The organism is Paraburkholderia sp. BL6669N2 (assembly GCF_003387275.1).
Lineage (GTDB): Bacteria > Pseudomonadota > Gammaproteobacteria > Burkholderiales > Burkholderiaceae > Paraburkholderia.
Window position 1 is genome coordinate 3,280,120 of the sequence record NZ_QUNA01000002.1, and the last position, 458,106, is coordinate 3,738,225.

General features: G+C 62.0%; 413 protein-coding genes and 12 pseudogenes (2 of these 425 cut by a window edge). 194 read left to right on the top strand and 231 right to left on the bottom strand.

Annotated features, from left to right (window positions below; translation table 11 throughout):
- Positions 1–773: the 5' portion of a GntR family transcriptional regulator gene (locus tag B0G80_RS37225; RefSeq protein WP_106282586.1), read on the bottom strand. It extends 28 nt beyond the left edge of the window; the window shows 773 of its 801 coding nt (coding positions 1–773); it begins with the start codon at positions 771–773; its stop codon lies off the left edge, out of view.
- 494 nt (positions 774–1,267) lie between these two features.
- Between B0G80_RS37225 and B0G80_RS37230 the strand changes: the two genes are divergently transcribed.
- From B0G80_RS37230 to acnA, 6 genes are all read left to right on the top strand, one after another.
- On the top strand, positions 1,268–2,251 hold the full coding sequence (locus B0G80_RS37230) for a malate dehydrogenase (RefSeq protein ID WP_106282585.1): 984 nt from the start codon (positions 1,268–1,270) through the stop codon (positions 2,249–2,251).
- Positions 2,252–2,497: 246 nt separating this feature from the next.
- Positions 2,498–3,514 (top strand): CoA ester lyase, encoded by a 1,017-nt coding sequence (locus tag B0G80_RS37235; protein ID WP_116122671.1) that lies wholly within the window; start codon positions 2,498–2,500, stop codon positions 3,512–3,514.
- 160 nt (positions 3,515–3,674) lie between these two features.
- Positions 3,675–4,862, top strand: a complete 1,188-nt coding sequence (gene prpC, locus B0G80_RS37240) for a 2-methylcitrate synthase (RefSeq protein WP_116122672.1) — start codon at positions 3,675–3,677, stop codon at positions 4,860–4,862.
- Positions 4,863–4,965: 103 nt separating this feature from the next.
- Positions 4,966–5,472: a hypothetical protein gene (locus B0G80_RS37245; protein ID WP_116122673.1), complete on the top strand. Its 507-nt coding sequence runs from the start codon at positions 4,966–4,968 to the stop codon at positions 5,470–5,472.
- A gap of 25 nt (positions 5,473–5,497) precedes the next feature.
- Complete coding sequence (locus B0G80_RS37250; protein WP_116122674.1) at positions 5,498–6,949, top strand: bifunctional 2-methylcitrate dehydratase/aconitate hydratase; 1,452 nt, start codon at positions 5,498–5,500, stop codon at positions 6,947–6,949.
- Positions 6,950–6,989: 40 nt separating this feature from the next.
- The gene (gene acnA / locus B0G80_RS37255; protein WP_116122675.1) at positions 6,990–9,707 is read left to right on the top strand and encodes an aconitate hydratase AcnA; all 2,718 of its coding nucleotides are present in this window, start codon (positions 6,990–6,992) and stop codon (positions 9,705–9,707) included.
- 111 nt (positions 9,708–9,818) lie between these two features.
- Here acnA and B0G80_RS37260 read toward each other — a convergent pair whose 3' ends face one another.
- From B0G80_RS37260 to B0G80_RS37295, 8 genes are all read right to left on the bottom strand, one after another.
- A complete protein-coding gene (locus B0G80_RS37260) occupies positions 9,819–10,910 on the bottom strand; it encodes a hypothetical protein (protein WP_116122676.1) in 1,092 nt (363 codons plus the stop codon).
- A complete protein-coding gene (locus B0G80_RS37265) occupies positions 10,907–11,323 on the bottom strand; it encodes a hypothetical protein (RefSeq protein ID WP_116122677.1) in 417 nt (138 codons plus the stop codon). The genes B0G80_RS37260 and B0G80_RS37265 overlap by 4 nt, the downstream gene beginning before the upstream one ends.
- 186 nt (positions 11,324–11,509) lie before the next feature.
- Complete coding sequence (locus B0G80_RS37270; protein WP_116122678.1) at positions 11,510–12,145, bottom strand: response regulator transcription factor; 636 nt, start codon at positions 12,143–12,145, stop codon at positions 11,510–11,512.
- Positions 12,146–12,258: 113 nt separating this feature from the next.
- Positions 12,259–13,350: an OmpA family protein gene (locus B0G80_RS37275; RefSeq protein ID WP_116122679.1), complete on the bottom strand. Its 1,092-nt coding sequence runs from the start codon at positions 13,348–13,350 to the stop codon at positions 12,259–12,261.
- Between the two features lie 155 nt (positions 13,351–13,505).
- Positions 13,506–14,345: an ABC transporter permease gene (locus B0G80_RS37280; RefSeq protein ID WP_116122680.1), complete on the bottom strand. Its 840-nt coding sequence runs from the start codon at positions 14,343–14,345 to the stop codon at positions 13,506–13,508.
- Between the two features lie 15 nt (positions 14,346–14,360).
- The gene (locus B0G80_RS37285) at positions 14,361–15,629 is read right to left on the bottom strand and encodes an ABC transporter permease (RefSeq protein ID WP_181920214.1); all 1,269 of its coding nucleotides are present in this window, start codon (positions 15,627–15,629) and stop codon (positions 14,361–14,363) included.
- A 128-nt stretch (positions 15,630–15,757) separates the two neighbouring features.
- A complete protein-coding gene (locus B0G80_RS37290) occupies positions 15,758–16,807 on the bottom strand; it encodes an ABC transporter substrate-binding protein (RefSeq protein ID WP_116122682.1) in 1,050 nt (349 codons plus the stop codon).
- 108 nt (positions 16,808–16,915) lie between these two features.
- A complete protein-coding gene (locus B0G80_RS37295; protein ID WP_116122683.1) occupies positions 16,916–18,013 on the bottom strand; it encodes an ABC transporter ATP-binding protein in 1,098 nt (365 codons plus the stop codon).
- A 129-nt stretch (positions 18,014–18,142) separates the two neighbouring features.
- Here B0G80_RS37295 and B0G80_RS37300 point away from each other — a divergent pair, with 129 nt between their 5' ends.
- A complete protein-coding gene (locus tag B0G80_RS37300) occupies positions 18,143–19,690 on the top strand; it encodes a PLP-dependent aminotransferase family protein (RefSeq protein ID WP_116122684.1) in 1,548 nt (515 codons plus the stop codon).
- An 8-nt stretch (positions 19,691–19,698) separates the two neighbouring features.
- On the opposite strand, the gene B0G80_RS37305 is transcribed toward B0G80_RS37300, so the two are convergent.
- The gene (locus tag B0G80_RS37305; RefSeq protein WP_116122685.1) at positions 19,699–23,466 is read right to left on the bottom strand and encodes a DUF748 domain-containing protein; all 3,768 of its coding nucleotides are present in this window, start codon (positions 23,464–23,466) and stop codon (positions 19,699–19,701) included.
- A 228-nt stretch (positions 23,467–23,694) separates the two neighbouring features.
- Positions 23,695–25,113, bottom strand: a complete 1,419-nt coding sequence (locus tag B0G80_RS37310) for a DUF1254 domain-containing protein (RefSeq protein ID WP_116122686.1) — start codon at positions 25,111–25,113, stop codon at positions 23,695–23,697.
- A gap of 294 nt (positions 25,114–25,407) precedes the next feature.
- On the opposite strand from B0G80_RS37310, the gene B0G80_RS37315 reads away from it, so the two are divergent.
- The 3 genes from B0G80_RS37315 to B0G80_RS37330 all read left to right on the top strand — a co-directional run bounded on the left by B0G80_RS37315 (position 25,408) and on the right by B0G80_RS37330 (position 31,159).
- Entirely contained in the window at positions 25,408–26,058 is a 651-nt protein-coding gene (locus B0G80_RS37315; protein ID WP_106281704.1) for an FMN-binding negative transcriptional regulator, read from the top strand.
- Positions 26,059–26,185: 127 nt separating this feature from the next.
- Positions 26,186–28,846 (top strand): heavy metal translocating P-type ATPase, encoded by a 2,661-nt coding sequence (locus tag B0G80_RS37320; RefSeq protein WP_116122687.1) that lies wholly within the window; start codon positions 26,186–26,188, stop codon positions 28,844–28,846.
- 339 nt (positions 28,847–29,185) lie between these two features.
- Positions 29,186–31,159 carry a methyl-accepting chemotaxis protein gene (locus B0G80_RS37330; RefSeq protein ID WP_116122689.1) on the top strand — a complete coding sequence of 658 codons (1,974 nt, stop codon included), beginning with the start codon at positions 29,186–29,188 and terminating at the stop codon, positions 31,157–31,159.
- A gap of 79 nt (positions 31,160–31,238) precedes the next feature.
- Here B0G80_RS37330 and B0G80_RS37335 read toward each other — a convergent pair whose 3' ends face one another.
- Positions 31,239–31,892 (bottom strand): glutathione S-transferase family protein, encoded by a 654-nt coding sequence (locus tag B0G80_RS37335; RefSeq protein ID WP_116122690.1) that lies wholly within the window; start codon positions 31,890–31,892, stop codon positions 31,239–31,241.
- A 219-nt stretch (positions 31,893–32,111) separates the two neighbouring features.
- Between B0G80_RS37335 and B0G80_RS37340 the strand changes: the two genes are divergently transcribed.
- On the top strand, positions 32,112–33,575 hold the full coding sequence (locus B0G80_RS37340) for a polyhydroxyalkanoate depolymerase (protein ID WP_116123873.1): 1,464 nt from the start codon (positions 32,112–32,114) through the stop codon (positions 33,573–33,575).
- Between the two features lie 87 nt (positions 33,576–33,662).
- Here the strand turns inward: B0G80_RS37340 and B0G80_RS37345 are convergent, their stop codons facing one another.
- From B0G80_RS37345 to B0G80_RS37365, 6 genes are all read right to left on the bottom strand, one after another.
- Positions 33,663–34,097 (bottom strand): cupin domain-containing protein, encoded by a 435-nt coding sequence (locus tag B0G80_RS37345; protein ID WP_106281694.1) that lies wholly within the window; start codon positions 34,095–34,097, stop codon positions 33,663–33,665.
- A gap of 176 nt (positions 34,098–34,273) precedes the next feature.
- Positions 34,274–34,885: a flavin reductase family protein gene (locus B0G80_RS37350; protein ID WP_106281692.1), complete on the bottom strand. Its 612-nt coding sequence runs from the start codon at positions 34,883–34,885 to the stop codon at positions 34,274–34,276.
- 128 nt (positions 34,886–35,013) lie between these two features.
- Positions 35,014–35,928: a 3-hydroxyacyl-CoA dehydrogenase family protein gene (locus B0G80_RS37355; protein WP_116122691.1), complete on the bottom strand. Its 915-nt coding sequence runs from the start codon at positions 35,926–35,928 to the stop codon at positions 35,014–35,016.
- Positions 35,929–36,081: 153 nt separating this feature from the next.
- The gene (locus B0G80_RS37360) at positions 36,082–36,381 is read right to left on the bottom strand and encodes a hypothetical protein (RefSeq protein WP_106281688.1); all 300 of its coding nucleotides are present in this window, start codon (positions 36,379–36,381) and stop codon (positions 36,082–36,084) included.
- Positions 36,382–36,826: 445 nt separating this feature from the next.
- Positions 36,827–36,985, bottom strand: coding sequence for a hypothetical protein (locus tag B0G80_RS46240; RefSeq protein WP_166678917.1), 159 nt, complete (start codon positions 36,983–36,985; stop codon positions 36,827–36,829).
- Positions 36,986–37,471: 486 nt separating this feature from the next.
- Positions 37,472–38,911, bottom strand: coding sequence for a hypothetical protein (locus B0G80_RS37365; RefSeq protein ID WP_116123874.1), 1,440 nt, complete (start codon positions 38,909–38,911; stop codon positions 37,472–37,474).
- Between the two features lie 531 nt (positions 38,912–39,442).
- Here B0G80_RS37365 and B0G80_RS37375 point away from each other — a divergent pair.
- Together B0G80_RS37375 and B0G80_RS37380 are read left to right on the top strand one after the other, a co-directional pair.
- Positions 39,443–40,552, top strand: a complete 1,110-nt coding sequence (locus tag B0G80_RS37375; RefSeq protein WP_116122693.1) for an AGE family epimerase/isomerase — start codon at positions 39,443–39,445, stop codon at positions 40,550–40,552.
- 63 nt (positions 40,553–40,615) lie between these two features.
- Entirely contained in the window at positions 40,616–40,939 is a 324-nt protein-coding gene (locus B0G80_RS37380; RefSeq protein WP_116122694.1) for an HNH endonuclease, read from the top strand.
- An 86-nt stretch (positions 40,940–41,025) separates the two neighbouring features.
- On the opposite strand, the gene B0G80_RS37385 is transcribed toward B0G80_RS37380, so the two are convergent.
- Complete coding sequence (locus B0G80_RS37385) at positions 41,026–41,256, bottom strand: hypothetical protein (protein WP_258879164.1); 231 nt, start codon at positions 41,254–41,256, stop codon at positions 41,026–41,028.
- Between the two features lie 263 nt (positions 41,257–41,519).
- Here B0G80_RS37385 and B0G80_RS37390 point away from each other — a divergent pair, with 263 nt between their 5' ends.
- Positions 41,520–41,723 (top strand): cold-shock protein, encoded by a 204-nt coding sequence (locus tag B0G80_RS37390; protein ID WP_007178724.1) that lies wholly within the window; start codon positions 41,520–41,522, stop codon positions 41,721–41,723.
- Positions 41,724–41,834: 111 nt separating this feature from the next.
- On the opposite strand, the gene B0G80_RS37395 is transcribed toward B0G80_RS37390, so the two are convergent.
- Positions 41,835–43,457 (bottom strand): methyl-accepting chemotaxis protein, encoded by a 1,623-nt coding sequence (locus tag B0G80_RS37395; RefSeq protein WP_116122695.1) that lies wholly within the window; start codon positions 43,455–43,457, stop codon positions 41,835–41,837.
- A 269-nt stretch (positions 43,458–43,726) separates the two neighbouring features.
- Here B0G80_RS37395 and B0G80_RS37400 point away from each other — a divergent pair, with 269 nt between their 5' ends.
- From B0G80_RS37400 to B0G80_RS37410, 3 genes and pseudogenes are all read left to right on the top strand, one after another.
- Positions 43,727–44,161 (top strand): PaaI family thioesterase, encoded by a 435-nt coding sequence (locus B0G80_RS37400; protein WP_012428699.1) that lies wholly within the window; start codon positions 43,727–43,729, stop codon positions 44,159–44,161.
- A gap of 121 nt (positions 44,162–44,282) precedes the next feature.
- Positions 44,283–44,585: a helix-turn-helix transcriptional regulator gene (locus B0G80_RS37405; protein WP_106281679.1), complete on the top strand. Its 303-nt coding sequence runs from the start codon at positions 44,283–44,285 to the stop codon at positions 44,583–44,585.
- 57 nt (positions 44,586–44,642) lie between these two features.
- Positions 44,643–45,994, top strand: a pseudogene (locus B0G80_RS37410) (pyridoxal phosphate-dependent decarboxylase family protein).
- A 164-nt stretch (positions 45,995–46,158) separates the two neighbouring features.
- Here B0G80_RS37410 and B0G80_RS37415 read toward each other — a convergent pair.
- From B0G80_RS37415 to B0G80_RS37455, 9 genes are all read right to left on the bottom strand, one after another.
- The gene (locus tag B0G80_RS37415; protein WP_116122696.1) at positions 46,159–47,007 is read right to left on the bottom strand and encodes an ureidoglycolate lyase; all 849 of its coding nucleotides are present in this window, start codon (positions 47,005–47,007) and stop codon (positions 46,159–46,161) included.
- Between the two features lie 67 nt (positions 47,008–47,074).
- Positions 47,075–47,818, bottom strand: coding sequence for an SDR family oxidoreductase (locus B0G80_RS37420; RefSeq protein WP_116122697.1), 744 nt, complete (start codon positions 47,816–47,818; stop codon positions 47,075–47,077).
- A 44-nt stretch (positions 47,819–47,862) separates the two neighbouring features.
- Positions 47,863–48,693 carry an amidohydrolase gene (locus B0G80_RS37425; protein ID WP_116122698.1) on the bottom strand — a complete coding sequence of 277 codons (831 nt, stop codon included), beginning with the start codon at positions 48,691–48,693 and terminating at the stop codon, positions 47,863–47,865.
- A gap of 7 nt (positions 48,694–48,700) precedes the next feature.
- Complete coding sequence (locus tag B0G80_RS37430) at positions 48,701–49,741, bottom strand: aldo/keto reductase (protein WP_116122699.1); 1,041 nt, start codon at positions 49,739–49,741, stop codon at positions 48,701–48,703.
- 117 nt (positions 49,742–49,858) lie between these two features.
- A complete protein-coding gene (locus tag B0G80_RS37435; protein WP_116122700.1) occupies positions 49,859–51,178 on the bottom strand; it encodes a UxaA family hydrolase in 1,320 nt (439 codons plus the stop codon).
- 42 nt (positions 51,179–51,220) lie between these two features.
- Positions 51,221–51,553 carry a UxaA family hydrolase gene (locus B0G80_RS37440; protein ID WP_181920158.1) on the bottom strand — a complete coding sequence of 111 codons (333 nt, stop codon included), beginning with the start codon at positions 51,551–51,553 and terminating at the stop codon, positions 51,221–51,223.
- A gap of 25 nt (positions 51,554–51,578) precedes the next feature.
- A complete protein-coding gene (locus B0G80_RS37445; protein WP_258879256.1) occupies positions 51,579–52,574 on the bottom strand; it encodes an ABC transporter permease in 996 nt (331 codons plus the stop codon).
- Between the two features lie 49 nt (positions 52,575–52,623).
- Positions 52,624–54,144: a sugar ABC transporter ATP-binding protein gene (locus B0G80_RS37450; protein ID WP_116122702.1), complete on the bottom strand. Its 1,521-nt coding sequence runs from the start codon at positions 54,142–54,144 to the stop codon at positions 52,624–52,626.
- 8 nt (positions 54,145–54,152) lie between these two features.
- Positions 54,153–55,202 carry a sugar ABC transporter substrate-binding protein gene (locus B0G80_RS37455; protein WP_116122703.1) on the bottom strand — a complete coding sequence of 350 codons (1,050 nt, stop codon included), beginning with the start codon at positions 55,200–55,202 and terminating at the stop codon, positions 54,153–54,155.
- A gap of 272 nt (positions 55,203–55,474) precedes the next feature.
- Between B0G80_RS37455 and B0G80_RS37460 the strand changes: the two genes are divergently transcribed.
- Together B0G80_RS37460 and B0G80_RS37465 are read left to right on the top strand one after the other, a co-directional pair.
- Positions 55,475–56,263, top strand: coding sequence for an IclR family transcriptional regulator (locus tag B0G80_RS37460; protein ID WP_116122704.1), 789 nt, complete (start codon positions 55,475–55,477; stop codon positions 56,261–56,263).
- A gap of 131 nt (positions 56,264–56,394) precedes the next feature.
- Complete coding sequence (locus tag B0G80_RS37465) at positions 56,395–56,940, top strand: hypothetical protein (RefSeq protein ID WP_106281660.1); 546 nt, start codon at positions 56,395–56,397, stop codon at positions 56,938–56,940.
- A 115-nt stretch (positions 56,941–57,055) separates the two neighbouring features.
- Here B0G80_RS37465 and B0G80_RS37470 read toward each other — a convergent pair whose 3' ends face one another.
- Both B0G80_RS37470 and B0G80_RS46245 read right to left on the bottom strand, forming a co-directional pair.
- Positions 57,056–59,422 (bottom strand): GNAT family N-acetyltransferase, encoded by a 2,367-nt coding sequence (locus B0G80_RS37470; RefSeq protein WP_116123876.1) that lies wholly within the window; start codon positions 59,420–59,422, stop codon positions 57,056–57,058.
- 97 nt (positions 59,423–59,519) lie between these two features.
- A complete protein-coding gene (locus B0G80_RS46245; protein WP_181920233.1) occupies positions 59,520–59,873 on the bottom strand; it encodes a hypothetical protein in 354 nt (117 codons plus the stop codon).
- Here B0G80_RS46245 and B0G80_RS37475 point away from each other — a divergent pair.
- Positions 59,815–60,684: a LysR substrate-binding domain-containing protein gene (locus B0G80_RS37475; protein ID WP_106281657.1), complete on the top strand. Its 870-nt coding sequence runs from the start codon at positions 59,815–59,817 to the stop codon at positions 60,682–60,684. The two genes, B0G80_RS46245 and B0G80_RS37475, sit on opposite strands and share 59 nt — an antisense overlap.
- Before the next feature lie 113 nt (positions 60,685–60,797).
- Here the strand turns inward: B0G80_RS37475 and B0G80_RS37480 are convergent, their stop codons facing one another.
- The 14 genes from B0G80_RS37480 to B0G80_RS37550 all read right to left on the bottom strand — a co-directional run bounded on the left by B0G80_RS37480 (position 60,798) and on the right by B0G80_RS37550 (position 78,494).
- A complete protein-coding gene (locus B0G80_RS37480; protein WP_012428715.1) occupies positions 60,798–62,399 on the bottom strand; it encodes a peptide chain release factor 3 in 1,602 nt (533 codons plus the stop codon).
- 402 nt (positions 62,400–62,801) lie between these two features.
- Complete coding sequence (locus B0G80_RS37485; RefSeq protein ID WP_116122705.1) at positions 62,802–63,782, bottom strand: fimbrial protein; 981 nt, start codon at positions 63,780–63,782, stop codon at positions 62,802–62,804.
- A gap of 595 nt (positions 63,783–64,377) precedes the next feature.
- Complete coding sequence (locus B0G80_RS37495) at positions 64,378–67,020, bottom strand: fimbria/pilus outer membrane usher protein (protein WP_116122707.1); 2,643 nt, start codon at positions 67,018–67,020, stop codon at positions 64,378–64,380.
- 132 nt (positions 67,021–67,152) lie between these two features.
- Positions 67,153–67,875 carry a fimbria/pilus periplasmic chaperone gene (locus B0G80_RS37500; protein ID WP_116123877.1) on the bottom strand — a complete coding sequence of 241 codons (723 nt, stop codon included), beginning with the start codon at positions 67,873–67,875 and terminating at the stop codon, positions 67,153–67,155.
- A gap of 97 nt (positions 67,876–67,972) precedes the next feature.
- Positions 67,973–68,533 (bottom strand): fimbrial protein, encoded by a 561-nt coding sequence (locus tag B0G80_RS37505; protein ID WP_116122708.1) that lies wholly within the window; start codon positions 68,531–68,533, stop codon positions 67,973–67,975.
- A gap of 440 nt (positions 68,534–68,973) precedes the next feature.
- Complete coding sequence (locus B0G80_RS37510; protein ID WP_116122709.1) at positions 68,974–70,356, bottom strand: MFS transporter; 1,383 nt, start codon at positions 70,354–70,356, stop codon at positions 68,974–68,976.
- A gap of 120 nt (positions 70,357–70,476) precedes the next feature.
- Positions 70,477–71,916 (bottom strand): NAD-dependent succinate-semialdehyde dehydrogenase, encoded by a 1,440-nt coding sequence (locus B0G80_RS37515; RefSeq protein WP_116122710.1) that lies wholly within the window; start codon positions 71,914–71,916, stop codon positions 70,477–70,479.
- Positions 71,913–72,950, bottom strand: a complete 1,038-nt coding sequence (locus tag B0G80_RS37520; protein WP_116122711.1) for an aldo/keto reductase — start codon at positions 72,948–72,950, stop codon at positions 71,913–71,915. The genes B0G80_RS37515 and B0G80_RS37520 overlap by 4 nt, the downstream gene beginning before the upstream one ends.
- Before the next feature lie 89 nt (positions 72,951–73,039).
- Positions 73,040–73,564: a formaldehyde-activating enzyme gene (gene fae / locus B0G80_RS37525; protein WP_116123878.1), complete on the bottom strand. Its 525-nt coding sequence runs from the start codon at positions 73,562–73,564 to the stop codon at positions 73,040–73,042.
- A 604-nt stretch (positions 73,565–74,168) separates the two neighbouring features.
- On the bottom strand, positions 74,169–74,468 hold the full coding sequence (locus B0G80_RS37530) for an H-NS family nucleoid-associated regulatory protein (protein WP_116122712.1): 300 nt from the start codon (positions 74,466–74,468) through the stop codon (positions 74,169–74,171).
- A 134-nt stretch (positions 74,469–74,602) separates the two neighbouring features.
- The gene (locus B0G80_RS37535) at positions 74,603–75,802 is read right to left on the bottom strand and encodes a serine hydrolase (protein ID WP_116122713.1); all 1,200 of its coding nucleotides are present in this window, start codon (positions 75,800–75,802) and stop codon (positions 74,603–74,605) included.
- A 232-nt stretch (positions 75,803–76,034) separates the two neighbouring features.
- Complete coding sequence (locus tag B0G80_RS37540) at positions 76,035–76,238, bottom strand: hypothetical protein (RefSeq protein ID WP_106281630.1); 204 nt, start codon at positions 76,236–76,238, stop codon at positions 76,035–76,037.
- A gap of 426 nt (positions 76,239–76,664) precedes the next feature.
- Positions 76,665–76,925, bottom strand: coding sequence for a hypothetical protein (locus B0G80_RS37545; protein WP_116122714.1), 261 nt, complete (start codon positions 76,923–76,925; stop codon positions 76,665–76,667).
- Positions 76,926–77,012: 87 nt separating this feature from the next.
- Positions 77,013–78,494, bottom strand: coding sequence for a sigma-54-dependent Fis family transcriptional regulator (locus tag B0G80_RS37550; protein WP_116122715.1), 1,482 nt, complete (start codon positions 78,492–78,494; stop codon positions 77,013–77,015).
- 311 nt (positions 78,495–78,805) lie between these two features.
- Here B0G80_RS37550 and B0G80_RS37555 point away from each other — a divergent pair, with 311 nt between their 5' ends.
- Complete coding sequence (locus B0G80_RS37555; RefSeq protein WP_116122716.1) at positions 78,806–80,206, top strand: GntP family permease; 1,401 nt, start codon at positions 78,806–78,808, stop codon at positions 80,204–80,206.
- 102 nt (positions 80,207–80,308) lie between these two features.
- Positions 80,309–80,710 (top strand): RidA family protein, encoded by a 402-nt coding sequence (locus B0G80_RS37560; RefSeq protein ID WP_116122717.1) that lies wholly within the window; start codon positions 80,309–80,311, stop codon positions 80,708–80,710.
- 22 nt (positions 80,711–80,732) lie between these two features.
- Here B0G80_RS37560 and B0G80_RS37565 read toward each other — a convergent pair whose 3' ends face one another.
- Entirely contained in the window at positions 80,733–84,290 is a 3,558-nt protein-coding gene (locus B0G80_RS37565; protein WP_116122718.1) for an ATP-binding protein, read from the bottom strand.
- A 307-nt stretch (positions 84,291–84,597) separates the two neighbouring features.
- Here B0G80_RS37565 and B0G80_RS37570 point away from each other — a divergent pair, with 307 nt between their 5' ends.
- The 7 genes from B0G80_RS37570 to B0G80_RS37600 all read left to right on the top strand — a co-directional run bounded on the left by B0G80_RS37570 (position 84,598) and on the right by B0G80_RS37600 (position 92,587).
- Complete coding sequence (locus tag B0G80_RS37570; RefSeq protein WP_116122719.1) at positions 84,598–86,292, top strand: PAS domain-containing methyl-accepting chemotaxis protein; 1,695 nt, start codon at positions 84,598–84,600, stop codon at positions 86,290–86,292.
- Positions 86,293–86,549: 257 nt separating this feature from the next.
- Positions 86,550–87,158 carry a DinB family protein gene (locus B0G80_RS37575; protein ID WP_258879165.1) on the top strand — a complete coding sequence of 203 codons (609 nt, stop codon included), beginning with the start codon at positions 86,550–86,552 and terminating at the stop codon, positions 87,156–87,158.
- A gap of 274 nt (positions 87,159–87,432) precedes the next feature.
- Positions 87,433–87,684 carry a hypothetical protein gene (locus B0G80_RS37580; protein ID WP_007178686.1) on the top strand — a complete coding sequence of 84 codons (252 nt, stop codon included), beginning with the start codon at positions 87,433–87,435 and terminating at the stop codon, positions 87,682–87,684.
- Between the two features lie 342 nt (positions 87,685–88,026).
- On the top strand, positions 88,027–89,019 hold the full coding sequence (locus B0G80_RS37585; RefSeq protein ID WP_106281617.1) for a DedA family protein/thiosulfate sulfurtransferase GlpE: 993 nt from the start codon (positions 88,027–88,029) through the stop codon (positions 89,017–89,019).
- A 90-nt stretch (positions 89,020–89,109) separates the two neighbouring features.
- Positions 89,110–90,840: an FAD-dependent oxidoreductase gene (locus tag B0G80_RS37590; RefSeq protein ID WP_116122720.1), complete on the top strand. Its 1,731-nt coding sequence runs from the start codon at positions 89,110–89,112 to the stop codon at positions 90,838–90,840.
- Between the two features lie 139 nt (positions 90,841–90,979).
- Entirely contained in the window at positions 90,980–91,255 is a 276-nt protein-coding gene (locus B0G80_RS37595; RefSeq protein ID WP_116122721.1) for a hypothetical protein, read from the top strand.
- A gap of 96 nt (positions 91,256–91,351) precedes the next feature.
- A complete protein-coding gene (locus B0G80_RS37600) occupies positions 91,352–92,587 on the top strand; it encodes a winged helix-turn-helix domain-containing protein (RefSeq protein WP_116122722.1) in 1,236 nt (411 codons plus the stop codon).
- Between the two features lie 20 nt (positions 92,588–92,607).
- On the opposite strand, the gene B0G80_RS37605 is transcribed toward B0G80_RS37600, so the two are convergent.
- From B0G80_RS37605 to B0G80_RS37625, 5 genes and pseudogenes are all read right to left on the bottom strand, one after another.
- Positions 92,608–93,207, bottom strand: coding sequence for a LysE family translocator (locus B0G80_RS37605; protein ID WP_116122723.1), 600 nt, complete (start codon positions 93,205–93,207; stop codon positions 92,608–92,610).
- Positions 93,208–93,396: 189 nt separating this feature from the next.
- On the bottom strand, positions 93,397–93,654 hold the full coding sequence (locus B0G80_RS37610; protein ID WP_012428738.1) for a hypothetical protein: 258 nt from the start codon (positions 93,652–93,654) through the stop codon (positions 93,397–93,399).
- Positions 93,655–93,764: 110 nt separating this feature from the next.
- The gene (locus B0G80_RS37615) at positions 93,765–95,948 is read right to left on the bottom strand and encodes a hypothetical protein (RefSeq protein ID WP_116122724.1); all 2,184 of its coding nucleotides are present in this window, start codon (positions 95,946–95,948) and stop codon (positions 93,765–93,767) included.
- A gap of 637 nt (positions 95,949–96,585) precedes the next feature.
- The gene (locus B0G80_RS37620; protein ID WP_116122725.1) at positions 96,586–97,179 is read right to left on the bottom strand and encodes a hypothetical protein; all 594 of its coding nucleotides are present in this window, start codon (positions 97,177–97,179) and stop codon (positions 96,586–96,588) included.
- Between the two features lie 556 nt (positions 97,180–97,735).
- Positions 97,736–100,464: pseudogene (locus B0G80_RS37625) on the bottom strand (MGH1-like glycoside hydrolase domain-containing protein).
- Positions 100,465–101,035: 571 nt separating this feature from the next.
- Between B0G80_RS37625 and B0G80_RS37630 the strand changes: the two are divergent.
- Entirely contained in the window at positions 101,036–101,506 is a 471-nt protein-coding gene (locus B0G80_RS37630; RefSeq protein WP_116122726.1) for a GNAT family N-acetyltransferase, read from the top strand.
- Between the two features lie 114 nt (positions 101,507–101,620).
- On the opposite strand, the gene B0G80_RS37635 is transcribed toward B0G80_RS37630, so the two are convergent.
- The 9 genes from B0G80_RS37635 to B0G80_RS37675 all read right to left on the bottom strand — a co-directional run bounded on the left by B0G80_RS37635 (position 101,621) and on the right by B0G80_RS37675 (position 112,878).
- Entirely contained in the window at positions 101,621–102,103 is a 483-nt protein-coding gene (locus B0G80_RS37635) for a cupin domain-containing protein (protein WP_106281605.1), read from the bottom strand.
- A gap of 206 nt (positions 102,104–102,309) precedes the next feature.
- Positions 102,310–103,512, bottom strand: coding sequence for a betaine/proline/choline family ABC transporter ATP-binding protein (locus B0G80_RS37640; RefSeq protein ID WP_116122727.1), 1,203 nt, complete (start codon positions 103,510–103,512; stop codon positions 102,310–102,312).
- Positions 103,509–104,162: an ABC transporter permease gene (locus B0G80_RS37645; RefSeq protein ID WP_116122728.1), complete on the bottom strand. Its 654-nt coding sequence runs from the start codon at positions 104,160–104,162 to the stop codon at positions 103,509–103,511. The genes B0G80_RS37640 and B0G80_RS37645 overlap by 4 nt, the downstream gene beginning before the upstream one ends.
- Positions 104,163–104,177: 15 nt before the next feature.
- Positions 104,178–105,074 carry a glycine betaine ABC transporter substrate-binding protein gene (locus B0G80_RS37650; RefSeq protein WP_116122729.1) on the bottom strand — a complete coding sequence of 299 codons (897 nt, stop codon included), beginning with the start codon at positions 105,072–105,074 and terminating at the stop codon, positions 104,178–104,180.
- The gene (locus tag B0G80_RS37655) at positions 105,071–105,787 is read right to left on the bottom strand and encodes an ABC transporter permease (RefSeq protein WP_116122730.1); all 717 of its coding nucleotides are present in this window, start codon (positions 105,785–105,787) and stop codon (positions 105,071–105,073) included. The genes B0G80_RS37650 and B0G80_RS37655 overlap by 4 nt, the downstream gene beginning before the upstream one ends.
- A gap of 527 nt (positions 105,788–106,314) precedes the next feature.
- Complete coding sequence (locus B0G80_RS37660) at positions 106,315–109,338, bottom strand: FAD-binding and (Fe-S)-binding domain-containing protein (protein WP_116122731.1); 3,024 nt, start codon at positions 109,336–109,338, stop codon at positions 106,315–106,317.
- Positions 109,339–109,371: 33 nt separating this feature from the next.
- A complete protein-coding gene (locus tag B0G80_RS37665; RefSeq protein WP_116122732.1) occupies positions 109,372–110,121 on the bottom strand; it encodes a 2-keto-4-pentenoate hydratase in 750 nt (249 codons plus the stop codon).
- Positions 110,122–110,159: 38 nt separating this feature from the next.
- A complete protein-coding gene (locus B0G80_RS37670; RefSeq protein WP_116122733.1) occupies positions 110,160–111,446 on the bottom strand; it encodes an MFS transporter in 1,287 nt (428 codons plus the stop codon).
- Between the two features lie 211 nt (positions 111,447–111,657).
- Positions 111,658–112,878 carry an alanine--glyoxylate aminotransferase family protein gene (locus tag B0G80_RS37675; protein ID WP_116122734.1) on the bottom strand — a complete coding sequence of 407 codons (1,221 nt, stop codon included), beginning with the start codon at positions 112,876–112,878 and terminating at the stop codon, positions 111,658–111,660.
- Positions 112,879–113,039: 161 nt separating this feature from the next.
- Here B0G80_RS37675 and B0G80_RS37680 point away from each other — a divergent pair, with 161 nt between their 5' ends.
- Positions 113,040–113,765, top strand: a complete 726-nt coding sequence (locus B0G80_RS37680; RefSeq protein WP_116122735.1) for a GntR family transcriptional regulator — start codon at positions 113,040–113,042, stop codon at positions 113,763–113,765.
- A gap of 253 nt (positions 113,766–114,018) precedes the next feature.
- Here the strand turns inward: B0G80_RS37680 and B0G80_RS37685 are convergent, their stop codons facing one another.
- Together B0G80_RS37685 and B0G80_RS37690 are read right to left on the bottom strand one after the other, a co-directional pair.
- Entirely contained in the window at positions 114,019–114,969 is a 951-nt protein-coding gene (locus B0G80_RS37685; RefSeq protein WP_116122736.1) for a LysR family transcriptional regulator, read from the bottom strand.
- Positions 114,970–114,997: 28 nt separating this feature from the next.
- Positions 114,998–115,237: pseudogene (locus B0G80_RS37690) on the bottom strand (hypothetical protein); the annotation flags it as partial.
- Between the two features lie 248 nt (positions 115,238–115,485).
- Between B0G80_RS37690 and B0G80_RS37695 the strand changes: the two are divergent.
- From B0G80_RS37695 to B0G80_RS37720, 6 genes are all read left to right on the top strand, one after another.
- Positions 115,486–116,397 carry a LysR substrate-binding domain-containing protein gene (locus B0G80_RS37695; protein WP_116122737.1) on the top strand — a complete coding sequence of 304 codons (912 nt, stop codon included), beginning with the start codon at positions 115,486–115,488 and terminating at the stop codon, positions 116,395–116,397.
- 508 nt (positions 116,398–116,905) lie between these two features.
- Positions 116,906–118,351 (top strand): bifunctional diguanylate cyclase/phosphodiesterase, encoded by a 1,446-nt coding sequence (locus B0G80_RS37700; protein ID WP_116122738.1) that lies wholly within the window; start codon positions 116,906–116,908, stop codon positions 118,349–118,351.
- A gap of 39 nt (positions 118,352–118,390) precedes the next feature.
- Complete coding sequence (locus B0G80_RS37705; RefSeq protein ID WP_116122739.1) at positions 118,391–118,663, top strand: hypothetical protein; 273 nt, start codon at positions 118,391–118,393, stop codon at positions 118,661–118,663.
- Positions 118,664–118,905: 242 nt separating this feature from the next.
- Complete coding sequence (locus B0G80_RS37710; protein ID WP_243856340.1) at positions 118,906–119,820, top strand: transporter; 915 nt, start codon at positions 118,906–118,908, stop codon at positions 119,818–119,820.
- Between the two features lie 208 nt (positions 119,821–120,028).
- On the top strand, positions 120,029–120,421 hold the full coding sequence (locus tag B0G80_RS37715; protein ID WP_116122741.1) for a hypothetical protein: 393 nt from the start codon (positions 120,029–120,031) through the stop codon (positions 120,419–120,421).
- Between the two features lie 204 nt (positions 120,422–120,625).
- Positions 120,626–121,231, top strand: a complete 606-nt coding sequence (locus B0G80_RS37720; protein ID WP_116122742.1) for a hypothetical protein — start codon at positions 120,626–120,628, stop codon at positions 121,229–121,231.
- Between the two features lie 131 nt (positions 121,232–121,362).
- On the opposite strand, the gene B0G80_RS37725 is transcribed toward B0G80_RS37720, so the two are convergent.
- The 4 genes from B0G80_RS37725 to B0G80_RS37740 all read right to left on the bottom strand — a co-directional run bounded on the left by B0G80_RS37725 (position 121,363) and on the right by B0G80_RS37740 (position 125,945).
- Complete coding sequence (locus B0G80_RS37725; RefSeq protein WP_116122743.1) at positions 121,363–122,694, bottom strand: MFS transporter; 1,332 nt, start codon at positions 122,692–122,694, stop codon at positions 121,363–121,365.
- Between the two features lie 60 nt (positions 122,695–122,754).
- Positions 122,755–123,708, bottom strand: coding sequence for a hydroxymethylglutaryl-CoA lyase (locus tag B0G80_RS37730; RefSeq protein ID WP_116122744.1), 954 nt, complete (start codon positions 123,706–123,708; stop codon positions 122,755–122,757).
- Complete coding sequence (locus tag B0G80_RS37735; protein ID WP_116122745.1) at positions 123,705–124,898, bottom strand: CaiB/BaiF CoA-transferase family protein; 1,194 nt, start codon at positions 124,896–124,898, stop codon at positions 123,705–123,707. Before B0G80_RS37735 ends, B0G80_RS37730 begins: the two co-directional genes overlap by 4 nt.
- A gap of 111 nt (positions 124,899–125,009) precedes the next feature.
- Positions 125,010–125,945: a LysR family transcriptional regulator gene (locus B0G80_RS37740; RefSeq protein ID WP_116122746.1), complete on the bottom strand. Its 936-nt coding sequence runs from the start codon at positions 125,943–125,945 to the stop codon at positions 125,010–125,012.
- Between the two features lie 104 nt (positions 125,946–126,049).
- On the opposite strand from B0G80_RS37740, the gene B0G80_RS37745 reads away from it, so the two are divergent.
- Together B0G80_RS37745 and B0G80_RS37750 are read left to right on the top strand one after the other, a co-directional pair.
- Positions 126,050–127,009: a GlxA family transcriptional regulator gene (locus tag B0G80_RS37745; protein ID WP_116122747.1), complete on the top strand. Its 960-nt coding sequence runs from the start codon at positions 126,050–126,052 to the stop codon at positions 127,007–127,009.
- A 97-nt stretch (positions 127,010–127,106) separates the two neighbouring features.
- The gene (locus B0G80_RS37750; RefSeq protein ID WP_116122748.1) at positions 127,107–127,865 is read left to right on the top strand and encodes an SDR family oxidoreductase; all 759 of its coding nucleotides are present in this window, start codon (positions 127,107–127,109) and stop codon (positions 127,863–127,865) included.
- A gap of 78 nt (positions 127,866–127,943) precedes the next feature.
- On the opposite strand, the gene B0G80_RS37755 is transcribed toward B0G80_RS37750, so the two are convergent.
- The 6 genes from B0G80_RS37755 to B0G80_RS37780 all read right to left on the bottom strand — a co-directional run bounded on the left by B0G80_RS37755 (position 127,944) and on the right by B0G80_RS37780 (position 134,616).
- Complete coding sequence (locus B0G80_RS37755) at positions 127,944–128,690, bottom strand: winged helix-turn-helix domain-containing protein (RefSeq protein WP_116122749.1); 747 nt, start codon at positions 128,688–128,690, stop codon at positions 127,944–127,946.
- Positions 128,691–129,505: 815 nt separating this feature from the next.
- Positions 129,506–129,871: a response regulator gene (locus tag B0G80_RS37760; RefSeq protein ID WP_106281557.1), complete on the bottom strand. Its 366-nt coding sequence runs from the start codon at positions 129,869–129,871 to the stop codon at positions 129,506–129,508.
- A 20-nt stretch (positions 129,872–129,891) separates the two neighbouring features.
- Positions 129,892–130,863 carry a chemotaxis protein CheX gene (locus tag B0G80_RS37765; protein WP_106281555.1) on the bottom strand — a complete coding sequence of 324 codons (972 nt, stop codon included), beginning with the start codon at positions 130,861–130,863 and terminating at the stop codon, positions 129,892–129,894.
- A 37-nt stretch (positions 130,864–130,900) separates the two neighbouring features.
- Entirely contained in the window at positions 130,901–131,443 is a 543-nt protein-coding gene (locus tag B0G80_RS37770) for a hypothetical protein (protein ID WP_116122750.1), read from the bottom strand.
- Entirely contained in the window at positions 131,440–132,174 is a 735-nt protein-coding gene (locus B0G80_RS37775; RefSeq protein WP_116122751.1) for a methyl-accepting chemotaxis protein, read from the bottom strand. The genes B0G80_RS37770 and B0G80_RS37775 overlap by 4 nt, the downstream gene beginning before the upstream one ends.
- A 45-nt stretch (positions 132,175–132,219) precedes the next feature.
- On the bottom strand, positions 132,220–134,616 hold the full coding sequence (locus B0G80_RS37780) for a HAMP domain-containing protein (protein WP_116122752.1): 2,397 nt from the start codon (positions 134,614–134,616) through the stop codon (positions 132,220–132,222).
- A 283-nt stretch (positions 134,617–134,899) separates the two neighbouring features.
- Between B0G80_RS37780 and B0G80_RS37785 the strand changes: the two genes are divergently transcribed.
- Complete coding sequence (locus B0G80_RS37785) at positions 134,900–136,672, top strand: phospholipase D-like domain-containing protein (protein ID WP_116123880.1); 1,773 nt, start codon at positions 134,900–134,902, stop codon at positions 136,670–136,672.
- 37 nt (positions 136,673–136,709) lie between these two features.
- On the opposite strand, the gene B0G80_RS37790 is transcribed toward B0G80_RS37785, so the two are convergent.
- The 5 genes from B0G80_RS37790 to B0G80_RS37810 all read right to left on the bottom strand — a co-directional run bounded on the left by B0G80_RS37790 (position 136,710) and on the right by B0G80_RS37810 (position 143,572).
- On the bottom strand, positions 136,710–137,411 hold the full coding sequence (locus B0G80_RS37790) for a DNA alkylation repair protein (RefSeq protein ID WP_116122753.1): 702 nt from the start codon (positions 137,409–137,411) through the stop codon (positions 136,710–136,712).
- Complete coding sequence (locus B0G80_RS45535; RefSeq protein WP_147309974.1) at positions 137,408–137,587, bottom strand: hypothetical protein; 180 nt, start codon at positions 137,585–137,587, stop codon at positions 137,408–137,410. The genes B0G80_RS37790 and B0G80_RS45535 overlap by 4 nt, the downstream gene beginning before the upstream one ends.
- A gap of 109 nt (positions 137,588–137,696) precedes the next feature.
- A complete protein-coding gene (locus tag B0G80_RS37800) occupies positions 137,697–139,136 on the bottom strand; it encodes an efflux transporter outer membrane subunit (RefSeq protein WP_116122755.1) in 1,440 nt (479 codons plus the stop codon).
- Positions 139,133–142,330 (bottom strand): efflux RND transporter permease subunit, encoded by a 3,198-nt coding sequence (locus tag B0G80_RS37805; RefSeq protein WP_116122756.1) that lies wholly within the window; start codon positions 142,328–142,330, stop codon positions 139,133–139,135. The genes B0G80_RS37800 and B0G80_RS37805 overlap by 4 nt, the downstream gene beginning before the upstream one ends.
- Positions 142,331–142,342: 12 nt before the next feature.
- The gene (locus B0G80_RS37810; RefSeq protein ID WP_116122757.1) at positions 142,343–143,572 is read right to left on the bottom strand and encodes an efflux RND transporter periplasmic adaptor subunit; all 1,230 of its coding nucleotides are present in this window, start codon (positions 143,570–143,572) and stop codon (positions 142,343–142,345) included.
- Between the two features lie 360 nt (positions 143,573–143,932).
- Between B0G80_RS37810 and B0G80_RS37815 the strand changes: the two genes are divergently transcribed.
- Positions 143,933–144,673 (top strand): response regulator, encoded by a 741-nt coding sequence (locus B0G80_RS37815; protein WP_116122758.1) that lies wholly within the window; start codon positions 143,933–143,935, stop codon positions 144,671–144,673.
- The gene (locus B0G80_RS37820) at positions 144,657–145,904 is read left to right on the top strand and encodes an ATP-binding protein (protein ID WP_116122759.1); all 1,248 of its coding nucleotides are present in this window, start codon (positions 144,657–144,659) and stop codon (positions 145,902–145,904) included. The genes B0G80_RS37815 and B0G80_RS37820 overlap by 17 nt, the downstream gene beginning before the upstream one ends.
- Positions 145,905–146,849: 945 nt before the next feature.
- Here B0G80_RS37820 and B0G80_RS37830 read toward each other — a convergent pair.
- On the bottom strand, positions 146,850–147,101 hold the full coding sequence (locus B0G80_RS37830) for a hypothetical protein (RefSeq protein WP_116122761.1): 252 nt from the start codon (positions 147,099–147,101) through the stop codon (positions 146,850–146,852).
- Between the two features lie 310 nt (positions 147,102–147,411).
- Between B0G80_RS37830 and B0G80_RS37835 the strand changes: the two genes are divergently transcribed.
- Positions 147,412–147,687 (top strand): hypothetical protein, encoded by a 276-nt coding sequence (locus tag B0G80_RS37835; protein ID WP_116122762.1) that lies wholly within the window; start codon positions 147,412–147,414, stop codon positions 147,685–147,687.
- Between the two features lie 43 nt (positions 147,688–147,730).
- Entirely contained in the window at positions 147,731–148,087 is a 357-nt protein-coding gene (locus B0G80_RS37840; RefSeq protein WP_116122763.1) for a superinfection immunity protein, read from the top strand.
- Between the two features lie 64 nt (positions 148,088–148,151).
- On the opposite strand, the gene B0G80_RS37845 is transcribed toward B0G80_RS37840, so the two are convergent.
- From B0G80_RS37845 to B0G80_RS37855, 3 genes are all read right to left on the bottom strand, one after another.
- Positions 148,152–148,670, bottom strand: coding sequence for a hypothetical protein (locus tag B0G80_RS37845; RefSeq protein ID WP_116122764.1), 519 nt, complete (start codon positions 148,668–148,670; stop codon positions 148,152–148,154).
- A 213-nt stretch (positions 148,671–148,883) separates the two neighbouring features.
- The gene (locus tag B0G80_RS37850) at positions 148,884–149,363 is read right to left on the bottom strand and encodes a nuclear transport factor 2 family protein (protein WP_106281526.1); all 480 of its coding nucleotides are present in this window, start codon (positions 149,361–149,363) and stop codon (positions 148,884–148,886) included.
- A 13-nt stretch (positions 149,364–149,376) separates the two neighbouring features.
- Positions 149,377–150,042 (bottom strand): TetR/AcrR family transcriptional regulator, encoded by a 666-nt coding sequence (locus B0G80_RS37855; protein ID WP_116122765.1) that lies wholly within the window; start codon positions 150,040–150,042, stop codon positions 149,377–149,379.
- Between the two features lie 108 nt (positions 150,043–150,150).
- Here B0G80_RS37855 and B0G80_RS37860 point away from each other — a divergent pair, with 108 nt between their 5' ends.
- On the top strand, positions 150,151–150,801 hold the full coding sequence (locus B0G80_RS37860) for a YceI family protein (RefSeq protein WP_116122766.1): 651 nt from the start codon (positions 150,151–150,153) through the stop codon (positions 150,799–150,801).
- Positions 150,802–150,891: 90 nt separating this feature from the next.
- Here the strand turns inward: B0G80_RS37860 and tdh are convergent, their stop codons facing one another.
- Both tdh and B0G80_RS37870 read right to left on the bottom strand, forming a co-directional pair.
- Positions 150,892–151,923 carry an L-threonine 3-dehydrogenase gene (tdh, locus tag B0G80_RS37865; RefSeq protein ID WP_116123881.1) on the bottom strand — a complete coding sequence of 344 codons (1,032 nt, stop codon included), beginning with the start codon at positions 151,921–151,923 and terminating at the stop codon, positions 150,892–150,894.
- A gap of 13 nt (positions 151,924–151,936) precedes the next feature.
- Positions 151,937–153,136 carry a glycine C-acetyltransferase gene (locus B0G80_RS37870; protein ID WP_116122767.1) on the bottom strand — a complete coding sequence of 400 codons (1,200 nt, stop codon included), beginning with the start codon at positions 153,134–153,136 and terminating at the stop codon, positions 151,937–151,939.
- A gap of 149 nt (positions 153,137–153,285) precedes the next feature.
- On the opposite strand from B0G80_RS37870, the gene B0G80_RS37875 reads away from it, so the two are divergent.
- From B0G80_RS37875 to B0G80_RS37885, 3 genes are all read left to right on the top strand, one after another.
- A complete protein-coding gene (locus B0G80_RS37875) occupies positions 153,286–153,924 on the top strand; it encodes a helix-turn-helix domain-containing protein (protein ID WP_116122768.1) in 639 nt (212 codons plus the stop codon).
- Positions 153,925–154,028: 104 nt separating this feature from the next.
- Positions 154,029–154,427, top strand: coding sequence for a DUF2471 family protein (locus B0G80_RS37880; RefSeq protein WP_106281515.1), 399 nt, complete (start codon positions 154,029–154,031; stop codon positions 154,425–154,427).
- Between the two features lie 62 nt (positions 154,428–154,489).
- Positions 154,490–155,572 (top strand): tyrosine-type recombinase/integrase, encoded by a 1,083-nt coding sequence (locus B0G80_RS37885; RefSeq protein WP_116122769.1) that lies wholly within the window; start codon positions 154,490–154,492, stop codon positions 155,570–155,572.
- A 64-nt stretch (positions 155,573–155,636) separates the two neighbouring features.
- Here the strand turns inward: B0G80_RS37885 and B0G80_RS37890 are convergent, their stop codons facing one another.
- Positions 155,637–156,848, bottom strand: coding sequence for a DNA-binding protein (locus B0G80_RS37890; protein ID WP_116122770.1), 1,212 nt, complete (start codon positions 156,846–156,848; stop codon positions 155,637–155,639).
- Positions 156,849–158,933: 2,085 nt separating this feature from the next.
- Here B0G80_RS37890 and B0G80_RS37900 point away from each other — a divergent pair.
- On the top strand, positions 158,934–160,283 hold the full coding sequence (locus B0G80_RS37900) for a replication initiation protein (RefSeq protein WP_116122772.1): 1,350 nt from the start codon (positions 158,934–158,936) through the stop codon (positions 160,281–160,283).
- Between the two features lie 55 nt (positions 160,284–160,338).
- Here the strand turns inward: B0G80_RS37900 and B0G80_RS37905 are convergent, their stop codons facing one another.
- Entirely contained in the window at positions 160,339–161,397 is a 1,059-nt protein-coding gene (locus B0G80_RS37905) for a ParB/RepB/Spo0J family partition protein (RefSeq protein WP_116122773.1), read from the bottom strand.
- 25 nt (positions 161,398–161,422) lie between these two features.
- Positions 161,423–162,085 (bottom strand): ParA family partition ATPase, encoded by a 663-nt coding sequence (parA, locus tag B0G80_RS37910; RefSeq protein ID WP_012428795.1) that lies wholly within the window; start codon positions 162,083–162,085, stop codon positions 161,423–161,425.
- 1,121 nt (positions 162,086–163,206) lie between these two features.
- Between parA and arsC (B0G80_RS37915) the strand changes: the two genes are divergently transcribed.
- Entirely contained in the window at positions 163,207–163,566 is a 360-nt protein-coding gene (gene arsC / locus B0G80_RS37915; protein ID WP_116122774.1) for an arsenate reductase (glutaredoxin), read from the top strand.
- Between the two features lie 48 nt (positions 163,567–163,614).
- On the opposite strand, the gene B0G80_RS37920 is transcribed toward arsC (B0G80_RS37915), so the two are convergent.
- On the bottom strand, positions 163,615–164,601 hold the full coding sequence (locus tag B0G80_RS37920) for a sulfonate ABC transporter substrate-binding protein (RefSeq protein WP_116122775.1): 987 nt from the start codon (positions 164,599–164,601) through the stop codon (positions 163,615–163,617).
- Between the two features lie 226 nt (positions 164,602–164,827).
- Here B0G80_RS37920 and B0G80_RS37925 point away from each other — a divergent pair, with 226 nt between their 5' ends.
- Together B0G80_RS37925 and B0G80_RS37930 are read left to right on the top strand one after the other, a co-directional pair.
- Positions 164,828–166,204 (top strand): gluconate:H+ symporter, encoded by a 1,377-nt coding sequence (locus tag B0G80_RS37925; protein ID WP_116122776.1) that lies wholly within the window; start codon positions 164,828–164,830, stop codon positions 166,202–166,204.
- Positions 166,205–166,338: 134 nt separating this feature from the next.
- Positions 166,339–166,629 (top strand): DUF1272 domain-containing protein, encoded by a 291-nt coding sequence (locus tag B0G80_RS37930; protein WP_106281502.1) that lies wholly within the window; start codon positions 166,339–166,341, stop codon positions 166,627–166,629.
- Between the two features lie 73 nt (positions 166,630–166,702).
- Here B0G80_RS37930 and B0G80_RS37935 read toward each other — a convergent pair whose 3' ends face one another.
- Together B0G80_RS37935 and B0G80_RS37940 are read right to left on the bottom strand one after the other, a co-directional pair.
- Complete coding sequence (locus B0G80_RS37935) at positions 166,703–166,906, bottom strand: zf-HC2 domain-containing protein (RefSeq protein ID WP_106281500.1); 204 nt, start codon at positions 166,904–166,906, stop codon at positions 166,703–166,705.
- Positions 166,893–167,501 (bottom strand): RNA polymerase factor sigma-70, encoded by a 609-nt coding sequence (locus B0G80_RS37940; protein WP_116122777.1) that lies wholly within the window; start codon positions 167,499–167,501, stop codon positions 166,893–166,895. Before B0G80_RS37940 ends, B0G80_RS37935 begins: the two co-directional genes overlap by 14 nt.
- Positions 167,502–167,948: 447 nt before the next feature.
- Here B0G80_RS37940 and B0G80_RS47535 point away from each other — a divergent pair, with 447 nt between their 5' ends.
- The 3 genes from B0G80_RS47535 to B0G80_RS37950 all read left to right on the top strand — a co-directional run bounded on the left by B0G80_RS47535 (position 167,949) and on the right by B0G80_RS37950 (position 169,208).
- On the top strand, positions 167,949–168,080 hold the full coding sequence (locus B0G80_RS47535; protein ID WP_013341997.1) for a hypothetical protein: 132 nt from the start codon (positions 167,949–167,951) through the stop codon (positions 168,078–168,080).
- A 562-nt stretch (positions 168,081–168,642) separates the two neighbouring features.
- Entirely contained in the window at positions 168,643–168,927 is a 285-nt protein-coding gene (locus B0G80_RS37945) for a hypothetical protein (protein WP_116122778.1), read from the top strand.
- An 11-nt stretch (positions 168,928–168,938) separates the two neighbouring features.
- The gene (locus B0G80_RS37950; protein ID WP_241974842.1) at positions 168,939–169,208 is read left to right on the top strand and encodes a DUF6723 family protein; all 270 of its coding nucleotides are present in this window, start codon (positions 168,939–168,941) and stop codon (positions 169,206–169,208) included.
- A 168-nt stretch (positions 169,209–169,376) separates the two neighbouring features.
- Here B0G80_RS37950 and B0G80_RS37955 read toward each other — a convergent pair whose 3' ends face one another.
- On the bottom strand, positions 169,377–169,601 hold the full coding sequence (locus B0G80_RS37955; RefSeq protein WP_258879166.1) for a hypothetical protein: 225 nt from the start codon (positions 169,599–169,601) through the stop codon (positions 169,377–169,379).
- Between the two features lie 344 nt (positions 169,602–169,945).
- On the opposite strand from B0G80_RS37955, the gene B0G80_RS37960 reads away from it, so the two are divergent.
- Positions 169,946–170,500 (top strand): NADPH-dependent FMN reductase, encoded by a 555-nt coding sequence (locus B0G80_RS37960; protein ID WP_116122779.1) that lies wholly within the window; start codon positions 169,946–169,948, stop codon positions 170,498–170,500.
- Between the two features lie 105 nt (positions 170,501–170,605).
- Here B0G80_RS37960 and B0G80_RS37965 read toward each other — a convergent pair whose 3' ends face one another.
- The 3 genes from B0G80_RS37965 to B0G80_RS45540 all read right to left on the bottom strand — a co-directional run bounded on the left by B0G80_RS37965 (position 170,606) and on the right by B0G80_RS45540 (position 174,659).
- Positions 170,606–171,640, bottom strand: coding sequence for a hypothetical protein (locus tag B0G80_RS37965; RefSeq protein WP_116122780.1), 1,035 nt, complete (start codon positions 171,638–171,640; stop codon positions 170,606–170,608).
- Positions 171,641–171,863: 223 nt separating this feature from the next.
- Positions 171,864–174,155 (bottom strand): hybrid sensor histidine kinase/response regulator, encoded by a 2,292-nt coding sequence (locus B0G80_RS37970; protein WP_116122781.1) that lies wholly within the window; start codon positions 174,153–174,155, stop codon positions 171,864–171,866.
- Positions 174,156–174,275: 120 nt separating this feature from the next.
- A complete protein-coding gene (locus tag B0G80_RS45540; protein WP_147309975.1) occupies positions 174,276–174,659 on the bottom strand; it encodes a hypothetical protein in 384 nt (127 codons plus the stop codon).
- A gap of 207 nt (positions 174,660–174,866) precedes the next feature.
- On the opposite strand from B0G80_RS45540, the gene B0G80_RS37975 reads away from it, so the two are divergent.
- The 8 genes from B0G80_RS37975 (at position 174,867) to B0G80_RS38010 (ending at position 182,573) form a co-directional block, all read left to right on the top strand.
- A complete protein-coding gene (locus B0G80_RS37975; RefSeq protein ID WP_106281486.1) occupies positions 174,867–175,235 on the top strand; it encodes a response regulator in 369 nt (122 codons plus the stop codon).
- On the top strand, positions 175,228–175,851 hold the full coding sequence (locus B0G80_RS37980) for a chemotaxis protein CheC (protein ID WP_116122782.1): 624 nt from the start codon (positions 175,228–175,230) through the stop codon (positions 175,849–175,851). The genes B0G80_RS37975 and B0G80_RS37980 overlap by 8 nt, the downstream gene beginning before the upstream one ends.
- Complete coding sequence (locus B0G80_RS37985) at positions 175,848–176,786, top strand: diguanylate cyclase (protein WP_116122783.1); 939 nt, start codon at positions 175,848–175,850, stop codon at positions 176,784–176,786. Before B0G80_RS37980 ends, B0G80_RS37985 begins: the two co-directional genes overlap by 4 nt.
- A gap of 277 nt (positions 176,787–177,063) precedes the next feature.
- Positions 177,064–177,912 (top strand): presqualene diphosphate synthase HpnD, encoded by an 849-nt coding sequence (gene hpnD, locus B0G80_RS37990; RefSeq protein WP_116122784.1) that lies wholly within the window; start codon positions 177,064–177,066, stop codon positions 177,910–177,912.
- 4 nt (positions 177,913–177,916) lie between these two features.
- The gene (hpnE, locus tag B0G80_RS37995) at positions 177,917–179,185 is read left to right on the top strand and encodes a hydroxysqualene dehydroxylase HpnE (protein ID WP_116122785.1); all 1,269 of its coding nucleotides are present in this window, start codon (positions 177,917–177,919) and stop codon (positions 179,183–179,185) included.
- On the top strand, positions 179,182–181,212 hold the full coding sequence (gene shc, locus B0G80_RS38000) for a squalene--hopene cyclase (RefSeq protein ID WP_116122786.1): 2,031 nt from the start codon (positions 179,182–179,184) through the stop codon (positions 181,210–181,212). Before hpnE ends, shc begins: the two co-directional genes overlap by 4 nt.
- 3 nt (positions 181,213–181,215) lie before the next feature.
- The gene (locus B0G80_RS38005; protein ID WP_116122787.1) at positions 181,216–181,947 is read left to right on the top strand and encodes a phosphorylase; all 732 of its coding nucleotides are present in this window, start codon (positions 181,216–181,218) and stop codon (positions 181,945–181,947) included.
- A gap of 146 nt (positions 181,948–182,093) precedes the next feature.
- Positions 182,094–182,573, top strand: coding sequence for an acyl-CoA thioesterase (locus B0G80_RS38010; protein ID WP_116122788.1), 480 nt, complete (start codon positions 182,094–182,096; stop codon positions 182,571–182,573).
- 138 nt (positions 182,574–182,711) lie between these two features.
- Here the strand turns inward: B0G80_RS38010 and B0G80_RS38015 are convergent, their stop codons facing one another.
- A complete protein-coding gene (locus B0G80_RS38015; RefSeq protein WP_116122789.1) occupies positions 182,712–183,725 on the bottom strand; it encodes a VacJ family lipoprotein in 1,014 nt (337 codons plus the stop codon).
- A 2-nt stretch (positions 183,726–183,727) separates the two neighbouring features.
- Positions 183,728–186,343, bottom strand: a complete 2,616-nt coding sequence (locus tag B0G80_RS38020) for an MMPL family transporter (RefSeq protein ID WP_116123883.1) — start codon at positions 186,341–186,343, stop codon at positions 183,728–183,730.
- A gap of 213 nt (positions 186,344–186,556) precedes the next feature.
- Between B0G80_RS38020 and B0G80_RS38025 the strand changes: the two genes are divergently transcribed.
- Complete coding sequence (locus B0G80_RS38025; RefSeq protein ID WP_106281473.1) at positions 186,557–187,162, top strand: phospholipid-binding protein MlaC; 606 nt, start codon at positions 186,557–186,559, stop codon at positions 187,160–187,162.
- 134 nt (positions 187,163–187,296) lie between these two features.
- Here the strand turns inward: B0G80_RS38025 and hpnH are convergent, their stop codons facing one another.
- The gene (gene hpnH, locus B0G80_RS38030) at positions 187,297–188,451 is read right to left on the bottom strand and encodes an adenosyl-hopene transferase HpnH (RefSeq protein ID WP_106281471.1); all 1,155 of its coding nucleotides are present in this window, start codon (positions 188,449–188,451) and stop codon (positions 187,297–187,299) included.
- Between the two features lie 10 nt (positions 188,452–188,461).
- Positions 188,462–189,406, bottom strand: coding sequence for a 4-hydroxy-3-methylbut-2-enyl diphosphate reductase (gene ispH, locus B0G80_RS38035; RefSeq protein WP_106281469.1), 945 nt, complete (start codon positions 189,404–189,406; stop codon positions 188,462–188,464).
- 343 nt (positions 189,407–189,749) lie between these two features.
- Here ispH and hpnC point away from each other — a divergent pair, with 343 nt between their 5' ends.
- Both hpnC and B0G80_RS38045 read left to right on the top strand, forming a co-directional pair.
- Positions 189,750–190,616 carry a squalene synthase HpnC gene (gene hpnC / locus B0G80_RS38040; RefSeq protein WP_116122790.1) on the top strand — a complete coding sequence of 289 codons (867 nt, stop codon included), beginning with the start codon at positions 189,750–189,752 and terminating at the stop codon, positions 190,614–190,616.
- Entirely contained in the window at positions 190,616–191,788 is a 1,173-nt protein-coding gene (locus tag B0G80_RS38045; protein WP_116122791.1) for a glycosyltransferase, read from the top strand. Before hpnC ends, B0G80_RS38045 begins: the two co-directional genes overlap by 1 nt.
- A 58-nt stretch (positions 191,789–191,846) precedes the next feature.
- On the opposite strand, the gene B0G80_RS38050 is transcribed toward B0G80_RS38045, so the two are convergent.
- Together B0G80_RS38050 and hpnA are read right to left on the bottom strand one after the other, a co-directional pair.
- Positions 191,847–192,386, bottom strand: coding sequence for a hypothetical protein (locus B0G80_RS38050; RefSeq protein ID WP_116122792.1), 540 nt, complete (start codon positions 192,384–192,386; stop codon positions 191,847–191,849).
- A gap of 137 nt (positions 192,387–192,523) precedes the next feature.
- The gene (gene hpnA / locus B0G80_RS38055; protein WP_106281463.1) at positions 192,524–193,534 is read right to left on the bottom strand and encodes a hopanoid-associated sugar epimerase; all 1,011 of its coding nucleotides are present in this window, start codon (positions 193,532–193,534) and stop codon (positions 192,524–192,526) included.
- A gap of 163 nt (positions 193,535–193,697) precedes the next feature.
- Between hpnA and B0G80_RS38060 the strand changes: the two genes are divergently transcribed.
- A complete protein-coding gene (locus B0G80_RS38060) occupies positions 193,698–193,991 on the top strand; it encodes an acylphosphatase (protein ID WP_012428825.1) in 294 nt (97 codons plus the stop codon).
- A 118-nt stretch (positions 193,992–194,109) separates the two neighbouring features.
- Here B0G80_RS38060 and egtD read toward each other — a convergent pair whose 3' ends face one another.
- Positions 194,110–195,090 carry an L-histidine N(alpha)-methyltransferase gene (gene egtD, locus B0G80_RS38065; protein WP_116122793.1) on the bottom strand — a complete coding sequence of 327 codons (981 nt, stop codon included), beginning with the start codon at positions 195,088–195,090 and terminating at the stop codon, positions 194,110–194,112.
- Between the two features lie 590 nt (positions 195,091–195,680).
- On the opposite strand from egtD, the gene rarD reads away from it, so the two are divergent.
- Positions 195,681–196,577: an EamA family transporter RarD gene (gene rarD / locus B0G80_RS38070; RefSeq protein ID WP_116122794.1), complete on the top strand. Its 897-nt coding sequence runs from the start codon at positions 195,681–195,683 to the stop codon at positions 196,575–196,577.
- A 48-nt stretch (positions 196,578–196,625) separates the two neighbouring features.
- On the opposite strand, the gene B0G80_RS38075 is transcribed toward rarD, so the two are convergent.
- Positions 196,626–197,165 (bottom strand): DUF962 domain-containing protein, encoded by a 540-nt coding sequence (locus B0G80_RS38075; protein ID WP_116122795.1) that lies wholly within the window; start codon positions 197,163–197,165, stop codon positions 196,626–196,628.
- 91 nt (positions 197,166–197,256) lie between these two features.
- On the opposite strand from B0G80_RS38075, the gene B0G80_RS38080 reads away from it, so the two are divergent.
- Positions 197,257–197,970, top strand: coding sequence for a Crp/Fnr family transcriptional regulator (locus tag B0G80_RS38080; RefSeq protein ID WP_116122796.1), 714 nt, complete (start codon positions 197,257–197,259; stop codon positions 197,968–197,970).
- Positions 197,971–198,028: 58 nt separating this feature from the next.
- Here the strand turns inward: B0G80_RS38080 and B0G80_RS38085 are convergent, their stop codons facing one another.
- Both B0G80_RS38085 and B0G80_RS38090 read right to left on the bottom strand, forming a co-directional pair.
- On the bottom strand, positions 198,029–198,370 hold the full coding sequence (locus tag B0G80_RS38085) for a hypothetical protein (RefSeq protein ID WP_116122797.1): 342 nt from the start codon (positions 198,368–198,370) through the stop codon (positions 198,029–198,031).
- A gap of 211 nt (positions 198,371–198,581) precedes the next feature.
- Complete coding sequence (locus B0G80_RS38090; protein ID WP_116122798.1) at positions 198,582–198,953, bottom strand: hypothetical protein; 372 nt, start codon at positions 198,951–198,953, stop codon at positions 198,582–198,584.
- 313 nt (positions 198,954–199,266) lie between these two features.
- On the opposite strand from B0G80_RS38090, the gene B0G80_RS38095 reads away from it, so the two are divergent.
- Complete coding sequence (locus B0G80_RS38095; protein WP_116122799.1) at positions 199,267–201,006, top strand: methyltransferase type 11; 1,740 nt, start codon at positions 199,267–199,269, stop codon at positions 201,004–201,006.
- A 57-nt stretch (positions 201,007–201,063) separates the two neighbouring features.
- Here the strand turns inward: B0G80_RS38095 and B0G80_RS38100 are convergent, their stop codons facing one another.
- From B0G80_RS38100 to B0G80_RS38110, 3 genes are all read right to left on the bottom strand, one after another.
- On the bottom strand, positions 201,064–201,324 hold the full coding sequence (locus tag B0G80_RS38100; RefSeq protein WP_012428833.1) for a hypothetical protein: 261 nt from the start codon (positions 201,322–201,324) through the stop codon (positions 201,064–201,066).
- Complete coding sequence (locus B0G80_RS38105) at positions 201,317–202,066, bottom strand: DNA/RNA non-specific endonuclease (protein ID WP_116122800.1); 750 nt, start codon at positions 202,064–202,066, stop codon at positions 201,317–201,319. The genes B0G80_RS38100 and B0G80_RS38105 overlap by 8 nt, the downstream gene beginning before the upstream one ends.
- Before the next feature lie 382 nt (positions 202,067–202,448).
- The gene (locus B0G80_RS38110) at positions 202,449–202,808 is read right to left on the bottom strand and encodes a DUF3564 domain-containing protein (protein WP_106286447.1); all 360 of its coding nucleotides are present in this window, start codon (positions 202,806–202,808) and stop codon (positions 202,449–202,451) included.
- Between the two features lie 160 nt (positions 202,809–202,968).
- Between B0G80_RS38110 and B0G80_RS38115 the strand changes: the two genes are divergently transcribed.
- Positions 202,969–203,658 carry a DUF4410 domain-containing protein gene (locus tag B0G80_RS38115; RefSeq protein WP_116122801.1) on the top strand — a complete coding sequence of 230 codons (690 nt, stop codon included), beginning with the start codon at positions 202,969–202,971 and terminating at the stop codon, positions 203,656–203,658.
- Between the two features lie 63 nt (positions 203,659–203,721).
- Here B0G80_RS38115 and B0G80_RS38120 read toward each other — a convergent pair whose 3' ends face one another.
- Both B0G80_RS38120 and B0G80_RS38125 read right to left on the bottom strand, forming a co-directional pair.
- Positions 203,722–205,407, bottom strand: a complete 1,686-nt coding sequence (locus tag B0G80_RS38120; protein ID WP_116122802.1) for an acid phosphatase — start codon at positions 205,405–205,407, stop codon at positions 203,722–203,724.
- 99 nt (positions 205,408–205,506) lie between these two features.
- Positions 205,507–205,794, bottom strand: a complete 288-nt coding sequence (locus tag B0G80_RS38125) for a hypothetical protein (RefSeq protein ID WP_116123884.1) — start codon at positions 205,792–205,794, stop codon at positions 205,507–205,509.
- A 184-nt stretch (positions 205,795–205,978) separates the two neighbouring features.
- Here B0G80_RS38125 and B0G80_RS38130 point away from each other — a divergent pair, with 184 nt between their 5' ends.
- Positions 205,979–206,953, top strand: coding sequence for an IclR family transcriptional regulator (locus B0G80_RS38130; protein ID WP_116122803.1), 975 nt, complete (start codon positions 205,979–205,981; stop codon positions 206,951–206,953).
- A gap of 97 nt (positions 206,954–207,050) precedes the next feature.
- On the opposite strand, the gene B0G80_RS38135 is transcribed toward B0G80_RS38130, so the two are convergent.
- On the bottom strand, positions 207,051–208,124 hold the full coding sequence (locus tag B0G80_RS38135; protein WP_116122804.1) for a porin: 1,074 nt from the start codon (positions 208,122–208,124) through the stop codon (positions 207,051–207,053).
- A gap of 440 nt (positions 208,125–208,564) precedes the next feature.
- Between B0G80_RS38135 and B0G80_RS38140 the strand changes: the two genes are divergently transcribed.
- From B0G80_RS38140 to B0G80_RS38205, 14 genes are read left to right on the top strand one after another with little or no spacing between them, the layout of a single operon-like run.
- On the top strand, positions 208,565–208,879 hold the full coding sequence (locus tag B0G80_RS38140; protein ID WP_116122805.1) for a non-heme iron oxygenase ferredoxin subunit: 315 nt from the start codon (positions 208,565–208,567) through the stop codon (positions 208,877–208,879).
- A 1-nt stretch (position 208,880) separates the two neighbouring features.
- Positions 208,881–209,192, top strand: a complete 312-nt coding sequence (locus B0G80_RS38145; RefSeq protein ID WP_116122806.1) for a recombinase-like helix-turn-helix domain-containing protein — start codon at positions 208,881–208,883, stop codon at positions 209,190–209,192.
- 47 nt (positions 209,193–209,239) lie between these two features.
- Positions 209,240–210,331 carry an aromatic ring-hydroxylating dioxygenase subunit alpha gene (locus tag B0G80_RS38150; protein ID WP_116122807.1) on the top strand — a complete coding sequence of 364 codons (1,092 nt, stop codon included), beginning with the start codon at positions 209,240–209,242 and terminating at the stop codon, positions 210,329–210,331.
- On the top strand, positions 210,324–211,091 hold the full coding sequence (locus tag B0G80_RS38155) for an SDR family oxidoreductase (RefSeq protein ID WP_116122808.1): 768 nt from the start codon (positions 210,324–210,326) through the stop codon (positions 211,089–211,091). Before B0G80_RS38150 ends, B0G80_RS38155 begins: the two co-directional genes overlap by 8 nt.
- Before the next feature lie 26 nt (positions 211,092–211,117).
- The gene (locus B0G80_RS38160) at positions 211,118–211,645 is read left to right on the top strand and encodes a cupin domain-containing protein (RefSeq protein WP_116122809.1); all 528 of its coding nucleotides are present in this window, start codon (positions 211,118–211,120) and stop codon (positions 211,643–211,645) included.
- Between the two features lie 45 nt (positions 211,646–211,690).
- Entirely contained in the window at positions 211,691–212,581 is an 891-nt protein-coding gene (locus B0G80_RS38165; protein WP_116122810.1) for an alpha/beta fold hydrolase, read from the top strand.
- Entirely contained in the window at positions 212,582–213,484 is a 903-nt protein-coding gene (locus B0G80_RS38170; protein WP_181920159.1) for an IclR family transcriptional regulator, read from the top strand.
- Positions 213,484–214,281, top strand: coding sequence for an SDR family oxidoreductase (locus tag B0G80_RS38175; protein ID WP_116122811.1), 798 nt, complete (start codon positions 213,484–213,486; stop codon positions 214,279–214,281). The genes B0G80_RS38170 and B0G80_RS38175 overlap by 1 nt, the downstream gene beginning before the upstream one ends.
- Positions 214,274–215,932, top strand: coding sequence for a thiamine pyrophosphate-binding protein (locus B0G80_RS38180; protein WP_116122812.1), 1,659 nt, complete (start codon positions 214,274–214,276; stop codon positions 215,930–215,932). Before B0G80_RS38175 ends, B0G80_RS38180 begins: the two co-directional genes overlap by 8 nt.
- On the top strand, positions 215,925–216,755 hold the full coding sequence (locus B0G80_RS38185) for an aspartate dehydrogenase (protein WP_116122813.1): 831 nt from the start codon (positions 215,925–215,927) through the stop codon (positions 216,753–216,755). The genes B0G80_RS38180 and B0G80_RS38185 overlap by 8 nt, the downstream gene beginning before the upstream one ends.
- 40 nt (positions 216,756–216,795) lie before the next feature.
- Positions 216,796–218,286, top strand: a complete 1,491-nt coding sequence (locus tag B0G80_RS38190) for an aldehyde dehydrogenase (protein WP_116123886.1) — start codon at positions 216,796–216,798, stop codon at positions 218,284–218,286.
- Between the two features lie 17 nt (positions 218,287–218,303).
- Positions 218,304–219,269 carry a VOC family protein gene (locus B0G80_RS38195; protein WP_116122814.1) on the top strand — a complete coding sequence of 322 codons (966 nt, stop codon included), beginning with the start codon at positions 218,304–218,306 and terminating at the stop codon, positions 219,267–219,269.
- On the top strand, positions 219,262–220,527 hold the full coding sequence (locus B0G80_RS38200) for an NAD(P)/FAD-dependent oxidoreductase (RefSeq protein WP_116122815.1): 1,266 nt from the start codon (positions 219,262–219,264) through the stop codon (positions 220,525–220,527). Before B0G80_RS38195 ends, B0G80_RS38200 begins: the two co-directional genes overlap by 8 nt.
- Before the next feature lie 25 nt (positions 220,528–220,552).
- A complete protein-coding gene (locus B0G80_RS38205; protein WP_116122816.1) occupies positions 220,553–221,956 on the top strand; it encodes an MFS transporter in 1,404 nt (467 codons plus the stop codon).
- 109 nt (positions 221,957–222,065) lie between these two features.
- Here B0G80_RS38205 and B0G80_RS38210 read toward each other — a convergent pair whose 3' ends face one another.
- The 7 genes from B0G80_RS38210 to B0G80_RS38240 form a co-directional block, all read right to left on the bottom strand.
- On the bottom strand, positions 222,066–223,790 hold the full coding sequence (locus B0G80_RS38210) for a J domain-containing protein (protein WP_116122817.1): 1,725 nt from the start codon (positions 223,788–223,790) through the stop codon (positions 222,066–222,068).
- Between the two features lie 6 nt (positions 223,791–223,796).
- Positions 223,797–225,506 carry a molecular chaperone HscC gene (locus B0G80_RS38215; protein ID WP_116122818.1) on the bottom strand — a complete coding sequence of 570 codons (1,710 nt, stop codon included), beginning with the start codon at positions 225,504–225,506 and terminating at the stop codon, positions 223,797–223,799.
- A 272-nt stretch (positions 225,507–225,778) separates the two neighbouring features.
- Positions 225,779–226,240: a GNAT family N-acetyltransferase gene (locus B0G80_RS38220; protein WP_116123887.1), complete on the bottom strand. Its 462-nt coding sequence runs from the start codon at positions 226,238–226,240 to the stop codon at positions 225,779–225,781.
- A gap of 177 nt (positions 226,241–226,417) precedes the next feature.
- Positions 226,418–226,837 (bottom strand): hypothetical protein, encoded by a 420-nt coding sequence (locus tag B0G80_RS38225; protein WP_116122819.1) that lies wholly within the window; start codon positions 226,835–226,837, stop codon positions 226,418–226,420.
- Between the two features lie 26 nt (positions 226,838–226,863).
- Complete coding sequence (locus B0G80_RS38230; protein WP_116122820.1) at positions 226,864–227,967, bottom strand: FAD-binding oxidoreductase; 1,104 nt, start codon at positions 227,965–227,967, stop codon at positions 226,864–226,866.
- A 139-nt stretch (positions 227,968–228,106) separates the two neighbouring features.
- The gene (locus B0G80_RS38235) at positions 228,107–228,310 is read right to left on the bottom strand and encodes a DUF3562 domain-containing protein (protein ID WP_012428862.1); all 204 of its coding nucleotides are present in this window, start codon (positions 228,308–228,310) and stop codon (positions 228,107–228,109) included.
- Positions 228,311–228,485: 175 nt separating this feature from the next.
- Positions 228,486–229,547 (bottom strand): DMT family transporter, encoded by a 1,062-nt coding sequence (locus tag B0G80_RS38240; protein WP_116122821.1) that lies wholly within the window; start codon positions 229,545–229,547, stop codon positions 228,486–228,488.
- A gap of 319 nt (positions 229,548–229,866) precedes the next feature.
- Between B0G80_RS38240 and B0G80_RS38245 the strand changes: the two genes are divergently transcribed.
- The 7 genes from B0G80_RS38245 to B0G80_RS47900 all read left to right on the top strand — a co-directional run bounded on the left by B0G80_RS38245 (position 229,867) and on the right by B0G80_RS47900 (position 237,181).
- Complete coding sequence (locus B0G80_RS38245; RefSeq protein WP_116122822.1) at positions 229,867–230,484, top strand: lipocalin family protein; 618 nt, start codon at positions 229,867–229,869, stop codon at positions 230,482–230,484.
- 70 nt (positions 230,485–230,554) lie between these two features.
- Positions 230,555–231,331 (top strand): DUF1295 domain-containing protein, encoded by a 777-nt coding sequence (locus tag B0G80_RS38250; RefSeq protein WP_116122823.1) that lies wholly within the window; start codon positions 230,555–230,557, stop codon positions 231,329–231,331.
- A 64-nt stretch (positions 231,332–231,395) separates the two neighbouring features.
- Positions 231,396–232,496 (top strand): cyclopropane-fatty-acyl-phospholipid synthase family protein, encoded by a 1,101-nt coding sequence (locus B0G80_RS38255; protein ID WP_116122824.1) that lies wholly within the window; start codon positions 231,396–231,398, stop codon positions 232,494–232,496.
- 376 nt (positions 232,497–232,872) lie between these two features.
- Entirely contained in the window at positions 232,873–233,472 is a 600-nt protein-coding gene (locus tag B0G80_RS38260; RefSeq protein WP_116122825.1) for a cytochrome b, read from the top strand.
- A gap of 49 nt (positions 233,473–233,521) precedes the next feature.
- Positions 233,522–234,973, top strand: a complete 1,452-nt coding sequence (locus tag B0G80_RS38265; RefSeq protein WP_116122826.1) for a glycosyltransferase family 2 protein — start codon at positions 233,522–233,524, stop codon at positions 234,971–234,973.
- A 185-nt stretch (positions 234,974–235,158) separates the two neighbouring features.
- Entirely contained in the window at positions 235,159–236,379 is a 1,221-nt protein-coding gene (locus B0G80_RS38270) for an aromatic ring-hydroxylating dioxygenase subunit alpha (protein ID WP_106279075.1), read from the top strand.
- A gap of 385 nt (positions 236,380–236,764) precedes the next feature.
- A complete protein-coding gene (locus B0G80_RS47900) occupies positions 236,765–237,181 on the top strand; it encodes a rubredoxin (RefSeq protein ID WP_106279073.1) in 417 nt (138 codons plus the stop codon).
- Positions 237,182–237,229: 48 nt separating this feature from the next.
- On the opposite strand, the gene B0G80_RS38285 is transcribed toward B0G80_RS47900, so the two are convergent.
- The gene (locus B0G80_RS38285) at positions 237,230–238,084 is read right to left on the bottom strand and encodes an oxidoreductase (RefSeq protein WP_116122827.1); all 855 of its coding nucleotides are present in this window, start codon (positions 238,082–238,084) and stop codon (positions 237,230–237,232) included.
- Between the two features lie 176 nt (positions 238,085–238,260).
- A complete protein-coding gene (locus B0G80_RS38290; protein ID WP_116122828.1) occupies positions 238,261–239,190 on the bottom strand; it encodes a LysR family transcriptional regulator in 930 nt (309 codons plus the stop codon).
- Positions 239,191–239,305: 115 nt separating this feature from the next.
- On the opposite strand from B0G80_RS38290, the gene lysA reads away from it, so the two are divergent.
- Entirely contained in the window at positions 239,306–240,550 is a 1,245-nt protein-coding gene (gene lysA, locus B0G80_RS38295; RefSeq protein ID WP_116122829.1) for a diaminopimelate decarboxylase, read from the top strand.
- A gap of 24 nt (positions 240,551–240,574) precedes the next feature.
- On the opposite strand, the gene B0G80_RS38300 is transcribed toward lysA, so the two are convergent.
- Positions 240,575–241,495, bottom strand: a complete 921-nt coding sequence (locus tag B0G80_RS38300) for a LysR substrate-binding domain-containing protein (protein WP_116122830.1) — start codon at positions 241,493–241,495, stop codon at positions 240,575–240,577.
- Positions 241,496–241,618: 123 nt separating this feature from the next.
- On the opposite strand from B0G80_RS38300, the gene B0G80_RS38305 reads away from it, so the two are divergent.
- Positions 241,619–242,398, top strand: coding sequence for a transporter substrate-binding domain-containing protein (locus B0G80_RS38305; protein WP_116122831.1), 780 nt, complete (start codon positions 241,619–241,621; stop codon positions 242,396–242,398).
- Positions 242,399–242,428: 30 nt separating this feature from the next.
- Positions 242,429–243,544 (top strand): succinylglutamate desuccinylase/aspartoacylase family protein, encoded by a 1,116-nt coding sequence (locus tag B0G80_RS38310; protein WP_116122832.1) that lies wholly within the window; start codon positions 242,429–242,431, stop codon positions 243,542–243,544.
- 133 nt (positions 243,545–243,677) lie between these two features.
- On the opposite strand, the pseudogene B0G80_RS38315 reads toward B0G80_RS38310, so the two are convergent.
- Positions 243,678–245,830 (bottom strand): annotated as a pseudogene (locus tag B0G80_RS38315) (phosphocholine-specific phospholipase C).
- A 57-nt stretch (positions 245,831–245,887) separates the two neighbouring features.
- On the bottom strand, positions 245,888–246,037 hold the full coding sequence (locus tag B0G80_RS47540; RefSeq protein WP_241974838.1) for a hypothetical protein: 150 nt from the start codon (positions 246,035–246,037) through the stop codon (positions 245,888–245,890).
- A 375-nt stretch (positions 246,038–246,412) separates the two neighbouring features.
- On the opposite strand from B0G80_RS47540, the gene B0G80_RS38325 reads away from it, so the two are divergent.
- The 5 genes from B0G80_RS38325 (at position 246,413) to B0G80_RS38345 (ending at position 254,585) form a co-directional block, all read left to right on the top strand.
- Positions 246,413–248,398, top strand: coding sequence for an amylo-alpha-1,6-glucosidase (locus B0G80_RS38325; RefSeq protein WP_116122834.1), 1,986 nt, complete (start codon positions 246,413–246,415; stop codon positions 248,396–248,398).
- 51 nt (positions 248,399–248,449) lie between these two features.
- Positions 248,450–251,257, top strand: coding sequence for an MGH1-like glycoside hydrolase domain-containing protein (locus B0G80_RS38330; RefSeq protein WP_116122835.1), 2,808 nt, complete (start codon positions 248,450–248,452; stop codon positions 251,255–251,257).
- Positions 251,258–251,409: 152 nt separating this feature from the next.
- Positions 251,410–253,017, top strand: coding sequence for a glucose-6-phosphate dehydrogenase (gene zwf / locus B0G80_RS38335; protein ID WP_116122836.1), 1,608 nt, complete (start codon positions 251,410–251,412; stop codon positions 253,015–253,017).
- Between the two features lie 185 nt (positions 253,018–253,202).
- Positions 253,203–253,976, top strand: a complete 774-nt coding sequence (locus B0G80_RS38340; RefSeq protein WP_116123888.1) for an ROK family protein — start codon at positions 253,203–253,205, stop codon at positions 253,974–253,976.
- Positions 253,977–254,015: 39 nt separating this feature from the next.
- A complete protein-coding gene (locus B0G80_RS38345; protein WP_116123889.1) occupies positions 254,016–254,585 on the top strand; it encodes a YbhB/YbcL family Raf kinase inhibitor-like protein in 570 nt (189 codons plus the stop codon).
- Positions 254,586–254,616: 31 nt separating this feature from the next.
- Here B0G80_RS38345 and B0G80_RS38350 read toward each other — a convergent pair whose 3' ends face one another.
- Positions 254,617–255,612, bottom strand: a complete 996-nt coding sequence (locus B0G80_RS38350) for an aldo/keto reductase (protein WP_116122837.1) — start codon at positions 255,610–255,612, stop codon at positions 254,617–254,619.
- 454 nt (positions 255,613–256,066) lie between these two features.
- On the opposite strand from B0G80_RS38350, the gene B0G80_RS38355 reads away from it, so the two are divergent.
- From B0G80_RS38355 to B0G80_RS38380, 7 genes are all read left to right on the top strand, one after another.
- Complete coding sequence (locus tag B0G80_RS38355; protein WP_116122838.1) at positions 256,067–258,280, top strand: TonB-dependent siderophore receptor; 2,214 nt, start codon at positions 256,067–256,069, stop codon at positions 258,278–258,280.
- Positions 258,281–258,349: 69 nt separating this feature from the next.
- Positions 258,350–259,033: a Fe2+-dependent dioxygenase gene (locus B0G80_RS38360; protein WP_106279046.1), complete on the top strand. Its 684-nt coding sequence runs from the start codon at positions 258,350–258,352 to the stop codon at positions 259,031–259,033.
- Positions 259,030–259,752 carry a PepSY-associated TM helix domain-containing protein gene (locus B0G80_RS38365; protein WP_116122839.1) on the top strand — a complete coding sequence of 241 codons (723 nt, stop codon included), beginning with the start codon at positions 259,030–259,032 and terminating at the stop codon, positions 259,750–259,752. Before B0G80_RS38360 ends, B0G80_RS38365 begins: the two co-directional genes overlap by 4 nt.
- 17 nt (positions 259,753–259,769) lie before the next feature.
- Complete coding sequence (locus B0G80_RS46255) at positions 259,770–259,913, top strand: hypothetical protein (protein ID WP_181920160.1); 144 nt, start codon at positions 259,770–259,772, stop codon at positions 259,911–259,913.
- A 215-nt stretch (positions 259,914–260,128) separates the two neighbouring features.
- Positions 260,129–265,018, top strand: coding sequence for a response regulator (locus tag B0G80_RS38370; protein WP_116123890.1), 4,890 nt, complete (start codon positions 260,129–260,131; stop codon positions 265,016–265,018).
- A 107-nt stretch (positions 265,019–265,125) separates the two neighbouring features.
- Positions 265,126–265,815 carry a nitroreductase gene (locus B0G80_RS38375; RefSeq protein ID WP_116122840.1) on the top strand — a complete coding sequence of 230 codons (690 nt, stop codon included), beginning with the start codon at positions 265,126–265,128 and terminating at the stop codon, positions 265,813–265,815.
- A gap of 49 nt (positions 265,816–265,864) precedes the next feature.
- Positions 265,865–266,176 carry a high-potential iron-sulfur protein gene (locus B0G80_RS38380; RefSeq protein WP_116122841.1) on the top strand — a complete coding sequence of 104 codons (312 nt, stop codon included), beginning with the start codon at positions 265,865–265,867 and terminating at the stop codon, positions 266,174–266,176.
- Between the two features lie 52 nt (positions 266,177–266,228).
- Here the strand turns inward: B0G80_RS38380 and B0G80_RS38385 are convergent, their stop codons facing one another.
- Positions 266,229–266,579: a DOPA 4,5-dioxygenase family protein gene (locus tag B0G80_RS38385; protein ID WP_116122842.1), complete on the bottom strand. Its 351-nt coding sequence runs from the start codon at positions 266,577–266,579 to the stop codon at positions 266,229–266,231.
- Positions 266,580–266,614: 35 nt separating this feature from the next.
- Positions 266,615–267,088, bottom strand: coding sequence for an N-acetyltransferase (locus B0G80_RS38390; RefSeq protein WP_116122843.1), 474 nt, complete (start codon positions 267,086–267,088; stop codon positions 266,615–266,617).
- Between the two features lie 376 nt (positions 267,089–267,464).
- Between B0G80_RS38390 and B0G80_RS38395 the strand changes: the two genes are divergently transcribed.
- The 7 genes from B0G80_RS38395 to B0G80_RS38425 all read left to right on the top strand — a co-directional run bounded on the left by B0G80_RS38395 (position 267,465) and on the right by B0G80_RS38425 (position 272,778).
- The gene (locus B0G80_RS38395; RefSeq protein ID WP_147309976.1) at positions 267,465–267,779 is read left to right on the top strand and encodes a hypothetical protein; all 315 of its coding nucleotides are present in this window, start codon (positions 267,465–267,467) and stop codon (positions 267,777–267,779) included.
- Between the two features lie 113 nt (positions 267,780–267,892).
- Complete coding sequence (locus B0G80_RS38400) at positions 267,893–268,165, top strand: DUF1488 domain-containing protein (protein ID WP_106279033.1); 273 nt, start codon at positions 267,893–267,895, stop codon at positions 268,163–268,165.
- Between the two features lie 1,037 nt (positions 268,166–269,202).
- Positions 269,203–269,676, top strand: a complete 474-nt coding sequence (locus tag B0G80_RS38405) for a hypothetical protein (protein ID WP_116122845.1) — start codon at positions 269,203–269,205, stop codon at positions 269,674–269,676.
- A 350-nt stretch (positions 269,677–270,026) separates the two neighbouring features.
- Positions 270,027–270,380: a YciI family protein gene (locus B0G80_RS38410; protein WP_116123891.1), complete on the top strand. Its 354-nt coding sequence runs from the start codon at positions 270,027–270,029 to the stop codon at positions 270,378–270,380.
- A 148-nt stretch (positions 270,381–270,528) separates the two neighbouring features.
- Positions 270,529–270,942 carry a YciI family protein gene (locus B0G80_RS38415; RefSeq protein WP_116122846.1) on the top strand — a complete coding sequence of 138 codons (414 nt, stop codon included), beginning with the start codon at positions 270,529–270,531 and terminating at the stop codon, positions 270,940–270,942.
- A 149-nt stretch (positions 270,943–271,091) separates the two neighbouring features.
- Entirely contained in the window at positions 271,092–271,499 is a 408-nt protein-coding gene (locus tag B0G80_RS38420; RefSeq protein WP_116122847.1) for a VOC family protein, read from the top strand.
- Between the two features lie 4 nt (positions 271,500–271,503).
- Positions 271,504–272,778 (top strand): RNA polymerase sigma factor, encoded by a 1,275-nt coding sequence (locus B0G80_RS38425; protein WP_116122848.1) that lies wholly within the window; start codon positions 271,504–271,506, stop codon positions 272,776–272,778.
- A 36-nt stretch (positions 272,779–272,814) separates the two neighbouring features.
- Here B0G80_RS38425 and B0G80_RS38430 read toward each other — a convergent pair whose 3' ends face one another.
- From B0G80_RS38430 to B0G80_RS38455, 6 genes and pseudogenes are all read right to left on the bottom strand, one after another.
- The gene (locus B0G80_RS38430; RefSeq protein WP_116122849.1) at positions 272,815–273,504 is read right to left on the bottom strand and encodes a class I SAM-dependent methyltransferase; all 690 of its coding nucleotides are present in this window, start codon (positions 273,502–273,504) and stop codon (positions 272,815–272,817) included.
- 115 nt (positions 273,505–273,619) lie between these two features.
- Positions 273,620–273,709, bottom strand: a pseudogene (locus B0G80_RS47905) (LysE family translocator); the annotation flags it as partial.
- Between the two features lie 56 nt (positions 273,710–273,765).
- Positions 273,766–274,344 carry a DUF4337 domain-containing protein gene (locus B0G80_RS38440; protein WP_116122850.1) on the bottom strand — a complete coding sequence of 193 codons (579 nt, stop codon included), beginning with the start codon at positions 274,342–274,344 and terminating at the stop codon, positions 273,766–273,768.
- Between the two features lie 184 nt (positions 274,345–274,528).
- Positions 274,529–274,741, bottom strand: coding sequence for a DUF1427 family protein (locus B0G80_RS38445; protein ID WP_116122851.1), 213 nt, complete (start codon positions 274,739–274,741; stop codon positions 274,529–274,531).
- Positions 274,742–274,760: 19 nt separating this feature from the next.
- On the bottom strand, positions 274,761–275,726 hold the full coding sequence (locus B0G80_RS38450; protein WP_116122852.1) for a zinc-binding alcohol dehydrogenase family protein: 966 nt from the start codon (positions 275,724–275,726) through the stop codon (positions 274,761–274,763).
- A gap of 289 nt (positions 275,727–276,015) precedes the next feature.
- Positions 276,016–276,960 (bottom strand): AEC family transporter, encoded by a 945-nt coding sequence (locus B0G80_RS38455; protein WP_116122853.1) that lies wholly within the window; start codon positions 276,958–276,960, stop codon positions 276,016–276,018.
- Positions 276,961–277,036: 76 nt separating this feature from the next.
- Here B0G80_RS38455 and B0G80_RS38460 point away from each other — a divergent pair.
- Positions 277,037–277,384: pseudogene (locus B0G80_RS38460) on the top strand (LysR family substrate-binding domain-containing protein); the annotation flags it as partial.
- Positions 277,385–277,393: 9 nt separating this feature from the next.
- Here B0G80_RS38460 and B0G80_RS38465 read toward each other — a convergent pair.
- Entirely contained in the window at positions 277,394–278,068 is a 675-nt protein-coding gene (locus B0G80_RS38465) for a VC0807 family protein (RefSeq protein ID WP_116123892.1), read from the bottom strand.
- A 194-nt stretch (positions 278,069–278,262) separates the two neighbouring features.
- Here B0G80_RS38465 and B0G80_RS38470 point away from each other — a divergent pair, with 194 nt between their 5' ends.
- On the top strand, positions 278,263–278,796 hold the full coding sequence (locus tag B0G80_RS38470; protein WP_116122854.1) for a GNAT family N-acetyltransferase: 534 nt from the start codon (positions 278,263–278,265) through the stop codon (positions 278,794–278,796).
- A 66-nt stretch (positions 278,797–278,862) separates the two neighbouring features.
- On the opposite strand, the gene B0G80_RS38475 is transcribed toward B0G80_RS38470, so the two are convergent.
- Entirely contained in the window at positions 278,863–279,603 is a 741-nt protein-coding gene (locus B0G80_RS38475; protein WP_116122855.1) for a GNAT family N-acetyltransferase, read from the bottom strand.
- Positions 279,604–279,734: 131 nt separating this feature from the next.
- Here B0G80_RS38475 and B0G80_RS38480 point away from each other — a divergent pair, with 131 nt between their 5' ends.
- Together B0G80_RS38480 and B0G80_RS38485 are read left to right on the top strand one after the other, a co-directional pair.
- On the top strand, positions 279,735–281,258 hold the full coding sequence (locus B0G80_RS38480) for a PLP-dependent aminotransferase family protein (protein ID WP_116122856.1): 1,524 nt from the start codon (positions 279,735–279,737) through the stop codon (positions 281,256–281,258).
- A 231-nt stretch (positions 281,259–281,489) separates the two neighbouring features.
- Positions 281,490–281,822: a hypothetical protein gene (locus tag B0G80_RS38485; RefSeq protein ID WP_012428912.1), complete on the top strand. Its 333-nt coding sequence runs from the start codon at positions 281,490–281,492 to the stop codon at positions 281,820–281,822.
- A gap of 67 nt (positions 281,823–281,889) precedes the next feature.
- Here B0G80_RS38485 and B0G80_RS38490 read toward each other — a convergent pair whose 3' ends face one another.
- From B0G80_RS38490 to B0G80_RS38505, 3 genes are all read right to left on the bottom strand, one after another.
- A complete protein-coding gene (locus B0G80_RS38490) occupies positions 281,890–282,693 on the bottom strand; it encodes an aminoglycoside phosphotransferase family protein (protein ID WP_116122857.1) in 804 nt (267 codons plus the stop codon).
- 283 nt (positions 282,694–282,976) lie between these two features.
- The gene (locus tag B0G80_RS38500; RefSeq protein ID WP_116122858.1) at positions 282,977–283,306 is read right to left on the bottom strand and encodes a low molecular weight protein tyrosine phosphatase family protein; all 330 of its coding nucleotides are present in this window, start codon (positions 283,304–283,306) and stop codon (positions 282,977–282,979) included.
- Between the two features lie 52 nt (positions 283,307–283,358).
- A complete protein-coding gene (locus B0G80_RS38505) occupies positions 283,359–283,844 on the bottom strand; it encodes a GNAT family N-acetyltransferase (protein ID WP_116122859.1) in 486 nt (161 codons plus the stop codon).
- 366 nt (positions 283,845–284,210) lie between these two features.
- On the opposite strand from B0G80_RS38505, the gene thrS reads away from it, so the two are divergent.
- A complete protein-coding gene (gene thrS, locus B0G80_RS38510; protein WP_116123893.1) occupies positions 284,211–285,425 on the top strand; it encodes a threonine--tRNA ligase in 1,215 nt (404 codons plus the stop codon).
- A 137-nt stretch (positions 285,426–285,562) separates the two neighbouring features.
- Here thrS and B0G80_RS38515 read toward each other — a convergent pair.
- From B0G80_RS38515 to B0G80_RS38550, 8 genes and pseudogenes are all read right to left on the bottom strand, one after another.
- A pseudogene (locus B0G80_RS38515) lies at positions 285,563–285,784 on the bottom strand (Asp/Glu/hydantoin racemase); the annotation flags it as partial.
- Positions 285,785–285,804: 20 nt separating this feature from the next.
- Positions 285,805–287,184 carry an amidohydrolase family protein gene (locus B0G80_RS38520; protein ID WP_408969488.1) on the bottom strand — a complete coding sequence of 460 codons (1,380 nt, stop codon included), beginning with the start codon at positions 287,182–287,184 and terminating at the stop codon, positions 285,805–285,807.
- 80 nt (positions 287,185–287,264) lie between these two features.
- On the bottom strand, positions 287,265–288,605 hold the full coding sequence (locus B0G80_RS38525; protein ID WP_116122861.1) for a nucleobase:cation symporter-2 family protein: 1,341 nt from the start codon (positions 288,603–288,605) through the stop codon (positions 287,265–287,267).
- An 89-nt stretch (positions 288,606–288,694) separates the two neighbouring features.
- Positions 288,695–289,783: a GTP-binding protein gene (locus tag B0G80_RS38530; protein ID WP_116122862.1), complete on the bottom strand. Its 1,089-nt coding sequence runs from the start codon at positions 289,781–289,783 to the stop codon at positions 288,695–288,697.
- Positions 289,784–289,823: 40 nt separating this feature from the next.
- Positions 289,824–290,414: a UbiX family flavin prenyltransferase gene (locus tag B0G80_RS38535; RefSeq protein ID WP_116122863.1), complete on the bottom strand. Its 591-nt coding sequence runs from the start codon at positions 290,412–290,414 to the stop codon at positions 289,824–289,826.
- Positions 290,411–291,805: a UbiD family decarboxylase gene (locus B0G80_RS38540; protein WP_116122864.1), complete on the bottom strand. Its 1,395-nt coding sequence runs from the start codon at positions 291,803–291,805 to the stop codon at positions 290,411–290,413. The genes B0G80_RS38535 and B0G80_RS38540 overlap by 4 nt, the downstream gene beginning before the upstream one ends.
- A 79-nt stretch (positions 291,806–291,884) precedes the next feature.
- Positions 291,885–292,811, bottom strand: coding sequence for an amidohydrolase family protein (locus B0G80_RS38545; RefSeq protein ID WP_116122865.1), 927 nt, complete (start codon positions 292,809–292,811; stop codon positions 291,885–291,887).
- On the bottom strand, positions 292,811–293,767 hold the full coding sequence (locus tag B0G80_RS38550; protein WP_116122866.1) for an amidohydrolase family protein: 957 nt from the start codon (positions 293,765–293,767) through the stop codon (positions 292,811–292,813). The genes B0G80_RS38545 and B0G80_RS38550 overlap by 1 nt, the downstream gene beginning before the upstream one ends.
- Before the next feature lie 241 nt (positions 293,768–294,008).
- On the opposite strand from B0G80_RS38550, the gene B0G80_RS38555 reads away from it, so the two are divergent.
- Positions 294,009–294,896, top strand: coding sequence for a LysR substrate-binding domain-containing protein (locus tag B0G80_RS38555; protein WP_116122867.1), 888 nt, complete (start codon positions 294,009–294,011; stop codon positions 294,894–294,896).
- Here B0G80_RS38555 and B0G80_RS38560 read toward each other — a convergent pair.
- Positions 294,893–295,789, bottom strand: coding sequence for a LysR substrate-binding domain-containing protein (locus tag B0G80_RS38560; protein ID WP_116122868.1), 897 nt, complete (start codon positions 295,787–295,789; stop codon positions 294,893–294,895). The two genes, B0G80_RS38555 and B0G80_RS38560, sit on opposite strands and share 4 nt — an antisense overlap.
- Before the next feature lie 155 nt (positions 295,790–295,944).
- Here B0G80_RS38560 and B0G80_RS38565 point away from each other — a divergent pair, with 155 nt between their 5' ends.
- Together B0G80_RS38565 and B0G80_RS38570 are read left to right on the top strand one after the other, a co-directional pair.
- Positions 295,945–296,472, top strand: a complete 528-nt coding sequence (locus B0G80_RS38565; RefSeq protein WP_116122869.1) for a (2Fe-2S)-binding protein — start codon at positions 295,945–295,947, stop codon at positions 296,470–296,472.
- Entirely contained in the window at positions 296,473–298,731 is a 2,259-nt protein-coding gene (locus B0G80_RS38570; RefSeq protein WP_116122870.1) for a xanthine dehydrogenase family protein molybdopterin-binding subunit, read from the top strand.
- Positions 298,732–298,915: 184 nt separating this feature from the next.
- Here the strand turns inward: B0G80_RS38570 and B0G80_RS38575 are convergent, their stop codons facing one another.
- The gene (locus B0G80_RS38575; RefSeq protein WP_408969073.1) at positions 298,916–300,439 is read right to left on the bottom strand and encodes a diguanylate cyclase; all 1,524 of its coding nucleotides are present in this window, start codon (positions 300,437–300,439) and stop codon (positions 298,916–298,918) included.
- A 379-nt stretch (positions 300,440–300,818) separates the two neighbouring features.
- On the opposite strand from B0G80_RS38575, the gene B0G80_RS38580 reads away from it, so the two are divergent.
- Together B0G80_RS38580 and chrA are read left to right on the top strand one after the other, a co-directional pair.
- Positions 300,819–301,781, top strand: a complete 963-nt coding sequence (locus B0G80_RS38580; RefSeq protein ID WP_116122871.1) for a chromate resistance protein ChrB domain-containing protein — start codon at positions 300,819–300,821, stop codon at positions 301,779–301,781.
- 114 nt (positions 301,782–301,895) lie between these two features.
- Complete coding sequence (chrA, locus tag B0G80_RS38585) at positions 301,896–303,239, top strand: chromate efflux transporter (RefSeq protein WP_116123895.1); 1,344 nt, start codon at positions 301,896–301,898, stop codon at positions 303,237–303,239.
- 38 nt (positions 303,240–303,277) lie between these two features.
- Here the strand turns inward: chrA and map are convergent.
- From map to B0G80_RS38655, 14 genes and pseudogenes are all read right to left on the bottom strand, one after another.
- Positions 303,278–304,043, bottom strand: a pseudogene (map, locus tag B0G80_RS38590) (type I methionyl aminopeptidase).
- Entirely contained in the window at positions 304,040–304,252 is a 213-nt protein-coding gene (locus B0G80_RS38595) for a ParD-like family protein (protein WP_116122872.1), read from the bottom strand. Before B0G80_RS38595 ends, map begins: the two are co-directional and overlap by 4 nt.
- Positions 304,253–304,345: 93 nt before the next feature.
- Entirely contained in the window at positions 304,346–305,179 is an 834-nt protein-coding gene (locus B0G80_RS38600; RefSeq protein WP_116122873.1) for an AraC family transcriptional regulator, read from the bottom strand.
- Positions 305,180–305,264: 85 nt separating this feature from the next.
- The gene (locus B0G80_RS38605) at positions 305,265–306,773 is read right to left on the bottom strand and encodes a DHA2 family efflux MFS transporter permease subunit (protein WP_116122874.1); all 1,509 of its coding nucleotides are present in this window, start codon (positions 306,771–306,773) and stop codon (positions 305,265–305,267) included.
- 186 nt (positions 306,774–306,959) lie between these two features.
- A complete protein-coding gene (locus B0G80_RS38610; protein ID WP_116122875.1) occupies positions 306,960–307,637 on the bottom strand; it encodes a glutathione S-transferase family protein in 678 nt (225 codons plus the stop codon).
- 73 nt (positions 307,638–307,710) lie between these two features.
- Positions 307,711–308,934, bottom strand: a complete 1,224-nt coding sequence (locus tag B0G80_RS38615; RefSeq protein WP_116122876.1) for a dienelactone hydrolase family protein — start codon at positions 308,932–308,934, stop codon at positions 307,711–307,713.
- 29 nt (positions 308,935–308,963) lie between these two features.
- Positions 308,964–310,604, bottom strand: a complete 1,641-nt coding sequence (locus B0G80_RS38620) for an AMP-binding protein (protein ID WP_116122877.1) — start codon at positions 310,602–310,604, stop codon at positions 308,964–308,966.
- Positions 310,605–310,683: 79 nt separating this feature from the next.
- Positions 310,684–311,079: a RidA family protein gene (locus B0G80_RS38625; RefSeq protein WP_116122878.1), complete on the bottom strand. Its 396-nt coding sequence runs from the start codon at positions 311,077–311,079 to the stop codon at positions 310,684–310,686.
- Complete coding sequence (locus B0G80_RS38630) at positions 311,076–311,519, bottom strand: thioesterase family protein (protein WP_116122879.1); 444 nt, start codon at positions 311,517–311,519, stop codon at positions 311,076–311,078. Before B0G80_RS38630 ends, B0G80_RS38625 begins: the two co-directional genes overlap by 4 nt.
- A complete protein-coding gene (locus B0G80_RS38635; protein WP_116122880.1) occupies positions 311,516–312,724 on the bottom strand; it encodes an acyl-CoA dehydrogenase family protein in 1,209 nt (402 codons plus the stop codon). Before B0G80_RS38635 ends, B0G80_RS38630 begins: the two co-directional genes overlap by 4 nt.
- Position 312,725: 1 nt before the next feature.
- Positions 312,726–313,577, bottom strand: a complete 852-nt coding sequence (locus tag B0G80_RS38640) for an enoyl-CoA hydratase family protein (RefSeq protein ID WP_116122881.1) — start codon at positions 313,575–313,577, stop codon at positions 312,726–312,728.
- 27 nt (positions 313,578–313,604) lie between these two features.
- Positions 313,605–314,165, bottom strand: coding sequence for a MarR family winged helix-turn-helix transcriptional regulator (locus tag B0G80_RS38645; RefSeq protein ID WP_116122882.1), 561 nt, complete (start codon positions 314,163–314,165; stop codon positions 313,605–313,607).
- Entirely contained in the window at positions 314,162–314,935 is a 774-nt protein-coding gene (locus B0G80_RS38650; protein ID WP_116122883.1) for an SDR family NAD(P)-dependent oxidoreductase, read from the bottom strand. Before B0G80_RS38650 ends, B0G80_RS38645 begins: the two co-directional genes overlap by 4 nt.
- Entirely contained in the window at positions 314,932–317,304 is a 2,373-nt protein-coding gene (locus B0G80_RS38655; RefSeq protein ID WP_116122884.1) for a bifunctional salicylyl-CoA 5-hydroxylase/oxidoreductase, read from the bottom strand. Before B0G80_RS38655 ends, B0G80_RS38650 begins: the two co-directional genes overlap by 4 nt.
- A gap of 281 nt (positions 317,305–317,585) precedes the next feature.
- Here B0G80_RS38655 and B0G80_RS38660 point away from each other — a divergent pair, with 281 nt between their 5' ends.
- Both B0G80_RS38660 and B0G80_RS38665 read left to right on the top strand, forming a co-directional pair.
- Positions 317,586–318,884 (top strand): MFS transporter, encoded by a 1,299-nt coding sequence (locus B0G80_RS38660; protein ID WP_116122885.1) that lies wholly within the window; start codon positions 317,586–317,588, stop codon positions 318,882–318,884.
- Positions 318,885–318,929: 45 nt separating this feature from the next.
- Positions 318,930–319,709, top strand: a complete 780-nt coding sequence (locus B0G80_RS38665) for a substrate-binding domain-containing protein (RefSeq protein WP_116122886.1) — start codon at positions 318,930–318,932, stop codon at positions 319,707–319,709.
- A gap of 15 nt (positions 319,710–319,724) precedes the next feature.
- Here the strand turns inward: B0G80_RS38665 and dctA are convergent, their stop codons facing one another.
- The 10 genes and pseudogenes from dctA to B0G80_RS38715 form a co-directional block, all read right to left on the bottom strand.
- Positions 319,725–321,026 (bottom strand): C4-dicarboxylate transporter DctA, encoded by a 1,302-nt coding sequence (dctA, locus tag B0G80_RS38670; RefSeq protein WP_116122887.1) that lies wholly within the window; start codon positions 321,024–321,026, stop codon positions 319,725–319,727.
- Positions 321,023–321,952, bottom strand: coding sequence for a LysR family transcriptional regulator (locus B0G80_RS38675; protein WP_116122888.1), 930 nt, complete (start codon positions 321,950–321,952; stop codon positions 321,023–321,025). The genes dctA and B0G80_RS38675 overlap by 4 nt, the downstream gene beginning before the upstream one ends.
- A gap of 407 nt (positions 321,953–322,359) precedes the next feature.
- Entirely contained in the window at positions 322,360–323,457 is a 1,098-nt protein-coding gene (locus B0G80_RS38680) for a beta-propeller fold lactonase family protein (protein ID WP_116122889.1), read from the bottom strand.
- 136 nt (positions 323,458–323,593) lie between these two features.
- Positions 323,594–325,147, bottom strand: coding sequence for a methyl-accepting chemotaxis protein (locus B0G80_RS38685; RefSeq protein WP_116122890.1), 1,554 nt, complete (start codon positions 325,145–325,147; stop codon positions 323,594–323,596).
- A 317-nt stretch (positions 325,148–325,464) separates the two neighbouring features.
- Positions 325,465–326,778: an MFS transporter gene (locus tag B0G80_RS38690; RefSeq protein ID WP_258879167.1), complete on the bottom strand. Its 1,314-nt coding sequence runs from the start codon at positions 326,776–326,778 to the stop codon at positions 325,465–325,467.
- 210 nt (positions 326,779–326,988) lie between these two features.
- The gene (locus B0G80_RS38695) at positions 326,989–327,522 is read right to left on the bottom strand and encodes a GNAT family N-acetyltransferase (protein WP_116122891.1); all 534 of its coding nucleotides are present in this window, start codon (positions 327,520–327,522) and stop codon (positions 326,989–326,991) included.
- Positions 327,474–327,662: pseudogene (locus B0G80_RS47910) on the bottom strand (hypothetical protein); the annotation flags it as partial. The pseudogene B0G80_RS47910 and the gene B0G80_RS38695, both read right to left, overlap by 49 nt.
- Before the next feature lie 21 nt (positions 327,663–327,683).
- Positions 327,684–328,166: a GNAT family N-acetyltransferase gene (locus B0G80_RS38705; RefSeq protein WP_116122892.1), complete on the bottom strand. Its 483-nt coding sequence runs from the start codon at positions 328,164–328,166 to the stop codon at positions 327,684–327,686.
- 470 nt (positions 328,167–328,636) lie between these two features.
- A complete protein-coding gene (locus B0G80_RS38710) occupies positions 328,637–330,319 on the bottom strand; it encodes a bifunctional diguanylate cyclase/phosphodiesterase (protein WP_116122893.1) in 1,683 nt (560 codons plus the stop codon).
- Positions 330,320–330,816: 497 nt separating this feature from the next.
- Positions 330,817–331,641 carry an aldo/keto reductase gene (locus B0G80_RS38715; protein ID WP_116123897.1) on the bottom strand — a complete coding sequence of 275 codons (825 nt, stop codon included), beginning with the start codon at positions 331,639–331,641 and terminating at the stop codon, positions 330,817–330,819.
- A gap of 138 nt (positions 331,642–331,779) precedes the next feature.
- Between B0G80_RS38715 and B0G80_RS38720 the strand changes: the two genes are divergently transcribed.
- A complete protein-coding gene (locus tag B0G80_RS38720; protein WP_116122894.1) occupies positions 331,780–332,691 on the top strand; it encodes a LysR family transcriptional regulator in 912 nt (303 codons plus the stop codon).
- A gap of 173 nt (positions 332,692–332,864) precedes the next feature.
- Here the strand turns inward: B0G80_RS38720 and B0G80_RS45545 are convergent, their stop codons facing one another.
- Positions 332,865–333,149, bottom strand: a complete 285-nt coding sequence (locus tag B0G80_RS45545) for a hypothetical protein (protein WP_147309977.1) — start codon at positions 333,147–333,149, stop codon at positions 332,865–332,867.
- On the opposite strand from B0G80_RS45545, the gene B0G80_RS38725 reads away from it, so the two are divergent.
- Both B0G80_RS38725 and B0G80_RS38730 read left to right on the top strand, forming a co-directional pair.
- Positions 333,129–333,896 (top strand): hypothetical protein, encoded by a 768-nt coding sequence (locus tag B0G80_RS38725; RefSeq protein WP_116122895.1) that lies wholly within the window; start codon positions 333,129–333,131, stop codon positions 333,894–333,896. The two genes, B0G80_RS45545 and B0G80_RS38725, sit on opposite strands and share 21 nt — an antisense overlap.
- A gap of 260 nt (positions 333,897–334,156) precedes the next feature.
- A complete protein-coding gene (locus B0G80_RS38730) occupies positions 334,157–334,612 on the top strand; it encodes a hypothetical protein (protein ID WP_116123898.1) in 456 nt (151 codons plus the stop codon).
- 23 nt (positions 334,613–334,635) lie between these two features.
- Here the strand turns inward: B0G80_RS38730 and arsC (B0G80_RS38735) are convergent, their stop codons facing one another.
- The 3 genes from arsC (B0G80_RS38735) to B0G80_RS38745 are packed head-to-tail and all read right to left on the bottom strand — an operon-like array spanning position 334,636 to position 336,463.
- A complete protein-coding gene (gene arsC, locus B0G80_RS38735; RefSeq protein WP_116122896.1) occupies positions 334,636–335,058 on the bottom strand; it encodes an arsenate reductase (glutaredoxin) in 423 nt (140 codons plus the stop codon).
- Positions 335,055–336,140, bottom strand: a complete 1,086-nt coding sequence (gene arsB / locus B0G80_RS38740; RefSeq protein ID WP_116122897.1) for an ACR3 family arsenite efflux transporter — start codon at positions 336,138–336,140, stop codon at positions 335,055–335,057. The genes arsC (B0G80_RS38735) and arsB overlap by 4 nt, the downstream gene beginning before the upstream one ends.
- Positions 336,137–336,463 (bottom strand): helix-turn-helix transcriptional regulator, encoded by a 327-nt coding sequence (locus B0G80_RS38745; RefSeq protein WP_116122898.1) that lies wholly within the window; start codon positions 336,461–336,463, stop codon positions 336,137–336,139. The genes arsB and B0G80_RS38745 overlap by 4 nt, the downstream gene beginning before the upstream one ends.
- Before the next feature lie 232 nt (positions 336,464–336,695).
- On the opposite strand from B0G80_RS38745, the gene nthA reads away from it, so the two are divergent.
- The 4 genes from nthA (at position 336,696) to B0G80_RS38765 (ending at position 338,961) form a co-directional block, all read left to right on the top strand.
- Positions 336,696–337,358: a nitrile hydratase subunit alpha gene (gene nthA, locus B0G80_RS38750; protein ID WP_116122899.1), complete on the top strand. Its 663-nt coding sequence runs from the start codon at positions 336,696–336,698 to the stop codon at positions 337,356–337,358.
- Positions 337,355–338,026 (top strand): nitrile hydratase subunit beta, encoded by a 672-nt coding sequence (gene nthB, locus B0G80_RS38755; protein WP_116122900.1) that lies wholly within the window; start codon positions 337,355–337,357, stop codon positions 338,024–338,026. The genes nthA and nthB overlap by 4 nt, the downstream gene beginning before the upstream one ends.
- Entirely contained in the window at positions 338,019–338,387 is a 369-nt protein-coding gene (locus B0G80_RS38760) for a nitrile hydratase accessory protein (protein ID WP_116122901.1), read from the top strand. The genes nthB and B0G80_RS38760 overlap by 8 nt, the downstream gene beginning before the upstream one ends.
- 88 nt (positions 338,388–338,475) lie before the next feature.
- Entirely contained in the window at positions 338,476–338,961 is a 486-nt protein-coding gene (locus tag B0G80_RS38765; protein WP_116122902.1) for a RidA family protein, read from the top strand.
- Between the two features lie 53 nt (positions 338,962–339,014).
- Here the strand turns inward: B0G80_RS38765 and B0G80_RS38770 are convergent, their stop codons facing one another.
- On the bottom strand, positions 339,015–339,461 hold the full coding sequence (locus B0G80_RS38770; RefSeq protein WP_116122903.1) for an SRPBCC family protein: 447 nt from the start codon (positions 339,459–339,461) through the stop codon (positions 339,015–339,017).
- Here B0G80_RS38770 and B0G80_RS48325 point away from each other — a divergent pair.
- On the top strand, positions 339,460–339,888 hold the full coding sequence (locus B0G80_RS48325; protein WP_408969088.1) for a substrate-binding domain-containing protein: 429 nt from the start codon (positions 339,460–339,462) through the stop codon (positions 339,886–339,888). The two genes, B0G80_RS38770 and B0G80_RS48325, sit on opposite strands and share 2 nt — an antisense overlap.
- A gap of 12 nt (positions 339,889–339,900) precedes the next feature.
- On the opposite strand, the gene B0G80_RS38780 is transcribed toward B0G80_RS48325, so the two are convergent.
- Positions 339,901–340,152: a hypothetical protein gene (locus B0G80_RS38780; protein WP_106278920.1), complete on the bottom strand. Its 252-nt coding sequence runs from the start codon at positions 340,150–340,152 to the stop codon at positions 339,901–339,903.
- A gap of 344 nt (positions 340,153–340,496) precedes the next feature.
- On the opposite strand from B0G80_RS38780, the gene B0G80_RS38790 reads away from it, so the two are divergent.
- Positions 340,497–340,934, top strand: a complete 438-nt coding sequence (locus tag B0G80_RS38790) for a DUF1801 domain-containing protein (protein WP_116122905.1) — start codon at positions 340,497–340,499, stop codon at positions 340,932–340,934.
- Positions 340,935–341,323: 389 nt separating this feature from the next.
- A complete protein-coding gene (locus B0G80_RS38795) occupies positions 341,324–341,635 on the top strand; it encodes a hypothetical protein (protein ID WP_116122906.1) in 312 nt (103 codons plus the stop codon).
- A 48-nt stretch (positions 341,636–341,683) separates the two neighbouring features.
- Here B0G80_RS38795 and trpS read toward each other — a convergent pair whose 3' ends face one another.
- The 3 genes and pseudogenes from trpS to B0G80_RS38810 all read right to left on the bottom strand — a co-directional run.
- On the bottom strand, positions 341,684–342,712 hold the full coding sequence (gene trpS / locus B0G80_RS38800; protein ID WP_116122907.1) for a tryptophan--tRNA ligase: 1,029 nt from the start codon (positions 342,710–342,712) through the stop codon (positions 341,684–341,686).
- A gap of 296 nt (positions 342,713–343,008) precedes the next feature.
- Positions 343,009–343,347 (bottom strand): hypothetical protein, encoded by a 339-nt coding sequence (locus B0G80_RS38805; RefSeq protein ID WP_106278914.1) that lies wholly within the window; start codon positions 343,345–343,347, stop codon positions 343,009–343,011.
- Between the two features lie 125 nt (positions 343,348–343,472).
- Positions 343,473–343,833: pseudogene (locus tag B0G80_RS38810) on the bottom strand (aldehyde dehydrogenase family protein); the annotation flags it as partial.
- Between the two features lie 245 nt (positions 343,834–344,078).
- On the opposite strand from B0G80_RS38810, the gene B0G80_RS38815 reads away from it, so the two are divergent.
- The 7 genes from B0G80_RS38815 to B0G80_RS38845 all read left to right on the top strand — a co-directional run bounded on the left by B0G80_RS38815 (position 344,079) and on the right by B0G80_RS38845 (position 351,259).
- Positions 344,079–346,013, top strand: coding sequence for a bifunctional diguanylate cyclase/phosphodiesterase (locus tag B0G80_RS38815; RefSeq protein WP_116122908.1), 1,935 nt, complete (start codon positions 344,079–344,081; stop codon positions 346,011–346,013).
- A 30-nt stretch (positions 346,014–346,043) separates the two neighbouring features.
- Positions 346,044–346,463: a hypothetical protein gene (locus B0G80_RS38820; protein WP_116122909.1), complete on the top strand. Its 420-nt coding sequence runs from the start codon at positions 346,044–346,046 to the stop codon at positions 346,461–346,463.
- Positions 346,464–346,599: 136 nt separating this feature from the next.
- Complete coding sequence (locus tag B0G80_RS38825) at positions 346,600–346,824, top strand: hypothetical protein (RefSeq protein ID WP_116122910.1); 225 nt, start codon at positions 346,600–346,602, stop codon at positions 346,822–346,824.
- A 385-nt stretch (positions 346,825–347,209) separates the two neighbouring features.
- The gene (locus tag B0G80_RS38830) at positions 347,210–348,901 is read left to right on the top strand and encodes a metallophosphoesterase family protein (protein WP_116122911.1); all 1,692 of its coding nucleotides are present in this window, start codon (positions 347,210–347,212) and stop codon (positions 348,899–348,901) included.
- A 267-nt stretch (positions 348,902–349,168) separates the two neighbouring features.
- Positions 349,169–349,609, top strand: coding sequence for a hypothetical protein (locus B0G80_RS38835; RefSeq protein ID WP_106278903.1), 441 nt, complete (start codon positions 349,169–349,171; stop codon positions 349,607–349,609).
- A gap of 200 nt (positions 349,610–349,809) precedes the next feature.
- A complete protein-coding gene (locus tag B0G80_RS38840; protein WP_116122912.1) occupies positions 349,810–350,394 on the top strand; it encodes a nucleoside 2-deoxyribosyltransferase in 585 nt (194 codons plus the stop codon).
- A 376-nt stretch (positions 350,395–350,770) separates the two neighbouring features.
- Positions 350,771–351,259 (top strand): hypothetical protein, encoded by a 489-nt coding sequence (locus tag B0G80_RS38845; RefSeq protein WP_116122913.1) that lies wholly within the window; start codon positions 350,771–350,773, stop codon positions 351,257–351,259.
- Between the two features lie 24 nt (positions 351,260–351,283).
- On the opposite strand, the gene B0G80_RS38850 is transcribed toward B0G80_RS38845, so the two are convergent.
- On the bottom strand, positions 351,284–351,730 hold the full coding sequence (locus B0G80_RS38850) for a Fur family transcriptional regulator (RefSeq protein ID WP_116122914.1): 447 nt from the start codon (positions 351,728–351,730) through the stop codon (positions 351,284–351,286).
- Positions 351,731–352,347: 617 nt separating this feature from the next.
- Here B0G80_RS38850 and B0G80_RS38855 point away from each other — a divergent pair.
- Positions 352,348–353,508, top strand: a complete 1,161-nt coding sequence (locus B0G80_RS38855; protein ID WP_106278896.1) for a porin — start codon at positions 352,348–352,350, stop codon at positions 353,506–353,508.
- Between the two features lie 93 nt (positions 353,509–353,601).
- Here the strand turns inward: B0G80_RS38855 and B0G80_RS38860 are convergent, their stop codons facing one another.
- The gene (locus B0G80_RS38860) at positions 353,602–354,267 is read right to left on the bottom strand and encodes a DsbA family oxidoreductase (RefSeq protein WP_116122915.1); all 666 of its coding nucleotides are present in this window, start codon (positions 354,265–354,267) and stop codon (positions 353,602–353,604) included.
- A gap of 229 nt (positions 354,268–354,496) precedes the next feature.
- Between B0G80_RS38860 and B0G80_RS38865 the strand changes: the two genes are divergently transcribed.
- Positions 354,497–354,790 (top strand): DUF1330 domain-containing protein, encoded by a 294-nt coding sequence (locus B0G80_RS38865; RefSeq protein WP_116122916.1) that lies wholly within the window; start codon positions 354,497–354,499, stop codon positions 354,788–354,790.
- Positions 354,791–354,852: 62 nt separating this feature from the next.
- Here B0G80_RS38865 and B0G80_RS38870 read toward each other — a convergent pair whose 3' ends face one another.
- The 3 genes from B0G80_RS38870 to B0G80_RS38880 all read right to left on the bottom strand — a co-directional run bounded on the left by B0G80_RS38870 (position 354,853) and on the right by B0G80_RS38880 (position 357,967).
- A complete protein-coding gene (locus B0G80_RS38870; protein ID WP_106278890.1) occupies positions 354,853–355,704 on the bottom strand; it encodes a carbohydrate ABC transporter permease in 852 nt (283 codons plus the stop codon).
- Positions 355,701–356,591 carry a carbohydrate ABC transporter permease gene (locus B0G80_RS38875; RefSeq protein ID WP_116122917.1) on the bottom strand — a complete coding sequence of 297 codons (891 nt, stop codon included), beginning with the start codon at positions 356,589–356,591 and terminating at the stop codon, positions 355,701–355,703. Before B0G80_RS38875 ends, B0G80_RS38870 begins: the two co-directional genes overlap by 4 nt.
- A 143-nt stretch (positions 356,592–356,734) precedes the next feature.
- Positions 356,735–357,967: a sugar ABC transporter substrate-binding protein gene (locus tag B0G80_RS38880; RefSeq protein WP_116122918.1), complete on the bottom strand. Its 1,233-nt coding sequence runs from the start codon at positions 357,965–357,967 to the stop codon at positions 356,735–356,737.
- 281 nt (positions 357,968–358,248) lie between these two features.
- On the opposite strand from B0G80_RS38880, the gene B0G80_RS38885 reads away from it, so the two are divergent.
- The 3 genes from B0G80_RS38885 (at position 358,249) to B0G80_RS38895 (ending at position 361,208) form a co-directional block, all read left to right on the top strand.
- Positions 358,249–359,022: an SDR family oxidoreductase gene (locus B0G80_RS38885; RefSeq protein WP_116122919.1), complete on the top strand. Its 774-nt coding sequence runs from the start codon at positions 358,249–358,251 to the stop codon at positions 359,020–359,022.
- Between the two features lie 65 nt (positions 359,023–359,087).
- Positions 359,088–360,170, top strand: coding sequence for an ABC transporter ATP-binding protein (locus B0G80_RS38890; protein ID WP_116122920.1), 1,083 nt, complete (start codon positions 359,088–359,090; stop codon positions 360,168–360,170).
- Between the two features lie 174 nt (positions 360,171–360,344).
- Positions 360,345–361,208 carry a MurR/RpiR family transcriptional regulator gene (locus B0G80_RS38895; RefSeq protein ID WP_012428992.1) on the top strand — a complete coding sequence of 288 codons (864 nt, stop codon included), beginning with the start codon at positions 360,345–360,347 and terminating at the stop codon, positions 361,206–361,208.
- Between the two features lie 12 nt (positions 361,209–361,220).
- Here the strand turns inward: B0G80_RS38895 and B0G80_RS38900 are convergent, their stop codons facing one another.
- Both B0G80_RS38900 and B0G80_RS38905 read right to left on the bottom strand, forming a co-directional pair.
- Entirely contained in the window at positions 361,221–362,108 is an 888-nt protein-coding gene (locus tag B0G80_RS38900; RefSeq protein WP_116122921.1) for an IclR family transcriptional regulator, read from the bottom strand.
- Positions 362,105–362,992 carry an IclR family transcriptional regulator gene (locus tag B0G80_RS38905; RefSeq protein WP_116122922.1) on the bottom strand — a complete coding sequence of 296 codons (888 nt, stop codon included), beginning with the start codon at positions 362,990–362,992 and terminating at the stop codon, positions 362,105–362,107. The genes B0G80_RS38900 and B0G80_RS38905 overlap by 4 nt, the downstream gene beginning before the upstream one ends.
- Positions 362,993–363,232: 240 nt before the next feature.
- Here B0G80_RS38905 and B0G80_RS38910 point away from each other — a divergent pair, with 240 nt between their 5' ends.
- The 5 genes from B0G80_RS38910 (at position 363,233) to B0G80_RS38930 (ending at position 367,819) form a co-directional block, all read left to right on the top strand.
- A complete protein-coding gene (locus B0G80_RS38910; protein ID WP_106278872.1) occupies positions 363,233–364,192 on the top strand; it encodes an MBL fold metallo-hydrolase in 960 nt (319 codons plus the stop codon).
- A gap of 54 nt (positions 364,193–364,246) precedes the next feature.
- Positions 364,247–365,956, top strand: coding sequence for an FAD-dependent oxidoreductase (locus B0G80_RS38915; RefSeq protein ID WP_116122923.1), 1,710 nt, complete (start codon positions 364,247–364,249; stop codon positions 365,954–365,956).
- Positions 365,957–366,010: 54 nt separating this feature from the next.
- Positions 366,011–366,247: a DUF2783 domain-containing protein gene (locus tag B0G80_RS38920; protein ID WP_116123899.1), complete on the top strand. Its 237-nt coding sequence runs from the start codon at positions 366,011–366,013 to the stop codon at positions 366,245–366,247.
- A gap of 357 nt (positions 366,248–366,604) precedes the next feature.
- A complete protein-coding gene (locus B0G80_RS38925; RefSeq protein ID WP_147309978.1) occupies positions 366,605–367,033 on the top strand; it encodes a hypothetical protein in 429 nt (142 codons plus the stop codon).
- An 84-nt stretch (positions 367,034–367,117) separates the two neighbouring features.
- The gene (locus tag B0G80_RS38930; protein WP_116122925.1) at positions 367,118–367,819 is read left to right on the top strand and encodes a 4'-phosphopantetheinyl transferase superfamily protein; all 702 of its coding nucleotides are present in this window, start codon (positions 367,118–367,120) and stop codon (positions 367,817–367,819) included.
- Positions 367,820–367,833: 14 nt separating this feature from the next.
- Here the strand turns inward: B0G80_RS38930 and B0G80_RS38935 are convergent, their stop codons facing one another.
- The 3 genes from B0G80_RS38935 to B0G80_RS38945 form a co-directional block, all read right to left on the bottom strand.
- Positions 367,834–368,670: a hypothetical protein gene (locus B0G80_RS38935; protein WP_116122926.1), complete on the bottom strand. Its 837-nt coding sequence runs from the start codon at positions 368,668–368,670 to the stop codon at positions 367,834–367,836.
- Positions 368,671–368,682: 12 nt separating this feature from the next.
- On the bottom strand, positions 368,683–369,162 hold the full coding sequence (locus B0G80_RS38940; RefSeq protein WP_116122927.1) for a hypothetical protein: 480 nt from the start codon (positions 369,160–369,162) through the stop codon (positions 368,683–368,685).
- Between the two features lie 157 nt (positions 369,163–369,319).
- On the bottom strand, positions 369,320–369,994 hold the full coding sequence (locus B0G80_RS38945) for a nitroreductase (protein ID WP_116122928.1): 675 nt from the start codon (positions 369,992–369,994) through the stop codon (positions 369,320–369,322).
- A 271-nt stretch (positions 369,995–370,265) separates the two neighbouring features.
- Here B0G80_RS38945 and B0G80_RS38950 point away from each other — a divergent pair, with 271 nt between their 5' ends.
- Positions 370,266–371,501 carry a YbfB/YjiJ family MFS transporter gene (locus B0G80_RS38950; RefSeq protein ID WP_116122929.1) on the top strand — a complete coding sequence of 412 codons (1,236 nt, stop codon included), beginning with the start codon at positions 370,266–370,268 and terminating at the stop codon, positions 371,499–371,501.
- Between the two features lie 34 nt (positions 371,502–371,535).
- Here B0G80_RS38950 and B0G80_RS38955 read toward each other — a convergent pair whose 3' ends face one another.
- Together B0G80_RS38955 and B0G80_RS38960 are read right to left on the bottom strand one after the other, a co-directional pair.
- Positions 371,536–372,018, bottom strand: coding sequence for an Lrp/AsnC family transcriptional regulator (locus tag B0G80_RS38955; RefSeq protein WP_106278848.1), 483 nt, complete (start codon positions 372,016–372,018; stop codon positions 371,536–371,538).
- Positions 372,019–372,399: 381 nt separating this feature from the next.
- Positions 372,400–372,771: a hypothetical protein gene (locus B0G80_RS38960; RefSeq protein WP_116122930.1), complete on the bottom strand. Its 372-nt coding sequence runs from the start codon at positions 372,769–372,771 to the stop codon at positions 372,400–372,402.
- A 410-nt stretch (positions 372,772–373,181) separates the two neighbouring features.
- On the opposite strand from B0G80_RS38960, the pseudogene B0G80_RS38965 reads away from it, so the two are divergent.
- Positions 373,182–373,352, top strand: a pseudogene (locus B0G80_RS38965) (nucleotide-binding domain containing protein); the annotation flags it as partial.
- Here B0G80_RS38965 and B0G80_RS38970 read toward each other — a convergent pair.
- The 13 genes from B0G80_RS38970 to B0G80_RS39030 form a co-directional block, all read right to left on the bottom strand.
- Positions 373,349–374,149, bottom strand: coding sequence for an SDR family oxidoreductase (locus B0G80_RS38970; RefSeq protein WP_116122931.1), 801 nt, complete (start codon positions 374,147–374,149; stop codon positions 373,349–373,351). The pseudogene B0G80_RS38965 and the gene B0G80_RS38970 sit on opposite strands and share 4 nt — an antisense overlap.
- Before the next feature lie 149 nt (positions 374,150–374,298).
- Positions 374,299–374,454 carry a DUF3309 family protein gene (locus B0G80_RS38975; RefSeq protein ID WP_012429014.1) on the bottom strand — a complete coding sequence of 52 codons (156 nt, stop codon included), beginning with the start codon at positions 374,452–374,454 and terminating at the stop codon, positions 374,299–374,301.
- A 153-nt stretch (positions 374,455–374,607) separates the two neighbouring features.
- Positions 374,608–375,834, bottom strand: coding sequence for a YbfB/YjiJ family MFS transporter (locus B0G80_RS38980; RefSeq protein WP_116122932.1), 1,227 nt, complete (start codon positions 375,832–375,834; stop codon positions 374,608–374,610).
- An 89-nt stretch (positions 375,835–375,923) separates the two neighbouring features.
- Positions 375,924–376,538 carry a TetR/AcrR family transcriptional regulator gene (locus B0G80_RS38985; protein ID WP_116122933.1) on the bottom strand — a complete coding sequence of 205 codons (615 nt, stop codon included), beginning with the start codon at positions 376,536–376,538 and terminating at the stop codon, positions 375,924–375,926.
- Positions 376,539–376,656: 118 nt separating this feature from the next.
- A complete protein-coding gene (locus tag B0G80_RS38990; protein ID WP_116122934.1) occupies positions 376,657–378,294 on the bottom strand; it encodes an MFS transporter in 1,638 nt (545 codons plus the stop codon).
- Between the two features lie 7 nt (positions 378,295–378,301).
- On the bottom strand, positions 378,302–378,589 hold the full coding sequence (locus B0G80_RS38995) for a DUF3303 domain-containing protein (protein WP_116122935.1): 288 nt from the start codon (positions 378,587–378,589) through the stop codon (positions 378,302–378,304).
- A 407-nt stretch (positions 378,590–378,996) separates the two neighbouring features.
- Entirely contained in the window at positions 378,997–379,206 is a 210-nt protein-coding gene (locus B0G80_RS39000; protein WP_116122936.1) for a hypothetical protein, read from the bottom strand.
- A 183-nt stretch (positions 379,207–379,389) separates the two neighbouring features.
- Positions 379,390–379,674 carry a hypothetical protein gene (locus B0G80_RS39005; RefSeq protein ID WP_106278820.1) on the bottom strand — a complete coding sequence of 95 codons (285 nt, stop codon included), beginning with the start codon at positions 379,672–379,674 and terminating at the stop codon, positions 379,390–379,392.
- 88 nt (positions 379,675–379,762) lie between these two features.
- Positions 379,763–380,041, bottom strand: coding sequence for a hypothetical protein (locus tag B0G80_RS39010; RefSeq protein WP_116122937.1), 279 nt, complete (start codon positions 380,039–380,041; stop codon positions 379,763–379,765).
- Positions 380,042–380,416: 375 nt separating this feature from the next.
- The gene (locus tag B0G80_RS39015; RefSeq protein ID WP_116122938.1) at positions 380,417–380,623 is read right to left on the bottom strand and encodes a hypothetical protein; all 207 of its coding nucleotides are present in this window, start codon (positions 380,621–380,623) and stop codon (positions 380,417–380,419) included.
- Positions 380,624–380,940: 317 nt separating this feature from the next.
- The gene (locus B0G80_RS39020) at positions 380,941–381,150 is read right to left on the bottom strand and encodes a hypothetical protein (RefSeq protein ID WP_116122936.1); all 210 of its coding nucleotides are present in this window, start codon (positions 381,148–381,150) and stop codon (positions 380,941–380,943) included.
- Positions 381,151–381,333: 183 nt separating this feature from the next.
- Positions 381,334–381,618, bottom strand: coding sequence for a hypothetical protein (locus tag B0G80_RS39025; RefSeq protein ID WP_116122939.1), 285 nt, complete (start codon positions 381,616–381,618; stop codon positions 381,334–381,336).
- 88 nt (positions 381,619–381,706) lie between these two features.
- A complete protein-coding gene (locus B0G80_RS39030) occupies positions 381,707–381,985 on the bottom strand; it encodes a hypothetical protein (protein WP_116122940.1) in 279 nt (92 codons plus the stop codon).
- Between the two features lie 415 nt (positions 381,986–382,400).
- On the opposite strand from B0G80_RS39030, the gene B0G80_RS39035 reads away from it, so the two are divergent.
- Positions 382,401–384,536, top strand: a complete 2,136-nt coding sequence (locus B0G80_RS39035) for a serine/threonine protein kinase (protein ID WP_116122941.1) — start codon at positions 382,401–382,403, stop codon at positions 384,534–384,536.
- A gap of 81 nt (positions 384,537–384,617) precedes the next feature.
- On the opposite strand, the gene B0G80_RS48330 is transcribed toward B0G80_RS39035, so the two are convergent.
- Positions 384,618–385,298 carry a formylglycine-generating enzyme family protein gene (locus tag B0G80_RS48330; RefSeq protein ID WP_408969490.1) on the bottom strand — a complete coding sequence of 227 codons (681 nt, stop codon included), beginning with the start codon at positions 385,296–385,298 and terminating at the stop codon, positions 384,618–384,620.
- Positions 385,299–385,751: 453 nt separating this feature from the next.
- Positions 385,752–386,708, bottom strand: a pseudogene (locus B0G80_RS48335) (caspase domain-containing protein); the annotation flags it as partial.
- Between the two features lie 239 nt (positions 386,709–386,947).
- Between B0G80_RS48335 and B0G80_RS39045 the strand changes: the two are divergent.
- From B0G80_RS39045 to B0G80_RS39085, 9 genes are all read left to right on the top strand, one after another.
- Entirely contained in the window at positions 386,948–387,451 is a 504-nt protein-coding gene (locus tag B0G80_RS39045) for a DUF4399 domain-containing protein (protein WP_116122943.1), read from the top strand.
- A 47-nt stretch (positions 387,452–387,498) separates the two neighbouring features.
- Complete coding sequence (locus B0G80_RS39050) at positions 387,499–387,933, top strand: DUF4399 domain-containing protein (protein WP_116122944.1); 435 nt, start codon at positions 387,499–387,501, stop codon at positions 387,931–387,933.
- A gap of 302 nt (positions 387,934–388,235) precedes the next feature.
- Positions 388,236–388,517 (top strand): hypothetical protein, encoded by a 282-nt coding sequence (locus B0G80_RS39055; RefSeq protein ID WP_106278805.1) that lies wholly within the window; start codon positions 388,236–388,238, stop codon positions 388,515–388,517.
- 226 nt (positions 388,518–388,743) lie between these two features.
- On the top strand, positions 388,744–390,198 hold the full coding sequence (locus tag B0G80_RS39060) for an efflux transporter outer membrane subunit (RefSeq protein ID WP_116122945.1): 1,455 nt from the start codon (positions 388,744–388,746) through the stop codon (positions 390,196–390,198).
- Between the two features lie 229 nt (positions 390,199–390,427).
- Positions 390,428–393,010 (top strand): FHA domain-containing protein, encoded by a 2,583-nt coding sequence (locus tag B0G80_RS39065; RefSeq protein WP_116122946.1) that lies wholly within the window; start codon positions 390,428–390,430, stop codon positions 393,008–393,010.
- Positions 392,988–394,361 carry an HlyD family efflux transporter periplasmic adaptor subunit gene (locus tag B0G80_RS39070; protein WP_106278797.1) on the top strand — a complete coding sequence of 458 codons (1,374 nt, stop codon included), beginning with the start codon at positions 392,988–392,990 and terminating at the stop codon, positions 394,359–394,361. The genes B0G80_RS39065 and B0G80_RS39070 overlap by 23 nt, the downstream gene beginning before the upstream one ends.
- Before the next feature lie 37 nt (positions 394,362–394,398).
- Entirely contained in the window at positions 394,399–395,151 is a 753-nt protein-coding gene (locus tag B0G80_RS39075; protein WP_106300126.1) for a peptidylprolyl isomerase, read from the top strand.
- A 66-nt stretch (positions 395,152–395,217) separates the two neighbouring features.
- Positions 395,218–398,271 carry a peptidase domain-containing ABC transporter gene (locus B0G80_RS39080; RefSeq protein WP_116122947.1) on the top strand — a complete coding sequence of 1,018 codons (3,054 nt, stop codon included), beginning with the start codon at positions 395,218–395,220 and terminating at the stop codon, positions 398,269–398,271.
- Positions 398,271–399,626: a sigma-54-dependent Fis family transcriptional regulator gene (locus B0G80_RS39085; RefSeq protein ID WP_106278789.1), complete on the top strand. Its 1,356-nt coding sequence runs from the start codon at positions 398,271–398,273 to the stop codon at positions 399,624–399,626. The genes B0G80_RS39080 and B0G80_RS39085 overlap by 1 nt, the downstream gene beginning before the upstream one ends.
- 24 nt (positions 399,627–399,650) lie before the next feature.
- On the opposite strand, the gene B0G80_RS39090 is transcribed toward B0G80_RS39085, so the two are convergent.
- Both B0G80_RS39090 and B0G80_RS39095 read right to left on the bottom strand, forming a co-directional pair.
- Positions 399,651–400,421 (bottom strand): PP2C family serine/threonine-protein phosphatase, encoded by a 771-nt coding sequence (locus B0G80_RS39090; RefSeq protein ID WP_116122948.1) that lies wholly within the window; start codon positions 400,419–400,421, stop codon positions 399,651–399,653.
- A gap of 5 nt (positions 400,422–400,426) precedes the next feature.
- Positions 400,427–400,714 (bottom strand): hypothetical protein, encoded by a 288-nt coding sequence (locus B0G80_RS39095; RefSeq protein ID WP_116122949.1) that lies wholly within the window; start codon positions 400,712–400,714, stop codon positions 400,427–400,429.
- 468 nt (positions 400,715–401,182) lie between these two features.
- Here B0G80_RS39095 and B0G80_RS39100 point away from each other — a divergent pair, with 468 nt between their 5' ends.
- On the top strand, positions 401,183–401,677 hold the full coding sequence (locus tag B0G80_RS39100) for a lecithin retinol acyltransferase family protein (RefSeq protein WP_116123900.1): 495 nt from the start codon (positions 401,183–401,185) through the stop codon (positions 401,675–401,677).
- An 81-nt stretch (positions 401,678–401,758) separates the two neighbouring features.
- Positions 401,759–402,016 (top strand): hypothetical protein, encoded by a 258-nt coding sequence (locus B0G80_RS39105; RefSeq protein WP_012425909.1) that lies wholly within the window; start codon positions 401,759–401,761, stop codon positions 402,014–402,016.
- Here B0G80_RS39105 and B0G80_RS39110 read toward each other — a convergent pair.
- Positions 402,013–402,891 (bottom strand): LysR family transcriptional regulator, encoded by an 879-nt coding sequence (locus B0G80_RS39110; RefSeq protein WP_116122950.1) that lies wholly within the window; start codon positions 402,889–402,891, stop codon positions 402,013–402,015. The two genes, B0G80_RS39105 and B0G80_RS39110, sit on opposite strands and share 4 nt — an antisense overlap.
- A gap of 98 nt (positions 402,892–402,989) precedes the next feature.
- Here B0G80_RS39110 and bla point away from each other — a divergent pair, with 98 nt between their 5' ends.
- Positions 402,990–403,937, top strand: coding sequence for a class A beta-lactamase (gene bla, locus B0G80_RS39115; RefSeq protein WP_116122951.1), 948 nt, complete (start codon positions 402,990–402,992; stop codon positions 403,935–403,937).
- Between the two features lie 234 nt (positions 403,938–404,171).
- Positions 404,172–404,636 (top strand): DUF4126 domain-containing protein, encoded by a 465-nt coding sequence (locus B0G80_RS39120; protein WP_116122952.1) that lies wholly within the window; start codon positions 404,172–404,174, stop codon positions 404,634–404,636.
- Positions 404,637–404,689: 53 nt separating this feature from the next.
- Here B0G80_RS39120 and tehA read toward each other — a convergent pair whose 3' ends face one another.
- Positions 404,690–405,706: a dicarboxylate transporter/tellurite-resistance protein TehA gene (gene tehA, locus B0G80_RS39125; protein ID WP_116122953.1), complete on the bottom strand. Its 1,017-nt coding sequence runs from the start codon at positions 405,704–405,706 to the stop codon at positions 404,690–404,692.
- A gap of 280 nt (positions 405,707–405,986) precedes the next feature.
- Between tehA and B0G80_RS39130 the strand changes: the two genes are divergently transcribed.
- Positions 405,987–406,751, top strand: coding sequence for an IclR family transcriptional regulator (locus B0G80_RS39130; RefSeq protein WP_116122954.1), 765 nt, complete (start codon positions 405,987–405,989; stop codon positions 406,749–406,751).
- A 42-nt stretch (positions 406,752–406,793) separates the two neighbouring features.
- On the opposite strand, the gene B0G80_RS39135 is transcribed toward B0G80_RS39130, so the two are convergent.
- From B0G80_RS39135 to B0G80_RS39175, 9 genes are all read right to left on the bottom strand, one after another.
- Positions 406,794–407,618, bottom strand: a complete 825-nt coding sequence (locus tag B0G80_RS39135; RefSeq protein ID WP_116122955.1) for a citryl-CoA lyase — start codon at positions 407,616–407,618, stop codon at positions 406,794–406,796.
- A 2-nt stretch (positions 407,619–407,620) separates the two neighbouring features.
- On the bottom strand, positions 407,621–408,820 hold the full coding sequence (locus B0G80_RS39140) for a CaiB/BaiF CoA-transferase family protein (protein ID WP_116123901.1): 1,200 nt from the start codon (positions 408,818–408,820) through the stop codon (positions 407,621–407,623).
- 48 nt (positions 408,821–408,868) lie between these two features.
- A complete protein-coding gene (locus B0G80_RS39145; protein WP_116122956.1) occupies positions 408,869–410,305 on the bottom strand; it encodes an MFS transporter in 1,437 nt (478 codons plus the stop codon).
- Positions 410,306–410,501: 196 nt separating this feature from the next.
- Positions 410,502–410,852, bottom strand: coding sequence for a response regulator (locus B0G80_RS39150; RefSeq protein ID WP_116122957.1), 351 nt, complete (start codon positions 410,850–410,852; stop codon positions 410,502–410,504).
- A 6-nt stretch (positions 410,853–410,858) separates the two neighbouring features.
- The gene (locus tag B0G80_RS39155) at positions 410,859–412,334 is read right to left on the bottom strand and encodes an ATPase domain-containing protein (protein ID WP_116122958.1); all 1,476 of its coding nucleotides are present in this window, start codon (positions 412,332–412,334) and stop codon (positions 410,859–410,861) included.
- Positions 412,335–412,683: 349 nt separating this feature from the next.
- Complete coding sequence (locus tag B0G80_RS39160) at positions 412,684–414,417, bottom strand: tannase/feruloyl esterase family alpha/beta hydrolase (protein WP_116122959.1); 1,734 nt, start codon at positions 414,415–414,417, stop codon at positions 412,684–412,686.
- 10 nt (positions 414,418–414,427) lie between these two features.
- The gene (locus tag B0G80_RS39165; protein ID WP_116122960.1) at positions 414,428–415,567 is read right to left on the bottom strand and encodes a porin; all 1,140 of its coding nucleotides are present in this window, start codon (positions 415,565–415,567) and stop codon (positions 414,428–414,430) included.
- A gap of 60 nt (positions 415,568–415,627) precedes the next feature.
- On the bottom strand, positions 415,628–416,857 hold the full coding sequence (gene mhpT, locus B0G80_RS39170; RefSeq protein WP_116122961.1) for a 3-(3-hydroxy-phenyl)propionate transporter MhpT: 1,230 nt from the start codon (positions 416,855–416,857) through the stop codon (positions 415,628–415,630).
- 349 nt (positions 416,858–417,206) lie between these two features.
- Positions 417,207–417,707: a MarR family winged helix-turn-helix transcriptional regulator gene (locus B0G80_RS39175; RefSeq protein WP_116122962.1), complete on the bottom strand. Its 501-nt coding sequence runs from the start codon at positions 417,705–417,707 to the stop codon at positions 417,207–417,209.
- Between the two features lie 137 nt (positions 417,708–417,844).
- On the opposite strand from B0G80_RS39175, the gene B0G80_RS39180 reads away from it, so the two are divergent.
- From B0G80_RS39180 to B0G80_RS39205, 6 genes are all read left to right on the top strand, one after another.
- Positions 417,845–418,672, top strand: coding sequence for a p-hydroxycinnamoyl CoA hydratase/lyase (locus B0G80_RS39180; RefSeq protein ID WP_106278740.1), 828 nt, complete (start codon positions 417,845–417,847; stop codon positions 418,670–418,672).
- An 80-nt stretch (positions 418,673–418,752) separates the two neighbouring features.
- The gene (locus tag B0G80_RS39185) at positions 418,753–420,204 is read left to right on the top strand and encodes an aldehyde dehydrogenase (RefSeq protein ID WP_116122963.1); all 1,452 of its coding nucleotides are present in this window, start codon (positions 418,753–418,755) and stop codon (positions 420,202–420,204) included.
- A gap of 36 nt (positions 420,205–420,240) precedes the next feature.
- Positions 420,241–422,142, top strand: a complete 1,902-nt coding sequence (locus B0G80_RS39190) for a feruloyl-CoA synthase (RefSeq protein WP_116122964.1) — start codon at positions 420,241–420,243, stop codon at positions 422,140–422,142.
- Between the two features lie 49 nt (positions 422,143–422,191).
- Entirely contained in the window at positions 422,192–423,076 is an 885-nt protein-coding gene (locus B0G80_RS39195) for an amidohydrolase family protein (RefSeq protein ID WP_116122965.1), read from the top strand.
- Between the two features lie 134 nt (positions 423,077–423,210).
- The gene (locus tag B0G80_RS39200) at positions 423,211–424,257 is read left to right on the top strand and encodes a phytoene/squalene synthase family protein (protein WP_116122966.1); all 1,047 of its coding nucleotides are present in this window, start codon (positions 423,211–423,213) and stop codon (positions 424,255–424,257) included.
- Positions 424,258–424,375: 118 nt separating this feature from the next.
- The gene (locus tag B0G80_RS39205) at positions 424,376–424,624 is read left to right on the top strand and encodes a hypothetical protein (protein ID WP_012425929.1); all 249 of its coding nucleotides are present in this window, start codon (positions 424,376–424,378) and stop codon (positions 424,622–424,624) included.
- Between the two features lie 347 nt (positions 424,625–424,971).
- Here the strand turns inward: B0G80_RS39205 and B0G80_RS39210 are convergent, their stop codons facing one another.
- From B0G80_RS39210 to B0G80_RS39245, 8 genes are all read right to left on the bottom strand, one after another.
- Positions 424,972–425,289, bottom strand: coding sequence for a DUF4148 domain-containing protein (locus B0G80_RS39210; RefSeq protein WP_116122967.1), 318 nt, complete (start codon positions 425,287–425,289; stop codon positions 424,972–424,974).
- 227 nt (positions 425,290–425,516) lie between these two features.
- Positions 425,517–426,209 (bottom strand): hypothetical protein, encoded by a 693-nt coding sequence (locus B0G80_RS39215; protein WP_116122968.1) that lies wholly within the window; start codon positions 426,207–426,209, stop codon positions 425,517–425,519.
- A complete protein-coding gene (locus B0G80_RS39220; RefSeq protein WP_106278723.1) occupies positions 426,209–426,691 on the bottom strand; it encodes a glycoside hydrolase family 108 protein in 483 nt (160 codons plus the stop codon). The genes B0G80_RS39215 and B0G80_RS39220 overlap by 1 nt, the downstream gene beginning before the upstream one ends.
- An 82-nt stretch (positions 426,692–426,773) precedes the next feature.
- The gene (locus B0G80_RS39225) at positions 426,774–428,207 is read right to left on the bottom strand and encodes a tetratricopeptide repeat protein (protein WP_116122969.1); all 1,434 of its coding nucleotides are present in this window, start codon (positions 428,205–428,207) and stop codon (positions 426,774–426,776) included.
- A gap of 332 nt (positions 428,208–428,539) precedes the next feature.
- Positions 428,540–428,806, bottom strand: a complete 267-nt coding sequence (locus B0G80_RS39230; protein WP_116122970.1) for a hypothetical protein — start codon at positions 428,804–428,806, stop codon at positions 428,540–428,542.
- A 455-nt stretch (positions 428,807–429,261) separates the two neighbouring features.
- Complete coding sequence (locus B0G80_RS39235; RefSeq protein WP_116122971.1) at positions 429,262–430,125, bottom strand: ABC transporter permease; 864 nt, start codon at positions 430,123–430,125, stop codon at positions 429,262–429,264.
- Positions 430,126–430,141: 16 nt separating this feature from the next.
- On the bottom strand, positions 430,142–430,936 hold the full coding sequence (locus B0G80_RS39240) for an ABC transporter ATP-binding protein (RefSeq protein ID WP_012425936.1): 795 nt from the start codon (positions 430,934–430,936) through the stop codon (positions 430,142–430,144).
- A gap of 40 nt (positions 430,937–430,976) precedes the next feature.
- Entirely contained in the window at positions 430,977–431,996 is a 1,020-nt protein-coding gene (locus B0G80_RS39245; protein ID WP_106278713.1) for an ABC transporter substrate-binding protein, read from the bottom strand.
- A gap of 249 nt (positions 431,997–432,245) precedes the next feature.
- Between B0G80_RS39245 and B0G80_RS39250 the strand changes: the two genes are divergently transcribed.
- From B0G80_RS39250 to B0G80_RS39270, 5 genes are all read left to right on the top strand, one after another.
- Positions 432,246–432,923: a response regulator gene (locus B0G80_RS39250; protein WP_011492737.1), complete on the top strand. Its 678-nt coding sequence runs from the start codon at positions 432,246–432,248 to the stop codon at positions 432,921–432,923.
- Positions 432,913–434,307: a sensor histidine kinase gene (locus tag B0G80_RS39255; RefSeq protein WP_116122972.1), complete on the top strand. Its 1,395-nt coding sequence runs from the start codon at positions 432,913–432,915 to the stop codon at positions 434,305–434,307. The genes B0G80_RS39250 and B0G80_RS39255 overlap by 11 nt, the downstream gene beginning before the upstream one ends.
- A 152-nt stretch (positions 434,308–434,459) precedes the next feature.
- The gene (locus B0G80_RS39260) at positions 434,460–435,500 is read left to right on the top strand and encodes an ABC transporter substrate-binding protein (RefSeq protein ID WP_116122973.1); all 1,041 of its coding nucleotides are present in this window, start codon (positions 434,460–434,462) and stop codon (positions 435,498–435,500) included.
- A gap of 67 nt (positions 435,501–435,567) precedes the next feature.
- Entirely contained in the window at positions 435,568–436,950 is a 1,383-nt protein-coding gene (locus tag B0G80_RS39265; protein ID WP_116122974.1) for a sensor histidine kinase, read from the top strand.
- A gap of 25 nt (positions 436,951–436,975) precedes the next feature.
- Entirely contained in the window at positions 436,976–437,674 is a 699-nt protein-coding gene (locus tag B0G80_RS39270) for a response regulator transcription factor (protein ID WP_116122975.1), read from the top strand.
- A 239-nt stretch (positions 437,675–437,913) separates the two neighbouring features.
- Here B0G80_RS39270 and B0G80_RS39275 read toward each other — a convergent pair whose 3' ends face one another.
- A complete protein-coding gene (locus B0G80_RS39275) occupies positions 437,914–438,192 on the bottom strand; it encodes a transposase (protein ID WP_116122976.1) in 279 nt (92 codons plus the stop codon).
- A gap of 456 nt (positions 438,193–438,648) precedes the next feature.
- Between B0G80_RS39275 and B0G80_RS39280 the strand changes: the two genes are divergently transcribed.
- The 11 genes from B0G80_RS39280 to B0G80_RS39330 all read left to right on the top strand — a co-directional run bounded on the left by B0G80_RS39280 (position 438,649) and on the right by B0G80_RS39330 (position 453,250).
- Positions 438,649–439,416, top strand: coding sequence for an EAL domain-containing protein (locus B0G80_RS39280; RefSeq protein WP_258879168.1), 768 nt, complete (start codon positions 438,649–438,651; stop codon positions 439,414–439,416).
- A gap of 602 nt (positions 439,417–440,018) precedes the next feature.
- Complete coding sequence (locus B0G80_RS39285) at positions 440,019–441,398, top strand: undecaprenyl-phosphate glucose phosphotransferase (RefSeq protein WP_116123902.1); 1,380 nt, start codon at positions 440,019–440,021, stop codon at positions 441,396–441,398.
- A 361-nt stretch (positions 441,399–441,759) separates the two neighbouring features.
- Positions 441,760–442,881 carry a glycosyltransferase gene (locus B0G80_RS39290; RefSeq protein WP_116122978.1) on the top strand — a complete coding sequence of 374 codons (1,122 nt, stop codon included), beginning with the start codon at positions 441,760–441,762 and terminating at the stop codon, positions 442,879–442,881.
- Between the two features lie 19 nt (positions 442,882–442,900).
- Entirely contained in the window at positions 442,901–444,151 is a 1,251-nt protein-coding gene (locus tag B0G80_RS39295; protein ID WP_258879169.1) for a lipopolysaccharide biosynthesis protein, read from the top strand.
- 7 nt (positions 444,152–444,158) lie between these two features.
- Complete coding sequence (locus tag B0G80_RS39300; RefSeq protein ID WP_258879170.1) at positions 444,159–445,355, top strand: capsular biosynthesis protein; 1,197 nt, start codon at positions 444,159–444,161, stop codon at positions 445,353–445,355.
- A gap of 80 nt (positions 445,356–445,435) precedes the next feature.
- Positions 445,436–446,380 carry a glycosyltransferase gene (locus tag B0G80_RS39305; protein ID WP_116122980.1) on the top strand — a complete coding sequence of 315 codons (945 nt, stop codon included), beginning with the start codon at positions 445,436–445,438 and terminating at the stop codon, positions 446,378–446,380.
- A 262-nt stretch (positions 446,381–446,642) separates the two neighbouring features.
- Entirely contained in the window at positions 446,643–447,812 is a 1,170-nt protein-coding gene (locus B0G80_RS39310; protein ID WP_116122981.1) for a polysaccharide biosynthesis/export family protein, read from the top strand.
- Positions 447,809–448,294, top strand: coding sequence for a low molecular weight protein-tyrosine-phosphatase (locus B0G80_RS39315; RefSeq protein WP_116122982.1), 486 nt, complete (start codon positions 447,809–447,811; stop codon positions 448,292–448,294). The genes B0G80_RS39310 and B0G80_RS39315 overlap by 4 nt, the downstream gene beginning before the upstream one ends.
- Complete coding sequence (locus tag B0G80_RS39320; RefSeq protein ID WP_116122983.1) at positions 448,291–450,525, top strand: polysaccharide biosynthesis tyrosine autokinase; 2,235 nt, start codon at positions 448,291–448,293, stop codon at positions 450,523–450,525. Before B0G80_RS39315 ends, B0G80_RS39320 begins: the two co-directional genes overlap by 4 nt.
- Positions 450,526–450,760: 235 nt before the next feature.
- The gene (locus B0G80_RS39325) at positions 450,761–452,035 is read left to right on the top strand and encodes an EpsG family protein (RefSeq protein ID WP_181920161.1); all 1,275 of its coding nucleotides are present in this window, start codon (positions 450,761–450,763) and stop codon (positions 452,033–452,035) included.
- A 21-nt stretch (positions 452,036–452,056) separates the two neighbouring features.
- On the top strand, positions 452,057–453,250 hold the full coding sequence (locus tag B0G80_RS39330) for a sialidase family protein (protein ID WP_258879171.1): 1,194 nt from the start codon (positions 452,057–452,059) through the stop codon (positions 453,248–453,250).
- Positions 453,251–453,392: 142 nt separating this feature from the next.
- On the opposite strand, the gene B0G80_RS39335 is transcribed toward B0G80_RS39330, so the two are convergent.
- The 4 genes from B0G80_RS39335 to B0G80_RS39350 all read right to left on the bottom strand — a co-directional run.
- The gene (locus tag B0G80_RS39335) at positions 453,393–453,644 is read right to left on the bottom strand and encodes a hypothetical protein (RefSeq protein ID WP_258879172.1); all 252 of its coding nucleotides are present in this window, start codon (positions 453,642–453,644) and stop codon (positions 453,393–453,395) included.
- Positions 453,645–454,162: 518 nt separating this feature from the next.
- A complete protein-coding gene (locus tag B0G80_RS39340; protein WP_116122986.1) occupies positions 454,163–455,431 on the bottom strand; it encodes an isoprenylcysteine carboxylmethyltransferase family protein in 1,269 nt (422 codons plus the stop codon).
- Between the two features lie 78 nt (positions 455,432–455,509).
- Positions 455,510–457,273, bottom strand: coding sequence for a collagen-like triple helix repeat-containing protein (locus B0G80_RS39345; protein WP_116122987.1), 1,764 nt, complete (start codon positions 457,271–457,273; stop codon positions 455,510–455,512).
- A 281-nt stretch (positions 457,274–457,554) separates the two neighbouring features.
- Positions 457,555–458,106 carry the final stretch of an iron-containing alcohol dehydrogenase gene (locus tag B0G80_RS39350; protein WP_116123905.1) on the bottom strand. 609 nt of this gene lie beyond the right edge of the window, so only the last 552 of its 1,161 coding nucleotides appear in the window; the start codon falls outside the window, past its right edge; its stop codon occupies positions 457,555–457,557.

The window sequence follows — 458,106 nt, forward strand, 5'->3', positions numbered from 1 at the left end:
CCGGTTGTGACATACCAACCGCGGCGCACTTCTACCGGCCGGTCCCCGTATGTGTAGGACACGCGCTCGACCGATAGCAGCGGAAAACCCGCGGGCACATGCAGCAGATCGGCCACGGAAGGCTCGGCCGCGACCGCGCGGATCTTCTCCGTGGCGCGGATCATGCGGGTGCCGAACTCCGTCTCGAACATCGCGTAGAGGGGACCTTTATACTCCGACAGCCGCTCGAGCGTCAGGCCGCGGAACACGGCGCCGGGCAGCCAGATTTCGTCGAGTACCGTGACTTCGCCGTCGAACTGCAGCAAGCGCTTGATCAAGACGACGGGATCGGCCGGCTTCAGATCGAGTTGCCGGGCAATGTCCGCCGAAGCGCGCAAGCGCCGGCATTCGAGCAGACGGCTAACGTGCGGATGTTCCGCGCCGTCATCGGCCAGTAATCTGAGGAAGCGAAACTGGGCGCGGTCTTCGTTGTGCGTTGCAACAAACGTGCCCTTGCCCTGGCGGCGCACCAGCAGGTTGTCGGCGGCAAGTTCGTCGATCGCTTTACGCACCGTGCCCTGACTGACCTTGTATCTGGCCGCCAATTCGACTTCACTAGGAATGATCTCGCCCGGCTTCCACTCGCCGCTTTCCAGGCTCTGCGTGATCAACCCTTTGATCTGCTGATACAAGGGGCTGAAAGTGGGCGATGCGGCCGTAGACGCAGCGGGTACACCCTCACCCGCCACCCCTTGGCCGCTCGGATTCGTGGTGTTCGCCGGGTTCGAATTCATGCGCGCATTTCATCATAAAGGGCTAGGCCGCGTCTAGGGTTTTCCCCGCAACAGATATGTCTTATATAAGACATAAGATAATGTTGACTTTGCCTCTGACGACTCCTACACTCCTTGTCGGGCAAGGGTTTGCGGGTTTTTCGGCGGCTGTTTGATGCAGCGCCGCGACGCGCCGGCAGCCACTCTGCACCATGCTGTTCCCACGCAGTTCAGGTTTCGATTTCGCCGCCATTCGCTGGTCAGACGCTTGCCGAAACGCGCTGTTTGCAGGAGCCCGCACCGTGCAGCGGCTGCCCGGCGCCTCACAGTCCCGCTCCCGTGCTGTAGTTCAGGTTTCCGGCACGGCGGTCTCGCCGCAACACGCCGCTCGGCCTCGGCAGATTTCGAGGCAGTCCGCGACAGTGAATTCCGCCGTGTTTCATAACGCTTCGCTGAACGCGCATATAGAATGGCGTTTTCCCTAGCGTCTAACGCATCGTCCTGGAGATTTCTCAATGGCTAAGCCCGCAAAGCGCGTTGCCGTCACCGGCGCCGCAGGTCAAATCGCTTACTCCCTGCTGTTCCGCATCGCCAATGGCGATCTGCTCGGCAAGGATCAGCCGGTGGTCCTGCAACTGCTCGACCTGCCGCAAGCGCAAGGCGCCGTCAAAGGCGTCGTGATGGAACTGGATGATTGCGCATTCCCGCTGCTGTCGGGTGTCGTGATCACCGACGACCCCAAGGTTGCATTCAAGGATGCAGACGTCGCCCTGCTGGTCGGCGCGCGTCCGCGTTCGAAAGGCATGGAGCGTAAAGACCTGCTGTCGGCTAACGCCGAAATCTTCACGGTTCAGGGCAAGGCGCTGAACGAAGTCGCGAGCCGCGACGTGAAGGTGCTGGTGGTCGGCAACCCGGCCAACACGAACGCTTACATCGCCATGAAGTCGGCGCCGGATCTGCCGAAGAAGAACTTCACCGCCATGCTGCGCCTGGACCACAACCGCGCGCTGTCGCAACTGGCTGCCAAGTCGGGCAAGCCGGTCGCGTCGATCGAAAAGCTGGCTGTGTGGGGCAACCACTCGCCGACCATGTACCCGGACTTCCGCTTTGCAACGGCAGAAGGTCAAGACCTGACCAAGCTGATCAACGACGACGAGTGGAACCGCAACACGTTCATCCCGACCGTCGGCAAGCGTGGCGCGGCGATCATCGAAGCGCGCGGCCTGTCGTCGGCAGCGTCGGCGGCTAACGCGGCGATCGACCACGTGCGTGACTGGGTGCTCGGCACGAACGGCAAGTGGGTCACCATGGGTATTCCGTCGGACGGTTCGTATGGCATTCCGGAAGACATCATCTACGGCGTGCCCGTCACGTGCGAAAACGGCGAGTACAAGCGCGTCGAAGGCCTGGAAATCGACGCATTCTCGCGCGAAAAGATGGACGGCACGCTGAACGAATTGCTGGAAGAGCGCGAAGGCGTTCAACATCTGCTCGGCTAAGCGGCTGAGCGGACGAACCGGAACTCGTGAGAGAACGCCAGGCTGTCCTCGGGGGCCTGGTGCGAAGCGAGAAGTCTCGCGCGGCGCTTACAGGCGCCGCCGTGGCGGGCTCCGGTTTTTACATGCGAATGCTGCTATTCGCATCTGATCCGAGCGCGTTTTGCGCAGTTACCGCGATGGTCCGGCAGAGCGCACCCGAATCAGATTTCTCCAAACCAAACATTACCCACGCTCCTGACGCCGAGAATGCGCGCCCTCACACCCGCCGAAGTGCTGTTTGACGGCGAAGCGCCGCCCGCCGTGCTGCCTGCCTGCGATCACTACGCCGGCAGTGAAAAGCTGATGCTGAAATCGTTGGCCTTGCAGCAGCAACTGGGCGCCGTATTCGACATCACGCTCGATTGTGAAGACGGCGCGCAGGTCGGCCGCGAAGCGGAGCACGCGGAGCTGGTCGCGTCGTTGCTGGGCAGCGAGCATGACCACTTCGGCCGCGTCGGCGTGCGGATTCACGACTTCGATCACGCGCAATGGCGCGACGACGTCCGTCTCATTCTCCGTGCCGCGAAGCGAGCGCCTGCTTACATCACCCTGCCGAAAATCCGCAACGTCCCCGATGCCGCCGAAATGGTCGCATTCATCGAGGCGACGCGGCGCGAACTCGGCATCACGCAACCGGTGCCGGTGCAATTGCTGGTCGAAACGCACGGCGCGCTGACACGCGTGTTCGATCTGGCCGCGCTGCCCGGTGTGGAAGCGCTAAGCTTCGGCCTGATGGACTTCGTCTCCGCGCACAACGGCGCGATTCCCGATACCGCCATGCGCTCGCCCGACCAGTTCGATCATCCGCTGGTGCGGCGCGCGAAGCTTGAAATCTCGGCTGCCTGCCATGCGTACGGCAAAGTGCCTTCGCATAACGTCAGCACGGAGGTGCGCGACATGAGCGTGGTCGCCAACGACGCCGCGCGCGCCCGCAACGAGTTCGGCTATACGCGCATGTGGAGCATCCATCCGGCGCAGATCGAAGCAATCGTCGCCGCATTCGCGCCGCGCGACGAAGAGATCGCCACCGCCACCGAAATCCTGCTCGCCGCGCAGTCCGCGCAGTGGGGTCCGACGCGCCATCACGACACGTTGCACGACCGCGCGAGCTATCGGTACTACTGGTCGGTGCTGCGTCGAGCGCAAGCGACGGGACGCGCCGTCCCGCAAGACGCCGCGCCGCTCTTCGCGAAAGTGGGCACTGACGTTCCAGCAGGGTCATAAGCGTGAAAGCCGCTGCGGCAATCGGCGCGGCTGTTGTGAGCGGTCTATCCACACGCCGTGAGGCAGTCGAAACAGCCCTCTGTGTGGCGCTGCGCGAGACGGGCGTTGAACGCACAGGTCAATCAGAAGCATCGAGCAGGCACAAAGGAGATTGCGGGAGATGAGCGAGACGACGCAAACCGCTGGTGCACAAGGCGGCAACCAACCCCAAAGCGGCTTCAAACCGAAGAAATCCGTCGCACTGTCCGGCGTGACAGCGGGCAACACGGCGCTCTGCACGGTCGGCAAGACCGGCAACGACCTGCATTACCGCGGCTACGACATTCTCGATATCGCGAGCGCCTGCGAATTCGAAGAAATCGCCTACCTGCTCGTGCACGAAAAGCTGCCGACCCAGGCCGAGCTGACCGCGTACAAAACGAAGCTGAAGGCGCTGCGCGGTCTGCCCGCCAACGTCAAGGCCGCGCTCGAATGGATCCCGGCCGCCGCGCATCCGATGGACGTAATGCGCACCGGCGTGTCGGTGCTCGGCACCGTGCTGCCGGAGAAAGACGATCACAACCTGCCGGGCGCGCGCGATATCGCCGACAAGCTGATGGCCTCGCTCGGCTCGATGCTGCTTTACTGGTATCACTACTCGCACAACGGCAAGCGCATCGAAGTGGAAACCGACGACGATTCGATCGGCGGCCACTTCCTGCATCTGCTGCACGGCGTGGAGCCGTCGAAGGCATGGGTCGACGCGATGCATGTGTCGCTGAACCTGTACGCCGAGCACGAATTCAACGCATCGACGTTCACGGGCCGCGTGATCGCCGGCACGGGCTCGGACATTTATTCGGCCATCACCGGCGCGATCGGTGCGCTACGCGGACCGAAGCACGGCGGCGCCAATGAAGTCGCGTTCGAGATCCAGTCGCGCTACCAGACGCCGGACGAAGCCGAAGCCGACATCAGGAAGCGCGTCGAGAACAAGGAAGTGGTGATCGGCTTCGGCCATCCGGTGTACACGATCTCCGATCCGCGCAACAAGGTCATCAAGGAAATCGCCAAAAAGCTCTCGAAGGAAGCCGGCAACAGCAAGCTGTTCAATATCGCCGAGCGGCTGGAGTCGGTGATGTGGGAGGCGAAGAAGATGTTCCCGAATCTGGACTGGTTCAGCGCGGTCTCGTATCACATGATGGGCGTGCCCACGGCAATGTTCACGCCGCTCTTCGTGATCGCGCGCACGGCCGGCTGGAGCGCGCACATCATCGAGCAGCGCGTCGACAACAAGATCATCCGTCCGAGCGCGAATTACACCGGACCTGAGAATTTGAAGTACCTGCCGCTAAATAGGAGAAAATAGCGGTCGCTGTGCGCTTTCAAAGCGCGTGCAGTTCAACCACGCGGTCGCCAGGACCGGTAGCCCGCGGAATGTTTAACTGAAACTAGATAGAAAGGTTTTCTCTATGAAAAAGCTGATGATCGCCGCCGTGATTGGCGCCCTGTCCACGACGATGCTGTCCGTCGCGACTGACGCCGCCGCGCAAACGGCGACCACCACGAAGCCGGCTGCCAAGGCTACTGCAAAGCGCCCGCAACCGAAGCGCCTGATCAAGCGCAAAGCGAACCCGGCCAAAGAAGCGAAGGTCGATCCGGTGCCGGATGGCGCGGAAAAGTGGTCGTGCAACGAAGGCCTGGCTTTCGAACTGAAGGGTGACATGAAGCGTGACCAGATCGTCACGGTTCACTGGGCTAACAAAAATTACAATCTGCCGCGCGAAGCGACCACCACGGGCGCGGACCGCTTCCACGACGCCGCAACCGGCATGGACCTGGTCGTGATCCCGACGAAGGCAATGTTGTTCTCGGACAAGGACAGCTCGCGTCTGGCCGACGAATGCAAAACGGCAGCCATGGTGCAAGGCGCGCCGGCTCCGACGCAATCGAACGCGATCGACAAGACCAGTAACTAAATATCGTCATCAGGAAAGCTCCCCGATGTCCGCTCCGATTTCCAACGTGCGACCCGCTCCGGACCCAGTCCTGACCGATATCGTCGACTACGTTCTGGATTATCAGGTCGACAGCACGCTCGCGCTGGAAACCGCGCGTCACTGCCTGATCGATACGCTCGGCTGCGGACTCGAGGCGCTTACCTACCCGGCCTGCACCAAGCTGATGGGACCGATTGTGCCGGGCACGATCGTCCCCAACGGCGCGAAGGTGCCGGGCACGTCGTTCCAGCTGGATCCCGTTCAGGCCGCCTTCAATATCGGCGCCATGATCCGCTGGCTGGACTTCAACGACACCTGGCTTGCCGCCGAATGGGGCCATCCGTCGGACAATCTCGGCGGAATTCTGGCGACGGCCGACTGGCTCTCGCGCAGCGCCATCGCAGCGGGCAAAACGCCGCTGGCGATGAAAGACGTGTTGATCGCCATGATCAAGGCGCACGAAATTCAAGGCTGTATCGCGCTCGAAAACTCCTTCAACAAGGTCGGGCTCGATCATGTATTGCTGGTGAAACTGGCGTCGACCGCGGTGGTCGGCCAGTTGATCGGCCTCACGCGCGACGAACTGATCAACGCGGTGTCGCAGGCGTTTGTCGATGGGCACGCGCTGCGCACGTACCGCCACGCGCCGAATACCGGCTCGCGCAAGTCGTGGGCCGCGGGCGACGCGACCTCACGCGCCGTGCGTCTCGCGCTGATCGCGAAGACCGGCGAGATGGGCTATCCGTCGGTGCTGACCGCGAAGACCTGGGGCTTTTACGACGTGCTCTTCAAGGGCAACGCATTCAGGTTCCAGCGTCCGTACGGTTCGTACGTGATGGAAAACGTGCTCTTCAAGATTTCTTTTCCGGCAGAATTCCATGCGCAAACGGCGGTGGAAGCCGCGATGAAGTTGCATGAGCAACTCGCCGCGGCGGGAAAGCGCGCGGAAGACATCCGCAAGATCACGATCCGCACGCACGAGGCCGCGATTCGCATCATCGATAAAAAAGGTCCGCTGAACAATCCGGCCGACCGCGATCATTGCATTCAGTACATGATCGCCGTGCCGCTGATCCACGGCCGCCTGACGGCCGCGGATTATGAAGATTCGATCGCGCAGGACGCTCGCATCGATGTGCTGCGCGCGAAAATGGAATGCGTCGAAGACGCGCAATTCACGCAGGATTACCACGATCCGGAGAAGCGTTCGATCGCCAATGCACTGACGATCGAATTCAACGACGGCTCGACATTCGACGAGGTCGTAGTCGAATACCCGATCGGTCACAAGCGTCGTCGCGAAGAAGGCATACCGTTGCTGGTCGAGAAGTTCAGGACCAACCTCGCGCGCCGCTTTCCGGTCAAGCAACAACTGGCGATTCTCGACGTGTCGCTCGATCAGGCAAGGCTCGAAGCCATGCCGGTCAATGAATACGTCGATCTTTACGTCATCTAGTTATGTACTGTAGTTCCGCGATCAAACCAAGGAAAACACCATGGCCCACAACCTCCACAAAACGCTCAAGGAATTCGACAGCGGTTCCGGCAAAGGCAAGTTCTACTCCCTGCCGCAACTCGGCAAGGCGCTGAACATCAAGATCGACCGCCTGCCGGTTTCGATCCGAATCGTGCTGGAATCGGTGCTGCGTAACTACGACGGCAAGAAAATCGCCGAAGAACACATCGAGCAACTCGCCAACTGGAAGCCGATCGCAGCGCGCGTCGACGAAATCCCGTTCGTCGTGTCGCGCGTCGTGCTGCAAGACTTTACCGGCGTGCCACTGCTCGCCGACATCGCGGCAATGCGCGGTGTCGCGAAACACATGGGCAAGAATCCGAAGTCGATCGAACCGCTGGTCCCGGTCGATCTGGTCGTCGATCACTCGGTGCAGATCGATCACTTCCGCGAAAAGAACGCGCTCGACCTGAACATGAAACTGGAATTCCAGCGCAACAACGAGCGCTACCAGTTCATGAAGTGGGGCATGCAGGCATTCGACACGTTCAAGGTCGTGCCGCCGGGCGTCGGTATCGTTCACCAGGTGAACCTGGAATACCTCGCACGCGGCGTGCACAAGAAGGCTGAAGGCGCGGACACGGTCTACTACCCGGATTCGCTGGTCGGCACCGACAGCCACACCACCATGATCAACGGTATCGGCGTGGTGGGCTGGGGCGTGGGCGGTATCGAGGCGGAGGCCGGCATGCTCGGCCAGCCGGTGTATTTCCTGACGCCGGACGTGGTCGGCGTCGAACTGAAGGGCAAGCTGCGCGAAGGCCTGACGGCGACCGACCTGGTTCTGACCGTCACCGAACTGCTGCGCAAGGAAAAAGTGGTCGGCAAGTTTGTCGAATTCTTCGGCGAAGGCACGGCATCGCTGTCGCTGCCCGACCGCGCGACGATCGGCAACATGGCGCCGGAGTACGGCGCAACCATGGGCTTCTTCCCGGTCGACGAAAAGACGATCGACTATTTCAAGGGCACGGGCCGCACAGACGCCGAAATCGCCGCCTTCGAAAACTATTTCAAGGCGCAAGGTCTGTTTGGTATTCCGAAGGCAGGCCAGATCGACTACACCAAGGTTGTCACGCTGGATCTCGGCACGGTGACGCCGTCGCTGGCAGGTCCGAAGCGCCCGCAAGACCGTATCGAAATCGGTCACGTTAAGTCGACCTTCAGCGACCTGTTCTCGAAGCCGGTGGCGGAAAATGGCTTCGCGAAGAAGGCTGACGATCTCGAAGCGCAATACACCACGAGCAACGGCGTCGACGTGAAGAACGGCGACATCCTGATCGCCGCTATTACGTCGTGCACGAACACCTCGAACCCGAGCGTGCTGCTGGCCGCCGGCCTGCTGGCGAAGAAGGCTGTCGAAGCCGGTCTGACGGTCGCGCCGCACATCAAGACCTCGCTGGCGCCGGGATCGCGCATCGTCACGGAATACCTGACGAAGACCGACTTGATGAAGTACCTCGACAAGCTCGGCTTCACGCTGGCCGCTTACGGTTGCACGACCTGTATCGGCAACGCGGGCGATCTGACGCCGGAACTGAACGAAGCGATCACGAAGAACGACATCGTCGCGGCAGCGGTGCTGTCGGGCAACCGTAACTTCGAAGCGCGCATTCACCCGAACATCCGCGCCAACTTCCTGGCCTCGCCGCCGCTGGTCGTCGCTTATGCGATCGCCGGCAACATCACGCGCGACCTGATGACCGAACCGGTCGGCAAGGGCAAGGGCGGCAAGGACATCTACCTGGGAGACATCTGGCCGACCAGCGAAGAAGTCAACGAACTGCTCAAGTTCGCGCTGGACGCCGACGCGTTCCGCAAGAACTACTCGGCGCTGACCAAGAAGGGCGATCTGTGGAGCAAGATCGAGGGCGAAGAAGGTCAAGTCTACGACTGGCCGAAGTCGACCTACATCGCTGAGCCGCCGTTCTTCGGCAAGGACTTCTCGATGACGCCGGCCGACAGCATCGCTGCCGTCAAAGATGCACGCGCGCTGGGCATCTTCGGCGACTCGGTCACGACCGACCACATCAGCCCCGCTGGTTCGATCAAGGAAGACTCGCCGGCCGGCAAGTGGCTGAAGGAAAACGGCGTGCAGAAGGCCGACTTCAACAGCTACGGCTCGCGTCGCGGCAACCATGACGTGATGATGCGCGGCACGTTCGCGAACGTCCGCATCAAGAACCTGATGATCCCGACGAAGCCAGACGGCTCGCGCGTGGAAGGCGGCCTGACGATTCACCAGCCGGACGGCGAACAAATGTCGATCTACGACGCAGCGATGAAGTACATCGACGCCGGCACGCCGACCGTCGTGTTCGCGGGCGAAGAGTACGGCACGGGCTCGTCGCGTGATTGGGCTGCGAAGGGTACGCAACTGCTGGGCGTGAAAGCCGTGGTCGCACGCAGCTTCGAGCGGATCCACCGTTCGAACCTGGTCGGCATGGGCGTTCTGCCGTTGCAGTTCATCGGCTCGGACAGCGTGCAATCGCTCGGCATCACCGGCGAAGAAACGTACGACATCGAAGGTCTGGGCGCTGACTTCAAGCCGCAACAGGAAGTGACGCTGGTGATCCGCGACAAGGACGGCAAGGAAAAGCGCGTGCAGGTGCTGCTGCGTATCGATACGCCGATCGAAGTCGACTACTACAAGCACGGCGGGATTCTGCCGTTCGTGCTGCGTTCGCTGCTGGCTGCTTGAGGTCTTTGCTTACCTGAGTAGTCGCTGCGAGCTGTTTTGCAGGAGCTGCGTCCTGTGGAGGACGCAGCTGACTTTGAAGCCCGACCGGTGGTCGGGCTTTTTTTTGGCTGCTTACTTTTGGGCTCGGCCTGTCTGGAAAGCGTCGGGGCTGTCGGTGATGCGGCGCTGGGTCATGCGGGCATTCCAGTCGGTGTCGCCTGGCGTGGGTGTGCTGGCACGCGTTGTGATGTTTGAACGACGCTGTTGTGCCGCCCAGTCGCGTAGCGCTGCGCGCTCGGCTGCGTCGGTTGCGGACGTGGGGCGTTCGGGCTGCTCAGTCCATGCGGTCCGTTCTGTCCGTTCAGACTGTTTCGACGCGGAAGGCTGCGTGGCTGGGTTGGTCGCGCGGCTGAGTGCGAGACGTTTGTCGATTTGCAGTTTGCTGAGGCGTGCGATTGGCGCCTGGTAATGGGCCGTTGCGAGTCCGATCGGCGCCATGTGCCGTATGGACACGCGGCCGGTTGGCCGAGGCTCGAGGTGTTCGACGTGTTGTGGCTTCGGCGTGCCGCGAACTGTCGTGTCACGTATCGCGTCGGGCGACTTGGGAGCGCCGGGAGCAGCCGTTGACTTCGGCCCCGCGCTAGCGGCCGATGGCGCGCTCCGCGTGGTCGTCCCGGCGAATTCGGCCGACGGTTGCGCCAGTTTAGCTTGCTCTCGCGGACGAATAGCTGTCGCACTGCTGTCCGTCGACGCGACCGATTGTGTTTTTGCGCTGGCGGCGGCGGTCGGCCCGTCGGCATCATGCGTCGTACAGGTAACCAGCAACCAGGCCAGCGCGATGCTACAGCTCGCGAAAATTGCCGCGCCGAGGAGGTGATCGGAACGGGTCGAACTCGGACGCGCTCCCCCCATCCCAAGGTAGTACCGGGCTTCGGCCAACTGCTCCTCAAAACGATGCGAATGGTCGGGTTGCCGCGGCAACTTGTAAAGAAAGAGAACCTTGGCGCCGGGTGGAACCGGCCCACGACTCGCTGGCGACGCCGAACGCCGCATCGCATTCTGAATCGCCTGTTGCGCGGCGACGTGTGCAGCGGGTTGCGGTTCACGTCCCGCCGCGGTCCGCGCCTGACGACGCCACGAACCGAAAGGCGGCGGCAGGGCGTCGAAGGGCCGCAGACTCGGAAGCGCCAGATCGCCTTCGATCAAGGCAAGCGGTCGGTTCATTGTGAGCTGCTCCGGAAGGCGCGGGACGTGGCTTCAAGTTGCGCAACGAGGGTTCTGGCGCGCGCAGTTAGCGCGTCGATTGCCCCGGCGCCCTGTTCCGGCGGCGACAAGCTCGCGCGCTGCAACGCGTCCATCAAACTATGCGCGCCGACGAGCGCCACTGCTCCGCTCAGGCGATGCAGCACACTATGGAAATGGTCGAAGTCGCCATCACGAGGTAACGCGTCGAGGCGCGCGAGGTCGTCATTCATTGCTTGACGCCAGTGGTTGATAAACGCGTTGAGGTCGACGCCCTCTTCGGACAACGCGTCCAGGAAACGCGTTTCAAAGGGCTCAAAAGGAACGCTTGATGAGCTGTCCGATGACTGCGCTACGCGGGCAAAAAAAGACACCGGTGTGTTGCCGTTAGCCATTTCTACGGATAACTCCCGTTGTTCGACGGTGAACGGCGCGTTGAAGATCGCGCACGTTCGTCGCGCTGTCTTTGAAGACAAATACGCAGGAATCCGCGGACGCCGAATCCAGTAGATCGCTTATCGTTTGGTTTCCTATGCTCCGGGCGGAACGAGACAGGCACACCGTATTCATAGCCCGCGAACCTACTCGACCAACCGGTGCAAAGTCGCGAACTCAATGAGTCCTGCCAACGACGTCAGGCCGAGTTTCTCCTGGATACGGCTCTTGTATGTGCTGACGGTTTTATCGCTGATAAACAAGGCGTCTCCAATCGCCTTATTCGACATGCCTTTTGAAAGCATCTGCAAAATCACCAGCTCTTTATCCGACAGCAAACCGATTCTCGCCTCCTCGCCTCCCCGGCCATCGACGAGCGCAATACCGCCGCCGTGCTTCGTCACCGGGAACACGGTGTAGCCGGCGAGAACCGCTTCGACGCCGCGCATGATCTCCTTCATCTCCTGCGACTTGCCGACGAAACCGTGGACACCCGAGCGCATCGCGCGCGGCGCGAACGTGGCCGGATCTTGCCCAGACAAAACCATTAGGCGGATCGGCGGATGAACGAGTTTGAGACGTGGAATCACATCGAGTCCACTGATGCGCGGAATGTCGAGATCCAGTATGGCGAGCTCCGGAGTATGGATTCGGGCCATCTCGACAGCGGTCTGGCCGTTATCGGCCTCGAGCACATTTTCAACGCCAAGCAATTGCACGAGCTGCATTTTGACGATCATGCGGAACGCAGGATGGTCGTCAATAATTAGAATAGTTGACATTTTTTCTTAACCCTTCTGAATACACAGGCTTTGCGATGTGGGTCGCTGCCCGTCTCAAACTCGAAGGCGCATCGATGTGCGCGGCACGGTTACTAGCTCTCGATCCAAAATCACTACGAGGCCGCCACGACGAATTCGATCTCGATGCGTCGATTCGGCGCGAGGCATCGCAGCAACACATCTCGCTGCGTTTGCCGGCAGTTCACCAGCGGGTTCGCGCTGCCTCTGCCCTGTGCGGTCGTCGGCAACCTCACCCCTAGCGACTGCAGATATCGTTCGACAGTCCGCGCTCGCTGCGTCGACAAACGCAAGTTGTATGACTTGTCGCCAAGGCGGTCAGCGTAGCCGGTGATCTGCAGTTCACGCAGCGAGCGCATCTTCTTCAATCGAATTGCCACGTCGTTCAACTGTCGTTTGCCGGCGGGCAATATCGCGGCATCGTCACCGCCGTTGAAGCGGAAAAGGGAATCGGCTTTGAGCATGATCTTTCGCGACGAATTCGCGGCCGAGATGGTCACAGGCGTACGGCCCGGCACCGGCGCGGATACCGGCATTTGCATTTTCTGCTTGCATTGCAGCGCGGTTTCCGCCGACTGACGCAACTTGTTCTGCACATCAGGCAAGCGCTGCTCGGCGTCGGAGAAACTGCGTCGCCACGCGTCATGGCCGGCCTGCATCAGTTCCACTTCGGCACAAGCGAGCGGCGGCTGAGCCTGCGGACATTGGGCAACCGTAGGATCCGACTTGATGGTATTGACGATCTTCCACAGATCGGGGCGCACCGTGGACACCGTGCGCAGCGCCGGATTGATGGCGGATAACGGCGCACCGCTCTCCAGGCTCATGGTAATCATGGCCGCCTGGCCGATCGCTTCTTCGACGAAGCCCCAGTGGTCGTCAGATTGCCGCGCCTGTTGAGCGGCATTGATCCAGCATTGTGCCTTGGCGTGAAAGTAGCCATTCTGATCGCCGGGCAAATGGTCGAGCCGCGCCTGCAGGCGCGCCAGCGCCGTGCTGCTGCTTACCGCCGGCGCATAAGTGCTGATCCATTGTGAGTTGGCGGCGCCCGCGGCTTCGTCCTGTGTGACGTTGAAACGGCTATGCAACAAGGTTGCGTCTTCAATGCCGAGCCGGTCTCGGGCGGCGTGGTTGGCGCAAGCCGTCAAAACCAGCGCGCAAACAAGCACCGTGAGGTGGTGTTTCATTAATTCCCCGCGTCGAGCGCATCTTCTTATTGAGGGCATACGAGTATGCAGAGCCGCCGATGCGTAGGGAATGGGAGCAGTCTTAGATTAATGTCAAAAGATGATTGGCTATTATGCGTTTCGGATGAAAAGCGGTCGCCCGCTCGCGTCGATACTCAAACCTTGACTGCTCGCGCTGCATTTCTCCCTCGCAGCCATTCGAGCGCCAGTAACAGGCTAGTGGAAAAAACAATCAGAATTGTTGCCAGCGCGGCGATGGTCGGGCTGATATTTTCACGGATGCCGGTAAACATCTGTCGGGGCAACGTTGTCTGATCCGCGCCCGCCAGGAATAAGGTGACGACGACTTCGTCGAATGAGGTCGCGAACGCGAACAGCGCGCCTGAAATCACCCCCGGCGCGATCACCGGCAAGGTGATGCGGAAGAACGTCTTCACCGGATTCGCGCCTAGCGACAGACTTGCCCGCACGAGGTTGTAGTTGAACCCCTGCAACGTCGCGGCCACCGTCGTCACGACAAAGGGCACGCCGAGCGACGCATGCGCGAGAATCAGGCCGATGTAGGTGTTGGCCAACCCGAGCGGCGCGAAGAACAGATACATGCCGACACCCACTACCACCACCGGCACGATCATCGGCGAAATCAGGATCGCCATGAGCAGACCCTTGCCGCGGAAGTTCGCCTTGGTCAGTCCGATTGCCGCCAACGTGCCGAGCACGGTTGCAACCACCGTCGCCGACGGCGCAACGATAAAGCTGTTCTTAGCGGCCATGCGCCATTCATCGGATGCGATCAGATTCTGATACCAGCGCAACGACCAGCCCGGAATCGGATACACCAGAAACGTGCTCGACGAAAACGACAGCGGCACGATCGCCAGCACCGGCAAGATGAGATAGAGCAACGTGAGCACGGCCAGCGCACGCAACGCGAAATACCACACGCGTTCGACCAAAGACGTATGCGGCGCGAACAAAGGCTTGGCAAGTTTCATCGCAATAGACTCCGTTCAGCCGAGGCTCAGTGACGAGCGCGTGAAGCGTCCGTAAATGACGTACAGCACGAGCGTCGCGGCGAGCAGCAGGCCGCCGAGCGCGCACGCCATGCCCCAATTGATCGTCACGTTGGTGAAATACGCGACGTAGTAGCTGACCATCTGATCGTTCGGTCCGCCGAGCAAGGCCGGCGTGATGTAGTAGCCGATCGCCAGAATGAACACCAGCAAGGCGCCCGCGCCGATGCCCGGATAAGTCTGCGGCACATAGACGCGCCAGAACGCCGCGAACGGATGACTGCCGAGAGAGATCGCGGCGCGCTGATAGGTGGGCGGGATCGACTTCATCACGCTATAGAGCGGCAGGATCATGAACGGCAGCAGAATGTGCGTCATCGAAATGTAGACGCCGGTGCGGTTGAACAGTAACGCCAGTGGGTCATGCAGCAGCCCGCTGCCGATCAGCGCCTTGTTCACCAGCCCTTCGCTTTGCAGAATCACGATCCATGCGGCGACGCGCACGAGGATCGAGGTCCAGAACGGAATCAGCACGAGAATCATCACGAGATTTGCGCGGCGCTCGGACAGCGTCGAAATCCAGTAAGCGAGCGGATAACCGAGCAACAACGCGAAGAGCGTCACCGCCGCGCCGATCACAAAGGTGCGGCTGAACACGGCGAGATAGATCTGCTGATCAGGATCGGTCGGAATGATGTGGCCGAACGCATCCTGCTTGTGGTCCAGCGAAGCCAGCAGATAGAACGGCGAATATGCGCCGGAATTTTTTGCAATGGCTTGCCAGTACGCGACGTCGTTCCAGCGCTCGTCCAGTTCGACGAATTTTGCGTGCATCTGGGCGGGCGTCAGCTGCAAGGCCTTGTTGTTGTCGTCGACGAACGGCATGGCGTGTGCGGACTTGGCGACCAGCGAACGGTAACCGGGAATCTCCACGTTCAGGCGCCGCGCGAGCGCTCCCATGCCGTCGCTGTCGGCGATCGCGGCAAGATCGACCGCCAGCGCGGCATAGGCGGTGTCGGGCGGCGGCGTCTTGCGATCCCATGCGCTCAATGAGGCCAGTGTATGCGGCAGCGCGTTGACGACCTCCGGATTTTGCGCAGCACGCGTGAGCAGCGCGCCGATCGGCACGACAAAAATGAGCAGTAAAAAAATCGCGAGCGGCGCGATCAACAACAGCGCCATCGCACGCTTCCTGGCCTCCGCCGCTTTGAGTTCGCGTTTGAGTCGGCCACTCGATTCAGGCGTGGAATCAGCAGCGATCGTCATCGTAGTCACACCTGTCTCTCCAGCTCTACATTGGAACCGCACGCACATCCATAAAAAATGCGCGCGCGTCATTGCACATCTCGAAGGCGCGACCACTCTCCCAGCCACGCCCTCTCACGCAAGACTAATTACTTCGACGCCCACGACGAAAACCGTTGTTCCAGTTCATCGCCATGATCCGTCCAGAACGCAAGGTTCTGCAGCACTGCGTTCTTCCCGTTAGCCGGCGAGTTCGGCAGATTCGCGAGCGTCTTCGGATCGAGCGCCTTAATCGCCGCGACATTCACCGGACCGTACGCGATATGGTGCGCATAGTCCTGCTGCGGCTTCGACGCAAGCGAATAAGCGATGTACTTCTCGGCCAGCGCCTTGTTCGGCGTCCCCTTCGGAATCGCCCAATAGTCGAGGTCGTAGATGCTGCCGTTCCAGACCACCTTCAGGTTCTTGCCTTCCTTCTGCGCGGCGTCGATCCGGCCGTTGTAGGCGGTGGACATCACCACATCACCTGCGACCAGGAATTGCGGCGGCTGCGCGCCCGCTTCCCACCACTGGATGTTCGGCTTCAGTTCGTCGAGCTTCTTGAACGCGCGGTCCTGACCTTCCTTGGTGGCGAGCACCTTGTAGACGTCCTTCGGCGGCACGCCGTCGGCCATCAAGGCGAATTCGAGGTTGTAGCGCGCGCCCTTGCGCATCGCGCGCTTGCCGGGGAATTTCTTGACGTCCCAGAAATCGGCCCAGCCGGCCGGCGCCGTTTTCAGCTTGTCCGCGTTGTACGCCAGCGCCGTCGACCACACGAAGAAGCCGACGCCGCACGTTTGCGGTGCTTCGGGAATCAGATCAGTCTTCTTGCCGATCTTCGACCAGTCGAGTTTCTCGTACAGCCCTTCATCACAGCCACGGCCGATATCGCCCGATTCGACTTCCACCACATCCCAGTTCACATGCTTGGCTTCGACCATCGCCTTCACTTTGGCCTGCTCGCCGTTGTATTCGACGGCGGTGACTTTATTGCCGGTCTCTTTTTCGAACGGTTGGTTGAATGCAAGCTTTTGCGCGTCGCCATTCGCGCCACCGAAATTGACGACCGTCAATTCCGCTGCATTGACTTGCGCGGCGCCCAGCGCGAGCGCCACAGCACCGACAGCGATGGCGCAGCGCGATTTCCCGATCTTGCTCATGGTGTGTTGCTCTCCTTTGGTGGTGTGCTTCAGTACGTTCAATGCGACTTTGTTATGTGCTGCTTGACCTGCTCTGCCTGCGTCGAACGCATTGCGTAGTCGACGCGTTCACGCCCCTGCGAATACTCGCAGATGCTCGGGTGCGAATTCGAGTGCGACCGGTGCGCCGGGCGCGAAGGTGTCGAGCACGCCGGTGCCGAGCGGCACCTTCACAAAGCACTCGTCCTGTTGCGGCAGACCACAACGCATGCGTACGTGGTCGCCGAAATAGATCAGTCCGCGCGCTTCACCGGCGAGCGCGTTGGCGCCCGGACGTGACGACCCGCTGGCGAGCTTCATGCGCTCGGGCCGGATGCACGCGACCGCCGGCGTGCCCGCGCGCGCACCGCCGATATTGCGACCGGTAAGGCGCGTACCGTCGATCAGATGGAATTCGCAATACTCGCCGTCGACATTCGCGATCGTGCCACGCAGCTTGTTGCTGTCGCCGATGAAGTTCGCCACGAACTCATTGCACGGCGATTCATACAGACGATCCACCGTATCGAGTTGCTGCACGATGCCTTTGTCGAATACGGCGACGCGATCGGACATGGTCAACGCCTCGCCCTGATCGTGCGTGACGTACACGAACGTGACGCCGAGTTTCTCGTGCAGTGATTTAAGTTCGTACTGCATGTGTTCGCGCAACTGTTTATCCAGCGCGCCGAGCGGCTCGTCCATCAGCACGAGCTTCGGCTCGAACACCAGCGCGCGGGCAAGCGCGATACGCTGCTGCTGGCCGCCGGAAAGTTGCGCCGGATAGCGCTTCGCGAAGCTCTCCATGCGCACCATCTTCAGCGCGTTGTTGGTGCGATGCGCGCGCTCCTCCGCCGAAATCTTGCGCACAGTCAGCGGATACGCGACGTTCTGCTCCACCGTCAGATGTGGAAACAGCGCGTAGTTCTGAAACACCATGCCGATGTTGCGCTTGTGCGGCGGCACCGTATTGAGTAGCGTGCCGTCCAGCCAGATTTCGCCGCCGGTGGGAAATTCGAAACCCGCCAGCATCATCAGACAGGTGGTCTTGCCCGAACCGGAGGGCCCGAGCAGCGTCAGAAATTCGCCCTGATAGATGTCCAGATCGAGCTGTTTGACGACCAGCGTTTCGCCGTCGTAGGTCTTGCGCACACCTCGAAAGCTGACGATCACGTCTTCGGTTTTCATCGTCCAAGTCTCCTCTGCGGTCCGGCTGGCTCCCGTGCAAAGCAGCGGGATTGCATCAATTGCGTGGCTCACTATAGACCGTTACGGTTCTACAATATGGAACCATTTCATTATTCCGGATAGAACCACTTGGACACCGTGATCTTGTCGGATTGGCTCGCCGCGCGGCTCGACCGCACGGCCGCCGAACCGGTCTACCGGCAGACCTTGCGGCTCATGCAGCAGGCGATCCTGACCGGCCAATTGCCGCCTGGCACCAAGCTGCCCAGTTCGCGCACGCTCGCCGAAGACCTCGGCATTGCGCGCAACACGGTGCTGCACGTCTACGACCAGTTGACCGCCGAAGGCTATGTGATCTCGACCACCGGCAGCGGCACTTATGTTGCCGACACGCGCCCGGACACGGCCGCCGTGAACATGCGCAGCAAGCCGGCAGTGGCGAGCGTCGACAAGGAAGACAGCACACCCAGGGAAACTCCCAAGCCGCCGAAACGCGACCTCAGCGATCTGTCGACTCGCGGACGGCGTCTGATCGACAAAGCCGGCGTGTCCGCCAAACAGTGGGGCGCGTTCATGCCGGGGGTGCCCGACGTCGCGGAATTTCCGGCGCGCACATGGAGCCGCCTGCAGGCGCGCTTGTGGAAGGAAGCCAATCCCGATCTGCTTACTTACGCGCCCGGCGGCGGCTACCGGCCGTTGCGGCGAGCGTTGTCGGATTACCTGCGGGTGGCGCGCTCGGTGAATTGCACGCCGGATCAGATCATCATCACCACGGGCATTCATCAATCGATCGATCTGGCGGTGCGCCTGTTGACCGATGTCGGCGACCGCGCGTGGGTGGAGGAACCGTGCTATTGGGGCGCACGCAGCGTGCTGCAGTCATCGGGGATTACCCTCGTGCCGGTGCCGGTGGATGACGAAGGCCTCAATCCGCGCGAACAGGACTTGCAACAGCCGCCGCGGCTCGCGCTCGTCACGCCGTCGCACCAGTATCCGCTCGGCATGGTGATGAGCCTCGCGCGCCGCCGCACGTTGCTCGAATACGCGCGCCAGCACAACGTATGGATCATCGAGGATGACTACGACAGCGAGTTCCGCTACGGCAGCCGTCCGCTCGCGTCGCTGCAAGGACTCGACGAAGCCGGCCAGGTGATTTACGTCGGCAGTCTGGGCAAGATGCTGTTTCCGGGCCTGCGGATCGGCTACATGATCGCGCCGGAGCATCTGGTGGACACGTTCCGCACGGGCGTGGCCGAGTTGTATCGCGAAGGTCAGCTGATGCAGCAGGCGGTGATGACCGACTTCATTATGGACGGGCATCTCACGTCGCACGTTCGGCGCATGCGCGCGCTATACGGTGAACGGCGACAGATTCTGATCGACGCGATCACCGCGCGCTTCGGCAGCGAACTGCCGGTGATGGGCGACGAGGCCGGCCTGCATCTGGTGCTCGGCTTGCCGGATCACGCGAACGACCGCGCGGTGACCGCCGCCGCTTACGACGCCGGCGTGATCGTGCGTCCGCTCGCGAGCTACTACAGCAGCGATACGCCCGCGCGGCGCGGGCTGCTGCTCGGCTATGCGTGCGTGCCGAACGACAAGATCGGTCCCGCGTTCGACACGCTCGCGCGCGTGATCGAGCAAACCGCGCTGAAGGCGCCGACGCGCGCCGCCTGAGCGCGCGCTCACTTCAAGCCGAAGTCGACCCGCGTCGTCGCACCCTTGTCGTTGATGCCCTCGGCGTTCAGTTTCGGCGCGACGATAAACACGCGGCTGCTGTCGATCTTGCCGTCCAGATACTGCTGCACGCTCTGCGCTCTTTGCTGCGCGAGTCGGCGCAGGCTGGCGTCGTCGATCGGCGCGTTGGCGGCAAGCGCGCTCTTCATCTCGTCGTCCGGCAAGCTCTTGGTCAGGCCGACAAAATTGCGCGGCTTCTTGAAGTCCGCCGACTTGTAGGCCTTGCTCAGATACTTGTCGTAGTCCTTCGGGTCGACGGTGACGGTCGACAGATCGACGCTCTCGCCGTTGCCCACCACGTCTTTGATCTTCTGCTGCTTGACGAGGCGATCGACATAGCCGGTGCGCAACGCGGGTTCGTCGACAGCCGGGTCGACGCGGCCGATCAGGTCCATACGGATCGACGGTTTGTCGGACAGTGCCTTCACGATCGTGTCGAGTTTCTGGGTGTCGGCGTCCGTGAGTTTCGCCGAGCCGGGTTCGAACTCGACGTAGCCCAACTCCTCGCCCTTGCCGCCGAACGCGTTGGCGATCAACGAGAACGGCGCGGTCACCGCCTTCTGTAGCAGGTTGAGCACGGCGTGCCAGATCAGGCCGCCAATACTGAACTCGGGATTCGACAGCGAGCCCGACACCGGCAGGTTCACGTCGATTTCGCCGCGCGAATTCTTCAGCAGCGAGATCGCGAGACGCACCGGCAATTTGGTTGCCGTATCGTTATCGACGTGATCGCCGAACGTGAGCTGGTCGATGAAGATGTGGTTATTCGCGTCCAGCTGATCGTTCTCCAGCTTGTAATGCAGATCGACGTTCAGCTTGCCCTTGGTGATGGGATAACCGGCATATTTCGCCGAATACGGCGTGAGATTGGTCAGTTCGATATCGTGCGCGACCGCCGTCAGATCGAGCGCCGGCTTCGCAATCAGCGGATTGACGGTGCCGCGAATCGACAGCGGGCCATTGGCCGCCAGTTTCGCGGCGATGTCGACCGGCGCGGCCGTGGTGGATTGCGTGCCGAACGCGCCGACCGTGCCCTGAATGTTGACCAGGTTCGCCGTGAAATTCGGCTTGATGAAGTTGTCGGTGTACGTCACGCGGCCCTGTTGCAGGACCAGTTGACCGAAGTGCAGTTTGACCGGGCTTGACGGCGGCGTGGCCGCCGTCACTGTGGCAGGTGCCGCCGATGAAGCCGGCGCGGGCGCAGCCGCGACCGCCGATGCTGGTTGCGGCGTCAACGGAACAGGGTCCGTACCGCTCTTGTCGCGCGTCAGCGATTGCGGCGCGCCGCTTTCATGCGCAACGACGTCCTTCAGGTTGAGCTTGCCCTGCGGATCGAGCAGCACGCGTCCATAGAACTTGGTGAACGTGACGCGGCCCGCGTCGACCACGGTGCCATGCTCGTCGTAATCGGCTTTCAGGTTGGACAATGCCAGCGAGCCCCATCCCGCGAACGGGTCGGAGGTCGCCTTGTCGAGCATGCGGACTTCGACGAGCGCCAGGTCGCCGTGATAATTGGCTTTCAGCGACTTTGCCTGATTTAATGTCAGGTCGCCGTTCGCATTGAGCAGCGCGCTCGCGATCACCGCATTCAGCTTGCTGCCGAAGTACGGCTCGAAGGCCGCTGCGTCGAGCCGGTTGGCGTTCACCTTGACGGCCACCTTGAGCGGCGTCGCCGTGACGTCGCCCTTTACGCCAAGCGTGCCCTTCTTGTTCAGCGTGGCCTGCAGATCGATCGGCAACGGACGGCTCAGATCGTCGCTGACGTTTTGCACCTTCAGTTGCAGCGGCGTGATGTTCAGTTTCACCGGCTGCGGTGTGGTGTTGTCGGTGAAATTGGCAGTGGCGTCCTTCAAGGTCAGTTCGCCGATCTTGTAGTGCCACGCGGGGCCTTCCGCCTGCGCCTTCTTGACCGCGTGAATCGCGGTGCGTTGCGGCGCGGCTCCGTGCTGGCCGGCAAGCGCGGCGAGGTTGATGCTGCCGTCTTTCAGACGCTGCGCATCGACCGCGAGGCCGGTCGTGTCGACGCTGGCGATCTCGGCGTTGCGCGCCGCCACATCCACCTGCCTGATCTTCACGCTACCTTGCGCGAGCGAGATCAGCGGGTCCTTGCTTTCGCGCGCCGCGACTTTCAGCGATTGCAGATTCAGTTGCGAATCGGTGACCATCACGGCTACCGGCGACTTCGACCAGTTCGCGCCGACATTGGCGGTGGCGGACAGCGCGCCGTCCGTGATCTGCGCGACGGTTGCGGTGTCGATATACGGTTGCAGCAACGGCAGCTTCAACGACTTCACGTCGATCTTCGCGCTCGCGGTCTTCGCGACGAGGCCGAACGCGCCTGCCACGCCGAGTGAGCCGCCGGCGTCCTTGAAATCCGTGTTTAACGTGTAGTGCGCGGGCGCGGTGGCGAGCGTCGAAAAATCGGTTAGCGTCACGGCCAGTTTTTGCAGGCCGACATCGACGGGCCGCGAAGCCGCGTTGTCGTGGACATTCACGGTGCCGTCATTGAGCACGAAGCGTTTGATCGACAGATCCAGCGGCGGCACTGTCTTTTTTTCCGCGGCACTGGAGCCGGATGCGGCAAGCGGCGCGCTCGCCGCCGGTCGCGCCGCCGCGGCTTCAGACGCGGGCGCAGACGCAGACGCCGGCGCGGGCGCGAACATCTTCTCGACGCTCACCATGCCTTCTTTATCGCGCGCAAGGTTGGCGGTCGGCGCGTCGATACGGATCTCGTCGAAGTGATAGAGGCTCTTCAACGGTTCGAGCGTGGCGGCCGCCACATGCAGCGCGCGCGCCGCGAAGAACGGCGCCTTGCTCTGATCCTGCACATCCACGTCGTTCATATCGACGGTGCCCGCCACGCGCAGCGAAGGCGCGTCGTTGGAGACCACGAAGTTGAGCTTGAGATCGGTGGACAGTTTGCCGGACTGCACGATCACCGGCAGTTTGGTCGGCACGTACGACATGAGACGCGGCACATCGAGCCCGTCGAAGCGCAACGACACTTCCGACTCGCGCGACGCGGCAAACGGCTTGGTCCTGCCGTCGATGGCAAGCGGACTGCCGTCAATCCGCGCACGCAATAACGGCTCGACGAAGATATCGGTTTTCGACGGCAGCGTGGCGATGAACGGAATCCCGAGCTTCCATTGATCGATTACATGCGTCGCGCCGAGCAGTTTGTCGTCGAACGTGATCTGACCGTTTTCGAGCCTGATGTTCGACACGGAGAACAACGTGGGTTTGCTATCCGGCTTGGCCGGCTGCTTCGAGAATTTCTCGATCAGGTCGGTGAAATTGAAGCGCTGCGCATCGTAACGAACAATATGAAAGCGCGGCGAATCGAGCTGCACTTCGTCGATGATCGGCGCCGCGCGAAACAGCGAACTCCATGACGGCTGCACGATGAGCCGTGAGATATCGACGAAGTCGCCCGCGCCGCCGCGCTCGCCGATATGCACACGATCGGCTTCGAGCTTGAGCGTGTACGGATTGAGCGCAATGCGCCCGATGGTAGAGGGACGGTCGAGTTGTTTGCTGATCTGTTGCTCGGCAATGTGGCGGATCAGCGGCGGCGCCGCGAAGAAGCCCAGCAGACCGAACAGTACAACGAAGATCAGCAGACCGGTGATGACACGCCGGGTGCGGCGTGACTGCGCGACATCGCGCATGGTCTGCATGGACGAGGCTAATGATGCTTTATTGAGGCTTGCCATGCTCGGTCTTGGGTAGTGCGGCGGCAAGCCCGCCGCGAAAACGAAAATCCCGCAAGCGGCAGTATAAGTCGTGAATCTTTCGTGGGATATAAATGTAAGGCGTGGCTTACACAATACTCCGCGCAATAGCGTCGCAGGTCCGCCGAGCCGATGCGGCGGACCTGCGACGTTCGATGCGTCAAGCGCTCGTTACTGAAGCGCGGCTGTCACGTCGTGGACACGGAAGCATCATTGGCGCACGACGGCCGGCGGTTGCCAACTGCCGTCGGTGGCTTGCGGCTTGGGCGCGTACAGACGCAGCACCAGTTGCAGATCGGCACGCGGCGCCGGCAGCCAGTTGCCGCTCCGGCTCCGCGTGGACGACACCGTCACGTCGAGCGAGCCGTCGCGGTTGCGGCGTGCGCCATTGCGATCGCCGACCGCGAGACGCGCCGGCGCGCTTTCGCCGAGCGCGCCGTCCTTCGTGTAGGCCGTGATCGACCAGAAGCCGCGCACCGGCGGCAACTGATTCGGCGCGAAGTGGATCACGTAGCGGTTTGCGCCGTTGAGCGCGCGACCGTCGCTGTCCTGCGTAACGACCGCGCGAACTTCGTCGTCTTTCGTGCCGATGCCCGGTTGCGCATAAGCGGCATAGGCGCGCATTGCGTAGTCGGGGCCGTAGTTGCCCACGGCGTCGCCGAACCAGTTCCAGCCGTTGCCGCTCAGCAAATTGGACGGTGGCGTGACGACGCGTTCATGGCCGTCGGCGAGACCGGCCGCGATGGCTTCCGGCGCCTTCGGGAGTTTGACCGGCTCGCCGGGCGTCACACCGAGGTCCGAGAGGAACTTGAGCGCGTGCGGATCCGCTGGAGTCGGCGGATTGTCGGGCAAGGCCTGCGCGAGTCGCGTGAAAAAGCCGTTCGCGTCGAGCGCCGCGACCTGCGCGGCCGGCGTGCCGGCAGCGCCCGCGGCGGCGTCGGCCGCGTTGCTGCGCGGCGGCGTGATCGACGCGGACCGGCTGTCACCCGCGTAGACACTCAGCGGCGCGACACGAATGGCGCGCTGCAGCTTACGGACCGCCGTCAGGTCGCGCGTGCCGTTCGACTGGATACGCACACTCACCCACGCGTTGCGAGTCGGCACGTCGACGCGCTTCACACCTTTGGGCAAATCCCCTTGCCAACCCGGACCGACAAAGGCGATCGCCTGCGCCTTGATGCCGGCCGCGCGCGTGTCGAACTGCGAACTGGTCGACCACACCACGTTGGTCCACATGTCGAGCACGCGGGCGTCGACATAGCGGCCGTGCGAATCGGGCAGCGAAACGATCACCGGTTCGCTGCCGACGTCCAGCCAGCCGGTCGAATCGAATGTATCGAGACTCGGCTGCATTGGATTGGACGCGCCGATCGGCGGCAATGCCTGGGCGTGGCGCAGCGTATTGAGGGGCGCCTGGCCTGGATTGGTGCCGACCGCTGCATCGCGCGTGACGCCCATCAGCACCAGCGGATAGCCGAATACGTACGAGTCGGCCACTTCGTCCTTGATCCAGCCCGTGGATTTTTGTGTCGCGGTGGGGGTCGACGCGCAACCGGCCAGAAATGCGAGGCCCGCGAACGATGCGCAGGTCCAGTGAATCGAAAACAGTGCTCGGCGATTTTTTATCATTCGTTCAGGTGGCGGAACGTGTGGTCCTAAGGGAGACGCCGGCGTGCAGCGAACCCTGTGTGCGCGGCCTCCCAAAGCCCAACGCAGACAGTCCGCGGTTCGCGATGCCGACAACATCGGGTTGTATCGTATCCTTGCCCGGCAGGCAAGCGCAAAGGCTGGATTAGCGCCGGTTCGCGCGCAAGCCGCCTTTTTGCGGTACGGTTGACGTTTTTTGTCACGTCGCCCCGGCGTCCCGCGTCTCGGGCGGCTTTTCATCATTGCCCTTTCGCCCCCTCGTATCCGGAGCGCTTCATGTACATGCCCGCCCATTTCGAAGAGAACCGCCCGGAGGTTCTCCATCGGCTGATCGCCGAGCAGCCATTCGGCGCGCTGATCACCAACGGGCCGAACGGGCTCGATGCGAACCATGTGCCGTTCGAGTTCGAAGTCCCGTCCACGGCCGGTGAAACGCACGGCATCCTGCGCGCTCACGTCGCCCGCGCGAACCCGGTGTGGCAGGAAGCCGCCGCGAATCCGGAGGCGCTCGTGATCTTCCAGGGTCCGGCCGCTTATATCTCGCCTAACTGGTATCCGAGCAAGCACGAAGCGCATCGGCAGGTGCCTACTTACAACTATATGGTGGTGCATGCCCACGGCCGCATCGCCGTGCGCGACGACGAGTCGTTCGTGCGCGGCCTGGTTGCGCGTCTGACGCGCAAGATGGAAGCGGGCGAACCGGTGCCGTGGAAAATGGGTGACGCGCCCGCTGACTTCATCTCGCAGATGCTCGGCGCGATCGTCGGTATCGAGATCGAGGTGACACGGCTGGTCGGCAAGTGGAAGCTCGGCCAGAACAAGGCGGCGGACGACCGCCGCGGCGCGGCCGAAACCCTGCTGGCGCGCGTGAGCGACGAACAGAAGGCCGTCGGTCAAGCCATGCTGGACGCGCCGCCGGCCTTCTGAGCGAGCGTTCCGGCGATGTGCGCGCGCCTTGAAACGCGTCCCGCAATTCGTCCTTGACCTTCCCATCATGGGAAGGTCAATACTGGGTTCATGATGCGGCCCGATGCCGCCACGAGCCTTGCCTACCATGACCGAACTTGCCAACTCGCAGCGCCCCGCGGACGCTGCCGCCTCTCCCGCCCGGATCGCCGAACTGGACATTGGCGGAATGACTTGCGCCTCGTGCGCACTGCGCGTCGAGAAAGCGCTCAACAAAGTGCCGGGCGTCGCGCGGGCGTCGGTGAATCTCGCCACGGAGCGAGCGCGCATCGAGAGCGACGCCGCCGTCGATCCCGAGACGCTCGCCAACGCCGTGCGCAAGGCGGGCTACGACGCCACGCTGTCCGCCGCCGCGGACGCGCCTCCGCTCGTTGCCGAGGCGCAGCAATCCACGCAACTGGCGATCGGCGGGATGACCTGCGCGTCGTGCGCGATGCGCGTCGAAAAAGCGCTGGCGAAAGTGCCGGGCGTGCTGGGCGCTTCGGTGAATCTGGCCACCGAAACCGCAACCGTCAGTCTGGATGGCGCGGCCGCCGCGCCGGACGCGCTGATCGCCGCCGTCAAGAAAGCGGGCTACGAAGCGAGCCTGATCGTGCCGCCGGATACATCGGCCGCGACCGACCGCGCCGACCACGTTGCGCCCGCCGACCGCAAGCGCGACCAGACCCGCCGCGAACTGGCCGCGGTGCTCGCCTCCGCGGTGCTGACGCTGCCACTCGTCGCGCCGATGCTCGGCGAATGGTTCGGCCTGCACGCGATGCTCTCGCCATGGCTGCAACTCGCGCTCGCCTCGATTGTGCAGTTCGTGTTCGGCGCGCGCTTCTATCGCGCGGCCTATCGCGCCGTGCGGGCCGGCACGGGCAACATGGATTTGCTGGTGGCGCTCGGCACGTCGGCGGCGTATGGCATCAGTGTCTATGAACTGGCGACCCATCCGGGCGACATGAATCATCTGTATTTCGAGGCGTCGGCGGTCGTGATCACGCTGGTGCGTTTCGGCAAGTGGCTCGAAGCTCGCGCCAAGCGCCAGACTACTGACGCTATCCGCGCCCTCAACGCGCTGCGTCCCGACCGTGCGCGCATTCGCGTCGGCGCAGACGAACGCGACGTGCCGCTCGCGCAAGTGCGGGTCGGCACGGTGGTGCTCGTGCGCCCCGGGGAACGCGTGCCAGTCGACGGCGCGGTGCTCGAAGGCCGCACGCATATCGACGAATCGCTGATCACCGGCGAAAGCCTGCCGGTGCCGAAGCAGGTGGCCGACGCGGTCACCGCCGGCTCGATCAACGGCGAAGGCGCGATTGCCGTGACGACCACCGCGATCGGCGCGGAAACCACGCTCGCGCGGATCATCCGCCTCGTGGAAAGCGCGCAGGCCGAGAAAGCGCCGATCCAGCGCCTCGTTGACCGCGTCAGCGAGATCTTCGTGCCGGCGATTCTGGCGATTGCCGCGCTTACGCTGGTGGGCTGGTTGATCGCGGGCGCCGGCGGCGAAACCGCGATTCTGGACGCGGTCGCCGTGCTGGTGATCGCGTGCCCATGCGCGCTCGGCCTGGCCACGCCGGCGGCGATCATGGCCGGCACCGGCGTCGCGGCGCGGCACGGCGTGTTGATCAAGGACGCCGAAGCGCTGGAAACCGCGCATCGCGTGACGATCGTCGCGTTCGATAAAACCGGCACGTTGACGCTCGGCCAGCCGTCGGTGACGGCGTTCGAGCCGATCGGCGGCATCGGCCGCGATGAAGCGCTGGCGCTTGCGGCGGCGGTGCAGCGCCATAGCGATCACCCGTTGGCGCGCGCGGTGTTGAAGGCGCATGAAGTCGCGACGGCGAACAGCGTCGATGCGACGGCGGCTGACGCCGACGGTGTGGCGGCAGCGAGAACTCGCGGTGCGGCGGCAGCGAGCGCCGGCGGTGCGCTGGCAACGGACACCGGCGTCGCGGCGGCGTCTGGACAAATCCCGCCGCAGCATGCGAGCGCCGCGCGCGCGGTTGCAGGCCGTGGCGTCGAAGCGGACGTCGACGGCCGCACACTGGCGCTCGGCAGCACGCGCTGGCTCAATGAACTCGGCATCGACCTGCCGCCGGAACTCGCCGCTCGCGCTCACGAACTCGAAGCCGCGGGCAACACGGTTTCCTGGCTCATGCAGCGCGATCCGCAAGCGCCCGCGGCACTCGCCTTGATCGCTTTCGGCGACACCGTCAAACCGACCGCACGCGCCGCCGTCGAACGGCTCGCGCAGATGAGCATCAAGAGCGTGCTGCTCACCGGCGACAATCGCGGCAGCGCGGCGAGCGTGGCAAGGGCGCTCGGCATCGACGAATTTCACGCGGAGGTTCTGCCCGACGACAAGGCCCGCGTGATCCGCGACCTGAAAATTCGCAGCGCCGGCATCGTCGCGATGGCGGGCGACGGCATCAACGACGCCCCCGCGCTCGCCGCCGCCGACATCGGCATCGCAATGGCGACGGGCACCGACGTCGCCATGCACGCGGCCGGCATTACGCTGATGCGCGGCGATCCGGCGCTCGTGGCCGACGCCATCGACATCTCGCGCAAGACGTGGCGCAAGATCCAGCAGAACCTGTTCTGGGCGTTCGTTTATAACCTGATCGGAATTCCGCTGGCCGCTTTCGGTTTGTTGAACCCAATGCTCGCCGGCGCGGCGATGGCGTTTTCGAGCGTGAGCGTCGTGACCAACGCTCTGCTGCTGCGCACCTGGCGCGGCGCGCAGAATCGCTCGGCAAGCTGAGCGAACACGCCGAGCGATGCCATGCGGGCCGCGCCGATTTCGGGCGTCGTCACGGCGCTCTGTGGCTGTGCGCCTGACGCGGCGCGCAAGTCGTTCGACGCACTGAGCGGACGCAGACAGAAATACCCGGCACACGGCGGGGCCAATTTGCAGCGCCGCCACCAAGGCGCTATTGCTGTGAGCCGCGCATCGAACCGCTCCGCCGACAGCATGATCCATTACTAAGTGCTTTCAAATCCCTAAAGAAAGCGGACGCCGCGGCCGTAAACAAGCCATCGATGCCGGGCATGCCTATGCATGGCTCGCGCGCGCCTGTTCTCCTTTACTCGAAAGACGTCCATGGAATTTCTCTCTTTGCGCCGCGCCAGCGTCGGCGCGCGGCTCGCCATTCTTTCGTGCACGCTGGTGGCGTTGATTTTCGCCGCGTTCACGTGGGCGCTCACCCGCACCGCCGGCCAGCAGATCAGCGATCAGGTGCTCGAACGCATCGCCGATAAGGACCGCTCGATCGCCGCAATGATCAAGCTGTTCGACAGAGCCTTGTCGAACGAGGTCGATCGCTCGATGTCGCTGTTCGCGAGTTTCCTGCCCGCCGGCTACACGCTCGACGAAACCCAGAAGGTCGACATCGGCGGCGTCGCCACGCCGACCATCAAGGCGGGCGACAAAGTCCTGAACATGGATTTTTCGATCCCCGATCTGTTTCTCGAGCGCAGCGGCGCGGTGGCCACGATCTTCGCGCGCAGCGGCGATGATTTCGTGCGCGTCACCACGTCGCTGAAGAAACAGGACGGCTCGCGCGCGATCGGCACGCTGCTCGACCGCAAGGCGCCGGCCTACGCGCTGCTGCTCGCCAACAAGCCTTATACGGGACTTGCCGCGCTCTTTGGCAAACGTTTGATCACGCAATACCGGCCGATCACGGACGCAAGCGGCCGCGTGATCGGCGCGCTGTTCGTCGGCGTGAACGTGGACAAGGAAATCCAGTCGGTGCAGGACGGCATTCGCAACTTGAAGATCGGCGACAGCGGTTATTACTTCGTCGTGAATGCGTCGAACGGCGCGGATCGCGGCAAGCTCATCGTGCATCCGGCCGCCGCCGGCCAGAGCGCCGACAACGCGAACGCGCCGTATCAGCAGATGCTCGACATGAAAGAAGGCCAGCTCGAATACAGCTCCGCCGATGCGACACTCGGCGAACGCGGCTCGCACGACAAGTTCGTGTCGTTCGTGACCGTGCCGGAATGGCAATGGCTCGTGGGCGGCGTCGCGCCGCGCGACGAAGTGATGGCCAACGTCATCACCACGCGCAACGAATTCCTGCTGCTCGGCTTCGTGCTGGTCGGCGTGTTCGCGGCCGTGTTCCTGTTTGCCGTGCGACGCCTCGTGAGCCGCCCGCTCGACGAAGCCGTCAAGGCGTCCGAACGTTTCGCCTCGGGCGATTTGAGCGTGCGCGTCGCGAAGGGCGCGAACGCGCGCGCCGATGAAATCGGCCGCCTGATGCAGTCGATCGACGGCATCGGCGAAGGTCTCGCGCGGATCGTTTCGCAAGTGCGCAATGCATCGACGGATATGTCGCAGGGTACCGAAAAGATCGCCACCGGCAGCGGCAATATCGCTGCGCGGATCGCCACGCAGGCGAGCAGCCTCGAAGAAACGGCGGCCAGCATGGAAGAGATCACCTCGACCGTGCAGCAGAACGCCGACCACGCCGCGCAAGCCAACACGCTCGTCACGCGCGCCGCCGATGCCGCGCTCGAAGGCGGCCGCGCGGTCGAACGCGTGGTGTCGACGATGGGCGAGATCAGCCGCTCGTCGCAGAAGATCGCCGAGATCACCACTGTGATCGAAGGCATCGCGTTCCAGACCAATATCCTCGCGCTGAACGCAGCGGTGGAAGCCGCGCGTGCCGGCGAGCATGGCAAGGGTTTCGCGGTGGTGGCTTCGGAAGTGCGCGCGCTGGCGCAGCGCAGCGCGGCTGCGGTGAAGGAGATCGAGAGCCTGATCGCGACGTCCACGGCAACCGTGCAAAGCGGTTTCCAGATCGCCGAAGAAGCCAGCTCGACAATGCAGGGCATCGTTCAACAGGTCGGCCAGGTGCGGGCGATCATGGGCGAAATCAGCGTCGCCTCACGCGAGCAATCGGGCGGCATCGAGCAGGTGAATCTCGCCGTCACGCAAATCGGCGAAGCCACGCAGCAGAACGCGACGATAGTCGGCGAGGCAGAACTCGCGGCAGCCGAGTTGCGCGATCAGGCCGCGCGTCTCGCGCAGGTGGTCAGCGTGTTCAAACTGGGAAGCGGGCGCGATTGAGGCAGGGTTGTCACGGCGCCGTGCTGCCTGATGCAGCGCGCGCCGCCTGCCGTTGCAACAGTGGAAATGCCTCGCTTCGTCAGAACTCCACGTCCAGCTCGTCGATCTCCTCCACTTCCTGTTGCGCGTCGGCGATCCACTCCTGCATCTCGGGCAGTGCCATGATCCGCTGCCCGTATTCGACGATCTCCGGATCGAGTTTGACGTCGTAGGTCACGAAACGCGTCACTACGGGCGCGTACATCGCGTCCGCCGCCGTGCGCTCGCCGAACAGAAACGGGCCGCCGTACTGGTTCAGACAATCGCCCCAGATCGTCACGATGCGGTCGATATCCGACTGAGCCCGCGCCCATACCTTGAAGCCCGGAAAGTGCGCTTTGAGGTTCATCGGCAGAGCCGAACGCAGCGAGCCGAACCCTGAGTGCATTTCGCCGCAAATCGAGCGGCAATGCGCGCGGGCGCGAATATCTTCGGGCAGCAGTTTCGCGCCCGGTTTCAGTTCGTTCAGATATTCCGCGATCGCCAGCGTGTCCCAGACCTTGATGCCGTCATGAACGAGGCACGGCACCAGGATCGACGGCGAAAGCAGCAGGAGTTCAGCGCGTGCCGCAGGGTCGTCGATCGGCATCACGATCTCTTCAAAAGGCAAACCGCTGAACTTGGTCAGCAGCCAGCCGCGCAACGACCACGACGAATAATTCTTGCTGCTGATGGTGAGCGTGGTATTCGCCATACGATTCTCCTCCAGATGAGGCGCTCGATCGGCGCCCGACGCCATGCGTGCACGTTGCCGTGCGCGCGCGCACCAAAGCGCGGCAAATTCGGCCCGTTCTCCCGACCGGCGCAAATGCTATGCCAACGCGACGGCACGGCTGCGCGAGTGCGTACGCATGCATGGCACATGACTTGCCTTTATTTGGGCTCCTTCCTCTTCAGCATTCGTGCGAAGGTTATGAACCTGTTCGCATATCCCACATACCAGGCTTTCGCCGACATGACGCTGCCAATGCGGCACGGCGCGGCGCTGGTGAATCATTCGCTCGACGCATGGCCTGCGTTCGGCGAGACGTCGCATGGACGTTCGATCCGCGCGGCCTGCGAGTTGTTGACGCTCGCCGGGCTCACGCCCGTGCGGCCGCCGTTCGAGATCGACAACGTGATATCGGAAGGCAAATCCGTGGCGGTCGTCGAGGAAATCGCGGCGCACACGCCATTCTGTTCGCTGCTGCATTTCCGCAAGGAAACGCCGCCGTCGGCGCCACAACCGCGCGTGCTGGTGATCGCGCCGATGTCCGGCCACTTCGCGACGCTGCTGCGCGGCACCGTGCGCACGATGCTGGCCGAACACGACGTCTACATCACCGACTGGCACAACCCGCGCGACGTGCCGCTAAGCCAGGGCCGCTTCGGTTTCGACGAATTCGTGCAGCACGTGATCGACTTCACCGAAACGATCGGGCCCGGCGCGCATCTGCTCGCCGTTTGCCAGCCGACGGTCGCCGCGCTGGCCGCGGTCGCGCTCATGGCCGCCGACGATCATCCCGCGCAACCGGCGAGCATGACGCTGATGGCCGGTCCGCTCGATACGCGTATCAACCCGACGCGCGTCAACGAACTCGCCAAAAGCAAACCGTTGGAGTGGTTCGAGCAGAAGCTGATCAGCGCGGTGCCGTTCGGCTTTGCGGGCGCGCACCGGCGCGTGTATCCGGGCTTCATGCAGTTGACCGCGTTTATGGCGATGAACCTCAACCGGCATCTCGACTCGTTCGAGACGATGTATTACGAGCGCGCCAAAGGCGATCCGGCAAAGGCCGACACGATCCGCACGTTCTATGAAGAATACTTCGCGACGATGGATCTCACGGCCGACTTTTATCTGGAAACCGTCGATACGGTTTTTCAGCGGCATGCACTGCCGTTGCATGCGCTCGAAGTGAAAGGGCGTCTCGTCGAACCGTCGAAGATTCGCCGCACCGCGTTGCTCACCGTGGAAGGCGAGAGGGACGATATCTGCGCCGTCGGTCAAACGCTCGCCGCGCAGGACATGTGCGACAAGTTGCGGCCGTATTTGAAGACGCATCACGTGCAGACCGGCGTCGGGCACTACGGCGTGTTCAATGGACACCGCTGGGAGCGGCACATTTATCCGCGCGTGCGCGCCGTGATCTACGACAACGAACCGCGCGCCGTGCTGGTGAGTTCGCGCGCGCGCACGATCCAGCCGGTGCCAGCCGCAACGGCGGCAGAAGTCACGCCAGCAGCGCCGGCGGCAACGGCGGTGGTCGATGTGGAAGTGGATGCGACGACGGCGAACGCTGCGAACGGAACTAGCACCACATCAAGTGCGAGTCCGGCGGCGGCCATCAAGCCGCAAGCGTCACGCACTCCACGCAGACGGCCGCCGGCGGCGCAATGAGCTGCTGTTCGGACGCGCGCGGCGGCTGTCCGCTTGCTTGCTTGCGTAGTACCCGCTATTCAAGCGTGCAGCCGCCTTCTACCTTCGCTAAGCCGCAACGCTCTTCCACGGCGTCACGGTCGGCACGTCGCACGGCCCTTCGACTTCGATCGATTTGAAATCGGCCGGCGAAACGATTTCGATGTACTCCATATCTTCCGAGTAGTCGAACAGATAGTGGACGATACCCGGCGCCTGATGCACGCAATCGCCGGCGGCGACGAGCGTCTCCTTGTCGCCGTACATGAAGCGCGCCCAGCCCTTCAGCATGATCACAATGTGGAAATCGGCTTCATGACGGTGCCAGCCGGTGCCTTGCTCTGGTGCGTGGTTCGCCTTGACGAGTTGCGCGAGCACCTTGCCGCCGGTCGCCTGCGCGATGCCTAAATCACGGTAGAGAAAAAAGTCGCGTAAGCCCTGATCCTCATAGGACGTGTCTTGCGGACGGACATGACTGAATTGCGTGGCGAATTCGGTGGACATGATCGCGCTCCTCGCGAGTGAGCCGGCAGTTGAAAACGACGCGTTGGAGCGTCGGTTGCAAGCATCAAGCGCGCCAGTGTGCGGGCGCTGCATTTGCTTTTGCGCGTTTTCGGAGGCGATGCCGTGAATGTCGCGCCATCTGGCGTGGCGCGACGTGGTTTTGAGCGCTGCGCTGTCTACGCCGTCGGGCGGAACATCTGGAACATGTCGCCGATTTCCGCGTAGTCGGCGCGGTAGCCGGCACGCATGATCGGCTGCGCGGCGTGGGTGTCGAACAAGCCGTCTTTCAGATACGCCTCGTTGATATGCACGCCGACCACTTGCCCGAGCGACAGATAGTTGTCCATCGGCTTACCGTCGAGCGTATGCAGCCGCACCACCTGCAGCAACTTGCATTCGAGCGCAGCCGGCGATTCCGCGACGTGCGGCACGGCCACGTTGCGGCCCGGCGCGGGCGTGAGGCCCGCGAGTTCGAATTCGTCGACGTGCGGCGCAACGGGCGCCGACGAGCGGTTCATCTGCTCGGCGAGCGGTTTGGTGGCCAGATTCCAGACGAATTCGCCGGTGGCTTCGATGTTGGCGACGCTGTCTTTATGGCCTTCGCTGGAAAAACCGATGATCGCCGGAAAGCTGGCGAACGCGCCGAAGAAACTATAGGGCGCGAGGTTCAAGGTGCCCGCGGTGTCGCGTGAAGAAATCCAGCCGATCAGACGCGGCGCGACGATGGCTTTGAACGGATCGTGCGGGAGGCCATGGCCGGTGGCGGGGTCGTAGAAGTAGTGGGGCATGGAGATTGGGGCCTTGCGGATGGGGCGAGACGGCAGTTATACCGCAGAGCGGCGCAGGCTGCTGGGCGGGCCTGAAGTGCGAGGCTTCTCTTAACGCCGCGCTCTTCAGACTCGCCCTTTCGTGTCAATCAACCCCGACTAATCACACGCTTGCGCCCTTGCTTCACCTGCTCCAGATGCGCATCGTCCCAGTCATGGAAACCCGCTCCGCTGCGCACGCCGACACGCCCTGCTTCGACGTGCTCACGCAACAGGTCGAGCACGTCTTCGTCCTTGGCCAGTTCCGGCATCAGATGGGAAGCGATATCGAGGAAGGTGTCGAGGCCGCCCATGTCCGCGCCTTCGAGCGGTCCGACGATTCCCCAGCGGCGACCCAGCGACGCCTTCATCACGCGGTCGATCACGTCCGGCGTCGCCGCGCCCGAGCGCACGATATTCAACGCCTCGCGCAGCACCGCGAACTGCAACCGGTTGCCGACGAAACCCGGAATCGCCTTCGCCAGCACGACGGGCTCCATGCCGATCGCACTCATCAACGCAGCTGTCTGCTGCGTCACTTCGGGCGCGGTTGCCGTTCCCGGCACGACTTCGACGAGCGGAATCATGTGCGGCGGATTCCAGAAGTGCGCGATCACAAAGCGGTCTTTCGCCTGCAACGGAGCGGCGAGTTGATCGGGATGAAAACCGCTGGTGTTGCTCGCGAGAATCGCGTCGCCGGCCAGCAACCGGGTCAGCGCCGCATACAGGCGATGCTTCAGTTCGAGCACCTCGGGAATCGCTTCGATCACGAATTGCGCCGATGCCATGACGTCGAGTTCGGCATGCGTTTCGATGCGCGCCAGCGCCGCCCGTTTGGCCGTCGGGTCGATGCGGCCGGCGTCAATCAGTTCGTCGAGCACCGCCTCCGCCTTCGGCGCGACGCTCGCGAGCCGCGCCGGATCGACGTCGTGAACGATCGTCCTGTGTCCATGCAACGCGCTTTGCGTCGCAATGCCGACGCCCATCAACCCCGTACCCACTACGCCAATCACTGCGTTGTCCAAGCCGCTCTCCTGCTGCCGTCGATAAAGCGTTCAAGCATAGCGCAGCAAGCCGATTCGTAAGTCCGAACGTGACAAAGCCGGTCTTCCGCGAGGAAAGACCGGCTTTGTGCACTTCAGGCCGACGCCGCATCGTGCGGCGCCGTCACGCGCGAATTAGTAGCGCGGGGGCGGACGATGGTCGTCGCGGTGATGCGGATCGTACTCGTGCGGGTGGTGGCGCATCCAGTCGTCGTGCGCCCAATAGCGATGGCCGTCGTAGTAACGGTCGCCGTGCCAGCCGATATTGATCGACACGCCCACCGGCATCATGTGCGGCTGACCGTAGACCGCCGGACCCGGGCCGTTTTCGACTACCACGCGTTCCTGAGCGAATGCGCTGCCGGCCGCGAGCAACGCGCCGCCTGCCAGCAAGGTTGCGATGATTGAACGCGATGTCTTGTTCAAGGTTTTCATAGTGACCTCCCATCAAAGTTTTGTATCAAGCCGGCGTCCGTGCTCGAGATCGACCTGAATCTGCATTTTCGGGTTCGCACCAGACGCCGTACGCTTGAGACCAACTTTAGCGGCGCAAACCGCATGAAGACGTGAGCACTTGTAAGCGCTCATTTCATAGAAAGGGACCGATGACCAAAGCGCATTTTGCCCGTCCGGCCCTGTGTACAAAGCCATGCGCTATGACTGGGCCACGCTGACCCGGCGGCCATCTTTTCAGGCGCCGTTACATTCATTTCGGCCGGGAAATATTCGGAGACAAGCCCTGAAGGACGAAAGCGAGTCTTAAAAACAAAAAGCCACGGTACGCGTTTCGCGAACTGTGGCTTCAACAGTGATGCAATGCGCACCCGAAGTGCGCGCCCGTACGCGGTTGCTCCGCGCTAGGGCCGGTACGGCTTTGCTCTTAGTCGCTCAGCTTGACGCCGAACAACGTACCTTGTGCTTTACGGACGCGTTGTGCTTCGCGGCTACGCGCTTCGTACGAGTAGTCCGAATCCAGCGGCAGATGGGGCGACGCAAAGAGGTCGCTGACTTTTTGGAACAATGCAAAAATGAAGCTCATGGCGACTCCCGGTTAGTTGCTGCATTTGCTAGGGTTTTCCCTTAAGAAGAAGTATAGGGTTTTCCCTAGGCAAAAGCTAGTGCAATGCAGCATTTTTTCGGTGTGGTGCGTTGTCGCAGCGTATTTTTCACATGTTGCGTTGCATCATGACAACGTCCCCTTTTTTTATTTCCAGGGTCGAAAGGGGCTGGGTGCTGCGGCGGGCTCGACGTCGGCTTTTTGACTGCGCACCAACTTTGACTCGCCACGGGCTTGCGTGGGGTCATCACGGCCGCGTCAACGGCGCTTGGCGCTGGCTGTCCGGACGTGTCAGCGTCTGCGCTTTCTACGGACACGATCAGCCCCGCAGCGTCCGGGCCAGATTGTCTTGCGGCTTCACGCGGCGGCCGTTGCTGAAAAATCGGGCTGCGGGCGCCGGACAGCGCCCAGGGATAGGAAAGTGGACCACCGCAACCGGCTTGTCGCCGGCGCGGCGCTCACTGAGTGTCAGTGCGGGCTAACCGCTTTCTGCTTATGTCCATGCTGCGCCCGCGTTGCGCGCCTCGCATGCGTCGGCGTGGCGGCGGCTTGCTGGGGCGCCGTGAGCGCTGCCGCAGCCACGTCGGAAGCGGCATTAGTGGCGGCAGCGGTCGCCATCGTCACGTGCGTGTCGAGCAAACTGGCCATGGCTGCCTGCTGGTTCTGCATCATCTGCTCGATGCGCTGCTGCTGGGCGCTCGTTTCACGCGTGAGGCGCATCAGTAGCACGGTTTGCGTGATGCCGATCGCGACCGTCACCAGCAACGCACCGACCACGATCGACAGCATCCATTTCATGCGCCGCGAATGATCGGTTGCGGCGTGGCGCTGATCGGCGATCACACCATAAAGCGCGTCGACGGTATCGGCAAATGCGGTTGCCCGCGCGCGATCGAGTTCCGGCGCGGCGCGCAGCGCAGCCGCGGCCGCTTCGGCACGCCGGGCTTCCCGCCAAGGCATGGCGAATGCCGCGTTAGCCTGTGCGGACGCTGAGGAATTCATTGACGTCTCCGACGCCGTGCTTTTCGACGCGGCGATTGCAGCTTCCGTCGGCGCCCTATGCTGGTTCGGCACCGCGCCCGGCTTGGACCCTTCAGCAGCAGCGTCCGGTTGTGCCGACTCGGGTTCGTCCGTTGCGCCCGTCACTTTACCCGCGACCGCGGCCTGTTCTTGTGAAACCGATGCCGATGCCGATGCCGATGCCGAAGCTACACCAGAAGCCGAAGCCGCCTTGCCAAAAGTCGCCGCGAGCCGCTGCGTCGCCCTGACACCGCCAGCGGTCGACGCCGCCATCACATCGGCCTTTGCATCCGGCTCGGCCGCCTGGCGCAGCGCGGTCACGCTGCGCGCCACGGTCGCTGCCGCCATCGCCGGGGTAAGCGGCGCCGATGCATCGCGCGCCGGTGTCGTCGAGTTGTCCTCTGCAGACGCGGCCATGTCCGCTGCCGGCTTCGCATCGCCCAAAGCCAGTTCGCCGGCGGGCGAAGCCGCCACCACCAAAGGCTCGATTTCTAGCCCGCTCAACAGCGCGTTGACCGGCACCGGTTGGTCGTCGGGCTTAGCAGCGCGTGGCGCGCGGCGCGCGGCCCGCGCGTCCACCAACGTGTTGTCGCCGCCATCGATCGCGCCGACCGCTGCCAACACCACATCAGGTAATTCGAAACCATGCAGCGTGCCTTGCCGGATATCGATATTCATCGCTTCCAGCGTGGCGCGGGTGGGATCATCGGGGAACAGGTCGAGCGTGCTGTCGTCGCGGGAGGCGTCGCTCAATTGCGCGAGACGTTGTGCCGAGCGCGCCGCGCGCGCCAGCTTGTTTTCAGTTTCGGTCGGGACGGTGGCCTGGCGGCGCTTCTTCGAAGCGACGCGCTGAGGCCGGGACTGCGTGGATGCTACGGAATCTGCCATAGAGAAAAAAGCGGTCGTCGCCGGAAAGCGGGCGCCGAGCACCGCTCGTCAATGCCGTTGGAATTTTTCGAGAGCGCATTGTCGCATGGCCGCCCGCGCCCGCCGAAGCCATTCGGCGAGGATTTTCAGATTTCAGGAGGCCGCGTCGTCCTGCCGGAACTGTTTGACGCCATGCAGTCGTCGCAAGCGCGCGGCGGCCACCATCAGGCGTGCGATGAGTTCGAGATTCCCCAGCATTGTTCTTGCTCCTCAGCGGAAATTATCTGAAGTAGTCTCCGCATCGGTGACGCAGTGCCAGTGCGAGCCGTTTGCTTTATGCTAAGCCGCACGTCGCCAGGCAGGTCGCGCGGGCCGGTCGCACGAGCTGGTCGCCATCCTGATTTTGCGGCTGCCGGTTTGCAAAACAGGTAGCATCCAGGCTCGTCGGCAGGTTCGCCGGCAACCGCGCCGCGCTGAAACTCAGGCCACGGAAGCAACAAATATGGCCGCCGTCGCTTCGCTTCGAAATACCCTGTTCGCCCCATTTTGACTATGCAGAGCATGAACCCACCCGCCGCTTCCACCCTCGCACTCGCCGCCAATCTGCGCGATCACTTCACAGGCGTGGTGCTGCCGATCTGGCGCGGCCCGGGTTTCAATACCGCACTGAAGCTGCCCTACGAAGCCGTCAGCGCCGAAGGTCATCAGCCGCTGCCCACCGAGCGCTATCGGGCCATGGCCTGCGCGCGGCAGTTGTTCGTGTTCTCGCAAGCAGGCGACCCAGCCCATGCGCAGGTGCTGTTCGACGCCTTGACGCATACCTTTCAGGACACGCGCGACGGTGGATGGTTCTACAGCGTGGATGCGCAAGGCGCACCGCTCGACACCACCAAGGACCTGTACACGCACGCGTTCGTGGTGTTTGCCTGCGCAGAGTATGCGCGGCGCTCCGGCAATCGCGATGCGCTGGAAATCGTGCATCGCACGTCCGCGCTGATCCAGTCGAACTTCGCCGCCGGGGACGATCTGTTCAACGCCGCGCTGAACGCGGATTTCTCCAGCGTGACGGGCACGCCGATCCAGAACCCCTTGATGCACCTGACCGAAGCCTGGCTAGCCGCTCGCGAAGCTACGCATGACAACGCTTTCGACGCCGCGCTGCGGCGCCTCGCCGGCGCGGTCGCGCAGCGCTTCGTGCATGCGCCGACGGGCTGCATCGCCGAATTGCCGATCGGCGCGGACGATAACCGTCTGGAACCCGGGCACCAGTTCGAATGGTTCTGGCTGGTGAAACAGGCGGGCGCTGTGTTCGAAGGCTCGGGTCTCGCCGAAGCCATGCCGCGCGCGTTCAGCTTCGCGCAGCAATATGGCGTGGATCGGGAAACCGGCGGCGTGTACGCTTCGCTCGACGAAACCGGCCGGATCAAAGACGCGACCCAGCGGATCTGGGCCCAAACCGAATATTTACGCGCGCTGGCGAGCCATGGCGAACCGGCGGCGCGCGCCGCGCTGCCCCGGCAAATCGAACTGTTCCAGCAACGGTTCCTGCGTCCGCAGGGCTGGTTCGAATGCAAAACGCCGGCAGGTGAAGTGGCGCGCGCCGATATGCCGTCGACCACGCCCTACCACCTCGCTACCGCCTATGAGGCGCTGCCGGCGTGAACGCCGCGGGCAAGGCCACACAGCGGTCGAGCGCCAGAGAATCTCCTAGCCATTCGTCAGGCCATGGCAAAGAAACCTGCTGAACCCTGGTATCGACCACCGCCTGCGGACGACATCTGCCCGCTCTGCGGCCGGCCGATCCCGGCGAGCCAGCGCGACTTGCATCACTGGGTGCCGAAAACAAAAGGCGGCAAGGAAGTCGCCGCCCTACACCGCATTTGCCACCGCCAGCTCCACGCGCTGTTCACGGAAGCCGAACTGGCGCAGCGCTATTCGACGGTCGAGGCGCTCCTCAGTGACAAGGCGGTACGCACCTTCGTGCGCTGGGTTCGCAGCAAGCCGAATGATTTCTACGAGCGCACGCGCTGCAGTGGGCGCAAAAACTAAGCATCGAACGGACCGAGCGAAGCCGGCTGAGCGCCGGCCGCGATCTCACGACGGGACGCGGGCATAAAAGCCGACCGCCCGGTCGATCAATACTCTTCGCGCTGCCAGGGGCTCCAGTCGCTGTCGGCTGATTTAAAACGCATATAAGTTGCGCTGTGCCCGGTGGGGGTGTCCGACGTGTCGCCGTGCGGCTTCTGATCGGTGACGTGGAGGGCGAAAGCCTGGCGGTCTTCGGTATCGACCGTGATACGGCCGACCGGGTCCAAGGTGCCTTCCTGAGGTGATTTAGACTCCAATATCGCCAGATAGGGGGTCAAACGACTCCAGAACGAGGTAAGTTCTTCTTGTAAATAATGTGTCAATGTTTTTCCTGGAAGAGTAATACGAGCAGTTTACCCTACCTGCGGGAACAGCCTTCCAACCGCTTTCCAAGCCTCAAAAAGACCGGGGCGGGGGAATACCCGAATACTGGTTGGTTGGCGTCCGTCATTAAGACGTGATACAACTCCTACTTCGCGCTCGATCTCGTGTTGAGAAATAGCGGTCGCGAATGCAACACACAACATTTACTGGATTAAAAATGGCAACAGGTACTGTGAAGTGGTTTAACGATGCAAAGGGCTTTGGCTTCATCACGCCGGACGACGGCGGCGAAGACCTGTTCGCGCACTTTTCGGAAGTTCAAGGCAGCGGCTTCAAGTCCCTGCAGGAAAACCAAAAGGTGACGTTTGAAGTTAAGCAAGGCCCGAAGGGCAAGCAAGCTGCGAACATCCAGCCGGCCTAAGTACCGTCAGGTACGTTGAGGCACCCTTAGGCGCTTGCGTCTAATGCAAAATGGCCCGCTTCGGCGGGCCATTTTCTTTGTCTGACGATTTCTTTTTGAGCCTTTCGCGATCTAGATTGCGCGTATACCGGCTAACGAAAAATCAGCCGATTGCCCTTGCACTTCGTCGATTTGTTGCATCCGCAACACAGTTTCAGAAATTTCGAAGACGGAAACAGCCTGTTTCAATTGCTGAGTCTGCTGATGCAGCGAAGCCGCCGCCGCTGCAGCCTCTTCGACGAGCGCCGCGTTCTGCTGCGTCATCTCATCCATCTGCACGACCGCCTGATTCACCTGCTCGATGCCGGTGCTCTGCTCGAGCGACGACGCGCTGATCTCCGCCATCATCTGCGTGACGCGCGAAATCGAGGCGGACACGTTGCTCATCGCCGCGCCGGCGTGCTCGACCAGCGTCGAACCGCCCTGAATCTCGGCGACCGATTCGCTGATCAACGTTTTGATTTCCTTCGCCGATTGCGCGCTGCGCTGCGCGAGGCCGCGCACTTCGCCCGCCACCACGGCGAAGCCGCGCCCCTGCTCGCCCGCGCGCGCCGCTTCGACGGCCGCATTCAGCGCGAGGATGTTGGTTTGGAAGGCAATGCCGTCGATCACCGAAATGATCTCGGCGATCTTGTCCGAGCTCTGCGCAATGCCGCGCATCTTGTCGACCACCTCGTTGACCACTTCGCTGCCGCGCGAGGTCGCCTCCAGCGCGGTCTCGGCGAGCGCGTTGGCCTCACGCGCGTGCTCGGCGTTCTGGCGCACGGTAGCCGTCAGTTCCTCCATGCTCGACGCGGTTTCTTCAAGCGACGCCGCCTGGTTTTCGGTGCGCGCCGACAGATCGGCGTTGCCCGTGGCGATTTCGTCGGCGCCGAGGTGGATCGAGTCGGCGGATTCGCGCACGGCCTGCACCGTGCGCGCCACGCTCGCCTGCATTTTCGCGAGGCCCGAGAACAGCCGGCCGATTTCATTGGTGCCGCGTGCTGCGATCGGTTGGTCGAGACGGCCGTGTGCGATCCGGTCGAAGTGACGGCCCGCTTCTTCCAGCGGCGCCACCACGCCGCGCCGCAGCGCCGCGTACACGGCGAACGTGCCGGCTACCAGCGCCAGCAGGATCACGATGCTGACGGCACGGAAGGTCGCCATGCGCGTGTCGATCGAATCGAGCGATGCGCGGCTTGCCGTGTTGCCGAACTGCACGAAGTTATGCAACTCGCCGAGGTACGCGTCCTGGAACGATTGCGTCGGCTGATCCAGGAAGGCCTGGATATTGTTCGAGTCGAGAAACTGCACCAGCTCCGCGAGCGCGTCATGCAGCTTTTTGTACCGCTCGGCGAGCGCGGCGGCGCGGGCGCCGTTTTCGTCGCCGGTCTTCGGCGCGCTCATGAAGGCCGCGAACGACTGGTCGGCGGCCGTCAACTGTTCACGGGCGTGCTGCACGATATCGGCCGGCTCGGAGCCGCCGCGTACCATGCGCGTCCCGGCGCGCGAGAGGTTGATGCGCGCGTCCATCAAATGCTGGGTCGTTTCATTGACCGCGTCCACCTGCTTCAAGGCGATGTTCGACAGATCGCCCACGTCGTCATGCGTACGCGTGAGCGACCAGAATCCCAAACCTATCGTGACAAGCTGGAAAACGCAAAACGCGGCCAGAACACACAACAGGCCGGATGCGACCTTGATCTTGCTGAACATCGTGAATACCTGAAGGCAAAGAATGACGGGAGCTACGTCAGGGTTAACGGCATAAGCGCGCCGCGCTTGAGGCCAATTCCATCAAAGATCGCCTTACGCCCCCTTTTCATCGGTCAACGTCATCATTGCAATCAATTCGCGCAACAATGCGCCGCACGAATTACCGATTCACCTTGACGCGGTGCATGCGCGCTTCCTAGAGTGGGTAGGGACTGCACGACGCAGGCCAGTGCAGATTGCCACCGCGGGCCACGCCCGAAGGAATCACAATGACCGACCTCCTCGACCGGGCGCGCGGCGCACTGCATGCCCAGCCGTTCAGCATGCTGTTAGGCGCCGAGTTGATGCAGACAAGCACCAGCGAACTCACGCTGAGCCTGCCGATCCGCGACGAACTGCGGCAGCAGCACGGCTTCGTGCATGGCGGCGTCATCAGCTATCTCGCCGACAACGCGCTGACCTTCGCGGGCGCGCTGCTGCTCGGGCCGAAGGTCGTGACCGGGGAATACAAGATCAATTACCTGCGGCCGGCCATCAACGGCACGCTGATCGCGCGCGCCAAGGTTGTCTACGCGGGCCAGCATCAGGCGACCTGCCAATGCAACGTGTATGTGATGGAAGGCAACCGCGAAAAGCTGATTGCCGTGGCACAAGGCACGGTCAATCGGATCAGCGAGAACGGCGAACACGAACACGCGGGCTGACGTCACGGCACCTGGATGAACCATCTTTGGCGCCGCCTTCGGGGCGCTTGTCCACGTCTCCTCATTTAGCTAATATGCTAAACGTTATCGACTGATGGTTCCGTTCCACACGCACCGCTTCATGACAGACGAACTCACCCGCATCAACGCGCTCGCCAACGCAAGCCGCCTCGCCGTCATGCGCTGGCTGAAAGAGCCGACGCGGCATTTCCCGTATCAGGACCACGCCGATATCGAAACGGTCGGCGTGTGCTGCACGTTCATCACGGACAAGCTCGGTATTGCGCCTGCCACCACCACGCGTCACATGCGCATCCTCGCCGATGCGGGACTCGTGCGTGCGCAGCGCATCGGCAAGTTCACGTACTACAAGCGCATCGACGCCGAGTTGCAGAAGCTCGGTCGCGACCTCGCCAATCTCTAGGCGCGTGGCCTTCTTGAGGCTGCCGCGCCATCACGTTATCGATACTTGAAGGACGCTATGAACGAACTTGCTCTGATTGCCGACGCCGACCGGCGCGCGCACGCTTACCTCGCCGATATCGGCAAGCGCCGGGTGTTTCCCGACGCAGCCGCGCTTGCGCAACTCGCCGCCTTCGACGAAGCCTTCCCGCAGCACGGCCACGCGCCCGCCGACGTGCTGCGTCTGCTCGACGAAAGCGGTTCGCCCGGCACGGTCGCGTCGAACGATCCGCGCTATTACGGCTTCGTGATCGGCGCGGTGCTGCCGGCCGCGGCGGCGGCCGAGCGTCTGATGGGCGCGTGGGATCAATGCGCGTCGACTTCGACAACTCGCCCGTCGCAGCCACGTTGGAGAAAATCGCGGCGCGCTGGGTGCTCGACGCGCTGGATCTGCCGCGCGAAGCGGCGGTCGGCTTCGGCACCAGCGCCACGGCGTGCACGCTCGTTTGCATCGCGGCCGCGCGGCGCGCGCTGCTTGCGCGCAAGGGCTGGGATTTCGACAACGATGGCCTGGACGGCGCGCCGCCGGTGCGCGTCGTGATCTCCGAGATGGCGCACATCACCGTCAAGAAGGCGTTGCGCGTGCTCGGCTTCGGCATGAAGCGCGTGATCAGCGCGCCCGTGGATGAACACGGCCGCATCGATCCCGCGCAGCTACCGCCGCTCGACGACATGACGATCTTCTGCGTGCAAGCGGGCGAAGTGAACACCGGAGAGTTCGATCCGTTCGCGGCACTGATTCCGCGCGCCAAAGCCGCCGGCGCCTGGATTCATGTGGATGGCGCGTTCGGTCTGTGGGCGCGGGCATCCTCGAAACGGGCGCTGACCGATGGCATCGACGGCGCCGACAGTTGGACCACCGACGGCCACAAGTGGCTCAACACGCCCTACGACGGCGCCATGGCGATCTGCCGGGACGCGCAGGCACTTTCATCGGCGATGAACAGCGACGCGGTCTACCTGACCGGCGCGCACGACGCGCAGAAGAACGTGAACCTGGAGTTCTCGCGCCGTGCGCGCGGCATTCCGATCTGGGCGGCGCTGCGTTCGCTCGGGCGCAGCGGCGTGCAGGAGATGGTGGACCGGCATTGCGCGCAGGCTGCGCGGATCGCCGAAGGTCTGCGTGGTGCCGGATTCGAGGTGCTGAACCGCGTGGTGCTGAACCAGGTGCTGGTACGTGCGAAGACCGACGCGCAGACGGTCGCGATTCGCGAAGCGGCACAGGCGTCGGGCGAAACGTGGTTCGGTCAGACTATCTGGCAAGGCCGGCCGGCGTTTCGCATCAGCGTGTCGTCGTGGCGCACTGAGGATACGCACGTCGATCAGTTGGTGGCGCTGCTCGCAAGACTGCTCGCCGAACACGCCGATTGAGCAGCGTGCCGAAAACGAGTGCGGCGGTGGTTTGGCCGCGCCACACGCGCGACTGCGAATAGAGAGACGCGCGTAAGCGGCAGCGGCGCACACAAAAAAGCGGCTCCTGCTTATTGGTGCAGGAACCGCTGTTCTTCATGCCCCGCGAAGCCCGCAGGCGCGAATCACTCCGCCGCGTACGTCTTCTGCGTTTGCTCGCCCAGCCCTTCGATACCCAGGCGAATCGTCTGACCCGGCTTGAGAAACACCGGATTCGGCTTCACGCCCATGCCGACGCCCGGCGGCGTGCCGGTCGAAATCACGTCGCCCGGTTGCAGGCTCATGCACTGCGACACGTACGACACCAGTTTCGCGACGCCGAACACCATCGTCTTCGTGCTGCCGTTCTGATAGCGGTGGCCATCCACTTCGAGCCACAAGCTCAGGTTCTGCGGATCGGCAATTTCGTCACGCGTGACGACCCACGGACCGATCGGGCCGAACGTGTCGAAGCCCTTGCCCTTGTCCCACGTGCCGCCCTTTTCGATCTGCCATTCGCGTTCCGACACGTCGTTGATCACACAGTATCCGGCAACGTAATCCAGCGCGTTGGCTTCGTCGATATATTTCGCCGGTTTGCCGATCACCACGCCCAGTTCGACTTCCCAATCGGTTTTCTTCGAGCCGCGCGGAATTTCAACGTCGTCGTTCGGGCCGCTGATCGCGCTGGTCCACTTGTTGAAGATGACCGGTTCGGCGGGCACCGGCAGATTCGATTCGGCCGCGTGATCCGCGTAATTCAAGCCGATGCAGATGAACTTGCCGATCTTGCCGACGCACGGACCCATGCGCGGATTGCCTTCGACCAGCAGCAGCGAAGCCGGATCCAGCGCGCGCAGTTTGGCGAGACCTTCGTCGGTCAGCGCGGCGCCGTCGATATCGGCGACCACTTTCGACAGATCACGAATCTTGCCTTGCGCGTCGAGCAAGCCCGGCTTTTCCTGACCTTTCGGCCCATAACGAAGCAGTTTCATCCTGGCACTTCCTTTCAGTGGTGTTCGGTTCGTGGTTCAGCGTACGTGAGCGCCTAAGCCGGCGTGGTCAGTTCGACCACCCGCCGTCGATCACATGCGCGTGGCCCGTAGTAAACGACGACTCGTCGGACCCGAGATACAGCGCCAACGCCGCGATCTCTTCCGGCTTACCGATGCGGCCCATCGGCTGACGCGCGACAAAGGCCGCCTGCACGGCGTCCAGCGTCGCGCCTTGCGCCTGGGCCTGCGCGACGATCCGCTGTTCGAGCGACGGCGAAGCTACCGTGCCCGGGCAGATCGCGTTACAGCGTACACCACGCGTGATGAAGTCCGCAGCAACGGACTTGGTCAGCCCGATCACCGCGGCCTTGGAGGCGCTATACGCGAAGCGGTTAGGCACGCCCTTCACGCTAGACGCCGCCGACGACATATTGATGATCGAGCCGCCGCCGTGCTCCAGCATGGCCGGCAGGAACGCGCGGATCATGCGGTACATCGCCTTCACGTTCAGGTCGAAGGCGAAGTCCCAATCCTCTTCGCTGCATTCGAGAATATTGCCCGCGTGCACGAAGCCCGCGCAGTTGAACAGCACGTCGATCGCGCCGACTTCCGTGGCTAGCGCCTTGATCGCCGCGTCGTCGCGCACGTCGAGCTTGCGCGCCTCGACCGGCTTGCCGGCGAGTCCGTCGATGCGGATATCCGTGGCGATCACGCGCGCGCCTTCGCGCGCGAAAAGTTCGGCGGTAGCGAGTCCGATGCCTTGTCCTGCCGCCGTGATCAGGGCCGTCTTGCCGGCCAGTCTTTGTGTCATCTACGACTCCAGTTGAATGGGCTGTTGCTTGTCTCTTCCAGAAATCACAATCGATAAAACGCGGCAGCATTGCCGCCGAAAACCGCTTCGCGCTCGCCGTCGCTCAAGGACGCGAGCAAGGTGTTCGCCACCGAATGCCAGAGCAGATAGTCGCCGTTCAGATCGAGCACCGGCCAGTCGCTGCCCCACATCAAACGCGCCGGACCGAATGACTTCAGCAGATGCTCGACGTACGGGTGCAGCGTTTCTTCGGTCCAGCCCGGCGATGCTTCGGTGACCAGGCCCGACAGCTTGCAATGCATCTGCGGCAGTTGCGCGAGCCGCGTGATTGCGTCGGCCCAGCTTTGGTAGCCCGCGCGTCCGTACCGGATCGGCGGCTTCGCACCATGATCGACGACGATGCGCAGCGCCGGAAAACGCTTGGCGAAGGTTTCGAACGGCTCGACGTGGCGCGCGTAAATGAGCGCGTCGAACGCGAGGTCGTGCGCGATCAGCGCTTCGATCGCCGGCGCGAGATCGGGGTTCGCGATCCACGTGTCGTCGGGCAGATCCTGCAGCATCGGCCGCACGCCCTTGAATTTCGGCTCATGCGCCAGCGCTTCGATCACCTGCGGCGCGGTGGGCAGCAACAACGGCACCCAGCCGACCACGCCGGCAATCGACGGCTCATGGCGCGCCAGGTCCAGCAAATAACGCGTTTCGTCGATGGTCGGCGCCGCCTGCACCACCACCGTTCGTTCGATGCCCGCGCGTTCGCGCAACGGCTTGAGATCCTCCGGACCAAACGTCCGGTACAGGATTTTCAGTTCCGGCGTGAGCCACTCGTAATCGCCACGAGCGGGATCCCAGTAATGCTGGTGGGCATCGATATGCATCGTCAACTCAATCCTCCGGCGCGGGCGCGCGGCTGTCGAGCAAGCCTTCATCACGCAACGCGGACCATAAGGCCGCGGGGATCGGCTTCTCGAACGACGCGGCGTTCTCGCGCAATTCATCGGCACTGCGCGCGCCGGTCAACACCGTGGCGACCGCCGGATGCGCATACGGAAACTGCAAGGCGGCGGCTGCCAGCGGCACGCCGTGCGCACGGCACACCGCCTCCAGCCGCGCGACGCGCTCGATCACTTCGGGCGGCGCCTCGCCGTAATTGAACTTCAGATCACCTTCGACACCGCGCGCCAGAATGCCCGAATTGAACGCGCCGCCTAACAGGATGCTGACGCCGCGTTTTTCACAAGCGGGCAACAGATCGTCGAGCGTGGTCTGTTCGAGGAGCGTATAACGGCCCGCGAGCAACGCGCAATCGATATCGAACTCGGCCATCGCATCGAGTATCACCGCGCCTTCGTTGACGCCGAGTCCGACGGCCTTGATCGCGCCAGAAGAGCGCAACGTGTCCAACGCGCGAAAACCGCCGCCTTCTGTCAGTTGCCGCCAGTAACGGGGATGGTTGTCGCCGTGCGTGACACGGCCGATATCGTGCACCAGCAGAATGTCGATATCGACAATGCCGAGGCGCTGCTGGCTATCTTCGAACGAACGCAGAATGCCGTCGTGGGTGTAGTCGTAGATTGCTTCGAATGGGAGCGGGTTTTGCCAGCCTTCCTTGTCGTCGAAAGGCGTGGTGCGCGGCACGAAACGGCGGCCGACTTTGGTGGACAGCAGATATTCGCCGCGCGGATAGCGCCGCAACACGTCGCCCAGACGATGCTCGGCCTTCGTGTTGCCGTAATGCGGCGCGGTGTCGAAATAGCGCACGCCGGCGTTCCACGCCGCAGCGATGGTGGCGTGAGCTTCTTCATCGGACAGATCGCGGTACAAGCCGCCGAGCGGCGCCGTGCCGAGTCCCAAACCGGTCACCTGCAACGGCCCGCGGCCGATACGGCGCCGTTGCCCGATCTTCGATCCGATCGTTGCGGTCATTGAACGCGTCTCCAATTTGTCGTGTTTTACCATGCATGGGCGAGGTTTGCCCACGGCGCGTGCGGCCTGCCGCAAGCCATGACCGCGAATGAGCCGCTCTGCGCGGCTCGGCGACGCTCAGTGCGGCTCGATCGCGACCACGCGATGCTGCGCTGCGGCGCTCGACGGCAAGCAAGCCGGTCCTACCGGCTCGAACGTCTTGTACGTCAGAATGAATTCCTGATGACCAAGCGTCTCCGACTTCGAAGCCGCACCGCGCGAGACCGCCACTGTCTGCTCGAACACTTCGCGGCCTACTTCGTCGAGCGTGCCGCGGCCTTCGAGAATGCGGCCTGCATCGACATCCATGTCTCCGGAGAGATTGCGATACGTCGCGGGATTCGCGCAGACCTTGATCACCGGCGAGATCGCCGAACCGACCACCGAACCGCGCCCCGTGGTGAACAGAATCACATGCGCACCGCAGGCGATCAGCTCGCCGATCTCCGCGTTATCGCTGATGTTGGGGAAACCGAAGCGCGGCTCGCCGTCCGGCACCACGTCGAGCAGATACAGTCCGCCCGTTGGCGGAATATCGCCCGGCTTGATGATGCCGACAATCGGCGACGCCCCGCTTTTCGCATACGCGCCCAGCGATTTCTCTTCCTGCGTGGTGAGGCCGCCGTCCGCGTTGCCGACCGCGAAACTGCCGTGGCCAAGAATCGAGTAATAGCGCGCCGCCTTCGCGACGCAAGCGACGATTTCGTCGCCGAGCGCCGGGCGCGCCGCGCGCGTCTTCATATGGAATTCGCAGCCCACCAGCTCGCCGGTTTCCTCGAAGATGCAGGTCGCGCCCGCGTCGATCAGATGATCGAACGCGCGGCCCACCGCCGGATTCGCCGTGATGCCGCTGGTGCCGTCCGAGCCGCCGCAGATCGTGCCGATCACCAGTTCGCTCAGTGCCATTGGCACTTTCTGCTGCGCGGCGAGTTGCTGGCGCGCGCCGCGAATCCAGTCGACGCCGTATTGAATCGTGCTGCGCGTGCCGCCCTTTTCCTGGATCGTCAGCACTTCGACGGGACGGCCGCTCGCGCGCACCACGTCCACCAGATAGTGCTTGTTCATGCTCTCGCAACCCAGCGACACGAATAGCACCGCGCCCACGTTGGGATGCGTGGCGAGCCGCTCGAGCATCTTTTCCGCATAGCCGTTCGGATAGCAGCCCGGAAAGCCTATCAGGTGCACAGGCGGTTCGCGTTCAGCGGAAGGATCGTCGAAGGCGTCGAGAGGTTCGCGAAACTGCGTAACGATCTCGCGCGCGACGTGATGCGCGCACTCGACCAGATACGCCACCGCGACCACATTGCGGATGCCCTTGCGGCCATCGCGGCGCAGATAACCCTCAAGCGCGGGCTGCTGCGCGGCGATAGGCAGAGATGCTACGGAAGTGTCAGTCATGATCGTTCCAGCGCGGCGCAAGGCCACTTCGTTGTGCGCACATCAGTGATGGACAAATTCGTGGCCCGCGTCGTGCGTGTACGTCGGCAGGTAATCGCTTTCGAGGTTGTGCGTATGCAGATGCGCACCGCGTGCCACGGCTTCTGTCACGTGACCGATCACCGCGCCGTAGCGCAGCACCTTGTCGTCCTTCGCGAGTTCATGGCGCGCCACCTTGTGACCAAGTTCGATGGTTTTGGTGAGCGTCACGCGCTCGCCCTCGATCTCGACCTGCGTGCCGCCGTCGAGGCGCGCCGCCGCGATCAGGCAGTTGTCGGCGGGGCTGAGCAGGATCAGGCGCGGGTCGGTTTGCAATGGCAACGGGCGGCTGGTCAAATGAGTTCTCCAAGGTGCATGTGCATCAGTTCTGCCCTTCGCCGCTCGCAACGCGCGCCACCATCAGCGAGCCCAGAATGATCGCACCATAGATCGCCTGAATCCAGAAAGACGGCACCTGGGCTAACGTCAGCAGGTTCTGCACGACGCCGAGCAGCAGCACGCCGGTGAGCGCGCCGAACATGGTGCCCTTGCCGCCGTCGAGCGAAATGCCACCGATCACCGCCGCCGCGAACACCGTGAAGATCATGCCGTTGCCCTGGTTTGCATTGATCGCCCCGACATAGCCGGTCACGATCAGACCGCCCACCGAGGCAAGTATGCTCCCGAGCACGAATACGCCCCACGTGATGCGCTCCACGCGAATCCCAGCAGCGCGGGCCGCTTCCGGATTACCGCCGATCGCGTACAACGCGCGGCCCAGCCGGTGGTAGCGCAGCATGAAGGCCGCGGTCGCGAACGCCACTGCGGCGAGCCATACGGACAAAGGCAAGCCGAGCACGATAGTGGTGGCGAGCGCGAAGAACGACGGCGGCATATCGAACAGCGTGCCGCCCTTGGTCGCGCCGACCAGCATGCCACGCAACACGATCAGCATGGCCAGCGTGACGATGAACGCATTGAGCCGCAAACGCACCACGAGAAAGCCGTTGATGAAGCCGATCACCGCGCCCACCGCCACGATGGCGAGCAAGCCGGCCGCCGCCGGCCATTGCATGCCGAAGCCCGCGGACGCCGCCGGCATTACCAGCATCGCGCCCACGGCGGGCGCGATGCCGACCGTCGATTCGAGCGACAAGTCGAACTTGCCGGTCAGCACGATCAGCGATTCGGCGAGCACGACGAGCGCCAACGCCGCCGACGCGCCCAGCACACTGATGAGATTCGCCTTCGTCAGAAAGCTCGGGCTAACAAACGCGCCGATCACGATCAACAAAGCAAGCGCGGGCAACAACGCCAGTTCACGCAGCCGGGCGAGTTCGGAACGCGCGCGTTTGCCTCGCGACGCCGGCGCGGCCATCTGAGGCTGAGCCTGACCTTGCACGGCGCCGAAAGCGGGACTGGGCACACTATTCTTCATGAAGACTGACTCCTTCAACGGATGCGATCAGGTCGTGGTCCTGCCAACCCGCGGGAAATTCGGCCGCGACACGGCCACGGAACATGACCAGCACGCGGTCACAGGTGCGCAGATCGTCGAGTTCGCCGGACACGACCAGCACGGCCTTGCCCTCTTCGCGCACGCGATCCACGACGGAGAGCAACGCTTCTTTCGATTTCACGTCGACGCCCGCGGTGGGATCGATCAGCACGAGCACATTGGGGTTAGTGGCGAGCGCGCGCGCCATCACCACCTTCTGCTGATTGCCGCCGGACAGGCCCGACACGACATGCTCCGGACCTTGCGCGACGATGCCGAGCGCCTCGATCATCTTCTGGCCGAAGGCGTTCTTCTTCGCGGGCGGCGCGATGCCGAATTTGCCGAGCAGACGCGCGATCGTCATCGATGCGTTTTCCGCCACCGATTGCGTGAGCACCAGCCCTTCGTGATGCCGATCCTTCGGCACACAGCCTATGCCATGCGCGAGCGCCGCGGGCACATCGCCGGGTGGCAAGATTGCGCCGTCGACGCTGATCGTGCCGCGCTTGGGCGCGCGCAGGCCCGCAATCGCTTCGGCCACGCTCGTGCGGCCGCTGCTCGTCGCGCCGGTCAAGCCGACGACTTCGCCGCGCTTCACCGTGAACGACACGCCTTCGTAATCGGCGCCGGCCAGTTCCTTGAGTTCCAGCGCGACCGCCGTATCGGCGGGCAACGCGGCGCGCGCTGCAGCGTCGGCGACGGCGAGACCGCCGCGTTCGCCGGTCATCGCTTCGATCAGCTGCTCGCGCGGCAACGCGGACACCGGCGCGCTGACGATATGCCGCGCGTCGCGCAGCACCGTCACGGCCTGGCAGATTTCATAGACTTCCTGAAGATGATGCGAGATGAAGAGAAACGTCACGCCTTCGCGCTGCAACTCGCTGATACGCCGGAACAGGCGCTTGATCTCGTCGCCGTCGAGTTGCGCGGTCGGTTCGTCGAGAATGATGAAGCGCGCGCCGTACGACAGCGCGCGCGCAATCTCCACCAGTTGCCGCGCTTCCACCGACAGATCGCCGGCGCGGGCATCTTCGCGCACGTCGATCTTCCAGTGATCGAGCAACGCGCGCGCGTCGCGCCGCATGGCTTGCCAATCGATCACGCCGCCGCGCAATGGCTGCCGGTTGATGAACAGATTCTCCGCCACGCTCAGATCGCGGATGATCGTTGAATGTTGATAGACGCATGCCACGCGCTCGCGCCAGGCGTCGCGATCCGCGATCGATGGCGCGGCCGCGCCGCTGAAACGCACCTCGCCGGTGTCGGGCTTGCGCAGGCCGGTAAGAATCGACACCAGCGTCGATTTACCCGCGCCGTTGCGCCCGACGAGCGCATGCGACTCGCCGGGCATGACGCGAATGCTCACGTCGTTCAGCGCGGCCGTCGAGCCGAAGCGTTTGGTGACCTCGAGCGCTTCAACGACAGGCACGGAGGACGTGAGTTCGCTCATTGGACCGCTCATTTGACCGTGTTGCCCCACAAGGCTTTGTCGTCGACGTTGGATTTCGTCACGAGCGGTGCGGGCAATTGGTCTTCCAGAATGCCCGGCGCCAGCTGGATGATGTTGCTGCCGTGATCGGTCGGACCCGGCTTGAAGGTCTGACCTGCCAACGCCGCCTTGATATAGAACAGGCCGTATTTCGCGTACGAGTCGGCGGGCTGCGACACGGTCGCGTCGATATCGCCGCGGCGGATCGCGTCGAACTCTTGAGGAATGCCGTCGTTGCTGACGATCACGACGTGTTTTGCGTCACCAGCGGGAAACAGCATCTGCTTGCGCCGCAAGGTTTGCAGCGTCGGCGACAGATAGACGCCGCCTGCCTGCATGTAGATGGCTTTGACGTCGGGATTCGCGGTCAGCAGACTGTCGAGTGCTGTGGCCGCGACGTCACCCTTCCAGGCCGCGGGAATTTCCAATACCGACATGCCGGGATAACCCTTCATGCAAGAGCGGAATGCTTCAGACCGATCGCGTCCGTTGACCGATGCCAGGTCGCCCATGATCTGCACGACCTTGCCCGACTTCACGCGATCGCCAATGTATTTGCACGCCTTCTCGCCATACGCGTGATTGTCGGCGCGCACGACCATCGCGACCTTGCCCTGCGTCGGCGCGACGTCTACGGCGACCACCGGCACGTTCTTCGCCGCAGCGGCGTCGAGCGCGCGGCTGATCGCCGCCGAATCCAGCGGGCCGACCACGATGCCCTTCGCGCCGAGGTTCAGCAGGTTGTTCATGTCCGTGATCTGCTGGACCGGATCGCCGTTCGAATTGACCGGCGCGAGGATGTCGAGACCGCTCTCCTTCGCGTACTTGGGCAGATAGTTGTTGTACGACTGCCAGAACGGCGAGGTCAGCAGCGGCAGACCGAGGCCGATCTTGCCGGCGTCGGCGGCTTGCGCGGCGCCCGTCGCGGCAAGGCCGGCGAGGCACGCAGCGGCTGCCGCGACGGAGAACGAAGTGCGGAACAAACGGCGGGCCGTGAGCGGCCCTTTCGCGAACGACATGGTTGTCTCCAGATATGCGTTGTGGGAACTGCGTGAACCGGGTCTGAGGCCGGCACTTCGTCCTGCGCTTTTTTATTCGAGTCTTGTCGAGTCTTGGCGACGTTCATTCACCAATGAACGTATTATTCATATATGGACTTTTCGAAGTCAAGGAATATAGACTGCGAGGACCGTCCGTATTTTCCCTGGACGTGCGCCATCTCCGCCAGATTCGTCCCGCACGTACACTCACGCGCCACATAATGAGAACAGCCCAAGGAACCTCCTTCACGATGGACGCAGACGACAAAGACGACGCCGACCGCTACCGCGCCCCGGCGCTCGACAAAGGCCTCGACATCCTCGAACTGCTCGCCGAGCAGAAGGAAGGACTCACGCGCGCCGAAATCACCAAGCTGCTCGGACGCAACGCGAGCGAAATGTATCGCATGCTCGAACGGCTGGTCGCGCGACAGTACGTGGTGCGCTCGGCGGGGGGAGACCGCTATTCGCTCAGCCTCAAGCTGTATGCGCTCGCGCACCGTCATCCGCCGATGAACCGTCTGATCTCCGAAGCGCTGCCGCTCATGCAGCGCTTTGCCGATGCTGCCGAACAATCGTGTCACCTCGTGGTGTACGACCGCGGCAATCTGCTGGTGATCGCGCAAGTGGATGGTCCGGGTACGTGGGGCATGTCGGTGCGGCTCGGTTCGCGCGTCGGCCTGATCGACACCGGTTCGGGGCGCGTGATGCTCGCGTTTCAAAGCATCGAGCAGCGCGAACAGATGCTGGCCGAACACACCAAGGTGAAGGGCGAGGTCACGATCGATCGTGACGCGCTCGAACGGGCGTGCGAGCGGATTCGCGCAGTGGGTTTTTCGCAGAAGGACAGCCAGCAGACGTTCGGTGTGACCGACCTCACGTTTCCGATCCAGGGTCCATCCGGCCAGGCGATCGCGGTGCTTACCTGTCCGTACTTGCGGCGCATCGACGAGTATGTCGCCCCGACGCTCGAAGCCGCCACCGTGCTGTTGCGCGAGACGGTACAGGCACTGTCGATGTTTCACGAGAACGCCGCCTAGCGCGTGATGCGGCGGGTCGAACCCGCGCGGCGTCCCGTCGAAAATCGGCCGCTCGCGCACATGGTTTAGAATGGCGACCCTCTCAAAAATCCCGCCGCATGGGTTCGCCCATGCGCGCTCATCGATAAGCAATGGCGAAACTTCTGACCGATTCCGAATTCCAGCGTTTTTCCGAACTCCAGCAGAAGCAGTCGAGCTTCACGATCACGCCTGAAGAAGCCGACGAACTGCGCGACATCGTCGCTCACGCACAAAAGCGCCGCGACGACCGCGCGGCGGCGATGCAGAGCATCGAGACGTTCATTCAGCAATTCGACATCAGCCCGGACGAGCTGTTTTCGCCCGAGCAGATCGGCGAAGCCGCGCGCACGTACGGCCTGATTCCGGCCGCGAAGAAAGAGCGCGTGCTGCCGCCGCAATTCACGTTCAACGGCAAGCCGTATCAGTGGACGACGCGCGCGCTGCCGGACGACATCCGCGTACCGTTGTTCGATGCGTTCAAGGCAGGTGAGTCGGTGAAGTCGTTTATCGCGACGCCGAAGGATGCGAGTCGCTGCGCGGCGACGATTGCGCGTTTGGAACGCGAGACCGGGGCGGTTTATGGCGATGCGTGGTTGGAGGAGTTGGCGGTGACGCGGTCGCAGGTTGATGAGGCGGCGGCGAAGCTGGCGGCCTGAGGTTTCTCCGGTTCTTCTCGCGGCGCGAGGCCTTCAGCGGCTCTCGTCGCTTTGATCACCGCCTCGAACGCATTGGATGTGGTGATCGTTCAACTCAGCACTTTGGGCACGCCGCCTAAGCGCTTGCCTCTGCCGCCTCATCCAGCGCCATCCTGAACCCCACCACACCCGGATCCTCCGTCCGCGTAATCGTGAAACCGCTGGCCTTGGCAAGCCCGATCATCGGTGTATTCTCGCGCAGCGCCTCGCCGACCAACCAATGAATGCCGCGCTGCCGCGCATATTTGATGATCCGGTCCATCAGCAATTGCCCAAGGCGCCGGCCTTTCTGATCCGAGCGCACCGCCACCGCGAATTCGGCGGTTTCGTTGTCGGGATCGGCGACTGCACGCACCACGCCCAACGTCCGCGTGAAACCTTCGTCGCTCTGCACGGTGGCGATCAGCGCCATTTCGCGGTCGTAGTCGATCTGCGTCATGCGCGCGAGTTGCGAGTGGTCGAAGCTGCCCACCGCGCCGAAAAATCGCAAGCGCAAATCCTCGGGCGTCATTGCTTCGACGAAGTCATGATGCGCGGCCTCGTCTTCCGGACGGATGGGCCGGACCGTCACTCGCACTCCTTGCCAATCCAGCGTTTCTTCGAAACGGCGCGGATACGGCACGATCGCGAGGCGGCTGCGTGTCGGCGCCAGGTTCAGCGTGGGCTCGACGATCATCACGTGATCGCGGTACACCCTGAGCGTCAGCGTGAGACCGACAAGCTCCTTGACGTCGCACACGGCTTGCGAGAGCGACGTCAGCGCGGCCAGCGCCGGTTCCGGCGCAACCAGCCGCGCGTACGGCGAACGCGTGACGATGTCGCGCGCGAGCATTGGGTTGAGCGGCGGCAACCCGTAGACGCACAACGGTTCGGACACGCCGTCGGCCGATGGCGTCGTGAAGCGCAAGACAGGGCCGAAGTTGCCGTCGTCGTAGAGTTCGACAGCGATGTCGACGACGGGTTTGGTGGACGAGTCCGTTTCCACCTGCAACCCGAACCGCCCCAGAAACCGCGCCGCCGCTTCGCCGGTTAGTTGGTGCTCACCTGCTGCAAGTGCCTCGCGCGCCTGGGCCTGAGCGGCGTCAATGCATTCGGGAATTTGCGCCGGCAGACCCTCCGGCGTTTGCATCAGCAGTTCGCGCCCCGTCCGGTAATCGACCAGCCGCGCGAAGGCGCGCGCGAGGCGTTGCGGCGTCGTATGAACCGGGATGCCCTGCGCGTGCAGCGCGTCGCGCGTGGCGGCATCCACGCCGCCGAAGAAACACGCGAGCAAGCCGCGATACGCGAAGCGATGATTCGCGATCAGGGCCTGCGCCACTTCGCCGACCGGCGCGCCGTGCGTCGACGCGTGGACCACGAAGGCCGTGCCGGTGCTGCGATGATCCGCGAGCAGCTTGAGCGCGGTGCCGAAGTGCTCAGGACGCGCGTCGTCGCCGAGTTGCAGCGGGTTGCCGCCGACCGCGTACGGCAAGGTCTGCGTCAAGGCCACCGATGCCTCATCGGGCCACGGCGCAAGGGTATCGCCGGCTGCGGCGAAGGCGTCGCGCGCCAACGTGGCCAGGCCGCGGTCGCTCGTAATCAGCGTGGCCATCGCGCCCGCCGCCACGCGGCCCACGCCGAGGGTCTCGATCTCGTCGAGCAGGTCGTCGAGCGCGTCGACACGCACCATGCCGGCGCGGCGGAACGCGGCGGTGTAAAGCGCGTCGGCGGGATCGGCGCGGCCGGAGCGCAGCGCCAGCACCGGCTTGTTGCGCGCCGCCGCGCGGGCTGCGGACATGAATTTGCGCGCCGCCCGCACGCTATCCAGTTCGAGCAGGATGGCGCGCGTGCCGGGATCGCTGGCCAGATAGTCGAGCACGTCGCCCGCGTCCACGTCCGCCTCGCCGCCCAGCGCCACCGCGTGCGAGAAGCCGAGGCCGCGCGCGTGCGCCCAGCCGAGCACGGCGTTGGTCAGCGCGTTCGACTGCGACACCCACGCGACGCCGCCCGCCTTCACCGTGCACGACGGCGCGCCCAGATGCGCGCGCAGCGCTGGCGACACCACGCCCAGACTGCCCGGCCCGACAATCCGCAGCAGATTCGGCCGCGCCGCCGAAAGCGCGTGCCGCAGCGCGAGCCGGTCCTCATCGCACCGCACCTCGCCGACGACAATCGCCGCGCGCGTGCCCAAGCCGCCGAGCTTATGGATGATGCCGGGCCACGTCGCCGGTGGCGTGCAGATCAGCGCGACCGTGGGCGCTTCCGGCAGATCGCCCGGATCGTGGATCACGGCATGGCCGCCGAGCCGTTCGTACTTCGGATTGACCGGCCAGAGCGGGCCGTCGAAGCCCCCGTCCAGCACGCGCGTCCACACCATCGCGCCGGTGCTGCCGGGCCGCTCCGAGGCGCCGATCACGGCGACGGATTTGGGTCGAAACAAGGCGTCGAGATTGCGAACGGTCACAGGCGCTCCGAGGGCAGGGTAAGCGAGCCGGCTCCGTGGCCAGGCACGCGTCTTCGTCAGCATAGGCGAAGTTGAGCGTTCGCGCGGCGCTTCTCCTTCAGCGCCGGGCCGGCAGCCGATCGCGGCCGGCAGTCCAAGGCGCGCCGGGGATATTTGTTATCGAGATCAAACAAACAACGAGCACCAATGCGACAATCTTCCAGCCGCCAGAATGGCGGTTTGCCTTGAAAAATTGCTGGCCGATGGCGGTTCGAATCGCGTGCGCCGGAGACGCGCCAAAAGTGATTCGTTTGGGGACAACGCACGGCTGGTGGTGCAGCACAACTACAGTTCGCAGCCCGACCCTCTCGCCGGCCGGATCGCGCACGATTAAAAGTAATAGAAGGTGATTTATGCGGCGCTTGCCATCGCTGATCGCGTTGCGCTTCTTCGAAGAGACGGCCCGGCACATGAGCTTTAACCGCGCCGCCATTGCGCTGTGCGTGACCCAAGGCGCCGTGAGCCGGCAAATCAAGCTGCTCGAAGAATCGCTCGGCGCGAAACTGTTCGAGCGGGACCACAAGGGCATTCGTCTGACGCAAGCGGGCCTGCAATTGCTGCCCTGCCTGTCCGAAGCCTTCGATACGATCGAGCGCGGCTTTCGTCAAATCACGGCAGCCAAAGGGCGACGGCGCCTCGTGCTCGCTCTGCCGCCCACTTTCGCCACGCAATGGTTTTCGCCGCGGCTGGGTTCGCTCGCGGTGGAATTGCCCGATGTCGAACTGTCGGTTCGTACCGAGGCGAACGGAGACCTTCACTGTCAGATTCGCTTCGGCCGCCAGGCGCTACCGGACGCGCACTCCGAATTGCTGATGATGGAGCGCCACGTACTCGTGGGTGCGCCGCGTTTGCTCGGCCAGCCGCTCGATGCGCTGCTCGAACGCATGCCGGCGCTTCATGTGCTGCACAACGACGCCCGGCTCGAATTGTGGCCGAACTGGCTGGCCAAGGCGGGCATGCCCGCGCGTTACGCGGACAATGGCATCGAGTTCTCGACCTTGGAACAGGCGATCCGCGCGGCGAGTAAAGGCGCGGGGCTGGCGATCGTCGATCGGAACATGATTGTCGAGGAACTGGCGGACGGTAGTCTCGCGCAGTTTTCCGACGTCGAGGTGAGCGGGCCGTTTGGTTACTGGCTCGATATTCCCCAGCGGCATGTCGGGCTGGAACATGTGCAGGCGCTGGCCGGGTGGATGCGGGAAGAGGTGTTGAAGCTGGGGTGAGCGTTGATGCTCCTGACGGCAAAGGTACGGGCGTTAAAGCAGAAGGCCCCGTTTTTGACGGGGCCTTCTGATTTGCGTTGCTTTGTTTTTCGGTCGAAACCAGTGAGGCGAACTTACATCGCCTTTTTGAACGGCGCGCCCGAATGCTCGCGCAACTCATTGAACACGATCTTCGGCCACGCCTTCTGCGCGACTTCGATCTCCGACACGTGCGAAGCCAGATACGTCGGTGCGTCGGAAGCGTCGAGCGCGATGCGCGCCGCGTACGAATCGGTGAAGCGGCGCAATTCGGCTGCGTCGTCGCACGTTACCCAGCGTGACATGCGGTAGCGCGCCGGGGCCATGCGCACGTCGACCTTGTATTCCGTCGACAAACGGTGCGACACCACTTCGAACTGCAGTTGACCGACCGCGCCGAGAATCATCAGGCCGCCCACTTCAGGACGGAACACCTGGATCGCGCCTTCTTCGCCGAGTTGCTTCAGCGCCTCGCCGAGCTGCTTGGCGCGCATCGGATCGACCACTTCGACGGTCTGGAAAATTTCCGGCGCGAAAAACGGCAGGCCGACGAATTGCAGTTGCTCGCCTTCGGTCAGCGTATCGCCGAGACTCAGCGTGCCATGATTCGGAATACCGATGATGTCGCCCGGATACGCCTCGCTCACCGTCTCACGACGTTGCGACAGGAACGTCACCACGTTATTGGCACGGAAAGTCTTGTTCGTGCGCGTGACCTTCACGGCCATGCCGCGTTCGAAATGCCCCGAACACACGCGGATAAACGCCACGCGGTCGCGGTGCGCCAGATCCATGTTCGCCTGCACCTTGAACACGACGCCGGTGAATTTCGGCTCGTCCGGCATGACCGGACGCTGCACGGTCATGCGCATGGACGGCGGCGGCGCCAGGTCGACCAGCGCGTCGAGAATTTCCTTCACGCCGAAGTTGTTGATCGCCGAGCCGAACAGAACCGGCGATTGCTGACCGGCAAGGAACTGCTCGCGATCGAAATCCGGCGACGCGCCTGTGATCAGATCGATCTCTTCCTTCGCCTTGATCCAGGCGTGGCCGAAGCGGCGCTCGCCTTCTTCGTCGCTTGGCGCTTGCAGCGTTTCCACTTCGCCGCCGGCCTTGTCCTGTCCCGCGCGGAAAATGCGCACCTGATCGCGCTGAATATCGTAGACGCCCTGGAAGTCCTTGCCCATGCCGATCGGCCATGTGAACGGCACGGCGGCGACGCCCAGATGCTGCTCGATTTCGTCGAGCAGTTCGAGCGGCTCGCGCACTTCGCGGTCGAGCTTGTTGATGAAGGTGACGATCGGCGTCTTGCGGCTGCGGCAGACTTCGAGCAGCTTGAGCGTTTGCGCTTCGACGCCGTTCGCGCCGTCGATCACCATGACGGCGGCGTCGACCGCGGTCAGCACGCGGTATGTGTCTTCGGAGAAGTCCTCGTGGCCCGGCGTGTCGAGCAGGTTGATGACGGCGTCGCCGTACTCGAACTGCATCACCGAGCTCGCCACCGAAATGCCCCGCTGCTTTTCGATTTCCATCCAGTCGGACGTCGCGTAGCGGTTGCTCTTGCGGCCCTTCACGGTGCCGGCGATCTGAATCGCGCCCGAGAACAGCAGGAGCTTTTCCGTGAGCGTGGTCTTACCCGCGTCCGGGTGGGAAATGACCGCGAACGTGCGGCGGCGTTTGAGTTCGGAGACTGACATCGGGTCTGGCGGTCACGGATAGGGGTTCGGGCGGTCCCGGCGGCTTGCGGCTGCCGGTGTGCCACGCCTTGCGCGGCGGCGTCGAGCTGCGGGAGTTGGGCCGGAACCCGCATCACAATGGCAACTCGGCCGCGTCGGAAACAGGTCGCGAACGAGCGTTCGACCATACGGGAATCGCCAGCGCAGAACAGCGCAGGGAACGAATGATACACGTCATGGGCGCGAGAGGGTTTAAAGGCGCGTCAATGACGATGCAATGCGCGGCCAACCAATCCCTGCATCGCGGTGATGGGACAGATGGCCTTCTCTTCTGAAAATGTGCCTTGCGGCAATAGCAGCGGGCTGCAACCGTTATGCAGAACGCGTCGTCCGCAAGATTCGGGAAGGACGCGAGATTTGCGCCTACTGATAACTCATCGTAAAGATGGCGGTCGCCCGAACGGTTCCCGCGACCACGGGCGCGGCTCCCAGCCGATAATACTGTGAGAAAAACTGAAACGACATATTGCCAGTCGTGCTCGACGTAAGCGGAAGAACAGCATCCAGCGTAATCGGCGACTGCGACGCGTCCAGCAGTTGCACACCGATACCCGTCGCCGAACCTGCGTTTGCCAAAACTGACGCGACGCCTGAATTGCCGGACGTCGAACTAAATGTCACGGCTACCTTAACGCCGGACTGGCAGTTGAGACCCAAAGAAAACGGTGTTTTGGCGTCGACTGAGCCGCCAGTCGGAAACGTCGCCGGGCTGGTCGTCGCGAGCGGAATTGTCTGGTTAGCGCTTGCCGACGTCACCGAGCATGTCACGCTTCGCACGGGCGTGTTGTTCGCGACGGACAGCGCGCAAGCTCCGTCATTAAGCGAATAGCCTGTGTTTAGAACACCAACGTTATAGAAAGCGCCCGTAATTGCCCCGCCAGTGACAGGACCCGTTTTGACAAGCTCAAACGTTCCCGAAACATTGAAGCTACCATCGGCGCCAGTGGTTCCGATCTGGGAATCGGTGGAGCAGGGGCCCGTTCCTACCATCGGCTTGCCGTTTGCATCGCGCATCCGCATACCGACTCCCGCGACGTTCGTCGGATAAACCCCCGTCATACCGGACACTGCTGTGCCGCTCACTGGGCACGCGACTATCGGTTGGTTGAAAAGCAAACTCGTCGAGCACTTTCCAATGATGATGAATCTCTGAACCGTCCCTGGAATCACGTCGCCCACGGCGGTCGAGTCGGAAACGGCTATCGAGCCATACGTGAATGTCGCAGGCAAGCCCGACGAGGTCGGGCACTCGGCATACGCATGCACCGACCACCCAGCCGCCAATGCCAATACGACAAGGAAGCGCATCAACCAGTGCGGTGCAAAAATCTGTTTACGCATCATGTCCACCTTTACAGTTCTTGATCGGAGCCAGTCATTTAATTATCCGAAGCGCTCGGCTCAAATCCCACGGGCGCAGTGCCTTTCACCGTTGTATAAGCCGCATCCTCCTTAGCGCTCTTTCCCGGCAACGCATACTGGATCTGGCATACATCGCTGCCTTTGTTCCCGAACAACGACAAACGTCCCTCTGTCCTCATGCCATGAGGCGTCAGATACGGCGCGACCGCATCACCGCGACGATCAACTCTCCCCCTCGTCGCGCCCGCCGCACTCGGCACTTCGACGATGCCAAACGTATCGAATCGGTCGTTGACGTCACGCCTCGCTTCTATGTCCACATTAACCACCCATATCTTCCAATGCTCGTTGCAAAAGTCGAGCGCATCTGAATCTGCGCCGACAGCCCCATTTGTCGGCGCGCAATGCCCCGCTCGGCTGAATCCGGGCCGAAGGCGATGGGCAACATGCACCGACATCCGCCCTACCGACGACGGCCGTCGCATTGACTAACGCCACTCGTCACCTGCTCGCCAGAGATCTCTCCATCACGGGTCTCATACCTGGTCGATCTCACCCCGAACATCTGCTCACCTTCTTAATTCGATTGATAGGGTTGGTCCAGGCGTGCGTCATCTTGCGTCGAATGAATGCCGCCCACGCAATGCCCTTCCACCGACAGATACGCCGCGCCCGCCTTACCGCCCGACTTCGGCAACACATAATCAATCGTGCACTCCTCCGCCCCAGCGGCCCCCCACTTGACGAAAAGCGCGCCATTATCATCGAGGCCGCGCGCGAATATCCGGCTGTCCTGGGCAACCACACCCACCGTGCGCCCGTTGGCATCGACCACGTCCGCGCCGAACGGCAGCGCATTGCCGCCAAGTTGCGGCGCGCGAATCAACGCGGCGCGGCCGCTCACCGTCTTGTACTTGATCAGCACCACTGAACCCAGTCGCGGCACCGCCTGTTCCGAAGTCGACTCGAACTCGACGTCGGTGGATGTACCCTTCGGATCGATTTCCACCGTGTTCATGCCGTATGGCGTCAGATACGGCACCACAGCGAAGCCTCGACCATTGAGCTTGACGCCGGGCGAGTTGGTCACGCTGGCGCCCGCCGCACCCGGCGCTTCGACGACGCCGAAGGTGTCGCCCACCGTCTGCGAGAAAGTCACGCCGCCTGGATGCGCGACGATCGAGCCGCTGACGCCGGCGGAGATCTGGCTCGAACTCGTTCCCGCGCTAGCCGATCCCGTCAACTGGGCATACGGTCCACGATAGGCGCCGCTGGCGCCGGTGCTCAGCGTGCTGTTGCCTTGAGCCGCGCCATACGTCCCATACGCGTTGTACGAGTACTGGTTGCGCTCGCCGAGCGAGCCGCTCACGTTGGCCTGGAGATTGGTGTTTCCGCCCGAACTGCTGAAGTTCGTCGACATCAGCGGCGAATAGCGGCCGCGGCCGAGCGGCAACGTGGTGCTCAACATGATCTGGTCGGACATCGAACCGTCCGAACTGCGCGTGCGTCCCGCACTGATGCTGTACGTGCCGTACCTGAAACTATTGGTGTAACCTGCCTGGTAGAACAGATCGTTGCCGCTTCGATTCCAATACTGCTGCGCGGAAGCGTTCAAAAAGACCGTACCGTATCGCTTGAAATTCTGATTGAGGGTGATCTGAAAACGGCTGCGCTGCCGATAAACCGAGTTCAGATCGTCGCCGCGCATTGCGCGGTCACGCAGCGTGGCGGCGTCAGTGAGGCTCATGTAGCCGGCCGTCGAATACCGATATGCCGCGATGGCAATATTCGTGTTGGTCGGGTCGATGAACTTGCTGTAACCGATACGCCAACTGGTGCCGCGCGACGTGCCTTGACCGGGAATCTGGGTCTGTGCAGCCGTCACGTCGGCTGAGAGCGCACCGAACTTCGTGTTGAGCGCCGCGCCCACATCCGCAGCGAAATAGTCGTTGGCGGCCACGCCGCCGCCATAGGCGGTGATCAGATTGGTGAGTCCTCGCTGCAAGGTGAACTGCGCGAAATACGGGCTGTTCTCGAGCGCGGAGGTACGAAGCTCACCGGCGGTAACTGAAAACCGTGTGGTGCCAGGCCGCAACGACTGGGCAACCGAGGCGTAAGGCACGGTAAAACTCTTCGCGCGGCCGTTGGCTTCGGTCACCGTGACATCCAGATTGCCGCCGTAGCCGGTCGCGTAAAGGTCCTTGATTTCGAACGGGCCCGGCGAGACGGTGGTTTCATAGATCACCTGGCCGTTCTGACGAACCGTCACGCGTGCGTTCGATTCCGCCGTGCCGCGCACGATCGGCGCATAGCCTCGCAGCGATTCGGGCAGCATGCGATCGTCGGTGGCGATCTGCGCGCCGCGGAATTGCACGCTGTCGAATACGTCGCCGGTCGTGTAGCCGTCGCCGACCGTCAACTGCGATTTCAGCGCGGTAATGTCACGCTGAAGGTACGTGGCAATGTTGTCGAACTGGGTGGGTGCGCCGGTTTGCTGGGTCGCCGACGACTGATGACGAAAGTGCCATGCGCCGATGTTCACGCCGGCATTCAGACCAAGGTAACTTTGGGTCGACTCGAAGCCCGATCCGCCGCTGTGATACGCGTTGGCGTTGTAGCTCAGGAAGGCTGCGTTGACGCCGTTTTGCCACATCTCGGGCGGGACGTAACCGCGCGCTACATTGCGCATATACTTTTGCGGCACGCTTAACGTGATCTTCTGGTCCGCAAAGTCGAAGTCAATCGTGGAGTCGGGCACGCTTGCCGCGAGGTCGACGCATTCATTCGGCGCTCCGGCATCCGCCGTCTTGGCCTCATTGCTCGCGGCGACCCTGGCGAAATCGACGCCAAGCTTCTCCAGCATGGCCCGGTTGAAGCAAGGACGCGCGTCGACCGTGCCGCGCGCGGCCACAAAACGCACATCCTGGCGTGCAACGCGAATGCCATTGACGAACAAATCGACGGAATACACACCCTCGGATACCGGATTGCCGCGCGCGAAGCGCGACACGTCCACGGTTGCATTCGCGTCGGTCCGCAGAAAGGTCGTGTCGAACTCCATCGCCGCCGGTCCGCCTTGCTCGGACGCCTGCGCGTCTATCGGCTGAGCCCCTGACATCGCGAACGCCAATGCTGCAAGCGCCGCGATGGGGTGCAGCCTGAACGCACCGGAGAGTTCGCCTACGCGAACAGACGACGCGCGACGGAATGAAGCTTTCATGTTCTGAGCGGTGTTCAATATCCTGCAACAGGCGTGCGTCGTCCCTGTGCGTTGTCAGCGCAACGCACGCCTTGTACGAGAATGGGTTAGCCAGGGGGCGGCAGCTTGCCGCCCGATTGAAGACGTGGTGGCCTAGTCGCCGAGTGCGGCGTCACCGCGAATCGGACCGCCGTAGTCGCTGATCGCGACGTAGTGCACCTTCGCGCCCGCCGCGACGGCGTTCATCTTCGCGATCGGCAAGACCACCGAAGCATGCGGCGGCACCATGCCGCCCCGTTGGCTGCTGAAGGTATGGCCACCGCTTTCCACGTGAATCTCGCTGAACGACACGTAGTACGGTGTCGGGTTCGAAACGCTGACGGCCTGATCCTTGCCGTCCGTCGACGCGGCGATCTTCCAGCTAAGTTGCGCGGGTGCGTCTTCCGGCTCGCCAGGCAGCTTGCCGGGTCGTACAAAAACCTTGATACGGGTGCGATAGGCCAGAGTCAGAGTATTGACGTCCGCGGCAGCCTTTGCCTTCGGTGGAATGTCCAGAACGTTGAGCCAATAGACCGATTCGCGATCCTGCGGCAGCGGCTCGCCGGTGTACATCACGCGCAACGTCTGCGCCTTTTTCGGATCCATGCGAAAAATCGGCGGTGTAATCACGAATGGCACCTTGACCTCACCGGGCTTGGCATCCGCCTTACCGTCGTCCATCCAGACCTGCACGAGCGAGGGCGAGCGGCTGTCGTTTTCCAGCTTCACCGTGACTTCGCGCTGCTCAAGCGAATACACCACGCGCGTGCCGCCAATCGTCACGCTCGCCCCTACATCACCAGCCAGTAGCACACAGGCAAGGCCGATTCCCATCATCGAATTTCTAAACAGCGTTATCACGATCGGCCCGTCAAATTTCTCAAAATAAGCGTGCAAAAAAGGCGCTCGCATGGCGAGCGCCTGAGACCCACACTTACTGATATTCCATCGTGTACTGAACCGATGAGATGACCGTGCCGGGCTCGGCAGCGGCCGTGGCGTAATACCGCGCGTAATACTGCAGAGTCGTCGCCCCGTCGGCGTTGATGGTCACGCCGTTCGAGGCGATATCGTTGTTCGCGCCCGTCGTGACGTTGATGACCTGCATCTGTGCGTTGAGGAGTTGGACCTCCACATTCTTCGCGGTGCCGCTGCTCGACAGATAACCCGTCGCCTGGTCGACTGTCGGGCCGTTCTCGAAGCCGGCAATCGCCTTGGTAGCCGTGCCGCTGCAGCCCGTCAGGACAAATTGCAGATCGGCCGAATTCGTTGTACCGGCCGTGTTGCCTACCTGTGCGAGCGTGCCGGTCGGAACATCAACCAGCGTGATCGTCTTGTCTGCCGGTGTACCACTTGCATTCCCGTTGATCGAGCAGGTCGTGTCCGTCACATTGCCAGTGAAGGTGATCGTGCCGTCTGCCGCATGAGCGTAGAGCGGTACCAGACAGAACAGACCGCTGACGGCGATCGCGGTTGCGGAGATCATTGATTTCATTGCTTCTATTCCTAACAATTACAAATAAAACGGGATTCAACGGAGATCTTGGAGTTACCCAAGGATTCCTATTTTTCTACTCAAGCAAATAAGACTCATATAGTTCTCACTTTGCTTCGTTAAGACGAATAGGATATTAAGGCTTCCTAGATAAGAAGTATCTAGGACAAATCGCCTCTTTTCGGATTCGGCCGAGAGACATGGCGCGTCGAGAACGGGCGAGAGTGCCGGCATTGCGAGCTTTTGAGGCGCGCAATGCCGGTCAACCGGTGGTGACGCGTTGACAGAGCGCGGCAATCGGCCACGCAGAAGACACGATAACCACGGAAGGCATCGCCGAATGCCGCGCCGCGCCGACTAGTGCCATGGTTTCGAGCCCAAAAATAAAAACCCGCCGCATCGTTGCCGATGCGGCGGGTTCTCTTCAACGTTCCAGCGAACTAGGCGCCGCTAGCTTCGTTCAAAGTCAAATGCTTCGTTTCCGGCGCCCACGCGATCGACACCACCATGCCGATCAGCAACACCGCGGCGAGCACCATCATCGTGATATGGAAGCCAAAATGCACGATGCCGAGCGGCAGCAGAAACGTGCCGACGGCCGACCCAAGCCGGCTGCACGCAATCGCGAGTCCGACGCCGCACGCGCGCACTTCGGTCGGAAAGCATTCCGGCGGAAACACGCCGACGAGATTCGAAAACGCCGACATGGTGAGCGTGAAAATCCCGAACGCGACAATCATGCCGAGCGTCGCCGACTCCGGCAGCACACTCAACGCAATCAGCGACACGCACGTGACAGCGAACGAGCCGATCAGGAACGTGCGCCGCGGAAGTCTGATTGTGAGCCAGATGCCGATCAGCGCGCCAAGCACCAGGAAGCCGTTCAGCAGAAAGTCCGCGCTCGAATCGTTGTTCAAATGAATCGCTTTCAGAATGGTCGGCAGAAACGTATAAACAGCGAAGTACGGAATGACGAGACAGACGAAGAACGCGCAGTTGAAAATAGTGCGGCGAATCAGATCGGCCTTGAACAGACGCATGAAACCACCCGCCGTTTGCGCGTGCTCGTCGTGTCCGCCGTCCAGAGTGACGTTCGCACCGAAGTGCTTCAGCACGATCGATTTCGCCTCCGCCGTGCGTCCTTTGCCATGCAGCCAGCGCGGCGACTCCGGCGTGCCCATGCGCAGCACGAGAACGATCAACGCCGGCACACCCGCCGACGCCAGCAGCCAGCGCCATGCATCCGGCGAGGCATCGGCGTAATGCATGCCGAGCACATTCGCCACCACATACCCGATGGTCCACACCACGCTGAACGAGCCAAGCAACGTGCCGCGATGTTTGCGCGGCGAGAACTCCGCGAGGATCGCATGCCCTACGGCAAAGTCGCCGCCCATGCCGAAGCCGATCAACACCCGCAGCAAACACAACTCGAGCGGTGAACGCACATAGAACTGCGCGAACGCGGCCGCTGTGATGATGATGAAGCTCAGCAGGAAAATCTTCTGGCGTCCCATGCGATCCGACAGCCAACCGAAAACCAGACTGCCGATAAAAATGCCCATCAACGCGGAACTACCGATCATGCCCATCCAGAAGGCGTCGAGCGGCATCTGCCGATTCAGCGACGCAAGCGCATAGCCGATCGTGCCGAGCGCGAAACCTTCTGTGAAGTGCGCGCCGAACGTCAGCCCGGCGATCTTGACGTGGAAGGCGTTCAGCGGAACGTCGTCGAGAGGAATGGGGCCGTGCGCGGATGCCGCTGCCGCCGGCAAAGTGGGGGCGAGGCCGAGAGTGGCCGCCTGCATATCCTGATTGCTCACGCTGTCTCCTTCGTTAGTATGGATCGCCGGGCGCGGTCGGCATGCCGCCGCGCACCGATTGCGTCGTCCGCCTGTGCGTCATGCATGGGCATGACGTACGGCGGACGCGCGGTGTGAAGATCAGCGTCCGAGGCCGCCCATCATCATGTACTTCAGTTCGGTGTATTCATCGAGCCCGTACTTCGAGCCTTCGCGGCCGAGTCCCGACTGCTTGACGCCGCCGAACGGCGCGACTTCCGTGGACACAATCCCTTCGTTGATGCCGACCATGCCGCTTTCCAGCGCTTCGCCGACGCGCCACGCACGCGCCAGATCGCGCGTGTAGAAATACGCCGACAAGCCGAACGGTGTGTCGTTGGCCGCTTCGATCGCTTCCGCTTCGCTCTTGAAGCGGAAACACGCGGCAACCGGTCCGAAGGTTTCTTCCCCGGCGATCAGCATCGAGCTGTTGGCGTCGACGAGAACAGTCGGCTCGTAAAAAGTGCCGCCGAGCGCGTGGGGCTTGCCGCCGGTTAGGACCTTCGCGCCTTTTTGCAAGGCGTCGGCCACGTGCGTTTCGACCTTCTTCAACGCAGCCTGGTTGATCAACGGACCTTGTTCGACCTCGCCTTGCAACGCATTGCCGACGCGCATCTTGCGCACTGCTTGCGTCAACGCTGACGTGAACGCATCGTAGATGCCGTCCTGAACGTAGAAGCGGTTGACGCACACGCACGTCTGCCCGGTGTTGCGGAATTTCGAAGCCATCGCGCCTTGCACGGCGGCATCGAGGTCCGCGTCGTCGAAGACGATGAAAGGCGCGTTGCCGCCGAGTTCGAGCGACAACTTCTTCAGCGTGTCCGCGGACTGCTTCGCCAGCAGCTTGCCGACGCGCGTCGAACCGGTGAACGACAGTTTGCGCACCACGTCGGATTCCGTGAGCGCGCCGCCGATCGCCACGGCGTCGCCGGAGACGATATTGAACACGCCAGGTGGAATGCCCGCTTTCCCGGCCAGCACTGCCAAAGCGAACGCGGACAACGGCGTTTCTTCCGATGGCTTGAGCACCATCGTGCAACCGGCCGCGAGAGCAGGACCGGCCTTGCGCGTGATCATGGCGAGCGGGAAATTCCACGGTGTGATTGCCGCGACCACGCCGACCGGTTCCTTCGTCACGATAATCTTCGCGTTCGGATTTGGACTCGGAATCACGTCGCCGTAGGCCCGCTTCGCTTCTTCCGCGAACCATTCGAAGAAGCTCGCCGCGTAACCGACTTCGCCGCGCGCTTCGGCAAGCGGTTTGCCTTGCTCAAGCGTCAGCAGTTCGGCGAGCGCGTCGCGGTTCTCCAGCATCAACTCGCCCCAGCGTTTGACGCGCGCGCTGCGCTCTTTCGCGGTCAGCGCACGCCATGCGGGAAACGCGCGCTCGGCCGCCGCGATGGCCTGCGCCGCTTCCGCCGCGCCGCCTTTGGCCACTCGCACGACGACCTCGCCGGTCGCGGGATTCAAAACAGCATACGTGTCGGCGCCTTCGTACCATTCGCCGCCAATGTAATGTCCGGTGCGGAGAAATTCGTTCATGCGGCCTTCTCCAGCGTTTCGACGAACATGCCCTGCGCAAGGCGCGGTTCGCGCGCGATGCGTTTGCCGGCGGTGTAGTCGTTGATCAGATCGCACGGCGTGTAGTTGCGTTCGAGCTCAAACAGTTCATCCGCCGAAAGCGTCGTGCCGAGCGCGGCGAGCGCGCTGTCGAACTGCGCCGGCGTATCCGCACCGACCAGCATGCTCGCGACCCCGCCGTGATTCAGCACCCACGCTTGCGCGATCTGCGCGGCGGAAACGCCACGCCGCGCGGCCACGCGCGCCACCGACGCGGCAATTTCACGCGACGCCACATCGCCATACATTTGTGCGGTGAAGAAGTCGGTCTGATTGCGCGTCGAATTTGGATCGCACGTCAGCAGCCCGCGCGCCAGCGGACTGAACACGGACACGCCGACGCCTTGATCCTGGCAATACGGAATCATTTCGCGTTCTTCTTCACGGTATGCCAGGTTCAACTGCAATTGCATATTGATCGGCTTGTGCCACCCGTTGCGCTCGCAGACCTGCATGATCTTTGCGAACTGCCACGTGTACATGGTCGACACGCCGATATAGCGCGCCTTGCCGGCGCGCACGATATCGTTGAGCGCGCCCATGGTCTCTTCGACTGGCGTATTCACGTCGAAGAAATGCAGCATGTAGATATCGACGTAATCCATGCCGAGACGCGTCAGCGAGCCGTCGATGCCGTCCATGATGTGCTTGCGCGAATGACCGCCGGCGTTCTGATACGCGCCCATGTCGTAGCCGACCTTGGTGGCCACGACCATTTCCTCGCGACGCGTGAGACGCTTCAGTATGCGGCCCACCACTTCTTCACCGACGCCAGTCGAATAGAAATCGGCGAGGTCGATAAAGTTGACGCCGGCTTCGAGCGCATGACGAACGATCGGCTCGCTTTGCGTTTCGTCGAAAATCCACGGCTTCCATTGCGGCGTGCCCATGTTCATCGTGCCGAGGCACAGACGCGAAACCTTCAGACCGGATTGGCCGAGGCGAATGTATTCCATAGTGCGTGTCTCCTTCCTTCCTGAAAGCCGGCGGCGCGGACGGTTAGTTGCGCATTGCAGGGCGCGCGACCGAACCGCGCTGCCTGCCATTAACGTTGCTTCGGTGTGTAGAACGGGTTCGATACGTCGCGCGCGGCGGCGAAGACTTCATCGCGATGCGGCAGCCCCTTCATCGCCGCGAGGATCGCGTTCTTGCACGCGCGGTAGTTGTTCTCGAAGACGGCGTCGAGATCGTCGGTCGACGGGTTGACCCAGTTCGCCGACACCACCACCCAGTCGTTCTCCGCTTCAGGCGGCAGCGTGCCGTTCTCCAGCGACTCGGCCACCGCCTTCGCGATACCGGCTTGCGAAGCGCCCCACGTCGCGTTGCCGTGGAAGTCGCTGCTGATCTGCGCCTTGTTCACATAGAGCGTGAGCGGCTTGGTCGGCACGCCCGGACGCGCGATCACGACGAACGGCGCGTGACCCGCTGAGGGCGTGGCCAACGCGGTGGCGAATGCCTGCCCCGCCGGGCCGTTGCGCGGGCCGACCAATACGTTGATATGCGCGAGATTGACGCCGGGGCCTTCGAATCCTTCGCCGATAAAGAGTTGTTTGTCCGTCGATGCGCTCATGGTCTTTCCGTCGAGGTTGAGTGGATGGCCGATTGTGAGGTTCGGCATCCGCGACCATGTATCGATGAGTTTTGATGCGGGGTATGAGAGGAACTCAACTCCGGGTTAGCCCCGAGCGCAGTGGCCCGCGGGTATCGAGACGCGCAAAGGTGAGGGTTTTCGGGACTATCACGGTAGCGCTGCGGGATCGCTGCGAAAGGTGAGCGTGTCGACGAACGGGCGCGCACCTGTGCCGCGACACTCCGCAAAGCGACGTGCGCATCAGGCGTGACTAAAAGAGGCTCAAGCTATGGCTTCAGCGATTCTTCGTACAGCCTGGGAACCCCTACCAGCAAGGGCTGACGCGGGTTTCGGAGGAAATGGATCAGTCACCGCGGACTGCGGTGGCAAGCTTGTCGCAAGGTGCGTGATTCGAGAAAACCAGGCTAACCGAAACAACCGGTCCGTCGCGAGCCGCGCATCCGCGCCTATGGTTCACGCGCCAGGTCCACGCGAAAGGTGAGTGTTTTCGGGACTTGCCTCGTCGCGCGCGAAAGGTGCGAGAAACTCCGCACGCGACATCACTTTAAATAATCCGGCACATGACGGGTGGAGACGTCATGCGTCAACGCACTTCAACCTCGATGAGAAAGCGCTCGCGATTCTTGCCCACGAGCCACGCTGGCGAGCGGCCGCGGCCGCTCCAGGTCTCGCCGGTTTTCGGGTTGCGATACTTGGCGACCGAAGGCGTCTTGCGGGCCGTGGTGCCTTTGCTGGTGAAACCCAGTTCTTCAGCCGTCAGGTCGTATTCGGCTACTTTCTGCTTGATCTCGGCGATCGCCTGCGCGATTTCCTTCTCGCGCGCCGCCGCGACTTCCTTGTGGAGTTTTTCGAGCTGGGCGGTCAACTGCTTGTACGAGGCCATGACGGGTGCTCCGATCATTAGACGAGAACTGAAGTGCGGACACTATCAGACGAATAAATTGCCGGATAGAGAAGCCCGACGCCGCGAGCGGGTAACACGCTTAAAAGACTCCGTCCCGGACGCGCCCGCTTCGCTCAATCGTCGATTGCATCGTACACGCGGCGTTCGAAATCCACTGTCATTGAGAACGGTTCGACGGAGCGCCTTTGAATCAGCATCAGACCGATCAGATCTTCCACCGGATCGGCGAACCAGCTTGTGCCATACGCACCCGGCCAGCCGAACGAGCCCATCGAACGATAGCCAAGCGGCAACTGCTGCGCCGGATCGTCGACGACGGACAAGCCGAGGCCGAACCCCTGGCCTGCCCACAGCGCATGACCGAAAGCCGACACACGGCGCTGGTCGCGCGTCAGAAAATTGGAGCGCATCAGATCGACTGAGCGGTGCGAGAGCAAACGCGTCGTGCCGACTCGTCCGCGGCCGAGCAGCAGTTGCGCGAATTGAAGATAGTCGTGCGCTGTGGAAACCAGGCCGCCGCCGCCGCTCTGGAAGCGGTCCGGATCCGCCCATCGGCTCGACGACGGATGGTCCTCGACGATTCGCTGCCCTGAGCCCTGTTCGACGCCATAAGCCGTGGCCAGCCGACCGAGTTGCGCGTCGGGCACCCAGAAAGCGGTATCGCGCATGCCGAGCGGCTCGAAGATCCGCGTCCGGAAAAACTCGCCGAGCGGCATGCCGCTCACGCGTTCGATCAGCACGCCGAGCACGTCGGTGGCAACGCCGTAGTGCCAGCGTGACCCGGGCTGGAACATGAGCGGCAAACTTGCGATGCGTGCGAGCCACGCATTGCCGTTCATGCGCGCTTCGAATCCGTTGAAAGCGGCGGCATACGCCTCGGCAAGGGGCCCGGTCGCGGTGAAGTGGTAGGCGAAGCCGGCGCGGTGCGTCAGCAGGTCCAGCACGGTGAGCGACGCTCTGGCGGGGTCGGTTTCGTCGAGCGGGCCGGCGGGATCGCGCAGCACACGCGGCGCGGACAATTCCGGCAACCAGAGTGAGATCGGCGTGTCGAGGGCGAGCCGGTCTTCTTCGATCAGCATCAGGATCGCGGCGCTGGTGACCGGCTTGGTCATGGACGCAATGCGGAACAGCGTATCGCGCTCCATCGGCAACCGCGCCGCGTCGTCGCGCCAGCCGAGCGGCTCGAAATAGCCAATCTCGCCGCGCCGCCAGACCATCGACACCACGCCCGCCACTTCACCGCGTTCCACATAGCCTTGCATGGCGTTGGTCAGTGCCGTCAGCCGAGACGCGGAAAGTCCTGCTCGTTGCATGTTTGTCCTGATCGTGGAGAGATTGGCGGCCCGTTCACCTGACGCGCGCCATCAGTCCGCGCGGCCTCGTGAGCGTAAAGCGGCGCCGGCGCGTGCGCAACAAATGACGTGGCTTGCCATCCTGTGGAGACGTCGCGCTGCGCCGTGCCGCTTACGTGGCCGTTACGTTTCCCCATTTTTGCAAAAAACGTTACCAGAAGGGTACGTTACAGCCATCCACTGCACTGGGCGTTCAGGCTTTCAGGCGTTGCTCGAGAGCCGAGAGGGCGGCGTTGAGCCGTTTGACGCGGTTCGCCTGAGCCGGCACCAGCGCCGCGCCGGATACGGAATCGATGCGGTTTCGCCAATAGGAGAGCGGGATGTGGTCTGCCGCGGAGATATGCGAGATTACGTGTTCAAGATGTTCAATATCTTTTTCGAGTTGGTGATGATTCATTGCTTTCCCCGGATTACTCGTTGAACTATTTTCAATGCGTAACGCGAAGCACAAAGCGTGCCGCACTATTTTCGGTTTTCGGTCTAAACGGAAAATCCTTCCTGGCACTTTCCGCATAAACGGCGAAACCGGCAAAAGCTGCCTGCTGCTTGAATCTTGAGCCACTGAAAAGACAATACTGCCGCTCAACTTCGCGTTCCGTTAGGTGCCGCACCGACCCGGCTATTCGACGCGAATTCGCATGTTTTTAATTGCGTCCGGCGACAAGGAAAATATATGAAGCGCGGTATTAATATCCATTGCGCATCATAGCCGCGGATAGAACCCGCATTAGATGCAGGCCTGTGCGACGGCCATACGCTTTTAGCGCGACTGAAAGAAGAAAGCTCGAGGCGCTGGTCGAGCCGGCCTTGCGCCGGCGAACCGCTATTTCCCCCGGCAGGCGTAGATCAGGTTGAGCGTGCCGTTCTCAGTGGATTGACGCACGACATCGAACGCGCCGCCGCAACTTGCGCTGGCCTGCTGCGAGCAGGAGTCGGAACCGGCAGGGCACTGCACCAGCGTCGTCGCGCGGCCGTCCGGCAAAAACAGCGGCGCGCTGCTGCTGCAACCGCTCAGCGCGACCATGGCACCGGCCGCCACCGTCGCGCAGGCCCGGCGCGCGTAGAAGGAGAGATTGCATTTCATTTGAAACCCCGATCACGTCTTGTTTTTCGATCACGGGATTGTGCCACGCGTCAATTACGCTGCGTCAATCGCTGTCGCGGAACGTTGTCACACGTCGATGCCGTACGCCGCGATCTTCTTATAGAGCGTCGCGCGACCCATGCCGATCTGGTTTGCCGTCTCGATCACGCGGCCGCCGTTCGCGCGCAAAGCGTCGCTCAGGAAGCGCTTCTCGAAGGCCGCCATCGCCTCGCTCCATGAGGCGGGTTGCGGCGCATTAGCCTGCGTGTTCGCCGCATGCGCCGTCGAAGGCACCTCCGGCAAGGGCGCATTCGGACGGCACGCGCCGCCGCCGTGCGCCGAGCCGATAAACGACGCCAGCGCCCGCGCATCGATCCGCTCATTGTCGGACAGCATCACCGCACGCTCCAGCGTGTTGCGCAACTCGCGCACATTGCCCGGCCAGCCGTACGAGCACAGCAACCTCAGCGCGTCGTCCTGCAATTCGAAGTGACTGGCGCCGCGCGCCTGGGTCGACAGATCTTCAAGCATGGCATAAGCGAGCGCCTCGATATCCGAGGTCCGTTCGCGCAACGGCGGCGCATGGATCGTCAGCACGTTCAGCCGATAGAACAGGTCAGCGCGGAATCGCCCGGCCGCGACCAGCGCCGGCAAATCGGCCGAGGTCGCCGCGATGATCCGGACGTCGGCGCGCACGATCCGGTTCGAGCCGAGCGGTTCGAACTCCTTGTCCTGCAACACGCGCAGCAGCTTGCCCTGCAAGGGCAGCGGCATATCGCCGATTTCGTCGAGGAACAGCGTGCCGCCGTTCGCCAGCTCGAACTTGCCGACGCGCCCCTTTCGATCCGCTCCGGTGTAGGCGCCCGGCGCCGCACCGAAGAATTCGACTTCGAGCAGGGTATCGGGAATCGCCGCGACGTTGACCGTCACGAGCGGCTGATTCGCGCGCGCCGAGCCGCCGTGGATGGCATGCGCCAGCAACTCCTTGCCGGTGCCGGTTTCGCCGAGCAGCAGCACCGGTGATTCGAGCTGCGCGGCGCGGCGCGCCTGACGCTTCACTTCGAGACTGGCCGCGCTCGTGCCGACGAAACTGCCGAACGTATATTTGGCCCGCCGCGCCTGCGCGAGCGACCGGCGCGTCGCGATCAATTCTTCCTGCACACGCGAGTAGTGGGAAAAGAGCGGCGTCAACGCCTTCAGTTCGTCGAAGAGCGCAAAGCCAACGGCGCCGACCGTGGCGCCCGCATCGTCCTTCAACGGCAAACGCGTGACGACGAGCGGTTCGCGGTCCGTTTCCAGAATATCGAGCAGAATCGGTTTGCCGGTATTGACGACCTCGCGCATCAGGCTGTTCGGAATCACCGCTTCGCAATCGCGGCCGATGGCCTGGTCCGGGTCCGAAAAACCGAAGCGCGCCGCATAGCGTTTGTTGATCCAGACCACGCGCGCGTCGGCATCGACGATAAATGTCCCTTCGCTAAAATTTTCGAATGTGCGGAAGAGCGAATCCATCGCCCGGCGCAGTACGTCGCCGTAAGTGGCAGGCAAGCCTGCCCAGTCGTTCATCATGCTGTCGCTGTCTCCGGCTATCGTTTTATTGTGCCTGTCTCATTTCGTAGACAAGCTTATCTCATCCGCGAGATCGCCAGCAAGCCTGCGGTATAAGGGTTTAACCTCGGTTTGGCCTAATTTCGGCCATTTTGCGTCCCGTTTTAGAGACGTTTGGGTACAATCGCCGCGATCACGTTTTGAACTTCGGTCTGCGAAATCAGGCGGCTGGCCGTTGCCGCTGATATGGCACGGAACCTGCGTTTGCGGGCGCCGTGCCGCCGCACCTTCGAGACGGCGACCATGTAGAACAACCAAGCTTTGGAGACTCAATGTCCTTTGTCATCGTCCTCGCCGCGCTGGCGTTTCTGATGTTTGCCGCCTATCGCGGCTACAGCGTCATTCTATTTGCGCCGATCGCCGCGCTCGGCGCCGTTCTGCTGACCGATCCGGCGGCCGTCGCGCCGGTTTTCACCGGCATCTTCATGGAGAAGATGGTCGGCTTCGTAAAACTCTACTTCCCGGTGTTTCTGCTGGGCGCCGTGTTCGGTAAGGTTATCGAACTGTCGGGTTTCTCGGAGTCGATCGTGGCTGCCGCGATCCGCTATATCGGCCGCTCGCGCGCCAATGCGGTGATCGTTGCGGTGTGCGCGCTGCTCACCTACGGTGGCGTCTCGCTGTTCGTGGTGGTGTTCGCGGTCTATCCGTTCGCCGCCGAGCTGTACCGCCAGAGCAATATTCCGAAGCGCCTGATGCCCGGCGCGATCGCACTCGGCGCATTCTCCTTCACCATGGATTCGCTGCCGGGTACGCCGCAGATCCAGAACATCATCCCGACCACTTTCTTCAAGACGACGTCGTGGGCTGCGCCCGCACTCGGCGTGATCGGTTCGCTGTTCATCATCGTGGTCGGCCTGACGTATCTGGAATGGCGCCGCCGCGCGGCGATGGCGACCGGCGAAGGCTACGGCACGGAACTCGTCAACGAGCCGGATCGCGTGGAATCGAAGCAACTGCCGCATCCGTTGCTGGCGGTTGCTCCGCTGGTTCTGGTGGGCGTCGCGAACTTCCTGCTGACCCGCTGGATTCCGAATTGGTACGGCGCGTCGTACACGGTTTCGCCGGACATTCTGCCGGGCGTTCACGCACCGGTCACGACGACGATCAAGGCCGTGGTCGCGATCTGGGCCGTGGAAGGCGCACTGCTCGTCGGCATCATCATGGTTGTCGTGACGGCGTTCAACCGCGTGCGCGAACGCTTCGCGATCGGCACCAAGGCTGCGGTGGCGGGCGCGCTGCTGGCTTCGTTGAACACGGCGTCGGAATACGGTTTCGGCGGTGTGATCGCCGCGTTGCCGGGCTTTCTGGTGGTCAGCAACGCGTTGAAGAGCATTCCCAATCCGCTCGTCAACGCAGCCGTGTCGGTGAGCTCGCTGGCGGGTATCACGGGTTCGGCGTCGGGCGGCATGAGCATCGCGCTCGCGGCCATGTCGGACACCTTCATCAAGGGCGCGGAAGCGGCGCATATTCCGATGGAAGTGCTGCACCGGGTCGTCGCCATGGCGAGCGGCGGCATGGACACGCTGCCGCACAACGGCGCGGTGATCACGCTGCTGGCGGTGACGGGCCTGACGCATCGACAGTCGTATCGCGACATCTTCGCGGTCACGGTCATCAAGACGATGGCGGTGTTCTTTGTGATCGCGGTCTATTACGCGACTGGTTTGGTCTGAGCGGGCGTGTGTTGGGCACGATGCCGGCAACGCGCCGGCATCCTGACTTTTGATCGGTTACCTTGTCATCCCGACAACCGTTCTTACCCAGCACACCCTGTCATGAGCTCAGCGCCCTCTTTCTGGATGATTCCCACAGCACCCACGCCGGTCGGCCCGTTCTCGCATGCAGCCGAGGCCGACGGCTGGGTCTTCCTGACCGGCCAGATGCCGACCTGCCCGACCGACGACGCCGCGCCGCTTCCCGAAGGCGTGGTCGCCCAGACCAAGCGTGTGATGGACAATCTCGTGCTGGTGCTGCAGGGGCTGGGCCTCGGACTGCAAGACGTGGTGGCGGCACGCATCTTCCTGACCGAATTCAAACGCGATTACGCGCCGATGAACGAGATCTACCGCGCCTACTTTCCTGCCGGTGCGCTGCCGGCGCGAACCTGTATTGGCGTCACCGGACTTGCGCGCGATGCGCTGGTCGAGATCGATTTCATCGCCAAACGGCCGGGTTGAACGCGCCAAGCCGAATGGCGTGTCAATGCGTCGACTCCTCGTCGAGTCCGTAGTGATCGGATAAGGCGTCGTGCAGCGAGATTGCGAGTTCGTCCATCTCGGTGGTCCAGCGTCCGCTGTCGTTGCATAGTCGCTGCAGCCGCCGGCATTGGTCGACGAACCGCGGTTCCTGCACGACGACAAACGCCCCGCTCGCGCTATGCGCCCAGCCGGCCAACGCCTGCACGTCTTCCGCTTCGACGATCGCAAGCAGCCTTGGCAGATCTTTTTGCAAGTGCTCCTTGAGCATCGCCCTGTAGCGCGCCCTGTCGTCCGTGCTGAGCGTGCTCGCGGCGCTGGAAGCGCGAACCGTGGGTTCGGCTGGCGCTGCGTTCTCGGGTACAGCCAGTGCCGATGCCTGTGCCCTTCCCTGTGCCCCCGCCGGCGCCACCGCCAGCAACGCGACTTGCAATTCGCTGAGCGACGCCGGCTTGGGCACATATCCGCTAAAGCCGTGCTCGCGCCAATTGCGCGCCTCTTCATGTTCGGCCACGGCGCTGAAGGCCAGCACCGGAACGGTCGCATTCAACTTGCGCAAGGCGGCCAGCAGCTCGTAACCGTCCATCTCCGGCATGTGGATGTCGGTCAGCACCACTTCGAAACTTCCCTGTTGGAACATTCTCAGTGCTTCTTTACCGTCGTGCGCGATCGTCGGCGCGCATCCCAGCTCGACCAGTTGTTCGTCGATCAGATTCTGGATCAACGGGTTGTCTTCCGCGACGAGAACGGGCAAACCTCGCAGCGCCGGATAGATTCCCGCCGAATCGCCCGTTGCGGACGCCGGAGTTGGAGCGACAACGGCAATCGTGTCCCCGCGCGCCAGATCGACCGCCGACCGGATCGCCGAGCGGCTGAATTCAGTCACCTCGAACACGCCGTCGCCGCGCGCCTCGGGATGGTGCGGACCGCCACGCGTGATCCACACGACGCCGACCGGCTGTAGCGCGCGCAGAGCGGCAATCACATCGAGATCGTATTCGCCGGTGACGACTAACACGTCCGGCCGGTTCGCGCGCAACCACGCCTGCGCGGCGGCCGATGAGAACACGAGGTGTCTTGCCCAACCCTCGCGCTGGAACCAGCAGTTGAGGTTTTCACCGACTTCCTGCTCCACGGACAGGATGAGCATCGTTCCGTGCTCCTCACGAACCGTTGCCGGCGCTCGCGAATCGATGGGAGGCTTGGCGAGCGGAATCGATATGCGAAATGCGCTGCCCACGCCGCACACACTTTCCGCGGTAATCTGCCCGCCCATCAGCGCGCACAGGCGCGCACAGATCACCAGGCCAAGACCCGTGCCGTCGGCTCCCCGCGAAGCACTCTGTTCCCCTTGCGCAAACGGTTTGAAGAGCCGCGCCAGCGTTTGCTCGTCCATCCCGGCGCCCGAATCCGAGATCCGGCAAACCAATACCGCGCGGTCCGGCGAATCGTCCGTTACTTCTGCGCGCAGCGTGATCTTGCCCGCTGAGGTGAACTTGAACGCATTGCTCAGCAAGTTGTTGACGATCTGCGCGATGCGCATGCGATCGCCGATCAAGGTCTGCTCAAGAGTCGGAGAGAAGATCGCGTAGAAACGGATCGAGCGATTCCCATGCATCGGCGCGTAGGAGAGCGCAATGCTTTCGAAATCGTCGATCAGACAAAACGGCTCCGTGACCAGCAACATCGCGCCGGCATCGATCTTCGAAAAGTCGAGAATGTCGTTGACGACGCGGCGCAGCGCACCCCCGGCAAGGCCCAACGTTGCGAGCCGTTGCGAATGCGCCTCGAGGCCGGGCGTGCGAGCCAACAGCTCAAGATTGCCGAGCAGCGCGTTCAACGGCGTACGGATTTCGTGGCTCATGGCGGCGAAGAAATTCGTCCGCGCACGCATCAGTGCCTCGGACGTTTGCTGTGCTTGCCGCAATTGCTGTTCGAGCATGGTCTGCGCGGTCACGTCGAGAATCGCGCAAAACAGCACGTTCTCGCCAGCGTAACGTGCCGGCGCATAAATGAATTGCAGAAACCGTGAGGGCGCGCTGCCGTCCTGGTCTGGCGGCGGCGAGGTTTGCGGCTCGTTTCGCTGCGTCGTTGTCGATGGATGCGAAGACTGAGGCGGCATCTGCGCCGGCCGCGCGGGCACGACGAAAGCAGCGACTCGCGCAAACGACATGGCCGACGGCTGATCCGGCGCCTGAACCAGAAATTCGCCGACGATGTGCCGCGGGAGCCGGCTGCCGTTGGCCTCGATCCCGAGCAACTCGATCGCCAGCGCGTTGGTGGTCAAGACTGAATAGTCGCTCTGCCGGACAATGCACAAGCCGACCGGCGTCGCGCTAACCAGAATGTGGTTGAGCATCTCGCTTTGCAGTGCGCGCGAAGTCTCCGCGAACGAATTGCGCAGCAACCGCAGCCCGAAATAGCGAGCCGTCAGCACGATTGCTATCAGGATGAGCGCTGTCAGGCAGCCTAGCACCGCCAGTTGCCAGCCGAGCGCGGCGGCCAGCGCGCCCCACGGCACGTAGCCGACCAGAAGGCCGAAGCCCAGCCCCAGTGGCTCGTGAAAAATCACGCCCTCGCGGCCGTAGTGAAAGATCCGGGTGGGGGTATCGGCGGCTGCCTGTTGCACCAGCTTGATGATCGATGCGTCTAGCGGCATCGACGACACGACGACGCGGTGATCGGCCGTCATCAGCAGATTCACGCCCTCGTGGTCAGGCGGCGCCATACGCAACGCGAGCGCATCCAGCGGAAGGCTCGTGCTGATTAGCACGGTCGGCGTGTCGCCGTCATAGTAGGCGCTCACCACGGAAACCACCTGGCGATTCTGCAGCGGATCACGGTACGGTCCGAGCCAGATACGCTCGCCTTTTGCCGGCACGCGCCTGCCGGTTTGCGCCTCGATCTGGCGCTCGAGCGTCTCGCGCAGCAAGCTCACGATCGGCGGTTGCGGCGCCGGCATTGCGGCCTGATCGTGCCCGCTGGCCGGGTCCGCGAGCGCATGGGTCAGCGAAGGCAGAATGGCTGCGTAGTCTTCATTCAGCCCGATCAGCGTTGCCCGCTGCCGGATTTCAAAAGCCTGCTGGGTCACGAGCGTCGATTGCGCCGCTTCGTAGAGGCGCCCGAGTTTTTCGCTCAATTGCGAGCCCCAGGCGTTGCGCGTGGTTTCGCCGACCACGATGTCGAAATTCGAGTCGACACCGTCTGTCTTGCCGAGCGCTACGCCGGTCTTCAGGATCGCCTGCTGTATGGCGTCCGGGGCGCTCCGCCCGCCGGATGGGCCATAGTAATAGTCGAGCGTCAAGGCGTCGCGCCGCAGGAACGACTCCTCCTGGTGGATGAGCAGAGAGATGTCGGTGGCGTTCTGCGACGCGAGGACCCGGCGATACTCGAGTTGCTTGAGCCCGGCGACGACAGTCAGCACCAGCGCGAAGATCAGCACGAGCAGCATCAGCGAACCGATCGTCGCCAGGTAGAGCCGCTGTTGGCGCTTCGCGCTCTGCGCGAGCGTGGCGAAAGCCTGCGCTAATGACTCTTGAGTACGGTCGAGGATTTTCTGCATCAGCTCGCGAGTGTGGCGCGTGGGTGGCAAATTCGCGCAGGCAGACCGCTGCGAAACCGGGACCAGATGCGTCCGCAGTCCTTATACCGGCGCAGTGTAGTCCTTTTGAAGGTATAGCGCGACGCATCCGGCACTGTTTCACGCCGCCATCCACGACGCGTCAGACAACCCTGTATTAACGGCGTCGGCCTGCCTAAACCTGAGTGGTTTACTAGGAAACCCTAAAGGGCAAGGGGTCAATTGCCGTTATTCCTTGCAAACATGTAAGCACCGCGCCCACGCGCGGGCTAGCACAGCAAGGAAAGCCATGCGCAACAACCAGCCTGTCAGCGGGCACGAGTACGAATTTCCGTCGTCACACATGCTTGTTTCGGCGACCGACCTGACCGGTCGCATCCAGTACTGCAATCCGGCCTTCATCGCGGTCTCGGGTTTTACGCGCGACGAACTGATCGGCCAGCCGCACAACCTGATCCGCCATCCGGACATGCCGCGCGAAGCCTTTGCCGACATGTGGGCGACGATACGCGACGGCCGTCCCTGGACTGCGCTCGTGAAAAACCGCCGCAAGAACGGCGATCACTACTGGGTGCACGCCAATGTGACGCCGGTGGTCGAGAAAGGCGCGGTCGTCGGCTATTTGAGCGTGCGCGTGAAACCGGTGCGCGCCGCGGTGCGCGCCACTGAGGCGCTCTACGCACGCATGCGCAGCGGCGAGTCCCGCGGCGTGCAGCTGCGCCGCGGCGTGATCGTGCGCACCGGCGTGCTGGGGCGTCTGCAGGCGCTGATGCGTCTGCCGGTCGCGACGCGCGCGGCGTCCGGCTACGCGATCACGCCGCTGGCGCTGCTGCTCACCGGCCTCGCCGCATGGCGAGGCGCGCCGCCCGCGCCGTTCTGGATCGGATTCGGCGTTGCCACGGCGCTCAGCATCGCCTCGTGGCGAATGCTGACGCGGCAACTCGCCGCACCGATCAACGACATGTCGGGATTCGCCACGCGTCTCGCCGCCGGCGATCTGACGGCCGATCTGCATATCGCGCGCCACGACGACCTCGGCGACGTGCTGCAAGCGCTGAATCAGTTGAAGGCGAATCTCGCGGCGATCGTCTACGACGTGCGCGCCCAGATCACCGGCATACTGGACAACGCGCGCGAGATATCCAGCGGCAATGTCGATCTCGCGAGACGCACGGAATTGCAGGCGGCGTCGCTCGAAGAAACCGCCGCTACCATGGAAGAACTGACCACGACCGTCCAGGCCAACGCCGATGCCACCGTGCGCGCGCTCGATCTGGCGAGAGAGGCCCAGGCGGCGGCGGCGGCCGGCGGCAAGATTGCCGGCCAGGTGGAGCAGACCATGGCGGGCATCACCGCGGCATCGCGGCGTATCGCCGACATCACCGGCGTGATCGACGGCATCGCGTTCCAGACCAATATCCTCGCATTGAATGCCGCCGTCGAAGCGGCGCGAGCGGGCGAAGCAGGCCGTTCGTTTGCCGTCGTCGCGGGCGAAGTGCGCATGCTGGCGCAGCGCTGCGCGGCGTCGTCGAAGGAAATCAAGTCCGTGGTCGAAGCAAGCGCATCCGAAGTCGCGGCCGGCACCGAACTGGTTGCACGGACAACCTCGCAAATGCGCGTAATCGACGAGGCAGTGGGCCGCGTGTCGTCGATCATCGTCGACGTGGCGAACGCGAGCAACGAACAGGCCGACGGGATTCGCCAGGTCAATCAGGCGGTTTCGCATCTGGACGGCGCCACGCAGCAGAACGCCGCGCTCGTCGAGCAGGCGGCGGCCACGGCGCAGCGCCTGGCGGAACAGGCGGACGTGCTGGATGAAGCCGTGCGGCTGTTCACCGTCGCCGACGCAGCGCCGGCTCGACGCGCCGCCACCACAAAGCGTCGGGCGTTCACCGTCGAAGCAGCGCCGACGCCTGAGATCAAACGACCCCGCGCGCCAGTCATCGCAGAAGATGCCGAGCAGGAAGAAGCCACATTGATCTGATAGATCGGCGTTACTCCCACCTCGACAGTCCAGTATTGACGCAGCACGATGGCACCGTCAGCGCCCAGTTGTTTGCAAGGGCAGGCTGACCCGAGTAACAACGGCGTTTAGCGGCCCGCCCCCTCTGTGGACGGGCCTATTTTTTTTGGGCTGGCGCTAGCGCGCTGGTATATACGTAGTTGAGTCACGCGTTACGTGCCGCCACGAAGACGCGCAAGCGCGTCCTCCCATGCCGATTCCCACCACCGGAGGCCGACGTGATTCCTTCCGACCCGCCACGCATCAATCCGCTGTCTTCGCACCTCACCGCCATGGCGCGCAACAACGCATGGTCGAACCTGCGTCTCTACCGCGCCTGCCTCACATTGACCGACGAAGCGTTCGCCGCACGCAGGGTGAGCTTCTTCCCGTCATTGCAGCTCACGTTGAATCACATCCTGCTAGTGGACCGTTACTACTTCGACGCGCTGATCGGCGGCGGCGCAGGTCTCACCATTTTCGATAACGAACTGCCCTATCCGCGCGCAGCCGACCTGTGGGATGCACAAGCGCGGAGCGATCAGCAACTGCTGGCCTTCTGCGAATCGTTGACTGACGACGATCTGCTACGCGAGGTCCAGATCGACCGGGGACCGTCGGTTGGGATACAACGCGAGCAGATCGGCAGCGTACTGCCGCATGTTTTCGTCCATCAGATTCATCATCGCGGGCAAGCTCACGCGATGATGACCGGCACAGAGGCCGCCCCGCCGCAGCTCGACGAGTTTTTTCTCGCCGCCGACGCACCGCTGCGCGTCTCCGAGCTCAGCGATCTGGACACGATGCGCGAGTCGCAAACCATGCCGCGCCGCGCCGAATTCCCCTAACTGGAACGCGCGTCAACTGCGTGACAGGCATGGAGAAGATTCGCACCGGCACGGGGCACGAAAAATGCATCCGTCGTTACGGAGAGTCGCGTTAAACTGGTTGTCACGGCAGCACGTCACGGCGGGCGCTGCCGGGCGCGCCGCGCCAGTCAACGTGCTTGGCGGCGTACGCCATGCAGGCAGGCGAACGGGCAAACGTGACGGCGGCGCGACAGACGCCGCCCTATCCTGCCCGTACAATAGTTCGATCATCAACGGAACGAGGACAACTTCGATGCGCACTACCGGGTCTTCCGGGTCAATGGCCCTGCTCACCGAATACGACGACGCAACGGCGCGCGAACTTCGCTCGCTGCGCCTCGAATCGACAGAAGACGGCAAAGGCATTCTTTTGATCGAAGTCGATGAGCGCAAGCCAGGCATACACCGCGAAGTGCGCTACGAAATCACGCCGGCCGAACTGATAGCTGCCATTCGCGCACACGGCGCGGAATTGCCGGGCGAACAGCACAATCATCGTCAATGAAATTCGTCGCGCGGCATTGCATCTCTGGTGCGAAAATGCCGCGTGACGCTTTAGCATCATCGTTCTCCAATTGCTTGCTGGACTGGCGTCTGCGGACGTCAATCGGGCATTATTTCCGCTAACGCATGCCGCGCGACATTCGCATCTATTTCGGTTTGTTCAGGTCGCGGTGCTAATGCGTCTTTCAGGTGGCTCAGTGCACTTGAGATAGCGCTTTCCATACCCAAGTAAAGGGCTACTTTTCAGGGCGTTTGCACGTCTTGAAAATGCGTCCATAATCCTTGCATTCTCCTTTGCATTTCCTACCTGCGCCGCGCCCGAAAGGGCCGCGGATGTAAGCCGATGCTACATGATCTCGTCGAGCAATATGGGCCGGCGCTCGTGTTCGTAAACGTGCTCGCCGCCTCCATCGGGCTGCCGGTTCCGGCCATGCCGTCGCTCGTGCTGTTCGGGGCGATGGCCGCCATGCATCCCGGTTCTGTGGGCACGCAGTTGGCGCCGGTGCTCATCCTGTCGATATTCGCCACGCTGATCGGCGACAGCGCGTGGTATTTGGCCGGCCGCATGTATGGCGGCAATACGCTCAAAACGATTTGCCGGCTATCCCTCTCGCGTGACACCTGCGTGAAAAAGACCGAGCGCTTTTTCGGCCGCTGGGGCGTGCGCGTGCTGGCGGTGGCCAAGTTCGTGCCGGGACTGTCGATCGTGTCGATTCCGATGGCGGGCGCCATGGGCACGCGCTACCGCACCTTCCTCACGTATGACAGCATCGGCGCTGCATTGTGGTCGGGCACCGGCCTGATCATCGGCGCGTTGTTCGCCAAGCAGATCGACATGCTGTTCGCGCTCGCCGGACGCCTTGGGCGCACAGCCGCGCTGGTCGCCGTCGGCCTCCTGCTGGCGTATGCCGCGTATCGCTGGATCCGCCGGCGTCAGCTGATTTCGAAGCTCGCGACCGCGCGCATCGAAGTCGACGAACTCGCGTCGCTCGTGACGGCCGGCAAAACGCCGGTGCTGTTCGATATCCGTTCGCACGAGAAGCGCGCGCTCGATCCGTTCATCATTCCGGGCTCGCAATTCGCCGACGAGCGGCAACTCGACGAGATCGTCGCGACCTATCCGCACGATCAGAAGCTGGTGATCTACTGTTCCTGCCCGAATGAGATTTCCGCGGCATGGATGGCCAAGCAATTGAACGAAGCCGGCTTCTCCGACGTGCTGCCGCTGCGCGGTGGCATGGAAGCCTGGCGCGACTCGGGCAAGCCGGTGGAATCGCTGCCCGACATGCCGCCGCCCGAAGTGGCGGTCGAAGGCGTCGCGCCGAAGGCCGTGTAGCGCAAGCAGCGCATCGTGATTCGCGCCTTCGGGCGCCGCGGCGCTTCGCCTCTCGTTCGATCCATCAATGAACACCGAAGGAGCGGTTCAATGCTTTCGACTCAAGAACCTGAAGTGCAGCAACCGGACGTGCCACAACCAGACGTCGTCGCCGACGCGCCGTTTTCGTCGCTCTCGACGCGCATGCATCAGATGTTCCCCGCGCTCACGTGTGCCGAAATCGGCCGTCTGCGCAAGTTCGGTGAGATCGGCCACTGGAAGTCCGGTGAACTGTTGTTCGAGACCGGCCTCACCGGTCCCGGCATGTTCGTGGTGCTCGAAGGACGCGTGAAGGTGTATCAGCGCGACGGAATTGGGCGCGAAGTGCTGATCAACGAACATGGCGCCGGGCATTTCCTTGCCGAAGTCGGTCAACTGTCGGGTCGGCCCGCGCTGGTCAACGGCATGGCGATCGGTCCGGTGGAAGCGTTGCTGATTCCGCCGGAGCGGCTGCGCGCGCTGATCGTTGCCGAAGCGGAACTCGGCGAGCGCATCATGCGCGCACTGATCCTGCGGCGCGTGTCGCTGATCGAAAAGGGCGCGGGCGGGCCGATCCTGATCGGCAACAGCAACGACGCGCGGCTCGTCATGCTGCAAGGCTTCCTGTCGCGTAACGGCCATCCGCATTCCGTGATCGACGAACGCGACGAAGACGCGCTGCGTCTGATCGAGCAATTCGCCGCGCAAAAAGAAGACATGCCGCTGGTGATCTGTCCGGACGGCTCGGTGCTGCGGCACCCGAGCATGCCGGAACTCGCCACGTGCCTGGGCTTGCTGCCCGATCTCGACGATGCGCATGTGTACGACGTCGCGATCGTCGGCGCCGGACCGGCCGGGCTTGCCACCGCGGTGTACGCGGCATCCGAAGGTCTGTCGGTGATCGTGCTCGACAGCCGCGCGCCGGGCGGCCAGGCCGGCGCGAGCTCGCGGATCGAAAACTACCTCGGCTTTCCGACCGGCATCTCCGGCCAGGCGCTGGCGGGCCGCGCGTTCGTGCAGGCGCAGAAATTCGGCGCGCACGTCGCGATTCCGGTCAACGTGAAGGCGCTGCATTGCGCGGACCGGCCGCATCGGCTGGAACTGAAGTGCGGCGGACACATCACGGCGCGCGCGATTGTGATCGCGAGCGGCGCGGTCTACCGGCGTCCGGCCCTCGAAGGGCTCGACCGTTTCGAAGGGCGCGGCGTCTATTACTGGGCTTCGCCGGTCGAAGCCAAGCTGTGCAAGCGCCAGGAAGTCGTGCTGGTGGGCGGCGGCAATTCGGCGGGCCAGGCGATCGTCTATCTGGCGACGCACGCGGCCAAGGTCCACGTACTGATCCGGCGCAGCGGTTTTGAAGCCACCATGTCGCGCTATCTGATCGACCGGATCCGCTCACTGCCGAACGTGTTCGTGCATCCGAATTCGGAGATCGGCCGGCTTGATTCGGACGACAGCGGTTTGTCGTCGGTCGCGCTGAAAAAACCGTTGCCCGACGGCACCGATCATTTCGACACGCGCCATCTGTTCCTTTTCACCGGTGCCGACCCGAATACCGACTGGCTGCGCACCTGCGGCGTGGAACTCGACGAGAAAGGCTTCGTGCTGACCGGGACGAGCGCCGACGGCGCATCGGTCTGCGATCTCGCGACGACAGTCGAAGGCGTGTACGCGATCGGCGACGCGCGCGCCGGCTCGACCAAACGCGTGGCCGCGGCCGTCGGCGAAGGCGCCGCCGTGGTCGCGCAGATCCATCAACTGCTGGCAGTGTCGGCGGGCGAAGCGGTCGCGCTGGGCGCCTGATGACCTGGACGGTCTGAAATGCCCGCCGGCCTTGCAACCGCCGGCGGGTAACCTGCTGTTACACACACCTTCAACTGGTTGCACCTGCTTGCCTTTCTGTCTCGTAATATCTCTGTCAGCCATTCGACAGGAGACAAGCATGTTCCAACGCGCGATTGTTTTCGCCGCCTTCGGCCTTGCCGCCGCCTGCGCATCGACTGCCGCCTCGGCGCGGGTGGACGTCGGCGTGTTCGTCAATACTCCCGGTCCGGTGTATGCCGCGCCGCCGGTCTATGCGCCGCCGCCGGTCGTCTACGTGCCCCAACCGGTCTACGGTTACGGCTACCGGGACGACGACTATCGCGGCCGCCGCCACTGGCATCACGATCATGGCCGTCATCGCGGCTGGGATCGGCATCACGGGCGCGGCTGGTAAAGGCAAGTTCGGGCGCTTCACGCTACAGTAGCGGCTGCTGATCCAGGCCGGGCCTCGTGCCCTTCCCTTCGCAGTCACTCACTGATCGACGCCCGCGTGAAGACTCTTTCGCTTTCCGCCGCCCGCACTCTGCATCTGGCCGCGCAAGGTTTGCTGACGCCGCCTCGCCGCAAAGCCGTCAAGGCCGACGTGCTCGACTCGATCCGCCGCATGGCGCAATTGCAGATCGACACGATCCACGTGGTCGCGCGCAGTCCCTATCTTGTGTTGTTCAGCCGGCTCGGCGCTTATCCGCCGCAATGGCTCGACGAACATCTCGCCGAAGGCAAGCTATTCGAATACTGGTCGCATGAAGCCTGTTTCGTGCCGATCGAAGACTACGGCCTGCTGCGCCATCGCATGCTCGATCCAAGCGGGATGGGTTGGAAATACGCGGCCGAGTGGCACAAAAAGCATCGCAAGGAGATTGACAAGCTGCTTGCGCACATTCGCGCGACGGGGCCGGTGCGCTCGGCGGATTTTGCCCGCGAGGCGGGCAAGGGCAACGGCTGGTGGGACTGGAAGCCGGAGAAACGTCACCTGGAAGTGCTGTTCGCAATCGGGCAATTGATGGTGGCCGAGCGGCGCAATTTTCACCGCGTCTACGATCTGACCGAGCGCGTGCTGCCGGGTTGGGATGACGCGCGCGATCTGCCGCCCGCGCACACGCTGACGGACGCCGTGTTACGCCGCACGTGCCGCGCACTCGGCGTCGCGCGCGCCGATTGGGTCGCCGATTACTACCGTATGCCGCGTCGCCCGTATCGAGACGAACTGCGCGCGCTCGCCGACCAGGGCGAGTTGATCCCGGTAAGCGTGGAAGGGTGGAAGCAGGACACGTACGTGCATCAAGACTTCGCCGCGATACTCGACGATGCCGCGAGCGGCAAACTCACCTCGACGGTCACCACGGTGTTGTCGCCGTTCGATCCGGTGGTGTGGGATCGCAAGCGCGCGGCGGCGCTGTTCGACTTCGACTACGCGATCGAATGCTACACGCCCGCGCCAAAGCGCAAATATGGTTACTTCGTTTTGCCGCTGCTGAGTCGCGGCCGTCTGGTCGGCCGCGTGGATGCGAAAGCGCACCGCACTCGAGGCGTGTTCGAACTGAAGTCGCTGCACATCGAACCGGGCGTGCGTCTGAGCGCGCGTCTCGCCGGCGATCTGCGGCGCGCGTTGCAACGCTGCGCGGACTGGCACGGCACCCCGCAGCTGGAAATCACATCCGCGCCGCCGGAATGGCTCGACGCGTTAGACGTCGGCGACACTTTGGGCGACAGTGTGGCGGCCTGACCGCCGCATCAACGTCGCGCTCAATGCAGCGCCGCCCACGCGAGCGACAAGGAAAGCACGCCGAGCACGATCGACGCGCCGCGCTGCATCTTCACCGGATTGAGCCAGGCGAGCTTGCCGCTGCCGAGCGCCGCGCCGAACGCGATCCACGCGAGCGCGATCGGCACCAGCAGACACGCGAACATCAGCATCGAGAAGGCGTAGGCCGGCAAGTGCGCAAAAGCGATAGCCGGAAAGATCGTGCCGGCGAACAGCAAGCCCTTCGGATTGAGCAGCGTCGCCACGAACAACGTGCGCATGCCGCTCGCCCGCTGCGCCGAGTCGGGCAAGGCGACTGCCGCGCGCCACATGTCGACGGCGAGATAGGCGATGTACAAGCCCGCCGCCATGCGCAGCAGCGAGGGCAGCCAGGGCAGCGCATGCGCCGCCTGGACGAGAAAATGCCCCCACACCGAAATCGAGACCAGATAGCCGCCCAGTTCGGCGGCGATCAACGGCAGCGAGCGCCGCACGCCCTGGCGCAAGCCGGCCGCCGCAAGCAGCGTATTGGTGGGGCCGGGCGTAATCAGCACGACGATAATGCCGATGGCGAGCAGCGCGATCGCGGACACGGAGAGCATAAAAAAGGCGCAATGTTGGGGACAGTGCGCCGTTTTATCATAGACAGCGGCCGCGCCGAAATGCAGCAGCCCATAACGATGACGAATGGCGGCGCGTGATGCCGTCACACCCAACCGGAGCAACGGCAGTCGGCACCGGCAGGCATGCCGATGTGACTCGCGCCGCCCACCGGCGACGCGCAGCCGCCTTTAGTGATCCAGTTTCGCGCGCAGTTCGCGAGCGGCTTCCAGCAGACCTTCGTAACCTGAACGCGCATGCTCCGGCAGATCAGGATCGCCGACGAATGTGCCGAGCGTTTCGATCAGGCTATACAGAATGCCCTTCGCGGCGCCGGAGGCGATGCTGCCCGACGAAACCTGCTGATCGACGTGACTGAGCGCTGCGTCGAGGTTTTCCAGATCGGGCCGGTCGCCCGTGGGTGGCTTAGGCGTTACGTCTTGCGTCATGATGAAACTTCGCTCCTGTTGATGCAGCGGTGAACAAGCCATCCTTGCATGTTGTTATATACCGATCGTGCGTTGCCGTCTATTCGTGATCTGCACGCATGCGACCGGCGTCAAGGCGTCCATCGATACATCAGAATTTTTGCGCGGGCGTCGTCCTCGAGTAGCACGACATACTCGCCATTGTCGCGTTGCACCGCGCTGATACCAAGATAAACGTCCACCCAGCCGCTCGTGTTGCCGACGCTCGCGCCCGGCGTCATGTAGCCGACCACCTGGCCGGTACGCGCGTCGTAGACATCCACTCTCTGCGTGTACAACTCCGCTACGAAGATGTAATCGCCCGCCACCGCGACGCCCACGGTCGTCGTTTGCGGATTGCTTTGCGTGTTCCAGGGCAGCGAGATCGTGTACTGCTGCGTCGGCGTACCGGAGCTCCAGTTGTCATAACGCGCGAGCACCGGGCCCGCCTCTTTCCAATGCGTCGCATCCCATGGAATCGCGCCTGTGAAGCCGGAGATATACATGGTGTCGGTCGCCGCGATGTAGACGATCCGCGCAATCCGCGTAAACGGTTGCGGCATCGCGAACATCTTCGAGCTGGCGTATGTGTAGATCGGATTGCCGGCGGGATCGAGACCTTGCAACGGCATTTCGCGGATGCCGCTCAACGGCGTGGCGAGCCAGACATTGCCCGGCGCGTCGACCCACCAGAAGCCGTTGCCGACCGTGCTGCCGGTCGACGGATTGCTGCTGATCTCGCTGGCGTCGACGCTGCCGTTGCCATTGCTGTCGCGCCACAGCCATTCGCCATACGCGGGCTGCGCGGCGGGCCATGTGCCCGGCAGCGGATTTTGCGCGAGCAGGCCGGATGGAATTGCCATTTCACCGTGTGCCGCGTCGAAGCGATAAACGTTCAGATAATGCGCGCCGGGATCCAGCGTGTAGAGAAACCGCTGGCCGTTGATTCGGCGCACCATCGGCTCGCCGCGCACGCCTCGCGGCTGATGAAACGCGGGATCGTCCGGATAGTCGAAACGATCCAGCGTGAAACCCGCATACGACCATTCGCGGCCGACGGGTTGGTTGTAGTCGAGCTTGAAGCGCTTGGAGCCGGTGTAGACGGAACTGGGCGTGGCGGGATCGAACGCGGCGCTATCGACGAACGTCAGACCGTACAGGCGCCAATTGAAGGCGTGCGAACTGTACACGTAGCTCTCGAGCACCGCGCCTTGTCCGACCGATGCCGATCCGACCGGCCGCGGCCCTTCGCCATTCTGCGCGACGTACAGATTGCCCGCGGGATCGACACCGATGCCCGTCACGCCGTTGAAGCGCCAATTGCCTGGCACACCCTTGAGCGGGTGAAAGATGCCGTTGCGCGTGCCGATGGGCGCGGCCGCTTGCGGTTGACCGTTGCCGTCTTTGTTGAAGACGAGAATCCGCTGCGACGGGCCATTGTCCGCAACGAGGATTTGCCCGGCCGGCGTAACCGCGATGTCGGCCGGCACGGCGCCCACGGGCAGTGTCAATGTGCCGGCGAGCGCGGTGCCATTCGCGGCGTAGTGCTGGATAGTTAGGTTTCCGGATGAAATACCGCTCATCACCCACAGTGTCGAATCGGTGTCCACCGCAATGCGTCCTGGCGACGTCACGTTCCACGAGCGCAAACGCTGCATCGAATTCGCGTCGAACACGACGATCCGGTTCGCGTAGGTATCGGCCACGTACAGTTCGCTGTCGGTCGCGGCCATGCCACGAATGCTCGCGTCGTTGCCGGTCGCTACCGTCTCGACCGGCAGAAAGCTGTTTTTCGTCGCATTGGCGCTATTGCCGATACCACCACTGAAAGGCGCGCCGGTCGCCAGATTGGCGAGCGTGCGGCGCGTGATGCCGTACCAGGTCAGACTCGCTGCGGGATAGTCCGCCCCGACCAGGGCGTTACTTTCGTTGCCGATCGACATCGCCGCATACAGGTACGTGTGGTTAACCGCGACCGCGTCTCCTCCGGCCGCGCCCCAGCCATGCGTCGAGCCGGCTACGGCGATCCTGTCGCCTGCGCGATAAGCGGCGATTTCACTGCCGCTCTCGTCCCAAGGCGCGTTGGTGTACACGGTGCCGTCTGCGCCGACGCTGATGGCCTGAATATCCTGCTGCATCCACTTGCCGTCGCCGAAACCAAAACTATTGCCGATCCATGAAGTGGTGTAATTGAGTTGCGATTGCGCTGACGAATTCAGTGGAATAAGGCTGTTGAAGATAACAGCGGCCACGCTCAGGCGAGAGAACAATGTCACGACGGTATTTCCTTGCGAGGTGCGAAGCGCTTACCGGCGGCATGTCCGGTGCGTATTCGCGCGCATGCGGATTGATGGGCAGTCGCGCATGTGTAAAAGATTGGCGCTTTATCCTCGCATAGAAAAATGGTAAATATATTGATAAAAAATCATTCTTAAATGCTGTGTCACTCAGACAATTCGAAGCGCATAAGCGTATGCACGAATACGGTGCTGTCTGGATTTCACCCGGATGCGATAAGCACACCGGCGCGCGCCGGCCAGCACATGTTCCTCGCGCTCGATCAAACGTCGTCGCCCGCGTCGAGGTATTCGAAAGCGCGCCTGGGGTGGTGAGTACGGCGGCGGCGCATAGGACCGAGTCAACGCCGTGGCTCGCAACTGGTTCAGCTACGGATGTTCGAAGAAGCGGCGCGACCGGCGATCGACCAGCGACGGCGGGACTTCTGCAGCCGGCCGAGCAGAGACGCTCAATCAGACCTTCACACCGACGTTCGAACGTCCGCTCCGCCCCGAACAATGTGATTACGCTCTCGAAAAGACGCAGGCATTAAAGGGCGAAAACCTGCGCGCAAGGTCGGGCTCGGCGCCACTCATGGCAAGCGCCTTAGTGAGCGTGAGCCCATCTGGGACCCGACTAACGGAAGCCGTACACCAGGATCTTTTTCCCTTCAAAACTTTCTTGCACACCTTGCTCGCAATCCGATGGACACTTTACGTCGCCGTCCCCGCTCACGCCTGACACGGTGACGGCCCTGTAGACAACGGATTCGACGAGCGTCCCGTCGGCAGCGACGACGATGTTGAGATCAGTTTCGACGCCGGCCGGCACGGCTCCGCCCGGCAGATAGACGATTTTCATGGTGCCCGTGCAATCGGAGTTCACCGTGTAGGTGCCCATCTGGTTCGGATTGAATGTCGTCAGCCCCCCTTTCGGCAACCCGCCAATCATGCCAAAGTCGGTGCGTTGAAAAGTGCCCCTGCCGTCGAACGTCACCAAGGCGACGTCATCGAGGATCGACGGGGCGGCATACGGATGCAACGTGCCATCGGCAGCTTTCAATCCAAGTATTTCTCCGTGACCGATAAAACTAAACGGTCCCTTTAGCGTTGCGTTCGAGCAAAGGCCGCCGTGGCCGTCGTGGCCGTCGTGGTCGCCGGCCTGTGCCGCGCCGCTGAGCGAAAGTGCAATGGCTGTCGCCGACCAAATGCTTAAATACTTGATCTTCATGGTCCTCTCCTTGTCACCGAATCAGGCGCTTAACATTGCGGCGCGCAGGGCCTACCGCCGGGGTGGATCAGGCGCCCGACTCAAATAGATGAAACAAAAGATTGGCTGCAGCAATCCCTGCAGCTGCCGTTTGCGGAGCAAGCGATGAGAGAATGTGGGGCCGTCGGCACGGCCGGGTCTTGAGATGTGTGGCTGAGCCAAAATGATGAGTGGCGACGCCCTTCACCAAGCAGTGATTTTTCCGCTCGGTGTCGGCAGACACGTGCAGAAGCGGGTTGCACGAAAGTCTGCGCATTTGTGACTTTGTGAGTCAGCCAAGCTTGAAAGTCGCATAGCAAGAATACTGTAATCCACGATGTTCGCGGCTACCCAATGAATTTCGGACAAAAGGCAGCCGTATCCAGAATCGCGCAGTGCGAATAATGCGCTCTCGCTGAGTAGCGAATGCTCGCGCAGGCCTCAGAGGTCGGTCAGCATGCATGCGCGGATGGCCATTGCACCCAGGAAGCTGCCGTTGACGTGACCTCCCCATCATCGTCCGAAACGGGTCCTTTCGTCACTTCTCGCCTGGTTCTTCGCCACCCACTTGTTCCCTGACAATCCGTGCCATCACGCGCCCACGGTCGGTTTCCAGGGCGGCGTTCGCGTCCACACGTCCGAACAGGTCGAGAAGCGGGGCGACGAGGCCCGTCCAGCCAGTCTGGTGACTGGCCCCGAGGCCCGCGCCATTGTCACCGTGGAAGTACTCGTAAAAGAGGATCAGGTCGCGCCAGTGCGGATCGTTCTGGAACTTGTCCGTTCCGCCATAGACGGGCCGCTTGCCGCCCGCATCGCGCAGGAATGTACCGGTCAGGCGCCGGACGAGTTCCTGCGCCACTTCGAAGAGCGTCATCCGTTGCCCGGACCCGGTCGGGCATTCCACCTTGAAATCGTTGCCGAAAAAGCTATACAGATTCACCAGCGCGCGGACAATCAGCAAGTTGATCGGCATCCAGACCGGACCGCGCCAGTTGGAATTGCCGCCGAACATGCCGGTATTCGATTCAGCCGGCAGGTACTGCACCTTGTACTCCTGTGGGCCGACGTGAATCACATACGGATGGTCCAGGTGATAGCGGGAGAGCGAACGGATGCCGTGCGGCCCCAGGAACTCGTTCTCGTCGAGCATGTAGCCGAGCACCCGTTCGAGCTTGCGCTTGTTCAGGATCGACAGAAGCCTCCGCTCCTTGTAGCCGATGAAGCCCGCGTCGGTCGGGGCAACGTGCGCGATCAATTCGGGGTAGCGCTTTCGAAACTGCGCGATCAGTTCCACGAGCTTCGGATAGCGCGTGAGCGACTGCGCTTCGAACACTGTCGACGCACACAGCGGCAGCAGTCCCACCAGCGACCTGATCTTCAGGCGCGTCGTCCGGCCGTCGGGGAATCGCAGCAGGTCATAGAAAAAGCCGTCCTGCTCGTCCCACATTTCGTCCTCATGTTCGCCGCGCCGGTCCATCGCATAGGCGATCCACATGAAATGCTGTACAAACTTGAAAGCGACTTCCTCGTACATCGGATCGTATTCGGTCAGATTGATCGCCATCTCAAGCATGGTCTGGCAGTAGAACGCCATCCACGCCGTCCCGTCCGCCTGCTCGAGCGATCCGCCGGTCGGAAGCCGCGCGCTGCGATCGAACACGCCGATGTTGTCGAGGCCCAGAAAAAGACGTTGCGACCCGAAGGATCCTTGCGATTTACCCACCAGTTGAAATTGAGCATCAAGCCCTGAAACGAGCGTTCCAGGAAGCGCGGGTCGGCCCGTCCCAGTTCTTTTTCGTACTTGTACAGCCAGAGCGTGGCGGCGGCATGCACCGGCGGATTGACGTCGCTGAAGTTCCACTCGTAGGCTGGAATCTGGCCGCTCGGATGGACGTACAGGCTGCGCAACATAAGCAGCAGTTGCTCCTTGGCGAAATCGAAATCGACGAGCGCCAGCGTAATTGTGTGGAAGGCCAGGTCCCAGGCCGCGTACCACGGATACTCCCACTTGTCCGGCATGGAGATCACGTCAGCGTTCAGCATGTGGAACCACTCTGCATTGCGCACATCGCCCCGCGCGGCGTCGAGCAACGGATGACTTCCGTGCTCGCGCAGCCAGTGTTCGAGGTCGAAGTAGTAGTACTGCTTGCCCCACAGCATTCCGGCCAACGCCTGGCGGTGCACCCGGCGCTGATCCTCGGTCAGCGAATTCGGCGCAATGCGCGCGTAGAACTCGTTCGCATCGGCGAGGCGGCTATTGAACGTCTCCTCGAAGCCGCCGAAGGCGTCGTCCAGGCTGGATGTCGTTAGGCGCAAGCGGACGGTCGCGCTGCCGCCGGCGGGTACGTCGCACACGTAATGGGCCGCGGCCTTGGTCCCGGTCCTGGCGGGATTCACGGCGTCGCGCTGCCCCGAAATGACGTAGGCGTGGAACGCATCCTTGACATAGGGCGACGCGTTCGGCTGATTCCATAGACGCTGCATATTGCTTTCGTTTTCGGTGAAAAGTGTCTCCGGCGCGCCTTCGCAATGGAGCCAGTACTCGCCGAGATCGTGATGCGTGGCGCGAATGGCGCCGGGACCTTCTTCGTGCAGCGAGGGCTTGCGATCGTCCTCGCCCCACGACCATGTGTTGCGGAACCATAGCGTCGGCAAGACCCTCAGTCGCGCTGCTTCCGGTCCGCGGTTGTGAATGGAAATGCGCACGAGGATGTCTTCAGGAGCCGCCTTCGCGTATTCCACGAACACATCGAAATAGCGGTCATCGCTGAAGACGCCCGTGTCCAGAAGTTCATACTCCATTTCCTCCCGCGATCGTTGCCGGTTGGTCTCGACCAGATCGCGGTACGGATACTCGCGCTGCGGATACTTGTAGAGGTACTTCATGTACGAGTGCGTCGGCGTGCTGTCGAGGTAGAAGTAATACTCCTTCACGTCCTCGCCATGATTGCCCTCGCTGTTGGTGAGGCCGAAGAGGCGCTCCTTCAATATCGCGTCGCGTTCGTTCCAGAGTGCCAGCGCGAAGCACAGCCGCTGTTGGTCGTCGCACACTCCGCCGAGCCCGTCCTCACCCCACTTGTAGGCGCGTGAGCGCGAATGGTCATGAGTGAAGTAGTTCCAGGCGTCGCCGTTATCGCTGTAGTCTTCTCGTACCGTTCCCCATTGGCGCTCGCTGAGGTAGGGCCCCCACTTCTTCCACGGCACTTGCGCCTCACGAGAGTCGTTCAGGCGCTTTTGCTCCGCTACGTCGACGATTACAGGGCGCATGCTTCTCCTCCGTTACGGCTGAATGAACTCGACTTGACCAGGCGCGCGAGGACGCAACTCGAGCGTCGGCGGTACATCGGCATGCGTGACGTTCTGCGCGTTGGTCTCTTCAAGACTTCGAAGCATTTGGGCGGCATTTCTGGATCGTCTTCGAAGTACGCGATGGCGCCGTCAGGCCTCTTTTGTATTTGTTATAGACAATCCCGTGCTTCGCCGCGTACGGCGAATCGCGGAATATTCCGCAAATCCTTTCCCAATGTAGGCGTCAGCACGAAGCAAGGCAATGCGGCATTGAGGGTTCAGAGGGACAACGACTGAGCCTGCTGCTGAGTCGGCAAGCTCAATCGAGGAGAGAATCGACGAAGGCAGAAGCAGGCGTGTTACAGGCTCCTGTCCAGACTGGAGGGCGGATTCCGGCGGCTCGTCGAGAGCCCAAGCTCGCCCAGCAGCGGATCGGCAACTGAGCTGTCCGGTGAATGGCATTCTGCATCCGCCGGCGTCAATCGATTGATGCCGATCCCCTTTATCCAGTACTCTGGCGAAGACCTGCTTATCGCGATCGGCGGTTGTGATGAATCTGGATTTTCGGCTGGCCGCACCCGGAGACTCGGAATGGCTATTCGACACGTACCAGCGAACGATGAAAGGTTTCGTTACCTCAGCGTATGGCTGGGACGACGACCTGCAGCAAGCGGGGTTTGCAAAAAGCCTTCGCCAAGGCTCTTGTCAAATTGTTACGTGGGAAGGCAGTCGATGCGGGTTTGTGCACTGGGACGTCGAACCGGATCTCGTATGGCTGAGGATGCTTTGTATCGTGCCGGAGATGCAAAGCAGGTCGATCGGCAGTGCGGCGATTGCCAGGGTCATGTCGTTGTCCAGTTACTTACAAAAACCGCTGTACCTGAATGTCTTCGTATGCAACCGGGCTGCCTATGACTGGTACCTCAGAATCGGTTTTGTCGAAATCGAAAACGACGGCAAGGTTAGCACTTTGGTACTTGCTCCTTCGTTGTCACCGGCTCTTATGGAACGGCATGCGTAGCCTCCCCAGCACCGTGTCCCCAGCGGGAACAGCCCGGGTCTGGCCCATTTACGGACATTCAGGTACGTACTCCATGCGACGAGCTGTCGGCCATTGAGACTATCCGCGTCAACTTCAGTCCGGCATCCCGTCATGACCCCCGAGCGGTCTGGCGGGCCAGTCCACCCAGCGGTCCGCGCGAGTAATTTCGTGCGCTTCGTTTAGCGGATAGCGAATACGATTGTCGTCGCGCGGACGTTCGCCGATCACCATCAGCCTGACTTCGTCCTTCGTATTGTTGATGAAGGTATGGCAAATTCCAGTACCCGCGGGAAACGCCACAGAGTCGCCTTCAGCAATGGAATGAAGCGCACCGTCGATCCAGACATCGGGCTTGCCCTCGAGCACGTACACAAACTCCTGCTCGGTACTTTCGGCGTGCGGATATGACGTCCGCCGGCCGGGCAAAAGCCTCACGTGATGAATGCCAATACGCGTAATGCCGAGTGCGGCGGAAAGCGGCGCGTCTAGCCCCATGAGCTCGGGATTGTCGCGATAGGAATGTGCCTCCGGTTCCTCGAGTTCAGTCCAGTGCTTGATGAAATCTGGTCGGCTCATTGGCTAATCTCCTTTTTTGGCGAACATCGATGATAGCGGTTCTCAAACCGACGCTAGCCGTGGCGCGCGGCCACTTTTGCCGACCGGGAAGGGGCTCGAATGGCCGTTCCAGTCTACAAGCTTCCATAACGTTTGCGCCTTATCGGCGGGCAGTTCGGGGGCGACTCCCGCCGCCGCGCTCGCGCAGCATAAGGAAGTCGTGCGATTCACGCATGATGAACCGTTGCAGCCTGCACGGCCGCCGCTTCCGCAGCGGCAACAGCAGGCGACACGATCGCCGGCTGCCCGGTCTGCCGGCGCGAGCGCCCCGAGCTCAGATAGTCCGCAATCGAATCCTGCGTGACTTCGCCGACGTAGCGGCCGTCGCCATCCAGCACCGGCATCCATGACGAATTGAACTGGTACATCTTCGACAGCACGATGCGCAGATGCTCCTCCGCGCCGACCGTCGCCTTGAACGCGGACAAATGATCGCCGCAGACGCCCTGGCCCGTGCGCGCCGCGCGGCGCGTCACATAACCGAGCGCCTGCTGCCTGTCATCGACGATGGTCAGGTAGCGGCTGTCGCTGTCGTCCATCATCTGGAAGGCGCGCGCGACCGGCATGTCGGCATGCGCGGTTTCCGGCTGCGTGGCCGCGTCGCCGGCCTTCACCAGCAAGAGGCGCTTCAACGTGCTGTCCTGACCGACAAACGCGCCGACGAACTCGTCGCGCGGATGTGCCAGCAATGTATCCGGATGATCGTATTGCACCAGTTGACCACGCCGGAACACGGCCACACGGTCGCCGAGTTTGATCGCCTCGTCGATGTCGTGGCTCACCATGATCACCGTCTTGTTCAGTTGACGCTGCATCTGGAAGAACTCGTTCTGGATCGACTCGCGATTGATCGGGTCGACCGCGCCGAACGGCTCGTCCATCAGCAGCACGGGCGGATCGGCAGCCAAGGCGCGAATCACGCCAATGCGCTGCTGCTGGCCACCCGACAGTTCACGCGGATAGCGCTTCAGATACTGCTTCGGATCGAGCGCGACCATCGCCATCAACTCGGTGGCGCGTTCGCGGCAACGTTTCTTGTCCCAGCCGAGCAGGCGCGGCACGACTGTGATGTTCTCCTCGATCGTCATGTTGGGGAACAGCCCGATCTGCTGGATCACGTAGCCGATGTGACGGCGCAATTCGACTTCGTTCAGACCCGAAGTGTCCTCGCCGTTGATCAGCACGCGGCCCGAAGTCGGCGCGATCAGCCGGTTGATCATTTTCAGCGTGGTGGTCTTGCCGCAGCCCGACGGGCCGAGAAACACGCAGATTTCGCCTTCGCCGACAGTCAGGCTCACGGAGTCGACGGCCTTAACCTGCTGGCCGTCCTTCTGCGTAAACGTCTTGGTCAGTTTGTCGAGTTCGATCATGTCTTTTGTACTCCCTTCGGGGTCAGCAGGCGTTGCAGCGCTTGCAGCAGCAGGTCGGCGACGATCGCGAGCACGCTCACGAGCACGGCGCCCACCAACAGTTTCATCATGTTGCTCTGGCCGATCGCGCGGATGATCAGCGTGCCGAGACCGCCCGCGCCGATTACCGCGGCGATCGTCATCACGCCAATGTTCATCACCACCGCCGTGCGCACGCCGCCGAGAATCACCGGCACGGCAAGCGGTAAATCGACGAGGCGCAGCCGTTGCCACACCGTCATGCCGATGCCGATGCCCGCTTCCTTGATGCCGGCGTCGACGTTGCGCAGCGCGAGGTGGGTGTTGCGCATGATCGGCAGCAGCGAATAGAGGAACACCGCGGTAATCGCCGGCACCGCGCCGATGCCCTGGCCGAAGCGCGAGAACACGGGAATCATCAAGCCGAATAGCGCGATGGAAGGCAACGTCAGCCCGACCGTCGCCACGCTCAGCAGCGGCGCGGCCAGCCACTCGTGCCGATTGATCAGGATGCCCAGGGGTACGCCGACGACGATCGCGCAGCCCACCGCGATCCCCACGAGCCACACGTGTTGCGCGGTGAGTTGCAGCAATTCAGGCCAGTTGGCCGATAGATAGTCGAATACAGTCATAAAGAAGATCTCCGCTCAGGGCAGCTTGTGCGTGCGCAGGAATTCCGCCGCCACTTCGCGCACCGGCTTGCCGTCGATATCGACTTGCTTGTTCATCTCCAGCATCGTGTCGTTGTTGAGCGCGTCGGAGAGCGCGTTCAATTGCGGCGCGAGTTGCGGGTTCTGGTCGAGCGTCGTCTTGCGCACCACCGGCGTGGCGTTGTACGCGGGGAAGTAGTGGCGGTCGTCTTCGAGCGGCGTGATGTTGAAGCCCTTCACGCGGCCGTCCGTCGTGTAGATCAGTCCGATCGGCACCTGGTTGTTATGCAACGCGGTGTAGACGAGACCCGGATCCATCTGACGCGTTTCCTCGCGGCTGAACTGCATACCGTAGGCGGCTTCGAGCGGCTTCAGGCCGTCCGGTCGATTGGCGAACTCCGCATCCATTGCGAACACGTGCTTCTTGTTCGGCTCCGCGGCCATCTTCGCCGCGAGTTGCGAAATCGTGCGGATGCCTGTTTGCCGCGCGACTTGCTCCGGTAAACCGAGCGCGTACGTATTGTTCAGCGGCGAGCAGTCGAGCCAGATCAGACCACGTTTTGCATCGAGCGCTTTTACGCGTTCGTACATCGTCTTCGGATCGAGCTTCTCGGTGATCTTGTTGTAGACGATCGCGGCGGTGCCAGTGTATTCCCACGTGATGTCGACCTGACCGTTCTCCTGCGCGCTGCGCAACAGCGTGCTGCCGAGGCCGGTGCGGGCGTCGATCGTGTAGCCCTTCGCGCGCAGGTACTGCGACGTGATCTCGGTAAGAACGTACTGCTCGGTGAAATTTTTTCCACCGAGTACGAGCGTCGCCGCGTTAGCGTGAATACTCGCAAAGAGCAATGCGCCAGCGGCGATCCAGCGGCTGCGCTTGAACAGATTCGTCATGCCGTCACCCCACGTCGCGCGAGCAGGTAGCGGCTGCCGGTCGAGACGATGCCGTCCAGAACCAGTGCGAGAATCGCGGTGGCTGCCGCGCCGAGCAATAGCTGCTGCTGGTTGTTCAGATAGATGCCGGGAAAGATCAGCGTGCCGAGACTGTCCGCGCCGATCAGATAGGCGAGCGGCGCGCTGCCCACATTGATTGCGAGCGCCGTGCGCACGCCGCCGATGATGATCGGCATGGCGTTGGGCAGCTCCACACGCAACAGCGATTGCCAGCCCGTCATGCCGAGGCCGCGCGCGGCCTCGCGCAATGCGGGCGAGACGTTCTTCATGCCTTCATAGGCATTGCGTGTGATGGGCAGCAACGACGCGAGAAACAGCGCCACGAGCGCCGGAATATCGCCGATGCCGAAGATGCCGAGCGCGATCGCCAGCACGGCCAGCGAGGGAATCGTGTTGCCGATGTTGAATATCTGCATGAGACGTTCGGCGTGACGCGCGAACGAGGGACGGCTCAGCAATACGCCGGCGGGAATGCCGACCAGCAACGCGAGCGCCATGGAATAACCGACGAGCAACAGGTGCCGCTTCGTGTAGTAGACAAGATCGGGCGCGTACTGATGGAGTGCGCCGGGGTCGATCGCGCGGCACAGCAATGCGACGACGATACCGATGGCTACAAGACTGCCGATCAGTCTGGCAGGACGTTGAATCATGAAGATGCGCCTCCTTGTTCGAGCGACGCACGGAAATAGCCGCGCCGCACAGGCGCCGTGACGGCGCTGCGAATGGGAAGTTCGGGACGCGGCACATGCCGCGAGGTGAACCGAGTGGTGCCGGAGGTTTGTTTTTCTCCCGGCGCGAAGGCGGGGTGATTTCGCCTTCGGCGGCGGACCAGTCAGCAAAACTGGTGCCAGATCCATCGATGATGTTGGATAGCAGCGCTAGGCTCCTATCCGGCGGGGTTTGGGTGCCCCTTTTGAATACCGGTTGTTTTACCGGCAACGGGGGCGGACGCAAACTGCTGCCAGGTTGCATCTAACCCCTTCTAACTTAGCTTATCTAGCTGCAATTTCGCGGTCGGGATACTGCGATTATACGGGCGATGCGTGGCTTCGTCTACCCATGTGGTTACTGCGGAGGAGTGGGACGGAACGCCGGCTTTGACTTTTGCTTGAGTTCCACTCTCCCGCAAAAGCTCACCGGCGGGTTTTTCAACGGCTTTTTCGGCTCCCGGAAACGCTCACCGCAACGCCATCGCCAGCACACGCGCCACGTGGATCGCGTCGACCCCCGCGCCGTCGTGAATCTGATGCCGGCAACTCGTGCCGTCCGCGACCATGAACGTGTCGCCGTCCATCTTGCGCACCGCCGGCAGCAGCGACAGTTCCGCCATCGCCTGTGACGTCGCGTAATGCTCGGCCTCGTAGCCGAAACTGCCCGCCATTCCGCAGCACGACGATTCCACCGTCGATACCTTCAATTCAGGAATCCACTTCAACACGGTTTGCACGGGCGTGAAGGCGTCGAAGGCCTTTTGATGGCAATGGCCATGCACCAGCGCCTGCTGCTTCGCCAAAGGCTTCAACGCAAGCTGCAGACGTCCGGCCTTTTCCTCACGCACCAGAAACTCTTCGAATAGAAACGCCTGTTTCGACAACCGCTGCGCTTCGTCGCCAAAGCCATAGTGCAGGAACTCGTCGCGCAAGGACAGCAAGCAAGACGGCTCCAACCCGACGATCGGCACGCCGCGCTCCACGAACGGCTTGAACAGATCGAGCATGCGCCGCGCTTCCTGCTTCGCTTCATCGACGAGACCCGCCGCGAGGAACGTGCGGCCGCAGCAAACGGGCCGCTCGCCCTGGCGCGTGTTGAAGTGCACCGTGTAGCCCGCAGCCTCCAACACCTGCTGCGCAGCGCGCGCGTTCTCCGGCTCCATGTTGTTGTTGAACGTGTCGACGAATAGCAGGACTTCCTTGACCGCGGCACCTTGCTCTGCTTTGCGCGATGAAACCGCATCCGCCAAAAACGACTTCTTGAAGCGCGGCAAGCTTCGCTCGGGCGCAAAGCCCACGGACCGCTTGAACCACGCCGACAGAACCGGCACGTTGTCGGCCAGCGCCATCAAGCCCGGCATGCGGCCCGCCGTCGACGCGTAACGCGGCATAAAAGCCACCAGCTTGTCACGCAGACGCAGCCCATGACGCTTGACGCGCGCCGCCCGCGCTTCGATCTTGAACTTCGCCATATCGACGCCCGTCGGGCAATCGCGCTTGCAGCCCTTGCAGGACACGCACAGATCGAGCGTTTCCTTCACGTCGTCGCTCGCGAGTCCCGCTTCGCCGAGTTGACCGGAAATCGCGAGGCGCAATGTGTTCGCGCGTCCGCGAGTGACGTGCTGCTCGTCCTTCGTCACGCGATAGCTCGGGCACATGGTGCCCGCGTCGAACTTGCGGCAGTGGCCATTGTTATTGCACATCTCGACGGCCTTCGCGAGACCGCCGGCCAGATCCTTGCCGCTGCCCGGCAAGGTCTCCTGTCCGGTCAGCGGATCGCGTTCGACATTCCAAGCCGACCAGTCGAGCGCGGTGTCAATGCGATGTTCCTTGTAGCCCGGCGCAAAGCGAAAATTGCGCGCGTCATCCATCTTCGGCGGACGCACGATCTTGTCGGGATTGAAACGGTTGTCCGGATCGAATAGCGCCTTGATTTCGCTGAACGCCTGATTCAGACGCGGCCCGTATTGCCAAGCGACCCATTCGCCGCGGCACAATCCGTCGCCGTGTTCGCCCGAATACGCGCCCTTGTATTCGCGCACGAGTGCCGCCGCTTCATCGGCGATGGCGCGCATCTTCTGCGCGCCGTCGCGGCGCATGTCGAGAATCGGCCGCACATGCAGCGTGCCGACGCTTGCATGCGCATACCATGTGCCTTCTGTGCCGTTTCGGTGGAACACTTCGGTGAGGCGACTCGTGTATTCGGCCAGATGTTCAAGCGGTACGGCGCAATCTTCGATGAAGGACACCGGCTTGCCATCGCCCTTCATGCTCATCATGATATTGAGCCCCGCCTTGCGCACTTCCCACAGCGCTTTCTGTTCGTTCGCGTCGGGAATCTCGACGACCGAATCGGGCAAGCCGAGATCGGCCATCAGTTCCGTGAGCTGCTTGAGCGAAGCAAGTTGCGCCTCGCGGTCCTCGCCCGCGAACTCCACCAGCAGAATGGCTTGCGGCTCGCCGACTAGCGCCTTGCCGATCACCGGACGAAACGCCGGATTGCTCATCGCCAGATCGATCATCGTGCGATCGACCAGTTCCACCGCCACCGGCTTCAGCTTGACGATGTGCTGCGTGAGATCCATCGACTGCCAGAAAGTCGGGAAGTTGACCACGCCGAGCGTTTTATGCGCGGGCAGCGGCGCGAGCCTGAGCGTCAATTGCCGGCTGAACGCGAGCGTGCCCTCCGAGCCGACCAGCAGATGCGCGAGGTTCGCAATGCCGTCGTCGGTATAGGCGCGCGGGTTCTGGCAGTCGAAGACGTCGATGTTGTAGCCCGCCACGCGGCGCAAAACCTTCGGCACACGCGCGACGATTTCATCGCGCTCGCGTTCGGCGATCTGCTTCACGCCCGCAAGTATCTGCAGCAAGCGCGCGCCTTGCGGTGCTTCACGCAACGAGCCGAAATGTGCTTCGCTACCGTCGGCGAGAATCGCATCGATCGATTCGACGTTGTGCACCATGTTGCCGTATTCGATCGAGCGCGAGCCGCACGAATTGTTGCCGGCCATGCCGCCGATCGTGCATTGCGCGGCGGTCGAAACATCCACCGGAAACCATAGTCCATGCGGCTTGAGCCATGCGTTCAAATGATCCAGTACGACGCCCGGCTCGACCGTCACCGTGCGCGCTTCGGCATCGAAGGCGACGATATTGTTCAACCACTTGCTCGTATCGATCACCAGCGCTTCGCCGACCGTCTGCCCGCATTGGCTCGTGCCCGCGCCGCGTGCGAGCAGCGGCACTTTCTCGCTGCGCGCGATTTCCAGTGCGATGCGCAGATCGTCCTGGTCGCGCGGCACCACCACGCCGATCGGCGTGATCTGATAGATCGACGCGTCGGTCGCGTAACGACCGCGGCTCGCCGCGTCGAACAGCACGTCGCCGCGCAGCGATTTGCGCAGATGCTGCGCGAGCGGACTCGTCAGCCGCGCGGCGGACGGAACGAGGTGGATCGGCTTGACGAGTAAAGCGGAAGTGGGGTTCGTCATATCGTCGGCCTATGGCAAATACAGGGGAAGCGGCTAGTACAGCGTGAGGCTGACCGGTGCGAGTCCTTCAATGCGCCCGCTCGCCGTACCCGCCGTCTTCGGAAAGAACATGCCGGTGTATGAACCGGCCGTGATGACCATCTCAGGCGTCACGGCAATGCCGCGCGACGTGGCGTGATTGACGAGCCACGTCAGCAAGCGCCGCGGATCGCCGGCCGGATTGGCGGGCGTGGCTTTAACCACATCCTGTCCGTCGAAATCGAATTGCAGCGAAGGCGCCACGAACGGAAAGTCCTCGCGATACGGCGTGAACTCGCCCACGATCAGCGCGCCGTGATTCTGCAAGTCCGCGAGTTGAGCGAGCTTGTCGATAGCGGGCCACCCGGCGTAGCGGCTCGCCACGATTTCGATGGTCGCGCCGATCGAGCCGATACTCGCCAGCACTTCGGCCTCGCTATACGGCTTGGCGGAAACATCGAAGCGCCGCCCGAAACGAAACGCGATTTCCAGTTCGAGCCCCAAGGGCGTGAAGTCTTCGTGCGGCAAACGGGCGCCACCGGCATGCAGGTCGAGGTCGGGTAAGGGCGCGCCCTGGATTGGACCGCTCTCGGACTTCGCGCCGATTTTCCAACCGGCGATCCGCGCGCCGCATGCGCCCAGGATCTCGTGCTGGATTGCGTAGGCCGCGGCGGCATCGGCTGGGATTTGCTCGGGCAGCAACGTGTCGAGCGTGGCGTGATTGCGGCGTGCGTCGGCGAGAAGCCGGCTGAGTGCTGTCGTCATAGTGTCATGAAGCTGAGAGGGGAAACGGCGCGGCGTGCTCAAGCGCCCATTCCCGTGGCGACATGCGCTTTGTCAGCCGCGTTGAGCGCGAATTTGCTTTCCGGCTGCATGCGGAACGCGAGCACCACGCCGATCGCCATCAACAGCATGCTGCCGACGAACGGCAATTCCCAGCTGCCGAAGTAGTCGATCAGAAAACCGCCGACCACTGGCGAGATGATCGCGGCCAATGCCGAGCCGGTGTTCATCATGCCGCTCGCCGTGCCCGAGTATTCCGGCGCGATGTCCATCGGAATAGCCCACATCGGACCGATCGTCATTTCGGCAAAGAAGAAGCCGGACGCGAGACACGCCATGGACAGATACAGGCTGTGCGTGAACATCAGCGGAATCAGCGAAAGCAGGCAGAAGAACATGCAGACCGACACCATCCAGCTACGTGCGCGCTTCAGGCTGCCGGTGCGCGTGAAGATCCAGTCGGTCACGATACCGCCGAGCGTGTCGCCGATCACACCGGCGAAGAACACCACCGAGGCGAAGATCGCCGACTTCTGTAATTGAAGGTGATAGCTGTGCAGAAAGTATTGTGGAATCCAGCTCAGGAACAGCCACAGTGTCCAGCCGTAGCAGAAGTACACGATCGTGACCGGCCACATGCGCCGAAACAGTTTGCGCCACGGCACGCCGGCGGCTTTCGGCTTGGGCGCGGGCAGCACGGCGAGTTCGTCGCTCGTGATACGCGGATGGTCTTTCGGATGTTCGGTAAACGTGAAGGCCCACACGGCGACCCACAACAAGCTGAACACGCCGCAGATATAAAACGATTCGCGCCAGCCCCAGGTCGCCATCACGAGCACGATCAGACCGGGCGCCACCGCATTGCCGATCCGCGACGCCGCGTGTGTGATGCCCTGCGCGAAGCCGCGTTTTTCCTTGGCGACCCAACGCGCCATCGCGGATGTGGCGGCGGGAAACGTCGCGCCTTCGCCGAAGCCGAGCAGCACGCGCGCGGCCAGCAGCGAAACCAGGCCGCCGGCGAAACCCGTCAGCAAAGTGGCGACGCCCCAGATCGCGCCGCAAAAGATCAGCGTGCGTTTCGCGCCGAAACGATCGCTGACCCACCCGCCGATAATCTGAAAGATCAGATACGGATAGGCGAAGGCCGAGAACACCAGGCCGACCTCCGTATGCGAGAGATGGAATTCCTTGCCGAAACCCGCAGCCGCAGTGCTAACGTTGACGCGGTCGAGGTAGGTGATGAAGTACATGATGCAGAGCATCACTAGAACGATACTGGTCGCACTGGTCACACGAAACCGCTTCATCGTCTATCTCCATTGCATGTGTCGACGGCGGGCCTGAGATGGCGCGCTGCGTCGTTGCCCGGCGGCGGCTTGCGCCGCGGGACCATTGCATTCGTTCGTGCCGCGTTCTGTGCGCGGCTTCGTGAGGGAAGTGCTCCCCGCCTTCCCGGTTCCGCAAGTCGCTGCTGGCTGTGCTTCGCTCGATGCCCCAAAGAAACAGTTCGGGGCGTACTCAGGCGGCGGCTTTCAGGCCGGATGCCTTCGTCGGCTGGCTCAACCACTCCATAGCGGCAGGTAAGCCACTTTCCTTGAGCGGCACGCCTGCGAGCCGCAGACCCATTTCGCAGCCGGCCAGCGTGGCCAGCAGCATCAGGTCGTTACAGTCACCGAGATGGCCGATGCGGAACATGCGCCCTTTCATCTTGCCGAGGCCCGTGCCGAGCGACATGTCGAAGCGTTCGTAGATGAGCTTGCGCACCGCATCGGCGTCGATGCCGTCGGGCATCATCACGCCCGTGAGCACCGGGCTGAACACCGACGGATCCGCGCACTGAATTTCCAGGCCCCACGCACGCACGGCGCGACGCGTCGCTTCGGCGAGACGTTCGTGACGGGCAAACACGTTGTCGAGCCCTTCGCCGAGAATCATTTCGAGCGCTTCGTTAAGGCCGTAGAGCAGGTTCGTGTTCGGCGTGTACGGCCAGTAACCGCTCTTGTTCATCTCGACAATGTCGGTCCAGTCCCAGAAACTGCGCGGCAGTTTGGCCTGCTTGCTGGCGGCCATGGCTTTCGGCGAGATCGCGTTGAAGCTGATGCCCGGCGGCAGCATCAAACCTTTTTGCGAGCCCGAGACGGTGACGTCGACGCCCCATTCGTCATGACGGTAGTCCGCACACGCTAGGCCCGAAATCGTGTCGACCAGCAGCAAGGCCGGATGACCCGCGGCGTCGATCGCACGGCGCACGGCGGCGATGTCGGAGGTCACGCCCGTGGAGGTTTCGTTGTGCACCACGCACACGGCCTTGATTGCGTGTTGCGTGTCGGCACGCAGACGCTCCTCGATCATTTGCGGCTGCACGCCGCGACGCCAACCTTCAATGCCCGGCAGCCCGAGGAACTCCGGCTTCAGCCCGAGGCTTTCCGCCATCTTTTTCCACAGCGTGGCGAAGTGGCCGGTCTCGAACATCAGCACGTGATCGCCGGGGCTCAGCGTGTTCGACAGCGCCGCTTCCCATGCGCCCGTACCCGAGGCCGGGTAAATCACCACAGGTTGCTGCGTCTTGAAGATTTTCTTGATGCCGTCGAGCACCTTAAGACCGAGTTCGCCGAACTCTGGACCGCGGTGGTCGATAGTCGGGTAGCTCATCGCCCGGAGGATACGGTCGGGCACCGGGCTCGGACCCGGGATCTGCAAAAAGTGACGGCCAGCGGGGTGAAAGTCTAGCTTGAGCATTGGGCTCCTCCGATTGAATTTTGCATTCAAAAAACTATATCAGACGATCCGTGACGATCCCAAGGCGAAAATTGCGTGTCGTCACCGGTGTTTACCCGCGCTGTTAACTAATCTTTCAGCTTCCGATAAAATCCGAGTTAATGGATGTTGAGGACTTTTGTATGCAAAATTCGGATTTCGAGGCGAGCATCGCCGCTTCCCCGCTGATGCCGAAGGTCGAGCGGCAGCGCTTGCACGACACGGTGGTGGAGCACATTCGGCGCTTCATCGTTGAAGGCGTGCTCGAGCCGGGCAAGAAACTGAACGAGCGCGAGCTGTGCGAAACGCTCGGCATTTCACGCACACCGTTGCGCGAGGCGCTGAAGGTGCTGGCCGCCGAAGGGCTGATCGAGATTTCGCCGAATCGTGGCGCGTCGGTGTCGAAGATGTCGGAGGCCGAATTGCGCGAGACCTTCGAACTGATGAGCGGCCTCGAAGCCTTTTCCGGCGAACTGGCGGCCGAGCGGATGACGGCGGCTGAACTCGCCGAGATCAAGGCGCTGCATTACGCCATGCTCGCGTGCCGCGCGCAGAACGATCTGGCGGGGTACTACAGCCGCAATCAGGCGATTCACGACAAGATCAACGAGGCGGCCAGGAATTCAGCACTGCGGCAGACTTATGTCTCGGTGAATCGTCGCTTGCAGGCGCTCAGGTTCCGGTCGAACTTCCAGATTCCGAAGTGGGACAGTGCAATTCATGATCACGATGAAATGCTGAAGGCGCTCGAAGCGCGAGATGGCAAGAAGCTGAGTGCGATTCTTCGGCAGCATCTGCTCGATAAGCGCGATGCGGTTTTACAGGTGCAATCGCGGGAAGCGGTGGCTGCCTCGCCGCTGAAGACTTGAGGTGAGTTGAGTGAATGCATTGGAGCGCCGGTTGCGTTTGGCGTTAGTGTGAGTTTGCACGTCTGCGCGGATGGCAAAACCTGGCCGCCTAAAATGTTGGCAAGGCTGTGGGCAAGGTTCTTACATCTTGGGCAAGTGGTTGATGCAAAGGGTGTATCGGCCGGTGGGTCACGCATGAGCATGAGCCGCGCCACGGCAAGCTGGTCTGTCGCCTCGGTGCCGCGCAGATTCAGCGCGACCACGATGCCTAACCTCAAACAAGTATTTCCACGGAGTGCAACGCCCGGAGAATCTCCGGCGTTCGTACCCATGATTCGTCGCGGATCGTATCGATCAGGCAGTCTATAAAACAATTCGACACGGCATCGGGGGGCTTTCCGGCACGCGTGATGATGCCGACCGTCGACTCCTCGAGTTGTTCTCGCACGGGGATCGCGCAGAGCCCTTCGTGCGCCGCGCATAGCTCGATGAGCGGCCATGGGAAGATGCTGACCATATCCGTGCGCTTGAGCAGCGAAACGGCGACGGCCAATGAGTGAAGAAAGTGAATGCTGCGCGGCACGGTCAACCCGTACTGCGCGAACATCTTGTACGGCGTCCGCCCTTCCGTTTCAGGATCCAGCGCCACGAGCCAGTCGAGATCGAGCAGGTCGACCAACGACCGGCTGTCCGCACGCGAATGACCTTGCCGCGCGACAATCGCCCGGCCCGAAGAAAACAGCGGCCGGTAAGCGAACTCCGAGCCTGTCGCGCCCGGCGTTTGCCTGCCCACATAGATGTCCAGGCTGCCGTCGCGCAAACGCGGATTGGCAATCGCAGGTAGACCTTCGAAGATCTCCAGTTGGATGCCCGGCATCCTTGCGCGAAAGCGCGTAACAGCCTCCGGGAGAAACGTCATTGTGACCCACGCCGACACGGCCACGGAGAGGCGCCCGTGCGGATCGCCGCGCATCGCATCCACGGCCCGTTGCGCATGTGTTATTTGCGCGACGACGAGGCGCGCATGGACCAGCAGCGTTTGCCCGCATTCCGTGAGTGTCACGCCTGACGATGTGCGCGCCACGAGCTGCATTTGAACGGTCTCCTCCAGATACTGAAGGTTTTGAGTGACCGCCGCGGGCGAGGAATTGAGCAGTCGCGCCGCGCCGCGGACGCTGCCCGCGTCGGCAATGGCGACAAGCGCACGTAACTGATGAATTTTCATTGCACTTTCAGATTAACGGTGCCACCGGCAAACGCTCGTTGGTCTGCGTATCCGGATACGTGTCGGACAACAGCCAGCGCGGATCGACGGGCGAATACGTCATGTGACCGTTCTCTGTCAGCACACCCTCGCCGACGACATCGACCTGACCTGAATCACTGTCCTCGTAATGATGGTAGTGAATGCTGCCCGCATGCGGCCCCCAGACGATGATGTGCCGCTCGTCCCGCCACAGTGGGTGAGAAATCTGGTACTCGGACTTCTCGTAGAAGTGATGCTTACCCCTCGACTCCAAGCGGTGTACGGCGCATGGATGTTCGATGACGCGAGACGAAGTCATAAGCTAGTGCATTTAATAATCGGTGAGACCGCGATGGGGAGCATTGCAGCCAGAATGCGACAGCTGGGATCATATATTTGGGTGACCTATGCAGCGTAATTCTTTTTTTTCGATAGGCTATTCACTCCTGGTATAGTCGAGGCCTGACGCCGTCATCCATCCTCTTCCGTGAAACTATGGCCAGGCCTTTGAATTTTCAGCAGATCCAGGCCTTCCGCGCCGTGATGCAGATGGGCACCACGACTGGCGCCGCCTCGATGTTAAACACGACGCAGCCGTCAATCAGCCGGCGCCTTGCCGAGATGCAGAGTTGCACCGGGCTTGAGCTCTTCGAGATGCACCAAGGGCGTCTTCGGCCGACCAGCGAGGGCAAGCTGCTCTACAAGACCGTCCTGAAGCACTTCGACGGACTGGAAAAGATCGAATCTGCGGTCGCGATCATGCGCAAGTCGGGCACGGGCGCGCTCCGCATAGGCTGCACGCCTACGCTGGGGGCCGGGCTGCTGCCGCAAGTGGTGCGCGCGTTTCTGTCGGAATTTCCGGGCACCTATCTCAACATGCAGACGATGAACACGCCACAGCTAGCTGACCTGCTGCGGCAAGATCTGTTCGACGTCGTGCTGACCACAGGCAAGCTCGATCCGCGAGACTTCGAGCCGGTGATCATCAATACCGTGCCGGCGGTTTGCGTGTTGCCGCCCGGTCACCGGCTGCATGTCGAGCCGCAGATCCATGTGTCCATGCTGCTCGACGAAACGATGCTGTCGCTGGGCGAAGCCGACGACCTCACGATCGAAATCAAGAAGCTGATGCAAGCTCACGGCTTGTCCGACAATTTTCTGATCGAAACCACGTCATCAATCGCAATCTGCGCACTCGTTGCAGCCGGCAACGGTATTGGAATCGTCAACCCCTACGTGGCCAGTACGTTTGCAGGGCAGTTGCTGATCAAACCGCTTGTCCCCACTATCGACGTCGCCGTACAGATGGCCATGCCGAGACACACGGCGCCGTCACTATTGACGCGTCATTTCGTTGACATCCTGCTGACGCACGTCAATGCGATCCGCACGGACCCCGGGTGCTGAAAGTAAGGTTCTGCTGAATTGGGCATAGCTCGGGAATTTAGCGAGCCTGGAACCTCCGTCGCCGCCAGCCTTGCCGCGCTTCTCAGACGAGAGCCGCAAGGCCGACGCTCGCCTATTCAAAACGTGGACCGCTTGAACGCGGCATATCATCGCACGGTACTCTGGGAACGCTTCCACAGATGAAACGGTTAGGTCGTCGCTATCCGCGCTGACAAAGCTATCAAATAAGAATAACTACTATTATCCGCAGCGTTCGTGTATTCGCGCTAATTCGACACCTCAGATTTTTATCCGCTCGATTGCTTCTCCGGCAATGCGTTCATCTTTGCTTTACGCGTTCACCCAAACGGCTCGTTTTCGCACCACAAATTCTCGGATATCGTGGCAGCACGTTCATGACTTCCTGCGCTGAGGCATGCACATCATGCTGCTCATCCCGGCATGCATGCTTCTGACCTACATGACAACTCGTCATGCGCCGGACGAAATTCTAAGAAGGAGTGCAAAGATGACCCGTCGAGCGACCATTGCGCGCGTCAAGGCAAGTCTGCCCGATCTGGCCACTAGCATCCCGCTCGGCGACGCGGCGTTTCATATGCACTGGGGTATGGCCAGTGAGCAGTCGAGCCCCATTCGACACTTGGGTTATACGTCGTTTCTCGATTCGCTCACCGGTTTGCATAACCGCACTTACGTGGCCGAACGCGTTCAGCATTTGCTGAAATTGACGCCTGCGGCGCGCGTCACCGTGCTTTTCATCAATCTCGATTGCTTTGGCAAAGTCAACAACATCGCCGGTTACGAGCTTGGCGACCGCGTTTTGCGCGGCGTCGCGCACCGGCTTGCCGGTCTGGTGAATCATGATGACCTGCTCGGGCGCATCTGCGGCGACGAGTTCATTGTCGTCGTCGATAAGCGCGGCGACGCGTCGGCCATCGGCGAGTTCGCGCTGCGAATCCTGGACCTGTTGAGCGCGCCGCTCGAAATTGCGGGCCGTGAGTATCACCTGGGCGCGTCGATCGGCATTGCCTGCTCCTCCGGTGACGCTCGCGATGCGGACACGCTGATACGCAACGCCGGCTCGGCGATGCGTCGCGCGAAGGAAAGCGGCCGCGGCCGGGTGCAATTTTTCACGCAGGGCTTGCAAGACGAATCGCAACGTCGCTTCAGGGTGGAGGAGTTGTTGCACCACGCGCTTGCTGCCGGTGAGCTGAAGCTGGCTTATCAGCCCATCATCAACAGCGCGTCGCACAAGACGGTGGGCGCCGAAGCGCTGCTGCGCTGGACCAGCAGCGAGCTGGGCGAAGTTGCGCCAGCCGAGTTCGTACCCGTTGCGGAGGATGCCGGTCTGATGGAGAGCATCGGCGACTGGGTGCTGGAACAGGCCTGCGCCCAAGCCGCTCAGTGGCGCAGAAGGATTGCGCCGCGCCTGCCTGTCTCAGTCAACATTTCGCCGCTCCAGTTCAATGAGCGCCTCGTGCGGCACGTTGCCGCGTGCCTCGAACGCAACGGGCTCGATGCACCGGCGCTGCAACTGGAGATTACGGAGCGCGTATTGATGCCGGATGACCCGGCGGTTGCGGCGACGACGGCAGCACTGGCGGGTCTCGGCGTCACGCTTGCTCTCGACGATTTCGGCACGGGCTACGCGTCGCTGTCGTACCTCAAGCGCTTTGCTTTGCACAACCTGAAGATCGATCGATCGTTCGTCGCGGGTTTGCCACACGATAGCGATTCGATCGCGATCACGCGTGCGCTTGTGGCGATGGCTCACGCGTGCAGCATGACCGTCACGGCCGAAGGCGTGGAAACCCATGAACAGGCAACGGCTCTGCGCGAGATGGGCTGCGACATGCTGCAGGGTTATCTGTTCGGCCGTCCGGCGAGCGCGGATAAATTTGCCGGCTCGCTGCTGGGCGCCAGTCGCGCGAATATAGGGCGCGCTACGCAGTAAAGCATTCGGCAACGCAACAATTAAACCAGGAGAGAGACCATGTTCGATGCGGAAATCGCCGCCACGCTGCTAAACCGCTGGGCAAGTCACGCGCCCACGGAAGAATGTCACGCTTACTTGGGCTTGCTGCGCGAAGGCAACCTGCACTTCACCCACAAAGTCGGCTGCATGGGTACACACGGCATTCGCGACACGGGCGTGTGCTGCACTGAATCGCTGTTTTTCGGCGACGGTTCGCGAGCGTTGCGAGTCGGCGCGCCGGACAGCGAGACAGGTTGGACCCGATGGGCGGCGCTGCAACCGCTTCAATGACACGCGCCGCGGCGACGATGGCGGCCCGGTTGCGAACAAGCCTCCACCCAGGCGATTAGTAACCACGAACCGACGTCAGATATGGGGTCTTCGGACGTTATGGACAACAGTGCACGGATAACAGGAACAACACAATGAGGGCTGACGCGCGCGCACTCAATTGCACGGGCACCCGATGCCTGCCGGGGAAGTCTTCAGCCACCGCCACACGTCGCGTCGCTATGGTCACGAGCATATTTATCATGGCATCGTGGACGATTGGCGATGCCTTCGCGACCGAAGGCGGCCTAGGTCGTCCTGTTGCCGGCATGAGTGTCTTTTCCGGAGTCGGCATCGTCGCACCAGAGCCCATCACTGCGGTGAGCATCGAACAGATTTACATTAACGGCTCGATTGGCGGCAGCCGTGAGGTACCGATCGCCGGAAAGACGTCGTTGGGCATCGATGCCCCCGTTGCCTTCACGCTGGCGTCACTGCTGCGTGTATGGGGCGGCGCCGGTGGGTGGGATTTCGCATCCGGCATCACCGTGCCCTATGTCTGGACCGAAGTAACCGCGTCGCTCGCGGTTGGAGGCGCTGGCGCCTCGACGAGCGACCGCGCATCGAATCTATTCGACCTCTATTTCACGCCAATCATCGCCGGTTATCACTTTTCAAACACCTCGCATATTGCCGTCAGCTTCAACTTCTGGGCGCCTACCGGCCACTACGACCCGAATGCATTGGCAAGCCCGAGTCTGAACAACTGGACGTTCGTGCCGCAGGTCGCCTATACGCAACTCGTACCCAAATACGACCTTGAGTTCAACGTTGTCGCGGGCCTGCAGTTCTACACGACCAACACTGCGACCGATTACCACAATGCACCTCTTTTCACGCTCGATATCATGGCATTGAAGAGGCTTGTGAACGGTCTCGGTGTAGGCATCGTGGCCGGAACCGTGCAACAGTTCGGCAACGACTCAGGCCCCGCCGCCGAGCGTCTGCACGGCTTTCGCGGACACGACATCGCACTGGGGCCCGTCATTACCTACGACACGAAGATCAACGGCAAGCATCCATTGTCGGCGAGCCTGCGATGGGTTCCGACAGTGACCAGTACCAACCGCATCAAGAGCACGGCGAGCGTCATGGCGACAGCGATGCTCGCGTTCTGATGTGAAGCGAAGTGAAAATCGGCAGGGGTGGCATCGTCGTCGATTACGACCGATGGCGTTTGAATTCGGTGGGCATTTTTTGCTACCCAAGTGCGCGCAAACCCGACGTCTCGATGGGAATCGACGTGGCGCATGGACTCCGGCAGAACGCCTTTTACGCTCAGATTGGCGGCGCCTGGCGCCAACGACGTACCAACAGGAAGAATGCATGGAACTCAATATCGTCGAACAAGTTGCATTGACGCTGCGACGCGCGGCCGAACACAGACGGCTGGTTCCCTACCAGCAGTTTCACGCCCTCTTCGACCCGATGCATCCGCTGTCCAGCCGGTACGCCGCGCTCGAGAAAGCTGTTGTTCTGCTGGCTGGGGACAGCGGCGTCGACTACGGTGCGCTACTCAGTTTGGCTAATGGACTTGCGGGGAAAGAATTTTATTTGCGCTTCAGGCGCAATAGATTCGACGACTATCTGGCTGTCATCGGCAGTCAGATGCATGAACATTCGTTAAAGAAAAAGAGGTGTCTCGTTGAAGCAGAGCGTGCCCGCGTTTTCGACGATGCAAAGCAGCGGCAACGCTCTGTAGAGAGGGAGACGGCGTGACGAACCACTGGATTGTTTTGCGCATGCCAGCTGTGCCATTGGGTGCGCTTGCCGAAAGCCGTGCGCAGGCAACAGTAACATCGTATTTTCTGAACGCCGCAGGGACGCACGCTGCACCTGTAGGCAACAAGGGCGCAGCCGAAAGCGCTCTATAAATCCCAATCCGCCAAGTAGTCACTTTTCTAACCTGACACAGGATCATCTATGAAGAACCGTCAATGTCGTCGTTCGCATATGCTCCGCTCGGTCCTTCTCGCTTCAGCCCTTGCTAGTCCCGTGTTCTGCGCTCAGGCGCAGGACAGCCCGTCTGCAAGCGCCCCACAAGCAGTCGGCGCTGCTGCGCTCGTCGAAGCGACCGCGCGCGTTGTTCGTATCGATACGCAAAACGATGCCGTCACGCTTCGGGGGCCGCGAGGAAATGCCAACGTTGTCAAAGTCGACCCGGCGGTCGGCGACGTGAGCAAACTCAAAGTCGGCGATGAGGTTCACATCGCCTATGAGGGCGCGTTGCTGTTGTCGGCGGACAAGGTGGATACCAAGGGCATTCGTACGCGCGTCGAAGACCAGGCGACGAACCCTGCGTCGGGCGGTATATCGGTGCAAATGCGACGCGCCGAAATCATCGCCACGGTCCAGAAAATTGACCGAAAGAAGCGGCAGGTGACGCTTCGTGGACCTTCCCGCACGGTGACGCTACAGGCGTCGCCAGAGGTGCAATTGGAAAAATTGAAAGTCGGTGACAGCATCCGGGCCCACTATGCGTCCGCGAAGGCCGTGCAGATCACGCGGAACGGTCAGGCCGTTCAATAGCCGTCAGGGCGGTTCAATCCAGCTTAAGTTGCGTAACGACCCCTGCACGGCTCACTCCCGTCGATCACGCCGATAATATCGGCGATCTTGCCCGAAGCATGTTCGATCTGACCCATCGTCGTGATGACCCTCTAACGTGCGGCTTCCCTGTGTCGCAACGAGTCAGGCAAGCCGTACAGCACGATTAGCGCGCACACCAGGCTCATCGTACCGATCACATACAAGGCCGGCGTCGTACTGCCGGTCAGGTCTCTCACACGCCCCACCATGATCGGGCTCACAATCCCGCCGAGCTGGCCGAGCGTGTTAATCAACGCGATCCCACCCGCCGCGCCCGCGCCCGTGACGAGCTTCGGCGGCAGCGCCCAGAACGCCGGAATCGATGCGACCACGCCCGCCCCCATCACAGCCAGCGCGACGACCAGCAACGCCGTCTGCTTGTCGAAGAACCCCGCGGCAAAGAAGCCGATCGCCGACATCACCAGCAAGCCGAACACAAACTTGCGCCGTTCGCCGCTCGCATCGGACAGGCGCCCGACCACTACCATGCAGATTGCGCCGGCAATATAAGGCACCGCCGTCAGCAAGCCGATCACCGTCGGGTTGTTCGTACCCGCCACGTGAATCAGATGCGGCGCCCAGAAATTCAATCCATACGATGCCACCTGAATCAGGAAGTACACCAGCCCCAGCGTGAGAAAGCCCGGCGTCCTGATGGCGCCCATCAACGAATGCCCGGTATCCGGATGACGGCTCTGTTGCGCAATCTGCCCCGAAAGAAAAGACTTTTCCGCGGGCGACAGCCAACCTGCATCCTCGATACGGTCCTTCAACAGTTTCAGCACCAGATAGCCCAGCACGATGCACGGCAACCCGCCGAGCAGAAACAGCCAGTGCCAGCCCGGCATGCCGAGCACGCCGTTCATGTGTCCAATCACGAGTCCGGCAAGCGGCGCGCCGACCAGGCCGGAAAACGCGGACGCGAGAAACAGCATCGACGTGATACGCCCGCGATAGCTCGGCGGAAACCACAGCGTCAGGTAGTACAGCACGCCCGGCGCGAAGCCCGCTTCCATGGCGCCGATCACGAAACGCAGCCCGTAGAACTGCCACTCGTTGCTGACGAACACCATCGCGGCCGTCGCAAGTCCCCACGAGATCATGATCCGCGCGATCCAGCGCCGTGCGCCGACCTTGTACAGAAACAGATTGCTTGGTACTTCGAACAGCACGTAGCCGATCACGAACAGGCTGGCACCGAGGCCATAAGCGGTGTCGGACAAGCCGAGGTCGCTCTGCAACTGGAACTTCGCGAAGCTGATGTTGATGCGGTCGAAGAACGCAAACAGATAGCAGATCATGATCAACGGCATCAACCGCCACGCCACTTTGCGGATGATGGCCGCGGCATCGTTCGAGCTATGCTCGCGGTTGCCGGTTGCGACTGCGCCCAGGTCACTCATGTTCGTCTCCAATGCCGGATTCGGCGAAGCCGTCCGGTCGTCTAATCGATCAGGGAAATATCAAATTTGTAGAACGTATTCGGGTACGGGATGCAGGTCGCGGTTACGGCCTGCCTTCGCCAGTTGCCCCGGCACGTCGCGGCCGAGCAACGCGGGCAAGCCGCGCGACAACGCGATCAGCTTTTCCAGATCGATCCCGGTGGGAATGCCCATTTCGTCGCACATGTTCACGAGGTCTTCCGTGCAGATATTGCCGGACGCGCCCGGTGCGAACGGACATCCGCCGAGGCCACCCAGTGCGGCATCGAAGCGGCGCGCGCCGGCTTCGTATGCCGCCAGAACATTCGCAAGACCCAGCCCGCGTGTGTTGTGAAAGTGCAGCGTGAGCGCGGCGGCCGGCAGACGTTCGAGCACGCGTGTGACGAGGCGTGTCACCTGGCGCGGGTTCGCCATGCCGGTCGTGTCGGCAAGTGTGATGCCCTCGATGCCCATCTCACGATATGTATCGACAATGCTGATCACGCGGTCTTCGTCGATCTTGCCTTCGAACGGACAGCCGAATGCAGTCGCCACCGACGCGTTCAGCAGCGCGCCCGAGCCCTTCACGTGCCGCACGATATCGCCGAACGCCACCAGCGACGACTCGCAGCTCATCCGCATATTGGCGCGGTTGTGCGTCTGACTCGCGGACATCACGAGGTTCAGTTCATCGGCACGCGCAGCCAGCGCGCGTTCGGCGCCCTTCAGATTCGGGATCAACGCGACGTAGATCACACCCTGTTGCCGCTCGATTTGCTGGAACACCGCTTCGCCGTCACGCAACGCGGGAATCGCTTTCGGCGAAACGAAGGAGCCGGCCTCCATGCGGGTGAAACCCGCGGTGGATAGCGCGTTGATCAGCGCGATCTTGTCGGGCGTATCGACCCACGTGGGTTCGATCTGCAAGCCGTCGCGCGGCGCGACTTCCTGCACGATCAGTTTGTCGAATTGCGGGGTGTTCAAAGCGCGAGTCATTGCACGGCTCCTTCGCGGCGCAGCCGCTCGATTTCGTCGTTGGCGAATCCCAGTTCGCTGAGCACGCTGCCGGTATGCTCGCCTAACGTCGGCCCTTGCCAGCGCACTTCGCCAGGCGTGTCCGAGAGCTTCGGCACGATCCCCGGCATCTTCACCGACGCGCCGCCCGGCAGTTGCGCCTCCAGCAACATGTCGCGCGCCTGGTAGTGCGGATCGGCGACGATATCGGCCACTGAATAGATGCGCCCCGAGGGCACTTCAGCGCGTTCGAGCGCCGCCAGCACGTCGTCGGTGGAATGGTGAGAAGTCCATTCGGTGATGGCCTGATCGAGCATCGCGCAGTGCCGAACGCGGCCGTCGTTACGCGCCAACGCGGGATCGTCGGCGAGATCGGGACGGCCAATCACCTGCATCAGCCGTTTGAAAATCGGATCGCTATTACCGGCGATCACGACGAAGCCTTCGTCTTCCGTGCGATACGTATTGGACGGCGCGATGCCAGGCAACGCACCGCCGCTACGCTCGCGCACATGGCCGAGCAGATCATATTCAGGCACGAGGCTTTCCATCAGATTGAACACGCTTTCGACCAGCGATACATCCACCACCTGGCCTTCGCCCTGCCCCGTCTTCACACGCAACAGCGACATCAGCGCGCCGATCACGCCATGCAGCGACGCGAGTGAATCGCCGAGACTCACGCCGACGCGCGCCGGTGCGCCATCCACTTCGCCGGTCGTGTAGCGGATGCCGCCCATCGCTTCGCCGATCGCGCCGAAGCCAGGACGATCGCGATACGGACCGCTCTGACCGTAGCCGGAAATGCGGACCATCGTGAGTTTCGGATTGATGGCGTGCAGCACGTCCCAGCCGAGGCCGAGCTTTTCGAGCGCGCCGGGGCGGAGGTTTTCGATCACGACGTCGGCGTCGGCCGCGAGCCGCTTGACGATCTCGACACCGTCCGCCGACTTCAGATTCACGCAGATGGACTTCTTGTTGCGCGACTGCAGATACCACCAGAGCGAGGTGCCCTCGTGCAGCTTGCGCCATTTGCGAAGGGGATCGCCGCTCTCGGGCGCTTCGATCTTGATGACGTCGGCGCCGAACTCGGCCATGAGGCGCGCGGCAAACGGCGCGGCGATGAGGGTTCCGATCTCGATGACGCGGATACCCTGGAGGGGTCCACCCATAATGCTGTCTCCGATGCTGGTTTCGTGTTGAGAGACAGCTTATGAGCGGCAAGACCGCAGCGTCCAACCGCAATTCGCCAACGACCGTTCGCGAACGGCGAACGCTCTCCTTCAAGCGTTGATGGGCAGGGCTTCCGACGCTTCGACGGTACGCAGATGGTCGAACAACAGGCGGCTCACCGGCGACAAAGCATCGACATCCCGCACCACCAGCACGAGGCTGCGCGCCGACCAGTCGTCTTCGAGAGGCGCACCGACGAGACCGAGCGGCCGGCCCATCAATTGATACACCTTCAGCGGCAACACGCCGACGCCCATGCCGGCCTGCACCATGCGGCAGACCGCATCGAAGCCGGGCACGTGGATGCGCAACCGCAACGGCTTGCCCGCCTGACGTGCGGCGAGATGCGTGCGGGCGTTGATGGAACTCGCGGCGTGCAGACCGACGTGATCGCCATCCAGCGTTTCGACGAAGGCGACGCTTTCGCGCGCCGCCAACGGATGATCGTCGCGCATTACGAGCACCAGCGAATCGTGCCGGTAGTGTTCGACGTGCAGATCGCGCGTGTCGGCGTCGCCGGAACAGATGCCGACGTCGACGAGGCTGTCGTCGACGGCTTCGACCACGCCGCCGCTCGGCCGCTCTTCCAGATCGAGCTTGACGCGCTCGTGCTGCAACTGGAACGCGCGCAAATCTTCCGGCAGGAATTCGACGATCGCCGAGAGGTTGGCCATCATGCGCACATAGCCGCGCACGCCGCTCGCATGACCGGCCAGTTCAATGCCGATGTTCTCGATGTCGCGCATCACGCGGCGCGCGTGATGCAGCAGCGTTTCGCCCGCCGGCGTGAGCGTCATGCCACGCGCGTTGCGCTGGAACAGCGTGGCGCCGACCGCCTGTTCGAGTTCGAGCAGACGCTTGCTCGCGGCGGAGACGGCAATCGCCTCGCGCTCGGCGGCACGCGTGAGCGTGCCTTCCTCGTAGACCGCGAGAAAGAGTTGCAGCGTGGTGAGGTCGAGCCTTCGGAGAAGGTTTTTGATTACCATGACGGGGCGCCGCGTTGTTGTGCGATCCGCCTATTCTGACGCCAGACGCAAAAAATAGGTGCCGTGCCCCGCGGATCCCGTCCCTCGTCCAAGGAAGTCTTCCGATGCCCACCGTCGCGATCGCGATCTTTCCCGGCGTGCAGGCGCTCGACGTCGCCGGTCCGGTCGACGTGTTTTCCGAAGCCAACCGCTTCATCGCGCCCGCGGATGCCTACGAGGTCAGGTTGCTCAGCGCCGAAGCCGCGCCGCTGCGCGCGTCCAACGGCATGATGCTGGTCGCCGACGCCACCTTCGACACGGCACGCGGTCCGTTCGATCTTGCGCTGGTCGCGGGCGGCCCGGCGCTACCGGACGTGGTGCCTGATACGCCACTGCTCGAGTGGTTAGCGAACGTCGCCACCAAGTGCAGCCGCTACGGCTCGATCTGCACCGGTGCGTTCGCGCTCGGTCACGCAGGCCTGCTCGACGAGCGCAACGTGACGACGCATTGGCAGCACGCCGCGCAACTGGCGGCGCAATTTCCAAAGGCGCGCGTCGACTTCGACCGTATCTATCTGCGTGACGGGCAACTCGTTACGTCGGCCGGCGTGACCGCGGGCATTGACCTGTCGCTCGCTTTAGTTGCGGAGGATCACGGTCCGTACACGGCCCTCGCCGTCGCGAAACGTCTGGTGGTGTTCGCACAGCGGCAAGGCGGCCAGTCGCAATTCAGCCCCTACCTGACGGCGCCCGCCGACGACACCTCGCCAGTCGCCAAAGTCCAGGCGCACGTCATGGAACGGATTCGCGAGAGTTTTTCGGTGAAGCAACTCGCGGATGTTGCAGGCATGAGCGCCCGCAACTTCGCGCGCGTGTTCGTGCAGGAGACCGGCGTCACGCCGCATGAGTTCGTCGAACGCGCCCGTGTGGATGCGGCGCGCAAGCTGCTCGAAAGCAGCGGCGCGGCGCTCAAGGCGATTGCGTACGACTGCGGCTTCGGCACGGCGGATCGCATGCGTATCGTCTTCACTAAACGGATCGGTGCGACGCCGATGCAGTATCGCGAGCGCTTTCGCCCGGCTTGACGTGAAGCGCATGCACCGGCGGTGAGAGCCGCCGCACGCGGAAAAATGTCGCGTGAGAAAATAGCCGCCTTTTCAGGCCAACAATCCCAAGGACGACATGACCACTTCTTCTCCGATCCGCGCGATCGTCACCGGCCACACACGCGGTCTGGGCGCGGCGCTCGCCGAACAACTTCTGGCTCGCGATATCGCCGTGCTGGGATTGTCCCGCTCGCGTCACGACGCGCTCAAAGCGCGCTTCCCGGCGCTGCTCGAAGAAATTGAACTGGAACTGGCGGACACCTCGCGCGTCGCGCACTGGATCGCGAGCGATGCGCTGCGTGGATTCGTCAGCGGCGCGCAGACGGTTCTGCTGATCAACAACGCGGGCATGGTGCAGCCCGTCGGCCCAATTGAAGGACAAGACGCGGCATCCATCGCGACCGCCGTGAGCCTGAATGTCGCCACGCCCTTGATGCTGGCCAGCGCACTCGCCGCAGCCGCCGTCGATGCGAGCGACCGGCGCATCGTGCATATCTCCAGCGGCGCCGCACGCAACGCGTATCCCGGCTGGAGCATCTACTGCGCGACGAAGGCCGCGCTCGATCATCACGCACGCGCCGTCGCGCTCGATGCGAATCGTGCGTTGCGCATCTGCAGCCTGGCGCCGGGTGTGATCGATACGAATATGCAGGCGGAGATTCGCGGCAGCGGCGTCGAACAGTTCCCCATGCGCGAGCGATTCGAAGAACTCAAGCGCAATGGCAAACTGTCGACGCCCGAACAATGTGCGACCCAGTTGCTCGATTACGCATTGAGCGATGCGTTCGGCCAAACGCCGGTCGCCGACATTCGCGAGGTCGCAAAGCCCGTGTGATGCGTTGATAACGGAGCAAAAAGGGAGCGTATGACGCGCTCCCGAAAACCCTCACCTTTCGCCTGATTCTCCGCAAATCTACACGCCGGGCGCGACCATCACACCGCGCTCGGCCGCACCGAGTTCGCCGTGCGGCACGAACACATAGCCGCGTCCCCATACCGTTTGCACATAGCGCGGCTCGGACGGATCGATTTCGATCAACCGACGCAGCCGCCAGATCGACACGTCCAAACTACGCCCTTGATGCAATACGCTATTGCCGCGCAGTTTCTCGTTGAGCTGCACGCGCGTGAGCACGGTCATCGCGTGATTGACGAAGATCTTCAGCAACGCGAACTCGGAACTGCGCAACGCGAAGTGCTCATTGTCGCGGCGCAATTCGCGCGCGGAGAAGTTCAGCTCGCAGCGGCCGAAGCGATAAGGCGGCCGCGTCTCCGGGGCACCCGGCGCGAGCGAGCCGCGCCGTCGCAGCAAGACGCGAATTCGCGCGAGCAGTTCGGCCGGGTCGGCGGGCTTGCTCATGAAGTCGTCGGCGCCGAGTTCGAGACCGATCACGCGATCAATCGCTTTGCTGCTTGCCGATAGCAGAATCACGGGCACGTCGTTGCCGCTCATGCGCAAGTCGCGCAACACGGCGAGCCCGTCGCCGTGCGGCGCCGAGATGTCGAGCACCAGCAACGAAGGCCGCTCCATCTCGATCACATGCTTGAGCCCGGCGGCAGGCGGACGTGCCGACACACCGCAGCCCTGCCCGCGCAATGATTCGCCCACCACGGCAGTCAAGCCGGCGTCGGCACCCACGAAAAGAATATGCTGACTCATCCAACTGATTCCAGGAGACGATCGTTTTTCAGAGACAGGCATCTGGCAGGCGGATATAGCCGATCCGCGCACCCTGTCGTCCGCGTCGCCATCTTCCCTGCTTGCGCGTGTTCTCAAAACGCGGAACAGCCGCTTAGGTTGCCAATTTCTTCCCAACTCTTTCAATGTGAAACGTGATAAGAGTCGGCGCGTGTGACGCACCGTACGATTCACCGGCTCCTCTCCCGAAAAACCTCACCTTTGAGACGGAGCGCTTGGGGTTCGAGGCGAGGTGCGCGTCAGATTGCTCCCGAAAACCCTCACCTTTCGAGCTTGGGGGCAGGCCGCAAAGGCATGCTGGGCGCGGTTCGACTACTCCAAAACAGGCCACTCCCGCAAACCCTCACCTTTAAAGCCGGTGGAGTAATTTGCATACCCAGGTAAGCAGCGGCGCGCGTGCGGGCCTTCGCAGGTGATGAAGATGGGAGATTTACGCGGGAGTTGCGCACTGTGATCGTGAGCGCGGATCAATTTCGCCGCTCACCGTTTTGATCCTGATGCGCGAAGCGCGGAGAAAGCGGCATGGTCCGCGCATGCCGCGATAAACGAGGCGTTGCGGCGAGCGTCGCAAGAATAGGCGGAAGGTCCCGAATATCCTCACCTTAGAGCAAGCAGAGGTGTCCGGAAGCATCGCCTCGATCGCTGCGCCAGTCGGTTTATCGGCATTTATCCCGTGTTTCGACAGTCACTGTGACTGCGAAACAGACTTAAACACCGGGCCGCGCGAGGCTCCCGAAAACTCTCACCTTTGCGTTCACTTCCAGCGAAAGCTGCGCTCAGCTCGCCAGTTTGCGGAACGTTTCCAGCACCGCTTCGCCCTTGAACGGTTTGACGATCCAGCCTTTTACGCCGGCCGCCTTGCCGCGCTCCTTCATCGCCGGGCTGCTCTCGGTCGTCAGCATGATGACGTTGACCGTCTTGTTCGCGAGCTCGCCGCGAATCTTCTCGACCATCGTCAGACCGTCCATATTCGGCATGTTGACGTCGCTGATCACCAGCTTGATGCCGGGGCTCGCCTTCAGCTTGGCGAGGCCGTCCTTGCCGTCCACGGCCGTGTCGACGTCCAGACCGTTCTTCTTCAGAAAGCCGGCCACTTCGTCGCGCACCGTGCTCGAATCATCCACCACCAGAATTTTTGACATGTTTCTTCCTATGACAACACTCAGAACAGATCCAGTTCGCCTGCCTCGACCATTGCGCCGACGTCGTCCGCGACTTCCTTGAAGTCCTCCGGCGACCAGCTCAGGCTGAACACAAAACGTTGATGCAACTTGACCGCGCGGTTCGACTGCGGGTCCTTCAACCAATACGTGAAGCACAGTTGCGGATTGCCGCTGCCGAACGAGATGTACTTGTGCTTGTGATTCACCAGCAGCGGCACTTGCACCTGGCTGCGCGTCCAGGCGTCCGCGTCGCCGGCGTAGCGGTTCTTGAAGGAACCCCAGATCAGATTCGTCACTTCGCCGAGCACGCTGTTCAGGTCGCGGAAATCCGCTTCGCCGTGCCGCGCGTTATCGATCATCTGATAGCGATCGAGCAGTTCGAGGATCGGCGTCTCTTCGGCCTGCATCATCATGTAGCCGCGGCACCATGCGCTTTCCAGCGGAATCAGGCTGAACACCTCACCGAAGATGATGCGGTCGCGCACGATATACGGCGTGTCGCACGTGATGGCCAGGTCCTTGAACACATCGCCGAGGATCGCCTGCGTCATGTCGGCGATGCCGCGCACCAGCGCGTTCGGATAATCCAGGCTGAAGATGTAGTCGTCGATCACCTGGCGCAGCGGCGCCATATCGTGCGCGACGTACGCGGCGCAGACCACGCGTCGCAAGCTCTCCGGCAAGCTCTCCATGCCGGGATCGCTGTCCCGGCGCATGATGATAGGCAACTCGGGGCGCACCGCGTTGATCCTGATCGCGATCTCGGCGCTCGCTTCCGGCGAGCCGCCATAACTTTCGGCAAACAGCACTGCGCCCAGATCGATGTTCGAGCGCAGCACCGATTGCAGACGGTTCTTGCCGACTTTCACGCCGACCAGATTGTTCTCGTCGCAAAAGCGCTTCAGCGCTTCTTTGTGCGCCGGGCAGTCGTCCAGCACCAGCACTTTGCTGACCGGCTTGTTCATGTTCATGTCGCGTCCCCGCTCACAACGGCTAATCAACTCACGGTCAGAACAACTCCAGCTCGCCGCTGGTTTCTTCGACAGCACTGGTATCGGCGACGAAGTCGAGCGGCGCATCCGCGCACACGCACACCGTCGCGGCAAGCCGCACGCTGGCGTCGAGCGTGATCGAATACGACGACAGCAAAGCCGGTTTCAATTCATGCAGATGCGGCAGGCAACGCGCGTTCAGCACATAAGGCGTCGACATGCCGAGGTCGGGGAAATAGCGCAGCAACTCCTGATTCATCGCTCCGCAGCACAGATTGCAGATTTCCAGAAAGGCTTCCTGGAAATCGCGTTCTTCTATGGAGTCTTTCAGGTAGTAGCCGCGCGTGCTTTCGTCTTCGTCGAAATGGAGGATCAGCAGCAATCTGAACACAATCGACGAAATGGTCAGCACAACCACTTGCGTGTCTTTGGATACGCCAACATTAGCGTCGGCTATCGGCGCGATCTCGCACAGATCGCCCGAATCCAGAGGCAAGCGCGCCTGCGCCGCCTTGCGAAAAATGCGGTCGAAGCTGTCCCTGGCGTGGGCCGAGATCACGCCGCCACCTCGTGCAGCTTCGAATGAAACTGGTTGGCCAGCGATTCGACGCTGGCCAGCGACGCCGCGATCATCTTGCCGCCCGCCTGAATGTCCTGAAACGTGGACGTCGTAGTCAGGTCGTTGCGATGCAGGCTGTCGCGATAGCTCTTCGACAATTCTTCGGAGCGCGCGGCAAGCGCGCGCACTTCACTGGCCACCACGGCGAACCCGCGACCGGCCGGCCCCGCGCGCGCGGCCTCGATCGACGCGTTCAGCGACACGATCACCACATGTCGCACAATCGAAGACAGCTCCTGATTCTTCGCGTGCATGTCGTGGTTTTGCGTCATCAGCGAGATCATCTGTTCGTGCCAGCGCTCGAATGTCGCGCCGAGACTCTTCAAACGCTCGGCTTCGCCGGCAATCTGCCGCGCGTGATGCGCCAACTGATCTTTGTCTTCGCTAGCCGACTTCAGTGCGGCTCGCAGTTCGTCAGCGTTGCTTTGTTGCTGCGCGAGTTCCTCGCGCAGCTGTGTGGTCAACGCGTGCAGTTCCTGCTCGGCCTGTTCTCGCTTGCGAATGGCTGCGCCGTGATCGGCCCGCTCAGCCTCGAGCCTGGAGATGCTGGCTTGCGCTTCGGCACGCAGCCGTGCCGTCAGCTTCACGCTGTGCAGCCTGTGTGCGGCAAATGCCAGCAGCGCGGTCACCGCGCTGCCTGCTGCCACCGCCAATACATACTGTTGAATCACAACCGTTCCCTTCGAATTGCGTCGCGACGCACGCCGACCAGGCGCTCAGTCCGCCATCGCGTCGAGTTGCAGTGCGCCGGCTTCGCGACGTGCTTCCATGCCGAGCGTATCGACGGCAACGCTATCCGGCAGGCAGACGATCGTCTGAAACTGACGGAAGGCCGCGCCTTTGCGGTCGTCGGTGAAGCGCAGTTCGATGCTGCCGTTCGCGCGCTTGAGGAAGTCACGCACGGCGTCCATGCCGACACCACGGCCCGACAACTCCGTGACCGTTTCCGCCGTCGAGAAGCCCGGCCGGAAAATGAAATCGGCGATCGCTTCGTCACTCGGCGTGTCGTCTCGGCCGATCCAGCCGCGCTCCATGGCGATGCCGCGAATGCGTTCGAGCGCGAGGCCGCGGCCGTCGTCGCTGAGTGTGATCTGCAATGCGCCACTGTCCACGCCGACTTCGATATCGATCACGCCGGCCGGCGCCTTGCCGTGGGCGCTGCGCGCCTCGGCGGTTTCAATGCCGTGATCCATCGAATTGCGCAGCAGATGCATGAACACGTTGTTCAGCGTGCCGCCCGCCTGGCCACGCAGACGGTAACCGTTGTCGTCGATACGCACGGTCGGCGCGGGCTTGCCCAACTCGCTCGCGAGCGAGGGCAGCGAGTCGAGCACGCCGGAGAGCGCGTCGCGCACGCTTTCGCTGCCCAGTGCGCGCAGCGTGCGGCGCAGTGCATCGCGCATTGACTGGAGTTCGTGCAGTTCGCCGGCGTTGGTTTGCTCCAGCATGGTCAGCGTGTGCTGGATATGGTCTTTTGCGACCATGACGTAGTGGCCTGAATTGGCGGCGTCGTTCGTCTGACCGTTGCCCTTGCTCTTGCGGCCAAGGCTCTGCTCGTTGATCTTCGCGTAGCTGTCGATAGCGTCGCGCACGCGCGTCAGTTCGCGCATCAGATGCTCCTGGTCCCACGAGCGATCCGCGTCCGGTTGGCGCAGTTCGTGGTAGCTCTGCTCGGTTTCGTGCACGACGTTGGTCAGATGCTGCAGGTTGTAGGTCCGCGCATTGCCCTTGATGGTGTGCATGTTGCGGAACAGTTCGGCAATCGCGGCGTGATCCGCTTCCGAATGCTTGCGAATGATCCGCTCGTTCTCACTGATAAAGCCCGCTGAGCTCTCGATGAAGTGGTGGAACTTCTCCTCACTGACCGCGAGAATCTCGCCGATCATGTCGAGGCGCCGACGTTGTTCGCTGGCTTCGGCCGCGAGCTTGCGTAATTCGGTGACGTCGCGCACGCACAGCATCAGGCGCTGGATCACGTCGTTTTCATCGGTGATCGCCGACCAGCTCAGGTCGAGAATCTTCACGCGGCCGTCCGGCATGCGTTTGGAAATTTCGCCGACCAGCAGATGTTGATTGAACGCGAAGTTGATGCAATCTTCGCCGAGACACGCATGCGCTGCGGCATCGACTTGAGAGAGCGCGTCCGAACCGAGATCGGTATCCGCGAACACCAGATCCATCAGGCCGCGCCCGGCGATATCCTTCGTTTCGAAGATGTCTTCCAGATATGCCGAGTACTCGGAGTGGATCACGGCGCCGTCGATCACGGTCAGAATGCCTTGCTGCATGTTCTGCAACATCGCCTGAATGTCGGCGGTTTTCTGCTTGAGTTGCGCCGAGCTTTCCTGGATCTTTTCGATCATGCCGTTGAAGGCGACGATCGAATGGCCGATCTCGTCGAGCCGTCCCACCGGCACGCGCCGCGTGAAGTCCTGGCTCGAAGCGATCTCGCTCATCATCGCCTGCATGCGGCTGAGCGGGCGCGTGATCTGCCGGTAGAGCAGCGAGCCGATGGATGTCAGCAGAATGATCGCGATGCCCGTGACCACGGCGATGGCCGTGGTCGTAGTCGAAAGCGTGGTGTTCAGCGTGCTGATTGCCTCGTCTTTCTCGCGGTTCTTCTCGACGCGCAAGGTCTCGACGATCCCTTCGAGTTCGTCACGATACTGCGCGACGTTGGCGAACAGATACGCCTGCGCGAGTTCGTTCTTACCGTCGGCTTTCATTTTGGCCGTCTCGGCGATCGCGGAAAAATAGTTCTCGAGACTGTCGTTGGCCTGCGAAACGAGGCCCTTCTGAGCGTGGCTCGCGGCATCTTTCGCTTGCAACGCGAGCGCCTGTTGCAGCGCGGCGCGCTTCTTCTTCAGTTCGTCCTGCGCCTGCGCGACCATGTTGGCGTCGGGCGCGTACACCAGCGTCATCGTGGCGAGCTGCACGTCCTTGACTTGCGACACGAGGTCGGCTGAAGCGAGCGCGCTGGGCACGACGCCTTCCGTTACCTTGCGCACCTCGGCGGCGCTGCCGCGTGTCTGGTAGACGGCGTAACCGCCGATCGCCGATAACGCGACGAACATCAAAACGACCAATAACGTGATGCGATGACGAATAGTCATGTGAACCCCCCGGGGTCTGGCCTTCGCGCCAGCCCTCGTTGGGAGCAGCGCGTTTTATGCGAAATTTTGGTCTGACTTGCAGCGCTGCGGAGTATTGCGCAGACATGTTACTAAGCGATGACTGAAGACTTTTTTAAGGCGTGTTCAACGCTCTAAATTAGAGGCTAAAGTTTCCGCATAAAACGCCGTTAACTAGCGCCATTTTTTGATTTTTGTTCTTGTCACCATTTCAACAAACTGCGCATCCAGACTAAAGCTCCATTCGACATCATGGAGCCAAATGATGAATGTAAGCGTGCGCAGCTATCTGTCCCCGACCCTCGTCCTGCTCGCTTTCGATTGGCCCGAAGGCGGCACGCGCGAAGACTTCCTGGGTTTCGCCATCAAACGGACGCCGGGCTTTCTCTCCGCCGACGGACACGAACGCGAAGCCAGCAGCTGGCTGCCCAACCGGCTGACCTTCAAAGGCGTGGTGCCTGACACGCAGAAAGACGCGCCCACGAATGAAGCGCCCATTCAGAAATTCATGTGGTGGGATGCGCGAATCGACGAAGCGGATCGGGAGAAGTCGTTCACGTATCTCGTCTATCCAGTAGTCGGCACGCCGGAGGCGCCGCAATTGCTCGACGCGCAGAAGGGCGAATGCAAGCTAACCCTGCCCGCGCATACGGAAGCGAACATCGGCTCGTGGTTCAACCGCGCCGTGGTCAGTTCGCAGGCGTTCGCGCGCAAAGTCGCGGCGCTGCATCTGGTGCCGAACGCGGCGCCGTCACCGGAGCAAGCGTTGCGCCTGCGCACATGGCTCGCGAACGATCTGCAGGAAGTCTTCGCGCTCACGCTTGGCCATGCGCATCGCGCGGCGTCCGCGGTGTATCACCTGACCGATCCGCTCTGGGCGATTCCCGCCTTCGAGGCCTTCGGCAAGAAGCAGGGCAAAGCATCGCTTGCCATCGTTTACGACTCGCACAAAGTCTCGCAGAAGGGCAAGCCGCCGGCGCCGTCGCCGAATCAACCCGCAGTCGATCAACTCGCCGCTGTCGCCACCTTCGCGCCGCGCGACAAGACGCACATCATGCATGACAAGTTCATCGTGGTGGACAACGGCAACGGCGAGGCGTCGCCGGCTCGGGTACTAACGGGCTCGGCCAACTTCACCACCGAAGGCATCACGGAGCAGGCCAACGTGCTCCATCTGTTCGATTCGCCGGAATTGGCCGCGCTGTATAGCGAACGCGCCAAGGCGCTCGCCGGCAATCCGAGCATTGCCGCGACGGCCAAGCTCACGCCGGGCTGGTCCGACTCGATTGCGATCGGCAGCGCGAAAGTGCGGGTCTGTTTTTCGCCGGAGGCAAACGACTCGCGTTTGCAGATCGACACGATCGTCGACGCCATCAACAACGCGAAGCACTCGGTGGTGTTCTGCCTCTTCATGCCGACCGACGCGCCGCTGCGCGATGCCTGTTTCGCGGCCGGCGACAAAGGCCGGATGATGTTCGGTCTGGTCAACCACATCAGCCCGACGTCGGCGCAGGCAGCGGAGGAAGCGGAAAAGAACGGACAGATCGTCTCGACGACCGCGCTCGCCAACATGGAGCTATATCACCGCGGCCGCGACAAGCACGACGTGATCGACGCGGAGTATTTTTCACCGGCGACCGTGCCGGCAGGCTTCGAACCCGAGTTGCGCCTTTTTCCAGGTGAACACGCGCCGAGCTACGCGCCGGTCATCATTCACCACAAGTTTCTCGTCATTGATGCGGAGGGTCCGAATCCCATCGTCTACACGGGCTCAGCAAATATGAGCAACAACTCGGAACATTTCAACGACGAGAACCTGCTGGAGATTCGCGACCGCCGCATCGCCGGCACGTATCTCGCGGAATTTCTACGGCTCTACGAACACTATCGGGCGCGCGCGTTGGCGATACGGCAAAAGAACGACGGCACGCATGAGCGATTGATGCTGGCGCCGGACGGGTCGTGGGCGAAGAAGTATTTCGTTGCGGACAGTCCCGAAGACAAAGCGCGTGTGGCGCTCGCGCACGGCGGCGATTAAACCGCTTGCGGGCGAATGCAAGGTGGTCGAAGCACCGTCAGCGAATCGGCGGAAGATGCTTCGACGCCTCGCGCAAGGTGAGCGGCGAGACGAGCTCTCGCGACGCCGATAAAAAATCGCTCACCGCCTTGGGCGCATGCCATGCGTAATCCCGCAGTGCCCAACCGATCGCCTTGCGGATAAAGAAGTCTTGTTCCGCGGCCAGCGAACGCGCGTAGCCGAACAGGCGATCTTCGTCGGTATGCCCGCGCCAGCCGAGTTGATGAATCATCGCGATGCGGCGCACCCACATGGATTCGTGCAGAAGCGCCGCATCCATTGCAGCCTGAACTTGCGCTTGCGGCGTCTGGATTCGCGCCGCTTTCAGCACGTGACCGACCACGGCCGCGAGGGGGTCGATCGAATCCCACCATGAAGCGTTCTGAGCGATGGTCAGCAAATGCGCGATGTCAGTGACGGCAAGTGTTTTCCAGTTGCGCGCCAGCAGATCGGTCGCGACGTACTGGTATTCGCGCGCCGGCATCGTCCATAAGCGATTGGCACACGCCAGCAAGTGATCGGCGTTCTCCACCGGCAGCCGCTTGAAAACCGGCGTTACCGCTTGCCGCCGCAGCGGCGTCGGCACACCGATAAAGTTGAACTGGTGACGCATATAGGCGCGCATGGCGAGCGCGCGCTCTGCGTCGGCGTGCGAGGCGAGCGCCGCCTTGATTTCCTTGACGAAGGCGTTGGGCGTCATTGAGGAAAGTGCTCGACGTGACCTTCGCCGCGCCGGCTGACGTCGTGCTCGTGCTTCACGCGCATGGTGATCTCCAGCAGGGTTGGACTTCCATTGAATGGAAGCGTCGAATAGACGTGGATCGAATCGTAGTTTGCTGGGAAATGAGCGTCAAGGTCACGGAAAACACCGTTCAATGGTCCCGGACTTCTGCTCCCGAATTCCCTCACCTTTAGATTTAAAGTGCGCGCACAGGTAGCGATATTCTCACCTCGCCAGTTCCCGAATCTTCTCACCTGTAAGCTTTCAGCCCTGCTCCCAACCTCCGCCCAACACCTTGTATAAAGTCACGAGATTCGCTTGCCGCGACAGCGTGTCCGTCGCGAGTTGCTGTTGCGCGGTGTAGAGCGTGCGCTGCGCATCGAGGAACGTGAGAAAGCTATCGGTGCCCGCCTTGTAACGCGCTTCGGCCAACGTGTAGTACCGCTGCGAGGACGCCACGTATTCGCGATCCGCCTGCACCTGATCGACATAAGTGGCGCGCGCCGTCAGCGCATTCGAAACCTCCTTGAACGCCGTCTGGATCGTGCTTTCATAGTCGGCGACCTCGATCTGCTTCTCGATCTTCGCGACATCGAGCGATGCCTTGTTGCTGCCGTAATCGAAGATCGGCATCGACACGCTCGGCGCAAATGCCCACGCTCCGGTGCCGGCCTTGAACAGGCTCGAGAGCGTCGAACTCGACGTGCCGGCCGTCGCGGTCAGCTCGATCTTCGGAAAAAACGCGGCGCGCGCGGCGCCGATGTTCGCATTCGCCGCTTTTAACGCGTGCTCCGCCTGCACGATGTCAGGACGACGGGTGAGCAGCAGCGACGGCACGCCCGCACCGATGTCGGCGAACATCGACTCGTCGTCGAATGAGCGGGCGGGCGGCAGGTCATCGGGAATCGGCGCGCCGAGCACAGCGACCAGGTTGTTGCGATCCTGCGCGACAGCGCGACGGTAAGACGCAAGACTCGCCTTCGCGCTCGCCAACGAGTTCTCGGCCTGTTGCACGTCGAGCAGAGACGAATTGCCCAACTCCTGGACGCGCTTCGTCACGTCGTAGGTCGACTGATCCGCCTTGACCGTGTCTTCGGTCAACTGCAACAGGCGTTCATCGGACAGCAAGGTCAGATAGTCGGTCGCCACCGTCGCGATCAGACTGATCCGCGTGCTTTGCCGCGATGCATCCGTTGCGAGATAGTTTTCCAGCGCCTGACGCTTCAGGCTTCGCAGGCGTCCAAAGAAATCGATTTCCCACGACGTCGTGCCGACGTTGAGGTCGCTGGCGCTGCTCGTCACGCCTTGGGTCCGCTCACGAGTCAGGCTGCCGCTCGCGCTGATCGACGGCGCGAGCGCGGCGCGCGTGATGCGGTATTGCGCCTCGTATTCGGCGACGTTCAACGCCGCCACGCGCAAGTCGCGGTTGTTCGCGAGCGCGATTTCGATCAATCGTTGCAGGCGTTCGTCGCGAAAGAAACTACGCCATGCAGTATCGACGGCAAGCGGTGATGTGGCGGCCGTAGCGCTCGCGCTGTTTGCAGCCGCCGCCGTGCTCGTGCTTGTGCTTTCGTAAGCATCGCCTTGCGGATACGCCACCGCCACCGGCGCTGCCGGCCGTTCATAGTGCGGATCGAGCGTGCAGCCCGCGAGCACGGCGAGCGCAAACGCCACTGCACCGGCACCGAGTTTGAGTCTCATCATTCAACACCTTCCTGTTGCTTGGGGTCGCCGTGTTCGCCGAACAGGCGTCGCACGACGACGAAGAACACCGGCACGAAGAAAATCGCGAGGAGCGTCGCGGCAATCATGCCGCCCATCACACCGGTGCCGATCGCATGACGGCTCGCCGAACCGGCGCCGCTGCTGATCACGAGCGGCAAGACGCCGAATATGAACGCGAGCGACGTCATCAGAATCGGCCGCAGCCGCAGCCTGGCGGCTTCGACGATGGCCTCGACCAGTCCACGGCCCTGCGCTTGCAGATCCTTGGCGAATTCGACAATCAGGATCGCGTTCTTGGTGGACAGACCAATGGTCGCGAGCAGGCCGACCTTGAAATAAATGTCGTCGGAGAGCCCGCGGATATGCGCGCCCAGCACCGCGCCCAGCACGCCGAGCGGCACCACCAGAATCACCGCGATCGGAATGGACCAGCTTTCGTACAGTCCGGCGAGACAGAGGAACACGACGACCAACGAGATCGCGTACAGATAGATCGCCTGAGAGCCGGCGATGCGCTCCTGGTATGATTGTCCAGTCCAGTCGATGCCGTAGCCCGCGGGCAGTTTCCTGACCAGCGCGTCGACGGCGTCCATTGCCTGGCCCGTGCTGGTATTCGCACCGGTTTGCGCGGTGATTTCCATCGCCAGCGTGCGGTTGAAGCGCTCGATCTGCGGCGGCCCAAAGGTCCATTTGCCGGTGGCGAAGGCGGAGAATGGCACCATCTCGCCGTCGTACCCGCTGGTGGTCGTGGTGCTCGTACTGCTCGTTGTGGTGGCCGCACTTGTACTTGTGCTCGTCGAAGCGGTGCTCGACCGCACATACCATCGGCCGATGTCCGACGGCATCATCCGGTACGGCGCGTCGGCCTGCACGTAGACCTTTTGAATCCGCCCCGTATCGACATAGTTGTTCACATACGACGAGCCGAACGCGGTCTGCAACGTGTCGTTCACATCGGCAATGGAAAGTCCGAGCGCGCTCGCCTTCTCACGGTCGATGTCGACGTGGAACTGCGGCGTGTCGTCGAGACCGCCGGGGCGCATGCCGGACAGCGCGCTGTCTTTGGCTGCGAGCGCGAGCAGTTGCTGGCGCGCGGCCATCAGCTTGTCGTGACCTTGGCCCGCGCGATCTTCCAGTTCGAAGTCGAGGCCGCTCTGCGTGCCGAGTTCCTGAATGGCTGGCGGATTGAGCGCGAAAATCTGCGCGTCGCGCGTGGCCGCGAAGTGCATGTTGGCGTGCTGGATCAGCGACGCCGCCGAGCCGTCTTCGCCGCGCCGGGTGCTCCAGTCCTTGAGCTTGACGAAGGTCAACGCGTTGTTCTGTCCGGAGCCGTTGAAACTGAAACCCGTCAGCGCGATGATCTTGTCGACCTGTGGAAGCCCGAGATAATAAGCTTCGACTTTTTTCACGGTCTCCAGCGTCTGCGCGGCCGGCGTGCCGACGGGCGTGGAAATCGACGTGATGATGATCCCCTGATCCTCGTCCGGCAGGTACGACGACGGCAGTTTCATGAAGAGCAACGCCACGACGCCCGCGATCAATACGTAGATCACCATGTAGCGGATCGGATTGCCGATCACACGCGAGACCGCCGAGTCGTAGCGATCGGTGCCGCGCGCAAGCACGCGGTTGAACCAGCCGAACACGCCACGCTTCGCGTGATGCTCGACGTCCGCGCGCCGCAACAAGGTCGCGCACAGCGCCGGCGTGAGTGTGAGCGCGAGGAACACCGAGAGAAGCATCGCTGCGACGATCGTCACGGAGAACTGCCGGTAGATCGCACCGGTCGAGCCGGAGAAGAAAGCCATCGGAATGAACACGGCGATCAAGACCGTCGTGATGCCGACCAGCGCGCCGGTGATCTGCTTCATCGCCTTGCGCGTGGCTTCGACGGGCGACAGTCCTTCTTCGGCGATCAACCGCTCGACGTTTTCGACGACCACGATGGCGTCGTCCACCAGCAGGCCGATCGCCAGCACGAGCCCGAACATCGACAGCACGTTGATCGAAAAGCCGACCGCCGACATCACCGCGAACGTGCCGAGCAAAGCGACCGGCACGACAATGGTCGGAATCAGCGTCGCGCGCAGGTTCTGCAAAAACACGTACATCACGACGAACACCAGCATGACCGCTTCGACCAGTGTCTTCACCACTTCTTCGATCGAGATCTTCACGAACGGCGTGGTGTCGTATGGATAATCGACCACCACGTTGCGCGGCAACTGCCCGCTCAGTTCGTCGAGCTTCGCACGCACGGCCTTCGCCACGCTCATGGCATTCGCGCCGCTCGCGAGCTTGACCGCGAGCGATGCGGCCGGCTTGCCGTTCAGGCGCGAGTCCGTACTGTAGTCGTCGCCGCCCACCTCGACGCGCGCGACGTCCTTGAGCATGACCTTCGAGCCGTCGCTATTCACACGCAACAGAATCGCGCCGAACTGCGCGGGCGTGGTGAGCAGGCTCGACGCGGAAACCGTCGCGTTGATGGCCTGCGTTTTCGTGGAAGGCAAGCCGCCAATCTGGCCCACCGAGAGTTGCACGTTCTGATTCGTGATCACGGTGGTCACGTCGGCCGTGGTCAGTCCGACTGCCTGCAACTTCACCGGGTCGAGCCAGATGCGCATGGCGTGTTGCGCGCCGAACAGCGTGACGTCGCCCACGCCGTCGATCTGCGTGAGCGGGTCCTCGATTTGCGTCGCGATGATATTGCCGAGATCGATGGAATTCATGCTGCCGTCCGTCGACGACAAGGACACGATCATCAGGAAAGCGTTGGCCGCTTTCGCGACCTGCACGCCTTGCTCCTGAACCGTCTCCGGCAGCGACGAACTGGCCTGCTCGACCTTGTTCTGCACCTGCACCTGAGCAATGTCCGCGTTGGTGCCCTGCTGAAACGTCAGTGTGATACGCGCTTGTCCCGACGAACTGCTGGTGGACGACATGTAGAGCAGATGGTCGATGCCGCTCAGCTTCTGCTCGATCACCTGCGTGACGGTAGTCGCGATTGTTTCCGCCGAAGCGCCGGGATACGTCGCGGTGATCTGCACGGAGACCGGCGCCACGCTCGGATACTGTTCGACCGGAAGCGTGCCGATGGAAGCGCCGCCAATCATCATGATGACGATGGCGATGACCCACGCGAGAATCGGTCGGTTGATAAAAAATCCTGCCATGAGAATCTCGCTTTAACTATGTGCTGCCGACGTGTTGTCCGCGGTGGCGGGCGTACCCGATTTGCCCGATGTGCCGGGACTTTCGACAGGCTTGACGACCGCGCCCGCGCGCGCGTTCTGCGAGCCCGCGACGATCACGCGATCGCCCGCCTTGAGGCCGCTCGTGACGAGCCAGTCGCTGCCTGATGCGGTGTCGGCGGTCACGGTGGTTTGCGCGACCTTGTTGTCGGCGCCGACGGTGAGCACGCTGGCCGAGCCGTCCGACGCACGCGAGACCGCGAGTTGCGGCACTGTGATCGCCTGCTGATTCACGCCTTCTTCGAGTCGCGCGCGCACGAACATGCCAGGCAGCAACACGCCGTCCGGATTGGGAAACACGCAGCGCAAGGTGACCGAACCGGTGGTGGCATCGACGGTGATATCGGAGAACAGCAGCTTGCCAGGTTGCGCATACGTGCTGCCGTCTTCCATCACCAGATGAACGACGGCGCCGTCCGTACCCGACTGCTGCAATCGCCCGCTCGCGAATTCCTTCTGCAAGCGCAGCCAGTCCGCGGAAGAGCGCGTGACGTCGAGATACATTTCCGTGGTTGCTTGCACGGTTGCGAGCGCGGTGGTCTGTTCGGCAGTCACGAGCGCGCCTTCGGTCACGCTCGATTTGCCGATGCGGCCCGCAATCGGCGCCACCACCTTCGTGTAGCCGAGGTTGATCGCCGCGGTCTTTAACGCAGCGCGATCGGCGACCACGTCGGCCTTTGCTTCGTCCAATGCGGCGACGGCGTCGTCGTAGTCCTGGCGACTCACGCCCTGGATCTTCGAGAGCTCGGCATAGCGCGCGGCCTTGGTCTGCGCGGCGCTGGCCGTCGCCACTGCTTTGGCCAGCGTGCCGACTGCCTGGTCATAAGTGGCTTGGTAACTGGACGCGTCGATCTGATACAGCACGGCGCCGGCCGCGACTTGCGAGCCCTCGGTGAACAGGCGCTTTCTGACGATACCTTCTACCTGCGGCCTGACTTCGGCGACGCGAATCGCCGAGAGCCGCCCGGACAATTCCGTGCTCGACACGACGGTATGCGGTGTGATCGTTTCCACGCTGACTTCGGGAACCGACTGCATCGGCCCGTGAGACGCCTGTTCGCCGCAACCCGATAACATGAAAGTAGCGGCGGCAACGGCCGCGGCAAGAAGCGTGAACGCCGGCGCGCGCCGCGACGGTTCGACCGCGATGGAGAGAGTGGGCATGCTGTGAGCATCCTTCGACTGGATTCAACCGAGGGCCGCCCGGCATGCGCCGTTCGCTCGCGAAGAGCCCACGCAGCGCCGCGCCGGCGGCAAGATGGGGCCCAGCATAGAGAGCAGCGTCTTACGGTGGCTTAGAAAGGGTTTACGACGTGTAACGCGGTGAGGAGTCATCGCGTGGAGGGGCGTGAAGGGACGCGCCAGTTCGCGCAACCCACTCGAACTGGCGCCGCTGCCGTAATAAACTGTAAGCACGGTTAAGAACCCGAAACCGCCGGCGCCGCGCGATTCGATATATTTCGACGAGCGACAGGCGCGCGCAAACGCCGTCAGTCAAATGTCCTCATCGATCAGGGCCCAGCCATGTCAGACACGCCCATCCAGGTTCTACTGGTCGACGACGACGCCGACCTCCGCGACCTGCTCCGAACCTTCTTCCAGCAACGCGGCATCGAGATGTCCGTGCTGCACGACGCCAATCATCTGGCTCGCCGGCTCGAACGCGAGCGGCCGTCCATCATCGTGCTCGATCTGATGATGCCGGGCATCGACGGACTCAGCGCTCTCAAGCAATTACGCGCCGACGGCGACACGATTCCCGTGATCATGCTGACCGCGCGCGCCGACGACGTGGATCGCGTGGTCGGTCTCGAACTCGGCGCCGACGACTATCTCGGCAAACCGTTCATGCCGCAGGAATTGCTCGCACGCATTCATGCCGTGCTGCGCCGGCATGCGCAACCGGCGCCTGCTGTGGCAACGCCGGTCGAGAAGCGCGAGGCGCTGCGCTTCGGCCGCTTCCGGCTCGATTTCGCGAGCCGTACGCTGTTTCGCGACGACGAGCCGCTCAAGCTGACCGGCAGTGAATATGCGTTGCTTGAAGTGCTCGCCCTGCATCCCATGGAAACACTGTCGCGCTCGAAGCTCGTCGATCTGCTGCACGGCCCGTATTCGGAAGTGACCGAACGCGGTATCGACGTGCCGGTGTGGCGCCTGCGCCGTCTGCTCGAAGAGGATCCGGCCAATCCGCGCCTGATTCAGACCATACGCGGCACCGGCTACATGTTCGTGCCTGGCGGCAGTGACGATGACCAATCCCTTTAACACACTGTTCGGGCGGCTCTCGTTGATGACGGTGAGCCTGATCGTGCTGGTGCACATCACCGCCCTGCTGCTCGTGGACCGTGAGCGCGGGCAGATCGATACGAGTCATGCGCGGCAGGCGCTGCTTCTGGCTGTCCAGGCCGAACACGACGGCGCACTGGCCGCGTCGCACGTTTCGGCGATACTCGGCGTGTCGTATGTCAAGGCGAGCGACGCAATCGCGGCAGGCTGTCCCGCGCCATGCGAGAACACGTCGGGTCCATTCGAACGGGACCTGCGAGCGAAGTTGCCGCCGGGCAGCCAGGTGGTGGCCGACGCCGATGACGGCACGGTGTGGGTGCACTACGCGGGCTACTCAGACTGGCTCAAACTGCAGAATTCGATGCTGCCGCCACGGCGCTTTCTCGGCGCATCGGCAACCATGCTGGTGCTTGCCGTGATCATCGCGTTGGTTGGCGCCTGGCATTTGCAGCGGCCATTGCATCGGCTTGCGCTTGCGGCGCGCGAATTCCGCATCGGCCATCGCGCGCCGGTCGTCGAGGCGAGCGGTCCGCGCGAGTTGAAGGAATTGATCGGTGACTTCAATCAGATGGTGCATGAGCTTGCGCAGGCCGACCAGGAACGCGCGGTGATGCTCGCCGGCGTGGCGCACGATCTGCGCGCGCCGATCACGCGCATGCAGGTGCGCGCGGATCTTCTGCCCGACGAGGCGAACCGTCGCGGCTTTTTGCGCGACGCGGAGTCGTTGTCGCGCATCGTCACGCAGTTTCTGGATTTCGCGCGCGAGACCGCGGATACGTCGCCGCGCACTAATGTCGACGCGCATTGCCGACGGCATTACGGCGACAGTCTCGCCGACGATGCCCTCGTGCGTCTGAATCTGCACGCCGGCGACGGCTTCGAGTTGCCGCTCGTCGACCTGGACCGGATTCTGACGAACCTGATCGAGAACGCACTCACCTATGGTGAACCGCCGGTGGAAATCTCGACGTCACGGCATAACGGCCGCTTCACGCTAGAGGTGCGCGATCACGGCGGCGGCATTCCCGGCGGTCAGCTCGACCGCGCGCTGCAACCCTTCGTGCGACTCGACGAAGCACGCAGCGGCGATGCGCATTGTGGCTTGGGCCTCGCGATCGTTCGGCGTCTGGTGCGCTATAACAGCGGCGCTTTTCATGCGGATAATGCGGCCGACGGCGGGTTCGTGGTGTCGATGACGTTTCCGGCGTAGTTGCTCTCGTGATTGCGTAGATAAGCTGTTCGCACGATTGCCGCGCGTGAACTCACGCGCGGCGTGTATCGGTCAGGCTGGAGCGACGTTGCCGGGAACGACGATCGCACCGTGAGGTCCATCGCCTCCACCGGGGCCGCCGCCCCCGGGACCACTGTGACCCGGGCCGCCGCCGCCCCAACCCGGAGGCGGTCCCCACCAGCATCCGCTCAAGGTTGCGCTCAAGGCGACCAGCGTCGCAATTGCCAATAACTTCTTCATGCTTTCTCCCTTCGATAAGTCTATGGTCACGTCACGTCGTCGTACGTGTTTGGACTGGCGACGTTTCGAGTCATGCGCAACTTATCAACCGGCGAAAGATCATGTTTTACGAAGCCGTTACAAGCTCGGTGGTGAAAGGCGCTTGCTGCGAAACTCGTGAGCGCGTGTGTGGCCCGATGGCGCGGGCGACGTGACTTTTTGCAGCGTTGCGCGGGCGAGCTGATGCGTTCACGCTTTGTTTGTATATGGAAGAGGATGTAAGCAGATGGGCGGCGTCGGCACTGCGTCGATGCCCTTCGAGGTGAGGTGCTTGGGCGCTTGATGCTTCACCGTCGGCGCTATGAATTGAACTCCCTGGAAATCCTCACCTTATCTTCGGTGCGAATTCAACGCGGCGATGACTCACCTCCTGGAATCGCTCACCTTTGCCGGGTTGTGTCATGGAACGGCTCACCTAGACGTCTTTTGTTTCTGACTAAGGTGCGGCTCCCGCTCCTGGGACTGCTCACCTCTCAGCAAATTTGAACTGTCTGTCTCCTGGAAAGCTTCACCGTTGAACGTAATGAAGTGACCTCCTGGAATTCCTCACCTTTGATCGTGGTGGTGCCGTCTCCTGGAATTCCTCACCATTCACCGGTGTGGCGCTATCTCCTGGAAATCCTCACCATCCTGGAACGGCTCACCTCAACGAGCGACCCTATCGGCAAGCCAGACGACTGTTTTTTTTGCGGCGTCGAGTGCTTCTTCCTTCGAAGCAAACACGGCACCCGAATAGTATTGGACCGGCGTCCAGGCTCCGCCGTCTTCAACATCGCGGCGAAACTCTTCAAATCCGTAGGTGCTGTCTGAACGCAGGAACAGATCCACGCACCGGTTGTGCTCATCGTTTTCGATGCTGTCGAGCACCAGCGAAGACTTGTCGATACGTGATGACATTTCGAATCTCCACTCGCAGACCGGATTCACACTTTGTCGTTGTCACGACTTACCCGTCGGGATGCTATCACCGCGGGCGACTCCCTGTTTTCGGCCACCCGTAGACCATTCGTAATCGGCTTTTTTAAGTGCGGGGATGCCCGGAATCCCGCCATGGGCAGCGCCTCGTCCCATTGTTCGGTTTGCAGCAACTGTGATTTCAACCTATCGGCATAGAAAAAAGATAGGCGCCGACTAAACTGCATCTTGTCAGCAACGCGCGTCTCACCCGATTCGCGGTGCTTCTAAAAAATCGCATTGGAGGTTCATCATGAAAAGCAAACTTCTTGCAGCCTTGCTCGTCGCAGCGACTACTGCTTTCGCTGCTCCCGCATTTGCTAGCGGCTACGGCCCGGCACCTTCGTATCGTCCGTCGGTCGGCGCCCCCGCTTCGCAGCGCGGCCAAAGCGCGCAAACCGTCGCAGCAGAACGCAACAACGCTGTCGGTTCAGTCAATAGTTCGTACGGTGGCGTCGTAACGTCGTCCTCGGAATCCGGCAGCCGTCAACCGGACCAGTCGTTCGGTCGCGTGTACGCAGGTCACTAATCTGAAAGTCGTGTGCGTACCAAGGCTGTAGCGAGGTGTCGAAATGTTGAAGGTTATTGAAGGTGCAGCGGTTCTGGGTGCGCTGATGCTGTATCTGGTGCCCGCAATGATTGCGGACGCAAGAGAACGGAAAGACGCCTTCGCGGTGACCATGGTGAACATCCTGCTCGGATGGACGGTGATCGGTTGGTTCGCGGCGCTGATCTGGGCGCGGCATCCAGTGAGCGATCGCCGTCTGAAGCACTTCGCGATGCGGGCGCAACGCGCGGTCGCGCGAATCACTATCGATACAATCGTCGCTCGCGCTGAATGCCGTGGTAGTTCGATCCCGGCGTTCAATCCGCGTGTTGTGCCGATCGTTGCGCGCATTGCGGCGCGTAGTAGTCGGCGGAAGATTTAGCTCGGGCTGCTGGTTGCGTGGCGTCTTCGGATGACTGCAAGCTATCGCGGTATCGATAGTTCGGTTAGAACTTCACCTTCAACTGAAAGCCGATCGTGAACGGAAGATCATCTGACGGAATCGGCGGAATCACAATGAAGTTCGCGCCCACGCGCTTGTACTCGACCATGACGATAGGCGCGACCACCGGCCCGATCGTATGGTCGCGGCCCAGGCCCCAGTTGCCATAGTTATAGCCCGAGATAATCCCGCCGATGGCCGCGATCCGCACAATGCCCCAGTGCGCGAATTCCGGCGCCCATACCCCGCCACCGTAATACGAAGGCCGGCGCAACGAGTTGCGAAAGCCGCCGGCAGTCAACGCCCATTGGTTATTGAGCCAGCATTCGACGCCGAGGCCCGGGTTGAACTGCTCGAAGTGTGTGTTCGGGTCGGGGTTGATGTGATACGAACCCAGCATGGCGTCGACCCATATGCCGCCCTCGCACCAGTCGCCGGCATGCGCGGCGGTGGCAGCGGCGAAGCTGGCAACGAGCGCTACTGCGGTACGTCGAATGTTCTTGTTGATCTGCCGAAAATGCATGTCCTCTCCGCCACCGGTCGCGCGCCGGCGTCATCTATGTTCTGGGTATGCCTGCTTGCCGTCCGTCGCGCACTGTACCTCAAGCCGCACACACGATGTTGAGGACACGCTCGGGCGCGCGGGCACAAGACGTGCCCGGTAGCGCAGACACAACAGTAACGGAGAACCGATGGCAGAGCGGTGAACGCGCCTCACGCGTTCACCCGCGGAAGGTCAAAGACCGAGATCGGACAGGCTCGGATGGTCGTCAGGGCGGCGGCCGAGCGGCCAGTGATAAAGACGGTCGGCTTCGCGAATCGGCATATCGTTGATGCTCGCGTGACGGCGCGCCATCAGTCCATGCTCGTCGAATTCCCAGTTCTCGTTGCCGTACGAGCGGAACCAGTTGTTCGAATCGTCGTGCCATTCATAGGCAAAACGCACGGCGATGCGGTTATCGGTGAATGCCCACAGTTCCTTGATCAAACGGTAATCGAGTTCTCTCGCCCACTTGCGGCGCAACAAGCCGACAATCTCCGCGCGACCATTCGTGAATTCGGCGCGGTTGCGCCATACGCTATCCACCGTGTAGGCGAGCGACACGCGCTCGGGGTCGCGGGTATTCCAGCCGTCTTCGGCGGCACGCACTTTCTGGATCGCGGTTTCGCGTGTGAAGGGCGGCAGAGGCGGGCGGGTTTCAATCGAGTCGGCCATGATGGTTCCTCAGTCAGGTTGCGGTTCGCCGGGACGGCGGTCGTTTGCTTGGCGGTATGCCTGGCTCGTCCGCGCACTCCGCGTCGAGCAGGACTTGGGCTGCGGTCTGCGCGTCGAGGGCGGCATCGGGCTCGCCGCTCACCAAAGCCACGGCAATGGCGCCGTCGAGCAGGATCAGCCATTGACGCGACAGGCGCGCCGCGCGGCGGGTGTCGATATCCGACTCCGCCGCGAATGCATCGCATTCGGTTCGCACGAACGCCAGCAGGCGTTCCTTGTGATGGCGCGCGACGACCCGGATCGGGTCGTCCGCGGAGGCAATCTCACCGGACGCGTTCAGAAACGCGCAACCGTGAAAATCCTCCGATGCAAACCATTCGCGCAGCACTTCGAACATGCCGAGCAGGCGTTTCTTCGCCGTCTTGCCATGCCGCTGCGTGCCCGCGATAAACCAGTTCATCCAGCGTTCGTCGCGCCGGTCGAGTGCGGCCGCAACGAGCGCATCTTTCGATTCGAAATGCGTGTAAAAGCTTTTGCGCGCCGTGCCGGACTGTTTGACGATGGCGTCCACGCCCGTTGCGTGAATGCCGCCGGCGTAGATCAGCGCCTCAGCCGCGTCCAGCAGCCGCTCGCGCGCGCTGCCGGGAGTGACTGAATCAGTGTGAGTTTCGGAAGCCATGGACGAAGGGTAGAACGATCATTCTCCTTCGTCAAGCCTTTTGCGTTTTTGCAGGCAGGACGCGCGAACTGCTATCTTGTGCACGATCGGTCAACGGGAACCAACTTCATGAGCACACTGACTCTCCGCGCCACGTTAGCGCGCGCCTTGCTCAGCGCAACGCTACTGACGATGGTGGCCTGCACGCCTGTGCAAGTGCTTACGCACACGGTCAGCCAGAACGAAACGCGCGTGCCGCCCGGCCGCTACGAAATCGATCCGGATCACTGCAGCATTACCTTCGACATCGATCACTTCAAGTATTCACGCTTCACGGCGCGCTTCGATCGCAAGAAGGGAGAACTCGACTGGAACGAAGGCGGTCTCGACAAGAGCACGGCATCGGTGACAATCGACGCCGCCAGCATCGATACGAATGTGCCGTTGCTGGACAAGATGGTGAAGAGCGCAAACATGCTCGACGTGGAGCGCTATCCGGAGATTCGCTTCGTCAGCACGCGTTTTGAGCGCACGGGCGAATCGCGCGGCACGTTGACTGGCGATCTGACGATTCGCGGCGTCACGCAACCGGTCACGCTCGACGTCACCTTCAACGGTTTTGCCCCCGATCCGCTCACGAAAAAAGACACGCTCGGCTTTTCCGCCGAGGGTCATTTCAGCCGTGCGAAGTTCGGTTTGGCAACGTGGTATCCGGCCGTCGGCGATGATATTCACGTGCGCGTTCAGGCCGAATTCGTCAAAACGCCCGCAGGCGGGTGAGCGCGGTGCGGGCGTTTTGAACCAGGCGTTTTGCGCTGTGCGCGCGCTGCTACGATAGCGCGCGTCAAAGCAGATTCACCACGTGTTAACTCACGCGGCCGTCCAGTCGAGAATGACCTTGCCACTCTCGCCTGAGAGCATCGTGGCGAACGCTTCCTGATAGTCGTCGACCTTGAAATGGTGCGTGAGGATCGGCGAGAGATCCAGGCCGCTTTGCAGCATCGCGACCATCTTGTACCAGGTCTCGAACATCTCGCGCCCATAAATGCCCTTGATTTCGAGGCCTTTGAAGATCACCTGGGTCCAGTCGATCGCGGTCTGCGCGGGCGGAATACCGAGCAGCGCAATCTTGCCGCCGTGGTTCATTGCTTCGAGCATGCCGGTGAACGCGCTCGGCACACCTGACATTTCCAGCCCGACGTCGAAACCTTCTGTCATGTGCAGATCCGCCATCACGTCGCGCAACGATTCGCGCGAGACATTGACCGCGCGCGTCGCACCCATCTTGCGCGCGAGTTCGAGGCGATAGTCGTTGACGTCGGTGATCACGACGTTGCGCGCGCCCACATGTTTCGCGATCGCCACCGCGATGATGCCGATGGGTCCGGCGCCGGTAATCAGCACGTCTTCGCCGACCAGGTTGAACGACAGCGCCGTGTGCGTGGCGTTGCCGAACGGATCGAAAATCGCGGCGAGGTCGTCGGAAATCTCCGGCGGAATCTTGAAGGCGTTGAAGGCCGGAATCACCAGATACTCGGCAAACGCGCCTTCGCGATTCACGCCGACGCCCACCGTATTGCGGCACAAATGCCGGCGCCCCGCGCGACAATTGCGGCAGAAACCGCAGGTGATATGTCCTTCGCCCGACACGCGATCGCCAATCGCAAAGCCACGCACTTCCTGGCCCATTTCGACGATTTCACCTACGTATTCGTGGCCGACATGCATCGGCACGGGAATCGTTTTTTGCGCCCAGTCGTCCCACTTCCAGATGTGAATATCGGTGCCGCAAATCGCCGTGCGCGTGATGCGGATCATCACGTCGTTGTGACCGACTTCGGGTTTCTTGACGTCCGTGAGCGTGAGGCCGGGAGCGCGTTCGAGTTTTGCCAATGCTTTCATGTGCGCCTCCGTTTTAAATGACGCCGAGTTCGCGGCCGACGCGCGCGAATGCATCCACCGCGCGGTCGATCTGTTCGGGCGTATGGGCGGCGCTCATCTGCGTGCGAATGCGCGCGCGGCCCTTCGGCACGACAGGGAACGAGAAGCCGATCACGTACACGCCTTCTTTCAACAGTGCGTCGGCCATTTTTGAAGCGAGTTGCGCGTCGCCGAGCATGACCGGAATGATCGGATGCTCGCCGGGCACGAGCGTAAAACCGAGCGCGCTCATTTTGCTGCGGAAGTGCGCGCCGTTTTCGCGTACACGTGCGCGCAGTTGCGCGCCTTCTTCGCTCGCCAGCAGTTCGAGCACTTTCAGCGAAGCAGCGGCGATGCTCGGTGTCAGCGTGTTCGAGAACAGATAGGGACGCGAGCGCTGCCGCAGCAACTCCACGATCTCCTTGCGCGCGGCCACGTAGCCGCCCGATGCGCCGCCGAGCGCTTTACCCAGCGTGCCGGTAATGATGTCGACGCGCGACAGCACGCCGCAATGTTCCGGCGTGCCGCGCCCATGTTCGCCGACAAAACCCACCGCGTGCGAATCGTCGACCATGACGAGCGCGCCGTAACGGTCGGCCAGATCGCAGATGCCGGCGAGATTGGCGATGATGCCGTCCATGGAGAACACGCCGTCGGTCGCGATCAGTGTGAAGCGTGCGCCCGCGGCCTTCGCTTCGATCAGTTTCGCTTCGAGATCGGCGAGATCGTTGTTCTTGTAGCGAAAGCGCTTCGCCTTCGAAAGCCGCACGCCGTCGATGATGCTCGCGTGGTTCAGCTCGTCGCTGATGATGGCGTCGTTTTCGTCGAGCAAGGTTTCGAACAGACCGCCGTTTGCGTCGAAGCAGCTGGAGTAGAGGATGCAATCGTCAGTCTGCAGAAACTCGGCAAGCGCGTGTTCCAGATCTTTATGCACGGTTTGCGTGCCGCAGATAAAGCGCACGGACGCCATGCCGAAGCCGTCGTTGTCGAGGCCTTGCTTGGCGGCGTCGATCAGCCGCGCGTCGCCGGCGAGGCCGAGGTAATTGTTCGCGCAGAAGTTCAGCACGTCGGTGCCGTTAGCCAGACGAATGTCAGCCGATTGCCGGCTGGCGATCACGCGCTCGTTCTTGTAAAAGCCGTCGGCGCGAATCTGTTCGAGGGTGCCGCGCAGATGGGCGAGGTAAAGGTCACGCATGAACCAGACTCCTGAAATGGGTGATGGCGCCTGTGTCAGCGTGTTCGGCATGTGCGACCACGAGGCGGCCTGTTATAGTCGGCTGTCAGTTTTATCGGATATTTTCGTTTTTCCGAACTAAAATCCGGTATGTCGAACAACTCTAAACGATGGGTCAGGAAATGGCAAGTTCGGGTATCCGCCGCGCGGCAGCCAACGCGGCGCCCACTTCAGGCGTAATGTCGGTGCCGGCAGTCGCGGCGCCGCCGCGCGTCGGCGAACAGATTCAGCGTTTGCGCGCCGAACGGCGCATGACGCTCGACGATCTGTCGCGCGCGGCCGGCGTGTCGAAATCGATGCTCTCGGAAATCGAGCGCGACAAGGCCAATCCGACCATTGCGGTAGCGTGGCGTCTGACCAATGCGCTCGGCGTCAGCCTGGATTCGCTGTTCGCGCCGCAAAAGACGCCGGAAGCGATCGCCGTCTCCGGTCCGCACGAGATTCCCACGTTGAGTGGGCACGACGCCAAGTATCAGTTGCGCGTGTGGGGGCCGATCGAGCTGGCCGGCAAGTTCGAATGGTACGAGTTGACGCTGCAGCCGGGCGGGGCGCTGGTGTCGAACGCGCACGAACCCGGCACGCGCGAGCATCTGACCGTGCTGCAAGGATCGATCGAAATTGAGGCGGCAGGCACGACGAAGCGGCTGAAATCAGCGGACACCGCGCGCTATGTCGCCGACGAGCCGCACGCGATCCGCAACGCCGGAAAGGGCGAGGCTAAGGCGCTGCTGGTGGTGATTCACGGCTGATTTTCGGCGCACCGTGGCTAGCAGTTGGCGGAATCGACACTTCGGCTGAGGTTGCATCCAACACTGTATATTTGTACAGTACAGGGTATCGACTGGAGCCGATCATGAACAACCTGACAACCGACTCGACCGACCATGCTCTGGCCGCGCTGCGCTATCAAACCGCGGCGCGCGATCTCGAACGCATCGTGCGCAATATCGCTGCGCGCTACATCGTTCAGGAGGTGCCGCTCAGCTGGCGTCTGCTGCATGCCATCGAAGCCGAAGCGCTGGCTGACCTCGGCTTTGCCAGCCGGCACGACGCAGTCATGCTTGGCCTTTTTCAACGGCCGTCCGATCTGCCGTATCCGGAAACGGACGAGGCGGTGGATTTCGGTACATCCACGGCACTGCCTGCCGTGTTCGCCTTCGCGGTCAGTGCTTATGAGGAGGCGGCACGTCGCGCTGCGCAGCCGTCGTCGGAGAACGCGCCTCTCAAACATGCACGCGCCTGGGGCGACTGACCGACGGCTGCATTTCCATCGGTTGCCACCTACAATGTGTGCAACTAACAGAAAGAAAGCTCATGTCACCTCCTCACTTGACCGACTCGGTCCCACGCCCGGCGCCGTCCACGGATCTCTTCGATCAGCAACGTGAAGACTGGCGTCGCGATCCGCAAATCGCTTTCGACGCATGGCTTGCCAAGCAGCATTTCCGCCGGTCCTCCGCTGAGGTCTACCAGGCGCAATGGGGGCTTTTTCTCGAATGGCTGAGCGTGCGCCAGAAAAGTCTCGTCACGGTCGATGCTCATGCGATTGCCGAGTTCGTCGCCGGTCTCGACGTTAAAAAAACTCAGCGTGTGCGGTATTTGCGGCTGATCGAACGGGTGCTCGATCATGTGCGCGAAATCGAATCCGCTTCGACTAATCCGGCGCGCTTCATTGCTCAGGATGGCGAAGCAGCGTGGCGCAACGCGCGCGATAACGAGCCGACCGGCTTTCTCAGTCACGCGGAAAGAACGGCGCTGATCGCGCATCTGTTTTCGCCGTTGCCGGTTTTGTCTGCGGCGCAACGTTGGAGGGAGCGGCGCGACCGCGCTCTGATCGCTGTGTTTTTAGGTGGCGGGTTGAAGACGGGCGAGGCCGCCGCGCTTACGGTTAGTTGCGTGAATGCCGGAACGCCCTGGGTGACGATCGAGTCAGCCAACCCGATGCTCACGCGGCGCACCCGGCTCGCGCCGTTCGCGGCGGCGATTCTCGACGCGTGGCTGGCGGAACGGCGGCTCTCGGAACTGGCCGGCAATCTGGTGTTTCCCGCGTCGCCTTCCGGAAGGCCCATGCATAAAGCCACCATGCTGCGCGCCGTCGATGCTTTGGTCGACGGAGCCGGGATCGCGGAGTCGCGGGCGTCGCGAGCCAGTCCGCAAACATTGCGGAATACGTTCGCAGCGGATCTGTTCGAAAGTGGAGTCGAGGCGGAACTGGTCGGCCAATGGCTGGGCTTTGTTCAAGCGGTGTCGGCTAACCGTCTGTACCGAGCTTGGCAAAACTGGATGGATCAGCAGGATTCTCCCGCCGCCGACGTTCCGGATCCAGCGGTCACGCCCTTACCCGCACCTAGACGCGACGGGCGTTTGACGAGGAATAGGGGAGCCGGCGAATCCTGAAATTCCTCACCTTTCGGGTCCCGAATTTCCTCACCTTTGCCGATTTATCCGCTATTGCACCGCGTCAAACCCCTGACGACTCGGCAATCGGATCGCTCGACAGAAACCGGCTAACCGCCTCCAGCCTTGATTCGCCGAGGCCCGATGAGTGATCGCACTCCGGACATTGCAGTTCGAAGCGGTGATTCACTTGCGACAGTTCCGGCTCACCTTCCTCACATTTTGGGCACCGCAGGGGAAGGGCGACGTGACCGTCCGCGGCCGTGCCGATCGTCCTCAATTCGTCGCCCGTCAAGCGTCCAGCTTCAACTAGCGAGCAGAGCAGATTCGCAATCGCCGGATCGATCCCTTGCTGACCGCGCAAAACGGCGACTTCTTTCGTGAGCCTATCAACTTCATCCGATTGCTCGCGCAGTTGAGCGTCGAGCCGGTCGCCGCGCGCCTTGGCCGCGGCGATCTGCTGAATAAATTCAAATTCCTTGCGACTCGCGTCGCGCACCCCCGACTGGTAAGTGGCCGCCATGCTGCGCAACGAGTCGAGCTCGACGAGCATCGGCTTGACGCGTCGCTCGGCTTCGGCGACAGCGTCCTTGATCTGCTGCGCATAATGTTCGGTGCTTTGGCGCAATTCGACGTGCAATGCGTCGATCCGGTCTCTCAGCGTCGCGTTGTTCGCGAATTCGTTGTCGAGCCGTTGACGAAGCGCTTCGTTTTCGTGATCGAGCCGACGCACCGTTGCCTGTAAACCTTCCTGATGAGCATTTCCGTGCGTGGCCGCGTTCGACAACTCGGTCTCGAGCGCGCGAACACGTTCCCAAGCCGCCTCGGCTCGCAACTCGCTGCGCTTGATCGCGTCTTCCGACGCTTGCTGGCGAATTTCCGCGTCTCGAGCGCGCTGGTCAGCGGCGGCAACTTGCGCACGAATTTCCTCGCGCTCGTCGTTGAGCGTAGTGCGCGCATGTGAGACGGCTTCTTCAAAAAGTGCACCCAGCAATTCGCCGGCACGATCCTCAAGTGCTTTCGGGATAGCACCTGCGCCGACTTTCACACGCGACACATTCCGGATGCGCTCCCAGAAGTGGTCGATGTCCTTTGGAATGTCGCTCGCGCTACCGGTCTGGGTCAGATCACGAACTGCGGCCATGGACGGGCGAATGCCCAGATCAAAAAACAGCCGTTTGCATGCGTGCAGTGAAAGTTCTTGCCGCCGCGCTCCGTTGGCTCGCAGCACTTCAAGCTCGTCCCGAATGGATTGCCGTTCCTGATCCAGATTCATGTATGCCTCGATGTCGCTCGAAATTGGATGAATCATAACAATTTACGTACTGTTTGCTACGTATCTGTTGGTCGAGGGTACGGAATAGAGAAAAGGGCTGTCTTGCTACCAAACGTGAGGCGGCGGATTTGTGCTAACGGATTTTTTCCGTGAAACAAAACGAAGAATAGCCAATAACTTGTTGTAAAGAAAGGGCTTTTAAAGCTTTTACGACGATCGCGCACTGTTTCACGAACGCGTCATCTTGGCTGCATGGGTTGAAAGACTTTGTCCGAAGGACACGCGGGGGAAATTCTAGAGAGTAATAAAAGTAAACACCTTTGAACCCATGTTAAAAACGTTAACGCCACGGCAAAGCCTTACCTGGCAAGCACTTCAGCCCGGTAAGGTGAAGCTTTGCGGGAGAGGTGGTGAGGTCTTGCGGGAATGTCGAGTGATGAGGTTCGGGGGCCTTGGTGAGCGGGTCCGGGACAGAACGTGAGCGGGTTCAGGAACCACCCTAAAAGTGCGGCTCAACCAAAGGTGAGTTTTTGCGGGGGCTGAATGCCGTGGATCGCCCGGCAGTGCTCGACAGTCGGTTTGAGGCTTGGCCTGGGCGAGGGTGAGCGCTTTCGGGATGTGGTCGCCTCCCTGTTTTGGGCTGTATTTTGAGCTGGTTAACCCCATTGGTGAGCCAAGTCGGGAGAAAACGCGAACCGAAGGTGAGCCTTTACGGGGTAAGGCGGCGTTTTTGCCTTATTTCTGTGCATTTCGATGCCCAAGGTGAGAGTTTTCGGGAGCGGGCCGGGTTTTTGTCATGAACGTCGGGGTCAGCGCCGATGAGTGGCTCGATGGCCGTGGTCCAAGGTGAGGAAATTCGGGAGGCGGGTTTTGCGCGGTCTGCCGTTCGTGAAATGCACCTGATTTGGGTCAAAGGTGAGGTTTTTCAGGAGGTGTTTGGGAGCTTGACGATCGTTCAGGTGAGGAAATACGGGACCAAAATGGCTTTTATCGGCCGGAAAGGCCCTGCTGACGCTGTCAGAGTCACTTGCATTTAACGGTCGCGGGAATCGAATGGTGAGATTTTTCAGGACTGCGGCGGTCGCGAGCGGAAATGGCTGATTCCTCTGAAATGGGTCTTGAGGTGAGGTTTTTCGGGATCGGTCGCGGTCGATCGTGCCGGGGCGGAAATCCTAAGTCATTGAAAATATGAAGTATTATTGTCGTGATTCACAAAGGTGAGGTTTTTCGGGGGCATGTAACTGAGGTGATGAGGGGCCCTCTGATGCCACTATGGTGAGGTTTTTCGGGACGGTTTTTCGGTCCTTTTGGAGCACAAGACGTCTGAAAGCCGCGTCGTTCCGAGCGCTTCGCCAGTCTTAAGGTGAGGTTTTTCGGGAGCTATGAGTGGGGTAAACCGACCCATTATTGGCTCAAGACGCCTTGCTCGAACATCGTCTGAGGCCGTTGCACGAGTGGTTGTGCATCAAGGCACGAAACCTAGGGGCGATCCAGACTGGGCACGTGGTTGGACGGCTCGCGCCGCCTGCGGAGGGATCGCTGGCAGGCGGCGTCGCCGGTTACGCCGGAGCCGTGTGCGGAGCGGTCCCACGAGCGCGGGCAAGGCTTGTAGCTGTGTTCAGCAAGCTCTTGGCGTGGAGTCGCGCGCACACGGCGAGGCGTTACTCGTTAACGCTGCATCGATTCGACCGTTCGCGCATAGGCGTCTCGCAATCGCGCCGGCCGGCCGCTGTCCTGCAGTCAAATGATGCCCAAAACTTGTTCCTCAGTTTGATCGGCCGTACGAGGACCCAGTCCGCAGCGGCACACCCGTCAAAATTCACCAGATTTTTTTGAGGTGAGAAGATTCGGGACTGAATGGCCCTCGTTCGCACTTGCAGCAGAAATGCTCTGAAATTGCCAGGCCCGCGACCTGCAAGGACGGCCCGAACCTGGCGCCAAACGGCTGAGGTGAGGGTTTTCGGGAGTTGCTCGAGGTGAGTTGCGCCTCGTAAACTCGCTTCACCCGCAACGGTGAGATCCACGCTATAGACGCGTATCACCGCAGCCGGTATGCTCTCGCCAAATCCCTCCTCGACCCGACGCATGGCCACGAAGCGCGCGAAGAAGACCGACGTAGTCAGCCCGAGCTCGGCCGAGTTGCGCAAAGCCGTCGAGGCGATCGCAATTCAGCCCAAGAGCGGGAAAATCACGCTCCTTACCCGTAAGCTGTTCAACGTGCTCCTCGCCGTCGCTCAGCAAGCGGACGAATCCGGCGACACGTATCGGGCCTTGCTATCCGACATCGTCGCGAACTCCGCGTTTGATTCCAACGACACCGCGCTCGTCAAGGAGCACTTGCGGCGCATGGTATCGGTGCAGGTTGAATGGAGCACGGGCACGTCCAGTCAGAAGCCGGGCCGGAAATGGGGTATTTCCACGCTGATTGCCGACGCGGAAATTCTCGAAGACCCGACCACCCGCCGTGTCTGGGTGGAGTTCTCGTTTGCACCGAAGATCAAGAAAAAGCTACTCGATCCGGTTCAGTACGCCCGCCTGAGTCTCCAGTTCCAAAGCCAGCTGCGCAGCAGCGCGGGCCTCGCGCTGTACGAGATTTGCGTGCGCTATCTGACGAATCCGAGCCATTTGACAATGCGCGAGACGTGGGAATGGTGGCGCCCTATCCTCTCCGGCACGCCGGACACGGAAGCGGGCGATGAAGCGAAGCGCGAATACAAGTACTTCAAGCGTGATTACTTGCGCCCGGCCATCGCCGAGGTCAACGCGGTCACCAACATCTTTGTCGAACTGATCGAACATCGCGAAGGGCGGCGGGTCGCCGAGATCCAGTTCCGCGTGACCGAACGCAAGCAGCCGATGCTCGCGCTCGACGAACATCCGAACGTGTTCGACAGTACGCTGGTCGACCGGATGGTGAAGATCGGCATCCCGCTGAAGGAAGCGCAAACGCTCTACGCGGACAGCGAAGAAAATCGCATTCGCGCCGCACTCCAGATGACCGAGCAACGCATGCGCAGCACGTCGCTGCCGCCGGTGCGCAGCGCGCCGGCGCTGTTCAAGGACGCGTTGAAGAAAGGTTACGCGCCGCCGGTCGAAGCGCTGCCGTCGGGTACTGGCGGCAAGGCTGCGGTTACCGCGCCGGCCGACGACCTCAAGGCGCGCCTGCTAGGTGAGTATTCGGCGTATCGTCGCAAGGAAGCGCGCGAGTTGTACGACGAACAAGGTGAGTCCGAGCGGGATATCGCGCGGCAGTCGTTTGAAGAAGATGAATTGCCGGGACTCGGCACGCACATGCGCGACGACTGGCGTCGTCGTGGGCTGGATTCGAAGATCGTCGAAACGGCTTTCTTCGATTGGCTGGCTCGCAAGACCTGGGGCGAGCCTACCGACGGTGATCTGCTTGCCTTCACGCTGAGCCAATCGCGCGCGGCGTAATTACTGAGTGGGGCGCGGCTATCGGCTGCCGGCCCCATCGCTCTACCGGTCTTTCCTACTTCAGCATCTTTTCAATCTGGCGAAGGATGTCGTCGCGCTTTTCACGCGTGAGCCCCTTCAAGCGCAGTTCGATTCGATCATCCCCATACGATTTGAGATCGCCGACAGACACGCCGTCGAGCTTGATTTCCAGGCGCTGAGCGTAGCGTTGACGGCCCGCAGGTTTGGTGCTTTCCTGCGTGGTCGCTCTTCCCTTGACGATGTCCGCAACTTGCCGCGTACTCAGATCGTCCGAGAGGATTTTGTTGATCAGGCGTAGCGTCGCGTCGGCGCCGCGGGCAGTGTGATAGCGACCCACCTGATACGCCATGTTCGAGCCAAAGCGGTCCGGTCGCGCGACCATCTCGTGCATGACGACCTCAGGCAGTTTGGCGATCGACAAGGCGACCGCAACCGTCGACTCATCTAGCCCGAGGTGTTCGGCAAGCTCCTTCTGACTCTGGAAATGCCGATCGTCGAGAAAGCGTTTCCATACAACCGCGTTGTCGAACACCGTCTGCGAATCGCGCTGGACGTTGAGATCGTAGCCAAGCTTGTAGCTCTGGATACCGATCGGCAGATCGATGACGATCGCCTTCACCGTTTCCTTGTTCGCTTCTTTCAGCGCCCGTACCCGCCGCCCGCCATCGCTGACGTAGTAGGTGCCGGGATTGTCGTAATCCGGGATGACATGAATCGCCTGCTGCTGGCCCTGCTTCGCCAGATTGACAGCGAGTTCGGCAATCGAAGACTTCAGATAGAAGTGCCGCGGATTGAACGGGCTCGGCTTGATCGCCTTAAGCGGCAGATCGATCACCTGGCCCGGTCGGTAGCCGTGCTCGTTGCGCCACGTGCGATAGGCCGCCGATTCATTGGCGGCGTCAGCGGCGTCGACTTCGGCAACGCTCTGCGACGGCATGACTGGCGCGATGGTGCGTCTCACCGCGTCGCTACTCTTCGGATCATTCTTGACCAGGCCGTCGATAGCGTTCAGTCGATCGAGGGCGGTTCGCTTTTCGCTGCTGGTTGAATCAGGACGTGCTTGAAAGCCTTTGGCGAATTGGGAGGGTTTCATTCAGGGTCCTTTATGCGCATAAATTTCACGGGAGCAAGGCGGCGATCTCATTCGCGCACGCCCGTACTTCGATGGCAGCCAGTTTGGCGCCGCGATCATTCATCTGAAGCACTGTTTGCCCTAACGCCATGGCCTGCTTGTAGGCCTCACGTGTGGGGATCTGTGTCTTGAGCAACGGGAATCCGAGCTCCTCCAACGCGCGCTTCAGTTCGCGCGTCAGCATCCGTTTTTCTTCGGTCTTGTTGAGGAGGAAGACCGCACGCAGGTCTTCGTTCATGACCTGAGCCTGCTGGACGAGTTTCACCAACCCGATACTTGACCAGTAGTCGGCGGGGGACGACGAGGTCGGAATCACCGCGACGCTTGCGGCGAGTAGGACGACGCCGGAGACTTTCTCGGTGATAGAAGGCGGGCAGTCGACGACGATGATGTCGTAGTCAGACACGAACTTCTTGATCTCCCGATGAATCTGGCTGCCTGCTTCGGACAGGTTGACGACGGGAAACGGGATACCGGTGTCGCCGTCGGATGATGCACTGGCCCAGTGGATCAGCGTGTTTTGACCGTCTGCGTCTACGACGAGGACGCGTTTGCCTTTCTCATGAAACGCAGCGCCGAGGTGCATCGCGATTGTGCTCTTCCCGACCCCGCCCTTTTGCTGTGTTACCGCGATGATTTCCGCTGCCAATCTTCACCTCCTCTTTTTAGACGCAGATGGATTTTACCTGGATGAATTTGTATATCAATCGTTTTTGTGTAAACGCGAGAAGGATTAGCCATTCGGGATAGGTTTATGCGCATAAAGAAGGGAGTCGCGGCGCTCTGCCGCTGCTGAGGGTGGTCAACGGCCGCTAAGGGCGATGTTGAGGCCGTCCGGTCCGCGCTTGTTGCGCGCTTCAGTGATCACGATTGGCTGCGGATTGACAGCCGCTCAAACGTTCAGCGGGCTCAAGCGGTTTGGTAGACGCGGCGCCAAACCGCTTGCCCATGGACAGTGTCCGGATCGCAGTGTCTGAAGTCGGAGGTGGCTGGTTATGTGACATGCGTCAGCGGTCAACGCATGACAGGCCAGCGGAATTGGCCTCAAGATTTATGCGCATAAAGTCGTCGCAGCAGGCCCTGCTTTGGCGATCTGTTCGCCCAAGCGCGTGCCGGCGTGGTAACTCAGAGCACTGAAACGGTCACCAAGCGTCGAGCCGAGCCAAGCTGAAGTGCCGGAGATCTGGCGCCAGACACGTCCATGAGCTCTGGCGAAGTTCGTAGGCGGGCGTGCCCCGACGGGAGAGCGCGACGCTTGAGACACAGGCAATCGCAGAATGCCGGTCGCACGGTTTATGCGCATAAACTGCGAAACGGAAGGGTGAGAGCCAGCCAGCGGTTCCGCACGCAACCGCCGCATGCCAACGTATTGATCGATCAATCACCCCCGCAGGCTATTCACGGATCTGTGCCTTCGCGCCACACGTTGTCGGAACCTGCCCAGGTTGCGTTCACTTTCCGGTGATTGAGAAAGACCCAGCGTGGCCCGCCGTGCCCAGCACCATTCGCAGCCGAACAATAAATTCAATAACGAAGCAAATAGAAAAAGCGCCTCATCCACGCGAAGACTCAGCCCAGCGTGGACACCAAACCCGTCATGCGATTAGGCAATCGTCCCGCGCCCGAATCCGCGTCGTCCGCGCAACGTGCACCGTACAACCGGCAAATACAAAACCCCACCGCAACGCATCAACCAGCCAACTCCGCACCCGCTAAAATCCCACCCAACTGCCGCCGCGCACACGCGCCTCCAAACCACCCCGCAAACCCATGATCACGATCTACCACAACCCCCGTTGCTCGAAATCGCGCGCCACCTGCGAGCTAATCGCCACCACCTACAACAGCGCAAACGAAGCCACAGAAATCGTCGAATACCTGAAGCATCCACTCACGACGAAACAACTCAAGCAACTCAACGTTCAACTAGGCTGCACCGTCCGTGAAATGCTTCGCGATAGCGAACCCGAATACAAGGAACTTCAGCTCTCCGACACAGCATTGACCGACACTCAGTTATACGAAGCTTTGGCAAAACATCCGATCCTTCTGCAACGGCCGATCGTCGTGCGAAAGGGGCGAGCCGTAATCTGCCGCCCGCCGGAAAACGTTGCCACGTTATTCGACTGAATGGCGTAACAAAGCGCTCACATCGAAGCAGAGTGCCAAGCCAGCAAACTACACTTTGCTACCCGGCAACGCCGCATCCCTGGTCACGATCTTCGTGGGAATGATGCGCAACTCGCTGAAGGTATCGGCGATACGTTGCTGTTCCGCAAGCACGTTCGCATCGACGGGTTTGTACACGTGCGCGTAATGCCGCAAACCCGCTTCGATCACGCCCGCGTCCAGACCTTGAATCGGCGCGAGCTGCGCGGCGGCCTCGCTGTAATGCCCGCGCACCCAGGCGCCTTCTTTGCCCACTTCGTCCATCGTGATCGCGAGCACATTGGCGTTCTGTTCCGCGGACGACCGCGCGCTCAGGAAGAACTGGTGATGGCTCACAATGCCGTCGGCGTCCGTCAGAAGGCGCGCGTTCGACTGACGCTTCGCTGCTTCGAGAAACGGATCCCAGATCGCCCATGCATCGATCGCCCCGCGTTCGAAGGCGGCGCGCGCATCCGCCGGCGCCAGATAGACCGGTTGAATCTCGCTGTACTTCACGCCGGCTTTCTGCAGCGCGGCGACCAGAAACCAGTAAACATCCGAACCTTTGTTGAAAGCGATTTTCTTGCCCTTCAGATCGGCCAGCGTTTTGATCGACGCATCCTGATGCACGAGGATGCCTTCGGCATGCGGCGTCGGGACCTCATAGGCGACGTAGACGAAATTCGCGCCGGCGGCCTGCGCGAACACGGGCGGCGCCTCGCCGACATAGCCGAAGTCGATGGCGCCGACGTTCAGTCCTTCAAGCAACTGCGGTCCGGCAGGAAACTCAGTCCATTTGACGGTAATGCCGAGCGGCGCAAGCCGTCTTTCGAGCGTGCCGTGCGCCTTAAGTAACACGAGCGTATTGGCGGCTTTCTGATAACCGATGCGAAATTCCTGTGCGTGCGCTTCGGCGGCAAAAACGGACGTGGAGATGACGGGCAGCGTGGCGGCGGCGAACGTTGCGCCCACGCCGGCAATGAACGAGCGGCGCGTGAACAGCGGATGACGTGACATGAGAGGGCTTATGAAAAAGACGGACGCAAAACGGACCGATTGGCTCCGACGATAGTTCGTATGCAAGCCTGGACGAACCGATAAATTCGCATAAGCAAATCACGCGAATAGAACGAAGCTGGGCGGACCATGTTTTGTCTGCCTAACTGCGTCGAATCTGAAGCGGCCGCTACAATTCGTCGTCCGCGCCCGGCCGCGGCTGCGTCATTCGACAAAAAGGAACACCGTGCATCTGACGACAACACTCGCCCCGTGGTCATCCCACGACACCCAGCTCATTCTGTCGTGCGTGCTCGGACTCGCACTGATCATCGTTTTCATCAGTGTGTTGAAACTCGCGCCATTCCTGTCGATTCTGGTCGGCACGTTCGCCGCGGGTTTTGCAGCCGGCCTGCCGCTGGAGGCCGTCGCCAGTGCATTCAGTAAAGGTGCCGGTGCGTTGCTCGGTGACGTCGGCATCATCATTGCGCTCGGCGCCATGCTCGGTGCGCTCATGGCCGAATCCGGCGCGGCCGACCGGCTCGTCTCGACCATTCTCAAACACTCCACGCCACGCACGCTGCCTTGGATGATGGCCGTCGTCGCGTTGATCATCGGCTTGCCGCTCTTCTTCGAAGTCGGCCTCGTGATGATGGTGCCGATCATCTTCGTGATGGCGCGCCGCTCGCAGCAGCCGATCCTGCGCATCGCGATTCCGGCGCTGGCGGGCATGACCACGCTGCATGCGCTCCTGCCGCCGCATCCTGGTCCGCTGATCGCGGTAAGCGCGCTGCACGCCGATCTCGGCCTGACGCTCGGGCTTGGTCTGATCGTTGCGATTCCCGCCGTGATTCTCGCGGGCCCGCTGTATGGCATCTGGTTGTCCAAACGGATGCACGTCGTCGAGCCGGAGGAAATGGGCAAACTCTTCAGCGCCAAACAAGATACCGGCGAGCCGCCGAGTTTCGCGATCTCGCTCATCACGATCCTGTTGCCCGTCGTGTTAATGCTAGGGCGCACGGTTGCCAAGCTGCTGCTCCAGCCCGAAACGTTCCTTTTCAACACGCTGAATTTTCTCGGTGAGCCGCTGATTGCGCTCGGCCTCACCGTGCTGTTTGCCGTGGTGGCGCTGGGATGGTCGCGGGGCATGGCGCGCGAGCGCGTCGGCGGGATTCTGCGCAAGAGCTTGCCGCCGATCGCCGCGCTGCTGCTGACCATCGGCGCCGGCGGCGGTCTTAAGCAGGCGCTCGTGGTGGCCGGCATCAGTTCGACCATCGGCAAGATCGCGGTCGGCGCGCACATGCCGCTGATTCTGCTGGCGTGGCTGATCGCCGTCGCGCTGCGCCAGGCGACGGGCTCGGCAACCGTCGCCACGACGACAACCGCCGGCATCGTCGCGCCCGTCGTCGCCGGTCTGAGCACGACGCACAATTCGCTGATGGCACTCGCCATCGGCGCGGGGTCGGTGTTCTTCTGCCACGTGAACGACGCGGGCTTCTGGATGGTCCGCGAGTATTTCGGCCTGCAATTGAAACAGACCGTGCTGGTGTGGTCGGTGTTGCAGACGATCGTGTCGGTCGTCGGCCTCGCACTCACGCTCGTGTTGTGGACGGTGCTGACTTGACGCCGCTCGAGGCTCTCGCGGCGTTGGCAGGAATTGATGTGCGGCTGTCCATTCCGGGCGGCCGGCGCCGCTTACACTGCCCGGCAAGCGAACTGCGGTCCCGCAGCGCGCCTCCCTGAAAACGCGGAGCCACCATGCTAGAACTGAGACCGTCCTGCGAAGGATGCGGCAAGTCACTGCCGCCGAACGCGTCCGATGCGATGATCTGCACGTACGAGTGCACCTTCTGCGAAATGTGTGCGCTCACTACGCTGCGCAACGTATGTCCGAATTGCGGCGGTAATTTCCAGCATCGGCCGGTTCGCACGCGCGCGCAGCTTGAGAAACATCCGGCCGGCACCACGCCGCATCCCGTTTCGATCGATGAAGCGTCGCACGCGCGTTTCTTCGAGCGCTATCGGGACACGCCGCCCGGCGAACGCTAGGTCAGATGGCGCGCTCACATGCGCCGTGACACCAAAGCACGACGCACCGCGCGTGCCGTGCTCGCCGTGCGCTTCAATCGTCGTTATTCACCGCACCCGGCGCCGCGATTCCGCTGACCGTATGCGCCGCCACGCGCAGCAGACGGATCTGCTTTCGATAGTTGCGGCAGCCGCTGCAGGTCGGCAGATGCAGACGGATCGCGACCCACTCGCCGGTCGTCAAGGAGCGGTCGAGCGCGTCGGACAACAAGCGCGTGATGTGCTTACATTTCCCCATTTGCGTCCTCGCTGGATAGGCCCTTTTCGCTCAGGCAAGTGCGCAAGCGCAGCCGCGCGCGGTAGATCAGCACGCTGCAATGATTGGCGGTCATCTGCAATTCAGCGCAAATCGCCTCGGTCTCGAGATCGAGGAATTCGCGCATCATGAACACGCGTCCGATGTGCTCAGGCAGGCGTTCCAGGCACATCTCGAACAAGGTCCAGAACTGTTGCTGACGCAGCACGGTTTCAGGCGTCGGCCACGGGCGCGGCTTGCTTTCGCGCGACCAATGCCCGTTGTCTTTGAACAGATCGCGATCGAGCACGCCTTCACCGTCGAGCTCGGACTCGAGCGCCGACAGGTTGATCGTGCGTCGCCGGGCGCGCAGGGTGTCGACGAGTTTGTGCCGCAGGATGCCGAACACCCAGGTCTTGTGTTCCGATTGCGCGGCGAATCGATCGGCTTGCGTCCATGCCGCGGCGAGCGCTTCCTGGACGGCGTCTTCCGCGGCGGCGGCATCGCGCAGTTGCAAACGGGCGAAGCGCACCAGATCGCGTCGCAGTTGCGTCAGATAAACGGGATCGTCGAGCGCCGGCGCGCCTACCTGCGCCATGGACGACCCCGTCGACGCAACGCTTTCTCGCGCGTGTTTTTTGTTTGATGGTAGCGATACATAAGCGGGTGGTTGTCCTCGCACTGTGGCTGAGCGTGTGCGCCATTCTCCCGCGAGTGCCTGCGCAATCGAATCGGTATTGAACATAAGCCCGACCTTAAGCGATGACCAGACCAAGTTAGTCGCACCACGCATTCCGTTATGACAGCAACAATAGATTATTGCGAAAATTGAAACCGCACCAATAGCAGTGCCAGCGGTGCACGGCTGCACAAGGAATGCCGGCCGTCGATAGAGGCTCGAACCTGCACAAGCCAACCGGCCCAATTATTTCATGAATTGAAATAAAGTCTTATTGTCTTCGCTGTTTTTCAGCCGACGATCAGTCGATATTCTTCAGTCCATCGATCGCCCCAGATCGCGAACCAAACGCTGAGGAGCAGCACCATGAAACGCATTCTTTCCGCCCTGATCGCATCCGTCGCCCTGTTTGCCGCCGCTTCCGGCGCTGCTCACGCTGCCGCTCCGTCGCAATGCAACGGCCCGGCCTCGTACTGCAACGTGTTCTTCGGCAACTGATCGGCTGGCGGGCACGGACCCGTCGACGAGGAAGCTTCCGAAGTCAAGAAGAAGGGCGCCAATGGCGCCCTTTCGCTTTTGAGCCAGAAAAACTAGGCCACGACTCGATGCTAGCCTAAGTATTCCGCCCAGTGTGGCAAGCACCCAATCAACCCGGCAACTGCCATCAGCCGAAGAAATCCAGAAAGGCGGGGTCCGAGGGACGCGGCACATCTCACGAGCGGAAAACAATACCCGGCACTCCGAAGCAACACTCGCGCCCGGCACGCAAATGCATTCAATGGCCAGCCTACTAACGTGTTACAGTGGGTCAACAGCTTGCAGTTCTCCTGCGCCTACGCGCAGTCTCTGACGCAAACGCCTCGCATCACAGCGCCCTGAACCGAACAGGGTCCCTTCCTCCAAAGCAGCTTCGCGGTGTCGTCAACCTGGCCTATTGAATCGGCCGTTCTTTACGCGCATCGTCGATCAACACCAGGTTTCGCTGGTACGCCGCGTTTGTCGGGCATGCGCCCGGCAACCAAGCCACGTTCCACGAAAGCGTTCACCGGAGACGAGCATCATGGGCAATACAATCAGAAGTTATCGAGGTCTCGAGATCTATCCGTTGGTGTATCCGCACCAGCCAAGCGGTCTCGACGGCATCCGCCACTACGATTCGGGCTTCGATGCCGCCGTGCGAATCTGCCGGCGCGGCACCGACGACACAATGACCGGCAGCCGCGTGTTTCGCGTGCCGAGTCGTTCGCCGTTCGGCGCGGCCGGCGACGCGCGCATTGCTTCAACCAGCTACGCAGAGCAGGTCATCGACGGCATGGTTGCCGGCCAGTCGATCGCCGGACTCTGATGCGCGCGCCAATGGCAAGCCAAGCTACCAGGCGCTCGCAGAGCGCGAATCTTCCCGCCCTCACGGGGCGCGCGAACTATCAGGTGATGGCGTCCTCGCGCCGCACTTCGAGCGGCACCTTGCCGACGCTGAAGGTGATTCGCTTGAGCGACGAACGGGTCATCTACCCGTTCCGGGGGCACGCCGACATGCCCTTTTTCGAAGACGCCGCAGCGGCGCAGTCGTTCGCCGAAGCCTATGGCTGGCAGTTGGTAGATGGCGACATTGCCGTGCCGGAATGACCTACTGTAAGCGGGACGAGGCAATCTCGTGACGCAACCGCGGTAGGACGGCAAGACGCAACGCCTCAACCTGAGCGGCCGGGCAAGTCGCCACTTCATCGCCGCAAGCCACCAAACGCAAGGGCAGCCTAACGGCGAAATGCGCCTGGCCCGCCGCGCTGCCGGCGACTAAATCTTCCCGCCGCCATCCATGCCGCTGCCGCGGCGCCACACTTCCTTGCCACGTTCGGACAACTCGCCGCTGCTATGCGTGGCGTCCGCCGCTGTACCGTCGACGGCCATCTCGCCCCCCGCCTGTTCCTGCGCCCGCTGCTTTTCCTTCTTACGAGCGGCGACTGCTTCATCGTGGGACTTACCTGCGTAATTCGAAGTCGTGACTTTATCCTCCAGCAATTTAACGCGCTGACGCGGCGCACGCGACCGGTCATTTATGCCTGACGCATCGATTTCTGTCGAAACGGGGCGGTAGCAGACACCCTTTTGCCTCAAAACGTCTTAGGCCGAAAGCATGCTTGATTGACAAGGCAAAAGTACCAGTTATCCACAAAGTTATTCAGAGAATCTGTGGATAACTTTGTGCGATAGAAAGTTATCCACAACGTACCTCCCGTCGTACGTGCCCCAAAAGTCTTGCCGCTGCTATTTTGGTACCGCGGTCCCCGCCCGCCTACGTTTTGCCTATGATGGACAGTTCGTACCCTTTTGCGCGTCGAGCGCCTTACACAAGGAAGCGAATCATGGCCTATCACATTGCAGTCGTCGTCGGCAGCTTGCGGCGGGAGTCGTTCAACCGGCAGTTGGCGCAAGCCGTGATTTCACTGGCGCCGCCCGACTTCGCCTTCGAATTCATCGATATAGGTTCATTGCCGCTCTACAGCCAGGACTACGATGCCGACTACCCGGAAGCGGGCAAGCATCTGAAGCAGCGCATTGAAGCGGCCGACGGCCTTCTGTTCGTCACCCCCGAATACAACCGCTCCATGCCCGGCGTGCTGAAAAATGCGCTGGATTGGGGTTCCCGTCCGTGGGGCACCAATTCCTGGGGCGGCAAACCCGGCGCGGTGATCGGCACATCGGTCGGCGCGACCGGCACGGCGTTGGCGCAACAACATCTGCGCAACGTGCTGGCATATCTGGATGTCGCGGTGCTCGGGCAACCCGAGGTGTTCATCAAGCACGATCCCGCGGTTATCAACGAAAAAGGCGAGATCCTGAACGACGGTACGCGCAAGTTTCTGCAGACTTTCATGGATCGCTACGTTGCGTGGGTCAAACATCGGGGCGCCGCTTAAAAGCGCCCGGGCGGCAACGTTGCGAGAGAGAAGCGAGCTGATCGCAAGACTGAAGGCGGCGGCGTGCCGTAACCGCATGGCCTGCCGCCGCGATCGCTTTCATGCTCAGACGTGATGATGCCCCGTCACCCGCTCCCAGCCGTGACGCACCGCTAGCTTGAAGCGCTCCCAGGTACTATCCGGCGACGTGCTTTCCCAATGGCGCCGTGCTTCCGGCTCGACGTCGTCCCACGGCTGGTCGCGATAGCGCATGTCCTTGCCGATCTCCGCGCCATAGCGGTACGCCGGTACATAGTCTTCGTAACGCGCGTTTTCGGCGGCGTACTGTTCGTCGTAGTGCGCGCGGAAATCTTCCTCGTACTCGAGATACTCGTTCGGCATCTGCGCGCCTAAGCCGGCGTGCGGCTGTCCCGCTTCGGAAACGACTTCGGACGGCTGCATGACCGCGCCCGAACCTGGCATCGACCCGGCGGCGATCGCGCTACGGCCCACGTCGCCGACCAGCGGATCCGTCACCGGTTCGTTGATCGGATCGATCACAGGCCGTTCGCTGAGCGGCGGCGGCACGAACGGCTCGGCGTCCGTGCTTCCGGGCGGCACTGCGTATCGCGGGTCGGCCATCGTGGCGGGCCGTCCTGTCGCCGCCGCGTCCGCGGCGGCTGCGGTCGCGGCCTGCTTCGGGACGCTCGATGTACGCGGCATGCCCGGCGTCGCCGCGCCGATGCCGAGTTCATCAAGGACAGAATGCTCGCGTCCGATTTCGTCGACCGGCGCGTCCCAATCGGGAGCGCGTTCGCCGATGTCGGTCGCACCGAGTCTCGTCAAAGTATCGCGAGCGAGGTCCGCGTGAGCTTCGCTCACCGCGTTGACGCACACCAGCACGGCGCCGCGGCGGACGGCTTCGGTGTAGCGTGCCGTTTCCGTTGAGCGTGGACCGCTTGCAAACAGGCTCGACAGGAAGCGCTCGATATTCGCCAGCACGCCCGAACCGGCAACTTCGTCAGTGGCGGAGCCGACCGACGGTTCCGGATTCGCCTGCAATTCGATCGTTTCGCGGCCGAAACCGGTCTGGACGAGCGAATCGCGCGCTGCTTCCGCTTGCGCGTAGGTGTCGAATAAACCAATCACGGTGTGTCGCATGGCCGTCTCCCGACGTATTTAGACACAACGAACGACGCATTCAGGCGCCGCCCTCCTTGCCTGTTTCGCCGCAACGATCATGCCGGGCCCGTGCGGCGGGCCTGCGCGGCCGCTGGCGCCTACTCGTGCGCGGCGTCGGCAAACAAAGCGCGGCGTAAGCGCGCCGCGCTTTTACAACCACCGGTAAATGTAAGACTTCGTCCCGCGCTCGCCAGCGCCGGCCTTACTCCGCCGGATGCGCCGCCGGGTCGGCGCCCGTTTGCGCCAGATCGCGCTGGATCGTTTGCAGGAGTTCTTCCAGCAAACCGATATCGAAAGGCTTGGAAAGCACCCGCAAATCGACGTGGCGCGCCCGGTCGAGTTCTTCGGCGTAGCCGGTCACCAGAATGACCGGCAGTTTGGTGTCGAATGCGAGCACCGCCTCGGCCAGATCGATGCCGTTCAGGGTGCCGGGCATATGGATGTCGGACAGCACCAGATCGAACGGCAGCGGTTCGCCGGTGCGCGCTCGCCGCGCGTGGGCGTCGTCGAACAGGCGCAGCGCGGTGTCGGCGTTGAAAACGCACGTGACCTGATGGCCCATCATCTGCAGCAGGGCTTCGGTGCCGGCGGCCACTTCCTCGTTGTCCTCGACCAGCAGAATGCGCAAGCCCGGCGGCGCGCCGTTCTCCTCGGCGCCGGAGTCCGGCGGTCCGTCGATCTCCGGCTCGGCTGTGGCGCGCGGCAGATAGAGACGCACGGACGTGCCCGCGCCGACTGCGCTGTCGATTGCGGCGAGGCCGCCGGAGCGCTCGCAGAACGCGAAAACCTGCGGCAAGCCGAGGCCCGTGCCCATGCCTTTCGGCTTGGTCGTGAACAGCGGTTCGAAGGCGCGGGCGAGCACTTCGGGCGCCATGCCCGCGCCGGTATCTTCGAGCGACAGTTGCACGAAGTCGCCCGTCAGCGGAAAGCCGTCTTCGTGCCGGAAATGGATATTGGTCGCGCGCACGGTGAAGCGTCCGCCGTTAGGCATGGCGTCGCGCGCGTTCACCGCAACGTTGATGAGCGCAAGCTCCAGTTCGGCGACGTCGACGCGCATCGGCCAGATCTCGACGCCGATATCGATCACCAGCGACACCTTCGCGCCGAGCGAGGCGCGCAGCAGATCGCGGCACGCCGGCAGCCAGCGTTCGAGCGACAGCGTCTCGTTGCGTAAAGGCTGCTTGCGCGCCACGCCGAGCAATTGCCGCGTAAGCGACTGACCGCTCTTGAGCGCCCGCTCCATTGCCGACAATTCGCGGTCCAGACCCGTTACGCCGCGCCGCCGCGCGATCTGCACATTGGCCGAGAGGATCATCAGCAGATTGTTGAAGTCGTGCGCGACGCTGCCGACCAGCGTGCCCAGCGCTTCCATCTTGCGCGACTGACGATACGCGGATTCGATCGACCGGCGCATGGACGCTTCGGCCTGCCAGCGTTCCCACGCTTCCTGTTCGGCGCCGAGGCGGCGCAGCGACAGCCAGATCACGCACCACAACGCGATGGACGGCGAGAACATCGACAGGATCAGCACGCCGAGGTGCCGATACCACGCAGCCCAGATCGCCGAGGCGCGATAGCCGCACACCACGTACACGGGATACGAACCGACGTGGCGGAAGGCAAGGATCAGATCTTCGCCGTCGACATTCGAATGCATGCGCACTACGCCGGCTCGTCGCCCCTGCGCGAGGGCTTCGGCGAAGGGCGTGTGCGGCGCCATGGCGGTCGGCTCGCGCGGCGTGCGCGGATAGTGCGCGAGGATCGAACCGTCCGCGCGCACGAGGCTCATGGTCATCGGCGTGCCGTTGCTGCTGCCGGTGCCGCCGAGCAGTTCGCGGTAGAACGCGTCGAAATAGCTCGGCCGCAGCGCGACCGAGACCACGCCGTCGAACGAGCCGTCGGCGCCGGGCCGTTCGACGCCCATGTTGAACACCTGTTCGCCGGCCACGTGCCCCGTCATGACCTTCGACACGTGCTCGAGGTCCTTGCCGTCGCGAATGCCGACGAAATCCTCACGCTCGCCAACCGAGATGGCCGGCGACGGCAGGTAGCGGCTGCTAGCGAGCAAGGCGCCGTCGCGCCCGAAGATCGACACGGCCGCCACTTGCGGATAGCCGCCGCCCATGACGCGCAGCTTCTCGTGAATGGCGGCTTCGCGGGCTCGAATGCCGTCATCGTCGAGCCCCTCGGTCAGATCGACGATACGCGCATCGAGCGTCTCGTTCATGTCGAACACTTTCAGCGCGTGTTCTTCGGCGATCCGCACGGTGCGCAGCGTCATGTCGGTGGCGTCGGCATCGCGCGTGCGCAAATCGCTAGTAGCCATGGCCGCGACATACACGCACGGCAGGACGATCGCCACGATCAACAGCGCGATCAGCGTAATGCGCCGCACATGGAAGTTCTGTTCCGGCACGGCGGGGAACAACGCCTCGTCCTGCCGGCTGGCGGCAAGGCGGCTCGCGGGCGGCGGTTCGAACCGGTCTGGTGTCATTGTCGTTAAAGCGAAGGTCGTTCGGGACGCAGAGGCCGGGAGTCAGCATCATACGAGAAGGATAGACACGGAGCGGCAGTAGAAGCTACCCGCGGCAAACGGACTGCCGCGCGGCTTCTTTCAGCCGCCGGCGACCCGCTGCTTATTTGTCTGCTTTAAAACAGCGACGAATCGAGAAGCGCAAACGTACACAAAGGCATGGAAACTGGAAATTCCTTCTGAATCTACCAAAATATTTTCATAAATAGAATTTAATGAGAAAATCTCTTTAATGAAAGTGGAATTGGCGAGTTGCCTTTCCGCCGTTTTGCTTCGAGAATCAGCGCCATGATAAAAATGCGTCCGCCATGTTCGGACGCATCTGCCGCGAGGGCACCCAGCCAAACCATGCGTACCACGCGTGGCGGAAGGCGTTCGCGGAATCACATGCGCGGCAAGGGACCAGCCCGATCCACGAAGCCGCGCGGATTCATCTACGGGGTAGGCTTCGAACATGCCGGTCATCGCCGTCGTCCACCGTGCGCGTACGCTTTCAGGCGTGCCAGCCGGTTCCGTGCACCGCGCCGCGCCGCGGGCGCTCCCCGCTCGCCTGCAATCCGCATTTCAGCAAGCTTCAGCCCGCTTCGCCGCCGGCCGACAGACATCGCGCTAAAGAACCCGCCTCGATCCGCCGTTAACGCGAATGAGCTAATTCCGCTTTTCGACCCGCCCATGCCTTTGCCTATTGTGATCGCCGATGATTCATTGCTTGCCCGCAAAGTGCTCACCAAGGCATTGCCGCCGGGCTGGGACGTCGATGTGTCTTACGCGTCGAACGGGCGCGAGGCGCTCGCTCTGTATCGCGAGGGCAAGGCGTCGGTGATGTTCCTCGACCTGACCATGCCGGACATGACCGGCTATCAGGTGCTGGAAGCGCTGCAACACGAGGATCTGAACACCTTCGTCATCGTCGTTTCCGCCGATGTTCAGCCGATGGCCCAGTCGCGCGTGCGCGCGCTCGGCGCCGCGGCGTTCATCGCTAAGCCCGTGACGCCAGAGGCGCTACTACCCATCCTCAAGGAGTACGGGTTGCATGGCTGAGCCAGTCCTCAACGAAGATCAGCGCGACGCGCTGCAGGAGGTCGCCAATCTGGCGATGGGCCAGGCCGCGACGCGTCTGGCGCGACTCCTCGATGCGTTCATCGAATTGTCGGTGCCGCGCGTGAAAGTGGTGGCGGTCAGCGAGGCGGCGCAGACACTGCGGGAGATGACCGGGATCAAGGACACGGTGAGCGCGGTGCGCCAGGGTTTCCGCTCCGATATCAAGGGCGAGGCGCTGGTGATCTGCCGCAGCGACAGCGTCGAGCAACTGTGCGCACTCGTCAGCGATCCGTATTCGCGCTCGGCTTACGAGGCGGTGAGCCAGACCGAACTGGTGTTCGACGTGGCCAACGTGCTGACCGGCGCCTGCGTGTCGTGCATTCTGGACCAGCTCGGCCGCACGCCGGTCTTCTCCGCGCCGGGTCTGCTCGGCGAAGCCATGACGCTCGACGAAGTCTTCCAGCCGGGCGTGCTGCAGTGGGAAGTGGCCTTGCTGGTCGAAGTGAATTTCGCGCTCGAAGACCAGAGTTTCCGCGCGCACCTCGTCATGCTGATGGCCGAGGAGTCGATTCGCCACATGAACAGCGCGCTCGACGCGCTGCTGTCGAGCCTATGAATGTGCCTATGGAATCGTTGAGCGATCTGGTGGTCGAACGTGTCGGCTTCGGCATCTTCGTGTTGGACCGCGACATGAACGTGCTCATGTGGAATCGCTTCATGCAGGATCACAGCGGACTGACGCCGGACCAGGTAGTCGGCAAGTCGCTCTTCACGCATTTTCCGGAACTGCCGCGCGTGTGGCTGTCGCGCAAGATCGAAAGCGTGTTTCAACTCGGTAGCTTTGCATTCAGTTCGTGGGAACAGCGCCCGTATCTTTTCAAGTTCGATCACGACCGGCCGATTACCGGCGGCGTCGATTTCATGCAGCAGGACTGCACCTTCATGCCGCTCATGCGTGAGCGCGAAGTGGTGGCCGTGTGCGTGACCATTTCCGACGTCACGCACGTGAGCATCGTGCAGCGCGAACGCGAGGAAGCGGTCGCGAAGCTTCAGGAGTATGCCGATCGCGACGGCCTCACGGGCATCGCCAACCGCCGTTTCTTCGAAGCGCGCCTGCACGACGAATACACGCGCTGGCAGCGCTACGGCGGCGATATGTCGGTGCTGCTGTTCGATCTCGACCATTTCAAGAAAATCAACGACCAGTTCGGCCACGGTGTCGGCGACACGGTGTTGCGCGTGATGGCGCAGCGCGTCGCCGAAGTGGTGCGGGCGCAGGATACCTTCGGGCGCTTCGGCGGCGAGGAATTCGCGTTGCTGCTGCCGTGCACGCCGCTCGACGACGCGATGCGCGTCGCTGAAAAGATCCGCTGCACGATCGCCGACACACCGGTCGAAGTGCAGGGCACCAGCGTGCCGGTGACGGCGAGCGTCGGCGGTGCGTCGGCGCGGGTCGGCGTGTCGTCGTACGAAGTGCTCATCAACGAAGCCGATGCCGCGCTCTACAGCGCGAAGCGGCAAGGTCGCAACCGCTCGGTCGCGTTCGTGTGACGACCTCGTACGGCAGCGGCGTTGCACCTCGCATGAGGCGCGTTTCGAGCCTTGCAGCAAGCCGCCTGAGGCACCGGCCCAGCGCCTCCAGGCTTCCTTCGGGCCCCATATCCGCCGACGAAACTGCGGCATCTCACAAACGTTGATATACTTTTCGCCGTTTCCGGCCTCCCAGCCGGGCGTTTCGCGCGTGTCCGCGCGCGCGTGCCGCCAGCCCTGCGGGTGGCCATCAAACTTCTTGAACGCCTTTCAGCGGGCGCCTCCAGCGGAGATCGTCTTGGCTGTTTCCAATCTTGTCGTGGACGATACAGAAATCGACGCCGCTGCCGCCACATCCGGCAGCTCGTTCTATCTCGCCATGCGCATCCTGCCGGCCGCGCAGCGCGATGCGATGTATCAGGTCTACGCTTTCTGCCGCGCCGTCGACGATATCGCCGACAGCGACCTGCCGCGCGCCGAACGCGCCGCCGCGCTCGAGCGTTGGCGGGCCGATATCGACGCGTGCTACGCCGGCGCGCCGCGCGCTTCGCTGCGCGCGCTCACGCGGCACATTCACACGTTTCACCTGCAACGCGAAGATTTCCACGCGATGATCGACGGCATGGCGATGGACGCCGCCGAAGACATCTGCGCCCCCGATGAAGCGACGCTCGACCTCTATTGCGACCGCGTCGCCAGCGCGGCAGGCCGTCTATCGGTGAGGATATTCGGGATGCAGGAAGAGCCCGGCCGTTTGCTCGCGCATCATCTGGGCCGCGCGCTGCAGCTCACCAACATCCTGCGCGATATCGACGAAGACGCCGGCATCAACCGCTGCTATCTGCCGCACGAATTGCTGGCGCGCGAAGGCATCGCGGTGACGAATCCCGCCCAGATCGCCGACGACCCGTCGCTGCCGCGCGTGTGCGCCACGCTCGCCGAGCGGGCCAAGGAACACTTCGCCGCCTCCGACGCGATCATGGACCGCGAGCCGCGCAACCATGTGCGCGCGCCGCGCATCATGTCGGGCGTGTATCGCCTGCTGCTCGAACGGACGCTGGAACGCGGCTTCGACATTCCGCGCACGAAGGTCAGCAAGCCGAAGCTCCGCATGCTGTGGATCGTCGCGCGTTACGCGCTCTTCTGAACTGATGCAAAAGCTCGTACATGTGGTCGGCGCAGGCCTTGCCGGCCTGGCCGCCGCAGTGCAGCTGCAGCGGCGCGGCGCGCACGTCGTGCTGCATGAAGCGGCTGCTCAGGCGGGCGGCCGTTGCCGTTCGTACTACGATGCCAAGCTGGGCTCGACGCTCGACACCGGGAACCACATGGTGGTGTCGGGCAATGCCGCGACGCTTAACTACGCGCGGGCGATCGGCGCCGCCGACGAACTGGTCGGCCCGTCCCAGCCCGAGTATCCGTTCGTGGATCTGGCCACGCGGGCGCGCTGGACCGTGCGCCTGTCGCCGGGACATCTGCCATGGTGGGTCTTCGACCCGAACGCGCGCGTGCCGAACACCGGGCCGGCCGATTATCTGGCGCTCGCGCCGCTTCTGCTGGCGAGACCAGGACGCAGCGTCGCCCAGACCATGCGTTGCAACGGTCCGTTGTGGGACCGTCTGCTGCGGCCGCTGTTTCACGCGATGCTGAACGTCGAGCCGCGCGATGCGTCGGCGGAACTGACGGGCGCCATGGTGCGCGAAGCCCTGCTTGCCGGCGGCCTCGCGTGCCGGCCGCTGGTGGCGCGCAACGGGCTGGGCAGCGCGTTCGTCGATCCGGCGTTGCGTCTGCTGCAACATGGCGGCGCGGCGATCAGGCTGGGTTCACGCCTTGACGGAATCGTCTTTGCCGCCGACAACCGCCGCGTGCAAACGCTGCATTTCGCCGACGAAAGCGTCACGCTCGACGCGAACCATGCCGTGATTCTGGCGGTGCCGCCGGACATCGCGCAGACCCTCGTGCAGGGATTGCGCGCACCGACGCGCTTCGCGGCGACCGTCAACGTGCATTTCGCGGTCGAGCCGCCGTTTGGTTTGCCGCAGGTCACCGGGTTGCTCAACGGCACGGCAGAGTGGCTGTTCGCCTTTGAAGGCCGCTTGTCGGTGACCGTGAACGGCGCTGAGCGCCTGCTCGACACGCCGCACGACGCCCTCGCCGCCACCGTCTGGGCCGAAGTGTCGCAGGCGGCCAGTTTGCCGGTCGCGCCGATGCCGGCCTGGCAAGTCGTCGTGGAAAAACGTGCGACCTTCGCCGCGCTGCCGGATCAGGAAACGCGGCGGCCCGGCACGCGCACTCGCTGGAATAACCTGATGCTCGCGGGCGACTGGACGGCTACCGGCCTGCCCGCGACGATTGAAGGCGCGATCCGCTCCGGCCAGAAGGCCGCGGATACGTTGCTGAATGAACCGATGGAACGCCGATGAACGATTTATCTCAAGCCCAGCCGCTGGACACCGTCTTGCCCGATTTCGCCCACGCAGCGCCGAGCGCGCCCGCGCCGATTAGTGCGGGCGAAGCGCCGGCAGCGTCGCTCGACGCCGCGATCACACGCGCGACCGATGCGATTCTCGCCGCGCAGAAGCCGGACGGCCACTGGGTCTACGAACTCGAAGCCGACGCGACGATTCCCGCCGAATACGTGCTGCTGGTCCACTATCTCGGCGAAACGCCGAACGTGGAACTGGAACAGAAGATCGCCCGCTATTTGCGCCGCATCCAGTTGCCCGACGGCGGCTGGCCGCTGTTCACCGACGGCGCGCTCGACATCAGCGCCAGCGTGAAGGCGTACTTCGCACTGAAGATGATCGGCGATCCGGCCGACGCCGAGCACATGGTGCGCGCGCGCGAGGCGATTCTCGCCCACGGCGGCGCCGAAACCGTGAACGTCTTTACGCGCATTCTGCTCGCGCTGTTCGGCGTGGTGTCTTGGCGCGCGGTGCCGATGATGCCAGTCGAGATCATGCTGTTACCCATGTGGTTCCCGTTCCATCTGTCGAAGGTGTCGTATTGGGCGCGTACGGTGATCGTGCCGCTGCTCGTGTTGAATGCGAAGCGGCCGGTGGCGCGCAACCCGCGCCGTGTGCGCATCGACGAACTCTTCCGCGGTGCGCCGGTCAACACCGGCCCGCGCGATCGGGCGCCGCATCAGCACGTCGGCTGGTTCCGGTTCTTCAGTGGCGTGGACGTACTGCTGCGCGCCGTCGACGGCTTGTTCCCGAAGGCGACGCGCGAGCGCGCGGTGCGCGAAGCGGTGGTTTTCGTCGATGAACGGTTGAACGGTGAAGACGGTCTCGGCGCGATTTTCCCGGCCATGGCGAATTCGGTGATGATGTACGACGTGCTCGGTTACCCGGCCGATCATCCGAATCGCGCGATTGCCCGCCAGTCGATCGAAAAGCTGCTCGTTATCAAGGATGACGAAGCATATTGCCAGCCGTGTCTGTCGCCGGTGTGGGATACGTCGCTCGCGGCGCATGCGTTGCTCGAAACCGGCGAGGCGCACGCTGAACGGGCCGCCGAACGCGGACTTGCCTGGCTGCGTCCGCTGCAGATTCTCGATGTGCGCGGCGACTGGATTTCGCGCCGTCCGAATGTGCGGCCGGGCGGCTGGGCGTTCCAGTACAACAACGCGCATTACCCGGACGTCGACGATACGGCGGTGGTCGCCATGGCAATGCAGCGCTCGGCAACGGTAACGCAATCGGACGTCGATCGCGAAGCGATTGCGCGCGCCCGCGAATGGGTGGTCGGCATGCAGAGCAGCGATGGCGGCTGGGGCGCGTTCGAACCGGAAAACACACAGTACTACCTGAACAACATTCCGTTTTCCGATCACGGCGCCCTGCTCGATCCGCCGACTGCGGACGTCTCGGGCCGCTGCCTGTCGATGCTCGCGCAACTCGGCGAACTGCCGCAGAACAGCGAGCCGGCGCAGCGCGCGTTCGACTACATGCTGAAGGAGCAGGAATCGGACGGTAGCTGGTATGGCCGCTGGGGCTTGAACTACATCTATGGCACGTGGACTGCGCTGTGTTCGCTGAACGCTGCCGGCCTGCCACACGACGACCCGCGCATGAAGCGCGCGGCGCAGTGGCTCCTGTCGATCCAGAACGAAGACGGCGGTTGGGGCGAGGGCGGCGAGAGCTACAAGCTCGACTACCACGGCTACGAGCGCGCGCCGAGCACGGCGTCGCAAACCGCGTGGGCTGTGATGGGTCTGATGGCGGCCGGCGAGGTGAATCACGAAGCGGTGGCGCGCGGCGTCGCCTACCTGGAGCGCGAACAGCGCGAGCACGGCCTGTGGGACGAAACCCGTTTCACCGCGACCGGTTTCCCGCGTGTGTTTTATCTGCGCTATCACGGCTATCGCAAGTTCTTCCCGTTGTGGGCGCTGGCGCGCTTCCGTCATCTGAAGCGCAACGGCCTCACGCGCGTCGCGGTCGGGATGTGACGGATGCCGCTTTCCCCCAGCCTGTCCGCCGATAACGGCCGCAGTCGCTTGCCGGTGATCGTAGTGACCGGCATGGCGTTCGAAGCCCGCATCGCGCGCGGCGAAGGCGTCGAGGTCGTCTACGCGGCGCGCGCCGATCTGCTGGAGCGCGCGTTGAGCGCGGCGGTCGACCGCGGTTGTTCGGGTATCGTCAGTTTCGGCACGGCGGGCGGTTTGGCGCCGGATCTGGAGCCGGGCTCGCTGATCGTCGCTGATGCGGTCGAGGGACCGTTTGGGCGCCTCCCGACCGATCGGCTATGGTCGGACAGGCTCGTGGCCGCACTGGCCGTTGGGCCACTCTCTACGCGTTTGCGGCGCGGTCTCATGGCGGCCGTCACCGCGCCTCTCGTGAGCGCGGGCGATAAGGACGCGCTGCATCGCTCGAACGGCGCTCTGGGGGTGGATATGGAATCGCACATCGCCGGGGCGAAGGCTGCCGCGCACGGCGTGCCGTTTGCCGTGTGCCGCGCGATTGTCGATCCGGCGTGGCGCACGCTGCCTTCTGCGGCAACCGCCGGCCTGCGCGATGACGGCAGCACAGCGCTGGGGCCGATTCTGCGGGAATTGATGCGACAACCTTCACAACTCGGCGCGCTGATCCAGCTTGCCGTCGATGCCCGGGCGGCGCGCCTCTCGCTGGTCCACGCACGGCGTGCGATCGAGGAAGCGGGCGCTTTTCGCATGGCTACCTCCTGAAAACGCGTGCGGCTGCGGACCTTTCCCTTTTATTCAGCAGGTATTGAAATACTAGGGAAAACCCTTATCTTTGGTATAGTGTCAGTGTTAACCCTAGGTCGTGCGCAAGGCGTGCACGCCTGGGCGCCTCGAACACGGAGTACCAAATGAATTTTCACACCAGAAAGTGGGTCAAGCCCGAAGATCTGAACCCGAACGGCACGTTGTTCGGCGGCAGCCTCCTGCGCTGGATCGACGAAGAAGCCGCGATCTACGCCATCTGCCAGATGGACAATCAGCGGGTCGTGACCAAGTTCATGTCCGAGATCAATTTCGTCAGCTCGGCGCGGCAGGGCGACATCATCGAACTCGGAATGACAGCCACGCATTTCGGCCGCACGTCGATCACGCTGCGCTGCGAAGTGCGCAACAAGATCACGCGCAAAAGCATCCTGACCGTCGAGAAGATGGTGTTCGTCAATCTGGACGAAAACGGTGAGCCGGCGCCTCACGGACGTACGCAGATCCGTTATGCGGACGAGGCGTTTGCCCGCTATCGCGAGAATTCGCGGCCGGTGCCGCAAGGCGCGATTGCCGTTGAAGAGGAGCAGGTTGTGTCGCGCGGCGAGGTGGATAGCCTGCATTGAACCGGTTGAATGGCTCTAACGCAGGTGCGGCGCATTGCGGGCCGAAGCGGTAAGCGGTGATTCGTCCGCTGCTGTGCCAGCGTCGAGTCCGGCTTTACCGGGCGTCCGTTCCGGGCGCCCAGTCCAAAATCCCAATACTTATTGCGTCACCGGTGCTGAAGCCGGCTGCGTGCTGTCGGCCGGCGCGGCGGGCGGCGTCGGTGCGGGCGTGCCCGAAGCGCCGTTGGGCGCGGCAGCCGGCGCGGTCGGCGTCGAACCTGCCGCGCCGCTCGCGGGCGTTTCGCCTGGATCGCTGTAGTTGGGCACGCCTGCCGGTGCGCCCGTGGCGGCGCCAGAGGCGGCCTTCGGTGCTTCCGCGGCGTCGCCCGGATCCGCGTAGTTCGGCAAAGCACCTGCGGCGGGCGCGCCGGCTGCGGGTGCCTCCGAGGCGCCGGAATCGCCCTGATCGTCATAGTTGGGCAGCGGCGCTGCGTTGTCGCTCGTGCCGCGCAGACGGGCACGGCGTTGCTGCGTATAGGCATCGCGCACGAATGAGTACTTGTCCAGCGCAGCTTGTTGCAACAGGTCCGACGCACCCAGCAGGTCTGAACGCACGCTCACGAACTGCAGCACGTAGAGCGGATTGCGCACCGCCGGCTCCATGTAGTTCAGCGGGTTGAACTTCACGTCGACGATCAGCCCCATGCTGTCACGCACCGTGCTCGGCCCGAACAGCGGCAGCACCAGGTACGGACCCGACGGAATGCCCCAGTGACCCAGCGTCAGGCCGAAATCCTGATGGTGCTTGGGCAGCCCGGCAGGCGTCGCCCAATCGAGCAGGCCACCCAGTCCGAAAGTCGAATTGAACGCGAAACGGACGAAGTCCTCGGTCGCGTCGGTGAACTTCAGCTGCAGCAGCGCGTTCGCGGCGTTGGTCAGATCGCCAAGATTCGAGAAGAAGTTGCTCACGGCGGTGCGCAATGGTTGCGGCGTCACCTTCTGGTAACCCTTCGCCACTGGAACAGCGACGTAGCGATCCACGCCGTCGTTGAAACTGAACACGGCCCGGTTCATCGGTTCGAACGGGTCGCCGGGTTTGCGGTCGGGGCCGGTGGCGCAGCCGGAGATCAAACCGGTGGCGACGAGCGCCAGCGCGGCGTTACGCAGCTTCATGCTTATATTCCTTTTTGCTTCGCGCGACGTGAGCGCGGCTTGCCCATCAACACGGGTTGAAACACCACTGCGCCGACCAGTGTGCAAAACAGCGAGAGCGCCAGCAAGCGCCCCATGCTGGACGTTCCCGGATGGTGCGACAGCCAGAGGCTGCCGAACGCGGTCGCCGTGGTCGCCGCGCTGAACAGCACAGCGTGCGTCAGGCTCGACTGCAGAAGGCCGGTTTGACCGTGGCGCCACGCCATCACGAAGTAGATCTTGAACGCTACGCCGACGCCGAGCATCAGCGGCAAAGCGATGATATTCGCAAAGTTCAGCGGCATGCCGAATACCACGCACAACTCGAGCGTCACGAGTGCGGATACCAGCAGCGGAACCAGCGTGCGCAACATGTCGCTGACGCGCCGCAGCGCGATCCACAGCAGGATCGCAATCGATACGAGCGCGTAGCCCGCGGCCTGCAGGAACGCCTTGATGATGGTGTCGGCGGAATGCAGGATCGAAATCGGCCCGCCGATCGCGCCCGGCTCCGCTTTCTTCACCGCGTGCGCGAAATGCGCGAGCATGACATCGTCGTTCGGATCGGTGCCGGGTTTCACCTTCGGCGCGATGTCCACGAGAGCGCGGCCGTCCTTCGAGACCCAGCCCTTGGAGATTTCCTTGGGCAGATTCTCGCGGGTGATCGCGGTGGGTTGCAGCAGGTTGGCCAACTGCTTCAGCGCGATGCGCAACGTGTCCGACATTGCGGTTTCGGCGCGGTCGCGCGTGGCGGCATCGGTGGCGGCCAACTTCTGCAACGTGGCGGACAGATGCTTGGCTTCCGCGGCGCCCGGCCCCGGGTGATCGTCGGCGGCGAGCGAGAGCTGGTTCGACGCGCGCTTGAGCGCGGCGACGCGCACGGCGTCCGTTGCCTGTTGCGCGGGCTGTTGCTGCAAGGCGGGCAATAGCTGCTGCGCGGCGCTTGCGATCAGCATCAGCTTTTGTTGCTGATCGGCGGGCACGAAGGTGTCGAGCGTGGTGACGCGGCCTACTTCCGGCAACGCACGCAAATGGTCGGCTATGCGGTCGGCGTCGGCGAGCGAGGGCGCCAGCACATGCACATTGTTGACCGCGGCCTCCGGGGAATCCTTGAGCGACAACAACGTCGCCATCGACTCCGTATGCGGGTCCTTCAAATGCAGCGGGTTGAAGTCGAAGCGCAGATGCGTGAGCAACGGCGTGGCGCCGATCACGACAATCAGCGTGCCGATCAGCACCGGCTTGCGATGATGAGCGAGGAAATCGTCGACCGGGGCGAGCTGCTTGAAGCCTGGCGAACCGGCTTCGCCGGGCGGCCGGAAGATTTTCAGCAGAGCCGGCAGCAGCGTCATGTTGGTGAAGTACGCGACGAACATACCGACGCCCGCGATCTCACCCAGCTCGGACACGCCGCGGTAAGCCGTCGGCAGGAACGAGAAGAAGCTCAGCGCGACCGCGACCGCGGCGAGCGTGAGCGGCACGCCGATACTGTGCGACGTGTGCATCAGCGCAGCGGAAAGCCGGTTGTCGCGATTGCGCTCCTCGCGATACTTAACGCCGAACTGCACGCCGAAATCGACCCCGAGCCCGACGAACAGCACCATGAAGGCGACCGAAATCATGTTGAGCGCGCCCACCAGCATCAGGCCGAGCGCCGCGGTGATCGCGAGCCCGACGAACAGCGTGATGAACACGGCGACGATCATGCGGCCCGAGCGCAACGCCAGCCACAAAATGATCAGCACGACGATGAAGGTGCCGATGCCGTTGAGCACCGCGCCGTCCTTGACCGAAGCGAACTCTTCGTCGGCGAGCGGCTGTTCGCCGGTCAGACGGACGGTGGCGCCGTAGCGCGAGTCGAGGTGCAGCGCGGCGGCGGTGTCGCGGATCGCCTTCGACGCCGACGCGCCCGGCTCGAGCGCATCGTAGTTCACGACCGGCTGCACGATGACGAAGGCGCGCGCCGGCTCGGCGGCCGCGCTCTTGTCGACCAGCGCGCGCCACGAGAAGGCGGCCGGCTGGCCGGCCAGCACGCGGTCCAACGTGGTCGCGCTTTGCGACAGCAGATGGCTCATGTCGCCGAGCTTCACCTGGCCGAGTTGAAGCGGCAGCAACAGGCTCGTGGTCAGCGTGCCGGCAAGGCCGGTCAGGCTCGGATCGTGGGCAAGGGCATTGACGAGCGGGCGGGACTGGACCAACTGCGAGGTGGTCGACATGACCTCGTCGAGGGACGGGAACAGCAGGCCGTTGTGTTCGAAGAACGGGCCGCCGGCCGGCTGCGAAACCGCTACGAATTCCTTGGGATCGGCCTTGAGGGCGGTGGTCAGGGCTTGGGCGGCGGCGTCGGCGAATTCCGGCGCGCGCGCTTCGACGACCACCAGCACGGTTTGGCCGCGATCCGGGAAGGCCACGTCCACGGCATGTTCGAGCGCCGACCATTGCTTGTCGTTCTCGATGAGACGGCTGATGTCCGTGTTGATCTTGAAGTTATAGGCAACGTAGAAACCGCTCAGAACGGCGAGCACGAGCGATAGCGCGACGATCCGCATTGGATGACGCACTGAATAGGCGACGAGACGGACAATAGATGACTTCAGCATGTAGGCGAAATTGGCCTTATCACGGTTGTTGTTTTTGACGAAAGTGCACAAGTATACAGAGACGGAGCGGCGAGCCCCCGGTTCGGTAGCAAGTGCGGCTCCCGCACACGCTCATCGGGGCGGGAACGCAATCTCGGTATACTGGTCTATCCTGCTTTCGCCGCGTGCTTGCAAGCCCGGCGGCGCTTACTTCTTTCAGGTTCTGTCGAACGTATGAAACGTTATCTGTCTGCTTTTCTGGCTGCGGCCGTGGTGTCCACTGCGGCATATGCGCAAAGCGCGCCCGACGCGGTGGTAAAAAGTGCTGTCGAGGGCACGGTGGCGGCGATGAAGGCCGACCCGCAGGCGCGCGGCGGCGACATGGCGAAGATCACGCAACTGGTCGAGTCGCGCTTCCTGCCGGCCACGGACTTTCAGCGCACCACGCGCATCGCGGTCGGCAAGGCCTGGTCCACCGCGACGCCCGACCAGCAAAAGCAACTGTACGAGCAGTTTACGCTGCTGCTCACGCGCACTTATGCGGCCTCGCTGTCGCAACTGCGTGACCAGGACGTAAAGTTTAAGTTTGCCCCGGTCAACGTGCCGGCCGGCGCCAAAGACGTGGTCGTGCAATCCCACGTGCTGAGCAATGGCGGCGATGACGCAATCGACTATCGCATGACCAAAGATGCCGCAGGCTGGAAGGTCTACGACATCAACATGATGGGCGCGTGGCTGATCCAGGTGTATCAGACGCAATTCGCCGATCAGATTGCCAAAGGCGGGATCGACGGGCTGATCAAGTTTTTGACCGCTCACAATGCGCGTAGCGCTGGGTAGCCGTGGGTAGCGGTTGATGGCCTACACGTCGCAACGTGTGAGGCACGAGGCATAAAAAAGCGCGGTGGCTGAATGGCCACCGCGCTTTTTTTGCATACACGACAAAGGACGGCGTGAGGCCGCCCCTTCGACGCTTAGGTTGCAGCCGTCGCCGTCTGCACCTTCTTGCCCTTGCCCGACACCTTGATCTCTTCCAGCTTGATCTCGACGTGGCGGGAGAAGACGTACTCGGCGGGACGTTGCTTGTCCAAAGGAATGTCCTTCGTGAACGCGCCCGAGGTTTTCGGACCGCGCACGGCAACCTTCAGCGCCTTCAGCGGATGCGTGACCGTATCCATCACGGCGGTCGCTTCGAAACCGCAGTGCACCATGCAGTCCGCGCACTTCTCGTAGTTACCCGTGCCGTACTTGTCCCAGTCCGTGGTTTCCATCAGTTCCTTGAAGGTCTTCACGTAACCTTCGCCGACCAGATAGCACGGCTTTTGCCAGCCGAACACGGTACGCGCGGGGTTGCCCCACGGCGTGCATTCGTATGTCTGATTACCGGCCAGGAAGTCGAGGAACATGCTCGACTGGCTGAACGACCAGTTCTTGCCGTTGTTGCCGCGCTTGAAAATTTCGCGGAACAGGTGCTTGGTCTTGTCGCGGTTCAGGAAGTGCTGCTGATCCGGCGCGCGTTCGTACGCGTAACCCGGCGAGACGGTGATGCCGTCCACGCCCATCGGGCCCAGCGTGTCGAAGAACGCAGCGACGCGTTCCGGCACGGCGTCGTTGAACAGCGTGCAGTTGATGTTCACGCGGAAACCGCGGCGCTTCGCTTCCTTGATGGCGGCGACAGCCTTGTCGTACACGCCGTCTTGCGACACCGAGTGGTCGTGCGCCTGCTTGTCGCCGTCGAGGTGAACCGACCAGACGAAGTACGGATTCGGCTCGTAGTCGTCCATCTTCTTTTCCATCAGCAGCGCGTTCGTGCACAGGTACACGAACTTCTTGCGCGCCATGATGCCCTTCACGATCTGCGGCATTTCCTTGTGCAGCAGCGGTTCGCCGCCTGCGATCGAGACCACCGGCGCATTGCATTCGTCGACGGCTTCAAGGCATTCTTGCAGCGACAAACGCTGATTCAGGATGGGATCCGGATAGTCGATCTTGCCGCAGCCATTGCAGGCGAGGTTGCAGCGGAACAGCGGCTCCAGCATCAGGGCGAGCGGATAGCGTTTGTTCCCGGACATATGCTGACGCATGATGTATGCGCCGACCCGGACTTTCTGTAGCAGCGGAATAGACAAGACGTCCTCCTTAAACTTCGCGTGCAGCGAGTGGTTGCATCAGCTTCGATGGCAACTTGAATTCGACTTTTTCTTCACGGCCCGCCATCGTCGTGACATCGACAGGCCCCAATGCGCTCAGCGCATCGATTACGTTCTTGACCATCTCTTCCGGCGCCGAAGCACCGGCCGTGATGCCGACGGTCTGCACATTCGCAAACCATTCCGGCTTCACTTCCGAACCGTCGGCGACGAGATAGCTCGCCACGCCGCTTTCGCTGCCGATCTCGCGCAGCCGGTTCGAGTTCGAACTATTGGTTGCGCCCACCACCAGCAGCACGTCGACCTCCTTGCTCAACTCGCGCACCGCGGCCTGGCGGTTTTGCGTGGCGTAGCAGATGTCGCGCGTATCCGGACCAACGATATCCGTGAAGCGGCGCAGCAGCGCGTCGATGATGCCGCGCGTGTCGTCCACCGAGAGTGTGGTTTGCGTGACATAAGCGAGCGGTGTGTCGAGCGGCAGATCCAGATGCGCGACCTCGGCCTCGCTCTGCACCAGCAGCACTTTGCCCGGAATCTGGCCGATCGTGCCTTCCACTTCCGGATGCCCGGCGTGGCCGATCAGTATCAGCGTGCGGCCGGCGCCGACATACTGGCGCCCCTGCACGTGCACTTTGGTGACCAGCGGGCAGGTCGCGTCAAGCACGTCGAGACCGCGCGCTTCGGCATCGCGCTCAACTGTCTGAGCGACACCGTGGGCACTGAAAATCGCCACGGCGCCTTGCGGCACTTCATCGAGTTCCTCGACGAAGCGCGCGCCTTTCTGGCGCAGATTGTCGACCACGTGCCGATTGTGAACAATCTCGTGGCGAACATACACGGGTGCGCCGTGTTGCTGCAACGCGCGGTCGACGATCTCGATTGCGCGAACAACACCCGCACAAAAGCCGCGGGGTTGGGCAAGGATGACTCGCATAAGTTGGCGAACTCCGACTGACGCGGGTTTCGAAGAAGTCGGTAACTATGACTTTATCGCCGCGATCATCTAATTAGTTGACGTCTTGAGCCCCGGCGACGTGCCGGTACAGCAAAACCAAACGCGCATTCTAACGCTATCAGCCGGGCTTTGCTTTGGCGGCGCCCGGCGGCTGTCGGTCGGGCGTCGCAACAGCGGAACGGCGCCCGGCGCGGCAAGCATCGGGTACGGCAATGCGGAAGCGGTAATGTTTGCAAGCTGCAGCGGTTTGACGGAACCCTTAAACTACGTAGTCGCGCGGCGCCTGGTGCCCGCATTACAAAAGGGTTTCGAGGCTCGCTGGATGGACGTCGATCAATACGAAAACTTTCCGGTCGCGAGCGTGTTGCTGCCCAGGGCGCTGCGCGCGCCCATCGGCATTATCTATCAGGTTGTGCGCACGGCGGGCGACATCGCCGACGAAGGCGATTGGAGCGCAACCGAGCGGCACGCCCGTCTCGCCGACTTCCGCGCCGGCCTCGGCGCGGTAGCGGAACAACGCGCGGCGCCAGTCCATCCGCTGTTGTTCGACAAGCTCGCCGGCGTGGTCGCGCAGTATAAACTGCCGCTCGCGCCGTTCTACGATCTGCTCCAGGGGTGCGCCCAGGATATCGACGCCGGCCGTTTCGCCGACCGCGCCGCGCTGCTCGACTATTGCCGTCACTCGGCCAACCCGCTCGGGCATCTGATGCTGCATCTGATCAACGCGGCCACGCCGGAGAATCTCGCCGAGGCCGACGCGATCTGCACGGCGTCGCAGTTGATCAGCTTCTGGCTGGACGTCGCCGCCGACTGGAAAAAGGACCGCGTGTACCTGCCGCTTGCCGATATGCGGCGCTTCAACGTGACCGAGGCGCACATTGCCGGCGGAGTTGCCGATGAAGACTGGCGGGCGCTCATGGCGCACGAAGTGTCGTTCGTGCGCGAGATGCTGGTGCGTGGCGCGCCGCTCGCCTTGCGGATTCCGGGCAGGCTGGGCATCGAGTTATGCGGTGCCGTTCACGGCGGCCTACGCTTTCTCGAACGCATCGAGAGCGCGGGCTACGACGTGTTTCACGAGCGGCCGGTGCTCAATACGTTTGACTGGTGCGTGGTCGCGGCCCGCACCGTGGTGATGTGGCTGTCGCGTCGCGTCGGCGTGCAAGCGCGTTCAATCGAGGGTAATGCTTAATGGCGGTGGTTCTGTTTCTTCTGTCGTGTCTCTCCTTGCTGATCTGGTGTGTGCTGTTGTTCGCGCGCGGCGGTTTCTGGCGCGCGCGTCCTGCTGCGCCGCTGACCATCGCGCCGCGCGCAGCGTGGCCGGCCGTGGCCGCCGTGGTGCCGGCCCGCAATGAAGTCGATGTGATCGCAGAGGCGGTGACCACGCTGCTTCAGCAGGACTATGCGGGCGACTTCCACGTGATCGTCGTCGACGACCACAGCACCGACGGCACCGCCGACGCCGCTCGCGCAGCGGCCTTGCAGTTGCAATGCCCGGACCGTCTGACCGTGTTGAGCGCGAAGCCGCTGCCGCCCGGTTGGTCGGGCAAGGTGTGGGCGCAGTCGCAAGGTATCGAGGCCGTGCGCACGCTCGGCTTGTCCGCGGACTACCTTCTGCTGACCGACGCCGACATCGGCCATCCCGCCGACGCGGTCGCGCAACTCGTCGCGCGCGCCGACGCGGAACGGCGCGATCTCGTCTCGCTGATGGTGCGGCTGCGCTGCGATTCGTTCTGGGAAAAGGCGCTGATTCCCGCCTTCGTATTCTTCTTCGCCAAGCTGTACCCGTTCTCGTGGGTCAACAACCCGCGCAATCGGACGGCGGCGGCCGCGGGCGGCTGCATGCTGGTGCGCCGTAGCGCGCTGGAAGAAGCAGGCGGCATCGAGTCGATCCGCGCGGAGCTGATCGACGATTGCAGCCTCGCCGCACGCATCAAGCATCGCGGCACGGGGCGTCATCCGATCCGGCTGGATGTGGCGGCGCGCAGCGTGTCGCTGCGTCCGTACGATAGCTGGCGTGAGATCTGGAATATGATCGCGCGCACGGCTTTCACGCAGCTGCGCTACTCGCCGCTGCTGCTGGCGGGCACGTTGGCCGGCATGACGATCATCTATCTGATGCCGCCGGTCGCCGCGCTGGTGCTCGGTCCGACAGGCTGGCCCGCGTGGCTCGCGTGGGCCGCCATGTGCTGCGCGTATGCGCCGATGCTGAGCTATTACCGCCGCTCGCCGTTGTGGGCGCCGTTTCTGCCGCTGATCGCGTTGTTCTATGTCGGCGCGACGTTTGCGTCGGCGGTGCGTTATTGGCGCGGCAAGGGCGGACAGTGGAAGGCGCGGGTTCAGGCGCCGGTGCAGGAACGCTGAAGCGAACGGAGTTGGAAATCGCGGAGGAATGCAAAAGCGGCGCTCGGGCGCCGCTTTTTTACTTGGTGAGCATCATGTAAAGCTGGATCACCATGTCGGGCGAAAATGTGAACGGCACCCAGCCGTGGCCGGTGTGGCGCATGACCAGCAGACGGTCGCCGTTCGACTGTTTCTGCACCGCCATGACCGGATTCTTGGTGGACACGAAGCGCCAGCCCGGCGGAATGCCCGGCGGCGGTTCCGGCGTCATCGACGCGCGCGCGTTCGACAGCTCCTCGATCAGTTGGCCGATCTGCTCCGCGCGCAATGCGACGGTCTGGCCGCCGATCGTCATGGTGATCTCGTTCTGCGCGGGGCGATTGATTTCGAGCGTGGGCTGAAGCTGCGGGGCCGGCGCCTCGCCTTCGACGACGGCCGCCTCGGTCTCAGCCGCTTTCGCAGTGGATTCGGACGCGACCTGATCCGCGGATGCAGACGCTGGCGGCGCGGCGTTCTCTGCGGGTGTCTCGGGAATGTTTTCGGCCAGCGGGGCCACGACAGCCTGAATGAGCTGATCGACGCCCATTTCCAGTGCGCCGAGCTGTTCGTGAAGATTCATGCGAGCTTTTCTCTGGTAAGACCCACGATTTTAACTGCTGCGCGTAGGCTTTTACCTGTCGCTAACACAGTGACGTTGTAACAAAATGCTTGCGGCCGAGCCGGCTTGCGGGACACAGCCGCTTGTTCATGCAGAGACTACTGCTTCAGATAGCCCGCTTGCCTGAACCAGTCGAGCGCGTCGCTCAAGCCCTCGCGATAGGGCCGTGCGCGGTAGCCGAGTTCGCGTTCCGCTTTCGCCGACGTGAAGTACATCTTGTTCTTCGACATTTTCAAGCCGTCGATGGTGACGAACGGTTCGCGTTTCGTGATCTTGGCGACTGCTTCGGCACCCATGGCCAGCGGATAGAGTGGCCAGCGCGGCAGACTCAGCGTCGGCGCCTTGCGGCCTGTCAGCGCTGCAATATCCGCGAGCATCTGCTGAAGCGGCAGATTTTCGCCGCCGAGAATATAGCGCTCGCCGATCTTGCCGTGTTCGAGCGCGAGGAAATGGCCGGCCGCGACGTCATCCACGTGCACGAGATTCAGGCCCGTGTCGACGAACGCAGGGATCTTGCCGAGCGCCGCTTCGACGATGATGCGTCCCGTCGGCGTCGGCTTGACGTCCCGCGGTCCGATCGGCGTGGAGGGATTGACGATCACCGCCGGCAAGCCGTCTTCGGCAATCATCCGCTCCACCGCGCGCTCGGCCAGCACCTTGCTGCGCTTGTACACGCCGATCGCCTGATCGGCTTTGAGCGGCGAGGTTTCGTCGGCGGACTGGCCGGAACTGGTCACTTTCAGCGTGGCCACGCTGCTCGTGTAGACAATGCGCTCGACGCCTTCCTTCAGCGCCGCCCGCATGGTCGCTTCGGTGCCTTCGAGGTTCGAGCGCTCGATCTCGCTCGGGTCAGGCGCCCACAGCCGATAGTCGGCGGCCACGTGCAGCAGATAGCGCACGCCGCGCAGCGCGTGGCGCATCGACGCTTCGTCGCGCATATCGCCGATCACGATTTCCGCGTCCAGCGACTCGACGTTCTGACGCGGACTCGTGGCGCGCACCAGCACACGCACCTTGAAACCCTTTTGTTGCGCGATGCGCGCCACCGACGAGCCGACGAAACCGGAGGCGCCGGTCACGAGCACGAGATCGCGATTCTGTTCGGTCATTCTGTTTCCATTTCCCGCGTGACAGTCGACGGATTGTACGTGGCGCGCGCGCCGTGTGTCGCGCCGGCGGTCCCCTGCGAACAACCAGATGCGCGCTTTGCCGTGCACGCTCGCCGGGACGCGACTAGAATGCCGGCTTGAAAGTATGCGAAGAGAGGACGGCATGGCCCCGGATCTGGATCAGCGGATCGAAACGTATTACGTGCGCGTGCGCGGCACCGTGCAGGGCGTCGGTTTTCGCCACGCGACCGTGCGGCAGGCGCATGCGCTCGGTATCAAGGGATGGGTGGCGAATCTCGACGACGGCTCTGTCGAAGCGATGTTGCAGGGCTCGGCCAACCAGGTCGACCGGATGCTGTCGTGGTTGCGTCACGGGCCGCCGGCGGCGCGCGTGACCGAGGTGGCCGGCGAAGAGCGCGCGACCGAAAAGCGTTACGAACGTTTCGAGCAGCACTGAGCGGCAGCGCGTAGAACGCGCGAATCACGCAAAACAAAAGGCGGCGCGCCATCATGCGCGATGGCGCGCCGCCTTGCCGTGTTTGCGTGACTGCGCTTCGGTCAGCGGCCCAGCGCGCTCAGCGCGCCAGCAGCAGACTCTCCGCAAAGCCCCATTCGTCTTCGATCCATTGATGGCTGCACAGGAAGCCGGCGTCGTCGGCAATCGCGGGCATTTCTTCCGCGCGATATTTGTGGCTGCTCTCGGTCCAGATCGTTTCGCCCGCCTTGAGCGACACCGTCAATTGCGCCGCGCCCACGTGGGCGGTGATGTCGCGCTTGGCTCGCAGATGCATTTCGATGCTGCGCGCGTCCGGGTTGAAGCGCGCGACGTGTTCGAACGCCTCGAGCGGAAAGTCGCCGTCGAGTTCGCGATTGATGCGCGCCAGCAGGTTCAGATTGAACGACGCGGTGACGCCGATCGAGTCGTCATAGGCGGCCACCAGGACGGGCGTCGGCTTGATCAGGTCCGTGCCGAGCAGCAACGCGTCGCCGGGAGCGAGCATGTTGCGGATATCGCGCAGGAAACGTGTTGCCGCGAGTCTGCCGAAATTACCGATCGTACTGCCAAGAAACAGCACAAGTAACCGCTCGTCCGACGCGCGCTGCTTGCTCACTTCAGCAAGGCCGGCCAGGTAATCGCGTTCATAACCGACAATCGAAATGCGCTCGATGTCGCCGAGTTCGCGCCTGCACAACTGCAATGCACTGCGCGAAATTTCAATCGGACAGTAAGAAGTAGGGCGCTTTTTACACAGCGCTTCCAGAATGCGCCGTGTTTTGCGGCCGCTGCCGCTGCCGAGTTCGGCGACCGTCACGTCATGTGGCAAGTGCGCGACGATGTCCGCGGCGTGTCTGGTAAGCAGGCGCTCCTCGGCGCGCGTCACGCCGTATTCCGGCAGCACGGTAATCACTTCGAACAGCGCGGAGCCCACTTCGTCATACAGATACTTGGACGGCAACTCTTTCTGCGGCGTATGGGTGAGGCCGGCGCGAACGTCGGCGGCAAAGGCGGAACGTAGGTCGGGCGATGCGTCGTGCGATAGGGCTGGCTGGGTCATGCTGTCTCCAGTAGTCACATTCGATGAACGGGATGCTGCCGGGCGGCGGCACGCGAGATGAACGCAGTTGAGGCGTGCCGTGGAGAAGAAGGTCGGGCTCGGTCCGTAGGACTGTCATCGCCGGCCTGGCTCAGGGATGCTGCACATGCTGTCCCCGAGGGGACGTCCTTCGGGGGCGTTGCGAACGGTAATGCAAGCAGCGTCGCAAGACTAGGTAGCAAGATTCGCGCTTCAGCCGCTTGGCGCGAAATGATGTGAGGCGTTGCCGGTGAAAAGACCGGCGTGGTTGGCCGCACATGAAGTTATGTTCTAGTCCATCGACGCGTGATGCGCACGGAATAATTTCGGCTGATTGTTGACAGTGCGCGGCACCTACGCGAAGCCGCGAACGGATAACCCGTCTAGAATGCCGCCTTCATATCGTTTATCGAAAGCAAAAAATACAGTGCTGGACACGCGCTGCCCGCCTATGAGATTCCATTTCCAATGACAACAACGAATGCCGGGCGGCTGCATGCTGCACTGCAAACAACCTCGCTCGCGCACGCGCTGGTGTCGCGTCTCGAAGCGACTGCCCAACGGGGCGCTCGATGAATCAGTATGCCCTGAAGCGCGGGATCGCGTTGTCGGTGTGCGCGACCACGACCTTTGCATTACTGTCCGCTTACGCAACCCTGCTCGCGCCGCTAAGCGGCCTCGACATTTTCGCCTGGCGTGTCGTCCTGACCGTGCCGGGCGCGCTGTTGCTGGTGGCATTGAGAAAGCGCCTGCCCATTCTGCGGCAACTTCTTTACCGCATGGTGACCGCCCCGAAACTCGGCTTGGCGATGATCGTGAGCGCGGCGTTGCTTGGCGCGCAACTGTGGGTATTTCTGTGGGCGCCTCTACATGGCCGGATGCTCGAAGTCTCGCTCGGTTATTTTCTCCTTCCGCTGGCGATGGTGCTTGTCGGGCGCTTTTATTATCACGAGCGTCTGGACCGTTTGCAGTGGCTCGCTGTTGCGTGCGCGGCGGTCGGTGTCGGTCATGAACTGTGGGTGACGGGCGCATTTTCGTGGCCGACCTTGCTGGTTTCGCTCGGCTATCCGCCGTATTTCGTTTTGCGTCGCAAGATCAATCACGACTCGCTCGCGATGTTCACCGTGGAGATGGCGCTACTGTTGCCGCCGGCAATCGTGCTGGTTTTCAACGGCGGCTCGCTGGCGATGATCGCCGGCCATCCGGATCGGTGGTGGCTACTGTTGCCTGGCCTCGGCGCGCTGAGCACCATTGCGCTGGCGTCGTATCTCAAGGCGAGCCGGTTGTTGCCGGTCGCATTGTTCGGCATTCTCGGCTATGTCGAACCGGTGTTGCTGGTGCTGATCTCGATCACGTTGCTAGGTGAAACGCTGAGCGTCGCGCAGTTGGCGACCTACGTTCCCATCTGGATCGCGGTCGCGCTAACGGCACTGCATAGCGTGCGCCTCATTCGTCTCGCCCCGAACTGAGCGGGCTGCGCCGCGGCGAATGAGCAGTCGACGAAGCGGCGGCGCGCTCTAGTGATGCGCGGCCGTACGATCGGCGTTGAGACGCGTCGGACCGGCTTGCGCTTCGATCGCTGCGCGCAGTGCGGGCCGCCAGCCGAAGCCGAACAACGCTTCGGCCAGCACGAACAGCGGTCCGATCAGCAGGCCGATCACATCATCCACAAAGGCAGGCTTGCGATGTTCGTAGGCAACGTGCCCGATGAACTGAAACACCCAGCCAACCAGAAAAAGCCCGACGCCGATCACGAGCCACATGAACGTGGATTGTGTGGCGGTCCACTGGCCGAACGCGACGCAGAGCGCGGACACGAAGGCCATCATCACGCCGAGCGGCACGTCGAGCACGAGGTAATACAGCGTGGCCGCGACGAATAAAACCCACGCCGGCGATAGCGTTAGCGGCCAGGCGTCGACAACGAAAGCCGGCCGGCTCAACAATACCGCCAGGGCCAGCACGATCATCGGAATGCCGATGAAATGCGTGGCGATATTGCGCCGGTCACGGTGGTAGGCCGCGTATTGCGTAAGCTGTTGCGTCAGCGTTCTCATGGATGCCGCTCCTCTGTCAAAGTCAGCATAATCGCGGGCAGCGGAATTTGAAACCATCGGGTAGCCGACAATCGGGCACGAGCGCCGTTCTATGAATGCGAGTTTCCCATCGAATGAGCTTGCCGCGCTGCTGGGACGCAGCGCGTGGTTTCGCACGGCGCCGGCTGCCATGCAGGCGCAGTTGATCGAAGTGGGACGTGTCGAACGGCTCGCCGCCGGGCAGCGGCTGTTCACGCGCGGCGATTCCGACGACGGCATCTATTGCGTGCTCGACGGCCTGATGAGAATCGGCGCGGCCAGTTCGGCGGGCAAGGAGGCTTTGCTTGCCGTGATCGAGCCGGTGAACTGGTTCGGCGAGATCGCGCTGTTCGACAACCGGCCGCGAACCCACGACGCGTATGCCGAACGCGATTCCGAGCTGTTTCATGTGCCGCGCGCCGCACTCGTCGCGCTACTGGAACGCACGCCTGCTTATTGGCATCTGTTCGGTTTGCTGTTGACGCAAAAGCTGCGTCTTGCTTTCGACGCGATCGAAGAGGCCGCATTGCTGCCTGCGGCGCAGCGCGTGGCGCGCCGCTTGTTATTGATGGCGGGTGGTTACGGCGAGCCCGGTGCATTGCGGCGCGTGCTCAAAGTCCCACAGGAAGATCTCGCGATGATGCTGGCGTTGTCCCGGCAAACGATCAACCAGGTGCTGAAGCAGTTCGAAACGCAAGGCGCGCTGAAGCTCGGTTATGCGGAAATCGAAATTGCCGATGTGCAGAAGCTGGCGGCATTGGCTGAGTTGAATCCCGTGGGGGATTGATCGCGACGAGTAGTCCGCGAGACGCTGCAACGCGCCGATCAAATCCCTGAGAACATGGTTAGCGCGCCATCACGGCCGCGCTGCGGCGCCTCAACGGTCCGATCATCGCGGCGGGAAGTGTCGCGATCAGTGTGTGCAGTGTGAAGTCGAGGTCGTCGGGAGCGATGTCGAGTTGCACGCGAATTTCCTGGCGAACCGCCTGCGTGGCGACGACATAAACACCGAGAGGAGAATGGAGCAGGGCGCGAAGCTGGGTGCCGGGGAGCTCCTGCGGTCGGTGAGGCAGAGTTATCTGCAAGCGCACGCGTGCCGCGAGGAAGGGAATGACGTTGTTGCGCTGAACGTGCGGCTCGTTGAGCGGGTGAATAGAGAAACTGTCGATTGATTGTGTGAGAGCCATGTGATGCGGCGTTCATCGACGCCATGGTTGATCGAGACAGTTCGAGATTAGACGTCTGCGGGTAAACGCGGTGCAAAAATTGGGGTGTGCGTTAGAAAAAAACCGCGAAAAAAAAAAAGGCGAGTCGTATGACTCGCCCTCCCTGAACGGCACAGTTCGGCTTCGATTACCTATACATACCTGGCCGCTGCGTGCCGAAACCGATCACGTGTTATTGCGTTTTTGTCGTGTCGGTCTTTGCGCCGTCGGCTTTTACCGGGGCATTGCTGGCCTCTTTCGCGCCCTCCGTTTTAGTCTTGGCGGCGCTCGTTTCAGCCGCGGCCTTCTTCGTGGTCTTGTGGGCTTTTGCCGTGTGATGGGCGGACGTCTTCTTCACGTGCGCTGTGGTCGCGGCTTTGGCCGGCGCCTTCGTTGCTGCGGCGCCGTCGTCCGTGGCGCCCGTTTGAACGGCGGTGCTCGCCTTCAGGTTCGCCTGGCCGGCGGGTTGCGTTTGCGCGGGCTGCGCGGCGGACGGTGCGGCCGTTTGAGCGAAAGCGGTCGACACGAGCAGAGCGGAAGCGAGAGCGGCGAAAAGCGTCTTCATGGTTTAACTCCTGGTTTTAACCGGTTGATTCTTGTGTCGCGGCTGAAATGTTTCAGCGCTGCCGGTTTAACGTTGACGGGAAGACAGGAGTTGACGTCGCTCTGGTGACAAAACGTAACCGCTGAAACATATTGGGGATGCCGAAGCAGTTTCGGCCCTCCGGGTTGCGCCGCGGCTCCAAGTTGGAAACTCGCTTGTTCGCACCCAAGGCGCTATCTATATTGTGATATAGGAGTTTTTACCGGCGGAATATCATCTGCCTCCCCGTCAACCGGGCGGCCTGACTTCTCATCTAACTTGGGCGATACACCAGATGAACCCGTCACTCAAACTCGCGCAGCGGCGCTCGCAGGATCCGGCATTTCTGCAAGGCTACTTCTCTGGCGTCGGCCTGGACATGGGTGCCGGGCGCGATTCCGATTTCGGCTACGCGGATCTTTTTCCTCGCATCGAACAACTGATCGCATGGAACGTGGATGAACGTGACGTTATCTATATGGACGACGCGCCAGCCGATGTATTTGATTTCGTTCATTCAGATTGCCTCGGGCGTTTCGCCAATCCTCAGCAAGTGCTCGCCAGGTGGCTCGAACTTATCAAGCCCGGCGGTTATTTGATTTTGACGTTGCCGACCGATTCTCGCGGCGAGGAAATAATCTCGCCCACCCTGACGGACGTCGATCATGAACGCACCTTCAGCCTGCATCGGCCTGACCTGGCAATTGCGGGTTCCGCGAATGCGCTCGACCTGGTGAACGATGCTTCGGCTGTTTCATCGTGCGAACGCTTTTGCGTTCTCTGCGAGTTCGCCGAGAACCGGCAAGAGGGTTTCGCTGGCAGACAACATCAGGCGGCCGCGTACGCGATAGAAATAGTGCTGCGCAAGCGCGATGTGCCTCGACTCTTCGACCTGGTCACTGCCATGCCGAGTGCGGAAACCGATTCGGCGATGCTGGACCTTTGCCAAGAGACGTTAAGACTGTATCCGTATCGACTCCAGACCTACTTCCACATCAACCTCGAACTGGTGCGCCGGGGTCTTTGCGATCAACTCGAGGAGTTATGGGACGAGAGCGTCCGACGACTCCCGAACGAGCGCTTGCCTCGACTCTTCAATGCACTGATGCTGATTGCTGTCGGCAAACTCACCGAGGGTTTTCGTCGACGTGAGGCGTTGTTCGACGGCTCGGATTGGCGAGGCCGGACTACCGTGGCGCCGCCGGCTTACGCAAACTGGCATGGCGAGTCGCTCGAAGGCAAATCGATCGTTATCTGGAGCGAATTCGGTCTGGGCGACGAGATTTTCTTTTTTCGGTTTGCGCGGATTTTTCGCGAACGCTACGGGGCGGTGCGGGTGACGGTGGTATGTCAGGCGCCGCTCGTCGACCTGTTCAGGGCCTCGGGCGAGGCCGCGGCGATCTGCTCCGTCGAAGACGCGCCGCTACTGCCGTTTCATGACTATTGGGTCTATCCGCATGCGATCCCGGTGTGGGCATCTCTCGACATCGATCATTTGCCGGACGTGGTGCCGTATCTGCGGGCGGGCGTCGCGCACACACCGATGGCCTTGCCGGGCAATCTGCAGGCATTGAAAATCGGCGTGATCTTCAAAGGTGCGCCCACGCACGAGAACGACGCTGCCAGATCGCTGCCGTCGCTCAGCTGTCTCGATCCGCTCTTCGCGCTCGAAGACGTGGAGTTCTACATCATGCAGAAGGGCCAAGGCGAAGACGAAGCCGCCGACTACGCCATGCGCTTGCGCAACGTGCATGATCTCGGACCTGGTCTTCGTTCGTTTGGCGATACGGCAAAACTGATGGACGCGCTGGACCTGGTCATTAGCGTGGACACCTCGGCGGCCAATCTGGCGGGCGCGATGGGTAGGCCGCTGTGGCTGATGTTGCCCATGCTGGGCGACTGGAGATGGCACCTTGAACGGGAAGACAGTCCGTGGTTTCCCTCTGGCCGCCTGTTTCGGGAACAAGGCAGAGGGTGGCCCGAGGTCGTGGAGCGGATTCGTTTGGCTTTGATCGAACTGCGGAACACAAGATGAAGGCCGGCCGCTCGCACGAATAGAATGCATCGCGCCGGTGGCCGGCGCTTTGCGTGACTAATTGAACGGGTTCTGCACGACGCCCGGCTTCGCATCCGGTTCATCCTTGACCTTCGCGGGCAAATTGCTCTGCGCCTGCAAGCTGGCCACGATCGCATCTACAGCTTCTTTCAGTGCCAATGCCGCCTTCAATCCGCGCTGATCCTGCGTCAACTCCAGCGTGCCGTTCAGCACAATGCGCGTCGTGCCGTTACTCACCGTCAACGCATCGCCTTGAATGTTGAGCACGTCGTCGTCATTCGAATAGGGTTTAAACACCTTTCAGTCCTCGCGGTCGCTGATCTTTGAGGTTCTCCGGAATGCCCGGAAAACGGATGCCCGATGCTGCTTCAAGTTCGTGAATCGTCTTGATGTCGTAACGATTCGTCGAGACGTTGTCCACTACCACGGCGAACGCCATCTTTCGCGAAGGCACGTAGACCGCCTTGAACAACTGCGTCGGCACGAATACGCCCGTCGGTCCGATAGTCTGCAACTGCTGGCCGTTGAAGATCGGCCCGGTGACCACATAGGTATCGTCGTACGACACTGCGATTTTGCGCACCGACGTTTCAATGCGCGCCCACAGGCGCTGATTGTTCTCGCGGTTTTGGGGCACGACGTTGGCCAGCGAGAACGATTGTGCCATCGCTTCCTGATTCCAGCGATTGCCCGCCGGACTCATGTGACCGCGGTCGAATCCGCTGCGTTTGTAGTCCGCGAGCGTGGCGCCCTCACCGTCCGGCAGGCGCGCGTCTTCGAAGAACTTGTTGGTGCGCACCATGTCTTTGGCGGCCTCGATATGATCGCGCGTCAGATGCTCGGCGGACCACAGCGGACCGTGCGTGATGCCCGAATGCAGAACCGCGAAATCGCTATAACAAAGCATGCGCGTTTTCGACGCCATCTTCTGATTGCTCAGAACCGGCCATTGCGCATTCGATGTGAATTGAGTGCAGGAAGGCGCTGCGCTGGCGTGAGCGGCAACGACAAACAACAGATAGGCAAACCACTTCTTCATGTGTCGGTCAGTCGAGGGATCGGGGGCGCAAGTATAGCCTTGCGAGCCCGTCCCGCGCGACGTGAAATGCAGGGAAACACCGGAGGGGAAAACGGATTCGCGCGTTGAGCGCTGTCATGAAAACGATGCCGCCGCATGGCGCGCACGGCAACGTCCCACATCTTGCCGCACCAAAAAAAACGGGCCGCCTTGCAGCGACCCTAATGCGTGGACTTCCGACTCTACTCACGCAAACTTAAGGCGACCTTAAATGCGCGAGCGACGAAATCGCAATCAGGGAATCAAAAACGCGGCGTACGAACGCACGGACAAAATGACCCATGCGCTAGCGGAGCGCCGCCCGCGCACGGAAATTTAGACCGATAAAAACGAGTGCTAAAACCTAATTGTCGAACACGCTGTGTTCGGCGCGGACCTGTTGGCGGTCCACTGCTTGCAAGCGCCAGAAACCGCTGGCCTGCGCGCGCGTCGGCAGGGCGGTCCATGCCGCGGCGCCTTGCGCGGCGCTCACGCGCTGCTTGCGGTCCACGTGCAATCCGCGCAGCGTGCACAGCGGCGCATCCGTGCTGGGCGCACAGAGAGTCGTCACGCCGTTATCGTCGCGCAGTTCGCCCCACGGGGGCAGATCGATCCCTTGGTGTGCTTCTCTCGACCACCGGTGCTCGTCGATGTCGAGCCATAGCACAGCGTAATCATGGCTGACGGTGGGATCGGAACCGTTGATGAGGATGGTCAGTCGCATGGCGGGTTCCGTACAAATTGCGAAGTTGTGCTTTAACAGTCTATGCCGCAACGGGCGTTATGCAAGACAAACCGCATGACGATCAGGTACGAAAAAAAGGACGCACGCTGCGCACGGTTGTACGATAGCCGCGTCCTGTTAACGTTCGCGGAGGCACGCCATGCTTCATCGATTTTTGCAATGCACAGTGATGGCGGCATGCCTGAGCGCGGCGGCGATCGTCAACGCCGCCGCGGCGGACAGTGCACCGTTCGCGGCGCCGGCGCCGGTTGTGTATGTCGCCGACTTCGATCTGGACGTCGCGAACGTGACACCGGACAGCGGACCAGGCCAACGCGTGCGCCGCCTGCGCGGTTTGCTGCCGAGCGGACCCGGACCGATGGGCGAGGACAAGAATCCGCAGGATCATGCGAAACATATCGTGGACGAAATGGCGGAAGCGCTAACGGACGATCTGAAAAAGGCGGGCGTCGACGCGCGCCGCAGTGCGCCGGGTCAACCGTTGCCGACTGTCGGTTGGCAAGTGCGCGGCGTGTTCTTGAGTGTCGACGACGGCAATCGCCTCAGGCGTGCCATGGTCGGATTCGGCGCCGGCCAGAACGACATTCAGGTGGCGGTGTCGTGCGACAACCTGGGTACGCCTGATTTGCCGCCGCTGTATCAGGCCGTCGACGAAGCCGACAGCAAAGGCATGCCGGGCGCGGCCATCAAACTGAATCCGTACGTGATCGCCGCCAAGTTCGTGATGGCGAGCGGCGACGAGAAGAAGACGATCAAGAAGACGGCTCAACAGATCGCCGATGCGGTCGTTGCGAAACTGCATGGCGCTGCGCAGTCGAAGCCGCAATAGTTCGAGTTGAAATGCCTGAGGCCGCGCGCGCCGCAGGCGTTCAACTTTCGAACGTTCAAGCGTTCAAGCCAGATCCAGCGTGCCTGTCAAATCTCCCAGCGGCGCGAGTCCGCTGCTTGCGAATGCCCGATCGCGTGCCACCACGCCATCGAGCGGCGTGAGCCCATGCACGCGGCTGATCAGTCGAAGGATCGAGTTGGTGTCGTATACCGTGTGATCGACGTAGCCCTTCTTCGCCAGCGGCGAAATCACCAGCGCGGGAATCCGCGAGCCCGGGCCCCAGCGATCGCCCTTCGGCGGCGACACGTGATCCCACCAGCCGCCGTTCTCGTCGACGGTGACCACCACGACCGTGTTTGCCCATTGCGGCCCGCGTTGAATATGCTCGATCACCGTCGCGATGTGACGGTCGCCCGATGCGACATCCGCGTAACCCGCGTGCATGTTCAGATCGCCTTGCGGCTTGTAGAACGCGACCGTCGGTAAGCGTCCTGCATCGATATCCGCGATCAGATGGTTGGTCGACGCGTCGTTGCCGAGGCCGCCGTCGCGCAGATACTTGCGCCGCGCCACCGTGCCCGGCGCGTAATTCGCGAAGTAGTTGAACGGCTGATGGTGATACTGGAAGTCGGGCACCGCGCCGGTATCCTGATGCTCCAACGCGTACTGCCACGCGCCGCTGTACCAGGCCCAGTCGACACCCTTGTCGGTCAGCCGGTCGCCGATCGTCGCGTAATTCTGCGGCGGCAGCACGCGCGGATTCGACAGGTCCGCGAAGGCCGGATTGCCGCCTTCGGCCGGCCGCACGTTGCTCGGCTGATAGGGCGGCGCCATCGTGTTGACGGCGTAGCCGTCGGCGGTGAACGCGCCGTCGTTGACGAATTTCGGCGGACCGTCGAGCGCGGAGGCGGGCGAGTCTTCCGCCTGCTTCAGCCGCGTGCCGGTGGGATCGTCGCCGTCGACCACGGACACCATCTTCTTCGCCGGGCTGTTCTGGATGTCCGGATAGAACGGCGCCTGCGCCGAGATCAGGAAGATGTGGTTCAGCCACGAGCCGCCGAAAGCCGCCATGAAAAAGTTGTCGCACAGCGTGTACTGCTGCGCGAGATTCCACAGACGCAGCGTGTCGGCGGAATTGCGGTAGTGTCCCATCACCAGACCGCCGGAATCGCCCCACGCGGCGAACTGGTTGTTGCGGCCGGCGTTGATCTGCATCTGGTTCTGATAGAAGCGATGCACGAGGTCGCGCGTGATCACGCCGGTCGGCAGCGGCGCGCCCTGCGCGTCGGCGATATGGAACGGGCGGTTGTGCAGATTGACGATATCCTTCTGGCCGATCATGTAGCGCTTGCCATCCACTTCCTGGGCTTGCGGCACGAGGCCGCCCCAGATGGCCGGCAAGCGCGGCAGCGGCGTCTTGCCGTCGCGGTCGAGTTGCAGATAACGTTCTGCGCTCACGGCGTCGAGCGGATGCTGAACGCCGGGGAAGTTGCCGTACAGGTTTGCGAAGCTGCGGTTCTCCGCGTAGATCACGACGATGTGCTTGACCTGATCGTGAAGCGCGGCGTCCAGACGCAGGTCGGCGGCGCTGCGCTGCGCGCCGGTGCTCGACATGCTTTGGTCGGTTTTGCAGCCCGTCAGCGCCAGTCCGATACCGACTGCTGCCAGGCCGGTAAGGACTCGGCGGCGGTCGGGGTCGTCGGGGTTGTCATCGGCGTTCGGCGGCAGGCTGGAGTCGTTGTCGGTCATCGGGAAGCTCCGAAAGGGCTGTGACGGACGCAGGCGCGCTGCTCGGGGCGGCGTGCGCGCGGCACCGGTTGCGGATTCGAGGTGGCCGGACGGTTCCGGCTAGGGGAGTCTACGCTTCACGCGCCAACTATTGTGTGTCGCGTCGACGGCAAGCAGAAGCCAATGCCGCGTGTCGACGGGGTGACGCTTTTGCGTGGCATAGCGGTCGACCATCAGTTCGAGTTCGTCGAGCGCGCGGCGGTGGCAGGTGGCATTGGCACCGGAACCATCCGCGAATTCGACGACGGCGGCCGCCGCCCTGGCCGGTTCGGGCAAGTGCGCGGTGCGCACCGCACAGCCCGGATAAAGGTGCGAGTCGGCAACCTGAATCTGAATGGAATCGGACATGAGCGTGGCCTCCCGACGCTTGAGCGGTCCATTGCGCGGCAGCGAGGCCTCGCGCAATGGACCGCTTCAAAAGCATAGCACCGCGTGAAATGGTGGCAGTGCAGCAATTGGCATGGTTAACCGCGGCGCGCCACGCGCTATCATGCTGATCTGACCTTGATGAACAGTAGAAACGGCAGCCAAGATGGCAAAAGAAGAGCAAACAGGAGCGGGACGCAAGCAAGCGAAGCCACGCGGTGCGGCAGCGTCGATTTCGCACGACGACGCGTTGCCGCGGGCCCGGGCAAGCGACGCCGACACCCAGGAGTCCACCGACGAAGAGAGCGCCGGCGGATCGACTTATCTCGTGCCGGGCCTCGAGCGTGGCCTGCGCATTCTGGCGGAATTCAGCGCGCGCGAGCCGGTGCTCGGCGCGCCCGAATTGTCCAAGCGCATCGGCATTCCGCGCACCACGACGTTCCGTTTATTGCAGACGCTTGAAGCGCTCGGCTTTCTCGAGCGCGTGAACGGCGACCGCTATTTCCGCCTGAGCGTCGCGGTGCTGAGGCTCGGTTTCGAATATCTGAGTTCGCTCGAATTGACCGATGTCGGCACGCCGATTCTCGAACGCCTGCGCGACGCCACGGGTCTGAGCACGCATCTGCTGATCCGCGATCAGCGCGACGTGGTGTTCGTCGCCAAGGCGCAAACCCATGCGCCCATGTTCAGCTCGGTGAAGGTCCATGTCGGCACGCGCTTGCCGGCGCATGCGACGGTGCATGGTCAGGTGTTGATGGGCGACTTGAGCTTCGAGGAATTGCGGCAGTTGTATCCCGAACCGCAACTCGAACGTTTCACCGAACGCACGCCCGCCACGGTTGAAGAACTATACGAACGAGTGCGCGAAAGCGCGGCGCTCGGTTATGCGCTGAGCGAAGCGTCGTTCGAGCGCGGTATTTCTGTGGTGAGCGCGCCCGTGCGCGACCAGAGCGGCAAGATCGCGGCGGCGTTGACCGTCACGATTCCGCGTTCGGATATCGGCGAAACCGAAGAGCGCGAGCCGCTTATCGTCGCGGTTTGCCAGGCGGCGCTCGAACTGTCCGAGCGACTCAGCTACCGGCCGCGTCCGGACGATCCGACGGCGATTCAGGCGCGCCGCAAGCAGGTAGCGGCGGGCTGATTCCGCTCTACTGCAGCTTTCACTCAGCGCTAGTCTGGCTGCGTTCGCAGCCGGACTAGCCGCATCAGATCACAACCCTATCAGTCCCAGCAGAACGTCAGAACGAGTGATGGATGCCAGTCAGAATGATCGTCTGGTTCCGTCCACTCGACACACCCGCCGTAAAGAAGGCCGCATCCGTATTCGAACCGGCACGCTCGTACAGAGCGTTCACATACAACTGCGTCGACTTTGACAACGCGTAAATGTCGCCGATTTCGAACTGCGTCCAGCGATGCCCCGCCAGCGTCGTCGTCGCGGCGCCGCCGGCCACGGTGTTAAACGGCGTGAACTGGTAATTTGCGCCGACGTCGTAGCTCTGATACGTGTCCGAGTGGCCGCCCGACTCCAGTTTCACGCGCGTGTACAGACCGTGCACGAGCAGCTTGCCGAACTGGTATGACGCGCCCGCCCCCATGTTCTCGACCTTGTCCGCGGTGTAATTGGCTGCAGCCACGCCTTGGAAGTTGGTGATGCCCGTCGTGACGATCGACGGCGTGCGATTGTGCTCGTTCGCATACGTCGCGCCGGCCTTGAACGGACCGTTGGCATAGCTAAGCGCAAAGCTCAGCGTCTTGCCGGTCGAAAAATTAGTCGTGTTGCCGAGACCCATCATCGCGCCGACCTGGAAGCCGCTGAAACTCGCCGAGCGGAATTTCACCGAATTGTCGAACGGCACCACGCCGGTGTCGGCGAGTTCGTCGATATTGCCCGGGTGGAACGCGTACCAACTTGCAGCCAGATAAGCCGTGCTCAGCGGACCCAGCACATCGAAGCTGAACGGCGTCTGATGACCGAGGGTCAACGTGCCGATCGTGTCCGAGCTCAGACCGACGAACGCCTGGCGATTGAACAGCACGCCCGCTTTAGCGAACGCGCCGGTGTTCGTATAAAAGCCGTTCTCCAACTGGAAAATCGTCTTCAGGCCGCCGCCCAGATCTTCCACGCCCTTCAGGCCCCAGCGGTCAGGCTGCATGTTGCCCTGTTCTTCCATCCACTTCGAATGCCCGCCGACATTGCTGATATACGCGACACCGGCATCCAGACTGCCGTATAGCGTCACACTGCTCTGCGCCCATGCGCCTGTCGTTGCGCAGATTGCCGTCAAGCCGGCTGCAATGATGTGCTTCACCGTTGGTTCTCCTGATCACACGACGGGTAGCTCTCGCCGGATTCGTCGTCCCTGATCCTTGCTTTGGGTTGGATGCAGTTCTGCGCGTTTACGCCGAAACTGCTACGCTTTATGTTCCATATATGGGCGTTTGTATCGCCTATGGAAAATTATAGTGAGTCTGTGGGTGGTCAAAATAAATTTTCGGACCCCGTACAAACCCGCATAAGGGCTGGCAGGATACGACTGAAAATTTGGCTCGAACCTTGCGCGACAAGGCTCACAGAGCATCGCAGCGGTTCACGCTCGATCCGGCGACGTTGTCTTTCGAGCGCCACGCTCGGTGTTTTCCCCTACCGGCCGAGATTTTTATTTTCCCCGGCCAAACCCGCTCCTATAATTATCCATACACGAACTGATGTTCCTTGTATGGAACATAGAGCTTCAGGAGAAGGCGAGAAATGACTGAACAATGGCGCTGCGCCGGCCATGCCGGCGACCTGTCCGATGACACGCCGCTCGAGTTCAAACTCGACGGCGCCGAGATCGGCATCTACAAGGTGGGCGAAGCGCTGTACGCGCTGGAAAACGTCTGCCCCCATGCGTACGCATTGCTGACGCAGGGCTTTGTCGACGGCGACACCGTCGAGTGCCCGTTGCACGAAGCCGTGTTCCATATCCCGACCGGCAAATGCTTGAAAGAGCCCGGTGGCCGCGACCTGAAGGTGTACTCGGTGCGCCTCGCCGGTGAAGAAATCCAGATCAAGGTGGAATGACATGCGAGAGCACATCGTGAACTTCAACCCTTTCCTGAAGCCGTGGCTCGCGCCGCAGCCGAACAACGTCGCGGGCAAGGGCGTGATCGAAAAGCCGGGCGAGACCGAGAACTTCATCTGGCAGACGCGCAAGGCCGAGCCGACGCAGTACGAGAACGACTTCGGCGATGCGCTCGAAAAAGTCTTCGAAGCGGGCGCGATCGAGTTGCAGGAAGTGGTCGACGGTCTGAACCGCGTCGGCTTCCGCACCCCGGAAGGCGGCACGTGGAACGCCGACCGCCTCGCCGCCGAATTCCGCCGGCTCGCCGAATAGGCGCGCTTCCCGAACACGTTTATCGCATTCGTACCCGGAGTCTCTTCATGACGTCCCCCAATACAACGCAAGGCGCCGATCCGATCCAGTCCTATCTGGACAAGGGCCTGCGCAACTACTGGTATCCCGTTGCACCGAGCTGGCAAGTCGGCGACGCGCCGGTCGGCATCACGCGTCTCGGTGACCAGATCGTGCTGTGGCGTGACAAGGAAGGCAAAGTCCGCGCGCTCGAAGACCGCTGCCCCCACCGCGGCGCGCGTCTGTCGCTCGGCTGGAATCTTGGCGGCAGCGTCGCGTGCTGGTATCACGGCATTGAAATCGACGGCAGCGGCGAAGTCGTCAAAGTGCCCGCCGTGTCGAACTGTCCGCTGGAAGGTCAGAAGTGCGTGAAGTCGTATCCGGTCGAAGAACATGCCGGCGCGATCTTCCTGTGGTTCGGCGACGAAGCGCATAAGGAACCCACGCCGCTCGTGCTGCCGGAAGAGTTGGTCGGCGAGGAATACGCGAGCTTCCTGTGTATGTCGCACTGGAAATGCAATTACCAGTATGCGATCGACAACGTGATGGACCCCATGCACGGCGCCTATCTGCATGCGACGTCGCACTCGATGGCCGAAGGCGACAAGCAGGCCGACATGCGTGTACGCAAGACCGAAACCGGCCTGATGTTCGAAAAGGTCGGCCAGCGCGACGTGAATTTCGACTGGGTGGAACTCGGCGAGACCGGCACGCTGTGGATGCGCCTGGCCATTCCCTACAAGAAGAAGTTCGGCCCGGGCGGCAACTTCGGAATCATCGGCTTCGCAACGCCGGTGGACGGCGACAACTGCCAGGTTTACTTTTGGCGCACTCGCAAAGTGTCGGGCTGGCAGCGCGACGCATGGCGCTTCCTGTATCGCAATCGCCTGGAAGGTCTGCATTGGGCCGTGCTGGAGCAAGACCGCTACGTGCTGGAGAGCATGGCGCCGAACGCGCGCGCTCATGAATTCCTGTATCAGCACGACGTCGGCATGACGCGTGTGCGCCGCATGTTGCGTCAGCGCGCGCAGCAGGACTTTGCCGCGCTGGAAGCGCATCGCGCTGAAGCGGCAAAAGCAGGCATCGCGCAACCGGCGGAAGCAGGCCACAGCCATGCATAACGACGCGTCCGCAGCGCTCAACGGCCGGCGCGTCCTCGTGACGGGCGGAGCGCGTGGTCTCGGCGCGGCGTTCGTCCGCTCGCTCGTGCAAGCCGGTGCGCACGTCGTGTTCGGCGACGTATTGCACGACGAAGGCCGCGCGCTTGCGGCATCGCTCGTCGAGCAAGGACATGCAGTCACCTACGTGCCGCTCGATCTCGCCGACCCCGCCAGCATCAAGCAATTCGCGGAGCAAGCTGCGGCGCAACTCGGCGGTCTCGACGCATTGATCAACAACGCGGCCATCACCAACTCCGGCGGCAAGTTCGCCGACGAGTTGTCTGTCGACACGTGGGACGCCGTGATGAACGTCAACGTGCGCGGCACCTGGCTGATGAGCACCGCCGCGCTGCCGTATCTGCGCGACTCGGGCCGCGGCAGCATCGTCAACATTGCCTCGGATACGGCGATGTGGGGCGCGCCGAAGCTGCTCGCCTATGTCGCCAGCAAAGGCGCGGTGATCTCGATGACCCGCTCGCTGGCGCGTGAATTCGGCGCTCACAACGTAACCGTCAATGCAATCGCGCCGGGGCTGACCGAAGTCGAAGCAACCGCATACGTGCCCGCCGACCGTCACGAGTATTACCTCCAAGGCCGCGCGCTGACGCGCGCACAAGTGCCCGACGACGTCACCGGGCCGGTGCTGTTCCTGTTATCCGATGCCGCTCGCTTCGTGACCGGCCAACTGCTGCCGGTCAACGGCGGCTTCGTGATGAATTGATTTTGTCGAATCGAAAGGAGAAAGAGATGGCGGACGCCGATATCGAACGCAAATCGTGGGACCAACCCGCGGACGCGAGCTTTGCCCAATGGCTGGACAGCCGCGTCGCGCGCCTGGAAACGCGTCGCTACGATTGGGACGCGCTGAAGTTTCAGGCCGACTACGACCCGAAGTACCGCCGCGCGCAAATGCGCTACGTCGGCACCGGCGGCACAGGTGTCGCGAAAGACATGAACACGGTGCCCGCGGGCGGCTTCACGTTTTCGACGATGGTGATTCCGGCCGGCAACATCGGCCCGAGCCATATTCATATGGATGTCGAAGAAATTTTTTTCGTGCTGCGCGGCAAGATGAAAGTGGTCTGCGAGAAAGACGGCGAGACGTGGGAAGCCGTGTTGGGCGAACGCGATCTGATCTCGGTGCCGCCGGGTGTGTATCGCACGGAAATCAACGTCGGGGAAGAAGACGCTTTGATGTGCGTGATGCTCGGTTCGCCGAAGCCCATTACGCCGACGTATCCGCCGGATTCGCCATTGGCCAAGCTCAAGCGCTAAGCCTTCAGACGCTTCCGCAGTTTTAAAACACCCGCGAAGGAAATCATGTCCGCAGTCCCGTCCGTCACAGCTGATCAGCACGCCACGCTCGAAGCCCGCCTTGCGCGCTTTCCGGCGCAGCAGATCTGGCTGGCCTCGCAACGCGCGGTGAGCTATCGCGAAGTGGATAGCGCCGACAGCAGCGCGTTGCCGCTGGTGCTGCTGCACGGTATCGGTTCGGGCGCGGCGTCGTGGGTGCAGCAGTTCGAAGGACTCGGCGCGACGCGCCGCGTGCTGGCGTGGGATGCGCCGGGTTATGGCGCATCCACGCCGGTCGCGGCCGTATCGCCCGCCGCGCACGACTACGCGAGTGTGTTGAAAGAGTGGCTCGACGCGCTCGGCATCGAACGTTGCGTGCTGCTCGGCCATTCGCTCGGCGCGATTATCGCCGGCGCGTTTGCCTTTGAGTATTCGCAGCGCGTGGCCGGTTTGTTGCTGTTGTCGCCGGCTGGCGGGTATGGCGCGGCATCGGCAGAAATGCGCAATGCGAAGCGCGATCAGCGTCTCGCGATGCTAAACGAACTCGGCCCCCAAGGCCTCGCCGAACAACGCAGTACCAACATGCTGTCCGCTCACGCGAGCGACGAAGCGCGCGCATGGGTGCGCTGGAACATGTCGCGCGTGATTCCGCACGGCTATGCACAGGCCACACATCTGCTCGCCAACGCCGATCTCGCCGGCGACCTCGCGCGCTTTGACGGCCGCGTCAACGTGGCCGTCGGCGCCGACGACACCATTACGACGCCCGAAGCCTGCGGGCGACTCGCGCTCGCCGCGGGCACCAAACTGCAGGTCGTGCCTCGCGCGGGCCACGCTGGCTATATCGAAGCCCCCGCCGCGTACACCGCGATCATCGACACGTTCTGTCGCGCGAGCGACGGACAACGGAGCCAATGAATGACGCCCGACACGCCCGACACGCCCGACACCGCTCACGCCGAGCGCGACGCGGACGAAGACCGCACCGACACCAACGGCGACACCGCCTACCGGGTGCCCGGTCTCGAACGCGGTCTGAAGATTCTCACGGAATTCTCACCCCGCGAGCCGATTCTCGGCGCCCCGGAATTATCCAAGCGCCTGAAGATTCCTCGCACGACGGTGTTCCGTCTGTTGCAAACGCTCGAATCGCTCGGCTTTCTGGAGCGTGCCGACAAGGACCGCAACTATCGCCTCGGCGTCGCGGTGCTGCGGCTCGGTTTCGAATATCTGAGCTCGCTCGAATTGACCGACCTCGGCTTGCCGGTCATCGAGGCGCTGCGTAACGAAACGGGCCTTACCAGCCACATCGTGATTCGCGATGGACGCGATGTCGTGTTCGTCGCCAAAGCGCAAAGCCACACGCCGATTTTCAGTTCCGTGAAGGTCAATGTGGGCACGCGTCTGCCGGCTCATGCCACGACGCACGGCCAGGTGCTGATGGGCGACCTGACGCTCGACGCGCTGAAGAGGCTCTATCCCGAGCCGGAACTCGAACGCTTCACGAAGCAGACGCCGATCACCGTCGACGACCTGTACGAGCGGATTCGCGACGACGCGCGGCGTGGTTTCGCGATCAGCGAGTCGTCGTTCGAACGCGGTATTTCGGTGGTGAGCGCGCCGGTGCGCAACGACACGGGGCGCATTGTCGCTGTCATCACGACGACGATTCCGCGCCACGAAATCGATGCGTCGCTGCTCGATAGCGGCCTGATCGACAAGGTCCGCCGCGCGGCCGACGACCTCTCGCAGCGGCTCAACTATCGGCCGAAGGGTGGCGCGAAGTCGGGCAGCAACTACATGAAGGCATTGGGGCTCTGATGATCCAAATCGACTTGAGCGGACAGGTAGCGGTGGTGACGGGCGGTTCGTCCGGTATCGGCCTCGCGACCGCCGAACTGTTTCTGCGGGCGGGCGCCTCGGTCGCGATCTGCGGCCGCGATACCGAACGTCTCGCGCAAGCGGAAGCCGCGCTGAAGGCGCAGTTCCCGCAGGCGCAATTGCTCGCGCATCGTTGCAACGTGCTCGACGCTGACGACGTGAAAGCGTTCGCGGACGCGGTGCAAACACGTTTCGGCCGCGCGGACATGCTGGTGAATAACGCGGGCCAAGGCCGCGTATCGACTTTCGCCGACACCACCGACGATGCCTGGCGCGAAGAACTCGACCTGAAGTACTTCAGCGTGATCCGCCCGACTCGCGCATTTCTGCCGATGCTGCGCGACGCTTCCAATCCCGCGATTGTCTGCGTCAACTCGCTGCTCGCTCTGCAACCCGAGCCGCACATGGTGGCGACTTCGTCAGCGCGCGCCGGCGTGCAGAACCTGCTCAAGTCGCTCGCGGCGGAGCTCGCGCCGCAGCGCGTCCGCGTCAATTCGATTCTGATCGGCATCGTCGAGTCGGGTCAATGGCGCCGCCGTTACGCGAAAGAAGCGCAGCCGGGCCAGAGCTGGGAAGACTGGACCGCCGAACTGGCGCGCAAGAAAAACATTCCGCTAGGCCGCTTTGGTCGCCCCGAAGAAGCCGCTCAAGCGCTCTTTTATCTGGCTACGACGCTGTCGTCCTATACGACGGGCAGTCATATCGATGTTTCTGGAGGCGTTGCACGACATGTCTAACAAAACCACCGTTGGCGAACTGATCGCCGCCTTTCTCGAGCAATGCGGCGTTCAAACCGCATTCGGCGTGATCTCGATTCACAACATGCCGATCCTCGACGCGATCCACAATCGCGGCAAGATTCGCTACGTCGGCGCGCGCGGCGAAGCCGGCGCGGTGAACATGGCCGATGGCCTCGCGCGTGTCTCCGGCGGCCTCGGCGTTGCATTCACCAGCACGGGCACCGCGGCGGGCAACGCAGCGGGCGCGATGGTCGAAGCCTTGACCGCGGGCACCGCGCTGCTGCACGTCACGGGTCAGATCGAAACCGAATACCTCGATCAGGACCTCGCGTATATCCACGAAGCACCGGATCAACTGTCGATGCTGTCGTCGATTTCGAAGGCCGCGTTTCGCGTGCGTTCCGTCGAAACCGCGTTGCCGACGATCCGCGAAGCCGTGCGTGTCGCGCAGACCGCGCCGAGCGGCCCGGTGAGCGTCGAGATTCCGATCGATATTCAGGCCGCCGAAGTGGAATGGCCCGCCGATCTCGCCGCGCCGCACATCACGACGCTCACACATTGCAAGCAGCGCGTCGCGCAACTCGCCGATTCGCTGGCGACGGCCAGGCGCCCGCTGCTGTGGCTAGGTGGCGGCACGCGTCACGCGACGAAGGCAGTCGAGCGTCTGGTCAAGCTGGGGTTCGGCGTCGTGACCAGCGTGCAAGGCCGTGGCGTGCTGCCGGAAGATCATCCGGCTTCGCTCGGTGCGTTCAACGTGCACACAGCGGTCGAGAGCTTCTACAAGACGTGCGACGCGCTGGTGGTGGTCGGTTCGCGTCTGCGTGGCAATGAAACGCTGAAGTACAAGCTCGCATTGCCGCAACCGCTGTATCGCGTCGACGCCGACGCGCTCGCTGATAACCGTGGCTATCACAACGAGATGTTTATCCACGGCGATGCATCTTCGGTGCTCGAAGAACTCGCGACGCTGCTCGAAGGCCGCATCAAGGTCGATCCGGTATTTGCGCAGGATCTCGCGGCCGCACGCGAAAGCGCCGTCGCCGATGTGGGCAAGGGCCTCGGCCCGTACAAGCGTCTCGTCGACGCATTGCAAGCCGCGGTGGGCCGCGACTACAACTGGGTGCGCGACGTCACGATCTCGAACAGCACGTGGGGCAACCGCATGCTGAAGATTTTCTCGCCGCGTGCGGGCGTTCATGCGCTCGGCGGCGGCATCGGCCAGGGCATGCAGATGGGCATCGGCGCGGCGCTTGCGGGTAGCGCGGCGAAGACTGTGTGCCTCGTCGGCGATGGCGGCTTGATGGTCAACGTCGGCGAACTCGCGACGGCCGTCCAGGAAAACGCCAACGTGATGATCGTGCTGATGAACGACCAGTGCTACGGCGTGATTCGCAACATTCAGGATGCGCAATACGGCGGGCGCCGCTGCTACGTCGATCTGCATCAGCCGGATTTCGCGCAGTTCTGCGCGAGCCTCAAGCTCACGCACTACCGCATCAAATCGCTCGATCAGGCCGACGCGATCATTCGCGAAGGCATGGCGAAGACCGGTCCGGTGCTAGTCGAAGTGGACATGCTGTCGGTCGGCTCGTTCGCGACCGCTTTCGCCGGTCCGCCGGTCAAGGAACAGGAGCCTGAACATGCGTGACGCGGGCTACGCGGGGCATCACGCACCCGTCGACGTCGCGATGATCGGCTTCGGCGCGATCGGCCAGGCCGTGTATCGCTCGGTCGCAGCCGATCCGACCGTGCGCGTGTCGCACGTGATCGTGCCGGCGCGTCATATGGCTGCGGTGCGCGAAGTAGTGGGCGACTCGGTGGATGTCGTGGCCTCCGTGTCCGCCTTGAGCAGCCAGCCGCATTTCGCGCTGGAATGCGCGGGACATAGCGCGCTGGTCGATCATGTCGTGCCGTTGCTGAAGGCCGGCACGGACTGCGCGGTTGCGTCGATCGGTGCGCTGTCCGACATGCTGCTGCTGGACGCACTCTCCGCCGCCGCCGATGAAGGCGACGCCACGTTGACGCTGCTCTCCGGCGCGATCGGCGGCGTGGATGCGCTGGCCGCCGCCAAGCTCGGCGGTCTCGACGAAGTGCTGTACACCGGGCGCAAGCCGCCTACGGGTTGGCTCGGCACGCCGGCGGAACAGCTCTGCGATCTGCACACGCTGAATGAAGAGAAAGTGATCTTCGAAGGCAGCGCGCGCGAAGCGGCGCGGCTGTATCCGAAGAACGCCAACGTGGCCGCGACGATCGCGCTGGCCGGCCTCGGTCTGGACCACACCACGGTTCGACTGATCGCCGATCCGAACGTGACGCGCAACGTGCACCGCATCGTGGCGCGCGGCGCATTCGGCGAGATGTCGCTTGAAATGTGCGGCAAGCCGCTGCCGGATAACCCCAAGACATCCGCACTGACCGCGTATAGCGCGATGCGTGCGCTACGCAATCGCGCGGCACGTTGCGTGATTTAAGCCATCAGTTGATTAGCTGAAGCAAACTGGGATGACCGACATGACTCACTTCGATACCAGCCTCGTGCCCACCGGCGATATTTTCATCGGCGGCGAATGGCGGCAAGGGCGTGGCAACCCGTACACAAGCCTGTATCCGGCGGATCAGTCGGTCAACATGGAAATCTCGACGGCCAATGCCGACGACGCTTGCGACGCCGTGGCAGCCGCGGACATCGCATGGCGCCGCGCGGACTGGTCGGGTTTGAAGCCGCATCAACGCGCGCTGATTCTGTACCGCATCGCCGATCTAATCACGGCGCGCCATGAAGCGCTTGCGCAATTGCAGCGCCGCGATAACGGCAAGCCGATCGGCGAAACGCGCGTACTGGTGGCGAGCGCCGCGAACACGTTCCGCTATTTCGCTGCGTGCCTCGAAACACTCGACGAAGAAGTCACGCCCTCACGCGGTGACTATCTGACGATGAGCATCTACGAGCCGATTGGCGTGATCGCGGCGATTACGCCGTGGAACTCGCCAATTGCTTCCGACGCACAGAAACTCGCTCCGGCACTTGCGGGAGGCAACGCGGTCGTGTTGAAGCCTGCCGAAGTGACGCCGTTGGTCTCGCTGGCATTGGCGCGCATCTGCGAAGAAGCTGGTGTGCCAAAGGGCGTTCTAAGCGTTGTGCCTGGCAAAGGCTCGGTGATCGGCGACGTGCTGGTGCGTCATCCGCTGGTGAAGAAGGTGTCGTTCACGGGCGGCACCGAAGTGGGCCGCGGGATCGCACGCATCGCGGCGGACAAGTTGATGCCGGTGTCGCTTGAACTCGGCGGCAAGTCACCGACCATCGTATTCGACGACGCCGATCTCGATCACGCGGTCAACGGCGTGCTGTACGGCATTTTCAGTTCGTCGGGCGAAGCGTGTATCGCGGGCTCGCGTCTGTTCGTGCAGCGCTCGATCTACGACGCGTTCATGAAGCGTCTCGCGGAAGGCGCGCGCAAGCTGCGCGTAGGCGATCCGACGCGTTCCGAAACGCAAATGGGTCCGCTCATTACGGCGGCGCATCGCGAAACCGTCGAGCGTTATGTCGCGCTAGGCCTGGAAGAAGGCGGCCGTCTGCTGTGCGGCGGCGAGCGTCCGGTTGGCGACGGCCGCGAAGCCGGCACGTACTTTCAGCCGACGATACTCGAAGGTCTCACCAATAACGCCCGCATCTGCCAGGAAGAAATCTTCGGTCCGGTGCTGGTGGCCATGCCGTTCGACGACGAATCCTCGCTGCTCAAAGAAGCGAACGACAGCGTGTTCGGCCTCGCCGCCGGCATCTGGACGCGCGACTACAAGCGCGCGTACCGGATTGCCCGCGCGCTCGAAGCCGGCACCATCTGGATCAATACCTACAAGCTGTTCTCCATCTCGACGCCATTTAGCGGCTGGAAAGAGAGCGGCATGGGACGCGAGAAAGGCCGGCTCGGCATTCGCGAATATATGCAACAGAAGAGCCTCTACTGGGGCTTGAACGACGCGCCGCTGGCGTGGGCGAATTAATACGCAAGAGGCACGTTATGACGATTCTCGGCATTGAACAGGTTATTTACGGCGTGACGGATCTGGCCACCTGTCGCCGCTTTTTCGCGGACTGGGGCTTGAAGGACGTCGCGCACGACGAAACCCAGACGCGCTTCGAAACGCTGAACGGCTGCACGATTCTTTTAAAGAACGCAGTCGATCCCTCGTTGCCGCCCGCCTTCGAAGAAGGCCCGACGCTGCGCGAAGTGACGTGGGGCGTGGCGACGAAAGCCGAACTCGACGAACTGCGCGGCCGCTTCGCCGGTCAGCCGGGTCATTTCGAAACCGACGACGCCGTCGGCTGCGTCGACCCGAACGGCATGGCGATTCGCGTCGAAGTGACCCGCAAGCGCGCGCTCGACATTCACGGCTCGCCGTCGAATGTGTGGGGCCAGACGCTGCGCGTCGACCGGCCTTCGCCGATTTATGAACGTGCCGAACCGGTCGAAGTGGGCCACGTGGTGTTCTTTACGAACAAACTCGCCGAACAGGAAAAGTTCTACCAGGAACTGCTCGGCTTCGAAATGTCGGACCGTTATCCGGGCCGTGGCGCTTTCATGCGCTGCGCGCCGCACGGCGGCCATCACGACATTTTTCTGCTGGCCTTGCCCAACGGTAAGCGCGGGCTGAATCACGTCGCCTTCACCGTGCGCGATATTCATGAAGTGTTCGGCGGAGGCATGCATATCAGCCGCTGCGGCTGGGACACGCAACTCGGGCCGGGGCGTCACCCGGTGTCGTCGGCTTACTTCTGGTACTTCCAGAATCCGGCGGGCGGTTTGATCGAGTATTACGCCGACGAAGACCAGCTCACGCCCGAATGGCAGCCGCGCGATTTCGAGCCAGGTCCGACCGTGTTCGCCGAATGGGCGATCGACGGCGGTATCGACGGCAATACGCGACGCCAGAAAAACGCGCAGGCGCCGAAGGGCAAGTTCATGACGGAGCGCAAAAATGACTGACGCTGCTGCTGCAAAGGCGCAAGCCGCCCATGCCGGCCTGGAAGCACCGCGCACGATTGTCGTGATCGGCGGCGGCCAGGCGGCCGGCTGGGTCGTGAAGACCTTGCGCAAGGAAGGCTTCGACGGCCGCCTCGTGATGATCGCCGACGAAGTGCATCTGCCGTACGAACGCCCGCCGCTGTCGAAAGCGGTGCTCGCGCGCGAGGCGGATATCGATACCGTGCGACTCGTGAAGCCCGACGACTTCGAGGCGCTGAATATTGAAGCTTGGCAACCGGATTGCGCGACGTCGATTAATCGCGAGCAGCGCATCGTGCGCACGCAGTCGGGCCGCGAAGTGCAATACGACCGACTGGTGATCGCCACCGGCGGCGCGGCGCGCAGGTTGCCGGACTCGCTGGTGAAGACCTCGCACGTGGCTTACTTGCGTACGCTCGACGAAGCCGTCGCGTTGGGTGAACGGCTGCGTGCCAGCAAGCGCGTGCTGGTGGTGGGCGGCGGCTGGATCGGCCTTGAAGTCGCCGCCACGGCGCGCAAGCTCGGCGTGGATGCGACGGTGGTAGAAGGCGCGCCGCGTCTGTGCGTCCGTTCATTGCCGCCGATGGTGTCCAGCTTCCTGCTCGATCTGCATCGCGCGAACGGCGTCGACGTGCGTTTGAATGCTTCGCTCGTATCGCTCACGGATCATCCGAACGACGCCAATCGCATTCGCGCCACCTTCGCAAACGGCTCGACGCTCGACGCTGATTTCGCGGTGGCCGGCATCGGCCTTACGCCGCACACGGCGTTGGCGGAAGCGGCGGGCGTGAAGGTGGAAGACGGCATTGTGGTCGATCATTTCGGCGCCACCGACGACCCGCGCATTTTCGCGTGCGGCGACGTCGCCAATCATCCGAGCGCGTGGCTCAAGCGCCGCGTGCGGCTCGAATCTTGGGCCAATGCGCAGAACCAGGCGATTGCCGCCGCGAAAGCTTTGCTCGGCACCTTCGAACCGTATGCGGACATTCCGTGGTTCTGGTCCGATCAGTACGACGTCAATCTGCAGATTCTCGGCGACATTCCAGGCGATGCGCAACTGGCTGTACGCGGCGATTTGCCCGGCAAGCGCGCCACGCTGTTTCATCTGGAAGACAGCGCGATTCGCGGCGTGATCGCCATCAATACGCCGCGCGAACTGAAACTGTCGCGCAAATGGATGAACCAAGGCCGGACCATCGACCTTGCCACCCTGACCGACGCCTCAACGGCACTTGCCTAACCACATCTACGGACGGCACAACGGCATGAGAACCATCGACAACACCATGGGGGACCGCAGCAGCGCCGGTGTCTCAGGCCCTGTGACCCGGGGCTCGATCATCGCGCGTCTGGAGCGCTTGCCCAAGAATGCGATGCAGGTGCGCGCGCGCATACTGATCGGTCTCGCGACGTTCTTCGACGGCTTCGACGTGATCGCCATTGCGGCCACGTTGCCGATCCTGATCGCGAAGTGGCATCTGACGCCGTGGGAAATCGGCTTTCTGATCGGCTCCGGTTCGGTCGGGCAACTGATCGGCGCGTTCGTTTTCCCGTGGTATGCGGAGCGCAAGGGGCGCGTGAAAGCGATCGCGCTGAGTTCGGGGATCATCGGCATCACCAGCATTGCGTGCGGTTTTGCGCCGACGTTCGCGGCGTTTGTCGTGTTGCGCGTGATTCAAGGGCTCGGGCTCGGCGGCGAGTTGCCGGTGGCCGCGACTTACATCAACGAGATCAGCCGTGCGCATGGCCGTGGCCGTTTCGTGCTGTTGTATGAAATCGTTTTCCCGGTCGGCCTGCTTGCGTCGAATGCGTTGGGTGCGTGGATCGTGCCGCGTTTCGGCTGGCAAGCCATGTACTTTATCGGCGGCATGCCGTTGATTCTGTTCTTCGTGCTGCGCAAACTCGTGCCGGAATCGCCGCGCTGGCTTGCCGAACGTGAACGCATGGCTGACGCGGATTCGGCGGTGCATGTGTTCGAACGTTCGGTCAAAGGTCCGCTTCCGCCGGTCACTCACACGACTGAATTTGAAGCGATGGCCAATCGCCATCCGAAGCGCCGCATGGGCGACCTGTTTGGTCCAGCGTATCTGAGGCGCACGCTGGCCGTGGCCATGTTGTGGATTACCTGCGGCTTCATTCAATACGGTCTCTCGACGTGGCTGCCGACGATCTACCGCACGATTTATCAGGCGCCGCTGCAACTCGCGTTGAATCTTGCGGTGGCCGCATCGGTGCTCGGCGTGGTGGGTTCGCTGACTTGCGCGTTGCTGGTCGACAAGGTGGGACGCAAGCCGATCATCAACCTCTCGTTTGTTGCGTGTGCGATTTCGCTGCTGCTCGCGGGTGTGTTCCACGATTCGTCGGTGTATGTCGTGGCGACGTGCTGCGCATTTTCGCTGGGCTTCCTCGCTTGCGGGTTCATCACGGCTTATGTCTATACGCCGGAGCTGTATCCGACGAGTATCCGCGCGATGGGCTGCGGCGTCGGCGGCGCATGGCTGAAGGTCGCGGCGATCTTCGCGCCGGCTATCGTGTCGAAGACGATGATCGGCGGCAATTTGCAGGTGGCGTTTTATATTCTCGCGGCCGTGCCGTTTCTTGCGGCGGTGGCGGTGCATTTTCTTGGGATTGAAACCAAGGGGAAGGTGCTGGAGCAGCTTGAGGCTTGAGGTTTTTACTTATTTGAGTTTGGTGGGCGGTTGATGTTGTAGTACCGCAATTAGCTGGGGGACGAGGGGCGCACTGGGTGGTGTGCCCCTTTGTTTTTTGAAGCGTGGCTTACCGCGTTGCCTGTCGCGCTTCCCGCCGCTGCCTGATCCCCTCAATAACCCAGATACTCATCAACCCCGCGCTCACACAAGCGATGATATCCGGCTTATAAATCGCCAGCGCCATCCACACAAGGTTCGCATATCCACGAAAAAACGCCGGTATCGCATTGCGCAAATCGTTCCAACGCGTCGTCGCCAGCACGCCGCCCGCGGCCGACATCACCGCGAACAACGCCCACGCGAACTGCGTCGCACGCACGTCCTGTTGCAACAGCAGCACGATCAACGCTACGAATCCAGCGAACCACAAAGGCACGCAAGCCGAAAACAACCGCCGCTGCCGCGCGATCCATCCGCGCCATTCCGCTTGCGAAAACGAAATGAAGAACGCGAATAGCACACCGTGCGCATAAGGCATCGGCCACGCACGCGGATCCATCGCGATCCAATGGCCCGCAAAACCCAACGCCGTCGCGCTGAATGCGGCCAGTATCGCGAGTTCCTTGACGGGCGGCCAGCCGTGAATCAACGCGGCCCAGATCGTACAGACGCCCAACGTGGCCATCGCCATTGATGTCGAACGGCCGCTGCCGTCCTCGCACAATGCAAAGGCGGTCGCGCCAAGCCACACCGGAATCCAGCCATACCGCAGCCAGCCGATCGAGCGCAACGCCCGCAGCCGCTGTTGCTGCGGCTCGGACAGCAGCACGGTCGTGGCGGCGACCGTGAGCAAGGCGAGCATCAGCGTCGACAGAACAATGCCCAACTGAGCGGACGACCACTGATCGAACCACCTGTTGCCGTTGGGGTTCAGCGACGCGTCAGCGAACAGCAAGCCGCACCACGCGTTCAATGCGAGCGCCGGACCAAACAGACGGCCCGCGCCGATGCGGAATTTGAGGCAACGTCCCCAGAAATCGACTTTCTCGGCATCGAGCCGCAGCCGTACGACATCCGGATGGTAGCGGCCGAGAGCAGTCAACAACTGCTCCATCTCGGCACGCGCGCCGGCCCGAAGCAATGCACGCGTGCCGGCCGTCATTTGCGGCAGCGGACCTTCGAGCAATGCCATTGCGTTCGTGAAGCGCAGGCGCAGCGCGTCGTAGTCTTCATCGGCGAACACGCGATTCAAGGCGAGCGTGGCGATGGCCGCGTTGCGACGCCGCAAATGCGTCGAGTTGTCCCGCCAACCGAGCACTGCGCTCAGGTTCACGCGCAGCGCGGCGGGCGTGTCCTCGTTCAGACAATGACACAGCGCCTGCCATTCGAGTTCGTCGCGCGTCGCAATATTGACGACGGCGGCGAACAAGTCCTGCAGCGAACGGCGCGACTCGAGATCGTCCGCTTGCGCGATGAAGTTGTGCCAGAGTTGGACGGCGGTTCCAAAGGCGTCGGGTTCGGGGGGAGCGGCTTCGACTTCCGAAGCGTCGACCGTCACGTGGGACGTCGCCGGCCCAGTTGCAGGCTCCCCCGTGTTCGCAATCAAAACCGCGGGTTCGGCGCCGGAGATGTTCGCTGTCGGCTCCGCGGCTGCTGCCTTCGCCACCGCGCCGCTCGCCATCTGCAACGCCGACTCATACGCGTACCGCAGGCGCTGAAATGCTTCAGCATCTTGATCCGGACGTTGTTGTTTCAACAGCCGTGCATAAGCGCGACGCACCGCGCGCTCATCGGCACTCGGCTCGACGCCGAGCACGTCCCAGGGCCATTGATTGTTCGAGATCGTATTCATGGCCGCTCAGTAAGTCACATGTACATCGAAGCGATCCAGCAGCGCGCTCAGTTCACCGCGCGCCTGCGCGATTTCATCGGTATTCTGGCGCTCGATCAGCGCCTGGAAGCGAGCGATATGCGCCGCCAGATATTGCCGATGGTCGCCGAGCGTTTCTTCATAGACACGGTCGGCGCGCGTCAACAGCGTCCGGTTCTCGAGTTGATCGCGAGGGTGAATCTTCAGCGCGCTCAACGCCGCGAGACGCTGGCGGATTTCTTCCGGCGTCATCACGCCGGGGTTTTCTTCGATCACCATCGCGCGCTTTACGCCACCCGGAAACGCCGTGGCTTCGACTTCCAGCACGCCGTTGATGTCGTAGGTGAAACGCACATCCGCGCCAGCTTCGCCCGCTGCTTTGAGCGGCACTTCGAGCGTGAATTCGCCCAGCGCGACGTTATCCGCGGTCAAGCGCGCTTCGCCCTGAAACACCTTGATGCTGAGCATCTGCTGACGGTCGCGCACCGTGAAAATGCGCTGCATACGGCTCACCGGCACGATCGTATTGCGTTCGATGATCGGCAGAAAGTGACCCGGCACGAACTGAGCCGGACCGACCTGCATGGCCGTGTCGATGCCGAGGCTGTAGGGCGCGACATCGGTCAACACCATTTCGTCGAGTCCGGCGTCGCGTCCGACGAGCCCGGCCTGTACCGCCGCGCCGAGCGCGACCACTTCGTCCGGATTCAGATGTCCGGCGGGCAGGCGGCCGAACATCTTCGAGACGAGCTTGCGGACCATCGGCATGCGCGACGCACCGCCGACCAGGATGATTTCATCGAGCGCGGCGACGGCGATTTTCGAATCGCGCAATGCGCGTTCCACCGGTTTGCGCAGTCGCTGCAGCAAATGCTCGCAAGTGCGCTCCGCGGCGGCCGCGTCGAGTTCGAGCGCGTGATCACGGTCGCCGATCGAAAGTTCAAGCGTGACACTGTCGACGCCGTTCTGCGTAAGCTGACGTTTCGCACGTTCGGCCTGCTGATGCAGCCGTTGCGCGGCAATCGGCGCGAGCGACTGGAGCTTGAGGCCGTTGCGCTGGCAGAACAACTCGACCAATGCATCGGTGAAGTCTTCGCCGCCCAGAAAATTGTCGCCGGTGCTGGCGCGCACTTCCATCACGCCTTCGAAGAAGTCGAGCACGGAGACGTCGAAGGTGCCGCCGCCCAGATCGAAGATCAGAAACTTGCGCTCGCTATCGCGTTGATGCACGCCATACGCAAGCGAGGCGGCGGTCGGTTCGTTGACGAGGCGCAGTACATTCAGGCCTGCGAGTTCGCCGGCGATGCGCGTGGCTTTGCGTTGCGCGTCGCTGAAATAAGCGGGTACGGCGATCACGGCGTCGCTGATCGGTGCGCCGAGAAAGGCTTCGGCATCGGCCTTCAACGACTTGAGCACCAGCGAGGACAACTCTTCGGGACGCAGCGTTTGCGGGCCGAGCGGCACGGTGCGGCTTGTGCCCATATAGCGCTTGAAGTTGGCGGCGGTGCGCTCGGGATGCGTATGCAAGCGGTCATGAGCGGGTCTGCCGACGAGAATCGAGCCATCGTCGTCGATGGAGACGCACGAGGGCGTGAACGTCTCGCCTAACGCGTTCGGGATGAGCACGGCGCGGTCGTCGCGCCAGATTGCCACGAGACTGTGGGTGGTTCCAAGGTCGATGCCGATGATCGAAGGCATGTACAGTGTCCGATTCGTTTGCGCCCCTCCATGAGGAGATCGCCCAAGTTTTCGCCGATGAACCGCATGGAGCCGGGTGTAGCTCCGTCCAATGGCGATAACGGCAGACCGCGCGCAAAACTTGAGCGGCGCGGGTCTGGAAGGCGGCGAGAATCGAACTGGACAATGCGTGGCGCATGGTGGCCGCGTGAAGGTCGGAGATAAGTGGGCGACGCGCCGCGCGGCGCGGCAAAACGAGCGGCAAGCGTGCTACGCGAGCCCGCGGCGCGGCATCACAACGCTTTGCGATACACCACGAAGCCTGAGCGGTCCGCAACCTTGTCGTAGAGCTTCATCGCCGTCTGATTCGTTTCGTGGGTCTGCCAGTAAACGCGTTGCGAGCCATCGGCTTTGGCGCGCTCATACACCGCTTCAATCAACGCGCGGCCGACGCCCTTGCCGCGCTCGCTGTCGAGCGTGTACAGGTCTTGCAGGTAGCAGATCGGTCCTTTCATCGTCGTGTGACGGTGATACAGGAAATGCACGAGGCCGAGCAACTGGCCGTCGCGTTCGGCGACCATCGCATGCATCGGCTCGTAGCCATCGAAGAAACGTTCCCACGTAATTTGCGTGATCTCGCGCGGCAACGCGGTTTCGCCCGAGCGGCCGTAGAACGCGTTGTAAGCGTCCCAGAGCGGCAGCCATGCGTCGAAGTCACCGGGGACGACGGGGCGGATCTGAATCGGATCGGACATGTGCGGTTCCTTGTTGAGTGAAGACTGCCAATCCGTCAGCATAAGAAATTCGACGCACCATTGTTAGCTCCACGGTACGGCCTGAATATGGAGCCACGCGTGGACGATGGGCTGCTGATGTCGAATGTGGAGCGCGGTGCCGCAGCAGCCCCTATGCAAATGGATAGCAAGCCGCACTCAGTACGACCGCTGCTTGATACCCCAGCGCCCGTCCTGCCACGTCACGATCCAGACATTGCGATGCAGCGTGATGACCGAACCGTCTGCGCGATTGCGCGAATACACCACGCGCAGGTGCACTTTGCGCGGGCTCACCAGCACCGCGTGCTTTTCCTGATACGCGGTGTGATGCCAGCCGGTGTCGCGCGTCAGATCGTCGAAGAAGCTGGCGGGCAATTGGCCCGGCCGTTCCCAGATCACCAGTTGTTCGCCCGAAAGAATGACGTGCGGAAAGTGCAAATGCGCGTCCATGCCGTCGAGATCGCGTGCGTTGAAGCAGGCGGTAAAGCCGTCGATGCAGGCGAGCGCGGCAAGCGTCATCGCGGTTTCGTCGATGCTGTCCTGCTGCGGGATAAACAATGCGTTGGCGTCAACCATCGTTACGTACGAGTAAAAGCGATCGTTCAGACCGTCTCGGCTCTGAGCCAGCGCGTGAGCGTGGCGTCGTCGTCGGTCTCCAGCGTCTCCGCGATTCGCCGTCCCACAGCTGCGCCGAATTTGTAGCCGTGTCCGGAGCAAGCCGACACGATCAACGTGTTGCCGATGCGCTTCGAAAAGAACCGCTTATCCGCCGTGAACGTGTACGCGCACGTTTTTACTTCGGATACCGTATATTCGTCGATCCGGCTGAACGGCGGCGAAAACAGCCGCCGCAAACGGTCGCCCTCACCGGGCGCCGCGACGCGATTCGCCTCGGGATCCGGCGTGAGCGATTTATTGATGCCGGCGCCAAACTTCAGACCAATGCCGTCGAGCGGCGGCAGTACATAGCCGTCGCTCGCGCCGCCGATGTCGACGATCGCGGGCGCCTTCGACCATGCGTCTTCCAGATCTACAGGAGGCTCCAGATAAGCGACGGTGTTGCGATACGTCATGAGGTTTTCGGTAAGCGCGGGAAACAGTTGCGGCGTCCACGCGCCCGCGGTGACTACGAGCCGGTCGGCGCGCACGATCTCGTCATTATCGAGTCGCACGGAAGCGGTCTTCGGATCGACCGCGTGCACCTTGGTGTGCACGCGAATGTGGGCACCGCGCATCTTGAGCCACGCCTTCATGTCGCGCGCAATGCGTTCGCTGAATAGTGCGCCGCCGTCGTGATCGAGGTAAGCGTAACGAAACGTGACCGGGTCGAGAAACGGATAGCGCGCCGCAGCCTCGAGCGGTTCGAGCCGTTCGTACTCGAATCCCATCCGGTCGAGGCCGGTGCGGAACTGTTCGGCGCCATCGCCTGCGAATTGCGAAATGCCGAGCACTCCGCAATTTGCGTAATGGGACACGCCGAGATCGTTCCATAGCAGGTCCCAGCTATCGAACGCCTCTTCGATGTTTCGCGCGTAACCGTCTGCATCGCCGTATGCGCGACGAATCATGCGATGCCGGTCGCCCGACGCGGCGAGTGGATTTGGAATCGAGCCCTGCTCGATTAGTGTGATGTCATGTCCCTGTTTCGAGAGCGACCATGCCGTGCTCAAACCGGCGATGCCCGCACCTACGATTGTTACCCGCATGCCAACTCCCCCGAGTCGATGGTTCTGGGCCAGAGTCTATCAGCGGGAAAAAATTCAGTGCGCGTTATGTGAATTTTCGCGCGGGTCGGTCGAGGCGAATAAGCGATTCAGCAGGCGTTGGTCTCCGCGCGCCGCCGTATCAGTGTTTGCGATTCGAATTGTCGCGAAGCTGGTTGCGTACTTTTTTCGCGGCAAAGAGCGGCACGTAGTCGAATACACGCGCGTCGTGCCGATAGCTGGCCAAGGTATCCGCGTACATCTTCGAAACGGTTTCCGCCGGCGTGTCCGTTTCCTCGGCGATGCTTTTCACTAATTCGTCTACATTGGGCTCGGGCTGCGACATAGATCTCTCCAAAGGTGCAGGCGGGTTAAACGGTGACACGTGTACGACAGGAGTTTCATTACAGGATGCGATGCGCGGCGATGCCAATTGAATCGGCCTATCGGCTGATTTTTTTTCAGAAAGATTTTTGTCTTGCGATGCAGCGAATGCCCGCGCAGCGTGGCCGAGCCAAAAATCAATGCGTGTGCCGGTGATGGATGTCCGGGAAATGCGCATGCGCGTGCGTCATGGGTGCATGGCGGTGCGGATGGGTATGCGGCTCGTCGCCGTCCCACGCGAAATCATGCTCGTGCTGGTGATGCGCGTCGTGCCGGTGACGATGCGAATGCTCGAGCGGATCGTGCGTGTGCGGATGTTCATGACGTTCGCGAATGTGCAGCCACACGCCGAGCGTCATCAACGCGGCGGCGACCCAGAAGAGCGGCTGCGGCAGTTCCGGCCATAGCAGCCATGACAGGGTCACGCCGAATAGCGGCGCAACCGAGAAATAAGCGCCGGTCCGCGCGGTGCCGAGATTGCGCAGCGCGACCACGAACAGCACCAGGCTCACGCCGTAGCCGGCAAAGCCGGTGAGCATGGCGAGCGCGACCGTCGAGAGCTTCGGCCATGCGGCGCCGAGGGTGAGCGCGAGCGCCACATTGACCGCACCGGCCACCAGTCCTTTTATGCAGGCAATGAACATCGCGTCGTGCGCCGACACCTTGCGCGTGAGATTGTTGTCCACGGCCCAGCACGCGCAGGCGCCGGCCAGCAGCAGGGTGCCCGGCGGCAATCCCGCCGCGCCTGGATGCCAGGACAGCGCCACGCCGCCCGCGACAATCGCGGCCATGCCGAGGAATACCTGCACGTCGACGTTCTCGCGAAACACGATCCACGCGATCAGCGCGGTGAATACGCCTTCCAGATTCAGCAGCAGCGAACCGGTGGCGGCCGGTGTCGTTTGCAAACCGAGCATCAATAAAGCGGGTCCTGCGACGCCGCCGGCCGCGATCGCGCCGGTCAGCCAAGGGATTTCGCGGACCGGGAAAGGGCTGTGGCCGGCCGGCTGCCCGCCGCCGCCTTTTAGCCGGCGCGCGAGCATCACCGCGGCAAGGCCGCAGCCGCTGCCGAGGTAGAACAGTCCGGCAAGCAGGAACGGCGAGAGCGAGCCGAGCAACGCTTTGGCGACCGGCGTCGTCGCGCCGAAGAGGGCGGCGGCAAGCAAGGCGGTGAACGGGGCGTTGATGCGGATCGACATGACGGAATTGACGTGGGAGCAGACGTTGCGGACACGATAACGCTAACCGGCTCGCGCCGCTTGTAAGCCTGGCGTAAAGCGGTGCTGAGCGGCAGGTCGGTCAATAGCGTTATTAAAGCGTGCAGTTCAGGTGTGACCGCCTGGACGGCCAGAGCACCGCAACGGTCGCGCGTGCGCGAACTTGTCGGCGAGCACCGTTTGCGGGTGGCTGTGTGCCCTGGCGCGAATCAGCCGTGTCGACTCATGGGCGCTGCGCGCATCCAGACAGCCCTGTCGAACGTAGTACGTTTATTGCCGCCACACGTTCGAGGCCGCCGCCATGCGCCGAGTCGTCTATGCCGTTGCCACTGCCGCCGCCACTGCTATGGCGTCGGTGCTGCTGTTATCGCTCGCGGCCTGTTCCAACAATCCGCCCAATCCCAACCCGCGTGCGAGCGAACCGCTTTCCACCGTGCCCGTCGACTTGCCGCGCTATATGGGTCGCTGGTACATCATCGCGAACATTCCGTATTTCGCCGAGCGCGACATGGTGGCGAGCCGCGCCGAATGGACGCTACGCGCGGACGGCAAGATCGACGACTCGTACTACGCCCGCAAGAAGCGCTTCGACGCCGAGGAAAAACACTACCAGTTTCTCGATACGCCCGTGCCCGGTAAAGACGGCGGCGAGTGGAGCGTGCAGTTGTTCTGGCCCATCCACGTGACGCAACTGACGCTTTATGTCGACCCCGACTTTCGCTACACGATCCTCGGCTACCCTGGCAAAAACCTCGGCTGGATTTTTTCGCGTGCGCCGGACATGAGCGACGACACGTATCGGGCCTTGCTTGCCCGGCTCGATGCGATGGGCTACGACACGTCGCGTTTCAGGCGTGTGCCGCAGCGGCCGGATCAGTTGGGCAAGCCGGGCTTCGCCTCGCCGGGCGACAAGGACTAGCGGGCGCGCCGTGCGCATCCGATACCACCGCCGCGGCGTATAACCCGTATCGCCATTGAACGAAGAAATCATGCCGCCACTTGCCACTGCCGTGATTGCCTTGGTCGGACTCGTCGCGATTTTCAGCGCGGTCTGGGCGTGGCAGTTGAAGAGCGAAAACGCCGGCATGGTCGATCCCGTCTGGGCTTATTCGCTCGGCGTCGTGGCGGTGCTCTACGCGGTGCTCGGCACCGGCGACCCCGACGCGCGCGCGTTGACCGCGCTCGGCGGTTTGATCTGGGGCGTGCGGCTGGGCACGCATCTGTGGAAACGCAACGCCGGCAAGCCCGAAGACGCGCGCTATCACCGCTTTCGAGAAGAATGGGGCGACAAGGCGGCGAGCAGGATGTTCTGGTTCTTCCAGTTGCAAGTCGTTATTTCGATGTTGCTGTCGATCGCGTTTCTCGTGCCGTCCTACCGCGGCACGGCGCCGGCTGTTGGTTGGGTCGTGCTGGCCGTCGTGGTGTGGATCGTCTCCGTGGCTGGCGAAGCCATGGCCGACCGCCAGTTGCAAAGCTTCAGGGCCGATGCGGCCAATCGCGACGCGGTGTGCCGCGCCGGCTTGTGGCGTTACTCGCGGCATCCGAACTACTTCTTCGAATGCGTGCATTGGCTGGCTTATATCGCGTTGTCGATCGGCACGCCGTGGGCCTGGTTCACGCTGCTGCCGCCGGTGCTGATGGCGTTTCTGTTGCTGAAGCTCTCCGGCATTCCGCTGCTCGAAGAAAGCATGGCAAAACGGCGTCCCGGTTACGCCGAATACATGCGCACCACCAGCGCGCTGATTCCGTGGCCGCCGCGGAGTTGAACACGCGACCACGGCGCACGCGCGCATTCAAAAAGTCCAGAATAACGACAGGGAGTCAGCCCTCATGAGCCTATCCACCACCGACCACACCCTGCCGCCATCGCCTGCCGAGCCCAGTGACGGCTGGCTCATTCGAAGCTGCGAACGCGGCTGGCTGCCGGACAGCGTGATCCGCTTCGGCATGCGTCAGTTAATGCGTCGGCGTTTGCGCGACGAAGCGGCCGACAACGGCGAGTTGCGCGCGCAACGGCTCAACCGTCTGCTCGATGATCTGCGTGCGAACCCGATCGCCATTGAAACGCAAGCCGCCAACTCGCAGCATTACGAGGTGCCGGCGTCGTTCTTTCACGCGCATCTCGGGCCGCATCTGAAGTACTCGTGTTGCCTGTATCCGACCGGTGACGAGACGCTCGCGCAAGCCGAAGCGGCCATGCTCGAACGCTATGCCGAGCGCGCGGAACTTGCCGACGGTCAGCGGATTCTCGACCTCGGTTGCGGCTGGGGTTCGCTGTGTTTATGGCTGGCGGCGCGTTATCCGAATGCGCGGGTCGTCGCGCTATCGAACTCGCATGGGCAGCGTGCGTTCATCGAAGCGCGCGCGGCGCAGGCAGGTTTGCACAACCTCTCGGTGGTGACGGGCAACATCGTCAATTTCGAATTCGACGAAGCACAGCTTGGCCGCGGTTTCGACCGCGTGGTGTCGATCGAGATGTTCGAGCATATGAAGAACTATGGCCTGCTGCTCGCGAAAATCGCGCGCTGGATGCGCGACGACGCGAAGCTGTTCGTGCATATCTTCGCGCATCGCACGCTTGCATATCACTTCCAGGTGGAGGACAGCAGCGACTGGATGTCGAAGTACTTCTTCACCGGCGGCACGATGCCGTCGGAAGCGCTGCTGCTCAATTTCCAGGACGATCTACGCGTGGAGCGGCAGTGGTGGGTGGGCGGCACGCATTACGAGCGCACGGCGAATCATTGGCTTGCCGCGCTCGACGCGGCGCGTGACCGGGTGATGCCGATGCTCGCCGATACCTACGGCGCGCGCGACGCGGCAGTGTGGCTGCAACGGTGGCGCATGTTCTATATGGCCGTGGCCGAGCTGTTCGGCTACGCGCATGGCAGCGAATGGGGCGTCGGGCACTATCGGTTCGTCAAGCGCTAGACGGCGGCCCGCTGGTTCCCGGACGCATCCCGCAGCAACGACATTGGCATTCCGCTGGTCGTTCACCCGTTACCGCAACCGCCCCCTTGGCATCGCCTCTGACTGGATGCGAATGCAACCAATGGCTCGCTCAGCGAATGCACCGAGCCGGCAGCGCCGCTGTCGCGGCGCGGCATGAGTCGCCGCACGTTTAGTGTGCAACGTTCCTGCTCAACCCCCGCGCGCAGGAAATAATCTGAAACATAGTTTTAAGCACCTGGTGGAATAAAGCGTCACACTGGGGCGTTTGTCTATACTGCGGCGCATCTGGATGTGCTATTGCATTGCCGGATTTTCAAACAGCTTTCGCAGCCATGCCGCTGCGGACGGAATAAACATGAACACGCACGCAGACTCTTTGACCGATTCGACCGGCACGCCCGTGCCATCGCGCTATACCCGCACGGCCATGGTGCTGCACTGGCTCATCGCGCTGCTGATGATCGGCAACGTCGTGCTCGGCCTGAGCGCGGATTCGTTGCCGGACGACTGGGTGCGCCCGGTGGTCGACACCCATAAGTCGATCGGCATCACGGTGCTCGGTCTCGCGCTCATGCGCATTTTGTGGCGCGTGTCGCACAAGCCGCCGCCGTTGCCGCGCGAGTTTCCGTCGTGGGAAAAGATTGCCGCGCACGTCGCGCATTTTCTGCTCTACCTGCTGATGATTGCACTGCCGCTGTCCGGCTGGCTGCACGATTCCGCGTGGAAAGACGCGGCGACGCACCCCATGCACCTGTTCAATCTGTTTCCATGGCCGCGTATCGGCTACGTGATGAACCTCGATCCGGCGCTCAAGGAGACCTTGCACGACCGTTTCGGCGCCTTGCATACCTGGCTTGGCTACGCGCTCTATGCGCTGCTGGCCATGCATATCGGCGGCGCGTTGAAGCATCAGTGGATCGATCGTAAGTCGGTTCTCAAGCGCATGGTGCCGTGAGCGCAGCCTTCACCTATCAACCGCAACATCGACAAACCCGGCAGTCATTTTGAAGAAAACCCTGGAACAGGCCCTCGCTCTCGCTTCGCCGCGCATCGTGCCGCGTCGCACGACGCCGCTGAGCACGCTGATTCATCTGAGTGTCGTTGTCGTGTGGCTGCTGTTGTTCGCGCGCGCCTTCTTTCTGCAGGGCGCGCTGGCATGGTCGACGGGTATCGCCTACGTGGTGTACGACACCTTGCTGCTGGCGTTCGTCACGTGGAAAACACTGCCGTTGATGCGGCGTGCGCCGCCGCTCGAACCGGACTTCGAACGGCGCAGCTTGCCGAGCATGGGCGTGATCGTCGCGTCGCATAACGAAGCGACGGTGCTGCCGGTAACGCTCGCCGCGCTGCTGCGGCAAACGCATGGGCCGGCGCAAATCGTCATTGCCGACGACGGTTCCACCGACGCGACCCGCGAACTGCTCACCGAGCGCTTCGGCCTCACCGCCGCCGCCGACGGCGTGCTGAGCGCGCCGAGCGCGCTGTATCCGAATCTGTTCTGGCTGCGCGTGCCGCACGGCGGCAAGGCTCGCGCGCTGAATGCCGCGATCACCGTGATGACCACGGAAACCGTCATGACGGTCGACGCCGACACCTTGCTCGACGACGACGCCACCTACGCCATGCGCGCCGCTTTCGCGAGCGAGCCGAAGCTGGTCGCCGCGGCGGGCATTCTGGTGCCGGTGTGCGGCAAGTCGATGTCGGGGCGCGTATTCGAGTGGTTCCAGACTTACGAGTACATGCGCAACTTCATCGCCCGTTTCGCGTGGATGCGTGCGGACAGTCTGCTGCTGATCTCGGGCGCCTTCGCGTCGTTCAAGCGCGATGCGCTGGTGGACGTGGGCGGCTTCGATCCGCAGTGTCTCGTCGAAGACTACGAACTGATTCACCGGCTGCGCCGCTATTCGGTCGACCATGACCTCGGCTGGGACGTGCGCGTGGTCGGCGACGCGCGTGCCCGCACCGACGCGCCGGACAACCTCGCCAGCTTTCTGCGTCAACGCCGCCGCTGGTTCGCGGGCTTCCTGCAGACGCAGTACTGGAACCGCGACATGACCGGCAATCCGCGCTACGGCACGCTCGGCATGCTGATGCTGCCGGTCAAGGCGATCGACACCATGCAGCCGATCTACGGCCTCACCGCGTTCGCGCTGCTGCTCGCCTTTGTGTTCGGCGGACATGGTGCGATCGTCGTGTCGATCTTCAGCGTAATCGGTCTGAAAACGGCGATCGACCTCGCGTTCTATCTGTGGAGCATCCATCTGTACCGGCGCTGGACCGGCGAGCGCACCGGCTCCAGTTTATGGATGGCGATGCTCGCGGCGGTCGCCGAGCCGTTCACGTTTCAGCTGGTGCGGCACGTGGGCGCGGCGCTCGGCTGGCTGCATTTCCTGCGCGGCGGCCGGTCGTGGGGCGTGCAGCGCCGCTCGGGACTGGTGGCGCACGACGAGAGCTGACGCGGCGCGTCATCTCTTCGGGAAGGTGGGGAGCCGGGCGGCGCGCTTGCGTGGGCAGGCGCCGCCGCGGGCCGCTGCGCGGTCCTCGAACCCATACGGCGTCGGGTTCTAGTAGACTGGCGACGATGCCGCCCGCAATTTGCCGGGCGGCTACCTTCTATCCGCCCGTGCACGGAGAGCCACCTATGCATGCTGTTCCCCCGCTAGAACAAGACACCGTCGATGTAACCGTCGATGCGTCGCCTGCCCAGGCCGCATCGCAGAAACCGGCTCACGCGCCGGGCCAGGCCGCCAACGACGCACCGGTGCGCGATCTGCGCCGCGTCGGTATTCACCCGGACTACTGGTATCCGCTGGCGTGGTCGCACGAGGTGAAGCGGGGCAAGACGCATGGTGTGACGTTCGCGGGCGACCCGATCGTGCTGGCGCGCACGGAATCGGGCAAGGTGTTCGCGCTGGAGGACCGCTGCGCGCATCGTCAGGTGCCGTTGCATCAGGGCGTGGTGGATGGCGAATCGATCCGCTGCGGCTACCACGGCTGGACTTACGACTGCTCGGGCAAGTGCGTCGACGTGCCGTACCTGGGCCGCGAGCGTCTGCCGAACGGCGTGCGCTCTTATCCGTGCCGCGAGATCGAAGGCCTGATTTTCGTTTTTCCCGGCGATGCCGCGCTGGCCGAACAACGACCGTTGCCCGACCTCGCGTCGGTCTCGGACAAGAAGTACAAGACGCGCCGCTTCGGCCGTCCGGTGAATTGCCATTACTCGTTCATGCACGAGAACCTGATGGACATGAACCATCAGTTTCTGCATCGCAAGCAGATGGGGCAGATGCGGGCGCGCTCGCTCGGCCGGCGGCGCGGCGAGGGCTGGGTCGAAGTCGATTACACGTTCGCGCGCATGGCCGGCCAGCAGCCGATCGGCGAAGCGATCGTGTTCGGCCAGAGTCGTAAAACCGGGGGCGACAACGACAAGGACGTGATGACGATCCGCACCGAGTATCCGTATCAGACGCTGCAGATCCGCACGTCCGAGCAGACGCTGGTGATGAATCTGTGGATCATCTACGTGCCGCTCGATCGCGAGCAACGCACCAACCGCACGTTCGGGCTGCTGTCGATTCGCAAACCGGGCATTCCCGGCGTGTTGAATCTCGCATGGCCGCTGCTGGTGTGGTTCACCGAGCGCATTTTCAAGGAAGACCGCGAGATCGTCGAAGCCGAACAGCGCGCCCACGATTCGCAAGGCGCGGATTGGAATCACGAGGTGTTTCCGGTCATCAACGATTTGCGCGCGTTGCTGCGCGAGAACGGCGCGCCGGATCAAGTGGTGGGCGCCGGCACGGGCGACACGGCCGTGATCCGCTTCTGGGATTCGCGCCGCGGCAGCCCATTGGCGAAGAGCTGACCTTTCCTCTCCGGGGGGAATTTATCCATCTCCGGACGGTAGGGAATTCAAGGCGATCGAGCAGCGATAATGGCAGCTAATGCACGGCGGTTTGCGCTATTCGACATGCGCCGGCCGCAGACCCGTGTACCATTTCGCTTTTTCCAATCTTCAAGAATAGCCCGTGACTACGCAACAAATCCCTACCGCACCCCGTAAATCCCTCACGCTGCTGCAATTGCTGGGCCTCATCGGCGCCGCCGGCCTGATCGCCGCGATCGTGCTGAACCAGCTCGTCTAATCTCCGCGAGAAGTCTCTGGCGCAACGCTTGCGCCTATGCCGGCACGTCCGCAGGGAGTTTCCTTGCGAGGCGCGTTGCCGGCTTCATCGATATTCCGATTTGCCATGTACAAGAAGGGCGTTGCCGTAGAAATCCAGTTTTCCTCTGAGCGGCTCAACGACGGCGCGGGCGATCCCTACTGGATTGACCTGACGCAGGCCGAAGCGCAGCGGCTGCTGGAGAGCCTGCAGGCGCGTCTCGCGGAGACCGGCGTTGGCACAGTCGCGCCGTTAGTGGTAAGCCTCGATGAGACGCCTGCGTTGCACGCGGCTGATGCGCCGAGCGCGGCCGTGGATCCCGGCGCGTCGGCGGATGACTTCAAGCAATGGGTCTGCGTGATCTGCGGCTGGGTCTACGACGAAGCCGCAGGTTTGCCGGAAGAAGGCATCGCCGCGGGCACACGCTGGGCGGACGTGCCGGCAGACTGGCGCTGCCCGCTTTGCGACGTGGGCAAGGAAGATTTCGCGCTGGTCGAGTTTTAAGCCCGACCAACGGACAACGGTCAACGGAATGCGTGAAACTCCCGCGGCCTAACCCGCTCCTTCCGGAAAGTCCGCGCCCACCGTGGTGGCTTCCCAGGCATCGAAATCGCCGCGCATGAAGTCCAGTTTCTTGCGCGCGAGTTCAAGCGCCATCTTGCCGAGCAGCAAGCGCAGCGGCGGTGTGTCGGACAGTGCGGCGTCGATAATGGCCTGCGCGGCGCGCACCGGGTCGCCCGCCTGCTTGCCGCTGCGCGCTTCGGTCTGCTTGCGGCGCTCGCCGGCCGTGGCCGCGTAGTCGTCGATTACCGTGGCCGATTGTTTGATCGACGGGCCCGCCCAGTTCGTGCGGAACGGCCCCGGTTCGACGATCAGCACGTCGATGCCGAGCGGTTTCACCTCCGTCGCCAGCGATTCGGATAGACCCTCCACCGCGTATTTGGTGGCGTGGTAATAGCCGGTCGCCGCAAAACTCGCAATGCCGCCGATCGACGACACGTTGACGATCAAACCGCTACGCTGCTCGCGCATGATCGGCAAGACCGCCTTCGTGATATCCACGAGGCCGAACACGTTGGTTTCGAACATGGCGCGGACTTCGTCGTCCTCGCCTTCCTCGATCGCCGCCAGATAGCCATAACCCGCGTTGTTGACGAGTGCGTCGATGCGGCCGAAACGCTGCTTAGCTTGCGTCACCACGTCGTCGATCTGCTTGCGGTTCGTCACATCGAGTGGCAGAACCAGTGCGCGGTCACCGTGCGCTTCGGCGATATCCTTCACTTTCGACGGATCGCGTGCGGTGACTACCGCGCGCCAGCCGCGCTCGAGCACCAGCTTTGCCAATTCGCGGCCAAAGCCGGTGGAACATCCTGTAATCAGCCAGACGGGATTGTCTCGATTCATCATTTGGGAAACTCCTGTTGATGGTCTACGACATGTGAAATCTCGTGCGACACGAAGGCGCTGTGCGCCGCTCGTGTTCGCAATCGGTGTGCTGCTGTGCTTAGCTTGAAGCGTGCCCGGACTTTTTCGGTGGTGGATGCGGCTGTTGTTCGCGCGCGTTGATTGGCGAACCGAAGCCGTTATTGCTGCGTGCGTCCGGTGTGGACTTTCAATTGTAGCCGCAGCGCGGCGGCTTCGCTTTGCAGCGCTCCAACGAACTCGGCAGCCAGCGGGTGACCCGGACGATGCTCCGGCTGAATCACACTCACGCGAAACGGCAACGACACGGCGAGCGGCCGGATATGCAGATGCCGTCCCGCGAAATCGAGGGCTGTCAGCGGATTGACGATCGCGAGGCCAAGCCCTTGCCGAACGAAGCTGCACACTGACACCGCGGTAGGCGTCTCGACAATCTGGCGGCGCGCGATCCCCGCTTGCGCGAAGGTCTCGTCGATCTGAATCCGGTATGGATCATTCGACGACAGGCTGATGAACGGCTGATTGGCGAAATCCTTCAATGCGATCACCCGCTTGCCGAGCAACGGATGCCCATCGGGCAACACGCACACTTCATCGACTTCGAGCAAGGGCGTCAGACGCGTGCCGGCCGGCGGCGCGCCGTGTTCGGTCAGGCCGAGGTCGTAGCGCTGGGCGCTCAGCCATTCCTCGAGAAACGGCGACTCCTGCGTCGCGATCGACAGGCTCGCGCCAGGTTGCGCGTCGTGAAAGCGCTTCGCCGCGCCCGGCAAGATCGAATGCGAAAACGCGGGCAACGCGATGACCGAAAGCTGGCCGCCCTGAAATTCTCGCAAGCTCGCGGCGGTGGACGCCACGCGTTCGAGCCCGACATACGCACGCTTGATCTCGTCGAACAAGGTGAGCGCGGACAGCGTGGGGCGCAGCCGGCCGTTCGTGCGTTCGAACAGGGCAAAGCCGATGCTCTGCTCCATGCGCGCCAGTTCGCGGCTCACCGTGGGCTGCGAGGTGAACAGCATCTCGGCCGCTTTGGTGACGCTGCCCGCGGTCATCAGCGCGCGGAAGACTTCGATATGCCGATGTGTGAGCGCCATGATTGCGTATATCAGAAGTGAATGGGCTTGCGAAGAATTGGTATTTTACTGAATGGCGTGTTTTCAGCATCATCTCGTTCATACCAATGCTTCGACATGAAGAGAGACGCAAACCGTGACGCCATTTAATCCGCAACTACTCGTCGAACTCGCCCGGGAGCACGGCACGCCGCTGTGGGTCTACGACGCTGACGCAATTCGCACGCGTATCGCTGAATTGCGCAGCTTCGACGTGATCCGCTATGCGCAGAAAGCCTGTTCGAATCTGCATATCCTCAAACTGATGCGCGAGGAAGGGGCCACGGTCGACGCGGTTTCGCTGGGCGAAATCAAACGCAGTCTCGCGGCGGGCTTCACGCCGGATGGCGATCCCGAAGGCGTCGTGTTTACCGCCGATCTGATCGATCACGCGACGCTTGCCACCGTGATCGAACACCGCATCACGGTTAACGCGGGCTCGCTCGATATGCTCGAACGGATAGGACGGCATGCGCCCGAAGGTCATCGCGTGTGGCTGCGGATCAATCCGGGTTTCGGTCATGGACATAGCAACAAGACCAACACGGGCGGCGAGCATAGCAAGCACGGCATCTGGCTCGACGATGTGCCGCAAGCGGTCGAGCTGGTCCGGCGTTATCGGCTAAAGCTGGTCGGGTTGCACATGCATATCGGTTCGGGCGTCGACTATGGACATCTGTCGCGCGTCTGCGAGGCGATGGTCGAAGCCGTGAAGGGCCTGGGCCACGATATCGAAGCGATTTCCGCTGGCGGTGGCTTGTCGGTGCCGTATCGCGAAGGCGAGCCTGATATCGATGTCGCGCATTACTTCCGGCTCTGGGACGCGGCGCGTCGGCAGGTCGAAGCGCATGTCGGGCATCGCGTGAGGCTGGAAATCGAGCCGGGGCGCTTTCTGGTTGCGCAATCGGGCGTGCTCGTCGCGGAAGTTCACGCGTTGAATCGACGCCCCGCGCAGCAGTTTGCTTTGGTCGATGCCGGATTCAACGACCTCGTGCGGCCGTCTTTTTACGGCAGTCATCATGAGATGACGGTGTTGAAGCGCGACGGCGCACCGAGCGAAGCGCCAGTCGATTCGTTCGCGGTGGCCGGGCCGCTCTGCGAAGCCGGCGATGTCTTCACACAAGCCGAAGGCGGCGTCATTACGAACCGCTCGATACACACGCCCGAAGTGGGCGACTTCATCGTGTTTCACGATGCAGGCGCGTATGGCGCGTCGATGTCCTCGAACTACAACAGCCGGCCGCTTGCGCCGGAGGTGTTGCTGGAGAATGGCAAGCCGCGACTGATCCGCCGGCGTCAGACTATCGACGAATTGCTCGCGCTCGAAGAAACGGCGACCTGATTCGAGCGCCGTTTCAACGCCGCTTCAACGCGCCCGCACCGTGCGCGTGTACGAAACGATCATTGTCGCGAGTTCCTGCGCGGCGGGCGTGAGCGGAATGGCCGCGCGCTGCAGCAGGCAAACGTTCTGTTCGACCGCGCGCTCGCGCACCGGAATAGCGGTGAGCGTGCTCGCAAACGGCCCGCGCTTCACCACGATCGACGCTTCGAGGGACAAGCAATCCGTCGCGCTCACCAGGTGCAGCGTTTCGTACAGGCCTTCCACCGTCGCGACGGTTTTCGGCGGCGGCAGACCGTGGCTTTCGAACAGATGGTTTAGGCGATTGATTTGCGGATCGTCCGTAAGATTCGGCGAGCGCGTGGCGACCCATGTACAGTCGACCAGGTCGGCCAGCGAGGTCGCCCCAGCCTTCGGATGCCCCTGGCGGCAGACGATCACCGGATCGGACGGATACAGCGGCATGACAGAGAGGTCCGCCGTATCCGTATGCTTCGACACCAAGGCAACCGCGAAATCCAGCGTGCCTTCACGAATCCACGAAATCATCATGCGCGAGGTGCCGGTACGCAGATGCACCGCGACCCGCTCGAAGCGCGTGCGAAATTCCATCAGCACTGGTGCAAAGGCATCGATCAGCGGTTCGGTCGTCATGCCGAACGTGACCTCGCCGACATAGTCGCCGCGCAGTTGCTGCACTTCCTGCTCCGCGCGTTCGCATTCGCCGATGATCGCGCCCGCGCGCTGCAACAACCGTTGGCCCAGGGCCGTCAGCGCAATGCCGCGATTCGTGCGGGTGAACAGGGTCGCGCCGAGCATCGATTCGAGATTCTGCAATTGCTGCGTGATACCGCTTTGCGCGATGCCGAGCGCCCGCGAAGCCGCGCGGATGCTGCCGTGCTCGGCCACGGCGGTGAACGCGCGGAGTTGGGAGATCGTCAACGCCATGAGGAATCGCCAGTCTGGTGTTCGGTAAAAGTGATCATGATAGTCCGAATGGAACTTCTTTGAGGCGCAGACGCGGCATAGGATAGCTCCGTCGTCATCCGCCCACCCACACTCCGTGCTCCCATGAAAATTTCGCTGATGATCCTGAGTGCCGCATTGAGCGCCGCGCTGGCGTTCAGCAGTGGCGCGTTCGCCGTTGAGCCCACTACGCTGCGCCTCGGTATCGACCCGAGCTACCCGCCGATGGACGCCAAGGCGCCCGACGGCAGCTTCAAAGGTTTCGACGTCGATCTCGGCAACGAAATCTGCAAGCGCATCCACGCGCGCTGCCAGTGGGTCGAACTCGAATTCTCGGGGATGATTCCGGCGCTGCAGGCGCGCAAGATCGACGCGATTCTTTCGTCGATGGCGATCACGGAGAAGCGCGAGCAGCAGATCCTGTTTTCGTCGAAACTCTTCCAGTTCAAATCGCGGCTGATCGCGCGGCAAGGTTCAGCGCTCGCGGGCGGCACGAATGCACTGGCCGGCAAGCAGATCGGCGTGCAATCGGGCACGCAGTTCGAGGGCTATGCACTGAAGAACTGGGCGCCGCTCGGCGCGCATGTAGTAGCGTACAAGAGTCAGGACGAGGTGTTCGCCGACTTGCAGAACGGGCGCCTGGACGGCGTATTGCTCGGCTCGGTGGAAGCGGATATCGGTTTCCTGCGCACGCCGGCGGGGAAGGGTTTTGCGTTTGTCGGCGAACCGCTTTCGATGGGCGATCGCGGCGTGGGCATCGCCTTGCGCAAGGATGAGACCGCGGTGCAGGCCTCCATTAACGCGGCCATCGCCTCGATGCTCAAGGACGGCACGTACGCTCAGATCGCGAAGAAGTACTTCGACTTCGATCCGTACGGCAATTGATTTCCGACTTCTCTTTACAGACTCCCGCTCATGAACAGGCAATCGATTCCGCTTCTCTCGCCGGCTATCGGCACGCACCGCGAACTGGTGTCGTTTCACTTTGGCCCGGCGAATAGCGGGCAGAAGATTTATATCCAGTCGTCGCTGCATGCCGATGAAACCCCTGCGATGTTGACGACCGTTCTGCTCAAACGTCGCTTGCTCGAACTGGAAAAGCAGGGCGCGCTGAACGCGGAAATCGTGCTGGTGCCGGTGGCGAATCCGGTCGGGCTCGGGCAATACGTGCTCGGCCAGTTTCTCGGCCGATTCGATCTGGGTAGCGGGAAGAATTTCAATCGCCACTTCCCGCAGTTTTCGAAATTGGTCGCGCGTGCCAAGGAAACGTTGGGTTCAGATGCAACCGAAAACGTGCGGCTGGTGCGGCAATTGATTGCCGACGAACTGGCCGATCAGAAACCATTGACCGAGTTCGAATCGCTGCAATTAGCGTTGCTGAAGCTCTCGTTCGATGCGGATGTGATTATCGATCTGCATTGTTCGCTCGAAGCGGCCATGCATCTCTACACCAGCGAGGCGGCGTGGCCGCAGTTCGAACCGTTGTCGCGCTATCTCGGCGCGCAGGCGTCCTTGCTTGCCACCAATTCAGGCGGCGAATCGTTCGATGAAACGCACAGCCTGTTGTGGTGGACATTGCAGCAGGAACTGCCGGCCGATAAGCCGGTGCCCCACGGTGCGATTGCAGTGACCGTGGAATGCCGCGGACAGCGCGACGTGTCCTACGAAGTCGCTCAGGAAGATGCGGACGCGCTTGTCGATTATCTTGCGTGGCGCAAGGCGATCAAGCTCGATGCCAGGCCTTTGCCGGACCTGCGTTCACCGGCCACGCCGCTCGCCGGTAGCGAGCAGTTCTATGCGCCTGTCAGCGGGATTCTGATTCATCGCGCGAAGATCGGCGACACGATTCGCGTCGGCCAGGCGCTGTTCGATATCGTCGATCCGCTCACCGACGAGACCACGACGATTGCCAGTAACACGGAAGGTGTGTTTTATATGCGGCGCGCGATTCGCTTCGTGACGGCCGGCGCGCCGCTCGGGCGTGTGACGGGCGCGCGCCCTTTCAGAACCGGGGTTTTGCTGGGGGCTTGACGTTTTTTATGCAGGCCGGCGCGCGAACCCTATCCGCCGTTTCGTGCAGGACGTCTCGCGTGACCACATAGCGGTACTGGGCTTCGATCAAGCATGCCTGTGTTGACCGAAGCCCGCTCACCGTCGAGCGCCCTTAATTCACCACCAACACCGGCGCCACCGCCGCCGGATCGCTAATGCTCGGCCGCCCATTCTCGACGTGACCCGCAACACGGCGCGAGAAGCTTGCATCGTCGTTACTCGTCACCGTCAAGTCGTACCAGTGATGGCTCGACGCCAGCACCCACGCTTCTTCGATATGCGCGCCGGCCGGCACCAGCACCGGACGCGGGCGCGCGCCGTACGCGTTGTCCGTCACGAGCAGACGTGCAATCCCGCTGCCCTTGTTGCTGAACTTCAGGAACACGTTGCCGTTCGCGGCGTCGTACTGCACCTTCACTTCCGGCTCGGACGGTTTGTTCTTACCGTGACCGGCGGCGATCTGCGCGTTCTGTGCCGTCGCCTGCTGCGTGTTGCCGGCGAACTTGCGCACGAAACCGTTCGGCCCGAACACTTCGAAGCTATACACGCCGTTGGTCACCGTGAGATCGAAAGTCTCGTTGATCGACTTGCCTGCTTCGACGGTGTAGCGCCACGGACCATCCGTGCGATTCGTCGCGTACATGTAGAAATGCGCGCCTTGGTCGCCGGTGTTGCCGATCGCGATCTCGAACGTATTTTTCTTGTCGTTGGCCTGACCATTCACGTGCAACTCATACGGCAGCGCGCGCGCGAAACGAATGCCGCTTTCCTGCGGGTCGATGGTGCCCGGCGTCGCGGGCACAGTCGGCTTCGGCTGCGTCGCACACTGGTTGTCGGCGATGCTCTTGTAGTTGCTCGTGTCCGGCAGCGGCGGCACTTTCGAGTCCGGCGTGCGGAAGTCGAAGGCCGTGGTCAGGTCGCCGCACACCGCGCGGCGCCATGCCGTGATGTTCGGCTCATACACGCCGAAGCGCGCTTCGATGAAGCGAATCACCGACGTATGGTCGAACACCTGTGAGCAGACGAAACCGCCCTTGCTCCACGGCGACACGATCGTCATCGGCACACGCGGTCCGAGACCGTACGGCAGGCCGTCGGCGGTGTAGCTGCCTCCGCGCAGCGGATTCACCACGTTGTGAATTTCGCCTTCGGTGCTGACCGTCGATTTGCCTTGCGCGCCGGTCGTCGCCGGTTGCGGCGGCACGAGGTGATCGAAGAAGCCGTCGTTCTCGTCGTACATGATGAACAGTACGGTCTTGCTCCACACTTCGGGATTCGACGTCAACGCATCCAGAATCTGCGAGGTGTACTCCGCGCCGTAGGCGGGCGTATAGCTCGGGTGTTCCGAGTACGCGGCCGGCGGGCACAACCACGACACCTGCGGCAGCTTGTTGGCCAGCACGTCGGCTTTCAGGTCGTCGATAGTGCGCACGGTTTGCGCGCGCTCATACAACGGCGAGCCCGGTTGCGCATTGATGAAGTTCGTGAAGTTCTGCAGGATGTGGTGCCGTAGTTGCCGTTCAACGGATCGGCGCCAGTCAGCCCCTGCTGGTACACCTGCCACGAAATGCCCGCGGATTGCAGACGCTCCGGATAGGTGGTCCACGAGAGCAACTGATAATTCGGCGGACCGTCACCGTCGACGAAATCGTTGTTGTCGAGGAGCGGACCACCCAGCGTGCCGCTCGGATCGACCATGCCGGTCATCAGATACGAGCGGTTGGGGTGCGTCGGTCCCGGCAGCGAGCAGAAGTACGCGTCGCAGATGGTGAACGCATCGGCCAGCGCGTAGTGGAACGGAATGTCGCTGCGCAGGTGATAGCCCATCGTCATGTCGGTCTTGTTGGCGGGCCACTGGTCGTAGCGGCCGCCGTCGATCGCGGCATGAGTCTTGTACCAGGAGTGATCCAGATCGCCGACGCATTGCGCACTGGTGGTTGCCGTGTTCAGATGGAACGGCAGCACCGGCTGGGTCGGATCTTCCTTCGACGGTTGATACCACACCGGCTTGCCGTTCGGCAGCGGAATCGGGAAGCGGTCGTTGTAGCCACGCACGCCGCGCATGTGGCCGAAGTAGTGGTCGAACGAGCGGTTCTCCTGCATGAACACGACGATGTGCTCGACATCGCGGATCGTGCCGGTACGCGAGAACGCGGGAACGGCGAGCGCATTGCGAATCGACTCGGGCAGCGCGGTCAGCGCGGCGGCAGCGCCGGCGGATGAAGCCACGGTCTGCAGGAAACGGCGACGGCTATTTGATGTCATCGAATCACCTTCTGCGGGGAGGAAGAATAGCGCGCCACGCGCGCCGTTGGAATCGGGTCAGTTGCTGTTGGCGCTGTCGCCGGGTGCGTAGTGCATGACCGGCGCGACTTGCTGGTTGTCCGCGGCGAGACTGGCTTGCATGTTCTGCGTGATCGGATCGGAGGCCGCTGCGGGGTCTGCTGCGAGCGGCGAAGATGCGTTGAGCATTGGCGTCGCGGGAGAGCCGGCCGTATTTGGTGCGACGTCGTTGTTCGCAACGGCCGGAGTTGAAGAGGCTGCCGGCGGCGCGGAATCATCCGCACCGCAACCGCTCAACGCTAAAGTTGCAAGTGCAACCAAAGCGGCACTCGCGAGGCGTTTGTTTCTTCTCATGTCTGCATCCAGTTTCGTGAAAGCGGGTGCAGTCTCCAACCCTTTCAAGAAATAATTGTGAAACGTTTGCGAGTGGTAAAACTTGCGTCGATAAGTGGGTTTTTCGAAAGGAAGCGGAAAGTGATAAGTAGGAGAATGGTCACCGCAGCGCCTCATGCCTGACACTCAGGCGCACTGAAAGACGAACGGCTTTGCCTAACCGGTAAGTTCATGACACACATCGAACGACCCTTCGACATCACGCGTCTCGAAGACGAATGGCTGGAAGCAGATGGCTTCGGCGGTTTCGCGTCGGGCACCGTGGGCACGCTGCGCACGCGCCGCTATCACGCGCTGCTGCTTGCCGCGACTCGCGCGCCGGGCGGGCGCGTGGTGCTGGTCAACGGCGTGGAGGCCTGGCTCGAAGCGAACGGCACGCGTTTTCCGTTGAGCATGCAGCGATACGTGCCGGACATTGTTTATCCGGACCTGACCACGAGTCTTGTCTCGTTCGACACAAAGCCGTGGCCAACATGGCGCATTCAGATCGGTGCTAGTGCCGTATTGACCGCTGACGTGTTCGTCAGCAAAGCGACTCGCGAAACAGTTCTACTTTGGCGTCTGGAAGCGGCTGCGGGAACCGGTCCTGAAACGAACGCGCTTACGCTGAAAGTCAGGCCGCTGCTATCGGGCCGCGACTACCACGCGCTGCACCATGAGAACGCCGCCTTTAACTTCAACGCGCAGACGAGCGGCGACCAGGCCAGCGTGAGTTGGCAACCCTACGGCGACCTGCCGGTGATCCACGCCGCGACCAACGGCGTCTACACGCACGCGCCCGACTGGTATCGCAACTTCTGCTACGCCCGTGAGCGGGAGCGCGGCCTCGACTTCAGCGAGGACCTCGCGACGCCCGGCGTGTTCAGCTTCAATCTCGCCGATGGTGAAGCGGTGATGATTCTCAGCGCGTCAGGCGCCACGAGCGACACGCAACCGGCGAGCGCCAAAGCGGCGGCCATCCATGCCACAGAGCTTGCGCGCATCGAACAACAACGCCGCGACGCGCTCGGCTCGCGGTTGCAACGCTCCGCCGACGCGTACGTCGTGACCCGCAACGAAGGCCGCACGATCCTCGCGGGTTTTCCGTGGTTCACCGACTGGGGCCGCGACACCTTCATTGCGATGCGCGGCTTGCTGATCGCCTCGGGCCGTCTCGACGACGCCGAAGCAATCCTGCTCGAATGGTCGGGCACGTTGTCGGAAGGCATGTTGCCGAACCGCTTTCCCGATTATGGCGACACGCCGGAATACAACTCCGTCGACGCCTCGTTGTGGTTCATCGTCGCCGTGCACGACTATCTGGCGACGCCACACGCGAGCGCTGCAACGCAGCAGCGCCTGCAACAGGCCTGCGAAGCCATCCTCACGGGTTACACGAATGGCACGCGCTTCAGCATCCAGGCATCCGCCGACGATGGCCTGCTGGACGCCGGCGTACCCGGCGTGCAACTCACGTGGATGGATGCGAAAGTCGGCGACTGGGTGGTCACGCCGCGCATCGGCAAACCGGTCGAAGTGCAGGCGCTCTGGATCAACGCATTGCGCATTGCAGCAACATGGAATCCGCAATGGCAGCCGGCCGCCGACCGGGCGCTCCAGGCGTTACATGAGCGCTTCGTCGATCCGTCAACGCAAGCGCTGTTCGACAACGTGGACGTCGACCATGTGAAAGGCGCGATAGATCGCGCGATCCGGCCCAATCAGATCTTTGCCGTAGGCGGCCTGCCGTTCCCATTGCTCGACGGCGCGGCGGCGCGCGCGGTGCTCGAGCAGGTCGAAACGCAATTGGTCACGCCGCTGGGACTAAGGACGCTCGCGCCGTCCGATCCAGCCTATCGCGGACATTACGGCGGGTCTCCGCTCGAGCGCGATGGCGCCTATCATCAAGGAACCGTGTGGCCGTGGCTGCTCGGCCCGTTCGTCGAAGCATGGCTGCGAGTCCACGGCGGCGAGGCGGACGCCCGCATGCAGGCGAAAACGCGCTTTCTCGACCCGCTCTACGCGCATCTCGATCACGCCGGTCTCGACCATCTCTCCGAAATCGCCGACGGCGATGCGCCGCACGCACCCGCCGGCACGCCGTTTCAGGCGTGGTCGCTCGGTGAGTTACTGCGCATTGAACACCTGCTTGCCGGGTTGGCGACCGCCAGCGCCTAAACCGCGCTACGATGTGTGTCCCACCGCCAAGCCGAATGCAAGGACGTAGTCATGCCACCGCTGCGCGCTGCCAATCTGCTCGCCACCATTGAAGGTTCACGGCTGCATTCGGCCGACTGTGCGCATTGGCAGCGCTGGGGCCCCTATCTCAGCGAGCGGCAATGGGGCACGGTGCGCGAGGATTACAGCCCGGACGGCACCGCCTGGGACTATTTTCCGCACGACCATGCGCGCAGCCGCGCCTATCGCTGGGGTGAGGACGGCATTGCCGGCTTCGGCGACGACACGCTGAGCTGGTGCGTTTCGCTAGCGCTATGGAATCGCAACGACGCGATCCTGAAAGAGCGCCTGTTCGGCGTCACGAATGCGCAGGGCAATCATGGCGAGGACGTGAAGGAGCTGTACTTCTACGTCGACGGCACGCCGACGCATTCGTACATGCGCATGCTCTACAAGTATCCGCACGCCGCCTATCCGTACGACGATCTCGTTCAGGAAAATGCGCGCCGTGGCGGCGACATGCCGGAGTACGAAATTCTCGACACGGGCGTGTTCGACGATTCGCGCTACTTCGACGTGCAGGTGGAATACGCCAAACACGCGCCGGACGACATCCTCATGCGCGTGATCATCGAGAATCGCGCGGATCAGGCGGCCTCGCTCGACGTGCTGCCGCAAATCTGGGCGCGCAATTCGTGGTCGTGGAAAGAGAACAAGGACAAGCCCTCACTCGTCGCCGGCACGGACCACAATGGCGAGGCGCAGGTGGTTGGGCATCAGCATGGGCATGAGCCGATTGTCGTGACGGCCTGGTCGAAAGACGTGCCGCAGATGACGTGGCTTTTCTGCGAGAACGACACGAACGTCAAGCGCCTCTTCAACATGGACGGCGCGGGGCCGTATAAAGACGGCTTCAACGATTACCTCGTGCATGGCAATGAGCAGGCGATCCGCCGCGACGCCGGCACCAAGGCCGGCGCGCATGCCGCGATCGAGCTCGAACCGTATGGCCGCGCCGTGGTGTACATGCGCTGGCGTCCTCAGTCGAGTCCCGACGACGCGCAACTCGATGCCGATGCGGTCTTCGCGCGCCGCATCGCCGAGGCCGACGAATTCTATGGCGCGCTGCAACACGAGATCGCCGATCCCGACGCGCGTCTCGTGCAGCGTCAGGCGCTCGCCGGCATGTTGTGGTCGAAGCAGTACTACCAGTACGACGTACAGCGCTGGCTCGAAGGCGATCCGCTTCAGCCGACGCCGCCCGCCAGCCGCAAGCAGGGCCGCAATAGGGATTGGCGGCACCTGTGCAATGCGGACATCGTGTCGATGCCTGATAAGTGGGAGTACCCGTGGTACGCGTCGTGGGATCTGGCATTTCATGCGGCCGCATTCGCGCTGATCGACCCGGCGTTCGCGAAACGGCAACTGCTGTTGCTGGTGAAGGACCGCTATCAGCATCCGAACGGTCAGATTCCCGCCTATGAATGGGCGCTCGGCGACGCCAATCCGCCCGTGCATGCGTGGGCCGCGTGGCGCGTGTATGAAATCGACCGCGCGCTCACCGGCAAGGCGGATCGCGATTTTCTGGAACTTGTCTTCCATAAGCTACTGCTGAATTTCTCGTGGTGGGTGAACCGCAAGGACGCCGACGGCCACAATATTTTCCAGGGCGGATTTCTCGGGCTGGATAACGTCGGGATTTTCGATCGCTCATCGCCGTTGCCGACCGGCGGGCACATCGACCAGTCCGACGGTACGGCGTGGATGGCCGCGTACGCGCTCGACCTGATGCGTATCGCGCTGGAACTCGCCTACGCCAATCATGTTTTTGTCGACATCGGCGTGAAGTTCTTCGAGCATTTTCTGTATATCGCCGAGGCCGTGAGTTGCGACGACGGCTGCGAAACGGGCCTGTGGGACAGCGAAGACGAGTTCTTCTACGACAAGCTGCGCCTGCCGGACGGCAGCAGCATTCCCATGCGGCTGCGCTCGATCGTGGGCCTGATTCCGCTATTCGCGGTGCACGTGCTCGAAGAGCGTCTGCACGGGGGCTTGCCGGGTTTGCGCGAACGGCTGGTCTGGTTCCTCGAACATCGCCCCGATCTGGCGAGGCTGGTCTCGCGCTGGAACGAGCCGGGCAAGGGCAACGCGCTGCTGCTCTCGCTGTTGCGCGGGCATCGCATGAAAGCGTTGTTGCGCCGCGCGCTGGACGAAAGCGAATTCCTTTCCGATCATGGCGTGCGGGCGCTGTCGCAATACCATCGCGATCATCCGTTCGTGTTCAACCACAACGGCGACAGTTTCACCGTGAAGTATCTGCCGGCCGAATCCGATACGCGCGTGTTCGGCGGCAATTCGAACTGGCGCGGTCCGGTATGGATGCCGGTGAACTATCTGCTGATCGAGTCGCTATACGAATTTCACCGCTATTACGGCGAGGAGTTCAAAGTCGAGTATCCGACCGGTTCGGGCGAGAAGTTCTCGCTGAGCCAGATTGCCGACGAACTGGCGCGCCGCTGCACCACGCTGTTTCTCAAGAACAAGGACGGCGAGCGTCCGGTCATGGGCGCTTATCCGCAATTGCAGGCCGACCCGCGCTCACGTGACCTGATCCTGTTCCACGAGTATTTCCATGGCGATAACGGGCGCGGCGTGGGCGCTTCGCATCAGACCGGCTGGACCGGGCTGGTTGCGCTGCTGTTGCAGCCGCGCGCGATGAGCGCGTCGGGCAACGTGCCGCTGGCGGGCGAAACAGATCAGGCGCCGATCCCGACGTCACCGTCGGCGCAAGCCACCGCGCCGTCACGCCCGGCCGAACCGGCGCCGGCTGCCGAACCGGCGCACGCATCGATGAAATAGCGCGCAGCGGCGGCGCGGGCGAGTGAGGTTACACAAGCCATACAACGTCGCAAGGTGAGCAGGTTGCATGGCCGTTTTTGAACTGTGTGGGTTCAAGCGTGGTCTTTCATGTACCACCACGTCCGTTCCATTGGTTTCCAAAAGTGAATCCCATGTCGACTACACCGAATACTCCAGCAGCCGAGCGTCCCGCCGCCAGTCAACCACCGAGCTGCAAAGTCAGCGCGAGCCCGCAGGAAGCGCCGGCCTCGCCGCCCGGCAAGCGGCCGGCACCGCCGTGCACGCTGGTGATCTTCGGTGCCGGCGGCGACCTGACCAAGCGGCTACTGATGCCGGCGCTGTACAACCTCGCGGTGGATGGCCTGCTCGACGATGGAATGAAAATCATCGGCGTGAATCACGGCGAGCGCGAGACGAGCGTGTGGCGCGAAGATCTGCACAAGTCGCTCGAACAGTTCGCCGCCGACAAGGCCAGCACCTTCCACGCCGGCAAGCTCGACGACAAGGCGTGGGACTGGGTCGCGCAACGCCTCGAATACATGGCCGGCGAATTCGAAACCGACGACACTTTCACGAAGCTCAAGCAACAGCTCGAACAGACGCCGGGCGGCAACGTGATCTTCTATCTCGCGGTCAGCTCGCGCTTCTTCAAACCGATCGTCGAACATCTCGGCAAGGCGGGTCTGCTGAAAGAGGGCGAGGGCGGCGGTTTCCGCCGGATCGTGATCGAGAAACCTTTCGGCACCGATCTCGCTTCTGCAAAAGATCTGAACGCACACATCCTGTCGTATGCAAAAGAAGATCAGGTGTATCGCATCGATCACTTTCTCGGCAAGGACACCGTGCAGAGCATTCTCGCGGTGCGCTTCGCCAACGCGCTGTTCGAACCGGTGTGGCGGCGCGAATATATCGACAGTGTGCAGATCACGGCGGCGGAAACCATCGGCGTGGAAGGGCGCGGCAAGTTCTACGAACAGACCGGCGCGTTCCGCGACATGCTGCCGAACCATCTGTTCCAGTTGCTCGGCATGGTCGCCATGGAACCGCCCAATTCGTTCGATGCCGAAGCCGTGCGCGACAAGAAGGCCGAAATCTTCGACGCGATCAAGCCGCTGACGCCGGACGACGTCGTGTTCGGTCAATACGAAAAGGGGCCGGCGGGGGTCGGCTATCGCGAGGAGCCGGATGTCGCGCCGGGCAGCACGACGGAAACCTACGCCGCGGCGCGCGTGTTCGTCGAGAACTGGCGCTGGGCCGGCGTGCCGTTCTATTTGCGCACCGGCAAACGGTTGGCGGCGCGCCGCACGGAAATCTCGGTGCAGTTGAAACCGGTGCCGTTCCGCCTGTTTCGCGACACGCCCGTCGACGCGCTCACGCCGAACGTGCTGACCTTGCGCATCGATCCGGCGCACGGTACGAGCTTCGACTTCAATGTAAAAACGCCGGGACCGGTCATGCAGATCGGCGCGGTGCAGTCGTCGTTCGACTATGGCGACTTCTTCGCGGAACGCGCCAACGTCGGCTATGAAACCTTGCTCTACGACTGCATGCTCGGCGACGAGACGCTGTTCCAGCGCGCCGACAGCATCGAAACGAGCTGGTGCGCGGTCGACGACGTGCTGCATCCAAAAACCGGCGGCGCGGTGCCGGTGCATGGCTATGCGGCCGGCAGCGAAGGCCCCGCGGAAGCCGACGCGCTATTGGCGCGCGACGGCCACGCATGGCGGCCGTTGAAACGGGATGCTGTGCAGAAGAAGTAATTCAACGACGAGTCGCACCAACACAATCGGGGGACACCGTGGTGACACGCAAGACGACACGCAAGACGGCGACGAAGACGCCGGGCAAGACGGCAAGCAAAGCGCCGACGAAGGCGGCGTTTAAACCGTCCAGTAAGGCGTCAAGTAAACCGTCGAGTAAGCCATCCGGTAAGCCGAAAGCGACCATCAGCACCGAGCGGATACTGGCGATCGACGTCGGCGGCACGGGTTTGAAGGCCGCGATTATCGACGCGGACGGCAACATGAAAACCGAGCGCTTGCGGGTAGCGACGCCGCATCCGTGCACGCCGGATCAACTCGTGGACGCACTGGCGAAGCTGGTTGCTCCGCTCGTCGAACAGGAACCGCCGACGCTGATGTCGATTGGCTTCCCCGGCGTGGTGCGCAACAACCGCATTCTGACGGCGCCGCACTTCGGCGTGGAAGGCTGGCACGACATCCCGCTCGCCGACTCGCTGGCGCAACGTTTGGGCGGCCTGCCGGTGCGTATGATCAACGACGCCGAGATGCAGGGCTTCGCCGCGATCGAAGGCCATGGCCTCGAATTCGTGCTGACGCTCGGCACTGGCGCGGGCACGGCAATGTTCCGCGACGGCGAGTTAATGCCGCATCTGGAACTCGCCCATCATCCGGTTAGCAAGAAGGGCGTGGCGTACGACGAATACATCGGCGACGCGGCGCGTGAAAAAGCCGGGAATAAACGCTGGAATCGGCGCGTTGAGAAGGTGATCGGGATTCTGAGTACGCTCGTGAACTACGACAAGCTGTGGATCGGCGGCGGCAATGCGGCGCGCCTTTCGTTCGATCTGCCGGCGAACGTGGCCACCGTTTCGAACGATGCGGGCATCGAAGGCGGCGCGCGTCTATGGCATCCGAGATCCGTGCGCGAGACGCGGCAACTGCCGGAAGCGAATGAGCGGACGGGCCGCTTCAAGTGATGTTGGACTGTCGCTGAACCCTGGCTGGAGTCGGAAATGATGATTGGCAGCAATCGCTTGCGCGTCGTACGACGCCTGTTACCGGTCGGCGTGTCTGCCGCGTTGGCGCTTGCCGCAGTGCATGTCCGCGCGGCGGAAGTCTTCGTGGTGTCGTCGCCGGGAACGGCTGACGGCGGCACGCTGGATTCGAGCCACGCGGCGAGCGCGAACAACTGCGGCGGCGGTAATGTATCGCCGGCTCTGCAATGGCGGAATGCGCCTGCCGGCACGAAGAGTTATGCCGTGACACTGTTCGACCCGGACGGCGCGAAGGGTTTGGGCGTCGTGCACTGGGTGCTATACGGCGTCGCACCCTCGACGACCTCGCTCGGGGCCGGCGGCAGCCAGCCGCCCGGCAGCGTCTCCGGTGCGAATCAGACCGGAGGCATCGGATATCGCGGTCCATGTCCCCCGGTCGGGGACAATCCGCATCACTACGTCGCGCAAGTCTATGCGCTCGATCTGCCCCCGGATGCGCTGTCGCCCGGTTTGACGAGGGATGCGTTGCTTGCCGCAATCAAGGATCACGTGATTGCGGCGACCAGCACGGTGCTGCGTTACGGGCGATAAACGCAGCGGCCTTCGCCCACCGCGCATGAGCTTACCGCGCCGCGTCACCCCAGCGATATTCCAAACTCGCTTCGTCGAGTTGCGTCTTGATCTGCTCGTCGAGCACGAGTTCGGACGCCGCGAGCGTGTCGCTCAATTGCTCGGCGCGGCTCGCGCCGATAATCGCCGACGTGACGAGCGGATTCGCCAGCACCCAGGCAAGCGAAACCCGCGTCAACGATTCGCCGGTCGGCGCAACGATCGCTTTCAATTGCTCGATCGTCTCGAACTCGCGTTTGTGCCAGTACCGTTGCTGATACATCGCGCCGGCCTTGCCGACAGTTTCGGTGAAGCGGCCGGACGCGGGCGCCGCATTCAGTTGATGCTTGCCGGTCAGCAGGCCGCCCGCGAGCGGGTTGTACGGCATCACCGCCAATTGCTCTTCGGCAGCGAGCGGTAGCAGCTCGCGCTCGATCTGGCGGAACAGCAGGTTATAGCGAGGCTGCACGGAGACGAAGCGCGCCACGCGCAGCACATCGGCGCGGCCCAGCGCGCGCGCCAGCCGATACGCGAGGAAGTTCGATACGCCGATATAGCGCGCCTTGCCTGAGCGAACGATCACGTCGAGCGCCTCCAGCGTTTCGTCGAGTGGCGTATTCGCGTCGTCGGAATGGAGTTGGTAGAGGTCCACGTAATCCGTGCCGAGGCGTTGCAACGAGGCGTCGATTGCATTCAGCAGATGTTTGCGCGACGCGCCTTGATCCCATGCCGATGGCCCCATCTTGCCTACTGCTTTCGTCGCCAGAATGAAGCGCTCGCGTTTGCCTTTCAGCCAGCGCCCCACGATCTCCTCCGTGCGGCCGGCAACATCTTCCGTGCCGCCGAGCGGATACACGTCGGCCGTGTCGATAAAGTTCACGCCGGCATCCGCCGCCGTGTCGAGAATGCGATGCGAGACCTCATCTTCAGTCTGCAGGCCAAAGGTCATCGTGCCGAGGCACAGGCGCGATACGGTCAGGCCGGTGCGGCCGAACTTGCTGTATTGCATGATCAACTCCGGGGATGAACGAAACAGTTCGATAGGCAGTGTTGCAAAAAGGATAAACGGAGTCGGGATTGGGCGTCGGCCCCAATCACGGCTGATTGTTATTCAGTTGAAAGCTTTCTGCCGGCGTCTTTTTTACTTGCGACGCCGAAAGTCTTTTCTTTCAATGGCCTTAATATTACAAACGCGTAATGAGCTGGCATGTGGACAGGGCCGAAAATTACAAAAAGCCTTCACCCGTAAAAAACAGAAACAATTCTGTTACTAGGGGTAAGCGACGGCGCGATTGATGCGATTTTATGCGTGTGGAATGATAGCGATTCTCATTTAACCAATAGCCAGCCATCCTGACGTCGGTGCTCTGCACACGAGAACGGCAGCCAGCCAATTGCGACTTTGCCGTCGATTGCATCTCAGCCATGCGAATCCGGCAAACGCATCTCCGACGGGAATTCCCATGTTCAACCACACGCCGCTCGCGACAGCGTTAGCGTTAGCTTTTGCCGTTCCTTTTGCGACTCCGGCGGTCGCGCAGACTGCTCCGCAAACCACCTCGCAGCCGGCGGCCGCGAATGCTAATGCGACGACAACGACGACAACGACGACCGTCGCAGCCGACACCGGCAGCTTGCCGACCATCGGCGTCGCGGCACAAGCTGAACAGCAGGACTTCCAGGCGGAGCGCGCGACGGTCGGTGCAAAGACGCCCGCGGCGCTGCGCGACATTCCGCAGACCGTCACCGTCATCAACAAGGCCGTGCTGCAATCGCAAGGCGCCACTTCGTTCCAGGACGCGCTGCGCAATGCGCCGGGCGTAACGATCGGCGCGGCTGAAGGCGGCCAGATCGGCAACAACATCAACCTGCGCGGCTTCGCTGCGCAGAACGACATCTACCTGGACGGCTTCCGCGATCGCAACCAGTACTATCGCGACACCTTCGACCTCGAAGAACTCGAAGTGCTGTACGGTCCGTCGTCGATGCTGTTCGGTCGCGGATCGACGGGCGGCGTGATCAACCAGGTCAGCAAGAAAGCGAACCTGCATGACTCGGCGGAAGTCACGGGCATGATCGGCACCGACGCGAAATATCGCAGCACTGTCGACGTGAACCATAAGCTGACGGATACCTCGGCGATTCGCCTGAACGCCTTCGGCCAAAGCCTCGGTTCGACGCGCGATGCGATGAAGAACAAGGACTACGGTATCGCGCCGGAAGTGCGCTTCGGCATCGGCACACCGACCGAAGTGACGATCTCCGCGCTGATCCAGCACAACTACGACATGCCGGACTACGGCGTGCAGGCGTTGAACGGCCGCCCGTCGCCGGTGCCGAAGAACACGTTCTACGGTTTGACCACCGACCGCACGATTCAGGACGTGCAAACGGTCACCGCCGCGGTCAAGCACAAGTTCTCGGACAACCTGATCCTGACAAACCAGACGCAGTTCTCGCACTCGATGACCGATGCGCGCGAAACCGCGCCGCAAGCGGTGTTGACGGGGCCGCTCGCCACCAGCCCCGCGTTGAGCAACGGCAACTTCACGACGCTCTCGCCGTCGCAACTGTTCATCAAGTTGCAGAGCCATGACCGTGTGATCGAGAACCACTCGCTCTACAACGACACGATGCTCCAGTACAAGTTCGTTACCGGCCCGATCAAGCACGACCTGATCGCCGGTGTCGACCTCGGCCATGACAGCTATTCGAACCAGGCGTACACCCGCAACAACTTGCCGGTCGTGACGATGGTGAACCCGGCGTATCTGTCCAATCCCGCCGGCGTGACCACCACGGTCGGCAACCACGCCGATTCGGGCTCGAACGAAATTGGCGCGTACGTGAACGACACCGTGTCGATCGGCCAGCAGTGGAAGGTGATTGGCGGTTTGCGTTGGGATCGCTTCCAGGCGCAGATCCACAATACGATCAGCCTGCCGGGCTATGCGACGCAGACCAACTTCTTCACCAGCGTACGCGCCGGGGTAATTTATCAGCCGACCGACTGGCAGTCGTACTACGTGTCGTACGGCACGTCGTTCAATCCGTCGCTCGAAGCGCTGACAGTGACCAACCTCACGCAGAACCTCGCGCCCGAGTCGACCAAGTCGTACGAAGTCGGCGGCAAATGGGATCTGCTCGGCGGCAATCTCTCGGTGACGTCGTCGTTCTTCCGCGAAGAAAAGACCAACGCGCGCACGCAAGTCTCGCCGACCGAATACGAGCTCGACGGCGACATTCGTGTCGACGGATTCCAGGCCGGCGTGACGGGCCACATTACCGACAACTGGCAGGTGTTCGGCGGCTACACCTACATGGACGCCATCATCCTGAAGGCGCGCGACGGTACGCAAGGGCACGTGCCGGCCAACACGCCGCGCAACACGTTGACCTTCTGGACCACCTACGCGATCACGCCGCACTGGGAAATCGGCGGCGGTCCGACGTATATGTCGCCGCGCTATGCATCGAATACCAACTACGTGCAGGTGCCGGGCTACACGCGCTGGGATGCGACCGCTGCGTACCACGCGAAGAAATACGACGTGCGCCTGAACCTGCTGAACATGACCAACAAGTACTACTACGACGCGCTGATTCAGTCCGACGGCGGCCGTTCCGTGCCGGGTATCGGCCGCACGTTGCTGGCGACGTTCGACTACCGCTTTTGATACGCATTGAACCGATGCGTTAGGCTTGCCGTTCTCGAAGACGGCAAGCCGACGCAAAAAGGAAACACCATGTTGCTGCACATACCGAACGTACTGAACGCCGAGCAGTTGCGGCTCGTGCGCGAGCGGCTCGATCAGGCCGGCGACGCCTGGGTGGACGGCCGCGCGACCGCCGGCTATCAGGGCGCACCGGTCAAGCGTAATCAGCAGATCGCCGAACACACGCCAGTTGCGCGTGAACTCGGCGACGTGATTCTCGCGTCGATCGAACGCAACCCGTTGTTCATCAGCGCGGTGTTGCCGAATCAGGTGTATCCGCCGCTGTTCAATCGTTACGAAGGCGGCATGCAGTTCGGCAGTCACGTCGATGGAGCCGTGCGCGTGCTGCCCAACGGCGTGAAGCTGCGTACCGACGTCTCGGTGACGCTGTTCATTTCCGACCCCGCCGACTACGACGGCGGCGAGCTCGTGATCGAAGACACGTACGGCGTGCAGCAGGTCAAACTGCCGGCCGGCGACATGATCGTCTATCCGGCGACGAGTTTGCATCAGGTCACGCCGGTCACGCGCGGCGCGCGAATCGCGAGTTTCTTCTGGGTGCAAAGCCTCGTGCGCAGCGATACGCAGCGCGCAATGCTGTTCGACATGGACACGGCGATTCAACGGCTGAACGCCAGCAACGCCGACGATACCGCGCGCCGCAGCCTCGTCGGCATCTATCACAATCTGTTGCGGACCTGGAGTGAAACGTGAGCGTACCCGAGGCAATCGACATTCAATCGCCCGCGGGCATCGACCGGACGACGCGCGAGCCGCGGCGGCTGGACAACGACGAATTGAAAGCGCGGCAGCAGCGTTCGCGCCGCGCCACCTTCGTCAAATGGCTGCGCAAGGTGCATGGCTGGATCGGCTTGTGGGGCGCGGCGCTGGGTTTGCTGTTCGGCACCACGGGGTTCCTGCTGAACCATCGCGGCGGGCCGCTCAAAGTATCGACCGGCGAGCCGCAAGTAGCGCTGCTGCAAGTGCCGTTGCCGCAGCCCGCGCCGGAAACGCCGCGCGAGCTGGGCAAGTGGCTCAAGCAAGAACTGAAACTGGCGGGCACGCCTGGGCGCGTGCAGAAAGAGCCGGCTCATCCGGTGGCATGGGGCGAGCGTAGCGTCGTCCAGCCGGAGCATTGGCAACTCAACTTCGCGTCGCCGCATGAGAACACGTCCGCCGAGTACTGGGTGGGTAACGGCTATGTGACGGTCAAACGCAGCGAGAACACATTTCTCGCCATGCTGACGAACCTGCACAAGGGCGTGGGTCTGAGCGTCGGCTGGGTGCTGCTGATCGATACGCTCGCAGGCAGCATCATCTTGCTGTCGCTCACCGGCGTGCTGCTGTGGACAGAGTTGAACAAACGCAAGACCATCGGCGCGGTGTTGGTGCTGGGATCGATCGTCGCCGCGGTGTGTGTGGGCCTGCTGTAAGACACTGCAAGCCCGCAGTGATCGAAGAAACCTGGTCGCACGGCGAAGGCATGGCGATCGGGAAAATTGCCTCTCTGCACCCATTGCGTCAAGGTACGTTTTACCTGCATTTCGGTTTCATTTCGCGGCGTACCGTCGTCGCCGCCCAATCCTCCGCATAACGCTCAGTCCCGCGCCGCGAAAAGCCCGCTGCTTGCGGTTTCGGCGCGTTGTCTCACCTTCCTCCGGCACACCGCTACGTGCGAGAATCGCGCTACATCAATTGCGTGGTGATCGTTAGCCATCCATCGTATCGGGCACCGCTTTTGCAACAGCGGCCCGCACGAATACGACCCGCCGTGTCGAGGAGATCGCGTTGAAACAGCCGGACCGCTTCATGTCGGACGCACCGCCCGCCGGCGTCGCCGCGCCGTCCTTTCTTGCCGGAGGCGGCGAGCTGGGGGCGCTGATCCGCGCCTACGACTGGACGCAGACAGCACTCGGCGCACCCGACACCTGGCCACAAGGCCTGAAGATCGCGATCCGCATCATGCTCACCTCGCGTCAGCCGATCTGGATCGGCTGGGGCGACGAGCTGCTCTATTTTTACAACGACCCGTACAAGTCGATCATCGGCGGGAAGCATCCGGTCGCGCTCGGTCAACCGACCCGCGTCGTGTGGCGGGAAATCTGGTCCGACATCGAGCCGCTTCTCGATACGGCGCTGGCGGGCGCCGAGGGTACTTTCGTCGAACAGAAGCTGCTCATCATGGAGCGCAACGGCTTTCCTGAGGAGACGTATTACACCTTCTCGTACAGCCCGATTCCCGCCGAGGATGGCGAACCGGGCGGCATCATCTGCGCCAATAGCGACGACACGGCGCAGGTGGTCGGCGAACGGCAACTGGCGCTGCTGAAGGAACTGGCGGCGGCCAGTCCGGACGGCCGCGATTGGCGCGAAGCATGCGAACTCAGCGCGCGCGCGTTGCGAGCGAATCCGCAAGACCTGCCCTTCGCCTTGCTCTATGCAGCCGAACCCGGCAGCGACACGGTCACGCTGGTCGGCTCGTGCGGCATCGAGCCGGGCCATCCAGCGGCGCCGCAGACAATGCGCGTCGGCGAATCACTCTGGCCGATCGCCGACGTCCTCCAGATCCAGGCGCCGCAGACCGTGCGCGACTTGACGCAGCGTTTCGGCACCGCGTTGCCGAGTGGTCCGTGGCATCTCGCGCCGGAGCAGGCAGTCATCCTGCCGGTGTCGGCCGGCGAGTCGACGCAAACAGTCTTGCTGATTGCCGGCCTGAATCCTTGCCGTCTTGTCGACGACGCTTACCGCAGCTTTCTGAACCTGGTCGCCGGCCAGATCGGCGCGGCGATCGGCTACGCGCAGGCATATGAAGAAGAGCGGCGGCGCGCGGAAGCGCTGGCCGAAGTCGACCGCGCGAAGACCACGTTCTTCTCCAATATCAGCCACGAATTCCGCACGCCGTTGACGCTGATGCTCGGCCCGCTCGAAGAACTGCTCGCCAGGCCGCAGCCGGCCGCGAGCGGTGATAACGCGCAGACACGCAGCGATATCGACGACCGCGCGCTGATCGAGATCACGCATCGCAACGGTTTGCGCCTGCTGAAGCTCGTCAACGCGTTGCTGGATTTCTCGCGGATCGAGGCGGGGCGCATCGAGATTCACACGCAGCCCACCGACATCGCTTCCTTCACGGCCGAGCTTGCGTCGCTGTTCCAGTCCGCGATCGAGGCGGCCGGCCTGCGCCTCGAAGTCGACGTTCCGGCTACGCCCGTGATCGTGCAGATCGACCGCGAGATGTGGGAAAAGGTCGTGGTGAACCTGCTGTCGAACGCGTACAAGTTCACGTTCTTCGGCACGATCCGGGTCGCGGTTCGCACTGACGAAGGCGGCGGCGTCGAGGTCAGCGTCACGGATAGCGGCATCGGCGTCGCGGAAGAAGAAGTGCCGCGTCTTTTCGAGCGCTTTCATCGCGTGGCGGGCGCACCGGGCCGCTCTGTGGAAGGCAGCGGCATCGGGCTCGCGATGGTGCAGGAACTGGTGAAGCTGCACGGCGGCACGGTGCGGGTGGACAGTGTGCTCGGCGAAGGTGCGTGCTTTACCGTTTCGCTGCCGCGCGGCGCTGTGTTGTCCCAAGCCGAGGGCGAAGCCGTGCATGCGTCCATGAGCAGGCACGCACGCATGTATGTCGATGCCGCGTTGCGCTGGAGTCCGGAGAACGAAATACTCGATGCCCCGTCGGCCGGCGCAGCGCAGGCCAGTGAAACGTCGGAGGCAGCGCCGGCCGCCGCCGCGCGGCTGCTGGTCGTCGACGACAATGCGGATCTGCGTGAGTACATGAGCCGCATCTTGCGGGCGGCGGGCCACGACGTGCGGCTCGCCACCGACGGCCAGGCGGCGCTCGAAGCCGCGCGCGCGGAACCGCCCGATCTGGTGCTCTCCGACGTGATGATGCCGCGCCTCGACGGCTTCGGCCTGCTGCGCGCACTGCGCGCCGATCCGGATTTGCGCGACACGCCCGTGCTGATGCTGTCGGCCCGCGCGGGTGAGGAAGCGCGCGTCGACGGTATCGAACACGGTGCCGACGACTATCTGACCAAGCCCTTTTCCGCGCGCGAACTGCTGGCCCGCGTGTCGGGCAACCTGCAACTCGCGCGCTTGCGTCGCGAGACCGAAATGAAGCTGCGCGAGGAATCGCGCACGCTGGAGATTCTCAATCGTGTCGGCTCGACGGTCGCGGCCGAACTCGACCTGAGCCGCGCGGTGCAGATCGTCACCGACGCGGCCACCGAACTGACCGGCGCCGCGTTCGGCTCGTTCTTCTACAACGTGCTCGACCAGAAGGGCGGCAGTTACATGCTTTACACGCTGTCCGGCGTGCCGAAGGAGGCGTTCGAGCAGTTTCCCATGCCGCGCAACACGGCGGTGTTCGCGCCCACGTTTCAGGGCGAAGGCATCGTCCGCGTCGACGACATCACGCAGGATCCGCGCTATGGCCACAACGCGCCGCATCGCGGCATGCCGGAGGGTCATCTGAAGGTGCGCAGCTATCTGGCGGCGCCGGTGCAGTCGCGCAGCGGCGAAGTGGTCGGCGGCCTGTTCTTCGGCCACCCGGAGCCGGGCGTGTTCACTGAGCGCGCCGAGCGGATCGTGGCCGGCATCGCCGCGCAGGCGGCGATTGCCATCGACAACGCGCGCTTGTATCAGGCGGCGCAAACCGAAATCGCCGAGCGCACCAAGGCGCAAAGCGCGTTGCGCGATCTGAACGAAACGCTGGAGCGCCGCGTGATCGAAACGGTGGCGGACCGCGATCGTTTATGGGAGTTGAGCGAGGATCTGCTGGTGGTGGCCGATATCGAAGGCCGCTTGCAGCGCGTGAGTCCATCGTGGAGCACGGCGCTTGGTCACGACGTGCACTGGCTGATGTCGCGTTCCTATGTCGATCTGGTTCACCCGGACGATGTCGAGACTGTCCGCACGCATCTTGCTGAACTGCGCAGAACGGGCGCGCCGGTGCGTTACGAAAACCGCTTCAAGCGGATCGACGGCACATGGCGCTGGGTCGCGTGGACGCTCGCGCTCGATCCGGACACCGCGCGCATTCACGGCGTGGGCCGCGACGTCACCGCCGATAAGGAAACCACCGAAGCGCTGCGGCACGCCGAAGAAGCGCTGCGCATGGCGCAAAAGATGGAAGCGATCGGCAAGCTCACGGGCGGCGTCGCGCACGACTTCAACAACCTGCTGCAAGTGATCGGCGGCAATCTGCAACTGCTGGCGAAAGACGTCGCCGGTTCGGAGAAGCCCGAGCAGCGTGTGCGCAATGCACTGGCGGGCGTCGCGCGCGGTGCGAACCTCGCCTCGCAACTGCTCGCGTTCGGGCGGCGTCAGCCGCTCGCGCCGAAGGTCGTCAATCTCGGCCGCTTCGTGCGCGGTCTCGACGACATGCTGAGGCGCGCGCTCGGCGACGGCGTCGAAATCGAAACGATCGTGTCGGGCGGCTTGTGGAATACGCTGGTCGATCCGTTCCAGGTCGAGAACGCGCTGCTGAATCTGGCGATCAACGCGCGCGACGCCATGAACGGCCACGGCAAGCTCACGATCGAAGCCGGTAACGCCGCGCTCGACGACGCCTACGCCAAACGCAACGCGGAGGTTACGCCGGGCCAGTACGTGATGCTGGCGGTTACCGACACGGGCCTCGGCATGTCGCCGGAAGTGCGCGAGCGCGTGTTCGAACCGTTCTTCACGACCAAGCCCGAAGGCCAGGGCACGGGTCTCGGCTTGAGCATGGTGTATGGCTTCGTCAAGCAGTCCGGCGGCCATGTGAAGATCTACAGCGAAGAGGGCCACGGCACCACGATCCGCATCTATCTGCCGCGGGTGCGCCAGGAAGAAGACCTCGAAACGAATATCGAAGCCGGTCCCGCCAAGGGCGGCACGGAAACGATTCTCGCGGTCGAGGACGACGAGGAAGTGCGCACGACCGTGGTCGAAATGCTCTCCGATCTCGGCTACCGCGTGCTGAAAGCGAAAGACGCGCAAAGCGCACTGGCGATCGTCGAAAGCGGCGTGCCGATCGACATGCTGTTTACCGATGTGGTGATGCCCGGCCCATTGCGCAGCACCGAACTCGCCCGCAAGGCGCGCGAGCGGTTGCCGTCGATCGCGGTGCTGTTCACGTCGGGCTACACGGATAACGCGATCGTGCATTCAGGGCGGCTCGATGAAGGCATCGAATTGCTCAGCAAGCCTTATACGCACGAAGCGTTGGCGCGCAAAGTGCGCTACGTGCTGCAAGCGCAGAATCCGCGGCCGGCGGAAATCGCCGAGGCCCAGCAGCATCTTCTGGAGATCGATCCGCCCATGATGCCGGATAGCGCCGATAGTTTCGTCACTCAGACGCGACCGCGGATTCTGCTGGTGGAAGACGACGAGCTGATTCGTGTGAGCACGGCAGAATTGCTGCGCACGTTCGAATTCGACATTCTGGAAGCCGAAGGCGAGCCTGACGCCAAGCGGATTCTCAGCGAACACACGATCAGCGTGATGCTGACCGACGTGGGGCTGGCGGGCAAGTCGGGTATCGATCTCGCGCTCGACGTGTGTCGCGAGCGGCCTGACCTGCGCGTGATCTTTCTGACCGGCTACGACCTCGTGCTGACGCCGGCGCAGCGCGCAGCTTTGCCGCACGCGATCCTGCTGCGCAAGCCCTACGATCTGCTCGATCTCATCGATGCGCTGAAAACGCCACTGCGCTAAACCGCGCTGCGCGCGGCCGGCATTGCCGGCGCGCCAGCGCGAAAGTACGTGCTCGCGCTAGAATTCCCAGAGACCGCCACAACTGCTGGTGCCACCGGAATTCGCCGATGACCACTCCCGCCAACGACGTCGACGCCGCACTCGTTACGCGGCGCTCGATTCGCGCCTTTCTGCCCACGCCGGTGCTGCGCGCCGATATCGAAGCCATTCTCGAAGCCGCCAGCCGCGCGCCGTCGGGCACCAATACGCAGCCGTGGAAGGTCTGCGTCGTGACGGGCGAGTCGCTGGCGCGTCTCTCGCAGGCCTTGCTCGACGCTTACGACCACCCGCAACGCGACGCGCTGTACCAGGAAGAGTATCCGTACTATCCGAATCGGTGGGTGTCGCCGTACATCGACCGGCGCCGCAAGATCGGCTGGGATCTGTATGGCTTGCTTGGCATCGAAAAGGGCGACAAGGCGCGCATGCACGAGCAGCATGCACGGAACTATCGCTTCTTCGGCGCGCCGGTGGGCTTGTTCTTCACGATCGACCGGGTGATGGAGCGCGGCAGCTGGCTCGACTACGGCATGTTCCTGCAGGCAATCATGACGGCCGCGCGCGGGCGGGGTCTCGATACGTGTCCGCAGGCCGCGTTCACGCCGTTTCATCGGGTGATTGCGGAGCAGCTCGGTTTGTCGCCTGAAGAGCAACTGGTGTGCGGCATGTCGCTCGGTTTCGCCGACGAAAACGCTTTGGTCAACACGTTACGCAGCGAGCGCGAACCCGTTGAACGGTTCACGCGATTTCTCGATTGACGGCGCTTGATCGCGATCGAGGCAAGTCCCCACTTTCCATCGGACCCATATGAAAACATCGCGTCGCCATTTTCTGCTGCTCGGTGTGAGCGCGGGCTCAGCGCTCATGCTCACGCGCGCCGCCTTCGCCGACACCGCGAACAGACTCAGCGAATCCGATCCGAAGGCGCAAGCCGTCGGCTACAAAGAGGACGCGTCCAAGGTCGACAAAGCGAAGTTTCCGGGCTACGCCGCCGGACAAAGCTGTGCCAACTGCTCGCTGTTCCAGGGCAAAGCCAACGACGCATACGGCGGGTGCACGCTGTTCGGCGACAAGCAGGTCGCGGCGCTCGGCTGGTGCAGTTCGTACTCGAATATGTGAACGGCAAGAGGCGGCGCGCGATCCGGTTCGCCGCCCGCCGCATTCACAGCAGTCAATTCAACGCGCTCAGCACCAGTTCGTGCGAATGGCCGATCCATACGGCGGCGTCGCGATGATCGCGTAACGCATCGCCCGTATTGGGGTGCAGGAAGATATCCAGCGCGCCGTGATTCAGAGTGAGCCAGCCGACCACGTCGGCGAACTGAGCCTGCGTGAACGCGAGCTGATACGACCACATGGGATGCGGTCCAACCGGGCGTTCGTGAAAGCGGCCCAGTTGCAGTGCGTCGCCCCAGCGTGCGTCGATCTGCTCGCGGAAAGTCCATGCGGCGTCGCGGCTGCCCGCGTCGAAATACACGTGGGCGTGCCAACTCGTGATGGCGGAGGTGTCGCGAAAGGTCATAACCGGTCCGGTGCGTGTCAGTCTTTATCCGACATTCATTCTGCTTCAATTTCCGCCGACGCGCGCGGCGCGCGCCTCATGTGAAACTGTCTCTCATCTTCGCCGACGATCTCGAAGCCGAGGCGCTCGTACAGGCGCTGTGCGGGATTGCCTTTGAGCACCTTGAGGGTGACCGGCAACGCGTCGGCCTGCGCGGCGCGCAACACCGTGTGCAGCGCGCGTTCGCCGATACCGCGCCGCTGCAGCGCCGGCGCGATCTGCAATTGCACGACGACCCACTCGGTGTCGGTGCGATACGCTTTAAGCAAACCGGCGGGCGCGCCGTCGATGCAAATCACGCGCGCTGTGTCATACCGATGCAGCAGACGCGCGCGATGCTCGGTGTCGTCGGACGGCTCGCCGACGCGCACGAGATGCTCCGTCATGGTCGCCTTGCGCAGCTCGAATAGAAAGGCCTCGTCTGAATTCAGTGCGGGGCGCAGGGTGAAGACAGGTTCCTTAACGGACATGTTGGTAACGTTTCCGGCGAGCCGGCGGCCAGTAAGAATGGTCGTGAATTGTCGCGCCGGCAGCGCTTTTTTACCACGCAGCTATGTTTGCGCCTCTCGAGTTCGCTATTCCCCGGTCACGCGGACGCCGTCGTCGCGGCGTCCGCGCTGCGACGGATTCGTGCGGTGCCGCGTGCGTCGTTTCAGGCGCGGTCGGCGTTTGCGGCTTACTGGCGGCACGTTGCCGGCTGTTCGCGTCGCGCTCGCCACGGTTCGTGCGACGCGTTTGGCGTCCGTTGGCATGCGCTTTGCTTTTGCCTCACTCGCGAATTGCTGGCGCGTGCGGGTTCGAACGTCGAACCGCCGAGGAACGACGCCAACTGGCATGACAACGAAAATGCTGAATACGAAACCACATACGGTCACGCACGGCGTCGACGCCGACGCGATCACGCTCGTCTTTTATCCCGATACCGGCTGTCTGCGCTTTGCCGATGCGCGCGGTATGTGTCACGAGCTTCGGCCGCCGCATTCCTGGTTCGCGCTGTCGTCCGCGTCGCGAGGCGCGTGGCGCGGCACGCAAGCCATGACCGAGGGGTTGAATGCGTTGCTGCACGAGTTCCGCGCGAAACGTCCGCGCTGGCCGGGCGCGCCCGCTTCAGTCCATTCGACGGTGGTCGAACGCACAGTGAACGCCGCCGTGGAGCGATAGCGTTCATTGATCGGTCGAAAGAACTCGACGCGTGTTTCGCATCTGTATTCAGATTTTTTCGGTGTCGTTCGTTCAACACGGCGAGCGGTTTAACGAACTTTGCGAGGTGGGCCATGGAGATTATCGAGTTTGAACCAAGCGTCTCGGCGGACGGACGCGCGGTGATTTTCCAGCTTTCGACGCGAGGCCGGGACCTCGAATGCGCCGTTACGCGTGAGGCCCTGGAACAGCATTTCTGGTTGCAACGCGACGCCGGCGAGGAACGCGTGCTGAAGACGTTCGCTGACGGCCGCAAACGCATCACGGCCGTGGCGGAAAGAAAACTGCTGGCGCGTCCGGGCGAAAAAGTGCTGCTGACGATCAGCGATTTCGCCGCGCGCGGTTGACGGGATCACGCCGCGCGTCTTGCAGGCCCACATGCTCAAAGAAGATCAGCCAGCGACGGTGACGGCGGCAGTGCCGTCGCTCGCGTCATTGCGGTTCCGATCGACGCGTTTTTCGGCTGTGCGGTCAAGTTCGTCGACAAAGAGCCCGCTCAGTCGATAACCGCATATTCCGCTGTCGCAGCGTGTGCTGCGCGGCGCTCACCTCTGACGAAACCGGCCTGTTACAGCGATTCGCCAAACTGGCCTGCCAAATCCCTTCGCTTCGCCCAATTGCATTCGCACTCGCCGGAATACACTGTTTTCCATGGAGCGACAAATCACCGAGCCCCATCGACGCGGTCTTCCCCCCGCGTTGTTTTGAACCGTACCGTTGATGGCAGTTTGCCGCGCTTGTCGAGCGCGGCAGGGCAGTAAAGCAGTAGGTAGTAGAAGCAATGCAAAAAGCGCGCGATCCATGTAGTTTGCGCGTGAATCAGCAGGGGGTTGCAGTCAGGCGATGTTGAAGGCGAAGGACCCGGCTGTAATTGCAGTGAGCAGTTCCGAAACGAATGTTTTTTGCAGCAGCAGTATCGGCAGCACGGTTTTATTTGTCGTGGTAGTTCAAGCAGCACGGTTTTAGCAGATGCAGTTCAAGTAACAACAGCTTTGCGAGTTTGCGGTGGGTATAGGTCGGCGAGCATCCACGCGCGAGTACGACTGTTCCATCCTGTCAGACCCTGTTCCCTCGCGGGAACAGGGTTTTTTTTCGTCGTGACACGCCACGCGACTTGCAATTGGCAAGTTCGAACCGATATTTCAACGTTGCGCTGCGCGCCACGCTTTTGGCGGAATCGAGCAACCGGCCGGTGGCGTAGTGTGAGATGCTGCATACGAATAGACTTGAAGTCGTTTAAGTCTGTCTTAATAGTTGCTTGCCATGATGGCTTCACAGACTCACATCAGGGCCTGTCAAGCCGCCGGCGTATCGGCGGTGTTTGCCACCGGAGCAGAAGAATTCGGTGGCGAAGCCGAGAGTTAGAGAAGGAGGTTGAACCGATATGTCCAATAAATCGCGAGTCCGCAAGCACAACCAGTCGGCGATGTCCCCGTTGTTGCGCGCGCTGACCTATAGCCGCACCGCTCATGAGCCGGTTACGTCGGCGATGCTGTTGCAGTGCTATACCGCCCTCGACGCATTCCGGCACGGCCACGGCTCGCGGAATCTGCATATGACGTTGAGCCGGCATTTGCTGGTGTCGCAAGAACTTGCGCGCCTTGGCCTCGGCGAAGACGTTCTGTCCGACATCGAGAGCGCACATGCCGCGATGGTTCAGCTCGATATGCGCGAACACGACGAAGGCGCGTGGGCACTGCAAGACGGCGAATACGCCCGCTTGTGCACGGCGTTGGCGATTCTCGACGGACAACTGTCCGTGGCATCGCTGAGCGAGATCGCGAGCGCGGAAGCGCGAATGATCGAAGGGTTGATGAGGTCCGCGCAGGTGCAGGCGATTGCTGAAGCTACGGTGTAAGCCGCCGCACGCGTTTCTCCTTTCTCATACGCGCAAATGAAACGCCAACGCCCCACGGGGCGTTTTTTTATTCTGTCGTGTCGAGAGACCAAGGCAAGGCGCTAATCGTTATGCCGTCGAAATGCTTCAATGTAGCGTTATCGCGCTGCCCAATAGAAATTTCCCAATGACGTGCGGAATTTACGAGTCTCCGTAAGACGCCCAATTGCCGCGGCATCGGCGCCGGATCAGGTTTGCCGGAGGCTTTCATGCTTGTTAGACTGCCTCTCGCCAGCCCACCGCACGCGCGTTTTGCGTTCATACGCCTCCGGGGCGTTCACATCCGCGGCGCGATCAAAATCGGAGACGCCATGTCTTATATGCTGCTCATTGTCGAGCCCCCGAATCAACGGATTGAACGCGGTGAAGCCGCGGGCCGCGAAGTCTACGATCAGATGGTCCGCTTCGCCTCCGATCTGAAAGAACGCGGCAAACTGGTCGCCGTCGAATCGCTCACCTCCTTGAACGACGCCGTGCGCGTGCAGGTGCGCGACGGTCAGCCGAAACTGCTCGACGGCCCGTTCGCCGAAGCCAAGGAAATGGTCGGCGGGTTCTTCCTCCTCAATTGCGAAACGCGTGAAGAAGCCTTGGCGATTGCCCAAGCCTGCCCGGCCGCAACGTGGTGCACGGTCGAAGTCCGCAAGCTCGGACCTTGTTTCCTCTAGCCGATTCGCGCATCGACAGCATGTGGTCTTGGGGTTTTCCCTGGCGGATCGGCAAAGGTGTCGATCCGGCCGCGTGTTGCTCGTCGTGTGAGTAAGAAGCCAGCCACGGGCGCGGCTCTTCCTCTCACAACGATAAGGAGTCACGGCGATGCGATTCATGATCCTCGTCAAAGCCACCGTTGCCAGCGAAGCCGGCGAGATGCCGGAAGCGTCCCTGATGGCCGCGATGGGCGCGTACCACGAAGAACTGGCCAAAGCCGGCGTGCTGCTCGACGCCACCGGCCTGCAACCGAGTTCGAAAGGCTGGCGCGTTCGCTACAGCGGCGGCAAGCGCTCGGTGGTCGACGGGCCGTTTCCAGAAACCACGGAACTGATTGCCGGCTACACGCTGATCCAGGTTCGCTCGCGTGAGGAAGCCATGGAATGGGCGCGGCGCTTTCCGGCGCCCTCCGGCGAGCAGGCGGACGGCGAAATCGAAGTGCGTCAATTGTTCGAATTCGACGACTTCGAAGCCGGCCCGGAGTCGGACCGGCTCCGCGAACTGGAAGCCGGCAAGCGCTGAAGCTCAAACGCAAAGCGCGCGCCGCGCCGGCTTTATCGAAGGGATTCATCATGCTCACGGCGCTACGGCTTTCGCATCGAGCGACGCAAGGCACGCATGGAGATCGTCGATGCGGCGCGCCCTGTCCACAACGATCATTGGATTCCGTCATGCATAAGCAGATCTACGTCAATCTCGCGGTCGATAATCTCGAACGGTCGAAAGCCTTCTTCAGCGCGATTGGTTTGAGCTTCGAACCGCAATTCACGAACGAACAGGCGGCCTGTCTGATTCTCGGCGATAACATCTACGCGATGCTGCTGGTCAAGGGCCTGTTCAAGTCGTTCACTCGCAAGTCGCTGTGCGATCCGAAGGAGAGCACGGAAGCGCTGGTGGGGTTGTCGTGCGAAAGCCGGGCGGAGGTGGATGCGCTGGTTGCCAAGGCGCTCGCCGCCGGCGGCACCGTACCGCGCGCGCCGCAGGACTACGGCTTCATGTATGGGCACGGCTTCGAGGATATCGACGGCCACATCTGGGAGCTCATCTACATGGACCCGAATGCCAGGGCGAGGGGCTGAAGCCGTGACCACGGCGGCCACTCACCGTGCCATCGAGGCAGTCTGGCGGATCGAGTCCGCCAAGGTCATCGCCCACGTCGCGCGGATCGTGCGCGACGTCGGGCTCGCCGAGGAATTGGCGCAGGACGCGCTGGTGGCCGCGCTCGAACATTGGCCCGACGCGGGCGTGCCCGACAACCCGGGAGCATGGCTGATGGCGACCGCAAAGAACCGTGCGCTCGACCGCTTGCGGCAGGAAGCGCTGCATGCCCGCAAGCGTCAGGAGCTGGGCCACGATCTCGACGCGCTGGAGGCGCACCTCGTGCCCGATTTCGTCGATGCCCTCGATGCCGCCCGCGCCGACGATATCGGCGACGACCTGCTGCGGCTCGTGTTCACCGCGTGCCACCCGGTGTTGTCGACCGACGCGCGCGTCGCGCTTACCCTGCGTCTGCTCGGCGGCCTCACCACGGACGAAATCGCGCGCGCGTTTCTGGTGCCGGAGCCGACCGTCGCGCAGCGTATCGTGCGGGCCAAGCGCACGCTCTCGGCGGCCAAGGTGCCGTTCGAGGTGCCGCAGGCCGACGCACGGGCGCCGCGGCTCGCCTCGGTGCTGCAGGTCATCTATCTGATTTTCAACGAAGGCTATTCGGCCACGGCCGGCGACGACTGGATGCGTCCGGCGCTCTGCGAGGAAGCGCTGCGGCTCGGCCGCGTGCTGAGCGGTCTGGTGCCCGACGAAAGCGAAGTGCACGGCCTCGTCGCGCTCATGGAGATTCAGGCCTCGCGCACGCATGCGCGCACGGATGCGCAAGGGCGCCCGGTGCTGCTGCTCGATCAGGATCGCAGCCGCTGGGATCCGCTGCTGATCCGTCGCGGGCTGGCCGCGCTCAACAGCGCGCATGCGCTAGGCGGCGCGAGCGGCCCATATGCGCTGCAGGCGGCGCTCGCCGCATGTCACGCCCGTGCGCGTCGGGCGAGCGATACCGACTGGGTGCAGATTGTCGCGTTGTATGACGCGCTTGCGCAGGTGGCGCCGTCGCCGGTGGTCGAGTTGAACCGCGCGGTGGCGGTCGGCATGGCGTTCGGTCCGGCGGCCGGCCTGGAGATCGTCGATGCGCTAGCGAGTGACGCCGCGCTGGCGAACTATCACTGGCTGCCGAGCGTGCGCGGCGATCTGCTGGCGAAGTTGGGACGTGTGGAAGAAGCGCGTGCCGAATTCGAACGCGCCGCCGGGATGACGCGCAATGCGCGCGAGCGCGAGTTGTTGCTCGAACGCGCACACGGTATCGCGCATTGAGCCTTGCCACGTATCGCTCCGACGTACGCCCTCGTGTCAGACGGCGCATGCCCGCAGCAGATAAAACTCGCGCGGGCCATGCTCTTGCGGCGGATCGCTGAGCGGTTCGAGGTAGCGCGTAATGCCGATCCGATCGAATCCCGCAGCCAGGCACGCGGCTTCGAGTGCCGCTGCGTCATGCACGGTGAAACCGTACTCGGCAAATGGCATTTCGATTGCCGCCTCTGGTGTGATGGCCGCGATGACCAGCGTGCCCTCCACACGTAACACGCGGCGAATTTCCTTGAGGCCGGCCGGCAGGTCTGGCCAGAAATACGTGCTGTTGCTCGTCACCGCTTTGTCAAACGAGGCGGCGGAGAACGGCATGGCAACGACGTCGGCGGTTTCGAGCCTGACCCGGCCGTCGCGCACAAAAGCCGCGTTGCGGCTGCGAGCGGCGGCGATCATGGTCGGCGATATATCGATGCCGGTGAAGCGCAGTCTCTCGGCTTGATCGAGCACGAAGGCGATGTGGCCGCCGTTGCCGAGGCCGACTTCGAGCACTCGCTCGTTCGTGTGCAGGTCGAGCAGATCGAATGACGTCATGATGACGGCGTGATTCGATCGCTCCAACATAGCGCCGACCGCTACGCCGATCTTGCCCGCAGGACAGCTGAGCTGCGCCAAAAGAATGCTTTCCTCGAGATCGGCTGTCACGTCGCCTGACGGACCAGTTGTTTCTCTCACAGCGGGACCTCCATGACAGGTCGCGCCGCTTGCAATGTTCGCCGCAGACGCGCGTATGGTACGTCCTCCTCAATTTATGTCATGAAGCCACGCCGTGGGTATCTCTTTAATACCCATGCGCGACCGCAACGAAGTTCGGGCCGGGAATCACCACGCCGGCCACCTATACAGAGAAAACGCCTGGAACCGCGGATCCATCAACCACGCCGTACTCTTCATTCGCGCGGCGCGGCGCACTATCGCCGCACGGCGCTTCACCCATCAAGCCGAGAAAAGCGCCAACGCGCCGGTGATCACGCCCGCGCCCGCCACCACGAACGAGAGATTGCGCAGCCATTTCTTGCGCGTCAGCAAAGTGATCGCGCACAGGGCGATCGCCACCTGAATCAGCGTGGTGGCTTGTGCCCAGCGATGATGGCCATGCAGCAACGCTTCGCTATGCGTGTCGTTATCGACGACTTCCTTTTCGAGCGCTTCCGCCTTCGCGCGGATCGGCTCTTTCTGCTGCTTGTATTTGTCGACGTCGGCGAGGAATTTCGCATGCGCGTCCGTGTTGCCGGCGGACAGCGCCGCGCCGAGGTCGGCGAGATTTTCCTTCTCGCCCTTCGCCTGGTAGTAGTTCCACTGGTTCGACGCTTCGGTCTTTTTGATCGCGGCTTCGTTCTTGTAGTACAGCGCGAGATTTTCGCTGTTGCCACTCTGGTACGCGCACAGCGCGCCGATCGTCGCGAGAATGGCGGTGATCACGGCCATGCGGCTCGCAAACGGATCCGCGTCGTGATGACCGGCATGTTCCACGGCATGGTCGTGCGGACCATGCACTTCATATTCTTCAGGCATCTGATTCTCCGAGGCAAAGCTTTTCCTGTCACCCGCGGGCGACGTACGGGCCCGTCGGGCTCAATCTTAGCGTGTGACGCAGGGTGGCGGAAAAGGCGCCTTTGAGAAGCGGGGCCGCGTCGGCGTTTTATTCGACGACTCCACGCGATTCAGCCCGAGAGAAGCGCGCCGGCAAAGATGCGTGTCAATGCATGCTCGACGCCGGCCTGGTCCGCACCAACGGAATCATATGTTCGCCGCCTGGCATGCCGCGCAGCCCGACCCGCGCGACGGTCGGCGGCGCGGGCGACTTCGCGTCCATCACGCTGTAGAGGCGGCCGAACAGCACGCCGGCAGGCAGCGAGATCAAATGCGCTTTCGTGACTGTTGTATCCAGATGAGAGGCGGGCTGCCACATCCGCCGGCCGCAATGGCGATTACATGGTGATGACGACCCGGCCGCGTGTGCCGGCGGCCACGGCCTCGTAGGCTTCGCGAGCGCGTTCGAGCGGGAACGTCTGCGCGATGGCCGGCCCGGTCAGCTTGCCGGTTTCGAAGCCCTCCACCAGCGCCGTCATCAACGGCGCCGATTCCGCGACGCCGAGCTTCGCGCTGTCCACTCCCAGCAATTGCGTCTCGTTGTGATAGAAGTCGATCAGATCGAATTCGACGCGGCGCTTGCCCGTGCCGCTGATTTCGAGCACGCGGCCACGACGTTTGACGAGGCTCAACGCGGTCTCGAATGCCACACCGCCGACTGTGTCGTACACCACGTTCGCACCCGCGCCGTCGGTGAGCGCTCTCAAGCGGTCCGTGACGTTTTCATCGAACGGCACGTAGTCATCGATCAGGCGGCCCGCCGGCGTGTCCGCGTCGAGCGGATGACGGTCGACGGCGATCACGCGGGCGCCGCGCGCCTTGGCGATCTGTACCACCGCGCCGCCCACGCCGCCACCCGCGCCGATCACGGCGATAGTTTCACCCGCTTGCAGATGCGCGTACTCGACTGTGCCGAGCCAGGCGACCACGAAGTTCACGCCGATCGCGGAGGCTTCCGCGTGGCTCAGCGTTTTGGGTTTGCGTGCGAGTGCCGCGAGCGGCACCTTGATGAACTCGGCGTGAGTGCCATCGCGCGTGAAGCCGATGTCGCCGCCGGTGCCCCACACTTCAGCACCGAGCCAGGCCTGCGGGCCGTCCACCACCACGCCGCTAAAGTCGCGGCCCGGCGTGCGCGGCAGCACCGTGTGTTCGAAATGCCCGGAGACGTTCTTGACGTCGCTCGGATTCACCGATGCCGCCTTGATCTGCACGACGACGTTGTTGGCATCGGCTTGCGGGGTCGGCAGATCGACGTAGTCGAGCACTTCAGGGCCGCCAAAAGATTTGAACTGGATGGCTTTCATCGTATGTCGCTCCAATTGGATTCCGGGCTGCGTTGCGCAGTAGATTAAACGTTGGTCTGGGTGACCGGCACCCAGGCGTTGAGACAAAGACTGTAGAAAATCGGAGCGCATATTGCGGCGCGAGCGAACGAACGGGCGGGCGGACTTCGGGCACGGCGGCTCGGTTCAGGCTTCGCGCATTGCCGGCGAAGGTCGCGGACCGGGGCCATTCGTTCGCGAAGCATAGCGCGAGGCGCGAGTCTGTGCAGCTTGCGTGCCGGTCCGCCGTTCGGGATTCGCCTGGATGCGCTCAGGTGCGATGGCCCATCAACAACAGCAGCAGCGAAAGGGTCACGATCGAGCCCACGGTCGACAGCAAGATCGTCCGCGAGGTGATGTGCGCTTCACGTTCGTAGAACTCGGCGAGCATGAACGGGCCGGTGCCGGTAGGCAACGCGGCGAGGATGACCGCCATTTCGACCAGCGTGGACGAGAGTCCGAACACGCGCGCCGCCAGCCACCAGGTCAGCGCCGGCTGCACGAGCAGCTTGATGCCCGTCAGCAGCCAGGAGATGCCTCGTGCGCCAGCGTCGGATGGGCGCTTTTCGGCGAGAAACAGGCCGAGGCTCACCAGCGCGCACGGACTCGCCGCGCCGCCCAGCAGTTTCAGGAAGGTCTCCGCGCTGGCCGGCAACGCGACATGGAGGCTGGCAAACAGCACCCCCGCAATCGGCGACACGATCAGCGGATTGCGCGCGAGAGAGCGCAGCACTTTCAAACCCAGCTTATGCGGCGTGCGCTCGGTCTGCAGACCCACTTCGATCAGCACGATTGCAACCGCGAACAGCACGCAGGCGACGAGGATCGTGGCGATCGTGGTCGGCGTCAGGCTCGCCGAGCCGAACGCGATCATGCCGAGCGGGAAGCCGATGTAGCCGGTATTCGGATAGGAAGCCGCGATCGCATCGACGCTCGCATCGGCGAGATGCCGGCCGGTCATCAACCGCATCGCCAGAATCAGCCCGAACACGCTGACGCACGCAATCGAAAATGTGGCGACGAACGCCGGTTGATAGAGCTGCTGCCACGTGGCGTGCGCCATGATGTCGAACAGCAGCGCCGGCAACGCCAGCCAGACCACGAAGCGATTCAGCTCCGACGCCGAGTTGGGTCCGAGCACGTTGCGCCGGCGGCAGGCGAAACCCGCGAAAATCAGGCCGAAGACGGGAAGCAGGATTTCGAGGGTGGCTAACATCGACGCGCAAAGGTGGGGGGAGGAATGGCGATTCGCCAGCGTAGTGGTTAGCGGCGATACAATCAAATCCTGTTTTCATCCGCGGGCTCGCGCGCGGCGTCTGACGATCGCGCAACTGGCCGGTGAGCCGTTCGTGCTCGCGTCCGAAGAAGTCGCGCCGACATTGCGCGCGACGATGCTCGAGCATTGCCGCTCGGGCGGCTTCGAACCCGACATACATTTAGAAGTGCAGTTGCAACAGACGGTGCTAAGTCTGGTCGACGAAGGGGTAGGCGTGGCGTTGGTACCGGCTTCCATGTGCCGCGCGCAACTCGCGGGCGTCGTGTTCCGGCCGCTGGTCGATGCGCCGCTGATCGAGCAGGTGTTGGCGTGGTCGCCGGCGAATCGCAATCCGAGTCTGGCGCGCTTTCTCGAACTGGCGTGAGGGCCGGGCTTATGAACTGGCGAGGTGGTTTGTCTTTGCCGGCTCCACGGTGTCGTCCGGATAACGCAGCGCATCTCGCTTGATGAGCCGGCGGCACCAGAAGGTCCAGGCCGTCAGACCGGCATAGACGCCGTACCTCAGCACGTTGGAGGCGATGACCGAGCGCGGATCGTCGGGCCATTGCCAGACGATCAGACTGCGCAAGATATTCTCGCCCGTCATGCCGATGCCCCACACGAGCGTCATCAAGCGGATGTAAGCGACGAGCGAGGGACGTTCGCGCCAATGCCTTTCGAAGCTCTCGACGCTGCGATGATCCTCACGCGACATGGTCGAGCGGGCGAGGTAAAACACCAGCGGCTTGGGCAGCGCGAGCGACAGCAGGAACGACACGCCGATCATGCCGGAGACCATCGGATCTGCGATCTCGCGCATTCGCTTATTGCCGCCAAAGCCGATGCTGAGTGCCAGCAGCGAGAGCACGATGCCGACCAGCACTTGCGCGCTGAGCGCATCGAAATGGCGATAGCGCAAAAGGTCCCAATTCATCCACGCAATCAGCGGCAGCGCCGACGCGGCCAGCGCGCCAAGCTGGCCCCAGTGCGGGAACGCAAGCCGGTAGGCGAGCACGGGCAAGGCGACGTTCACGATCAGCGCGGTGAGGTAGCGCAGGCGGAGTTTCATCGACGGTGCGGTGGTGAGCGTGGCAAGGATGTACGGGCATACCCGGCGAGTGTAGGGCGAAGTCTGTTCGCATGCCATAGCTTTGCGGCCTGCGTGCGTGGCGGGATTTTTTCCACGTCCCTGGCGCGCAAAAAATCTGCGATCATCGAGCCGCTGATTGCCGAGCCACTCCATCCACTATCCGCTCCTACGCAATGTCGCTTGCTCCCCCGCTCCTCACCACCCCCCGCCTCATCCTGCGGCCCCACACGCGCGACGATTTCCTCGAAAGTTACGCGATGTGGTCCGATCCCGAAGTGATCCGCTATATCGGCGGCAAGCCCTTTACGCGCGAAGAAGTCTGGGCGCGTCTGCTGCGCTACGCCGGACATTGGGCGATGCTGAACTATGGCTATTGGGTCGTGCGGGAGAAGGAGAGCGGCCGGTTTCTCGGCGAAGTCGGCTTTGCCGACTACCATCGCGAGATCGAGCCGTCATTGATGGTACCCGAAGTCGGCTGGGCGCTGGACCCGGCCGTGCATGGCCGCGGCTACGCGACCGAAGCCGTGCGCGCCGCGCTGGAGTGGGCCGACCAGCAGTGGCCGGATGGCGAGACAGCCTGCATCATCGCGCCGGAGAATCTGCCGTCGCTGCGCGTTGCTCATAAGTGCGGGTATCGTGAGCAACTTCGCACCACGTACAAAGGCAAGCCGACCATCGTGCTGCGTCGGCCGGCCCACACGGTTTGAGCCGGCGCGCCGCGGTTGCCGACTATCTCAAGCGAGCGTTGTATGCGGGCCGGCTCGACGCTCGGCTCACTGCGCGTCGCGGCTCGCCGTTGCCCGCTGGCGTGCGATCAGATCCACCAGCCGTTCGACCTGCTGCCCTTGCGCGTCGAAATTGCCGGTATCGAGCCATCGCGTATAACTCGGACGCAGCGTGGGCCATTCACTGTCGATGATCGAAAACCACGCAGTGTCGCGATTGCGTTCGCGATACACGATCGCCTGGCGGAAGATTCCCTCGAACGTGAAGCCGTAGCGCAACGCCGCCGCGCGTGACGGCTCGTTCAACGAATCGCACTTCCATTCGAAGCGCCGATAGCCGAGTTTGTCGAACACCTGCGTCATCAGCAGAAACATCGCTTCGGTGGCGACGCGCGTGCGCTTCAGGCGCGGCGAATACGTGACGTGGCCGACTTCGATCACGCCGTTGGCGCGGTCGATCCGCATCAGCGCCAGCGTGCCGACCGCCTTGCCGGTCGCCAGGTCGATCACCGCGTGGTGCAGCGGATCGGCGGACGCGGCGGCGCGCGTCAGATGCTCGCGATAGGCGGCGAGGCTCTCGAACGGACCGACGCTCAGATAGGTCCAGTCGCGGCCGTCTGTGGCCGAGCTGTACGCGTCGTAAAGGTCCGCGGCGTGACGTTCCACGTCCACCGGTTCGATCCGGCAATAGCGGCCTGCCAGCGGCTCGCGGCCAGGAGCCTGGGCGCCGTTCCAACCCGGCACGGGGGCGCCGATCGGCTGGTCGAATGCGTTGCGTCTGGATTCCATATCGTTGATCCCATGCAGGAAGGTTGAAGGTTGCTGTCGGTTACGAATGATCGTCGATGATGAAGTACGATACGGCAAACGTGGTATGTTAAAAAGATCCACGTCAACGTCATTTGATAGGTCCAGCCGCGATGATCGAGATCATTGGCCCGCTTACCCGTCCGGCTGCGTCGGTGGCCGCCGGTGGCCGCGCAAAACCCGAGCCGCTGCAAAAACAATTGCTCGAGCGCCTGCAGCAGGCGATTCTCGCGGGCCGTCTGCCGGCGGGATCGCTGCTGCCGTCATCGCGCCTGCTCGCGGCGGAAATGGGCGTGTCGCGCAACACGGTGGTGATCGCGTACGAGCATCTGGCCGCAGTGGGTTATGTGGTCGCCGACAAGAAGGGCACGCGCGTGAGCCCGCTCTCCAGCCCGTCCGCACGCGGTGAGCCGCCCTCGCAGCCGGCCGCGAGGGATGTGGCCTACGCGGCCCGCGTCGGGCAGTTCGCGGCCACGCGCACCCACGCCGACAACACCTTGCCTCTGACACCCGGCACGCCCGCCCTAGACCGTTTCCCGTTGGCCGCGTGGCGGCGCGCGCTCGAACGCTCCATGGAGCGCGCGTTGCCCCTCGCGCTCGGCTACGGCACGCCTGCTGGCGAGCCGGCGTTGCGCGACGCCATCGCCGCACATTTGCGCATGGCGCGCGGCGTGCGCTGCGAAGGCTCGCAGGTGGTGATCACGGAGGGCGCGCAGGAGGCGCTGAACCTGTGCGTTCGCCTTTTCACCAATCCGGGCGATGTCGCGTGGGTCGAGGACCCCGGCTATCGCGGCGCGAAGGCCGCGTTCAATCTGGGCGACCTGACCACGCTGCCGATGCCCGTCGACGCGGAAGGCATGGCGGTGCCATCCGACGCATGGCGCACGCAGCCGCCGAAGCTGATCTACACGTCGCCTGCGCATCAATATCCGACCGGGTCGGTGCTGTCCGTGGCGCGTCGTCTGGAGCTGATCGCCCAGGCGCGCCGCAGCGGCGCGTGGCTGGTCGAAGACGATTACGACGGCGAGTTCCGCCACACCGGCGAGCCGATCGCCAGTATGCAAGGGCTGGTCGAGGACGCGCCGGTGTTGTACGTCGGCTCGTTCAGCAAAACGATGTTCCCCGCGCTGCGCATCGGCTTCGTGGTGCTGCCGCGCCCGATCGCCGCGCACACCGCCATCGCGGTGCAGGAGATGCTGCGTGGCGGGCATCGGCTCGAACAACTGGCGCTCGCGCATTTCATCGAAAGCGGCGAGTTCGGGCGGCATCTCGGGCGCATGCGGCGTCTGTACCGCGAGCGCCAGCAGGCGTTGCGCGACGCGCTGACCACGCATTTCGCACCGTCGCAGATTCTCGGCGGCAATTGCGGCATGCATCTGACGCTGCGTTTGCCGCCGCGCATCGACGATCGGACGCTCGCCGAACGTGCGCTCGCCCAAGGGCTCAATCCGCGCGCGCTGTCCGGTTTCGCGTTACAGCCGCGCGCCGAAACGAATGGGCTCGTGATCGGTTACGGCAGTACGCCGGCCGAACGACTGGCGCCCGCAATCCGTGTGCTGGCCGGGCTCGCGGCCGAGTTGGACGGCAAGCCGAAGCGTCGTCCGGCGCCCGCGTCCGCCGCGAAGACGCGCGCGTAACTTTTTGGGTTTGTCCGCGTGGCCCATGTCGCGCTATCGTGTCGGTTATGCGCGGCGATTTCGGAATGTGCGACATCGACGAATCGCCCGCAGCTCATGCCGCCCGCGCCGCACCGCAACATCGCGTGACACGCGGTGCTGCCAGCGCGCTTACCGGGCCGTCGCCTGGCGCCGGCATGAAAAAGGCCTTTGTTGTGGTTATCTATGATGATCTATCCGACCGGAGACGACATGAAGGAAATCGAACCGACCCCGTGGTTTGAGCTTGAGGCCCACACGCCCGTTCGTGAAGGCTGGTATGAGGTGCAGTTGACGAGCGGGGACACGGCCTTTGCGAAGTTTGGCGACGGCGTATGGACCGAGAAACCGTTGCTCGTGTTCACCCACTGGCGCGGCTTGTCCGCCGATCCATCGACAGCCGGCGAAGGCGAAGCCGAATCGATCGCCGCCGAGGCCACCGCGGCCCAGGGCGTGCGTGCCGCCTGGAACGCGTTCTTCCCAGGGCTTGGCGAGGAACAGCACAAGCCACTGGACGCCGTGCCCAACGGTAAAGCGCCGCACTGATGCACGCCGGGCGGCGGCTCACGAGTTGCCGCCCTGATTTGCCTGACGTTACTCGCGCTTCAGCGCTTCAACTTTTGAGCGCCTCGGCAGCCAGCCTGCCGATCTCCATATCGATGTCGGGCGCCTCGCCCGTCTCAAGAATCCACGCCGCGGACAAACCGGACCACGCCAGTATCCACTGCAGCAGACGGCGCCGATCGAGTCCAGCTATCCGCGCGACCCGTTCGACGCGACGCTCGAACCATCCCGGTCGCAACGCCGACGCCTCGTCCGGATTGCAGAAAATGTTTGCGTAGTCGAACCCGCGTTCGCCGTAGAGACCTTTCGGGTCGATCGCCAGCCAGCCGCGCAGGCCGAAATCGAGCACGTTGCCGTGATGGATGTCGCCGTGCAACACCACAGGGTCTTGCGGCGCGGCGAGCAGGGCTTGCGCGACGGTTGCGCTGTCCTGCAACCAGCCGCCGTATTTTTGCGCGGCCGGCCACAGGCTTGCGAACCAGCGCGGTAAATCGATCAATTCGGGCAGTGGTTTGTTTCGCGGCGCGTGGAGGCGTGCGGCGGTGGCGCAGAGAATGTCGGTGGCGTGGTCGTCGGCGTCGCTATTGCCGGAGCGTGCCAGGTCCGCCAGCGCGTGACTGCTTTGCGCGCGCTCGAGCAGCAGGGCGTCGGCATCGTGTGCGAGCACGCGGGCCGCGCCTTCGCCGTCCCACCACGCCATCAACCGCGCGCCGAATTTCTCTTCAGGTTCCTGCGCGACTTTCAGCATCGCGGGAATGCCGTGATGGCGCACCGGCAGCAGCCGGCTGCTGTGTGTGCGAATCGGCTCGCCGTCCTGCTGCAAATCCCATTTGACGATGTATTCAGTGAACATTCGAGCTTCAGTTCGCGAGCGCGGCGACGTTGCTGTCAGCGGCATGCAGGCAGGCGATGTGCACGGCTCCTCCAACGGATGAGACGGTCTTGCATTCTCGCCTGGATCGGCCCGACATGGCGTGCGCAGCGCGTATCGAGCCCGACGCTACAATCGCTCCCATTCATTTGATGCGGGATCTACGCGTGGCCTGCGGAACGTTCTTTGCCACGGGCGATGCGTTCGAGGTAGACGCCGTGGCGAATGGCGGGGCCAGTGAGTGAGAAGGGCCCAGTGCGCGCCACTACTTGCTTCGAAGGAACTTGCGCACCTTCAATTCCAGTAATGCAACGAGTTCCGGCTGCATGAATGCGTAGTCGTCGGAAATGTCGAGACATACGACTTTCTTGCCGTTCAGGCACGCACGGAATTTTGCCGACAGCCGCGCGCGATGCGCCTTTTCCATTACGAAGACGATGTCGGCCCAGCGAACCTGCTCGGGAGAAAGCGGCACGTCGGCATCTGCACCGAGACCCGCCGAGTCGGTCTCGACGTCGGGCCAACTGCTGAACACTTGCTCAGCAGTTGGACTGCGCAGGCGGTTTTTGCTGCAGACAAACAAGGCACGTATCACAGTGGGTATCGCCGCCAAGTCGCTATGCCCGCGGCACGAATAAACGAATCACTCACGCGTCGCCCTCCGCAAACTTCTTCAGCGCGTCTCCCGCTAACCGATACCGTACCCATTCGCTTTGCGCGCTCGCGCCGATCGATTCGTAGAAGCCGATGGCCGGCTCGTTCCAGTCGAGCACGCTCCATTCGAAGCGGCCGCAACCGGTGTCGCAGGCAATGCGTGCAAGGTGACGCAACATCTGTTTGCCCGCGCCGCTGCCACGCGATGCCGGCGACACGTACAGGTCTTCCAGATAAAGCCCCTGCTTGCCGAGCCAGGTGGAATACGAAAAGAAGTAGACGCAAAAGCCGATGGGCTCGCCGTTCATCTCGCAGATCAGCGCCTTCGCGCTGGAAGCGGCGGAAAACAGGCTCGCTTCGATGTCGTCAACGGTTGCGACGACTTCGTGCTCTGCTTTTTCGTACATAGCGAGTTCGGTGATGAAGCGAAGAATCAACGCTGCGTCGGCGGCGTGAGCGGCACGGATATGGATAGTCAAGGTCAGAGGCTCGATTGATCGGTTGAGTGGTGCAGACCGAAGTTTCGCGCAGACGCACGGGCTTCGGATCAGACATGCATCGTAGCGTTTAACATGCCCTTCTGACCAGAGCGCGGCAAGAATGCGATTGACGTCGCGTCACAAAATCGTTTACCGTCGATCCATGGACTTCCACTCGATTCCCTTCGCAGCCGTCACCACCACGACGACCACCTTCACAGGCGGGTCGTCTGGAGGTTGCGCGCGCTAGAAGCAGGACGCTGTGGCAACCACCAAAGGCCTCGCCGGAAACGGACGGGGCCTTTGGCGTTTCTGGACCTCCGTTTGCGGCATCCATTCGCGGTAACCGATCAATGGAGCAAGACAGTGAACGATATCGACCATCGTGTACTCGGCAACAAACTCGACCTCTTCCATCGACAGGAAGAAGGCGCCGGCATGGTTTTCTGGCATCCGCGCGGCTGGGAGCTGTATCGCGTGCTCGAAGATTATGTGCGTGCGCGCATGCGTCGCGCGGGGTTTCGCGAGATACGCACGCCGCAATTGCTGGCGCGCTCGCTGTGGGAAAAGAGCGGGCATTGGGAGAAGTTCGGCGCGGCGATGTATTCGTTGGCCGATGCGGAAGAAGGCCGCGCGCTGTGTCTGAAGCCGATGAGTTGTCCCTGTCATGTGCAGGTGTTCAATCAGCGCGTGCGGTCTTATCGCGAGTTGTCGGTGCGGTACAGCGAGTTCGGCGCGTGTCATCGCGATGAGCCGTCGGGCTCGCTTGAAGGACTGAAGCGCACGCGTGCTTTCGTGCAGGACGATGCGCACGTCTTCTGCACGGAGGATCATATCGAGGCGGAAGTCGGGCGCTTCTGTGCATTGTTGCGTGCGGTCTATGCGGATCTCGGTTTTCCCGAGTTCAAGGTCGCGCTCGCGACGCGGCCGGCTATGCGCGCGGGCGACGATCAAACGTGGGATCGCGCGGAAGATGCGTTGGCGAACGCGGCGCGTGCGGCTGGGCTTGAATTCGACGTGCTCGAAGGAGAGGGCGCTTTTTATGGGCCGAAACTCGAATTTCATCTGATGGACAGCCGTGCGCGGAGTTGGCAGTGCGGCACGATCCAGCTCGATTTCGTGCTGCCCGAGCGGCTCGACGCGGCGTTCGTCAACGAGCGCAATGAGCGTGAGCGGCCTGTGATGATTCATCACGCGGTGCTCGGCAGTATGGAGCGGTTCATCGCGATGCTGCTCGAACATCACGAAGGATGGTTGCCGATGTGGCTGGCTCCTGAACAGGTGGTGGTTGCGACGATTAGCGATGCGAATGGCGCTTACGCGCAAGAGGTCATGCAGGCGCTCGATGATGCGGGTGTCAGGGCAGTGCCTGATAGCCGGCCCGAACGGCCGGAGAAGAAGATCTTCGATGCGCGCGAGAAGCAGGTGCCGCTTCTGGTCGTGGTGGGCTCGCGCGATGAGCGGGATCGGACGATTAGTATTCGCCTGCGGGATGGGCGGCAAATGAATTTGTCGTTTGCCGAGGGCGTCGAATATTTGAGGGTGGCGGGGCAGCCACCGGGGATGGCTCCAAAGGTTTAACGCGACGGTTGCCGGGGGGCGTTTCAAGTCGCGCCCTCTTGCCGGTCGATTCGACGGCGGACGGCGCGGCGTTATGCCTTAAAGGCAAGAACTTACCGCACTTCCATAAACCACCGCCCCCACCGCACCAACGGCTCCACGTCCACCCGCGCATCGGCCAGCTGGCGCGCGGCCGCCAGAATCCGGCTCACGTCGAACTGGCCGAGCGCCTGCTCGGACAACGCGATCTCTGTCACCATGAAGCGGGCAAAATGCGCGCTGACGTGCGGCAGTTCGCTCAGCATCGCCGCCGTCATCGGCTCGAGCGCGGTGTTCGACGAAGGCGTCAGAATACCGAGCCGGATTCGTTTGCTTTGCATCTTGCAGCGTCCCCTTTCCTTTAATCGGCGAGCAACAGCTTCACGCCCTCAGCCGCTTCGTAACGCAGCGCGTCGAGATCGAGACCGGGAATCACGCCGTTATCCACCACCACGCGACCGTTCACCACGTTATAGCGAACGCGCGCCGGCTCGCCTGCCGTCACCGGCGCAACGGCAACATCATGGAAACCGTTGAAGCGCAGATCGCTGACGTCATACAGCACGAAGTCCGCCGCCATGCCGACTTCAAGCGTGCCGACCGCATCGAGTCCGAGCACGCCCGCGCCGCCCGCGCTGCCCCAATGGATCGTCTCTTCCACCGTGGTCGCCGACGCGCCCTGCGCCGCGCGATGCACGAGCCATACGAAATGCGCTTCGTTGGTCATGCTGCCGGATTCGTTCGACGCCACGCCATCCACGGCGAGCGACATTGGCACGCCGGCGGCCGCCATTTGCGGTGCGGGCGCAATGCCGCTGCCCAGCCGCGCATTGCTGACCGGGCAATGCGAGCATCCACTGCCGGTCTCAGCGAGCATCGCGATCTCGCTCGCTTGCAGATGCACGAGATGCGCGAACCACACATCCGGACCAAGCCACTCGTGATCGGCGACGAACTCGACCGGCAGTTTGTTGAACCGCTCCTTGCAGAAATCGACATAACGGGTCGTCTCGGACAGATGCGTATGCAACCTCAAACCCATCCGCCGAGCCGCTCGCGCGACTTCAGGCAACAGTTCGGGCGGCAGGGAAAACGTTGGCGTGGTCGGCGCGACTACGACGCGACGCATCGAGGCATCGCCACCGTCGTGATAGCGCGATTTCAAACGTTCGATATCGGCGAGCATCTGATCGAGCGTCTCAGGCTTGAGCGCGACTTTGGAAAACCCCGGATGATCCCCCGCCGCCTGCAATGCGCCGCCGCGGCACAACACGAAGCGCATGCCGAACGAAGCCGCTTCGTCGAATAGCAGATCGCCGGTTTCGGTGGTGCCGTCCGCGTGGTAGAGATAGTGATGATCGGCGCACGTCGTCACGCCGGAGAGCAGCAGCTCGGCAAGACCCAGGCGAGCGGCAACGCGCGCCAGCTCCGGCGTAAAGCGCGCGAGACGCGGATACGGCACGGCAGCCAGCCATTCCTGCAAATCCGCATTGATACCGGACGGCACGGCCTTCAGCAGATTCTGGAACAGATGATGATGCGTGTTCACCCAGCCCGGATACACCACGCAGGAACGTGCGTCGATCACGCGTTCATCGGCACGCGGCTCGAGATTCGGCGCGATGGTTTCGATACGGCCATTGCGAATCCGCAGATCGACCTGGCCGAGCCTTGCGCGCTCGCCGCTCATTCCGCTCATCACCGCGACAGGGTTTTTGATCAGCAACGCTTCAGTTTGCATGCTCACGATTCGATATCCTTTCAGTTACTGCGAAGCGGCGGCCTTTGCAAAGACCGCCGCGCTCGTCATGCAACATCCGCTTATTCGCGGACCATGTTGTGCGCCGGCACGACGTCCTCTTCATGCGCGCCGTTGAGCACCGCGTTCAGCACGACGGAAACGAGGCACGCCAGCACCACGCCGCTGTGCAGGAACGGTTGCGTCCAGTCGGGCATGTGCTTGAAGACTTGTGGCGCCATCACCGGAATCAACGCGGTGGCGATCGTAAAGCCGACGATCAACACGTTGTAGCGATTGCGCTCGAAGTCCACTTTCGCCAACGTCTGCACACCGGCCGCGACCACAACGCCGAACATGGCGATACCTGCGCCGCCGAGCGCGGCGGAAGGTGTCGACGCAACCACCGCGCCGATCTTCGGCACCAGCGCCACCACGCACATCAGCACGCCGCTGATTGCCACCACCCAGCGGCTGCGCACGCCGGTCAGAATGACGAGGCCGACGTTTTCCATGAACGCGATGAACGGAAACGCCGCGAACATACCGGCAATCGCGCTCGCCAGACCGTTGGCACGCATGCCGCGCACCACGTCCTCCTCGCTCACGTCCTTATCGACGATGTCGCCGATCGCGACGAACAGGCCCATGGATTCGACCATCTGCACCACCATCACGACGATCATCGTCAGTACCGGCACCAGCGAAAACACGGGCGTGCCGAAGTGAAACGGCACCGGCATGGTGAACCACGGTGCTTGCGCCACGCTCGCGAAGTTGCCCATGCCGAGCGAGCACGCCAGAATGCCGCCGGCAATCAAACCGATCAGCACGGACAGATTACGCAGGAACGCATTGGCAAAACGGTTGATCGCGAGAATCACCAGCGCGACGAACAGCGTGACGCTCAGGAAGGGCAGCGCGCCGAACTGCTGCTGCGCGGCCTCGCCACCCCCGGCCCATTGATACGCGACGGGAAACAACTGCAAGCCGATCACAGTCACGATGCAGCCGGTCACTACAGGTGGGAAGAACCTTCGCAAGCGCCCGACCAGCGGCGCGGCGAACATCGTGAACAGACCCGCGCCAATCACCGCGCCGCACACGCCGGCGAAACCGACACCCGGACTCGTGCCGATCGCAATGACCGGTCCGACGCTGCTGAATGCGACGCCCTGTAGAATCGGCAGACGCACACCGAACTTCCAGACGCCGACGGTTTGCAGAATCGTTGAGATGCCCGAGCAAAACAGCGCCGTGCTGATGAGCACGGTGGTGTCGGCCGGCGACATCTTCAGCGCCGACGCGACGATCAGCGGCACCGCGATGGCGCCGATGTAAGCCACTAGCATGTGTTGCAAGCCGAGCGTGATCATCTGGCGCTTCGGCAGAATGCGATCGACGGGGTGTATGGCGGTGTTCATGACGTGTCTCCAAATTGTGGTTATCGATCGGAGCGCGCCGCACGGACCTAGCCGCGCGGCACTACGACGCGCGCCGACCGGATCTCCCGTCAGGCCGCAACCGGCACGGCCAGACAGGCATGGAAGCGGTCGGTCAGTGCGGCGCGATCGAGATCGCGTCCGATGAAAACGATGCGGCACGAGCGCGGCTCACTCCCCCACACTTGCGCCGCGCGCAGTTCGATGACGTTGTGGACGCCTTGCAGCACATAGCGATGCGACTGGCCTTGCACGGCGAGAATGCCTTTCATACGGAACAGGTTTGTGGCATCCGAGTCGCGCAGTTCGGCGAGCCACGCTTGCAGCGCGTCGAGGTCGATATCCGCATCGACTTCGATCCCGACCGAGGAAACGCTTTCGTCGTGCTGGTGGTCGGCGTGATCGTCGTCGTGATGGGCATGCTCGTGTTCGTGTTCGTGTTCTTCGTGACCGTGCGCGTGTTCTTCTTCATGCAGGCCATCGGTCTCGACGAGAATTTGCGAGAACTCGTTTGCGCCCACTCCAAGAATCTTGCCGAGGTCGATCTGTGCATAGCTCGACTCGACGATTTCCGCTGTGGCATTGAGTCCACGAATGCGTTGCGTCAGCGAAGCGATATCGTCTGGTCCCACCAGATCGACCTTGTTGATGACGATACGGTCCGCGCACACGATCTGATCGACGGCCTGGTTGTCGCTGCCGTCGAGCACCAGATCGTCCAGATGCGCGGCGATATGCTTCGCATCCACCATCGTGACGACGGCATCGAGGGTGACCTGTTTAGCAATGGGATCGTCGAGAAAGAACGTCTGCGCGACGGGATACGGATCGGCAAGCCCGCTGGTTTCGACGATGATGTGATCGAGCCGGTCCGGCCGCTCCACGAGCATGCGCACGATCCTCACCAGATCCTCGCGCACCGCGCCGACGCAGCACACGCAGCCGTTCGTCATTTCGTAGATCTCTTCGGTCGATTCGAGCACGAGGCCACCGTCGATGCCGATTTCGCCGAATTCGTTTTCGATCACCGCGATCTTGCGGCCGTGTTTCTCGCGCAGGATGTAGTTGAGCAGCGTCGTTTTGCCGGCGCCGAGAAAGCCGGTCAGCACCGTGACGGGGATTTTCTCGATTTCGTTGTGGGTGGTGTGAATGTGATTCATGGCTCGTCTCCGTTTCTTCGTTCGTACAGCGGTTCGGCTATCAGGCGATATGCGGTGCTTGTGCTTCGACTTCTCGCCAGCGTTTGACGGTGCCCGCTTCGAGACCGAACAGATCGAGCACACGGCCAAGCGTGTGATCGATCATCTGGTCGAGTGAAGCGGGGCGCGCATAAAACGCCGGCACGGGTGGCGCGACAATCGCACCCATTTCGCTTACGGCAATCATGTTGCGCAGATGCGCCAGCGTGTACGGCGTTTCACGCGCGAGCAGCACCAGCGGGCGGCGCTCCTTCAACGTGACGTCGGCGGCGCGTGAGATCAGGCTCGACGACATGCCGCTGGCAATTTCGGCAAGCGTCTTCATCGAACAGGGCGCGACGATCATGCCCAGCGAGCGGAACGAGCCGCTGGAGATGGCCGCGGCCATGTCGTCGCAGCGATAGGTGGCGCTGGCTAGCGCGCTAATGTCCGCGAACTTGTAGTCGGTTTCGTGCGTCATCGTGAGTAACGCGCTGCGCGAAACGGTCAGATGCGTTTCGATATCGAGTTGACGCAGCAATTGCAGCAGGCGTACACCGTACGTAAAACCGGATGCGCCGCTGATGCCGACTACGAGTCGCCGTGCGCTCATCGCGGTACTCCGGCGGCGCGGGCCAGAATGTCGGCGGCCTTTTGCGAAGCGCGTTCGCTGATCCGTGCGCGTATGCCGTCGAAATGCGAGCCGCGCGTCGCGTCGATGCCCATACGCGACGTGGTGCCCGCCGCGGACGACGAAGGATCGAGCGGACTGCCCGGCAAACCATCGACGATAAACACATCCTGGTGCGGCTGAAAATGCGTGGCGATCGCCCACAGCACCTGCGAGTCGTTAGTGATGTCGATGTCGCTATCCACGGCGACGACGTTCTTCAGGTAGGGATCCCAACCGAGCAGCGCGAGCATGACCTGGCGTGCTTCGCCGTCGCGCTTCTGATTCAGCGCGACGTAGCAGTGAAAATGTGTGCCGGAGTTGGGATAGTGCAATGCTGTGACGGACGGGAAGCGCGCCTTCAGCTTCTCGCTCATCTCCGCTTCGCGCGGTAAGCGGGCTAAAGTCAGATGTTCTGCGTAAGGACCGCCGACTACATCGACGAGCCACGCATCGTTACGGCGCATCATCGTGTCGACTCGCAGTACGTTGTTCGTAGAGCGGTCCGATGAATAGCCCGTGAATTCACCGAACGGGCCTTCTTCGGCGTGCGCGGACGGATCGATCGTGCCTTCCAGCACGAACTCGGCGGAAGCGGGCACGCCGATGCCGTAGTGCGGCGTGCGCACCAGTTCCAGCGGGGCACCGAACAGACCGCCTGCGATGGCGCGTTCGTCGGTGCCGAACGGCACGCGTGCGGCGGCGGCCAGCATGAACAGCGGATGCGCGCCGATCACCATCGCGACTTTCAACGTGTCGCCGCGTGCCTGGGCGGTTTGCAGCATGCGCCAGAGGTGGCCGCGCGAATGCAGACTGGTGGCCAAGGCGTTTTTCGCGTGGCGCATCGAGCGGTGATAGCTGAGGTTTGCCACGCCGGTGACTGGATCTTCCGCGACGATCACGGCGTTCGTGATGTACGGGCCGCGGTCGGTATCGAAGTGGCGGATCATCGGCAATTGTGCGAGATCTACTGCGTCGCCTTCAATCACCTGATCCAGTACGGGACCGTTCGACACGAACACGGGTGCGACAGGCGCATTGGCGCGTTGTTGATATGCGTCGAACAGACCGACCGCGTCGACATCGAACAGACGCCCGATGCGTGTACGCGAGGCAAAGAAATTCGTGACGAGAGGCGTTGCGATCCCATCGATCTTTTCGCAAACCAGCATGGGATGCTGCCCGCGCGCCGCGAGTTCGGCGACGACCGCCGTAACATCCTGATCGGCGGACAGTGGCTGCGAGAGCGTCAATACGTCATCGGGATAGTGCTCGCGATACGCATGCGCAAAGCGATGAAAATCCTGCGTGGCGCGGAAGAGGTTATCCGCCATAGTGAACTCCGTGTGAGCAACAGAGGCAGGCGCGGCGCGAACCGCGCCTGCTTTCTTTCGAACGATCAGTCAGTCAGCGTTAGGCCGGCTGCGTGACGTCATTCACATAAGTCGCCTTCAACCGCTTCTCCGCTTCGGCGAGATCCTTCGGCGGCTTGGTCGGCTCGATTCCGACCAGACGGGCGATGTTGTTGCCCATATAGTCTTCGAGACCGTCCTCGTCCAGATTCATGCCTTGTGGCGCGGGACCGCACAGCATTTCCAGTTCGCGCAGCCACATTCCCGGTTCGTTCGGCGGCGAATCCGTGCCGAACACGATCTTGTTGCGCGGCAGTTCGCGAGCGAATTCGACAATGCGCGACTGATAGCACCAGCCCGATTCGCAATACACGTTCGGCGTGTCCATCGCCATCCAGAACGCTTCGAACGAGTAGTTGCCGCCCGTCTGAATCCCGAAGTGACCGATGATGAAATTCACCATCGGGAATTCGCGGATGATCGGATAGAACTGCGTCGGAATCGTGTACGGTCCGTCGCCGGTGTGAATCAGCACGACCACGCCGAGCTCAGCGCACTTCTTCATAGCAGGGCGCAACCAGTCGAGCGCGCGATCCGGCCGGTAGCCGTGCATGTTCGCGTGCAGCTTGAGCATCTTGAAGCCGTATTCCTTCACGTGGAATTCGAGTTCGGCTGCGCCGTTTTCGGGACCCCAACGCGGGTTGTACGTGAAGTTGCCGATAAAGCGATCCGGGTACTTCTGCGTCAATGCGGCGATATACGACATGTAGTCGCGAATGCCTTCACGACCGCGGCGATTGCCGTCGCGATAGCCGGTGTTGCCCGGCGGCGGCTGAATGAAGCCCATGTCGATCCGGCGCGGCTTGCCGTTGATGATGTACGGACCGTCCATCATCTTCAGCAGGCGTTCGCCGGTGAATGGCTCGCCGGTATGACGCCACGCCTCGTCGACGAGATTCGTGGGATGCAGATGGGTATCGATGATCATCAGCGGGCTCCTGCGTAGTCGGCCTGGCCCGCGTGTTTCTTCGCGGCGCCGGCATGGTGTTTCAGATAGGCTTGTGCTTCTTGCACGCTCCTCGGCGGCGTGCTCGGCTCGATGCCGATCATGCGGGCGAGGTTGTTGCCGAGATAATCCTCGAGCGTCTCTTCGTCGAGATTCAAACCTTGCGGCGGTTCGTGGCACAACACTTCGAGCAAACGCAGCCACATGCCCGGCTCGTTCGGCGGTGTGTCGGAGCCGTAGAGAATCTTGTGCGTGGGCAGCACCTTCGCGAATTCGACGATCCGCGATTGCAGGCACCAGCTCGATTCGCAATACACATTCGGTGTGTCGAGCGCCATCTGGTAAGGCTCGAAGCAATACACACCGCCCGTCTGCACACCGAAGTGCGCCATGATGAAATTCACCGAAGGGAATTCGCGAATCAGCGGATACCACTCGCTCGGAATGCTATATGGGCCGTCGCCGGTATGCAGCTTCACGAGCAGGCCGAGGTCCGCGCATTTGCGCAATGCGGGGCGCAACCAGTCGAGCGCGCGGTCGGGACGGTACGCATGCATGTTGGCCTGCAACTGCACCATCTTGAAGCCGTGTTCCTTCGCATAGAACTCGATGGCTTCAGCGCCGTTCTCCGGACCGCAACGCGGGTTGTAGACGAAACAGCCGAGCAAACGGTCCGGATACTTCTGAACGCATTCGACCGTGTACGCCATGTAGTCGTCGATCGACTCGCGGCCCGAGCGATCGCCGTCGGTCCACGTGTAGATGGTGTTGCCTTGCGGCGGCTGGATGAAGGCCTTGTCGATGCGGCGAGGCTTGCCGTTGATGATGTAAGGGCCGTCCATCACTTCGATCAGACGCTCGCCGGAAAATGGCTCGCCGTCATGGCGCCACGCGAGGTCGACCAGATTGGTCGGATAACAGCTAGTGTCGATGATCATGTACTCGATCTCCTTGAGAGGAACTGGTGTATCCAGTTGCCGGATCGCGGGCAGGCGCATCGATGGAACCCAGCCCGTTGGGCTTGCCCATGCGGCCCTTTGCAAGACGCTGTTTTTGAGCGCCTTCCCCTCGCCGGCATCGAGTGTCACACTGATGTGCACTGCTGCTTGCGATGCAGTCTCACAAGATAAAAACGCTCTGTACAATATTTTTTAACCACGATCTTGATACGTTTGCGATATGGACATCCGGCTGTTGCGTTACTTCGCGGTGCTTGCCGACGAACTGCATTTCGGCCGGGCAGCCGCGCGGCTGCACATTTCCCAGCCACCGCTGAGTCAGCAGATTCGTATCCTCGAAGAAGAGATGGGCACTGCGTTGTTCTCGCGCTCGCAGCATCGTGTCGAACTCACCGAGGCAGGGAAAACACTTAAAGAGCAGGTGCCGTTGATCTTCGCGCAGTTCGAACGCGCGATCGATCTGACGCGTTGTGCGGGACGTGGCGAAGTGGGGAGCCTTGAGATCGGCATCATCAGTTCCGCGATGGTCGAGCCGATTCCACACGCGCTACGCGTATTCGCGGAGAAACATCCGCAAGTGCGTTGGACGCTGCACGAGATGACGCCGGCCGCGCAGATTCTCGCGTTGAAAGAGCGGCGGCTGGATGTGTGTTTCTTCCGTGTCTCGCACGACGACCCGGAGATTCGCAGCGAAGTGGTGATGCGCGAGTCGGCGGTGGTGGCGCTGCCGTTGGGGCATGCGCTGGCATCGCGTGCGGAGATTGCGTTGCGGGAGTTGGAGGCCGAGCGTTTCGTGTCGTTTGGTTTGCGGCAGTCGCAACTGGCGCGTTTTCTACAGGACTGTTGCGTCGAAGCAGGGTTCACACCTCGCATCGAACAGGAAGTGGTCGAGGTGCACACGCTGTTGTGCCTCGTGCGCGAAGGCTTGGGCGTGGCGCTGCTGCCTTCTTCCGCGCGGCAGTTATCGACGGGAGACGTTGCGTTCGTGCCGGTCGCTGCGCCGCGTCCCGAAGTATCGCTGCACGCGCGCTATCGTGCCGAAACGCCTTCGCCGGTCCTGTCGCTGTTTCTCGATACTGTGCGGGAAGTGGCGGCCAGTACGTGCTAACGCGTGCTGTTAGTTTGCGCGACCAGGTTGCGGATCACGTCGATTAACGGCGCCACACGCTCGGCTTTCTCGCGCGGCCACACGGCGTAAAGGTTGTAGTGCGTTGGAATTTCCACTTGCGTGAGTTCGACCAGATCGCCGTTGCGTTGCGCGTCGGCGGCGAGCAGGCCGCGTGCCAAACCTGCGCCCACGCCTGCGCTCGCGGCTGCGATCAACCCGGCCGCGTTGTCGAAAACCGCTACTGCGTCGGGCTCGACCTCGGGCAAGCCCGCAGCGGCGAGCCAGGGAATCCACGAGCGCTTCGTATAGCCTAGCAACGGCAAATCCAATAGTTGCTCAGGCGTGAGCGGCACGCTAAGCCCGCGTGCCTGCAATAGCGAAGGCGAACCCACCGCCGTCAGACGGTCGCCGCAAATCAGCGCGTTTTCGAAGCCGTCCCATTCCCCATACCCATACCGCAACGCGATATCCACGCGCTCGAACGCGCTGCGTTCGTGGCGCGGCGTGGACAACACCGTGAGCGATGTGCCGGTCAGCGCGCCGAGCAAGGTGGGCAAACGCGCCACCAGCCAGCTCTGCGCGAGTTCGGGATCGACGTCGAGCGTGATGGACTGCTTGACCGTCCGCTCTTTTACCGACGACAACGCGCGATCGATCTGCTCGAAGCCATCCGCCAACTGATTCGCGAACAACACGCCCGCATCCGTCAGCACCACGCGGCCGCTTTCGCGTACAAAAAGCGGTTGGCCGACGAACTCTTCGAGCGTGCGGATCTGCTGGCTGATCGCGCTATGCGTAAGCGACAACTGCCGCGCCGCGCTCGAAAAGCTGCCGACGCGCGCGGCTTGCAGGAAGGCTTGCATCGATTGAATGGACGGATAGCGCTTCAACATGGTGTTAGCCGGACTGACAGACGGTGGAAGAAATGGTCGCTGGCGTTGCGCTTAACGGCTTTCAATAATGGCCGCAAGCACGCGGCCCTTGTCACGCATCGACGCATCCACTCATGCATGCGCCGCGCCGCACAATCACATTCAGGAGACAGCGCATGATCGAGATCGTGGTCAACGACACGCGGCACTCGCTCGACAATGTACCGGAAGACATGCCCCTGTTGTGGGTATTGCGCGACCGGCTTAAATTGACCGGCACGAAATTCGGCTGCGGCGGCGGCTTTTGCGGCGCGTGTACGGTGCATCTCGAAGGCGAGGCAGTGCGCTCCTGTTTGCTGCCCGCTGTTGCCGTGGCCGGTAAACGCATTACGACGATAGAAGGGTTGTCGAAGGACGGCCGGCATCCGCTGCAACTCGCGTGGATCGCCGAGGATGTGCCGCAATGCGGCTACTGCCAGTCCGGGCAATTGATGCAGGCGGCCGCGTTTCTCAAGGACAAGCCGACCGTCAACGACGAAACCATCACGGCGGCGATGTCGGGCAACATCTGTCGATGCGGAACCTACTCGCGTATTCGCATGGCGATCAAGCGGGCCGCGTCGGGCGATTCGACGTTGGCGACGGTGGATATGCCTGAGTGCGCAGCGACCTGCTCGTCCTATGTCACGAACGAGGAGGCCTGAATGCGCAACGACAAAGAGGTGTTGAGCAATGGTCATGGTGCTGCGCGTCGGCGGTTTATTAAACAGAGCTCGGCGTTGGTGGCTTCCGGGCTCGCAATCGGCTTTCAGTTGCCCGAAGCGTTCGCCAAGGGCGACGGCAAAAGCGGCGATCCCAAACCGCAGGCCGGTGAATTCGAACCGAATGCGTGGGTGCGCGTGCTACTGGACGATACGATCAAACTCGTCGTCCATAAGCACGATTCTGGAACGGGTACGCGTACCGCGCTCGCTGCGATGGTCGCGGAAGAACTGGACGTCGATCTGTTTCGCGTCGATGTGATCACGCCGGAGAATCCGTTTTACGGCGACTACATTCATCCGTTGTGGAAAGTGTTTTCGACGGGCGGGAGTACGAGCGTGTCGTTGGAATACGAACGCTTGCGACGTGCGGGTGCGACGGCCCGCGCCATGTTGATTGCTGCTGCAGCGAAACAATGGAATGTGGCGCCGTCGACGTGTTCGACGGAAAACGGCTTCGTGGTCGATAAGGTCAACGGCAAGCGTGCAAACTACGGGTCGCTTGCCCAGGTCGCGGCGCAAATGCCCGCGCCGAAAGACGTTGTTTTGAAAGATCCGTCGCAGTTCAGATACATCGGCAAATTGCGGAATAAGCGCGGCGCCGCGGAGAAGACGAGGGGCGTGTTTGCGTACAGCATCGACGTGTCGTTGCCGGGCATGCTGGTCGCGGTTGTCACGCGTGCGCCGGTGATCGATGCGCGTGTGCGTAGCGTGGACGCCAAGGCTGCGTTGGCCGTGCCGGGCGTGCAGCAGGTGTTGCAGATCCCTGGCCGGCCGGACATTCTCGGCGGCAATCAGGCGGGTGTCGCTGTGTTGGCCGATGACTACTGGTCCGCGCATAAGGGGCAGGCGGCGCTGCATGTGGAGTGGGAAGACAGTCCGCTGGAGACTTTCGATAGCAGCACGCTTGCTGCGCGTCAGGCGGCGTGGCTCGATGATCCTGCGGCGCGGGTGGTGCCGACTATTCAGAGTGGAGATTCGAAGACCGCGTTTCCGCTCGGGGCGCGGGTGATTGAGGCTTCTTATTCGATGCCTTATAAGGCGCAGTGTCCGCTTGAGCCGATTAACGTTACCGCATGGGCTAAGAAGGACGGCTCGATTGAGTATTGGGGTGGACTGCAAGTGCCGTCGACGGTGCAGGAAGCGGCTGAGGTGATCGGCGGTATTCCTGCGAATCGTGTCGTGCTGCATGAGCTTGTTTCAGGTGGCAGCTTTGGGTCGCGCGAGTCGAAGTACTGGCTTTTTGAAGTGACGTGGCTCGCGTTGAAAGTCGGGAAGCCGGTCAAGTTGATGAATAGCCGTGAAGATGAAATGCGGGCGCTTTATTACCACTCGGCGAGTTTTCATCGGGCGAAGGCTGTGCTCGATTCGCGCGGGAATCTGGCGACGTTGCAATTGCGGGCGGTGATGCCTGCTTCGCCGGAACAATGGGAGCCTGGGTACTTCGATCGGCCGGATCGGATGGATTACAGCACCACTGAAGCGATCAGCAAGTATGAGTTTGCTTATGGGGCGCCGCATGTGGATATTGGTTGGGTGCGGCATGAGACGGGTGTGCCGACTGGCTGGTATCGGGCGGTGAGTTATATCCCGAATGTGTTCGCGGTTGAGTCGTTTATGGATGAAGCGGCGCATGCGGGGCATCGGGAGCCCGTTGAGTTTCGGCTCGCGCATATGAAGGATCCGAGGCATCAGGCTGTTTTGCGGGAGGCGGCGAAGCGGGCCGGGTGGGGGCAGGCGCTCCCTGCTGGGACTGCTTTGGGCGTGGCGACCAATCAGGCGTATGGCAGTTATGTGGCGGTGGTGGCGCGGGTGGCTCGGAAGGGTGATGGCGTTGTGGTTGAGAAGCTGACTTGCGTGGCGGATTGCGGGTTGGCGGTTTCGCCTGGCGGGGTCGAAGAGCAGCTTTATGGTGGCTTGATGTGGGGACTAGGTCATGCGACTGCGGATCGGGTCGATATTCGGCATGGGCAGGTGGAGCAGAAGAATTTCGATACATACCGGGTGATGCGGATGAGTGATATGCCGGAGGTCGATGTTTTCATCGTGCAAGGAGATACGTCTAAACCCGGTGGCGTGGGGGAGTTGTCGAGTCCTTCGGTGGCGCCGGCGGTGGGGAATGCGGTTTTCAGGCTGACCGGGAGGAGGGTTAGGGAGACGCCTTTTGATCTGGTGAAGATGGGCGAGAAAGCGAAGGCTTGAAAACGAGGCGGGTCGGTCACATTGCAATATCCCAAGGGATGATAGTTTGCGTCATGGGATCGATACCTTGCTGTCCGCGTGTCGGTCTAAACCGACGCTCGCCGTTCATCCGCCGTGCGGCTGCGGATCGGCGCTTCGCTGTCATTCGCGACGCGACGCGGACAGCCGCAGTCGAGGAGTGCCATCAACTCTGCGGTTGGTCCTGTGGAACAATATCGCCCGCGGCGACGACGGCATTCCTTCCACTTCTTTTGGCCGCGTACAGCGCCAGATCAGCTGAATTCGTCAATTCATCTAGTGACGATGGAAGTGAGCGTCGACCAGTCGCGCATCCAATACTCACCGTGAAATGTGGAATTGCTTCGAATGGTATTGCCGGAGGACCACAGTCAACTTCCTGACGGATAGCTTCAGCGATCTTAAGTGCTCCCGCTTTGTCCGTATGGGGCAGTACGACAACAAACTCTTCCCCGCCATATCGCGCAGCAAGATCGCCACGACGACGCACGTGTCGATTGATACATTCCGCGAGATGTTTCAATGCAATATCACCTTGCGCGTGACCGTGCCTGTCGTTGTATTGTTTGAAGTTATCCGCATCGACGAACAGCAGCGACAAAGAACCATCGCTGCGCTGCAGTGTTGCCCACTCGTTTTCGAGGGCATGGTCGAGAGCACGGCGGTTCTTGAGCCCCGTAAGCGAGTCGGTTCGCGTTAGCTCCTTGAGCAGTACCTGAGCCTTTGCGTGGTCCCGCAATGCAAAAGCAAGGAGCCAGACCACCGCGCAGAACGCAAGGCTAACAGACGACGCGGAGATTCCGACTATCCATGTCAGTCGTTTCCAGGATGCCAGTACGTCAGTTTCCGCCGGCGCGACAACGGCGATAAGCGGCGTTCCGGGAACCCGCTGGAAGGTATACAGGCGCACGACCCCGTCCGAGATCGAGGGGGCAGCATAGAACCCGGAATCATGGTTCACCATACGCGGAAACGTCGGTGACTTACCCACGTTGACCAGCTTGGCATTGCTCATTGCGGGATTTCTGGCCACCAGCGTACCGTCCGTGCGGACGATCGCAGTGACACCGTTTGGCCCAACGTTCAGTTTTGCGAGCAGTTGATTAAAGTATTCGACGTCAATGGCAACAATCGCCACTCCGGCGAACGACCCGTCTGGCCGGTTCATTCTTCGCGTCATCGCAATTGACTGCGCCCCTGGCCGCGACCGCGGCCGGTAGACGGATGACACATAAAGGCCAATATTCGCCGAATTGCGATGTGCAATGAAATAGTCACGGTCGCTGAAATCCCAATTGTGGGCGCGCGAGCAGCAGCCGTCGGTCAGATGACCCCGATCATCTGTAATTCCCATGCCGGTGACGTACTCAGCGGCGGTTCGATCAAACAGCAATTCGTGACGCAGGTCCGGATCCATAGCCTGGATGGCGGGATTGTTCAGCGACGCTACCAGAGTGCGAAGGGACGTGTCAGACGTTTCAATGGTCCGGGCGATGTTGCTAACCAGAACGGCGGTGACGTTTCTGGACATTTCATGAGCATGTTCGACAGTCGTGTCACGAGCGGCCAGAAGCGTGAGCGCGCTGATTGCCATTACGGCCACTGCCATCAGGCTGGCTAGAGCACCGACGATCAAGGGATGTCGGCCCGCGAGAACAGCCAGTTTTCCGGTGGTGATAGAAACAGACACGTTAATGTTGTCGTGAGAACACTCGGTCCATACGTCGTCGTCGCGTAGTCGTGGCGAGAATATCGACTTGGTGCAGCGGGTCCAGCGGCAAAGGATTGCCCGAGTGTCGTGGCTAGCCGATGACCGGGTTTACGGCAAAGGCGGTAAAAAGTAGAGGCTACGGCGCTTCTGCAGGACAATTTTACCGCATCCGCTGACGGCAAAAATGGCCAGTAGCGCAATTGGAGCACTGCGCCCGCAGGCTTGCAGTCACTCGGACTCGGCTCGAAAAACAAGCTATCGACCGATTCTAAAGGCGCTACGGCCGAGCGCGAGACGCTACCAAGACAGAATAAAAATATATTTGTATCGATATCAACAAGCATGTAGATTACGTTACATGAGTGAATTCACCGACTGGCTGCTTCTCGTGCTGTCGCTGCCGACAGACAGCGCGACGGCGCGCATGCGGTACTGGCGCGCGCTGAAGGCAAAAGGCTGTGCGGTCTTGCGCGATGGCGCGTATCTGCTCCCTGCCGCGGGAGAGGCGGGGATGGCTGAAATGTCTGACGGCATCCGACAGGCGGGCGGGGCCGCCTATTTGATGTGGTTTACAAGCCGCGATGCGTCACAGGAACAGCAATTTCGGACCCTATTCGACCGTGCTGACGACTACGCGAATTTTCAGCGGTCCGTAGAGGATGCCCGGAAAACGCTTGCCAGCATCAGCCTCGCCGAGGCCTCCAGGCTCGTGCGCAAGATACGTAAGGAATTTGAAGCGATTGCGGTAGTTGACTTCTTCCCCAGCGACTCATTGGTTCGAGCGCAGTCCGCCTGCCACGACTTTCTCGAAGCTGCGGAAGCCGTGTTGTCTCCAGGTGAGCCACACCAGAGCGAAGGAGCCATTCGCCCCTTGGATCACGAGAAGTTTCAGGGGCGCGTTTGGGCTACCCGTCAACATCTTTGGGTTGATCGGGTCGCCAGCGCGTGGCTCATCAAACGTTTTGTTGATAGCAACGCCCGGTTCCTGTGGCTTGCTTCCCCGGGTGACTGTCCTGAGGACGCTGTGGGGTTCGACTTCGATGGCGCGAGTTTCTCGCACATCGATGGCCGCGTGACCTTTGAAGTGCTCGCTGCCAGTTTTGGCGTCGATAGCGAGCCTGGGATGATGGGACTCGCGAACATGGTTCATGCGCTGGATATCGGTGGCCTCGTCGTACCGGAGGCCGCCGGTTTCGAGGCAGTCATGACAGGTGCACGAGAACGCGGCCTGGGTGATGACGACCTCGTTAGCGAAATGGGTCATGTGCTGGACTCTTTGCTCGCACATTTCGCCGCATCTGAAAAGAGTACGGCTAGATAACGTAGCGGTCGTCCCGGCCGCGCCATTGCTCTATTCAATCCAGTCGCACGCCGCAGTCAACAAGTCGAGGCGAAGGCAAAAATGAAACACAGTCAGTTAGAGCATGAGGATGACATGGCTACTACGCGAGAGGCGCCGCCCGAGTCAGTCAGCTTCCGGCAGGCGTTCTGGTATTGGCTTCGCCTTGGTTTCATCAGTTTTGGCGGACCTGCAGGGCAGATTGCCATCATGCATCAGGACCTGGTCGAGCGGAAAAGGTGGATTTCCGAAAAGCGGTTTTTGCATGCTTTGAACTACTGCATGATTTTACCTGGCCCGGAGGCACAGCAACTCGCCACGTACATCGGTTGGTTGATGCACCGGACATGGGGCGGCGTCATTGCCGGGGGTCTCTTCGTACTGCCGTCCCTCTTCATCCTGATAGCGCTTTCATGGATCTACACGGCATTCGGCAGCGTGCCTGCAGTGGCTGGTGTGTTATACGGCATCAAGCCGGCCGTTACCGCCATTGTCGTGTTCGCGGCTTACCGCATTGGCTCTCGCGCCTTGAAGAACGCCTGGTTATGGGCAATTGCAGCGGCCGCGTTCCTCGCCATTTTCGTATTGAATTTGCCCTTTCCCGTCATCGTCCTGGTCGCGGGCATCGTCGGTTACTTTGGCGGTAAATATGCCCCGACCAGGTTCGCTGTTGGCGGAGGCCACAAAGCCGGTGACACCGCCTTTGGCCGCGCAATCCTCGACGACGACACACCCACGCCCAGACACGCGCTCTTCACGTGGAAGCGGTTTGTTGTCGTGTTTGCCGTCTTCGTTCTTATCTGGCTCGTCGTCATCGGCACGCTAACCGTGTTGTATGGCTGGACCGGAACGTTCACGCAAATGGCGTGGTTTTTCACTAAAGCTGCGTTGCTGACGTTCGGCGGCGCATATGCCGTCCTTCCTTACGTCTACCAGGGCGCGGTCGACAACTATCACTGGCTGACCAGTCTTCAGATGATAGATGGCCTCGCCCTGGGCGAGACGACGCCGGGACCGCTCATCATGGTCGTCTCCTTTGTGGGATTCGTCGGCGGTTGGACCAAGGTCGTGTTCGGACCAGACGCCGCACTCGCGTCAGCAATCGTCGCCTCTGTCGTCGTGACGTTCTTTACTTTCCTTCCATCCTTCTTGTTCATTCTGCTCGGCGGCCCATTCATCGAGACGACTCACGGCAATCTGAAATTCACAGCGCCGCTAACTGGCATAACCGCAGCTGTAGTTGGTGTGATCGTGAACCTCGCCGTGTTCTTTGCCCTTCACGTGCTATGGCCGCATGGGCTGCATGGCGGCTTCGACTGGCCATCGCTGGTGATCGGCTTGAGCGCGGGCGTAGCGTTGTTCCGATTCAAGGTCGGCGTGATATCAGTCATTTTGACATGCGGCCTTGTGGGTCTCGCGTTGCGCTTGTTTCTGTTTTAAGGAACGCGAACCCAATGCGGCGCACGACCGTCAAGCTATCAGTTGGGCACCCTTTCTCCAGATCCTAGCGTTAAGACCTGTACGCCCTTTTGGGTCACGGCCACGGTGTGTTCAAACTGCGCCGACAGTTGCCCATCGCGCGTGACCACGGTCCAGCCGTCTTCTTCGGTTCGAACAGAACGTCGCCCCTGGTTGATCATGGGTTCGATGGTGAACACCATGCCTTCCTGCAACAACAAACCCGTCTGCATTTCCCCAATGCAGCACTTGCGGTTCCTCGTGCATTTCACGCCCGATGCCATGTCCGCAATATTCCCGTACGACCGAATAGCCATTTCTGCGAGCGTGCCGCTCGATAGCATGACCCACATCGCCAAGTCTGGCGCCGGGGCGAACGGCCTTGATCCCTTTCCACATCGCTTCGTAGGTCACTTGCACGAGCCGTTTTGCCAGTGGAGACACCTCTCCCACAAGATAGGTCTTACTGGAATCTGCGATATAGCCGTTCTTTTCCAACGTAATGTCGAAATTAACGATGTCCCCGCTTTGCAGGATGTCTGTCGTGGACGGAACACCGTGACAAACAACATTGTTGCGGGAAGAATTAAGCGCGTAGGCGAAGCCGTACTGCCCTTTGCTTGCCGGTCGTGCCTTCAGTTCGTTGACGATGAGGCTATCGATCAGATCGTTCACCTGCATGGTCGACATGCCGACCAGGCTCATTTGATCCAGATAGCCAAATACCTCCGCCAGCAGCTGGCCCGACTCCGCCATCAATGCGATTTCTTCGGGCCGCTTGGTCATGTCAAAGCCACCTTGACGGCTTGCGTCACGACGCCTGCGGCTCTCAGTTCACGGGTAGCGATCTCATTGAAACTCAGCGTCGGCTCCATTTCGCACATCATGCCGACCTTGATCCAGAAGGCCGCTTGCGCGTTGATCGACCGGCATGACACCGCGCTTGCCTTACGTATCTGATCGTGCAAGTCGTCGTCGATATTCACAATGCCCACGTCATCCTCCATATATGAAACGTATACGAATCATATATTCAAACCGTCTGACGGGACAAGCGCTTTGCGAAAATTAGAATTCAATTGAAAAGCTCAGCTCTTCAACGGCAGCCAGATCTCAAGCCCGCCCATCCCGCTGACGGGATCGAACTTCTCGTCATAGCGCTCAAAATTCGGCGCATCGGCAGGAATATGTCCCGATGCCGGCAGCCACTGATTCCAGATCGTATTCCAGGTGCGCCGGATAGTCGAAACATGCTCGCGATGGCTGAACACCGCATACCGCTGCGGCGAAATACGCAAGCGGCTCAGATCGGCGGGCAATGCGGAGAAGTCGCTGACTTCGACGCCGCACAGATAATCGATGTTGCCGCTGTCGTCCGCGTTATAGCAAACGCCATAAGCCACATTGCCGACTTGCCCCGGCACTTTGCCGAAGTAGTCGCCAAAACGCTGCCACTGCGACGGAATCGCGGCACAGGTTTCGCTGGTGTAACGCTCGCTCAGGCCCGCGACGAGAAACGCTTTGCCGTCTTCAAAGCGCGGCGGTTCGAGATGGGTAAGCAGGGTTTCGTCCATTTTGATCGGCTCCGCGAGGGCGAGATTGTCGAGATGGCCACGCGCGCGCAGCGCGTCGGGCGTGAGCCCGAATTGATCGCGAAACGCGCGCGTGAATGCCTCGTGAGAACCGTAGCCGGCGTCGATGGCGACCGCCAGGATATCCGGTGCGCCGCTCGCCAGCCGACGCGCCGCTTCGCTCAAACGACGCCCGCGCACGTAGCGCATCACCGAAAAACCCGTGGCCGCTTCGAAGGCGCGCGCCAGGTGAAAACGCGACACGCATCCGCAGTTAGCGATGTCGTCCAGCGTCAACTCGTGGGCAAAGTGGCTTTCGATAAACCACAGCGCTTTTCCAACCGGGTTCATATGGCTCTCATGTCAGCATGGAACCAGCATAGCGAGCGCCGATGCGGGGTGTTTGATCGGGATTGCGGTTTTGCGGAAACGCGTTCTAATAGTTTTCGGTCGCGGCTTTGTCGCCCGTGGCGGTGGAGTGTTCGTCCGCTGCCGTCGCGTGGCGACCGTGAGCGTCTTCGTGAGCACCCGCACCGCCCGCGTGCCCCGTCCGCAACAACAAGCCACCCAGAATCCCCGCGACCGCCGCAAAAATCGCCCCAGACAAAAACGCGACGTGATACCCGCTATTCAGCGCCGCCACGGCATTGCCAGATGACGCCTGCATCGCCTCACTTCGCGCCGCGGCCAGACTCGCCAACACCGCAAGCCCGAGCGCGCCACCCATCATGAACGACGTATTGACGATACCCGACGCGAGCCCCGAATCGCCAGGATCAACATCGCTCATAGCCGCGAGCAGCATCGGATTAAACGCAATTCCTGCGCCAAAGCCGAGCAGAATCATCCCCGGCATGACATCTAGCACAAAACTGCCGCCAACCGGCGCGCGAGCAAACAATGCAAGACCGCAAGCCGCGACCAGCAGCCCCACGGCCAGCGGAACAGGCAGCCCGAAGCGCATTACCACCCGCGCCGACAGCCCGAGCGAAAAGAACCCCATGATCAGATTAGCCGGCAGAAACGCAAGCCCGACCTGCAACGGCCGATACCCAAGCACACGCTGCAAATACAGCGCGGAGATAAAGAACCACGCAAACATCGCAGCAGCCCACAACACGCCGACTACATTCGCCGTCGCCACATTCCGCAAGCGAAACAAACCGAGCGGCATCAACGGATGCTGCACACGCGATTCGATCACGAGAAACACAATGAGCAGAGCCACCGCGGCAAACAGCAAGCCGAGCGTCTGTGCCGAAGTCCAGCCAGCTTCGTTGCCGTTCACAACAGCGTAGACAGCGAGCATCAGCGAAACGGTGACGGACACCGCGCCGGCCACATCGAGCCGCTCCCCGTGCGCGTGACCGCGCGCGGACGGCAACAGCGCGACACAGAGCGCGTACACGGCGATACCAATAGGCAGATTGACCAGAAAGATCCAGTGCCAGCTCAGCAAATTGGTAAGCAACCCACCGAGCAACACGCCGATACTGCCGCCACCCGCACACACGAACCCATACACACCCATGGCTTTCGCGCGTTCGCCGGGTTCGGTGAACAGATTCATGATGAGCGACAGCGAGACCGCCGAAACAATGGCGCCTGCTACACCTTGAACCGCACGCGCACACACCAGCAGTCCTTGCGAATTGGAAATCCCGCAAGCAAGCGATGCCAGCGTAAACAACGTGATGCCGACAAGAAACAGCTTGCGATGCCCATACAGGTCGCCGAGCCGCCCGCCTAGCAGCAGACAACCACCGAAGGTCAGCATGTACGCATTCACCACCCACACGAGCGACGTCTCGGTAAACCCAAGATCCGCAGCGATGGACGGGAGCGCGACGTTCACGATCGTCGTATCGAGCACGATCATGAGCACGCCGAGGCACAGCACGACCAGTGCGAGCCAGCGCTTGTTACCGTGGATGGAATGGGTCATGCGGGCGACTCCTTAGGCATGGTCGATTGGATGCCGAACATGCCGCGGCTGACACAGATACCACGCCAGAAGACCCGGCGCAGTGCAGACCAGCCTTTTTGGCAAGTCGTTGACGACAATGGGATTTGCCAGTCTAGCACCCGCCAATTTCGGCCCACAACTACGAGTTCCAGGTCGGCGCGAACCTCAATCGCCGCCGAGCAATTCGTACTTGCCGCCGCGCTCCAGTGCGCGCTGATAGGCTGGCCGCGCATGAATGCGCTTGAGGAAATCGACCACTGCCGGAATCTGGCCTTCCATGCCGCCGCGCGCCGTGCCGGCTTCGAGCGGGAAACTCAGCTGTACGTCCGCCGCCGTGAAGTCGTTGCCGACGAACCAGCCGGTCTTGCTCAACTCCTGATTGATATAACCGAGGTGCAGCTTCAACTGCGGATCGATGAAACTCGATTGCAGCGTGCCGGCGATCTTGCGCGCAATCGGCTTCGCGAAAAACGGCATCGGCGCGCTGGCAATCCGCAGCGCCACGAGTTTGAGCAGCAGCGGTGGCATTGCCGAACCTTCCGCGTAATGCAGCCAGTACGTGTAGCGCCGTCGCTCCGGTGTGCCTGGCGCCGGCGCGAATCGTCCCTGCCCGTATTTGTCGATCAGATATTCGATGATGGCGCCCGATTCGGCGATCGTCTGGCCGTCGTCGGTAATCACCGGCGATTTGCCGAGCGGATGCACCGCGCGCAACTCGGGCGGCGCGAGCATCGTTTTCGGATCGCGCTGGTAGCGCTTGATTTCGTACGGCACGCCGAGTTCTTCGAGCAGCCACAGCACACGCTGTGAGCGGGAGTTGTTCAGATGATGGACGATCAGCATGGGTCGAGTGACGGTGGCGAGTTGAGTGTCACATCATAAGGATGTTGCGCAGAGGCGGGCCTCTAGTCGCACGTCACACGCGTGATTTGCCGCCCATCAACTGATTCGACGGCAGCGTCTCGTCGAGCAGCTTGCGCGCGCTCTCGATGCCGGCCACGGGCAATCCCTCGGGATTCAGCAAGCCCACCTGCACCAGCACGGAAGCCTGATCCCAATAGATGTGCTCGTTATAGAGCTTGTCGCCTCGGAAACAAACGACGGCGAGCATGGGCACCTCGAAATACTTACCGGTCGGCGCAACGCCGGGCAGCAACCAGTCGATTTCGCAGCTATGCGTGCAGCTAAAAATGAATTCATCGACGATGCGATCCGCGCCGATGGTGCGTGAAATCGGAATCAGCTTCGTATCGACGGGATTCGAGTTGACGAAGTGATGCGTATAGAAACGCTTCAGGTTGTCGTGACCCACGCCGCCGGTCATGGTCGGAACGTGATTGACGTAGGGTTGCGCGACCATGGTCGGCATGACGGCGTCCACGTCGCGCGTGGCGAACTCGTAATAGCAATGCGCTTCCCACAGCGCGTTGAGATCGTAGACCGGGCCGAGCACCTTGCGCAGCAGCGCGAGCGTGCGCGAATACGCCATCATCGCGGCGGGTTTGTCGTATTGCGGGCGCGACGGCGCGGCGAACGCGTGATCGCAACCCGGGTACACGTATTGCTCGATTTGCGGCCGCGTACGCAATGCGGCGCTGATTCGTTCGCGGGTTTCCGCCGGACAGTGCGAGTCGTTTTCAGGGAAGTGAAACACCATCGGGCAGCGAATTGCGGGCACTTCATCCAGATGCGCTTCGAGGCCGACGCCGTAGTAGCTGACCGCGCAATCGACATCGGTGCGCGCTGCACTCAGGAACGCGAGCTTGCCGCCGAGGCAGTAGCCCACCGCACCGACTTTGCCGGCCTGTTCAGGCATGGCGCGCAATGCGGCGACGGTGGCGGCGATATCGTCGATGGCCAGATCCGTGTCGAATTGGCCGAGATAGTCGAGCGCCTGTTTCATGTCGGCTTCGCCATAACCGAGCACGATGCCCGGTTTGATCCGCCAGAACAGATCGGGCACCAACACCACATAACCTTCTTCAGCGAAGCGGTCGGCCATCGCCTTCATGGTGTCGTTGATGCCGAAAATTTCCTGCAGGAGCACGAGTCCCGGGCCCGACCCTTGCGCGGGGCGCGCGACGTAGGCATTGAAACGGCCGCCATCCTGGGCGACGACTTCCATGAAAGAGGCGGCCATGCGGTGTGTCTCCATGCAGGTAATTTGAGCTATGCCATGGTACGCAACTCGAAACGTTTGAGTTTGCCGGTTTCGGTGCGCGGCAATGAATCGACAAAAACAATAACGCGTGGATACTTATACGGCGCCACGCTATTTTTCACGAAATCCTGCAGTTGCGCGACCAGTTTGTCGTCGCGCTCGTAACCGGGATTGACTACGACGAATGCCTTGACGATCTGCCCGCGGGTTTCGTCCGGCACGCCGATCACGCCGCATTCGGATACCGCGTCGTGTTGCAGCAGGACACTTTCCACTTCGGGCCCGGAGATGTTGTAGCCGGCGGAGACGATCATATCGTCGGCGCGCGCCTGGTAGAACACGTAACCGTCTTCGTCGAGATAGACGGAATCACCCGGCAAGTTCCAGCCGTCGCGCACGAACTTCTTTTGCCGCTCGTCGGCGAGATAGCGGCAACCGGTCGGGCCGCGCACCGCCAGTTTGCCGATCGTGCCCGGCGCGACCGGTTGCATGTCGTCGTCCACCGCTTGCACGGCGTAACCCGGCACCGCGCGGCCGATGGCGTTCGGGCGAATCTCGTCGCCCTGAGCCGAAATGAAAATGTGGATCAACTCGGTGCCGCCAATACCGTCGATCATGTCGATGCCGGTCGCGTCGCGCCATAAGCGCCGCGTCGAATCCGGCAACGCCTCACCCGCCGACACGGTTTTCTTCAACGAGGAGACATCGTGGCGCGCAACCAGCGGCGCCATCTGCCGATAGAACGTCGGCGCAGTGAACATGACGGTCGCATGAAAACGTTCGACGGTCTGCAGCAAAGTCTCGGGCGTGAGCTTCTCGATCAGCACTGTGGACGCGCCCACTCGCAACGGAAAACACAGCAAGCCGCCAAGTCCGAACGTAAACGCGAGTGGCGGCGTGCCACAAAAGATATCGTTCGACGTGGGCTTGAGCACGTGGCGCGGAAACAGATCGCACATGGCCACGACATCGCGATGAAAGTGCATGCAGCCTTTCGGCGCGCCGGTCGTGCCGCTGGTGAAGGCGATCAGGCAGACGTCGTCTGCGGCGGTGTCGCACGCGGTGAAGTGGTCGGGCTTGTTGATCGCGAGCGTGTCGAGGGAATCAGGGGCGTCGTCGTGGAAGAGGCGGGTTTGCTTCAAGCCCGCGCAGTAAAACTCGTCTTCTGGATCGCTGCAACGCGCGAGTTCGGCGGTCAGGCGCGCGTCGCACAACGCCGCGCCGACGTGCGCTTTCTCGATGATCTGCTTCAACTCCTTGGCGCGCAGAAGCGGCATGGTCGGCACCACGACGAGCCCGACCTTCAGCGCGGCGAGTGCGGTCACGGCCATATGCAGCGTGTTCGGGCCGCGCAGTAAAACGCGGTTGCCGGGCTGCAGTCCCATTTCGTCGACCAGCACGTGCGCGCTGCGATTCACGAGTGCCAGCAGTTCGCCGTAAGTGGTGGCGCGCGGTGTCCCGTCGACATCGGACCAGATTGCCGGATCATCGCGGTGACCTGCATCGATGGTTCTGTCGAGCAACTCCGTGGCGCAGTTCAAGCGCGCCGGGTACGCAACGTCCGGGTTGTCGAGCAGAAAGACGGGCCATTGATCCTGCGGCGGAAGATTGTCGCGCGCGAAGGTATCGACGTGTGCTGACGGTTCCATCATGGTCTCCCGGGCGTTGAGCCGGCTAAATGCGCTTCGGTTGGCTTGGTGGTTTCTTTTCGTGTGCTCTGTTGCCCGGTTACTGAGGGACCACGGCGGTGCCTTCGATCTCGACTTTCGCTTCATCTTCGATAAGCGCGACCACTTGAACCGCGCTCATTGCAATGTCGTAGTCGCCGATCAACTCGCGAAACGCACGGCCGATGTCTTTCAACGACGCGAGATATTCACGTTTGTCGGTGACGTACCATGTCAATCGCACCAGATGCTCAGGCTTGCCGCCCGCTTCATGCAACACGGCAAGCACATTCTTGAGCGCCTGGATGGCTTGCGCGGCGAAGTCGGTAGTCTGGAAACGCGCCTGTTCGTCCCAGCCGATCTGACCGGCAATGAACACCTGCGTGCCGGTTGCCGCGACGCCGTTAGCGTAACCACGGGGCTTTACCCAGCCGGCGGGGAGAAGAGCTTTTTTCATGAGCGATGCGCCTCAGTGGAGTCGGGCTGTGGGGCGAACGTCGCGAGGGCGCTCGCGATGTCGGCGGGAATGTCGATGGATGCGCCGCGCTCGAGCGACGTCGTGACGAGCACCTGTTTCGCGCGGAAACGCGTTTCGCCGTTGCAATGGCCGACAATATCGACGCTGATCGAACGCCGCCCGATCGCTGTAACGTTGAGGGTCAGCCTGATGGTTTCGCCCATCTGGCTCGGCCGTGAAAACTCGCAATCGAGTTTGACGATCGGCAAACCGAGGCGGCGTTGCGAGATCATGTGCGCGTAGTCGATATGCAGGCCTTCGTTGAACCAGTCTTCGACCAGCGCGTTGGTCATCACCAGATATTGCGGGAAGAACACGATGCCCGCCGGATCGCAGTGTGAGAAACGGATGCGCACGGGCCGTTCGAAAGACGCGCTCATTTGGCGTTGTCTCCGGCAGTCGCAGCAGCGTGCGCTTTCAACAGATCGCGTCCGATAATCAGTTGCTGCACTTCGGTCGCGCCTTCGTAAATGCGCAGCGCGCGAATCTCGCGATACAGCATCTCGACGGCCGTGCCGCTTTGCACGCCCATGCCGCCGTAGAGTTGCACGGCAGCGTCGATCACCTGTTGCGCGCCTTCGCTTGCGTGCCACTTTGCCATCGCGGCTTCGCGCGTGACGCTTTCCCCTTGATCGCGCAGCCACGCGGCGCGGTAGACCAGCAACGCGCTGCTGTCGATGGTCAACGCCATTTGCGCGAGTTTGGCTTGCGTCAGTTGAAAATCGCCGAGCGTCTGGCCGAACATCTTGCGCGACGCGGCGCGCGAGATACCTTCGGCCATCGCATGACGCGCGAAGCCGAGCGATGCGGCCGCCACGGACGTGCGGAAAATATCCAGCGTGCGCATGGCGAGCTTGAAACCTTCGCCGGGCGCGCCGAGCATGTGGCTGCGCGGCACGCGCGCGCCGGCAAAGTGCAAACGTGCGAGCGGATGTGGCGCGATCACGTCGATGCGTTCCGCGATCTCGAGTCCCGGCGTATCCGCATCGACAATGAATGCGCTGATGCCGCGCGCGCCCGGCGCTTCACCGGTTCTCGCGAACACCACGTAGAAATCGGCGATGCCGCCGTTGGAGATCCACGTCTTGTCGCCGTCGAGCACGTAGGCGTCGCCGTCTTCGCGAGCGGAGAGCGCCATGGCGGCGACATCGGAGCCGGCTTCGGGTTCGGACAGCGCGAACGCTGCGAGCGCCGTGCCATTGGCGACGCGAGGCAGATAGCGGGTCTTTTGTTCGTGTGTGCCGCCGAGCGAGATCGCGCCCGAACCGAGTCCTTGCATGGCCAAAGCGAAGTCCGCGAGTCCCGAGTGTTTGGCCAGCGTTTCGCGCAGCAGGCAAACGGCGCGCGTGTCGATCGTGTCACCGTGGCCGCCGTATGCGACACCGCCCACGCCATATTTCAGCCAGCCCGCCGCGCCGAGTTCACGCACCAGGTGACGACAGGTTGCATCGACATCCTTGTGGTCTTCGTGCTTCAGATTCTCGCGGCACCATGCTTCGATACCTGCAGCCAGCTCGCGATGACGCGGCTCGAAGAACGGCCACGCTAGCGCGCTATGCAGATCCAGTTCGGTGTTAGCGCTCAACTCAATCTCCTTCGAACACCGGACGCGACTTCGCGGCAAACGCGCTGTAAGCGCGCTCGAAATCACGAGTGCTCATGCAGATGGCCTGGGCTTGCGCTTCCGATTCGATCGCTTCGTCGATACTCATGCTCCATTCCTGATGCAGCATCTTCTTGGTGATGCCGTGCGCGAAAGTCGGGCCGGCGACGAGATCGGCGGCGAGCTTGTGCGCTTCTTCGAGCAGCGCGGCGGGTTCGCACAGCCGGTTGTAGAAGCCCCACGCGTGGCCTTCTTCGCCGCTTGCCGAGCGCCCCGTGGAGAGCAGTTCGGCGGCGCGTCCCTGGCCGATGATGCGCGGCAGAATCGCGCAGGCGCCCATATCGCAACCGGCGAGACCGACGCGCGAGAACAGGAAAGCGAGCTTGCTGCGCGCGGTGCCGAGCCGCATGTCGGACGACATGGCGAGAATCGCGCCGGCGCCGGCGCAGACGCCGTCGACCGCGGCGATTACCGGCTGCGGGCAATGGCGCATGGCTTTCACCAGATCGCCGGTCATGCGCGTGAAGAGCAGCAGTTCAGACATCGGCAGATCGATCAGCGGCGCGATGATGTCGTGCACGTCGCCGCCGGAGCAGAAGTTGTCGCCCGCGCCGTGAATTACGACAGCTTTGACGTCCGTCGCATACGTCAATTGCCGGAACAGATCGCGCAACTCCGCGTACGACTCGAAAGTCAGCGGGTTCTTGCGTTCGGGGCGATTCAGCGTGATCGTCGCGACCTTGCCGGCGACCTGCCAGCCGAAGTGCCGCGCTTCGTAGCCGGCTAGCGTGAGGCGATTGCCGGCCAGCAGGGCGTCGGCGTTGGATCGTGTCATGAGTCTCTCTCCGCGGTTCGATGCCGATCAGTCTTTCAGACTGTCGAGCAGATGTTGCTTGAGTTTGCCCAGGCGCTGATGAGTGCGCGATTTTTCATCGAGGCTCAGACCGCCGAACAGTTCGACCACCCATTGCTCGTGTGCGATCGCCATCTTGTCGAACGCTTTGCGTCCGGCGGGCGTCAGGCACACGCTGATCGAGCGCCGGTCGTTCGGATCGTTGTCGCGCGACACCAGGCCTTCTTTTTCGAGCTGATCCGTAATGCCGGTGATGTTGCCGCCCGTCACCATCAAACGACGCGACAACTCGGTCATCTTCAGGCCCTCGGGATGTCGTTCCAATTGGGCCATCAGATCGAAACGCGGCAACGTGGTGTCGAATTCGTTGCGCAGACGCTTGCGCAATTCCGCTTGCACGAGGTTGGTCGTGGTCAGCATGCGCAGCCACAGGCGCAGGCCCATGTGGCTATCCGCGCCCGTGCTCATTTCGAGGTCCACGACGTTCTCCGCGGGTTTCGGGACGCCTTTGCGCGGCGGTTTTGTTTCAGCCGCCGCCGCGGGCTTTTTGATGTTGGATGACTTGGTCACATCACTTCTCCACCGGAGATGGAAATGGATTGCCCCGTGACGGCGTCCGAGCCCGGTTGGCAGAGCCAGAGGACGGCGTTAGCAACCTGTTCTGGACTCACGAAGCGATGTTGTGGATTCGAGCGAAGCAAGGTTTCGCGCGCCTGCTGTTCGGTTCGCGAGGTCTTGCTGGTGATCTGTTCAAGCGATGCGTGCAGCAGTTCCGTTTCCGTGTAACCGGGGCACACGGCGTTGACGGTGACGCCTTTCGTCGCGACTTCCAACGCGAGTGAGCGCGTGAGGCCGATCACGCCATGTTTCGCGGCGCAATAGGCGGCGACGTACGCGTAGCCGATTTGTCCCGCCGTGCTGGCGACATTGATGATGCGTCCATGCCCGCGTTCGAGCATGCCTGGCAACACAGCGCGCGTGCCGAGGAAGACGCCGGTGAGGTTCACGTCGAGCATGCGCTGCCAGAGCGCCGTGTCGGTGTGTGTGAACGGCGCGGCTTGCGCCTGGCCCGCGTTGTTGATGAGGATGTCGACTTCGCCGGCTTCACCAAAAGCGCTTGCGACGGAGTCTTCCTGAGTGACGTCGACGCTAATGCAAGCGACGTCGCCCAGCGTTCGGCATTTCTCGCGCTGCACCTCGAGACGTTCCGCATTGCGGCCCATCAACGTGACGCGTGCTCCGGCGCGTAGCAGCGCTTCCGCGACGGCGGCGCCGATGCCGCTGCCGCCGCCCGTCACGACCGCGTGCTGTCCCGCGAGTGTGGAATTGAGTGTGTTCACACGGTTCCTTCGGCGCGTTGCGCGCGTTCTTGCGGCGACAGCCCCGCGTTCGCGGCGGCTTGAGCGCGCTCGCGTTCGAGATTGCGTTCGAGTTGAGACTTCGCCGCGGTGTAGGGCTTCGGCCACATCACGTCGAAATAGCCGATCTTGGCCGCTTCGTTCAACGTCCACGAAGGATTCGCCAGATGCGGGCGCGCAATCGCGCACAGATCCGCGCGGCCTGCCGCGATGATGCTATTCACGTGGTCCGCTTCGGAGATCGCGCCGACCGCGATCGTCGCGATACCCGCTTCGTTGCGCACGCGGTCGGCGAACGGCGTTTGGAACATGCGGCCGAAAACGGGCTTTTCTTCCTTGCTGACCTGGCCCGACGAGACGTCGATCATGTCGGCGCCGGCCGTCTTGAAAGCTTCAGCGATCTTGACTGCGTCGTCGGGTGTCGTGCCGCCTTCGACCCAATCGTTCGCGGAGATGCGCACGGAAATCGGCTTGTCTTGCGGCCAGACCGCGCGGATCGCCTTGAAGACCTGCAACGGATAGCGCAGACGCTTTTCAAGCGAGCCGCCGTAGTCGTCAGTGCGATGATTGGTGAGCGGCGACAGAAAGCTCGACAGGAAATAGCCGTGCGCGCAATGCAATTCGAGCCAGTCGAACCCTGCTTCGGCCGACATTTGCGTGGCGCGGACGAACTGCGCTTCGATTTCGCGCAGCTCGTCTTGTGTGGCTTCGCGCGAATGCTGGCTGACGCCGCGCAAATACTGTTGCGGCGACGCCGAGATGAGCGGCCAGTTGCCTTCCGTGAGTGGTTGATCGATGCCTTCCCACGAGACACGTGTCGAGCCTTTCGCACCCGAATGGCCGAGCTGGATTCCGATCTTCGCATCCGACTGACGATGCACCAGGTCGACGATGCGCTTCCACGCGGTGAGATGCTCCGGCGCGTACATGCCGGGACACGCGGGCGTGATGCGCGCTTCGGGCGAGACGCAGGTCATTTCCGTCATGACCAGCCCAGCGCCGCCCATCGCGCGAGCGCCGAGATGCATCAGGTGATAGTCGCCCGCAATGCCGTCGACGGCGGAGTATTGCGCCATCGGCGATACGACTACGCGGTTTTTTAGCGTCACGCCGCGCAACGTGAAGGGCGTGAACATGGGCGGGACGGAGTGCTTCTCGGGCGAGCGATTCACGCCGGAGCGCCGGGCGAGCCAGTCTTCGAAGCTCGATAGATACTGTGCATCGCGTTCACGCAGATTTTCGTGCGAGATGCGCTGCGAGCGCGTGAGCAGGGAATACGCGAACTGTTCCGGCTCGAACGACGTATAGCGGTCCACATGCTCGAACCATTCCGTCGAATTACGCGCCGCGTTTTGAATACGCAATACGTCGATGCTGCGCACCTCGGTGTAATGCTTCAGCGCGGCGGCCAGATCACCCGGATGCGCGCCCATGCTGTTGGCGAGTTCGATCGAATCTTCAAGCGCGAGCTTGGTGCCTGAGCCGATCGAGAAGTGCGCGGTATGCGCGGCGTCGCCCATGAGGACGACTGGCGTTTGCGTGCCGTCGGCGTTATTGCGCCAGTGAACCCATTCGTCGTTGACGACGCGCGGGAAGCGAATCCATTGCGACGAGCCGCGCAAATGCGCCGCGTTCGATAGCAAAGGGTTGCCGTCCAGATACTTCGCGAACAGCTTTTCGCAGAAGGCGATGCTGTCCTCTTTGCTCATTTCGTCGAGGCCGGCGGCGCGCCACACGCGCTCCGGCGTTTCGACGATAAACGTGGAGGTCTGATCGTCGAAGCGATAAGCGTGCGCCTGGAACCAGCCGAATTCGGTTTCTTCGAAGGCGAACGTGAAGGCGTCAAAGAGTTTTCTGGTGCCGAGCCAGACGAAGCGGCAGTCGCGCATGTCGATGGCGGGCCGATAGGTGGCCGCGTACTTTTGACGGACTGCGCTGTTCGCACCGTCGCAGGCAATGATCAGATCGGCTTCGTAGACGCTGTCGTCCGTGACTTGGGTTTCGAAAACCAGCCTGACGCCCAGTTCTTCGCAGCGTGCCTGCAAGATATTCAGCAGACGTTTGCGGCCGATCCCGCAGAAGCCGTGACCCGACGAACGGATTTGCCGGCCGCGGAAATGGATCTCAATGTCGTCCCAGTGATTGAAGGCGTCGAGGATGGCATCGGCACTGGGGGCGTCGGCGGCGCGCAGATTGCCGAGCGTCTGGTCGGAGAATACGACGCCCCAGCCGAAGGTGTCGTACGGACGGTTGCGCTCGACGACCATGACATCGTAGGCCGGGTTCCGGCTTTTCATCAAAAGGCCGAAGTACAGGCCGGCTGGGCCGCCACCAATGCAAACGATGCGCATGCTTGTTCCCCATGTGTGAACGCTGCTGACGGGGGTAATTTAGGCTTAGATAGTTTAGATGTCAACTAAATATGGGTGGGGAGGTGGCGGAGCGCCGCGGTGAGCCGAACGCCCGCATCCCCACCGCCGCTTCGTAGCTCGAGCGATTCGCCGACACTGATAACCAACGGACATTAATCATTCCAAAAATAGCACTTATCGTTTCTCTTGGTTCGGGCGAATATTCGCCAAACAACAAAGCGCCCGAACACCGCAAGTTAAAAATCTCTGGAGACACCTCGATGCATCCCTCCTCGCCCCCGCTGGCCTCCGGGCAATCGAAGGCTTCCGCCGTGCTGCGCGTGACGGCAGGCAACTTCCTGGAGCAGTTCGATTTCTTCCTGTTCGGCTTCTATGCCACGCAGATCGCCGCGGTCTTTTTCCCGGCGGGGAGCGAGTTCGCCTCACTGATGATGACGTTCGCAGTGTTCGGCGCAGGCTTCCTGATGCGGCCGCTCGGCGCGATCATCCTCGGCGCGTATATCGACGATGTCGGCCGCCGCAAGGGCCTGATTGTCACGCTGTCGATCATGGCGAGCGGCACCATCCTGATCGCGTTCGTGCCCGGCTACGCGACGATCGGACTGTTCGCACCGGCCCTGGTGCTCATTGGCCGTCTGCTGCAGGGCTTCTCCGCGGGTGCGGAACTGGGCGGGGTATCGGTCTATCTTGCAGAGATGGCGACGCCGGGCCACAAGGGTTTCTTCACGAGTTGGCAGTCGGCGAGCCAGCAAGTGGCGATCGTCGTCGCTGCCGCGCTCGGCTTCGCGCTCAATCATTGGCTGGACACGGCGGCGATCGCCGCGTGGGGATGGCGTGTGCCGTTCTTCGTCGGCTGCATGATCGTGCCTTTTATCTTCATCTTGCGGCGCAATCTTGAGGAAACGCAAGAATTCAAACAGCGCCAGCATCGCCCGACCATGAAAGCAGTCTTTACGACGCTCGTGCAGAACTGGAATGTCGTGATCGCGGGCGTGCTGCTGGTCGCCATGACCACGACGAGCTTTTATCTGATCACGGTGTACGCGCCGACCTTTGGCAAGACCGTCCTGCATCTGAGCACCGCCGATAGTCTGCTCGTCACGCTGTGCGTGGGCATCTCGAACTTCATCTGGCTGCCGATCGGCGGCGCGCTGTCGGACCGGATCGGACGCCGTCCGCTCCTTCTCGGAATGACGAGCCTGGCGATTGCAACCGCCTACCCCGCGCTATCGCTGCTGGCTCATGCGCCGAGCTTCGTCAACATGCTGCTTGTGCTGCTCTGGCTCTCGTTCATGTACGGCATGTATAACGGCGCGATGGTCGTCGCGCTCACCGAAGTGATGCCGGTCGAAGTGCGTGTTGCCGGATTCTCTTTGGCCTACAGCCTCGCGACGGCGGTCTTCGGCGGTTTCACGCCCGTTATCTCGACCGCGCTCATTCACATGACCGGCGATAAAGCCGCGCCGGGCTACTGGATGAGTTTTGCCGCGGTATGCGGGCTCGGTGCCACGCTCGCACTGTATCGGCGCCGTCGTGCTCCGCTGCATGCGGCTTCCTGAAGCATCGCTTCGCTCCTCGAACTTCATCCTGACGTTCATTCAACCATGAAATCCATCCTTCTGAAACTCTGCGCCACAGCGCTCCTCGGCGGCGCCGCCGCAGCGAACGTGCAGGCCGCCGAGCTGCATGTGATTAGCTCCGGGGGCTTCACCGCCGCCTACAAGCTGCTCGGCCCGAAGTTCGCGGCGTCCACGGGCAACACGCTTGATACCGCGCTCGGACCGTCGATGGGCAAGTCGCCGGAGGCCATTCCGAACCGGCTTCAGCGCGGCGAGCCCGCCGACGTGGTGATCATGGTCGGCTATGCACTCGACGACCTCATCAAGCAGGGCAAGGTGATCCCCGATTCACGCGTCGAGCTCGCGGATTCTCGCATCGGGATGGTCGTGCGCGATGGCGCGCCGAAACCCGACATCGGGTCGGAGGCGGCGCTCAAGGAAACCTTGCTGCATACCCGGTCGATCGCTTACTCGGATAGCGCGAGCGGTGTCTATATCGAGCGCGAGTTGTTCAAGCGGCTCGGCATCGAGGAACAGGTGAAGAGCAAGGCGAAGATGATCCCGAAGATTCCAGTGGCGTCGGTGGTTGCAACCGGCAACTACGACGTGGGATTTCAGCAGGTGAGCGAGTTGCTCCCGGTGAAAGGCGCGGCTTACGTCGGCAAGATTCCGGAGTCGATGCAGTCCGTCACGCGCTATGCGGCCGGCATCCCGGTCGGCGCGCAGCATCCGAAGGAAGCGAAAGCGCTGCTCGACTATCTCGCGTCGCCCGCCGTGCAGCCGGTGGTGACATCGACCGGGCTCGATTCCGTCGCCGCGCACTGAGACGACGGCAACGATTCAGCCCGGCAGGTCGGCGGGCTGATCGAACGCTTCTTCGGGCTCGTGCGCCAGACTCAATGCGTTCTGTAGACGTGTTCGGTCGCAGGCGCGCTCCCACATCGAGATGAAGATCACCGCGCAGGCATTGCTGATCACGCTCGTCAGCGCCCGCGCCTCGGACATGAAGCGATCGATGCCGACCAATAGCGCGACGCCTGCCACCGGCAGATCGGGAATGACAGCGAGCGTCGCGACGAGCGCAACCAGTCCGCTGCCCGACACGCCCGCCGCGCCCTTCGACGTGATCAGCATGACCAGGAGCATGGTCGCGATCTGGCCGCCCGACAGGTGTACATCGCACGCTTGCGCGATGAACATCGAGGCGAGCGTCAGGTAGATCGCCGTGCCGTCGAGATTGAAGGAATAGCCGGCAGGCAGCACGAGACCCACAATGCCCTTGTCGCAGCCAAGCGCTTCGAGCTTGACGATGAGGCGGGGCAGCACCGGTTCGGTCGACGACGTCGCGAGCACGATGACGAGTTCCTCGCGAATGTAACGCAGCAAACGCCAAAGGGAGAAGCGATGCAGGCGTGCGAGGGGACCGAGCACGCAGACCACGAACAGCAGGCACGCCGCATAGAACGACAACATCAGCATGCCGAGCGAGCCGATCGAATGGATGCCGAAACGGCCCACCGTGAACGCCATCGCGCCGAATGCTCCGATGGGGGCAAGCCGCATGATCAGCGCAAGGATGCGGAACAGCACGTGCGCGACGCTATCGATGAATTCCTGCACTCGCCGTCCGAGGCTTCCGCCGGCGTTCAATGCGAAGCCGAACAGAAGGGCAAGCAGCAAGACCGGCAGAACCTCGCCTTTCTCGAAGGCGCCGACGAGCGTCTCCGGAATCAGATGCAGTGCGAACTCGACAAGCCCGTGCGAATGCGTGCGCGTCGAGTACTGCGCCAGGAATGCCGTGTCCAGATGATGCGCGTCGATGTGCAAACCCGCACCCGGATGCAGCGCGAACGCGGTCGCGAGGCCCAGACCGAGCGCAACGATGGTAAGCGCGTAGAACAGCGCGAGCGCTTTCAGGATGATCCGGCCGATTTTCGAACCGCTCGCAAGCGACGTAATGCCGATGACGATCGTGCAGAAGACGATTGGCGCGATCATCATCCGAACCAGCGCGACGAAAGCATCGCTGAGTGGTTTGAGCGACGCGCCGGCCTGTGGCCAGAAGTGGCCGACGGTCATGCCGAGCGCCATTCCAGCGAGGACCTGGACGTAAAGCAGGCGGAACGGCCCTGGCAGTGTCATGTCGAGGTCTTCTTCGCCGCGCGGGCCGCGCCGCTGCGTTTCGTGTCGAGAATCATCTGATAGAACTGCTGCGCGGCCGGCGCGAGCGGACGCCCCCGGCGTCTGACAATGCCGACTCGCCTCGTCACGACCGGATCGACGAGCGGCACGCTGGTCAAAATCGGATGGCCGCGCATGGGCATTGCCATTGAAGGCACCGCTGCCACACCGAGTCCCGCTTCGATCAGGCCGAGCATGGTGGTGACATGGCGCGTCTCGCAGACGCTCGGCACTGCCGGCGCCACGTTGGTCAACGCCTGATCGAGCAGCAGGCGGTTGCCGGAAGTCTTGTCCACGGAGACATATTCGTGTTCATAAAGCTCGCTCCAGGTCACCCGCTTTTTCCGGGCAAGGGGATGATCGCGACGGCACGCGGCGACGAACCGTTCCTGCAGCAGGACCTTGAACTCGACCTCGGTTTCCTGGCTGCCCATGAAGCTGACGCCGAAATCGGCTTCGCCGCTGATAACCGAGCCGAGCACTTCGTTGGCGCTCGAGTCCAGCAACTTGACCCGGATCCGCGGATAGCGGCTGTGATAGGCGGCAACGACGCTCGGCAGGAAATAGTAGGCAACCGACGGCACGCATGCGATGGTCACATGACCGAGGCGACTGCTGGAGACGTCGCGAATGCCGAGCAATGCGACGTCGAGATCGTCGAGAAGTTGTTCCGCGCTTGGGGCGAACACCCGACCTATGGTGGTGAGCGTCACGCTGCGGGTGGTCCGCTCGAAGAGCCGCACGCCGAGCGCCGCTTCGAGTTTTTCGATGCGCCGGCTCAGCGCCGGCTGAGAAATATTGACCGCCTCCGCTGCTTTGCGAAAGCTACCCAACTCCACGACGGCTCGAAACGCCTGCAGATCGTTCAGGTCGAAGTTGACACCCACAAGACATCCTCCGCATTGTCGATGTGGCTATTTTGCATGATGCGGGTGAAAGCGCCCATCAAGGGCTACATTCGGTGGTTAGGCCGCGAGGGGTTGGCGGAGTGGGGATCGGGGGGGGATCGTCGTGTCGGTGGTTATTCGTGGCCGAGAGGTGGGCGTCTCTTCGTGGCCGACGAACTGAGCTGCACGACGACTGGCTGAGGTCGTTGGAGTCATCCGAACATGAATGGCGGCCGTGCCCTCCCAGGCTTATATCTGCACGCCGCAAATGGTCGATTAATAACGCGGCACCGGTCCGCTATTCGCAATACGAGGCGTCTGGTCGAACCCGGGTCTAGGTCCAGGCCGCCCCCGGTTCGCGCCGCCGTCAAACCCCGGGGGACTGCGCGGCGACCTCTCACCAACCGTCAATCGGTGCTCGTACCATTAAACTCGACGATTTCAACCCAGTTCGCCCCGTTACCCACCGGATACTGTCCAATCGCGCTCAGCGCACCGGACTTCCGGTCAATACGATAAGCGCTTAGATTCGCCGACAACTGACCGACCGCCAGCAGGTACGCGCCAGACGGATCGATATTGAACCCACGGGGCTGCTTTTCAGTCTGGTACGTGCCGATACGCGTCAGCTTCCCCGAGCGCATGCTGACCTTATACGCGGCGAGCGTGCTGGACGTGCGCTCCGACGCATACAGAAAACGCCCGTCGGGAGTCAGGTGGAGATCGGCTCCCCACGGTTTGTCACCCGAGAAATCCGGCGGCAGGATGGAGATCGTCTGAATCGGCTTGACCGTGTCGCGCGTGCCATCGAAGGCGAGCACATGCAGTTTGCCGTCAAGCTCATCGATCAGATACGCGAACCGATGGTCCGGCGAAAAGATGAAATGGCGCGGTCCCGATTTCGCTGGCAACGAATACGCGGGCGCGGCGTCCTCAGTCAACTGGCCGTTCGACGCGTCGAACTTGAGACGCAGCCAGGCATCCGAGCCGAGCACCGACGCGAACACGTAGCGATTGTCAGGCGCGTTGCGAATCGCGTGAGCCATTGGGCCCGTCTTGACGATCTGCTGCACTTCGCCGACCACCCCATCCGCACCGATCCGGTTCACCGCCAGAAGGTTGCCGCCGTATGACGCGGAAAACAGGTAGCGGCCGTTCGCATCCGTCGAGACATAGGCCATACTTTCCGCGAGCGGCGCTCTGCCGAGTTCGATCAGCCGGCCATCGAGCGGATTAACCGCAAAACTCACCACGCGATACGGCTGCGAGCGCAGCCCGGCATAAAGCCGGAGATGGTCGGGCGAAAACGCCATCGGCATCACCGTTGCGCCGACCGCCACGGTCTCCACGGCCGTCAGCGAGCCATTCGACTTGTCGAGGCTGAAAACAGAAATATCCTTGCTATCGGCATTCGATACGTATGCGTACGTTGCGGCCTGCGAGGCGCTGGACACCACAGCGGCCAACCCGATTGCCGCTACACCGAGAACACCTTTAACGTTCATGCTCAAACTCCGGATACAAATGGTTAAAGTCGCCGAACGCCGCCGGCGCCCACCGTCGGACGACGAACAGCGATGCGGCTTTACCTGGGAAACGGTTGCTTGATCGGCGACGGGCGTTGATCGTTCGCGCCGTCTGTCAACGGGCAAGACGAAACGCCGAGACAGCATCCGTCAGCAACTGCGCCTGCTGCTCGAGAGCGCTCGCGGCGGCGGCGGCCTCCTCGACGAGCGCTGCATTCTGTTGGGTCACCTGGTCCATTTGCGTCACCGCCTGGCCAACCTGTTCGATGCCGGTGCTCTGCTCGATCGTCGCCGCCTTGATCTCATTCATGATGGTGGCCACGCTGCGTACGGCGCCGACAATTTCCTTCATCGACTGCCCCGCCTGCGCGACCAGGTTATTCCCGTTCGCCACGTCCTCGACCGAGGCGCCGATCAAGGCCTTGATTTCACGGGCAGCGTCCGCGCTACGTAGCGCGAGACTGCGAACCTCGCTTGCGACGACGGCGAAACCGCGTCCCTGCTCGCCCGCCCGTGCTGATTCAACGGCTGCATTCAACGCGAGGATATTGGTCTGAAACGCAATACTGTCGATCATCCCGGTAATCTCGGCGATCCTGCGCGAGCTTTCGCTGATGGCATTCATCGTCTGGATGGCGCGCTCGACAACTTCGCCGCCGCTCTGCGCGACATCCGCGGCGCTCGAAGCCTGTGTGCTTGCCTGCTGCGCATTGTCCGCGTTCTGTTTGACGGTCGACGTCAGCTGTTCCATGCTCGCGGCGGTTTGTTCCAGCGCCGCAGACTGCTGCTCGGTGCGGCTCGACAGATCGAGGTTGCCCGCCGCGATCTCCCGCGCGCCACCGTAAATCGCCTCGCAACTGTTGCGCACGTTTGCCACGGTCCGGGATAAACCGCGCTGCATCCGTTGCATCGCCGCGAAAAGCTGACCGATCTCGTTACCGCTCGCTTCGGGGATGAGCGCCGTCAGATCGTTCGCCGCGATCCGATCGAGCAGGTCAGCGGCCTCCTTCAGCGGCGTCGTCACGATACGCCGCAGCGCGAAATGGGTGGCGACGATCAGCGCAAGCGCGCCGGCCACCCCGATAACGACCAGACTGACGACCCATTGATATTCGCGCTCGGCCTGCGCAATAGCATCGTTCGACAGCGTGTTCGCCATGCTCTGGAATTTCTCGACGTTCACCGAATACGCTGCGCCGGCCGCCGTAATGTCGCGATCGTTGATCGCGACATAGGCGTTCGTATCACCGACACGCACGGCATCGACGGCTTTCTTCAGGATTGCCGCGAGATTGTTCGACGATTCGACCAACTGTTGTTTCAACCCGTCATCCTGACCACTAAAAGAGGCCGCATCACGAAACGACTGCGTTTCCGCGGCCGCCCGGTCCAGCGTCGTCCCGGCGCTTTTCAATGCCGAGTCTCGCGTCGCCTCGTCGTTGCGTTCCTTCAAGGCCGAATAGGCCCGCGTCAGCGCGGCTCGGGTGCGTGTGGAGTCCTTGTATCCGTCGTTGACAAGGATTTCCTGCGTCGCAATCTGATGAATGCGAGCAAGATTGGCATTCGCGCGACTGAGCGTGGTGACGCCGAGCACCCCGCCAAACAAAATCATCGTGGCAAAGATCACGAAGATAGCAAGGAGGCTTTTTCGAACCGATACGTTCCGCATACCGCTTTAGTCCATCGTTGTACGATGACTTGTTTACGGCAGATCGATCGATTTCCTTAGAAAAATAGACATTTCGACGGCTGTGGATGTATTTGGCCGGGCGCGGTCGGTCGTCCGCTGGCCTCGATCGCCGGTGAGGGGTTAGTTGTACGATGACTTGTGCGCTGTAGAGTTGATTGAGCAATTGCGGGCAAAGGCCGCCCTTCGTGGCCGGCTGTCTCACGCGAACGCCACACATCGCGAGATCTCGCCCACGGCAATCGGCACCACGCAACCCCGAGCGGCGTGGCGTTTCCTGAACGCTGCCGTGCCGTGATCTACGTAGTCTGTGTCGATTCAGGCACCACGGATGATGCGAATGCATGGGGATATTCGTGACGAAACCAGTCTTTCACCTGCTCGTGGTTGAGCGCAAAGAATTCGCGCGATCGCGGTATCAAGACAAAGCCAAAAGCGAGCAGACAGGTGGCGAGACCGAAGCATGTATAGACCTTGCCGACCGCCCAATGCGTGAGCGCCGCACCTGCGATCATCGGACCAAGAATGCCCGCAATCTGCGTGGTCATCATGCTGGCAGCAAGAATGCGCACGCGGAAATTCTGCGGGATAGCCAACGAGCGGTGAGTCGCGCCGACGAGGCCCATTGATGCATTGGCGAAACCCACACACGTAAGCGTCAATACGAGAACGACAGGTGAATGCGCCCAGCCGGAAGCAGCGAGTGCCAGTCCTTCGCACATCGCGGCCCCCACCCGGACGTTGAATCGGCCAAAACGACTGACCAGTGCATCAGAACCACGAAAGCTTCCGAGTAGTAAACCTATGGATAAGGCCGCTTCGCAAACACCTAGCCACAGACCCGACAGCCCGAGCGATTGGACTTTGAGCGGGATCAGCATGCCGACTGCGGGGCCTTGGAATATCCAGACGAGGAAGTTTACGAGTGTCCAGCCACGCTCCAACGGGACGATCCATTTAGCGTGCAGCCCGGCGCGCAGGTCTTTCCACCAACGGGCGAGACCACGATGATGTTCGCGATGCTGAGATTGAGATGGAAGATGCAGAGTGACGTAAGCAGCGACGCCGAGCAGTATGCCGTTCATCCAAAATGTTGCAGCTATACCGCCCAAGGCCAGTGCCGCACCGGCCAATGCTGGCCCTAAGGCACGGCCAACTGCCTGCGTCGATTTACGAAGACGAAGCGCTTTGGCCAAACGATTCGCCGGAACAAGTTCAGCCGAAATGGTGGAGCTGGCCGGGTCAACGAAAGCTTTCGCTATGACGCTGACCACGCCTATGCAGATGATGAGCTTGAGTCGGTAGTCGGACAGCGAGGCGAGCGTCGCCAGGATGAAGGCGACGACCATCAGGGCGCACATACCCCATGCAATCTGCTGTCTCTTTGCGTAGCGATCGCCGAGTGGCGCAAGCAGTGGCATTGCAAAAATCGTGGTGATGGCGATGCTTACGCTGTAGATCGCCAAATCATGCGCGCCGCCCCGGTGAACGATCCACCAAGGGAGCGTGATATAGCCAACCATTTCTGCCAGGATCCTCATCAGATCGCTGAGAAGCAGACTGGCAAGAGGGACGCCGATCGAGCTTACGCGAGCCTTGATTTCCCGAATCACCGTCTTCCCCTTGTTGAGCTCGTGATGCTACCTCAACATTTTTCTCTCCGTTTAGATGCTCGTCTTCAGAGGCCGACGTTTCACTAATGGATGCTGTACCCGATTCACTGCTGGCGACGCTTCGGGTCGCGACTGCCGGCAATTCGCGGAGCTATGTCGACTCGCCGTTCATGGCCGACGGAGGTCGGTGTGAAGGCCGAACCGAACCACCTATACGTCGCTCGTCACCGGCTGGCGAGGAATTCGGTAGACCACGGACATGTACTTCGGCGTCAGGCGGCTTTCCACAATGACGCCTCCCAACGACTCGGCGATGCGCCGACTGGGGCGGTTCTCTTCGGCAACCGGATAGGTAAAGCTTTCAGCGCCAATGGTTCGCGTTGCCCAGCGTGCAACTAGCGTTACAGCTTCACGACCAATGCCATTTCGATGACGATCTTCACGAATCCAGATGCCGAGTTCCGGGCTCGCGGTATGTACGCGGTGAAGTCCGGCCAACCCAAGGAAACTCCCGTCAGCGCGTTGACGCACTGCGAATACATAGTCTGACCCATCGGCTATCGACGGTATCCAGGACCGCCAAACACCGTCAAAATCATCCCGGGATGCCGGTGGCTCCCATGCCATGTGACGGGTGAGCGAAGGGGTGATGCATGAAAACGTCGCATCGGCGTCGCTGGCCGAGAACGGTTTGATCAGGAGCCGGGTTGATTCAATCTGAATTTCTGTCGGCCGCAGCAGCATCTCAAGTCCTCCGTCGAGGTTTGTTTATATTCACCAATTGTCGATGAATCAAGCTTCGCTTCGTCGAGCGTCTTCCCGCTCCTGTACAGCAGTGTGTAGGCATTCCGGATGGCTTGTACCAGCTCCCTGCTGAAGCCACGGCGTTGTAAGCCCGGTGGTGTTCACTCGAGCCGGTGACGCGTGATTGCCTTGGGCGACACCTTCGGTTCGACTGGCTGACGCACATAGTAGACATCCCACTCTCTTTCGTCCGTCTGTACGAATCCATGCCGTTGGTAGAAGCGGTTTGAATCACTGCCGCGCAAAGCACCGGCCCGGATTGGCAGGCGTTGCGAGTCGGCACGTGCGAACACGTCCCGCAAGACGGCTGCGCCGACTCCTTTTCCTTGATGCTCCGGCAGGATGTACAGGTGGTCGAGCAGCCAGTGGTCTGCCTGCGGGCGAATAAGGATAAAGCCCGACCGCACGCCATCGATCTCTATGAATCGACAAAGCGCAGGATCGAATGACGCCAGGAAGCGCTCGCGAGCACGCTGCGGATCGAAACGGCCGATACGCTCCAGACTCTCGCGCATCGCGGCGATACGAATGGCGACCAACGTGTCGGCATCGGACGCGGTTGTATCCGTAAAGGCGATGTTCATTGGGAAGCTCCGGTCAAGATTTTCGTGAGGCCTAATTCTTGTGCGAATAGCATCGAGCGGAGCCGATCGTCACCAGTTTTCAGTTTGAAGTTGAAAGCTGGCTCATCGCCGACCACCGCCGATGGAAGGGGCCGAAGCTAATCTGGTCCGCACCGTTTGACAAAGGCGAGCCGGCTCCAGGTCACACCAGCCCGCTGATTTCCTCGTTGGATGGATTGGGTCCGGATGTTTAGCACAGTACTGAAGCCATGCGCACTCGCTAACCGAATGGTCTCTGCGCAACGCTCGTCAATGGTCGGGCTTCGGATAACAATTCCGGCGTTCGCGGCACTACATTTTGAATGCCGCTGCAGCGTATCGCCGTTAAGTATCGGATTGCTGGCATTCGCCCGCGTGCACGGTCGCGGACGCAGATGCCAGCGCTCGCCCCGAGCCTGGAGCAAGGAGAGCGGCAGGCTGCGCGTTGACCGCTAGCGCGATCCGCCACGCGCGTCCTGCAACGACGAGACTCCAGCCGCCGGCACCGACCATGTCTCGGCGTAAGGTTTAATCCGCGCGGCCGGTACGGGCTTGCCAATGAAATATCCCTGCACGGCATCGCACCCAAGCTCAGTGACGAGCGCGAGTTGCATTTCGGTCTCGACGCCTTCCGCGACCGTTCTCATGCCCAGCGCGCGCGCAAGCGCCACCACCGCTTCGACCATCGCGCGCGCCCGGTGACAGGTCTCCTTCACGGAGAGTTCCTGCACGAACGACTTGTCGATCTTAATGCAGTCGACAGGTAGCCGTGCAAGGTATGCGAGGCTGGAGTAGCCGGTGCCGAAATCGTCGAGCGAGACGGTCACGCCGAGTTTTCGCACAGCCGAAAGCGCGCGCGACGCAGCGGCGAAGTCGCTCATCACGGCGCTCTCCGTCACCTCGATTTCAAGTACGGAAGCGCCTACGCCGGCCGCCTCGGCCGCGTGCGAAACGAGTGCGGCGAGATCGCAGTTCTGGATCGTCGTGGCCGAAAGGTTGACAGCGACTTTGAACGGCCGGTGGTCCGTCGCCTGCCATTGCGCCGCCTGGCGGAGCGCGAGGCGAATTAGCCATTCGCCCGTTGCCTCGTAGGCCGGCGATTCAAGCAGCACGTCGAGGAAGTCGCCCGGGGCGAGCAGCCCCAGTTGCGGGTGGTTCCATCGCAGAAGCGCCTCGGCTCCGTAGATGCGGCCAGTATGCAGGTCCAGCTGCGGCTGGTAATGCAGTTCGAATTGGCGCGCGGCGCTGGCGCTCTCCAGATCCGCGCGCAGCCGCAGGCGATGCGCGAGGCGCTGCGCATCCTCCTGGCCAAACGACCACACTTGCGAACCTCCCGCGCGCTTCGCGTGATACATCGCGGTGTCCGCGTTACGCAGCAGCTCGGCCGCATTCGACGCCGACGTAGGGTAGCGCGCCACGCCGATGCTCGCGCCCAACGATGCCCGCACGCACGGCGTCTGAATCGGCTCGCGCAAACGTGCGATGACGTCGCGCGCGACGCTCGCGGCCTCGCCCTCGGGCGCGTCGACGATGAGAATCACGAATTCGTCGCCGCCAACGCGCGATGCATGGACGCGTTCGGTGACCATGTCCGAAAGACGCTCGCCGATGACACGCAGCACTTCATCGCCCGCCGCGTGGCCGAACGAATCGTTGATATCCTTGAAGCGGTCGAGGTCGATGAAAAGCAGATCGACGGAAGCGGCCCCGCCTTCATCGCAGAGACGGTTTAGGCGCAGCAGCAGTTCCCGCCGGTTCATCAGGCCGGTCAGTTCATCATGCGTGGCTTGGCGCGACAAACGTTCAGAGGTCGCGCGCGCTTCGGTGACATCGCGAACCAGCACGATGACACCGCTGTCGCAGGGAAATGCCCGCACTTCAAACCAGGCACCGAGCGGCGCATAGAAGTCAGTCACGCTGCTGGGCATACGTGTCTCGGCCGCCTGCCGATAGGCTGTTTCGTAGCTCGACCCGATGAGGTCTGGGTATTCGGCCCAGATCTCGCGACCCAGCAGGTCCGCGGGCCGACGTTTCAGCAGCCGCGCCGCGGTCTCGTTGATGTTCTGAAACTTCCACTCCCGGTCGAGCGCCATGACGCCGTCCGTGATGTGATCGAGTATTTGAAAATCTTCCACGTCCTTGCCCCCTCGACATCTCTGCAATCGCTACCAGCCTGTATCGTAAGATCAAATTGGGCAATTGAGAACTTAGACGTGCTTGGGCTCGCCACATACGGTGGCTGATCGTGCTTCCCGGTGTGCGTCGCCCGTCGAGCCGAACCCGATTCAGCACGGCCGTTTGACTTTCTCGACAGCGGACATGCACGCTCAAACTCAATCGCTCTCCGACACCCACTTGAGCGTCGCCAGCCACAGATCATGCCCGCGGTGCATCAAGGCTTCATTGGTCCCTCGCAATCTGGCTTGAGCGGCCGCCGTGCGAAATTCGCGATTTAAGATCGTCGCCCACACTGTTGAATTCCACGTGGGTTACTCGATTGGATGACATTTTCATAGCTCCTGTGCAGGGCAGCATCTTCGCTTTATGGTGTAAGCGTCGATGCGCCCTTTAACGGGTTGAATCGAGTCCATTCGATTCGAGAAGGTTTGCCCACCCTGGAGCGGGCATGTGTTCACTCTGCGTCCCAATCCGGCTCGAATGGCGGGCGTACATAGCGCTGATCCTTGGGCAAGGCGGCAATTTGCTGACGGTCTTCGTCGTCGAGATTTAGACAGGTCGCGTCGAGGTTCGACTGCTGGCTTTCGAGCCGCTGCGCTTTGGGAATCGCGACGACACCATCCTGTTCCAGCAACCAGGCAAGCGCCACCTGAGCCGCGCTCGCGCCGTGCTTCTGGCCTATCCGCTCAAGCGTTTCGTCTTTTGTGGCGCGCCCCTGAGCGAGAGGTGCGTAGGCGACCAGCGGAATGCCTTGACTCCGAAGGTATGCGAGCATGGCGGACTGATCGAGAAACGGGTGGTACTCCAATTGCAGCGCCGCGATTGGCGCACCCATGATGGTCACCGCTTCGCGGATCATCGGCAGGTTAAAGTTGCATACACCAATCGCGCGGGTTCGGCCTTCCTCGCGCAACGCGACCAGCGCTTCCATCGTCGCCGCCATATTCATGTCTTTGGCGGGCCAATGCACCATGTACAGATCGACGTAGTCAAGCTTCAGCTTGGCGAGGCTCGCGTCGAATGCTCGCCGCATGGCCGTCGGGCTCAACTGGTCATGCCAGACCTTTGTCGTAACGAACAATTCCTGTCGGGCAAGTCCTGAAGTCGAGATTGCAGCGCCTACTGCTTCCTCGTTCTCGTACATGGCGGCGGTGTCGAGATGGCGGTAGCCAATACTCAGTGCGCTTTCGACAACCGGCTGACAGTCGCCTCCCGGCATCCGAAAGGTTCCGAAACCGAGGTGCGGAATCTCGACACCTTGCGTAGAAATAGTCTTCATGATCGATTCTCTTTGGTGGAAACGGACCATATCGGCCTCGTTTGATGCAAGGATCGCTTCGTCACGCGATAGAATAAAGTAGGTCGCGGTCACAATATTTGTGACTTTATTCATAAACGTGTGAATCTGGAGATTGCGATGACCTTCGACGGACAGCTGTTTTCCGGCATCACGGTATTGGCCGCGGTCGCTGAAAGTCGGAGCTTCACACGTGCTGCGGACGCGCTCGGTCTTTCGCCCTCGGGCGTAAGTAAAGCGATGAAACGCCTTGAGCAACGCATGGGCGTTCGTCTGATCGAACGAACCACCCGTTCGCTCAAGCTAACTGATGACGGGCAGCGTCTTTATGACGAGGTCGGCACCCATTTGGTCGGCATCGAAGACGCCGCGGCCAGGGCGTCGGGTTCCAAGGACTCCGTTCGCGGCAGGCTACGAGTGAACGTCGACCCGTTTTTTTCGCGGATTGCTTTGGCGCCATCGCTTGCAGGATTTTTGAATCGATACCCGGACCTCTCGCTTGAGTTGATCATGCGCGATGACGTTGGTGACCTGGTGGCTGACGGCTTTGACCTCGCGATCCGATTCGGCCAGCCTCCAGTGGGCTCGTTCGTGGGTCGGCGGCTTGACGAAACCCGCGTATTGACGGTTGCCTCACCTGGTTACATCGAGGCGCACGGCAGACCGGAACACCCCTACGACGTAGACCGTCATCAACGAATCCTGTTTTATAACGCCGGAGCCGCACGAGCATTTGAATGGCAATTCTGCCGTGCCGATGAAGTTCTCGAAGTGAGGCCCGCGGGTCATCTGCTTGTTTCAGATGTCGGCACCATGCTCGGGGCCTGCGTGGCCGGCGCAGGAATCGCTCAAGTGCTGGAACTTGGGGCCGAAGATTTGTTGAGGAGCGGTCAATTGATCGAGCTCTTTCCGGACTGGCCCGACGAACGTTTTCCGCTTTATGCGTTATATCCTTCTCGTCAGCATTTGCCAGCCAAGGTCCGCACTTTCATCGACTTCTGCGTTGCCAATTTAGTCGCTCGCAGGCAATGAAATTGATGAAGTACATGACCGGGCACTGGCCTGCCGGAAAGCAAACGCTCGCTGCTTAAAGGCATGACAGTCCCGGTCAGTTGCTTGATTGCGCAGGTGACTGCGCGTCTCGAACGATGAGCGGTAACACTCGAAGGCCCCAAATTGACCGGGCTTGCGTGAAAACACGCGGATCACCTAGACTGGATTAACTCGTTCAGCATGGGTGACCGGATGAAGCGATTCATAGCAAGGTGAAGATGGCAAGCTGGTGACGCCGCTTCCAGAATGCCTCGATTGAAGTCCACGGCATTGGTTGGGGCCACCAGTGCGATCACGCGTTCCAGTTTTTCAAGTTTTTCCGCGGCTGGCTTGCAGTTCATTTTCCGGGCAAGGTCGGAACGCATAGATTGATCGGCCTGGCCTGGCAGACCAAACACAAGACAAGGAAGCAACCCATGCAGCAACTGGTCAGGCATCCAATCATCCTGTTCGTCGTCTCCTTCGTGCTCATGTCCATGGCCGCATGGATTGGTAGCCGGTTTCTGCGCTCACGCATGCCAATCGATGAAGACACGCGCGACGACTTCAAGCTCGTGCAGTCGGCGACCTTGACATTGCTCGCGCTTGTCATCGGCTTCAGCCTGTCGATGGCGGTGGGCCGTTACGACCAGCGGAAAAACCTCGAAGAGGAAGAAGCCAACGCGATTGGAACCGAGTTCATTCGTGCCGACCTCCTGGCCTCAAGCGAAGCGGCCGAGATACGCTCGCTCCTCGCTCAATATCTGATGATGCGTGTCGAGTACTACCAGACCCGCGATCTGCATCGGGTCGAGCAGATCAATACGGCCACCGCCGATCTGCAAAACAAGTTGTGGGCCGCTGCCAGGGGCGGCGCGGTCAAACAGCCCAACCCGCTTAGCGCACTCGTTGTCGCAGGTATGAACGACGTAATCAACGCCCAGGGCTACACGCAGGCGGCCTGGTGGAATCGCATCCCGGCGGCCGCGTGGATACTCATGATCGTGATTGGATTGTTCGCCAATCTGCTCGTGGGATATGGAGTAACACATACGGATGTGAAAAAGCGCTTCCTTCTGGTCATGCCGCTCACGGTGTCTCTTTCATTCCTGTTGATTGCGGATATTGATAGCCCGCGTAACGGTATTATCCGCGTCGCACCTCAAAATCTGCTCAGCACCGCACAGTCGTTACCTAAGCCTTAGCGCCCAAGGAGGTTCCGTCAAGTTAGCTGGAGTTGCCGGTAGCGAATCGAAGCAGGAACAGCAAGGCGAGTGACGTGACGTGGAACGCGAGTCAGCGTTGTATTCGAGAAGGCCTAACGGCAGGACAAGTCATCACTACACTGCGGTTACCTTGGTGAAGTGAAGAGCAGCAATCCTGGCGCATGCTGTTCAGGCGGATCTGCGAACGCTTCCTGCGCGCAGCTATAATCGCGCTCGAACATGGCCAGAGGAAGTTACTCGTGAAAAAGACCGCCGCATTTGCGCTCGTTGCGCTTGTATTGACCGCTTGCTCGTCTGCCGAAAAGCAGGAGCAGCAGGAACAGAAGTTCCTCCACAACGAAACCAACCTTGCCGCCGCTCAACGCAATGCGGCAGTCGATTGCCAACCGGCGAACTGCGACGCCGCCTGGGCGCTGACGAAACGCTATATCGAGCAGCATTCCGATACGGCCGTCACGCGCGCAGACGCCGTCGCAATCGACACCGATGTGCCCAGTGGTTCAGGCAAGGTTGCCTTTTCCGCGACCCGCGCCGCAAAAGGTGCGGGCGCGACCTTGACGCTCTTTGCGCAATGCCGCGGTATGTATGGGCCGGAGAATGCGAAGGGTTCGGACTACGACGAGTGCGCCGAGAAGATCCTCAAGACGCAGAACGGCTATGTGACGTTTCTCAGGTCACATGCGTCGGGTCAGTAACGGCCGGAATTGTCACTCCAGCATCAACGTACCCTTCGTCCGGTACTATCGATCACCTGTTCGCCGTCCTCTTTTGCAAACGCGCATTGCTGACCGGCGGGCAGGATGTCGAGCACGATTTCGGAAGGTCTGCATAAGCGCACGCCGAGTGGCGTGACGACAATCGGACGATTGATGAGGATTGGATGGGCCAGCATCGCGTCGAGTAACTGATCATCGCTCAGGGTTGTATCAGCGAGGCCGAGTTCATCGTTGGGCGCGCCCTTTTCCCGTAGCGCGGCTCGCACGGTAAGGCCCGCGCGTTCGATCAGGTCCTTCAGCGTGTCCCGATCCGGCGGGTTCTTCAGATACTCGATGATCTCAGGCTCGATGCCGGCATTGCGAATCATCGCCAACGTGTTGCGTGAAGTGCCGCAATCCGCATTGTGATAGATCGTGACGTTCATACACGTTCTCCGTTCACGCTAGGCCTCGTCTCGTACCAGTGCTGCGAACGATTGACGACGCCGACCACCAGCAGCATCACCGGCACTTCGATCAGCACGCCGACAACGGTAGCGAGCGCGGCGCCCGAGTGGAATCCGAACAGACTGATCGCCGTGGCGACCGCCAGCTCGAAGAAATTGCTTGCACCGATCAGGCTCGAAGGACCCGCCACACAATGCGCAACGCCGAGCCGGCGATTCAGCAGATAGGCGAGTCCAGAATTGAAAAACACCTGAATCAGTATCGGCACCGCGAGCATGGCGATGACCAGCGGTTCGCCGACAATGGCCTGTCCCTGGAAGGCGAACAGCAACACCAGTGTGGCGAGCAGCGCGCCGATCGAGTAGGGGCCGAGACGTGCGATTACGTGCTGGAAATAAGCGCCGCCCCTGGTCAGAAGACGCCGCCGCAGTAACTGGGCGAGGATGACCGGAACGACGATGTACAGACCGACTGATGTGATCAGCGTGTCCCATGGCACCGTGATGGCTGATAGACCCAGCAAAAGCGCGACCAGCGGCGCGAAGGCCACGATCATGATGGAGTCGTTCAGCGCCACTTGTGAGAGCGTGAAATACGGGTCGCCCTTGCAAAGCTGCGACCAGACGAACACCATAGCCGTGCAGGGTGCCGCTGCCAGCAGAATGAGGCCTGCGATATAGCTGTCGAGTTGAGCGGCGGGGAGCCACGGCGCAAAGACATGCCGGATAAAAATCCAGCCGAGCAGCGCCATTGAAAACGGCTTGACGAGCCAGTTCACGAACAAGGTGACGCCGATGCCGCGCCATTGGCTTCTCACCTGCGTCATGGCGGTGAAATCGATCTTGATCAGCATCGGAATGATCATCACCCAGATCAGCACGCCGACCGGAAGATTGACCTGCGCCACTTCCATACGGCCGATCGCCTGAAACGGCAGAGGCAGCCACTGTCCAAGTGCGACGCCGCACAGGATGCACAGCGCGACCCACACGGTCAGGTAACGCTCGAAGAACCCGATCGCGGGCTGCGCGCCGCGAGTGGTCGTGACAGTACCGGTCATTTTTCGCAGCAGCCCGGAAGATCCGTCGCACTGCACGTCGCGCCGGCACAGCAGTTTTCCGTCAGGAAGCCAATCAGATCCGTCATGGATTCGAAATTCGCCGAATAGATGACGAAGCGGCCGTCTTGCCGCGGCGTCACCATTTCAGCATGCGTCAGGTCCTTGAGATGAAAGGACAGGCTGGATGGCGAGAGCCTCAACTGTTGCGCGATGTCACCGGCCGCCATGCCGTCTTTCCCGGCGACGACCAGCAGGCGGAAAATCGCCAGACGAGATTCATGAGCGAGCGCGCCGAGGGCGCGTACCACGAGGTTCGAGTTCATGACCGAACGATACGCGTCTCGCTTTTACATTTCAAGTATTGTTGAAATGAAGCTGTGAGCATCGCGGCTGAAGCGGATCACATGAAGGGTAGGTTCTGTTCGAATTGCGCAGGCGACGGTCGGCTGAACTTCGCTGGACGACCCCGCGCCCACGCTTAACTTAACCGAGATTGCATTTGGTCTCCGCGCGAACCATACTTGTTTTCTCCTTTATTGCTCGCGGTGAACGGCGATGAACGGTAACGATCCTGATGGCGATCCCCACCCGCACACCGACACGCACGACCATCATGGCAGTGCTTTGTCGGAAATGGATCTGCGTGTTCGTGCTCTGGAGTCTCTGCTGGTCGAAAAAGGCTATGTCGATCCGCAGGCGCTGGACGCACTCGTCGAAACCTATGAGCACAAAGTCGGGCCGCGCAACGGTGCCCGTGTGATCGCAAAGGCGTGGCGTGATCCGGCGTACAAACAACGGCTGCTCCTCGACGCCACCGCGGCGATCGCGTCACTCGGCTATGCGGGCCGGCAGGGCGAGCACATGATCGTGCTGGAGAACACACCTGTGATCCACAACATGGTGGTCTGCACATTGTGTTCGTGCTACCCGTGGCCTGTGCTCGGACTGCCGCCGGTGTGGTACAAATCCGCGCCATACCGTTCGCGTGCCGTCATCGATCCGCGTGGTGTACTGAAGGAGTTCGGCTTCGAATTGCCGGCGCACGTCGAGTTCCGCGTGTGGGATTCCACCGCTGAAGTTCGCTACCTCGTTTTGCCTATGCAGCCGCCAGGAACTGACGGCTTCTCCGAAGAGGCGCTAGCCGAACTGGTCACGCGCGATTCGATGATCGGCACTGGATTGCCGAAGACTCCTGATTCGACACGGGGGACACCATGAACGGCGCGCAGGACCTTGGCGGCATGCAGTCTTTCGGTCCGATATGCCCTGATAACGACATTTCACCGTTTCACGCCGACTGGGAGCGAAGAGTCCACGCGACCACGATCGCCATGGGCGCGACCGGCAAGTGGAACATCGACATGTCGCGCGCGGCGCGGGAGAGTTTGCCGCCGGCGCAATACCTTTCTAGTAGCTACTACCAGATCTGGTTCGAGGGTTTGAGGAAACTCGTCCTGAGTACGGGTCTGGCCACGGCCGACGAAATCGAATCAGGCGAGTCGACGACTCCAGCGGTGCCGGTTCCGCGCGTGTTGATGGCTAAAGATGTATCGGCGGCGCTGTTCCGCGGCAGTCCCGTCGATCGGCCCGCAACCGTGGAAGCCAAGTTTGCAATCGGCGATCGGGTGCGGGCCCGGCAAATCAATCCTTCCTCGCACACTCGTTTGCCGCGTTATTGTCGAGGCAAACGCGGGCGCATTGTCGCCGTGCACGGCGCGCACGTTTTTCCCGACGCCAATGCGATCGGCCTCGGCGAGCAGCCGCAATGGCTCTACACGGTGTGCTTCGATGGTGCGGAGTTGTGGGGATGTGATACGACGGCGGCGTCGGTGTGCGTCGACTGCTGGGAACCCTATCTCGAGCCGCCTTCTGCCCACGATGACTGACGCTCGAACTAAACTGCCCGCACTGCGCGCCGCGTTGCCAGCACTGCCTTGCGACGACGCAGGGCCGGTTTTCAACGCACCGTGGGAAGCGCAGGCGTTTGCGATGACGCTGGCGTTGCACGAGCGTGGCATGTTCAGCTGGGGCGAGTGGGCTGCGTGCCTGAACGAGGCAATTCGCGACGCGCAAGCCGCCGGCGACGCGGACCACGGCGACACTTATTACTCGCATTGGCTGACAGCACTGGAGCGCATCAGCACGATCAAGGGACTCGTAACCGACGACTCGCTTTTGCGTCGCCGCGACGCGTGGGACGCAGCAGCGCGCCGCACGCCGCATGGACAGCCGATCGAACTCGGGTAGGGTGCGCTTGATTGTTAATCCGCGCGTTACGACTTGAAAAGCGGATTGCCGGCATCTAACGTTCTTCGTAGATTCCGAGGAGACGGCGATGACAAGAATCGAAGCAAAGCTGGCGCAAATGGGATTGACCTTGCCGCAGCCGTTGCAGATGCCCGCAAACGTGCGCATGTCGTTGCCCTTCGCTTGGGTGCGCGTGAGCGGCGCGCGCGCATTTGTCTCGGGCCACGTGCCGCTCAATGCGGACGGGACGATCGCGCAACCCGTCGGCAAAGTCGGCGCGGAAGTTTCGCCGGACGAAGGCTACGCAGCAGCACGCCTAGTAGCGCTCGCACAATTGGCGAGTCTTCAGAAAGCGCTCGGCGACCTGGACCGCATTACGGCATGGGTACGTGTCTTCGCAATGATCAACGCGGCGCCAACTTTCGACCAGATGCCGCGGATCGCCAATGGCTTCTCGGATTTGATCCTTGAGCTGTTCGGGCCGGACATTGGAACGCATGCCCGGTCGGCAGTCGGCGTGACGCTCCCCCTCAACGTGCCTGTGGAATGCGAGGCAGAGGTCGAGTTCGACTGATCGCATCTGCAGGCATCTTGAACGCTGGCGTGCACGCCGTTGCGCGTGCGTCGTCAATCAGGAATCACAGGCTCGACGAGCCTCGCTAGTTGAACAAGCGACTCCTGCCAACCGAGGTAGCACATCTCCACAGGAATGACCTCGGGCACGCCCTCCTGCAAAACGGTGAGTTCGGTTCCGCACGACACCTGCCGCAATGAAATGGTGGCCTGCATCTCGCCCGGCAGATTCGGGTCGTCGAATCGGTCCGAGTAGCGGATTTTCTCGAACGGCACCAGTTCGAGATACTCGCCGCCGAACGAGTGGCTGTGGCCGGTGCCGAAGTTACGAAAAGACATCTTATGGGTGCCGCCGACCTTCGCATCCATGTGGTGTACCTGACAGGTGAAACCGTACGGCGGAAGCCACCGGACTATCGCATCCGGTTCGAGGAAGGCGCGATAGATGCGTTCGGGCGTGGCACGCAAGACTCGGTGGAGGTGGATCGTTCCGGTAGTCATGGTGTGTTCTCCTTTCATCACAGAAGTTGGACATACTCCTACGACGATCCGACGGCGTCGATATCGACGTAGGTTGAGACCAGGAAAAACCCTCAGGCGTTGTGCGGTTCATACCCGCAATCGACGGCAAGCTTACTCCCTCGGCGCGGCCCATTGTGCGGGGCCACCCGGTGTTCCGGTCGGCGCGCTGGTCGCACGCAGGGACATCGAGTTGGGTTTTCAGCAGTTAAGTGAATTGATGCACTTGCCAGGCATCCATGTGACGGGTCCTATGCCTGCGGACGTTCAGATCGTAACCGTCTTCTCAGCCGGCATACGTATGGCATCCTGGCGGAAAGATGCCGCGATGGCGTTCTTCTCTTTTCTGGCTTTGTCGCAGTGCGATCAAGCCAAGCTGAGTCAGGGGGTAAAGCCTGCGTTCCAGTAAATGCCGAACGATTCACCGTTCCTTTTTTTGCGCCTGCGCGGCGACCATCCAGCAGACCACTGCACCCGCGGCCCAAGCGCACGCGAACATCAGCTCGAGATCGAGCATGCCCTGGAAATTCTCCGCATTTTCGTAGCTGCATGTTCGATGAGTCTGAAACTGGATGCAGCCGGTTTGCATGTCCTGGAAAACGACAAATAACTTGTACAAGCCGAACAGCGTGAATGCCAGCGCGAGAAGCGCGAGTTTTTTTGGTTTTGTCATCGCATGTTCCGTGGGTTCGGTCTGACAGGATACCAATTGTCAGCGATGCACACGCGCTGATTTCCTGATTCGACAGGTCGCGGGAAATCGTAGAGAATCGATCGGCATGTCCCGCTGCGGATTGGCGCACTTGCGACTTTCCTCCCGCGAGTCTTCAAACGACACGTGACCTAACCTGTTCCGACATCGGCATGATGAGTGCCGCCGTCGACGGCCGGTTCGTGCATAAGGACGGCACGCCGTATCCCGCTTGAGTCGCACGCGACCTCAGCGCTTATATTCCAGACGATTAACGATGCAGCCACTCATTCCGATTGTGGCGGCATTAAAGGGGACCAGAATCGATGAATCAAGAATTAGTAAATGCATCGGAACGGATCGACGAACTGATTGCGGGTCTAACGGACTGGCGTGGCAAAACGTTCGCGAGTGTCCGCAAGGTCATCCTTGAGGCTGACCCGGAGATCATCGAGGAATGGAAATGGATGGGTAGCCCGGTGTGGTCCCGGGACGGCATGATCGCGGTCGCCAACGCGCACAAAGGGAAGGTGAAGGTTACCTTTGCGCATGGGGCCGGCCTCGATGATCCTGATAAGCTATTCAACGCGGGTCTCGAAGGCAACGCGCGACGCGCCATCGATTTTCTGGAAGGCGATAAGGTCAATGCGCCCGCGTTGAAGAATCTCGTGCGCGCTGCGATTGCGTACAACCAGACCCATTTGAAGAAGAACAAAACGTCCGCGAGCACGCGGGCGAAAGTGGTCAAAAGTAAAGCGGGGTGAAGGTGGCGCCGTTGGCTACCTTCGAGCGGAAAACACAGCGCCGTGTTGCGCCGGTTCGACTGCGGTGGCTCCGCTAGACCACGTCACGCGAACGCGGATCGCTCATCCGTATTGTCGGTTTTGGGAAGCGACGCGGACGTCTCGCACCCATCGCGCGCAATGCCGAGGTGTTTATCGAGCGCTTGGCGATCGGTTTGTCGTTGCTGGCGGCGCTTTTCTGGAGCGTCGCGCTGACGCTGACCGCACGTCGGGCGCGCAGTACGACCTGATCAGCTATGCGCGTTGCCTCGCATTCGCACTGGACTCGCCCAAATAGACCCGTTAGTCTGAGAACATTGCAGACGCAATCTGGCGATGCTGTTCCTAACCGACAACGTGGGAGCCGAAACATGGAAGTGAGCACGGAAGCGCTTGTTGACATGCTGCGAGAAGTCGAAGCCGACGACCCGATCGACTACGCCGACCTTCCTTTCGGAGAGCAGGAACTCAGGCGTCTGGTGATGACCTCGCTCGTCGAGCGCCACCACCAGGTCGAGGCCGGCAACATGTCGGTGTCCGACATCCATGCGCTGTACCTGCTGAGCACCGCCAAGCTGGTTCTTGAAAACACCGTGCTTCACGCAAGGCTGCTTCTGCTTCAGGGGCGGCAGATCGACGTGCAGTCCCTGCTGACTCCATTCACGCTCAAGGGAAAATCATAGGCTGGGCGAGCGGACGCTCAATTGCAGAGCGTCCTCGCCGCCAGCCGCTCAGTTCTGAAAATAGTTCAGACCGAGCGCATTTTTCACCTCGGATACCGTCGCGCCCGCCACTTCCCGCGCGCGCATCGTCCCGCGACGCAGGACGCTCAGCACCTCGGCACGGTCGGCTTCGAACTCGCGGCGGCGCTCGCGAATCGGGGCGATCAACGACTGCAGCCGTTCGTTGAGCACGCGCTTGACCACGCTATCGCCAAGGCCGCCGCGGCGGTAGTGGGCCTTGAGTTCGTCGACCATCGGGACGTCCGGCTCGAACGCGTCGAGAAACGCGAACACCACATTGCCTTCCACCTGGCCCGGATCGCTGACGCGCAGATGGTTGGGGTCGGTGTACATGTTGTTCACGGCCTTGGTGATTTCGTCCGGTGTCGCGCCCAGCGTGATCGCGTTCCCCAGCGACTTGCTCATCTTGGCCTTGCCGTCGATGCCCGGCAGCCGTGCAACGTGCGAGAGCACGGCTTCGCATTCGACCAGCACCTGTCGATCGACTGTGTTGTTGAAACGGCGTACCAGCTCGTTGGTTTGTTCGATCATCGGCAACTGGTCGTCGCCGACGGGTACGCGCGTCGCCTTGAACGCGGTGATGTCGGCGGCCTGGCTGACCGGATACGTCAGAAAGCCGGCGGGGATGTCCCGTTCGAAACCGCGCAGCACGATTTCCGCCTTGATGGTCGGGTTACGCTCGAGGCGCGCGACCGTGACGAGGTTGAGCAGGTACTGGGTCAGTTCCGCCAGCTCGGGCACCTGCGACTGGATGAAGATGGTCGACTTTGCCGGATCGATGCCGACGGCGAGGTAGTCGAGCGCGACCTCGATGACATTTTCCGTGACTTTCTGATGCCGGCCCACGTTGTCGGTCATGGCCTGCGCATCGGCCAGCAGCAGGAACTGCTGCGCCTCGTGCTGGAGCCGCACGCGCGAGCGCAAGGAGCCGATATAGTGGCCAAGGTGCAGCGGGCCGGTCGTGCGGTCGCCGGTCAGGATAATGGGTTGGTTCGTGGTCGTTTTTGCGTCTGTCATGGTCTGGGGTTGTGCGTTTGTCGATACCACCAGCCGTCGGCGCGCAGAAACGAAAATGCCGCCAGGACTGGCGGCATCACGTTTCGATGGTCGAGTGGAAACGGGCCGCCTAAGTCAGGCGCGCCACCAACAGTTCAGCGTGATCGGCTTCGTATCCATCGGCAGAGTATAACGCGGCGGATCGCCAGGCCGTGGACGGCGTCCCGGAAACTGCGTCCCCAACGCCGCACCCGTGAGTGCGGACGAGTGATGGCGACGTGCCCCGCAACCCGCGTACAACCGATTCGCACCGCTGTCTAGGCCGCCGAAAAAACAACCGCCGCGGCGTCTTCGACCTGCGTGAAAGTGCGCACAAAGCGATAGGCCTGGCCACCGATCTCCATCTCGTTGACGCCCGAGCGCGTCAGTTCCAGCATCTCATTGGCGAGCGGGATGGCAATCGTGCCGAGCTTCTTCATTTCCTCGATCAGACCGGACGGGTCGCCCAGGTAGACGGTGCAAACGTCGTTCGTGGGGCGCGTCATGACCACGCTTGCCGCCTTGTCGAGCGAGAGTTCGAGATACTCGACCAACGTCTGCAGCGACTCTGGCACGGGCTCGCGAGAGCCGTTCATCAATGTATTTGCGACTGTCATCTCGTAGTCCCCCATCGCGCCGATCTACGGGTACGCCGCTGGAAATCAGCGGTTCATCCACTATACGGCATCGTACATCGATACTCGACTCGCGCGGCTTCCGGGGCGGGGGCGGCGATGAACAGTCAGAAAACCTCCAGCACCGACTTCGGCCCCAGAAACGTTTCCAGCCCCGAACGTACCGCATTCACGTCCAACGCCGGATTGCCTGACTCCGCGGAACGGCGCGGCCGGCTCATGCGCCGACGTGGTGACCGGCGCGCGTTCCGCTGCGATCCGCGCCGCGACCTCATGCGCGCGGCGTGTCTTGTGACAACGCATAACCTGCAAACCGTAGCGTGTGTCGTTGGCGAGCGTGATGACCTCGTCTATGTCGCCATAGGCGACGATCGACAGCACCGGGCCAAATATCTCCTCCCGCGCAGTCGTCATGTCGATCGTGACGTCGTTGAAAACGGTCGGGCGCACAAACCACCCGCCTTTAATGCTGGACACGGCACGCGCCTGCCGGGTTGCGCGCGCTCATCGATATGATCCGCGAGTACGCCGATGTCCAGCGTGAAAAAGGCGCGGACCCGGCGCAGGCGGGTGGCACGCGGCAAGTCATTTTTTCCGGCCTAGAGGGAAGTCGACTCGCTTCGTCAGTCGAATTAACCCGATCCTCTACGTTTACGCAATAATCGCAATACGCGCGGGTTTCGATTTATCAACCATCAAAAAATGCGTAGGTCATGGCTTTCAGCGAACCAAGGTCTCCATTTTTCAAGTGGGTCGTCTCTTCCTCTCAGGATCTGAGCGCGGATAATCGCCAGATACTGCTTGCCAATCTGTTCACGCGAACCGCATCGATCGTGTTCGCGTCGATTTGTGAAATCAGCGTCTGCGCCACCGCTTACTACCTTTATCCCAAGGCTCTTTACGCGAGTTGGGGCAGCGCCGTTGTCGCATTGCTGATTGCCCGGCTCGCCTTGATCTGGTTGTGCTGCTTGCGCAGCGCCAACGGCCAGCCGACTCCTACCTCCGCATTTCTGTTTGCGAGCCTCCTCTGGAGCGTGCTGTTCGGCTACGGCACCTTGCTGTGCAATATCAGCGGAGACCAGACGCTGTTCCTGCTCGGCAACGTTTGCGCCGTGGGCGTTATTGGCGGATTGGCCGGCCGCAATGCGGGCACCCCTCGGCTCGTATTGCTGCAAATCACGTTCATTCTTGGACTCCTGGCTCTCGGGGCGGCGCTGTCGCCCGGCTCCGGAAAACTGGTGCTGCTGTTCCAGGCGCCGTTCTGCGCCGCTGGCTTCTTTACGGTTGCGCTGCGCAGCAATCGCGACACGGTCGCGTTGCTGCTGGCGCGGGAAAACAGCCACCGGCTCGCTCATCACGACAGCCTCACCGGCTTGCCCAATCGCGCGCGTATCAGTGAACTGCTGCTCGAACGCACGGAGATGGGCGCGTCGCGCAAAGATCAATCGTTCGCTGTTCTATTGATCGATCTGGACGGATTCAAGGCCATCAATGACAGCCTGGGCCATGCCGCCGGCGATCAGATTCTTCAGGAAGCGGCAATTCGCTTGTGCGAAGTATTGCCGAGCGGCGACCTCGTCGGACGCCTGGCCGGCGACGAGTTCGTGGCGCTTTCCGATGGCACGGGCCAGGCTCGCGACGTGCGCATTCTGGCGGACCGCATCGTGAAGACCTTGGCCCGTCCGTTCGCGCTGCGCGAGGCGCTGGTGCATATCGGCGCGAGCGTGGGTGTCTCGCTCTATCCAGACCACGCGAAAACCGGCCCGCAACTGCTGATTTGCGCCGATCGCGCCTTGTATGCCGTGAAACGCAGCGGCAAAAGCGCGTTCGCTATTTTCGACGCCACGAAGCACGCGTCGGATGAGAGCCTGAGCCTTCTGCGCAGCGATCTGGAAGGCGCGCTGCATTCGTTCTGCGGTCTGCGCATGGAGTACCAGCCCATTGTCGATCTCAGCAGCGGTGCGGTGTCCGGCCGCGAGGCGCTGATACGCTGGACCCATCCCACGCGCGGCGAACTCTCGCCTGCGGCGTTCATTCCCACCGCCGAACGTACGGGCCTTATCCTGTCCCTAGGCGAGTGGGCCTTGCTGCAATCGTGCAAGGAAGCAGTGACCTGGCGAGACAAGGTGACCGTCGCCGTGAATGTATCGCCAGTGCAATTGCGGGAGGAGTCGTTTGCGTCGACCGTTTCGGCGATTCTGCGCAAGACGAAGTTGCCGCCACAGCGCCTGAATATCGAGGTCACGGAAACGGTGCTGCTGAACGACGACGTCGTGACCCGGCGCAATGTCGGGAGGCTGCGTGCGTTGGGCATCGGGCTCGCGCTCGACGATTTCGGCACGGGCTTTTCGACCATGTCGACCCTCGTGCGCTTTTCGTTCGACAAGCTCAAGATCGATAGCTCGTTCGTCAAGGAGTCTGTGCATCGTCGGGAATCGGCGGCGGTAGTGCGCGGGATCGTCGCGTTGGCGCGGGAAATCGGCATGCCGACCACGGCGGAAGGCATCGAGACGCAAGAGCAACTGGATTTCGTGCGCGTCTGCGGATGCACGCATGCTCAAGGTTTTCTGCTCGGCATGCCAGTGCAGAGCCACGAGATTGCGCGGATAGAAGAGAAGGTTGCTGCTCATTCCGCTGACAAGGAATGAGCGTTCACGAAAGCCGACACCGAGGCGACAATGGAACCTGCCTTGCAATTCCAGTTGCGGATTACTGTCTCGCCGGAACTGGCCGACACGTTACATACCGACCCCACCTGTGCGTCGCATAGCGCGCTCCGTGATGTTCTGCGCCGGCACGACGCGACGTTGAAATGCCAGTTCGATGCATTCGCCGACTATGTGCGCGAAGCAGAACGCGAGGGCACGGAAAACTATCCGCTCTATCAATGGACCCGCGAGACAATCGAGAACCCGGATAAGAAGGCGAAGTACCTGCGGTCGTTTACCGTTTATGTGAATGGCGGCGAAGTCTACGGTAAAGATGCCGCCGATATCTTGGAGAACGAACTATTGCAGTTGATCAGTGAAGACGGAATACAACGCGTGTCCCGCTTCGATACCAATCCGGCGAATAACCCGCAACCGCCCCAGCGTTAGGCGCGACACTTACTAAACGTAAAGTTCGTCGAGCCTTTCAACGTTGTCAGCGAATCGTCATTCCGGTTTTACATTTGGCGACAAGGCGTCGAGTTCGTGAGACGATGCAAGCTCACTTTTACTCGAGGAGAGCGGCATGGGACTCTTGGACGAAGCAGGAAAAATTGCGGGGGCGATCGCCGCCGTTGAAGCAGCAGAAAAAGTGGATCCGGAAGCGGGTTTGCTGACGAAAGGCATCGCCGCTATCGCCGGTTTTGAAGGCGCCGGCAAGCTCGAGTCAATGATCGAAAAGAAAGACGACGACACGCAGGAAGCCGCCGACAACACCCAGTCCACGGACGACACGAATCCGCAGACGTGAGTGACGCTTTGCCGCCGGTCGCATGATCAACGATAGATCCATGCGCCGGCAATTCCGGCGCTCTGTTCTGAGTGTCGTCAATGTCCGTTCATTCTCTGCATGTGCCGTTGCCCCGCGTTCGCTCGGTGCGGAACGGCATTCAACACCAAACTCGCTCGCCGTTCACTATCGCATCATTGAGTGTCGTCGCCGCGCCCTTGCGCTTCGAATGCGGGTGAACGCTCTGCGCCTCACGCGGTTTCATCTGAGTGTCATAGCCTGGCGACTACGATGGCTGGTCGTTTCCGTTGCGCGCCGGTTTCCAGCGCACTTGCCGTTCACGAAGAACGCGGTGTGCCCCGCTTGCGCGTCGGCGTCCTTCCACCCCCGTACAACAACACCAGACATGTCGAACAAAAAAATCGCTAAGGCTTCGCCGATCGATCAAGGCGCTTCCATCGTCTCGCGTCGTGGGTTCCTGAAGTTTGCTGGCGCATCCAGTCTCGCTACGGCGGCCGGCACCCTATCGTCGGCCGCGCGCGCGGCGAACAGCACGCCCGACGGCACACCGGAGCAGGTCCACCTGACCTGGGGCAACGATCCGACCCACGAGGTCACGGTGTCGTGGGCGTCGCTTGCGCCGGCGGTCAACCCGCAGGTGCGCGTTAGCGGCGCGCGCGAGGGGAGACATACGGTGCATGGTATCCAAAGCACCTACACCGACGGCCTCAACGGCGAAGTCGTGTTCACGTATCACGCGCGTCTGCGAGACCTGAAGCCCGATACGAGCTACGAATACGAAGTAACCGCCGACAACGACAGCAATGCGGCACAACCTTTCACGGCCAGTTTCCGTACTGCGCCGCGCGGGCGTGCGCCGTTTCGCTGGACCAGCTACGGCGATCTCGCGACGCCGAACACCGGCTGGGTTCTGTCATCGCCGCAAAGCCGCTTCGCGGTGCAGGCGGTTGAGCGCTTTCAACCGCTGTTCCACTTGCTCAACGGCGACCTGTGTTACGCCAATCTGAATCCGACGCACCAGCCGGACGTGTGGCGCGACTTCGGCAACAACTGCCAGACGTCCGCGTCGAACCGGCCGTGGATGCCGTGTCCGGGCAACCACGAGCTCGAGTTTCATAACGGCGAACAAGGCCTCGCTTCGTATCTCGCGCGCTATACGCTGCCGGACAATCACACGCGCTTTCAGGGCCGCTGGTACAGCTTCCGCGTAAGCTCCGTGCTGTTCATTTCGCTCGATGCCGACGACGTCGTCTATCAGGACGCGGCCGCGTTCGTTGCCGGCCCGGATCCGCTGGTGCCGGTTGCGAGCACCGGCAATCCGCCCATCCAACCCGGCACCTCGCTCTATGTGCGCGGTTATAGCGCCGGCGAACAGACGCGGTGGCTCGAGAAGACATTGCGCCATGCCGCCGAAGACGACGAGGTCGACTGGGTCATCGTGCAGATGCATCAGGACGCGCTGAGTTCGTCGAAGACCGGCAACGGGTCCGATAAGGGCATCCGCGAGGCGTGGTTGCCGCTGTTCGATCGCTACGGCGTGGACCTGGTGCTGTGCGGTCACGATCACGACTACGAACGCAGCTATCCCGTGCGCGGTTGCAACCACAACAAGGGCACCGACATCGCGACGGGCCGGCCCGTGGATACGTTGCAGCCGAAACCGGTGATGTCGGCGGTGTCGCCGGGTGCATCGACGTTCGATACGAGCCACGGCACGATTCACCTGATTCTCGGTGGCGGCGGCACGAGCGCGCCGCTGGACGTCTATGGCATGGATGTCGGCACGGGGCAGCCGCAGGCGCGTATTTTTACGCGTCCGAACCGCCCGGTGGTCGGCACGACGGCAGGGACCTTCGTGCGCGCGAGCGCGGACGCCGTGGAAGATGCGATCTGGTCGGCGCAACGCGATACCGGCACTGGTTATGGGATCGCGGTGTTCGATCATGATCCGGGACATCCGGGCGGCGAGACTACGATCACGATGAACTACTATCACGCGCCCGGCGCGGACCAGGTGCCGACGCAGAACTACGAATTGTTCGAGACCGTCGAGTTGAAAAAGAAGCGGCGCGGATAAGATTCGAATGAGCGGTTGGCGGGCTGCGGACTACGACAGCTCGCCAGTATCGTCCGCGCGATAATCAATATGGTTGGCTGTCCGATGAATATTGGAAAACACCGGACGATGCTCTCTTGCTGTCCGGCATGAAGCGATAAAAGCTTCCGCTCTCGACCCTTCGATCATTTTGTTACACGTCTTACCGATGTGCCGCGACGTGGTTACAAGAGCCTTTCACAAGCGCGGTTATACTCGGCGCCGTCAACAACAATGAAAGAGCTTTTTATGTCGAAGAAAATCCTCAAGATTGTTGCCGTTGCAGCGCTCGCGGCTTCGGCGTCGTTGTCGGCAATGGCCGGCGATATGAACAACGCCCTGGGTGGCGCGCTCGGCGGCGTGGCCGGCGCTGCGCTGGGCGGCGCGGTAGGCGGCAGCACGGGCGCCGTGCTCGGCGGCGCAGTGGGTGGCGGCGCCGGCGGCGCGGTCACGTCGAACCGCAGGGAGCGCACCGGTGCCATTATTGGCGGCGCGCTGGGCGGCGGCGCGGGCACGGCGGCCGGCAATGCGATGGGCGGTCGCGGCGGTGGTCTTGTCGGCGCTGCGTTGGGCGGCGGCGCGGGTTCGGCGCTCGGCGGCAACATCTCGCGCTCCAACTCGTACGCCGACGACTATTCGCGCGGCGACCGATCGGGCAAGCGTCATCATAAGCATCGGCATTACGACTGAGCGGCACGCGAGAGGGCGGCGTAGTGCGTAGCACAGATACGTGTCTGCGCGCCGAGAGCGCCGGGCGATAGGTGGCCGACGCTCTGCATTGACTTTGCTTCCTCGATGGTTATCGTAAACGGTCCTCGCAGCGCAGTCGCATGCCGACATGCGTTGCGAGAATACTTCACGATTCCTCCGTGCTCAGGAGACGAAAAAAGATGCCACGAGTGTATTGCGCGGGTCCGCTCTTCAACGCAGCCGAACGAGCCGAAATGGATTCGATTGCCGCCACGCTGGAGGCGGCGGGCTTGACGACATTTCTTCCGCATCGCGACGGTCTCGAGTTCGCGAAGCTGAAGCCGGAACTCGAGAAACTCGGCGCGTCGGTTAAAGAAGCCGCGGACATGCTCGACCGCGCGATCTTCAGTCTGGATACGTATCAGTTGCTCAGGCGTTGCGATGTGGTCGTCGCCAACCTCAACGGCCGCGTTGCCGATGAAGGCACGGTTGTCGAGGCATCGTTGGCGTGGCACGCGGGCAAACCGCTCGTGCTCTTCAAGGCAGACGCACGGTCCATGCTCAGCGGCTCCGACAATCCAATGCTCGCGGGCTTGGGCGATTTCCACTTGGTCGACCAACTGTCCGCGCTGCCGCAGGCTGTCGTGGACGCCGTCAAGCGCGATCGGAGTCACAGAGTCGAACGGACATTGGAGAGCGGCGCGGAGATCGCGTCGCTTCGCGAGAGCGGTGGTGAGTTGAGCGCGCTTGCAAAGACGCTGTACAGCGCTTTCAAGAAAACCTGAGCCTCTTTGCGCCGATGCAGATATCTCTGCGCTAGTTAAGACGATCCGCACTCACAGAAAGAAACAGGTCGCGAATCGCAACGCAATTCATCACACGAAAGTGCGGGGTAATACCCCACTTGACGGTGCATCTTCCGAGTGCCAGTATCGCCGCCCAATGCGCATGAATTGCTGATTCACAGCAGGCTCCGCGCGCTGCCACACAATTGCTGAACGCCGCGGCCGCATGTGCCGCTTGCACGGATGACTCGCGAAATGGCCAGCCGCGGCACGCGTCGGCACACAAGAAAATCAAATAGAGCGGTTTGAAAAAGACCGCCTTTAGAACGTATACAAGGATCGATCCCTCACTATAGATTTTCGACGGAGGTCACTCATGCTGTTTCATGCTTCCATCCCGGCACACCATCCGGAACACGTCGCACGTGTCATTGCCGAACTGTGGGGCGGATTTCACGCACCGTTCCCTTCCTTTCCCGATTCGTGGATGGCGATTGCCGGTGACGACCGCGGCTCAATCATCGAGACTTATCCCAACGATCGCGTGCTTAGCCCCGGAGGCGAACAGGGCTCGTTTGTTCCAGAACCGGGCACCGCCTCGCGATATAGCGCATTTCACATCGCCATCGCGAGCAAACTGTCCCCCGAGGAAGTATTGGCGATCGGCGAGCGGGAGGGCTGGCGTGCGGTGCGCTGCACGCGCGGTCGCGACTTTTTCGATGTGATCGAGTTGTGGATCGAAAACGTTCTGCTGATCGAAGTGCTGACGGAAGAGATGCAGAAACAGTATCTGGCCTTTGCTACGCCGGCGAACTTCCGCGCGTTTGCGGCTGCTGCGGCAGAAGCTTCGGCGGCGCAAGTATGAGTCGAGAAGCGGCGTCGCGAGTCTCTAGCTCCTGACTACGGCTTTTGCCTGCGCGCCGCTCTTTCTACAACTGGCACACGTGCCGAACAGAACCAACTGACGTCCCGTCACCGCGAAGTCGAGGCTGCCCGCGATAGACTGCTGTCGCGCCTCGATTTCCGCATCGAAGAACTCATAGATTCGACCGCAGACCGTGCAGACGAGATGGTCGTGCCGGGTCCCGTCATTCAGTTCGTAGACCATGCGGCCGTCGCCAAAGGCCACGCCGGACAATAAATCCGCATCCACGAGTTGACCGAGTACGCGATAGACGGTGGCGAGACTCATGTTGCGCACGTCTTCGTTGAGAAGCTTATAGACCTGTTCAGCTGTGAAGTGGTCGCGAGCGTGCTCATGAAAAAACTCCAGCACCAGGACTCGCGGGAACGTGGGCCGCAGGCGGGCTCGCTCCAGAATACGATGAATGTGCATGGATGTCGTGGCAATGGAGAACCGGCGGCAGCCCCGTTGGATTCCAGGTCGCCGCCATGAAGAAGTCGTCGGGGATCACGTCGTGCTGTTTCGGCAAGACGAACCGCAAGTGGCCGAACTATGTAAGCCGGGTCCTTAAGAGAACCTTAAGCGGCAGTTTCGGAACGCACTGGACGACCACGGATCGATGTGCCGAAACGAGTTCCTCCCGTTAAATTACGTAATCCTTTCGCGCGATTGTTGTCGTTAATCCCGCACCGCACTTCCGTCACACGCCGCAACACGTTAAGCTCCGGCCCCTCATTGTTCCTTTGACGCCACGCCGCTTATTTTTTTGACGACGCATTTATTTTCATCGTCCTATGATCGGGGGGCTCGTTTCCGCCGCGCTGGCTAGCACGCGCCGACTGAGCCGACTTGAAAACCATGCAATAGATAAGCGCACACTTTGGCATAGCCATTGAAATGACGTGTCGCGCAATAAACATCCAATAATTAATTATGCTTCTCGCAGTTTGCGCAACAACGGTTTCGAATGTATTGCATGCGTGTTTACGGCGTTGGTGGAAAGAGCAATTGATACCCTCAATTACCGCTTGATCACGGAGCCAACAAGTATGAAAAAGTCTTTACTCGCGGCCGCGCTCTTCGGCGCATTTACGATGTCGGCGCATGCGCAAAGTAGCGTGACGCTCTACGGCCTCATCGATACGGGATTGGTTTACACGAACAATCAGTTCGGGCACAGCAACTGGCAGGTATTGAGCAGTTCGACCCAGAACACGGTGTTCGGTCTCAAGGGCTCAGAGGATCTGGGCGGCGGCTTGCACGCGATCTTCAAGCTCGAACAAGGGTTCCTGCTGAACAACGGAGCGCAGGCATTCTCCGGTGATGGTTTCGGTTCTCAGGCATGGGTCGGCCTGCAAAGCGATCCTTACGGCACCTTGACGTTCGGCCGCCAGTTCGACGTGATGAACGACCTCGTCGGGCCGCTTACCGCGGAGTTCAACACGTGGGGCGGCAGCATGGCCGCGCACCCGTTCGAAAACGACAACCTCGCTGCGAATTCCGTCGTGATCAACAACTCGGTCAAGTACGCGAGCCCGACTTACCGCGGCGTTACGTTCGAAACGATGTATTCGTTCAGCAACAAGGCGGGCGACTTCGGGAATAACCGGTCTTACGGTTTCGGCGTTTCGTATGCGCAAGGTCCGCTGAATCTTGCCGCCGGCTATCTGCAACTGAACAACGCGGGCAATGGCAGCGGCGCGGTGACTTCGAGCGATACCAGCGCGAACTTCCTCGCAGAACGCCAGCGTATCTGGTCGCTGGGTGGTAACTACACGTTCGGACCGGCCACGGTCGGGCTAGTCTGGAGCCACACTCAGATCGACAACGCGTCGGGCGTGTTCTCGTTCGGCACGGGCAGTTATCTCGGTTCGGGTGATACGTCCGCGGGATCGCTGGGTGGTTCGCTGCGTCTCGACAACTACGAGGTGAACGCAAAGTACGCGCTCACGCCGGCGTTGAGCGTTTCCGGCGCGTACACGTACACGCATGGCGCGTATAACGGTTCGTCGCCGGGATGGAATACGGCCATGCTGCAAACCGACTACTCGATCAGCAAACGCACGGACTTCTATCTGGAAGGCGTCTATCAGAACGTGCATGGCGCGCCTGCGGACTCCGTGCTCTCGCATGCCATGATCAACACGTTGTCGCCGTCCGCGACCAACACGCAAGTGGCGGTCACCGTGGGCATGCGTCACGCGTTCTAAGCAGGCTCGCGTCGAGTGAGGTGAACACGCATGCCCTGTTTTTGCAGGGTATGCGTCGTCATGTTCGGAACGATCAGGGCACGACGTTCAGCGTTACGTGTTCTGTGAACCTTCGTCCTTCACTTCAGCCAGAATCTGCTGGATGGCTTGCTCGAAAGTTTCGACAGGCTGTCCGCCACTCACCAGGTAGCGACGGTTGAAGATAACGGCCGGCACCGACTGAATACCCATCGCCTCGTTATTCCGCTCCTCTGCGCGAACTTCAGCGGCATAGGTTCGGTTTTGCAGTACGTCGCGCGCCTTCACGGCATCGAGTCCGACGGACTGCGCTGCCTCGATCAGCACTTCATGATCGCTTGGGTCTTTGCCGTCAGCGTGATACGCCTGCAGCAGCGCCAACTTGAGCGGCAACTGCTTGCCCTCGATGCCGGCCCAATGCAGCAGACGGTGCGCGTCGAAGGTGTTGTACACGCGGTTGCGCGGGCCAAAAGTAAAACCGACGCTCGCGCCGCGCTCGCGGATCGCGGCCTGCGTTTCGGCGATCTGCTCCGGTGTACGGCCGTACTTTTTGCCGAGATAGTCGACAATGCTCTCGCCGTCCGGTCCCATGTCCGGATTCAATTCGAACGGATGCACGACGATTTGCGCGTCGACGGCGTCGCCGAGACGCGAAATCGCGCGCTGGAGCGAGGAGAGGCCGATCGCGCACCACGGGCATGCGATATCGGAGACAAAATCGATAGTGAGCGCTTGAGTCATTGCTGTGTTCCGGTCGTGTGTCAAAGCGAAATCCGCAGACAGCGTAACCGGTATTGCCATTATTTGCAGGACCGCCCTCGTGACGTAACGGGAGCCGGCGTCTTACAATTCACCAGCCGCAGTTGAGCGATTGACCGTGCGGACGATGGGGATGCCGCGAGGCGTCATAATCCCCGTTCGCCGTCGTGCACGACAACGACTGCTTTTCCAACGTTGAAAGGAGCCTCAAATGAGCAAGGGATACTGGGTGACGTCATATCGCGCGACGAAAGACGCGGAAAAACTGGCCGCATATGCGCAGCTCGCCGCGCCCGCCGTGGCGGCTGCCGGCGGCAAGTTCATCGTGCGCGGTGTGGCCGAGGAGGCTCGCGAGCAGGGCTTGAAGGAGCGGACGGTCGTGATCGAATTTCCGACCTATGAAGCGGCCGTAGCCGCCTACGAGAGCGAGCCCTACAAGAAAGCGCTGGCCGCATTGGGCGACGGCGTTGAGCGCGATCTGCGGATTGTGCGCGGCACGGATTAACCCGAAAGCGAACGAAACGGCGAGCGCGACCTGCTCATGCAGTTGTGCGCTCGCCCCAACATCTATTTCACGGCCCCTAGCGCGAGCCCCTTCACCAGATACCTCTGCAACCACGCGAACACCACAGAAACCGGCAACGTCGCGCAGAGTGTAGCGGCCATCACCAGATGCCACTGGACCACGTATTTCCCGGCGACCATGTCGGTCACCTGCACGGTCAGCGTCTTGTTCTCGGGTGAGCGGATCAAGGTATAGACCACGGCAAACTCGTTCCACGCGTTGATGAACGTGAAGATCGCGGTGACGACGATCGCAGGCACCGCGAGCGGCAGAAACACTTTGAAGACCGCCTTGGTCCGTCCGCACCCTTCGAGCCACGCCGACTCTTCCAGATCTCGCGGCACCGTCTGAAAGTACGAAGACAGCATCCACACGGCAAACGCGATATTGAATGCCGCGTAAGACACGATCACACCGATCTTGGAATCGACCAGATTCCCGTCGCCGTAGGGAATCATCGCCGCCAGCCGGAACAGGCCGACCACGAGCAGAATCGGCGACAGCATCTGTGTGACGAGCAGAAACTGACGGTAGAGCCCGCGTCCGCGAAACGGGAATCTCGCCAAGGCATAGGCCGCGGGCAAGCTGACGGCCAATGCAAGCGCGGTCGACAGCAAGCTGATCACCGTGCTGTTGCGCAGCGCCACGCCGAAATTGGCCGCCACCCACATATCGGAGAAATTGCTCCACTGCCAATGCACGGGCAGCCAGCGCGCCGGATACACAAAAATCTCGGAAGCCGGCTTCAACGCGGTGAACAGCATGACGGCAAACGGAAACAGCACCACTACGATCAGTGGCGACAACGCGAGCCAGCACCACAGCGTGCGCTTCATCTTGACGCTGAGACTCATGATGGATCCCCTTCTTTCGCGGGCTGCAGGCGCAGATAGGCGATCGAGAAAATGAACAGCATGACGAGCATGATCAGCGACACCGCCGCGGCTTCGCCGGGACGCCCGAGCCGGAAACCGAGCTCATAAAGATACGTGACGAGAATGTGCGTGCTGTTGTCGGGGCCGCCCTGCGTCATCACCCAGATGATCGGAAACGAGTTGAACACGTAGATCACGTTCAACAGAATCGTCATGTTGATGAACGGCCGCAACAGCGGCATGGTGAGTTTGCGGAACTGCTGCCAGGCGCTTGCGCCGTCCATGCGTGCGGCTTCGTAAATATCGCCGGGCACCGAAGACAAGCCGCCCAGCAGAATCGTCACCGTAAACGGAACCGACACCAGAATGCCGACCGCGATTTCGACCGGAAACGCGAGCTCCGGCGTGGCCAGCCAATGAATCGGACCGCTGATCAGGCCGAGCCTCTGCAACGTGACGTTGATCATGCCGTAGTCGTCGTTGAAGGCCCAGCGCCAGACCACGGCGGTCATGGTCAGCGAGACGGACCACGGCAGCATCACGATCGTACGGGCCACACCGCGTCCATAGAAATCCTGGTTCAGCACGAGCGCAACGGGCACTGAGATCAGCACCGTGCCACCCACCACGCAGATGGTCCACACAATGGTCCGCCTGGCTGCGGCAAGAAACGCGGGATCGCTGAAGATCGTATAGAAATTCTGCAGACCGGTGAAATCGCGAATGGCGCCGAAGCGTGAGACCTCGTGCAGCGATTGCCACACGATGTTGAAAATCGGATAGCTGATGATGAAGAGCGCCAGTACCAGGCTCGGCGCTATCAGCAACCAGGGCGCTTGCAGGCGCGAAGAAGCGGAGCGGCTCATGCGTGCTCGATCGTAAGACGCGTCCGCATTAAGGGGCGGGCGCGACGGGATGGGCCGGATAGTGCATTACGACCGAAACGCGCACCGCCTTTGCAGGGGCGGCGCGCGTTCCGGGTTCAGCAGATCGCTACGGGACAGCGCGATTATTTGCCGAGCGACTTGTTCGCTTGCGTGGCCGCCGCGTTCAATGCGTCAGCCGGCTTCGCCTTGCCCAGGTAAATCGACTGCATAGCGTCGGTCACGGCCTTCGCGGTGTCTTCCCAGCCGGTCACGGTCGGTGCGAAATGAGCGGTCGGCAGCAGCGCGACGAAGGCCTTCGTGTCGGGGTCGTTGAACGCCGGATCGGTCGCCTCAGCCTTGGTGGTCGGCAGGAAGCCTTCGGTCGTGGTGAACTCTACGCGCGGTTCCTTCGTGAACAGATAGTCGAGGAACTTCCATGCCGACTTCTTCACCTTCGAGTTCTTGAACATCACGATCGAGTCGGTCACGGCGTACGTAGCGTGCGTCGTGCCCATCGGAATCGGATCGATGCCGTACTTCAGGTTCGGCGCTTCCTTCTTGATCTGTTTGGCGAGGAACGGTGCGGAGATCATCATCGCAACGCGGCCTTGCTTGAACAGGTTCTGCACGTCTTCACGGCTATAGCCTGTCACGCCCGGTTGCGTCAGGCCCTGGTCGATCATCGTCTTGTACAGCGTGGCTGCCTTGATGCCGGCCGGCGAATTGAAGGCAGCCTTGCCATCTTTGCCGACCACGTCGCCGCCATTGGTCCACAGGGCATAGTAATAGTAGACGTCGGTTTCGATTTCTTTGCCTTGCAGGCCAAAGCCGGCAATGCCCTGCGCCTTCAGTTTCTTCGACGCTTCGATCACGTCGTTCCAGGTCTTCGGGCCGTCGGGATAGCCGACCTTGGCGAGCAGGTCTTTGTTGTAGTACAGCCCACGCGCGGACGCGGCGATTGGCAGGCCGTACACCTTGCCGTTGATCTCACCCGGCGCGAGGAACGGGCCGATGAAGCGGCTCTTGAAGTTCGCGTCCATGTAGCCGTCGAGCGGCTCGGCGACGTCGTCCTTCACGAAGTCGAGTAGCCAGCGCGTGCCGACGATCGCGAGGTCGGCGTTGGCGTTGCCGGAAATGTCTGTCTGCAGTTTCTGCTGCAGCGTGTCCCAGTTCACGTCTTCGATCTTGATCGTCGTGCCGGGATTGGCCTTCTCGAAGTTGCGGGCCATTTTTTCGAAGTACGGCGCGGTCGCGTCGCTGTAGTGTGCGACGGTCACGCGAACCATGTCGGCGTGAGCCGCGACGGCGATACCTGCAAACGCGAGCGCCACGGCAACTTTGCCTAGCGCGAGGGAAGCACGGGCATGCAACGACATTTCTCTCTCTCCTGGATGGTTTGCTGCCGTCGCCGGCCGCTTCGGGTTGAATTGTTTGTAAAAATCCTACATGACGCAAAATTGCTTGTCACGTAGGGTCTGCCATATTTTTTCCCGGCTGGTTTTGTGCATAAGATGCTGTAAAGCAGGGATATTTTGCACAACGCGATGTCACGGATACCCAATCTTCGGGATGACTAGACAACTGCGTCGCGTATGGATTTGTAGGAAATTTACACGCTAATCCGGGCTGACGGCGTGATCGAACAGCGAGGCGGACAATGAATCGTGTGGTGTTGGTAACGGGCGCTTGCGGCGGCATCGGCAGCGTGTTGTGCAAGCGCTTCGTTGAGCAGGGCGATACGGTTCTGGCGCTCGACATCGACGCCGCCGCGCTGCAGGCGTTGGGCGCGCAACTCGGCGAGGCGCACGTCACGCCGATCGCCGTCGATCTCGGCGACGCCGCCGCAGTGCGGCAAGCGGTGGCCGCCGCGGTCGAACTGCGCGGTCCGGTCGATGTGCTGGTCGCCAACGCGGGCGCCGCCGAAGGTTTGACACTTGCCACGACGGACGTCGCGAGTTGGCAGCGCGACATCCATCTGAATCTGAACGGCACGTATCACACGGTTGAAGCGGTGCGCGCGTCGATGATTGAGCGGCAGCGCGGCGCGCTGGTGCTGATCGGTTCGGTGAACGGCATGGCCGCGCTCGGTCATCCGGCGTATAGCGCGGCGAAGGCCGGGCTCATCAGTTATACGAAAGCGCTCGCGCTCGAACTCGGCCGTTATGGCATTCGCGCGAACATCGTGTGTCCGGGCACGGTAAAGACGCAGGCGTGGCAGGCGCGCGTCGACAAGAATCCGCAAGTCTTCGAGGATCTGAAAAAGTGGTATCCGTTGCGCGACTTCGCGACACCCGACGACATCGCCGACGCGGTGCTGTTTCTGGCCTCGCCGATGGCGCGCGTGATTACCGGCGTCGCGCTGCCGGTCGACGGCGGCCTGATGGCCGGCAACCGTTTGATGGCGGAAGAACTGACACTCGAGTCGCTCTGAACCGCCCGCAGCAGCATTGCAAGCAGCACGAGATCGAGTCAACCAGGCAAGACGATGAGGACAGCATGGCAGCAGTGCAACTGAGCGGCATCTTCAAACGCTATGGCGACACGCAAGTGGTGCACGGCATCGATCTCGACATCGACGACGGCGAGTTCGTCGTGCTGGTCGGCCCGTCGGGCTGCGGCAAGAGCACATTGATGCGCATGGTGGCCGGGCTCGAGGAAATCAGCGGCGGCGATCTGCTGATCGGCGGCACGCGCGCGAACAGTCTCGCACCGCAGCAGCGCAATATCTCGATGGTGTTCCAGAGCTACGCGCTGTATCCGCATCTGTCCGTCTACGAAAACATCGCGTTCGGGCCGCGGATTCGCAAGGAGTCGTCGGCGAGTTTCAAGCCGCGGATCGAGGCCGCGGCGAAGATGCTGAACCTCGGCAGCTATCTGGACCGCTTGCCGCGCGCGCTCTCGGGTGGCCAACGGCAACGCGTGGCGATGGGCCGCGCGGTGGTGCGCGAGCCGTCGCTGTTCCTGTTCGACGAACCGCTGTCCAATCTCGACGCCAAACTGCGTGTGCAGATGCGCACCGAAATCAAGGCGCTGCACCAGCGGCTGAAGAATACGGTGATCTACGTCACGCACGATCAGATCGAAGCCATGACGATGGCGGACCGCATCGTCGTCATGAACGCGGGGCGGATCGAGCAGATCGGCCGTCCGCTGGAACTGTACGACCATCCGGCGAATCTGTTCGTGGCGAGCTTTCTCGGCTCGCCGTCAATGAACTTTGCCGAAGGCGTGATCGCGAGCCGCGCGCAAGGCCAGGGCCTCGCGCTGAATCTCACGGATGGCGGCGAGATTGTGCTGGAAGGTGCGCCCGCTTCGGCGGCGATCGGCGCGAAGGTCACGCTCGGCGTGCGGCCGGAACACATCGAAACCATGACGCCTGCGCCCGACGCGACGATGGAAGTCGAAGTGGTCGAACCGACTGGCGCGGAGACTCACTTGTACGGGAAAATAGGCGGCAGCACATGGTGTGTGACGACACGTCAGCGCTCGAAAATCGAGCCCGGCCAGCGCGTCACGCTGCGATTGCCGGCCGAGCATATTCATCTGTTCGACACGGAGAGTGGACGCAGGCTGGTCTGACCCGCGCGTTGCCGTTTGCGGTCGATACGAGCTCGCCTCAGGCTCACTGAAGCTGCGACGCGACGCGGATTTATTCAACGCATGAGAATGCGCCGGACCGCTCCAGGTTTTCTCACCCCGTCCGGGGGCCTGGCGCGAAGCGACAGGTCTGGGGGCGCTTTGAAGGAACACCGGGTGTCCGCACCGAACTTGATTCCCCACATCCGCAGCGCACTCGCCAATTTGCGGCCCGCCGAGCGCAAGGTCGCCGAGATGGTGCTGAGCGACGTCGACTTCGCGATGCGCGCGAGCATTACCGAACTCGCACAGCGCGCCGAGGTGTCCGAGCCTTCCGTCACGCGCTTTTGCCGCGCCATCGGCGCGCACGGTCTGCGCGACTTCAAGATGCAACTGGCGCAGAGCGTGGCGGGCGGGCTGCCGTATGCATCCACGGCGGTAGCGCGCGACGACGACGTGCAGACGCTCATGGACAAGGTGGGCGAGGCGGCGGTCGACGGCATCACGCATGCGCGTGGCGCGCTGGATCCGGCGGTGGTCGAGAGTGCGATCGCAGCGTTGTCGAGCGCGCGGCGGGTGTTTTTCTTCGGTGTCGGTTCGGGCTCGGGGCTGGTCGCGCAAGACGCGGCGCTGCGGTTTCTGCGGCTCGATATTGCATCCACGGCGTTTACGGATGGGCATTTGCAGCGTCTTTACGCGGGCCTGATGGAACCCGGCGATGTGGCTTTCGCGATTTCGCATTCGGGCCGCAGTGTCGAAGTCAACGAGAGCATCCAGATTGCCAAGGAGCGTGGCGCGACTACGATTGCGCTGACCAATGTCGGCTCGCGTCTTGCGTGGCTGGTGGATATTCCGTTGCTGTTGCGCGTACCGAGCCCGATCGATCCGAATACGCCGGGGGTGTCGCGGCTCGTACATCTTTGCATCATGGACGCGCTGGCGATCGGCGTCGCGCTCAAGGCCGGGCCGAAGACGCTCGAGAAGATGCGGCATGCGAAGGCGAGGTTGGCGTCGCATGAGCCGGAGGCCGCGGGGGATTGAGAGGCCGCGGGGCTATGCCATCCACCCAAAGCGCCGCGACAACCTCGACGTCGCGGCGCGCAAAGTCTGCGCCGGCCCACCCGCCAATTCACTGTCGAAGCTGCCGCTCGGCCCCATCAACGCCAGCACGAGGCAGATACTGCCTGTGTGATCCAGCACTGGCGCGGCGAGCGTATTAATGCCCGGTACAGGCCGGCTGAGCGCCGTGTCGATTCCATCCGCGCGGATTTGCGCAAGACGCTGCGCGTAGGCTTGCTTCAGCGGGGGCACTGCCGACGGTGCGTTCGTGTCGCCTGTCGCTCTACCTTTGGCCGCCGGCGCCGGCTTTCCTTCGAAAACATCCGCCGCATCCGCTCCCGCCAACCGCAGATGATCCTGCGCGAGCAAACCCGCGCGCACATCGTCCGCGACATAGGCGGCGAACACGCGGCCGATCGCCGTATTCACCAGCGACATCACCGTGCCGACCCGCAGGCTCACATGCAGCGGCCGCGCCGATTCCTCCAGACGCACGACGGTCGGCCCGAGCGGACCGAGCACGGCCATCGCGACGCTCATGCCCGTCGACGCCGCCAGTTCGACCACCTCGGGCTCCGCCTCACGCGTCGGCGATAAGCGTTGCAAACCGATCAAACCCAGTTCCAGCGCGAGCGGCCCGGCTTCGAAACAGCCCGACGCATCGCGACTGAGCAAGCCGATTTTCAGCAGACTCACCAGATGCGGAAACGCCTTCGCCGGCGGCATGCCTGCCGCGCCCGCAAGATCGCGCAGGTTCAACGGCCGCGCCGCCGCGACCAGCGCCGCCAACAGTTCGCCCGTGCTATCGAGCGACTGGATGCCGCGCTGCGGTTTCGCATCAGCGGCGGAATGAGCGTGAGAGGTGTCGAGAGAATCGGTCACGATGCGGAAGAAGCCAGCAAGGAAGGGGCGATAGCCAGTTCGGCGCCGATGTCGCGCGCCGTCGCAAGCAGTGCACGCGCGATCGGACCGTCGGCGGCGACGTCGATCGCGCCGGTCGAGCCGATCACCGTCAGCGCCAGCGCCAAGCGGCCGTCGGCATCCAGCACGGGCGCGCTCAGGCTGCTGATGCCCGGACTCGGCACATCCACGCTGCACTCCAGGCCGCGCGCGCGGATCGCGTCCAGCGTGGCTTCAAAGACGGCGCCTTCGTCGGGCGGCGTCATGGCATTGCCGATCGCTCCCGATTGATTTGCCCACATTGCGTCAAGCACCTCGCGCCGCGAATAAGCGCAAAATAGCCGCCCCGTCGACGTAGCCGGCAGCGACATCACCGTGCCCACATGCAAATTCACGTGCAACGGAAAACCCGCGTGTTCATAGCGAACGATAGTCGGCCCTTGCGGCCCGGCAATGCAGATCGCGACGCTGAAGCCGACCGCTTCGGCCAACGCGGCCACGCGCGGCACGGCGGCGCGAAACGCCGGCTGGTTTTCCAGATGCAGCAAACCGAGCCGCAACGACAGCGGACCGGGCTCGTAACGGCCCGACAGTTCGTCGCGCTTGATCAAACCCAGCCGGCTCAAGCTCACCAGGTACGCGTGCGCCTGTCCCGGCGCGATCTGCGCCGCGCTGGCGAGGTCGGAGAGAGCGAGCGGCGTGCGCGCCTGCGCCAGCGCCAGCAACACGCGGCCGCCGACTTCGACGCTCTGAATGCCGCGCTGCGTCTTGCCGCCGTCCGCCGTCTCACTGCCGCCCGCGCCTTTGCCCGTGGCCGATTTCGCTGCTTTGCTCACACCCGCGCTCGTCCGTGAAAAAGGGTCCATGTTAACCGAAGGCCTGTGCCTTCCAATCCTCATCTTAGGCCTCACAAGATTTGCGTATAGCGATACATTTCGCTATTGACAAATAATCAGACGCCGTCCTAAGATACATTCACCCCGACATACCGGCGCAGTTATAGAGTCAAGAAACGGGGCGAGACAATCCTGCAATACCGTCACCCCGCGCGGCATTCGCCCAGCCGGCCGTCTCGCCTCACGTCCAATTTTTTGAGGGAGACAAGCATGGCAAAGGCATTCGCATCCCAGGCCGATCTGGAAGTCAAGAAAGTCACGTGGACCAAGCTATCCGAGAACGCCTACGCGTACACCGCCGAGGGCGATCCGAACTCGGGCGTGATCATCGGCGACGACGGCGTGCTGATCGTCGACACCACCGCCACGCCGGCCATGGCGCAAGACCTCATCGCGAAGATTCGCAGCGTCACGGATAAGCCGATCAAATACGTCGTGCTGTCGCATTACCACGCGGTGCGCGTGCTCGGCGCATCAGCGTATTTCGAGGAAGGCGCGCAGGAAGTGATAGCGAGCCGCGGCACGTACGAGATGATCGTCGAGCGCGGCGAAGCGGACATGAAGTCGGAAATCGAACGCTTCCCGCGTCTGTTCGCCGGTGTCGAAACGGTGCCGGGCCTGACGTGGCCCACGCTCGTGTTCGAAAAGGAAATCACGCTGTTCCTCGGCAAGCTCGAAGTGCGCATCGCGCATCTCGGCGCGGGTCATACGAAGGGCGATACGGTAGTGTGGCTGCCGTCGCAGAAGGTGCTGTTCTCCGGCGATCTGGTCGAATACGACGCGGCCTGCTATTGCGGCGACGCGCAGCTCGAACAATGGCCGGCCACGCTCGAGGCATTGCGCGCGCTGAAGGCCGACAAACTGGTGCCGGGCCGCGGCCCCGCGCTGACCACGCCGGAAGATGTCGACAAAGGTCTGGACTACACGAAAGATTTCGTCACCACGCTGCTGCAACAAGGCCGTGAAGCCGTCGAACAGAAGCTCGATCTGAAGGCCGCGATGGAACACACGCGCAAGGCCATGGATCCGAAGTTCGGTCACGTTTTCATCTACGAGCACTGTCTGCCGTTCGACGTGTCGCGCGCTTTCGACGAAGCAAGCGGTATCACGCATCCGCGCATCTGGACCGCGCAGCGCGACAAGGAAATGTGGGACGCACTGCAAGCCTGATAAGAACAGACGCGCTGCAAGACGAGGCAAAGCGGAGAAGGACGGAGACACAAGATGAGCATCAACTACCAGACGCTGTCGTTCGAATACCAGCCGTGCCGTGAGCAGCGCGCACAGGGCGGCGCGAACCAGGCGGCCTATCCGGTGATCGTGGTCGGCGCGGGCCCGGTGGGTCTCGCCACCGCGATCGATCTCGCGCAGCAGGGCGTGCCGGTCGTGCTGGTCGACGACGATTGTTCGTTGTCCACGGGATCGCGTGCGATCTGCTTTTCGAAGCGCTCGCTCGATATTTTCGATCGCCTGGGGTGTGGTCAGCGGATGGTGGACAAGGGCGTCAGCTGGAATGTCGGCAAGGTGTTCCTGAAAGACGAGTTGGTGTACACGTTCAATCTGCAACCGGAAGCGGGCCACAACCGGCCCGCGTTCATCAACCTGCAGCAGTACTACGTTGAAGGTTTCCTGCTCGAACGCGCGCAGGAGATGCCGAATCTCGAGATCCGCTGGAAAAGCAAAGTGGTCGGCGTGCGGCAAGATGGTACGCCCGGCACGCGCGACGCCGGCGTGACGCTGACAGTCGACACGCCTGATGGCGAGTACGCATTGCGCGGCCGCTACGTGATCGCCGCCGACGGCTCGCGCAGCCCGATCCGCAATTTGATGGGACTCGACAGCAAAGGTGTGACGTTCAAAGATCGTTTCCTGATCGCCGATGTCAAGATGGAAGCAGAATTTCCGACTGAACGCTGGTTCTGGTTCGATCCGCCGTTTCATCCGAATCAATCGGTGCTGCTGCATCGTCAGCCGGACAACGTGTGGCGGATAGATTTCCAGTTAGGCTGGGACGCCGATCCGGTGCTGGAAAAAACACCGGAGCGCGTCATCCCGCGCGTGCGCGCATTGCTCGGCCCTGACGCGAAGTTCGAGCTGGAATGGGTCAGCGTCTATACGTTTTCGTGTTTGCGCATGGAGCGCTTCCGGCACGGCAACGTGCTGTTCGCCGGCGACTCAGCGCATGGCGTGTCGCCGTTCGGCGCGCGGGGTGCGAATAGCGGCGTGCAGGACGCGGAAAACCTCGCATGGAAACTGGCGATGGTGCTCGAAGGCAAAGCCGCGGATGCCTTGCTCGACACCTATGCAAGTGAACGCGAATACGCCGCTGATGAAAACATCCGCAACTCCACGCGCTCCACCGATTTCATTACGCCGAAGAGTCCTGTCAGCCGCGTGTTCCGCGATGCGGTGCTGAAGCTCTCGCGGCGTCATCCGTTTGCGCGGCAATTGGCCAATAGCGGCCGGTTGTCCGTGCCGGCGGTGTTGCGTGATTCTCCGCTGAATACAGCGGACTGTGACGAGTTTGAAGGAGCGATGGTGCCGGGCGCGTCGTGCGTCGATGCACCGGTGCAAGTCGCGGCACAACCGGCATGGCTGCTGCAGCAACTCGGCCAGCAATTCACCGGCGTGCTGTTCTGCGGCGAACAAGGTATCGATCAGTCGATTCAAGCCGCGTTGGACACGTTGCGCGCGGGACCGATTTTGTTGAAGCTCGTCGTGGTGACGTGTGGCGATCCGCAGACCGTTGCGTCTACGGGCGCGCAACTCGTGCACGATATCGAACGGCTGGCTCACTCACGCTACGACGCAAAGCCCGGCACGTTCTATCTGATCCGTCCGGATCAGCATGTTTGCGCGCGTTGGCGGCAACTCGATGCCAGTGATGTCGGGAATGCGTTGAAACGCGCGTTGTGCGTTGAAGGTACCGCTTGAATGAGCGGCGAAGGCCGCGCGCGGCATCAACGAAAAAAATGGATGGAGACAAACATGACACTCAACACGCAACCGAATCTCGCCCGCCCCGATGATTTCTACGAGGCATTGATCGATATGCATCGCGATCTGGACGATGCGCAGAGCCAGTCGGCCAATGCGCAATTAATCCTGCTGCTCGCCAATCATATCGGCGATCACGCCACGCTGCTCGAAGCGCTACGGCATGCCCGCGAGGGCGCAACCGACATGCCGGCGCGAAATGGTGAAACGCAGCCGCTAGCCGCTTAAGCAACTCGCGCGACCAAAAATTATCTTTGCGTAAGGCAAACGTCGGGAGACGTCGATAGTAACGATTTGTTGCACGCGCTTCCTCTAAAACTCGGGGTTGATAACCCGTGACTTCTCTCCCTTTTTTCTTTCCGACTATCGGATTCTTCTTAGCAAAGCGGCTGGTGCGCTGCCTCATACTAGGTGGCTTGTTGAGCTAGGATGCATAGGGTGTGACGTTCCGGTGGGCCACATTGTTTCGTGCCGGCGCACCATGTCCTCGTGCGTTGCCGGCGGGATTTCCCGCGTTCGGCTAAAAAGAGACACGAGATGAAATTGTTTTTGATAAGCGACCTTGTCGTTCAGGAGTTGGCGTCGATGAAAGTCGACGGAAAATGGCTTTCTCCAGCGCTGTTTGCCGAATCGGCGTTGCTCTGGATCAACCATTACGCGCCCGGTCTGGACGTGCCTGAAGCCTTTTTTTCCGAAGTCGAGTGCGAAGTGCTGCAGATAGCCACGCAACTCGCGGTCAAAGAATTGGCGGCAGTCGAAGATTCGCCGTTATCGCAGCTATTCGGCGACTATCCCACGGTGAATTACGCGCATCCTTTGAGCGCGAAAGCGTTGGCCGCGACGCTTGCAGCATGCCGCGAAAAAATATCGAGTGGTTCTGAGACGGCATCGTCGAGTGACGCATTCTGGTCGCGACAGTTCGCGAGCTGTGTGAAGAACGCGCCGCAGCATCTTGGGTGTCACCCCACCCTTTGTCAGTTGATGGGCCATGTCAGCGATACGTCGAAGACATGAAGCGTAGCTGAAGATCGAAGGCTTCGGACGTTATATCGGGTAGAGTCGCGGCTATGCGTCCGCGATTCCTATCACGTCCGAACCATGCATTCCATTGACCCTGTTCCTCTGCCTCACGACGGCCCGCCCGACATTGCATTGTGGCGGATCGACATCGACTTTACTGCGTCGCTCGACGCACCTGCCTTCGCCTCCCTCAGCGACGACGAACGCACCCGAGCCCATCACTTTCGCCGCCATGAAGACGCGTTGCGCTTCGCCAGCGTGCGCGCCGCGCTGCGTGAAGAGCTCGCGCGGCGGCTCGACATCGCTGCGCACGCTGTGCGTTTTGCGCTCGACGCCAATCACCGTCCTCATCTCGCGGATTCGGATCGCTTCGATTTCAATGTATCGCATGCGGGCGCGCACGGGCTGATCGCGATGTCGCCGGTTCGGCGCGTCGGCGTGGATATCGAGCAGCGCAGCGACAAATTCGATTGGCGTTCGATCGCGGCCTTGACGCTCGACGAGGAAGAGGCCGCGTGGATCGCACGTCTCGACGCGGGACAGCAGAGCGCTGCGTTTTACGACGCGTGGGTCGCCAAGGAAGCGCTCGTCAAAACGACGGGCGTGGGCCTCACGCGCGGGTTGCAGCATCTGAGAGTGCTGCCGCGTGAAAGCACGTGCGTGACGCTGCGCGAACAGATTCCCGCGGATATGCGCGGTGTCGCCGCACACTGGCTCGCCGCACCGGACACCTACGCAGCGTGCGTAGCGTGGTCGGTGACCACTTTGCGGCAAGCGTAAAGAGACTGAGCGCCCTAATCGTTGGCCTGCCCGAACGCCAAAGCTTTCGGCCAGCCGAACGTATGCACGTGGGTGAGCGGCTGCGTGGCCGGCTGCGCAAGCGCGACCGCCGCACGAATCTTGCTGGCCATCGGGATATCGAGCACATGCCAACGGCCATGTTCAGCGAGATTGAGCGCACCGGTTGCGGTGTGACCGAACAGCAGTTCGATATCGATGTCGACGGGCGCGTAACGCAAAGCATTGCACAGACTGCCGTAGCGAGCGCGCCGGCGCGAAGCTTCCGGCGTTTCGTCGGGCGCCGCGCCGGGCGAGGGCACGACGACGCTCAATCCCAGCGTCGCCGATGCAACGCCGATCACGATCCAGATGCCGCCGTACGCGATATCGATTGTGATGCCGCGGCCGTCGCGGGGATGACGCGCCTGCAGCTTCTCGTTGCCGTCGTCTTGCAGATCCACGGCGTGCGGCTCGCAGTCGAACAGATTCCCGACGATCCAGCGCACCACCACGCGCGCACTGATAAAGCGTTTGCGCAACGCGGCGTTCGGATGCAGCCGCGCGCGCTCGCGTTCGCTCTTCGACAACCAGGTATCGCCTTCCTGCACCGGCACCGGCAGCCATTCGCAGCGGAACCGCCAAAGATGTAGTTCGCCTGCGCGCGGGGCGGCGACGTTGTACGGATAGCTGCGCGTCAGCGGATGGCACAGGAAGGCGGCGGCGGGAGGTGCGACGCTGGCGGGCTGCACGGCAGATTCGCCGGCGCTGCGTTCAGCGGCGACTTCGCGCGACTCGCGGCTGCCGCGCTGAGGCGAAGTCGCCGGGCAAGCCTGGTCCAGTTCCAATGACATAGGCCTGCTTCCTCAATGCATGTAGGTGACGCGCCGTGCTTGCACGTCGAGTTCGACGCCGGCGTCGAGCAGGTCGATGGCGAACCAGCGAATCAGCTTCAGGACGCCGCTCACCGCGGGCGCGGGAAGCCATTCGTTCAGCAGGCGCAAGGCCGCGCCGCTATGCGTTTTTTGCAGCAACGCGATGGTTTGCAGAATCACGGCTTCGTCTTTGCCGAGGTCGCTCGCGCAACGGCAACGCATATCGAGCGGACGATACGACACGTGCATCAGCGAACGCATCAGCAGATCGAAGTGTTCGATGCCGTCCTGCCGCAGACCGACGCCGCTGAGAACGTCGCGCCAGTGCACGCCGCCGCGCGCCGTTTCGCAAGCGGGCCGCAGCCATGTGCGCACGGCGCTCAGGACGGTGCGGTCGGGCGCGTTGGCGGTGTCGGTCGGATGATCGTCGATCAGTTCCGGACGGCTGCTGTGTTGAGAGCGAAAGTTCATCGATGCTCCTGGATGGACACGGTCCAATGAATCGCGCCGGCCGGATGGGACGGGTGCCGCGTCGCAGGCCAGCGCTTGTCGCGTGCGACGGATGGGCGATGACGCAGAGCCTGCGTCGGGTGCTTATGCGTTGGTTGCGGTTACCGCGGCGTTTGCTTCAGCTTTGAGCCGGCTGCGGCGGTTGCGTCGGCTGCCATTCGCGCACGTGCGCGCTGCGCGCCGCACGCACCGGTGCTTGCCCTAGTGTTTTCGGTGTGCCGACAAAGAGGAAGCCGAGCAGCCGCTCGTTCGCAGCGAAACCCAACGCGTCGTGCAGGCGTGCTTCGTAACTGTCCGGCCCCGTGGACCAGAAGCCGCCGTAGCCGAGCGCGTGGATCGCGTTGAGCATGTTCATTGCCGCCGCGCCGGCAGCCAGCAGCTGCTCGATCTCGGGCACCTTGGGATGCACCGCGATCGCCGCGCCGAGCGCGATCACCAGCGGCGCCGCGAATGCTTTCTGCCGGCGATGCGCATGCGCCGAACGCGGTTCGTCCGGTGAGCGGGCGCTGGCGAGGTCGACGAGCACGTCGCCGAGTGAGCCGCGCGCATCGCCGCGAATCGTCACGAAGCGCCAGGGACGCAGATTGCCGTGATCGGGTGCGCGCAAGGCGGCGTCGAAAATCAGATCGAGTTCGGCGTCCGCCGGGCCGGGCTCGGTCAGCGGCCATTGCGATTGACGCGACAGCAGAACGTCGAGCGCCGCCGAAGCATGCGGGCCGGCGCCAGTGGCAGGCGTTGCCACCGCTGGGCGCTGGCTTCCGGTTTCGGGGCGGCTGATGTCTAGCGTCGTCATGATTTCGGGTTCGGCGGATGGTATGGGCTGAATGATGAGCTAATTCTCGCGTAAATGCAAATCATTCGCATTTAGAAAATGTTCTCTTGGTTGGGTTTAGCGTCTGTCCCGCGCTCTGCCAAACGCGGGCGCTACCCGAGCCGCGCGCGGCAAGCCATTCACGCAACTAACGGTCAACCCCGCCCGGCGTCCGCGGATATGATGACGAAGTGCCGAATTCAGCCTTCTGGCAAAAGCGGCTTGCAGCCTCCTTGCCCACTTTCGCTCGCCCATGCCGACAAAAACACTTGACGCCGCATCGACTTCCGAGGCTACCGAAGCAGCGCAACGCCTCCCCACGCTGATGCTCGCCGCGTCTCTATCGCTGGGCAGCGCGATCGCGCTCGGCCTCGCCCGCTTCGCGTACGCACTGCTGTTGCCGTCGATGAAACTCGACCTCGGCTGGAGTTTCGCGCAAGCGGGCGCGATGAATACGGCCAACGCGTTGGGCTATCTGTTCGGCGCGCTGGCTTTCCCGCGCCTTGCGCGCCGCTGGTCGGCTGGCGCATTGTTCGGCGGCGGTTGCGTGGCGACGGCGCTGCTGATGGCAGGCAGCGGTCTGCTTGCCGACACGAACGCGCTGCTCACCTTGCGCGTGATCACCGGCGTGAGCAGCGCGGCGATCTTCATCAGCGGCGGCGTGTTGGCGGCGCGGCTTGCATCGGCGAGACCGCACGATGCGGGGCTCGTCCTCGGCTTGTATTACGGCGGCACGGGGTGGGGCATTGTGGCGTCGTCGCTGCTGGTGCCGCTGACTATCTTCAACGTCCCGCACGGCTGGCAGTTCGCGTGGTTCGCACTCGCGCTCGCGTGTGCGCCGCTCGCGGCGGTGGCCGTCGGCGCGGCGCGAAAAATCGAACGCGTGCACGCGATAGCGTCGTCGGCCACGCAATCACACGCCGCCGCCGATGCACCCCGCTGGCCGCGATTCAGTCTCGCGCTGGCGGGCTACACGCTGTTTGGCGTCGGTTATATCGGCTACATGACGTTTATCGTCGCACTGCTGCGCAATGCGGGCATGAGCGCGGCTGTTGTCACGTGCTTCTATCTGTTGCTCGGCGTGGCGACCGTGATCTCCGCGCGACTGTGGTCGGGATTGCTGGATCGCATGCGCGGCGGCCAGGCGCTCGCGGTGCTGAACACTTTGCTCGCGATCGCGACATTGCTGCCCGCGCTGTTCACGCAGCCGTGGGTGGCGTTCGTGTCCGGTGTGTTGTTCGGCGCGACGTTTCTTTCCGCCGTGGCGTCGACCACGGCTTTCGTGCGCCACAATCTGCCCGCGAGTCATTGGGCCACGGGCATCAGCGCATTCACGATCGTGTTTGCGTTCGGGCAGATTGTCGGGCCGATGGTGATCGGTTGGGTCTCGGACGGCGCGGGTCTCGCACGCGGGCTGGTCTATTCCGCGCTGCTGCTCGCGGCGGGCGCGGTGCTGGCGGCGTGTCAGAAAGCATTGCGCCGAATATGAGTCCACGCATTCAGGCCCGCGCGCTGCACGCTTTTCAAACCTGCACGGATGGGATGCTCTTCATGCAACGCAAGGCGAACATCGAGCGGCTATGACGGATGCCGGCGATCTTGTAGAGCTTCTCACGCAGAAAACGCTCGTAGCCCGCCGTGCCGTCGACCGCGACCTTCACCAGATAATCGTAATCGCCCGATACGAGATACGCCTCGAGCACTTCGGTTAGCGTCGCCAGTTCGGCGCCGAAGCGGGCGAGGGCGTCGTCGTCGTGACGGTCGAGCGTGACTTCGAGCAGGACGATGTCCGCGAAGCCGAGCTTCTGCTGATCGAGCAGCGCGACGTAGCCGCGGATATATCCCTCGGTTTCCAATTGACGCGTGCGATTCCAGCATGCGGTGGTCGACATGCCGACCAGTTCCGCCAATTCGGCATTGCTCAGACGCGCGTTTTTTTGCAACTCGCGCATGATCTTGCGATCCTGGTTGTCGAGCGGGCGATTTCGGATGGTCGTGGCCGTCACTGGAAGCTTCTCCCTCAAAATTGTATTCTAAAGGAAGATTGTCCCGACATCGCGCGGGAAGCCCGTTGCTTTAAGAAGCCTATCCAGCCGGCGTCCCGGTATATTTTCAGGGTGCATTCATGCCCGGGACAACCGTCCGGGCCGCGGGCCTCGCGCCCGCAGCCTCGCGCGGCCACAAGCTGCCGTCCGGTGTCTCGCCGTCTTTCACAGGAAGGACGGCACGCGGGCGAATTGCGGCGTCATCAGCGCCGCAAGACGCGCTCGCCGGGCGTGGATGCATGTTCCCGACCGATGCTTGTCAACAAGACCGTCCGCGCGACTGGCGCCCCCGCCCCGCATAGATTGAGGCGGTGCATTGGCAAGCGACGTGCGGCCGCTTGATCAACCTCGTTTGGTCGGCGCTTTGGCCGCACTCTGTACAGCGACACTGCGATAGACGTCGCGGCAAAATTGCATGCCGCCTTGTTGCGTGCCGTTGACACCCGCCGCGATGCGTACCGTTCCCTCCACATGCTGAGGCCCCGGCGGATTCACGATAGCGGCGTCGATCGCGAACGGATCAGAAGGCGACGCGCGCATGATGCCAATGCCCTTGATCGTCACGTTAAGGCAAGGGTCGGGGAGTTGCGCAGCGTGCCCGGCCGCGACGTCGAACTGGATGTTCAACGTCCAGAAACCCTCGTGAATATCCTGATGAATAATGACGGCCTTCACCACGTCCTGGTGCGACAGCGTGTACTCATTGCTTGCCATCGGTCCCTCCTTGCTCGTACGCATGCTGAGCGCACGTGTGCAGAAATGGCAATTTGCGCGGATTAGGAAAGGTTAGTTTTACGCGCCATCGCTTGCGGTACAAGCGGAAAGATGCGTGCGTCCATACGTCGGCAAAACGAGCATCGCATAGACGCACGAAAGGCGACGCCCGGACGCTGGCGTCGCCTTTCGCGCCGTAGCCGGAAGGGCTGCGGCGCGGTAGAACGGAACCTCCGATCAACCGCGCTTGCGAGTATGTAGCAACGATTAATGGAAGATGAGGTACAGGATGACCAGTACGATCAACGGGACGCCAAGCAACCAGCCGAGAAGGTAAGGCATGATGTGATCTCCTTTCGTATCGAGGTTGGAATACGAAGTTGATTCAGCATCCGGCGTGCCTGACGTGGCGCGCACTCGGCGCTTGGGGATTGTCGTATCTCGCGCCGTTATCGGCGGGCGTTAGCGTGTGCCGTCTCCATGCCGATCAAGCGGAACTCGACGGCATGGAGATCATGCTCAAGGGCGGCCAAATGGGCGACGCGGATCTGTTCGAGCAACTGCTCGACGGCAACGGCTAACCGTTGTCGGTGAAACCGGGATACAGCGTCATGCCGCCATCGACGAACAATGTCGTGCCGACCACATAGTCGCTTTCATCCGATGCGAGCCAGACGGCCGCCTTGCCGATGTCGTCCGCTTCGCCCACACGCCCGTAGGGAATCAACTTCAGTAGTTTCTGCAGCGCGGTTTCGGTGTCCCACGCGTCCTTGTTGATCGGCGTGCGGATCGCGCCCGGCGCAATGGAATTGACGCGAATGCGTTCGGGCGCAACCTCCTGCGCGAGCGATTTCATGAACATCTGAATGCCGCCTTTGGACGCCGCGTAATTGACGTGGCCCGCCCACGGAATGACTTCGTGAACCGAGCTCATGCAGATGATCTTGCCGAGCGCTTTGGACGTTGTCGTCGGGCCGCGTCGCCGAAACTCTTTCACGGCCGCCTGTGCCGTCAGGAACTGGCCGGTGAGATTGGTCGCCAGCACCTGTTGCCAGTCGTCCAGCGTCATATCGGCAAATGCATTGTCTTTCTGCACGCCCGAATTCGCGACCACGATATCCACGCTGCCGAAACGCGCGCGGCATGCCGCGAACATCTTCTCGACCTGCGTGGGATCGGCGACGTCGGCCTGAACCGCGAGAGCGGCGCCGCCAGTTTGCTCGATCTCGGCGGCGAGTTGATCGGCCCCTTCTGCATGTGAGTGATAGTTCACGACGACGGCCGCGCCCGCGTCCGCGAGCGCTTTGGCGACGCCTGAACCAATGCCCGAACTGGCGCCCGTGACCAGAGCGACCTGATTCGCGAGTAACTTTTCCATTGCTGCTCCCAGGGTGACAAGATAGGGATGTGCATCGACCCTCGACATAGTAAGGCCGCCGGATATCCGTGCAGCGAACTGCGCGGATATCCGGCGGCCGACCCGCTTTCAAGCAATGCGGGTACTACGCAACGCCATGGCAATTAAGGCTATATGACGCCGACGACCAGCAACACGATCACCACGATCACGACGAGTCCGAGACCGCCGGTGGGACCGTAACCCCACGCGCGGCTATGCGGCCACGTGGGGAGCGCACCGATGAGGAGAAGAATCAGCACGACTAGAAGAATAGTTCCCAACATATGAATGACCTCCGCCTGGTTGATAGGACCTGCCTTCACGACAGCCATGCAAGGCCGCATGGCGAGTGTTCTTGCGAAAGGCAGTATCGGTGTCACTGCTGAGCAAGCCGCATGCCCAAGGCGAAAAGTCGAGGCGGAAGCGGCTTGGAACCGTCACGCCGCCGTGTAGCGGGCGGTGCTGACACGCGACGCAATCAAATCCCCGACGAAGGCGGCAGCGAGCGCAACCGCGCCGCAAGTGAAGATCAACGCGTAGTCGTTATGCGTATGCGAGAAGAGGTACGAGTATCCATAGCCGCCGAGCGCCTGGAACAGCGCGAAGGCTGTCGTCGCGCGACTCCATGCGGCTCGTTGTTCGGTGTGATCGTGTGGCACAAGTTCATGAATGCGGCCGAGCACGAGCGGCACGATGCCCGGTGTGAAGATGCCAAGAATCACGGTCGATGCAGCCAGCACCAGCGTGCTGCCCGAGAACGCGAGCATGGCGACGGCGGCCGCTTGCAGAATCAGTCCGACGCGATAGGCCTTGCCGAAGCCAATGCGGTCGGCCACGTTGCCGCAGATCACCGGTCCGGCGATTGCCGCGAGGCCGTACAGTACCCAGTAGTCCGCGCCGATAGCGGCGCCGCGTCCCAAGCCGCGAGCGATATAGTCGACGAGCAGCACCATCGCCGGGACAAGGCCGAGTGCGTTTGCCGCGTATTGCGCGTACAGCACGCGAAGCGTCAAGCCGTGAGGGCGCATTGCGTGATGCGTACCGGAAGGCGCGACCGGCGCGGGCGGATTCGTCGAAGGCCAGCCGAACCAGCTCACCGCGGTCAACACCAGCGCCACGACGCCGAGACCGATCCACGTAGTTTGCAAACCATAGTGCAGCAGTTTTGGAATCAAGGTGCCGGATGCCGCGATGCCGAGACCGAGTCCAAGAAAGATCATGCCGCTCACGAAGCCACGCCGTGGCAAGGGAATGTGCGGAAGAATCGACGTCGCCACCAGCACCATGATTGCGCCGCCGGAAATGCCCGACAACAAGCGCCACGCGAAAAACCAGCTCACCGAAAGCGGATACGCGCAGGCGAAGAAGGCGGCGGTCACGACCGCCATCAGCAGGCGCAACGCGCTGCGGTTCGACAGTACGGATGCGAGCGGACGGCCGATCAACGCGCCGACCAGATAGCCGGCGAAGTTCGCCGCGCCGAGCGTTACCGCTTGCGATGAGGTGAACCAATGCGCCTGGATCAGCGAGGGAATCAACGGCGTGTACGCGAAGCGCGCGAGGCCAATGGCGACCAGACTGCCGCACAGACCCGCGAGCGTTGCGAAGAGTGCGCGGGCATCGAGTGAGACTGGACTATCTGACGTTATGGGAGCAGCGGACATGACGGTTCCTTTACCGGTGCGCGCGCTGATGGCGGCGCTGCCGGATGTCGGTGGGAAAACGAAGGGGCGCGCCTTGTCAGGCGCGTGGCTTAGGCGTCGGAGCCGGTCGCCGGTAGGGCAGGCAAACCAAGCAGCAGCAACACGGGCGCGATTGCGCCGACAAGCAGCGTTTGTTGCGGATCGACTCGCGCGAGAACGCGCACGCCGATTAGCGTAGTCAGCAGGTGAGTGGCGGAGTCGGCGGCGGAAACGATGGTGGTGATTTCACCGCTCTCGCTGGCCGCAATCATGCGGCGGTAGAAGAACTCGCGCATTTCAGCGAATTCCATGGCGACGATTTCACGGAATGCTTCGTCCTCCGATGTGGTTTCCAGCGCCGAGTTCACCAGCATGCAGCCGCGCTGTGCGGGATCGGCGAGCGTTCGTTCGAGGATCTCGTGGAAGAACATCGTCACCGCTAATGCCGGCGATACGGTCCGCTCCAGTCTTCTGATCCGTTCGCGCAAAGTGTGCTCGAGATAATGCTCGAGCGCGCGCAGATACAGCGTGCGTTTGTCGCCGAACGCGTTGTAGAGACTCGGCTGCGTCAGCCCGGTCGACTTGACCAGGTCGCGCGTGGAGGTCGCCTCGTAGCCCTTGGTCCAGAAGGCCGCGCTGGCGGCTTCCAGCACCTCGTGTTCGTCGAATTGGCGGGGTCGTGCCATGGTGAATGTCCTTCCAGCGTCGCTGACGACTGATTCTGTATCAGTCGATATAAAAAGCGATTATATATCGAGTGATACAGAACGCAAGAAGAACATTTGAGGACGTACGGCGGCGCGCCTAGAGCACGCTGCGGTGCGGGGGAATGGCGTCGGCGGATGGTTGCCCATCTGGCGCGAGTTCGGTTTCCGGATAGCTGATGCGCACGGGCGGCACGAACCAGGCGAGGCACAGACCGATCAACGCGGCGGCGCCGGCCACCAGAATGCCGATGTGAATGGACTGCACCAGCGCCTCGCGCGCGGAGCGCATCATGGCGTCGCCCGACTGGCCGGCACTCACCAGACGATTGATCAGCGCGGCCTGTTCCGCGCGATCCACCAGCAACTCGGGACTGGCGAAGGACTTGAACCACTGCGTCGCCTGGTAGGAGTCGAGCGAGCGATGCACCCCGCGCGAATAGAGGTGGCCGAGCAACGCGCCCGTCATCACCGTGCCGAGCATGCCGCCGAATGTCCGCAGCGATTGAAGCAGCGCGGTGGCCGCGCCGACATGGTCCCGCCCGACGATCTGCTGTGAGCAGACGGTCAGGCTGGTCGCCACCAGACCGAGGCCGAGCCCGCTGATGCCCATGCACGAGGCCCACACCAGATGCGGTTCCGTGCCGCGCAGGACGACCACGCTCAGACAGGCGAGCGCGGACAGCGCAAAGCCGACATACATGATGCCGTTCGCGCGACGGACTCGTGTGACGATACGATTGTTGAGCACGCTGCCCACGGTTGTGCCGAGCAACAGCGGCGTGATCAGCATGCCGGAGTCATGCGCGGACATCGCGTAGCCGCCCTGGAACAGCAGCGGCACATAGAACACCAGCGAAAAGAGCGCGAAGCCGCCGAGCACCGACATCGCGAACAGCGCGGAGAGCTTGCGGTCCATCAGCATGTCGACCGGCACGATCGGATAGCCGATGCGCCGCTCCCATAGCCAGAGAATCAGTCCACAAGTCACCGCTACGACGGTCAGCACGATGGTAGTCGTATCGACGCCGCGCCTTGGAAACAGTTCGATCAGCACTTGCAGTGAGCCGAACGTAACCGCGAGCACGAACGCGCCGAGCCAGTCGAGCCGCACGGGACCTTTGCGCCGCAGGTGAAGCAGCGGTGGCAGAAAGCGCTGCACGAACAGCAGCGAGACGAGCCCGACCGGCACGTTGACGAAAAACACCAGCCGCCAGCCGCCATACTGCGTCAACATTCCGCCGAGCGTCGGCCCGACCATGTTGGACACGCCGAAGGCGGACGTGACGAACACGAGCCAACGCAGCCGCAGTTTCGGATTCGGGAACAGATCGGCGACGGTGGCGAACACCGTGCCGATCAGAATGCCGCCGCCAATCCCTTGCAGTCCGCGCGAAACCACCAGCAGCAACATGCTGCTGGCAAAGCCGCACAACACAGAGGCGCCGGTGAACAACAGGATCGCCGCGATCAGGAACCGCTTGCGGCCAAACAGATCGCCTAACCGCCCAAAGATGGGAATCGTGATCACGGAGGCCAGCATGTACGATGTCGCGACCCACGCGTACAGGTCGAAGCCCTTCAGATCGGCGACGATGCGCGGCAGCGCGGTGCCGACGATGGTTTGATCCAGCGCCACCAGCATCGCGACGAAAGCGATGCCGAGCATCGCAAGCAGCGATTCGCGGAACGGCAGCAGTTGCCCGCTCGGAGGCGGCGCGGTGAACCCGGTGCTCATGGCGTGCTTACTTGTTGCCCGCGGCCATATGCTTGCCGAGCGCGGCGCCCAGGTCTTCGTCGGTCAGGGCCGGGGAGACGTCCATCGTCAGCAGGTCGCCCCATCCGAGCGCCAGTGCCGCGATCGCGCGCGTGTCGTCGGCCTCCACGATTGCAACGCCGCGCAAGCCGCCGATAGCATGCCAGCGTCCCAGCAATTTGACGCCGTCCGGCACCTGGCCGCCGGTCTTCATGAAACGTTCTATAACGGAACTCTCTGCGGTGGGCAGACCGTTCCATAGGACGATAAATTTCATTGCGTTCCTCCAATCCGTGAATGGCGATGCCGGCTCGTGGCGCGCTGCCATCGTCGCTTATGGGTACGGCGCGTCGCGGATGCGGTGCGTCGTGTTCAGTTCTGCGCCAGCAAGCTGTCCGGATAGTGCGTGCTATTGGCGGACAGCGAAAAAAACCACGTGGCGTCCTAAGCATCATAGGTGAGCGCAGAGCGCGCGGCGTCGCCGCGTGCGGACATTCGCCAGGCTAATTGCACAAGCCAACTTTCATGGCGAAAAAGCGGAGAGCGCTGTCGCCAGATGGGAATATTTCGTAGGTCGTTTGCGTTAACGGGTTGCAGCGCTGCGCTTCTGCCGACAACAAAAGCAACGGCACGCGTGTGTAACGCGTGCCGTTGCTTTGACTGCGCGACGCCGAAGCGGGCGCGCTATGTTTTGCGCTGCATGGCCGCCTTGGCAATCGTCTGATGCGCAGCGGGGAAGCCCGGCGGATATTCGACCACGCGTGCCGAAGCCGGCACCAGTGGCACGGCCGCGTTCAGCCGCGCGCCGATACGCGCGCCGCCGACGATGGCCGTCATTGCCTGACGATCGAGTTCGACGCTGTCGGTGAGGTCCCTGATGATCAGCCTGGCCATGATGGCTCCAGAAATGAAATCGGGCGGTGGGCCGGTGCAATGCGCCGGCCGCCGCCCGGATGTATCGTGAAATGTGCTGCGGTCTCCCCGCACAATCAGTATAGGAAATCTCGCTGCGACTCGCCGGCCGGCGATGATCCGCCGGCACGGTTGAGGCCCCCCGGCCCTCGCGACGCCAAGCGGTCAGACGTTGGCGTAGTTGGCGCCCCACAGCGACGGGCTGACGTTCAGGTGCAGCGGCACGAAGCCCGCGCCGATCACGCCGACGTTGTTGAGTGCGGCGACGTTGACGTACTGCAGCTGGTTGAGGTTCTGGTTGATCGAGACGTTGACGTTGGCAATGCCGCCGAGGCCGGCGGCCGAGGGCAGGCCGGGCACGCTGCTGCCGGTGCCGCCGGCCACCGCCGACATGGCGCGGCGGTCGAGCTCGCGGGTGCCGGACAGATCGCGAATCATGAGGGATGACATGGTGCTTCTCCAAAGGTGCGCGGAAGACAGGGGTAATGGTCGGCGGACGAAGCGCGCCGGCGAGCCGGGCGCTCCGTCTCGCCACGTATTACACGTGGATGTTGTTGCTGGTCGTGACGTACGGGTTGACCGTCGAGCTGATGCCGGTGGCGAACGCGACGTTGTTGCCGTTGGCGTTCTGCAGGTTCAGCTGGTTGTTGATCAGCTGGGTGGCGTCGACCTTCTTGCTGTCGTTCGGAGCAAAGACGGGGCTGAAGTTGAAGTACGACGAGGACGGATAGTAGCCGGTGCCGCCGCGCACGGCGCTCATGGCCTTGCTGTCGAGTTGTTCGGTGATGGACAGGTCTTTGATCATCAGTGCGTTCATGGTGAGTCTCCAGAGGGTAAAGGTCAGGGTGTTGCGATCGGGTGCGAGCAACTCGTCTGCTCGGGTGTCACTCATGCACAGGCTGTGCCAGTTTTATTCAAGGTTCCTAAGAAAGTCGGAAAAGGCTTGCGGCATAAGGGTTTCGCGTCGTCGTGCCGGGTGCGCGCAAACGCACTGCAACGCGGACGCGATGACCGGCCGACGGCGCTCACCCGACAGACCACCCCATGCTGTTGGAGATCGCGCGACACGGGCAGCGGCGACGGTATTTGACCTGACCACGGTGTTCAAACCAGACTCCCACAATGAACAGGCCCCCTCCAACGGCAAAGATGTGAAGGGGGCCCGTTTCTAATTGCGGACACTTCGCGCGTCCTATAAGTAAGGCCCTTTGATACGTCCTTCAAAGATGGCGGTGTTGATTCCAAAGTCGTCCACCTGGCCGAGAGGGCCATGATCGACGGTGACAATGACGGAACGGCCGCCGCGCACAGCCTTCATCTGCGCGGCAGCGAGTGTCGTTTCGTCGTGTGGGCAATCCGCGGAACGTGGCAGATCCTTGATGATGACGATGGATTTCATGGCAATACTCCTGAGGGTGGATGAGTGAGCACGGTGCGGTGCTCGACCGTGGTTCTGCAAGGGGCATGCCAATTTCTATGAGCTATGAACGAGGAACAGAATGCGAGGCGGCAACGCAAGTCCGGCAGGCAATAGACGATTTGCGTTCTTCCACTATGGCGTTCAGTGAACTTGAGATTCGACGCAACTGTTCGGCGAGTTCCCACCAATCGCGGGCGGGATGTCGGCTTATGGCGTTCTGCCGACAACAAAAGCAAACGGCACGCGTGAGTAACGCGTGCCGTTGCTGTGACTGTGCAACGCCGAAGCGGGGCGCGCTATGTTTTGCGCTGCATGGCCGCTTTGGCAATCGTCTGATGCGCGGCGGGGAAGCCCGGCGGATATTCGACCACGCGTGCCGAAGCCGGCACCAGTGGCACGGCCGCGTTCAGCCGCGCGCCGATACGCGCGCCGCCGACGATGGCCGTCATTGCCTGACGATCGAGTTCGACGCTGTCGGTGAGGTCCCTGATGATCAGCCTGGCCATGGTGGCTCCACAAATGAAATCGGGCGGTGGGCCGGTGCAATGCGCCGGCCGCCGCCCGGATGTGTCGTGAAATGTGCTGCGGTCTCCCCGCACAATCAGTATAGGAAATCTCGCTGCGACTCGCCGGCCGGCGATGATCTGCCGGCATGGTTGAGGCCCCCCGGCCCTCGCGACGCCAAGCGGTCAGACGTTGGCGTAGTTGGCGCCCCACAGCGACGGGCTGACGTTCAGGTGCAGCGGCGCGAAGCCCGCGCCGATCACGCCGACGTTGTTGAGTGCGGCGACGTTGACGTACTGCAGCTGGTTGAGGTTCTGGTTGATCGAGACGTTGACGTTGGCAATGCCGCCGAGGCCGGCGGCCGAGGGCAGGCCGGGCACGCTGCTGCCGGTGCCGCCGGCCACCGCCGACATGGCGCGGCGGTCGAGCTCGCGGGTGCCGGACAGATCGCGAATCATGAGGGATGACATGGTGCTTCTCCAAAGGTGCGCGGAAGATCGAGGTAATCGTCGGCGGACGAAGCGCACCGGCGAGCCGGGCGCCCCGTGTCGCGACGTATTACATGTGGATGTTGTTGCTGGTCGTGACGCACGGGTTGACCGTCGAGCTGATGCCGGTGGCGAACGCGACGTTGTTGCCGTTGGCGTTCTGCAGGTTCAGCTGGTTGTTGATCAGCTGGGTGGCGTCGACCTTCTTGCTGTCGTTCGGAGCAAAGACGGGGCTGAAGTTGAAGTACGACGAGGACGGATAGTAGCCGGTGCCGCCGCGCACGGCGCTCATGGCCTTGCTGTCGAGTTGTTCGGTGATGGACAGGTCTTTGATCATCAGTGCGTTCATGGTGAGTCTCCAGAGGGTGAAGGTCAGGGTGTTGCGATCGGGTGCGAGCAACTTGTCTGCTCGGGTGTCACTCATGCACAGGCTGTGCCAGTTTTATTCAAGGTTCCTAAGAAAGTTGGGGAAGGCTTGCGGCATAAGGGTTTCGCGTCGTCGTGCCGGGTGCGCGCAAACGCACTGCGGCGCGGGCGCGATGACCGGCCGACGGCATGCGCCCGACAGACCACCGCATGCTGTCGGATATCGCACGACACGGGCGCACTGCGCCGGCAGCGGGGCAATCCTGGTTTGCGAAAGGACGGAGCGGGAGCTAGTATCGAAGCGGCACATGTAACTGGTTACGAAAGGTTCTCTATCAGCCCAACAGGCCTGGGTCGCACGCGACCCGGCCCAACGGCAGCGGCGGCGCTTCGCACATATGGCTAGCCTTGCGCGTGTGATTCACGACTTTCAGAACGGCGAGCTGTCCCGTGACGAGTTCGTGGCTCAACTCGACAGCACGCTGACCACCGAAGGACTCGGCCCTACGCAGCTGCTGGACATGCTTGGCGCGGCACATCGCAAGGCGCCGCTCCCCGACGATCTCTACGTGGAAGTGCGGCGGCGCATCGAGCAGTTGCGCGTCTCGAACGTGGCGGCGGGCGGCGACGAAACCGGCATCCAGACCACCGTCGAGATTCCGTCGATACGGTCAGCAAGTGCGGGCAGCGCAGCGAACACAGCGGGCGCCGCCAATACCACGGGCCACGACCAGATCAAAGGCACCGGCGATACGCTCAACAACCGCTTCGTGCTCGAGGAATGCCTCGGCGTGGGCGGCATGGGCACGGTCTACAAGGCGCTGGATCTGCGCAAGCTCGAGGCATCGGATCGCAAACCGTATCTCGCGATCAAGGTGCTCAACGTCCAGTTCCGCGGCAACCCGAATTCACTCGTCGCGTTGCAGCGCGAGGCGCGCAAAGCGCAAGTGCTCGCGCATCGCAACATCATCACGGTGTACGACTTCGACCGTGACGGGCCGATCGTCTACCTCACAATGGAGTATCTGTCCGGCAAGCCGCTCAGCCAGTTGCTGCGCACGCCGGGCTATCAGGGCATGCCGGTGCGCGCGGCGCTGCCGATCGTGCGCGGCATGTGCAGCGCGCTGGCCTACGCGCACGAACGCGGCTTCGTGCATTGCGACTTCAAACCCGCCAACGTGTTTCTCACGACGGACGCCGAAGTGAAAGTGATCGACTTCGGCATTGCACGCGTCTTCCAGCGTCCGGAAGAGGAGAGCGATGCGACCGTCTTCGATCCGGGCAGCCTCGGCGCGTTGACACCCGCGTACGCCAGCCCGGAAATGATCGAGCACCGCGAGCCGGATCCGCGTGACGACATTTACGCGCTCGGCTGCATCACGTATGAATTGCTGACCGGCCACCATCCGTTCGACCGCTTGTCCGCGACGCAAGCCCGCAACTCCGATTTCAAACCGCAGCGGCCGGCCAATCTCGATTCAAGACAATGGCGCGCGCTGCGGGCCGCGCTGTCGTTCGATCGCAATACGCGCATGCCGAGCGTGGCGCGCTTCATCGCCGAGTTCGATAACGAAGCACGCGCGGAAAAGTCGGGCACGCTGGCGAAGGTCGGGCTCGCGAGTTTCGCAGTGGTGTGCGCCGCGGCGGTCGGCGTGTTCGCGTTCCGCTCGGGGGCGAACCGGCATAACGGAGCACAGACGGAAGCAGGCGCATCGCAGGCTTTGACCGAGCAGGCGGCTTCGTCGATTTCGGAAGGGACAGTGACCGCGCCGCCCGTGGCACCTCCGGCAAGTCCGGTCGCGGCAGTGCCCGCCACGCCACCGGCGGCGCCCGCGGCGAAGCCCGCGCCGAAGCCGGCGCTGACGCTCGCCGCCGTCACACCGGCGCTGACGCAAGTGCCCTGTTCCGCGCTATCCGCCTCAGTACAGGATCACTCGTTGACGGTGCGGGGCTACGTCTCGCAACGCTATGGCGCGGCGCATCTGAAGGACACGTTAGGGGCGTTGCCGGGCGTCGATACACTGACGCTCCAGGTCGAGCCGCTCGCCGACGACAAATGCGACACCATCAAGGCGTTCGCGCCCTACTGGATTCACAACATGCAGGCGGGCCACGTCGCGGCCTTGCATGTGCGGCCGCCGGGCGGTCAGTTGAGCGACGGTGATCCGCTGGTGGTCGACGTCACAACGCCGGGCTATGACTCGTACGTGAACCTCGACTACTACCAGCTCGACGGCAGTGTCGTGCACATGGTGCCGAGCCCGCGCGCGAAGGACAATCAGGCGCCGCCTCACTACGCCGCGACGGTCGGCGGCGCCGGTGACTGGATCATTTCGAAGCCGTTCGGATCGGAGATGGTGGTGCTGCTGATCACGCCGGCGCCGCTCTTCGACAAGCCGCGCCCGGAGAGCGAATCGCGCGCCGATTATCTGCGCGCGCTCGATGCGCGCCTCGCGCAGATCGGTGGCAAATACGGCCGCGATCACATCGTCGCCGATTTCGCGCCGATCACGACGAAACCGCGCTCGCCCTGAGCGGAGCGGGAGCGCGGTTTCTCTCGTATTCTCTTGCGATGGGCTGTGAGTCCGATCCAGACTCGAACGCGGCCCCGAAAGTCACTTCAGATCTTTGACCACCCGGAAGCCATCCTGCGATTGGCGCACGCCCGCGCTGTACTTGAAGCGCGTCGCGCTAAGCATGTAGCCGCCGCCTTCGCGCCACGAACCGCCACGAATCACGCGCATGTCGCAGCCGGGGCTGTCCCATGCGTGGCCGTCGGCGGGCGCGCCCTGGTAGGAGTTGTGCCAGCAGTCGGCGGTCCATTCCCAAACGCTGCCGTTCATGTCGTACAGGCCGAGTGGATTCGGTGCGAACGAACCGGCGGCCTCGGGTCCTTCCTTGTGCCACGGGTCGCCGCAGTCCTTGCAATTGGCGTTGCCCTTGCGCATCTGGTCGCCCCACCAGTAGGCGCTGGTGGTGCCGCCGCGATCCGCGTATTCCCATTCCGCTTCGGTGGGCAGACGGTACGGTTTGCCGGTGGCCTTGCTCAGCCATTTCACGTATTGCTGCGCGTCGTCCCAACTGAGGTCGCGCGCCGGTGCGGCTTTATTGGTGTTGCTCTCTGGCGTGAGTTTCTGGCACGCATTGGCGGCGACACACGCGTTCCATTGGTCGACCGTTACCTCATACTTGCCGATCGCGAACGGCGCGCCGACGGTCACGTGATGAACGGGCTTTTCGGACGGGTCGTCGGTACTGCTGCCCATCGAGAACGAACCGGCGGGCACGGCAATCATGATCGGACAGGTCGCGCAATCGCGGCTTTCGCCGGCAACCGGAGTATGCGCGACGGGCTTTTGCGCGACCGCCGCCGCGGGTGGTGTAGCGGGTGCGGCGGCACTCGGAGCGGGCTTAGGTGCCGGGGTACTGGCCGGCGGCGTCGGCCGTGCGGCCTGTGGCGCGGGTGCTGCCGACGGCGCAGCAGGCGTGGCGACGGACGGCGCATTCGAGGCCGCCGCAGCACGCAAACGGTCGATGCGCGCATGAGCGAGCGCGGCGAAGCGGCCGTTCGGATAGGCCTTCAGGTAGGCCTCGTAGTCGCCCGGGTAGTTGCTGTCCTTGATCGAGTTCCAGAACGTGATTTCGTATTGTTCGCTGCTGTCTTTCGGCAGAATGCCTCTACTGTGCAGCGTGACGATGGGATTGTCCCGCGCTGTGGATGCGGCATCGGCCGTCAGCAGGGGCCGAGGAAGCGACGAGGCAAGCCACGGTGATTGCTGGCCGCCGGTGGCATCGCGTACCTGTGCTGCGACACGTTGCAACAGGTCCGCCAGCGTTAGCGACGGCGCGCTGTCGAGCACGTGCAGCCATGCATTCGTATAGACGCCGTGCCGTGTCCCGTCCGCAGCGAAACCGCCGGGCGCGGTTGCGTAGGTAACCACCGTATTGGCGGGAATCGCGGATGTATCGTCCGTCGGGCTCGCCGAGAATGGATCGTTCAGACACGTATCGAGGATCACGAGATTGAGCCGGCCGTCTCGCGGCCCGCGCATCGCCTCCAATACGGTGTGCAGATCGACGCCGTTGCTCACGACCGCAGCCGGTGAGCGAGCATCGAGTCCCGCGGGAATGAGCAGGGTTTGCGGGCCGATCCGCATGCCGTGTCCGGCGAAATAAAACAGACCGACACCGCCCGCCTGCAAGCGCTGATGGAATTGGCCGATGGCTTCGCGCATTTGCCGCGGCGTCGCGTTCGTGCGCATGATGACGTGGAAGCCAAGCGTCTGAAGCCTGTCGCGCATGGCGGCGGCGTCGCGTGGCGCGTTTTCCCGCAGCGCCTCCACTTGTGAGCCATCGCGACCCGCAGCGCCCGCACCACCCACACCGTCCGCGCCATATGCGCCGTTGCCGATCACAAGCGCGATCCGGGGAGAACGCGCGTTGCCTGGTTGCGGCGCGAACGGAGTAACCAGCGAGAGCGGCAAGCTCGTTGCATTCGCACCCCGCTCGGCGCCCTCACGTTGTTGCGCTGCAAACGCATCGCCCCAATGCGTCTGCATTGCCCCGGCCACGCATACCAGCATGAATATTCGCCACATCTTCACATCCTGTTTGTTCCGGACAGAACATAGGCAATCGAAGACCGCACAACTCGCGGCCGCCGCCGGAATAAATCGCGCGAAACATCGACGCCCCTTATCGACCATCCATCTGCAACCTCTTAATAACGATAGCACGCGCTTTGCGCGTCACAACTGTCCGCGTGCCCCGAATGCGTCATACGGTTAACGAGCGTGGCGTATCTTTTTGGCAAGTTACGTCCTAAGCTAATTTCACAAAGTAGGGCGGCAAGCTCGTTTTAAGCAGGTGGCCGTCCAATCTCGCGCACATCCGCGACACCCAGCCGAACGCCATTGGCCATGACCACTCTTCGGGAGAGTGCGCTATGCGAAGAACCGTTACCCCCGTTGTTCTCGACGCGCGTCATGGATCGAATGCGCGTCGCGACGCATTGCGCCGAACGTTGCGCGCAACGCTGCTCCTCATGGTCGGCAACATGGTGCCGAGCGTATTCGCGGCGGCCGAGCATACGGCGTCGCCGCCGGGCGCCGAGGAATACATCATCTGGCCATCGGACGGCACCGTGATTCACGGCGGCAAGTTGTGGGTGCGCATGGGACTGCGGAATATGGGCGTGTGCCCGAAGGGCGTCGTGTTCCCGAACACCGGCCATCATCATTTGCTGATCGACACCGACCTGCCGCCGCTCGATCAGGAGATCCCGTCGGATCGCAATCATCTGCACTTCGGTGCGGGCGAGACGGATGCGCGTATCGAGTTGCCGCCGGGCAAGCACACGTTGCAGCTCATTCTCGGCGACCACAACCACGTGCCGCATGTGCCGCCTGTGTATTCGAAAAAGATCACTATCACCGTGCTAAAAGACTAGCGCGATCCGTTCGTTCAGAGCGAATCCGTCAGGACGGAGAGACCTTCATGTACAAGATCATCGCGGTCGCGGCGCTCTTCATGTCGGCGGCATTGGCTTCGCCGAATGCTGCCCTTGCAGGTACGACGCCGGCGCCGGCCGGCGCCCATGCGTATATCGGCTATCCCAATGACGGCCAGGTGGTGCCTGCCAACAAGCCGTTCAAGGTGTGGTTCGGCCTGCGGTACATGGGCGTGGCGCCGAAAGGCGTCAAGTTTCCGAATACCGGCCACCATCACTTGCTGATCGACACGGACTTACCGCCGATGGATCAGGAGATTCCGTCGGATCGCAATCATCTGCACTTCGGTGCGGGTGAAACGGAGACCATGATTCAACTCCCGCCAGGCAAGCACACACTGCAGTTGCTGATGGGCGACGACATGCATGTGCCGCACAATCCGCCGGTGTATTCGAAGAAGATCACCGTCATCGCGCGGTGACGCACGCTTGTTCATTGCGCGGCGTGACGTGGCGCGCTGGCTAACGCCTCAGTGTCACGCCGCAACCGACAATTTCGCGCGGGTTGTTGGCCACGATCCACCATCCGTCGCGCGCCGTTTTATCGTTCCATCTCGCGCTCAACGTTCCGCCGGCCCCGTAACCCTTTATCTACAGCATTCAGGCACATTTCTTAGGATAGGAAATCAATCCTGGCACAGCCCATGCATTAGTGACACTCGAGCAGACAAGTTGCTCGAACCCAACCGCAAACTGTGCTGTATTCCCTTCCAGGAGATTTACCATGAACACGCTGATGATCAAAGACCTGTCCATCACCGAACAACTCGACAGCAAGGCCATGAGCGCCGTGCGTGGCGGTACCGGCTACTATCCGTCCTCGTCGTACTTCAACTTCATGCCGGTGTATGCGCCGAACAACAGCAAGACCGTCGACGCCACCCAACTGATCAACACGACGCTGAACATCCAGAGCGCCAACGGCAACAACGCAGCGTTCGTCGCCGGCATCTCGAGCACGATCGACCCGCATGTGACCGCGAGCAACAACATCAACGTGCACTAAACGGCGCAGGCCGCCGCGGAGGCGCGACAGCCTCCGCGGGCGCTTACCGGCCGCTCCTCAAAAAGATTTCGCAACCAATCGTTCTTTTCACGCCACCCCCGTTTCACCGCCCCAATTCCCGCGCCGATCTTCCCGCCTCGCTTCGATGGTGAAGCCGCGCAGGAGATGCTTTACTTAAAGGGCGCGTGCTTCTCGTGCAACGAAGTGGGCGTCATCGGAGACCATCGTGTCAGCGTTGCTTTCGTCAGCTCGTCAGCGCTTTTTCCGCAGGACATCCGCACTGCGCAGCGTTTGCGCGGCGACGGTATGCGCGCTCTCGCTGTCGGCCTGTATCGATGTCAGCATGCCCGACTACAAGCGTCCCGACACGCCCGCCAAAGCCTCGTGGTCAGATCAGAAAGGCTCGCCCGTCTCGGCCGCCGCGACGATCGAACCCGACTGGTGGAAAGGCTTCCACGATCCCTATCTCGACACGCTGATTGCAAAGGCGATTGCCGGCAACTTCGATATCAAGGTGCTCGCCGCGCGTATCGACGTGGCCGGCACGCAGATCGGCGAAGCCGGGGCGGGCGCCTTGCCGACCATGGATATCGGCGCCGGCGCCAGTTTCGAAAAGACCACGCACCAAACTTTCTCCAAGCAGTACAACCTCGCGACGCAGGTGAACTGGGACATCGATATCTGGGGCAAAGTCGAAAAAGGCGTGCAGGCGCAGAAGGCGGAATTCCACGCCAGCGAGGCCGACTGGCGCGCCGGCTATCTTGAGTTGGTATCGAACGTATCGAGCACCTACTTCCAGATTCTGCAATTCGACGACCAGATCGAACAGCAGCAGAAAACGCTCGAAACGAACCGGCAAATCCTCGCCATTTACGACGGCCAGCGCCGCAACGGGCTCGTGCCGCAAACCCAGGTGTTGCGCCAACAGGCGGAGATCAACCGCCTGACCAATCAGTTGCTCGACCTGCGCCGTTCGCGCGCGCTCGCCAACAACGCGCTCTGTACGTTGATCGGCGTGCCGGCGGGTGAATTCCAGATGCCCAAAGGGCATTTGCAGCAGCGCGTGCAACTGCCGTCCGTGCCGGACGGTTTGCCCGCGCAACTGCTCGCGCGGCGTCCCGACGTGGTGGCCGCCGAGTTCAGAGTGCTGGAAGCGTACGACCTCGTCGGGCAGGCCAAGCTCGCGCAACTGCCGACCATCAGCCTGACCGGCCACGCCGGCACCGCGAGTTTCGCGTTGACCGATCTGCTGAAATCGTTCACGTATGGCTTCATGCCCAGCATCAACATTCCGCTGCTCGATCCCGGCGTGCGGGCGCATGTGAAAGTTACCAAAGCGCAATCGACGGTGGCCGAGCAACAGTATCGCGTGGCAGTGATGGGTGCGTTCGAGGAAGTGGAAAACGCGCTGGTCAACCTGAATTCGCACAAGCAGCAGCGCGTGGAATTGGAGCAGGAGGTGTCGCGGCTGCAGATCGTCGCGGATCAGATCCAGTCGCAATTGCGCCTCGGCGTGGTGTCGCAACTGGAGGTATTCGAAACCGAACGGACCTTGCTGGAGGCGCAGCAGGAACTGCTTGCCAACCATCAACAGATTCTGTCCGACACGGTGCTGCTTTATAAAGCGCTGGGCGGAGGTTGGCCGACCGTCGACGTGCAGGCACAAGTAAAGGAACACTGAGCTAATCCGCAACGTGGCGTGCAGCGTGGGGTATTTCGGCTGCATTTGACGCACTTGTTGCGTTCATAACCGATGATCTGAAAATTGACACCCGCCATGTGTGACTTACAATCATTGAGGAGCCGGCTTTTGCACGGCTCACATGAACAATATCTTTTCGCCGTAGTCCTTCGTCCCGTTTCCGTTGCGCTCTCGCCGCAACGGGTAAACGCTTAGTGATCCAGATAAAATGGCCGCCGGCGAAGCTCCGATTGCTGAGATGCGCGCGACAGAAGACGCCGCGTTCGACGTGGTGCTGTCGCCGGCCGCGTCCGCGCAACGTCCCGCGCTCGACGCGATTCGTATCGTCGACAACCTGTTTGCAATCGGGCGCAGCGAAGCACCTTTTACCGATTATCCCGCCGAGCGGATTGCGCGCCTGTCGCGCCGTCATGCGCGGGTTTTCACGGAACACGGCGCGGTCTACGTCGCCGACCTCGGCAGCAAGAACGGCACGACGGTGAACGGCGTGGCGGTGCGGCAGACTCCGGCGCGTCTGCGCGCCGGCGACGAACTGTGCTTTGGCGGCGAACTCTGCTACCGCGTGAGCATCGAGCCGCGCGCGCGTATCGTGGCGGCCGCCAGTCCGTCGGCGGCACCGGGATTGCTGCTGGTGCCGCAGCGCGACGACCTTGGCCTGCAACCTATCGAGGTGCAGGCATTCCCCTTTCTCGTCAGTAAGACAGACGACGTCTTTGCGCGCTACAAGGACCGCTATCCCCATCAGGTCAACTACATCTCGCGCCGTCACGCGCACATCTTTCTGAAGGGCGGCGAGCTCTACGTCGAGGATCTCGGCAGCACCAACGGCACATTTGTCGGTGGAAAGCGGCTGGATGAATCCGCGCTGCCGCTGGTGGAAGGAGACCTCGTTGCATTTGGCGGAGACCACTTCGTCTACAGGGTGACGCTGCAGAAACCCCCTGAAGTCGAGCCCACCGTGACACAACTATTCGTCAATCCGGCCGCCGACGAAGCGGTGGATCCCGACAAGACCACTTTCGTCGGCGCCGCGCATTCATTCCTCGATATCTTTTGCGTCGACCCCGGCCTCCAACGTGAAGATGAAGTCAACGAGGCGGCACAGCCCGCGTCCGCGCATGCGAAGCGCGACACGCCCACCGGCTCGGCAAAAGCGGCGACCGGCACGAACGGAACCAACGGTGCGCATGGCGCTGCCAACGCGGCCGCCGCGAAAGGCCGGCCGCGCCGTTGGCGTTTGCTCGCGGGCGAACTCGGCAAGGCGTTTGCGATCGACGATCGCGCGAGCGTGCGGCGCGTGGCGATATGGAGCGGCGCGGGCGTCGTGGTGTTGGCGGCGATTGGAACCACGCTGTATATGCGCGGTTCCTCGGAGCGCGAGTTGAAGAATTTGCTGGCGAACGGCGATTACACGAGCGCGGTCACGGCGGCATCGGGTTATCTGGCGAGCCATCCCACCGACACTAAAGTCAGCGCGCTCGCGAGCGAAGCGTTGTTGAAGGCGAAGCTTCCCAGTTGGCTGAATGCGCTACAAAAGGCGCAGTTCGATCAGGCCGACGCGTTGCTCAAGGAAATGCGTTCTTTGAGCGCGAATAACGCGGACGCCGCGTCGCTGATCAACGAATTGCAATGGGTCGGCGATCTGGAGCGTTTCGTCGCGGCGCGCGGCGGCATGGACGCGCCGATCCGCATGTACGCGGACGAGGGCACGATCAACAACCTGCTGCAACGCTGGGAAGACGACGCGAAGAGCCACCAGCGCGCGCTCGACCGCATCGCCTCCTACGTGCCCGTGTTCGCCGATCCGTATGCGCAGGCGCTGAGCCATCTGCGCAAACTGGAAAGCGACGATTCGGTGTATCTCGCCGCCATCGACCGTCTGAATGGGACGATCCGCACCGAACTGGCGCGCGATAAGCCCGACGCGCTGCCGCCCGTGCTCGACGATTATGCGCAGCGTTACCCGCGTCTCGCGGGCATTGACCGGGTGCGTCAGGATTTGCGCCAGTACACCGATTTGTTGAACGCCGCGCTGAGCCGGCAACTGGTGCCGTTGCTCGCGATGTTGAAGACGGCGCGCTTCAGCACGCCGCCGTTTCAGGCGCAGTTTCAACAGCTGGCGGCGAGCCGTTTGCCTTCGTCGGACGTGATTGCTCGCCACGATGCGGTGACGGCGGCCTGGCAGCGCGGCGACGCGCAACAGGCGCTCGCCGGTCTGCAGGCCATGCCCGCGGGGCCGTGGTCCGACGTGCTCGCGGCGGAACTGGCGCACAAGAAGTCATTGCTCGACCACTACGCACAGTTGCAGAAGACGCGCGGCGACAAGGATTACGACCAGCGTCTGCTGTCGTTCTACGCCAGCCTCGATCCGGCAACGGACGTGTGGTTCCTGCAGTCGATTCAGAAAGACGTCGCCGCCTTGCATGACAAAGCGCTGGCGCGTGCGCAAGATCTGCTGCTGCGCGCCCAGAGCCTATGGAAGCAGTATCGCGCGGGCGGATCGATCGGCGGTACGCAGCGTCTCGAAGCCGGTATTTCACCGGGATTTCGCAGCGAGGCGCGTCTGCTTTCGGATGCGCAAACGTCGGCGCAACAGGGCATGCGCATCTACACGCAACTGAAGGCGGATCATCCCGCCGACTTCGACCGTCTGCTGGCGGACATCGAAGCCGAAGCGAATTTGCAGCGCCGTTCGCTAACGGAATTGCGCATGGTGCTGGACCCGGGCCTTCTGAAAGCGAAGCTGGCATTGATCGGAGGCGAGCAGAGTGAAACGCGACAGTCACCCTAGGCCGTTGTCGGAGGCGCTGGAAGATCACAGCGTCGAGGGCATCGCGATCCTGATGGCGGAGCCGGTGCGGCTCGCGCGCGCGCTGATCTGGGCGATGGTCGCGCTGGTCGTGGTCGGGCTGTTGTGGTCGTTCGTGGGGCGGGCCGACGTGATCGTCAGCGCGCAAGGCACCTTGTCGCCGGAATCGGAGGTGCGCCGCATCTATGCGCCGATCGACGGCGAACTCGCCGATCTGTATATCGCCGAAGGGCAGCCGGTGCAGAAAGGCGATGTGTTGGCGCGCCTGAATGCGCGCGGCGCAATCGAAGCCGCCAGCAATGCATTGCAAGCGCAACTCAAACTGGAAGACGCCGAGCGCGACTGGAAGCAGTTCCCCGAGAAGAAAGCGCTAATGGAGCGTAAGGCCGCCGCGCTCAAAACGCAGATGGAAGTGGAGGCCCGCCAGCACGAAACGCGCGTTTCCGAAGGCACGACCAAACTAGCGGAAGGACAGAAGGCCGAACTCGACGAGGCGCGCAGCATGCTCGACAACGCCCGGCGCACGCGCGAAGCGGCGCGCCAGGAACTGGACCGCTACTCGCGGCTCTTCGCGCAGCCGGGCGGCGGCGGCATTGCCGAATTGCAGGTGGAGCAAAAACGCACGGCGGCAATGGAGGCGGATAACGCGTACCGTGTCGCCCAATCGAAGCTCGCGGAGCTGGATTTCCGCTTGAGCCACGAATACACGCAGGCGAACGCGCAACTGGAAACCAGCGGCCAGCAGACCACCGACCTGCAGCTTCAATACGATTCGGCGGTGCGCGACATTACCGACGCGGAAGACAAGTTGCGCCTGCAACTGCAAAGCGCGCGGTTGGTGTCCGAAGCGGCTGCGCGGATTCGCTTCGAGAACATCGACAAAGACAATTTTCTGCTGATTCTCGCGCCGGTTTCGGGTGTCATCACCGACGTGACGTCGACCCAGCGCGGCGACAAGATTCAGGCAAACGCGCCGCTCGGTGGCATTGCGCCCAAAGACGCACGGCCCGTGCTGAAGATCGAAATTGCCGAACACGATCGTGCGTTTCTGCACGAGGGCTTGCCGGTCAAACTGAAATTCAACGCTTTCCCGTATCAACGCTACGGGCTGATCAGCGGCACGCTGGCCTATATTTCGCCGGCCACCAAGCCTTCGGCGACGGACAAGCAGCCGGTCTACGAAGGCCGCGTCACGCTCGACAAAAATTACTACCAGATTGCCGACACGCGCTATCCATTGCGCTACGGCATGACGGCAAGCGCTGAGATCGTGGTGCGCGAACGGCGCCTGATCGATCTGGGTCTCGATCCGTTCAGGCAGGTGGCGGGATGACCGCACGGATCACACGTCAATTAAAGGAGCGGAAGAAATGACCGCGATAGTGCGAATCGATGACGAAGTCGTGGACGTGGCCGAGTTCATTCGTCTTCTGAAACTGACCGGCCAGTTCGAGAGCCTGATCGAGCAGATCGTGCGCGACAAGCTCACGGTTCACGCAGCGAAGAAGCAGGGCATTACCGTGACCGCCGATGAAATCCAGCAACGCGCCGATCAGTTCCGCCGCGTGCGCGGCCTGCACCGCGCGACGGATATGAATCAGTATCTCGACGCCCTGAATGTCAGTCTCGACGAATTCGAAGCCTTCATTACCGACGGGTTGTATCAGGAGAAGATGCTCGACGAGATCGGCAACGAGGCCGCGATCAAGGATTACTTCGCGCTCAATTCGCCGAAGTTCGACGCGATCGAGGTGAGCCACATCGTGCTCGACAGCGAGGGTAAGGCGAAGGAAATGATTTCGTACCTGCACGACGATCCCGACAGTTTCGCCGACATGGCGCGCGAGCATTCCATCGCGGATACGCGCGAGGCGGGCGGCGTGATCGGCAAGGTGCTGCGCGGCTCGTTGAAGCCCGATATCGAAGCGAAGATTTTCAACGCGGCGGTGGGCGATCTGCTGGGACCGTTTCCGTCTGCGGATCGTTCGTGCTTCGAGATTTTCGCCGTGACGGCCAAATATCCGGCGACGCTCGACGCCGACGTGGCATCCGAAGTCCGGCGCCTGCTGCGCGAAAGCTGGTTGATCTCACGCGCCCAGGAGCACGTGATCGAAGCGCGCTAGGCCGTTCGAGACCACGCGCCGTATTGAAACAACACCGCGACACGCCGATTCGAGGTCCGTAAGCACATGGATGCACCCCAGACCGCGCCCTCCGCCGCCGAGTTTCTCACCTCGGTGGAAATTTTTTCGCCGTTTTCGCGCGAAGAGATCGATCGTCTTGCCGAATATGCGCAGGCGCGCTTCTATTCGTTCGGAGAAACGGTTTGCTCAGCGGGCGAGACGGCTGACGGGCTGTATGTGATTCGTTCGGGTTCCGTGCGGATATTTACGGAGGAGCACGGTAAGGAAACCAGCATGGGGGTGCGCAAGTCGGGCGAGATCTTCGCCGATATCGCAATGTTGCGCACCTATGTCCACGAAGCGTCGGTGCGGTCGTCGGCGAAAACCGAATTGCTGTTCATTCCGCGCGCTGCGATCGAACCTGTGATCGTGGGCAATCAGGCCGCGTTGGCGTTCGTTGCCAGCTATGTGGCGATCAATTCGGCGGGCGGTTTCGTCGCGCAGTTATTCGATCTACGCGGCAAACTGAACAAGGCCGAACTCGAAGAGTATGTGCGCAGCGTCGGCGTGAAACGGGTGGCCGCGGGCAAGGAAATCCTCAAGCAGGACGGACGCGAGGACCGGCGCCTTTACGTGGTGCGCCATGGCGAAGTGCGTATCGTGCGGCACGAGGAGGGGCATGACTACACGCTCGCCACGCTCGGAGAAGGCGAGATATTCGGCGAAAAAGCGTGTTTGATGCGCCAGGAGCAGATGGCGTCGGTGGTCGCGACAACCGATACGCGGCTGCTGGTGATTCCGGAGCGCACCGTTCACTTCATTCTCGAACGCAATCCGAAACTGCGCGAAGTGCTCGACGAGCGGATTCGCTACGGCGACCGTGAGTTGCAGCGGCAAAAGCGGGTCGAGCAGCGGCGCAAGCTGCCGCTGCTCGACTTGCAAAGCAAGCCCGAGTTCGGCGAGAAAGTCATCAAACGCTTCGCGCTGGTCGAGCAGGCGGAAGAAATGGATTGCGGTGCGGCGTGCCTTGCGATGGTATGCCGCCACTACAGTATTCCAATGACGCTTGGCAAATTGCGCGAGCTCGCCAACGTCACGACCCAGGGCGCGACGCTCGACAGTCTCGCGCGCGCCGGCGAATCGCTCGGCTTTACAGCGCGCGGCGTGCAATGCACATTCGATTCGTTGCGCGGTTTCGATCTGCCGTTCATCGTCCACTGGGAGGGCTATCACTACGTCGTGGTGTACGGGCTCTCCAAGGATTACGTGTGGGTCGCGGATCCGGCGGTCGGCTTCAAGAAAATGACGGTCGAAGATTTCGAGCGCGGCTGGAGCGGCACCTGCCTGCTGTTTACCGGCGGACCGCATTTGCTACAGATGTCCGCCGCGCGTTCGCCGTGGATTCGCTTTGTCGGGTACCTCAAGCCGTACAAGAAGATTCTCGGCCACCTGTTTCTCGCCACTTTCGTGATTCAGGTATTGGGCGTGATTCCGCCGCTGATTATCCAGAACATTCTCGACGGCGTGATCGTGCATCAGAATGTCAGCCTGCTGCATCTGCTGATCGGCGGCCTGATCATCGCCAATGTCTTTTCGCAATTGATGTCGTCGATTCGCGCGTATCTGGCGAACTTCATGGTGCGCAACATGGACTTCGCGATGATGTCGCAGTTCTTCAAGCACACCATGTCACTGCCGTTCTCGTTTTTCGCCAAGCGCAAGACCGGCGACATTTTCGCGCGCTTTCAGGAGAACCAGACGATCCGTGCATTCCTCACTGAGTCCACTGTCACCACGGCGTTGAACCTGCTGATGGTCTTCATCTACTTCACGATCATGTTCGTCTACAACGTGAAGATGACGCTGGTGCTGATTGCTTTTGTCATTCCGATCATGGCCCTGACCGCGATCGCCACGCCGAAGATCAAAGGCTATGCGCGCGAAGTGTTCACCGCGTCGACCGAATCGAAGTCGTTTCTGATGGAAGCGCTCGCCGGCGTGGAGACCATCAAGGGCATGGGTATCGAACGGCCGGTGCGCTTGCGCTGGGAGAAGAAGTACGCGAAGGCGCTCGAAGTGCAATATCGCGCGCACGCGTTCAACATTCTCGTGGGACTCGGCAGTCAGTTGCTGAACGCCGCGACGACGATCGCGATTCTGTGGGTCGGCGCGAATCTCGTGCTGGCGCGTGAAATGACGATTGGTCAGTTGATCGCGTTCAATGCGTTCATGGGGAGCGTGCTGGGTCCGCTCATGGGCCTGGTCGGTTTATGGAGCATGTTGAACGACGCGGGCGTGGCGATGGAGCGCCTGGGCGATGTGCTCGATATCGAACCCGAGCAGAAGCCCCAGGATTTGCCGTCGCGCGTGATGTTGCCCGAACTGCAAGGCGAGATCAGCCTCAGCGGCGTCTATTTCCGTTATGGCGAAAACGACTCGGCGTACGTGCTCGAAAACATCAGCTTCGATATCAAGCCCGGCGAACTGGTGGCGATTGTCGGACGCAGCGGGTCGGGCAAGACGACGCTCGCCAAACTGCTGGTCGGCTTCTATACGCCGACTGAAGGCAAGATGACGATCGACGGCTACGATCTCGGCGTGGTCGATAAAGCCTATTATCGTGCGCAGATCGGCTATGTGATGCAGAGCAATCTGCTGTTCTCCGGCACGATTTCCGAGAACATCGCGAGCGGCGACGATGCGCCCGACCGGCGCCGTATCGAGGAGGTCGCGAAGATGGCCGACGCGCACGGATTCATCAGCAAGATGCCGCTCGGCTACGAGCAGATTGTCGGCGAGCGCGGCATCGGCTTGTCGGGCGGGCAGATCCAGCGGCTGTGCATTGCGCGGGCGCTGTATCACGATCCGCGTCTGCTCGTATTCGACGAAGCGACCTCCGCACTGGACTCGCAATCGGAGAGCAATATCCTCGGCAATATGCACGACATTCTGAAGGGCCGCACGGCGGTGATCATCGCGCACCGGCTTAGCACCATCATGCGTGCCGACAAGATTCTCGTGCTGTATGAAGGGGCGATTGTCGAACAGGGGCGCCACGATGAGCTGATCCAACGCGGCGGCATGTATTACCAGCTGGTACAGAAACAGTTGAGTGCATGATGATGAAGATACTCGACCAGATTGAAGAGGCCAGCCCCGCGATTTCCTACGCGGGCCTGATCGAGCGGATCGAGATTCTACGCTCGACACTGCGCTGGTCGTCGCGGCTGGAGCGCGCGGATATCGACAAGCTGCTCCGGCAAGCCACCTCGCTGCGCGACGAGGTGATGCAGCTTTCGCACAAGGAGCGCTTCGTGCAAGCGGCGGTGGCCGCGGAGCCGCAGGAGCGCGCCGACCTGTCGCGTGGCGCGCGTCGCAAGGCCTTGCTCGAACGCAGTTTCATTTTCGAAGGGACGTTCGGCGATAATCCACGCCTGCTCGAATCGCTTGAAATCGCCGAGAAAGCCGCGCCGACTGATTTACCGGTATTGATCGACGGCGAAAGCGGCACCGGCAAGGAGTTGATGGCGAAGGTGATTCACGCCAACGGTTCGCGTTCCGACAAACCCTTCATTTCCGTGAACTGCGGCGCGATTCCTGACAACCTGCTGGAGTCGGAATTGTTCGGGCATCGCAAGGGTGCGTTCACGGGCGCTTCGAACGATCGCAAGGGCAAATTCGAAAGCGCGCATACAGGTACGATCTTTCTCGACGAAATCGGCGAATTGCCGCTTGCTGGCCAGGTGAAGCTGCTGCGTGTGCTGGAAGCGCACGAGATTCAACGCGTCGGGTCCGATGAAACGATTGCGGTGGACACACGCATCGTCGCGGCGACCAATCGCAATCTGCGGCAGCTCAGCGAAGAGGGCAAATTCCGCGAGGATCTGTTCTACCGGCTTAGCGTGATTCATGTGACGTTGCCGCCGCTGCGCGAGCGTCGCGACGAAATTCCGTTGCTGATTTCGTGGTTCGGTGACGAAGCCGCCGGCACGTTAAAGCGCAGGCCGGTGCGATTGACGCCGCGTTTGCGGGACTTTCTGCTGAACTACGCGTATCCAGGCAATATCCGCGAGTTGCGCAACGTGATGTATCGCGTGTCGTGCCTGGCCGGCGATATGGCCGACGTCGATCATTTGCCTGTGGATATGCGGCCGGCGGCGCCCGGGTCGGCGGCGGCGTCCAACGCCGCGACCGCAAGCGGGCAGGAGCCGATCAGCGTGGCGAACCTGATGTCGCTGAGCGACGCGAAACGCGCCGCCAGCGACGACGCCGAAAAAGCCTTCCTCGAGCGCGGCCTTCGCGAAGTGAGCGGCACCGTCGCGGAATTGGCCCGTCGTATCGACATGAACCGCTCGCATCTGCAGATGCTTCTGAAAAAACACGGCCTGCATTCGAAGGATTTTCGCAATCGTAATCAGCCGGCCGCGAACAAGAACGGCGCTGAAGACCGCGACGATGAAGACAACGAGACCTGAGACCGCGGCGTCACGCCAATAGGTTCATGGCGCCGGGTTGAGCAGCGTTTTGTCGGCCGCGTTAGGGTCTTCGGCGCGCACGACCACGGCGGTGATGTTGTCGCGGCCGCCACGCGCGAGCGCCATGTCGACGAGTTCGTCAGACGCGTTCGCGCTTGCCGCATTGCTCAGCACAGCGAGCATGTCTTCTTCACTGACTTCGTTGCTCAGGCCGTCGCTGCAGAGAAGGAAGACATCGCCGTCCGCGACCTCGATCGCATCGTCGTCGAGTTCGAGCAGGTCGGTGGCGCCCACGGCGCGCGTGATCATGTGTTGTGCCGGATGATGCCGCGCCTCTTCCTCCGTAAGCACGCCGAGCGACTTCAGCGCTTCCACCTGACTGTGGTCGCGCGTGAGTTGCCGCAGGCTGCCTTCGCGCAGCAGGTAGAGGCGGCTGTCGCCGGCCCAGATGTAGCCGCAGAAGCGATCACAGGCGAGCAGCACGACGACCGTGCTGCCGATACGCTGCACCTGACGGCGCGCGGCTTCTTCCCGCAACTGGCGATTGGCGGTTTGCAGGCGCGCGCGCGCATCGGCGATGAAGGACTTCATGCTGACGGGCGGCGTCAGCCCGCTGAGCGCGTCGATCACCAGACGGCTCGCCAGATCGCCGACTGCGTGTCCGCCCATGCCGTCGGCGACGGCCCAGCGTCCGAGCGCGGACTGGTCGAGGCACGAATCTTCGTTGATTTCGCGGACGCATCCGGCGTCGGAACGCGCGGACGACGTCCAGCGAAATTGGCTCGCACAGGTCACAACGTTTACACCATGTCGTTTGTGCTGCGTGCGTCGGGAGAGACACGAATGTTCGAGTTCGCGCCGGTGTTGCGTACATCGACCGACTGGAACGTGTTGATCATCTGGTTAGCATAGAAGTTGTTGGTGACGTCGTACAGGTTCACGACGGGTCCAATGCTCGGCGTATCGCGTACATAAGGCTGAATCCAGCCGTACACCCACGGGGCGCCGCCGCCGCCGCGGATCGCCGCCATCGCTTTACGGTCTAGCGCGAGGTTCAGCGAGAGGTCACTCACTGTAATAGAAGCCATGTCGTTTCTCCGGTTGGCCGCGTGTGTAACGCGCGCGGTGACGCGCGGTTAAGATGTATCTGGCCGTTATAGTGCAAGTGCTATGCCAATTTGCGAATGATTCGTGCGGTTTGTCGTAGTGCCTTGATTGCCGGGCGATTCCGAGCGGCTGGTTATGCAGTGCATGAGCACGCATGAATTAATCGGTCGGCTGGCAGCCAACATGCCCTCGTTCGAACCGATGCGCGACCCAACACATTTCTGCCGCTCGCCGCACCTCTTCAATCGAAGTACCCCCCATCCACAGCAGCTAAAAATGAGCGCCGTTCGCCGACACTTCGGCGGGATTTCTGTCGGGCCGCAACGCACACTCGTTGCTTCCGGAATTCCATCATTTCCCGCGAAACCCTTTAAATAAAGGCTTTCGCGCACATGGCCCGGATGATGCAAAAGATCTCGCAACAGTGTTGGAATCAAAGCGAGACAGCCATGAACACGAACCAAACCAGCGAACACAGCGCAGACCGCTGCGACGCCGCGTCCACCATCGACCTGCCGATCGGCGCGCATCTCGTCACGCAACGTCGCGGTTACGAGCACCACGGCATTTATGTGGGCAATGGACGCGTGGTTCATTACTCGGGCTTCGCGGGTTCAGCGCATCGCGGCCCGGTTGAAGAAGTAGAACTGGAACGCTTCGCCGCCGGCCATCCGTTGACGATTCGTTCGACCCCGTCCGCCCGCTACGTTGGCGACGAAGCCGTACGCCGCGCACGCTCCCGTCTCGGCGAAAACCATTATCGCCTGCTGACGAACAACTGCGAGCACTTCTGCGCATGGTGCCTGATTGGCGAAAGCCGTAGCGAACAAGTGCATTGCTGCCTGCGCCATCCGCGTACCGGTATGCATGCGCTGGTGTGCCTCGTGAAGGCCTTTGTGGAAAGCAGCGCGAAGGGCGTTCACGGTGCCGCTCAGTTGGCGTGAACCAGCGGCATCGAACTTCAGCGACTCACTTCAACGACTCGTTTCAGTAATTCAACCGTTCAAGGATTCAAGGAGAACATCATGGCCGCAGCGGAAAAGACCTTGCATTGGGCCGTAGACAAATGGCTTGCCCCGACCCCGTCGATGCCCGCACGCGTCGTGCAGTTTTGCCACCGTGCGTCGCAACATCAGCGCTATGTGTGCGTGGAAGCCTTGCGTCCGGGCGGCATGCTGTCGATCTTCTTCTTCCGTCACGACGACGGCTCGTGGAATGTGTTTCCGCCGCAAGCCGAACGGCCCGCCATGAACGGACATCGCCGCGCATTGCTGGCTGCCTAGTTCTGCGTCTGCGCAGACGCTTCCTTGATGATCCATTGATTGAACAGCAACATCGCCGGTGTCATGGTTTTGCCCTTCAGCCATGTCAGCCAGTAACTGCCGGCATGAACCTCCACGTCGAACGGGCGCACCAGCCGGCCTGTGTTGATCTCGTGATCGAACATCAGCGCGGGCGCGAGCGCGACACCCGCACCCTGCATCGCCGCTTCCACCATCAGCCGCGACGAATCGAACACCGGCCCGCGAATCGGCCGCGGCGGAATGCCCGCGGCGCTGAACCAGCTCATCCAGTCATCGGCGCGGTAGGAGCGCAGCAAGGTTTCGTCGACGAGATCCTCCGGCTTCGACAGGCGCGCGGCGATCTCCGGTGTGCACAGCAGCGCGAGCGGCGCGTCGAGCAGGCGCGTCGCGACCGAACCGGGCCACGTGCCGTCGCCGAAACGGATCGCGAAGTCGAGGCCTTCGGTGGCGAGATCGACCAGGTTGTTGTTGGTCAGCAGGCGCAGTTCGACGAACGGATGCGCGTCGCGGAACGACTTGAGGCGCGGCATCAGCCAGCCGACCGCGAAGGTGCCCACCACGCCCACCGTCAGGACCTCGTGAAAGTGGCCGCCTTCGAATTGTTTGAGCACCGCTTCGATGCGATCGAATGCATCGGTCAGCACCGGACGCAGCGCGAGGCCCTCGTCGGTCATGGCGAGGCCGCGCGGCAGACGTTTGAACAGCGTGGTGCCAAGCCGCTCCTCCAGGGTTCTGACCTGCTGGCTGACGGCGGCCTGGGTGACGTTCAGTTCGAGTGCCGCGCGCGTGAAGCTCAGGTGCCGGGCGGACGATTCGAACGCGCGCAGCGCGTTCAACGGAAGGTACGGTCTCATGGCGAAGGCATAAGATTTTCTTGGAAGTAGGCTAACTTATCATCGTTTGTCAGCGATCGGCGGAAAACCGATAGTGGCGGCTTCACAAAGGAGCGGCGATGATCACAAGACGGAAGTTCGCGGGTGCGATGCTGGGCGTTTCGATAGCTGGGCTTGCGGTTAGGAGTGCCGGCGCGTTTGGCAAGGCATCCGGCAAAGTGGTGAAAACAGGCGCGGCGGAGCAAGGGTCCGAGTTGGCGAAGGCGGACGCGATCCGCCGGCGGCTCGTTGAAATCGAAGCGGCGAGCGGCGGCCGGCTGGGGGTGTCGATCGTCGATACGATGTCCGGCTTGCACGCAGGCTTGCGGACCGACGAGCGCTTTCCGATGTGCAGCACCTTCAAGATGCTGGTGGCGGGCGCTGTATTGGCGCGTACGGATCGTGGCGAGGAAGACTTGCAGCGGCGCGTGGTGTTTTCACAAAGCGACGTGGTGTCCAATTCGCCGGCCACGAGCAAGCACACGCGCGAACTGACCGGCAATGCGGGCATGAGCATCGCCGAGCTGTGCAAGGCGGCGATCACGCTCAGCGACAACACGGCGGCGAATCTGTTGCTCGCCACGTTTGGCGGCCCGGCGGGATTGACCGCGTTCGCTCGCAGTCTCGGTGACGGCGTCACGCGGCTGGATCGCATCGAGCCGATGCTGAACGAAGGGACTCCCGGCGATCTGCGCGACACCACCACGCCCAACGCCATGCTCGGCAATCTGCGCGAGTTGCTGCTCGGCGAGCGGTTGTCGTCATCGTCGCGGGCGCAACTGCTGGCGTGGCTCGCCGCTAACGAGACCGGCGGCGCACGGATTCGCGCCAAGCTGCCGAAGGATTGGGGCGTGGGCGACAAGACCGGCACCGGCGATCACGGCACGGCCAACGACGTGGCGATTCTCTGGCCGCCCGGACGCGGTCCGGTGCTGGTGACCGTGTATCTGACCGAAACGGATGGCAACGCGGCGCGCAGCAACGCGGCGATCGCGGATGTGGGCGCGCTGGTGGTGGCGTCTATTTGATCCCGGCGGGGACCGGCACACACGCGTTCCACGCAACGCGATGCGATGACCGAAGCGCCGATCGAAGTGTGCGACACTAGGGCCACACCGAAAGGGGCAACAGCGAATCGGCCTCGATGGATGCGGTGAGAAGTTGACTGTCCATGGAAATGCTCGACACCTTCTGCCGACGTTCGTCCAGGTGAGCCGTCGGCTTGATCAACCACGCATCGCTGCCTTGATTCGGAGTCCCCTATGTCTGTCTATGTGCTGGCATTGCTGATCGGCGTCGTGGCCGGTCTCCGCGCGATGACCGCGCCCGCCGCGGTCAGTTGGGCGGCGCATCTGGGCTGGTTGCCGTTGCAAGACACGCCGCTGGCCTTCCTCGGCTTTACCGCCACGCCGTATATCTTCACGGTGCTGGCCATTGTCGAACTGATCACCGATCAACTGCCGAAAAGCCCCAGCCGTACCGTGCCGATGCAATTCGGCGCGCGTCTCGTGCTTGGCGGCTTGAGCGGCGCGGCGATTGGCGCGGCACATGGCGGAGTGGGGAACGGCCTGATCGCGGGATTGATCGGCGCCGTGATCGGCACCCTGGGCGGCGCGAGAGTCCGCGGCGCGTTGGCGCGTGCCTTTGGGCGGGACCAGCCGGCCGCGTTGATCGAAGACGCGGTGGCGATCGTCGGCGCGGTGCTGATCGTGATGGCGTTGCGTTGATGCGCTTCGGCGAGACGGGACGCGCCTCGTCTCGCTGACGCAGTTCGGGCGCTTCAACCGACCCGTGCAATGCGTGAATCGGCGGATGCCTGCGGTGCCGGCAGGGCACTTGTAACCGCAGTGGCGGGAATCAGCTTGCCGCGCGCTAGCAAGCCCAACGTCTTCCCCGCCAGAATCGCGATGATCACATTCGCCGCGATGAACAGAACCGGAGCGGCGTATTCGACCGGACCCGTCGCACCTCGTTCGACCATCCGGAGCGCCATCGTCGGCAATGCGGCGACGCCGAAGCTGAAGGCCCAGTAAGCCGGCACGAAGGCCTGTTGGCGAATCCACGGCAGCAAACGCAGGAGCAGCAGAGCCTGGTACAAGCCATAACCGAGCAGAATCATGGCGAACAGGTCAGGTGTACCGCTGCTCAGACTCAGATAGGTCACGCCCCCGACGACCGGCGGCGCGAGCTGGATGCCGAGCACCGGGCGCAATGCGTCGGGCAGCGGTTCATGCACGGCGGCGCGGTGCAGGATCAGCGATTCGATCGCGAGCCACGACAGCAAACCTGCTCCGAAAAAGAGTTCGCCCAGTTGGTGAAAGCCGAACGCGGCCGAAGCCGTGCCCGCCACGAAGCTCGCTCCCACGGTCGGCAGATAGATGGCGGGCGTCACCAGTTCGGGCTTGCGGCCGCCTTGCCAGAGCCGTCCATGCAAATACGCTCCGAGCGCGAGTTGCGCGACTACGGCGACGCCGAACAGCGCGAGCGCCAATGTATGCGCGTAAGGCTGCAGAAGCTGGGCCGCGAGCAGGCTCGAAATAGGAGCGAGCGCCGCAAACGACGATTGCACCGGATGCTGCATTTCCGCTCGCGCTTCGTCGGCATGCGTCAGCCATTTTTGCCCGTAGGCCGCCAGAATCACGAGCCACACGACGAGCGCGGCTATTGTCATCACATCGCCTATCACGGCGGGCAGGTGCCAAAGCCTGATCGCCACGCGCCACAAGTTGGCGAGCGCCAGTGCGCCCACCGCGATCCCGAAGAAAGCAACTGGAATCGTGCCACGATTGCTGTTCATCACCGATCCTCCGAAAGTTGCGTCGCGCGCCGTTGTTGCGGCTCTGCGCGATCGATGACGTACTGTAAAAGACCGCGGCCAAACGCTGAATGCTGGGCGCGCTCAACAAATCGCGCGATCGTCTCAAGATGCAACGTGACGCATCCGGCCGGCGTTCGCACGGCGGTGGCCGCTCGAGTTCGGCATTCCGCGCGGAATCAGCGCCAAACCGCGCGTGGCGGGTATGACAGCCCCGCGTCATGGCGTAAAATTTCCGCTTCCCCATGAAGTCATGCCATCCATGCCAACGCCCGCGGACAAATCGAACACGAAGGAAAGCGAAGGTGTGGCCGTCATCGATCGTGCTTGCGCCATCCTGTTCGCATTCCGGCCAGACGACGACGCGCTCACGCTCGCCGAACTGGCGGCGCGCACGGGGCTTTACAAGAGCACGTTGTTGCGGCTCGCGGGCTCGCTGATCCAGCACCGCTTGCTGCTGCGTCTCGACGACGGCCGCTATCAGCTCGGCTCCGCCACCTTCATGCTGGGCGCGCTATACCAGCGCAGCCTGAACCTCGGTGATATTGTCGTGCCGCTCATGCGCGATCTCGCGGAAACCAGCGGCGAAAGCGTGTCGTTCTATGTGCGTGACGAAGCGGTGCGGGTGTGTTTGCATCGGGTGGATTCGAAGCACGCGGTGCGTTTTCACGTGCGCGAAGGCGACGTGCTGCCGCTGGAAAGCGGTTCGGGCGGCCTTGCGTTGCTCGCCTTCGGCGGCATGCCGGGCGCACCGTACGAGAAGATTCGCGAGGACTTCTACTGTGTGTCGATCGGCGAACGCGACCGGGAGACGGCGGGCATTTCCATGCCGGTATTCGGCGTGCGCCAGAGCCTGCGTGGCGTGCTGACGCTGGCCGGTCCGAGCTCGCGTATCGATCAGGCATTCCTCGAACGCAATCTCGGCGCGCTATTCGATTGCGCCGCGCGCGCCACCGATGCCCTGGGCGGCGATTCGCGCGCTATGCGCAATGCGCAGCGGCGTGCGGCCGAAGTTCAGGACAAGTAGTTCATGGCAAGTAGTTAGGGTGAGCGGTTCAACGCAAGCGGCTCAAGGCAAATGCCGCTCGGGCTTGCCGGTGTACGTGTAGGCCATCTGGCGCGGCATCGGACCTTTGTTGCGTTCCTTGCGACCGCGCTGTTCCCATGCATGCGACAGAATCCCGACCGCGCGCGAAAGGCAGAACACGCCGCGCGCCAGTTCCGGCGCAAAGCCGAGTTCGGCATAGATCACAGCGGTGGCGCCGTCGATGTTCATCGGTACGGGCTTGCTCTTGCGGCTCATCAGCAGCGCCTCGATGCCGCGCGCAATCGCGGCATAGCGTCCGCTGATGCGCTCCGTACGCACGTTCTCATCCACCAACGCAAGAAGCCGCGGCGCACGCGGATCGACCGGATGAAAGCGATGCCCGAAGCCGGGCAGATATTTGCCGTGCTCCGCGATGAACGTATCCACACCTTGTTCTACGGCGTCGTCCAACACGGCGCCCGCCTGCATGCGCGCATCGATCGAGTCATACAGTTCGACCGCCTGTTGACCTGCGCCGCCGTGCACGTCGTCCAGCGCGTTAATCGCGGAGGCCATTGCGCCGTTCAGCGGCAAGCCGCAACTGGTCGCCATCCGCGAGATCGCAATCGACGGCGCATGCGGCCCATGATCCACCGACGACACCAACGCCGCTTCGAACAAACGCGCCTGCTCGGTGTCGGGCAATTCGCCGCGCAGCATCAGCCAGATCATTTGCGGAAAGCTGATGTTGCCGATCAACTCCTGAATCGGAAAGCCGCGCACGTTGATCGAGCCCGGATGAATGTCGATGATCGAGGTGCTCCAATAGTCGGCAGCGAGCTTCGCTGCGTCGAATGCGTGCGTCATGTTCAGATCACTCCTTCGGCGCGTAGTTGATCGATATGTGCGTCGTCGTAACCGAGCGCGGCGAGCTGTTCATGTGTGTGGGCCGAGAGAACCGGCGCGGGTGTGCTCGGCGCCGTGTCAGCATCGTGCAGACGAAAGCCCGCGCGAGTCACGCGCTGGCGATCCGTATTCGCATCCGCGGCGAATTCGCGGATGAAGCCGCGCGACTCCAGATGCGGATGCGCGAGAATCTCCGGCACCGACATCACGCGGCCGGCCGGCACGCCGGCTTCAAAGAAACGGGCCTCCCAGTTCGCGGCGCTGTCCCGCGCGAGTGCCGCTTCGATTTCCGCTTTCAACGCGGCGCGATTCACCTTGCGCGCGTTGCGCTCGGAAAAACGCGGATCGTCGAGCAGATCCGCTCGGCCGATCAACTGACACAAGCTCGCGAACTGTTTGTTTTCGTTAGCGGCGATATTGAGCGGGCCGTCGCCGGTTTTGAAAGTACCGGACGGCGCGGCGGTGAAGTTCTCGTTGCCCATCGGCGTCGGCGTGACGCCGGCGTTCAGGAAGTTCGAGACGACCCATCCCATTGTCGCGAGCGTGGCTTCGAGCATCGACACATCGAGCAAGCGGCCATGTCCCGTGGCGCGTGCGTCGAGCAGCGCGGCGCAAATGCCGAACGCCGCCGTGAGACCGCCCACCGTGTCCGACACCGGATAGCCGACGCGCAACGGGGCGCTGTCGGCATCGCCGGTCACGCTCATCACGCCGGAAATACCCTGAATGATTTGATCGTAAGCAGGGCGTTTCGAAAACTCGCCGTCCATGCCGAAGCCGGAGATCGCGCAATACACGAGCTTCGGATTGACCTCGCGCAGCGCCTCGAAATCGAGGCCGAGACGCGTCATCACGCCGGGCCGGAAATTTTCCACCAGCACGTCCGCAGTTTTCACGAGATCGCGCAGAATCGCCTTGCCACGCGGGTCTTTCAGATTGAGCGTGACGGATTGCTTGCCTGCGTTCACGGCGACGAACGAGGCGCCCATGTTGCGCGCCGACGCCTCCTTGTCGGCGCCCAGGCGCCGCGCCAGATCGCCGCCGTCCGGATGCTCGACCTTGATCACTTCGGCGCCGAGCAACGCGAGTTGATACGCGCAAAACGGGCCGGCCAATACATTCGATAAGTCCAGTACGCGGACTCCAGCCAACGGCAGCGTCATGTTCAAAACCTCTTGTTCAGAATGCGAAGCAATGCGATGCAATGCGGTTCAATGCGAAATCTCGTCGAGATTGCGATGGTTGGTCCGTGGCCCGAAGATGCCGATCGCGCCCATCACCATCACCATCGACGCGCTGATCAACGCAAACACACCGCTTACGCCGAAGTGACGCAGTGCGAACGCGATCATGAAGCCGGAGAACATGGCCGAGAGACGCGACATCGAGTAGACGAAGCCGACGGCGCGCGCCCGCAGACGCGTCGGGAAGAGTTCGGTTTGATACGCGTGATAGCCGACCGAGAGCAGCGTGCCGCTCAGCGTGATCAGCACGCCGAGCGTCATCAGCATGGCGGGCGAGGTTTGCGTTGCGAACAGGCTGCCGAACACGGCAATGCCGAGTGCCGACAGCACGATCAATGTCTTCCGTTCGATGCGGTCGGCGATCGCCATACCGATCAGCGGTCCGAACGGATTCGACACCGCGATCACGAACGAGTAGAGCAGACTGTGTGTAATCGTCACGCCTTTGGAGACGAGCAGCGTTGGCACCCACGAGGCGAAGCCGTAAAAGCCGATTGCCTGGAACAGATTGAAGATGAGCATCGTGATCGCGCGTTTGCGATACGGCGGCTGCCAGATTTCGCGGAAGGCGGCCTTGGTGGTCGCCGGTTCGACGGTCGGCACGGCGGGCGGCAGCGGCTTGCCGTATTGCGCGGCGACTTTCGCTTCCAGCGCCTGCAGCACCTGCTCGGCTTCGGCGGCGCGGCCTTGTTGCGCGAGCCAGCGCGGACTTTCCGGCAGGCGTCGGCGAATCGCCCACACCACCACCGCGCCCAACGCGCCGATGATCACGACCCAGCGCCAGCCGTCGAGTCCGAACGGCGTGAGCGGCACCAGCCACCACGCGAGAAACGCGACCGACGGCACCGCGGTGTACTGCACCAGATGCACGAATGCAAACGCACGTCCGCGCAAATGTTTAGGCACGAGTTCGCTGACGTAAGTGTCGATCGTCACCAGTTCGACGCCCACGCCGATGCCGGCAATCAGGCGCCACAGATTGATGGCGGGCGCCGTGCTTTGCAGCGCCATGATCAGCGTCGCGGCGGAGTACCACAGCAACGACACGGTGAACACGGTCTTGCGGCCGTAGCGGTCGGCCATGCCCGCCAGAAAAAACGTGCCGATGAAGAGCCCGGCAAACGAAGCCGCCACGAACGCGCCAAGGCCGGACACGCCGAAGAACGACGCGGTGGTCGTCGAGTAAACCCCGCTTTTGACGAGGCCGGGCCCGACGTACGCGGTGAAGAACAGATCGTAAAACTCGAACCAGCCGCCGATCGACAGCAGGAACACCAGCATCCACACCGCGCGCGTCGCGGGCAGGCGGTCGATGCGCGCGTTGACGCCGGGCGTGAGCGCCGGCGCGTCGGCGCTAGAGTGGGGCGACGCGCCGGACGCGTCGTCGATCGGCAGGCTTGCCATGGAATATCTCCTTCGGGTGTCTCTCGTCGGTATCGTTCTGTTAGATAGAACGACGTTCTATTTAATGAGTGTGCCGAGAGTAGTCGGTGTGGCCGGTAGTGGGGAATTCGGGGTTTTACCTAGAGAGGAGAAATAGCGCCTGCGGCTGGGCGCTCGCGCCGGCACGCCGGACGGCGCGGTCCGGCGCCCCAACGCTTTACGCGGCCATGCGCTCAAGCATGGCCAGCAGCGTGTCGAATGAAAGCGGCTTGCGCGCGTATTCGATGCGAGGATTCGGCTGCACGGGAATATCCGCGGCCGCGCTGCACAGAATGATCGGAATGGCGCGCAGGTCAGGATCGGCGTTTAGCGTTGTGCACAATTGCAGCCCCGACATGATCGGCATCATGCAGTCCGACACGATGATGTCGGGTCGGGTCTGGCGTATCTGTTCGAGCGCTGCGGCCCCGTTCGACGCCGTCAGCACGGTATAGCCGTGCCGCTCCAGCAGCAGCCGCCAGACTGTCAGGATGTCGAACTCGTCGTCCACGACCAGAATGGTTTTCATGGGCGGCTAGGTATTTCGTCGCTGCGGCAGCGTAGCCGACAAGCCGCCCGGCGAATGCAGGCTGGCGGGGCTCCCCGAGTTTTCGATCACGTCGAGCCCTTGAGACGAAATCACAAGTTCGCGCAGGGAGGTGTCGTGGGCGCTTTCACGCTGCTTGACCACCGAAATCATGCGGCGCAGACCCGTTTCCGTTTCGGCGTAACGCAGCAGCACGAGGTTTTCGGTCAGCGCCGAAACGCGCACGCTCTTCGCGTGGCCGGGATCGGCGTAAAGCGGCAACTCTTCGGTCAGCAACGTGGTGATGCAGGCTTCGCGAAGCTGGTGTAGCAGCGCATTCAGGAACAGGCCGAAGCGCTCGGTGCGCAACGCGGAATCGCGGAAACCCTCCACGCCGTCGATAACGATGCGCGACGCGCCGATTTTCTTGACCGTGGCGAGCGCGGTGGCCGCGAGTTCGTCGACGGCGAGTTCGATGGCCGGCTGCCATTGAATCACGAGCCGGCCGTCCTCATACGCGTCCGCGAGTCCGATCGACACGGCCTCAGCCTTGCCGACCAGTCGCTGCGGTCCTTCGTAGAAACCGAGGTACACGCAACGCTCGCCGCGCGCGATGCCGGCCGCGAGAAACTGCAGACAGAGGACGGTCTTGCCCACGCCCGACGGCCCGATCAGCGTAGTCGTAGAGCCTTGCGCAAAGCCGCCGCCGAGCAGGGCGTCGAGATGCGGCAGGCCGAAGCCGAGCCGCGTTTTCAGATCCACCGGACCTGGCGGCAGGGCGCTCTGCGCTTCCAGGCGCGGGAACATCAGGAGCCCGCTTTCGGCGATGCGGAAGAAATGCTTGCCCATCAGATGATTGCGCGCGCGCATCTTGTGGACTTCGATTTCGCGCGCGCGGCGCATGCCGTCGCTGTAGCGGTTCAGTTCAATCAGGCCGTCGACCAGCGTATGTTCCGGATGCGGTTCGTTGCCGGAGAGCGGTGCGAGCAGCAAGGTCGTGCAATCCATGGCCGCGACCAGTGCATTCAGTTCGTGGATGAACTTGGACAGCGACAGTTCGGTCTCGCTGAATTCGCGCGCGCTCCGAAACCCGTCGATGATCATCAGGCTCGGGCGGTAATCGTAAATGATCGAGGCAATCAGCTTGAGGAAGCCGTCGAGGCCGTCCTTCATCAGTTCGTGATAGCCGGACACGAATAGCATCTGCTGGGCGACCGCGTTCTCGTCGAAGAAGCTCAGACCCTTGAGATGACCCAGCAACTTGTCGTGCGATTCGGCGATCAAGGTCATGTACAGCACCTTTTCGCCCTGGCTTACACGATGAAAACCAATCTGGCTCGACAGGATCGTCTTGCCGGCGCCGGCCATGCCTTCCAGCAGATACACGCCGCCGCGGACCAGACCTCCGCCCAGGATCTCGTCGAGACCGGGGACACCCGTTTCCACGTTGGATCGGGGAGACGTCTGAGATTCGTCGTTAGTCATTGTCGAAGAGTCGTTCAAAGTGCGGAGAAGCGATGGCTCGCACAGGAACCGTCCATTGCTCAAACTACCATTATCAGCAATTCGCGTTCCCGCTCCGGGCGGCGACGCTGTGCGTCGGCATGAGATGCAGGGGATTCTAACTGGCGGCGAGGCGCTTGGCGAACCGTAAGTCGGGCATAGGTGCGAGGCGCGCGAGGAGAAACAGTGCCGACCGCCGAATCGCGGTGATTTTTTCAACCCGATGCAGGGATGAGGAGAGACGGGGCCGCGCCTCGCGCAGGCGGTAGTACACAAGCACATTGCATGCGCGAGGCGGGAGAGCGAAGCGGGCCGACGGCCCGCTCCTGATTCAGCTGCAAGCGAAACTACTCGCGGCGTTGACGTCGCCGCCCTGATAGCGCGCCACTTTCGGATACGGGCAAAGCGGCCGCGTGCGTCCCGCGCCCCAGGCGGCGGGCACGTCCGAGTTCGGCACGACATTGCCTGCGTCGCGCGCGGTGGCGACCACGCTGTCCGGCGCCTTGCCCTGTTCGACCCATGCGACGAGCGGCGTGAGCATGTCGAACTGGTCGGTGCTCGGACCGCCGCTGCAATGGTTCATGCCGGCAATCGTGTAAAGCCGCGCGAAGTTCGACGCGTCGCCGCTATTGGCTGCTGTGAGCCGTTGATACCAATCGGTCGTGTCGTTCGATGAAAACACCGGGTCGCTCGTGCCGTGATAGACCATCAGCTTCGCGCCGCGCTGCTTCAATGCGCTCAGATTGGTTTCGTCGGGCGGCGTCATGAACGACCAGGCCGACTCGCTATATGCGCCGCTGGTGGCGAAGATCTTCGGCGCGTCGGTGTCCATGCTGAAGTTCAGCGCGTACGCGGACAACTGGGTCAACACGGAAGCGGTTTGCGGCGGCGTGGTGAACGTGAAGGCCGCCGCAGCCGGGTCGAGTGTGATCGAGTTGCCCTGCTTCCACCCGGACCAGCCAGGGCCGAGTCCGGCGTCGTATGGGAAGCTTGCGTAGAGGGCCGTGCCCGCACTGTTGCGCGCACCGGAGAACACATTGCCGACGGCGTCCTTCTGCGCGCTCGTCAAACACGTGCCGTCGCGGACGTTGTTCGTGCAGGTGGGGACATCGGTAGCAAGGCTGAAGTTTTCCTGGCATGCCTTGATATCCTGAATGAGGCCGTCGCTAACGCCGTCGAGCGCATCGCACTTTGACAGTATTTTCGACGCCACCATTTGACGTTCCGTGGCGGTGAAGCCGGTCGTGATATCGGGCAGGCCGTTCGAGGTCGTCGCGGTCGCCACTTTTGCGAACTGCTGCGCGCTCCACATTTCGCCGACGGCCGCCTTCGGCAAATGAAACCCCGGATCGCCCGCAATGATGCCGTCATATTCCGCCGACGAGCGTGCCGCCGCGACCATTGCATGACGTCCACCGTTAGAGCAACCGTCGAAATAGCTGCGATCCGGCGCCTTGCCGTAAGCGAGCTTGATGACCTGCTTGGCCATCGGCGTGAGCGTGGCGACTGCGTTGTAGCCGTAGTCGATGCGCGCCTGCGGGTCCAGACCGAACAGCGGATTTTGCGCCGAGCTATGCCCCGCATTGGAGCTGATGACTGCGAAGCCCATGTTGAGCGCGTCGCTGGTGGGACCGCCGCCGCCGATCTCGCCGGTGGCCGTGACCACATTGCCGTCGAGACCGCCGTTGGCCTGATAGAAGAAACGCCCATTCCACGCAATCGGCAGGCGCATCTCGAAGCCGATCGCGTAGGTCTTGCCGTCGACACTGCTGATCCGCTGATTCATGCGGCCTTGAATCAGGCAATGTTCGGCGATCGGTTTGCCGGCTACTTTGAGCGTGCCTGCCGCGACATCCGATACGGTGGTGAAGACGGTATTGGCGAAGCTGAGCTTCGCGGCGAGTGCGGCGCAATTGCCCGCAAGCGTACCTGGCGTGGCCGCGCTCAGTTGCGGCAACACGGAGGTGTTGGCGCTGCTGTTGGCGGCGCTGCCGAGATCGTTGCCGCCGCACGCGGCGAGTGTGAGCGCTGCGGCGGCCGCAAGCGCGATCGAGGTGCACTTCATGCTGTGTCTCCTAGAACGAATGACGAACGCCAACCATCACACCGGTCTGGCCGGTGCCTGCCGTGGGCGTCGTGCCGCCGCCGCCGGCGCTGACCGAGTAGCGCGCCTTCGCGCTGTTGGCGAGATACGAGCCCTGGGCGTAGACAGCGGTGCGCTTCGAAAGCAGATAGGTGGTGCGCAGCGTGCCCATCGTGGCGCGCGTGTCGTGCTCGCTATTGGTGATGTGATAAACCTCGCCGTCGACGATGAAAGCGGGCGTCACGTTGTACGATGCGGCGACGAAGAACAGATTCGAGCGCACGCTGGCAATCGTTTCCGCCCCCGGTTCGACGCGGCGGTTGAGCCATCCCACGCCGAGCTTTCCTTTGCCGAGGTTCGCGTAGGCGCTCACATGCGTGCGGATGTCCTTGTCGGCGGCGCTGGTGAGCGGAGTCGGCGCGATGCCGTCGAAGAAGTTCGCCGCCGCGGTGCTGCCACCACGCTGCTCTTCATACGACGCCGCGACGCCGAACAGCGGCGCGTCGTACTTCAGCATCACGGACCATTCGCGGCATTGAGTCGGCTGTCCGGCGACCGACCCCGTACACGTGCCCTGGCCCGGCGAGTTGCCGGTGCCGGCCGAGTCGCGGCCGAACGAGTAGTTCGCACCGAACGTCACGCCCGCATAGCTGCCGAGGTACACCACCGAGTTGTCGGCGCGGGCATTCGGCACGTAGGCGTCGAGCGAACCCAGGCCGTAGATGTCAGGGCCGATCAGGTCCGCGCCCATCAGCGCGAGGTACGTCATCGTGTACTGACGGCCGAACGAGACCGTGCCGTACGGACTCTTGATGCCGACGAACGCCTGGCGCCCGAACAGCCGTCCACCCTGACCGAGATCGCCGGCGCGCACGTTGAAGCCGCTTTCCAGCGTGAAGACCGCGCTATAGCCGCCGCCCAGGTCTTCGTTGCCGCGCAGACCCCAGCGCGAAGGCAATTCGCCCGTGACCGACGGCATGCGGAACACGCTCTTGCCCGCGGCGTTCGCGTGCGAAACGTATTCGATGCCGGTATCGATAATGCCGTAGAGCGTCACGCTCGATTGGGCCGCTGCGGCGCCGCTGACGGTGCACAGTGCGCCGCAGAGTAATAGACGTGCGGATGCTTGCATGAAGGGTGTCTCCGAACCGTTGAATGAATGTGTTGTTTTTGGGTCTTCTTGTGCCGACGGTCAGTCGTCGGCGCGTGGGCGGCGCAGCAGGAGCAGCGCGGCGGCTGCCGCGATCAGCGTGACGGGAATGCTCGCGCCGATCACGGTCGACGAACTGCGGCCCATCGCCAGCAATTGACCCGCCGCGAGCGGCCCGACCACCGAGCCGATGCGGCCCACCGCCACCGCCGCGCCCACGCCGGTGCCGCGCATGGCCGTCGGATAGAACGCGGCGGAAAGCGCATACAGCACCGATTGGCCGCCGATCACGAACATCCCCGCGAAGAAAGCAGAGGCCGCGAGCGCGCCGAAGCCGTGCGCCGTTGAAAGCGTCGCGAGCGACGCGATGATTCCGACATACATACCAGCCACCACGACGCCCGAGCGGATGCGATCCATCAACATGCCGATGCACAACGCGCCGATCCCGCCGCCGATGTTGAAAAAGATCTGCACGTAGCCGACTTGCGCGCGCGTCAGACCGCTCGCGGCCATCAACGAGGGCAGCCAGTTGAGCAGAAAGTAGAGGACGATCAGCGTGCAGAAGTAGCTGACCCAGATCTGCACGGTGGAGAGCCCGCGCGTGCCGCCGAACAGGATTTCGCCGACGGGTGCGGGCTTGGCTTGTCCGTCGCGCGATGCCTTGGTGAATGCCTTCGAATCCGCGAGGAATGCGAGCAACAGCGGCACCAGCACGAGCGGCCCCGCACCGCCGACATAGAAAATGTGACGCCACTCGGTGTCGCCCGCACTCATCACGCCGATCACCGACGCGATCACGCCGCCGAACGGAATGCCGCAATACATCACGCTCACGGCGGTGCTGCGCGAGCGCGGTTCGACCGCTTCCGACGACAACGCGATCAGATTCGGCAACGCACCGCCGAGTCCGATACCTGTCAGCACTCGCACGATCACGAGCGTGTGAAAGTCGCTCACCAGCGCGGTCATGATCGACAGCAGGCCGAACAGGCATGCGGATATCACGAGCACGCGCTTGCGGCCGATGCGATCGGCGAGCCGTCCGCCGAACATCGCACCGGGCAGCAAGCCGAAGGTGCCGGCGCTGAACGCTAGTCCCATTTGCGCGACGGAAAGTCCAAACTCGCGCGCCATGCGCGGTGCGGCGACGCCGACCGACTGCAGGTCGAGTCCTTCGAGCAGGGCGATGGCAAAGCACAGTCCAAGGGTGACGAAGGCGCCTGTCCGGCTCGGCGTCGCCGGGACCGCGGTGGCTTCGGTCGAATTCAATGTTCCGGCTCTTTTCACGTTAGTGATCCTTATTAAATGGCGTGGTTTTCCGGTTTCGCTGAAAGACAACAGATGCCGAGTCGCTGTCCCGCACGAGAGACAGGTTCGGCAAGCGGGCGTCAGATCATCGGCGAGGCCGCGATGGAATGCCCGGCAGCAGCGCAGCGAACCCCGCCGCGCGCGGCGCATCGTTTCGATGGCCAGACGACGGTGCATTTGCTTCGAGGCGAGGCGGCGCGTCTCCACACGCTGCATCGTGGACTGGATTTAATATCAGGTAGGCTGATAACACAAGCGCAAATTGTTCGGTGAAAACACCTAGCAATTCGGCGGTGTGGCGTGCGCGGATCTAGCCGCGCAGATTACGAACGAAAGTTTCGAGGTGGGTTTGAACCGCGCCGGCGGCGTCGAGCTCGATGCCTTCCATCATCTGCTTTTCGATGGTTTTCACGGCCTGCTCGCATTCGCGCAACACGGCGCGCCCTTCGTCCGTGAGTTGCAGCAGCACGATGCGGCCGTGCGTCGGGTCCGGTTCGCGGCTTACCCAGTTGCGGGCGGCCATCGCGTTCATCACTTCATTGGCCGATTGCGGCGTGATGAACGAACGCTCGGCGACCTGCGCATTGGACGCCTGCCCTTTGGCTTCGAGCACGGAAAGCGCGGTGAATTGCGCGAGCGTCAGGCCGAGCGGCGCGAGCGCTTCCGTCATGCGGCGCCGCAGGATGCGGTCGAGACTGCCGATCACATAGGTCAGACGCAGGCTGGAACGGCGAGTGCGTGTGGCGGCAGGCTCGGCAGGCGTATTTTGATTTTTGCTCATCGTGGGCAGGAGGTTCGGTCTATCCGGCATCTTAGCGTGCCTCGACCCGAAATTCGCTGCTAGGGGTTTGCACCGAGCTTACGAATTTCCACTTTACATATCAGGCAGCCTGATATTAAATGCGTTCATCAGGCCGCGGCCGCGGCCAACGTTCACGGAGAAAACAGATGAGTTATGAAGGCCGTTGGAAAACCGTCAAGGTGGATGTCGCGGAAGGAATCGCATGGGTTTCGTTCAATCGGCCCGAGAAGCGCAACGCCATGAGCCCGACGCTGAACAAGGAAATGATCGAGGTGCTCGAAGCCGTTGAACTCGACGCCGAAGCGCAGGTTCTGGTGCTCACGGGCGAAGGCGACGCATGGACAGCCGGCATGGACCTGAAGGAATATTTCCGCGAAGTCGACGCCGGCCCCGAGATCCTGCAGGAAAAGATTCGCCGCGACGCGTGCCGCTGGCAATGGCAACTGCTGCGCATGTACGCGAAGCCGACCATTGCGATGGTCAACGGCTGGTGCTTTGGTGGCGGCTTCTCGCCGCTGGTGGCATGCGACCTGGCGATTGCCGCCGACGAAGCCACGTTCGGTCTCTCCGAAATCAACTGGGGCATTCCGCCGGGCAATCTGGTGAGCAAAGCAATGGCCGATACCGTCGGGCATCGTCAAGCGCTGTATTACATCATGACGGGCGAGACCTTCACCGGTCAGGAAGCGGCGCAGATGGGTCTCGTCAACAAGAGCGTGCCGCGTGCCGAGTTGCGCGAGGTGACGCGTGCGCTCGCCGGCAAACTGCTCGAGAAGAATCCGGTGGTGTTGCGCGCCGCCAAGCATGGATTCAAGCGTTGCCGCGAGCTGACGTGGGATCAGAACGAAGACTACCTGTACGCCAAGCTCGATCAGGCGCAGCTGCGCGATCCGGAAGGCGGCCGCGAACAGGGCCTCAAGCAGTTCCTCGACGACAAGGCGATCAAGCCGGGTCTGCAAACGTACAAGCGCTGATCGGTCGCATCGGCGTGGATTTCAATTCACGCAGACTACGACGAGAGATGCAGCAAGCAGACAGCGAGGAGACGACAGACATGCATGAAGTGACTTTGTTGATTGGCGGCGAAAGCCGTGGCGCAGCGGACGGCAAGACCTTCGAGCGGATCAATCCCGCCAGCGGCCAGGCTGCGTCGCGCGCGGCGGGGGCCACGCTGGCCGATGCCGACGCCGCGGTCGAAGCGGCGTCGCGGGCCTTTCCGGCCTGGTCGGCGCTGGCGCCGACCGAGCGCCGCAAGCGGCTGCTGGTAGCGGCCGATCTGATGGATGCCCGCACCGCGCAGTTCATCGAAACCGGTGTCGCCGAAACCGGCGCGATGCCGAACTGGTACGGCTTCAACGTCATGCTCGCCGCCAACATGCTGCGCGAAGCCGCGGCCATGACCACGCAGATCGACGGCGACGTGATTCCCTCCGACGTGCCAGGCAGTCTCGCGATGGCGGTGCGCCAGCCATGCGGCGTGGTGCTAGGCATGGCGCCGTGGAACGCGCCGGTGATTCTCGGCACGCGGGCCATTGCCATGCCGCTCGCGTGCGGCAACACGGTCGTGCTCAAGGCATCCGAAGGTTGTCCGGGCGTGCATCGGCTGATCGGCAGCGTGCTGCAGGAAGCCGGTCTCGGCGACGGCGTCGTCAACGTGATCACGCATTCCGCTGAAGATGCGCCGGCGATCGTCGAACGGCTGATCGCGCATCCGGCGGTACGTCGCGTGAATTTCACCGGTTCGACGCGAGTGGGGCGCATTGTCGCGCAACATGCAGCGTCGCATCTGAAGCCGGCGTTGCTGGAACTCGGCGGCAAGGCGCCGGTGGTCGTGCTCGACGACGCCGATCTGGACGCGGCGGTTGCAGGCATCGCGTTCGGCGCGTTTTTCAACCAGGGGCAGATTTGCATGTCGACGGAGCGTGTGATCGTCGACCGGAAAATTGCGGATGCGTTGGTGGAGAAACTTGCGGCGAAAGCGCTGACATTGAAAGCGGGCGATCCGGCCGCTGCGGATTCCGTGCTTGGCGTGCTTGAAAGCGCAGCCGCCGCGCAACGCATCAAGACGTTGATCGAAGATGCGCACGAGAAGGGCGCCAAGTTGCCAGTTGGCTGCACGGTCGAAGGCGCTGCGATGCAGCCGGTGATCGTAGATGGCATCACGCCTGCCATGAAACTGTATGCGGAAGAATCGTTCGGGCCGGTAGTGACGGTGCAGCGCGTGGACGGCGACGAGGAAGCGATTCGAATCGCCAACGACAGCGAGTACGGACTCTCGGCAGCGGTATTCAGCCGCGACGTGTCGCGAGCGTTGAACGTGGCGAAGCGTATCGAATCGGGCATCTGCCATATCAACGGCCCGACCGTGCACGATGAAGCGCAGATGCCGTTCGGCGGTGTGAAGAAAAGCGGTTACGGGCGATTCGGCAGCAAGGCGTCGATTGCAGAGTTCACGGATCTGCGTTGGATCACGATTCAAACCGGGCCTCGGCATTATCCGATCTGATCGTTGCGATCGCGCTTTTCACAGAGGAGACAGGCTTTGCATTCCGAGCCGATACAACCGAACACCCCCGATGCGCCGAAGCGCTACCGGGCGACGACGATCGGCGCTTCGTCGTTGCACACGCAGCGGCAGGGCGACACGTGGTATTTGCGCGCGGCCGAACCGCTCGGCGCGCATCCGCAACGTATGACCGAGCGGCTCGTGAGCGGCGCGCAGGCGCATCCCGAACGATGGCTGGCGGCGCGTCGCGGCAGCGATGGTCAATGGATCGGCCTGAGCTACGCGAAGGCTTTGCAAAGCGCGCGCGCAATCGGTCAGGCGCTGCTCGCACGCGATCTGTCCGCTGAGCGGCCCGTCGTGATTCTGTCAGGCAACGATCTCGAACATCTGCAACTTGCGCTCGGTGCGATGTGGGCGGGCATTCCCTACGCCGCAATTTCGCCCGCCTATGCGCTTGCTTCCGGCGACTTCGGCAAGCTGCGCCATACGATCGATTTGCTGACACCCGGTCTCGTGTTTGTAAGCGCCTACGATACGTTCGCCAAGGCAATCGACGCAACCGTGTCTTCCGATGTCGAAGTGATGGCCGCGAAATTGCCGCGAGAACAGCCGGCGGCACGCAACGTGACCTCGTTCGACGACCTGCTGGACACAACGCCCACCACGGTCGACTCCGTTCACGCCGCGGTGAGCCCGGACGCCATCGCCAAATTTCTGTTCACCTCCGGTTCGACCAAGCTGCCGAAGGCGGTGCCGACCACGCACCGCATGCTGTGCAGCAATCAGCAGATGCTGCTCGAAACGTTTCCCGAGTTCGCGAAGGAGCCGCCGGTGCTGGTCGACTGGCTGCCCTGGAACCATACGTTCGGCGGCAGCCATAACGCAGGTATCGCGCTCTACAACGGCGGCACCCTCTATATCGACGACGGCAAACCGGTCAACGGCAAATTCGAGGAAACACTGCGCAATCTGCGTGAAATCGCGCCGACCATCTACTTCAACGTGCCGAAGGGTTGGGAGGAACTGGCGATCGCGCTGGAACGCGACGAGCAATTGCGCGAGACATTCTTCTCACGCGTGAAGGTCTATTTCTTCTCAGGTGCCGGCCTGTCGCAAGCAGCGTGGGACAGGCTCGAACGCGTCACTGAAACATATTGCGGCGAGCGCATACGCATCATGGCCGGACTCGGCATGACGGAGACCTCGCCTTCGTGTCTGTTCACCACGGGTCCGATCATGCGCGCGGGTTACGTGGGACTGCCGGCGCACGGCTGCGAAGTCAAACTCGCGCCCGTCGGCGACAAACTCGAGGCGCGTTATCGCGGGCCGCACGTCATGGCCGGTTATTGGCGCGCCGGCGCGGCGGAGTTGGAGAACGCGTTCGACGAAGAAGGCTATTTCCGCAGCGGCGACGCCTTGCGCTTTGTCGACGTGACGCGACCCGAACTCGGATTGCTGTTCGACGGGCGTATCGCGGAAGACTTCAAACTGAGTTCGGGCACCTTCGTGAGCGTGGGTCCGATGCGGGCACGCGTGATCTCCGAAGGCGCGCCGTATGTGCAGGACGTGGTGGTCACCGGCATGAATCGCGACGATGTGGGCCTGCTGGTCTTTCCACGCGTCGACGATTGCAAGCGGCTGGCTCGCTTGCCCGCTTCGGCGAGCGCGCAAGAGGTGGTCGAAGCACCCGCCGTGCGTGCGCACTTCGCCGCGCTGCTCGACACGCTCAATCGCGGGGCTACGGGCGGCGCGACGACCATCGCGCGTCTGCGGCTCATGGATGTCGCGCCGTCGCTCGATCTCGGCGAGATCACCGACAAAGGCTCGATCAATCAGCGCGCGGTGCTGACGCATCGTGCGGCGCTCGTCGAGGCGATGTATGACGCGGGGCGGCGCGATCCCGTGGTGATTGTCGCGAGCGCATGCGGCGCGACGTGACGCGACGTGACGTGATGTGCTCGCTGCGGAATCACACAGGGAACGGTGGATGAATCTCGATCAACTCGTCGCAATCGACACGCACGTGCACGCGGAGGTTTCGTGCTGCCAGCCGCCGGATCTGTTCGGCAAGGAGTTTGACGATGCCGCCGACAAGTACTTCGGCACCGTGCTGAAACTCGGGCGGCGGCCGACGATTCCCGAAACCATCGACCACTATCGCCAGCGCAAGATCGGCTTCGTGATGTTCACCGTGGACTGCGAAGCGAACCTCGGACGGCGTCGCATACCGAATGAGGAGATCGCCGAATTCGCGCAGAAAAACAGCGACATCATGATCGCCTTTGCCAGCATTGATCCGCACAAGGGCAAGATGGGTGTGCGCGAAGCGCGCAAGCTGATCGAGGAGCATGGCGTGCGTGGTTTCAAGTTTCATCCCACAATGCAGGCTTTTTTTGCCAACGACCGGCTGGCGTATCCGCTGTACGAACTGATCGCCGAACATCGGCTCACGGCGGTTTTTCACAGCGGCCATTCCGGCATGGGGTCGGGCATGCGAGGCGGCGGCGGGTTGCGCCTGAAGTATTCGGAGCCGATTCATCTCGACGACGTCGCGGCGGATTTCCCCGACATGAACATCGTGATCGCGCATCCGTCGTGGCCGTGGCAGGAGCAGGCGTTGTCGATCGCACTGCATAAGCCCAATGTCTATATCGACTTGTCCGGCTGGTCGCCGAAGTATTTCTCGCCCGAGTTGATCCGCCACGCCAATACGGTGCTGAAGCGCAAGATGCTGTTCGGTTCGGATTTTCCGCTGATTCAACCGGACCGCTGGCTGGAGGATTTCAAGCAGGTCGGGTTCAGGGAAGAGGTGCAGCCGTTGATTCTCAAACAGAACGCAATCGGCGTGCTGGGACTTCAGCAAGACGCCTGAGCGGCGAGGGAGCAGTAAGAGGGCTGATGGGGCAGGACAGGTCTACCGCGCACGGCAGAGGCGCTTCGCCGTATACAATTCGGCAGCGCCCGTTTTTTGCCTGCTTCTTGCACAACTCCGACCCGATCCCATCCATGCCGAATCCGACCCGGGCCTTCCTTCTCGGCCCGCTCCTGAAAGGCGTTTCACGCTCCTTCTATCTCACCCTGCGCGTGCTGCCCGTCGGGATGCGCGATCCGATCGGACTCGCTTATCTGCTGGCGCGCGCGGCCGACACGATTGCGGACACCTCGCTGATCTCGCCGGAACAACGCCTCACCTTGCTGTTGTCGCTGCGTGCTCAGGTGAACGGCGCAACGGACGACGGCGCGCTATTCCAACGCATGGCCGCGGAAGTAGCGGGGCAGCAGGACCAGTCGGACGAGAAAGTGCTGCTCGAATCGCTCGGACCCGCGCTCGCTGTGTTGTCGCAACTGAGCGAATCGGATCGCAAGGCCGTGCGCGAGATTGTCTCGACGCTGACCGAAGGCATGGAATTCGATCTTCGTACGTTCCCCGACGAACGTTCCGGTCAGATCGCGGCGCTGCGTGAATACGATGAACTCGACCGCTACACGTATCTGGTGGCGGGTTGTGTCGGCGAATTCTGGACCACGATGACCTACGCGCACATGCCCGGCACGCTGAAGGAGCGGCCCGAGACGATGGCACGGCGCGGCGTGCGCTTCGGCAAGGCGCTGCAGATGACCAACGTGCTGCGCGACTGCGGCAAGGATTTACGGATCGGCCGCTGTTATCTGCCGCAGACCTTGCTCAACCGATATGGTCTAAGCGCACAGGATTTGCTGGTGCCGGCCAATTCGGTGCGTGCCCGGCCGTTGATGGTGGAGCTTTTGCGCAAGACACTCGATCATTTCTGCGAAGCCCTCGATTACACACTGGCGATTCCCGCATTTTCCGTGCGTTTGCGGCTCGCCTGTTTGTGGCCGATCCTGATCGGCCTTGAGACACTGCTTCTGCTCGCGGAGAACGATGCCTGGCTCGATCCGCGGAGAGTGTCCAAAGTGCGGCGGAACAAGGTGTATCAGATCATCGCGTCGTCACTGTTGCTGGTGCCTTCGAATGGACTGGTGCGCAACGCTATTGAACAGCGAATCAGGCAAATCGAAGCCCGGCTTTGAAGGTGACGAGACAAGCAGAGCTGATTTAATCTGCATCATGGAATAGCCATCAATCGGGAAACCCCTAGGACCGTGTATGCATGGTTCGCGTTAGTCTCTTCTAAAGAGGAGGCGAACCATGAGACAAGCGTTCAATATTGCCGTAGTGCTGCTGCTCGGCTATCTGATGGCGGATAGAGCGCTGATGCGCGCGCAAGCGGGCGAGATGGGGACAATAACGTGTCACCAGGGCGCGGAAATGGTCAAATCGAACGCGCTGAAAAAAGGCTTTGGAGACATCGGGGCCAGCAGCCAAGGCGAGAATTTTCTTTCGAGCTGTCTCGTCACCGGGCGCGGTCAAGTGGGCGATCTCATCGCACGGGACTGACGCGAGTCGCGTGCCCATTATCTGAAACCGGCCTTTGTCCGCCAATGCGGGCTTCGTTTCGATACTGACAAAGGCGCGGCGGAACGGCAGCGCCAATAAAAAGCGCCCGGACCGTAGAGGGTCCAGGCGAAGCCATCGGGAGGCCGATGACGGAGGTAACCAATAGACAAGTGGCCCGCGATCGGAGATACCGGTCGCGGGCCAGTTTGTTTTTGAATCATCGCGCACCGGTTACTGGTGCGCCAGGCGGTTGATCGTCGCACGAGAAGGCTTCTTGCCTGTGCCGTTCAACTCGCCTGATAGCTGGTTACGGTCGGGTTACTGCCTGATTACCGCGCAGCTACTGCTTAGTGACCGAAATAAACCGACTGCGGACCATTTGCGGGAACCGGGCGGCCTGCTTGAGAAGCGCCGCTCACCGTACCACCGTAGCCACTTTCCGCTGCCTGTGCCGTGCCGTTTTCACGAGCGACGCGAGCTTGGGCGGCCTGAATGTCGGCCGGATAGTACGGATCGGCGGCGCCGGGTTGATAGCCTGCCTTTTCGAGTTGAATCAGTTCGGCGCGCACTTGGGCGCGGCTCACGGGCTGGTTGGACTGCGCAAACGAAGCAACAGGAGCGGCCAGCACGGCGGCGATAACAACAGCTTGAATGAGTGATTTCATGATGAACTACCTCCAATTCGGTCTTTATCTTGCTACGAACGGTGTTGTTCGTATTCAGTGATTACATTGTAGTTTTGCGAACTGGAGAGAGTAATCATCGTTTCAGGTAATGTTTGTTGCTGAATTTGAGACAAAACACGGGGATGCGGGAGGGGATACGTTCGACGCAGCACGCATCGAGCCGTAGTCTCGCCGCGTGCCGCATCCGGTCCGTGAACGAATCGCCATCAACTGCCCGAGAAAATCGGGCCCTGTCCACCCGGCGTGAATTGCTGGAATGCCTCGCTGTGCGACGGAGCCGGCGCCGCTTGTGGCCGCGCCGTTGAAGCCGTGGCGGGCTCACGCAGCGTGAGCGCGCTGTCCGGGGTGATGGGCACGCTGGGCTTGGCGAGCAGTTCGGTCTTTCGCATCGATCCCACCGACGTGCCGAAGTAGTAGCCGATGATGCTGATCCACGCCGTACCCAATGCGCCGACGATCACGTTGACGAGATCCTTGTTCGCGCCCGGCAGCGGCTGGAAGGCCATGAGCAGCAGAATGCCGAAGAAGCCGGCGGTGACCGCCATCGCAAGGACTTTGGGCACCCAGTCCTTATTGCTGATACCCATTGCACGCGCGTCGGCCCGGTCGGCGGCCTGGATGCGCGCCATATCGCTTTCATGCGCGAGGCTCGCCTGGGCGGCGGTGACCATCAACTGTTGCAACTGCAACGAGTTCGCACTCTCGGCTTGCCGGACCTTTTCGAGTGCGCTGGGATCGTTCAACGCGAGTTCCACCACGCCCGGGTCGCTCGGCGTGCCGAGCGCATGCGAAATGATCGCGGCGGCGGCGCTCACGCCTACGCCGATCGGACCACCCACGAGGCCGGCGAGAAGCGGCGCGCTGCTGCCGATGTTCGACGCTACTTTAGACCAGTCCATCATGCTGCTCCCAGGAGAAGATTAGCGGCCATTCTTTCGGTCCATCCACGGCTAAAATTGGGCCATGCGTGCAGGTTGCGCAGGTAACGCAAGCGATAAGCGGCGAAACGCATGACAAACTTCAAAGGGTCGGCGCTCTTGATTGCATCGAGTGTGTCGGGGCCGAACTTGCCGTCCTCTTTCGCACCGGAAGCTTTTTGCATCCACAGCACCACCAGGCCGCCGTTGTAGTTGGCGTCGAAGATCTGGAAGGCGACGCGCGGGTCGAGTTCGTCGAGGTGCAGCGGGTCCCAGTATTTCTGTTTGGCGATCTGTCTGGCGGTATCCAGCGGCAGGTCTTTCATGGCGCCGGCATAGCCCGCGCTTCGTGCCACGCGCGCTGTGACACCCCACATCGTTTCACCGCCAGGGTCGTGCGGATTGAAGGAGTAACCGCCTTCACTGCCGATCAGAGCCTTGAACGCATCTTCGAAACTGTCCATCGAACATCTCCTCGTCAACTGGGTGTATTACTGCAACGGTTGGGTGCTGCGGGGCTAAACTTTCTGCATGGCCGGGTGTGCGTTACGCGGTTTGCAACGCAAGCGAGGCGGGTGGATTCGAAACGGGTCTGACTCCGCCGTCGGGTTTTGACGCGTCTGGGCGGCCGCCTCCCTGCGCCGCTCTGGCAAGCCGCGCCAGATGAGTTTCCCGCGTTGACAAAGTGCCCGCGTCGAGTTGCAACGCTTGCGCGTATTTGCGCGAGGCGCCGGACAGATCGCCTTTGCGATCCAGTGCCCGGCCCCATTCCGCGTAAGAGGGCGCCAGATCGGGGCGCAATGCAACGGCGCGAGAGAGCTTTTCGATTGCTTCGTCATAGCGGCCGGCAGTGACGAGCGCTTCGCCCCAATCGTGCAGGTTGTCGACAGAGTCCGGCTTCATTCTGTCGGCCTGCTTGAATGCATCGAGTGCTTCGGAATAGCGATTCGCGTGCAACAGCACGTCGCCGAGAAGACGCAGATTTTCCGCCGTCTTCGACTTCTCGCTCGCGCCGGTTCGCAGGGCTTCGAGTGCGTCGTCGATGCGATGCTGCTGTTCGAGTGCAATGCCAAGGCTTGCGTGCAGCACCGCTGAATGCTGGTACACGGTCAGTGCCTCGCGGGTTTGCTGCTCGGCCTCTTTGGACAGCCCCTGATTGGCAAGCAGCCACGCTTTGCCGGCGAGCGCCCATTCGCCTTGCTCGGAGGCTGGCAGTGCGAGCACCTCGTTGTAGATCGTGACGATCTCGCCGTAGTCGCATTGCGCGAGCGAACACTTGGTTCTCTGCACTTGCGAATAGAGATGACTGGCGAGAATATTCGGCTCCGCCAGGCGCATGGCTTTGACCGCAATGTCGTGCACGAACTTCTCCAGATCGCGACCTTCGAATGACACCGTGCTTTCGCGGGAATCAAACGGACCGCCTTCAATCTGCACATGCGCCACGTAGGAATCCGCGCTGTCGTTGACCTTCGTGATGCCGACATGAACGACAACGTCCGTGCGTTTGATGACGCCTTTAATGAAGCGCACGGTGGTCGCATACGACATCTCCTGACCGGGGATCTGAATGTCCGGTTGTGCGTCGTTGTCCGTCATGGTGTCGTGCGGAATCGACTCGGCGTCCTGTCCGATCGCCCGCATCGAAGACATGATGCGTTCCGCGAGAAAGTTCGATGTATAGCCGCGTTCCACCAGCGACTGCGGCGTCTCGACGGGCGGCACCAGCAATTGCCGCGTAAGTACGCCGCGGACGACGAGGCAGAAAAAACCGATGGTAAGCACCGCGAACACCCACGGCAAAACATACGGCCACAATTGTTTCGGACCTCGCCCGATGAAGCCGGCGGTCCGCAAGCCGAACGGCACGAATCCCGCTGAGAAGTTGCGGCTTGCCGTATGACGCTTTGAACGGCCGTCCGCGGAAAAAGGCCGGCTTCGCCAATTCACTGGCCGACGTTGGCTCTGCACACTCGACATGACGCACCTCGATTCAACCGATGTTGGTAAGTGCACGACTGGGTCGTGGTTATTACGCATCGACCGTGCCATTGCGCACAGTGCCTTATGCAACGGGCGTGTAGGCAATCGCGACGGGTGTGAGCGCGGGAATGTGTTGCGTGGCGACCAACGAATGACGAGCGTGAGTTTGCCGGCGGGAGACAGGCTGCGGGGAGGGGAGGGAAAATGAGGTGTTTCGATCAGACGCCGTATTTGTCCTGTCGGGCGACAGGACAAATACGCGTCACGCATGCAACGGAGCCGGCGGCAAATTATTCAACCAGGCGGCCGGCCCCATGCCACAGCACAGTTTAGTTGCCTCCCTTGAACAGTTCTTGTAAGCGCGCTGCTTCGCCGCTTTTCTGCGCTTGAATGAGCTGCTGGTAGACGTCCGCACGCGTGAGTCCCTGTGCTTTTGCCGGACCGCCGGACATCGAAGTGGTGGAGGGCTGCCCGCCCATTGCGTCGGCCGCTGTCGGTTGAGCTTGCGCGGTACTCTCCGTGCTGGCGTCCTGAGCGTGCGCTTGCCATGCGAACCCGCAAAGCAGTCCGCCTGCGATGATCAGAGCCTTCTTCATGTCCCTCTCCTTCAAACCCTTGGCGCCGCCCTTGCGGCACCTCATTGCGGAAGTTCCGCCAGGATTGAACGCGACACTTGCCGGACAATCTGGCGGGACACAGGGCGGAGACGATCACCGGCTTCCTTGTCGAATTCTGCGCAGCGCACCAGAGATGTGCGTTATCGAAAAGCTTCGTATTGCAAGGAAAGGTGCACGCTGGGGCTTTGTCGTTCGGCGACGGTTCAGAGAGTCGGACTCGCCTCCACCATGTGAAGGAGACGGATGGGTTGCATTCAAATTCAAGTATTAATCAGCCATCCTGAATGCGCGAATGGCTCTTTGCTTGAAAAAATCCAGCCAGCTTAATTGGGCCTTACTTTAGTCTTTCATTTTGCCCAAAACAAAACGCCGTTCAGCCTGTGACTGAACGGCGTTTTTTAAACGTGAGCTTCTACTCGGCTAATGTCGCTCGCTCAAACCGCGGCGGGCCGCCACTTCAACAGCCGCTGTTCGACCGCAGTCAACAGATAGTCCGCCGCCAGTGCGACCACGGCCAACACAATCATCGCGGCGAACACCCCGCTTGCGTTGAACGCGCCTTGCGCAGTCGAGATCAAGAGCCCGATACCTTGCTTCGAGCCGAGGAATTCGCCGACCACCGCACCGACCAGTGCGAACCCGAAGCTCACGTGCAAGCTCGCGAGAATCCAGCTCAATGCCGACGGGATCACCACCGAGGTCGTCACCTGACGGCGCGACGCGCCGAGAATCTGCGCATTCGCGATCATGTAGCGATCCGCTTCACGCACGCCCTGGAAAGCGTTGGCGAACACGACGAAGAACACCATCACCACCGCCAGCGCCACCTTCGACGCCATGCCCAGTCCCAGTGCAATCACGAACACCGAGCCGAGCACCACGCGCGGAATCGAGTTGGCGATCTTGATGTAAAGACTGAAGACGTCGGAGAGCAGCTTGTTGCGGCCCAGCACGATGCCGCAGAACACACCGGCCACCGAACCGATAATGAAGCCGAGCCCGGTTTCTTCGAGAGTGACCCACACTTGCGTCAGCAGCGGACCTTGCGAAGTGCCGTTCACGAACCAGTCGACGATCTGTTCGAAAATGGCGCTCGGCATCGAGAAGAAGAACGGATCGATCCACTTCAGGCGCGCGGACAGTTCCCAGCCGCCGAGCACGACCACCAGCACGACGATACGCAGTGTGATTACCAGCGCCTGACGTTGCCGGATGCGTTTTTGCGCCACACGTTCGACATGAGCGAGCGAGGCGGCGTCGATGCCCGAGGGCATCATTTGTTGAGGGGTAGTAGACATGTTTGCCGTTCCTTGATTAACCGATCTGCACTTCTTCGCGCAAGTCATGCCAGATGTCGCGCGAAATTTCGATAAAACGCGGCTCGTACCGAATCTCCGAGGTGACCCGCGGACGCGGCAGATCGATTTCATACACCTTCTTCAACGTCGCCGGGCGCGCGGTCAGCACGAATACGCGGTCGGCGAGTGCAATCGCTTCTTCCAGATCGTGCGTGACGAACACCACTGAGCCGGCGCCGCCCCACAGTTGCAGCAGTTCGTCCTGCATCAGCGTGCGGGTCTGCATGTCGAGCGCGGAGAACGGCTCGTCCATCAGCAGGATTTCCGGCTTGTTGATAAAGGTCTGCGCGAGCGCCACGCGCTTTCTCATACCACCGGACAGTTGATGCGGATAGTGTTTGCCGAACTTGTCGAGGCCCACCCGACGCAGCCATTCGTTGGCTTCGTCGTACGCGGCGGATTTCGAACGGCCGCGATACAGCGGACCCGCGGCGACGTTGTCGAGCACCGAACGCCATGGGAATACGGCGTCGGCCTGAAAGACGAAACCGATACGCGGATCGATGCCGTCCACCGGCGCGCCCATCACGCGAACTTCGCCCGTGGTGGGCTTCAGCAGGCCGGTAATCATGCTGAGCGTGGTGGACTTGCCGCAACCCGTGGGTCCGACCACGGCGACGAATTCGCCGCGCGCCACCGACATGCTGAAGTCGCGCAACGCGATCGTCGCCTTGCCATCAGGGGAGATGAAACGGCACGACACATTGCGCATCTCGATCGCTGGCGTGTCGCGTGACAAAGGTTGGTTCATCGGCTGGTGCCTCGTTGTTCTCGGGATGTTGAAAAAGGCGCTATTTCGCCGCCGTCTTGACCGGCGCCGACACGTAGTCGTTGGTGTAAGTCTTGGCGAGGTCGATATGCTTACCCTTCACTGAAGGATTGAACGCCGACAGCACTTTCAGCACGGTATCCGGACCGTCGGCGGGCATCTTGCCGTCTTTCGTGAACATTGGCAGCGACGCCTTCAGCGCGCCGACGTACAGGTCTTTGTTGTTGCCGTAGTAGTCCTTCGGCATCTTCGCGGCGATCTCTTCGGCGCTATGTGTCGCGATGAAGTTCAGCGTCTTTGCGAAAGCGTGCGAGAGCTTCGCGGCGTCGTCTTTGTGCGACTCAGCCCACGCGCGCTGAACGTAGAAGCTCGAAGCCGGATAGGTGCCGCCGAGCGCGGCACGCGTGCCTTCCAGCGTGCGCATGTCGACCAGCACCTTGGCGTCGCCGGTCTTCAGCAACTGCGAGACGGTCGGCTCGGTCGTCATGCCGGCGTCGATACGGCTCTGCTTGATTGCCGCAATAAAGCTGTTGTCCGCGCCAACAGGCAGCAGCGTGTATTGCGTGGACGGCACGCCCGCACGTTGTGCGAGGTATTGCGTGAGGAAGCTGGTCGACGAACCGAGCCCCGTCACGCCGAGCGTTTTGCCCTTCGCGTCGGCCATGCTCTTGAAACTGTCCGCAGCCTTGGTGGACACCATTTCCACTTCGCCCGGCACCTGGCCGAAGATCACCAGCGCCTGGACCTCCTTGCCCTTGCTTTGCAGGTCGATGGTGTGGTCGTAGAAGCCCACCACGCCTTGCACCGCGCCCGCGAGCAGTTCGTTTTCCGCATCGACGCCGGCCGGCTGCGAGAGGATTTCGACGTCGAGGCCTTCGTCCTTGAAGTAGCCGAGTTGCTCCGTCAGCTTGGCGGGCAGATAGATGATCTTGGTGGCGCCGCCGACCATGATCGTGAGCTTTTCCGCGTGAGCGGCGGCCGAAGCGGCCGCAAGGGTGAACGCAACACCTGATACAGCGGCAATCTGGCGCAAGGTACGCATGAAGCAGTCTCCTTAGGTTTGGTCGCCGCTGGGTGCTGCATGCGGCGCTTTCTGGGTGAATGACGGCGATTATAGAAATTGGAAACCTTCTGGCAGCTTTCGGGGGGGTGGCCAAATCATGGGTGTTAACCCGTAACGTTCCCCCGAGCCTGCCTAAAACGTCGCGACGGTTCCCGCACAACACACAGCACGCGCGCAAACCCCTTTTTTTACGGCACAATCGACGGCCTGACTTTTGCCGTTCCCGCCATGAAGCTGCTGCTGATCGAAGACAACCCCACGCTGGCGCACTGGCTCGCGAAGATGCTGGAGCAGGAGGCGTTCGCGCTCGACGCCGTGCAGGACGGCGACGCCGCCGACCAGCTTCTGCGCACCAATCACTACGACGTGATCCTGCTCGACCTGAATCTGCCCAAGCTGTCGGGCAAGAACGTGCTGCGCCGTCTGCGTCAGCGCGGCGACGCGACGCCGGTGCTGATTCTGACGGCGAGCGGTTCGATCGACGAAAAGGTAGAACTGCTCGGCGCCGGCGCGGACGATTACCTCGTCAAGCCGTTCGAAGTGCGCGAGTTGATCGCGCGGATCAAGGTGGCGATCCGCAGGCAGTCACCTTCCAAGGCGAGCGAAGTGGTGTGCGGCGATCTCGCGTTCGACATCGACACGCGGCAGTTCACGCTGAAGGGTGCGCCGCTGAACGTCACGCCACGCGAGCGTTCGGTACTCGAAACGTTGATCCTGCGTCTGGGCAAAACCGTCACGAAGCCGGCGCTGGTCGACGCGATCTTCACGCTCGCCGACGAGCCGAGTGAAGATGCCGTCGAAATCTACATCTCGCGTCTGCGCAAGAAACTCGACGGCAGTTCGGCGGCGATCGTCACGTTGCGCGGTCTCGGTTATCTGCTGCGCAAGAAAGAAGATGACCAATAGTCTGCGCATGCGCCTGCTGTGGTGGCTGCTGGTGCCGCTCGCGTTGTACGTGTTCGTGACCGGCAAGGCCGAATATGACAATGCGCGGCGCACGGCGGATCTGGTGCAGGACAATCAGTTGATTTCATCGGCGCGCATGATCGCGGGCGAAGTGGAATGGGTGGACGGCTTTCTGCGTGTGGATGTGCCGCCCGCCGCGCTCGAAGTATTCGTCTCTCCCTACCGCGACCAGGTGTTCTACAGCGTGCAGGTGGACGATGGACGCCTGCTCGCGGGAATCCCCGATTTCCCCGCGCGTCCGGCGCAGGCAGCCGATACGCCGGATCACTACGACACCCGTCTGCAAGGCCACAATGTGCGCGCGGCCGGGCTCGTGCGTCTCATGTACGACAACGGCGCGACGCGCCGCGTGCGCGTGACGGTCGGCAAAACCGTGCGCTCGCGTGACGCCATGGCTCAGCAATTGTGGCAACCGCAACTCGTGCGGCAAATCGAAATGATCGTGCTGGCGGTCGCGCTGGTTTGCATCGGTCTCACTTTCGAGTTACGGCCTCTGATGAAAGTGAAAGAGGAGGTGGCGGATCGCGACCCGATGCAGCTGGAGCCGATTCGCGTCGAGCGTCTGCACACCGAGTTGCGGCCGATCGTGGAAGCGATCAATCAATGCATCGCGCGGCTCGGCGTGCAGGTGGCCGCGCAACGCCGCTTTATCGCCGACGCCGCACATCAGTTGCGCACGCCGCTCACTTTGCTCGGCACGCAATTGCAGTTCGCGCGGCAACAGGACGACTTGAACCCCGCGCTCGACGAAGCGCTGGCCGCCATGCATCGCAGTAATCGTTCGATGGTGGGTCTCACGAACAAGCTGCTTCTGCTTGCGCAGGCCGAGGCCGCCGACAACACGCAACTCGCCGTGGAAACGGTGGACCTGGTGCCGCTCGCGTTGGAAGTCGTGGAGGACCTCGCGTTGCTCGCGCAGGCCAGAGACATTGATCTAGGCGCCGAGCTGAACGGTGCCGCGCCGGTGGCGGGGCATCGCGGGCTATTGCAGGCGTTGATTGCCAATCTCGCGGAGAACGCGATCCGCTATACGGGCAGCGGCGGCCATGTCACCGTGGGCGTGAGCGCCGACGCCGATACGGTCACCGTAAGCGTGCTGGACGATGGTCCCGGCATTCCGGCCGAATCGCGCAGCCGCGTGTTCGAGCCGTTCTTCCGGGCGTCGGCGGATACGGAGGGCACCGGCCTGGGCCTCGCCATCGTGCGTGAAATCGCGGACGCCCACCACGGCGAGATCGCGCTCAAGCCGGGCGAGGGCGGCAAAGGCGTGCACATCAGTGTGACGTTTCCGCGAGCCGCGGCAGAGCGTTTTAAAGCAGGTTAGAGCCGTTACTTCAGCACGACTCAGGACAAACCCGCAGTTAGGGCGGCAAAGCCATTGGCGAAAGCTTCGAGAAGGCTTCGCGTGCCTAGAATTTTTGCAGGCGGTCCCTCAGGCGCCCACCGCGGATGCGGAAAACAACGGAGACATCCACCATGCCTCATGCTGTGACGCGCGTTGCGCGCGCCGTCCACGCCGCCGTCGCGGCGTCGCTCACGATCTTGCTGCTCGCCCAACCGGCAGCGCACGCGCAGGCGGACTCGCCCGAAAAAACCGTCATCATGGTGGGCGGCATTACCAAGCTCATCTATCTGCCCGTACGCCTCACCGAACAGCTAGGCTACTTCCAGGCAGAGGGGCTCGACGTCGAACTGCAATCGCAGCCGGCGGGCGTCGATGCGGAAAACGAATTGCTCGCGGGCGGTGTGCAGGCCGTGGTCGGTTTCTACGATCACGCGATCGACCTGCAAGCCAAGGGTAAGGAAGTCAAGGCGATCGTTGTGTTCGGCCAGGTTCCCGGCGAAGTGGAGATGGTCGCGACCAGGGCGGCCGGTTCGATCAAAAGCATGGCCGACGTGAAGGGTAAAACGCTCGGCGTGACGGGGCTCGGCTCGTCGACCAACTTTCTCACGCAGTACCTGGCCAGCCTCAAAGGTGTGCCGCGTTCACAATACACGGTGCTGCCAGTGGGCGCGGACAACAGCTTTATCGCCGCGATCCGGCAAGGGCGGATCGACGCCGGCATGACCACCGAGCCGACCGTCTCGCAGTTGCTCAAATCCGGTGAGGCCAGGGTGCTGGTGGACATGCGCAATGTCGAAGGCACGCGCGCCGCGCTCGGAGGAACGTATCCGGCATCGAGCCTGTATGTGCAGAGCGCGTGGCTCGACAGGCATCCGCAAGAGGCGGCCAAACTCGCACGCGCGTTTGTGAAGACGTTGCGATATCTGAATACACATAGCGCGGACGAGATCGCCGCGAAAATGCCGAAAGACTACATCGGCAATGAGAAGGCGCTCTATGCGAGCGCGTTGAAGGCCACGCTGCCCATGTACACCGCCGACGGCAAGATGCCCGCCGACGGGCCGGAAACGGTGCTCAAGGTGCTGGCGGGTTTCAACCCGTCGGTGAAGGGTCGTCATATCGATCTGTCGAGGACGTTCACTAATCAGTTCGTCAATGAAGTGAAGCCGTAAAGGCGGAAGCTGGGCGTGTCTCTCTCGACGAGGCGCGCCGGCATCCTTTAGAGAGGGGCGACGCATCGTGTTTTCAGGCAGCTTGCGCGGACGCTTGCTGTGGTGGCTACTGCTGCCACTGGCGGCGTTCGTTTCCATTTCCGGTGTGATCTCTTACCGCAATGCGCAGACCACGGCGGATCTCGTGCAGGACAATGCGTTGCTCTCGTCCATGCGCATCATCGGCGAGGATATCGATTGGGACAACGGCAATGTCTCGATCCAGATTCCGCCGGCTGCGCTGGAGCTGTTCGAGTCGCCGGAACAGGACAGCGTGTTCTATCGTATCGAGGCGAGCGGCCAGCGCCTGGTAGCCGGCAGTCTGGAGTTGCCACTGCCGCCGCACACCGGTGACAACCCAACGCTCTACGTCACCCGTCTTGAAGATGGCCGCATCGTGCGCGCCGCTGCCTACGTCCGGCAACTTTACGACACGGGGCGTACGGAGGAAGTCATCGTCGCGGTTGCAAAAACCGAAGGCTCGCGAGACGCGATGGTATGGCGTCTGCTGCGTCCGCAGCTATTCGGCGAGGTGCTCACGCTCGTGCTCGCGATGGTGTTCGTGTACCTCGGACTGACTTTCGAGTTGCGTCCCCTGATGAAAGTGAAAGACGACGTCGCCGATCGCAATCCGTCGCAGCTACAGCCAATACGTGTTGCGCGCTTGCATGTCGAACTAAGGCCGATTGTCGATGCAATCAACCAGTGCATCGCGCGCATGGGTCAGCAGGCCGCGACTCAGCGGCAATTCATTTCCGATGCCGCGCACCAGATGCGCACGCCGCTCACGCTACTGGTGGCGCAAATCCAGTTCGCGCGCCAGCGTGAGAACCACGACGCGCCACTCGCCGAGGCGCTGGCGGGCATGCACAAGAGCAGCCGCAAGCTGACCACCTTAACCAACAAACTTCTGCTGCTGGCGCAGGCCGAGTCCGCCGCGCCCGTGGGTGCGTGCGAACGCGTCGATCTCAGTGCGTTGATTGCAGGTGTTCTTGAGGAGTTGATTGCATTTGCGCAGTCTCGTGAAATCGATCTGGGCGCCGAGCTGGAAGACGGAATGATCGTTACCGGCGACGAGGCATTGACCGCCGCGCTCGTCACCAATCTCGTCGACAACGCGCTGCGTTATACCCAGCCGGGCGGCCGCGTGACCGTGCAGACCGAGCGCCGTGACGACATGGCTATCGTGCGTGTGATCGACAATGGACCGGGTATCAAGGCCGAGGCGCGGGCGCGGGTGTTCGAACGCTTCTATCGCGCGTCGAGTCACGCAGACGGCACGGGCCTCGGCCTGCCGATCGTGCGGGAGATTGCCCATCGCCAGGGTGGCACCGTCACGCTCGAATCCGGCGCGGATGGTATTGGCCTTGTCGCCACGGTGGGAATGCAAATATGGACTGCCGCCACATGATGCGCGACTACATGAGGGAAGAACAATGAAACTGCTGCTTGTGGAAGACGATGCGGAACTTGCGCGCTGGGTGATGAACCTGATGCAGGTCGAGCAGTTTGTGATCGACTGGGCAGAGAACGGCGAACAGGCCGAGACGCTGCTCGGCCTGCAATGCTACGACGCTGTGTTGCTCGATTTGCGCTTGCCCGGCATTGGCGGCAAGGATGTGCTCGCGTGGCTGCGTCGCAAACGCGACAACGTGCCGGTGCTCATGCTGACCGCGAATGGCTCGACCGACGACAAGGTCGCCTGCTTTTCCGCCGGCGCCGACGACTATGTCGTCAAACCCTTCGACGCACGCGAACTGCTGGCGCGCATCAAGGCGTTGATCCGCCGTCAGGCGGCCGGCGACAAGGGCCAGTCGATCGAGTGTGGCGACTTGCGCTATCTGTTCGACTCGCGTGAATTCATGCTGCAAAGCGAGCCTTTGCCGTTGCGTCGGCGTGAACATGCCATTCTCGAGACGTTGATGCTGAAACAGGGCAAGACAGTCTCCAAGGCGACGCTAATGGACAAAGTCTTCACACTCGACGACGAACCGAGCGCCGATGCAATCGATATTTATATCCACCGTTTGCGCAAGCATCTCGCGGCGTCAAGCGCGAAGATCATGACTTTGCGTGGGCTTGGCTACATTCTGCGTGAAGAAGAACCGCGCGAAGCGTTTGCTGTTGCGTTGTAGCGGTTCAAGGGCGAATTGAATTGCCTGACTGTACATTGTCAATGCCTTGCGTTTAGTGTTTTCACCGAGGCCGAGAGCTTTTTTATTGGGCGGCGGTGCTGGTCACGTTCGCGCTGGTCACGTGGGCCGGCGATCTCGCAACCGGGGCGCTGGGAGCTGGTTTTGTCATCGGTGTGACCCGCTAGATCGCGCCTCGCTTCCCCGTCGTTACGGGGTTTGGGCAAATGAAAACGTATTAATCAAACGTTCGAAATATCCGCATCGTGCAGAGGAAGGCGCTCGTTCACCTGTTCCAGCACGCCGGTCTTCTTCCACGCCATGTACCTGAGATAGCAAGTCTGTTGCGGCGGGAAAGTCGCAGGAAGTCTGTGCCATTTTTCTTTTCGTTGTTGCAGCCAGAGTATCGCGTTGAGGATGTCGCGATCGCTGCGGCGAGGCCGTCCACGTGTTGATGAAAGCACTGGGAAGAGACTCTGGACGCGAGCCCAATTGGCGTCTGAAAGGGGAATTTCTAGCATCGGACTGGTCTGAGTACTGTGTGGGTGTTATTAGTTTTACATGCTGCTGTTGACGGTGATACTAGTCAATCTATTTCACTCGGTCAAATTGTCTTGCTGAATGTCTTTGCACACAATCACGTGGTGAGCGAAGCAGCGTAACGTCACGCGGAATGCTACGTTACGCACAGGTTCACGCAAACGTTTGGCGAAGCAGATTCGCCCTACTGCGGAATTTGTTCTTTTCCTCGAGAACGCTTGTGCGGCATGGTTCTCTGTTCTTCTTCCCCTTCTCTTTGCGCATTGAGCCAGGTACTTGGCACGACATGTGCATACGTTGACGGGGTTGGATAACACATTTCCGCCATGTACACGCTCGACTATGCACAACCCGAACCGTCTGCAAACATATTGGACTCACGCATCGACCGTGTTGCGCACAATGACGCGGCTACTTCCGGCGATGCTTCCTTGGGCGTGAGCGAATTCGAAAAGCGCGTCGGCGACGGACTGCGTGCGGGAGAATTCCATCTCGTGTTTCAAGGCGCCTATCGCGCCGCGAGTGGCGTATTGGCGCGCCTTGAAGCGCAAGTTCGATGGACGCATCCGGACTACGGCTTATTGCTGCCGGGCATTTTCATGATGCCGCTCGAACATCCGAACGTTGCGCGCGAGATGGTCGCTTTCGTCGTGAACGACGTGTGCCGTGAATTACGCGGCGCTCTCGTCGCGAAGCTGCCGGTGCAGCCGGTCGCGATCACGGTGCCTGCTCAAGTGGCGCTGCTCGATTCTTTCGCAGAGGAACTCATGCGAGTCGCCGATTTGTATGGCGTGCCGGCTTCTCTACTTGAAATTGAAGTTACCGATAGCGCGGAAGCAGCAAAGTTATTGTCTTTGCGTACGTTGACCGAGGGTCTTCGGGAAACAGGTGTCGGTCTTTCGATAGGCAAGTGGGGTAATGGCGCATCGTCGCTCGCATTGCTCGGGTCGCTCGATGTAGACGCCGTCGTTGTCGCGCGCGAGTTGATGGCGACAGTGCCGGGCGATAAGCGCGGCGCGGCGGTGATGAGCGCGATCATGGACCTGCTGCATGCACTCGATGTGCGAGTGGTGGTGAGCGGCGTGGATACTCAAGAACAGTTTCAGTGGGTGAGCCGGTGGCCCGACGCGTTGGTGCAGGGGTTCTGGTTCGCGCGTCCGCAGGCTGGGTTGGGGAGTGTGTTGGCGCTACGGCAGAAAGGGTGACAAGCGCTCGCGACGTTACGTAACGTCGCGGGGTGCATTGCAATCTAACCGAGGTCGGCAGACAGTTCATCGTGATGATCTTATCTCAACAGATCAAGCGTGGACGCGCTCTTCAAGGAGTAGCCGCTGACAATTACAAGAATATAAATGCAATTGGCACGCATGGTGCTTTATAGGTTGCGCGCTGTCCGAATAGCGCAGGAAGTAGAGACATAAGTTGCAGAGAATTCTGTTTCAAACGATCGCCTGATCGGGGGTTATCAGGCGGTCTTCTCAACGCAGAGCGATGCGGTCTTCCACCGAAGAGCGCGCTGTGGTTGCGGCGTGTCGTTGTGTCCAGATCGAGTTGGATGCGCAAGGCATGTCGAAAAATCCCCCGTTTTTATTTGCGTTTAATCGGCCGGCGCGTCGCGCGGCGTGTTGGGCGAAACCACATTGGCCGCGCCGGGGTGCTGTTGTCGCGAATAACGTGTGATGGACGTAGAGACATGAGAACCGCTGAGGCCAACACAGGTTCAGGGGCTCTATATAAACGTTTGGCGTGTGAGACCAGCGCGGGGATAAAAATGGATACGGCGAATTTCAGGCCACAGATAACGACGATATCGGGGTTGCAAAGCCCGATCGCGCGTTTGCTCGACGTGATGCTAGTCGTGCTGGGTGCGTTGGCTGCGGCGCAAGTGCGCTTCGGAGATCTTGCGCCAGGTCGGATCGATAGCGGGTTCGTTACATTCGCAGCGGCTTCTACGCTGGTCCTGTTTCCAGTGCTTGGCGTCTATGGTTCATGGCGCGGACGTGCCATGTGGCGGTTGATTGGACAGGTATCGCTGGCGTGGCTCATGGTTCAGGGTTGCAGCCTCGTGTTGACGTTCTCGCTGCATCGTACGGACTACGTGTCACGCCTTTGGTTCGCGTATTGGACTGCGCTGAGTGGTGGCGCGCTGATCGTCTCGCGCGTTGTCGTGCATGTCGTGTTGGACCGAATTCGCAATGCGGGTCTTAACTTGCGCAGCGTCGCTGTGGTCGGATGCGGCGCCCATTGCCAGCAGGTGGTACGCAATATCGAAGGTTCGCCGTCTAGCGGCTTTCGTGCGGTCGCGGCATTCGATCTGCGGCCGATAGTAGGAGTCGTCGGTTCGGGCGTGCCGGTTTTTGACGACATCGACAAATTTTCTGCGTACGTCAGATCCTACTGTGTGCAGGAATTGTGGCTCGCACTGCCATTGTCTGAGGAACAGGCCATCTCGCGTTTCGTGAGCGAGTTCCGCGACGATCTTGTGAACGTGCGCTTTGTGCCGGACATGCGCAGCGTCGCCCTTTTTGATAGCGACGTGATCGATTTGATCGGCATGCCAGCTATCAATCTGGTGGCGTCACCTCTGCCAGAACGCGAGTTGTTGAAGAAAGAGATATTCGATCGCGTATTCGCCGTGCTGGCGCTCATTGCACTCGCGCCGCTGTTGATTGTCATTGCTACCGCGGTCAAGTTGTCGTCGCGCGGCCCGGTGTTCTTCACACAGAAGCGTAAGGGCGCGGACGGTCGGATCTTCAGGATCTACAAATTTCGCTCAATGCGCTCCCATGCAGTTGAGTCAGGTGTCGTCAAGCAGGCCACGAAGGGTGATCCGCGAATTACGCGAGTCGGGGCGTTTCTCAGACGCACAAGTCTTGATGAGCTTCCGCAATTCTTCAATGTGCTTTGCGGGGACATGTCGGTCGTCGGACCGCGGCCGCATGCTATCGAACACGATGAGCTGTATCAGAAAGTGGTCAACGGATATATCCACCGTTACCGCATCAAGCCAGGTATCACTGGATGGGCGCAGATCAACGGATTCCGCGGGGAAACGGATCGGATCGAGAAGATGCAAGGGCGTGTTGAACACGATCTGTATTACCTGCGTAACTGGTCATTCGGCCTCGACATAAGGATTGTCGTCGTGACGATTGCTAAGGGCTTCGTCCATAGCAACGCGTATTGACGGACTCGTAACAACAAAACGTGACCACAACATTGCACGGACAAATACCGCTATCGGCTCGAATAGGAGTGGTCATGCAGCTTCAATGGCATTGTGCGCGTCGGCGTTCGCGGCGGAACCCGCGCTAAACGGGGCACCGTCAGGTTGTTGCCGTATGTCGAGCTTTCCGGCGGGCGAGCTAACTTTCGATGATGGCGGCGCGCAGTTCCAGGTCTCCGGATCAAGCCCCGGATAGCTACGCCGACGCGAGAGCCGTGCTCGGCATGTGGCGGAGACGCTTTAAAGGGTTATCACGTCCAGAGACGTTGATATGTGGATGGCGAAATGACAAGAACGAGAGGGGGCGGCTGGGGGCCGGGATATGAAAATACTGCATGCCGCAGAGACCATAAAAGGCGGGGTAGCCACTGTTATGCGTCAACTTATACTGGCGCACGTCAACGAACAGGATGTAAGTAGAATCTCATGCCTTGTTCCGGCGCACCATCGAGATGAACTCCCGTCCCTTGGCGCGGACACCATCCACTGCTTTGAACGTTCTGGTCGAAACGTCATTTCGCTGTGGCGTTTCCTGACAGCTTTTGTCGCCGTAGTTTTAAGGGAACGCCCTGATGTGGTTCACCTTCACAGTTCGTTCGCCGGTGTTGTCGGGCGCATATGCCTGATTCCTCTCGCTGTGGTCGTGCGCCCGAAGGTCGTCTATTGCCCCCACGCCTTTCCGTTCCTGATAAAAACATCGAAGTCTTGGCTGCTGATGTACAGAACCGTGGAAAACCTGCTCGCGTTTTTTACGGATGTGATCATTTGCGTTAGCCAGCATGAACGGCAGTTGGCGCTCTGTGGGGGGATGAAAGCGAAAAAGTTGATCGTGGTGCACAACGGAATACAGCTTCCGAAGCAATTGCGAGAACTTCGTTCGTGCGAGACGGAATCTCCGCTTCAGTTGCTGTTTGTCGGTCGCTTCGACTGGCAAAAGGGTTTCGACGTACTTCTGTCCGCAATGAATCTATTGGAAGACTATCCAGTGGAGTTGGTCGCCGTAGGTGAACCAGTAAATGGCGCGGTTGCTCCTGTTCCTCAGAAGAACGTCAGATATTTGGGTTGGCTTGATGCCGAAAGTCTGGGCCCTGTCTTTGCGGCAGCACATGTTCTGGTTGTGCCAAGCCGGTGGGAAGGTTTCGCGATGGTGCCACTCGAGGGTATGAGTCACGGGCTGCCCATTATTGCGAGCGACTGTTCGTCGCTGCCAGAGGTTGTCGTCAACGGTGTAACGGGGTGTCTTTTCCCGGTCGAGGACAGCCAGGCTCTGGCCGATTGCATTCTGGGCGGAACGAAGGAAGAGTGGATAACAATGGGCGCAAACGGGTTGGCGAAATTCTTCAATGAGTTCACTGCCTCCCGAATGACCAATTCGACGTTGAATATCTATCGCAGTCTACTCGGTCGGCAAGAGGCTGTTTACGGTCTGTCCAAACTCTCATAGACGCACTTGGAATCAGAAGGTGGACAAGCGAATGGTCAGGATCAAAGACTCGCTGATTTCGATGAGCGGCGTTGTTACGGCGCAGCTTCTGTTGTTTGTAAGCATTGTGTTGCTGGGCCGGGAGCGCGGTCCAGAGATTCTCGGGCAATTCAACGGCTCAGTCGCGCTAGGTACTTTGGCGGGAACACTACTGGCATTGCGTTACGAATTAGCCTGTCTGTCTGACAGATCGGAAGTCTCTTTCCAGTCGCTGGTTCACGTACTCGCGTTGGGTGCGGCCGTCGCTACGGCAGTTGCCGCAATCTTGCTGGCGTACGGGCGATATCATTTGCTTCTGGTCGAACTGTATGCGTTCGCCACCTTCATATTTAACCTGGCTGCGGCATATCTGAACAGCCTGAAACGCTATGGATTAATTGCGGTAGCAAGAATAGCGGTGAATGCCGGGTTGCTCATGTGTGTGGCCAGTCCGCTTCGGGGCTGGCTCAAGGTGGAGCCATTTTTCGCCTATGCAATCGTCAATACCGTTATGGGGCTGTTGGCATTGACCGCAACACTATACAACGGACGGTCGAAGGGTTATCGGGTCGCATTCGATCCGAAATTCTATTCTGTGAACCGTCGATTTGCTGCGTATATCCTTCCCGCGACTGTCTTCGGGTCGGTTATGACCTACGCATTAGCTATTGCCGTCCCGTCGTGGTACGGCGCGGAGGAAGCTGGTTATTTCGCGCTGGCATTCCGGTTGGGCTTTTCTCCGGTATCGCTTGTCGGTCAAAGCATCGGCGGAGTATTTCGAAGGGATGCGCTCGGTGCAGTCCGTGCGAATTCGGATGGGAACGAGTTAGTCCAGGTCTATCGAACCTATGCGCGGGGCTTGATCGCGGTCAGCCTGGGATACGCGTTCCTTGCTTTCGTTTTCTTCGACCCGATCGTTGCGCTGTTCCTTGGAGCGAAGTGGAAAGGCGCCACACCGTTCTTTTATTTCCTGATCCCGCTGTTTTGCGTGCAGATTTTGTATGTTCCACTTTCGCAGGTTTTTCTGACGGTGCGAAAGCAGAAGCTGGATTTCTCATTCCAATTGTGGTCAGGCAGCGTCTTGATTGCCACGCTATACGCGACGCATGTTTTGAACTTATCTGCCGTCGTCAGCGTGGCGACATTTTCGTTCGCAGGGGCGATCGTCACGGCATGGGGTGTGACGGTAACCGCTCGGGCTGCGAGCCCCAGGACTTCAGGATACCGGGCCGTGTTGGATTGTCTGACTTGACGGGGGGATGATGATCGTCGTAGTTATCGATTCGATGGAGAGATGTTACTTTTTCTTGCGGCTGGTGGAGAACCTGAGAAGTGGCCACCAGTTCTATTTTCTTACGACAGAGCCGCTTGCTCACGCCTTCGCTGTTCTGTCCAATATTCAGTCGGTATTCGTGCGTCGCAAGGCTCTGAAGTTGGAGAACTCTGCGCAGCGCGCGGAAGATGGCTATTGGAAAAATGCTATCGAAGTTCTCAATGGACACATCTCGCTGCCTCAAGCGAGAAAGGATGCCGCTGCAATCGAAGACGCGATGGCAAAGATCGTCAAGTCAGGTGACGTATCCCGGTGTCTGATCTGGAATGGCCAGCAGCTACTCGGGCGAGCCGTTACCGAGGTATGCAATCGGCACGGTGTCGAAACCATCTTCCTGGAAATTTCGAACCTGCCGTCCAAACTGTTTGTGGATCGAGAAGGGGTGAATGCGCTCTCGTCAATTGCATCCTTCCCGCATCGACTCGACGCTCTTCCGTTGCCGTCGATGGACACCCACGAGGCCTGGTTTCGACGGTATGAGCAATCAAAAAGAGAGCCACTGCCTCAGTCGCGGTTCCGGCTGAACAGGAAACTGATTTCGGCGATTAATCTGCTTATAAAAGTCGTTGGGCGCGGGGCCGTGCTCAACACATCCAATGTTCTGAAGTTAAGCAACGCCGCCCCGACAATTCCAGGATCGAAATGTTACTCCTGCGATGAATTGGCAAAGCGCATCTACGTATTTCTTCCCCTGCAGGTCTCAGGGGATACGCAGATAAAACTTCATTCCGACGTGACGAATATAGAAGCGATTCGTCAGGCCGTGGGGTCTGCCAGGAAGATGGGCGCGGAGCTGCTCGTCAAAGTTCATCCTGCCGAGACTGATCGAGGCGAATTGCGGCAAATCTGCGATTTACGCTCAAAACTGAATTTCGATATTGTCTCTTCCGCGACCCTAGATCTCGTAAGGAATGCGCATTCGGTCGTGACTATCAATTCAACCGTAGGTTTGGAGGCCTTGATGTACGACAAGAAGGTAATTACGTTAGGACGATGCTTCTATCGGGATTTCGATGGCGACCGGCTAAAGAAGTACATTCATTATTTTCTGGTGGACGGTATCGATTATTTCGGGAGCGGCGCAGTTTCGGCGGGTGCGGCGAGGGCTCTGTTAGATCGATAAGGCAATTTATATGCCGCGTCTTTGTCGAGATCAAGATTTTTCGGCATTGAAAGTAATTCAATATTAGAAGGTCGTTGAAAATGATCCATGCTTCACCTGCTAGCAAGGCTATATTTATAGTTCACCCGGGTAAGGCGAATTATCCTGAGATAGCCGCATATACCTCGTATTTTGGTGACCTCGGATTCCACGTTATGTCGGGCAGCGAGCGGGATTATGCGAAAATTCCAAAGGATGCGCGAAAGCGCACTGTGGTCTGGTGCATCATGGGATTCTACCCCACGAAATTCGATGCAAGGTTTGTGATTCACGATTATCGGTCTCTGTCGGTAGGCCGATGCGCAAGTCTAAAGGATCGGGTGAAGCGACATCTCCAGACCATGCCCGCGCTGCGCATCTTTCAGACGGCAGAAATGGAAATGATCATGGGTTTCAGTGACGGCGGAAAAAGCGTAATTCTTCCAATGGGCGTTCCTGACTGGATTTTCGGCATGAACGAGGAGACGATTGCAGACGATGTACCGTCGGGGACGTTCTGTTACATAGGTGAAATTTCGCGCGAAAGAGGATTCGATTCTTTTCTCGATGGGTTTTGTCGTTTTCGGAAATCTGATGAAACGTTGGTTCTCGTGGGCAATGCTGAAAAGTGTATTGTTGAGCGCTTCAAAGACGCGCCCGGGGTGATATTTGCCGGTCGTTTGCCTCAACGCGATGCGTTGGCGGTAGTTCGGAAAAGCCGCTTCGCTGTATCGACGATTCCGAGCGGCCGTCCATATAATGTTCAGGCGCCGACGAAGTTGCTGGAATATGCTGCGTTAGGAAAATCGATTGTGTGCAATGACTCGCGTTCCAACATCGATGTGATAAGAAAATTCGGCATTAATTGTTTGATCACTGGGTCGACAGTTTTTGACAGATTAGATCGTGAAAGATTGAATTCCACTCTGCCGAACGATCCCAGTAAACTGCGCATGCTGCGCTGGAATGAAATCATTCGACGGGCAGATATTGAATGCATGCTTTAAGAAAAAATTCGGTGGTATTGACCCGATAACACGGAACTGTTTCGCGCGGCGGCCAGGCACCATTGCCCCTCAACCACGTCCGCAATCGCCCTTGTTACGCCGCGCGTAACGTTACGTGTTCCGTCAAAGCACGGAGCAACGAGCCCGAGCAGTCCATCCTATCGGCATTTCCCGACGATTTTAAATTGGCACACTTAGTGCTTAATCTTAGCTGTCTGTTTGATGGTGAAGATAAAAAGCTATAGGCCATACGGGGAAATCAATGTCGGTTAAGACCAACTGTTTATCGGGCGCCGGTGCGTCTCGCCGTTCTATCGTGGCGCGCGTGACTTCATGCCTATTCACCGTGGCGTTTCTCGCAGGATGTGCGGCCGCGCCGGGAATGAGAATGGAGAGGCCGCCTGGCATTGCGAATTCGGCCAACGCTTCCAGTCCGACGGAAGCGAAGCTTTCCGTTCCGATTATCGATATCGATTTATCGCTGATCAAGAAGATCCGCGAGTCCAATCGCAGCGTTCATCTCGACTCGACTGGTTTGGAGCGAGCGGCGGGTTCATACAAGATCGGTGCTGGGGACGTGCTTCAAATAACGGTTTGGGACCACCCCGAACTAGCTGCCGCTCTGGGTGGCCAGTCCCAAGCGGCCGCGCGGCCCTCCGATGCGCCGCCGGGTTTCGTCGTGGATGAAGCCGGCTACCTGGTATTCCCGTACGCGGGCCGAATACATGTGGCCGGTTTGCGGCCCGAACAGGTGCAAGCCATCCTGTCAGAGTCGTTCACTAAGGCATTTCGTGACCCGCAAGTAACCGTTCGCGTTGCGTCCTTTCGCTCTCAGCGTGTTTATGTCGAAGGGGAAGTGCATGCGCCAGGTACTCAAGTCATCAACGATATACAGATGAACCTGGTCGATGCCGTCAGCCGGGCGGGTGGGTTTTCGTCGACCGCAGATCAAAGTCACGTTGAATTGAAGCGCAAATCGATGACTACGGTGATCGACATGTCCAGTGCGAGAAACGAGAAACTGGATCCTTCGCAGATCGTACTGAAAGACGGTGATGTGTTGCGAATTCCGCCCAGAGACGAATTCGGTGTTTTCGTAATGGGGGAGGTGAATAAGCCGGTAACTGCCATTCCGCGTACTACCGGATCATTGAGTTTGAGTGAAGCTTTGGCACAGGCCGGAAGTCTGAACTCCAATTCGGCGGATGCTGCGCAATTGTATGTTGTCCGCGGATCGCTCGACGGGGCGCCGGAAATATTCCATCTGGACGCGCGTTCGCCAGTGGCGATGGTGCTTGCGAACGAGTTTCCATTGAAACCCAAAGACATTGTCTACGTCGACGGTAACGGACTAGTTCGTTTCAATCGCGTGTTGACTCTGCTATTGCCGGCTATCAACGCTGGTCTTACCGCGGCGATCGTAACCAAATGATTCGACAGATCCTGGTTGTGTGCGAAGGCAATGTTTGTCGCAGCCCGATGGCGGCCGCGTTTCTACGGTCGAAACTCGAAGGTGTTTCGGTGAGCTCCGCCGGACTCAACGCATTGGTTGGAAGTCCCGCGCCTGAGTTCGCGTGCGACGTCATGCGTTTGCGAAGCATGCCAATCGACCAGCACCGGGCTCAGCAGATCACTGACGAGCTGTGCAGAAACACCGAATTGATCCTCGTGATGGATAGCGATCAGCGCCGTGAACTGGAGACCAGATATCCGTTCTCGAAAGGCAAGGTGTACCGCGTTGGTGAGTATGGCGTGTTCGACATTGAGGATCCATATCGCCAGGGAAGGACAGTGTTCGAGCATTGCGCCCAAACAATCGAAACGGGCGTCACCGCATGGGTCAAACGCCTCGGTCTGATCGCAAGCGGATCCCACGCGCGGTCCAATTATCCCGAGAATCGGAGCCGGACATGAATCTTGCAGACACGCCTCACATTGAAACGACTCAAGACGACGAGAGCAAAGAGTTCTTTGACGTTCTCGATACGCTGATTGAGAACCGCTGGATGATTGCGATCGTCACGGGGCTGTTCCTTCTTGCCGGTATCTCATACGCTTTGCTGTCGAGGCCGGTATATCAAGCTCAGATTATGGTTCAGGTCGAGGACAGCCCTGATACTTCAGCCGCAAAAAGTTTGCTCGGCGATGTTTCTTCGCTGTTTGACGTCAAGTCGAGCGCTGCTGCGGAGACGCAAATCATTGCCTCGGAACTGGTCGTTTCACGTACCGTCGATAAGCTCAAGCTGTATATTCGTGCTGAGCCGGTTCGCTTCCCGCTTATTGGCGACTTCGTTTCGCGCTACGTCGACGGCATTTCGGCGCCGGGTGTGTTTGGGATGGGCGGATTTGCCTGGGGCGAAGAGAGTGTCGATGTCCCCGTTTTTAATGTTCCAAAGCGTATGGAAGGCAAGAGCTTCAGGCTGACGATCCTACCCTCCGGACGCTTCAGTCTTGATGCGTGGGCATTGGATCACAGACTCCAAGGGGTAGTGGGTTCGCTGCAGCGCTTCCAGACGAACCAGGGAATCTTTGAAATCAGGATTGCGCACGTTGCTGCGAATCCCGGCACCATCTTCAGGCTCATTCGCAACTCTCCGCTTCAAGCCAGTGCCGATTTGCAGGACCAACTCGAGGTCCAGGAAAAGGTTAAGCAGTCCGAGGTGGTGATCGCAACGCTCCGTGATACAGATCGGATACTTGCCAGTAGAACCCTCAACGAAATCGGCGCCCAATATATCAAGCAGAATATCGACCGGAAGTCGGCGGAAGCTGCGCAATCCCTCGAGTTTCTCAATTCTCAGTTGCCGCAGTTGAAAGGTCAGTTGCGAGAAGCGGAAGCAAAGTTGACGAAGTTGAGAGATGAACGTCGCACAGTCGATCTTACGGAAGAGGGAAAGCTTGCCCTCGCGCAATCTGCCGACGCTAAAACCCGTCTGCTTGAATTGCAGGAAAAGCGTCGCGAACTCACGTCTCGCTTTGCCGATACGCACCCAAGTGTGGTTGCGTTAGATTCGCAGATCGCCGCTTTGTCGTCATATCAGAAGGACGCTGAATCCCAACTCAGAAAGCTACCGGATATTCAGCAAGACCTGGTTCGCCTGATGCTCGATATCAAGGTGGATACAGATCTCTACACCGCGCTGCTGGGCAATATGCAGCAACTCGAGTTGGTGCGGGCCGGCAAGGTTGGAAACGTCAGGCTAGTCGACACAGCGTCGGTCCCTGAGATTCCTGTTTCGCCGAAAAAACCATTAATTATCATCGCAGCATTCATTTTCGGAATTCTTTCCGGTTGTGCCGCAGCCGTATGCCGCTCGATGCTGTTCCGTGGCATGACTGATCCAACCGATATGGAGCGTCGTCTCTCTTTGCCGGTTCACGCGATCGTTCCACTGAGCCAGCAGCAAAAGCGGCTGAGTCACCGCACGCGGCGGAGCGAGGAGGATGCAGAAGCTCTGCTCTGCATAGCATTTCCAAACGACCCGGCTATCGAGAGTCTGAGGAGTCTGCGCACCGCAACGCAGTTCTCGATGCTGGACGCGAAGAACAATGTAATTCTGATCGCAGGCCCCGCGCCCGGTGTAGGCAAGAGCTTCATTGCGTCAAATTTCGCCTCCGTCCTGGCGTTGGGTGGGCAGCGAGTAATGCTGATAGACGGCGATATTAGAAAAGGACGTTTGAGCGACGTTTTCGGCGTAAAGAGGAATCGCGGTCTTACGGACGTGATAGTCGGTTCTGTAGATCCGTCGGAGGCGATTCATAGAAATGTCGTCGAAGGCCTTGATTTAATCACCACCGGAACGTTGCCGCCCAACCCGTCCGAGCTTCTGCTCAACACGGGACTGCCCCGTTTGATCGAGCGTCTGAGCAACGAGTACGACGTCGTGTTGATTGATTCACCGCCGGTGCTCGCTGTGGCCGACACTACGACGCTTGCGGTTCTTGCGGGGACGGTCCTGCTCGTAGCCCATTCAGGCAGTACCAAACTCGGCGAGGTGGCTGAATCGAGAAAGCGGCTGGCACAAAACGGCATTCGCCTGAATGGTGTCATTTTCAACGGCGTCAACCCACAACTTGGCCGCTACGGATATGGTTCGCGGTATGGAAGCTATCGGTATATGGCGTACGAGTATGCGTCGAAGTAATTGGCCTTGCGGCCGTTCAATCTGCGTGATCTGCATGTCGTGATGGACGAAAGCGGCGCGTTCGGAATGGTCAGTAGCAGTGATGGGCGGGAGAGCCGCTCTAACTTGGCGACTGTATCCCGCTGTAGATGCGCGATGCTAGTTCCTGATTGTCGCTTTGGGCCCGAAGACTGCAAGCGGTGGCATGGCTTTCACGAAGCGGCGGTGCGTCAAGAGAGTACAAACGGTCCAGCTTATGCCGAAAGCACACAATATCTTCGGGCGGGGTGAAAGAATGTCACGTCTTGCGGTTGTCGATGGAGCGAAGTTACACGCGCACTGGAATCAGGGCTTCGTCTGGTTTGCGTTGATGGCATTGCTATTGTTCGGTGCGTTGTTCCCGTTCGCCGGTTTTTATACATTACTTCTCGTGGTTACTCTGACGTCTGGCGCCCACTCTCCGCGTCGAGAAATAGTGGGTTTGTTATGCGTGGCCAGCGTCATAGTGATTGGTCCGTTGCTTGCGCTCAAGCTTCCGCTGGATAACGGCGGAAACGACAAGATACAGTACCTGGACTTTATGCGGACGATGGGTGCGTCAGGCATCACTCACTACATGGTCTCGCAACCGGAGGTGCTGTCTTTTTCGACTCTGTATCTGGCGTGGACGCTATTCGGCCCTACCGATTTCGCGTTTCTTTTTATCTTCGGCTTGTCGTTTTCGTTGCTGCTGATAGCAGTGTGGCGCATCGAATACCGTGCGATACCGCTTTTCTTCCTGCTCTTCACGTCATCCGCGGCCTTCTATAACTCATATGGAAACGTTATCCGACAAGCAATGGCGTTTCCGTTTATGTTTCTATTGTTTTCATGTTCGAAGAGCCGGGGCCGATTGGCCTTTGTTCTGCTCGCGGGTCTCGCTCATCTTCCGAGTCTTTTAATCGGAGCCCCTTATGTTGCTTACCGATTGTTCAGGAAGTGGGCTGTCTGGGCGTCAATTGTCGTCGCAGGAGCCATACTTTTCGTCTCAAGTTACAACATGCAGGCCCTTAGTTCGATGAGCGGCAATGACGGCTACATGTCGAAGAAAATCGGTCTGTACAGCGCTTGGGATTCGTATAGTGTAGCCACGGTCGCTGCTGTAGCCACCGCGATCTTCATCATCAATAACGTGGTCTGGAAAAAATTAAAGGTCAAGATATCGGCAGCGAAGGACCGCGGTGCCGGCGTCGTGGAGGCACTCTGGGTCGCCTCAAATTTTGCTTTTCTGAGCATGGTGGCAACCTACAACCTGTCCAAGGTATTTGAAAGAGTCTACATCTATTTCTTTTCTATATCGTTGGTCTACCTTTCCGTCGCTATTTCCCGCAGCCGACGCGGGCCGGAAAAAACGCTTGTGCTGATCGGCGCGATGGCCTACTCCACGTACGGGCTTATGAAGAACCTTCAGCTTGGCGATCTGTTGTTTGCCGGCGATCCAATTGGCTATCTGACTGCAAGTTTCCTGGACTTGTATCGAAATTTCATTTGAATTGTGATGCGGGAGATCCAATTGACATTAGCCATTGCAATGGTAAACGTATCGGCGTTAAGACAAAACGTGGGGAGAACCGCTATTGCGGCGGCGACGGTCGCAATTGTATTTCTGTGGAGCGGGGCGAGTGCTTCACCAATAGCTAATAATGCGACACCCGGTGTAGTAGTCGCTCATAGCCCTGCAAAGACGGCCATATACTTGGGGTCGCCGGCCATTGCGATTCTCGACGATGGAACCTACGTCATAACGCACGACACTTTTGGACCCAACTCGTCGCTGGATACTACGGAGGTCTACCGCTCTCACGATAGGGGGCGGTCATGGGCAAAGCTGGCCGACGTGAAGGGTCAGTATTTTTCTTCAGTATTCGTTCACCGTGGCGCGCTTTATCTGATCGGGACTTCGCGGTTGGAAGGCGCAGTTGTCATTCGTCGATCGCTCGACGACGGTAAGACGTGGTCAGTCCCGACCGATGCGAATAGTGGCGTGCTTGCCTCTGATGGGAAATACTTTTCCGCTGCGACACCCACTGTGACAGCCGGCAGGAGGCTGTGGAAATCCATGGAGACAATTAACGGAGGCGTGGCTGCGGGACTGATTTCGGCAGACGTCAATAGTGACCTATGCAAAGCTGGCAGTTGGACTTTTACCGCTGCGCTGAGGCCAGATTCGCAATGGCTCGATGGGAAATTCAAAGGGTGGCTAGAAGGGAACGCGGTCGTCACGCCCAAGGGGAAAGTCGTGGATGTGCTGCGGGTCTACTACGATTTCCAGCCGGAACAGGCCGCCATAGTAACGGTTGATGAAGATGAACGGCACTTGGCGTTCGATCCTAAAACCGGGTTTGTGGCGATGCCAGGCGCAGGAAAGAAGTTCACGATACGCTTCGACCCGAGTTCAGGTCTTTACTGGTCGCTGACCAACGCGGTTTTGCCGGGTAGCTATCACGGGAACAACTTCGAGCGCGCTCGCAATACGCTCGCTTTAATTTCGTCTTCGGATTTGCATCACTGGGATGTTCGGCGCGTCGTACTGCATGCGGATAACTCAGATACGCACGGGTATCAATACGTTGACTGGGTGTTCGACGGATCGGACATTGCCGCCGCGATCCGGACTGCTTCCGACGACGATGAAGGGGGCGCGCACTCGCAGCACGATTCAAACTTTGTCACGTTTCTGCGCGTGTCCAATTTTGCCCACCCGTGAGACTACGCTGATTTGGAAGATGAGAAGCGCAAACGCGTTTGTGCTTTGAGCCTGCTCGAAAATGTCTCAGGTCGTCAATGCAACACGGGCGACCGGCGCTGAAGCTCGCATACCGCATCAGCCTTGTCCGCCATACTCCTCATTACCGCGGGCTCCATGGCGCGCGAATCTGAACACCAACCCCCTTTTTCTTCGCGCCCTTTTCCGCCTCGAACCTATCCAGATCCCCCAGCAAATGCTGGATCTGCGAAGCTTGCATTTCAGTCAACCGGAATTCGCTCTGTATCCGCTGAAGCCGCCTCCGCCAGTAAGCCGGCTGCAACACGGGCTCACCGCGAAACGCGCTCAGCGACGGCACCATCACACGCGCCACGTGCGCGATGTCTTCATCCATTGTCATGCCATAACCCCGATGACCTCACTGTTCATTTAGTAGTGGCCCTATTCATATGTTGCGGTGGACTGAATCTATCAGGCAGTGCGTGTCCGATTGCGGCGGCCATCATCCTACAAAGCCGGAATCCCCCGGTCAAGGTTTCCAATTCCCGATGACGCAAGAACGGCCCGACCCAAACGGGCCGTCACGTGGTCTGTTCAATCCGACATGCGCTTGCTGCACTGCATGATCTGCTGTTTCGTCATCGGTTCCCGGCAATCGTGTAGTGGCGATCGACGCCAATGGTGATCCGGCTGCAACTATGACCGATACGAAGAAAGACACGCTAGCCGGGTCGAAAGCCAGCGACTTCGAGCGTGTTGTCAGTGATTTGCATCGATGGAAAGGCGACCCGCTTACGGTTGGCCTGCAATGTGTCCAATGACGCTGCTTGCTCGATTGGCGTTGGCCGTGAGCAACTCCTGATTGAGCTGGTTGTGGGTATTGGAGCGCAGGCTTTTCTCAGACTTCGCTGCTCAATCAAACACTCGCGACAACCTGGCAAAGACGCCATTGCGCGCAATCCACTCCGCGTACTCCCGGTACTCCAGATCATTCATCAAATGCTTTTCTTCCGTCTTCGCCCGCAAGAAATAAAGCGTGTTCACCGCCAGTAGCGCCGCGCAATGCGTCACCGCTGCTCGCCATCCCAGCGGCTCGACAAACGGTACTGTCACCATCCAGTAAGACAGATTCTTCGCGATATAGGCGGGATGCTTTGTGAACCGGTAGGGTCCCGAAGTAATGATCCCGCGATTGGTCAGATTCGAAAACCGCAAACCGAACGAGATGGTCGCCAGCGCATAGCACAGCAGCAACGCAACGATGACCGTACCCCACACGACTCGCACAACCGGCATCGAAATAAGCCAGTTGTCCCAGAACACCGAACCTTCGTAGCGAATGTACTGGTTCGATATGAGCGACCAGAATGGCTGATAGCAGATCAGCGCGACGAGCCAACCCAACGTCGTCGGCTCTGCGCTGCGCACGTGACTGTCGAGTATGCGCAACGTGCAGAGGTAACCCACAGTGCCGAACATCAAGTCCATCGCAAAGGACAGGTCATACATAAACCGGAATGCCGCGAGCGAAAACGGCGCGTTCAGCGCGGCCGTCAACGACGCGGTGAGATGATCCGCATTGGTGGACAGGTAGACGATCATCAGTGGAAGGAAGAATGCCTTGACCATCCATCCCGCCAGCATCTCGCGCACTGGGCGCCAGTTCGCGGGACGCTCGCCGCGAAATAGGAAGCGCGCCCATAGCAGGTACGCGTCGTCGGTTTCGCGCTGATGCCGGTCCATCCACGCAAAGTAGAAAGGCGCCGCGATGAGGACATACGGCGCGAGCGTACCGAGCAGCGACCAGAACGGGCTGTAGAAGGCGCCGTGGTACTCGGGCAGCAGCCAGTAGAGCGCGCCAATGCCCGCGTACACCGAGGCGAGCGCCGCGAGGCGCAATTCCACACGCACGATGCTCAGCGGCCGCAACGCATGGCTCGCGAGGCCGGCGCTCGGGCGCAAATAGACGCGCGCGACGAACAGCTCGTAAGCGGCAATCGTCGCAATGATCGCCAGACAGGCGACGGTGCTTCGCGTCGCGCCATCGAGCGAACTGCTGTTGCGCAGCAACCAGAGCGTGAGCAGTCCGACGGCGATCCCGAGCAGGCCGATCGAAAAAGGTGTCGCCGAGCGCGGCCGCGGGTCGTGCACCCGCGCGACGGTATGGAAAGTGGAGTTCATGTCATCCCTCGTCGTCATGACATTGAAGGCGGCCGGGCTATTGATTTTTTGGTGCCCGGCCGCGTGCCTGCGTAACGCTTATTTGCCGGCCGCTGCGACGCCGCCGAGCAGTCCGCCGACCAGGTTCGTCACAGGCGCGAGCGGATTCTTGTTACCCGAGCCGCTGTTGCCCGCGGCGCCGGCCGAGCCGCCAGTCAAACCGCTGATAAGGCCCGTCACCGGATTGCCAACCGTGCCGCCCGACGAAGCCCCGGCGCCGACACCGCCTGTGACGCCGGCCGTCAACGACCCGACCACGTTGACGACAGGCGCCAGCGGACTGCCCGTGCCCGACGTCCCGCCAGGCGAACCGAGCTTGCCGAGAAGGCCGGTAAGCGGCGCGAGCAGGCCGGCCGCTCCGCCGGTGCCACCCGTGCCACCCGCTGCGCCGCCCAGCGATCCGAGGTTGCCGATCAGTCCGGTCAACGGCGGGATTGAGGTGCCGCCCGAGCCACCTGCGCCGCCCAGTCCGCCGAGCGGCCCGAGCAGACCCGTGATCGGCGCGAGCGGATTGGTGGTCGCGCCGGTGAACAGTCCGCCCGTGCCCGTCACGGTTTTGCCCAACTGGCTCACGACGCCGCCGACGTCCTTGCCGACCTGATCGCCGGTGGCGCCCGACACTTTGATGCCGGCCGCGTTGAGTCCGTTGCCGAGCGTGCCGAGCAGGTTGTTGAGCGGCGCGCCGAGGCCTGTCGTGTTGCCGAGCGTCTGCGTCGTGGTGGAGACGGTAGTGGTGATCGGGTTGATCGCCGAACTGAGCTGCGTTTCGATCTGCTGGACTGGCGCACTGGTGAGCGCGGTATTCAATCCCGAGCCCACTGCCGCGACGCCGCTGCCCACACCGCCGACTACGCTGCCCAGCGTCGACGTCACCGGGGAAAGCGGTTTCAACGGGCCGCTGCCGAGACTGTTCACCACGCCGCCCAGCGCGGTCACGGCGGCACCGGTATCGGCGACGACCCCAGAAGTCGAAGTCAGCGTCGGGCCAAGCGGATTGGCCGTGCTGCCGACCGTGCCGAGGCCCGCGGCGGTGCTGTTGCCCAGCGCCTTCACGCCGTTGCCGAGATCGGTGATCGCGTTGCCGAGGTTCGAGGTCGTTGCGCCGTTGACGCCGGGCACCGAGGTGCCGGTGATCTTGGTGCCGGTATCGGCGGCTGTCGTGCCGACGGCTGTGATGAGATTGCTGGCCTGAGTGATGATGTTGCCGACCGGGGTGGAGGAGGTGCCGGAAGTGCCGGAAGTGCCCGAAGTGCCAGAGGTGCCAGAGGTGCCAGAGGTGCCAGAGGTGCCAGAGGTGCCAGAGGTGCCAGAGGTGCCAGAGGTGCCCGAAGTGCCCGAAGTGCCCGAAGTGCCAGAGGTGCCCGAAGTGCCCGAAGTGCCCGAAGTACCCGAAGTGCCCGAAGTGCCCGAAGTGCCCGAAGTGCCCGAAGTACCCGAAGTACCCGAAGTACCCGAAGTGCCCGAAGTGCCCGAAGTGCCCGAAGTGCCCGAAGTGCCCGAAGTCCCGGAGGTGCCCGAAGTCCCGGAGGTGCCCGAAGTCCCGGAGGTGCCCGAAGTCCCGGAAGTCCCGGAGGTGCCCGAAGTCCCCGAAGTACCGGAAGTACTGGAAGTACCCGAAGTACCCGAAGTCCCGGAGGTACCCGAAGTCCCGGAGGTACCCGAAGTCCCCGCCCCCGACGTGCCGCCCAAACCGCCCCCGCCGAGCCCGGGACTTGGCGTGTTAAGCGTCGATCCGCATCCATACAGCGCGAGTAATGTGGACGTCGCCACCGCGATGGCTGTCCGACCAGCAAATTTCTTCATGATGTCCCCGTTGAACGACTATTGACGGGGCCACTGCTGCAAGTTACACGCCAAATGCTGGTTATTGCTCGATCATCCGATAAAAGCGAAGGTATATCGAAAAAATCAAACAAAATAAGAATTTATCCCGACAGAATCGCGATTTTTCGTCTCGACGCAAATCCGTGTTCCGCGAGCGTGCTACGTAACGCGAGCGCCCGCCGTAACGATACGAAGCACGCCGTAATCCATCAAAGCAGCACCTTCGCATCGGAACGGCCGGCCCACGCGTCAAACCCGCATCAAAACGCGGCCGTATAAATCGCCAGCGCATCGGCCTCCGTTACCGGCCGCGGATTATTCACCAGCAACCGCGTCTGCAACATCGCATCGCTCGCCATCCGCTCCAGCCCGCCTTGCTCGATGCCGACGTCGCGCAGACGCGCGGGAATCGCCGTCGCGGCAATCATGTGTTCGAGCCGTTCAATCAGCGCCTGCGTTTTGCTTTCGTCACTGCCCGTGACACCGGGCACCACTACCTCTGCGAGTTCCGCGTACAACGGCGCCGCCGCTGCCGCATTGAACCGCAACACATGCGGCAGCACGAGCGCGTTCGAAAGACCATGCGGCACGTGATAAATGCCGCCGATCGGATACGCGAGCGCATGGACCGCGGCAACCGGCGAATTCGCAAACGCCTGGCCCGCGAAGGTGGCGCCGAGCAGCATCGCCTCACGCGCCTCGCGGTTGCCGCCGTTCTCGCAGGCGGGCAGCAGGTTGCGCGACAACAGATCGAGCGCCTTCACCGCGAGCAGGTCGGAAACCGGATTCTTCAGATGCGCGGACGTGTACGC

What these genes read in the sequence shown, in the direction of transcription:
- B0G80_RS39120 (WP_116122952.1), top strand. Translation starts at nt 404,172, where the DNA reads ATGTCTGTCTATGTGCTGGCATTGCTGATCGGCGTCGTGGCCGGTCTC.
- B0G80_RS39065 (WP_116122946.1), top strand. Translation starts at nt 390,428, where the DNA reads ATGGCCGCCGGCGAAGCTCCGATTGCTGAGATGCGCGCGACAGAAGAC.
- B0G80_RS37315 (WP_106281704.1), top strand. Translation starts at nt 25,408, where the DNA reads ATGTACATGCCCGCCCATTTCGAAGAGAACCGCCCGGAGGTTCTCCAT.
- B0G80_RS38075 (WP_116122795.1), bottom strand. Translation starts at nt 197,165, where the DNA reads ATGAGAACGCTGACGCAACAGCTTACGCAATACGCGGCCTACCACCGT.
- B0G80_RS39130 (WP_116122954.1), top strand. Translation starts at nt 405,987, where the DNA reads ATGCCAACGCCCGCGGACAAATCGAACACGAAGGAAAGCGAAGGTGTG.
- B0G80_RS47535 (WP_013341997.1), top strand. Translation starts at nt 167,949, where the DNA reads ATGAAACGCATTCTTTCCGCCCTGATCGCATCCGTCGCCCTGTTTGCC.
- B0G80_RS37290 (WP_116122682.1), bottom strand. Translation starts at nt 16,807, where the DNA reads ATGAGCAAGATCGGGAAATCGCGCTGCGCCATCGCTGTCGGTGCTGTG.
- B0G80_RS38305 (WP_116122831.1), top strand. Translation starts at nt 241,619, where the DNA reads ATGAAAATTTCGCTGATGATCCTGAGTGCCGCATTGAGCGCCGCGCTG.
- B0G80_RS37815 (WP_116122758.1), top strand. Translation starts at nt 143,933, where the DNA reads ATGTCAGACACGCCCATCCAGGTTCTACTGGTCGACGACGACGCCGAC.
- B0G80_RS39055 (WP_106278805.1), top strand. Translation starts at nt 388,236, where the DNA reads ATGAACACGCTGATGATCAAAGACCTGTCCATCACCGAACAACTCGAC.
- B0G80_RS38715 (WP_116123897.1), bottom strand. Translation starts at nt 331,641, where the DNA reads ATGAAGACTATTTCTACGCAAGGTGTCGAGATTCCGCACCTCGGTTTC.
- B0G80_RS39155 (WP_116122958.1), bottom strand. Translation starts at nt 412,334, where the DNA reads ATGACTAACGACGAATCTCAGACGTCTCCCCGATCCAACGTGGAAACG.
- B0G80_RS37550 (WP_116122715.1), bottom strand. Translation starts at nt 78,494, where the DNA reads ATGATGAACGACTGGGCAGGCTTGCCTGCCACTTACGGCGACGTACTG.
- B0G80_RS37750 (WP_116122748.1), top strand. Translation starts at nt 127,107, where the DNA reads ATGACCACTTCTTCTCCGATCCGCGCGATCGTCACCGGCCACACACGC.
- B0G80_RS38010 (WP_116122788.1), top strand. Translation starts at nt 182,094, where the DNA reads ATGAATTTTCACACCAGAAAGTGGGTCAAGCCCGAAGATCTGAACCCG.
- B0G80_RS38050 (WP_116122792.1), bottom strand. Translation starts at nt 192,386, where the DNA reads ATGAATCTTCACGAACAGCTCGGCGCACTGGAAATGGGCGTCGATCAG.
- B0G80_RS38560 (WP_116122868.1), bottom strand. Translation starts at nt 295,789, where the DNA reads ATGTTGAAGCGCTATCCGTCCATTCAATCGATGCAAGCCTTCCTGCAA.
- B0G80_RS37335 (WP_116122690.1), bottom strand. Translation starts at nt 31,892, where the DNA reads ATGGCGAATACCACGCTCACCATCAGCAGCAAGAATTATTCGTCGTGG.
- B0G80_RS38770 (WP_116122903.1), bottom strand. Translation starts at nt 339,461, where the DNA reads ATGACTACCGGAACGATCCACCTCCACCGAGTCTTGCGTGCCACGCCC.
- B0G80_RS38125 (WP_116123884.1), bottom strand. Translation starts at nt 205,794, where the DNA reads ATGTCCGATTCCATTCAGATTCAGGTTGCCGACTCGCACCTTTATCCG.
- B0G80_RS45545 (WP_147309977.1), bottom strand. Translation starts at nt 333,149, where the DNA reads ATGCCTGACCAGTTGCTGCATGGGTTGCTTCCTTGTCTTGTGTTTGGT.
- B0G80_RS38745 (WP_116122898.1), bottom strand. Translation starts at nt 336,463, where the DNA reads ATGAACTCGAACCTCGTGGTACGCGCCCTCGGCGCGCTCGCTCATGAA.
- B0G80_RS38370 (WP_116123890.1), top strand. Translation starts at nt 260,129, where the DNA reads ATGTCGGACGCACCGCCCGCCGGCGTCGCCGCGCCGTCCTTTCTTGCC.
- B0G80_RS38145 (WP_116122806.1), top strand. Translation starts at nt 208,881, where the DNA reads ATGCGAGAGCACATCGTGAACTTCAACCCTTTCCTGAAGCCGTGGCTC.
- B0G80_RS38140 (WP_116122805.1), top strand. Translation starts at nt 208,565, where the DNA reads ATGACTGAACAATGGCGCTGCGCCGGCCATGCCGGCGACCTGTCCGAT.
- B0G80_RS38020 (WP_116123883.1), bottom strand. Translation starts at nt 186,343, where the DNA reads ATGCTGAAGTCATCTATTGTCCGTCTCGTCGCCTATTCAGTGCGTCAT.
- B0G80_RS39175 (WP_116122962.1), bottom strand. Translation starts at nt 417,707, where the DNA reads ATGCCGGATAGACCGAACCTCCTGCCCACGATGAGCAAAAATCAAAAT.
- B0G80_RS39095 (WP_116122949.1), bottom strand. Translation starts at nt 400,714, where the DNA reads ATGGCTTCTATTACAGTGAGTGACCTCTCGCTGAACCTCGCGCTAGAC.
- B0G80_RS38665 (WP_116122886.1), top strand. Translation starts at nt 318,930, where the DNA reads ATGAAATCCATCCTTCTGAAACTCTGCGCCACAGCGCTCCTCGGCGGC.
- B0G80_RS38095 (WP_116122799.1), top strand. Translation starts at nt 199,267, where the DNA reads ATGAACCCGTCACTCAAACTCGCGCAGCGGCGCTCGCAGGATCCGGCA.
- B0G80_RS37450 (WP_116122702.1), bottom strand. Translation starts at nt 54,144, where the DNA reads ATGAGCGAACTCACGTCCTCCGTGCCTGTCGTTGAAGCGCTCGAGGTC.
- B0G80_RS38390 (WP_116122843.1), bottom strand. Translation starts at nt 267,088, where the DNA reads ATGTCCGTTAAGGAACCTGTCTTCACCCTGCGCCCCGCACTGAATTCA.
- B0G80_RS37245 (WP_116122673.1), top strand. Translation starts at nt 4,966, where the DNA reads ATGAAAAAGCTGATGATCGCCGCCGTGATTGGCGCCCTGTCCACGACG.
- B0G80_RS37985 (WP_116122783.1), top strand. Translation starts at nt 175,848, where the DNA reads ATGAATGTGCCTATGGAATCGTTGAGCGATCTGGTGGTCGAACGTGTC.
- B0G80_RS37540 (WP_106281630.1), bottom strand. Translation starts at nt 76,238, where the DNA reads ATGAATCATCACCAACTCGAAAAAGATATTGAACATCTTGAACACGTA.
- B0G80_RS37805 (WP_116122756.1), bottom strand. Translation starts at nt 142,330, where the DNA reads ATGGCAGGATTTTTTATCAACCGACCGATTCTCGCGTGGGTCATCGCC.
- B0G80_RS38005 (WP_116122787.1), top strand. Translation starts at nt 181,216, where the DNA reads ATGCCGCTTTCCCCCAGCCTGTCCGCCGATAACGGCCGCAGTCGCTTG.
- B0G80_RS37230 (WP_106282585.1), top strand. Translation starts at nt 1,268, where the DNA reads ATGGCTAAGCCCGCAAAGCGCGTTGCCGTCACCGGCGCCGCAGGTCAA.
- B0G80_RS39310 (WP_116122981.1), top strand. Translation starts at nt 446,643, where the DNA reads ATGTCGGTTAAGACCAACTGTTTATCGGGCGCCGGTGCGTCTCGCCGT.
- B0G80_RS39085 (WP_106278789.1), top strand. Translation starts at nt 398,271, where the DNA reads ATGATGAAGATACTCGACCAGATTGAAGAGGCCAGCCCCGCGATTTCC.
- B0G80_RS37940 (WP_116122777.1), bottom strand. Translation starts at nt 167,501, where the DNA reads ATGGCGCAGGTAGGCGCGCCGGCGCTCGACGATCCCGTTTATCTGACG.
- B0G80_RS38115 (WP_116122801.1), top strand. Translation starts at nt 202,969, where the DNA reads ATGCTTCATCGATTTTTGCAATGCACAGTGATGGCGGCATGCCTGAGC.
- B0G80_RS37695 (WP_116122737.1), top strand. Translation starts at nt 115,486, where the DNA reads ATGGCCAGGCCTTTGAATTTTCAGCAGATCCAGGCCTTCCGCGCCGTG.
- B0G80_RS38215 (WP_116122818.1), bottom strand. Translation starts at nt 225,506, where the DNA reads ATGCCTTCGATCATCGGCATCGACCTTGGAACCACCCACAGTCTCGTG.
- B0G80_RS38290 (WP_116122828.1), bottom strand. Translation starts at nt 239,190, where the DNA reads ATGGCGCTCACACATCGGCATATCGAAGTCTTCCGCGCGCTGATGACC.
- B0G80_RS39165 (WP_116122960.1), bottom strand. Translation starts at nt 415,567, where the DNA reads ATGCAAGCATCCGCACGTCTATTACTCTGCGGCGCACTGTGCACCGTC.
- B0G80_RS37430 (WP_116122699.1), bottom strand. Translation starts at nt 49,741, where the DNA reads ATGACCGCAACGATCGGATCGAAGATCGGGCAACGGCGCCGTATCGGC.
- B0G80_RS39160 (WP_116122959.1), bottom strand. Translation starts at nt 414,417, where the DNA reads ATGAAGTGCACCTCGATCGCGCTTGCGGCCGCCGCAGCGCTCACACTC.
- B0G80_RS38545 (WP_116122865.1), bottom strand. Translation starts at nt 292,811, where the DNA reads ATGATCATCGATACCCATCTGCATCCCACGAATCTCGTCGACGAGGCG.
- B0G80_RS37685 (WP_116122736.1), bottom strand. Translation starts at nt 114,969, where the DNA reads ATGAAAATTCATCAGTTACGTGCGCTTGTCGCCATTGCCGACGCGGGC.
- trpS (WP_116122907.1), bottom strand. Translation starts at nt 342,712, where the DNA reads ATGACAGACGCAAAAACGACCACGAACCAACCCATTATCCTGACCGGC.
- B0G80_RS37590 (WP_116122720.1), top strand. Translation starts at nt 89,110, where the DNA reads ATGCTTTCGACTCAAGAACCTGAAGTGCAGCAACCGGACGTGCCACAA.
- B0G80_RS37870 (WP_116122767.1), bottom strand. Translation starts at nt 153,136, where the DNA reads ATGCGTGACCTTTACCTCGCCCATCTGCGCGGCACCCTCGAACAGATT.
- B0G80_RS38855 (WP_106278896.1), top strand. Translation starts at nt 352,348, where the DNA reads ATGAAAAAGTCTTTACTCGCGGCCGCGCTCTTCGGCGCATTTACGATG.
- B0G80_RS38385 (WP_116122842.1), bottom strand. Translation starts at nt 266,579, where the DNA reads ATGACCTTTCGCGACACCTCCGCCATCACGAGTTGGCACGCCCACGTG.
- B0G80_RS37260 (WP_116122676.1), bottom strand. Translation starts at nt 10,910, where the DNA reads ATGAACCGACCGCTTGCCTTGATCGAAGGCGATCTGGCGCTTCCGAGT.
- B0G80_RS38980 (WP_116122932.1), bottom strand. Translation starts at nt 375,834, where the DNA reads ATGTCCGCTGCTCCCATAACGTCAGATAGTCCAGTCTCACTCGATGCC.
- B0G80_RS37710 (WP_243856340.1), top strand. Translation starts at nt 118,906, where the DNA reads ATGGCATCGTGGACGATTGGCGATGCCTTCGCGACCGAAGGCGGCCTA.
- B0G80_RS39005 (WP_106278820.1), bottom strand. Translation starts at nt 379,674, where the DNA reads ATGTCATCCCTCATGATTCGCGATCTGTCCGGCACCCGCGAGCTCGAC.
- B0G80_RS39215 (WP_116122968.1), bottom strand. Translation starts at nt 426,209, where the DNA reads ATGGACTGGTCTAAAGTAGCGTCGAACATCGGCAGCAGCGCGCCGCTT.
- B0G80_RS37800 (WP_116122755.1), bottom strand. Translation starts at nt 139,136, where the DNA reads ATGATGAGACTCAAACTCGGTGCCGGTGCAGTGGCGTTTGCGCTCGCC.
- B0G80_RS38830 (WP_116122911.1), top strand. Translation starts at nt 347,210, where the DNA reads ATGTCGAACAAAAAAATCGCTAAGGCTTCGCCGATCGATCAAGGCGCT.
- B0G80_RS37465 (WP_106281660.1), top strand. Translation starts at nt 56,395, where the DNA reads ATGGCGAAACTTCTGACCGATTCCGAATTCCAGCGTTTTTCCGAACTC.
- B0G80_RS39250 (WP_011492737.1), top strand. Translation starts at nt 432,246, where the DNA reads ATGAAGCTGCTGCTGATCGAAGACAACCCCACGCTGGCGCACTGGCTC.
- B0G80_RS39320 (WP_116122983.1), top strand. Translation starts at nt 448,291, where the DNA reads ATGAATCTTGCAGACACGCCTCACATTGAAACGACTCAAGACGACGAG.
- B0G80_RS38250 (WP_116122823.1), top strand. Translation starts at nt 230,555, where the DNA reads ATGCCGCCACTTGCCACTGCCGTGATTGCCTTGGTCGGACTCGTCGCG.
- fae (WP_116123878.1), bottom strand. Translation starts at nt 73,564, where the DNA reads ATGAGCGCATCGACGGACAAACAACTCTTTATCGGCGAAGGATTCGAA.
- B0G80_RS38455 (WP_116122853.1), bottom strand. Translation starts at nt 276,960, where the DNA reads ATGTTAGCCACCCTCGAAATCCTGCTTCCCGTCTTCGGCCTGATTTTC.
- B0G80_RS45540 (WP_147309975.1), bottom strand. Translation starts at nt 174,659, where the DNA reads ATGACCGGCATGTTCGAAGCCTACCCCGTAGATGAATCCGCGCGGCTT.
- B0G80_RS38220 (WP_116123887.1), bottom strand. Translation starts at nt 226,240, where the DNA reads ATGTCCGATCCGATTCAGATCCGCCCCGTCGTCCCCGGTGACTTCGAC.
- B0G80_RS37905 (WP_116122773.1), bottom strand. Translation starts at nt 161,397, where the DNA reads ATGAAACCCTCCCAATTCGCCAAAGGCTTTCAAGCACGTCCTGATTCA.
- B0G80_RS37645 (WP_116122728.1), bottom strand. Translation starts at nt 104,162, where the DNA reads ATGACTGTATTCGACTATCTATCGGCCAACTGGCCTGAATTGCTGCAA.
- B0G80_RS37785 (WP_116123880.1), top strand. Translation starts at nt 134,900, where the DNA reads ATGAATGTAAGCGTGCGCAGCTATCTGTCCCCGACCCTCGTCCTGCTC.
- shc (WP_116122786.1), top strand. Translation starts at nt 179,182, where the DNA reads ATGAACGATTTATCTCAAGCCCAGCCGCTGGACACCGTCTTGCCCGAT.
- B0G80_RS38245 (WP_116122822.1), top strand. Translation starts at nt 229,867, where the DNA reads ATGCGCCGAGTCGTCTATGCCGTTGCCACTGCCGCCGCCACTGCTATG.
- B0G80_RS37340 (WP_116123873.1), top strand. Translation starts at nt 32,112, where the DNA reads ATGAACCTGTTCGCATATCCCACATACCAGGCTTTCGCCGACATGACG.
- B0G80_RS38920 (WP_116123899.1), top strand. Translation starts at nt 366,011, where the DNA reads ATGACACTCAACACGCAACCGAATCTCGCCCGCCCCGATGATTTCTAC.
- B0G80_RS38805 (WP_106278914.1), bottom strand. Translation starts at nt 343,347, where the DNA reads ATGACAGTCGCAAATACATTGATGAACGGCTCTCGCGAGCCCGTGCCA.
- B0G80_RS38470 (WP_116122854.1), top strand. Translation starts at nt 278,263, where the DNA reads ATGTCGCTTGCTCCCCCGCTCCTCACCACCCCCCGCCTCATCCTGCGG.
- B0G80_RS37605 (WP_116122723.1), bottom strand. Translation starts at nt 93,207, where the DNA reads ATGCTCTCCGTGTCCGCGATCGCGCTGCTCGCCATCGGCATTATCGTC.
- B0G80_RS37965 (WP_116122780.1), bottom strand. Translation starts at nt 171,640, where the DNA reads ATGCGACACACCGTGATTGGTTTATTCGACACCTACGCGCAAGCGGAA.
- tehA (WP_116122953.1), bottom strand. Translation starts at nt 405,706, where the DNA reads ATGAACAGCAATCGTGGCACGATTCCAGTTGCTTTCTTCGGGATCGCG.
- B0G80_RS39230 (WP_116122970.1), bottom strand. Translation starts at nt 428,806, where the DNA reads ATGAAGAAGGCTCTGATCATCGCAGGCGGACTGCTTTGCGGGTTCGCA.
- B0G80_RS37620 (WP_116122725.1), bottom strand. Translation starts at nt 97,179, where the DNA reads ATGAAGATCAAGTATTTAAGCATTTGGTCGGCGACAGCCATTGCACTT.
- B0G80_RS37945 (WP_116122778.1), top strand. Translation starts at nt 168,643, where the DNA reads ATGGGCAATACAATCAGAAGTTATCGAGGTCTCGAGATCTATCCGTTG.
- B0G80_RS38550 (WP_116122866.1), bottom strand. Translation starts at nt 293,767, where the DNA reads ATGATCATCGACACTAGCTGTTATCCGACCAATCTGGTCGACCTCGCG.
- B0G80_RS39185 (WP_116122963.1), top strand. Translation starts at nt 418,753, where the DNA reads ATGCATGAAGTGACTTTGTTGATTGGCGGCGAAAGCCGTGGCGCAGCG.
- B0G80_RS37735 (WP_116122745.1), bottom strand. Translation starts at nt 124,898, where the DNA reads ATGGGTGGACCCCTCCAGGGTATCCGCGTCATCGAGATCGGAACCCTC.
- B0G80_RS37270 (WP_116122678.1), bottom strand. Translation starts at nt 12,145, where the DNA reads ATGTCAACTATTCTAATTATTGACGACCATCCTGCGTTCCGCATGATC.
- B0G80_RS39205 (WP_012425929.1), top strand. Translation starts at nt 424,376, where the DNA reads ATGAGACAAGCGTTCAATATTGCCGTAGTGCTGCTGCTCGGCTATCTG.
- B0G80_RS39050 (WP_116122944.1), top strand. Translation starts at nt 387,499, where the DNA reads ATGTACAAGATCATCGCGGTCGCGGCGCTCTTCATGTCGGCGGCATTG.
- B0G80_RS38330 (WP_116122835.1), top strand. Translation starts at nt 248,450, where the DNA reads ATGCCACCGCTGCGCGCTGCCAATCTGCTCGCCACCATTGAAGGTTCA.
- B0G80_RS38930 (WP_116122925.1), top strand. Translation starts at nt 367,118, where the DNA reads ATGCATTCCATTGACCCTGTTCCTCTGCCTCACGACGGCCCGCCCGAC.
- B0G80_RS37350 (WP_106281692.1), bottom strand. Translation starts at nt 34,885, where the DNA reads ATGCCCCACTACTTCTACGACCCCGCCACCGGCCATGGCCTCCCGCAC.
- B0G80_RS38705 (WP_116122892.1), bottom strand. Translation starts at nt 328,166, where the DNA reads ATGAACATCGCCTTTACGGATACAACCGCGTCCGATGCCGACACGTTG.
- B0G80_RS37390 (WP_007178724.1), top strand. Translation starts at nt 41,520, where the DNA reads ATGGCAACAGGTACTGTGAAGTGGTTTAACGATGCAAAGGGCTTTGGC.
- B0G80_RS38695 (WP_116122891.1), bottom strand. Translation starts at nt 327,522, where the DNA reads ATGCTGCTGCGGCCGACAGAAATTCAGATTGAATCAACCCGGCTCCTG.
- B0G80_RS37680 (WP_116122735.1), top strand. Translation starts at nt 113,040, where the DNA reads ATGCAAAATTCGGATTTCGAGGCGAGCATCGCCGCTTCCCCGCTGATG.
- B0G80_RS38520 (WP_408969488.1), bottom strand. Translation starts at nt 287,184, where the DNA reads ATGCAAACTGAAGCGTTGCTGATCAAAAACCCTGTCGCGGTGATGAGC.
- B0G80_RS39210 (WP_116122967.1), bottom strand. Translation starts at nt 425,289, where the DNA reads ATGAAATCACTCATTCAAGCTGTTGTTATCGCCGCCGTGCTGGCCGCT.
- B0G80_RS38195 (WP_116122814.1), top strand. Translation starts at nt 218,304, where the DNA reads ATGACGATTCTCGGCATTGAACAGGTTATTTACGGCGTGACGGATCTG.
- hpnC (WP_116122790.1), top strand. Translation starts at nt 189,750, where the DNA reads ATGGACGTCGATCAATACGAAAACTTTCCGGTCGCGAGCGTGTTGCTG.
- B0G80_RS37850 (WP_106281526.1), bottom strand. Translation starts at nt 149,363, where the DNA reads ATGGCCGACTCGATTGAAACCCGCCCGCCTCTGCCGCCCTTCACACGC.
- B0G80_RS46245 (WP_181920233.1), bottom strand. Translation starts at nt 59,873, where the DNA reads ATGTGCCGGGCCGTCTCTTCGAAGAAGCGCAACGCGATCAGCGATGGC.
- B0G80_RS39045 (WP_116122943.1), top strand. Translation starts at nt 386,948, where the DNA reads ATGCGAAGAACCGTTACCCCCGTTGTTCTCGACGCGCGTCATGGATCG.
- B0G80_RS37655 (WP_116122730.1), bottom strand. Translation starts at nt 105,787, where the DNA reads ATGATTCAACGTCCTGCCAGACTGATCGGCAGTCTTGTAGCCATCGGT.
- B0G80_RS37580 (WP_007178686.1), top strand. Translation starts at nt 87,433, where the DNA reads ATGCGCACTACCGGGTCTTCCGGGTCAATGGCCCTGCTCACCGAATAC.
- B0G80_RS37530 (WP_116122712.1), bottom strand. Translation starts at nt 74,468, where the DNA reads ATGGCCTCGTACAAGCAGTTGACCGCCCAGCTCGAAAAACTCCACAAG.
- B0G80_RS37840 (WP_116122763.1), top strand. Translation starts at nt 147,731, where the DNA reads ATGTTGAAGGTTATTGAAGGTGCAGCGGTTCTGGGTGCGCTGATGCTG.
- B0G80_RS39335 (WP_258879172.1), bottom strand. Translation starts at nt 453,644, where the DNA reads ATGGATGAAGACATCGCGCACGTGGCGCGTGTGATGGTGCCGTCGCTG.
- B0G80_RS39255 (WP_116122972.1), top strand. Translation starts at nt 432,913, where the DNA reads ATGACCAATAGTCTGCGCATGCGCCTGCTGTGGTGGCTGCTGGTGCCG.
- B0G80_RS38270 (WP_106279075.1), top strand. Translation starts at nt 235,159, where the DNA reads ATGCATGCTGTTCCCCCGCTAGAACAAGACACCGTCGATGTAACCGTC.
- hpnA (WP_106281463.1), bottom strand. Translation starts at nt 193,534, where the DNA reads ATGACCGAACAGAATCGCGATCTCGTGCTCGTGACCGGCGCCTCCGGT.
- B0G80_RS37570 (WP_116122719.1), top strand. Translation starts at nt 84,598, where the DNA reads ATGCGCAACAACCAGCCTGTCAGCGGGCACGAGTACGAATTTCCGTCG.
- B0G80_RS38105 (WP_116122800.1), bottom strand. Translation starts at nt 202,066, where the DNA reads ATGAAGAAGTGGTTTGCCTATCTGTTGTTTGTCGTTGCCGCTCACGCC.
- B0G80_RS37740 (WP_116122746.1), bottom strand. Translation starts at nt 125,945, where the DNA reads ATGGTAATCAAAAACCTTCTCCGAAGGCTCGACCTCACCACGCTGCAA.
- B0G80_RS37980 (WP_116122782.1), top strand. Translation starts at nt 175,228, where the DNA reads ATGGCTGAGCCAGTCCTCAACGAAGATCAGCGCGACGCGCTGCAGGAG.
- B0G80_RS39240 (WP_012425936.1), bottom strand. Translation starts at nt 430,936, where the DNA reads ATGAACCAACCTTTGTCACGCGACACGCCAGCGATCGAGATGCGCAAT.
- B0G80_RS37285 (WP_181920214.1), bottom strand. Translation starts at nt 15,629, where the DNA reads ATGACGATCGCTGCTGATTCCACGCCTGAATCGAGTGGCCGACTCAAA.
- B0G80_RS39000 (WP_116122936.1), bottom strand. Translation starts at nt 379,206, where the DNA reads ATGGCCAGGCTGATCATCAGGGACCTCACCGACAGCGTCGAACTCGAT.
- zwf (WP_116122836.1), top strand. Translation starts at nt 251,410, where the DNA reads ATGTCGACTACACCGAATACTCCAGCAGCCGAGCGTCCCGCCGCCAGT.
- B0G80_RS37725 (WP_116122743.1), bottom strand. Translation starts at nt 122,694, where the DNA reads ATGAGTGACCTGGGCGCAGTCGCAACCGGCAACCGCGAGCATAGCTCG.
- B0G80_RS37295 (WP_116122683.1), bottom strand. Translation starts at nt 18,013, where the DNA reads ATGAAAACCGAAGACGTGATCGTCAGCTTTCGAGGTGTGCGCAAGACC.
- B0G80_RS39260 (WP_116122973.1), top strand. Translation starts at nt 434,460, where the DNA reads ATGCCTCATGCTGTGACGCGCGTTGCGCGCGCCGTCCACGCCGCCGTC.
- B0G80_RS37975 (WP_106281486.1), top strand. Translation starts at nt 174,867, where the DNA reads ATGCCTTTGCCTATTGTGATCGCCGATGATTCATTGCTTGCCCGCAAA.
- B0G80_RS37875 (WP_116122768.1), top strand. Translation starts at nt 153,286, where the DNA reads ATGGGTCAGGAAATGGCAAGTTCGGGTATCCGCCGCGCGGCAGCCAAC.
- B0G80_RS38445 (WP_116122851.1), bottom strand. Translation starts at nt 274,741, where the DNA reads ATGTGGCAGCCCGCCTCTCATCTGGATACAACAGTCACGAAAGCGCAT.
- B0G80_RS39245 (WP_106278713.1), bottom strand. Translation starts at nt 431,996, where the DNA reads ATGCGTACCTTGCGCCAGATTGCCGCTGTATCAGGTGTTGCGTTCACC.
- B0G80_RS39140 (WP_116123901.1), bottom strand. Translation starts at nt 408,820, where the DNA reads ATGACGCTGCCGTTGGCTGGAGTCCGCGTACTGGACTTATCGAATGTA.
- B0G80_RS37395 (WP_116122695.1), bottom strand. Translation starts at nt 43,457, where the DNA reads ATGTTCAGCAAGATCAAGGTCGCATCCGGCCTGTTGTGTGTTCTGGCC.
- ispH (WP_106281469.1), bottom strand. Translation starts at nt 189,406, where the DNA reads ATGCGAGTCATCCTTGCCCAACCCCGCGGCTTTTGTGCGGGTGTTGTT.
- B0G80_RS39020 (WP_116122936.1), bottom strand. Translation starts at nt 381,150, where the DNA reads ATGGCCAGGCTGATCATCAGGGACCTCACCGACAGCGTCGAACTCGAT.
- B0G80_RS38540 (WP_116122864.1), bottom strand. Translation starts at nt 291,805, where the DNA reads ATGGCGGATAACCTCTTCCGCGCCACGCAGGATTTTCATCGCTTTGCG.
- B0G80_RS38165 (WP_116122810.1), top strand. Translation starts at nt 211,691, where the DNA reads ATGTCCGCAGTCCCGTCCGTCACAGCTGATCAGCACGCCACGCTCGAA.
- B0G80_RS38450 (WP_116122852.1), bottom strand. Translation starts at nt 275,726, where the DNA reads ATGAAAGCCATCCAGTTCAAATCTTTTGGCGGCCCTGAAGTGCTCGAC.
- B0G80_RS38760 (WP_116122901.1), top strand. Translation starts at nt 338,019, where the DNA reads ATGACTGACGCTCGAACTAAACTGCCCGCACTGCGCGCCGCGTTGCCA.
- B0G80_RS38170 (WP_181920159.1), top strand. Translation starts at nt 212,582, where the DNA reads ATGACGCCCGACACGCCCGACACGCCCGACACCGCTCACGCCGAGCGC.
- B0G80_RS38845 (WP_116122913.1), top strand. Translation starts at nt 350,771, where the DNA reads ATGCTGTTTCATGCTTCCATCCCGGCACACCATCCGGAACACGTCGCA.
- B0G80_RS38850 (WP_116122914.1), bottom strand. Translation starts at nt 351,730, where the DNA reads ATGCACATTCATCGTATTCTGGAGCGAGCCCGCCTGCGGCCCACGTTC.
- B0G80_RS37455 (WP_116122703.1), bottom strand. Translation starts at nt 55,202, where the DNA reads ATGTCGTTCGCGAAAGGGCCGCTCACGGCCCGCCGTTTGTTCCGCACT.
- B0G80_RS37660 (WP_116122731.1), bottom strand. Translation starts at nt 109,338, where the DNA reads ATGACGAACCCCACTTCCGCTTTACTCGTCAAGCCGATCCACCTCGTT.
- B0G80_RS38795 (WP_116122906.1), top strand. Translation starts at nt 341,324, where the DNA reads ATGGAAGTGAGCACGGAAGCGCTTGTTGACATGCTGCGAGAAGTCGAA.
- B0G80_RS39080 (WP_116122947.1), top strand. Translation starts at nt 395,218, where the DNA reads ATGGATGCACCCCAGACCGCGCCCTCCGCCGCCGAGTTTCTCACCTCG.
- B0G80_RS39030 (WP_116122940.1), bottom strand. Translation starts at nt 381,985, where the DNA reads ATGAACGCACTGATGATCAAAGACCTGTCCATCACCGAACAACTCGAC.
- B0G80_RS37595 (WP_116122721.1), top strand. Translation starts at nt 90,980, where the DNA reads ATGTTCCAACGCGCGATTGTTTTCGCCGCCTTCGGCCTTGCCGCCGCC.
- B0G80_RS38480 (WP_116122856.1), top strand. Translation starts at nt 279,735, where the DNA reads ATGATCGAGATCATTGGCCCGCTTACCCGTCCGGCTGCGTCGGTGGCC.
- B0G80_RS39290 (WP_116122978.1), top strand. Translation starts at nt 441,760, where the DNA reads ATGAAAATACTGCATGCCGCAGAGACCATAAAAGGCGGGGTAGCCACT.
- B0G80_RS38060 (WP_012428825.1), top strand. Translation starts at nt 193,698, where the DNA reads ATGGCCCCGGATCTGGATCAGCGGATCGAAACGTATTACGTGCGCGTG.
- B0G80_RS48330 (WP_408969490.1), bottom strand. Translation starts at nt 385,298, where the DNA reads ATGATTGCCGTGCCCGCCGGTTCGTTCTCGATGGGCAGCAGTACCGAC.
- B0G80_RS38725 (WP_116122895.1), top strand. Translation starts at nt 333,129, where the DNA reads ATGCAGCAACTGGTCAGGCATCCAATCATCCTGTTCGTCGTCTCCTTC.
- B0G80_RS38200 (WP_116122815.1), top strand. Translation starts at nt 219,262, where the DNA reads ATGACTGACGCTGCTGCTGCAAAGGCGCAAGCCGCCCATGCCGGCCTG.
- B0G80_RS38820 (WP_116122909.1), top strand. Translation starts at nt 346,044, where the DNA reads ATGGAACCTGCCTTGCAATTCCAGTTGCGGATTACTGTCTCGCCGGAA.
- B0G80_RS37675 (WP_116122734.1), bottom strand. Translation starts at nt 112,878, where the DNA reads ATGCTCAAGCTAGACTTTCACCCCGCTGGCCGTCACTTTTTGCAGATC.
- B0G80_RS37665 (WP_116122732.1), bottom strand. Translation starts at nt 110,121, where the DNA reads ATGACGACAGCACTCAGCCGGCTTCTCGCCGACGCACGCCGCAATCAC.
- B0G80_RS37495 (WP_116122707.1), bottom strand. Translation starts at nt 67,020, where the DNA reads ATGAAAGCTTCATTCCGTCGCGCGTCGTCTGTTCGCGTAGGCGAACTC.
- B0G80_RS38615 (WP_116122876.1), bottom strand. Translation starts at nt 308,934, where the DNA reads ATGGCCGCCTCTTTCATGGAAGTCGTCGCCCAGGATGGCGGCCGTTTC.
- B0G80_RS38255 (WP_116122824.1), top strand. Translation starts at nt 231,396, where the DNA reads ATGAGCCTATCCACCACCGACCACACCCTGCCGCCATCGCCTGCCGAG.
- B0G80_RS38130 (WP_116122803.1), top strand. Translation starts at nt 205,979, where the DNA reads ATGGCAAAAGAAGAGCAAACAGGAGCGGGACGCAAGCAAGCGAAGCCA.
- B0G80_RS39340 (WP_116122986.1), bottom strand. Translation starts at nt 455,431, where the DNA reads ATGAACTCCACTTTCCATACCGTCGCGCGGGTGCACGACCCGCGGCCG.
- B0G80_RS38350 (WP_116122837.1), bottom strand. Translation starts at nt 255,612, where the DNA reads ATGCAATACAGCAAGTTCGGCCGCACCGGCCTGACCGTATCGCGCCTG.
- chrA (WP_116123895.1), top strand. Translation starts at nt 301,896, where the DNA reads ATGGCTACTACGCGAGAGGCGCCGCCCGAGTCAGTCAGCTTCCGGCAG.
- B0G80_RS37425 (WP_116122698.1), bottom strand. Translation starts at nt 48,693, where the DNA reads ATGCATATCGATGCCCACCAGCATTACTGGGATCCCGCTCGTGGCGAT.
- B0G80_RS38990 (WP_116122934.1), bottom strand. Translation starts at nt 378,294, where the DNA reads ATGAGCACCGGGTTCACCGCGCCGCCTCCGAGCGGGCAACTGCTGCCG.
- B0G80_RS38210 (WP_116122817.1), bottom strand. Translation starts at nt 223,790, where the DNA reads ATGAATACGATCTCGAACAATCAATGGCCCTGGGACGTGCTCGGCGTC.
- B0G80_RS38580 (WP_116122871.1), top strand. Translation starts at nt 300,819, where the DNA reads ATGAGTGAATTCACCGACTGGCTGCTTCTCGTGCTGTCGCTGCCGACA.
- arsC (WP_116122774.1), top strand. Translation starts at nt 163,207, where the DNA reads ATGATCACGATCTACCACAACCCCCGTTGCTCGAAATCGCGCGCCACC.
- B0G80_RS37810 (WP_116122757.1), bottom strand. Translation starts at nt 143,572, where the DNA reads ATGCCCACTCTCTCCATCGCGGTCGAACCGTCGCGGCGCGCGCCGGCG.
- B0G80_RS38085 (WP_116122797.1), bottom strand. Translation starts at nt 198,370, where the DNA reads ATGGCTCTCACACAATCAATCGACAGTTTCTCTATTCACCCGCTCAAC.
- B0G80_RS38780 (WP_106278920.1), bottom strand. Translation starts at nt 340,152, where the DNA reads ATGACAAAACCAAAAAAACTCGCGCTTCTCGCGCTGGCATTCACGCTG.
- B0G80_RS38285 (WP_116122827.1), bottom strand. Translation starts at nt 238,084, where the DNA reads ATGATGAATCGAGACAATCCCGTCTGGCTGATTACAGGATGTTCCACC.
- B0G80_RS37400 (WP_012428699.1), top strand. Translation starts at nt 43,727, where the DNA reads ATGACCGACCTCCTCGACCGGGCGCGCGGCGCACTGCATGCCCAGCCG.
- B0G80_RS39225 (WP_116122969.1), bottom strand. Translation starts at nt 428,207, where the DNA reads ATGTCGAGTGTGCAGAGCCAACGTCGGCCAGTGAATTGGCGAAGCCGG.
- B0G80_RS37970 (WP_116122781.1), bottom strand. Translation starts at nt 174,155, where the DNA reads ATGACACCAGACCGGTTCGAACCGCCGCCCGCGAGCCGCCTTGCCGCC.
- B0G80_RS39135 (WP_116122955.1), bottom strand. Translation starts at nt 407,618, where the DNA reads ATGACGCACGCATTCGACGCAGCGAAGCTCGCTGCCGACTATTGGAGC.
- B0G80_RS38465 (WP_116123892.1), bottom strand. Translation starts at nt 278,068, where the DNA reads ATGAAACTCCGCCTGCGCTACCTCACCGCGCTGATCGTGAACGTCGCC.
- B0G80_RS38720 (WP_116122894.1), top strand. Translation starts at nt 331,780, where the DNA reads ATGACCTTCGACGGACAGCTGTTTTCCGGCATCACGGTATTGGCCGCG.
- B0G80_RS38625 (WP_116122878.1), bottom strand. Translation starts at nt 311,079, where the DNA reads ATGAAAAAAGCTCTTCTCCCCGCCGGCTGGGTAAAGCCCCGTGGTTAC.
- B0G80_RS38640 (WP_116122881.1), bottom strand. Translation starts at nt 313,577, where the DNA reads ATGACACGATCCAACGCCGACGCCCTGCTGGCCGGCAATCGCCTCACG.
- B0G80_RS37480 (WP_012428715.1), bottom strand. Translation starts at nt 62,399, where the DNA reads ATGTCAGTCTCCGAACTCAAACGCCGCCGCACGTTCGCGGTCATTTCC.
- B0G80_RS38985 (WP_116122933.1), bottom strand. Translation starts at nt 376,538, where the DNA reads ATGGCACGACCCCGCCAATTCGACGAACACGAGGTGCTGGAAGCCGCC.
- B0G80_RS37500 (WP_116123877.1), bottom strand. Translation starts at nt 67,875, where the DNA reads ATGATGGGAATCGGCCTTGCCTGTGTGCTACTGGCTGGTGATGTAGGG.
- B0G80_RS37930 (WP_106281502.1), top strand. Translation starts at nt 166,339, where the DNA reads ATGCTAGAACTGAGACCGTCCTGCGAAGGATGCGGCAAGTCACTGCCG.
- arsC (WP_116122896.1), bottom strand. Translation starts at nt 335,058, where the DNA reads ATGAACGTCACGATCTATCACAATGCGGATTGCGGCACTTCACGCAAC.
- B0G80_RS39180 (WP_106278740.1), top strand. Translation starts at nt 417,845, where the DNA reads ATGAGTTATGAAGGCCGTTGGAAAACCGTCAAGGTGGATGTCGCGGAA.
- B0G80_RS39200 (WP_116122966.1), top strand. Translation starts at nt 423,211, where the DNA reads ATGCCGAATCCGACCCGGGCCTTCCTTCTCGGCCCGCTCCTGAAAGGC.
- B0G80_RS37560 (WP_116122717.1), top strand. Translation starts at nt 80,309, where the DNA reads ATGAGCTCAGCGCCCTCTTTCTGGATGATTCCCACAGCACCCACGCCG.
- B0G80_RS37535 (WP_116122713.1), bottom strand. Translation starts at nt 75,802, where the DNA reads ATGCAACGAGCAGGACTTTCCGCGTCTCGGCTGACGGCACTGACCAAC.
- B0G80_RS38180 (WP_116122812.1), top strand. Translation starts at nt 214,274, where the DNA reads ATGTCTAACAAAACCACCGTTGGCGAACTGATCGCCGCCTTTCTCGAG.
- B0G80_RS38190 (WP_116123886.1), top strand. Translation starts at nt 216,796, where the DNA reads ATGACTCACTTCGATACCAGCCTCGTGCCCACCGGCGATATTTTCATC.
- B0G80_RS37765 (WP_106281555.1), bottom strand. Translation starts at nt 130,863, where the DNA reads ATGAACATGAACAAGCCGGTCAGCAAAGTGCTGGTGCTGGACGACTGC.
- B0G80_RS37670 (WP_116122733.1), bottom strand. Translation starts at nt 111,446, where the DNA reads ATGAAGCGGTTTCGTGTGACCAGTGCGACCAGTATCGTTCTAGTGATG.
- B0G80_RS38240 (WP_116122821.1), bottom strand. Translation starts at nt 229,547, where the DNA reads ATGTCGATCCGCATCAACGCCCCGTTCACCGCCTTGCTTGCCGCCGCC.
- B0G80_RS37330 (WP_116122689.1), top strand. Translation starts at nt 29,186, where the DNA reads ATGGAATTTCTCTCTTTGCGCCGCGCCAGCGTCGGCGCGCGGCTCGCC.
- B0G80_RS37860 (WP_116122766.1), top strand. Translation starts at nt 150,151, where the DNA reads ATGAGCACACTGACTCTCCGCGCCACGTTAGCGCGCGCCTTGCTCAGC.
- B0G80_RS37890 (WP_116122770.1), bottom strand. Translation starts at nt 156,848, where the DNA reads ATGAATCTGGATCAGGAACGGCAATCCATTCGGGACGAGCTTGAAGTG.
- B0G80_RS38940 (WP_116122927.1), bottom strand. Translation starts at nt 369,162, where the DNA reads ATGAACTTTCGCTCTCAACACAGCAGCCGTCCGGAACTGATCGACGAT.
- B0G80_RS37760 (WP_106281557.1), bottom strand. Translation starts at nt 129,871, where the DNA reads ATGTCAAAAATTCTGGTGGTGGATGATTCGAGCACGGTGCGCGACGAA.
- B0G80_RS38995 (WP_116122935.1), bottom strand. Translation starts at nt 378,589, where the DNA reads ATGAAATTTATCGTCCTATGGAACGGTCTGCCCACCGCAGAGAGTTCC.
- B0G80_RS38975 (WP_012429014.1), bottom strand. Translation starts at nt 374,454, where the DNA reads ATGTTGGGAACTATTCTTCTAGTCGTGCTGATTCTTCTCCTCATCGGT.
- B0G80_RS37745 (WP_116122747.1), top strand. Translation starts at nt 126,050, where the DNA reads ATGCCCACCGTCGCGATCGCGATCTTTCCCGGCGTGCAGGCGCTCGAC.
- B0G80_RS38185 (WP_116122813.1), top strand. Translation starts at nt 215,925, where the DNA reads ATGCGTGACGCGGGCTACGCGGGGCATCACGCACCCGTCGACGTCGCG.
- B0G80_RS39275 (WP_116122976.1), bottom strand. Translation starts at nt 438,192, where the DNA reads ATGCTAGAAATTCCCCTTTCAGACGCCAATTGGGCTCGCGTCCAGAGT.
- B0G80_RS38605 (WP_116122874.1), bottom strand. Translation starts at nt 306,773, where the DNA reads ATGACCCATTCCATCCACGGTAACAAGCGCTGGCTCGCACTGGTCGTG.
- B0G80_RS38555 (WP_116122867.1), top strand. Translation starts at nt 294,009, where the DNA reads ATGGACATCCGGCTGTTGCGTTACTTCGCGGTGCTTGCCGACGAACTG.
- B0G80_RS39100 (WP_116123900.1), top strand. Translation starts at nt 401,183, where the DNA reads ATGAACACGAACCAAACCAGCGAACACAGCGCAGACCGCTGCGACGCC.
- B0G80_RS38475 (WP_116122855.1), bottom strand. Translation starts at nt 279,603, where the DNA reads ATGGAATCCAGACGCAACGCATTCGACCAGCCGATCGGCGCCCCCGTG.
- B0G80_RS37420 (WP_116122697.1), bottom strand. Translation starts at nt 47,818, where the DNA reads ATGACACAAAGACTGGCCGGCAAGACGGCCCTGATCACGGCGGCAGGA.
- B0G80_RS37635 (WP_106281605.1), bottom strand. Translation starts at nt 102,103, where the DNA reads ATGAGCCGACCAGATTTCATCAAGCACTGGACTGAACTCGAGGAACCG.
- B0G80_RS37920 (WP_116122775.1), bottom strand. Translation starts at nt 164,601, where the DNA reads ATGTCACGTCATCCGCTGTTCACGCGCCGCTCGTTCATTGCCGGCGTG.
- B0G80_RS38310 (WP_116122832.1), top strand. Translation starts at nt 242,429, where the DNA reads ATGAACAGGCAATCGATTCCGCTTCTCTCGCCGGCTATCGGCACGCAC.
- B0G80_RS38375 (WP_116122840.1), top strand. Translation starts at nt 265,126, where the DNA reads ATGACCACTCCCGCCAACGACGTCGACGCCGCACTCGTTACGCGGCGC.
- B0G80_RS38490 (WP_116122857.1), bottom strand. Translation starts at nt 282,693, where the DNA reads ATGTTCACTGAATACATCGTCAAATGGGATTTGCAGCAGGACGGCGAG.
- B0G80_RS38890 (WP_116122920.1), top strand. Translation starts at nt 359,088, where the DNA reads ATGGCAGCAGTGCAACTGAGCGGCATCTTCAAACGCTATGGCGACACG.
- B0G80_RS38880 (WP_116122918.1), bottom strand. Translation starts at nt 357,967, where the DNA reads ATGTCGTTGCATGCCCGTGCTTCCCTCGCGCTAGGCAAAGTTGCCGTG.
- B0G80_RS48325 (WP_408969088.1), top strand. Translation starts at nt 339,460, where the DNA reads ATGGTGTGTTCTCCTTTCATCACAGAAGTTGGACATACTCCTACGACG.
- B0G80_RS37650 (WP_116122729.1), bottom strand. Translation starts at nt 105,074, where the DNA reads ATGACGAATCTGTTCAAGCGCAGCCGCTGGATCGCCGCTGGCGCATTG.
- B0G80_RS37935 (WP_106281500.1), bottom strand. Translation starts at nt 166,906, where the DNA reads ATGGGGAAATGTAAGCACATCACGCGCTTGTTGTCCGACGCGCTCGAC.
- B0G80_RS37640 (WP_116122727.1), bottom strand. Translation starts at nt 103,512, where the DNA reads ATGATCGAACTCGACAAACTGACCAAGACGTTTACGCAGAAGGACGGC.
- B0G80_RS37235 (WP_116122671.1), top strand. Translation starts at nt 2,498, where the DNA reads ATGCGCGCCCTCACACCCGCCGAAGTGCTGTTTGACGGCGAAGCGCCG.
- B0G80_RS37730 (WP_116122744.1), bottom strand. Translation starts at nt 123,708, where the DNA reads ATGACTCGCGCTTTGAACACCCCGCAATTCGACAAACTGATCGTGCAG.
- B0G80_RS39010 (WP_116122937.1), bottom strand. Translation starts at nt 380,041, where the DNA reads ATGAACGCACTGATGATCAAAGACCTGTCCATCACCGAACAACTCGAC.
- B0G80_RS39145 (WP_116122956.1), bottom strand. Translation starts at nt 410,305, where the DNA reads ATGGCAAGCCTGCCGATCGACGACGCGTCCGGCGCGTCGCCCCACTCT.
- B0G80_RS37900 (WP_116122772.1), top strand. Translation starts at nt 158,934, where the DNA reads ATGGCCACGAAGCGCGCGAAGAAGACCGACGTAGTCAGCCCGAGCTCG.
- B0G80_RS38630 (WP_116122879.1), bottom strand. Translation starts at nt 311,519, where the DNA reads ATGAGCGCGTCTTTCGAACGGCCCGTGCGCATCCGTTTCTCACACTGC.
- B0G80_RS37845 (WP_116122764.1), bottom strand. Translation starts at nt 148,670, where the DNA reads ATGCATTTTCGGCAGATCAACAAGAACATTCGACGTACCGCAGTAGCG.
- B0G80_RS38405 (WP_116122845.1), top strand. Translation starts at nt 269,203, where the DNA reads ATGTCCAATAAATCGCGAGTCCGCAAGCACAACCAGTCGGCGATGTCC.
- B0G80_RS37345 (WP_106281694.1), bottom strand. Translation starts at nt 34,097, where the DNA reads ATGTCCACCGAATTCGCCACGCAATTCAGTCATGTCCGTCCGCAAGAC.
- B0G80_RS37545 (WP_116122714.1), bottom strand. Translation starts at nt 76,925, where the DNA reads ATGAAATGCAATCTCTCCTTCTACGCGCGCCGGGCCTGCGCGACGGTG.
- B0G80_RS38025 (WP_106281473.1), top strand. Translation starts at nt 186,557, where the DNA reads ATGAAACGTTATCTGTCTGCTTTTCTGGCTGCGGCCGTGGTGTCCACT.
- B0G80_RS37445 (WP_258879256.1), bottom strand. Translation starts at nt 52,574, where the DNA reads ATGGCCGCGCCGGCGTCGCGAGGCAAACGCGCGCGTTCCGAACTCGCC.
- B0G80_RS38620 (WP_116122877.1), bottom strand. Translation starts at nt 310,604, where the DNA reads ATGGAACCGTCAGCACACGTCGATACCTTCGCGCGCGACAATCTTCCG.
- B0G80_RS38970 (WP_116122931.1), bottom strand. Translation starts at nt 374,149, where the DNA reads ATGGAAAAGTTACTCGCGAATCAGGTCGCTCTGGTCACGGGCGCCAGT.
- B0G80_RS38345 (WP_116123889.1), top strand. Translation starts at nt 254,016, where the DNA reads ATGATTGGCAGCAATCGCTTGCGCGTCGTACGACGCCTGTTACCGGTC.
- B0G80_RS39270 (WP_116122975.1), top strand. Translation starts at nt 436,976, where the DNA reads ATGAAACTGCTGCTTGTGGAAGACGATGCGGAACTTGCGCGCTGGGTG.
- B0G80_RS38660 (WP_116122885.1), top strand. Translation starts at nt 317,586, where the DNA reads ATGCATCCCTCCTCGCCCCCGCTGGCCTCCGGGCAATCGAAGGCTTCC.
- B0G80_RS38860 (WP_116122915.1), bottom strand. Translation starts at nt 354,267, where the DNA reads ATGACTCAAGCGCTCACTATCGATTTTGTCTCCGATATCGCATGCCCG.
- B0G80_RS39075 (WP_106300126.1), top strand. Translation starts at nt 394,399, where the DNA reads ATGACCGCGATAGTGCGAATCGATGACGAAGTCGTGGACGTGGCCGAG.
- B0G80_RS37700 (WP_116122738.1), top strand. Translation starts at nt 116,906, where the DNA reads ATGACCCGTCGAGCGACCATTGCGCGCGTCAAGGCAAGTCTGCCCGAT.
- B0G80_RS37630 (WP_116122726.1), top strand. Translation starts at nt 101,036, where the DNA reads ATGAATCTGGATTTTCGGCTGGCCGCACCCGGAGACTCGGAATGGCTA.
- B0G80_RS38235 (WP_012428862.1), bottom strand. Translation starts at nt 228,310, where the DNA reads ATGTCGCAGCCCGAGCCCAATGTAGACGAATTAGTGAAAAGCATCGCC.
- B0G80_RS37855 (WP_116122765.1), bottom strand. Translation starts at nt 150,042, where the DNA reads ATGGCTTCCGAAACTCACACTGATTCAGTCACTCCCGGCAGCGCGCGC.
- B0G80_RS38790 (WP_116122905.1), top strand. Translation starts at nt 340,497, where the DNA reads ATGAATCAAGAATTAGTAAATGCATCGGAACGGATCGACGAACTGATT.
- B0G80_RS38840 (WP_116122912.1), top strand. Translation starts at nt 349,810, where the DNA reads ATGCCACGAGTGTATTGCGCGGGTCCGCTCTTCAACGCAGCCGAACGA.
- B0G80_RS39110 (WP_116122950.1), bottom strand. Translation starts at nt 402,891, where the DNA reads ATGAGACCGTACCTTCCGTTGAACGCGCTGCGCGCGTTCGAATCGTCC.
- B0G80_RS39315 (WP_116122982.1), top strand. Translation starts at nt 447,809, where the DNA reads ATGATTCGACAGATCCTGGTTGTGTGCGAAGGCAATGTTTGTCGCAGC.
- B0G80_RS38935 (WP_116122926.1), bottom strand. Translation starts at nt 368,670, where the DNA reads ATGTCATTGGAACTGGACCAGGCTTGCCCGGCGACTTCGCCTCAGCGC.
- B0G80_RS38400 (WP_106279033.1), top strand. Translation starts at nt 267,893, where the DNA reads ATGGAGATTATCGAGTTTGAACCAAGCGTCTCGGCGGACGGACGCGCG.
- B0G80_RS37250 (WP_116122674.1), top strand. Translation starts at nt 5,498, where the DNA reads ATGTCCGCTCCGATTTCCAACGTGCGACCCGCTCCGGACCCAGTCCTG.
- B0G80_RS37950 (WP_241974842.1), top strand. Translation starts at nt 168,939, where the DNA reads ATGGCAAGCCAAGCTACCAGGCGCTCGCAGAGCGCGAATCTTCCCGCC.
- B0G80_RS38875 (WP_116122917.1), bottom strand. Translation starts at nt 356,591, where the DNA reads ATGAGCCGCTCCGCTTCTTCGCGCCTGCAAGCGCCCTGGTTGCTGATA.
- B0G80_RS37415 (WP_116122696.1), bottom strand. Translation starts at nt 47,007, where the DNA reads ATGAAACTGCTTCGTTATGGGCCGAAAGGTCAGGAAAAGCCGGGCTTG.
- nthB (WP_116122900.1), top strand. Translation starts at nt 337,355, where the DNA reads ATGAACGGCGCGCAGGACCTTGGCGGCATGCAGTCTTTCGGTCCGATA.
- B0G80_RS47900 (WP_106279073.1), top strand. Translation starts at nt 236,765, where the DNA reads ATGTACAAGAAGGGCGTTGCCGTAGAAATCCAGTTTTCCTCTGAGCGG.
- B0G80_RS37365 (WP_116123874.1), bottom strand. Translation starts at nt 38,911, where the DNA reads ATGGCAGATTCCGTAGCATCCACGCAGTCCCGGCCTCAGCGCGTCGCT.
- B0G80_RS38175 (WP_116122811.1), top strand. Translation starts at nt 213,484, where the DNA reads ATGATCCAAATCGACTTGAGCGGACAGGTAGCGGTGGTGACGGGCGGT.
- B0G80_RS37435 (WP_116122700.1), bottom strand. Translation starts at nt 51,178, where the DNA reads ATGACTGACACTTCCGTAGCATCTCTGCCTATCGCCGCGCAGCAGCCC.
- B0G80_RS39035 (WP_116122941.1), top strand. Translation starts at nt 382,401, where the DNA reads ATGGCTAGCCTTGCGCGTGTGATTCACGACTTTCAGAACGGCGAGCTG.
- B0G80_RS38530 (WP_116122862.1), bottom strand. Translation starts at nt 289,783, where the DNA reads ATGAATCACATTCACACCACCCACAACGAAATCGAGAAAATCCCCGTC.
- B0G80_RS39220 (WP_106278723.1), bottom strand. Translation starts at nt 426,691, where the DNA reads ATGGACAGTTTCGAAGATGCGTTCAAGGCTCTGATCGGCAGTGAAGGC.
- B0G80_RS38535 (WP_116122863.1), bottom strand. Translation starts at nt 290,414, where the DNA reads ATGAGCGCACGGCGACTCGTAGTCGGCATCAGCGGCGCATCCGGTTTT.
- B0G80_RS37610 (WP_012428738.1), bottom strand. Translation starts at nt 93,654, where the DNA reads ATGACGCAAGACGTAACGCCTAAGCCACCCACGGGCGACCGGCCCGAT.
- B0G80_RS37755 (WP_116122749.1), bottom strand. Translation starts at nt 128,690, where the DNA reads ATGAGTCAGCATATTCTTTTCGTGGGTGCCGACGCCGGCTTGACTGCC.
- B0G80_RS39015 (WP_116122938.1), bottom strand. Translation starts at nt 380,623, where the DNA reads ATGAAATCCATCGTCATCATCAAGGATCTGCCACGTTCCGCGGATTGC.
- B0G80_RS46240 (WP_166678917.1), bottom strand. Translation starts at nt 36,985, where the DNA reads ATGAGCTTCATTTTTGCATTGTTCCAAAAAGTCAGCGACCTCTTTGCG.
- B0G80_RS38355 (WP_116122838.1), top strand. Translation starts at nt 256,067, where the DNA reads ATGTTCAACCACACGCCGCTCGCGACAGCGTTAGCGTTAGCTTTTGCC.
- B0G80_RS37720 (WP_116122742.1), top strand. Translation starts at nt 120,626, where the DNA reads ATGAAGAACCGTCAATGTCGTCGTTCGCATATGCTCCGCTCGGTCCTT.
- B0G80_RS38015 (WP_116122789.1), bottom strand. Translation starts at nt 183,725, where the DNA reads ATGAAGCTGCGTAACGCCGCGCTGGCGCTCGTCGCCACCGGTTTGATC.
- B0G80_RS38765 (WP_116122902.1), top strand. Translation starts at nt 338,476, where the DNA reads ATGACAAGAATCGAAGCAAAGCTGGCGCAAATGGGATTGACCTTGCCG.
- B0G80_RS38225 (WP_116122819.1), bottom strand. Translation starts at nt 226,837, where the DNA reads ATGGTTGACGCCAACGCATTGTTTATCCCGCAGCAGGACAGCATCGAC.
- B0G80_RS39345 (WP_116122987.1), bottom strand. Translation starts at nt 457,273, where the DNA reads ATGAAGAAATTTGCTGGTCGGACAGCCATCGCGGTGGCGACGTCCACA.
- B0G80_RS38120 (WP_116122802.1), bottom strand. Translation starts at nt 205,407, where the DNA reads ATGACCGACAACGACTCCAGCCTGCCGCCGAACGCCGATGACAACCCC.
- B0G80_RS38485 (WP_012428912.1), top strand. Translation starts at nt 281,490, where the DNA reads ATGAAGGAAATCGAACCGACCCCGTGGTTTGAGCTTGAGGCCCACACG.
- B0G80_RS38160 (WP_116122809.1), top strand. Translation starts at nt 211,118, where the DNA reads ATGGCGGACGCCGATATCGAACGCAAATCGTGGGACCAACCCGCGGAC.
- B0G80_RS37375 (WP_116122693.1), top strand. Translation starts at nt 39,443, where the DNA reads ATGCAGAGCATGAACCCACCCGCCGCTTCCACCCTCGCACTCGCCGCC.
- B0G80_RS37515 (WP_116122710.1), bottom strand. Translation starts at nt 71,916, where the DNA reads ATGAACGAATTTCTCCGCACCGGACATTACATTGGCGGCGAATGGTAC.
- B0G80_RS38300 (WP_116122830.1), bottom strand. Translation starts at nt 241,495, where the DNA reads ATGGCGTTGACGATCTCCCAACTCCGCGCGTTCACCGCCGTGGCCGAG.
- B0G80_RS38910 (WP_106278872.1), top strand. Translation starts at nt 363,233, where the DNA reads ATGGCAAAGGCATTCGCATCCCAGGCCGATCTGGAAGTCAAGAAAGTC.
- B0G80_RS38905 (WP_116122922.1), bottom strand. Translation starts at nt 362,992, where the DNA reads ATGGACCCTTTTTCACGGACGAGCGCGGGTGTGAGCAAAGCAGCGAAA.
- B0G80_RS38925 (WP_147309978.1), top strand. Translation starts at nt 366,605, where the DNA reads ATGAAAGTCGACGGAAAATGGCTTTCTCCAGCGCTGTTTGCCGAATCG.
- B0G80_RS38440 (WP_116122850.1), bottom strand. Translation starts at nt 274,344, where the DNA reads ATGCCTGAAGAATATGAAGTGCATGGTCCGCACGACCATGCCGTGGAA.
- B0G80_RS39150 (WP_116122957.1), bottom strand. Translation starts at nt 410,852, where the DNA reads ATGAAAACCATTCTGGTCGTGGACGACGAGTTCGACATCCTGACAGTC.
- acnA (WP_116122675.1), top strand. Translation starts at nt 6,990, where the DNA reads ATGGCCCACAACCTCCACAAAACGCTCAAGGAATTCGACAGCGGTTCC.
- B0G80_RS39305 (WP_116122980.1), top strand. Translation starts at nt 445,436, where the DNA reads ATGATCCATGCTTCACCTGCTAGCAAGGCTATATTTATAGTTCACCCG.
- B0G80_RS38685 (WP_116122890.1), bottom strand. Translation starts at nt 325,147, where the DNA reads ATGCGGAACGTATCGGTTCGAAAAAGCCTCCTTGCTATCTTCGTGATC.
- B0G80_RS38570 (WP_116122870.1), top strand. Translation starts at nt 296,473, where the DNA reads ATGCGCAACGACAAAGAGGTGTTGAGCAATGGTCATGGTGCTGCGCGT.
- nthA (WP_116122899.1), top strand. Translation starts at nt 336,696, where the DNA reads ATGAACGGTAACGATCCTGATGGCGATCCCCACCCGCACACCGACACG.
- B0G80_RS37380 (WP_116122694.1), top strand. Translation starts at nt 40,616, where the DNA reads ATGGCAAAGAAACCTGCTGAACCCTGGTATCGACCACCGCCTGCGGAC.
- B0G80_RS37960 (WP_116122779.1), top strand. Translation starts at nt 169,946, where the DNA reads ATGGCCTATCACATTGCAGTCGTCGTCGGCAGCTTGCGGCGGGAGTCG.
- B0G80_RS38655 (WP_116122884.1), bottom strand. Translation starts at nt 317,304, where the DNA reads ATGCGCATCGTTTGCATTGGTGGCGGCCCAGCCGGCCTGTACTTCGGC.
- B0G80_RS37280 (WP_116122680.1), bottom strand. Translation starts at nt 14,345, where the DNA reads ATGAAACTTGCCAAGCCTTTGTTCGCGCCGCATACGTCTTTGGTCGAA.
- B0G80_RS37880 (WP_106281515.1), top strand. Translation starts at nt 154,029, where the DNA reads ATGAACAACCTGACAACCGACTCGACCGACCATGCTCTGGCCGCGCTG.
- B0G80_RS38110 (WP_106286447.1), bottom strand. Translation starts at nt 202,808, where the DNA reads ATGCGACTGACCATCCTCATCAACGGTTCCGATCCCACCGTCAGCCAT.
- B0G80_RS39025 (WP_116122939.1), bottom strand. Translation starts at nt 381,618, where the DNA reads ATGTCATCCCTCATGATTCGCGATCTGTCCGGCACCCGCGAGCTCGAC.
- B0G80_RS38870 (WP_106278890.1), bottom strand. Translation starts at nt 355,704, where the DNA reads ATGAGTCTCAGCGTCAAGATGAAGCGCACGCTGTGGTGCTGGCTCGCG.
- B0G80_RS38260 (WP_116122825.1), top strand. Translation starts at nt 232,873, where the DNA reads ATGAACACGCACGCAGACTCTTTGACCGATTCGACCGGCACGCCCGTG.
- B0G80_RS38415 (WP_116122846.1), top strand. Translation starts at nt 270,529, where the DNA reads ATGCGATTCATGATCCTCGTCAAAGCCACCGTTGCCAGCGAAGCCGGC.
- B0G80_RS39105 (WP_012425909.1), top strand. Translation starts at nt 401,759, where the DNA reads ATGGCCGCAGCGGAAAAGACCTTGCATTGGGCCGTAGACAAATGGCTT.
- B0G80_RS37305 (WP_116122685.1), bottom strand. Translation starts at nt 23,466, where the DNA reads ATGGCAAGCCTCAATAAAGCATCATTAGCCTCGTCCATGCAGACCATG.
- B0G80_RS39300 (WP_258879170.1), top strand. Translation starts at nt 444,159, where the DNA reads ATGATGATCGTCGTAGTTATCGATTCGATGGAGAGATGTTACTTTTTC.
- B0G80_RS38080 (WP_116122796.1), top strand. Translation starts at nt 197,257, where the DNA reads ATGAATGCGAGTTTCCCATCGAATGAGCTTGCCGCGCTGCTGGGACGC.
- B0G80_RS38090 (WP_116122798.1), bottom strand. Translation starts at nt 198,953, where the DNA reads ATGAAGACGCTTTTCGCCGCTCTCGCTTCCGCTCTGCTCGTGTCGACC.
- B0G80_RS38395 (WP_147309976.1), top strand. Translation starts at nt 267,465, where the DNA reads ATGCTGAATACGAAACCACATACGGTCACGCACGGCGTCGACGCCGAC.
- B0G80_RS37520 (WP_116122711.1), bottom strand. Translation starts at nt 72,950, where the DNA reads ATGGAATACATTCGCCTCGGCCAATCCGGTCTGAAGGTTTCGCGTCTG.
- B0G80_RS38360 (WP_106279046.1), top strand. Translation starts at nt 258,350, where the DNA reads ATGTTGCTGCACATACCGAACGTACTGAACGCCGAGCAGTTGCGGCTC.
- B0G80_RS38960 (WP_116122930.1), bottom strand. Translation starts at nt 372,771, where the DNA reads ATGGCAAGCAATGAGTACACGCTGTCGCACCAGGACGTGGTGAAGGCC.
- B0G80_RS37275 (WP_116122679.1), bottom strand. Translation starts at nt 13,350, where the DNA reads ATGAAACACCACCTCACGGTGCTTGTTTGCGCGCTGGTTTTGACGGCT.
- prpC (WP_116122672.1), top strand. Translation starts at nt 3,675, where the DNA reads ATGAGCGAGACGACGCAAACCGCTGGTGCACAAGGCGGCAACCAACCC.
- B0G80_RS37585 (WP_106281617.1), top strand. Translation starts at nt 88,027, where the DNA reads ATGCTACATGATCTCGTCGAGCAATATGGGCCGGCGCTCGTGTTCGTA.
- B0G80_RS47540 (WP_241974838.1), bottom strand. Translation starts at nt 246,037, where the DNA reads ATGCTCAACGCATCTTCGCCGCTCGCAGCAGACCCCGCAGCGGCCTCC.
- B0G80_RS39325 (WP_181920161.1), top strand. Translation starts at nt 450,761, where the DNA reads ATGCCGAAAGCACACAATATCTTCGGGCGGGGTGAAAGAATGTCACGT.
- B0G80_RS37505 (WP_116122708.1), bottom strand. Translation starts at nt 68,533, where the DNA reads ATGAAATCAATGATCTCCGCAACCGCGATCGCCGTCAGCGGTCTGTTC.
- B0G80_RS38815 (WP_116122908.1), top strand. Translation starts at nt 344,079, where the DNA reads ATGGCTTTCAGCGAACCAAGGTCTCCATTTTTCAAGTGGGTCGTCTCT.
- B0G80_RS38420 (WP_116122847.1), top strand. Translation starts at nt 271,092, where the DNA reads ATGCATAAGCAGATCTACGTCAATCTCGCGGTCGATAATCTCGAACGG.
- B0G80_RS38150 (WP_116122807.1), top strand. Translation starts at nt 209,240, where the DNA reads ATGACGTCCCCCAATACAACGCAAGGCGCCGATCCGATCCAGTCCTAT.
- B0G80_RS39195 (WP_116122965.1), top strand. Translation starts at nt 422,192, where the DNA reads ATGAATCTCGATCAACTCGTCGCAATCGACACGCACGTGCACGCGGAG.
- B0G80_RS38610 (WP_116122875.1), bottom strand. Translation starts at nt 307,637, where the DNA reads ATGCTGATCGTCCATCATCTGAACAACTCCCGCTCACAGCGTGTGCTG.
- arsB (WP_116122897.1), bottom strand. Translation starts at nt 336,140, where the DNA reads ATGACCGGTACTGTCACGACCACTCGCGGCGCGCAGCCCGCGATCGGG.
- B0G80_RS38915 (WP_116122923.1), top strand. Translation starts at nt 364,247, where the DNA reads ATGAGCATCAACTACCAGACGCTGTCGTTCGAATACCAGCCGTGCCGT.
- B0G80_RS38865 (WP_116122916.1), top strand. Translation starts at nt 354,497, where the DNA reads ATGAGCAAGGGATACTGGGTGACGTCATATCGCGCGACGAAAGACGCG.
- B0G80_RS38600 (WP_116122873.1), bottom strand. Translation starts at nt 305,179, where the DNA reads ATGAACCCGGTTGGAAAAGCGCTGTGGTTTATCGAAAGCCACTTTGCC.
- B0G80_RS37885 (WP_116122769.1), top strand. Translation starts at nt 154,490, where the DNA reads ATGTCACCTCCTCACTTGACCGACTCGGTCCCACGCCCGGCGCCGTCC.
- B0G80_RS37460 (WP_116122704.1), top strand. Translation starts at nt 55,475, where the DNA reads ATGGACGCAGACGACAAAGACGACGCCGACCGCTACCGCGCCCCGGCG.
- B0G80_RS37555 (WP_116122716.1), top strand. Translation starts at nt 78,806, where the DNA reads ATGTCCTTTGTCATCGTCCTCGCCGCGCTGGCGTTTCTGATGTTTGCC.
- B0G80_RS38205 (WP_116122816.1), top strand. Translation starts at nt 220,553, where the DNA reads ATGAGAACCATCGACAACACCATGGGGGACCGCAGCAGCGCCGGTGTC.
- B0G80_RS37565 (WP_116122718.1), bottom strand. Translation starts at nt 84,290, where the DNA reads ATGCAGAAAATCCTCGACCGTACTCAAGAGTCATTAGCGCAGGCTTTC.
- B0G80_RS38835 (WP_106278903.1), top strand. Translation starts at nt 349,169, where the DNA reads ATGTCGAAGAAAATCCTCAAGATTGTTGCCGTTGCAGCGCTCGCGGCT.
- B0G80_RS38565 (WP_116122869.1), top strand. Translation starts at nt 295,945, where the DNA reads ATGATCGAGATCGTGGTCAACGACACGCGGCACTCGCTCGACAATGTA.
- B0G80_RS37360 (WP_106281688.1), bottom strand. Translation starts at nt 36,381, where the DNA reads ATGAAAACCTTGAACAAGACATCGCGTTCAATCATCGCAACCTTGCTG.
- B0G80_RS37820 (WP_116122759.1), top strand. Translation starts at nt 144,657, where the DNA reads ATGACCAATCCCTTTAACACACTGTTCGGGCGGCTCTCGTTGATGACG.
- B0G80_RS37780 (WP_116122752.1), bottom strand. Translation starts at nt 134,616, where the DNA reads ATGACTATTCGTCATCGCATCACGTTATTGGTCGTTTTGATGTTCGTC.
- B0G80_RS38950 (WP_116122929.1), top strand. Translation starts at nt 370,266, where the DNA reads ATGCCGACAAAAACACTTGACGCCGCATCGACTTCCGAGGCTACCGAA.
- B0G80_RS38945 (WP_116122928.1), bottom strand. Translation starts at nt 369,994, where the DNA reads ATGACGACGCTAGACATCAGCCGCCCCGAAACCGGAAGCCAGCGCCCA.
- B0G80_RS37485 (WP_116122705.1), bottom strand. Translation starts at nt 63,782, where the DNA reads ATGATGCGTAAACAGATTTTTGCACCGCACTGGTTGATGCGCTTCCTT.
- B0G80_RS38380 (WP_116122841.1), top strand. Translation starts at nt 265,865, where the DNA reads ATGAAAACATCGCGTCGCCATTTTCTGCTGCTCGGTGTGAGCGCGGGC.
- B0G80_RS37265 (WP_116122677.1), bottom strand. Translation starts at nt 11,323, where the DNA reads ATGGCTAACGGCAACACACCGGTGTCTTTTTTTGCCCGCGTAGCGCAG.
- B0G80_RS37830 (WP_116122761.1), bottom strand. Translation starts at nt 147,101, where the DNA reads ATGTCATCACGTATCGACAAGTCTTCGCTGGTGCTCGACAGCATCGAA.
- B0G80_RS38885 (WP_116122919.1), top strand. Translation starts at nt 358,249, where the DNA reads ATGAATCGTGTGGTGTTGGTAACGGGCGCTTGCGGCGGCATCGGCAGC.
- bla (WP_116122951.1), top strand. Translation starts at nt 402,990, where the DNA reads ATGATCACAAGACGGAAGTTCGCGGGTGCGATGCTGGGCGTTTCGATA.
- B0G80_RS38045 (WP_116122791.1), top strand. Translation starts at nt 190,616, where the DNA reads ATGGCGGTGGTTCTGTTTCTTCTGTCGTGTCTCTCCTTGCTGATCTGG.
- egtD (WP_116122793.1), bottom strand. Translation starts at nt 195,090, where the DNA reads ATGACCCAGCCAGCCCTATCGCACGACGCATCGCCCGACCTACGTTCC.
- B0G80_RS37835 (WP_116122762.1), top strand. Translation starts at nt 147,412, where the DNA reads ATGAAAAGCAAACTTCTTGCAGCCTTGCTCGTCGCAGCGACTACTGCT.
- B0G80_RS38825 (WP_116122910.1), top strand. Translation starts at nt 346,600, where the DNA reads ATGGGACTCTTGGACGAAGCAGGAAAAATTGCGGGGGCGATCGCCGCC.
- hpnE (WP_116122785.1), top strand. Translation starts at nt 177,917, where the DNA reads ATGCAAAAGCTCGTACATGTGGTCGGCGCAGGCCTTGCCGGCCTGGCC.
- B0G80_RS38325 (WP_116122834.1), top strand. Translation starts at nt 246,413, where the DNA reads ATGACACACATCGAACGACCCTTCGACATCACGCGTCTCGAAGACGAA.
- B0G80_RS38680 (WP_116122889.1), bottom strand. Translation starts at nt 323,457, where the DNA reads ATGAACGTTAAAGGTGTTCTCGGTGTAGCGGCAATCGGGTTGGCCGCT.
- B0G80_RS38525 (WP_116122861.1), bottom strand. Translation starts at nt 288,605, where the DNA reads ATGAACACCGCCATACACCCCGTCGATCGCATTCTGCCGAAGCGCCAG.
- tdh (WP_116123881.1), bottom strand. Translation starts at nt 151,923, where the DNA reads ATGAAAGCATTGGCAAAACTCGAACGCGCTCCCGGCCTCACGCTCACG.
- B0G80_RS37715 (WP_116122741.1), top strand. Translation starts at nt 120,029, where the DNA reads ATGGAACTCAATATCGTCGAACAAGTTGCATTGACGCTGCGACGCGCG.
- B0G80_RS37705 (WP_116122739.1), top strand. Translation starts at nt 118,391, where the DNA reads ATGTTCGATGCGGAAATCGCCGCCACGCTGCTAAACCGCTGGGCAAGT.
- B0G80_RS38230 (WP_116122820.1), bottom strand. Translation starts at nt 227,967, where the DNA reads ATGCGGGTAACAATCGTAGGTGCGGGCATCGCCGGTTTGAGCACGGCA.
- B0G80_RS38410 (WP_116123891.1), top strand. Translation starts at nt 270,027, where the DNA reads ATGTCTTATATGCTGCTCATTGTCGAGCCCCCGAATCAACGGATTGAA.
- B0G80_RS37790 (WP_116122753.1), bottom strand. Translation starts at nt 137,411, where the DNA reads ATGACGCCCAACGCCTTCGTCAAGGAAATCAAGGCGGCGCTCGCCTCG.
- rarD (WP_116122794.1), top strand. Translation starts at nt 195,681, where the DNA reads ATGAATCAGTATGCCCTGAAGCGCGGGATCGCGTTGTCGGTGTGCGCG.
- B0G80_RS37405 (WP_106281679.1), top strand. Translation starts at nt 44,283, where the DNA reads ATGACAGACGAACTCACCCGCATCAACGCGCTCGCCAACGCAAGCCGC.
- B0G80_RS37320 (WP_116122687.1), top strand. Translation starts at nt 26,186, where the DNA reads ATGACCGAACTTGCCAACTCGCAGCGCCCCGCGGACGCTGCCGCCTCT.
- B0G80_RS38155 (WP_116122808.1), top strand. Translation starts at nt 210,324, where the DNA reads ATGCATAACGACGCGTCCGCAGCGCTCAACGGCCGGCGCGTCCTCGTG.
- B0G80_RS37310 (WP_116122686.1), bottom strand. Translation starts at nt 25,113, where the DNA reads ATGATAAAAAATCGCCGAGCACTGTTTTCGATTCACTGGACCTGCGCA.
- B0G80_RS39235 (WP_116122971.1), bottom strand. Translation starts at nt 430,125, where the DNA reads ATGTCTACTACCCCTCAACAAATGATGCCCTCGGGCATCGACGCCGCC.
- dctA (WP_116122887.1), bottom strand. Translation starts at nt 321,026, where the DNA reads ATGACACTGCCAGGGCCGTTCCGCCTGCTTTACGTCCAGGTCCTCGCT.
- B0G80_RS37475 (WP_106281657.1), top strand. Translation starts at nt 59,815, where the DNA reads ATGCGGCGCTTGCCATCGCTGATCGCGTTGCGCTTCTTCGAAGAGACG.